At 64.2% G+C, this 448,844-nt stretch carries 434 protein-coding genes, 6 tRNA genes, 7 pseudogenes and 1 riboswitch (2 of these 448 cut by a window edge); of the genes and pseudogenes, 239 read left to right on the forward strand and 208 right to left on the reverse strand.

Annotated features, from left to right (window positions below; translation table 11 throughout):
* Positions 1 to 350 carry the 3' portion of a DsbA family oxidoreductase gene (locus JQ617_RS00290; RefSeq protein ID WP_018642782.1) on the forward strand. Its footprint begins 316 nt before the window's first position, so 350 of the gene's 666 nt are visible here — the last part of the coding sequence; the start codon falls outside the window, past its left edge; the stop codon is at positions 348 to 350.
* A 6-nt stretch (positions 351 to 356) separates the two neighbouring features.
* Here JQ617_RS00290 and JQ617_RS00295 read toward each other — a convergent pair whose 3' ends face one another.
* Positions 357 to 1,526 (reverse strand): GNAT family N-acetyltransferase, encoded by a 1,170-nt coding sequence (locus JQ617_RS00295; RefSeq protein ID WP_212023567.1) that lies wholly within the window; start codon positions 1,524 to 1,526, stop codon positions 357 to 359.
* Positions 1,527 to 1,697: 171 nt separating this feature from the next.
* Here JQ617_RS00295 and JQ617_RS00300 point away from each other — a divergent pair, with 171 nt between their 5' ends.
* The gene (locus JQ617_RS00300) at positions 1,698 to 2,126 is read left to right on the forward strand and encodes a YeeE/YedE family protein (protein ID WP_212023568.1); all 429 of its coding nucleotides are present in this window, start codon (positions 1,698 to 1,700) and stop codon (positions 2,124 to 2,126) included.
* Between the two features lie 5 nt (positions 2,127 to 2,131).
* On the forward strand, positions 2,132 to 2,599 hold the full coding sequence (locus JQ617_RS00305; RefSeq protein ID WP_212023569.1) for a DUF6691 family protein: 468 nt from the start codon (positions 2,132 to 2,134) through the stop codon (positions 2,597 to 2,599).
* Between the two features lie 59 nt (positions 2,600 to 2,658).
* Here the strand turns inward: JQ617_RS00305 and JQ617_RS00310 are convergent, their stop codons facing one another.
* Entirely contained in the window at positions 2,659 to 2,994 is a 336-nt protein-coding gene (locus JQ617_RS00310; protein ID WP_145661095.1) for a hypothetical protein, read from the reverse strand.
* A gap of 111 nt (positions 2,995 to 3,105) precedes the next feature.
* Positions 3,106 to 3,510, reverse strand: a complete 405-nt coding sequence (locus tag JQ617_RS00315) for a hypothetical protein (protein ID WP_212023570.1) — start codon at positions 3,508 to 3,510, stop codon at positions 3,106 to 3,108.
* 152 nt (positions 3,511 to 3,662) lie between these two features.
* On the opposite strand from JQ617_RS00315, the gene JQ617_RS00320 reads away from it, so the two are divergent.
* The gene (locus JQ617_RS00320) at positions 3,663 to 3,905 is read left to right on the forward strand and encodes a hypothetical protein (protein ID WP_063682401.1); all 243 of its coding nucleotides are present in this window, start codon (positions 3,663 to 3,665) and stop codon (positions 3,903 to 3,905) included.
* A 290-nt stretch (positions 3,906 to 4,195) separates the two neighbouring features.
* Here the strand turns inward: JQ617_RS00320 and JQ617_RS00325 are convergent, their stop codons facing one another.
* Positions 4,196 to 4,438 (reverse strand): PilZ domain-containing protein, encoded by a 243-nt coding sequence (locus JQ617_RS00325; protein ID WP_063684714.1) that lies wholly within the window; start codon positions 4,436 to 4,438, stop codon positions 4,196 to 4,198.
* Between the two features lie 180 nt (positions 4,439 to 4,618).
* On the opposite strand from JQ617_RS00325, the gene JQ617_RS00330 reads away from it, so the two are divergent.
* Positions 4,619 to 4,912 (forward strand): HdeA family protein, encoded by a 294-nt coding sequence (locus JQ617_RS00330; RefSeq protein ID WP_186467384.1) that lies wholly within the window; start codon positions 4,619 to 4,621, stop codon positions 4,910 to 4,912.
* Positions 4,913 to 5,038: 126 nt separating this feature from the next.
* On the opposite strand, the gene JQ617_RS00335 is transcribed toward JQ617_RS00330, so the two are convergent.
* Positions 5,039 to 5,503: a PaaI family thioesterase gene (locus JQ617_RS00335; RefSeq protein WP_212023571.1), complete on the reverse strand. Its 465-nt coding sequence runs from the start codon at positions 5,501 to 5,503 to the stop codon at positions 5,039 to 5,041.
* A gap of 357 nt (positions 5,504 to 5,860) precedes the next feature.
* On the opposite strand from JQ617_RS00335, the gene JQ617_RS00340 reads away from it, so the two are divergent.
* Both JQ617_RS00340 and JQ617_RS00345 read left to right on the forward strand, forming a co-directional pair.
* The gene (locus JQ617_RS00340; RefSeq protein ID WP_212023572.1) at positions 5,861 to 6,160 is read left to right on the forward strand and encodes a hypothetical protein; all 300 of its coding nucleotides are present in this window, start codon (positions 5,861 to 5,863) and stop codon (positions 6,158 to 6,160) included.
* A 98-nt stretch (positions 6,161 to 6,258) separates the two neighbouring features.
* Entirely contained in the window at positions 6,259 to 6,513 is a 255-nt protein-coding gene (locus JQ617_RS00345) for a hypothetical protein (protein ID WP_063682404.1), read from the forward strand.
* Between the two features lie 12 nt (positions 6,514 to 6,525).
* Here the strand turns inward: JQ617_RS00345 and JQ617_RS00350 are convergent, their stop codons facing one another.
* Together JQ617_RS00350 and JQ617_RS00355 are read right to left on the reverse strand one after the other, a co-directional pair.
* Positions 6,526 to 6,759, reverse strand: coding sequence for a DUF6894 family protein (locus JQ617_RS00350; RefSeq protein WP_063682405.1), 234 nt, complete (start codon positions 6,757 to 6,759; stop codon positions 6,526 to 6,528).
* Positions 6,760 to 6,936: 177 nt separating this feature from the next.
* Positions 6,937 to 7,125, reverse strand: a complete 189-nt coding sequence (locus JQ617_RS00355) for a hypothetical protein (protein ID WP_063684715.1) — start codon at positions 7,123 to 7,125, stop codon at positions 6,937 to 6,939.
* Between the two features lie 339 nt (positions 7,126 to 7,464).
* On the opposite strand from JQ617_RS00355, the gene JQ617_RS00360 reads away from it, so the two are divergent.
* A complete protein-coding gene (locus tag JQ617_RS00360; protein ID WP_145661074.1) occupies positions 7,465 to 7,704 on the forward strand; it encodes a DUF2798 domain-containing protein in 240 nt (79 codons plus the stop codon).
* Between the two features lie 775 nt (positions 7,705 to 8,479).
* Here the strand turns inward: JQ617_RS00360 and JQ617_RS00365 are convergent.
* Positions 8,480 to 8,647 (reverse strand): hypothetical protein, encoded by a 168-nt coding sequence (locus JQ617_RS00365; protein WP_063682407.1) that lies wholly within the window; start codon positions 8,645 to 8,647, stop codon positions 8,480 to 8,482.
* A gap of 207 nt (positions 8,648 to 8,854) precedes the next feature.
* Between JQ617_RS00365 and JQ617_RS00370 the strand changes: the two genes are divergently transcribed.
* The 3 genes from JQ617_RS00370 (at position 8,855) to JQ617_RS00380 (ending at position 9,707) form a co-directional block, all read left to right on the forward strand.
* Positions 8,855 to 9,229 carry a DUF7677 family protein gene (locus tag JQ617_RS00370; protein WP_502754869.1) on the forward strand — a complete coding sequence of 125 codons (375 nt, stop codon included), beginning with the start codon at positions 8,855 to 8,857 and terminating at the stop codon, positions 9,227 to 9,229.
* A gap of 26 nt (positions 9,230 to 9,255) precedes the next feature.
* Positions 9,256 to 9,462, forward strand: coding sequence for a hypothetical protein (locus tag JQ617_RS00375; RefSeq protein WP_212023574.1), 207 nt, complete (start codon positions 9,256 to 9,258; stop codon positions 9,460 to 9,462).
* A 71-nt stretch (positions 9,463 to 9,533) separates the two neighbouring features.
* The gene (locus JQ617_RS00380) at positions 9,534 to 9,707 is read left to right on the forward strand and encodes a hypothetical protein (RefSeq protein ID WP_212023575.1); all 174 of its coding nucleotides are present in this window, start codon (positions 9,534 to 9,536) and stop codon (positions 9,705 to 9,707) included.
* Between the two features lie 864 nt (positions 9,708 to 10,571).
* Here the strand turns inward: JQ617_RS00380 and JQ617_RS00385 are convergent.
* The gene (locus JQ617_RS00385) at positions 10,572 to 10,718 is read right to left on the reverse strand and encodes a hypothetical protein (protein WP_212023576.1); all 147 of its coding nucleotides are present in this window, start codon (positions 10,716 to 10,718) and stop codon (positions 10,572 to 10,574) included.
* 198 nt (positions 10,719 to 10,916) lie between these two features.
* On the opposite strand from JQ617_RS00385, the gene recA reads away from it, so the two are divergent.
* The 3 genes from recA (at position 10,917) to JQ617_RS00400 (ending at position 14,389) form a co-directional block, all read left to right on the forward strand.
* On the forward strand, positions 10,917 to 12,005 hold the full coding sequence (recA, locus tag JQ617_RS00390) for a recombinase RecA (RefSeq protein WP_212023577.1): 1,089 nt from the start codon (positions 10,917 to 10,919) through the stop codon (positions 12,003 to 12,005).
* A 105-nt stretch (positions 12,006 to 12,110) separates the two neighbouring features.
* Complete coding sequence (locus JQ617_RS00395) at positions 12,111 to 13,094, forward strand: hypothetical protein (RefSeq protein WP_212023578.1); 984 nt, start codon at positions 12,111 to 12,113, stop codon at positions 13,092 to 13,094.
* 320 nt (positions 13,095 to 13,414) lie between these two features.
* Positions 13,415 to 14,389, forward strand: a complete 975-nt coding sequence (locus tag JQ617_RS00400; RefSeq protein WP_349630585.1) for a hypothetical protein — start codon at positions 13,415 to 13,417, stop codon at positions 14,387 to 14,389.
* Positions 14,390 to 14,528: 139 nt separating this feature from the next.
* Here the strand turns inward: JQ617_RS00400 and gcvP are convergent, their stop codons facing one another.
* The 3 genes from gcvP to gcvT all read right to left on the reverse strand — a co-directional run bounded on the left by gcvP (position 14,529) and on the right by gcvT (position 19,100).
* Complete coding sequence (gcvP, locus tag JQ617_RS00405; RefSeq protein WP_212025926.1) at positions 14,529 to 17,393, reverse strand: aminomethyl-transferring glycine dehydrogenase; 2,865 nt, start codon at positions 17,391 to 17,393, stop codon at positions 14,529 to 14,531.
* Positions 17,394 to 17,573: 180 nt separating this feature from the next.
* Entirely contained in the window at positions 17,574 to 17,942 is a 369-nt protein-coding gene (gcvH, locus tag JQ617_RS00410; RefSeq protein ID WP_212023579.1) for a glycine cleavage system protein GcvH, read from the reverse strand.
* Between the two features lie 9 nt (positions 17,943 to 17,951).
* Positions 17,952 to 19,100, reverse strand: a complete 1,149-nt coding sequence (gcvT, locus tag JQ617_RS00415) for a glycine cleavage system aminomethyltransferase GcvT (protein WP_212025927.1) — start codon at positions 19,098 to 19,100, stop codon at positions 17,952 to 17,954.
* Between the two features lie 146 nt (positions 19,101 to 19,246).
* Positions 19,247 to 19,337, reverse strand: a riboswitch (glycine riboswitch).
* 233 nt (positions 19,338 to 19,570) lie between these two features.
* On the opposite strand from gcvT, the gene alaS reads away from it, so the two are divergent.
* The gene (gene alaS / locus JQ617_RS00420; RefSeq protein ID WP_212023580.1) at positions 19,571 to 22,252 is read left to right on the forward strand and encodes an alanine--tRNA ligase; all 2,682 of its coding nucleotides are present in this window, start codon (positions 19,571 to 19,573) and stop codon (positions 22,250 to 22,252) included.
* A gap of 6 nt (positions 22,253 to 22,258) precedes the next feature.
* A complete protein-coding gene (locus JQ617_RS00425) occupies positions 22,259 to 23,485 on the forward strand; it encodes a cyclic nucleotide-gated ion channel (RefSeq protein ID WP_212023581.1) in 1,227 nt (408 codons plus the stop codon).
* A 35-nt stretch (positions 23,486 to 23,520) separates the two neighbouring features.
* Here the strand turns inward: JQ617_RS00425 and JQ617_RS00430 are convergent, their stop codons facing one another.
* The 3 genes from JQ617_RS00430 to JQ617_RS00440 form a co-directional block, all read right to left on the reverse strand.
* Entirely contained in the window at positions 23,521 to 23,892 is a 372-nt protein-coding gene (locus tag JQ617_RS00430; RefSeq protein ID WP_212023582.1) for a hypothetical protein, read from the reverse strand.
* Between the two features lie 127 nt (positions 23,893 to 24,019).
* Positions 24,020 to 24,520, reverse strand: a complete 501-nt coding sequence (locus JQ617_RS00435) for a DUF3455 domain-containing protein (protein ID WP_212023583.1) — start codon at positions 24,518 to 24,520, stop codon at positions 24,020 to 24,022.
* Positions 24,521 to 24,625: 105 nt separating this feature from the next.
* Positions 24,626 to 25,840, reverse strand: coding sequence for an NADP-dependent isocitrate dehydrogenase (locus JQ617_RS00440; RefSeq protein ID WP_212023584.1), 1,215 nt, complete (start codon positions 25,838 to 25,840; stop codon positions 24,626 to 24,628).
* Positions 25,841 to 26,209: 369 nt separating this feature from the next.
* Here JQ617_RS00440 and JQ617_RS00445 point away from each other — a divergent pair, with 369 nt between their 5' ends.
* Positions 26,210 to 27,409 carry a TrmJ/YjtD family RNA methyltransferase gene (locus tag JQ617_RS00445; protein ID WP_212023585.1) on the forward strand — a complete coding sequence of 400 codons (1,200 nt, stop codon included), beginning with the start codon at positions 26,210 to 26,212 and terminating at the stop codon, positions 27,407 to 27,409.
* Positions 27,410 to 27,584: 175 nt separating this feature from the next.
* Here JQ617_RS00445 and JQ617_RS00450 read toward each other — a convergent pair whose 3' ends face one another.
* Positions 27,585 to 27,968: a nuclear transport factor 2 family protein gene (locus tag JQ617_RS00450; protein WP_212023586.1), complete on the reverse strand. Its 384-nt coding sequence runs from the start codon at positions 27,966 to 27,968 to the stop codon at positions 27,585 to 27,587.
* A 123-nt stretch (positions 27,969 to 28,091) separates the two neighbouring features.
* Positions 28,092 to 28,844, reverse strand: coding sequence for an SDR family NAD(P)-dependent oxidoreductase (locus tag JQ617_RS00455; RefSeq protein ID WP_212023587.1), 753 nt, complete (start codon positions 28,842 to 28,844; stop codon positions 28,092 to 28,094).
* A 115-nt stretch (positions 28,845 to 28,959) separates the two neighbouring features.
* Here JQ617_RS00455 and JQ617_RS00460 point away from each other — a divergent pair, with 115 nt between their 5' ends.
* The 3 genes from JQ617_RS00460 to JQ617_RS00470 all read left to right on the forward strand — a co-directional run bounded on the left by JQ617_RS00460 (position 28,960) and on the right by JQ617_RS00470 (position 33,341).
* Positions 28,960 to 29,853 (forward strand): LysR family transcriptional regulator, encoded by an 894-nt coding sequence (locus JQ617_RS00460; RefSeq protein ID WP_212025928.1) that lies wholly within the window; start codon positions 28,960 to 28,962, stop codon positions 29,851 to 29,853.
* A 94-nt stretch (positions 29,854 to 29,947) separates the two neighbouring features.
* Positions 29,948 to 31,615, forward strand: coding sequence for a tetratricopeptide repeat protein (locus JQ617_RS00465; protein WP_249156567.1), 1,668 nt, complete (start codon positions 29,948 to 29,950; stop codon positions 31,613 to 31,615).
* A 286-nt stretch (positions 31,616 to 31,901) separates the two neighbouring features.
* A complete protein-coding gene (locus tag JQ617_RS00470) occupies positions 31,902 to 33,341 on the forward strand; it encodes a DUF1254 domain-containing protein (RefSeq protein WP_212023588.1) in 1,440 nt (479 codons plus the stop codon).
* A 44-nt stretch (positions 33,342 to 33,385) separates the two neighbouring features.
* On the opposite strand, the gene JQ617_RS00475 is transcribed toward JQ617_RS00470, so the two are convergent.
* The 4 genes from JQ617_RS00475 to mddA form a co-directional block, all read right to left on the reverse strand.
* Complete coding sequence (locus JQ617_RS00475; RefSeq protein WP_212023589.1) at positions 33,386 to 34,594, reverse strand: GGDEF domain-containing protein; 1,209 nt, start codon at positions 34,592 to 34,594, stop codon at positions 33,386 to 33,388.
* A 306-nt stretch (positions 34,595 to 34,900) separates the two neighbouring features.
* Positions 34,901 to 35,653: a hotdog fold domain-containing protein gene (locus tag JQ617_RS00480; RefSeq protein ID WP_212023590.1), complete on the reverse strand. Its 753-nt coding sequence runs from the start codon at positions 35,651 to 35,653 to the stop codon at positions 34,901 to 34,903.
* A 36-nt stretch (positions 35,654 to 35,689) separates the two neighbouring features.
* Positions 35,690 to 36,664 carry an NADPH:quinone oxidoreductase family protein gene (locus tag JQ617_RS00485; RefSeq protein ID WP_212023591.1) on the reverse strand — a complete coding sequence of 325 codons (975 nt, stop codon included), beginning with the start codon at positions 36,662 to 36,664 and terminating at the stop codon, positions 35,690 to 35,692.
* Complete coding sequence (gene mddA, locus JQ617_RS00490; protein ID WP_212023592.1) at positions 36,661 to 37,452, reverse strand: methanethiol S-methyltransferase; 792 nt, start codon at positions 37,450 to 37,452, stop codon at positions 36,661 to 36,663. Before mddA ends, JQ617_RS00485 begins: the two co-directional genes overlap by 4 nt.
* A gap of 148 nt (positions 37,453 to 37,600) precedes the next feature.
* On the opposite strand from mddA, the gene JQ617_RS00495 reads away from it, so the two are divergent.
* A complete protein-coding gene (locus tag JQ617_RS00495) occupies positions 37,601 to 39,145 on the forward strand; it encodes a bifunctional AfsR/SARP family transcriptional regulator/alpha/beta hydrolase (protein WP_212023593.1) in 1,545 nt (514 codons plus the stop codon).
* 127 nt (positions 39,146 to 39,272) lie between these two features.
* On the opposite strand, the gene JQ617_RS00500 is transcribed toward JQ617_RS00495, so the two are convergent.
* Positions 39,273 to 39,911 (reverse strand): TetR/AcrR family transcriptional regulator, encoded by a 639-nt coding sequence (locus tag JQ617_RS00500; RefSeq protein ID WP_212023594.1) that lies wholly within the window; start codon positions 39,909 to 39,911, stop codon positions 39,273 to 39,275.
* A 247-nt stretch (positions 39,912 to 40,158) separates the two neighbouring features.
* Here JQ617_RS00500 and JQ617_RS00505 point away from each other — a divergent pair, with 247 nt between their 5' ends.
* The 3 genes from JQ617_RS00505 to JQ617_RS00515 all read left to right on the forward strand — a co-directional run bounded on the left by JQ617_RS00505 (position 40,159) and on the right by JQ617_RS00515 (position 42,800).
* Entirely contained in the window at positions 40,159 to 40,701 is a 543-nt protein-coding gene (locus JQ617_RS00505; RefSeq protein WP_063682428.1) for an OsmC family protein, read from the forward strand.
* Between the two features lie 35 nt (positions 40,702 to 40,736).
* Complete coding sequence (locus tag JQ617_RS00510) at positions 40,737 to 41,849, forward strand: acyl-CoA dehydrogenase family protein (RefSeq protein WP_212023595.1); 1,113 nt, start codon at positions 40,737 to 40,739, stop codon at positions 41,847 to 41,849.
* Between the two features lie 72 nt (positions 41,850 to 41,921).
* Positions 41,922 to 42,800 (forward strand): sulfurtransferase, encoded by an 879-nt coding sequence (locus JQ617_RS00515; protein WP_212023596.1) that lies wholly within the window; start codon positions 41,922 to 41,924, stop codon positions 42,798 to 42,800.
* 217 nt (positions 42,801 to 43,017) lie between these two features.
* Here the strand turns inward: JQ617_RS00515 and JQ617_RS00520 are convergent, their stop codons facing one another.
* Complete coding sequence (locus JQ617_RS00520; RefSeq protein WP_212023597.1) at positions 43,018 to 44,952, reverse strand: sigma 54-interacting transcriptional regulator; 1,935 nt, start codon at positions 44,950 to 44,952, stop codon at positions 43,018 to 43,020.
* Between the two features lie 163 nt (positions 44,953 to 45,115).
* Here JQ617_RS00520 and JQ617_RS00525 point away from each other — a divergent pair, with 163 nt between their 5' ends.
* From JQ617_RS00525 to cynS, 4 genes are all read left to right on the forward strand, one after another.
* On the forward strand, positions 45,116 to 46,495 hold the full coding sequence (locus JQ617_RS00525) for a CmpA/NrtA family ABC transporter substrate-binding protein (protein WP_212023598.1): 1,380 nt from the start codon (positions 45,116 to 45,118) through the stop codon (positions 46,493 to 46,495).
* A 151-nt stretch (positions 46,496 to 46,646) separates the two neighbouring features.
* The gene (gene ntrB, locus JQ617_RS00530; RefSeq protein WP_212023599.1) at positions 46,647 to 47,486 is read left to right on the forward strand and encodes a nitrate ABC transporter permease; all 840 of its coding nucleotides are present in this window, start codon (positions 46,647 to 46,649) and stop codon (positions 47,484 to 47,486) included.
* 5 nt (positions 47,487 to 47,491) lie between these two features.
* The gene (locus tag JQ617_RS00535) at positions 47,492 to 48,424 is read left to right on the forward strand and encodes an ABC transporter ATP-binding protein (protein ID WP_212023600.1); all 933 of its coding nucleotides are present in this window, start codon (positions 47,492 to 47,494) and stop codon (positions 48,422 to 48,424) included.
* Positions 48,425 to 48,490: 66 nt separating this feature from the next.
* Entirely contained in the window at positions 48,491 to 48,979 is a 489-nt protein-coding gene (cynS, locus tag JQ617_RS00540; RefSeq protein WP_212023601.1) for a cyanase, read from the forward strand.
* A gap of 106 nt (positions 48,980 to 49,085) precedes the next feature.
* Here the strand turns inward: cynS and purB are convergent, their stop codons facing one another.
* Positions 49,086 to 50,528, reverse strand: a complete 1,443-nt coding sequence (gene purB / locus JQ617_RS00545; RefSeq protein WP_249156568.1) for an adenylosuccinate lyase — start codon at positions 50,526 to 50,528, stop codon at positions 49,086 to 49,088.
* A 260-nt stretch (positions 50,529 to 50,788) separates the two neighbouring features.
* On the reverse strand, positions 50,789 to 51,601 hold the full coding sequence (locus JQ617_RS00550; protein ID WP_212023602.1) for an isocitrate lyase/PEP mutase family protein: 813 nt from the start codon (positions 51,599 to 51,601) through the stop codon (positions 50,789 to 50,791).
* A gap of 109 nt (positions 51,602 to 51,710) precedes the next feature.
* Here JQ617_RS00550 and JQ617_RS00555 point away from each other — a divergent pair, with 109 nt between their 5' ends.
* Positions 51,711 to 52,625, forward strand: coding sequence for a LysR family transcriptional regulator (locus JQ617_RS00555; RefSeq protein WP_212023603.1), 915 nt, complete (start codon positions 51,711 to 51,713; stop codon positions 52,623 to 52,625).
* A 46-nt stretch (positions 52,626 to 52,671) separates the two neighbouring features.
* Here the strand turns inward: JQ617_RS00555 and JQ617_RS00560 are convergent, their stop codons facing one another.
* Entirely contained in the window at positions 52,672 to 52,995 is a 324-nt protein-coding gene (locus JQ617_RS00560) for a DUF1476 domain-containing protein (protein ID WP_212023604.1), read from the reverse strand.
* Between the two features lie 330 nt (positions 52,996 to 53,325).
* Between JQ617_RS00560 and purC the strand changes: the two genes are divergently transcribed.
* Entirely contained in the window at positions 53,326 to 54,093 is a 768-nt protein-coding gene (purC, locus tag JQ617_RS00565; RefSeq protein ID WP_172782948.1) for a phosphoribosylaminoimidazolesuccinocarboxamide synthase, read from the forward strand.
* A 13-nt stretch (positions 54,094 to 54,106) separates the two neighbouring features.
* Positions 54,107 to 54,349: a phosphoribosylformylglycinamidine synthase subunit PurS gene (gene purS / locus JQ617_RS00570; protein ID WP_063682443.1), complete on the forward strand. Its 243-nt coding sequence runs from the start codon at positions 54,107 to 54,109 to the stop codon at positions 54,347 to 54,349.
* Between the two features lie 360 nt (positions 54,350 to 54,709).
* Here purS and JQ617_RS00575 read toward each other — a convergent pair whose 3' ends face one another.
* A complete protein-coding gene (locus JQ617_RS00575) occupies positions 54,710 to 55,726 on the reverse strand; it encodes a magnesium and cobalt transport protein CorA (RefSeq protein WP_145660978.1) in 1,017 nt (338 codons plus the stop codon).
* A gap of 165 nt (positions 55,727 to 55,891) precedes the next feature.
* On the opposite strand from JQ617_RS00575, the gene purQ reads away from it, so the two are divergent.
* The gene (purQ, locus tag JQ617_RS00580; protein WP_145660975.1) at positions 55,892 to 56,593 is read left to right on the forward strand and encodes a phosphoribosylformylglycinamidine synthase subunit PurQ; all 702 of its coding nucleotides are present in this window, start codon (positions 55,892 to 55,894) and stop codon (positions 56,591 to 56,593) included.
* Entirely contained in the window at positions 56,590 to 57,564 is a 975-nt protein-coding gene (locus tag JQ617_RS00585) for a tripartite tricarboxylate transporter substrate binding protein BugD (protein WP_212023605.1), read from the forward strand. The genes purQ and JQ617_RS00585 overlap by 4 nt, the downstream gene beginning before the upstream one ends.
* A gap of 28 nt (positions 57,565 to 57,592) precedes the next feature.
* Here JQ617_RS00585 and JQ617_RS00590 read toward each other — a convergent pair whose 3' ends face one another.
* Positions 57,593 to 57,991, reverse strand: coding sequence for a RidA family protein (locus tag JQ617_RS00590; protein WP_212023606.1), 399 nt, complete (start codon positions 57,989 to 57,991; stop codon positions 57,593 to 57,595).
* 137 nt (positions 57,992 to 58,128) lie between these two features.
* On the opposite strand from JQ617_RS00590, the gene JQ617_RS00595 reads away from it, so the two are divergent.
* Positions 58,129 to 58,734 (forward strand): TetR/AcrR family transcriptional regulator, encoded by a 606-nt coding sequence (locus JQ617_RS00595; RefSeq protein ID WP_212023607.1) that lies wholly within the window; start codon positions 58,129 to 58,131, stop codon positions 58,732 to 58,734.
* A 169-nt stretch (positions 58,735 to 58,903) separates the two neighbouring features.
* Positions 58,904 to 59,641, forward strand: coding sequence for a tetratricopeptide repeat protein (locus JQ617_RS00600; protein ID WP_212023608.1), 738 nt, complete (start codon positions 58,904 to 58,906; stop codon positions 59,639 to 59,641).
* A gap of 35 nt (positions 59,642 to 59,676) precedes the next feature.
* Here the strand turns inward: JQ617_RS00600 and JQ617_RS00605 are convergent, their stop codons facing one another.
* Together JQ617_RS00605 and JQ617_RS00610 are read right to left on the reverse strand one after the other, a co-directional pair.
* Positions 59,677 to 61,557, reverse strand: a complete 1,881-nt coding sequence (locus JQ617_RS00605; protein ID WP_212023609.1) for a TRAP transporter large permease — start codon at positions 61,555 to 61,557, stop codon at positions 59,677 to 59,679.
* The gene (locus JQ617_RS00610; protein WP_212023610.1) at positions 61,554 to 62,576 is read right to left on the reverse strand and encodes a TRAP transporter substrate-binding protein; all 1,023 of its coding nucleotides are present in this window, start codon (positions 62,574 to 62,576) and stop codon (positions 61,554 to 61,556) included. The genes JQ617_RS00605 and JQ617_RS00610 overlap by 4 nt, the downstream gene beginning before the upstream one ends.
* 280 nt (positions 62,577 to 62,856) lie before the next feature.
* On the opposite strand from JQ617_RS00610, the gene JQ617_RS00615 reads away from it, so the two are divergent.
* Both JQ617_RS00615 and JQ617_RS00620 read left to right on the forward strand, forming a co-directional pair.
* Positions 62,857 to 63,762 carry a LysR substrate-binding domain-containing protein gene (locus JQ617_RS00615; RefSeq protein ID WP_212023611.1) on the forward strand — a complete coding sequence of 302 codons (906 nt, stop codon included), beginning with the start codon at positions 62,857 to 62,859 and terminating at the stop codon, positions 63,760 to 63,762.
* A gap of 138 nt (positions 63,763 to 63,900) precedes the next feature.
* On the forward strand, positions 63,901 to 65,256 hold the full coding sequence (locus JQ617_RS00620) for an NAD(P)H-dependent oxidoreductase (RefSeq protein ID WP_212023612.1): 1,356 nt from the start codon (positions 63,901 to 63,903) through the stop codon (positions 65,254 to 65,256).
* 26 nt (positions 65,257 to 65,282) lie between these two features.
* Here JQ617_RS00620 and JQ617_RS00625 read toward each other — a convergent pair whose 3' ends face one another.
* Complete coding sequence (locus JQ617_RS00625) at positions 65,283 to 66,248, reverse strand: DMT family transporter (protein WP_212023613.1); 966 nt, start codon at positions 66,246 to 66,248, stop codon at positions 65,283 to 65,285.
* Between the two features lie 75 nt (positions 66,249 to 66,323).
* A complete protein-coding gene (locus JQ617_RS00630) occupies positions 66,324 to 66,803 on the reverse strand; it encodes a PaaI family thioesterase (protein ID WP_212023614.1) in 480 nt (159 codons plus the stop codon).
* A 184-nt stretch (positions 66,804 to 66,987) separates the two neighbouring features.
* On the opposite strand from JQ617_RS00630, the gene purL reads away from it, so the two are divergent.
* The gene (gene purL, locus JQ617_RS00635) at positions 66,988 to 69,198 is read left to right on the forward strand and encodes a phosphoribosylformylglycinamidine synthase subunit PurL (protein WP_212023615.1); all 2,211 of its coding nucleotides are present in this window, start codon (positions 66,988 to 66,990) and stop codon (positions 69,196 to 69,198) included.
* A gap of 112 nt (positions 69,199 to 69,310) precedes the next feature.
* Here the strand turns inward: purL and JQ617_RS00640 are convergent, their stop codons facing one another.
* Positions 69,311 to 70,495 carry an acyltransferase family protein gene (locus JQ617_RS00640; protein ID WP_212023616.1) on the reverse strand — a complete coding sequence of 395 codons (1,185 nt, stop codon included), beginning with the start codon at positions 70,493 to 70,495 and terminating at the stop codon, positions 69,311 to 69,313.
* A 180-nt stretch (positions 70,496 to 70,675) separates the two neighbouring features.
* On the opposite strand from JQ617_RS00640, the gene JQ617_RS00645 reads away from it, so the two are divergent.
* The gene (locus JQ617_RS00645) at positions 70,676 to 70,849 is read left to right on the forward strand and encodes a DUF1328 domain-containing protein (RefSeq protein WP_212023617.1); all 174 of its coding nucleotides are present in this window, start codon (positions 70,676 to 70,678) and stop codon (positions 70,847 to 70,849) included.
* Between the two features lie 135 nt (positions 70,850 to 70,984).
* Here JQ617_RS00645 and JQ617_RS00650 read toward each other — a convergent pair whose 3' ends face one another.
* Complete coding sequence (locus JQ617_RS00650) at positions 70,985 to 71,344, reverse strand: DUF427 domain-containing protein (RefSeq protein WP_212023618.1); 360 nt, start codon at positions 71,342 to 71,344, stop codon at positions 70,985 to 70,987.
* A 197-nt stretch (positions 71,345 to 71,541) separates the two neighbouring features.
* Here JQ617_RS00650 and JQ617_RS00655 point away from each other — a divergent pair, with 197 nt between their 5' ends.
* From JQ617_RS00655 to JQ617_RS00665, 3 genes are read left to right on the forward strand one after another with little or no spacing between them, the layout of a single operon-like run.
* Positions 71,542 to 71,778, forward strand: a complete 237-nt coding sequence (locus JQ617_RS00655) for a BolA family protein (RefSeq protein WP_015685068.1) — start codon at positions 71,542 to 71,544, stop codon at positions 71,776 to 71,778.
* 25 nt (positions 71,779 to 71,803) lie between these two features.
* A complete protein-coding gene (locus JQ617_RS00660; RefSeq protein WP_212025931.1) occupies positions 71,804 to 72,988 on the forward strand; it encodes a low temperature requirement protein A in 1,185 nt (394 codons plus the stop codon).
* A gap of 7 nt (positions 72,989 to 72,995) precedes the next feature.
* Complete coding sequence (locus JQ617_RS00665; RefSeq protein WP_212023619.1) at positions 72,996 to 73,370, forward strand: hypothetical protein; 375 nt, start codon at positions 72,996 to 72,998, stop codon at positions 73,368 to 73,370.
* 25 nt (positions 73,371 to 73,395) lie between these two features.
* Here the strand turns inward: JQ617_RS00665 and egtD are convergent, their stop codons facing one another.
* Entirely contained in the window at positions 73,396 to 74,367 is a 972-nt protein-coding gene (egtD, locus tag JQ617_RS00670) for an L-histidine N(alpha)-methyltransferase (protein WP_063682467.1), read from the reverse strand.
* A gap of 51 nt (positions 74,368 to 74,418) precedes the next feature.
* A complete protein-coding gene (gene egtB, locus JQ617_RS00675; protein WP_212025932.1) occupies positions 74,419 to 75,717 on the reverse strand; it encodes an ergothioneine biosynthesis protein EgtB in 1,299 nt (432 codons plus the stop codon).
* Positions 75,718 to 75,990: 273 nt separating this feature from the next.
* Here egtB and grxD point away from each other — a divergent pair, with 273 nt between their 5' ends.
* From grxD to JQ617_RS00695, 4 genes are read left to right on the forward strand one after another with little or no spacing between them, the layout of a single operon-like run.
* Positions 75,991 to 76,317, forward strand: coding sequence for a Grx4 family monothiol glutaredoxin (grxD, locus tag JQ617_RS00680; protein WP_212023620.1), 327 nt, complete (start codon positions 75,991 to 75,993; stop codon positions 76,315 to 76,317).
* 4 nt (positions 76,318 to 76,321) lie between these two features.
* Positions 76,322 to 76,873, forward strand: a complete 552-nt coding sequence (locus JQ617_RS00685; protein WP_212023621.1) for an O-acetyl-ADP-ribose deacetylase — start codon at positions 76,322 to 76,324, stop codon at positions 76,871 to 76,873.
* A gap of 46 nt (positions 76,874 to 76,919) precedes the next feature.
* On the forward strand, positions 76,920 to 78,206 hold the full coding sequence (locus tag JQ617_RS00690; RefSeq protein WP_212023622.1) for a serine hydrolase domain-containing protein: 1,287 nt from the start codon (positions 76,920 to 76,922) through the stop codon (positions 78,204 to 78,206).
* Position 78,207: 1 nt separating this feature from the next.
* Positions 78,208 to 79,470 carry a serine hydrolase domain-containing protein gene (locus JQ617_RS00695; RefSeq protein ID WP_212023623.1) on the forward strand — a complete coding sequence of 421 codons (1,263 nt, stop codon included), beginning with the start codon at positions 78,208 to 78,210 and terminating at the stop codon, positions 79,468 to 79,470.
* Between the two features lie 102 nt (positions 79,471 to 79,572).
* On the opposite strand, the gene JQ617_RS00700 is transcribed toward JQ617_RS00695, so the two are convergent.
* The 6 genes from JQ617_RS00700 to murI form a co-directional block, all read right to left on the reverse strand.
* Entirely contained in the window at positions 79,573 to 80,640 is a 1,068-nt protein-coding gene (locus tag JQ617_RS00700; protein ID WP_212023624.1) for a threonine aldolase family protein, read from the reverse strand.
* Positions 80,641 to 80,729: 89 nt separating this feature from the next.
* Positions 80,730 to 81,347 (reverse strand): 30S ribosomal protein S4, encoded by a 618-nt coding sequence (rpsD, locus tag JQ617_RS00705; RefSeq protein ID WP_063682476.1) that lies wholly within the window; start codon positions 81,345 to 81,347, stop codon positions 80,730 to 80,732.
* Positions 81,348 to 81,551: 204 nt separating this feature from the next.
* The gene (locus JQ617_RS00710) at positions 81,552 to 82,319 is read right to left on the reverse strand and encodes an acyltransferase (protein WP_212023625.1); all 768 of its coding nucleotides are present in this window, start codon (positions 82,317 to 82,319) and stop codon (positions 81,552 to 81,554) included.
* Between the two features lie 106 nt (positions 82,320 to 82,425).
* Positions 82,426 to 82,809: a cupin domain-containing protein gene (locus JQ617_RS00715; RefSeq protein WP_212023626.1), complete on the reverse strand. Its 384-nt coding sequence runs from the start codon at positions 82,807 to 82,809 to the stop codon at positions 82,426 to 82,428.
* Between the two features lie 68 nt (positions 82,810 to 82,877).
* A complete protein-coding gene (locus JQ617_RS00720) occupies positions 82,878 to 83,651 on the reverse strand; it encodes an HpcH/HpaI aldolase family protein (RefSeq protein ID WP_212023627.1) in 774 nt (257 codons plus the stop codon).
* Between the two features lie 61 nt (positions 83,652 to 83,712).
* The gene (murI, locus tag JQ617_RS00725; protein ID WP_212023629.1) at positions 83,713 to 84,504 is read right to left on the reverse strand and encodes a glutamate racemase; all 792 of its coding nucleotides are present in this window, start codon (positions 84,502 to 84,504) and stop codon (positions 83,713 to 83,715) included.
* A gap of 176 nt (positions 84,505 to 84,680) precedes the next feature.
* Here murI and JQ617_RS00730 point away from each other — a divergent pair, with 176 nt between their 5' ends.
* Complete coding sequence (locus tag JQ617_RS00730) at positions 84,681 to 85,232, forward strand: cytochrome b (protein ID WP_212023631.1); 552 nt, start codon at positions 84,681 to 84,683, stop codon at positions 85,230 to 85,232.
* A 295-nt stretch (positions 85,233 to 85,527) separates the two neighbouring features.
* The gene (locus JQ617_RS00735; RefSeq protein ID WP_212023633.1) at positions 85,528 to 86,169 is read left to right on the forward strand and encodes a glutathione S-transferase family protein; all 642 of its coding nucleotides are present in this window, start codon (positions 85,528 to 85,530) and stop codon (positions 86,167 to 86,169) included.
* A 7-nt stretch (positions 86,170 to 86,176) separates the two neighbouring features.
* Here JQ617_RS00735 and JQ617_RS00740 read toward each other — a convergent pair whose 3' ends face one another.
* Positions 86,177 to 86,983 (reverse strand): Crp/Fnr family transcriptional regulator, encoded by an 807-nt coding sequence (locus JQ617_RS00740; RefSeq protein ID WP_212023635.1) that lies wholly within the window; start codon positions 86,981 to 86,983, stop codon positions 86,177 to 86,179.
* Positions 86,984 to 87,238: 255 nt separating this feature from the next.
* Entirely contained in the window at positions 87,239 to 88,336 is a 1,098-nt protein-coding gene (locus JQ617_RS00745; RefSeq protein WP_212023637.1) for a SecDF P1 head subdomain-containing protein, read from the reverse strand.
* A gap of 248 nt (positions 88,337 to 88,584) precedes the next feature.
* Here JQ617_RS00745 and JQ617_RS00750 point away from each other — a divergent pair, with 248 nt between their 5' ends.
* The 3 genes from JQ617_RS00750 to JQ617_RS00760 all read left to right on the forward strand — a co-directional run bounded on the left by JQ617_RS00750 (position 88,585) and on the right by JQ617_RS00760 (position 93,872).
* Positions 88,585 to 90,492 (forward strand): acyl-CoA synthetase, encoded by a 1,908-nt coding sequence (locus tag JQ617_RS00750; RefSeq protein WP_212023639.1) that lies wholly within the window; start codon positions 88,585 to 88,587, stop codon positions 90,490 to 90,492.
* A gap of 189 nt (positions 90,493 to 90,681) precedes the next feature.
* A complete protein-coding gene (locus JQ617_RS00755) occupies positions 90,682 to 92,478 on the forward strand; it encodes a caspase family protein (protein WP_212023641.1) in 1,797 nt (598 codons plus the stop codon).
* A gap of 68 nt (positions 92,479 to 92,546) precedes the next feature.
* On the forward strand, positions 92,547 to 93,872 hold the full coding sequence (locus JQ617_RS00760) for an LVIVD repeat-containing protein (RefSeq protein WP_212023642.1): 1,326 nt from the start codon (positions 92,547 to 92,549) through the stop codon (positions 93,870 to 93,872).
* A 29-nt stretch (positions 93,873 to 93,901) separates the two neighbouring features.
* On the opposite strand, the gene JQ617_RS00765 is transcribed toward JQ617_RS00760, so the two are convergent.
* Positions 93,902 to 95,278: an ABC transporter substrate-binding protein gene (locus JQ617_RS00765; protein WP_212023643.1), complete on the reverse strand. Its 1,377-nt coding sequence runs from the start codon at positions 95,276 to 95,278 to the stop codon at positions 93,902 to 93,904.
* Positions 95,279 to 95,496: 218 nt separating this feature from the next.
* Here JQ617_RS00765 and JQ617_RS40410 point away from each other — a divergent pair.
* Both JQ617_RS40410 and JQ617_RS00770 read left to right on the forward strand, forming a co-directional pair.
* Positions 95,497 to 95,958 (forward strand): annotated as a pseudogene (locus JQ617_RS40410) (CHASE3 domain-containing protein); the annotation flags it as partial.
* Between the two features lie 96 nt (positions 95,959 to 96,054).
* Positions 96,055 to 97,347 (forward strand): annotated as a pseudogene (locus tag JQ617_RS00770) (sensor histidine kinase); the annotation flags it as partial.
* Between the two features lie 86 nt (positions 97,348 to 97,433).
* Here the strand turns inward: JQ617_RS00770 and JQ617_RS00775 are convergent.
* Positions 97,434 to 98,606, reverse strand: coding sequence for a M20 aminoacylase family protein (locus JQ617_RS00775; protein WP_212023647.1), 1,173 nt, complete (start codon positions 98,604 to 98,606; stop codon positions 97,434 to 97,436).
* 190 nt (positions 98,607 to 98,796) lie between these two features.
* On the opposite strand from JQ617_RS00775, the gene JQ617_RS00780 reads away from it, so the two are divergent.
* Positions 98,797 to 100,101, forward strand: a complete 1,305-nt coding sequence (locus JQ617_RS00780; RefSeq protein ID WP_212023649.1) for an aminotransferase class V-fold PLP-dependent enzyme — start codon at positions 98,797 to 98,799, stop codon at positions 100,099 to 100,101.
* Between the two features lie 433 nt (positions 100,102 to 100,534).
* Positions 100,535 to 101,122 carry a TetR/AcrR family transcriptional regulator gene (locus tag JQ617_RS00785; protein WP_212023652.1) on the forward strand — a complete coding sequence of 196 codons (588 nt, stop codon included), beginning with the start codon at positions 100,535 to 100,537 and terminating at the stop codon, positions 101,120 to 101,122.
* 15 nt (positions 101,123 to 101,137) lie between these two features.
* Here JQ617_RS00785 and JQ617_RS00790 read toward each other — a convergent pair whose 3' ends face one another.
* The 3 genes from JQ617_RS00790 to JQ617_RS00800 form a co-directional block, all read right to left on the reverse strand.
* Positions 101,138 to 101,449: a hypothetical protein gene (locus JQ617_RS00790; protein WP_212023654.1), complete on the reverse strand. Its 312-nt coding sequence runs from the start codon at positions 101,447 to 101,449 to the stop codon at positions 101,138 to 101,140.
* Between the two features lie 107 nt (positions 101,450 to 101,556).
* Positions 101,557 to 102,207, reverse strand: coding sequence for a response regulator (locus tag JQ617_RS00795; protein ID WP_063682492.1), 651 nt, complete (start codon positions 102,205 to 102,207; stop codon positions 101,557 to 101,559).
* A 7-nt stretch (positions 102,208 to 102,214) separates the two neighbouring features.
* Positions 102,215 to 103,585, reverse strand: a complete 1,371-nt coding sequence (locus JQ617_RS00800; protein ID WP_212023656.1) for a sensor histidine kinase — start codon at positions 103,583 to 103,585, stop codon at positions 102,215 to 102,217.
* Positions 103,586 to 103,783: 198 nt separating this feature from the next.
* Between JQ617_RS00800 and JQ617_RS00805 the strand changes: the two genes are divergently transcribed.
* From JQ617_RS00805 to JQ617_RS00825, 5 genes are all read left to right on the forward strand, one after another.
* Positions 103,784 to 104,584: a MotA/TolQ/ExbB proton channel family protein gene (locus JQ617_RS00805; RefSeq protein ID WP_212023658.1), complete on the forward strand. Its 801-nt coding sequence runs from the start codon at positions 103,784 to 103,786 to the stop codon at positions 104,582 to 104,584.
* Positions 104,581 to 105,267 (forward strand): DUF2135 domain-containing protein, encoded by a 687-nt coding sequence (locus JQ617_RS00810; RefSeq protein WP_212023660.1) that lies wholly within the window; start codon positions 104,581 to 104,583, stop codon positions 105,265 to 105,267. The genes JQ617_RS00805 and JQ617_RS00810 overlap by 4 nt, the downstream gene beginning before the upstream one ends.
* Positions 105,260 to 105,865, forward strand: a complete 606-nt coding sequence (locus JQ617_RS00815) for a hypothetical protein (RefSeq protein ID WP_212023662.1) — start codon at positions 105,260 to 105,262, stop codon at positions 105,863 to 105,865. Before JQ617_RS00810 ends, JQ617_RS00815 begins: the two co-directional genes overlap by 8 nt.
* A 118-nt stretch (positions 105,866 to 105,983) precedes the next feature.
* Positions 105,984 to 106,724 carry a metallophosphoesterase family protein gene (locus tag JQ617_RS00820; protein WP_212023664.1) on the forward strand — a complete coding sequence of 247 codons (741 nt, stop codon included), beginning with the start codon at positions 105,984 to 105,986 and terminating at the stop codon, positions 106,722 to 106,724.
* Positions 106,725 to 106,730: 6 nt separating this feature from the next.
* Positions 106,731 to 108,164: a serine/threonine protein kinase gene (locus JQ617_RS00825; RefSeq protein WP_212023666.1), complete on the forward strand. Its 1,434-nt coding sequence runs from the start codon at positions 106,731 to 106,733 to the stop codon at positions 108,162 to 108,164.
* Between the two features lie 6 nt (positions 108,165 to 108,170).
* Here JQ617_RS00825 and JQ617_RS00830 read toward each other — a convergent pair whose 3' ends face one another.
* The 5 genes from JQ617_RS00830 to rpe form a co-directional block, all read right to left on the reverse strand.
* On the reverse strand, positions 108,171 to 108,362 hold the full coding sequence (locus JQ617_RS00830) for a hypothetical protein (RefSeq protein ID WP_063195324.1): 192 nt from the start codon (positions 108,360 to 108,362) through the stop codon (positions 108,171 to 108,173).
* Between the two features lie 24 nt (positions 108,363 to 108,386).
* Positions 108,387 to 108,566 carry a hypothetical protein gene (locus tag JQ617_RS00835; protein ID WP_212023668.1) on the reverse strand — a complete coding sequence of 60 codons (180 nt, stop codon included), beginning with the start codon at positions 108,564 to 108,566 and terminating at the stop codon, positions 108,387 to 108,389.
* A gap of 5 nt (positions 108,567 to 108,571) precedes the next feature.
* Complete coding sequence (locus tag JQ617_RS00840; RefSeq protein WP_212023670.1) at positions 108,572 to 108,712, reverse strand: hypothetical protein; 141 nt, start codon at positions 108,710 to 108,712, stop codon at positions 108,572 to 108,574.
* 90 nt (positions 108,713 to 108,802) lie between these two features.
* Positions 108,803 to 109,402, reverse strand: a complete 600-nt coding sequence (locus JQ617_RS00845) for a hypothetical protein (RefSeq protein ID WP_212023672.1) — start codon at positions 109,400 to 109,402, stop codon at positions 108,803 to 108,805.
* Positions 109,403 to 109,451: 49 nt separating this feature from the next.
* Positions 109,452 to 110,153, reverse strand: coding sequence for a ribulose-phosphate 3-epimerase (gene rpe, locus JQ617_RS00850; protein WP_063682500.1), 702 nt, complete (start codon positions 110,151 to 110,153; stop codon positions 109,452 to 109,454).
* Between the two features lie 251 nt (positions 110,154 to 110,404).
* Here rpe and JQ617_RS00855 point away from each other — a divergent pair, with 251 nt between their 5' ends.
* Entirely contained in the window at positions 110,405 to 111,205 is an 801-nt protein-coding gene (locus JQ617_RS00855) for an EF-hand domain-containing protein (RefSeq protein ID WP_212023675.1), read from the forward strand.
* 161 nt (positions 111,206 to 111,366) lie between these two features.
* Here JQ617_RS00855 and JQ617_RS00860 read toward each other — a convergent pair whose 3' ends face one another.
* Positions 111,367 to 112,365, reverse strand: a complete 999-nt coding sequence (locus JQ617_RS00860; RefSeq protein ID WP_212023677.1) for a P1 family peptidase — start codon at positions 112,363 to 112,365, stop codon at positions 111,367 to 111,369.
* A gap of 56 nt (positions 112,366 to 112,421) precedes the next feature.
* Positions 112,422 to 115,247, reverse strand: coding sequence for a PAS domain S-box protein (locus tag JQ617_RS00865; RefSeq protein ID WP_212023679.1), 2,826 nt, complete (start codon positions 115,245 to 115,247; stop codon positions 112,422 to 112,424).
* A gap of 220 nt (positions 115,248 to 115,467) precedes the next feature.
* On the opposite strand from JQ617_RS00865, the gene JQ617_RS00870 reads away from it, so the two are divergent.
* Positions 115,468 to 115,854 carry a response regulator gene (locus JQ617_RS00870; protein WP_212023681.1) on the forward strand — a complete coding sequence of 129 codons (387 nt, stop codon included), beginning with the start codon at positions 115,468 to 115,470 and terminating at the stop codon, positions 115,852 to 115,854.
* A 79-nt stretch (positions 115,855 to 115,933) separates the two neighbouring features.
* Here the strand turns inward: JQ617_RS00870 and JQ617_RS00875 are convergent, their stop codons facing one another.
* The 5 genes from JQ617_RS00875 to JQ617_RS00895 form a co-directional block, all read right to left on the reverse strand.
* Positions 115,934 to 117,052, reverse strand: coding sequence for a branched-chain amino acid ABC transporter substrate-binding protein (locus tag JQ617_RS00875; RefSeq protein WP_212023683.1), 1,119 nt, complete (start codon positions 117,050 to 117,052; stop codon positions 115,934 to 115,936).
* Positions 117,053 to 117,202: 150 nt separating this feature from the next.
* On the reverse strand, positions 117,203 to 117,943 hold the full coding sequence (locus tag JQ617_RS00880; RefSeq protein WP_063682504.1) for an ABC transporter ATP-binding protein: 741 nt from the start codon (positions 117,941 to 117,943) through the stop codon (positions 117,203 to 117,205).
* Complete coding sequence (locus tag JQ617_RS00885; RefSeq protein WP_063682505.1) at positions 117,940 to 118,773, reverse strand: ABC transporter ATP-binding protein; 834 nt, start codon at positions 118,771 to 118,773, stop codon at positions 117,940 to 117,942. The genes JQ617_RS00880 and JQ617_RS00885 overlap by 4 nt, the downstream gene beginning before the upstream one ends.
* A complete protein-coding gene (gene livM, locus JQ617_RS00890) occupies positions 118,770 to 120,089 on the reverse strand; it encodes a high-affinity branched-chain amino acid ABC transporter permease LivM (RefSeq protein ID WP_212023685.1) in 1,320 nt (439 codons plus the stop codon). Before livM ends, JQ617_RS00885 begins: the two co-directional genes overlap by 4 nt.
* A gap of 11 nt (positions 120,090 to 120,100) precedes the next feature.
* Positions 120,101 to 121,018 (reverse strand): ABC transporter permease subunit, encoded by a 918-nt coding sequence (locus JQ617_RS00895; RefSeq protein ID WP_212023687.1) that lies wholly within the window; start codon positions 121,016 to 121,018, stop codon positions 120,101 to 120,103.
* A gap of 286 nt (positions 121,019 to 121,304) precedes the next feature.
* Here JQ617_RS00895 and JQ617_RS00900 point away from each other — a divergent pair, with 286 nt between their 5' ends.
* Complete coding sequence (locus JQ617_RS00900; RefSeq protein ID WP_167358187.1) at positions 121,305 to 121,475, forward strand: hypothetical protein; 171 nt, start codon at positions 121,305 to 121,307, stop codon at positions 121,473 to 121,475.
* 283 nt (positions 121,476 to 121,758) lie between these two features.
* The gene (locus tag JQ617_RS00905; protein WP_212023689.1) at positions 121,759 to 122,283 is read left to right on the forward strand and encodes a hypothetical protein; all 525 of its coding nucleotides are present in this window, start codon (positions 121,759 to 121,761) and stop codon (positions 122,281 to 122,283) included.
* On the opposite strand, the gene JQ617_RS00910 is transcribed toward JQ617_RS00905, so the two are convergent.
* The 3 genes from JQ617_RS00910 to JQ617_RS00920 form a co-directional block, all read right to left on the reverse strand.
* The gene (locus tag JQ617_RS00910; RefSeq protein ID WP_212023691.1) at positions 122,245 to 122,637 is read right to left on the reverse strand and encodes a carboxymuconolactone decarboxylase family protein; all 393 of its coding nucleotides are present in this window, start codon (positions 122,635 to 122,637) and stop codon (positions 122,245 to 122,247) included. The genes JQ617_RS00905 and JQ617_RS00910 overlap by 39 nt on opposite strands.
* Before the next feature lie 126 nt (positions 122,638 to 122,763).
* Entirely contained in the window at positions 122,764 to 123,546 is a 783-nt protein-coding gene (gene pcaD, locus JQ617_RS00915; RefSeq protein ID WP_212023693.1) for a 3-oxoadipate enol-lactonase, read from the reverse strand.
* A 20-nt stretch (positions 123,547 to 123,566) separates the two neighbouring features.
* Positions 123,567 to 124,922, reverse strand: coding sequence for a 3-carboxy-cis,cis-muconate cycloisomerase (locus tag JQ617_RS00920; RefSeq protein WP_212023695.1), 1,356 nt, complete (start codon positions 124,920 to 124,922; stop codon positions 123,567 to 123,569).
* 184 nt (positions 124,923 to 125,106) lie between these two features.
* Between JQ617_RS00920 and JQ617_RS00925 the strand changes: the two genes are divergently transcribed.
* The 11 genes from JQ617_RS00925 to adhP all read left to right on the forward strand — a co-directional run bounded on the left by JQ617_RS00925 (position 125,107) and on the right by adhP (position 134,196).
* Positions 125,107 to 125,553 carry an SRPBCC family protein gene (locus JQ617_RS00925; protein ID WP_024340831.1) on the forward strand — a complete coding sequence of 149 codons (447 nt, stop codon included), beginning with the start codon at positions 125,107 to 125,109 and terminating at the stop codon, positions 125,551 to 125,553.
* Between the two features lie 139 nt (positions 125,554 to 125,692).
* Positions 125,693 to 126,178 carry a (2Fe-2S)-binding protein gene (locus JQ617_RS00930; protein WP_014494194.1) on the forward strand — a complete coding sequence of 162 codons (486 nt, stop codon included), beginning with the start codon at positions 125,693 to 125,695 and terminating at the stop codon, positions 126,176 to 126,178.
* Between the two features lie 33 nt (positions 126,179 to 126,211).
* Positions 126,212 to 127,018 carry an FAD binding domain-containing protein gene (locus JQ617_RS00935; RefSeq protein WP_063682513.1) on the forward strand — a complete coding sequence of 269 codons (807 nt, stop codon included), beginning with the start codon at positions 126,212 to 126,214 and terminating at the stop codon, positions 127,016 to 127,018.
* Between the two features lie 60 nt (positions 127,019 to 127,078).
* The gene (locus JQ617_RS00940) at positions 127,079 to 127,984 is read left to right on the forward strand and encodes an AAA family ATPase (RefSeq protein WP_063682514.1); all 906 of its coding nucleotides are present in this window, start codon (positions 127,079 to 127,081) and stop codon (positions 127,982 to 127,984) included.
* A 107-nt stretch (positions 127,985 to 128,091) separates the two neighbouring features.
* Positions 128,092 to 129,294 (forward strand): vWA domain-containing protein, encoded by a 1,203-nt coding sequence (locus JQ617_RS00945; RefSeq protein WP_212023697.1) that lies wholly within the window; start codon positions 128,092 to 128,094, stop codon positions 129,292 to 129,294.
* An 11-nt stretch (positions 129,295 to 129,305) separates the two neighbouring features.
* Positions 129,306 to 129,629: an XdhC family protein gene (locus JQ617_RS00950; RefSeq protein WP_008564652.1), complete on the forward strand. Its 324-nt coding sequence runs from the start codon at positions 129,306 to 129,308 to the stop codon at positions 129,627 to 129,629.
* Positions 129,630 to 129,631: 2 nt separating this feature from the next.
* A complete protein-coding gene (locus tag JQ617_RS00955; RefSeq protein WP_212023699.1) occupies positions 129,632 to 130,333 on the forward strand; it encodes an XdhC family protein in 702 nt (233 codons plus the stop codon).
* The gene (locus JQ617_RS00960; protein WP_212023700.1) at positions 130,330 to 131,934 is read left to right on the forward strand and encodes an NTP transferase domain-containing protein; all 1,605 of its coding nucleotides are present in this window, start codon (positions 130,330 to 130,332) and stop codon (positions 131,932 to 131,934) included. Before JQ617_RS00955 ends, JQ617_RS00960 begins: the two co-directional genes overlap by 4 nt.
* Positions 131,935 to 132,146: 212 nt before the next feature.
* On the forward strand, positions 132,147 to 132,536 hold the full coding sequence (locus JQ617_RS00965) for a DUF4189 domain-containing protein (RefSeq protein WP_063682518.1): 390 nt from the start codon (positions 132,147 to 132,149) through the stop codon (positions 132,534 to 132,536).
* An 88-nt stretch (positions 132,537 to 132,624) separates the two neighbouring features.
* On the forward strand, positions 132,625 to 133,035 hold the full coding sequence (locus JQ617_RS00970) for a DUF2000 family protein (protein WP_063682519.1): 411 nt from the start codon (positions 132,625 to 132,627) through the stop codon (positions 133,033 to 133,035).
* 135 nt (positions 133,036 to 133,170) lie between these two features.
* On the forward strand, positions 133,171 to 134,196 hold the full coding sequence (adhP, locus tag JQ617_RS00975; protein WP_063682520.1) for an alcohol dehydrogenase AdhP: 1,026 nt from the start codon (positions 133,171 to 133,173) through the stop codon (positions 134,194 to 134,196).
* A gap of 37 nt (positions 134,197 to 134,233) precedes the next feature.
* Here adhP and JQ617_RS00980 read toward each other — a convergent pair whose 3' ends face one another.
* Genes JQ617_RS00980 through JQ617_RS00990 form a run of 3 tightly spaced genes read right to left on the reverse strand, consistent with a single transcriptional unit; the run spans position 134,234 to position 135,453 of the window.
* On the reverse strand, positions 134,234 to 134,647 hold the full coding sequence (locus tag JQ617_RS00980; RefSeq protein ID WP_212023702.1) for a GFA family protein: 414 nt from the start codon (positions 134,645 to 134,647) through the stop codon (positions 134,234 to 134,236).
* Positions 134,648 to 134,659: 12 nt separating this feature from the next.
* Positions 134,660 to 135,121: an SRPBCC family protein gene (locus tag JQ617_RS00985; protein ID WP_212023704.1), complete on the reverse strand. Its 462-nt coding sequence runs from the start codon at positions 135,119 to 135,121 to the stop codon at positions 134,660 to 134,662.
* On the reverse strand, positions 135,118 to 135,453 hold the full coding sequence (locus tag JQ617_RS00990) for an ArsR/SmtB family transcription factor (RefSeq protein ID WP_212023706.1): 336 nt from the start codon (positions 135,451 to 135,453) through the stop codon (positions 135,118 to 135,120). The genes JQ617_RS00985 and JQ617_RS00990 overlap by 4 nt, the downstream gene beginning before the upstream one ends.
* 112 nt (positions 135,454 to 135,565) lie before the next feature.
* On the opposite strand from JQ617_RS00990, the gene JQ617_RS00995 reads away from it, so the two are divergent.
* From JQ617_RS00995 to JQ617_RS01040, 10 genes and pseudogenes are all read left to right on the forward strand, one after another.
* Positions 135,566 to 136,261: a TetR/AcrR family transcriptional regulator gene (locus JQ617_RS00995; RefSeq protein ID WP_212023708.1), complete on the forward strand. Its 696-nt coding sequence runs from the start codon at positions 135,566 to 135,568 to the stop codon at positions 136,259 to 136,261.
* Positions 136,258 to 137,046 carry an HlyD family secretion protein gene (locus JQ617_RS01000; RefSeq protein ID WP_212023710.1) on the forward strand — a complete coding sequence of 263 codons (789 nt, stop codon included), beginning with the start codon at positions 136,258 to 136,260 and terminating at the stop codon, positions 137,044 to 137,046. The genes JQ617_RS00995 and JQ617_RS01000 overlap by 4 nt, the downstream gene beginning before the upstream one ends.
* The gene (locus JQ617_RS01005; protein ID WP_063682523.1) at positions 137,043 to 137,975 is read left to right on the forward strand and encodes an ABC transporter ATP-binding protein; all 933 of its coding nucleotides are present in this window, start codon (positions 137,043 to 137,045) and stop codon (positions 137,973 to 137,975) included. Before JQ617_RS01000 ends, JQ617_RS01005 begins: the two co-directional genes overlap by 4 nt.
* Positions 137,972 to 139,135: an ABC transporter permease gene (locus JQ617_RS01010; protein WP_212023712.1), complete on the forward strand. Its 1,164-nt coding sequence runs from the start codon at positions 137,972 to 137,974 to the stop codon at positions 139,133 to 139,135. Before JQ617_RS01005 ends, JQ617_RS01010 begins: the two co-directional genes overlap by 4 nt.
* A gap of 105 nt (positions 139,136 to 139,240) precedes the next feature.
* The gene (locus JQ617_RS01015) at positions 139,241 to 140,545 is read left to right on the forward strand and encodes an adenylate/guanylate cyclase domain-containing protein (protein WP_212025933.1); all 1,305 of its coding nucleotides are present in this window, start codon (positions 139,241 to 139,243) and stop codon (positions 140,543 to 140,545) included.
* 111 nt (positions 140,546 to 140,656) lie between these two features.
* Entirely contained in the window at positions 140,657 to 140,854 is a 198-nt protein-coding gene (locus JQ617_RS01020; protein ID WP_212023714.1) for a hypothetical protein, read from the forward strand.
* 126 nt (positions 140,855 to 140,980) lie between these two features.
* Entirely contained in the window at positions 140,981 to 141,709 is a 729-nt protein-coding gene (locus tag JQ617_RS01025) for a GntR family transcriptional regulator (RefSeq protein ID WP_212023715.1), read from the forward strand.
* A 50-nt stretch (positions 141,710 to 141,759) separates the two neighbouring features.
* A pseudogene (locus tag JQ617_RS40330) lies at positions 141,760 to 143,000 on the forward strand (MFS transporter).
* 22 nt (positions 143,001 to 143,022) lie between these two features.
* A complete protein-coding gene (locus JQ617_RS01035) occupies positions 143,023 to 143,916 on the forward strand; it encodes an amidohydrolase family protein (protein ID WP_212023717.1) in 894 nt (297 codons plus the stop codon).
* A gap of 121 nt (positions 143,917 to 144,037) precedes the next feature.
* Positions 144,038 to 144,961, forward strand: a complete 924-nt coding sequence (locus JQ617_RS01040; protein WP_212023719.1) for a PhzF family phenazine biosynthesis protein — start codon at positions 144,038 to 144,040, stop codon at positions 144,959 to 144,961.
* Between the two features lie 154 nt (positions 144,962 to 145,115).
* On the opposite strand, the gene JQ617_RS01045 is transcribed toward JQ617_RS01040, so the two are convergent.
* Both JQ617_RS01045 and JQ617_RS01050 read right to left on the reverse strand, forming a co-directional pair.
* Positions 145,116 to 145,577, reverse strand: a complete 462-nt coding sequence (locus tag JQ617_RS01045; protein ID WP_063682527.1) for a DUF488 domain-containing protein — start codon at positions 145,575 to 145,577, stop codon at positions 145,116 to 145,118.
* A 35-nt stretch (positions 145,578 to 145,612) separates the two neighbouring features.
* Positions 145,613 to 146,449, reverse strand: a complete 837-nt coding sequence (locus JQ617_RS01050; RefSeq protein ID WP_212023721.1) for a DUF72 domain-containing protein — start codon at positions 146,447 to 146,449, stop codon at positions 145,613 to 145,615.
* 103 nt (positions 146,450 to 146,552) lie between these two features.
* Between JQ617_RS01050 and JQ617_RS01055 the strand changes: the two genes are divergently transcribed.
* The 4 genes from JQ617_RS01055 to JQ617_RS01070 all read left to right on the forward strand — a co-directional run bounded on the left by JQ617_RS01055 (position 146,553) and on the right by JQ617_RS01070 (position 150,117).
* Positions 146,553 to 146,930: a hypothetical protein gene (locus JQ617_RS01055; protein WP_212023723.1), complete on the forward strand. Its 378-nt coding sequence runs from the start codon at positions 146,553 to 146,555 to the stop codon at positions 146,928 to 146,930.
* A 105-nt stretch (positions 146,931 to 147,035) separates the two neighbouring features.
* A complete protein-coding gene (locus JQ617_RS01060) occupies positions 147,036 to 147,236 on the forward strand; it encodes a hypothetical protein (protein WP_212023725.1) in 201 nt (66 codons plus the stop codon).
* 238 nt (positions 147,237 to 147,474) lie between these two features.
* Positions 147,475 to 148,608 (forward strand): glycosyltransferase family 2 protein, encoded by a 1,134-nt coding sequence (locus JQ617_RS01065; protein ID WP_063682531.1) that lies wholly within the window; start codon positions 147,475 to 147,477, stop codon positions 148,606 to 148,608.
* A gap of 6 nt (positions 148,609 to 148,614) precedes the next feature.
* Positions 148,615 to 150,117, forward strand: a complete 1,503-nt coding sequence (locus tag JQ617_RS01070) for a glycosyltransferase family 39 protein (RefSeq protein WP_212023727.1) — start codon at positions 148,615 to 148,617, stop codon at positions 150,115 to 150,117.
* Positions 150,118 to 150,315: 198 nt separating this feature from the next.
* Here the strand turns inward: JQ617_RS01070 and JQ617_RS01075 are convergent, their stop codons facing one another.
* Both JQ617_RS01075 and JQ617_RS01080 read right to left on the reverse strand, forming a co-directional pair.
* Positions 150,316 to 152,202: a CHASE2 domain-containing protein gene (locus JQ617_RS01075; protein ID WP_212023729.1), complete on the reverse strand. Its 1,887-nt coding sequence runs from the start codon at positions 152,200 to 152,202 to the stop codon at positions 150,316 to 150,318.
* 88 nt (positions 152,203 to 152,290) lie between these two features.
* Positions 152,291 to 152,812: a FecR domain-containing protein gene (locus JQ617_RS01080; RefSeq protein ID WP_063682534.1), complete on the reverse strand. Its 522-nt coding sequence runs from the start codon at positions 152,810 to 152,812 to the stop codon at positions 152,291 to 152,293.
* Between the two features lie 644 nt (positions 152,813 to 153,456).
* Here JQ617_RS01080 and JQ617_RS01085 point away from each other — a divergent pair.
* Complete coding sequence (locus tag JQ617_RS01085; protein ID WP_212023731.1) at positions 153,457 to 154,548, forward strand: DUF2778 domain-containing protein; 1,092 nt, start codon at positions 153,457 to 153,459, stop codon at positions 154,546 to 154,548.
* 71 nt (positions 154,549 to 154,619) lie between these two features.
* Here the strand turns inward: JQ617_RS01085 and JQ617_RS01090 are convergent, their stop codons facing one another.
* The 3 genes from JQ617_RS01090 to JQ617_RS01100 form a co-directional block, all read right to left on the reverse strand.
* On the reverse strand, positions 154,620 to 155,444 hold the full coding sequence (locus tag JQ617_RS01090; RefSeq protein WP_212023733.1) for an SDR family NAD(P)-dependent oxidoreductase: 825 nt from the start codon (positions 155,442 to 155,444) through the stop codon (positions 154,620 to 154,622).
* Between the two features lie 75 nt (positions 155,445 to 155,519).
* Positions 155,520 to 156,158: a glutathione binding-like protein gene (locus JQ617_RS01095; RefSeq protein ID WP_212023735.1), complete on the reverse strand. Its 639-nt coding sequence runs from the start codon at positions 156,156 to 156,158 to the stop codon at positions 155,520 to 155,522.
* A gap of 12 nt (positions 156,159 to 156,170) precedes the next feature.
* The gene (locus tag JQ617_RS01100; RefSeq protein ID WP_212023737.1) at positions 156,171 to 156,764 is read right to left on the reverse strand and encodes a cysteine hydrolase family protein; all 594 of its coding nucleotides are present in this window, start codon (positions 156,762 to 156,764) and stop codon (positions 156,171 to 156,173) included.
* Between the two features lie 129 nt (positions 156,765 to 156,893).
* Here JQ617_RS01100 and JQ617_RS01105 point away from each other — a divergent pair, with 129 nt between their 5' ends.
* From JQ617_RS01105 to lepB, 6 genes are all read left to right on the forward strand, one after another.
* On the forward strand, positions 156,894 to 157,727 hold the full coding sequence (locus JQ617_RS01105) for a LysR family transcriptional regulator (protein ID WP_212023739.1): 834 nt from the start codon (positions 156,894 to 156,896) through the stop codon (positions 157,725 to 157,727).
* A gap of 141 nt (positions 157,728 to 157,868) precedes the next feature.
* Entirely contained in the window at positions 157,869 to 158,156 is a 288-nt protein-coding gene (locus JQ617_RS01110; RefSeq protein ID WP_212023741.1) for a GIY-YIG nuclease family protein, read from the forward strand.
* 201 nt (positions 158,157 to 158,357) lie between these two features.
* Positions 158,358 to 158,430 (forward strand) — tRNA-Phe (locus tag JQ617_RS01115).
* A 4-nt stretch (positions 158,431 to 158,434) separates the two neighbouring features.
* Positions 158,435 to 158,499, forward strand: a tRNA-OTHER gene (locus JQ617_RS01120).
* 336 nt (positions 158,500 to 158,835) lie between these two features.
* Positions 158,836 to 159,987 (forward strand): slipin family protein, encoded by a 1,152-nt coding sequence (locus JQ617_RS01125; protein ID WP_212023743.1) that lies wholly within the window; start codon positions 158,836 to 158,838, stop codon positions 159,985 to 159,987.
* Between the two features lie 171 nt (positions 159,988 to 160,158).
* Positions 160,159 to 160,899: a signal peptidase I gene (gene lepB / locus JQ617_RS01130; protein WP_212023745.1), complete on the forward strand. Its 741-nt coding sequence runs from the start codon at positions 160,159 to 160,161 to the stop codon at positions 160,897 to 160,899.
* A 129-nt stretch (positions 160,900 to 161,028) separates the two neighbouring features.
* Here lepB and JQ617_RS01135 read toward each other — a convergent pair whose 3' ends face one another.
* The 3 genes from JQ617_RS01135 to JQ617_RS01145 all read right to left on the reverse strand — a co-directional run bounded on the left by JQ617_RS01135 (position 161,029) and on the right by JQ617_RS01145 (position 163,978).
* A complete protein-coding gene (locus tag JQ617_RS01135; RefSeq protein ID WP_212023747.1) occupies positions 161,029 to 161,646 on the reverse strand; it encodes an SEL1-like repeat protein in 618 nt (205 codons plus the stop codon).
* A 331-nt stretch (positions 161,647 to 161,977) separates the two neighbouring features.
* Positions 161,978 to 163,618 (reverse strand): chaperonin GroEL, encoded by a 1,641-nt coding sequence (gene groL / locus JQ617_RS01140; RefSeq protein ID WP_024340800.1) that lies wholly within the window; start codon positions 163,616 to 163,618, stop codon positions 161,978 to 161,980.
* Positions 163,619 to 163,663: 45 nt separating this feature from the next.
* The gene (locus tag JQ617_RS01145; protein WP_063682542.1) at positions 163,664 to 163,978 is read right to left on the reverse strand and encodes a co-chaperone GroES; all 315 of its coding nucleotides are present in this window, start codon (positions 163,976 to 163,978) and stop codon (positions 163,664 to 163,666) included.
* 399 nt (positions 163,979 to 164,377) lie between these two features.
* On the opposite strand from JQ617_RS01145, the gene JQ617_RS01150 reads away from it, so the two are divergent.
* Positions 164,378 to 164,665 (forward strand): usg protein, encoded by a 288-nt coding sequence (locus JQ617_RS01150; protein WP_063682543.1) that lies wholly within the window; start codon positions 164,378 to 164,380, stop codon positions 164,663 to 164,665.
* Positions 164,666 to 164,881: 216 nt separating this feature from the next.
* Here JQ617_RS01150 and JQ617_RS01155 read toward each other — a convergent pair whose 3' ends face one another.
* Positions 164,882 to 167,008 (reverse strand): O-linked N-acetylglucosamine transferase, SPINDLY family protein, encoded by a 2,127-nt coding sequence (locus tag JQ617_RS01155; RefSeq protein ID WP_212023749.1) that lies wholly within the window; start codon positions 167,006 to 167,008, stop codon positions 164,882 to 164,884.
* A 194-nt stretch (positions 167,009 to 167,202) separates the two neighbouring features.
* Between JQ617_RS01155 and JQ617_RS01160 the strand changes: the two genes are divergently transcribed.
* Complete coding sequence (locus tag JQ617_RS01160) at positions 167,203 to 167,730, forward strand: cupin domain-containing protein (RefSeq protein ID WP_212023751.1); 528 nt, start codon at positions 167,203 to 167,205, stop codon at positions 167,728 to 167,730.
* A 341-nt stretch (positions 167,731 to 168,071) separates the two neighbouring features.
* The gene (locus JQ617_RS01165) at positions 168,072 to 169,289 is read left to right on the forward strand and encodes a rhomboid family intramembrane serine protease (protein ID WP_212023753.1); all 1,218 of its coding nucleotides are present in this window, start codon (positions 168,072 to 168,074) and stop codon (positions 169,287 to 169,289) included.
* A 6-nt stretch (positions 169,290 to 169,295) separates the two neighbouring features.
* On the opposite strand, the gene JQ617_RS01170 is transcribed toward JQ617_RS01165, so the two are convergent.
* The gene (locus JQ617_RS01170; RefSeq protein WP_212023755.1) at positions 169,296 to 170,546 is read right to left on the reverse strand and encodes a NupC/NupG family nucleoside CNT transporter; all 1,251 of its coding nucleotides are present in this window, start codon (positions 170,544 to 170,546) and stop codon (positions 169,296 to 169,298) included.
* A 159-nt stretch (positions 170,547 to 170,705) separates the two neighbouring features.
* Here JQ617_RS01170 and JQ617_RS01175 point away from each other — a divergent pair, with 159 nt between their 5' ends.
* The gene (locus tag JQ617_RS01175; RefSeq protein WP_212023757.1) at positions 170,706 to 171,944 is read left to right on the forward strand and encodes an MFS transporter; all 1,239 of its coding nucleotides are present in this window, start codon (positions 170,706 to 170,708) and stop codon (positions 171,942 to 171,944) included.
* A 153-nt stretch (positions 171,945 to 172,097) separates the two neighbouring features.
* Here the strand turns inward: JQ617_RS01175 and JQ617_RS01180 are convergent, their stop codons facing one another.
* The 6 genes from JQ617_RS01180 to JQ617_RS01205 form a co-directional block, all read right to left on the reverse strand.
* On the reverse strand, positions 172,098 to 172,856 hold the full coding sequence (locus tag JQ617_RS01180; protein WP_063682548.1) for an SDR family oxidoreductase: 759 nt from the start codon (positions 172,854 to 172,856) through the stop codon (positions 172,098 to 172,100).
* Between the two features lie 24 nt (positions 172,857 to 172,880).
* Positions 172,881 to 173,639 carry a proteasome-type protease gene (locus JQ617_RS01185; protein WP_018647004.1) on the reverse strand — a complete coding sequence of 253 codons (759 nt, stop codon included), beginning with the start codon at positions 173,637 to 173,639 and terminating at the stop codon, positions 172,881 to 172,883.
* Positions 173,640 to 173,721: 82 nt separating this feature from the next.
* A complete protein-coding gene (locus JQ617_RS01190; protein ID WP_212023758.1) occupies positions 173,722 to 174,129 on the reverse strand; it encodes a carboxymuconolactone decarboxylase family protein in 408 nt (135 codons plus the stop codon).
* A gap of 89 nt (positions 174,130 to 174,218) precedes the next feature.
* Entirely contained in the window at positions 174,219 to 175,067 is an 849-nt protein-coding gene (locus JQ617_RS01195) for a transglutaminase family protein (protein WP_212023760.1), read from the reverse strand.
* Between the two features lie 103 nt (positions 175,068 to 175,170).
* Positions 175,171 to 176,115 carry an alpha-E domain-containing protein gene (locus JQ617_RS01200; RefSeq protein ID WP_212023762.1) on the reverse strand — a complete coding sequence of 315 codons (945 nt, stop codon included), beginning with the start codon at positions 176,113 to 176,115 and terminating at the stop codon, positions 175,171 to 175,173.
* Positions 176,116 to 176,119: 4 nt separating this feature from the next.
* Positions 176,120 to 177,538, reverse strand: a complete 1,419-nt coding sequence (locus JQ617_RS01205; protein ID WP_145660794.1) for a circularly permuted type 2 ATP-grasp protein — start codon at positions 177,536 to 177,538, stop codon at positions 176,120 to 176,122.
* A 278-nt stretch (positions 177,539 to 177,816) separates the two neighbouring features.
* Between JQ617_RS01205 and JQ617_RS01210 the strand changes: the two genes are divergently transcribed.
* The 3 genes from JQ617_RS01210 to JQ617_RS01220 all read left to right on the forward strand — a co-directional run bounded on the left by JQ617_RS01210 (position 177,817) and on the right by JQ617_RS01220 (position 179,875).
* On the forward strand, positions 177,817 to 178,554 hold the full coding sequence (locus JQ617_RS01210) for a competence/damage-inducible protein A (RefSeq protein WP_063682553.1): 738 nt from the start codon (positions 177,817 to 177,819) through the stop codon (positions 178,552 to 178,554).
* Positions 178,555 to 178,593: 39 nt separating this feature from the next.
* Positions 178,594 to 179,121, forward strand: a complete 528-nt coding sequence (gene gpt / locus JQ617_RS01215; protein WP_212023764.1) for a xanthine phosphoribosyltransferase — start codon at positions 178,594 to 178,596, stop codon at positions 179,119 to 179,121.
* 136 nt (positions 179,122 to 179,257) lie between these two features.
* Complete coding sequence (locus tag JQ617_RS01220; RefSeq protein ID WP_212023766.1) at positions 179,258 to 179,875, forward strand: hypothetical protein; 618 nt, start codon at positions 179,258 to 179,260, stop codon at positions 179,873 to 179,875.
* Here JQ617_RS01220 and JQ617_RS01225 read toward each other — a convergent pair.
* Entirely contained in the window at positions 179,872 to 180,105 is a 234-nt protein-coding gene (locus JQ617_RS01225; protein WP_249156572.1) for a hypothetical protein, read from the reverse strand. The two genes, JQ617_RS01220 and JQ617_RS01225, sit on opposite strands and share 4 nt — an antisense overlap.
* A complete protein-coding gene (locus tag JQ617_RS01230; protein ID WP_212023768.1) occupies positions 180,105 to 181,127 on the reverse strand; it encodes a methionine synthase in 1,023 nt (340 codons plus the stop codon). The genes JQ617_RS01225 and JQ617_RS01230 overlap by 1 nt, the downstream gene beginning before the upstream one ends.
* 158 nt (positions 181,128 to 181,285) lie before the next feature.
* Between JQ617_RS01230 and JQ617_RS01235 the strand changes: the two genes are divergently transcribed.
* From JQ617_RS01235 to JQ617_RS01245, 3 genes are all read left to right on the forward strand, one after another.
* Positions 181,286 to 181,987, forward strand: coding sequence for a glutathione S-transferase N-terminal domain-containing protein (locus tag JQ617_RS01235; RefSeq protein ID WP_212023770.1), 702 nt, complete (start codon positions 181,286 to 181,288; stop codon positions 181,985 to 181,987).
* A gap of 140 nt (positions 181,988 to 182,127) precedes the next feature.
* A complete protein-coding gene (locus tag JQ617_RS01240; protein WP_212023772.1) occupies positions 182,128 to 182,736 on the forward strand; it encodes a 2-hydroxychromene-2-carboxylate isomerase in 609 nt (202 codons plus the stop codon).
* Positions 182,736 to 183,713 (forward strand): NADPH:quinone oxidoreductase family protein, encoded by a 978-nt coding sequence (locus tag JQ617_RS01245; protein WP_212023774.1) that lies wholly within the window; start codon positions 182,736 to 182,738, stop codon positions 183,711 to 183,713. The genes JQ617_RS01240 and JQ617_RS01245 overlap by 1 nt, the downstream gene beginning before the upstream one ends.
* A 93-nt stretch (positions 183,714 to 183,806) precedes the next feature.
* Here JQ617_RS01245 and JQ617_RS01250 read toward each other — a convergent pair whose 3' ends face one another.
* The 8 genes from JQ617_RS01250 to JQ617_RS01285 form a co-directional block, all read right to left on the reverse strand.
* The gene (locus tag JQ617_RS01250) at positions 183,807 to 184,697 is read right to left on the reverse strand and encodes a crotonase/enoyl-CoA hydratase family protein (protein ID WP_145660782.1); all 891 of its coding nucleotides are present in this window, start codon (positions 184,695 to 184,697) and stop codon (positions 183,807 to 183,809) included.
* A gap of 161 nt (positions 184,698 to 184,858) precedes the next feature.
* Positions 184,859 to 186,280: an amidase gene (locus tag JQ617_RS01255; protein WP_212023776.1), complete on the reverse strand. Its 1,422-nt coding sequence runs from the start codon at positions 186,278 to 186,280 to the stop codon at positions 184,859 to 184,861.
* Positions 186,281 to 186,282: 2 nt separating this feature from the next.
* Complete coding sequence (locus JQ617_RS01260; RefSeq protein ID WP_212023778.1) at positions 186,283 to 187,446, reverse strand: M20 aminoacylase family protein; 1,164 nt, start codon at positions 187,444 to 187,446, stop codon at positions 186,283 to 186,285.
* Positions 187,447 to 187,460: 14 nt separating this feature from the next.
* On the reverse strand, positions 187,461 to 188,966 hold the full coding sequence (locus tag JQ617_RS01265) for a M81 family metallopeptidase (RefSeq protein ID WP_212023780.1): 1,506 nt from the start codon (positions 188,964 to 188,966) through the stop codon (positions 187,461 to 187,463).
* Between the two features lie 288 nt (positions 188,967 to 189,254).
* A complete protein-coding gene (locus JQ617_RS01270; RefSeq protein ID WP_063684732.1) occupies positions 189,255 to 190,904 on the reverse strand; it encodes an ABC transporter ATP-binding protein in 1,650 nt (549 codons plus the stop codon).
* Between the two features lie 14 nt (positions 190,905 to 190,918).
* On the reverse strand, positions 190,919 to 191,806 hold the full coding sequence (locus JQ617_RS01275) for an ABC transporter permease (protein WP_212023782.1): 888 nt from the start codon (positions 191,804 to 191,806) through the stop codon (positions 190,919 to 190,921).
* An 18-nt stretch (positions 191,807 to 191,824) separates the two neighbouring features.
* Entirely contained in the window at positions 191,825 to 192,766 is a 942-nt protein-coding gene (locus JQ617_RS01280; RefSeq protein ID WP_212023784.1) for an ABC transporter permease, read from the reverse strand.
* A gap of 221 nt (positions 192,767 to 192,987) precedes the next feature.
* Positions 192,988 to 194,118: a M20/M25/M40 family metallo-hydrolase gene (locus JQ617_RS01285; protein ID WP_212023786.1), complete on the reverse strand. Its 1,131-nt coding sequence runs from the start codon at positions 194,116 to 194,118 to the stop codon at positions 192,988 to 192,990.
* Positions 194,119 to 194,390: 272 nt separating this feature from the next.
* Between JQ617_RS01285 and JQ617_RS01290 the strand changes: the two genes are divergently transcribed.
* From JQ617_RS01290 to JQ617_RS01300, 3 genes are all read left to right on the forward strand, one after another.
* On the forward strand, positions 194,391 to 195,998 hold the full coding sequence (locus JQ617_RS01290) for an ABC transporter substrate-binding protein (protein ID WP_212023788.1): 1,608 nt from the start codon (positions 194,391 to 194,393) through the stop codon (positions 195,996 to 195,998).
* Between the two features lie 85 nt (positions 195,999 to 196,083).
* Positions 196,084 to 197,706, forward strand: a complete 1,623-nt coding sequence (locus JQ617_RS01295) for an ABC transporter substrate-binding protein (protein WP_212023790.1) — start codon at positions 196,084 to 196,086, stop codon at positions 197,704 to 197,706.
* Between the two features lie 220 nt (positions 197,707 to 197,926).
* Entirely contained in the window at positions 197,927 to 199,528 is a 1,602-nt protein-coding gene (locus tag JQ617_RS01300) for a glycosyltransferase family 39 protein (protein WP_349630586.1), read from the forward strand.
* A 9-nt stretch (positions 199,529 to 199,537) separates the two neighbouring features.
* Here the strand turns inward: JQ617_RS01300 and JQ617_RS01305 are convergent, their stop codons facing one another.
* The 3 genes from JQ617_RS01305 to JQ617_RS01315 form a co-directional block, all read right to left on the reverse strand.
* Positions 199,538 to 199,678 carry a hypothetical protein gene (locus tag JQ617_RS01305; protein WP_212023794.1) on the reverse strand — a complete coding sequence of 47 codons (141 nt, stop codon included), beginning with the start codon at positions 199,676 to 199,678 and terminating at the stop codon, positions 199,538 to 199,540.
* Between the two features lie 54 nt (positions 199,679 to 199,732).
* Positions 199,733 to 200,935 carry a multidrug effflux MFS transporter gene (locus JQ617_RS01310; RefSeq protein WP_249156573.1) on the reverse strand — a complete coding sequence of 401 codons (1,203 nt, stop codon included), beginning with the start codon at positions 200,933 to 200,935 and terminating at the stop codon, positions 199,733 to 199,735.
* Between the two features lie 188 nt (positions 200,936 to 201,123).
* Positions 201,124 to 201,711 (reverse strand): TetR/AcrR family transcriptional regulator, encoded by a 588-nt coding sequence (locus JQ617_RS01315; protein ID WP_212023798.1) that lies wholly within the window; start codon positions 201,709 to 201,711, stop codon positions 201,124 to 201,126.
* 88 nt (positions 201,712 to 201,799) lie between these two features.
* Between JQ617_RS01315 and JQ617_RS01320 the strand changes: the two genes are divergently transcribed.
* The 3 genes from JQ617_RS01320 to JQ617_RS01330 all read left to right on the forward strand — a co-directional run bounded on the left by JQ617_RS01320 (position 201,800) and on the right by JQ617_RS01330 (position 205,368).
* Entirely contained in the window at positions 201,800 to 202,579 is a 780-nt protein-coding gene (locus JQ617_RS01320) for a crotonase/enoyl-CoA hydratase family protein (protein WP_212023800.1), read from the forward strand.
* Positions 202,580 to 202,750: 171 nt separating this feature from the next.
* Complete coding sequence (locus JQ617_RS01325) at positions 202,751 to 204,079, forward strand: hypothetical protein (protein ID WP_212023802.1); 1,329 nt, start codon at positions 202,751 to 202,753, stop codon at positions 204,077 to 204,079.
* Complete coding sequence (locus JQ617_RS01330; protein ID WP_212023804.1) at positions 204,076 to 205,368, forward strand: hypothetical protein; 1,293 nt, start codon at positions 204,076 to 204,078, stop codon at positions 205,366 to 205,368. The genes JQ617_RS01325 and JQ617_RS01330 overlap by 4 nt, the downstream gene beginning before the upstream one ends.
* 2 nt (positions 205,369 to 205,370) lie before the next feature.
* Here the strand turns inward: JQ617_RS01330 and JQ617_RS01335 are convergent, their stop codons facing one another.
* Positions 205,371 to 206,879, reverse strand: coding sequence for a hypothetical protein (locus JQ617_RS01335; RefSeq protein ID WP_212023805.1), 1,509 nt, complete (start codon positions 206,877 to 206,879; stop codon positions 205,371 to 205,373).
* A 263-nt stretch (positions 206,880 to 207,142) separates the two neighbouring features.
* Positions 207,143 to 207,231, reverse strand: a tRNA-Leu gene (locus JQ617_RS01340).
* A 173-nt stretch (positions 207,232 to 207,404) separates the two neighbouring features.
* Between JQ617_RS01340 and JQ617_RS01345 the strand changes: the two genes are divergently transcribed.
* On the forward strand, positions 207,405 to 207,833 hold the full coding sequence (locus tag JQ617_RS01345) for a twin-arginine translocation pathway signal (RefSeq protein ID WP_212023808.1): 429 nt from the start codon (positions 207,405 to 207,407) through the stop codon (positions 207,831 to 207,833).
* 18 nt (positions 207,834 to 207,851) lie between these two features.
* Here JQ617_RS01345 and JQ617_RS01350 read toward each other — a convergent pair whose 3' ends face one another.
* Positions 207,852 to 209,054, reverse strand: coding sequence for an FAD-dependent monooxygenase (locus tag JQ617_RS01350; protein ID WP_212023809.1), 1,203 nt, complete (start codon positions 209,052 to 209,054; stop codon positions 207,852 to 207,854).
* A gap of 19 nt (positions 209,055 to 209,073) precedes the next feature.
* Complete coding sequence (locus JQ617_RS01355; protein WP_007602543.1) at positions 209,074 to 209,319, reverse strand: zinc-finger domain-containing protein; 246 nt, start codon at positions 209,317 to 209,319, stop codon at positions 209,074 to 209,076.
* 305 nt (positions 209,320 to 209,624) lie between these two features.
* On the opposite strand from JQ617_RS01355, the gene JQ617_RS01360 reads away from it, so the two are divergent.
* Complete coding sequence (locus tag JQ617_RS01360; RefSeq protein ID WP_212023811.1) at positions 209,625 to 210,761, forward strand: hypothetical protein; 1,137 nt, start codon at positions 209,625 to 209,627, stop codon at positions 210,759 to 210,761.
* Positions 210,762 to 210,875: 114 nt separating this feature from the next.
* Positions 210,876 to 211,631 carry an alpha/beta fold hydrolase gene (locus JQ617_RS01365; protein WP_212023813.1) on the forward strand — a complete coding sequence of 252 codons (756 nt, stop codon included), beginning with the start codon at positions 210,876 to 210,878 and terminating at the stop codon, positions 211,629 to 211,631.
* A gap of 165 nt (positions 211,632 to 211,796) precedes the next feature.
* Here JQ617_RS01365 and JQ617_RS01370 read toward each other — a convergent pair whose 3' ends face one another.
* Positions 211,797 to 212,720, reverse strand: coding sequence for a LysR family transcriptional regulator (locus JQ617_RS01370; RefSeq protein WP_349630587.1), 924 nt, complete (start codon positions 212,718 to 212,720; stop codon positions 211,797 to 211,799).
* Positions 212,721 to 212,810: 90 nt separating this feature from the next.
* Between JQ617_RS01370 and JQ617_RS01375 the strand changes: the two genes are divergently transcribed.
* The 6 genes from JQ617_RS01375 (at position 212,811) to JQ617_RS01400 (ending at position 216,775) form a co-directional block, all read left to right on the forward strand.
* Entirely contained in the window at positions 212,811 to 213,557 is a 747-nt protein-coding gene (locus JQ617_RS01375; RefSeq protein WP_212023815.1) for an SDR family oxidoreductase, read from the forward strand.
* 4 nt (positions 213,558 to 213,561) lie between these two features.
* Complete coding sequence (locus JQ617_RS01380; protein WP_212023817.1) at positions 213,562 to 214,767, forward strand: arabinose transporter; 1,206 nt, start codon at positions 213,562 to 213,564, stop codon at positions 214,765 to 214,767.
* Positions 214,764 to 215,543: a carboxymuconolactone decarboxylase family protein gene (locus JQ617_RS01385; RefSeq protein ID WP_212023819.1), complete on the forward strand. Its 780-nt coding sequence runs from the start codon at positions 214,764 to 214,766 to the stop codon at positions 215,541 to 215,543. The genes JQ617_RS01380 and JQ617_RS01385 overlap by 4 nt, the downstream gene beginning before the upstream one ends.
* An 11-nt stretch (positions 215,544 to 215,554) precedes the next feature.
* Positions 215,555 to 215,785: a tautomerase family protein gene (locus JQ617_RS01390; protein ID WP_212023821.1), complete on the forward strand. Its 231-nt coding sequence runs from the start codon at positions 215,555 to 215,557 to the stop codon at positions 215,783 to 215,785.
* Positions 215,786 to 215,906: 121 nt separating this feature from the next.
* Entirely contained in the window at positions 215,907 to 216,302 is a 396-nt protein-coding gene (locus tag JQ617_RS01395; protein WP_212025936.1) for a (R)-mandelonitrile lyase, read from the forward strand.
* Between the two features lie 227 nt (positions 216,303 to 216,529).
* Positions 216,530 to 216,775, forward strand: a complete 246-nt coding sequence (locus tag JQ617_RS01400; RefSeq protein WP_212023823.1) for a hypothetical protein — start codon at positions 216,530 to 216,532, stop codon at positions 216,773 to 216,775.
* A 107-nt stretch (positions 216,776 to 216,882) separates the two neighbouring features.
* Here the strand turns inward: JQ617_RS01400 and JQ617_RS01405 are convergent, their stop codons facing one another.
* On the reverse strand, positions 216,883 to 218,241 hold the full coding sequence (locus tag JQ617_RS01405) for a hypothetical protein (RefSeq protein WP_212023825.1): 1,359 nt from the start codon (positions 218,239 to 218,241) through the stop codon (positions 216,883 to 216,885).
* Between the two features lie 300 nt (positions 218,242 to 218,541).
* Between JQ617_RS01405 and cysE the strand changes: the two genes are divergently transcribed.
* Both cysE and JQ617_RS01415 read left to right on the forward strand, forming a co-directional pair.
* The gene (gene cysE, locus JQ617_RS01410; RefSeq protein ID WP_063682585.1) at positions 218,542 to 219,366 is read left to right on the forward strand and encodes a serine O-acetyltransferase; all 825 of its coding nucleotides are present in this window, start codon (positions 218,542 to 218,544) and stop codon (positions 219,364 to 219,366) included.
* A gap of 124 nt (positions 219,367 to 219,490) precedes the next feature.
* Positions 219,491 to 219,709 (forward strand): DUF3126 family protein, encoded by a 219-nt coding sequence (locus JQ617_RS01415; protein ID WP_007602550.1) that lies wholly within the window; start codon positions 219,491 to 219,493, stop codon positions 219,707 to 219,709.
* A gap of 301 nt (positions 219,710 to 220,010) precedes the next feature.
* Here the strand turns inward: JQ617_RS01415 and JQ617_RS01420 are convergent, their stop codons facing one another.
* Positions 220,011 to 220,406, reverse strand: coding sequence for a PaaI family thioesterase (locus JQ617_RS01420; RefSeq protein WP_349630588.1), 396 nt, complete (start codon positions 220,404 to 220,406; stop codon positions 220,011 to 220,013).
* 163 nt (positions 220,407 to 220,569) lie between these two features.
* Positions 220,570 to 221,271, reverse strand: coding sequence for a hypothetical protein (locus JQ617_RS01425; RefSeq protein ID WP_212023827.1), 702 nt, complete (start codon positions 221,269 to 221,271; stop codon positions 220,570 to 220,572).
* Between the two features lie 223 nt (positions 221,272 to 221,494).
* Here JQ617_RS01425 and JQ617_RS01430 point away from each other — a divergent pair, with 223 nt between their 5' ends.
* Positions 221,495 to 221,824 carry a DUF6949 family protein gene (locus JQ617_RS01430; protein ID WP_063682587.1) on the forward strand — a complete coding sequence of 110 codons (330 nt, stop codon included), beginning with the start codon at positions 221,495 to 221,497 and terminating at the stop codon, positions 221,822 to 221,824.
* A gap of 112 nt (positions 221,825 to 221,936) precedes the next feature.
* Positions 221,937 to 222,467: a gamma carbonic anhydrase family protein gene (locus tag JQ617_RS01435; protein ID WP_063682588.1), complete on the forward strand. Its 531-nt coding sequence runs from the start codon at positions 221,937 to 221,939 to the stop codon at positions 222,465 to 222,467.
* Here the strand turns inward: JQ617_RS01435 and JQ617_RS01440 are convergent.
* On the reverse strand, positions 222,464 to 222,628 hold the full coding sequence (locus JQ617_RS01440) for a hypothetical protein (protein WP_212023829.1): 165 nt from the start codon (positions 222,626 to 222,628) through the stop codon (positions 222,464 to 222,466). The two genes, JQ617_RS01435 and JQ617_RS01440, sit on opposite strands and share 4 nt — an antisense overlap.
* Before the next feature lie 96 nt (positions 222,629 to 222,724).
* Between JQ617_RS01440 and JQ617_RS01445 the strand changes: the two genes are divergently transcribed.
* Positions 222,725 to 223,039 (forward strand): hypothetical protein, encoded by a 315-nt coding sequence (locus tag JQ617_RS01445; RefSeq protein WP_212023831.1) that lies wholly within the window; start codon positions 222,725 to 222,727, stop codon positions 223,037 to 223,039.
* A gap of 104 nt (positions 223,040 to 223,143) precedes the next feature.
* The gene (locus JQ617_RS01450; RefSeq protein WP_145660714.1) at positions 223,144 to 223,509 is read left to right on the forward strand and encodes a hypothetical protein; all 366 of its coding nucleotides are present in this window, start codon (positions 223,144 to 223,146) and stop codon (positions 223,507 to 223,509) included.
* Between the two features lie 185 nt (positions 223,510 to 223,694).
* On the opposite strand, the gene JQ617_RS01455 is transcribed toward JQ617_RS01450, so the two are convergent.
* The 6 genes from JQ617_RS01455 to JQ617_RS01480 form a co-directional block, all read right to left on the reverse strand.
* Positions 223,695 to 224,189 (reverse strand): hypothetical protein, encoded by a 495-nt coding sequence (locus tag JQ617_RS01455; protein WP_212023833.1) that lies wholly within the window; start codon positions 224,187 to 224,189, stop codon positions 223,695 to 223,697.
* A gap of 170 nt (positions 224,190 to 224,359) precedes the next feature.
* Complete coding sequence (locus JQ617_RS01460; RefSeq protein ID WP_212023835.1) at positions 224,360 to 225,091, reverse strand: aspartate/glutamate racemase family protein; 732 nt, start codon at positions 225,089 to 225,091, stop codon at positions 224,360 to 224,362.
* A gap of 32 nt (positions 225,092 to 225,123) precedes the next feature.
* A complete protein-coding gene (locus JQ617_RS01465) occupies positions 225,124 to 226,002 on the reverse strand; it encodes an ABC transporter permease (protein ID WP_212023838.1) in 879 nt (292 codons plus the stop codon).
* A 2-nt stretch (positions 226,003 to 226,004) separates the two neighbouring features.
* Positions 226,005 to 226,958: an ABC transporter permease gene (locus tag JQ617_RS01470; protein WP_082884797.1), complete on the reverse strand. Its 954-nt coding sequence runs from the start codon at positions 226,956 to 226,958 to the stop codon at positions 226,005 to 226,007.
* Positions 226,959 to 226,963: 5 nt separating this feature from the next.
* Positions 226,964 to 228,253 carry an ABC transporter substrate-binding protein gene (locus tag JQ617_RS01475; protein WP_063682594.1) on the reverse strand — a complete coding sequence of 430 codons (1,290 nt, stop codon included), beginning with the start codon at positions 228,251 to 228,253 and terminating at the stop codon, positions 226,964 to 226,966.
* A 42-nt stretch (positions 228,254 to 228,295) separates the two neighbouring features.
* On the reverse strand, positions 228,296 to 229,282 hold the full coding sequence (locus JQ617_RS01480; protein WP_212023840.1) for an ABC transporter ATP-binding protein: 987 nt from the start codon (positions 229,280 to 229,282) through the stop codon (positions 228,296 to 228,298).
* Between the two features lie 256 nt (positions 229,283 to 229,538).
* On the opposite strand from JQ617_RS01480, the gene JQ617_RS01485 reads away from it, so the two are divergent.
* The 3 genes from JQ617_RS01485 (at position 229,539) to JQ617_RS01495 (ending at position 234,023) form a co-directional block, all read left to right on the forward strand.
* Positions 229,539 to 230,246, forward strand: a complete 708-nt coding sequence (locus JQ617_RS01485; RefSeq protein WP_063682596.1) for a GntR family transcriptional regulator — start codon at positions 229,539 to 229,541, stop codon at positions 230,244 to 230,246.
* A 218-nt stretch (positions 230,247 to 230,464) separates the two neighbouring features.
* Positions 230,465 to 231,820, forward strand: a complete 1,356-nt coding sequence (locus tag JQ617_RS01490; RefSeq protein WP_212023842.1) for a metal-dependent hydrolase family protein — start codon at positions 230,465 to 230,467, stop codon at positions 231,818 to 231,820.
* 439 nt (positions 231,821 to 232,259) lie between these two features.
* Positions 232,260 to 234,023: a CYTH and CHAD domain-containing protein gene (locus JQ617_RS01495; protein ID WP_212023844.1), complete on the forward strand. Its 1,764-nt coding sequence runs from the start codon at positions 232,260 to 232,262 to the stop codon at positions 234,021 to 234,023.
* A gap of 117 nt (positions 234,024 to 234,140) precedes the next feature.
* Here the strand turns inward: JQ617_RS01495 and JQ617_RS01500 are convergent, their stop codons facing one another.
* The 5 genes from JQ617_RS01500 to JQ617_RS01520 all read right to left on the reverse strand — a co-directional run bounded on the left by JQ617_RS01500 (position 234,141) and on the right by JQ617_RS01520 (position 238,937).
* Positions 234,141 to 234,764 carry a transglutaminase-like cysteine peptidase gene (locus JQ617_RS01500; protein WP_063682599.1) on the reverse strand — a complete coding sequence of 208 codons (624 nt, stop codon included), beginning with the start codon at positions 234,762 to 234,764 and terminating at the stop codon, positions 234,141 to 234,143.
* 330 nt (positions 234,765 to 235,094) lie between these two features.
* Complete coding sequence (locus JQ617_RS01505) at positions 235,095 to 235,706, reverse strand: PilZ domain-containing protein (RefSeq protein WP_080134316.1); 612 nt, start codon at positions 235,704 to 235,706, stop codon at positions 235,095 to 235,097.
* Positions 235,707 to 235,774: 68 nt separating this feature from the next.
* A complete protein-coding gene (locus tag JQ617_RS01510; RefSeq protein WP_212023846.1) occupies positions 235,775 to 236,938 on the reverse strand; it encodes an MFS transporter in 1,164 nt (387 codons plus the stop codon).
* 154 nt (positions 236,939 to 237,092) lie between these two features.
* On the reverse strand, positions 237,093 to 238,334 hold the full coding sequence (locus tag JQ617_RS01515) for an MFS transporter (RefSeq protein ID WP_283842027.1): 1,242 nt from the start codon (positions 238,332 to 238,334) through the stop codon (positions 237,093 to 237,095).
* A 123-nt stretch (positions 238,335 to 238,457) separates the two neighbouring features.
* Complete coding sequence (locus JQ617_RS01520; protein WP_212023848.1) at positions 238,458 to 238,937, reverse strand: GNAT family N-acetyltransferase; 480 nt, start codon at positions 238,935 to 238,937, stop codon at positions 238,458 to 238,460.
* A 197-nt stretch (positions 238,938 to 239,134) separates the two neighbouring features.
* Between JQ617_RS01520 and JQ617_RS01525 the strand changes: the two genes are divergently transcribed.
* The 3 genes from JQ617_RS01525 to JQ617_RS01535 all read left to right on the forward strand — a co-directional run bounded on the left by JQ617_RS01525 (position 239,135) and on the right by JQ617_RS01535 (position 241,638).
* Positions 239,135 to 240,286, forward strand: coding sequence for a zinc-binding dehydrogenase (locus tag JQ617_RS01525; protein ID WP_212023850.1), 1,152 nt, complete (start codon positions 239,135 to 239,137; stop codon positions 240,284 to 240,286).
* A gap of 109 nt (positions 240,287 to 240,395) precedes the next feature.
* Complete coding sequence (locus JQ617_RS01530) at positions 240,396 to 240,818, forward strand: VOC family protein (protein WP_212023852.1); 423 nt, start codon at positions 240,396 to 240,398, stop codon at positions 240,816 to 240,818.
* A 307-nt stretch (positions 240,819 to 241,125) separates the two neighbouring features.
* Positions 241,126 to 241,638 carry a hypothetical protein gene (locus JQ617_RS01535; protein ID WP_212023854.1) on the forward strand — a complete coding sequence of 171 codons (513 nt, stop codon included), beginning with the start codon at positions 241,126 to 241,128 and terminating at the stop codon, positions 241,636 to 241,638.
* 13 nt (positions 241,639 to 241,651) lie between these two features.
* On the opposite strand, the gene JQ617_RS01540 is transcribed toward JQ617_RS01535, so the two are convergent.
* A complete protein-coding gene (locus tag JQ617_RS01540) occupies positions 241,652 to 242,005 on the reverse strand; it encodes a cupin domain-containing protein (RefSeq protein WP_212023856.1) in 354 nt (117 codons plus the stop codon).
* Between the two features lie 124 nt (positions 242,006 to 242,129).
* A complete protein-coding gene (locus tag JQ617_RS01545) occupies positions 242,130 to 242,870 on the reverse strand; it encodes a metallophosphoesterase family protein (RefSeq protein ID WP_212023858.1) in 741 nt (246 codons plus the stop codon).
* 370 nt (positions 242,871 to 243,240) lie between these two features.
* Between JQ617_RS01545 and JQ617_RS01550 the strand changes: the two genes are divergently transcribed.
* Complete coding sequence (locus tag JQ617_RS01550) at positions 243,241 to 245,199, forward strand: DEAD/DEAH box helicase (protein ID WP_212023861.1); 1,959 nt, start codon at positions 243,241 to 243,243, stop codon at positions 245,197 to 245,199.
* A 10-nt stretch (positions 245,200 to 245,209) separates the two neighbouring features.
* Here JQ617_RS01550 and JQ617_RS01555 read toward each other — a convergent pair whose 3' ends face one another.
* A complete protein-coding gene (locus JQ617_RS01555) occupies positions 245,210 to 245,716 on the reverse strand; it encodes a GNAT family N-acetyltransferase (protein ID WP_212025939.1) in 507 nt (168 codons plus the stop codon).
* A gap of 146 nt (positions 245,717 to 245,862) precedes the next feature.
* Here JQ617_RS01555 and JQ617_RS01560 point away from each other — a divergent pair, with 146 nt between their 5' ends.
* Positions 245,863 to 246,249, forward strand: coding sequence for a COG4315 family predicted lipoprotein (locus JQ617_RS01560; RefSeq protein WP_212023863.1), 387 nt, complete (start codon positions 245,863 to 245,865; stop codon positions 246,247 to 246,249).
* 60 nt (positions 246,250 to 246,309) lie between these two features.
* Here JQ617_RS01560 and JQ617_RS01565 read toward each other — a convergent pair whose 3' ends face one another.
* Positions 246,310 to 246,738: a cupin domain-containing protein gene (locus tag JQ617_RS01565; protein WP_212023865.1), complete on the reverse strand. Its 429-nt coding sequence runs from the start codon at positions 246,736 to 246,738 to the stop codon at positions 246,310 to 246,312.
* Between the two features lie 458 nt (positions 246,739 to 247,196).
* On the opposite strand from JQ617_RS01565, the gene JQ617_RS01570 reads away from it, so the two are divergent.
* On the forward strand, positions 247,197 to 247,688 hold the full coding sequence (locus JQ617_RS01570; RefSeq protein WP_249156574.1) for a phasin: 492 nt from the start codon (positions 247,197 to 247,199) through the stop codon (positions 247,686 to 247,688).
* 277 nt (positions 247,689 to 247,965) lie between these two features.
* On the opposite strand, the gene JQ617_RS01575 is transcribed toward JQ617_RS01570, so the two are convergent.
* A complete protein-coding gene (locus tag JQ617_RS01575; protein ID WP_212023867.1) occupies positions 247,966 to 248,760 on the reverse strand; it encodes a Crp/Fnr family transcriptional regulator in 795 nt (264 codons plus the stop codon).
* Positions 248,761 to 248,972: 212 nt separating this feature from the next.
* Positions 248,973 to 249,527 carry a PAS domain-containing protein gene (locus JQ617_RS01580; RefSeq protein ID WP_145660675.1) on the reverse strand — a complete coding sequence of 185 codons (555 nt, stop codon included), beginning with the start codon at positions 249,525 to 249,527 and terminating at the stop codon, positions 248,973 to 248,975.
* A 453-nt stretch (positions 249,528 to 249,980) separates the two neighbouring features.
* Here JQ617_RS01580 and JQ617_RS01585 point away from each other — a divergent pair, with 453 nt between their 5' ends.
* Together JQ617_RS01585 and JQ617_RS01590 are read left to right on the forward strand one after the other, a co-directional pair.
* A complete protein-coding gene (locus tag JQ617_RS01585) occupies positions 249,981 to 250,787 on the forward strand; it encodes a rhomboid family intramembrane serine protease (protein ID WP_208608594.1) in 807 nt (268 codons plus the stop codon).
* 191 nt (positions 250,788 to 250,978) lie between these two features.
* Positions 250,979 to 251,407, forward strand: coding sequence for a CBS domain-containing protein (locus tag JQ617_RS01590; protein WP_212023869.1), 429 nt, complete (start codon positions 250,979 to 250,981; stop codon positions 251,405 to 251,407).
* 101 nt (positions 251,408 to 251,508) lie between these two features.
* Here the strand turns inward: JQ617_RS01590 and JQ617_RS01595 are convergent, their stop codons facing one another.
* The gene (locus JQ617_RS01595; protein ID WP_212023871.1) at positions 251,509 to 252,537 is read right to left on the reverse strand and encodes a patatin-like phospholipase family protein; all 1,029 of its coding nucleotides are present in this window, start codon (positions 252,535 to 252,537) and stop codon (positions 251,509 to 251,511) included.
* A gap of 250 nt (positions 252,538 to 252,787) precedes the next feature.
* On the opposite strand from JQ617_RS01595, the gene JQ617_RS01600 reads away from it, so the two are divergent.
* Complete coding sequence (locus tag JQ617_RS01600; RefSeq protein WP_212023873.1) at positions 252,788 to 253,861, forward strand: RgsD C-terminal domain-containing protein; 1,074 nt, start codon at positions 252,788 to 252,790, stop codon at positions 253,859 to 253,861.
* Positions 253,862 to 254,011: 150 nt separating this feature from the next.
* Here JQ617_RS01600 and JQ617_RS01605 read toward each other — a convergent pair whose 3' ends face one another.
* Positions 254,012 to 254,905, reverse strand: coding sequence for a LysR family transcriptional regulator (locus tag JQ617_RS01605; RefSeq protein WP_212023875.1), 894 nt, complete (start codon positions 254,903 to 254,905; stop codon positions 254,012 to 254,014).
* A 103-nt stretch (positions 254,906 to 255,008) separates the two neighbouring features.
* Here JQ617_RS01605 and JQ617_RS01610 point away from each other — a divergent pair, with 103 nt between their 5' ends.
* Complete coding sequence (locus JQ617_RS01610) at positions 255,009 to 255,992, forward strand: aldo/keto reductase (RefSeq protein WP_212023876.1); 984 nt, start codon at positions 255,009 to 255,011, stop codon at positions 255,990 to 255,992.
* A 302-nt stretch (positions 255,993 to 256,294) separates the two neighbouring features.
* The gene (locus JQ617_RS01615; RefSeq protein WP_063682615.1) at positions 256,295 to 256,489 is read left to right on the forward strand and encodes a hypothetical protein; all 195 of its coding nucleotides are present in this window, start codon (positions 256,295 to 256,297) and stop codon (positions 256,487 to 256,489) included.
* A 117-nt stretch (positions 256,490 to 256,606) separates the two neighbouring features.
* Here JQ617_RS01615 and JQ617_RS01620 read toward each other — a convergent pair whose 3' ends face one another.
* Positions 256,607 to 257,599: a zinc-dependent alcohol dehydrogenase family protein gene (locus tag JQ617_RS01620; RefSeq protein WP_349630589.1), complete on the reverse strand. Its 993-nt coding sequence runs from the start codon at positions 257,597 to 257,599 to the stop codon at positions 256,607 to 256,609.
* A gap of 107 nt (positions 257,600 to 257,706) precedes the next feature.
* Between JQ617_RS01620 and JQ617_RS01625 the strand changes: the two genes are divergently transcribed.
* Together JQ617_RS01625 and JQ617_RS01630 are read left to right on the forward strand one after the other, a co-directional pair.
* The gene (locus JQ617_RS01625) at positions 257,707 to 258,558 is read left to right on the forward strand and encodes a LysR family transcriptional regulator (RefSeq protein WP_212025942.1); all 852 of its coding nucleotides are present in this window, start codon (positions 257,707 to 257,709) and stop codon (positions 258,556 to 258,558) included.
* A gap of 1,079 nt (positions 258,559 to 259,637) precedes the next feature.
* Positions 259,638 to 262,100 (forward strand): putative bifunctional diguanylate cyclase/phosphodiesterase, encoded by a 2,463-nt coding sequence (locus tag JQ617_RS01630; RefSeq protein WP_212023878.1) that lies wholly within the window; start codon positions 259,638 to 259,640, stop codon positions 262,098 to 262,100.
* Here JQ617_RS01630 and JQ617_RS01635 read toward each other — a convergent pair.
* The 3 genes from JQ617_RS01635 to thrS all read right to left on the reverse strand — a co-directional run bounded on the left by JQ617_RS01635 (position 262,086) and on the right by thrS (position 266,108).
* Positions 262,086 to 263,345 carry a serine hydrolase domain-containing protein gene (locus tag JQ617_RS01635; protein WP_212023880.1) on the reverse strand — a complete coding sequence of 420 codons (1,260 nt, stop codon included), beginning with the start codon at positions 263,343 to 263,345 and terminating at the stop codon, positions 262,086 to 262,088. The two genes, JQ617_RS01630 and JQ617_RS01635, sit on opposite strands and share 15 nt — an antisense overlap.
* A gap of 63 nt (positions 263,346 to 263,408) precedes the next feature.
* Positions 263,409 to 263,972 (reverse strand): nitroreductase family protein, encoded by a 564-nt coding sequence (locus JQ617_RS01640; protein ID WP_063682619.1) that lies wholly within the window; start codon positions 263,970 to 263,972, stop codon positions 263,409 to 263,411.
* A 93-nt stretch (positions 263,973 to 264,065) separates the two neighbouring features.
* Positions 264,066 to 266,108: a threonine--tRNA ligase gene (gene thrS, locus JQ617_RS01645; protein WP_212023882.1), complete on the reverse strand. Its 2,043-nt coding sequence runs from the start codon at positions 266,106 to 266,108 to the stop codon at positions 264,066 to 264,068.
* A gap of 186 nt (positions 266,109 to 266,294) precedes the next feature.
* On the opposite strand from thrS, the pseudogene JQ617_RS01650 reads away from it, so the two are divergent.
* Together JQ617_RS01650 and JQ617_RS01655 are read left to right on the forward strand one after the other, a co-directional pair.
* A pseudogene (locus tag JQ617_RS01650) lies at positions 266,295 to 267,469 on the forward strand (MFS transporter).
* Positions 267,470 to 267,560: 91 nt separating this feature from the next.
* Entirely contained in the window at positions 267,561 to 267,938 is a 378-nt protein-coding gene (locus JQ617_RS01655; RefSeq protein WP_212023884.1) for a hypothetical protein, read from the forward strand.
* A gap of 19 nt (positions 267,939 to 267,957) precedes the next feature.
* On the opposite strand, the gene JQ617_RS01660 is transcribed toward JQ617_RS01655, so the two are convergent.
* Together JQ617_RS01660 and JQ617_RS01665 are read right to left on the reverse strand one after the other, a co-directional pair.
* Positions 267,958 to 268,284, reverse strand: a complete 327-nt coding sequence (locus JQ617_RS01660) for a GrlR family regulatory protein (protein ID WP_212023886.1) — start codon at positions 268,282 to 268,284, stop codon at positions 267,958 to 267,960.
* A gap of 170 nt (positions 268,285 to 268,454) precedes the next feature.
* Positions 268,455 to 269,780, reverse strand: coding sequence for an alpha/beta hydrolase (locus JQ617_RS01665; protein ID WP_212023888.1), 1,326 nt, complete (start codon positions 269,778 to 269,780; stop codon positions 268,455 to 268,457).
* A gap of 320 nt (positions 269,781 to 270,100) precedes the next feature.
* Here JQ617_RS01665 and JQ617_RS01670 point away from each other — a divergent pair, with 320 nt between their 5' ends.
* Both JQ617_RS01670 and JQ617_RS01675 read left to right on the forward strand, forming a co-directional pair.
* Positions 270,101 to 271,468 (forward strand): APC family permease, encoded by a 1,368-nt coding sequence (locus tag JQ617_RS01670; RefSeq protein WP_212023890.1) that lies wholly within the window; start codon positions 270,101 to 270,103, stop codon positions 271,466 to 271,468.
* Between the two features lie 2 nt (positions 271,469 to 271,470).
* Positions 271,471 to 272,682, forward strand: a complete 1,212-nt coding sequence (locus JQ617_RS01675; RefSeq protein WP_212023892.1) for a hypothetical protein — start codon at positions 271,471 to 271,473, stop codon at positions 272,680 to 272,682.
* Here the strand turns inward: JQ617_RS01675 and JQ617_RS01680 are convergent, their stop codons facing one another.
* Both JQ617_RS01680 and yidD read right to left on the reverse strand, forming a co-directional pair.
* Positions 272,683 to 272,889, reverse strand: a complete 207-nt coding sequence (locus JQ617_RS01680) for a hypothetical protein (protein ID WP_212023894.1) — start codon at positions 272,887 to 272,889, stop codon at positions 272,683 to 272,685.
* An 89-nt stretch (positions 272,890 to 272,978) separates the two neighbouring features.
* The gene (gene yidD / locus JQ617_RS01685) at positions 272,979 to 273,317 is read right to left on the reverse strand and encodes a membrane protein insertion efficiency factor YidD (protein WP_212023896.1); all 339 of its coding nucleotides are present in this window, start codon (positions 273,315 to 273,317) and stop codon (positions 272,979 to 272,981) included.
* Between the two features lie 229 nt (positions 273,318 to 273,546).
* On the opposite strand from yidD, the gene JQ617_RS01690 reads away from it, so the two are divergent.
* Positions 273,547 to 274,446, forward strand: a complete 900-nt coding sequence (locus tag JQ617_RS01690; protein ID WP_212023898.1) for a COG3904 family protein — start codon at positions 273,547 to 273,549, stop codon at positions 274,444 to 274,446.
* Positions 274,447 to 274,564: 118 nt separating this feature from the next.
* Here the strand turns inward: JQ617_RS01690 and JQ617_RS01695 are convergent, their stop codons facing one another.
* A complete protein-coding gene (locus tag JQ617_RS01695) occupies positions 274,565 to 275,020 on the reverse strand; it encodes an iron-sulfur cluster assembly scaffold protein (RefSeq protein ID WP_212023900.1) in 456 nt (151 codons plus the stop codon).
* Positions 275,021 to 275,263: 243 nt separating this feature from the next.
* Between JQ617_RS01695 and folE the strand changes: the two genes are divergently transcribed.
* The 4 genes from folE to JQ617_RS01715 all read left to right on the forward strand — a co-directional run bounded on the left by folE (position 275,264) and on the right by JQ617_RS01715 (position 279,101).
* Positions 275,264 to 275,944 carry a GTP cyclohydrolase I FolE gene (folE, locus tag JQ617_RS01700; protein ID WP_063682635.1) on the forward strand — a complete coding sequence of 227 codons (681 nt, stop codon included), beginning with the start codon at positions 275,264 to 275,266 and terminating at the stop codon, positions 275,942 to 275,944.
* 29 nt (positions 275,945 to 275,973) lie between these two features.
* Positions 275,974 to 276,396, forward strand: coding sequence for a phosphoribosyl-AMP cyclohydrolase (gene hisI, locus JQ617_RS01705; RefSeq protein ID WP_212023902.1), 423 nt, complete (start codon positions 275,974 to 275,976; stop codon positions 276,394 to 276,396).
* A gap of 210 nt (positions 276,397 to 276,606) precedes the next feature.
* Positions 276,607 to 277,626 carry a lytic transglycosylase domain-containing protein gene (locus JQ617_RS01710; RefSeq protein ID WP_246670147.1) on the forward strand — a complete coding sequence of 340 codons (1,020 nt, stop codon included), beginning with the start codon at positions 276,607 to 276,609 and terminating at the stop codon, positions 277,624 to 277,626.
* Between the two features lie 299 nt (positions 277,627 to 277,925).
* Positions 277,926 to 279,101, forward strand: a complete 1,176-nt coding sequence (locus JQ617_RS01715) for a DUF2336 domain-containing protein (protein ID WP_212023904.1) — start codon at positions 277,926 to 277,928, stop codon at positions 279,099 to 279,101.
* Between the two features lie 168 nt (positions 279,102 to 279,269).
* Here JQ617_RS01715 and JQ617_RS01720 read toward each other — a convergent pair whose 3' ends face one another.
* From JQ617_RS01720 to JQ617_RS01730, 3 genes are all read right to left on the reverse strand, one after another.
* Complete coding sequence (locus JQ617_RS01720) at positions 279,270 to 279,848, reverse strand: Hpt domain-containing protein (protein ID WP_063682639.1); 579 nt, start codon at positions 279,846 to 279,848, stop codon at positions 279,270 to 279,272.
* Positions 279,849 to 279,876: 28 nt separating this feature from the next.
* Entirely contained in the window at positions 279,877 to 280,422 is a 546-nt protein-coding gene (locus JQ617_RS01725) for a response regulator (protein ID WP_008549760.1), read from the reverse strand.
* Between the two features lie 87 nt (positions 280,423 to 280,509).
* Positions 280,510 to 281,289 carry an NAD kinase gene (locus JQ617_RS01730; RefSeq protein WP_063682640.1) on the reverse strand — a complete coding sequence of 260 codons (780 nt, stop codon included), beginning with the start codon at positions 281,287 to 281,289 and terminating at the stop codon, positions 280,510 to 280,512.
* Between the two features lie 249 nt (positions 281,290 to 281,538).
* Between JQ617_RS01730 and JQ617_RS01735 the strand changes: the two genes are divergently transcribed.
* The gene (locus JQ617_RS01735; protein ID WP_212023906.1) at positions 281,539 to 283,092 is read left to right on the forward strand and encodes a S10 family peptidase; all 1,554 of its coding nucleotides are present in this window, start codon (positions 281,539 to 281,541) and stop codon (positions 283,090 to 283,092) included.
* Here JQ617_RS01735 and JQ617_RS01740 read toward each other — a convergent pair.
* Both JQ617_RS01740 and JQ617_RS01745 read right to left on the reverse strand, forming a co-directional pair.
* A complete protein-coding gene (locus JQ617_RS01740) occupies positions 283,082 to 284,467 on the reverse strand; it encodes a serine hydrolase domain-containing protein (RefSeq protein ID WP_212023908.1) in 1,386 nt (461 codons plus the stop codon). The two genes, JQ617_RS01735 and JQ617_RS01740, sit on opposite strands and share 11 nt — an antisense overlap.
* A gap of 109 nt (positions 284,468 to 284,576) precedes the next feature.
* Positions 284,577 to 285,122 (reverse strand): tetratricopeptide repeat protein, encoded by a 546-nt coding sequence (locus JQ617_RS01745; RefSeq protein ID WP_063682643.1) that lies wholly within the window; start codon positions 285,120 to 285,122, stop codon positions 284,577 to 284,579.
* A gap of 250 nt (positions 285,123 to 285,372) precedes the next feature.
* Here JQ617_RS01745 and JQ617_RS01750 point away from each other — a divergent pair, with 250 nt between their 5' ends.
* The 4 genes from JQ617_RS01750 to JQ617_RS40335 all read left to right on the forward strand — a co-directional run bounded on the left by JQ617_RS01750 (position 285,373) and on the right by JQ617_RS40335 (position 287,886).
* On the forward strand, positions 285,373 to 285,741 hold the full coding sequence (locus JQ617_RS01750) for a His-rich protein BRANT (RefSeq protein WP_212023910.1): 369 nt from the start codon (positions 285,373 to 285,375) through the stop codon (positions 285,739 to 285,741).
* 251 nt (positions 285,742 to 285,992) lie between these two features.
* Positions 285,993 to 286,385 (forward strand): hypothetical protein, encoded by a 393-nt coding sequence (locus tag JQ617_RS01755; protein ID WP_212025943.1) that lies wholly within the window; start codon positions 285,993 to 285,995, stop codon positions 286,383 to 286,385.
* Between the two features lie 287 nt (positions 286,386 to 286,672).
* Positions 286,673 to 287,380: an outer membrane protein gene (locus JQ617_RS01760; RefSeq protein ID WP_212023912.1), complete on the forward strand. Its 708-nt coding sequence runs from the start codon at positions 286,673 to 286,675 to the stop codon at positions 287,378 to 287,380.
* Between the two features lie 263 nt (positions 287,381 to 287,643).
* A complete protein-coding gene (locus JQ617_RS40335) occupies positions 287,644 to 287,886 on the forward strand; it encodes a DUF6719 family protein (RefSeq protein ID WP_063682645.1) in 243 nt (80 codons plus the stop codon).
* A 24-nt stretch (positions 287,887 to 287,910) separates the two neighbouring features.
* Here the strand turns inward: JQ617_RS40335 and JQ617_RS01770 are convergent, their stop codons facing one another.
* Positions 287,911 to 288,165 carry a hypothetical protein gene (locus tag JQ617_RS01770; protein WP_063682646.1) on the reverse strand — a complete coding sequence of 85 codons (255 nt, stop codon included), beginning with the start codon at positions 288,163 to 288,165 and terminating at the stop codon, positions 287,911 to 287,913.
* A gap of 304 nt (positions 288,166 to 288,469) precedes the next feature.
* Positions 288,470 to 288,865 (reverse strand): hypothetical protein, encoded by a 396-nt coding sequence (locus JQ617_RS01775; RefSeq protein ID WP_212023914.1) that lies wholly within the window; start codon positions 288,863 to 288,865, stop codon positions 288,470 to 288,472.
* 108 nt (positions 288,866 to 288,973) lie between these two features.
* Here JQ617_RS01775 and JQ617_RS01780 point away from each other — a divergent pair, with 108 nt between their 5' ends.
* On the forward strand, positions 288,974 to 289,144 hold the full coding sequence (locus JQ617_RS01780; protein ID WP_212023916.1) for a hypothetical protein: 171 nt from the start codon (positions 288,974 to 288,976) through the stop codon (positions 289,142 to 289,144).
* A 3-nt stretch (positions 289,145 to 289,147) separates the two neighbouring features.
* On the opposite strand, the gene JQ617_RS01785 is transcribed toward JQ617_RS01780, so the two are convergent.
* A complete protein-coding gene (locus JQ617_RS01785; RefSeq protein ID WP_212023918.1) occupies positions 289,148 to 289,339 on the reverse strand; it encodes a hypothetical protein in 192 nt (63 codons plus the stop codon).
* A 242-nt stretch (positions 289,340 to 289,581) separates the two neighbouring features.
* Here JQ617_RS01785 and JQ617_RS01790 point away from each other — a divergent pair, with 242 nt between their 5' ends.
* The 5 genes from JQ617_RS01790 (at position 289,582) to JQ617_RS01810 (ending at position 296,442) form a co-directional block, all read left to right on the forward strand.
* Positions 289,582 to 291,279 (forward strand): methyl-accepting chemotaxis protein, encoded by a 1,698-nt coding sequence (locus JQ617_RS01790; protein WP_212023920.1) that lies wholly within the window; start codon positions 289,582 to 289,584, stop codon positions 291,277 to 291,279.
* 260 nt (positions 291,280 to 291,539) lie between these two features.
* Positions 291,540 to 292,241: a class I SAM-dependent methyltransferase gene (locus JQ617_RS01795; RefSeq protein WP_212023923.1), complete on the forward strand. Its 702-nt coding sequence runs from the start codon at positions 291,540 to 291,542 to the stop codon at positions 292,239 to 292,241.
* A gap of 53 nt (positions 292,242 to 292,294) precedes the next feature.
* Entirely contained in the window at positions 292,295 to 292,708 is a 414-nt protein-coding gene (locus JQ617_RS01800) for a GFA family protein (RefSeq protein ID WP_212023924.1), read from the forward strand.
* A 218-nt stretch (positions 292,709 to 292,926) separates the two neighbouring features.
* A complete protein-coding gene (locus JQ617_RS01805; protein ID WP_212023926.1) occupies positions 292,927 to 294,561 on the forward strand; it encodes a site-specific integrase in 1,635 nt (544 codons plus the stop codon).
* A gap of 282 nt (positions 294,562 to 294,843) precedes the next feature.
* Positions 294,844 to 296,442 (forward strand): trypsin-like peptidase domain-containing protein, encoded by a 1,599-nt coding sequence (locus JQ617_RS01810; RefSeq protein WP_212023928.1) that lies wholly within the window; start codon positions 294,844 to 294,846, stop codon positions 296,440 to 296,442.
* Positions 296,443 to 296,547: 105 nt separating this feature from the next.
* Here the strand turns inward: JQ617_RS01810 and JQ617_RS01815 are convergent, their stop codons facing one another.
* Both JQ617_RS01815 and JQ617_RS01820 read right to left on the reverse strand, forming a co-directional pair.
* The gene (locus JQ617_RS01815; RefSeq protein ID WP_212023930.1) at positions 296,548 to 297,969 is read right to left on the reverse strand and encodes an argonaute/piwi family protein; all 1,422 of its coding nucleotides are present in this window, start codon (positions 297,967 to 297,969) and stop codon (positions 296,548 to 296,550) included.
* The gene (locus JQ617_RS01820; protein ID WP_212023932.1) at positions 297,966 to 299,708 is read right to left on the reverse strand and encodes an SIR2 family protein; all 1,743 of its coding nucleotides are present in this window, start codon (positions 299,706 to 299,708) and stop codon (positions 297,966 to 297,968) included. The genes JQ617_RS01815 and JQ617_RS01820 overlap by 4 nt, the downstream gene beginning before the upstream one ends.
* 901 nt (positions 299,709 to 300,609) lie before the next feature.
* Here JQ617_RS01820 and JQ617_RS01825 point away from each other — a divergent pair.
* Complete coding sequence (locus JQ617_RS01825; RefSeq protein ID WP_212023934.1) at positions 300,610 to 302,049, forward strand: MobA/MobL family protein; 1,440 nt, start codon at positions 300,610 to 300,612, stop codon at positions 302,047 to 302,049.
* 273 nt (positions 302,050 to 302,322) lie between these two features.
* Complete coding sequence (locus tag JQ617_RS01830; RefSeq protein ID WP_212023936.1) at positions 302,323 to 302,679, forward strand: hypothetical protein; 357 nt, start codon at positions 302,323 to 302,325, stop codon at positions 302,677 to 302,679.
* A gap of 78 nt (positions 302,680 to 302,757) precedes the next feature.
* On the opposite strand, the gene JQ617_RS01835 is transcribed toward JQ617_RS01830, so the two are convergent.
* Positions 302,758 to 303,024 carry a hypothetical protein gene (locus JQ617_RS01835; protein ID WP_212023938.1) on the reverse strand — a complete coding sequence of 89 codons (267 nt, stop codon included), beginning with the start codon at positions 303,022 to 303,024 and terminating at the stop codon, positions 302,758 to 302,760.
* Between the two features lie 600 nt (positions 303,025 to 303,624).
* On the opposite strand from JQ617_RS01835, the gene JQ617_RS01840 reads away from it, so the two are divergent.
* Positions 303,625 to 304,329: a hypothetical protein gene (locus tag JQ617_RS01840; protein WP_249156578.1), complete on the forward strand. Its 705-nt coding sequence runs from the start codon at positions 303,625 to 303,627 to the stop codon at positions 304,327 to 304,329.
* 107 nt (positions 304,330 to 304,436) lie between these two features.
* Here JQ617_RS01840 and JQ617_RS01845 read toward each other — a convergent pair.
* Both JQ617_RS01845 and JQ617_RS01850 read right to left on the reverse strand, forming a co-directional pair.
* Positions 304,437 to 305,199 (reverse strand): IS5 family transposase gene (locus tag JQ617_RS01845; protein ID WP_212023942.1). Its coding sequence is split into 2 segments (ribosomal slippage): positions 304,437 to 304,887 and positions 304,886 to 305,199, totalling 765 coding nucleotides; the frame shifts between segments, so codons are not numbered across the junction.
* Between the two features lie 206 nt (positions 305,200 to 305,405).
* A complete protein-coding gene (locus JQ617_RS01850; protein ID WP_212023944.1) occupies positions 305,406 to 306,167 on the reverse strand; it encodes a molybdate ABC transporter substrate-binding protein in 762 nt (253 codons plus the stop codon).
* Between the two features lie 209 nt (positions 306,168 to 306,376).
* Here JQ617_RS01850 and JQ617_RS01855 point away from each other — a divergent pair, with 209 nt between their 5' ends.
* Both JQ617_RS01855 and JQ617_RS01860 read left to right on the forward strand, forming a co-directional pair.
* Positions 306,377 to 307,354, forward strand: a complete 978-nt coding sequence (locus tag JQ617_RS01855) for an ABC transporter substrate-binding protein (RefSeq protein WP_212023946.1) — start codon at positions 306,377 to 306,379, stop codon at positions 307,352 to 307,354.
* 270 nt (positions 307,355 to 307,624) lie between these two features.
* Positions 307,625 to 308,017, forward strand: a complete 393-nt coding sequence (locus JQ617_RS01860; RefSeq protein ID WP_212023948.1) for a response regulator — start codon at positions 307,625 to 307,627, stop codon at positions 308,015 to 308,017.
* A 572-nt stretch (positions 308,018 to 308,589) separates the two neighbouring features.
* Here the strand turns inward: JQ617_RS01860 and JQ617_RS01865 are convergent.
* Entirely contained in the window at positions 308,590 to 310,449 is a 1,860-nt protein-coding gene (locus tag JQ617_RS01865) for a PAS domain-containing HWE histidine kinase family protein (protein WP_249156579.1), read from the reverse strand.
* A gap of 403 nt (positions 310,450 to 310,852) precedes the next feature.
* Here JQ617_RS01865 and JQ617_RS01870 point away from each other — a divergent pair, with 403 nt between their 5' ends.
* The gene (locus tag JQ617_RS01870; protein WP_212023950.1) at positions 310,853 to 311,884 is read left to right on the forward strand and encodes an IS110 family RNA-guided transposase; all 1,032 of its coding nucleotides are present in this window, start codon (positions 310,853 to 310,855) and stop codon (positions 311,882 to 311,884) included.
* A 587-nt stretch (positions 311,885 to 312,471) separates the two neighbouring features.
* Here JQ617_RS01870 and JQ617_RS01875 read toward each other — a convergent pair.
* The 5 genes from JQ617_RS01875 to JQ617_RS01895 form a co-directional block, all read right to left on the reverse strand.
* Positions 312,472 to 313,485, reverse strand: coding sequence for a 3'-5' exonuclease (locus JQ617_RS01875; RefSeq protein ID WP_249156580.1), 1,014 nt, complete (start codon positions 313,483 to 313,485; stop codon positions 312,472 to 312,474).
* A complete protein-coding gene (locus JQ617_RS01880; protein ID WP_212023952.1) occupies positions 313,482 to 315,761 on the reverse strand; it encodes an AAA family ATPase in 2,280 nt (759 codons plus the stop codon). The genes JQ617_RS01875 and JQ617_RS01880 overlap by 4 nt, the downstream gene beginning before the upstream one ends.
* A gap of 139 nt (positions 315,762 to 315,900) precedes the next feature.
* Positions 315,901 to 316,356: a hypothetical protein gene (locus tag JQ617_RS01885; RefSeq protein WP_212023954.1), complete on the reverse strand. Its 456-nt coding sequence runs from the start codon at positions 316,354 to 316,356 to the stop codon at positions 315,901 to 315,903.
* A 115-nt stretch (positions 316,357 to 316,471) separates the two neighbouring features.
* Complete coding sequence (locus JQ617_RS01890; RefSeq protein WP_212023956.1) at positions 316,472 to 317,050, reverse strand: hypothetical protein; 579 nt, start codon at positions 317,048 to 317,050, stop codon at positions 316,472 to 316,474.
* Complete coding sequence (locus JQ617_RS01895; RefSeq protein ID WP_212023958.1) at positions 317,050 to 317,502, reverse strand: hypothetical protein; 453 nt, start codon at positions 317,500 to 317,502, stop codon at positions 317,050 to 317,052. The genes JQ617_RS01890 and JQ617_RS01895 overlap by 1 nt, the downstream gene beginning before the upstream one ends.
* 70 nt (positions 317,503 to 317,572) lie before the next feature.
* On the opposite strand from JQ617_RS01895, the gene JQ617_RS01900 reads away from it, so the two are divergent.
* Positions 317,573 to 317,860: a helix-turn-helix transcriptional regulator gene (locus JQ617_RS01900; RefSeq protein ID WP_212023960.1), complete on the forward strand. Its 288-nt coding sequence runs from the start codon at positions 317,573 to 317,575 to the stop codon at positions 317,858 to 317,860.
* 324 nt (positions 317,861 to 318,184) lie between these two features.
* Positions 318,185 to 318,376 carry a transposase gene (locus tag JQ617_RS40415; RefSeq protein ID WP_502754859.1) on the forward strand — a complete coding sequence of 64 codons (192 nt, stop codon included), beginning with the start codon at positions 318,185 to 318,187 and terminating at the stop codon, positions 318,374 to 318,376.
* Here JQ617_RS40415 and opgC read toward each other — a convergent pair.
* From opgC to groES, 10 genes and pseudogenes are all read right to left on the reverse strand, one after another.
* Positions 318,330 to 318,635: pseudogene (gene opgC / locus JQ617_RS40420) on the reverse strand (OpgC domain-containing protein); the annotation flags it as partial. The gene JQ617_RS40415 and the pseudogene opgC overlap by 47 nt on opposite strands.
* Before the next feature lie 957 nt (positions 318,636 to 319,592).
* Positions 319,593 to 320,744, reverse strand: coding sequence for a trypsin-like peptidase domain-containing protein (locus JQ617_RS01910; protein ID WP_212023964.1), 1,152 nt, complete (start codon positions 320,742 to 320,744; stop codon positions 319,593 to 319,595).
* 25 nt (positions 320,745 to 320,769) lie between these two features.
* Positions 320,770 to 320,901, reverse strand: coding sequence for a hypothetical protein (locus tag JQ617_RS40165; protein WP_283842029.1), 132 nt, complete (start codon positions 320,899 to 320,901; stop codon positions 320,770 to 320,772).
* Entirely contained in the window at positions 320,901 to 321,236 is a 336-nt protein-coding gene (locus tag JQ617_RS01915; RefSeq protein ID WP_212023966.1) for a hypothetical protein, read from the reverse strand. The genes JQ617_RS40165 and JQ617_RS01915 overlap by 1 nt, the downstream gene beginning before the upstream one ends.
* 83 nt (positions 321,237 to 321,319) lie before the next feature.
* Positions 321,320 to 321,811: an Hsp20/alpha crystallin family protein gene (locus JQ617_RS01920; protein ID WP_212023968.1), complete on the reverse strand. Its 492-nt coding sequence runs from the start codon at positions 321,809 to 321,811 to the stop codon at positions 321,320 to 321,322.
* Between the two features lie 82 nt (positions 321,812 to 321,893).
* A complete protein-coding gene (locus tag JQ617_RS01925; protein ID WP_212023970.1) occupies positions 321,894 to 322,352 on the reverse strand; it encodes an Hsp20 family protein in 459 nt (152 codons plus the stop codon).
* Positions 322,353 to 322,571: 219 nt separating this feature from the next.
* Positions 322,572 to 322,760, reverse strand: a complete 189-nt coding sequence (locus JQ617_RS01930) for a hypothetical protein (protein WP_212023972.1) — start codon at positions 322,758 to 322,760, stop codon at positions 322,572 to 322,574.
* A gap of 66 nt (positions 322,761 to 322,826) precedes the next feature.
* The gene (locus JQ617_RS01935; RefSeq protein WP_212023974.1) at positions 322,827 to 323,165 is read right to left on the reverse strand and encodes a hypothetical protein; all 339 of its coding nucleotides are present in this window, start codon (positions 323,163 to 323,165) and stop codon (positions 322,827 to 322,829) included.
* An 87-nt stretch (positions 323,166 to 323,252) separates the two neighbouring features.
* Positions 323,253 to 324,872, reverse strand: a complete 1,620-nt coding sequence (gene groL / locus JQ617_RS01940; RefSeq protein WP_212023976.1) for a chaperonin GroEL — start codon at positions 324,870 to 324,872, stop codon at positions 323,253 to 323,255.
* Between the two features lie 35 nt (positions 324,873 to 324,907).
* Positions 324,908 to 325,222, reverse strand: a complete 315-nt coding sequence (gene groES / locus JQ617_RS01945; protein WP_212023978.1) for a co-chaperone GroES — start codon at positions 325,220 to 325,222, stop codon at positions 324,908 to 324,910.
* Between the two features lie 433 nt (positions 325,223 to 325,655).
* On the opposite strand from groES, the gene JQ617_RS01950 reads away from it, so the two are divergent.
* The 3 genes from JQ617_RS01950 (at position 325,656) to rpoH (ending at position 327,942) form a co-directional block, all read left to right on the forward strand.
* Positions 325,656 to 326,114, forward strand: coding sequence for an Hsp20 family protein (locus tag JQ617_RS01950; protein WP_212023980.1), 459 nt, complete (start codon positions 325,656 to 325,658; stop codon positions 326,112 to 326,114).
* Between the two features lie 181 nt (positions 326,115 to 326,295).
* Positions 326,296 to 326,856 carry a hypothetical protein gene (locus tag JQ617_RS01955; protein ID WP_212023982.1) on the forward strand — a complete coding sequence of 187 codons (561 nt, stop codon included), beginning with the start codon at positions 326,296 to 326,298 and terminating at the stop codon, positions 326,854 to 326,856.
* A 147-nt stretch (positions 326,857 to 327,003) separates the two neighbouring features.
* A complete protein-coding gene (gene rpoH / locus JQ617_RS01960; RefSeq protein WP_212023984.1) occupies positions 327,004 to 327,942 on the forward strand; it encodes an RNA polymerase sigma factor RpoH in 939 nt (312 codons plus the stop codon).
* A gap of 89 nt (positions 327,943 to 328,031) precedes the next feature.
* Here rpoH and JQ617_RS01965 read toward each other — a convergent pair whose 3' ends face one another.
* Together JQ617_RS01965 and JQ617_RS01970 are read right to left on the reverse strand one after the other, a co-directional pair.
* Positions 328,032 to 328,424, reverse strand: coding sequence for a response regulator (locus JQ617_RS01965; RefSeq protein ID WP_212023986.1), 393 nt, complete (start codon positions 328,422 to 328,424; stop codon positions 328,032 to 328,034).
* A 504-nt stretch (positions 328,425 to 328,928) separates the two neighbouring features.
* On the reverse strand, positions 328,929 to 329,186 hold the full coding sequence (locus JQ617_RS01970; protein ID WP_212023988.1) for a hypothetical protein: 258 nt from the start codon (positions 329,184 to 329,186) through the stop codon (positions 328,929 to 328,931).
* Positions 329,187 to 329,464: 278 nt separating this feature from the next.
* On the opposite strand from JQ617_RS01970, the gene JQ617_RS40425 reads away from it, so the two are divergent.
* Entirely contained in the window at positions 329,465 to 329,704 is a 240-nt protein-coding gene (locus JQ617_RS40425) for an SMP-30/gluconolactonase/LRE family protein (protein WP_502754860.1), read from the forward strand.
* 279 nt (positions 329,705 to 329,983) lie between these two features.
* Here JQ617_RS40425 and JQ617_RS01980 read toward each other — a convergent pair whose 3' ends face one another.
* Positions 329,984 to 330,499, reverse strand: a complete 516-nt coding sequence (locus JQ617_RS01980; RefSeq protein ID WP_212023992.1) for a winged helix-turn-helix transcriptional regulator — start codon at positions 330,497 to 330,499, stop codon at positions 329,984 to 329,986.
* Positions 330,500 to 330,737: 238 nt separating this feature from the next.
* On the opposite strand from JQ617_RS01980, the gene JQ617_RS01985 reads away from it, so the two are divergent.
* Positions 330,738 to 331,370 carry a 2-hydroxychromene-2-carboxylate isomerase gene (locus tag JQ617_RS01985; protein ID WP_212023994.1) on the forward strand — a complete coding sequence of 211 codons (633 nt, stop codon included), beginning with the start codon at positions 330,738 to 330,740 and terminating at the stop codon, positions 331,368 to 331,370.
* A 163-nt stretch (positions 331,371 to 331,533) separates the two neighbouring features.
* Positions 331,534 to 332,520: pseudogene (locus JQ617_RS01990) on the forward strand (CaiB/BaiF CoA transferase family protein); the annotation flags it as partial.
* A gap of 172 nt (positions 332,521 to 332,692) precedes the next feature.
* Here the strand turns inward: JQ617_RS01990 and JQ617_RS01995 are convergent.
* Both JQ617_RS01995 and JQ617_RS02000 read right to left on the reverse strand, forming a co-directional pair.
* Entirely contained in the window at positions 332,693 to 333,370 is a 678-nt protein-coding gene (locus JQ617_RS01995) for a glutathione S-transferase family protein (protein WP_212023998.1), read from the reverse strand.
* A gap of 1 nt (position 333,371) precedes the next feature.
* Positions 333,372 to 334,115, reverse strand: coding sequence for an SDR family NAD(P)-dependent oxidoreductase (locus JQ617_RS02000; protein ID WP_212024000.1), 744 nt, complete (start codon positions 334,113 to 334,115; stop codon positions 333,372 to 333,374).
* A gap of 241 nt (positions 334,116 to 334,356) precedes the next feature.
* Between JQ617_RS02000 and JQ617_RS02005 the strand changes: the two genes are divergently transcribed.
* The 7 genes from JQ617_RS02005 to JQ617_RS02035 all read left to right on the forward strand — a co-directional run bounded on the left by JQ617_RS02005 (position 334,357) and on the right by JQ617_RS02035 (position 342,159).
* The gene (locus JQ617_RS02005; RefSeq protein ID WP_212024002.1) at positions 334,357 to 335,964 is read left to right on the forward strand and encodes a class I adenylate-forming enzyme family protein; all 1,608 of its coding nucleotides are present in this window, start codon (positions 334,357 to 334,359) and stop codon (positions 335,962 to 335,964) included.
* A gap of 19 nt (positions 335,965 to 335,983) precedes the next feature.
* Positions 335,984 to 336,721, forward strand: a complete 738-nt coding sequence (locus JQ617_RS02010) for an SDR family oxidoreductase (protein ID WP_212024004.1) — start codon at positions 335,984 to 335,986, stop codon at positions 336,719 to 336,721.
* A 12-nt stretch (positions 336,722 to 336,733) separates the two neighbouring features.
* Positions 336,734 to 337,915, forward strand: coding sequence for an acyl-CoA dehydrogenase family protein (locus JQ617_RS02015; RefSeq protein ID WP_212024006.1), 1,182 nt, complete (start codon positions 336,734 to 336,736; stop codon positions 337,913 to 337,915).
* A gap of 20 nt (positions 337,916 to 337,935) precedes the next feature.
* A complete protein-coding gene (locus JQ617_RS02020; RefSeq protein WP_212024008.1) occupies positions 337,936 to 339,066 on the forward strand; it encodes an acyl-CoA dehydrogenase family protein in 1,131 nt (376 codons plus the stop codon).
* Positions 339,067 to 339,116: 50 nt separating this feature from the next.
* Positions 339,117 to 340,304 carry an acetyl-CoA C-acyltransferase gene (locus JQ617_RS02025; protein ID WP_212024010.1) on the forward strand — a complete coding sequence of 396 codons (1,188 nt, stop codon included), beginning with the start codon at positions 339,117 to 339,119 and terminating at the stop codon, positions 340,302 to 340,304.
* Between the two features lie 45 nt (positions 340,305 to 340,349).
* Complete coding sequence (locus tag JQ617_RS02030; protein WP_212024012.1) at positions 340,350 to 341,363, forward strand: NAD(P)H-dependent flavin oxidoreductase; 1,014 nt, start codon at positions 340,350 to 340,352, stop codon at positions 341,361 to 341,363.
* 142 nt (positions 341,364 to 341,505) lie between these two features.
* Positions 341,506 to 342,159, forward strand: coding sequence for a flavin reductase family protein (locus tag JQ617_RS02035; protein WP_212024014.1), 654 nt, complete (start codon positions 341,506 to 341,508; stop codon positions 342,157 to 342,159).
* A gap of 123 nt (positions 342,160 to 342,282) precedes the next feature.
* Here JQ617_RS02035 and JQ617_RS02040 read toward each other — a convergent pair whose 3' ends face one another.
* Positions 342,283 to 343,494, reverse strand: a complete 1,212-nt coding sequence (locus JQ617_RS02040) for a multidrug effflux MFS transporter (RefSeq protein ID WP_212024016.1) — start codon at positions 343,492 to 343,494, stop codon at positions 342,283 to 342,285.
* A 95-nt stretch (positions 343,495 to 343,589) separates the two neighbouring features.
* Entirely contained in the window at positions 343,590 to 344,789 is a 1,200-nt protein-coding gene (locus JQ617_RS02045; protein WP_212024018.1) for an acetyl-CoA C-acyltransferase, read from the reverse strand.
* 169 nt (positions 344,790 to 344,958) lie between these two features.
* On the opposite strand from JQ617_RS02045, the gene JQ617_RS02050 reads away from it, so the two are divergent.
* The 4 genes from JQ617_RS02050 to JQ617_RS02065 all read left to right on the forward strand — a co-directional run bounded on the left by JQ617_RS02050 (position 344,959) and on the right by JQ617_RS02065 (position 349,551).
* Positions 344,959 to 345,576 (forward strand): TetR/AcrR family transcriptional regulator, encoded by a 618-nt coding sequence (locus JQ617_RS02050; protein ID WP_212024020.1) that lies wholly within the window; start codon positions 344,959 to 344,961, stop codon positions 345,574 to 345,576.
* 22 nt (positions 345,577 to 345,598) lie between these two features.
* Positions 345,599 to 347,920, forward strand: a complete 2,322-nt coding sequence (locus JQ617_RS02055; RefSeq protein ID WP_212024022.1) for a molybdopterin-dependent oxidoreductase — start codon at positions 345,599 to 345,601, stop codon at positions 347,918 to 347,920.
* A 17-nt stretch (positions 347,921 to 347,937) separates the two neighbouring features.
* Positions 347,938 to 348,642, forward strand: a complete 705-nt coding sequence (locus JQ617_RS02060; RefSeq protein ID WP_212024024.1) for an SDR family NAD(P)-dependent oxidoreductase — start codon at positions 347,938 to 347,940, stop codon at positions 348,640 to 348,642.
* A gap of 87 nt (positions 348,643 to 348,729) precedes the next feature.
* Complete coding sequence (locus JQ617_RS02065) at positions 348,730 to 349,551, forward strand: enoyl-CoA hydratase-related protein (protein ID WP_212024026.1); 822 nt, start codon at positions 348,730 to 348,732, stop codon at positions 349,549 to 349,551.
* 80 nt (positions 349,552 to 349,631) lie between these two features.
* Here JQ617_RS02065 and JQ617_RS02070 read toward each other — a convergent pair whose 3' ends face one another.
* Entirely contained in the window at positions 349,632 to 350,063 is a 432-nt protein-coding gene (locus JQ617_RS02070; RefSeq protein ID WP_212024028.1) for a winged helix-turn-helix transcriptional regulator, read from the reverse strand.
* 266 nt (positions 350,064 to 350,329) lie between these two features.
* Between JQ617_RS02070 and JQ617_RS02075 the strand changes: the two genes are divergently transcribed.
* From JQ617_RS02075 to JQ617_RS02100, 6 genes are all read left to right on the forward strand, one after another.
* On the forward strand, positions 350,330 to 351,193 hold the full coding sequence (locus tag JQ617_RS02075; protein ID WP_249156581.1) for an alpha/beta fold hydrolase: 864 nt from the start codon (positions 350,330 to 350,332) through the stop codon (positions 351,191 to 351,193).
* Positions 351,194 to 351,224: 31 nt separating this feature from the next.
* On the forward strand, positions 351,225 to 352,229 hold the full coding sequence (locus JQ617_RS02080; RefSeq protein ID WP_212024030.1) for an NADP-dependent oxidoreductase: 1,005 nt from the start codon (positions 351,225 to 351,227) through the stop codon (positions 352,227 to 352,229).
* A 66-nt stretch (positions 352,230 to 352,295) separates the two neighbouring features.
* The gene (locus JQ617_RS02085; protein ID WP_212024032.1) at positions 352,296 to 353,078 is read left to right on the forward strand and encodes an SDR family NAD(P)-dependent oxidoreductase; all 783 of its coding nucleotides are present in this window, start codon (positions 352,296 to 352,298) and stop codon (positions 353,076 to 353,078) included.
* 44 nt (positions 353,079 to 353,122) lie between these two features.
* On the forward strand, positions 353,123 to 354,214 hold the full coding sequence (locus JQ617_RS02090; protein WP_212024034.1) for an alkene reductase: 1,092 nt from the start codon (positions 353,123 to 353,125) through the stop codon (positions 354,212 to 354,214).
* Positions 354,215 to 354,305: 91 nt separating this feature from the next.
* The gene (locus JQ617_RS02095; RefSeq protein WP_212024036.1) at positions 354,306 to 355,085 is read left to right on the forward strand and encodes an SDR family oxidoreductase; all 780 of its coding nucleotides are present in this window, start codon (positions 354,306 to 354,308) and stop codon (positions 355,083 to 355,085) included.
* Between the two features lie 101 nt (positions 355,086 to 355,186).
* Positions 355,187 to 356,188, forward strand: coding sequence for an NADP-dependent oxidoreductase (locus tag JQ617_RS02100; RefSeq protein ID WP_212024038.1), 1,002 nt, complete (start codon positions 355,187 to 355,189; stop codon positions 356,186 to 356,188).
* Positions 356,189 to 356,320: 132 nt separating this feature from the next.
* Here the strand turns inward: JQ617_RS02100 and JQ617_RS02105 are convergent, their stop codons facing one another.
* Positions 356,321 to 357,235, reverse strand: a complete 915-nt coding sequence (locus JQ617_RS02105) for a LysR family transcriptional regulator (protein ID WP_212024040.1) — start codon at positions 357,233 to 357,235, stop codon at positions 356,321 to 356,323.
* A 187-nt stretch (positions 357,236 to 357,422) separates the two neighbouring features.
* Between JQ617_RS02105 and JQ617_RS02110 the strand changes: the two genes are divergently transcribed.
* The 8 genes from JQ617_RS02110 to JQ617_RS02145 all read left to right on the forward strand — a co-directional run bounded on the left by JQ617_RS02110 (position 357,423) and on the right by JQ617_RS02145 (position 367,641).
* Complete coding sequence (locus JQ617_RS02110) at positions 357,423 to 358,289, forward strand: branched-chain amino acid ABC transporter permease (RefSeq protein ID WP_212024042.1); 867 nt, start codon at positions 357,423 to 357,425, stop codon at positions 358,287 to 358,289.
* The gene (locus JQ617_RS02115) at positions 358,286 to 359,290 is read left to right on the forward strand and encodes a branched-chain amino acid ABC transporter permease (protein WP_212024044.1); all 1,005 of its coding nucleotides are present in this window, start codon (positions 358,286 to 358,288) and stop codon (positions 359,288 to 359,290) included. Before JQ617_RS02110 ends, JQ617_RS02115 begins: the two co-directional genes overlap by 4 nt.
* Positions 359,287 to 360,105: an ABC transporter ATP-binding protein gene (locus JQ617_RS02120; protein WP_212024046.1), complete on the forward strand. Its 819-nt coding sequence runs from the start codon at positions 359,287 to 359,289 to the stop codon at positions 360,103 to 360,105. Before JQ617_RS02115 ends, JQ617_RS02120 begins: the two co-directional genes overlap by 4 nt.
* 31 nt (positions 360,106 to 360,136) lie before the next feature.
* A complete protein-coding gene (locus JQ617_RS02125) occupies positions 360,137 to 361,240 on the forward strand; it encodes an ABC transporter substrate-binding protein (protein ID WP_212024048.1) in 1,104 nt (367 codons plus the stop codon).
* Positions 361,241 to 361,289: 49 nt separating this feature from the next.
* Positions 361,290 to 361,994 (forward strand): ABC transporter ATP-binding protein, encoded by a 705-nt coding sequence (locus JQ617_RS02130; protein ID WP_212024050.1) that lies wholly within the window; start codon positions 361,290 to 361,292, stop codon positions 361,992 to 361,994.
* Positions 361,995 to 362,187: 193 nt separating this feature from the next.
* Positions 362,188 to 364,317, forward strand: coding sequence for a hydantoinase/oxoprolinase family protein (locus JQ617_RS02135; protein ID WP_212024052.1), 2,130 nt, complete (start codon positions 362,188 to 362,190; stop codon positions 364,315 to 364,317).
* Entirely contained in the window at positions 364,310 to 366,049 is a 1,740-nt protein-coding gene (locus JQ617_RS02140; protein ID WP_212024054.1) for a hydantoinase B/oxoprolinase family protein, read from the forward strand. The genes JQ617_RS02135 and JQ617_RS02140 overlap by 8 nt, the downstream gene beginning before the upstream one ends.
* On the forward strand, positions 366,046 to 367,641 hold the full coding sequence (locus JQ617_RS02145) for a flavin-containing monooxygenase (protein ID WP_249156582.1): 1,596 nt from the start codon (positions 366,046 to 366,048) through the stop codon (positions 367,639 to 367,641). Before JQ617_RS02140 ends, JQ617_RS02145 begins: the two co-directional genes overlap by 4 nt.
* A gap of 356 nt (positions 367,642 to 367,997) precedes the next feature.
* Here the strand turns inward: JQ617_RS02145 and JQ617_RS02150 are convergent, their stop codons facing one another.
* Positions 367,998 to 368,369 carry a winged helix-turn-helix transcriptional regulator gene (locus JQ617_RS02150; protein ID WP_212024056.1) on the reverse strand — a complete coding sequence of 124 codons (372 nt, stop codon included), beginning with the start codon at positions 368,367 to 368,369 and terminating at the stop codon, positions 367,998 to 368,000.
* 292 nt (positions 368,370 to 368,661) lie between these two features.
* Between JQ617_RS02150 and JQ617_RS02155 the strand changes: the two genes are divergently transcribed.
* From JQ617_RS02155 to JQ617_RS02180, 6 genes are all read left to right on the forward strand, one after another.
* On the forward strand, positions 368,662 to 369,651 hold the full coding sequence (locus tag JQ617_RS02155; protein WP_212024058.1) for a quinone oxidoreductase family protein: 990 nt from the start codon (positions 368,662 to 368,664) through the stop codon (positions 369,649 to 369,651).
* Positions 369,652 to 370,205: 554 nt separating this feature from the next.
* Complete coding sequence (locus tag JQ617_RS02160) at positions 370,206 to 371,801, forward strand: class I adenylate-forming enzyme family protein (protein WP_212024060.1); 1,596 nt, start codon at positions 370,206 to 370,208, stop codon at positions 371,799 to 371,801.
* Positions 371,802 to 371,884: 83 nt separating this feature from the next.
* Entirely contained in the window at positions 371,885 to 373,084 is a 1,200-nt protein-coding gene (locus JQ617_RS02165) for an ABC transporter substrate-binding protein (RefSeq protein ID WP_212024062.1), read from the forward strand.
* A gap of 71 nt (positions 373,085 to 373,155) precedes the next feature.
* A complete protein-coding gene (locus tag JQ617_RS02170; protein ID WP_212024064.1) occupies positions 373,156 to 374,256 on the forward strand; it encodes an NADH:flavin oxidoreductase in 1,101 nt (366 codons plus the stop codon).
* 187 nt (positions 374,257 to 374,443) lie between these two features.
* A complete protein-coding gene (locus JQ617_RS02175) occupies positions 374,444 to 375,235 on the forward strand; it encodes a crotonase/enoyl-CoA hydratase family protein (protein WP_212024066.1) in 792 nt (263 codons plus the stop codon).
* Positions 375,236 to 375,301: 66 nt separating this feature from the next.
* A complete protein-coding gene (locus JQ617_RS02180; protein WP_212024068.1) occupies positions 375,302 to 376,093 on the forward strand; it encodes an SDR family oxidoreductase in 792 nt (263 codons plus the stop codon).
* A gap of 59 nt (positions 376,094 to 376,152) precedes the next feature.
* Here the strand turns inward: JQ617_RS02180 and JQ617_RS02185 are convergent, their stop codons facing one another.
* From JQ617_RS02185 to JQ617_RS02195, 3 genes are all read right to left on the reverse strand, one after another.
* Positions 376,153 to 376,611 (reverse strand): MaoC family dehydratase, encoded by a 459-nt coding sequence (locus JQ617_RS02185; RefSeq protein WP_212024070.1) that lies wholly within the window; start codon positions 376,609 to 376,611, stop codon positions 376,153 to 376,155.
* 120 nt (positions 376,612 to 376,731) lie between these two features.
* Positions 376,732 to 377,589, reverse strand: a complete 858-nt coding sequence (locus JQ617_RS02190; RefSeq protein ID WP_212024072.1) for an alpha/beta fold hydrolase — start codon at positions 377,587 to 377,589, stop codon at positions 376,732 to 376,734.
* Between the two features lie 46 nt (positions 377,590 to 377,635).
* Positions 377,636 to 378,469: an enoyl-CoA hydratase/isomerase family protein gene (locus JQ617_RS02195; protein WP_212024074.1), complete on the reverse strand. Its 834-nt coding sequence runs from the start codon at positions 378,467 to 378,469 to the stop codon at positions 377,636 to 377,638.
* An 84-nt stretch (positions 378,470 to 378,553) separates the two neighbouring features.
* Between JQ617_RS02195 and JQ617_RS02200 the strand changes: the two genes are divergently transcribed.
* The 8 genes and pseudogenes from JQ617_RS02200 (at position 378,554) to JQ617_RS02235 (ending at position 388,364) form a co-directional block, all read left to right on the forward strand.
* Positions 378,554 to 379,000, forward strand: coding sequence for a winged helix-turn-helix transcriptional regulator (locus tag JQ617_RS02200; RefSeq protein WP_212024076.1), 447 nt, complete (start codon positions 378,554 to 378,556; stop codon positions 378,998 to 379,000).
* 153 nt (positions 379,001 to 379,153) lie between these two features.
* Positions 379,154 to 379,483: pseudogene (locus JQ617_RS02205) on the forward strand (winged helix-turn-helix transcriptional regulator); the annotation flags it as partial.
* A 544-nt stretch (positions 379,484 to 380,027) separates the two neighbouring features.
* Complete coding sequence (locus tag JQ617_RS02210) at positions 380,028 to 380,942, forward strand: LysR family transcriptional regulator (protein WP_212024080.1); 915 nt, start codon at positions 380,028 to 380,030, stop codon at positions 380,940 to 380,942.
* A 113-nt stretch (positions 380,943 to 381,055) separates the two neighbouring features.
* Complete coding sequence (locus tag JQ617_RS02215) at positions 381,056 to 383,134, forward strand: hydantoinase/oxoprolinase family protein (protein WP_212024082.1); 2,079 nt, start codon at positions 381,056 to 381,058, stop codon at positions 383,132 to 383,134.
* Complete coding sequence (locus tag JQ617_RS02220) at positions 383,131 to 384,897, forward strand: hydantoinase B/oxoprolinase family protein (protein ID WP_212024084.1); 1,767 nt, start codon at positions 383,131 to 383,133, stop codon at positions 384,895 to 384,897. The genes JQ617_RS02215 and JQ617_RS02220 overlap by 4 nt, the downstream gene beginning before the upstream one ends.
* Before the next feature lie 34 nt (positions 384,898 to 384,931).
* Positions 384,932 to 385,924 (forward strand): Bug family tripartite tricarboxylate transporter substrate binding protein, encoded by a 993-nt coding sequence (locus tag JQ617_RS02225; RefSeq protein WP_212024086.1) that lies wholly within the window; start codon positions 384,932 to 384,934, stop codon positions 385,922 to 385,924.
* A gap of 81 nt (positions 385,925 to 386,005) precedes the next feature.
* Positions 386,006 to 386,977, forward strand: a complete 972-nt coding sequence (locus tag JQ617_RS02230; RefSeq protein ID WP_212024088.1) for a fumarylacetoacetate hydrolase family protein — start codon at positions 386,006 to 386,008, stop codon at positions 386,975 to 386,977.
* A gap of 43 nt (positions 386,978 to 387,020) precedes the next feature.
* Entirely contained in the window at positions 387,021 to 388,364 is a 1,344-nt protein-coding gene (locus JQ617_RS02235; RefSeq protein WP_212024090.1) for an MFS transporter, read from the forward strand.
* A gap of 564 nt (positions 388,365 to 388,928) precedes the next feature.
* Here the strand turns inward: JQ617_RS02235 and JQ617_RS02240 are convergent.
* Both JQ617_RS02240 and JQ617_RS02245 read right to left on the reverse strand, forming a co-directional pair.
* Positions 388,929 to 389,003: transfer RNA gene (locus JQ617_RS02240), tRNA-Thr, on the reverse strand.
* A gap of 161 nt (positions 389,004 to 389,164) precedes the next feature.
* Complete coding sequence (locus JQ617_RS02245; protein ID WP_212024091.1) at positions 389,165 to 389,617, reverse strand: hypothetical protein; 453 nt, start codon at positions 389,615 to 389,617, stop codon at positions 389,165 to 389,167.
* A gap of 300 nt (positions 389,618 to 389,917) precedes the next feature.
* Between JQ617_RS02245 and JQ617_RS02250 the strand changes: the two genes are divergently transcribed.
* Together JQ617_RS02250 and JQ617_RS02255 are read left to right on the forward strand one after the other, a co-directional pair.
* On the forward strand, positions 389,918 to 390,403 hold the full coding sequence (locus tag JQ617_RS02250) for a hypothetical protein (protein ID WP_212024093.1): 486 nt from the start codon (positions 389,918 to 389,920) through the stop codon (positions 390,401 to 390,403).
* A 44-nt stretch (positions 390,404 to 390,447) separates the two neighbouring features.
* Complete coding sequence (locus JQ617_RS02255; protein ID WP_212024095.1) at positions 390,448 to 390,945, forward strand: hypothetical protein; 498 nt, start codon at positions 390,448 to 390,450, stop codon at positions 390,943 to 390,945.
* Between the two features lie 79 nt (positions 390,946 to 391,024).
* On the opposite strand, the gene rlmB is transcribed toward JQ617_RS02255, so the two are convergent.
* A complete protein-coding gene (gene rlmB / locus JQ617_RS02260; RefSeq protein WP_212024097.1) occupies positions 391,025 to 391,855 on the reverse strand; it encodes a 23S rRNA (guanosine(2251)-2'-O)-methyltransferase RlmB in 831 nt (276 codons plus the stop codon).
* Between the two features lie 217 nt (positions 391,856 to 392,072).
* Here rlmB and JQ617_RS02265 point away from each other — a divergent pair.
* Positions 392,073 to 392,158 (forward strand) — tRNA-Tyr (locus tag JQ617_RS02265).
* A 144-nt stretch (positions 392,159 to 392,302) separates the two neighbouring features.
* On the opposite strand, the gene JQ617_RS02270 is transcribed toward JQ617_RS02265, so the two are convergent.
* Complete coding sequence (locus JQ617_RS02270) at positions 392,303 to 393,334, reverse strand: LLM class flavin-dependent oxidoreductase (RefSeq protein ID WP_212024099.1); 1,032 nt, start codon at positions 393,332 to 393,334, stop codon at positions 392,303 to 392,305.
* A gap of 136 nt (positions 393,335 to 393,470) precedes the next feature.
* A complete protein-coding gene (locus JQ617_RS02275) occupies positions 393,471 to 394,394 on the reverse strand; it encodes a LysR family transcriptional regulator (RefSeq protein WP_212024101.1) in 924 nt (307 codons plus the stop codon).
* 112 nt (positions 394,395 to 394,506) lie between these two features.
* Between JQ617_RS02275 and JQ617_RS02280 the strand changes: the two genes are divergently transcribed.
* From JQ617_RS02280 to JQ617_RS02290, 3 genes are read left to right on the forward strand one after another with little or no spacing between them, the layout of a single operon-like run.
* The gene (locus JQ617_RS02280; protein WP_212024103.1) at positions 394,507 to 395,865 is read left to right on the forward strand and encodes an MFS transporter; all 1,359 of its coding nucleotides are present in this window, start codon (positions 394,507 to 394,509) and stop codon (positions 395,863 to 395,865) included.
* A complete protein-coding gene (locus JQ617_RS02285; RefSeq protein ID WP_212024105.1) occupies positions 395,862 to 396,365 on the forward strand; it encodes a GAF domain-containing protein in 504 nt (167 codons plus the stop codon). Before JQ617_RS02280 ends, JQ617_RS02285 begins: the two co-directional genes overlap by 4 nt.
* Before the next feature lie 17 nt (positions 396,366 to 396,382).
* Complete coding sequence (locus JQ617_RS02290) at positions 396,383 to 397,630, forward strand: metal-dependent hydrolase family protein (protein ID WP_212024106.1); 1,248 nt, start codon at positions 396,383 to 396,385, stop codon at positions 397,628 to 397,630.
* A 43-nt stretch (positions 397,631 to 397,673) separates the two neighbouring features.
* On the opposite strand, the gene JQ617_RS02295 is transcribed toward JQ617_RS02290, so the two are convergent.
* The 5 genes from JQ617_RS02295 to JQ617_RS02315 form a co-directional block, all read right to left on the reverse strand.
* Complete coding sequence (locus tag JQ617_RS02295) at positions 397,674 to 398,648, reverse strand: NADPH:quinone oxidoreductase family protein (RefSeq protein ID WP_212024108.1); 975 nt, start codon at positions 398,646 to 398,648, stop codon at positions 397,674 to 397,676.
* Positions 398,649 to 398,704: 56 nt separating this feature from the next.
* Positions 398,705 to 400,762, reverse strand: a complete 2,058-nt coding sequence (locus JQ617_RS02300; RefSeq protein ID WP_212024110.1) for an ATP-dependent helicase — start codon at positions 400,760 to 400,762, stop codon at positions 398,705 to 398,707.
* A 124-nt stretch (positions 400,763 to 400,886) separates the two neighbouring features.
* A complete protein-coding gene (locus tag JQ617_RS02305) occupies positions 400,887 to 402,266 on the reverse strand; it encodes an alpha/beta hydrolase (protein WP_212024112.1) in 1,380 nt (459 codons plus the stop codon).
* Positions 402,263 to 403,156, reverse strand: a complete 894-nt coding sequence (locus tag JQ617_RS02310) for a hypothetical protein (RefSeq protein WP_212024114.1) — start codon at positions 403,154 to 403,156, stop codon at positions 402,263 to 402,265. The genes JQ617_RS02305 and JQ617_RS02310 overlap by 4 nt, the downstream gene beginning before the upstream one ends.
* Before the next feature lie 10 nt (positions 403,157 to 403,166).
* Positions 403,167 to 404,246 carry a CHAT domain-containing protein gene (locus JQ617_RS02315; protein ID WP_212024116.1) on the reverse strand — a complete coding sequence of 360 codons (1,080 nt, stop codon included), beginning with the start codon at positions 404,244 to 404,246 and terminating at the stop codon, positions 403,167 to 403,169.
* Positions 404,247 to 404,389: 143 nt separating this feature from the next.
* On the opposite strand from JQ617_RS02315, the gene JQ617_RS02320 reads away from it, so the two are divergent.
* Complete coding sequence (locus JQ617_RS02320) at positions 404,390 to 404,971, forward strand: TMEM175 family protein (RefSeq protein ID WP_212024118.1); 582 nt, start codon at positions 404,390 to 404,392, stop codon at positions 404,969 to 404,971.
* Between the two features lie 9 nt (positions 404,972 to 404,980).
* On the opposite strand, the gene JQ617_RS02325 is transcribed toward JQ617_RS02320, so the two are convergent.
* Positions 404,981 to 405,361, reverse strand: coding sequence for a YciI family protein (locus JQ617_RS02325; protein ID WP_212025948.1), 381 nt, complete (start codon positions 405,359 to 405,361; stop codon positions 404,981 to 404,983).
* 193 nt (positions 405,362 to 405,554) lie between these two features.
* Between JQ617_RS02325 and JQ617_RS02330 the strand changes: the two genes are divergently transcribed.
* Both JQ617_RS02330 and JQ617_RS02335 read left to right on the forward strand, forming a co-directional pair.
* Entirely contained in the window at positions 405,555 to 405,734 is a 180-nt protein-coding gene (locus JQ617_RS02330; protein ID WP_063682667.1) for a hypothetical protein, read from the forward strand.
* 20 nt (positions 405,735 to 405,754) lie between these two features.
* Complete coding sequence (locus JQ617_RS02335) at positions 405,755 to 405,958, forward strand: hypothetical protein (RefSeq protein ID WP_145660569.1); 204 nt, start codon at positions 405,755 to 405,757, stop codon at positions 405,956 to 405,958.
* A 10-nt stretch (positions 405,959 to 405,968) separates the two neighbouring features.
* Here JQ617_RS02335 and JQ617_RS02340 read toward each other — a convergent pair whose 3' ends face one another.
* Entirely contained in the window at positions 405,969 to 406,682 is a 714-nt protein-coding gene (locus JQ617_RS02340; protein WP_212024120.1) for a substrate-binding periplasmic protein, read from the reverse strand.
* A 317-nt stretch (positions 406,683 to 406,999) separates the two neighbouring features.
* On the opposite strand from JQ617_RS02340, the gene JQ617_RS02345 reads away from it, so the two are divergent.
* Both JQ617_RS02345 and JQ617_RS02350 read left to right on the forward strand, forming a co-directional pair.
* The gene (locus tag JQ617_RS02345; RefSeq protein WP_212025949.1) at positions 407,000 to 409,411 is read left to right on the forward strand and encodes an ATP-binding protein; all 2,412 of its coding nucleotides are present in this window, start codon (positions 407,000 to 407,002) and stop codon (positions 409,409 to 409,411) included.
* 440 nt (positions 409,412 to 409,851) lie between these two features.
* Positions 409,852 to 410,535: a hypothetical protein gene (locus tag JQ617_RS02350; protein ID WP_212024122.1), complete on the forward strand. Its 684-nt coding sequence runs from the start codon at positions 409,852 to 409,854 to the stop codon at positions 410,533 to 410,535.
* Between the two features lie 12 nt (positions 410,536 to 410,547).
* On the opposite strand, the gene JQ617_RS02355 is transcribed toward JQ617_RS02350, so the two are convergent.
* Together JQ617_RS02355 and JQ617_RS02360 are read right to left on the reverse strand one after the other, a co-directional pair.
* Complete coding sequence (locus tag JQ617_RS02355; protein WP_212024124.1) at positions 410,548 to 410,712, reverse strand: hypothetical protein; 165 nt, start codon at positions 410,710 to 410,712, stop codon at positions 410,548 to 410,550.
* Positions 410,681 to 411,940: a DNA-methyltransferase gene (locus JQ617_RS02360; RefSeq protein ID WP_212024126.1), complete on the reverse strand. Its 1,260-nt coding sequence runs from the start codon at positions 411,938 to 411,940 to the stop codon at positions 410,681 to 410,683. The genes JQ617_RS02355 and JQ617_RS02360 overlap by 32 nt, the downstream gene beginning before the upstream one ends.
* A gap of 319 nt (positions 411,941 to 412,259) precedes the next feature.
* Between JQ617_RS02360 and JQ617_RS02365 the strand changes: the two genes are divergently transcribed.
* Positions 412,260 to 412,333 (forward strand) — tRNA-Gly (locus tag JQ617_RS02365).
* 630 nt (positions 412,334 to 412,963) lie between these two features.
* Positions 412,964 to 413,404 (forward strand): cupin domain-containing protein, encoded by a 441-nt coding sequence (locus tag JQ617_RS02370; RefSeq protein WP_212025950.1) that lies wholly within the window; start codon positions 412,964 to 412,966, stop codon positions 413,402 to 413,404.
* A 51-nt stretch (positions 413,405 to 413,455) separates the two neighbouring features.
* Here JQ617_RS02370 and JQ617_RS02375 read toward each other — a convergent pair whose 3' ends face one another.
* The 5 genes from JQ617_RS02375 to JQ617_RS02395 all read right to left on the reverse strand — a co-directional run bounded on the left by JQ617_RS02375 (position 413,456) and on the right by JQ617_RS02395 (position 417,595).
* On the reverse strand, positions 413,456 to 413,743 hold the full coding sequence (locus JQ617_RS02375; protein WP_249156583.1) for a hypothetical protein: 288 nt from the start codon (positions 413,741 to 413,743) through the stop codon (positions 413,456 to 413,458).
* Positions 413,744 to 413,800: 57 nt separating this feature from the next.
* Complete coding sequence (locus tag JQ617_RS02380; RefSeq protein ID WP_502754861.1) at positions 413,801 to 414,412, reverse strand: DsrE family protein; 612 nt, start codon at positions 414,410 to 414,412, stop codon at positions 413,801 to 413,803.
* Between the two features lie 23 nt (positions 414,413 to 414,435).
* Entirely contained in the window at positions 414,436 to 415,044 is a 609-nt protein-coding gene (locus tag JQ617_RS02385; RefSeq protein WP_212024128.1) for a hypothetical protein, read from the reverse strand.
* The gene (locus tag JQ617_RS02390; protein ID WP_212024129.1) at positions 415,041 to 416,084 is read right to left on the reverse strand and encodes a TAXI family TRAP transporter solute-binding subunit; all 1,044 of its coding nucleotides are present in this window, start codon (positions 416,082 to 416,084) and stop codon (positions 415,041 to 415,043) included. Before JQ617_RS02390 ends, JQ617_RS02385 begins: the two co-directional genes overlap by 4 nt.
* Positions 416,085 to 416,179: 95 nt before the next feature.
* Positions 416,180 to 417,595, reverse strand: coding sequence for a coiled-coil domain-containing protein (locus tag JQ617_RS02395; RefSeq protein WP_249156584.1), 1,416 nt, complete (start codon positions 417,593 to 417,595; stop codon positions 416,180 to 416,182).
* Between the two features lie 454 nt (positions 417,596 to 418,049).
* On the opposite strand from JQ617_RS02395, the gene JQ617_RS02400 reads away from it, so the two are divergent.
* From JQ617_RS02400 to JQ617_RS02410, 3 genes are all read left to right on the forward strand, one after another.
* Positions 418,050 to 419,696: a polysaccharide biosynthesis/export family protein gene (locus tag JQ617_RS02400; RefSeq protein ID WP_212024131.1), complete on the forward strand. Its 1,647-nt coding sequence runs from the start codon at positions 418,050 to 418,052 to the stop codon at positions 419,694 to 419,696.
* 131 nt (positions 419,697 to 419,827) lie between these two features.
* The gene (locus tag JQ617_RS02405; protein WP_212024133.1) at positions 419,828 to 421,180 is read left to right on the forward strand and encodes a lipopolysaccharide biosynthesis protein; all 1,353 of its coding nucleotides are present in this window, start codon (positions 419,828 to 419,830) and stop codon (positions 421,178 to 421,180) included.
* Positions 421,181 to 421,195: 15 nt separating this feature from the next.
* Positions 421,196 to 422,269 (forward strand): glycosyltransferase family 4 protein, encoded by a 1,074-nt coding sequence (locus tag JQ617_RS02410; protein WP_212024135.1) that lies wholly within the window; start codon positions 421,196 to 421,198, stop codon positions 422,267 to 422,269.
* Positions 422,270 to 422,297: 28 nt separating this feature from the next.
* Here the strand turns inward: JQ617_RS02410 and JQ617_RS02415 are convergent, their stop codons facing one another.
* The 8 genes from JQ617_RS02415 to JQ617_RS02450 form a co-directional block, all read right to left on the reverse strand.
* Positions 422,298 to 423,575: a glycosyltransferase family 4 protein gene (locus tag JQ617_RS02415; protein ID WP_212024137.1), complete on the reverse strand. Its 1,278-nt coding sequence runs from the start codon at positions 423,573 to 423,575 to the stop codon at positions 422,298 to 422,300.
* A gap of 13 nt (positions 423,576 to 423,588) precedes the next feature.
* Positions 423,589 to 424,344 (reverse strand): hypothetical protein, encoded by a 756-nt coding sequence (locus JQ617_RS02420; RefSeq protein WP_212024139.1) that lies wholly within the window; start codon positions 424,342 to 424,344, stop codon positions 423,589 to 423,591.
* Positions 424,331 to 426,319, reverse strand: coding sequence for a hypothetical protein (locus JQ617_RS02425; RefSeq protein WP_212024141.1), 1,989 nt, complete (start codon positions 426,317 to 426,319; stop codon positions 424,331 to 424,333). The genes JQ617_RS02420 and JQ617_RS02425 overlap by 14 nt, the downstream gene beginning before the upstream one ends.
* Entirely contained in the window at positions 426,286 to 427,452 is a 1,167-nt protein-coding gene (locus JQ617_RS02430) for a glycosyltransferase family 4 protein (RefSeq protein ID WP_212024142.1), read from the reverse strand. The genes JQ617_RS02425 and JQ617_RS02430 overlap by 34 nt, the downstream gene beginning before the upstream one ends.
* A 42-nt stretch (positions 427,453 to 427,494) precedes the next feature.
* Positions 427,495 to 428,283 (reverse strand): glycosyltransferase family 2 protein, encoded by a 789-nt coding sequence (locus JQ617_RS02435; RefSeq protein ID WP_249156585.1) that lies wholly within the window; start codon positions 428,281 to 428,283, stop codon positions 427,495 to 427,497.
* Positions 428,280 to 429,536: an FAD-dependent oxidoreductase gene (locus JQ617_RS02440; RefSeq protein WP_283842030.1), complete on the reverse strand. Its 1,257-nt coding sequence runs from the start codon at positions 429,534 to 429,536 to the stop codon at positions 428,280 to 428,282. Before JQ617_RS02440 ends, JQ617_RS02435 begins: the two co-directional genes overlap by 4 nt.
* Positions 429,537 to 429,748: 212 nt before the next feature.
* Complete coding sequence (locus JQ617_RS02445; protein WP_212024146.1) at positions 429,749 to 431,299, reverse strand: glucosamine inositolphosphorylceramide transferase family protein; 1,551 nt, start codon at positions 431,297 to 431,299, stop codon at positions 429,749 to 429,751.
* A 1-nt stretch (position 431,300) separates the two neighbouring features.
* Positions 431,301 to 432,536 carry a carboxylate--amine ligase gene (locus JQ617_RS02450; RefSeq protein WP_212024148.1) on the reverse strand — a complete coding sequence of 412 codons (1,236 nt, stop codon included), beginning with the start codon at positions 432,534 to 432,536 and terminating at the stop codon, positions 431,301 to 431,303.
* A 183-nt stretch (positions 432,537 to 432,719) separates the two neighbouring features.
* Between JQ617_RS02450 and JQ617_RS02455 the strand changes: the two genes are divergently transcribed.
* From JQ617_RS02455 to JQ617_RS02480, 6 genes are all read left to right on the forward strand, one after another.
* The gene (locus JQ617_RS02455; protein ID WP_212024150.1) at positions 432,720 to 433,892 is read left to right on the forward strand and encodes a glycoside hydrolase 5 family protein; all 1,173 of its coding nucleotides are present in this window, start codon (positions 432,720 to 432,722) and stop codon (positions 433,890 to 433,892) included.
* Complete coding sequence (locus JQ617_RS02460; RefSeq protein ID WP_212024152.1) at positions 433,889 to 434,893, forward strand: glycosyltransferase family 2 protein; 1,005 nt, start codon at positions 433,889 to 433,891, stop codon at positions 434,891 to 434,893. Before JQ617_RS02455 ends, JQ617_RS02460 begins: the two co-directional genes overlap by 4 nt.
* Before the next feature lie 57 nt (positions 434,894 to 434,950).
* The gene (gene galE / locus JQ617_RS02465; RefSeq protein ID WP_212024154.1) at positions 434,951 to 436,048 is read left to right on the forward strand and encodes a UDP-glucose 4-epimerase GalE; all 1,098 of its coding nucleotides are present in this window, start codon (positions 434,951 to 434,953) and stop codon (positions 436,046 to 436,048) included.
* Positions 436,049 to 436,729: 681 nt separating this feature from the next.
* Entirely contained in the window at positions 436,730 to 439,126 is a 2,397-nt protein-coding gene (locus JQ617_RS02470) for a glycoside hydrolase family 16 protein (protein WP_212024156.1), read from the forward strand.
* 110 nt (positions 439,127 to 439,236) lie between these two features.
* The gene (locus JQ617_RS02475; protein WP_212024157.1) at positions 439,237 to 441,882 is read left to right on the forward strand and encodes a type I secretion system permease/ATPase; all 2,646 of its coding nucleotides are present in this window, start codon (positions 439,237 to 439,239) and stop codon (positions 441,880 to 441,882) included.
* Positions 441,869 to 443,293: an HlyD family type I secretion periplasmic adaptor subunit gene (locus JQ617_RS02480; protein ID WP_212024159.1), complete on the forward strand. Its 1,425-nt coding sequence runs from the start codon at positions 441,869 to 441,871 to the stop codon at positions 443,291 to 443,293. Before JQ617_RS02475 ends, JQ617_RS02480 begins: the two co-directional genes overlap by 14 nt.
* Positions 443,294 to 443,326: 33 nt before the next feature.
* Here the strand turns inward: JQ617_RS02480 and JQ617_RS02485 are convergent, their stop codons facing one another.
* On the reverse strand, positions 443,327 to 444,220 hold the full coding sequence (locus tag JQ617_RS02485; RefSeq protein ID WP_212024161.1) for a LuxR C-terminal-related transcriptional regulator: 894 nt from the start codon (positions 444,218 to 444,220) through the stop codon (positions 443,327 to 443,329).
* Between the two features lie 532 nt (positions 444,221 to 444,752).
* Between JQ617_RS02485 and JQ617_RS02490 the strand changes: the two genes are divergently transcribed.
* Complete coding sequence (locus JQ617_RS02490; protein WP_212024163.1) at positions 444,753 to 445,406, forward strand: response regulator transcription factor; 654 nt, start codon at positions 444,753 to 444,755, stop codon at positions 445,404 to 445,406.
* 340 nt (positions 445,407 to 445,746) lie between these two features.
* Here the strand turns inward: JQ617_RS02490 and JQ617_RS02495 are convergent, their stop codons facing one another.
* The 3 genes in view from JQ617_RS02495 to JQ617_RS02505 are tightly spaced (at most 36 nt apart) and all read right to left on the reverse strand, a layout consistent with a single transcriptional unit that may run on beyond the window.
* Positions 445,747 to 447,135 carry a class I adenylate-forming enzyme family protein gene (locus tag JQ617_RS02495; protein WP_212024165.1) on the reverse strand — a complete coding sequence of 463 codons (1,389 nt, stop codon included), beginning with the start codon at positions 447,133 to 447,135 and terminating at the stop codon, positions 445,747 to 445,749.
* Positions 447,122 to 447,367, reverse strand: coding sequence for an acyl carrier protein (locus JQ617_RS02500; RefSeq protein ID WP_063682689.1), 246 nt, complete (start codon positions 447,365 to 447,367; stop codon positions 447,122 to 447,124). The genes JQ617_RS02495 and JQ617_RS02500 overlap by 14 nt, the downstream gene beginning before the upstream one ends.
* Positions 447,368 to 447,403: 36 nt before the next feature.
* Positions 447,404 to 448,844 carry the 3' portion of a long-chain-acyl-CoA synthetase gene (locus tag JQ617_RS02505; protein WP_249156787.1) on the reverse strand. Its footprint extends 350 nt past the window's final position, so the window shows 1,441 of its 1,791 coding nt (coding positions 351–1,791); its start codon lies beyond the right edge, outside the window; the stop codon is at positions 447,404 to 447,406.

A 448,844-nucleotide genomic window follows, 5' to 3' on the forward strand; every position in this document is an offset into this window, starting at 1 on the left:
ATCGCCTGATCCTGTGGGCGGAGGCGATCGGCAAGGCGCCCGAGATGAAGCAGCGCCTGATGGAACTCTATTTCCGCGACGGCGGCGATCTCACTGACGTGAACGTGCTGGTGCAGGCGGCGGCCGATGTCGGCCTCGATGCCGACGACGTGCGCAAGCGCCTTGCCACCGACGAGGACGTCGCGCGCGTTTCGGCGGATGCGCAGGAAGCGGCGGAGAAGGGCATCTCCGGCGTGCCGACCTATGTCTTCGCGCAAAAGTACGCCGTGTCCGGCGCGCAGGATCCGAACCTGCTCGCCCGCGCCATCCGTCAGGTCTCTGAGGAGATCAACGCGCAGGCCGCGGAGTAGCTCTCGTTATTTGCGGAGGCGGCGGACCACGCGTCGCGCCGTCTCGTGCGCGGCGTTGAGGCCGACCAGGGCCGCGTGAATCAACGCAACGACCGGATCGTTCCGCCGCAGCGGAATCAGCACGTCGCCGATCGCAAACCGCCCGCGCCAGATCGGGTTGATCATGGGGTGATCGGCGCTTGCCGTTGAGTCCGCGCTGGCGATGGCAGGGTCGGCGCAGAGATGGCGGGTGAGATCGAGCGTGAGCTGCACGCCCGGCGAATGTCTCGCGAAGCGTTCGTCGACACCGAGCTTGAAGAAGAAGGCGCGGTCCTGATGACGCAGCACGATGCCGGCGGCGACCGGCGTCGCGCCGGCGCGAAGCGTGACGATCTCGCACTGCGCGGTCTCCGCCAGCGCCGGAACCGCGCGGCGGATGAAGGCGGCATCGCCGTCATGCTGGACCAGTGCCGTGCCGCGCTTGCCTTTCCAGCCGCTGGCTTCGATCTGCAGGAAGGTTTCGAGTGCGAGCTTGATCTCATCGGCGCTGCGCGCGACCTCGAACGCGACGGGGCCGTGCTCCTCGAGGCGGTGGCGTTGGCGGCGCAGTTCCTTGAGCTTCTTGGCGCCGAGCGCGTCGCGCAGCATCGCGTCGGCATCCTGCGTCGCATCGAGGCTGGCGCGGATGTAGGAGGAGAGGATGCGCGGCTTCAGGCTGTCGCGGCTCAGAACCTGATTGAGAGATTGCATTGCCGCGCCGTCGAGCGCGACGTCGTTCAGTACGAGCGCATGCGCACCGGCATCGCGCGCCTGCTGCAACAGTCGCGTAGCCGCCTCGAGCGGGGCGTCGCGGTCGATGAGCGGGCTGCACAGCGTGCCGTAGGGGTGCGCGCTCACCAGCGCGGGCAGGGGAATCTTTAGCGCGCGCCAGAGCGAGATCACCGGCATCAGCCCGATCAGCCGCGGCGAAGATCCATCCATCGCGGGCAGGGCCGAGGCATTGGTGCGGCCGCGCGCGCTGGCGCTGACGGCGAGCTCCCAGGCGGGCAGGTAATATCCGTTCGGTTCGACCGCGCGCTGCGCGAGCGCGCGCCACTGGCCGGGGTCGATCGCGGCGAGCGGGACGGGCGCGTGCGCCGGCGCGGCATCCCTTGCCGATGCCGTATTGATCGCCGCCTGGTGCGCGATGTCGACCACGTCCCGTCGTTCCCCGTTCAGGAGCCATGCTTAGCGCAAAGATTGGAAAATACCGTTGGGACGCGGCTTCAATTCGAGTGGTAGTGTTAATGTCTCATTGACCATGCCGCCGATCGGCAATCGCTTGTGCCGGCGGATGCGCAAGGAATGCGTTCGACCCGGAGGATCGCGATGATCACCACACCTTTCACGCCGATGGCCTCGCTGCTGGGCGGAGCGCTGATCGGATTGTCCGCCGTGCTCCTGATGTGGGCGACGGGACGGATTGCCGGTGTCAGCGGCATCGCAGCCCGGCTGTTTCCGCCGTACGAGGATCGCGAAACCGCCGGCCGCTTCGCCTTCGTCGCGGGCCTCGTCATTGCGCCCGTGCTGGTCCGGATCGTGACCGGCAGCTTTCCGGAGCAGACGATCCTGGCGACCACGCCGGTGCTGATCGTCGCCGGATTGCTGACGGGCTTTGGCGCGGTGTGGGGCAGCGGCTGCACGTCGGGCCATGGCGTCTGTGGCCTGTCGCGGCTGTCGGTGCGCTCGCTGGTGGCGACCATCACCTTCATGGCGACGGGCGTCGTCACCGTCTTCCTGATGCGGCACTGGAGCTGACTGCGATGACGATCCCAGTTCAATTCGCGATCGGCCTGATCTTCGGCCTCGGTCTCGTCGTCTCCGGCATGTCGAATCCTGCAAAGGTGCTGAACTTCCTCGACCTCGGAGGCATCCCCGGCGGAACGTGGGACGCGAGCCTTGCCTTCGTGATGGCCGGTGCGGTCGCGGTGACTTTCATCGGATTCGGCCGTGTCTTGAAGCTGCCCCGGCCGGTCTTCGCCGAACGCTTCTACGTTCCGACGCGGAAGGACATCGACCTGAGAATTGTCGCCGGTCCCGCCATCTTCGGCATCGGCTGGGGTCTCGCGGGCTTCTGCCCCGGCCCCGCGCTGACTGCGCTTGGATTCGGATCGGCGTCCGCCGTCATCTTCGTCGCCGCGATGAGTGCCGGCATGGTGCTGGCACGCTTCGTCGGGCAGCTTCCCTCATCGAGGCGCTTGGTCACGCCGGCCGATCCGCTCGAAACCTGACATGAAAGCGGGACCGGGCGAGTTGTCTCGCCCGGTCCCGCCGGTCATTGCTTCATCGCTTACCAGCGGTCGTCGCCGACGCCCACGCCGACGCTGACGCCGGGCGCGCGGATGCCGACGCCAGCGCGCGGGCCGTCATCCCAGTCGCGGTGATAGGTGCGGCGCTCGTAGTAGCGCTCGCGCGGCATGTAGTTATAGGAATCGCGCACGATGACACGGGCACCGCCCCGCGTGCGGTAGCAGCGGCCGGCGTCGTCGCAGACCAGCCGCACCTGCTGGACGAGATCCGGATTGGTGTATTCGCTGCTTGTGTAGATATCCGAAGCCTTCGCGCCCGAAGTGGCAGCCAAAGCTCCAACGCCCGCCAACAGCGCAATCGTCAACGTCCTCATCATGTCCTCCTCCGAAACTGCCCTCGGCGGTAACAAGAAGGGGAGGCGGTGATCGTTCCCGCATGCAATGCTGGTTTTTCCCGGAACCGGACCTTCGTCAGCAGTGGTTTGTTCCTAGATCGGCTCGTAGGTCTCGGTCCCGCAGGTGTCGATCGCTTCCGCGCGCCGGCGATCCACGACCTTCCCGCCGTTGATCGTCACGATATAGGTCTGCGGGCCGAGCGCCCCGCCGGTCGCGGAGGTGAGCTGCGCGCGGACGCAGGCGGTCCAGCCCGGTCCTCGCGGCTCGTGACGGGGCGGGGCCACGTGCACCTCGCGCGGGTTCGACGTGGTGAGGAACACCAGGTCCATCTGCTCGCGTACCACACGCTTGACGTCGGGCGGCGGCTCCGGCGGAGGCTGCTCGACTTCCTTGATGCGCATGAATTCGGGCACCGGCGCGCGGCTGTCGGCAAAGCCGCAGGCACCGAGCGCGAGCGCGCCGGCCAGCAGCGCCGCATGAGCAATGATCCGCAACATCCGTGAAGGTCCCCTGCGGGCCAACAAATAGGTACGAATGCGGTCCGACGAAGCCCCGGCCGATCAAGATTTGCTGAAAGGCCCGGAACCGGTGGCTTTGCTATTATGGGATTGCGGGCTAGTTTGTACCCCAGGCGAGGGGGATTGCACCAATGAAGATTTTGGTCATAGCGGCTGCGGTGCTGGCTCTGGCGTGCGGCTCGGCCGAGGCGCAGGGGCGGCGTTCTCCCAATGACACCGGCGCCAAGCCGGCGGACAACAAGCCCAAGGTCGACGAGAAGGCCTACAAGGCGGCGCTCGAGCGCATACCCGAGCCCAAGGAAAAGTACGATCCGTGGGGCGGGGCCCGCCCGGCCGAGCCTGCCAAGAACGAGCCTGCCAAGAAACCGAAATGATGTGACGGCTCGCGCGCACCCGCCACGCGGGTTGCGGCCACGCGCGTCACGCTCCTTCCGATCGCAATGTACGCCGTGCCTTCGCACAGCCGGAACGTCAACGCGCCGTTTCGGCGCGCCGTCGCGTCTGTGGTCGCGCATCGTCGATTGTCCGAACGCGCGCGCGTCAGCGTCGCGTCTCGCGGTCATCGCGCGCGCGATCGCAGTCTCGGCAAGACACGCCGTCGTCGTATCACGCAGACATAACCGTGGTGTGGATGCGATACGAACCGTCGTTCACATCCGGCGCGCTATTGCACGAAAGCGAGACCGACGCGTCTGTCATCGCGCCAAACGGGACGGCAATTCCGCACGAAATTGTCGCGCGCGATCGAGAGTGTGAATGATTGCGGCAGCGTGACAGCCGCATCGAGGTCGATCGCGGCGCCGCCTTCAGACATGTTTCGCACGGTGCACGCGATTCCACTGTTTTCATAGGTGATCGTCCCACCCTTGAAAACACGGTGACGCTGCGTTGTCCGCTTCTCGATCATCCGCATTAATCCATAATGACAATTGTGAAGTAATGCATAGAAATTGCGTTGATCTAAACTCAATACTGGCGCTACTTGTGCACCGCTTCAGACTTCGTTTACGACGTTTGAGCGGCGACTCCCTGCCGACTTTCCAAACAAGCCTTTCCTTTATGGCGTTACGCGCCGATGGAGATTCCGATGAAGACCACGCTTTCGCTTCTGTTCGCCGCGGCGTTCTCGCTGTCGTCGATGCCCGCTCACGCCGTCAAGTGGGACCTCTCGACCATGACCTGCAAGCAATTCCTCGAGAGCGGTGAAGACAACATTGCCGTCGTGCTGACCTGGATGGACGGCTGGTACAAGGGCGACGAAGACAACGCGATCATCGACACCGAAGTGTTCATCGAGAACGCCAAGAAGTTCGGCGCCTATTGCGGAAAGAATCCGACCGTCAGCGTCGTCACCGCCGCCGACGAGATTCTCGGCAAGTAACGCCCGCGAAGCGTGCCGGCCGAAGCGCGATCGCAATTGCGCTTCGGTCCCTCGCTTCGATGCGAACCTGATGGAGAGCCGCGGAGCGATTGCCGCTGACGCGGCTCTCTTCGTTCTTGGATGTGGTCAGCCCGGCAGCATCGCGAACGCGCTCGACACCATCGCGACCGGCTTGTTGTCGGCGGCCGAGAGCAGGGTGACGCGGCCAAAGCTCATGGTGCGTCCGAGCCGCACCACCCGGGCATCCGCAAGCACGTCCGACGAGGAGGCCGCGCGCATGAAATGCGTGGTCTGGTCGACCGTCGTCATCGGGCGATAGCCGCGATTGGCGGCGAGGATCGCGATCACCATCGCGGTGTCGGCGAGGGCCATCAGCGCCTGGCCGCAGACCACCCCGCCGCTGCGGCACAGCCGCTCCGAAAACGCCATGCGCAGCAACGCGCCCGGCTGCCAGTCCGGGTTATCCGGGGGCGGCGCATGCTCGATGTGCTCGACCGAGAGGTTGAGATCCTGGACCCAGGGCGCGAAGACCTCGCCGAGGATGCGTCGGGCATCGGTGATGCCGAACTCGGCTTCTGGCTGCGATGGCATTGCTGTCGTGTCCCCCATTGTTGCCGGATGTTTCGGCCATTCTGCGCGCATCGGCGCGGCAAAGTCACCCGGCAGGTCGCGGTCCTGTCGGCTTGAAAATGCCTGACTTGGCCCGATATGATGCCCTGGTTGGGTACGGGTGGGCGATGTTGCGTCGGTATGTCCTCGTCTTTTGTCTGGTGGCGCTCGGTCTTGCGCTGAACGGGTGCACCAAGTGCGGCCCGATCTGGGACGACTGGCTGCGCGCGCCGAAATCGTGCCGATCGTAACGGTTCCTGCGGCCCCCATCGGCGGCCGCGCCGGGATGACAAGGCACGGGCGATCCGCGCCCCCCATGAACGATCTGAGGAGTTAAAGATGAAGCTTTTCCGTATGGCGGCGGTGATGCTGGCCGTGTTGGCTGGACCGGCCTACGCGCAAATGCCCAATCTCAATTTGCTGCAGGAAGGCCCGGGCAAGACCCCGGAGGAGAAGGCCGCGGAAGCCGAGCGTGAAAAGGCCTACAAGGAAACGCTGAAGAAGATCCCGGACGCCAAGAGCTCCAACGATCCCTGGGGCGGCATGCGCTCCGATCCGCCGAAGCAGCAGCCGGTTGCGCCGAAGGCGGCCGCCACCGCAGCGCCGAAGAAGACCAAGGCCGGCACGGCCGCCAACTGAGCCTTGCGGCCGGCGGCAGGTGCCGTCCGGCCGGGACTCCTCCTTCGCCCCGTCACGCCCTACATGAAGGGCAGTTGTTGCGTAGAGGAGGGGAGGTCATGGCCGATCGTCCGCGGGATCTCGCCGAGCGGATGGCGCAGCGGCGCAAGTCCGGCGGCAAGCCGGCCGCGCGCGTCGGCGACGGCTATCTGCGCGAGACCTTCACGCTGCCGCGCCCGGCGGCGCGGGCAAGGGCCGAGGCGTTCTTCGCCCGCTACCCCAAGGCCGGCTATATGAGCGCGGTCGAGTCCTGGCGCGAGCTGCCCGGCGGCGAGATCGAGTTCACGATGCGGCGGCTGCCCAGCGCCGATTAGAAGGGTGCGCGCCTAGTCGAGCGTCTCGGCGACGATGCGGATGCGGAAGACCGGCTCCTTGGCCTCGTCCAGCAGTTCCATGTGCCACTCGGAATTTTCCTGGAGCTTGCGGGCGATGCCGGCGGCCATGTCGGCGCAGACGCTGGTCATCTCTTTCCAGGCGGAATCGCGATCGGCAAATTCCGACGCCTGGTCCGCACAGCCGGAATAGCGGCCGTTCCGGATTCGGAAGAAGTAGAGCGGCATGGCTGGCACCGATCGCGTGATGGCCCTGTCCCGAAGACCACGGCGCGCAGTGCAATCCCAAACCTCCCGCAGATCAATTCCGGTCGGATACGGAGGACGCCGGCCGCCGTTGCGGGCACGCCCTGGCGTGCTGCGGCGCATCAGGCGCCGTCGCCGCCGATGGCAGTCCCCGCCGGTTCAGGCCGTTTTGCGCCCGATGGCCTTCAGCTCCCGGTCGATGCGCAGTTGCACCCGCCGGATCGCCAGGAGGTCGATCTTGGTCTCGGTCTTGCCGGACTTGACCTGCTCGCCAATTCGGAACTGCCACTGCCAGACGCCGGGAATTGCCGTCTTGGCGACGGTGAACTCAATGCCCCTGTGATTCATGGTCACCTCCCACGATTCACCTTCCATCACATGCACAACATGTTGGCCGTCGCAATATTCCCGCAGCAAGCGAAATTTGCATCTAACTCGTGGAGAATTCACGGAAATTCTGAAAGCACTGAGAACGCGAAGCAAACGAAATCGCTTTCCGAAACAATCTGCTGCCGAAAGACCATGTGGCTCTGGCCGGCGGGTCCAGGAACTTTGTTCATGGCCGGAGAACCACGGGAAGTCAGTTCAGTCCTTGGGCTGCCGTGGATGGTTGATCCGGATCGGCCTCGGTGCGCGGGACGGCATGTGCCTTGCTTGGCGGCATGACGGCAACCACAAGGGCGCGTCATGCTCGGCATCCCCCGCCGCTACAGTCATTTCGTTTTCGGAATCATCCAGTCCGGACTGACCTCGCTGATCGCCGCGGGCATCGCCAGCTTCCCCGCCGATGGCGCGGTGCTGTTCGTCCGGCACTGGGTGGTGTCATGGCTGATCGCATGGCTTGCGATGCTGCCCATCGTGCTGCTGGCCGCGCCTGCGATCCGCGCCTTCTCGCTGCGGCTGACGCGAGAGGAGAGCGGCGCATGAAAAAACCCCGCTTGGGGAGAGCCAAGCGGGGAGAAGGTTATTGGAGGCTGAGGTGCTGGGCTGCAACACCATAAGCCAAATGACCCTAACCGCCCGAGCTTACGACAGCCTGACAAGCCGATGAATCGGTGCTGGCTTCGCCCCATGCCCAAAAACAGAAAACCCCGCTCGGGGAGAGCGGGGTCGTCGACTGGGTATGGAGGCCCGGTGTTGGTCCACCGGGCCCAGCGACATTAGGGGAGGAGGCTTACACGCGCCTGACGGCCGCACTGGCCTCGGCGCTGGCGCGAAGCCTCAGACTGGCCCCGCACCGGTCCCAATTTGGCCATCCGATCGCACAACTGGAGCCACAGCCGCAGGCGAGATTCCGCAAAGTCCGGTCGTTGCCATGGGGGAACGTGGCGCGCCGGCGACGGGGTGGCATCATGGATAACGTAGAGCGGTCATTTGCCGCCGCGACGGCGGCCGGCTTCGTGGTGTTGGTCATCGGCCTCGCACTGCTGGCGCTGCTGTAAGGCTGCGCAGGAAGGCCGGGAGGCGGCCTGTCCGGGCCGAGGCGGACGCGTGCACGCTGGGCGGTGCATGAAGGTCGCGGGTCGCGCAAAAGTGCGAAAACAACCCCATGCACAGTAGGCCCGCCAGGCGGTTCCGCTGGGGAATCAAAGGCTTGGATGAGCTGTTGAGATGCCCTGTATCAGGGGGCGCCGGCGCTCCCGAGTCGCGCCGGCAAGACTCGGTTTCAAGCGATCGACGAGGGCGTATAGCCCGGAGCGGCCTAGTGAATCTTGATCGCGTCCAGCGGCAGCTTGAGTTCGGCCGCGCGCTCCTCGCGGTCCTTCTTGCGGAACTCGTTTTCCCTGCGCTCGAACTTGATCATCTCCTCGAGCGCCGCCTCGAGCTGATGATTGCGCCTGGCTGCATCGTGGTGCGTGTCTTCCGTCATGTCCGAGATTCCCAATGATGTTGCGGTCCACCCCAGAGAAGGCCGCAGCGCATCGAAAAGTTCGATGCCACAGGATTGCGGAATTATGACGGCGCGCAGCGCTTTCGTCTTTGATGCGCATCAGCTTCGTCCGAAGAAGGACGTTGTTGCGCCAGGTCTGCGCAGGTGCAGTACGATGCGATCGCGACGTGAGCTGAGGAGGTGCGGATGGCAGGGCTCGGAAATTCGGTCAGCGGCGCGCTTCGTACGTTCGGCTTCTGGCTGGCGAACGGGACCGTGGGCCATCCCGTTCTGAGCGGGATCGACTATTCGTGCATCTTCCGGGAGCCGTCGGCGCTCGAAGCGGCGATGGCCATCTATGCCAACGTGCTTCGCATCGACGAGTCCGGCCGGGTGCTGAATCCCAGAGCCGCGGAGAGGCGTGCCGCGCAATCGATCCGCGCTTACGTGGATCGAACCTACGTCGTCGATCCGCCGTTCGAGGCATGGGAAGTTGCGCTTCACGATCCGCCGGGACTGTCTGACATCGATGCCGACGCGGCGACGAGACCAGGCTCGAATCCGGACAGCGCCCGATCATGATATTTCGCAGCATCCAGCGAGCGCGCATGCGGGCGCGGTTCGGCCGGTTCATGGATGAACGGGCGCTGGACGAAGCGATGTCAAAACTGTCCGAATGGGATTGCTTCATCCAGAGCCTGCCGCGATGGGCCGTGCCGATCTTCCGGCGCCGGCTCACGGATGAAGAACTGGCCGCCTCGCTTGCCGAATTCCGGGAAGAGCGCCGTGAGCACGCGGAGCGAACAGCCGAGTGATCGCATCTCGGCAATGGTGAATTTGCTGCTTGCGTCGGTGGGCCGGCGCGGCGGCCACAAGGGAGAGCAAAATGCCGGACTGGATCCTCGCGCCGATCTGTCTTGCGATCCTCGTCGGCCTTATCGGGTTTGCATTTCGGCAGGGATTGAAGGTGCGGCCGGACCGGGACAACACCGAGACCGGGCCGAGCCTCAACAGCGGCCAGTCGGATCCTGGCGGCTTCGATGGTCATTCCGGAAGCTAGGACGCAGCAGGCGTGATCAGGAAGCTCGCCGCCGGGGCGGCGCTGTCCGTTCCGTTTCAGCGGCGGGATGGACTCATGCCGCGCCTGACCTGGAAACCCTGAGGGGGCTGCGGAGAGCGCCGAAGTTCCGGTGCTCTTCAATGACGACCCCCGATTTAAGATTTCGAACCGGAACGTTCGGTCGATTGCCGAGTTTTCCCGATGCCCTTTCCCCAAAGGGTACTGCAAGCGGCCCCAGCTCATCGCCCCCCAAAATCCTGCGAGCTGGGGCTTTTTGCTGCCGGCAAAATCCATTCCTTGGCGCGCGCGCTCCGGGCGCCGGGAAGAGGCCTCATCTCGAGACAGTACGTGGATTCCGGTGCTGTCCTGAAGAGGACCACCCGCGGAAGCAGATTGAGACACCTCACAGCAACGCCGCCCGCTTGAAAAAGCGACGGGCGGCGTTGGTCCAGCCCCGGGAGGGTCATGCAAAATCCCGGCTCCCGTTAGTCAGCACATCCCGTGCCAAGGTTTCATGTCGTATTCCGCGAGGGGCAGATTTTAGGGCGCCCAATTAAAACCCGCCCTCTGGTGTTTCGTCTTTGCGGGACGCAGAGGGCGGGCGGCAGGAGCATTACTATGCGTTTGGGCGCCAGAAGGAACGCCCGGATGGAACCTAGCGCAACCGGGAAAAAGTGGCAATTCACTCCTGGGGCGGAAAGCGAAGATTGGTTCCTGTCGCCGGCGGATACGGCGATTGCGGCCGGACTATCTTACCCACTCGCTCATATGCGAGCCCGGCCCAGCCGTCAGATTCCGGTACTGCCCCAGCCAGGATACCCGCGAGGGGCGGATCAGGACACTCGCCCCACAATCGAGACGGCCTTACGGTGCGGCGAAATGAAGGATCACGGCGGCCACAATGCATAGGCCAATGGCGATGGCTGCTCCGTAACGCGGATTTGGCCATGCCCCGCCCGAAATCAGCAGCAGCCCGGCCAATGCAGCAAGCTTGAGGGCGTTCGCGATCATCCCTCGAATATGCGCCCTCCGCCGAATTCGGACACTCACAAACTCGAAATAGGACCCCGGGGTCAGACGGACAGCACCTAGATTCACAAAAGAACATATTGCGAACCTAGAACAAATGGGGTACATTGCTTTTATCGACGACCGCCGCCGCAACCGTTTGTCCCACACGCGAATCCTCGCCATAAGGAGCACGACCCAATGTCCGCAACTGCCCTGCGTATCGTCGAAGGATCTTCCATGGACAAGAGTAAAGCTCTGGCTGCCGCGCTCTCCCAGATCGAGCGCCAGTTCGGCAAGGGCTCGGTGATGAAGCTCGGCAAGAGCGACCGCTCCATGGACATCGAGGCGGTGTCGTCGGGCTCGCTCGGGCTGGATATCGCGCTCGGCATCGGCGGCCTGCCCAAGGGCCGCATCGTCGAGATCTACGGGCCGGAATCCTCGGGCAAGACCACGCTGGCGCTGCACACGGTGGCGGAAGCCCAGAAGAAGGGCGGCATCTGCGCCTTCATCGACGCCGAGCACGCGCTCGACCCGGTCTATGCCCGCAAGCTCGGCGTCAACATCGACGAGCTTCTGATCTCGCAGCCCGACACGGGCGAGCAGGCGCTGGAAATCTGCGACACGCTGGTGCGCTCGGGCGCGGTGGACGTGCTGGTGGTCGATTCGGTCGCGGCGCTGGTGCCGAAGGCCGAGCTCGAGGGCGAGATGGGCGATGCGCTGCCGGGCCTGCAGGCCCGTCTGATGAGCCAGGCGCTGCGCAAGCTGACGGCCTCCATCAACAAGTCCAACACCATGGTGATCTTCATCAACCAGATCCGCATGAAGATCGGTGTGATGTACGGCTCGCCCGAAACCACGACCGGCGGCAATGCGCTGAAGTTCTACGCCTCCGTCCGTCTCGACATCCGCCGCATCGGCGCGATCAAGGAGCGCGACGAAGTGGTCGGCAACACCACGCGCGTGAAGGTGGTGAAGAACAAGCTGGCGCCGCCCTTCAAGCAGGTCGAGTTCGACATCATGTACGGCGAGGGCGTCTCCAAGATGGGCGAGATCCTCGATCTCGGCGTCAAGGCCGGCATCGTTGAGAAGTCAGGCGCCTGGTTCTCCTATGACAGCCAGCGCCTCGGCCAGGGCCGCGAGAACTCGAAGGCGTTCCTGAAGGCCAACCCCGACATCACCGCCAAGATCGAGACCTCGATCCGCCAGAACTCCGGCCTGATCTCCGAGCAGATTTTGGCCGGCACGCCCGAGAGCGACGCCGACGGCGAGGAGCCGGGCGACGAATAAGACTGAACAGCGAAGGTTTTTCGCGAGGAGCGGGCGCTGAGGACGTTGAGTTGCCGACGTCGTCAGCGCCCGTTTCGGTTTGCGTTGTCGTGATCGGGTGGTGCGATGAAGCGTGTGATTCTGACGGGTTCATGCGGCGCCGATCTCATGCGCTCGGGTCTTGCCGAAGTCGTCATTCCATTCATGTTCCGTCTTGTTGATGGACCACTGCCCCTCGACGAACTTGCAGTTTATGTCGCCGCCCGTTCGGGGACAGTGAAGCCAGGCAGGCACTGGTCGGACTACATCGGACGACGGACTCAATCTGTCAAAGAACGTGAACACCTTTCTTTGGTTGCGTTCTGCCAGCCCTACGACGTCATCGAATTGTGGTTTGATCGCGATCCGAATGATCAGCTCCAGCTGATCTGGCTACTCGACTATCTGCGGTCTCACCCAGAGATTGCGGCCAAGACGGAGCTGCGCCTGATTGCCTTCGATCTCCTTACAAAGGATGCGAAGTCTATTGCCAAATCGCTGCCCCATATCCCCGCCATCGGCGTGACCGCGGCTGAACTCGGAACAGCAAGCATCGCTTGGCAGGCCTACACTGCGCCGACGCCCGAGGCTTGCATCGAACTCGTTCATAGCGATCTGAGCGCGCTACTGATGTTAAGGCCGGCTTTGATCGATCTGCTGGCGGAGATCCCCTCCGTCTCGACAGGGCTGGGTGAAACCGAGGTGCGTTTCCTGGAGCTCATCGGCCGTGGTTATCAGGGAACAAATGCACTCTTCCATCTCCGTTCGGTCCGCCGCACGCGCGTCTTTCGCGAATGGGAGCTGGGATGGTTGCTCCACGGGCTGGCGTTCGGTCCAAGGCCAGCGGTGGTCGGACTTGACGATGAGCTACGGACGATCCCCAAGGAGGATCTGGGGGCTCGCCATGCGGCCTATCTGCGGAGTCGATTGTCGCTGACCGAATTTGGCAAGGAGCTTCTGGCGGCAAGGGAGGATTTCAGCCGCCACAATCCGATCGACCGCTGGTGGGGCGGCACCCACCTGACGAACGAACGACTATGGCGTTACGGTGCTGGTTTGACGAAGCCGTGAGGTCGCGCGCATGAAGCGGCTTGTTCTGACGACGGACTCATCGGCCGCCGGAGCTCTCGAAAGGGCGAGGCTAGGCGATCTCGTGATTGCGATCGAGCGTCGGATTGTCTGGGGGCCGCTGCCGTCCGATGCTGGGCTTCACGCGTTCTTTGCACCGCGCATGGCGCAGCCACGCGACTTCACTGGCTGGACGACACGCCAACCTGGCGTCCGAAAAATCGAGCCTTAACAGGCGCGCCCTCATCGCGTTGTTGTCGGAATGTGATTCGGCCGACCCTATGGATCGGGCCGGAGCCAAATTCAGAGTTTGAAAGGCGACCGTGTCCCATTTGATCTTATCCACGAACCATCTGGACGAAAACGTGCTTCGCCAGTCGCAGGCCGCGAATGTCGTGCTCGGATTCTATCTCCGCTTCGTCTGGAGGAAACTGCCTCCCGAGGAACAGCTTTTGATGGGGCTGGAGCGCCGATCGGCGAAGCACGGCAATTCCGGCGATCATTGGCTCGATGACGCTTGTCGCGGCTCGCTGGAGGGGTTCGGAACGCGTGATATCGGTTTCTTCGAGCTGTGTGCGAAGTTCGACTCAATTGAAATATGGGTCGATCCTCGACCAAATGATCAGCTCGTGCTGGTCTGGCTGTTGGACCTGCTTCGCCCCTACAAGGAGATCACAACGAAGCTGAGTCTCGTGCACACGGACGATCATGTTGCGCACTATGCTCCAGAATCGGTCGCAAAATGGAAGCTGCCGGCCTTCAAGGTGACCGACAACCATTTGGTGATGGCGAGCCGCGTTTGGCAAGCCTATAGGGCTGAAACGCCAAAACCCTGTTTCGATCTGCTGATGACGGATCTGACGATCCTGCCGAGACTTCGACCGGCGCTCGTCGCGTTGCTTGAAGAGCTTCCGGACAGCGTGACGGGCCTAGGTGCCAGCGAAATGGACATTCTGGACTTTGTGAACGACGGGCACACCGACCCAAGGCGTGTCACCGAGGCCTGGTGGATGCGCGATGTGTTCGACGAAAACGACGCGCACGATGCATTGCTCGAACTGGGGGCACATTCGGCGCCGCCGGTCCTGTTGGGCGATCCGGCGTTCGACAATGAGGCTCGCTATTTCGGCAGAAGCGAGTGGAAGGTCACGCTGACTGAGTTCGGGCGCTCAATTTTTGCGCGCGAGGACGATATGTGGCGCCACAACCGGATCTATCGCTGGTGGGGCGGGACTGAGCTGACCAACGAGCGGCTTTGGCGATGGGATCGCGAAAGCCGGTCGTTGATCCCACCCTAGAGGCGGCATCGGCGCGGGGGTGCTGTAGGATGGGTAGAGCGTAGCGAAACCCATCGCCTTTTCATCCCCGGAAACAGCGTAGTGATGGGTTTCGCTTCGCTCTACCCATCCTACGCAGCTCCGAGACCTCCGCTGCGTCTTACTCTGCGGCTTCCGCGTAGTCGCTCACCGGCGGGCAGGAGCACACGAGGTTGCGGTCGCCGTAGACGTTGTCGACGCGCCCCACCGGGCACCAGTATTTGTCGGTGCGCGAGACCCCGTCGGGGAAGCAGCCTTCGGCACGGGTGTAGGCGCGATTCCAGGCGTCGTCCGCGATGTCGTGCACGGTGTGCGGGGCGTTGCGCAGCGGCGAGGCCTCGATCTTGAAGCGGCCGGCCTCGACCTCGGCGATCTCTTTCCGGATCGCGATCATCGCATCGCAGAACCGGTCCAGCTCCGCCTTGGATTCCGACTCGGTCGGCTCGATCATCAGCGTGCCCGGCACCGGGAAGCTCATGGTCGGCGCGTGGAAGCCGTAATCGATCAGCCGCTTTGCGATGTCGTCCACCGTAACGCCAGACGTCGCCTTCAGCGCACGGGGATCGACGATGCACTCATGCGCGACGCGGCCCTTCGCATTCTTGTAGAGCACCGGGAAGTGCGGATCGAGCCTGGCCGCGATGTAGTTGGCATTGAGGATCGCGATCTCGGTGGCGCGCTTCAAGCCTTCGCCGCCCATCATCAGGATGTAGATGTAGGAGATGGTCAGGATCGACGCCGAGCCGAACGGCGCGGCCGAGACCGGGCCGACCGGCGCTTCGGCCTGCGTCGCGGGATGACCGGGCAGGAACGGTGCAAGATGCGCCTTGACGCCGATCGGGCCCATGCCGGGGCCGCCGCCGCCATGCGGGATGCAGAAGGTCTTGTGCAGATTGAGATGGCTGACGTCGGCGCCGTAATCGCCGGGCCTGGACAAGCCGACCTGTGCGTTGAGGTTGGCGCCGTCGAGATACACCTGGCCGCCGTGGCCATGCACGATGTCGCAGATCTCGCTGATGTGCTCCTCGAACACGCCATGGGTCGAGGGATAGGTGATCATGACCGCGGCGAGATCGTTCGAATGCTTCTCCGCCTTGGCGCGGAGGTCATTGACGTCGACGTCGCCGTTCTTCTCGCAGGCGACCACCACCACGTCCATGCCGACCATCGCGGCCGACGCCGGATTGGTACCGTGCGCGGAGGAGGGGATCAGGCAGATCTTGCGGTGGCTTTGCCCACGCGCCGCATGATAGCCGCGGATCGCGAGCAAGCCGGCATATTCGCCTTGCGCGCCGGAATTCGGCTGCAGCGAGATCGCGTCATAGCCGGTGATGTCGCACAGCCATTTTTCCAGCCGCGCGAACAGCGCGTGATAACCGGCGGCCTGCTCGCGCGGCACGAACGGGTGCAGCGAGCCGAATTCCGGCCAGGTCAGCGGCATCATCTCGGTGGTCGCGTTCAGCTTCATGGTGCAGGATCCCAGCGGGATCATGGCGCGGTCGAGCGCGAGGTCGCGATCGCTGAGCTTGCGCATGTAGCGCAGCATCTCGGTCTCCGAGCGATGTGCGTGGAACACCGGGTGCGTCAGGAACGGCGTGCCGCGCTTCAGCGCCTCCGGCAGCGCCTCGCGCGTGGTGGCGTCGATCTCGGCGTAAGACAGCGTGCCGCCGAACGCGCGCCAGACGGCCTCGACCGTCGCAGGCGTGGTGGTCTCGTCGAGTGCGATGCGCAGATGGGTGTCACCGATACCGAGATTGATCTTCTCGGCGGCCGCGCGCGCGACGATCTCGCCGCGCTTGGCGCCGGCATCGACGCTGAGCGTGTCGAAGAAGGCTTCGCTGTCAGGCGCAAAGCCGAGCTTGCGCAGGCCCGCGGCGAGCACGGCAGCGCGGCGGTGCACGTTGCGCGCGATCTGCGTGAGGCCCTCGGGGCCGTGATAGACCGCATACATCGAGGCGATCACGGCGAGCAGCACCTGCGCGGTGCAGATGTTGGAGGTCGCCTTCTCGCGGCGGATGTGCTGCTCGCGGGTCTGCAGTGCGAGCCGATAGGCGGGCGCGCCGCGCGAATCCACGGAGAGGCCGACGAGGCGGCCGGGCAGCGAGCGCTTCAGCACATCGCGCACCGCCATATAGGCCGCGTGCGGTCCGCCATAGCCCATCGGCACGCCAAAGCGCTGGGCGGAGCCGATCGCGATGTCGGCGCCGAGCTCGCCAGGTGAAGCGAGGAGAGTCAGTGCCAGCAGGTCCGCGGCAACGATCGCGAGCGCGCCCTTGGCCTTCAGCGCCGCAATCGCGGGCCTGAGGTCGCGCACAGCGCCGGACGAGCCCGGATATTGCAGCAGCGCGCCGAGCACGTCGCTCTTGTCGAGATCGGTGAGGGGATCGCCGACGACCAGGGTCCAGCCGAGCGGTTCGGCGCGGGTGCGCATCACGGCCAGCGTCTGCGGATGCACGTCCTTGTCGACGAAGAAGGCTTGCGCCTTGACCTGCGAGTGGCGCTCGGCGAGCGCCATGGCTTCGGCGGCGGCGGTCGCTTCATCGAGCAGCGAGGCGTTGGCGACGTCGAGCCCGGTGAGGTCGCAGATCATGGTCTGGAAGTTGAGCAGCGCCTCCAGCCGGCCCTGGCTGATCTCGGGCTGGTAGGGCGTGTAGGCGGTGTACCAGGCCGGATTCTCCAAAATGTTGCGCTGGATCACCGCCGGCAGGATCGTGCCGGAATAGCCCTGGCCGATCAGCGAGGTGAAGACCTGGTTCTGCCGCGCCAGCTCGGTCATGTGCGCGATCGCCTCGGTCTCGCTCAGGGGTTTGCCGAGATCGAGCGGAGCGGCCTGCCGGATCGAAGCCGGCAGCGTCTCCGCCATCAGCGCGTCGACGCTCTTGGCGCTGACGGTCTCCAGCATCGCGGTGACATCGCGCGCGGACGGGCCGATGTGGCGGCGGACGAAGGCGGCGGTGTCGCCGTTGGATTTGCGGTGCGCGGTCATCATGGGTCCTCGCTTTAGGTATTGCTGTCGTTGTCATGCCCGCCTTGTGCGCAATTGCGCACTGGGGCGGGGCATCCAGTAAACGCAGGCGTCACGGCTAGGGCCGATGGGCCGCGGCGTACTGGATCGTCCGCCTTCGCGGACGATGACACCGAGTATGAGGTCAGAGTTCTCGTCATCTCACGCCGTGTGCGCCTTGTACGCAGCCTCATCCATGAGGCCGCCGAGCTCGTTCTTGTCGGCAATCTTGATCTTGAAGAACCAGGCCTTGCCCTGCGCGTCCGAGTTCACCAGCGCCGGCTCGCCGGCGAGCTCGGCATTGGTCTCGAGCACTTCGCCGGAGATGGGGGCGTAGACGTCCGAGGCGGCCTTGACCGATTCCACGACGGCGGCGGCTTCGGCCTTCTTCAGCGTGCGGCCGACCTTGGGCAGTTCGACGAACACGACGTCGCCGAGCTGGGACTGCGCGTAGTCGGTGATGCCGACGGTCGCGACATCGCCGTCGATCGCGAGCCATTCGTGGTCGGAGGTGTACAGCGTCGTGGTCATTTCAAATCCTCAGCGTTTGTAGGTGTTTTTCACGAAGGGCATGGCGGCGACGGTGAGCGGCAGAAATTGCCCGCGCACCTCGGCGAAGAGTTTTGTGCCGAGCGCGCTCGATGCGGTGGGCACGTAGCCCATTGCGACCGGCGCGCTCAGGCTTGGGCCGAAGCCGCCCGATGTGACCTGTCCGATGGGTTCACCGCCCGCTTCGCCGGCAAACAGCAGCGCGCCCTCGCGCACCGGCGCGCGGCCCTGGGCGAGCAGGCCGACACGGCGGCGGGACGCGCCATTGTCGAAATGACCGAGAATCTTTTCGGCACCGGGGAAGCCGCCGGCGCGAGCGCCACCAGTACGGCGGCTCTTCTGCACCGACCATTCCAGCGCGGCCTCGACCGGCGTCGTCGCGGTGTCGATGTCGTGGCCGTACAGACAGAGCCCGGCTTCCAGCCGCAGGCTGTCGCGGGCGCCAAGGCCGATCGGCATCACGTCGGGGTTTTCCAGCAGCCTTTTGGCGAGGCGCTCCGCATCGGCGGCGGGGACCGAAATCTCAAAGCCGTCCTCGCCGGTATAGCCGGAGCGCGAGACGAAGCACTTGATGCCGCCGACCTCATGCGGGCCGGCATCCATGAACTTCATGGCCGGCGCCGCTGCATATAATTTCGCCAGCGCGGCTTCCGCCTTCGGGCCCTGCAGCGCGATCAGCGCGCGGTCGGAGAGCGAATCGATGACGCAGACATCAGCAAGATTCGCGCGCAGATGCGCCTCGTCGGCGTCCTTGCAGGCGGCGTTGACCACCAGGAACAGGTGATCGCCGAAATTGGCGACCATCAAATCGTCGAGGATGCCGCCATCCGGATTGGTGAACTGGGCGTAGCGCTGCCGGCCGGGCGCGATCGCCACGATGTCCTGCGGTACCAGCCGTTCCAGCGCGCGGGCGGCGTCCTCGATCCTCCCCGATTTCGGCCGAAGCGCGATCTGGCCCATATGGGAGACGTCGAACAGGCCCGCGGAGGCCCGGGTATGAAGGTGCTCCTTCAGCACGCCCGCGGGGTATTGCACGGGCATGTCATAGCCCGCGAACGGCACCATCTTGCCGCCGAGCGACACATGAAGATCGTAAAGGGGGGTACGTTTCAGGGAGTTCTTGTCGTCCGACGCAAGCATCACAGGGGCCCTCGGCGGTTCCCCGGGGACGATTCCCCGGAAGCAACCCATCGAAGCCCCATCTGTCGCTGTGCCTGAGAGTATTATCCCGTCGGCGGACGCTATCCGGGTCCTAGACCCGCCAGCGCCTCTTTCCAGATGTCGTCAAAGCCACGCGGTCCTTTTGCCTGAGAGTTTCCGGGGCGGTTGCTCCTTCGGCGCCGGCTACCAGTTGCCGGTCTCTCCCGACGTGGCCGTACGATACAGATGGGTACAGACCACAGGCCGGCCAAGCCTGTCAACGCGGCCTTTGTGCCTTTCAACGGGATTGCAAGGGGATTGCGCGCCTGCGGCAACCCTCTGATCTCCTTGCACAGTTTCTGGACAGCGAAGCTGGCCTTGTCTAAAAGCGCTTTGGCCCGCAGATAACAGCCAAACTCAGCGGTTTGGACGGCAAATTGGCGGGCCCAAGCACACCCGATTGGATGAACATGAGCGGCGTCAACGAGATCAGGTCGACCTTTCTGAACTTCTTTGCCGAGAACGGCCACGAGATCGTGCCGTCCTCGCCATTGGTGCCGCGCAACGACCCGACGTTGATGTTCACCAATGCCGGCATGGTGCAGTTCAAGAACGTCTTCACCGGCGTCGAGAAGCGGCCCTACCAGCGGGCGACGACGTCGCAGAAATGCGTGCGCGCCGGCGGCAAGCACAACGACCTCGACAATGTCGGCTACACCGCGCGCCATCTCACCTTCTTCGAGATGCTCGGCAACTTCTCGTTCGGCGACTACTTCAAGGAGCGCGCGATCGAGCTGGCCTGGAAGCTCATCACCAAGGAATACGGGCTGAAGAAAGACAAGCTGCTCGTCACCGTCTATCACACCGACGACGAGGCGGCCGGCCTGTGGAAGAAGATCGCCGGCTTCTCCGACGACCGCATCATCCGCATCCCGACTTCGGACAATTTCTGGGCGATGGGCGACACCGGCCCGTGCGGCCCGTGCTCGGAGATCTTCATCGATCGCGGCGATCACATCTGGGGCGGACCTCCGGGCTCGCCGGAAGAGGACGGCGACCGCTTCCTCGAATTCTGGAATCTCGTGTTCATGCAATACGAGCAGGTGACGAAGGAGCAGCGCGTTGATCTGCCGCGGCCCTCGATCGACACCGGCATGGGCCTCGAGCGCATGGCCAGCGTCATGCAGGGCGTCGACAGCGTGTTCGAGACCGATTTGTTCCGCCACCTGATCGACGCGACCTCGTCGGCGCTCGGCAGCGGGCCGAACGAGCAGACCGTCGCCTCGTTCCGCGTCATCGCCGACCACTTACGTTCGTCCGCCTTCCTGGTCGCCGACGGCGTGCTGCCCTCGAACGAGGGCCGCGGCTACGTGCTGCGCCGGATCATGCGCCGCGCGATGCGCCATGCGCAGCTGCTCGGCGCCAAGGAACCGCTGATGCATCGCCTGGTCTGGGCGCTGGTCCGCGAGATGGGCCAGGCCTATCCCGATCTGATGCGCGCGGAGAATTTGATCGAGGAAACGCTGCGGCTGGAAGAGACCCGCTTCCGCAAGACGCTGTCGCGCGGCTTGGCCATCCTCGACGAGAAGAGCGCGGGCCTGAAAAAGGGCGACATGTTCGACGGCGACGTCGCCTTCACGCTGTACGACACCTACGGCTTCCCGCTGGATCTCACCCAGGACGCGCTGAAGTCGCGCGGCATCGGCGTCGATCAGGCTTCGTTCACCGACGCGATGGAGCGGCAGAAGGCCAAGGCGCGCGAATCCTGGAAGGGATCGGGTGAAGCTGCCTCCGAAGCGATCTGGTTCCCGCTGCGCGAGAAGCTCGGGGCGACCGAATTCCTGGGTTACGAGACCGAGAGCGCCGAGGGCGTGGTCTCGGCGCTGGTGAAGGACGGCGCGGAGGTCACGAGCCTCAAGGCCGGCGACACCGGTGCGATCGTGCTGAACCAGACGCCGTTCTACGCGGAATCCGGCGGCCAGGTCGGCGACACCGGCGTGCTCACGGGCGAGGGCGGCATCAAGGTCCGCATCACCGACGCGCAGAAGAAGCTCGGCGATTTCTTCGTTCATATCGGCACCGTCGAGAGCGGCGAAGTGAAGGTCGGCACCGCGCTGCAGCTCGAGGTCGATCATGGACGCCGTTCCTCGATCCGCGCGCATCACTCGGCGACGCATCTCATTCACGAGGCGCTGCGCCAGGTGCTCGGCGACCACATCGCCCAGCGCGGCTCGATGGTCGCCCCTGATCGCCTGCGCTTCGACTTCGTGCATCCGAAGCCGATCACGGCCGAAGAGCTCGCCCGCGTCGAAGACATCGCCAACGACGTGGTGCTGGAGAACGACGAGGTCACCACGCGCGTGATGGGTGTCGACGAGGCCCGCGAGGCCGGCGCACGCGCGCTGTTCGGCGAAAAGTACGGCGACGAGGTCCGCGTCGTCTCGATGGGCAGGACCGCGCGCGAGCGCGGCGCCAACGCGCTCGGCTGGTCGGTCGAGCTCTGCGGCGGCACGCATGTGAAGCGCACCGGTGACATCGGCCTGATCACGCTGACCAGCGAGAGCGCGGTCGCCTCGGGCGTGCGCCGCATCGAGGCCTTGACCGGCAACTACGCGCGCAAGCATGCCAACGACACCATGGCGCTGGCGAAGACCGCGGCGAACGAGCTGCGCACTTCGCTCGACGATGTCCCGGCGCGCATCGCTGCGCTGATGGAAGAGCGCAAGAAGCTCGAGCGTGAGCTGTCCGACGCCCGCAAGAAGCTGGCGATGGGCGGCGGTGCCTCCGCCGGCAGCAACGGCGCAGCCGCGGGCGTGCGCGAGGCCGGCGGCGTCAAGCTGATGGCGCGTGCGGTCGAAGGCATCGAGATGAAGGATCTCAAGAGCCTCGCCGACGACGGCAAGAAGCAGATCGGCTCCGGCGTCGTCGCCATCGTCGGCGTCACCGAGGACGGCAAGGCCGGTGTCGTGGTCGGCGTCACCGCGGACCTGACCGCGCGCTTCAACGCCGTGAACCTCGTGCGCGTCGCCTCCGAGGCGCTCGGCGGCAAGGGCGGCGGCGGCCGGCCCGACATGGCGCAGGCCGGCGGCCCCGATGGCGCCAAGGCCACCGAGGCGCTGGCGGCGATCGAAAAAGCGATGGGGGCTGCGTAAGCGCCCATGCGCCTCGTTCCGCGAGGACGTGGCTCATCCGATCCCGACCTTCGGGATCGCCTCTACGAATTGCTGGAGCACGATCCCTTGGCCTATTCGGCCGGATCGCGCTTCATCCAGCTGATCATCGGCGTCATCGTGCTCAACGTGACCGCGATGATCCTGGCCTCGGTGCCGGAGCTGGACGATCAGTATGGCGCGCTGTTCGCAGGCATCACCATCCTCTCCGTGCTGGTGTTCGCGCTGGAATATGCGGCGCGGCTGTGGACGGTGGCGGGCCACACGCCGCGCCAGCGCTCGGCGCTCGCCGACCGGCTCTCTTATGCCTTCTCCGCGCTCGGCATCATCGACCTCCTGTCGTTCCTGCCCGCCGCGATCGTCCTGGCGACGGGACGGCACGCGACGCTGGCCGCGCTCGGCGTGCTGCCGTTCTTCAAGCTGATACGGTATTCGCCGGCGATGCGCTCGCTGCTCGCTGCCGTCCATGCCGAGCGGCGGGCGCTGATCGGCTGCGTCGTCATCCTGTTCGGCGTGGTCCTGACCTTCGCCTCGCTGCTCTACGCCGTCGAGCGCGACGTGCAGCCCAGCAAGCTCGGCACCATCCCGGACGCGATGTGGTGGGCGATCGTGACGCTGGGCACGGTCGGCTATGGCGACGTCGTGCCGGTGACGCCGTTCGGCAAGTTCATCTCGGTGTTCGCGATCGTCTCGGGCTTCGCCATGATCGCGCTGCCGGTTGCGATCATCTCCTCGGCGTTCGCGGAAGAAGTGAAGCGGCGCGACTTCGTGGTGACATGGGGCATGCTGGCGCGGGTGCCGCTGTTCTCGCATCTCTCCGCCGCGGAGATCGCCGACATCATGCGGCTCTTGCGCGCGCGCACCATCGAGCAGGGCGAGATCCTGGTGCGGCGAGGGGACACCGCCTCGTCGATGTATTTCATCACCGCCGGCGAGGTCGAGATCGCGCTGCCGAGCCAGCAGGTGCGGCTCGGCGATGGCACCTTCTTCGGCGAGATCGCGCTGCTGCACAAAACGAAACGCAGCGGCACGGTGACGGCGACGCGCAAGACGCGCCTGCTGCTGCTCGACGCCCAGGATTTTCACGCCCTGATCGCGCGCATGCCGACGCTCGCCGCCCACGTCCACGAGACCGCCAAAGCGCGGCTGGAAGAGACCGGCGACCTCGCCGCGGCCGAGCTGGCGCAGGCCGAGCGCGAAGGCACCGACCGCTGAACCGGTGCTCGATTGCGCCGGCAGCCGGCTCGCTTTCAAGGCCAGGCAGGCCACCAGCTTGGAACGTAGAAACAGGCGGGGACGATCGCAAATCCGAGGACGCTGATGACGACCACGCGGCGCAGGGCAAGTCCGCGGGCGGCAAGCAGCAAGGTCAAACCGCGGATGGCGACGCCGGTCGCAAATCCGACGGTCACGATCGCCGGAAATGCCAGGCCGATCGCGCCACCGGCACCATCATGATGGTCCGGGCGAGACGACACGATCCAATGCTGCATCCACAGTGCCGCTAGCAGGCCGCCGAAGACGCACGTCACCCCCAACCACCATCGCCAATTCGGCATCAGCACGGGGATGGCATAGGGAACCAGGGCAAGCGCGATCAGGAAGAGGATGAAGTACGTCACGCAGTCGTTCCTCAAACTGAAGAGCAACTGTTAGTCGCGGGCCGTGACGGCGCGGTAAATCGGCAGACGCGGATGCGCGGCCTCGTCGCTAGAATCCGTTTACCAAGCAGCCGGCCGGCTGCGCTCATCACTTCTTCAGGAACACGTACTCCGCCGAGTAGGGCGCGCTTCTGAACTCGCCGGCCTTGTCGCAGGCGCCGTCGAGCTTGCCGCCATGGGTGTTGATGCGCTGGACGGTGGTGACCGGCGTGAGGGTGCCGCTGCCGCGGCGGGAGGCGACCTCCAGCTTGAGCCAGGGGATATCGGCAGGGCTCGCGCCCGGCGCATTGCCGATGGCCTTGCCGACGACGGCGCTGCCGTCCGCGAGCTCCCAGTTCGGCCCGGCATAGTGGCGGCCGACCGTCTTGCCCTCGGATAACAGCGTCGCGATCGGCTCGCGGAAGGCCCAGGCGAGCTTGCCGTCGGCGGCCGCCTTGCACTCATAGACCTGCGCGCCTTCGGCGTGGACGCTGAGCACGACGGTCTCGCCGGGTGCGGCGATCGCCTCGGGCAGCGGATCGGCGGCAATCGCCGGCCCGGCCATGGCGGCGAGCAGCATCAGGCAGGGGACGGCTGGCTTGATCGACATGGTCGCATCTCCGCGCGAGGGATCTCTAATAAAAGAAGCGGGCCGCGCTTTTGGCGCGGCCCGTGATGATGTCTGGCCCAGTCGGGCGAAATTGCGGATGGCAGCTTAGGCCGCCAGCGCCTTTGTCAGGTTTTCCGCGACCTTGTCGAGGAAGCCGGTGGTCGAGAGCCAGCGCTGGTCGGCGCCGACCAGGAGCGCGAGGTCCTTGGTCATGTAGCCGGCCTCGACGGTGTCGACGCAGACCTTCTCGAGCGTGGCGGCGAACTTGGCGAGCTCGGCATTGTTGTCGAGCTTGGCGCGGTGCGACAGGCCACGGGTCCAGGCGAAGATCGACGCGATCGAGTTGGTCGAGGTCTCCTTGCCCTTCTGGTGCTCGCGATAGTGGCGGGTCACCGTGCCGTGGGCGGCTTCCGCCTCGACGGTCTTGCCGTCGGGGGTGAGCAGCACCGAGGTCATGAGGCCGAGCGAGCCGTAGCCCTGCGCGACCGTGTCGGACTGCACGTCGCCGTCGTAGTTCTTACAGGCCCAGACGTAGCCGCCGGACCACTTCAGCGCCGAGGCCACCATGTCGTCGATCAGGCGGTGCTCGTAGGTCAGGCCCCTGGCCTCGAATTCCTTCTTGAACTCGCGGTCGTAGATCTCCTGGAAGATGTCCTTGAAGCGGCCGTCATAGACCTTCAGAATCGTGTTCTTGGTCGACAGGTACACCGGGTAATTGCGCAGCAGGCCGTAGTTCAGCGAGGCGCGGGCGAAGTCGATGATGGAGTCGTCGAGATTGTACATCTCCATGGCGACGCCGGCGCCCGGAGCCTTGAACACTTCCTTCTCGATCACGGTGCCGTCCTCGCCGACGAACTTCAGCGAGAGGGTGCCCTTGCCCGGGAACTTGATGTCGGTGGCGCGGTACTGGTCGCCATAGGCGTGGCGGCCGATGATGATCGGCTTGGTCCAGCCGGGAACGAGGCGCGGCACGTTCTTGCAGATGATCGGCTCGCGGAAGATCACGCCGCCGAGGATGTTGCGGATGGTGCCGTTGGGCGACTTCCACATCTGCTTGAGGTTGAACTCCTTCACCCGGGCCTCGTCCGGGGTGATGGTGGCGCACTTGACGCCGACGCCGACTTTCTTGATCGCCTCGGCGGCGTCGATCGTCACCTGATCGTTGGTCTCGTCGCGGTATTCCATGCCCAGGTCGAAATAGAGCAGCTCGACATCGAGGTAGGGGTTGATCAGCTTGTCCTTGATGTACTGCCAGATGATCCGGGTCATCTCGTCGCCATCGAGTTCGACGACGGGTTGGGACACCTTGATTTTTGCCATGATCGGGAAAGCCTTCTTGGGAACGGCGCTAGCGGCGCGCCAACGTGAATATCCGCCGCCTCTTAGCACCTGACCGCGGCGGACGAAAGCCAAGTGATTATGCACTTTTAGCTCATCCAGCTTCCCCAGATGGGGAGCGGGGGCCGGCCCCGCCGCGGGGGCCGGGATGAAGTTTCAGGCGGGATTCAAAAGTCGAATCCAACCCGTTATTTCCCTTGAGAATTTTGTCAGGACAGGCAAACGACAGGCGTAACGCCCCGGCCGGCCCAAGACGGCTTGAAGAGGCCCGGTTTGAATCAATTCCTAAGAGCGCCTTGTCCTAACAGCGATTTGCCAAGGCCTTGAGAGACAGTGTGAAAGCGAAGCGAGATGTCGGGGACTGACAGAAGCAAGGCGGGCCTTTCCCTCGACGGTCCCATCGTCATCCTGGTCGAGCCGCAACTGGGCGAGAACATCGGCATGTGCGCGCGCGCCATGGGCAATTTTGCGCTCGGCGCCCTGCGCATCGTCAACCCCCGGGACGGCTGGCCCAACATCGCGGCCCAGCGGGCGGCGGCCGGCGCCGACCACATTCTGGAAAAGGTCGAATTGTTCGACACGGTGGAGCAGGCGGTCGCGGACCTCGACCTCCTGTTCGCCACCACGGCGCGCCCCCACGACCAGGCCAAACCGGTGGTCGGGCCGGAGGCGGCCGCCAGCGAGATCGCCGGGCATGTCGCGACCGGCGGCAAATGCGGGATCCTGTTCGGCCGGGAGCGCTGGGGGCTGACCAACGAGGAGGTCGGGCTCTCCAACCGCATCATCACCTTCCCGGTCAACCCCGGTTTTGCCTCGCTCAACCTCGCCCAGGCCGTGCTGCTGGTCGGCTATGAATGGTTCAAGCGGGCCACATCCGGCGAGCTGCCGCATGCCATGCCGGAGCGGTCCGAGCGCGCCTCGCAGCACCAGATGCAGGCCTTCTTCGACAATCTCGTGCGCGAGCTCGACAAGGTCGAGTTCCTGCGGCCGGCCGAGAAGCGCGACACCATGCTGGTGAACCTGCGCAACATCTTCAGCCGGATGGAGCCGACCAAGCAGGACATGCATACCCTCCACGGCGTCGTCATGGCGATCGCCGAGGGACGCAAGGGACCGGCCAAGGGCGGCGTGCTCGACGGCGAGCAGGCGACGCGCCTGCGCGCGCTGCTGGCCGAGCACGGACAGGGCGGCGGCGTGCCCGACAGCGGCTCGACCGTGCGCGGTCTCGCGCGCCTGCTCCGCCGCAACCCGACCGACGCCGAGCGGTTGCTCTGGCAGGCCCTGACCCGCGACCGCCGTTTCGCAGGCGGGTTCAAGCGTCAGACCCCGGTTGGGCGCCACATCCCGGACTTCGTGTCCTTTCCGCACCGGATCGCGATCGAGCTGGTCAATCCCGGCGAGGGCGAAGCCATCGCCGCCGACCGCGCATCGCGCCGGGCCTGGCTCGAGGCGCGGGACTATCGCGTGCTCGACATTCGCGCGGCGGATGTGGAGCGCGATCTCGAGGCGGAGCTGGTGCGGCTGCAGGAGATGGTGGAGCAGGGCGGGTAGGTTTTGCCTCGCGAGAGGTCCCGTAGGGTGGGCAAAGCGAAGCGTGCCCACGTTCTGAGTGTGATCAATGAGAGATCGTGGGCACGGCGCTGCGCGCCTTTGCCCACCCTACGAGACCACGTTTGTGGTTTGTAGGGCGGGCTAAGCTAGCCTGCGCGTAGACGTCTGCGGTCGCTCACTTCCCCGGCTGGTCGAGGAAGACGTAGAGCGCAGCGATCCTGCCATCCTCCACGATGATCACGTCCCATCCTGCGTAGTCCGGCGCGTCGCCGCGGGGACCCGATCCCCAGGCCAGCCGTCCGGCATTGTGAAGCGCCTGCGGCTCGCCGGTCGGCGTGTAGACGAAGTGGGGATGCGTGGCCCGCACCTCGCCGGCGAACTTGTCGATCGCGTCGCGGCCGGCAATGATTCCTGGCGGGGCGTACAGCACGGGGTTCTCAGTCCAGAGTTCGTCGATGGCGGCGCGGCGACGCTTCGCGTCGCCCTCGCCGAAAACTTCCTGAAGATTGCGGTGAAGCAGTTCGTGGATGCGATCCGCTGATGTGTTGGGCTGGGTCATCGTTGTCTCCAAATTCCACTGGTCTCGCAGGGTGGGCAAAGCGAAGCGTGCCCACGTCTTCCTGGCCGATCGATTGAGTGGCGGGCACGGCGCTTTGCGTCTTTGCCCGCCCTGCGAATTGCGTCAGATCTGCGTCTGACCGCCGTCGACGAAGAGCTCAACGCCATTGACGAAGCTCGCTTCGTCCGACGCCAGGAACAGCACCGCCTTGGCGATCTCCTCGGGCTGGCCGACGCGGCCGGCCGGGATGAGGCTCGCGAGATAGGTCTTGGTGCCCTCCGCCTGCTCGCCGGCGCCGAACAGATGATTGAGGCCGGGCGTCTCGGTGACGCCGGGGCTGACCGCGTTGACGCGGATGTGCCGATCCTTCAAGTCGAGGATCCACGTCCGCGCGAAATTGCGTACCGCGGCCTTGGTCGCCGAATAGACGCTGAAGGCCGGCGTACCCGAGACGCTCGTGGTCGATGCGTTCAGGACGATGGAGGCGCCTTCGCGAAGCAGCGGCAGTGCCTTCTGGACGGTGAAGAGAACGCCCTTCACGTTGGTGTCGAACGTGCGCTGATAATGCTCCTCGGTGATTGCGCCGAGCGGTGCGAACTCGCCGCCGCCGGCATTGGCGAAGATCACGTCGATCTGCTGGTGCTTCTTCTGAACGGCGTCGTAGAGCCGGTCGATGTCGGCAAGGTTGGCCATGTCGCCTTGCACGCCGGTCACGCGGCCGCCGATCGCTTTCACCGCCCCGTCCAGCGCATCCTGGCGGCGGCCGGTGATGAACACCGAGGCGCCTTCAGTTGCAAAAGCCTTTGCGGCGGCAAGGCCAATACCGCTCGTGCCGCCGGTCACCACCACGACCTTGTTGTTGAACCTGTTCGTCATCGTCCGTCTCCTTTGGAAGCATCTGGCGGAACCGCCGCTGCCCTTCGTAGATGCCTACGGAACGATGATGCGCGTAGTAGCCGGATATGATACTCAGCGTTCTATGAGAGGAACGATGAAGACTGACCTGAACGACTTTGCCTATTTTGCCGAGGTGGTTGGGCATGGCGGGTTCGCTGCCGCCGGGCGGGCCTTGCGCGAGCCCAAGTCAAAGCTCAGCCGGCGGATTGCCGGGCTCGAGGAGCGCCTGGGTCTCCGCCTCATTGAGCGATCAAGCCGGCGGTTTCGGGTCACCGAAGTGGGACAGGCCTTCTACGAGCGCTGCCGGGCGATCCTGATGGAGGCCGAGCAGGCCGAGGCGCTCGTGACGCAAGCGCAGTCCGAGCCTCATGGCCGCATTCGCTTCAGTTGCCCGACCGGCATGGTCGCGGAGATGTCCGGGCTCGTGTCGAGTTTCCTGACCCGCTATCCCAAGGTGCGCCTGCAACTCGTTGCGATCGACCGTCCCGTGGACCTGATCGAAGAACGGATCGACGTGGCCCTGCGGGTTCGATCCGTCCTTGTGGGTGATGCTGCGCTCACCATGCGGTCGCTGGGCACGTCCACGCGCATCCTCGTCGCGAGCCCGCAGCTGGCAAACCGGCTGCGAACTCTCGACGATCTTGCCGCGCTTCCGACGCTCGCGACATCCGATGACGAGGCGCTGGTCGAATGGCATCTGGAGACGGACGACGGGCGAGCCCGCATCCACAGGCACGAGCCGCGCATGGGCTGCGGCGACTTCGGCGCGGTGCGCGATGCGGCGGTTGCGGGCCTCGGTATCGCGCTTCTGCCCGATCACCTCTGCCGGGACGCACTCGACCAAGGCAGGCTTGTCCATGTGCTGCCGGACTGGCGCGGTCATCGCGGCATGGTGCATCTCGTCTTCACGACACGACGAGGCCTGCCGCGGGCCGTTCGCGCGCTGATCGATCATCTCGCGGCCGGGTTCTCCAAGACGTTGGTCTAGGCCGTCTCGCAGGAACGGGCCAGTTCCGCAACCAGGGGCTGTGCAGACGCGTCGCCGGTTGCTATGAAGTCCCCGGAATGGAAATGGGGACTGCATGTTTGGAATGACAGGCCGCGCGCTCGTTGGTGCGGCAGCGGGCGTGAGTGCGTTGGTGCTGGCGGCCTTGATCGAAGTACCAGACGCCCGCGCGGAAATGCCGTTGGTTGCAAAGTGCAATGCGGTCGGCAACGTCACGGTCGATGAGCGCATCGCGGGCTGCACCGCGATCATTCAGGCGGCGCAGGCCATGCCGCAGGGCGTGATCATGGCGTACTTTCGCCGTGCCATGTTCTACCGCCAGAAAGGAGAGACCGACCTTGCGATCGCGGACTACAGCCTGATTATCGAACGCGATGCGGGCAATCTGAACGCTCGGCTCCAGAGAGCCTTTGCGCAACTCGAGAAGCGACGAACCGACGCTGCGCTCGCCGATTACGACAAGGTCATCGAGCTTGATCCCAAGGCTGTGTATGCCCGTCTGGGGCGTGCCAGGGTCTACCTGGCCAAAGGCGATGTCGACCGCGCCATCGCTGACTATGATCAAGCTCTCCTGGTCCACCCCGAAAATGTCATCGTGCATGTCGACCGCGGCCTCGCATTCCTCCGCAAGGGAGAACTGGCTCGTGCCATGGCTGATTGTGACCGAGCGGTTGAGATCGGCCCGCAAAGCGGCGGAGGTCAGTTGTGCCGTAGCCGTGTCTACATAGCCCAGGGCAACAGGGAGCGCGCACTGGCCGAAATCGATCAGACAATGCAGATCAAGCCGAGTCACGCGTATTTGTACTACTTCCGGGCCGAGTCATTTTCCCTGCTGAACGAACTCGACCGCGCTATCGCCGACTATGACCGGATCATCGAGCTGAACCCGCAAAGCCAATCTGCCTACGGCTGCCGCGGCGCCACCTATGCTCGAAAAGGCGACTATGATCGTGCCATCGCCGATTACAATCGGGTGATCCAGCTGGCACACCAGCGTCAGGGAAACCCTCAGACTCAAGGCCCAGACGCCGAGCCGATTTCCGCGTCGGTCGTGGGGGACTCAAATGTGCTCGCTTCCGGGGATGGTCCTGTGCTCCGCGCTCGGGGAGCGGCCTACCAGGGGAAAGGAGATATTGATCTCGCCATGGCGGACTATGACGAGGCGATCCGTCTCGATCCCAAGGACAAGGATGCCTTCGGGCTCCGCGCCAATGCGTACAAGGCCAAGGGGGATTTTGGCCGCTCGCTTGCGGACTACGACCAACTCGTGCAGCTCGATCCCAAGGATGCGCGCGCCTACTTCCATCGTGCGAGGCTCTATTGGCAGACCGCTTCCTTCGCCCAATCGTTGACCGATCTGGATCAGGCGATCGAGCTCAATCCGAAAGGTGCCTATTCGGTCTTGTGGCGCGAGATTGTTGCCAGGCGCAGTGAGCAGCCGAGCCGGCTGAGCGAGACGGCAAAGCAGCTCGACGCGACAAAATGGCCCGCGCCGGTCGTCAATCTCTTCCTTGGCACGATGACGCCGGAGCAGGTGCTCAGCGCTGCCGAGGATTCCGACCCCGTGAAGAGAAAGGGGCAGGTCTGCGAGGCGAATTTCTATATCGCTGAACGGGCGCTTCAGAGCGGCGCGAAGCAAGACGCGTTGAAACTGTTCGAGCAGGCCGCGGCCGATTGCCCGAAGACCTTTATCGAGAAGCCGGCCGCCGATTTTGAGCTCCGCACGCTGCGCGCGAGCCGGTGATCGAGCGGGCGCCGCCTCATAGCTCTCGTAGGGTGGGTTAGCGTCAGCGTAACCCACCACTTCTCTTGTCGGCTCAACGGTAGCAAAGAGGTGGATTGCGCCTTCGGCTAATCCACCCTACGAGAGGCCGTCGACGCAGCGCGCGTCGTTGGCCGGGAACGTACGGCTCGTTGATGTGACCGTATTGAGCTGCGCGCTGCGCTGCGCCCCGACGGGCCACATTGATGCAAATCAACGAACACGGAACCCCTCCACCTACGCTTCGGGGCAACAGGGAGGGTTCGATATGTCCATCAACCGTCGCCAGGCACTTGCCGCCTTCAGCGCCGCCATGTCGGCGCTTGCGATGTCCCGCACAGCACGCGCCGAGTTCGACGGCCCCGTCGTCAGGGCCCTGGAGGGCGGCGACGATTTCTGGCTCGCGCAGGACGCCTATGTCTACGGATATCCGCTGGTGACGATGGAGATGACCCGCCGGGTCATGACCAACGTTGCGGCGGCGGAAGGCACGCGCGGGCCGATGGGACAGTTCGTCAAGCTGCGCAAATATCCGGATGCCAGCTTCAGGGATGTCACGGCACCCAATGCCGACACCCTCTACACGACGGCCTGGATCGACGTGGGAGACGAGCCCTGGGTCCTGAGCATGCCCGACATGAAGGACCGCTACTTCCTGTTTCCGATGCTGGACGGCTGGACCAACGTCTTCCAGGTGCCCGGCAAGCGCACCACCGGCACCAAGGCGCAGACCTACGCGATCACCGGACCGGGCTGGAAGGGAACGCTTCCCGCCGGCGTCAAGGAATACAACTCACCGACGAGCATGGTGTGGATTTTGGGCCGCATCTATTGCGCCGGCACGCCGGAGGATTATGCGGCCGTGCATGCCGCACAGGACGAGTTCAAGCTCGTGCCGCTCAGCGCCTACGGCAAGTCCTATACGCCGCCGGCAGGCAAGGTCGATGCGTCGGTCGACATGAAGACGGCGGTCCGCGACCAGGTCAACCGCATGGACGCCGCGGCCTATTTCACCCTTCTCTCGCAATTGATGAAGCGCAATCCGCCGGCCGCCGCCGATGCGGCCGAGGTCGCCAAATTCGCGAAGATCGGTCTTGTGCCGGGCAAGGATTTTGACGCGAGCAAATTCGATGTTGCCTTCGCCAAGCGGGTCCCCCAGGTGGCATTCGACCGCATCATGCTCCAGTTCAAGGTCAACAAGGCGATCAAGAACGTCAACGGGTGGGCCTTCGATGCCGAAGCCGGCGTCTACGGCACCAATTACTTCAACCGTGCCCTCGTCACGGCAATCGGCCTCGGCGCCAACCGGATTCAGGATGCGTGCTATCCGACCTCCCAGAAGGATGCGGACGGCAAGGACTATGTCGGCAGCAACAAATACGTCATGCGTTTTCCCAAGGGGCAGCTTCCTCCGGTCGGAGGCTTCTGGTCGCTGACGATGTATGACGAGAACTACTTCTTCGTCGCCAATCCGATCAACCGGCAGTCCATCAGTGCCCGCCAGAACCTCAAGGCCAATGCGGACGGTTCGGTCGATCTCTACATCCAGAAGGACAATCCCGGCCCCGACAAGGAGAGCAACTGGCTTCCCGCACCCGCGGGCAAGTTCGTCCTGATGCTGCGCATGTACTGGCCGAACGAGAAGTCGCCCTCGATCATCAACGGGACCTGGAAGCCGCCGCCGGTGCGGCAGGCGACGAGCAGCTAGGGCGCACGGCGCGTCGCGCCTTTGCTCACCCTGCGAACTCCGCATCAGGCGGCGCTTGCCACCGGGCCTTTCGGGCTGCTCTGCTGGAGACGGCGCAACGCCGCGAGATTGGTCTCGACCGAGGCGAGGCAGCATCGCGATTTGCCGCCCGACTTCGCTTCGTACAGTGCGGCATCGGCGACCCCGAGCAATTCCTCGACCTCGGCGCCATGATCCGGCGACATCGCGATGCCGACGCTGGCGCCGACACTGGCGCGGATATCGCCGCCCAGCTCGTAGGAAATGGCGACCTCGCGGATGAGGCGGTGTCCCGTCTCCCGGGCCGTCTCGGTGGTGACGTCCTCGACGAGCGCGACGAACTCGTCGCCGCCCATCCGGGCGAGCACCGCGCCGTCCGGCAGCGCCCGGCGCACCCGGCCGGCTACGCCCTTCAACACCGCATCGCCCGCCGCGTGTCCGAATGTGTCGTTGATCGGCTTGAAATTGTCGAGGTCGAAGAACATCACCGCAAACGGTCGTTCGGCGCGCGCGGCAAGCCTCGTGCCGAGCGCCTCGACGAACCCGGCTCGATTGAGCAGTCCAGTGAGTGCGTCATGATGCGCGCGATGGCTGTTCTCACGCTCGGCGCGCATGGTGGTGACCAGCATCCGGTTGAGGCGGAAGGCCGCGGCGGTCATCGCGGCCAGATACATCGGTACCTGAAGGTATACGATGTAGAACAGCGGCTCGCCGGCGAGCGCGGCGCCGGGGATGATGGGACCGAGGCTGAAGAGGATCATGGTCCCCGCCAGGCGCGGCGCGCCGAAATTGCGGAAGCAGATGCCGCCGACCATCGCCGCCGCAGACAGCGATGCCAACATGGCAACGACCCAGTCGCCACTCGCAAGGCTGGCGATGGCGCCAAATCCGACGCTGGCGCTCCAGGCGACCGCAAGCAGGAGATGAAGGTCGGTCGGCGTGGGGCGGTGCTCACGCGCCCTGCGGTTCGCGCTGGCGAGTACGAGGAGACGGGCGAGGCAGATCGCGATCTCCATCACCAGCCAGACGATGAAGGGTGCGGTCTGCTTGCGGGCGGCGATGACGGCGGCAACCGCAATCGTGTTGACGGCGCCGGCGGCAAATACCGGCAGCGATCCATGGAGCTGGGCAATGAGCGCCGCGCGGATGTCGTCGGGTACCCCGGGCCCCGGTTCGGCAAGCCAGCGCGTCAGGCGCCAGCGTGGCGCACTGTAGAGTCCCTCGTCCGATCGCATTGCAAAGCGTCCCCGTCTTCCGGGCGCCAACAACGCTGGCCGGTCCTAACAGCCTTTTAAGAGCACGGCCGATTGCTGGTCGTGCTTGACGCAAGGTAAATCGACGCGTGAAGCGCACGCGAGCATGCAGGAAGATGCGAATTGGTGCAGGCGGGCGGTGATCGTAGGGTGGGTTAGCCCGCGGCTGCGCGCAGCGCGGTCCGCCGGCGTAACCCACCATGTGCCAGCGCATGCCGGACGAAGTTGGTGGATTACGCCAGCGCGTGCGCTTCGCGCAATCGCGGGCTAACCCACCCTACGAAACCGTCACCCCCGCCCGAGCAGCACCTCGCGCTCCACTGCGATCCATGTCGTCCTCGCCACCGCCAGCAACTTTCCGCTCTCATCATGCAGCGCGGCGGCCGCGGTCCGCTTGCGGCCGTCGCGGCCGGTGGGCCAGGCCGTGATGATGCAGGGGGCGCCGGGGCGCGGGCGGGCCTCGATCCGGGCCGCCATCCGTCCGAGGAGGAGCGGCGTCTTGTCGTAGCTGCCGCTCTGCGGATTGCAATTGCAGGCAAAGCCGGTGGGGCAGTCGAGCGCCGACCAGAGAAATTCGGGGGCAACAAGTCGGTCTTCGGCGGCGAGGTTCGGATCCGGCGTCCAGGTCGCCGCGAGAACGGCGTTCTCTCGCCGGCGGCCAAGCGGCCCGGTGAAGACACGCAGGCCGTCGCTTTGGGCACGCGCGGGACCGCAGACGAAACAGTTCGGCAGCGGATGCTCGTGCGGCTCGAACAGCGCCAGCAATCCGGCGGCGCGGGCTTCCTGCACGCTGGCTGTCTCGATCTGGCCGAGCTCGACATTCGCCGCACGCGCGGTCGCAAGGGCCTTGTCGCCATCACGAAGCTCCCACGTGCCGTCGGCGGCCGCGATCGCATCGAGCGGCGTGTCCAGCGGAGGCGGCGCGCGCAGCGTCACCTCGGCGCCGCCGGGAATGTGCCGGGCCAGCCGGCCGCAGACATAGCCGCCGTTGCCGGAGTTCGGAGGACCGCAAAAGCGCCTGGCGATGATGATCTCTGTCAACTCTTGCTGTCCTCGTTTTCCGTTCCCGCGTGCATTCTATCTGATCCTGAGCACAATTCTGCCCTGAACCGTGCGGCCTGCCACCGCACGCATGGCGTTGCCGGCCTCCTCCAATGGGAGGACGCGATCGATGTGCGGGCGGATTTTTCCGTCGGCCAGCCATTGCACCAGCATGTCGTTCATCCGCGCGGCGTCGTCAGGATATTTCTCGGCCCAGGCGCCGGCGAAGACGCCGATGATGGAATAGTTCTTCAGCAGCGGCAGGTTCATCGGGATGGACGGGATCTCGCCGCAGGTGAAGCCGATCGGCATCAGCCGGCCGCCCCATGCCATCAGCCGGGCCATCTGCTCGAAGATCGCGCCGCCGACATTGTCGAAGCCGATGTCGATGCCGCCTGACGTGATCGACTTGATCCGGTCGCGCAAATCTTCGGTGCGATAATTGATGACCTCGGCGGCGCCGAAGCTCCGCACCAGGGCTGCCTTGTCGTCCGAGCCGACGCCGGCGATGACGCGCAGGCCCAGATGGCGGCCGAGGTCGACGGCGGCAAGGCCAACTCCGCCGGCGGCGCCGGTGATGAGCACGGTCTCGCCGGCTTGCGCCCGTGCCCGCTCGACCAGTGCGTAACAGGCCGTCCCGTAATTGTGCAGGACGGTCGCCGCGCTCTCGAACGCGACGCCATCGGGCAGGCGCACGCTCTTGGATGCCTTCGCCGTCATCCGTTCGGCGTAGCCGCCGGTCCAACTGCTGCAGGCCACGCGGTCGCCGGGCGCGAATGCCGTGACCCCTTCGCCGACCACGACGACGACACCGGCGGCTTCCGTGCCCGGCACGAAGGGTGTCGGCGGCCGCATCTGGTAGAGGCCCGAGACCATCAGCTGGTCCATGAAGCTGACGGAGGCCGCATGGACGTCGATCAGGACCTCGTCGGCAGCGGGCGTCGGCTCGTCGATGTCACCGAGGCGCAAATCGCCGGGGCCGGTGAAGGCGCTGCAGAGAACGGCTTTCATTGCGGTGCTCCGACGGCGCGGGTTGACGGGCCATCGCCGGTCCGGCGGCGCGTGAAGAGACGCGGCACCAGCATGGGAACGCGGCGGCGATATTGCCGGTAGGTCTCCCCGAACTCCGCGATCAGGTCACGCTCCTCGAACTGCAGCGCGACCAGGATGTAGGCGGTGTTGGCGACCGCGAACAGCAGATGGCCGGCGGTCATCTCAGGCGCGGCCCAGAACGCGAGCAGGAAGCCGAGCATGATCGGATGCCGGACGATCTTGTAGAGCAGGGGAGTCTTGAAGGAGTGATTGGGTAGCTCGGCGGCCTTCAGCACGGAGAAACCCTGGCGCAGGCCGAACAGGTCGAAATGATCGATCATGTGGGTCGAGGCGAACGCGATCAGCCAGCCGAGCCAATGCACGCCGGTCAGCAACCACGCTGCAATTCCGCTTGTCTGCCAGACCGGTGCCGGGATCGGACGCCATTGCCAGAACAGCAGCAGCAGGACCAGGCTGGAGAGCAGCACATAGGTGCTGCGCTGGCACGCCGCGGGGAGGAATTTGGCCAGCCATCGCTTGACGGCAGGGCGCGCCATGACGCTGTGCTGGACCGCAAAGAGGGTCATCAGCAGCAGGTTGATGACGATGGCCGCGGTCACATTGGCGGGACTGCCGAGCTCGACCGGCTTGTCGATGGACTTGGGCACGACATAATTGCCGACGAAACCGAGCGCATAGAGAAATGAAACGGTGAATACGCCGTAGCTCATGACGGCGTAGAGAGGGATCAGGAGGCGTGCGAACATGGTTTTTCCTGTTGTGCCGATGGCAGCGCTGCCGCATGCAGGAGCCTGAACCGCTCGCCGGCGGTCGGGCGCGATCTGCCCCGACTGCTATCGCCGGACCGTCCCCTGCGCGTCCCCCGGGGACGGCGGGCGGGGAAAGAGGTTGTCCATGACGGCTTTCTCGCTGGGGACGTTCGGTTTCCCCGAGCTTCACACGGACGGCCGCCCGATCAAGCTCGCCTTGCGCAAGGGGCTTGCGCTGCTGGTCTATCTGGCCGAGGCCAGAGGTGCCGTCGCGCGGGACGTCATGGCGACGCTGCTGTGGCCGGAAACGCCCCGCGAAACCGGCCTGGCGCGGTTGCGGCGCCTGCTTCACCGCATCGAGCTCTCGCTCGGCCAATCGATCTTCGAGACCGACCGCACCAGCTTGCGGCTGTCCCCGGAGGTCGCGCTCGAGCTCGACTCGCAATCGTTCGAAAGCGCCTGCGACCGCGGTGACTTCGAGGCGGCCTGCCGGATCTATCGCGGTGATTTCCTGGCGGGCTTCTCTCCGGAGGGCTCGCCTGAATTCGACGATTGGGCGTTCTATCGGCGCGAGGCGCTGCGGGGCCGGCTCGTGCACGCACTAGAGCGTCTGGTGCAGGACAGGAATGCCGCCGGCGATCATTTTGCCGCAACTGCGTTTGCGGGACGTCTGGTCGAGCTCGATCCGCTCAGCGAGGTCTATGGCCGGCACCTGATCCGCAGCCTGCTGCTGGCCGGCGACCGCAGCGCGGCGGAGCGGCACCACGCCGCGTTGACGCAACGGCTGCGCGACGAGCTTGGCGTTGCGCCGGAAGCCGAGACCGAAGCGCTGATGACCCCCGCAGCGGCGCCGCAGGCCGTGCCGATGACGCGCTACGTGAAGGGCGCCGGCGTGCATCTGGCGTATCAGACCTATGGCAGCGGTCCGCTCGACATCCTGGTGATGCCCGGCTTCGTCTCGCATGTGGAGCGCGCCTGGGAGCATCCGGCGAGCCGCGCATTCCTGGCGTCGCTGATGAAGCTCGGGCGGCTGATCGTGTTCGATCGCCGCGGCATCGGGCTGTCCGACCGGGTCGGATCCGCCCCCGGTATCGACGTGACGGCCCAGGACATCGGCACCGTGTTGCGGGCCGCGCATGCGCGCCGCGTCGTGCTGTTCGGCGCCTCCGAATGCGGGCCGGCCTGCATCAGATTTGCGGTCGACGAACCGCGTCTCGTCGCCGGACTCATCCTGTTCGGCGCGCTCGCCAAGGGCTGCTGGTCGCAGGACTATCCGCACGCGCTGCGCGCGGGCCAGTATGATGCCTGGCGCAAGCACCTGGTCGCGCAATGGGGCGGTCCGGTCGGGATCGAGACCTTTGCGCCGAGCCTTGCCGGCGATGCCCAGGCGAGGGCCTGGTGGGCCGGATTGCTGCGCGCGGCTTCCAGCCCCGGCGGCATCTCCGCCGTGCTGGAAGCGTTTCGGGATGCCGACGTGCGGGAGTTGTTGCCGCGGGTCGCCGTGCCGACCTTGGTGCTGCACCGGCGCGGCGATCAGGCGGTGCGGATCGCGGCGGGGCGCGATATCGCGAGCCGGATCAGCGGCGCGAAATTCGTCGAGCTCGACGGCGGTGATCACTGGTTCTTTGCGGGGGATCAGCGGCCGGTGCTGGACGCGATCGGACGGTTTGTGGAGAGCTCGGTCTCGTAGGGTGGGTTAGCCGAAGGCGTAACCCACCTCTTTGCCGTCGACTTGGAAAGAGACGCGGTGGGTTACGCCGCGCAAATGCGCTTCGCGCATCTGCAGGGCTAACCCACCCTACGAGATCACGGCAGAGTCACACCGCTTCCAGCTCACGCTTCTTCTTCGCCCTGGATTGTCCGAGCAGGGGGCCTGCCGTGAGCGCGGCCGTGTCGGCGACGCCCGGGTCGCGCGAGATCATCGCCGCGACGATGGCGCCGTCGATGAGGAGGCCGAGCTGGTGCGCCAGCACAGCAGGCTCGCTCGAGCCGAGCTCGCCGGCGAGCTTCTCGATATGGCCGAGCACGATCTTCTTGTGCTTCAGCGCGATGTTGCGGAACTGCTTGGCCTCCTTGTCGTGCTCGCCGACGGCATTGATGAAGGGGCAGCCGTAGAAGCGCTCTTCCGCGAACCAGCTCTTCAGCGCCGGGAAGATGCGCGTCAGCTTCGCCTGCGCGTCGCCGCCGCCCGCCTCCATGGCGCCGATGAACCATTCGCGCCACTGCTTGCCTTCGCTCTCCAGCACCGCGTTGACGAGATTGGTCTTGGAGCCGAACAGCTTGTAGAGCGTCGTCTTCGCCGTGCCGGCTTCCTCGATGATCGCATCGATGCCGGTGGCGTTGATCCCGTTCTTGCAGAACAGATGGGTTGCGGCGCTGAGCAGGCGCCCGCGCGCGGATTCGTCTTCGCCTGCGGCGGCGTGAGGCGAGGTCTTCTTCGATGACGTCTTTGCCATGGTGACGAACTTACCCGCAGCCGCGTCGCATCAGCAAGCCGCATCTGTTCCGCGCTGAAAAGATTCGCAGAGGCGAAGCCATCTGCATCGGCTTTGAGCAAGCGGGCGCTGATCAATCCGCAGGCAGCGACGCCTAAGCGGCTCCAATGCTTTGCGTTTTGTATTTCGCGGGTTCTGGCACGCTCCATGCAAGGAAACAGACCGTTCGGTATCCTGCCGAATTCCACTTCTGCCAGGGAGAAGATTGATGACTGCCGTCGTTCAGAAGACCGTGCTGACGGGTTGCCTCGCACCCATCGACAAGAATGGCCTCGAGCAACTGATCGCCAACGGCAAGGCGAATCCGAAGGTCATCAAGACCTTGAAGTGCAAGACGGTCGCGGAAGGCAAGTTCCGCCACGCCAACTACATCCGCAACCTGCCGCCCTACATCGTCGACGAGCCGCCGGGGCTGCTCGGCGACGACACCGCGCCCAACCCGTCGGAAGCCTCGCTCGCCGCGCTCGGCTCCTGCCTCGCGGTCGGCCTGCACGCCAACGCCGTGCATCGCGGCTGGATCGTCAACAAGCTCGAGCTCGAGCTCGAAGGCGACCTCAACATCACCGCGGTCTGGGGCACGGGCGACATGTCCGACAAGCCGGTCGGCTTCACCGACGTCCGCGTGAAAGTCGACATGGAGTGCGAGGGCATCTCGCCGGACGAGATCAACGCGCTGGTCGCCCATGTGAAGAAATGGTCGCCGGTCGCCAACACCTTCACCCGCCCGGTCAATCTCGAGGTCGGCATCTAGCAACAGCAACACGGACAACGGTGCGGGAGACGACCATGGGTTCACTGGCTTTATCGCGGGCCGAGATTTTGGATCAGCCCGCACCGTCCATTGCAGGAGAGGTGGCGCGGATCGCGCGGGAGCAGCTCGCGCCACTTGCCGCCGGCATCGACGAGGGCACGGTCTATCCGGCCGAGGTGCTGCGCGCGTTCGGCGCCGTCGGCGCCTGGGGCAGTCACGTGCCGTACGAAGGCCCCGCGGATCTGCGCTGCGCGATCGAATCGATGGCCGCGATCGGCGAGATCTGCGGCGCCACCGCCTTCATGGCCTGGTGCCAGAACACGCTGGTCTGGTACGCCGCCAACTCGACCAACCTGAAACTGGCGCGGCGGTTTGGCGATGCGTTCTCGACCGGTCGCGTGCTCGGCGGCACCGGGCTTTCCAATCCGATGAAGAGCTTCTTCGGCATCGAGAAGCTGAAGCTGAAGGGCAAGAAGGTCGAGGGCGGCTATATCGTGCGCGGCGCGCTGCCCTGGGTCTCCAATCTCGGCCCGAACCATTATTTCGGCACCATCTTCGAGCGCGAGGACGAGCAGGGGACTGTGATGTTCCTGGCCGACTGCTCCGACCCCGCGATTACGCTGACGCCGTGCAAGCCGTTCCTCGCCATGGACGGCACCGGCACTTACGGCGTGCAGTTCCGCGATGTCTTCGTGCCGGACGAGCTGATCCTCGCCGATCCCGCCGCGCCCTTCGTCAAGAAGATCCGCGCCGGGTTCATCCTGCTGCAGGCGGGCATGGCGCTCGGCGTGATCAAAGACTGCATCAACATCATGGACGAGGTCGGTAGCCCGCTCGGCCACATCAACCGCTATCTGCCGCAGCAGCCGGTGCACTTCCGCGATCTCGCCGCCGAGCTCGAAGCCGAGACCATGACGCTGGCGCGCGATCCCTACAATGAGGAGGAGACCTACTGGCGCAAGGTGATCGCGCTGCGGCTTCGCGCCGGCGAAGCCAGCGTCGCGGCGGCGCATGCGGCGATGCTGCATTGTGGCGCACGCGGCTACCTCAAGAGCCACCGCGCGCAGCGGCGCCTGCGCGAGGCCTATTTCGTCGCGATCGTCACGCCGGCCACCAAGCAGCTGCGCAAGATGCTCGCCGATGCCTGAGCTTCACGAGTCCACCCAAGACGACCCGAAGAGACGACCCTGAAGACCCCCAACCTCAACGGAGAGGCTGCCATGACTGACGTCCTGATCACTGCCGTCGAACTCGCCGATCTCTTGAAGCTCGAACCGTGTGTCGTCATCGACACCCGCAATCCCGATGCCTACGCCGCCGGCCACCTACCGGGCGCCGTGAACGTGCACGAGATCTTCACGTTCCTTGCGACCTCGACGCCGGAAGGCATGGCCGAGCTGAAGACCAAGTTCGCCGACGCGTTCGGCGGCGCAGGTCTCTCCGGCAAGGAGACGGCGGTGATCTACGAGCAGTCGATGAACTCCGGCTTCGGCCAGTCCTGCCGCGGCTATTACCTGCTCACCATGCTCGGCTATCCCAAGGTGAAGGTGCTGCATGGCGGCTTCGACGCCTGGTCGGCCGCGGGCTTCCCGGTGACGAAGGATGTGCCCACGCCCGCAAAGGCCGGCTTCTCGATCGTGCCCGAAGCGGGCGAGATCCTGATCGACGCCAAGACCATGCTGGGCGCCGTCGGCAAGCCCGGCATCGCCATTCTCGACGTGCGCGACGTCGACGAGTGGATCGGCGACAGCTCGTCTCCCTATGGCAAGGATTTCTGCCCGCGCAAGGGCCGCATCCCCGGTGCCGTCTGGCTGGAATGGTATCGCATGATGAAGCCGACCGCCGAGGGCCCGCGCTTCAAGTCCAAGGACGAGATCTTGGCGGAATGCGCCACCGTCGGCATCTCGACGACGACGCCGGTCTATCTCTACTGCTTCAAGGGCGCGCGCGCCTCGAACACTTTCCTGGCGCTGAAGAACGCCGGGGTGAAAGACGTGCGGATGTATTTCGGCTCCTGGAACGAATGGTCGCGCGACCCGTCGCTGCCGATCGAGCAGGGATTGCCGATCGCAACGGAGGTGACGACCAAGGCGGCCTGAGCGCGAGGTTCGATCCTGCCTGACCAGATCGCGCCTAGTTGCCGCGAAGGGAGTGCGCTCCCTCTCCCGCTTGCGGGGGAGGGCTGGGGTGGGGGTGTCTCCGCAGCGAGTTCCCTGTGGGGAGAGAGCCCCCACCCGGCGCTTCGCGCCGACCTCCCCCGCAAGCGGGAGAGGTGAAGTGAGCCCGTGGCCAGCATCGAATGTGATCGCGTCATATCTAACCGTAGAGGCCAGCCCGCGGACGAGGCGTGATCCCCAGCGCCTTGATCCGCGAGGCCAGCGTGGTCGGCTTGATGTCGAGCATCTCGGCCGCGCCGCCGGGGCCGAAGACTTTTCCGGCGCAGGCCTCGAGCGCGGCCAGGATGTTGGCGCGCTCGTGGTCGCGCATTTCCGACGATGTCATCACGGCGGGGCGCGCGTCGGCTTTCTGGCGCGCCACACCGGCCGCGGGCTGCACGCCCGATGGATCCGGCAGGTCGATGCGCAGGCGGCCGTTCTGCGACAGGATCGCGGCGCGCTCGATCACGTTCTGCAATTCGCGGACATTGCCGGGCCAGTCGTAGCGGGTCAGCCGCCGCGCATCGCCTTCCGACAGGCGCAAATTGGATTTCAGCGCCTTGCTCTCGCGCGTCAGGAAATGCTGGGCGAGCAGGGGAATGTCCTCGCGCCGTTCGCGCAAGGGCACCGTCTCGATCGGAAACACGTTGAGGCGGAAATAGAGGTCCTCGCGAAAGCGGCCGCGCTGCACTTCCTGCTTGAGATCGCGGTTGGTCGCAGCGATGACGCGGACGTCGACGGCGCGGGTGCGTTCCTGGCCGACGCGCTCGAAATGGCCCTCCTGCAACACGCGCAGCAGCTTGCCTTGGAGTTCGAGCGGGATCTCGCCGACCTCGTCGAGGAACAGCGTGCCGCCGTCGGCGAGTTCGAAGCGGCCGATGCGGTCGCGCGTCGCGCCGGTGAAGGCGCCGCGGACATGGCCGAAGAACTCGCTCTCGAACAATTCGCGCGGGATCGCGGCGCAGTTGACGCGGATCAGCGGCCGGTCGCTGCGGGTGGAATCCTCGTGGATGGCGCGCGCGATCAGCTCCTTGCCGGTGCCGGACTCGCCGGTGATCATCACCGCCGCCGCGGTCGGCGCCACCAGCTTGACCTGGCGCAGCGTCTTCTGGATCGCCTCGCTGCCGCCGATGATGCCGCGCGGATTGGTCTCGATGCGGATTTCCTCCTGCAGATAGGCGTTCTCCAGCTCGAGCCGCTCGCGCAGGCGGTCGACTTCAGTGAGCGCGGCATGCAGCTTCTCATCCGCCTCGCGCCGCTGGCTGACGTCGCGAAACACCACGACCGCGCCGACCACGACGCCGCGGTCGCGGATGGGCGTGGAGGTGTATTCGACCCAGGCCGGCGAGCCGTCCTTGCGCCAGAACACCTCGCCGTCGACCTGGTGCACTGCGCCGTCGCGGAACGCCGCGTAGATAGGGCAGTCGTGGTTGTGATAGTGCCGGCCGTCGTGATGGGTGTGGTGGACGATCGGGTGGATCTCCTTGCCGACCAGCTCCTCCGCGGTCCAGCCCAGCATCCGCTCCGCCGCGGGATTGACGAAGGTGGTCTTGCCCTCGGCGTTGACGCCGTAGATGCCTTCGCCGGCGGCGCGCAGGATCAATTGGTTCTCGCGCTCGATGTCCTGGAACACGCGCTCGACCCGCTGCCAGGTCGAGATGCCGCCGCGCATGTGGTCCTCGGCGGCGGCGTCCACGTTGCGCCGGCGGCGCGCCTCGAGATCGGTCAGCGTGAGCAGCAGCAGCGAGCGCCCGTCATGCGGCAGCAGGCAGCCGGCGTATTCGAGCTGGAGCTCCTGCCCCGTCGCATGGCGAGGATTGAGCGCGGTGGTCCAGTAGGCGCCCTTGTGCAGCACGGCCTGGGTGAAGACGGTGAGGGCCGGAAGCTCGCCGGCATGGAGCGTGCTCGCCCTGGTCTGCCGCAGCAGGGCCCGGTCGTAGCCGAGCAGGGCGCAGGCGGCGGGATTGGCGTCGACGATCTGGTCGCCGAAGGGGTCGACCAGCAGCGTCGCCTCGACCGAGGATTCGAAGGCCGCGATGCGCGGGTCGACCACGGGAGCCACATCGTCGTGGACGGGCATTGGCGTCGTTGCCATTGCGAAATCTCGTAATTGAACTACGAAATCTCGTTTATCACGAGTTTTCGTAGCCGCCAAGCGCGGGCGAAAGTGCTGCGTCATCAAGGCACTGGCCGCGCCGGGGGCGGTGGCATGCTCCTTGCGTAATTACTCCTCGCAATGACGCGCAGGAGGGCCGCCGATGTCCACGTTCGACAATCCGTTTGATCCCGATCGCAACCTTCGAGCCGGCTGCGTCTGCGGCCGGCACCAATCCGCGGCCGAGCACGAGCAGGCGACAGCGCTGGCTTGCGAGCCCGTCGCGAGCGAGGAGCAGCGCTACGAGGGCGTCGTCGCCTCCGCCGTGATGCGTGCGATGTTTCCGCAGGACGTGGCGCGCCGCGCCTTCCTGAAATCGGTCGGCGCATCGACGGCGCTCGCGGCCCTCGCGCAATTCTTCCCGCTCAAGACGGCGACCGAAGTGTTCGCGCAAACCGGCACGCCCGAGAAGAAGGACCTCAAGGTCGGCTTCATCCCGATCACCTGCGCGACGCCCATCATCATGGCGGCGCCGATGGGCTTCTATGCCAAGCACGGCCTCAATGTCGAAGTGGTCAAGACCGCCGGCTGGGCCGTGATCCGCGACAAGACCATCAACAAGGAGTACGACGCCGCGCACATGCTGGCGCCGATGCCGATCGCGATCTCGCTCGGCCTCGGTGCCAACGCCATCCCCTTTGCCGTTCCCGCTATCGAGAACATCAACGGTCAGGGCATCGTGCTGGCGAGCAAGCACAAGGACAAGCGCGACCCGAAGGACTGGAAGGGCCTGAAGTTCGCGATCCCGTTCGACTATTCCATGCACAATTACCTGCTGCGCTATTATCTCGCCGAGCACGGGCTCGACCCCGACACCGACGTGCAATTGCGCTCGGTGCCGCCGCCGGAGATGGTCGCGAATTTGCGCGCCGACAACATCGACGGCTTCCTCGCACCCGACAACATCTGCCAGCGCGCGATCTATGACGGCGTCGGCTTCATGCATCTGCTCTCCAAGGAGATCTGGGACGGCCATCCCTGCTGCAGCTTCGCCGCCAGCCGCGAGTTCATCACGACGGCGCCGAACAGCTTTGCCGCGCTGACCCGCGCCATCGTCGATGCCACCGCCTATGCCTCGAAGGCCGAGAACCGCAAGCAGATCGCGGAGGCCATCGCGCCGGCCAATTACATCAACGCACCGGTGACGGTGCTGGAGCAGGTGCTGACCGGCACCTATGCCGACGGCCTCGGCGGGGTGAAGACCGATGCCAAGCGCGTCGATTTCGATCCGTTCCCCTGGCAGTCCTTCGCGGTGTGGATGCTCACGCAGATGAAGCGCTGGGGCCAGATCAAGGGCGACGTCGATTACAAGGCCGTCGCCGAGCAGGTGTATCTGGCGACCGACACCAAGAAGCTGATGACCGAGATGGGCCTGTCGCCGCCGGCGAGTGCCTACAAGTCGTTCGCGGTGATGGGGAAGACTTTCGATCCGGCCAAGCCGGAGGATTATGTGGCGAGCTTCAAGATCAGGAAGCAGTCGTGATGACGGGCCGCACTCTCGTGTCCCGGGCGCAGCGCAGCGCGAAGCGGTGCGACGCAGAACCGGGACCCATCCGGCCCGACTGGGTCCCGGCTCTGCGAAGCAGCACTCCGTGCTGCATCGCGTCCGGGACACGAGCGGTGGGGTGCGCCCGATGACATCCTCCCTCCGTCTCCGCGCCGGTCTCGTCTCCATCGTCTTGCTCGCCGCCTTCCTCGGCATCTGGCATCTCGCCACGCGCTCCACCGCGCCGGTGGCGACGATGAGTCCGGAATACGCCAAGCTGATGGGGCTCACCGCGACGCAGGGCAAATCGGCGATGCCCGGGCCGCTCGACGTCGGCGCCAAGCTGTGGGAGCACCTGAAGCGGCCGTTCTACGACAACGGGCCGAACGACAAGGGGCTCGGCATCCAGCTCGCGTATTCCATCGCACGCGTCGGCACCGGCTATCTGCTGGCCGTGCTCGTCGCCATTCCGCTCGGCTTCCTGATCGGCATGTCGCCGCTGCTGAGCAAGGCGCTGGATCCGTTCATCCAGGTGCTGAAGCCGATCTCGCCGCTCGCCTGGATGCCGCTCGCGCTCTACACCATCAAGGATTCGTCCGTCTCCGCGATCTTCGTCATCTTCATCTGCTCGATCTGGCCGATGCTGCTCAACACCGTGTTTGGCGTCGCGAGCGTGCGCAAGGAATGGATCAACGTGGCGCGGACGCTGGAGGTCGGCACCATCAGGCGCGCCTTCACGGTGATCCTCCCCGCGGCGGCACCGACGATCCTGACCGGCATGCGCATCTCGATCGGGATCGCCTGGCTCGTGATCGTCGCGGCCGAGATGCTCGTCGGCGGCACCGGCATCGGCTACTTCGTCTGGAACGAGTGGAATAACCTCTCGATCACCAACGTCATCATCGCGATCCTGCTGATCGGGATCGTCGGCATGCTGCTCGACCAGATCCTTGCGCGCTTCACGCGCATGGTCACCTTTCCGGAGTAGTGGCCGTGGCCGACAGATTCGTCTCCATCGAAGGCATCGCAAAGCGCTATCCGGGCGCGAGCGGCGCCACGACCACCGTGTTCGAGAACCTCTGGCTCTCGATGGCGCGCGGCGAGTTCTGCTGCGTGATCGGCCATTCCGGCTGCGGCAAGACCACGGTGCTCAACATCCTCGCCGGCCTCGATGCGCCGAGCGAGGGGGCCGTCATCGTCGACGGGCAGGCGATCGCGGGCACCAGCCTCGACCGCGCCGTGATCTTCCAGAGCCACGCGCTGCTGCCCTGGCGCACCGTGCTCGGCAACGTCGCCTATGCCGTGAGCTCGAAATGGCGGAACTGGGACCGCGCCAAGGTGAAGGCGCATGCGCAGACATTTATCGATCTCGTCGGCCTGTGCGGTTCGGAACACAAACGTCCGTCCGAACTCTCGGGCGGCATGAAGCAGCGCGTCGGCATCGCGCGCGCGCTCTCGATCACGCCAAAGATGATGCTGATGGACGAGCCGTTCTCGGCCCTGGACGCGCTGACGCGCGGCACGCTGCAGGACGAGGTGCGCCGCATTTGCCTCGAGACCGGACAGACCGCGTTCATGATCACCCATGACGTGGACGAGGCGATCTATCTTGCCGACAAGATCTTCCTGATGACCAACGGGCCCGGCGCGGTGCTGGCCGAGGTCGTCGAGAATCCGCTGCCCAGGGATCGCGGCCGCACCGATCTGCACCGCCATCCGCTCTATTATGCGCTGCGCAACCACATCATCGATTTCCTGGTGACGCGCAGCAAGACCTTTGCCGCGGAGACGCCGAACCATGATCCGCGCAATGTGCCCGTGGTGCAAATCGGCAAGCCCGGGCTGACGATCGCATCCGACGCCAAGCCGGAGCCGTCACGAGAGACGTCATGGCCGGGCTTGTCCCGGCCATCCACGTCTTCCTAGCGCGCGGCCAAGAACGTGGATGCCCGGGACAAGCCCGGGCATGACGACAACCAAGGAGACCCCAACATGAAACGCGAAGACCTCACCGAGAAGCTGCTCGACATCAAGCGCGAGAAGGGCTGGAGCTGGAAACACATCTGCGCGGAGATCGGCGGCTATTCCGAGGTGCTGATCGTCGGCGCGATCATGGGCCAGATGAAGCTGACGAAGCCGCAGGCCGCCAACGCCGGTGAGCTGTTCGGCCTGTCGAAGGCGGAAGTCGCAATGCTCAACGAGGTGCCGATGCGCGGCACCGGCACGCCGATGCCGCCGACCGATCCCCTGATCTACCGCTTCTACGAGATGGTGATGGTGAACGGCCCGGCGTGGAAGGCGCTGATCGAGGAGGAGTTCGGCGACGGCATCATGTCGGCGATCGACTTCGACATGGGGATCGAGCGCGTCGCCAATCCGAAGGGCGACCGCGTCAAGATCACGATGTCAGGCAAATTCCTGCCGTACAAATATTACGGTGCCAGCGGCAACGTGCCGGAATACGGCTTCAAGGAAGAGTAGGGACTTTCGTCATCGCGAGCGAAGCGAAGCAATCCATCAAGGCTGGATTGTTTCGTCGCTACGCTCCTCGCAATGACGGTGTGGCTTGCCGCCACCGGTCATTCGTTTAAAGGATCGCGCCCGGCGCGTATTTGGCCGCTTCCGGGTTCGCCTTGGCCAGAGCATCGACCTGTTCGGCGAAGTGGTCGACCTGAGCGCCGGCATCGCCTGAATTGGCGCGGCCATGATCGAGCACCTGGCCCAGCTCGGCCTCGCTCATGGCGAGACGCTGGTCGGCGGCGAGACGCTGCAAGAGGTCGTTCTGCACGATCTTGCCGGTGCGCAGGTCGCGAATGGCCGCCACCGCATGCTCCTTGATCGCCTCGTGCGCGCCTTCGCGGCCGGCGCCCTTCTTCACCGCTTCCATCATGACCGTGGTGGTCAGCAGGAAGGGCAGGTAGCGGTTGAGCTCGGTCGCGACGACGGCGTCGAAGATTTCCATCTGGTCGAGCACCGAGAGCAGGGTCTCGAGCAGGCCGTCCATGGCGAGGAAGGTGTCGGGCAGCATCACGCGGCGGACCACGGAGCAGGAGACGTCGCCCTCGTTCCACTGATCGCCGGACAGCCCTGCGGCCATCGCGAGATAGCCCTTCAGCACCACATGCAGGCCGTTGATGCGCTCGCAGGAGCGGCTGTTCATCTTGTGCGGCATCGCGGACGAGCCGACCTGGCCCTTGGCAAAGCCTTCGCTGGCGAGCTCGTGGCCGGCCATCAGGCGCAGCGTCTTGGCGAAGCTGCCGGGACCGCTGGCGAGATCGACCAGCACGCTGACTGCGCGGAAATCAAGGCTGCGAGGATAAACCTGGCCGACGGCATCGAAGCTCTTGGGCAGGCCGAGATGCCTGAGGATTTGCTGTTCGAGCGCGCGGGCCTTGCCGGCATCGCCGTTGAACAGGGTGATCTGGTCGAGCCGGGTGCCGACCGCGCCCTTCAGGCCGCGCGCGGGATAGGTGTTCAGCACGTTGACGAGGCTCTGATGCGCCAGCAGCATCTCCTCGCCGAACATGGCGATGCGCTTGCCGAGCGTCGTGACCTGCGCGGCCACGTTGTGCGTGCGTGCCGTGAACGGCATGTCGCGGAACTGCTTTGCGTGCTTCGCGAACCGGATCAGCGCGGCGATGCTCTTGGTCTCGATCAGCTGCAGCCCGCGGTAGACCTGGAGCTGCTCCACGTTCTCGGTGAGGTCGCGGCTGGTCATGCCCTTGTGCAGGTGCTCGTGACCGGCGAGGTCGCAGAACTCCTCGATCCGCGCCTTGACGTCGTGGCGGGTGATGCGCTCGCGGCGCATGATGGACTCGAGGTTCACCTGGTCCTTCACCCGCTCGTAGGCTTCGATCACGCCGTCCGGCACGGGAATGCCGAGATCGCGCTGGCCCTTGAGCACGGCGATCCAGTAGTCGCGTTCGAGGCGAACCTTGCCTTCGCCGCTCCAGATGGCGCGCATGGCGGGCGAGGCATAGCGTTCGGCGAGGACGTTCGAGATGTGATCTTGCTGGGTCATGGCGCTCATTTGGCACTGCTGGGGGCCGGCTGCAAGTCGCGAGCCGGCCCCTGGGCGCCATCCCGGCACATCCGTCCACATTCCTGCTTGGGCCGCTGGAGCGGGCTCGCTTTGCCTCTCCCGCTTGCGGGGGAGGCCGACGCGCTCGAAGAGCGTGGCGGGTGGGGGTCTCTCCACACTGGGAATCCCAACGTGGAAGCACCCCCACCCCAACCCTCCCCCGCAAGCGGGAGAGGGGGAGCACAAGCGCCCGTGGCCGTCAGGATCCGTCAGCCGAACGCCGCCCGCACCTCGCCGATCGGTGCCATCTCGCGGACATAGGTGAAGGCGCCCTGATCCTTCATTTCGCGGGCGCATTTGAGGAACGCGGCCAGCGCCACGCGGGCCATGGCGCCGCCGACGCTGATGCGCTTGACGCCGGCGGCGGCGATCTGCTCGACCGTCAGCGTCGGGTCGGCAAAGCCCATCACCAGGTTGAAGGGCTTTTTGACCGACGCGGCGACGGTGCGGATGGTGTCGATGTCGTGGACCCCCGGCGCATACAGTACGTCGGCGCCGGCGGCCTCGAAGGCCTGCAGCCGCCGGATGGTATCGTCGAGATCGTTCCTGCCCTTCAGCAGGTTCTCGGCGCGGGCGGTCAGCGTGAACGGGAAGGGGAGCGCGCGTGCGGCCTCGACTGCGGCCTGCACGCGCTCGACCGCGAGCTGGAAATCGTAGATCGGCTTGCTCGGATCGCCGGTAAAATCCTCGATCGAGCCGCCGACGCATCCGGCCTCCGCCGCCCGCGTGATCGCTCGTGCCGCGGTCTTGGGATCGTCGGCGCCGCAATTCTCGAGGTCGGCGTTGACGGGAAGATCGGTCGCGGCGGCGATGACCTTGCAGTTCTCGAGGATGGCATCGAGGCTCACGGTGGTGCTGCCGAGCGTGTTGGCAAGGCCAAGGCTCGTGGTTGCCAGCGCCTCGAAACCCATCGCGGCGAGCAGTTTCGCGGTGCCGGCATCCCAGGGGTTCGGGATGATGAAGGCGCCGGGGCGCTGATGCAGTTCGCGAAATCGTGCTGCCTTGTCGGCCTGGCTGCGCATGGGGGCTCCTGTGCGTCTTCCGTTGCGGCCCCAGCGATAGGGCGGTTTCATCCATCAGACAAATTTGTTATTTCTCTCGATATCATCAGCTTTTTGCATGAGGTCCGGCATGGACAGCGACGCGCTCAACACGTTCCTGGTGGTGCACCGGCGCGGCGGCATCTCCAACGCCGCGAAGGCGCTGCATCGCTCGCAACCGGCGATCTCGCGGCGCATCGCGCTGCTCGAGCAGGAGCTCGGGGTGCCCTTGTTCGAGCGCGTTGCTGGCAAGACGCGGCTCAGCGATGCCGGCCGCGTCATGGTGCCCTATGCCGAACGTGCGGTGGCGGCGGCGCAGGATGCCGAGAACGCGGTGCGCGCGCTGCTGCGCGACAGCGCCGGACCGGTCTCGCTGGCGGTGACCGGCACGCTCGCGGGCGGCAGGCTTTCGAAGGTGCTGAAACGCTTCGCCGCCAGGCACAAGGACGTCGCGCTGACGCTGCGCACGGCGACCAGCGCCGAGGTCTCCGATCTCATCCGGCGCGGGGAGGCGACCATCGGCCTGCGCTACGACCGCGACCGCTCGGCGGATCTGGACTGCGAATTGCTGTTTGCCGAGCCGCTGCAGGTGGTGTGCGCGCCGGATCATCCGCTGGCGCGCAAGCGCGTGGCGAGGCTCAGGGATCTCTACGCCGAGAAATGGATCGCGTTTCCGGAAGTGCCGGGCCGCCGCGAGATCACGGCCTCGCATGTCTTCGCGCTGTTTCAGACCGCGGGGCTGGGCGAGATCGAATGGACTGCGGTCGACAGCCTCACCGCGCAGAAGCGTCTGGTCGAAGCCGGGTTCGGGATCGCACTGCTGTCACAGAGCAACGCGGCGGAAGAATTGGCATCGGGTTCGATCGCGACGATCCGCGTCGGCGATCTCAGCGCAACTCACGACGTCGTCGCGGTTGTCAGGCGCGGCGGCTTCCTGAGCGCCGCCTCGCAGCGTCTGCTGGATATTCTCCGGCGGGAGTTTTCGGAGAGGCGGGCGGCGAGGTAGTAGGTGGAATCGGTTTCCTCGCCGCCGGCCATTGGGGCCGTCGGGTCTATTTCCCTGCCTTGACCTCGGCGGCCGCGACCGCGAGCAGCTCGCTCATCTTGGCGCGAATCGCCTGTTCGGTGACGGCGACGTTCTTGGCGGTGAAATCGGCAGCGACCTTGCGCAGGACGTCGGCATCGCCGGCTTCCTCGAAATCGGCCGCGACGACCTCCTTGGCGTAGGCTGTGGCGCCATCACCGGAGATTCCGAGCTTTTCGGCCGCCCACAGGCCGAGCAGACGGTTGCGGCGGGCCTCCGCCTTGAATTTCTGCTCCTCGTCGAGGGCGAACTTCTTCTCAAAGCCTTCCTCGCGCTTGTTGATTTCGCTCATGCGTCTTCCAATTCCCTATTGGCTGGAGCTCAGAACCCTCGTTGCGGGGGCCCGGGCGCATGCCTAGATAGGGGGCAGGAATCGGCAAAACAACGAGCCGTTAAGCCGCAGGCAAGGCGGTATAAGTCAGCACCGGATGGGCCGGATCGATTGTGCTGGGACAGCCAATCGGATAGGTTGCCTGAAGGCGTGGTTCCCCTTCTGTTTCCTTGGTGTTTCCGAGGGTTCCAGACGGGTTCCGGGCCGTTCACGGCAGCTCCGCTGTGGGTCGTAACCTGGTAACCGGAGCACACCAAATACATGGATTTCAACAAAACACGGTACATCCCCATGAGCCGTCGGCGTCGCATTTATGAAGGCAAGGCAAAGGTTCTGTATGAAGGTCCCGAGCCCGGTACTCTGATCCAGCACTTCAAGGACGACGCCACCGCGTTCAATGCCAAGAAGCATCAGGTGATCGAGGGCAAGGGTGTCCTCAACAACCGGATCTCGGAGTACCTGTTTCAGCACCTCAACGACATCGGGGTGCCGACCCATTTCATCCGCCGCCTCAACATGCGCGAGCAGTTGATTCGCGAGGTCGAGATCGTGCCGCTGGAAGTGGTGGTGCGGAACGTTGCCGCCGGCTCGCTGTCGCAGCGCCTCGGCATCGAGGAGGGCACGCAGCTGCCGCGCTCGATCATCGAGTTCTATTACAAGAACGACCAGCTCAACGACCCCATGGTGTCGGAAGAGCACATCACGGCCTTCGGCTGGGCGACGCCGCAGGAGATCGACGACATCATGGCGCTCGCCATCCGCGTCAACGACTTCCTCACCGGCCTCTTCCTCGGCATCGGCATCCGCCTCGTCGACTTCAAGATGGAGTGCGGGCGCCTGTTCGAGAACGAGATGATGCGCATCATCGTCGCCGACGAGATCTCGCCGGACTCGTGCCGTCTGTGGGACATCAAGTCGAACGAGAAGCTCGACAAGGATCGTTTCCGCCGCGACCTCGGCGGCCTGCTCGAGGCCTACACCGAAGTCGCAAAGCGGCTCGGCATCCTCATGGAGAACGAGCGTCCGCAGGGCACAGGCCCGGTGCTGGTGAAGAGCTGAAGAGGATTTTGACGTGAAGGCACGTGTTACCGTTACCCTGAAGACGGGCATCCTCGATCCGCAGGGCAAGGCCATCGAAGGCGCGCTGAAGTCGCTCGGCGTCGACGGCGTCGCCAGCGTCCGCCAGGGCAAGGTGTTCGACATCGAGCTCGCCGGCGCCGACAAGGCCAAGGCTGAAGCGGCGCTGAAGGAAGCCGCCGACAAGCTGCTGGCGAACACGGTGATCGAGAACTATCGGGTCGAGCTGATCGGCTAGGCCCGACTGCTATCGTAGCCCGGATGGAGCGAAGCGAAATCCGGGTTCTGTCCACGACGGAACTGTCCCGGATTGCGCTTCGCTCCATCCGGGCTACGACCGTTGGCGCTTCCGCAAACCCGAGGCGCGAGTGGCGCGCTGCTCTCTTCTCGTCATTGCGAACGCAGCGAAGCAATCCAGAGTCTTTCCGCGGAGGGATTCTGGATTGCTTAGCTGCGCTCGCAATGACGGTGTGGCGGCAGTCGCCGTAGACCGGATGAAGCTTGTAGCCCGGATGGAGCGAAGCGAAATCCGCGTTCTATCCGCGACGGAACTGTCCCGGATTGCGCTTCGCTCCATCCGCGCTACGAAGCAATTCGCTCACAGCCAGCCGACGCGGCGGAAGCGCCAGTAGAGCGCGCCGCAGGCGGCCAGCATCACGCCGAGCAGCATGTAGTAGCCGTACTCCCATTCCAGCTCCGGCATGTGCTTGAAGTTCATGCCGTAGATGCCGGCGAGCGCGGTCGGGATGGCGATGATCGCCAGCCACGAGGCGAGCTTCTTCGACACCGCGGTCTCCTGTGCCTGCCCGACCAGGAGGCTCGCCTCGAAGGCGAAGGCCAGCACCTCGCGCATGGAATCGATGCGCTCCTGGATGTTCCTGACGTGGTCGGTGACGTCGCGGAACAGCGGCTGCATGGCCTGCCGCACCATCGCCAGCTCGTCATGCTCCAGGCGGCGGCAGACCTCCACCAGCGGGCCGATCGCGGTCCTGAGCCGCAAGAGGTCGCGGCGCAGCATGTAGAGCCGCTCGATCTGCGCCTTGCTGATCGGCTTGGAGAGCACGTCGTCCTCGATGCCCTCGACCTCGTCATGGATGCTCTCGAGCACCGGTGAGTAATTGTCGACGATGAAATCGAGGATCGCATAGAGGATGTAGTCCTCGCCGCGCGCGAGCGCCCGCGGGCAGCTCTCGCAGCGTTCGCGCACCGGCGTATAGGAGGTCGAGGCGCCATGGCGCACCGAGACCAGATAGCCTTCGCCGACGAAGATGTGCGTCTCGCCGAAGGCGATGCGGCCCTCGATCAGCTGCGCCGTGCGCGCCACGATGAACAGGGCCTCGCCATATTGCTCGATCTTGGGCCGCTGATGGGCGTGGTCGGCATCCTCGATCGCGAGGTCGTGCAGGTCGAACTGCTTCTGCACCGCGCCGAGCAGCGCCATGTCCGGTTCGTGCAGCCCGATCCAGACCACGTGGCCGGGCTTGGCCCGCCAGCTCGACGCTTCGCTGATGGCGATGTTGGCGACGCGCCTGCCGTCGACATAGGCGCCGGCGGCGACGACGCCCTCGGTGGAGACCGGCTCGGATTGGGATGCAGGCAGCGACGGGACGTTCATGGCTTCAATCCCGGCAATTCGTCAGGCAAAAGCGCCGTGGCTATGGCCTGTGTACAAGGCCGCCCGGCAAGGCTAGCACTGGTAAAATCCCCGTCAAATGGCTATGTCTCTTCACGAATTGGCCCTTTGGCCAGCCCCGATTCCCATCACCGCCGGAACCTGAACATGAAAGCCGCCATCCTCGTCTTTCCCGGAATCAACCGTGAGCGCGACATGGCGCGCGCGTTGAGGCTGATCTCCGGCAGCGAGCCCGCGATGGTGTGGCACGCCGAGACGTCGCTACCGGCGGGCACCGACCTCGTGGTCGTGCCGGGCGGCTTCTCTTATGGCGATTACCTGCGCTGTGGCGCAATCGCGGCGCGTGCGCCGGTGATGGATGCGGTGCGCGATTACGCGGCCAAGGGCGGCCTCGTGCTCGGCGTCTGCAACGGCTTCCAGATCCTGTGCGAGTCCGGCCTGTTGCCGGGCGTGCTGATGCGCAATGCGCGGCTGAAGTTCATCTGCAAGGACGTGCATCTGCGCGTCGAGCGCTCCGACACGCCGTTCACGCGCGGCTATAATGCCGGCCAGGTGATCCGCGTGCCGGTCGCCCATGGCGAGGGCAATTACGAGGCGGACGAAGAGACCATCAAGCGGCTCGAGGGCGAGGGGCGGGTGCTCTATCGCTACTGCTCGGCCGACGGCGTGGTGGACGAGAGCCACAACATCAACGGCGCGGCGCATTCCATCGCCGGCCTCGTCAACGACAAGGGCAACGTGCTCGGCATGATGCCGCATCCGGAAAACCACGTCGAAGACATCATGGGCTGCACCGACGGCCGCGGCCTGTTCGCCGGCCTCGCCCAGCATCTGGAAAAGGCAGCGTGACTTCGTTCGCGGTGAAGCGCGCTCTCGTCGCGATTGCGGCGCTGGCGTTCGCGACAGGCGCATTCGCGCAGGATTATCCCAAACGTCCGATCACCATGATCGTGCCGTTCGCGGCCGGCGGCACTTCCGACGTGATCGCGCGCACGGTGGCCGAGCAGATGAGCGTTGCGCTCGGCCAGACCATCGTGATCGAGAACGTGGCGGGCGCAGGCGGCTCGACCGCGCTGGCGCGCGCCTCGCGCGCCGAGCCTGACGGCTACACGATTGCGATCGGCAACGCCGGCACCAATGCCGCGACCTACACCATCTATCCCAAGCTGCCGTTCACGCCCGAGTCCTTCGTGCCGATCGCGATGGTGGCGAAGACGTTCGGCATCATCGCGCTGCGCAAGGATTTTCCGGCGAAGGACCTCAAGGAGTTCATCGCCTACGCCAAGGCCAATCCGGGCAAGATCAATCTCGGCCATGCCGGCGTCGGCTCCTCGAATTACCTGATCTGCAAGAGCTTCGTCACCGCCGCCGGGATCGACGCGACGCTGGTCGGCTATCGCGGCGCCGCACCGGCGCTGACCGACGCCGTCGGCAGCCAGATCGACGGCGTCTGCGATGCCGCGGCCTCCGTCTCGCAGTCGATCAACGAGAAGCTGGTGCGTGGCCTCGTGGTCGGCTCGACCGTTCGGCTTACGACGCTGCCGGACCTGCCGACGTCGGCGGAAGCCGGCCTGCCGGAGTTCGAGGCGCAAGGCTGGAACGGCCTGTTCGCGCCCAAGGGCACGCCGCCAGCGGTGATCGCCAAGCTGAATGCCGCTGCGCGGACCGCGGTCGAGACCGACGCGGTCAAGAAGCGCTTTGTCGACCTTTCGACCGTCGCCCCCGATGACAACGAGCACACGCCGGAGCTGCTGCAGCAGCTCGTGACGCGCGACGTCGAGAAATACCGGAAAATGCTGGCAGACGATGCCAAGCAGTAAGCGGCTCCCGCATGGGCGGGAGACGGTCTTACGCGGCTTCGGGAATCCGGGCGATGACCTTGATCTCGAAGTCGAACCCGGCAAGCCAATTCACGCCAACGGCCGTCCAGTTCGGATAGGGCGCCTCACCAATCTCCGCGCTGCGGACAGCCATCACTGTTTCGACCTGCTTCTCGGGATCGGTGTGAAACGTGGTGACATCCACCACATCGTCCAGGGTGCATCCGGCAGCTGCGAGCACGCCGCGCAAATTGGCAAATGCACGCCGGACCTGATCCTCGAACACCGGCTCGGGTGAGCCGTCCTCACGACTGCCGACCTGCCCCGAGACGAACAGCAGGTCGCCGGACCGGATCGCTGCGGAATACCGATGCACTTCGTAAAGCGCATGGCGGTTTGCGGGGAAGATCGCCTCACGCTGGGGCATGTCTTGAGCCTTTCGAAAAAAGTGGGGTAGACGGCCGAATTGCCTTGTGGCGCCGGCCGTGCGATTGTTCGCATACGTTTCGTATGTGAGATACTTCTCACATACGTGGCGTATGTCAATCGGAAAATGGAGCGAGTATGGCCGAGGGAAAGCGCGCCGCAGCTATGGCGGAAAACCGGGCCAAGCTGATCCGCGCCGCGCGCAAGGCATTCGCCACGCAAGGTTATGCAGACGCGTCGATGGATGAGCTGACGGCCTCGGTCGGGCTGACGCGGGGCGCGCTCTATCACAATTTCGAAGACAAGAAGGGACTGCTCTGGGCGGTCGTCGAGCAGATCGATGGCGAAATGGCGGAGCGGCTGCGCGCGATCCGCGAGCAAGCGCCCACCTTGTGGCAAGGCTTGCTTGCAGAGGGCAGTGCCTACATCGAAATGGCGCTCGAACCTGAAATTCAGCGCATCATGCTGCTGGATGGGCCTGCCGTACTCGGTGATCCCTCGAAGTGGCCCGGCGAGAATGCCTGTCTTGATATTACCATGCGAACGATCCGGTCGCTGATCGACGAGAAGGTGGTGAAGCCTGTCGACGTCGAAGCGGCGGGGCGTTTGCTGAACGGCGCCGCGCTCAGTGCCGCATTATGGGTGGCCGCGGCCGATCATCCAAAGGCCGTGCTGAAGAAGGCCGTGGACGCGTTTCGACAATTGGCGAGCGGATTGCTGCGCGATTCGACTGGCCACGCATGAGATCGCTCGTGAACCTCCGTCGCGCTTGAGGCGACTGACTCCTCAATGCCCTCAAGGCGCGTGCGTCCGGGGTCGCTGATTTCCCGCGAAGGGGGCAACTCAAAGTTGTTCCGCCGCTGCGATTGCGATATCAGGGAGCGTGCGCTGTCGTTGTGCCCGTGGATGTCACATGCCCGTTGCCCTGATCGTTCTGCTGCTCGATCTCACGCTGATCTATCACGCCTCGCGAACCGGGCGGTTGCGGCCCTGGGCCTTCATCATCCTGCTGGTGCCGATGATGGGCGCGCTCGCCTATATCGCGGTCGAGCTCATTCCCGAATGGTTTTCCAGTCCCGGTGCCCGGCAGGCGCGCCAGCGCGTCGCCAACCGGCTCGACCCGGAGAAGCGCTATCGCGAGCTGTCGGACCGGCTGGCCGACGCCGACACCATCGCCAACCGCGCGGCACTGGCGGACGAGTGCGTCAATATCGGCCGGTTCGCCGAAGCCGAGCAGCATTATGACCACATCCTGAAGCTGCCGATGGGGCACGATCCCGCCTATGCGTTTCGCAAGGCGCAGGCCGAGTTTTCCGCCAAGCGTCCCGCCGACGCGCTCACGACGCTCGACGATCTCCAGAAGCAATGGCCGGACTTCGATTCCGCGGACGCCCATCTGCTCTACGCCCGCGCGCTCGCCGAGGTTGGCCGGACCGACGAGGCGCTGGAGGAATATCACGCTCTCACCGGCTATTTCCCCGGCGCCGAAGCGCGGGTGCGCTACGGCATGTTGTTGCAGACGGTCGGCCGTAGCGCCGAGGCGCGTATGGTCTTCAACGAGCTGCTGATCCAGATGCGCCGTGCGCCGAAATATCTGCGCAAGGCACAGGCCGAATGGCTGTCGATCGCAGAGAAGCAGCTTTCAACATAGGGGAAGCCGCACTGCTCGGCTTCAGCTTGACGATCTCACAGAAACACCAGCGAGATCCAGGGCACGAAGGTGATCAGCAGCAGGCCGAGGAACAGCCACGCCAGATAGATCCAGATCCGGCGCATGCCCGCGTCCGGCGACACGCCGCCGATGCTGCAGGCGGCGTAATAGCAGAGGCCGAATGGCGGGGCGAACAGGCCAAGGCCCATCGCCAGGATCACCACCATCGCATAATGCACCTCGTTGATGCCGAACGTTGCCGCGACCGGGAACAGCAACGGACCGAACAGCACGATGGCGGGAATCCCCTCCAGCACGCTGCCGAGCACGATGAAGGCGACCACCGAGATCAAGAGGAAGCCGTAAGCGCCGCCAGGCACGCCGGCCATGCGCGCGGCCAGATCATGCGAGAAGCCGGATTGCGCCAGCGCCCAGGCCATCGCGCTCGCGGCCCCCACGATGAACAGGATCGAGCCGGAGAGTGACGCGGTCTGCACCAGCATCGGCAGCACGTTCTTCCAGACCAGGCTGCCGCGATAGATGATGAGGCCGAGCACGAGGCAATAGGCGATGCCGATGGTCGAGACTTCGGTTGCGGTCGCAAATCCCTCGACCACCGCACTGCGGATCAGGAACGGCAGCGCCAGCGCCGGCAGCGCGGCCCAGAACGTCTTCGCCACCACCGACATCGGCGCGCGCTCCACCTTGACTGCGGCGTTCTCCTCCGTGCCTGCCCGATAGCGCGCGACGAAGGCGAGCACGATCGCGAGCACGATGCCCGGCAGGATGCCGGCGGTGAACAGGGCCGCGATCGAGACACCGGTGACGGAGGCGATCGCGATCAGCACGATCGACGGCGGAATGGTCTCGCTCATCGCGCCCGACGCCGCCAGCAGCGAGACCAGCTCGCCATCCTTCATGCCGCGCTTGCGCATCTCGGGAAACAGCACCGGCGCGATGGCGGCCATGTCGGCAGTTTTCGAGCCGGAGATGCCCGAGACGAGCAGCATGGCGCCCAGCATCACGTAGGACAGTCCGCCCCTGATATGGCCGAGCATCGAGGCGAGGAACGCGACCATGACGCGCGCCATGCCGGTCTGCTCGACGAGTTGTCCCAGCAGCACGAACAGCGGCACCGCGAGCAGGATCAGCGAGCTCATGCCCTCGTCGATCCGCCCGACCACGACCAGCAGCGGCGTCCGCGTCGTGGTGAGCAGGAAGGCGACGGTCGCCAGACAGAAGGAAAACGCGATCGGCACGCCCGCCATCACGGCGCATCCGAGCAGGCCGACGAAGAAGATCAGCAGGTTCCAGTTGCCGAGCGACTTCAGCGATGGACCTGCGAGATAGAGCACGCCGGCAATCGCCGCAAACAGGACGGCGACGGCAAGCAGGTCCTTTGCCGATCGCTTGACGAGCGTGAGGCAGATGCTGGCGAGCGCGATGATGCAGCCGACCGGGATCGCGGCCGCGCGGACCATGCCGGACCAGCCGAGCGCCGGCGTCTCGACGAAGGCCTGGTCTTCCACATAATCCAGTGCCGGATGCAGGATGATGGCGAGGAACAGCGCGACGCCGCCGGCTGCGAGGGTCGAGGCCCAGGCCTCCGCGCGTGGCGACAGATATGACGTGAAGAAGGTCAGGCGCATATGCGCCGAACGCTGCACGGCAATCGCGCTGCCGAGCATCGCCAGCCAGAGGAACAGGATCGACGCCAGCTCATCCGACCAGATGATCGGCCGGTGGAATATTCCACGTGCGACGATGCCGGTGAACAGGATGACCACCTCGGCGACCACCGCGATCGCGGCCGGGATCTCCACCAGCCAGCGCAACGACTGCTCCAGCCAGCGTCCCCGCAACGCCTGCGCCTCGCCGAGCGTTGCGGTTTCGTGCATGCCGATCACTGCGCTCATGCCAGTGCTCCGGCCGCGGCCTCCAGGATCTTCCAATTGTCCTCGCCGAACTTGCCCCGCCATTCCTTGTAGAAGCCGGCGGCCGACAATTCCTTGCGGAACGCCTCCTTGTCGGAGACCTCGAAAGTGATGCCCTTGGCGACCAGCTGGTCCTTCAACGTCAGGTTGAGCTTTGCGGTATCCGCCCGCTGCTCCATCGCGGCCTGGTCGAACTCTTTACGGACCAACGCCTGCAGATCGTCAGGCAGCGCCTTCACCGAGCGGCGGTTGCCGAGGATGAAGAAGGGATCCCAGATGTGGTTGGTCTCGGAGATGTATTTCTGCACCTCGTAGATCTTGCCGGCCTCGATGGTGACGAGGCCGTTCTCCTGGCCGTCGACCAGATGGGTCTGCAGCGCCGTGTACAATTCGTTGAAGTTGATCGAGGTCGGATTGGCGCCGAGCGACTTGAACAGCGAGGTGAAGATCGGCGACACCGGAACGCGGATGCGGTAGCCGGCGAGGTCGGCCGGCGTCTTGATCGGTTTTGCGAACGACGAGATCTGCCGGAACGTATTGTCGGCGGGCTTGGCCATCACCAGTGCGCCGGTCTTCTCGATCTGGCTTGCGATCAGCTTGCCGAGGTCGCCGTCCATCGCATGCCAGACCTGGCCGTAGTCGGAGAAGGCAAAGCCGACATTGGCGATGCCGGCGACCGGCGCCACCGTCGACAGCACCGAGCCCGCGATGTTGAGGAAATCGACGCCGCCGCTGCGGATCTGGGTCAACAGATCGGTGTCCGAGCCGAGCTGCGAGGCCGGAAAGAACTTGATCTCCAGCCTGCCACCGCTCGCGTCCTTGATCCGCTTCACGGCCTGATCGAGGCGGATGTTGATCGGCTGGCTCAGCGACTGGCCGGTGGCCAGCTTGTATTCGAACTCGGCCGCCTGCGCCGGCCTGGTGCGAATGGCAACCAATGGAACGGCGGCAGCCGCCACCATGAAGTTGCGGCGCGAAATCCTGTAGCCCTTGCCCGACATCGTTAGTCCTCCCTGATGGTTGGTGCGGCGCCTTTGTCGGCGCACGTGCTCGTTGCCGCGCGCAGGCCTTGCTGCGCCGGTCGTCAAGATCGCTTGTCTGCTGAAAGGGCCTGGTCTTGCGTTCCTTCCCCCTGGAAGGACCGGCGCTCTGCGCGGTCCTGTTTCCTCTATTGGTACCCGTCTGTCGCGGGCTGCCTCGAGCCTGAAGCCTAGATCGCTGGCCATGGGCGACAATTGAATTATATTCGCCGTCACTTTAGCTGGCCTAAAAGGTTTCCTGATGCAGATCCCCTTCCGCGCCATCATCGTCTTCCACGCGGTGGCGCGCGCGGGCAGCATTTCCCGCGCGGCGGATGAATTGCGGGTGACACCTTCGGCGGTCAGCCAGCAGATCCAGGCGCTGGAGCTGCATCTCGGCACCGCGCTGACCTCGCGGGTCGGGCGCAACATCACGCTGACCGAGGCCGGCGAGCGGTATTTCGAGATGATCAGCCGCGAGATCGAGCACGTCGCCGACGTGACGCAGCATGTCCGCGGCATCCGCTCGGCGACCACGTTGACGGTGCGTGCGGCGCCGAGCGTGTCGAGCAAATGGCTGCTGCCGCGGCTCTCCGGCTTCGTCAACGCCAATCCGGACATCGAATTGCGGCTTGACGGCACCAATGAGCCGACCGATTTCCGCAAGGAGAACGTCGACCTCGAGATTCGCCATGGCGAGGGCAGCTGGCCCGGTCTGTTCGTCGAAAGCCTTGGCAAGGAGCGCTTTTTTCCGCTGTGCGCACCATCATCCTTTGCCGCGGGCAGTCTTTCCGCCGCAGACCTGCTCAAGCACCGGCTGATCCATTCGGTGAAGTCGCAGATGCAGTGGCCGCGCTGGTTCGCGGAGGCCGGCCTCGAGCCCGTGGAACGCTGGAAGCGCGTGCTGTTCGACCGCAGCCACATGGCGATCGACGCGGCCGTCGACGGCCTCGGCATCGGGCTGGACAGCGAGCTGTTGGCCTGGCGCGAATTGCGCGACGGCCGCCTGGTTTGCCCCGTGAAGAACCCGCCGGAGGTCACGCTGACGACGCAATGGATCGTCTGTCCGCACGGCCATCTGCGCCACCGCAAGACCCGCACCTTCCTCGACTGGCTGCGGGGGGAGCGCGACGCCTGGAGCGCGCAGCACACCGTGCAGATTGTTTAGCGCGCCTACATCGTCGCGACAGATAATCTGAATTGCCCTCGGATTCGCCGCTGCCTAACGTTTCCGAACAAGGCGCGCGCGGCCGCTTGTCGCGGCCGCAACAGCGCCGTCACCCGAGGAACGTTTAAGGAAATCCAGATGAATCTCCATCGCATGCTGCTGGAGCGCAAGGCGGCCGGCAAGCCTGTTACCATTGGCCTGATCGGAGCCGGAAAATTCGGCCTGATGTTCCTGTCGCAGGTGCGCCAGACCGACGGCATGCATCTCGTCGGCGTCGCCGACCTGAACACGGCCCGTGCCCGCGCGCAGCTCAAGCTCGGCTGCTGGCCGGAAGAGCAATATGCGGCGACCACGATCGACGAGGCGCTCAGGCATGGCCGCACCGTCGTCACCGACAATGCCGACGCGCTGATCACCCATCCCGCCATCGAGGTCATCATCGAGGCGACCGGCGATCCCGGCGCCGGCATCCGTTTCGCGATGAAGGCGATCGAGAACGGCAAGCACATCGTGATGGTCAATGTCGAGGCGGATGCGGTCGCAGGTCCGATCCTGGCGCGCAAGGCGAAGCAGGCCGGCGTCGTCTATTCGCTCGCCTGGGGCGACCAGCCGGCGCTGATCGCCGATCACGTCGACTGGGCCCGCGCCGCCGGTTTCAAGGTCGTCGCCGCCGGCAAGGGCACGCGTTATCACCCGACCTATCACCAGTCGACGCCGGATACGGTCTGGGACATCCTCGACAAATACATGAAGATCAGGGATCGCAACTCGATCAACCCGAAGATGTTCAATTCCTTCGTCGACGGCACCAAGTCGGGTATCGAGATGACCGCGGTTTGCAACGCGACCGGGCTGCATGCGCAGAGCGAGGGCCTGTCGTTCCCGCCCGCCACCCGCTTCGAGCACGCCGAGATATGCAAGCCGAAATCCGATGGCGGCATGCTGGAGAAATCAGGCGTCACCGAGGTCACTTCGTCGGTCTATCGCGACGGCAGCGACGTGCCGCAGAGCCTCGTGATGGGCACCTATGTCGTGTTCGAGACCGACAGTGCCTATTCGGAGGAATGCTTCCGCGAATACAGCATGCTGCCGGACAAGACCGGCAAATACGCCTCGCTCTATCGTCCGATCCACATGATCGGCCTCGAACTCGGCATCTCCGTTGCGTCGGCGGCGCTGCGCAAGGAGCCGACCGGTGCGCCGATCGTGTTCAATTCGGACGTGGTCGCGACCGCCAAGCGCAAGCTCAAGGCCGGTGAGATGCTCGACGGCGAAGGAGGGTTCTGCGTCTGGGGCAAGCAGACCCCGGCCGATGCTTCGCTGAAGCAGGGCTATCTGCCGCTCGGACTCGCTCACCAGGTCAAGCTCAAGACCGACATCGCGGAAGGCCAGCGCTTGAGATGGGAGGACGTGGAGTACGACCCCGACAGCCTCGCCGTGCGAGTGCGGCGCGAGATGGAAGCGGCTTTCCGGCAGCCGAACGTTGCTGCCTGATTGACGCGCGCAAGAAGCGGTTGAAGCTAGCGTAGCTTCAACCGCTCCGCCGGCACCGTCATGGCCGCAACGCCGGCCATGACCAGCAGCAGGCCGAGGGCGAGGTTCGACGGCACGCTCTCGCCGAGCAGCAGCACGGACAGGCCGACACCGATGGGAATGCGCAGATAGCCCTGCGCGTTGGTGGTGAGGGTGCCGAGGCGGCCGAGGCAGACGTAGAACAGCATCAATCCGAGCGCGCTCGAGACGATGCCCATGACGATGGTGGCGACGATCGCCGTCGGGGTGGGGTGCAGCGTCCAGGGCTGGTCGATGATCAGCGAGGGCGGCAGCAGCACGAGGCCGCCGAACAGCAGCGAGCCGGTTGCCACCACCATCGGGTCGTATTCGGAGAGCCGCAGGCCGAAGATCGTCGCGCAGGCGAAGGAGATGGTGGCGAGCAGGATTGCGAGCTCCGCCACGATCTCGCTGCCGAAGCCGCGCAGCGCATCGAGGCCGACGATGGCGACGGTACCGGCAAGGCCGAGGATCGCGCCTGCGAGCTTCAGCAGCGTCGCCGGCTCATGCCGCGTGATCAGCGAGGTGATCAGGAAGGCGAAGATCGGCGTCGTCGAGGCCAGCACCACCGTGTTCGAGGCGGGGACATAGAGCTGCGCCCAGGTGATGATCAGGAACGGGAAGGTCGAGTTGATCAGCTGCTGGACCGCGAACAGCTTCCAGGCCTTCACGTCGATCGGCAGCTTGACCCCGCGCATCCACAGGATCGCGAACAGGAATGCGGCGGCGATCAGCGAGCGCGCCGAGATGAAGGTCACGGGCGGGATCGTGTCCAGCGCGAGCTTCGCCAGCGGATAGGTCGAGCTCCAGCAGCAGGCCAGCGCAAACAGCAGCGCATAGTCGCGCCAGTTGCGCGCGCCGGCGGCGGGCATGGACGGCAGCGACGACGATACGGAGGCCGCTGCGCGACCCCTCGGCGATGTGCTCTGCGGCACCTTGTTCCTGCTCCCCGGCGCGACAGCGCTTGCCGCAACTGTGGGCGAGGGGCTGCGAAAAGGGAAGGCGTCGAGCTATGCGTTTGGCTGGGGCTGCGGCTTCCGCTTCATCCGCTTGATCGTGCCGGAAAAGGTGAGCAGCAGCCGCTCGCCGGACATCATCTTGCCGCGCAGGAAGATCAGCGAGCCGCCGGCCCGGCTCACGTCTCCGGTGCATTCGATCAGCTCGCCCTCGCGTGCCGCGTCGAGGAATTCGCAGGAGAAATTGGTCGTCACCGCCCGGCTGTCCAGGACATGGGTGGCGATCGCAAACAGGGAATAGTCGGCGAAGGCCATGTAGCAGCCGCCATGGACGTTGCCGGAGCCGTTGAGGTGCTTCTTCTCGACCCGGAAGGCGCTGCGGACGCCGCCGTCGGCCTCGATCCGGTGCCAGAAGGGGCCGACATGGGACTCAAAACTGTCGCGAATCCAGGTCCGCCAGCCCTCAAATTCGCCCTCGGTGGCGACATGGAGGTCGGGGCGGCGCGGCGGGGGCGATTTGGTCAATTCGTGCAAGGAAATGGGCCTTCAATTACGGGTCTTTAGCCCTTAAATCCGATCCGTCAGCGCCTTGCAATTCCCGTTCCTGCCGCCCCGCCTTGCAAAACGTGGGACAGCGGGAAAATGCATCACAAAGGGCTTTTCGTCGGCCCTCGATGTTCCTAAGAACGGCCAAACCGCCGCCGAAAGCCCCGAATCCATGAAGAACGAACCCAAGATCACCCCCGAGCTGGTTGCCGCCCACGGGCTCAAGCCCGACGAATATGAGCGCATCCTCAAGCTGATCGGGCGGGAACCGACCTTCACCGAGCTCGGCATCTTCTCGGCGATGTGGAACGAGCATTGCTCGTACAAGTCCTCGCGCATCCATCTGCGCGGCCTGCCGACCAAGGCCCCCTGGGTGATCCAGGGCCCCGGCGAGAATGCCGGCGTGATCGACATCGGCGACGGCCAGGCCGTGGTCTTCAAGATGGAGAGCCACAACCACCCGAGCTACATCGAGCCCTACCAGGGCGCGACCACCGGCGTCGGCGGCATTTTGCGCGACGTCTTCACCATGGGCGCGCGCCCGATCGCCTGCCTCAACGCGCTGAGCTTCGGCGCGCCCGAGCATGCCAAGACCCGGCATCTCGTCTCCGGCGTCGTCGCCGGCGTCGGCGGCTACGGCAATTCCTTCGGCGTGCCGACGGTCGGCGGCCAGGTCCGTTTCCACACCCGCTATGACGGCAACATCCTCGTCAACGCGATGGCAGTGGGCCTTGCCGATGCCGACAAGATCTTCTACGCGGCCGCCTCCGGCGTGAACATGCCGATCGTCTATCTCGGCTCCAAGACCGGCCGCGACGGCATCCACGGCGCCTCGATGGCGTCGGCCGAGTTCGACGACAAGTCCGAGGAGAAGCGTCCGACCGTGCAGGTCGGCGACCCCTTCGCCGAAAAGCTGCTGCTGGAAGCCTGCCTCGAGATCATGGAGAAGGGCTGCGTCATCGCGATCCAGGACATGGGCGCGGCGGGGCTGACCTGCTCGGCGGTCGAGATGGGCGCCAAGGGCGATCTCGGCGTCGATCTCGATCTCGATGCGGTGCCGACGCGCGAGACCGGCATGAGCGCCTACGAGATGATGCTCTCGGAGAGCCAGGAGCGCATGCTCATGGTGCTCAAGCCCGAGAAGGAAAAGGAAGCCGAGGCGATCTTCAAGAAGTGGGGCCTCGACTTCGCCGTGGTCGGCTACACCACGCCGAGCAAGCGCTTCGTGGTCAAGCATGGCGGCGACGTCATGGCCGATTTGCCGATCAAGGAGCTCGGCGACGAGGCGCCTCTCTATGACCGCCCGCATGTTCCGTCCGCCGCGCTGCCGGTCGTGCATGCGCGCGACGTGCCGGCGCCGATGGGCCTGGGTGCCGCGCTGGAGAAGCTGATCGGCACGCCCGACATGTGCAGCAAGCGCTGGGTGTGGGAGCAGTACGACCACGTCATCCTCGGCAACACCATGCAGCGCCCCGGCGGCGATGCCGCGGTCGTGCGCGTGCAGGACGGGCCGAAGGGCCTGGCGCTCACCGTCGACGTCACGCCGCGCTATTGCGAGGCCGATCCGTTCGAGGGCGGCAAGCAGGCGGTGGCGGAAGCCTGGCGCAACATCACCGCGGTCGGCGGCAAGCCGCTCGCGATCACCGACAATCTCAACTTCGGCAACCCCGAGCGGCCCGAGATCATGGGCCAGTTCGTCGGCTGCCTGAAGGGCATCTCGGAAGCCTGCCGCACGCTCGACTTCCCGGTCGTCTCCGGCAACGTCTCGCTCTACAACGAGACCAACGGCCGCGCGATCCTGCCCACGCCCTCGATCGGCGGTGTCGGCCTGCTCGACGATTTCACCAAGTCCGCATCGCTCGCCTTCAAGGCCGAGGGCGAGGCGATCCTGCTGATCGGCGAGACCCATGGCTGGCTCGGTCAATCCGTGTACCTGCGCGACATCTGCGGTCGCGAGGAGGGCGCGCCGCCGCCGGTCGATCTCGCGGCCGAGAAGCGCAACGGCGATTGCGTGCGCGGCATGATCCATGCCGGCACCGCGACGGCGGTGCACGACCTCTCCGACGGCGGCCTTCTGATCGCGCTCGCCGAGATGGCGATGGCGAGCGGTATCGGTGCCAAGCTGCTGGCGGCGCCGACCTCGCTGGTCTCGCATGCCTATTGGTTCGGCGAGGACCAGGCGCGCTATCTCGTCACCGTGCCGGAAACGGAAGCCGGCCGCGTCCTCGCCAAGATGCGCGGCTGCGAGGTGCCCTGCGTGCGGATCGGCACCACCGGCGGCGATACCATCGCGATCGCAGGCGAGGCGCCTGTGTCGATCGATGCCCTGCGCAAGTCGTTCGAGCGCTGGCTGCCGGAGTATATGGGCGGCAAGGCGGCGTAAGGGCCGCCTCACTCTCGGTCTGGTAGCCCGGATGAGCGCAGCGACATCCGGGACCTTGCTGGCACCGTGTCCCGGATGTCGCTGCGCTCATCCGGGCTACGGGTGCGGCGGCTCACAACACGTGCGACGCGCCCGGTATCTTCCGTAGCGCCGCCGTCAGGCCCCAGCTCAGGATCACCGTGAGCACGAAGCCGATCGCGGCCTTTGCGATCGCGGGCCACGCATAATCGTACAGTGCGTACTGGATCCATAGCGCGATCGGATAGTGCACCAGGAAGATGCCATAGGCGTCCGCCTGCATGCGGTCGAGCAGGTTCGGTCCCGGCGATTTCGAATGCAGGAAGAAGGCGAGGATCGCGAGCAGGATCGAGGCCGAGAACAGCACGAAGAACGTGCCGTAGAACACATGATACCATGACGGCAGGTGATCGGGATTACCGAGGATCTCGCGCTTGATATAGATCATGCACCACATCAGGCAGTAGGGGATCAGCGTGATGATCACCCACAGCCAGCGGCTCTTCGGCAATTGGCCCTCGGCGCTGAGGATGCCGCGATCGAAGTTCGCGGCACCGACGCTGGCGCCAATGAAGAAATAGGCGAAATAGAGCAGGATCCGGCTCGCCTGCACCGAGAACGGCCCGAACTCGAACCATTTGTTGGTGCCGAAATGGACCAGCGGCGGCAGATAGACGATGACGCTCACGGCGACGAGCATCAGCCAGAACACCGTGGGCTGCTCGAATCCGCGCAGCGAGATGCGGTTACCGGGATCGACCAGATGTGCCGAGACCCGGTAGAGCAGGCTCGCGGTCAGGTCGAACGCCAGCAGCACCCAGACGAACCAGATCGGGCCGCTCGGCCAAGGGCCGACGGTGACGGTCTTCCACCAGAACGACGCGAAGCTCAGCCCGGGATCGTGCCGCAGCGCGATCGCGTAATAGGCGATGGGAATGACGGTGAGCGCCGCGATCGCGAACGGCAGGCCGAGCCGCAAGAGACGGTCGCGCAGAAAGACCGACGGCGCCTTGCGCGCAATGCCCGGCCAGGTGAATAGCCCCGACAGGAAGAAGAACATCGCCATGAAGAAGCTGTCGGTGGCGAGCACGATCACGTCGAAGCCCGCCCAGGAGGCCGGATCGGTGTGACCGAAATGGGTGTAGGGAATGACGGCGTGATGCAGCAGCACCACCAGCGTGAGGAAGGTGCGGGCGCGATCGAGCGACAGATTGCGCGCCTTGGCCTTCGGTGCAGCGTGCGGCTCTGCGCCGATCGCCGCTGTATGTGATATCGTCATCGTAACGCCCCGCGCTCCTGCCCCCGCTGGACTGTGCCGCCGGGAACCGGATTCAGCAAGGGTCGTTTCAATCATCCAACAGTTGTAACTCCCAGTTGGAACCAGTTCCGCGCATCGCAGTTAGCGTTCGCGAAATGGGCGTGAGGGCCGCGAGACGCGGTATCCAGTGCGGAGTTGGCGATGACGATCCTGAAATGGGCGCTGATCTTTTTATTGATCTCGATCGTGGCCGGCGTGCTCGGCTTCACCGGTCTCTCGGCCACCTCCGCCGACATTGCCCGCTTCCTCTTCTACGTCTTCGTCGCGATCTTCCTGGTGCTGCTGATATTGGGGCTCACGATATTCAGGGCGTAGCCGCGCTGCGTCAGCTATCGCCTCCGTCATGGCCGGGCTTGTCCCGGCCATCCACGGACTTCTCAATTCGCGATTGCCCAAGAGCGTGGATGGCCGGGACAAGCCCGGCCATGACGGCGCGGCGTACAGCGCAGGCTACCCCACTTCCTCGATCTTCACCTTGTCCGGATAGAAGGCGAGGTGGCCGGTAATCTCGGTCATGGCGGGGAAGGGCGCCTCGTAGGTCCAGATCGCATTGTCGAGCGTCTTGCCGTCGGCCTTGACGCTGTAATAGCTCGCGTCCCCCTTGTAGGGGCAATGGGTGACGCGGTTGGTGCGCTCCAGGAGCGCCATGTTGGCGTCTTCCCGCGGCACATATTGCACCGCCGGATATCTGGCCTCCTTGAGGGTCAGTGCCTTGCTGGTCTCGGCGATCACGATGTCGCCAGCCGTGACGCGGACGCGCCGGGGGTTTTGGGTGATGGTGATGGGGTGGTCCGGCCCTGGAAGCTTCATGATTCACGCCTTTTCTATCATTCTGCCGCGCGCGGCACTTTGTCGTGCCTTTATCCCGATGCGACCAGGGATATAGTGCCGGAAAGCGTGACGTAGAAGGCCGTTCACGCTAAGTTTGGCCGAGCCGGTCCCGGGGACCCCGGCGAGCGATTCGACGACGAGGCTGCATTGCAGCCGACATAAGGAGCTAGACCCGAATGCCCATGGACGCCCACGATATCGAGGCGATGATCAAGGCAGCGATCCCCGATGCCGAGGTGACCATCCGTGACCTCGCCGGCGATGGCGACCATTATGCCGCGACCGTGATCTCGGAATCCTTCCGCGGCAAGTCCCGCGTCCAGCAGCACCAGATCGTCTATCGGTCCCTGCAAGGCCAGATGGGCGGCGTGCTGCACGCATTGGCGCTGCAAACCGGCGTACCCGGCACCTGACCTGACCAGCGCGACGGGGGCGATGATGGCTGCGGATAATGCGCGCGGCGCGATGTTTCGCGTCATCCTTCCGAACCAGCCCAGCCGCGTCACCAATGCCGAGTTGTTCTTCGACCTGGTCTTCGTCTTCGCCGTCACGCAGGTGTCGCACACGCTGCTGCACCATTTCACGCCGCTCGGCGCGGTCGAGGTCACCCTGCTGTTTCTGGCGGTGTGGTGGGTGTGGGTCTACACCGCCTGGGTCACCAACTGGCTCAATCCCGAACTGACGCCGGTCCGCATCCTCATCTTCCTGATGATGCTGGGCGGCCTCGTGCTGTCCACGACGATCCCGACCGCCTTCGACGGCCGCGGCCTCTGGTTTGCGATCGCCTACGCGACCATGCAGGTCGGACGCACCGCGTTCTGGCTGTTCGCGACCCCGCGCCACAGGACGGCGGTGCGGCACAATGCGATCCGAATCCTGATCTGGCTTTGCGGCTCGGCAGTCTTCTGGATCCTCGGTGGCCTCGCGCACGGCGAGGAGCGGCTGTGGTTCTGGATCGTGGCGCTTGCGATCGAATATGTCTCGCCCGCGGTGCGCTTCTGGGTCCCGAAGCTCGGCTTCTCGTCGGTCGAGGCTTGGGCCGTCGAAGGCGGCCACATGGCCGAGCGCTGCGCCGGCTTCATCATCATCGCGCTCGGCGAAGCTGTCGTCGTCAACGGCGCGACCTTTGCCGAACTGCAATGGACCGCCGATAATATCCTGGCCTTCGTCTCGGCACTGGTCGGCAGTATCGCGATGTGGTGGGTCTATTTCCACAAGGGCGCCGAGGCCGGCTCGGAGCGGCTCTCGAAGTCTGCCGAATCCGGCCGGCTGGCTCGGCTCGCCTACACCTATCTGCATCTGCCGATCGTCGCCGGCATCATCCTGACCGCGGTCTCGGACGAGCTGGTGCTGAAGCATCCGACCGGCCATTCCGACATCCGCACCATCATCAGCACGATCGGCGGGCCGCTGGTGTTTCTGGTCGGCACCATCCTGTTCAAGCACTCGATCCGCGGCTTCCTCCAGCTCTCGCACGGCATAGGCATCATCCTGCTCCTGGCGCTGTGGTGGTTCGCAGCCGATCTGTCGCCGCTCTGGCTGTCGGTGGCGACGAGCGTGATCATGATTGTCGTCGCGGTGTGGGAGTCGATGTCGCTGCGGTCGAAGCCGGAGGAGGCGTGAGCGCGGCATGCGGCGCCTCATCATCCTCGGTGCTGTCCTTGCGGTGGCTGGACTCGTTGTCGAGGAAACCACGCAGGGGCGGGTGCTCGGTCAAGGCCCGTCGGCCTGCGAAGCCATCGGAGGCAAGCCTGCAATAGGGCGCTGCGTCACGCCGGCCTGTTACTGGCAGGGCGATTGCGGGCATTGGGCAAACCCGGCGAAATGGGTCGACCGGCTCAAGCCGGGCGACCCGGTCTCAAAGGTGGTTTTCTGGCTCGGGGAGCCGCTCCAGCGCGATGGTGACGATCTCTCCTGGTCGTGCGGCAAGCCAAGCGCCCACAGCTTCCGCGCCGTCATCCGCGACCAGCGGCTGGTGTCGGTCGAACAGTGCGAGCCTGACTGAAGCCGCCGAGCGATGGCCGCGGGTCTTACTCCGCGACCTCCAGTGCATGCACCGAGAACATCTTCGCCGCATCCGTCCAGCTCTCGCGCACGCGCCAGCCCGCGCCCTGCGCCAGCGCGGCAAAGCGTTCGATGCTGTATTTGTAGCTGTTCTCGGTATGAATGCTCTCGCCGGGACGGAACGAGAAGCTGGTGCCGAGCAGCCGCACAGTCTGGCTCTTCTTGCTGATCAGGTGCATCTCGATGCGGTGCCGCTCGCGATTGTAGATCGCGCGATGGGTGAAGGCGGACAGGTCGAAATTGCCGCCGAGCTCGCGATTGATCCGCACCAAAACATTGAGGTTGAAGCGCGCGGTGACGCCGGCCGCGTCGTTGTAGGCATCAAAGAGCACGCGCTCGTCCTTCTCGAGGTCGGCGCCGATGATCATCTGCGCGCCCCTGCCGAGGATCCGGCGCGCGCTCTTCAGGAACGCCTGCGCTTCATGCGGCTCGAAATTGCCGATGGTCGAGCCGGGGAAGAAGCCGACCTTCGGCATGGACGCGACCGCCTTGGGCAGCTCGAACGGCGTGGTGAAGTCGGCGGCGACGGGATAGATGCCGAGCGCGGGGAAGTCGCGCTTGAGCCCGTTCGCCTGCGCCTGGAGGAAGTCGCCAGAGATGTCGACGGGGACATAGGCGGCGAACTTGCACTGATTGAGCAGCAGGCGGACCTTCGTGGTCGCGCCGGCGCCGAACTCGACGAGGGCCGCATGCTCCGGAATGATCTTTGCGATCTCGCTGCCGCGTTCCTTCAGGATCGATAGCTCGGTGCGGGTCGGGTAGTATTCCGGCAGCTTCGTGATCGCCTCGAACAATTCCGAGCCGGTCGCGTCATAGAAATATTTCGGCGACAGCTTTTTCGGCTGCTGCGAGAGGTCCTCGATGGCCTCGCGGGCGAAAGCGGTGGTCTGCTCGTCGGGGAGATGGGCTTCGGCCAAAGCGCTGGCGTGCACATTCATGATACTCTCCTGAACGCGCTGTCCGGCGCGCATCTGTCGTCGGATTAAAGACTAGACGTAGTCAGCAAGCCGCAGGCCGGTGAACTGCCAGCGGTGGTGCGGATAGAAAAAGTTACGATAGGTAATACGGCTGTGGCCTTCAGGGGTTGCAAGCGAAGAGCCGCGCAGCACCAATTGGTTGACCATGAACTTGCCGTTGTACTCGCCGAGCGCGCCTTCGATCGCGCGATAGCCGGGGTAGGGCGAGTATGACGAGCGCGTCCATTGCCAGACGATGCCGAAGGCGTCGTTGAGCTGACGGGTGCGGGCCGCGACCTCCCATTCCGTCTCGGTCGGCAGATGCTTTCCGGCCCAGCGCGCGAACGCATCGGCCTCGTAATAGCTGATGTGGCAGACCGGCGCGTCGGGATCGACCGGCCTGAGACCGGCCAGCGTCATCACCTGCCATCCGCCGTCGACTTCGCGCCAATGGCCCGGGGCCTGCCAGTCTTCCTTGCTGGCGGCGGCAAAGCCGTCCATCAGCCACAGCGTTGCCGTCCGGTAGCCGCCGTCGCGCATGAAGGCGAGCCATTCGGCATTGGTGACGAGATTGCGTGCGATGCTGACCGGGCCGACGAGGGCGCGGTGGGCCGGCTTCTCGTTGTCGAAATGGAAGCTGTCATCGACATGGCCGACGGTATGGATGCCTTCGTTGAGCGTCATCCAATCGTCACCGGCGCGCGTCGCGGATGGAAAGCGCCAGTCCGCATCGTAGGCCGGATAGACCGGGTTCTGTGCGAAGGCGTGCAGAATGTCGGTGAACATCAGCTCCTGATGCTGCTGCTCGTGGTTGAGCCCGACCTCGACCAGCGGCGCCAGGGCCCGGAGCTTTTCCGCATCTGCCTCGCGGAAGAATTTCACGACCGCCGCATCGACATGGCGGCGATAGGCGCCGACCTCGTCTGCGCTGGGACGGGTGATGTCGCCGCGATGATTGCGGGCATGACGCGGCCCGGCGCTGACGTAATAGGAATTGAATAGGAAGGCGAAATCGGGATGGAAGGGTCGGTAGCCGGGGGCGTGCTCGCCGAGCAAGAACTGCTCCCAGAACCAGGTGGTATGGGCCCGATGCCATTTCGCCGGGCTCGCATCCGGCATGGACTGGATCTGCTGGTCCTCGGGCGACAGCGGCGCGGCCCGGCGCTCGGTCTCGTTGCGGACGGTGAGAAAGGCATCCTCCAGCCGCCGGGCGAGGCTGCCCGGGTCGGAGGACGGTGACGAAAGCGCGGGGGCGGCCGTGGCGGAGGCTGGTTTCGTCACGTTTTTCTCCAGACAGGACAAGAGAACGTTGTTGGCGTTGCCCGGTTCCAAAACCAAGGTTCGTCCTAGATAGGGGCTCCGTTACGGTATGAAAGTCCTCCCCGGCGATGATATTCGTGCCGTCATGCAATGAGCCGGCACCGTCCGGATCGGCCGCCCGGGGTGGGACAAGGCCCGGGACAAGGGGCCGGGGCAGACCCGTTCGCCGCCATTTTACTTTGGATGCACAACGGTTTGGGCTACATATATAGGCAGGTATCGGGTTAGATCGGCTGAGCCGGCCCGAAGCAATTGGTGAGGGCTCTGCCCCAGAAGGACACGGATATGAGCATCGCGGAATTCATCGACAACGAAGTGAAGTCGAACGACGTGGTTCTGTTTATGAAGGGTACGCCGCAATTTCCGCAGTGCGGTTTCTCCGGCCAGGTCGTGCAGATCCTCGACCACATCGGCGTTGGCTATAAGGGCCTCAACGTTCTCGAATCCGCCGAACTGCGCAACGGCATCAAGGAATTCTCGAACTGGCCGACCATCCCGCAGCTCTACGTGAAGGGCGAGTTCGTCGGCGGCTGCGACATCGTCCGCGAGATGTTCCAGGCCGGCGAATTGCAGCAGCTCTTCTCCGAGAAGGGCGTCGTCGTCGCGGCCTGAGGCTGTGAGCCTGCTGTCGCGCAGGATTGGCGGCGCGGAGCTCGAGATCATCGTTGCCGACATCACGACACTCGGCGTTGACGCCATCGTCAACGCCGCCAATTCGTCGCTCCTTGGCGGGGGCGGCGTGGATGGCGCGATCCATCGCGCCGCCGGGCCTGATCTGGTCGCCGAATGCCGCATGCTGCACGGCTGCAAGACCGGCGATGCCAAGATCACCAAAGGCTACCGGCTCAAGGCCGCGCATGTGATCCACACCGTCGGACCGGTCTGGAACGGCGGCACCCTCAACGAGGACGATCTGCTCGCCTCCTGCTATCGCCGGTCAATGGAGCTGTGCGGCAAGCACGAGCTGACCTCGGTGGCGTTTCCCGCGATTTCGACCGGGATTTTCCGCTTTCCTGCTGATCGGGCCGCCAAGATCGCGATCCATACGACCATCGACGCCCTGCCGGCCGCGCCCTCGGTCGGCCACGTCGTCTTCTGTTGTTTTTCGGAGGCAAGCGCGGCGCTCCATACGGACGTTTTGGCGCGCTACAGCGGCCCTTGTGCCTGATGGCCCGGTCGGTACACTCCGCCGGACCATGTTCCGGGGAGGGGATATGATTTTACGATCTGGACTGCGTGCGTTCGCTTGCGGCGCGTTGTTGTCGCTTGGCGCGATGTCGTTCGCGAAGGCGGAGGGCACCTACGAGATTCCTGCCGGCGCGCATTTCAACCAGGAGAAGCTCGGCAAGATCAGCGAGTTCTTCAAGAACGAGGTCGCGACCGGCAAGATCGCCGGCGCCACCGTGCTGATCAGGCAGCACGGCAAGCCGGTCTACCACGAAGCCTTCGGCGTGCAGGACGTAGCCAGCAAGGCGCCGATTACCGACAAGACGATCTTCCGCCTGTTCTCGATGAGCAAGGCGATCACCTCCGTCGTTGCCGTGCAGATGATCGAGGACGGCAAGATCAAGCTCGATGATCCCCTCTCGAAATACATTCCCTCCTTCGCCAACGTGAAGGTCGGCGTCGAAAAGAAAGCCGACGACGGCACCAAGTCGCTGGAGCTGGTGCCACCGAACCGGCCGATCACCGTGCTCGACCTGATGCGCCACACCTCGGGCATCACCTATGGCTTCTATGGCGACAGCCTGGTCCGCAAGGCCTATCGCGATGCCAATATCTACGCCGGCGATTTCGATCTCGCCGAGTTCGCCGAGCGCATCGCCAAGCTGCCGCTGCACAACCAGCCGGGTGCGCTGTGGCAATACGGCCATTCCACCGACGTTCTGGCGCGCGTGATGGAGATCGCGGCCGGCAAGCCGCTGATCGACATCATGCGGGAGAAGCTGCTGGACCCGCTCGGCATGGTCGATACCGGCTTCTTCGTGACGGCTCCCGAGAAGCAGAAGCTTCTGGCGCAGCCGGTGCCGAACGACAGCGATTTCCGGGTTGGCCGGATCAACGATCCGACGGTCGTCAAGAAGATCCAGTTCGCCAGCGGCGGCATGGTGACGACCATGGCCGACTATGAGCGCTTCGCGCAGATGCTGCTCAACGGCGGGACGCTCGACGGCAAGACGATCCTCAAGCCCGAGGCGTTCAAGTTGATGACGACCGACAAGATCGGGCCGGGCTCCGGCGTCGATCGCGACTATTTCTATTTCCCCGGCGACGGCTTCGGCTTTGGTCTCGGGCTTGCGGTCCGCACCGATCCCGGCAACGCAAAACCGCCGCCGCCCGGCGATCTCGGGGAATTGAAGTGGGACGGCGCCTCCGGCTGCTACTTCGTGATCGATCCCAAGCAGGACATGTTCTTCGTCCTGCTGGAGCAGACCCCGACCGAGCGCCAGCGCGTGCAGCGGACATTGAAGCAGTTGGTTTATGAATCCATGGAGAATTGACATGTTCGGGCGCCGCGCGCTGTTCGCGGCGCTCGTTCTGCTGTCGAGTGCGGCCGGTGCGCAGGCGGGCCCGGACGGGCGCGCGCGCAGCTTCTCGCCCGAAGGCCTCGCCAAGGTCTCCGACTACATCCGCAAGGAGATCGCCGCCGGAACGTTCCCGGGCGCGATCCTGCTGCTCCAGCAGCACGGCAAGCCGGTCTATTACGAGAATTTCGGCGTTCGCGACGTCGCCACCGAGATTTCGATGAGCGCGGACACGATCTTCCGCCTCTATTCGATGTCGAAGCCGGTCACGACGGTCATGGCGATGATGCTGGTCGAGGAGGGCAAGCTTTCGCTCGACGATCCCGTCGCAAAATACATTCCGGCCTTCGGCAGGATGAAAGTCGGCGTCGAGAAGAAGGCCGAGGACGGCAAGGTTTCGCTCGATCTCGAGCCGCTCAATCGTCCGGTGACGGTCAAGGATCTGATGCGCCACACCTCCGGGCTGCCATACGGCTATTATGGCGGAGGCCCGGTGAACAAGCTCTATGCCGACGCCGGTCTGTTCGACAACAAGGCTCTGACCAATGCCGAGCTCGTCGCGAAGATCGCCACGCTGCCGCTCGCCGAACAGCCCGGCACGATCTGGGACTACGGCCTCTCCACCGACGTGCTCGGCCGCATCGTCGAGGTGATCTCGGGCAAATCGCTGCTCCAGTTCGAGAAGGAGCGGCTGCTCGATCCGCTCGGGATGACGGAGACCGCTTACTACGTCGCCGATCCCGCCAAGTGGCCGCGCATCGCCGAGCCGATGCCTGCGGACCGCGCGATCAGCCCGATGACGCAGGTGCGCGATCCCCGGCAACCGCTGAAATGGGAGTCCGGCGGCGGCGGCCTCGTCGGAACGGTCGGCGACTACGCGCGCTTCTCGCAGATGCTGCTGAACGGCGGCACGTTCGAAGGCCGGCGCTATCTCAAGGCCGAGACCATCGCACTGATGGCCAAGGACCACATAGGACCGGAGACGAAGGTCTCGCGCGATCAGAACTATTATCCGGGCGCAACGAGCGGCTTCGGTCTCGGCTTCGCGGTGCGCACGTCGGTGCCGGAGGGGACGTCATGGCCGCTCGGCGAGTATCGCTGGGACGGCGTCGGCGGCACGTTCTTCTTCATCGATCCCGAGGACGATCTGTTCGGGATATTCATGGTGCAGACCCCCTCGCAGCGCGGCCGGGTCCAGCTTGCGCTGAAGACGCTGATCTATCAGGCGATGGGGCGGTAGACTCTCGCCGTTTTCGTAGCCCGGATGGAGCGCAGCGCAATCCGGGACTACCCACGCGCGGATAAATCCCGGATTTCGCTGCGCTCACCCGGGCTACGGGACCTACGCCCCGCGCACGATCTCGCGCACGTATCCGATCGTTTCCTCGACCTGGGCCGCATTGACGTCGAGATGGGTGCAGGCGCGGATGCGACCGTCCATCATCGCGAGCGTCACGCCGCGCTGGCGCAGCGCCGCCACCATCTTGTCGCCGGGAATGCCGGCGCCGTCGGGCTTGAAGAACACGAGGTTGGTCTCGGGCTCCTGCACCTCGATGCCTGCGATCTGCGACAGCCCGCGGGCGAGCGCGCGCGCATTGGCGTGGTCGTCGGCAAGGCGCTCGACGTGATGATCGAGCGCGTAGATGCAGGCGGCCGCGCAGATGCCGGCCTGCCGCATCGAGCCGCCGAGGCGCTGCTTCCACTGCCAGACCGCATCGATGAAGGTGCGCGTGCCGGCAAGCACGCCGCCGATCGGCGCGCCCAGGCCCTTGGAGAAATCGATCCAGGCCGAGTCCCAGCCCGCGGTCATGTCGCGCGGGGAGATGCCGCTCGCCACCGTGGCGTTGAGCAGGCGCGCGCCGTCCATGTGGGTGACGAGGCCGTGCTGCTTGGCGATCGCGACGATCTCGTCGAGCGCGGCCTTCTTCCAGATCGTGCCGCCGCCGATATTGGCGGTCTGCTCGACGCTGACGACGGTCTGCGGCGGCTGGTAGCGCGTGCGCGGGTGCAGCGCCTTGCGAAAGGTCTCCGGCGTGAACTGGCCGTCGGGGCCCTTGAGCTGCGTCACCTGGAAGCCGCCGATCGCGGCATGCGCGCCGCCTTCGCGGGCGATGATGTGCGCGGTCTCATGCGCCAGGATCTCGTCGCCGGGACGGCAATGCACCAGCGTCGCGGTGACGTTGCACATCGTGCCCGAGGGCATGTAGACCGCCGCTTCCTTGCCCATCAGTGCGGCAACGCGCTCGCACAGCGCATTCACGGTCGGATCGTCGCCGACCTGCTCGTCGCCGACCTCCGCCCGCGCCATCGCCTCGCGCATTCCAGCCGTCGGCTTGGTCTGCGTGTCCGAGAGCAGATTGATGCGCACCGGCGGCGCCTTAGGATCGACAGGGGGAGGGGTGTAGAGCATGCGACGGCTCCTCAAAGCATTGCGGCCACTGAAGTGTGGCTCTTAAGCAAAAAGGCCCCGGCGAACCGGGGCCTTTCGATAGTCAGATCTTAGCGCGAATAGAATTCGACGACCAGATGCGGCTCCATCTGCACCGGGAACGGCACGTCGGAGAGGCCGGGGATGCGCGTGTACTTCGCGGTCATCTTGCCGTGGTCGACTTCGAGATAGTCGGGGGTCTCGCGCTCGGGAAGCTGGCTGGCTTCGAGCACGTGGGCGAGCTGCTTGGAGGCTTCCTTGACCTCGATCACGTCGCCGACCTTGAGCTGGTAGCTCGAGATGTTGACCTTGCGGCCGTTCACCTTGATGTGGCCGTGGTTGATGAACTGGCGGGCGGCGAAGATCGTCGAGACGAACTTGGCGCGGTACACGACCGCGTCGAGACGACGCTCCAGCAGGCCGATCAGGTTCTCGCCGGTGTCACCCTTGAGGCGGCTGGCCTCGACATAGATGCCGTGGAACTGGCGCTCGGAAATGTTGGCGTAGTAGCCCTTCAGCTTCTGCTTGGCGCGCAGCTGCACGCCGAAGTCGGAGAGCTTGCCCTTGCGGCGCTGGCCGTGCTGGCCGGGGCCGTATTCGCGGCGGTTCACGGGGCTCTTCGGGCGGCCCCAGATGTTCTGGCCCATACGGCGATCGATCTTGTACTTCGCCTCACTGCGCTTAGTCATCGCGTCCTCTTGATAGAGTTAGGTTGGTTTGAGGAAACGCGCCCTCCTGTGTGACGGGATGGATCCCGGCACCGACAGGTCCGATCCCCAAAGCTTAAGGGACTGGACCACGGGTCGCGAAACGCTTCGCGGGCCGAAAACGGCCCGCGAGCAGGCGGCTTTTAGGAGAGTTTGGGGCTCGCTGTCAATGCGAATGGCCCGGAATCACGTCCTGACCGCCCGGATTGGCTTTGAGCCCGCCGCCCGCAATTCGGCAGCTATTTCAGTGTTCAGGACCTGTTCCAGCCGGGTCAGGACCCGGGCGATGGGGGCGGCGTCGGTCACCCGGTGATCCCAGCGGATCACGACATGGATGGTCTGGTCGCCCTCGACCACCCCATAGCTGACGATATAGGGGCCTGGCGTGACGGGATGGAGCTCTCCGCCGCCATAGGCGGCCACCGAGCTCACCGCAAAGCTGCCGAACCAGTTGCCGCGCTGGCGGCCGAAATTCAGCCCGATGGCCCAGGACAGGCGCCGCAGGGGCAGCGGCAGGCGGGTCGCCCGCATGATCTTGCGGAACATCGGGACGTCCTCGATCGGCGCTGTCTTGGCGCGGCGGATCTCGGCGTCCACGTCCGCCAGCGGCAGGGCCTCCGGGGCCGCGATTCGCTGCGGCATCACGCATTCCTCGCCATCCTCGACCCGGGCAATGGCCACCAGCGCCACGCTCCTGGGCAGCTCGTATAGCGTCGGCCAGGGCCATTTGGCGTAGACGGTACGCAGGACCGGCTCATCCCTGGCGACGATGGCAAATGCCTTGACGAACATGGCGGCCCAGCCTGCAGGTGCCATCGCACCTGCGCGGGCCTCCAGCAGGGGGCGGATGTTGAGTGAACGGGACAGCGAGACGAACGGCACGTCCATCGACGCGCGCATGAGGTCGCAAATCAGGCGCCGGGGCAGCGAAATGGTCTTGGGCGTCCCGCGCATTGGTCCTTCGGTTCCCGCAGATGAAAATATGTGCAGCGAGCAGGTTCCTGCCCGCCGCACGCTGTAGCACGAACCTAACCCGCTTGGGGCCGGTCGGTTCGCCGCATCAGGGCGCCGGCGAGGCCAGCGGCTTGGTCTTGTCGACGATGTAAACTCCAAGCACTTTCATGGCCTTATCGCCATGAGCCTTGGCGTCATGCACGACGCCGGCCGGGATCTGGTAGGAATCACCAGCTTTCAGGGTCTTTTCCGGCTGGCCGTCGATCAGGAGATTGAGCTCGCCTTCCAGTACATAGCCCGTTTCGACCCCGGGATGGGTATGGCGGCCGGCCGCGCCGCCTGCCGGGACTTCCGCGATGGCGGTGATGGTGGCGTAACCGTCGGGGAATTCGACCTTCTGGAGCGGGGTACGTTTGATTCCGGGCTGCTGGGCGAAGGCCGCAAAGGCAATGGCGGCGAAGGACAGAGCGAACAAAGTCTTTTTGAGCATGGTTTTTCCTCCCTGGGAGGCGGACCCTAGCAGCGCAGCAGTGCCCGGCAAGGTGGCAATCGGCTTGTTCAGCGCCTGATGCCGTCGAACGCCGCCATGATGCCGCGCTGGAACAGCGACCAGTCGAAGCCGAGTGCGATGGCGCGGTAGCCGCGGTCGACCAGGGCGTTGGCCTGGTCGGCAGTGCGGGCCACGCCGCCGATCGGCACGCCGCTTCGGAGGATGCCCGCCTCCGCGCGGGCGACCAGCGCGAGCAATTCCGGATCGTCGATCTGGCCGCGCTTGTTGATGGACGTCGCGAGATCGCCGGGGCCGATCACCGCGACGTCGATCCCTGGCGTTGCCATGATCTCGTCGATGCGGTTGACGGCCTCGACATGCTCGATGGTGACCATGCAGATCATCTCGTCGTCGGCGCCGGCCATGTAGTCGGGCATCGACTGGCCCCAGCGGAACGGCGCGTGGAACGGACCCCAGAGCCGGTCGCCGCGCGGCGGATAGCGCACGCTGCGCACGGCCTTCTCGGCGTCCGCGCGATTGCTGATCATCGGAAAGTTGATGCCGAACGCGCCGATGTCCATCGGCGCCTTCGCAAGCCACGGCTCGTTCGCCGCGATCCGCACCAGGGGCGTGCATGGCGTGCCGGTGGTGGCTGCGATCATCGCATGCGCTTCGGTGAGCCCGATCGGTCCGTGCTCGAGATCGACGATGATCCAGTCCAGCGAACGCGCCATGATCTGCACCATCTGCACGCTCGGGATGGTCGCGATCGCGCCGAAGGCGGGGCGGCCCTCGCTCCACAATTGGCGGAGGCGATTGAGCGGCTTTGCGGGGACCGGCATGGGATGACCTGCGGAAAGACGACGACGGCGGAGCCTAGCAGCGCGCCATGTCTCCGAAAAGTCAGGCGACTGCACGCCCGCCGAAGAACGGCGTCAGCGTGGCACTGAGGCCATGCACGCGGTTCGACGTGAAGATCATCTCCGCGCCGGATTGCACGATGCCGGTGCTGCGCGCGCCGAGCAGGTCGGACACGCGGCGGGCGATCGCGGGCGCCGGGTCGATCCAGTCGACCGGCCAGGGCGCGAGCTTCTTCAGGCGGTCGAGCAGCAGGGGATAATGCGTGCAGGCGAGCACCACCGTGTCGGTGCGCGCGCCCGCCGCCTCGCCGACGAAGCAGGGAGCAAGCTCGGCGCGGATGGCGTCGTCGCTGACGGACGTGCCACTCAGCTCGGCTTCGGCGAGCGAGGCAAGCTCGGGCGAGCCGACCAGCGTCACCTCGCAGCCTTGCGCGAAATCGCGGATCAGCGCCTTGGTGTATTCGCGCTTCACCGTGCCCTTGGTGCCGAGCACCGAGACACGGCGCGTCTTCGACTGGGCGCAGGCCGGCTTGATCGCCGGCACCGTGCCGACGAAGGGCAGGGAATAAGCGGCACGCAGGTGCGATAGGACAAGGGTGGACGCCGTGTTGCAGGCGATGACGACGAGGTCCGGATCATGCGCGCCGATCAGCTCACCCATCAGCGGCACGACGCGGGCGATGATCTCGTCCTCGCTGTGGTGGCCGTAGGGGAAGAAGGCGTCGTCGGCGACGTAGACGTAATGCGCGTCCGGGCGCGCGGCCACGACCTCGCGCAGCACCGTGAGCCCGCCAAGGCCGGAATCGAACACCAGGATCGTCGAGGAATTGGTCACGTCGTTACCCTAGCCCGTCATGGTTACCATTCGGTTTTTGGGGCGGTTTTGCGGCGAGGGCGGGTCCCAGCCTATTTGGAACGATTCAATTTCGCGATTACCGCATTGTCCCGCTATCAGACAGCGATATCCGCGCCGCGGACGGCGAAATATCCGCAAAATTCCGGGGATCCGACATGATCAGAAATACGAGCGCCGGCTGGGGCAGCGTCTCCCGGTGGCTGCATTGGGGCCTGGCGCTGGCCATCATCGGCATGATCGCTTTCGGCTGGTGGATGAACCATATGCCGGCACGTCCCGACCGCTTCTTCTATCGCTCGATCCACGCCGATATCGGCTATCTGATCCTGCTGCTCACCGTGCTGCGGCTGGTCTGGCGCCTCGTCAACCCGATACCGGCGCAGCCGGCCGAGGCCTCGCGCTGGCAGAAGATCGCGGCCCGCGTCAGCCATGGCGCGCTCTATCTCGCCGTGATCGTCGTCATCATGCTCGGCTGGGCGCATTCCGGCGCGCACACGCCCGACTATTCGGATTTCTTCGGCCTGTTTCACGTGCCGCAATTCACCTCTCCCGACCGCGCGGCGGCGAATGCCTATGAGGACCGCCACATCCTTTTTGCCTATGTGCTGCTCGCCTTGATCGCGGTTCACGTCGTCGCCGCCCTCTGGCACCACTTCATCCGCCGCGATCGCGTCGTGGCTCGGATGGTGACGGACGAGGTGGGGTAGGCTCACTCTCGTGTCCCGGACGCGCAGCAGCGTGCAACGCTGCTGCGCAGAGCCGGGACCCACACCACAGGGTATGGTCTCGGCGGCATGGGCCCCGGCTCTGCAGCGCATCGCTGAAGAAGCGCTGCGTTGCGTCCGGGGCACGAGGGGAGGGTGTGGAACGCTCTCTCCGCGCCGTCATTGCGAGCGCAGCGAAGCAATCCAGAATCTTTCCGCGGGTACCGGTCTGGATTGCTTCGCTGCGCTCGCAATGACGGGTTAGGATAGCGCGTCAATTGATCCGCAGGGAGGCGTCATGCTCACGGTCCATCATCTCGGCAAGTCGCAGTCCGAGCGCATCGTCTGGCTCTGCGAGGAGCTCGAAATTCCGTACGAGCTGAAGCGTTACGCGCGCGATGTCACGACCATGCTGGCGCCGCCCGACTACAAGGCGCTGCATCCGATCGGGGCGGCGCCTGTCATCACGGACGGTGATCTCGTGCTGGCCGAGTCCGGCGCCATCGTCGACTACATCATGGCGAAATACGGCAATGGCCGTCTCGCGCTCCGCCCCGACGATGCCGACTTCGCACAGTTCCTGTACTGGTTTCACTTCGCAAACGGCACGCTGCAGGCCGGCATGGGCCGGCTGATGATCCTGAACCGGCTCAAGCTTGCCGAGGACAATCCGATGCTGGTCGCGACCAGAGGGCGCGTCGACCGCGCCTTCGAACTGGTGGACGCGCGCGTTCGTGACGCCGAATATCTCGCGGGCAAGACCTTCACCACCGCCGACATCATGATCGGCTTCTCGCTCACCACGATGCGCTACTTCCAGCCCTATGATGTCCAGCGCTGTCCGAACGTGGTCAGATATCTCGCCCGCATCGCTGCGCGCCCCGCCTACCGGCGGGCGATGGAGAAGGGCGATCCCGGCATGGCGCTGCTGCTGAGCTGAGCGGGCGTTACGCGATCCTGTTGGTGGTCGGCGCCCGCGCGGTCGCCAGCTGCTTCTGCAGGCGATCGATGTTCTGCAGCAGGCGCTGGCTGGTCAGCACCAGGAAGTAATAGCCGAACTGCGGGTCCTGGAAGTAGATCTCGAGCAGGCGGTCATAGGTGATCGTCAGCACCTGGCCGTCCTCGATGCATTCGATCGTTCCGGTGCGCCGGTTGTCGGGCGTCAGGAAGCCCAGCTCGCCCATCAGCGCTCCGGGCCCGATCTCGACGTTGATCTCCTTGACCAGGAACTTGCCGGTGACCGTGAGCAGCATCTCCTTGGCGGGATCGCCCAGCTTGAACAGCGTGTCGCCGTGGCGATATTTCCGCTCGGTCATGAACGGCTTGAGCCACTCGATCGACATGTCGCCTTCGGCCGCATGGCGCGCCTTCTTGACCAGCTTGAGCATCTGCCGCAGCCGAAGCGCGTTGATCGGAAGCAGCAGCAGATAGAGCAGGAACGTCGAGACGTTGGCGGTGAGCGCGCCGAACACGGCGAAGAAGGCGCAGCCGACCATGTTGGCGACGCGCAGGGGCACCATGGTCCGCATCAGCAGGGTGGCGACGAAGAAACCGGCGCCGACCGCGGCGAACAGATTGGCGAGGGTGATGTTGTGGATGAAGATCTCCAGCATCCGGTTGAAGATCCCGTCCCAGGTCACGTTGTTGGGATCGAGGCCCATCTGGACCAGGATCTTCGCAATCCTGAGATTGTCCGTCGCCGCATCGAGGATGCGGTCGAGGATGGACGACGTGTCTGCGCTGCCGGACAGCATGGTACTAACCCCGCGTAAGGCCTTCAGTCCTTGGGTACTCGTATAGCGGAAATCGAATGACGACCGCTTGAAATGAAGCCTTTGGCCGTCATGCCGCAAGAGGCAAATTTTAGCCTGATCGGGCGTTTCGGCAATTGCCCGTTGGTTGTGCGTATGGCCGCCGCGCCCGGGTGATTCGCCCCCGGGGCGCCCGTGTTGCCTGCAGCCGCGGAAGGCCCCGCGGACCCGAAGGGGGCGTTCGGTGGAGGGGCGGCCTCAGGGCTTGGCGGCGGGCTGCACGACCTGCTGGTCGACCAGGCCAAGGTGGCCCGGCAGCGCACCGGCGCGCACCATCATGGCGACGCTGTTCGCCTCTTCCAGGGTAAAATTCCCGGAGATCTGGCCGGAGCCGCCGGTGATGGGCTCGCGGATCACGGGAGCCGAGATCACCTTGCCGTCGAGCACGATGGCGAAGGGCTTGCCGATGTTTTCTTCGGTAATGTGGGCGAAGCGGCGCGTACCGCGACCGTTGAAGCGGAACGAGACAATCGGTTCATTCGTGCTGCTCGACATCGCCGGCCCGGCATAGCTGATGTCGTCGCCGTCAAGCGCGCTGTCCCTGGCGACCAGATAGGGGCGCTTGTCCTTGAAGCCGAGCAGGACCTCGCTGCCCGCAGGCGGCGTGCCCGATTGGGTCTGCTCCGCCGGCATCGAGAGATCGACCAGGCGGAAGCTGACCTTCACCTTCGTGGCGAAGATCGCGGTGACGCGCTCGGGCTCCATCATGCCCGGCAGGAAGATGCGGATGCGATCGGTCCCGTCGGGCTGGACGCTGGCGAGATTGATGCCGGCGTCCTTGAGGCGCTGCTCGATCATGGCGATGGAATCATCGACGAGATCGTGCAGTCCCGCGGCCAATGCCGCATCGGTCGGCTTGAGCTTGAGGAGACCGTCGCCGCCGTCGGTCACGGCGAGGGCATGCGATGGCAGGCCTTCAGCGGCGGACGCGAGCTTGCGCTTCAGCTCTTCGCGGCCCTTGGCGTCCGCGATCTTCACCTCGACGCCGCCGTCGCGGATCGCAAGACCGGAGAAAGCGATCTTGCCCTCGCGCAGGGTCTTGTAGACCTCGTCGCGCAAATCCGTGACGGCGCTCTCGCGCAGGCCGTCGGCGTCCACCTTGTAGACGATGCGCGAGCCGCCCAGCTTCTCCATCTTGTCGCCGATGACGGCCGTGATCTTGGCGCGCATCTTGTCGAGCTGGCTGTCCGCAGCGAGCGCAGCCTGGGGCAGGGTGACTGCCGGCGCCGCAATCGCCGAAGCCATGGCGAGCGCGAGGATCAGCTTCGTGATGCGGTTTCGCGAGCGCGTGGTCATGGTCACCCCAAGTCTTGCGGCAGGACGCTGGCCAGAGAATCTGATGGCAGTTCTTGGTCCCCGGATCGGGCGCGGAGGTTCAAAGGCCGCGTGAAGCGAACCTGATCGCGGGCGCGGCGAGACAATGGACGAACGCCAAATCATCCATCATTGTGGCCCGGCTCGGCCGGCCATCGGCCGAGGCCTCGTCCGAACCAAATGTCAAAAGACAGGGGGCGGGGCAATGAACAGAGGGAGGACGGAATTCCATGGCGGGCATCCACGCGCTCGATCGGCTGATCGGCGACGACTATCCGGAGCTTTCGACGGACGCGGAGGTTCGTGCCTTCGAGCAGGTCCCTTACGCGGACCGCGTTGCGGCCGAGAGCACGTATGACGCCATCAAGCTCGGTGCTGCACGCAACCCCGACGGTGCCGCGATCCAGTTCCTGCAAAACGCAGATCCTGCCGACACGCCGCTCGTGGTCACCTATCGCGACCTGCTCGCGCGCGTGACGCAGGCCGCCAACATGTTTCACGCGCTCGGCGTGGAGAAGGGCGACGTCGTCAGCTTCATGTTACCGCTGGTGCCAGATGCCTTCGTGACGCTGTTGGGCGCGGAGGCCGCCGGCATCGCCAATCCCGTCAACCCGCTGCTGGAGCCGCATCAGATCGCGGAAATTCTGGAAGCTGCGAACACGAAAGTGCTGGTGGCGCTCGGGCCGATGCCGGGCACGGACATCTGGCAGAAGGTCGAGCAGATCCGGCCGCAGCTGAAGCACCTCAAGGCGATCGTGCAGGTGTTCGGCGGCGGCGATCCGGACAAGGGCATCTTTGCGTTCAACGACCTGATCAAGCAGCAGCCGGCGGACCGGCTTATCAGCGGGCGCAAGATTTCGGGCAGCGACGTCGCCGCCTATTTTCACACAGGCGGCACCACCGGCACGCCAAAGCTGGTGCGGCACACCCATGCCAACCAGGTCTATCAGGCCTGGGCGCTCAATCTGCTGCTGAAGTCGAAGCCGGGCTCCAATTTGCTGTTCGGCATGCCGCTGTTTCACGTCGGCGGATCACTGACGCAGGTGCTGCTGACGCTGTCGAGCGGCGGCTCGCTGGTCGTGTTGTCGCCGAGCGGCTGGCGCAATCCGAACTCGGTGAAGAACATCTGGGGATTGGTGGAGCGCTTCAAACCGGAGGCGCTGTCGAGCGTGCCGACGGTGCTGGCCGCGACGCTCGCGGTGCCGCCGGGCAACGCTGACATCTCCAGTCTCAAATACGCAGCCGGTGGCGGTTCGGCGATCCCCGTCGCGGTGGGCTCTGCGATCCAGGAGAAGCTGAAGCTGCCGGTGGTCGAGGTCTACGGCATGACCGAGACCTCGAGCGTGCACACGCTCGCTTATCCCTCGCGGCCGATCCGGCTCGGCTCGGTCGGCCTTCCCATGCCCTATGCGCGCGTGCGCATCGTGCAGCTCGATGCCGACGGCCGCCTGATCTGCGACTGCGCGCCTGATGAGATCGGTGTCGTCATCATGGCCGGGCCCGGCGTGTTCAGCGGCTATCTCAACGACGAGCACAACAGGGGCGCCTTCGTCGACGATGTCTGGGTCAATTCCGGCGATCTCGGCCGGCTCGATGCCGACGGGTATCTCTGGATCACCGGCCGCGCCAAGGATCTCGTGATCCGCGGCGGCCACAACATCGATCCGGCGCCGATCGAGGAGATCATGTTCCGCCATCCAGCGGTCGGCTTCGCCGCCGTGGTCGGCCAGCCCGACGCCTATGCCGGCGAGTTGCCGGTCGGCTATGTGCAGTTGAAGCCCGGCGCGACCGTGGAGCCTGGCGAGCTCGAATCCTGGGTTCGCGAGCGCACGCCGGAGCGCGCCGCCGTGCCGGTGCAGGTCATCCCGATCGATCCGATGCCGGTGACCGGAGTCGGCAAGGTGTTCAAGCCGCAGCTGCGCTGGGACGCGGCGCAGCGCGTGTTCAGCAAGGTGCTGGCGCCGCTGACCGAGCGCGGTATCGACTGCAGGGTCAAGGTCGGAGCCCACGGCAGCCACGGCTCGATCGCCACCGTGACGCTGGCGGGCGTGCCGGCGGCGCAGCGCGACGTCGTTGCGGGCGAGGTGCATGCGCTGCTCGCACCGTTCGTGATGCGGCACGAGGTGGTGCATGCGTAGCTGAGGGCGGGCGGCGAAGCTCGCTCCCGTCCGGGGTGACGCTTCGCCGCATCATCCATCAAACCTTGTGTGACTATCGTCACATAGGGAAGAGTTGGCATCAGGCAATGCTCCGAATAGTCTCATGGAATTGCATCCGGGGGGACGCAGGTGATTCCGCTTCGGCTATTTGTTTTTTTGATATTTGCGATGGGTTTGGCTTGCGGTCCGGCACATGCTGACCGGCGGGTCGCGCTGATCATCGGCAATTCCGCCTATAAGAGCGCGCCCAAGCTCGGCAATCCCGTGAACGACGCCACGCTGGTCGGCGGAATGTTCAAGAAGGCCGGCTTCGATTCAGTCGACGTCCGGCTCGATCTCAGCGCCAGCGAGATGCGGCGCATGTTGCGCGAGTTCGCCGGCAGGACGCGCGATGCGGATATGGCGGTGATCTACTACGCCGGCCACGGCATCGAGCTCGACGGCAACAATTATCTCATTCCGACCGACGCCACGCTGGAGACGGACGGCGACGTTCTCGACGAGACCATCCCGGTCGAGCGGGCCCTGTTCGCGGTCGAACCGGCCAAGCAGCTGCGCCTGATCATCCTGGATGCCTGCCGCGACAATCCGTTCGCCAAGACGATGAAACGCACGCTGGCTTCGCGCGCGATCGGCCGGGGTCTTGCCAAGGTCGAGCCGACCAGCCCGAACACCATGATCGCCTTCGCGGCGAAGGCAGGATCGACCGCGTCCGATGGCGATGCCAGAAACAGTCCGTTCGCGACCGCGCTGGTCGAGCATCTGCCGAAGCCCGGCCTCGATCTGCGCAAGGCCTTCGGCTTCGTGCGCGACGACGTTCTCAAGACGACCGGATACAAGCAGGAGCCCTACGTCTACGGCTCGCTCGGCGGCGACGACGTGCCCCTCGTCGCGAAGCAAGCCCCCACCGGTCCGCAGGCGAACCCGCAGGAAGCCGTGCGCAGGGATTATGAGCTCGCGCTGCAGCTGGCGACGCGTGACGCCTGGGAAGCATTTCTGGCGGCCTATCCGGATGGCTTCTACGCCAATCTGGCCAAGGGGCAGTTGAACAAGATCGCTGCCGAAGAGACCCGCGCATCCGCCGAGCAAAAGGCCAAGACGGCCGAGCAGGAAAAGACGAGGCTCATCGCCGAGCGCGCCCAGAAGGCCGAGCAGGAAAAGGCCGCTGCGGCGGCCAAGGCCGCCGAGGAGGCCCGGATCGCCGCCGAGAAGCAGAAGCAGATCGAGCAGGCGAGGGCGGAGGCTGCGGAGCAGCAGCGCAAGGTGGCCGAGGCGGCAGCCGCGAAGGCGCTGGCCGAGAAGCAGGCGGCGGAGAAGGCCAAGGCCGAGCTTGCCGCCAGGCAGGCCGCCGAGAAGGCGGAGCAGACCGCAAAGCCCGCGGCCGATCGCCAGATGCCTGAAGTCGAGAAAAAGGTTGCAGCCCTCTCGCCCGCGCCGGCATCCACGTTGTCCGCGGCCGAGCTGACAAAGTCGGTGCAGAGCGAGTTGCGCCGCGTCGGCTGTCTGTCCGCGTCCGCCGATGGCGACTGGAACGTCACTTCGCAACGCTCGCTGGCGCTGTTCAACAAATATGCGGGCACCCAGTTCGACGCGAAGCTTGCCAGCACCGACGCGCTCGATGCGCTGAAGGCGAAGCCGGGGCGGGTCTGTCCGCTGGTCTGCAATTTCGGCTTCAAGGCCGACGGCGATCAATGCGTCAAGATCACGTGCCGCGCTGGCTACCGCGTCGGCGACGACAACGAATGCGAGAAGGTCCAGGAGAAGAAACCGGTCGCGCGCGAGGATTCGCGGCGGCGCGATCAGGATCGGAAGCAGAGCGAGGCCGCACCCACTGCGCCCCAGGCAAGCGGGCAGATGATCTGTAACGCCGCCGGATGCAGACCGATTGCCAAGGGATGCCGGCTCGGAACGGCCAATCATCCTTCCAATCCCGCCGCCAAAATCCCGGCCGAAATCTGCAATTGAGAGCTGCGCGAAGGCTTGCACGCCGCCGCGTGAGCGCGCATCATTCCCTCAAAAAATGGGGGAAACCGATGCCTCAAGTCTCGCGCCGCCGCCACCTTCAGCAATTGTCGGGCGTGCTGGGGGCCGCCGCATTGTCCGGCTGGTCCGGGCCCGCAGTGTCCGCCGAGGCCGAGATTCCGCCCGAGGGCATCGGCAAGGGCATCAAGCACATTTCCTACAGCGACATCGGCGGCCGGCCCGACAGCGTGCAGGTGATGTTCAACCGGCAGCACGTCTATGTCGGGCACATGTTCAGCGACGGCGTGACGATCCTGGACGCGTCCGATCCGCGCGCGCTGAAGCCGGTCAATTTCTTCACCGCGGGGCAATACACCCGCACCCACCATCTCCAGGTGGCGGACGACCTGCTGCTGCTGGCTAACGGCGCCAACATCGTCGCGATGCAGTCCTACGACAACATGCGCGGCTATTTCGAGAACACGCTGGTCGACAGCATCACTAAGGCCAAGAAATTCCGCTCGGGCCTGTCGATCCACGACATCTCGAAGCCGGGCGAGATGCGCGAGATCGCCTTCCTCGAAATGCCCGGCTTCGGCATCAACCGGCTGTGGTGGCCCGGCGGCCGCTACGCCTATGTGTCGGCGCATTTCGACGGCTTCACCGACCACATCCTCTGCGTGGTCGATCTCAAGACCGTCACCAAGCCGGAGATCGTCGCGAAATGGTGGCTGCCCGGCATGAACCGCGCGGCCGGCGAGGCGGCGACGCCAAAGGGCAAGCGCTTTGCGCTCCATCACATGATCACGGCGGGCGATCGCGGCTATGCCGCCTGGCGCGACGGCGGCTTCACCATCCACGACATCAGCGATCCCGCCAATCCCAAACTGCTGTCGCACATCAACTGGTCGCCGCCCTTCGCCGGCGGCACGCACACGCCGTTGCCGCTGCCGAAGCGTCAGCTCGCGATCGTCGCGGACGAAGCCAATGCGGAAAAATGCGCCAAGGGCCTGTTCCACACCTTCGTGCTCGACGTGCGCGCGCCCGAAAATCCGGTGCCGATCGCAACGCTGCCGACGCCGCGCGATCGCGACTTCTGCACGAGCGGCACCTTCGGCCCGCATAATCTGCACGAGAACCGCCCGGGATCGTTCCAGAGCGAGGAGACGATCTTCGCGACCTACAACAACGCGGGCGTCAGGGTGTTCGACATCAACGACGCCTTCGCACCGAAGGAGATCGCATACTGGGTGCCGCCGGTGCCGAAGAAGCTCGTCGATCCGCGTCCGAATATCGGGCTCGCGGCCAAGACCTGCGACGCCTATGTCAGGCCCGACGGGCTGATGTTCGTCTCCGACTGGAACGCCGGCATGCACGTGCTGCAATATCAGGGATGAGCAGCGCGTAGCCCGGCGGCGCCTCGCCGCTACCCGCGGATCGCCGCATTGGCCCTTTCGGCTGCGGCCGTCATCGCAGCCTTCGCCGATTTCGCACCGTTGACCACTTCATTGACGCCGATCATGAAGGCGTCGAGGATCGGTCTCGATTGCGGATGGAAAAGGATCGCCTTGGCGCGATCGACATCGGCATTCTGCAAGTTAGTCAGTGCCGCCTCGGCGGCTTGCGAGCCGAACGCCTTCTTGAAGCCCTCGCTCGACCAGGCCGACACGCGTGTCGTCGCCAGCCCCGCCGCAGCAGTCCGCAGCGAGGTCGCCTTGCTCGTCGCCCAGAGCAGGAACAGGAAGGACGCCCGCTTGTTTCGAGATTTGGAATTGATGCATGCCTGCCAGTGCGACATGAAGGGGACGGGGCTGCGACCGGCGAGATGTGGGAAGGTTGCAAACCCGGCCTGCTTGGCGACACGGCTTTTCGCTGGATTGGAGATGTCGGTCGCGAAGTTACTGCTGTCGATTGCCATGGCCGTCCGCCCCTGCAGGAAGTCGTCCAGCACGTTGTACCATTCATAGCTGCCGACGCCGGCAGGCCCGGCCTCACTGAGCAGTTGTCCGTACATCTCGACGGCCGCGATCGCCTCAGGGCTCGCGAAAACGACCTTGTTGTGCTCGACCATGGCCCCACCGTACGAGAACACGAAGCCCATGGCCGGTGGCGAGGAATTGCCGCCAGCCTGGGCCCGCATCGCGATCCCGGACATCGCGTTGGTCTTGACCGCCCTGGCGGTAACAAGCAGGTCTTCGAAAGTCTGGGGAATCGGGTGGTCCTTGGCTGCCAGCGCATCCCCGTTGATGAACAGGGTCATTGCCTCGGAGGTAATCGGGACGGCGTACCGTTCGCCGTCCGACCACAGGGGGAAGGCTCGGGCCGTCTTGAGCAGGTCGCTCTCGTCATACCAGGCCGGGTCGGTCAGCGACCTGTTGGAATAATAGCCGTTCAACGGCTCCAGCCATCCGTTCGAGATGCCCTGGCCATAGGTCGTGAACATGAAGACGTCGGGCGTGCTGCTGCCGCGGGCGAGCCGGATCGGCAGCGCGCCGAGGTAGGTGGTTTCCAGCTGGAAATCGATGGCGACGTTGATGCCGGTGAGGATGGTGAACTCCGGCAACAACGGCGCGATCGCATTCGACCACGGATGGATCGCGCCCGAAAGCGCGATCGTCTGTCCGGAAAATTGCTTCCAGTCGATCGCGGCGTTGGCGTGGATCGCGGCGGCATCTTGGGCAAACCCCAGCCGCGGCAGCACGCCAAGGGCCGGTAGCAACGCCCCCGCCGCGCTCAATCCCTGGACGAAACTGCGCCGGCTGGCCGGCGTTTGTCGGTTGAGAGAGCTTTCACCCTGCGCCATGCCAATGCTCCTTCACCAAGGCAGTCATTCACGACACGTGAGCGGGGCCGCACGCTGCGACATTGTGGCCCTCGCCGGACGAGTTACGGGAGCCGAAGCCGATGTAACCTAGTCGGGTTTCCGGCTCACCATGCGGGCCTATCCATGCTATCATCCTAGCAATGCTCTGGCCCTGGCACCAGAAGACGCACCGGTCACGCGAGCATGACGCTAGGCAAATGTCAGCCCCTGCTCCGGCCCTGTCCTTGCGGTGGTTTGCGCGTCCGCTGATCCTTGCGGTCGCAGTGCTCGTAGGCCTGTTTGTCGCGACTAGCTTCCTCGGCTTGCAATATTGGCAGGAGAGGCAGGCAACTCATCACTTCGTCGCGCATAGCCGCGAGGTCGTCGAAACGCTCGATCGGCTGCGGGCGATCGTCGCGGAACTGGAGACTGAAAGGCGGGGGTATCTCATGACCCTCGACCCTGCCTATCTCAAGGCCTACGGCGTCTCTGACGAAAGCGTAAGGCGGGAAGCCCAGGCGCTGCAGATGCTGGTCGCGGACGATCCGTTGCAGGGCCTTCGGGCCGGACATCTGGCACTGACCGTCGTAGCGACGCTGCGCGAGATCGACGAGTTGCTGAAGACGGCCGGCAAATCGGGGCTGGCCGCGCTGGCGATGATCCGCAGCATGGATGAGATCCGCTCGCAAATCGACCAGATGGTGGATCACGAGCGCTTTCGGCTGGCTGGCCGGGAGGCGCGGGCCGAAGCATTCGAGCAACGCTGGACCCGGCTGATCGCCGGCGCCGTTGCCCTCGTCGTTGCGCTGGCCGGAGCGGCGCTGGCGCTCGCGCGGATCGAAACGAAACGGCGGAGACAGGCAACGGAAGAGAACATCCAGCTCCAGAGTGATCTTGCAGCGCGAGACATCAAGATCCGCCGTCTGTTCGATGCCAACATCATCGGTATCATCATCTGGGAAGTCGAGGGACGCATTCTCGAGGCCAATGACGCATTCCTCCGCATCGTTGGGTACGACCGGGACGATCTCCTCTCAGGGCGCCTGCATCGGACCGACCTCACGCCGCCAGAATGGCGCGACCGCGATGTACAAACCGTGGCGGAATTGAAACGGCTCGGGACGGCCCACCCATTCGAGAAGGAATATGTGCGGAAGGACGGAAGCCGTGTGCCCGTCCTGATCGGTGGGACGATGTTTGGGGCGGGCGGGGATCAAGGGGTCGGCTTTGTCCTCGATCTGACGCCTCTCAAGCGCGCCGAAGCCGAAGGCCGCGAACACGAGCGGCGCTACCGTGAAGCCTTGATGGAGCTCGCGCATGCCAATCGCGTCACCACGATGGGGCAACTCACCGCTTCGATTGCCCATGAGGTCAACCAGCCGATCGCCGCGATCGTGGCGAACGCCGAGGCCGGGCTCAACTGGCTGGAGGCTCAACCGCCCAATCTGGCGCGGGTTCGACAGACGTTCGGATGGATCACCGGTGACGGCATGCGAGCCGGCGATATTATCGGCCGGATCCGGGCGCTGATCAGGAAGGCGCCTCCGCAAAAGGAGGACATGCAGGTCAACCAGGCGGTGCTTGAGGTCATCGCGCTGACCCGGAGCGAAGCGCTCAAGAACGGCGTCTCGGTGCAAACGCAACTTGCCGAAGGCTTGCCGTCCATTCAGGCAGATCGGGTTCAACTTCAGCAAGTGCTGCTCAACCTGATTGTCAACGCGGTCGAGGCGATGGCCGCTGTCGGCGAGGGGGAGCGCGAGTTGCTGATCAGCACCGGCAGGGATACATCGAGCGGCGTGCACGTCACCGTGCGGGATTCCGGTCCGGGACTGGATCCGAAGAATGTCGAGTGCCTGTTCGACGCCTTCTACACCACCAAGCCGACAGGCATGGGGATGGGCCTTGCCATCTGCCGCTCGATCATCGAGGTGCACGGCGGCCGGATGTGGGCCGGCGCAAACGAGCCTCGGGGCGCCGTCTTTCAGTTCACCTTGCCCCTCGCGCAAGACGAGACCGCGTCTCGCCCATTGAAGGCGGTGGAGCCCACGGGTCGTCGCTCCGGGGCTTGATGGCGGGTTTTCGCGTAAGCAACCCCTCTGCAGGAATGTAGTCCCGGGTGTTGTTCACCCGGGCTACGGCAGTAGCGAATGCAGTTCTAACCCGCCGGCATCCGCGTCTCGATCATGCGCACCCAGAACGAGGCGCCGTGGCCGAGGATGTTGTCGTTGAAGACATAGGCCGGGTGGTGGCACTCGTTGCCGTCGCCCATGCCGACCAGCACCATCGCGCCCGGACGCGCTTCCAGCATGAACGAGAAGTCCTCGGCGCCCATCATCGGGATGAACTTGTCGTTGACGCGCTCGGTGCCGACGATGTCGCGGGCGACGTCGGCGGCAAGGCCGGCCTCGCGCGCATGGTTCATCGTCACCGGATACATCCGGGTGTACTTGGTCTCGGCCGAGCCGCCATAGGCGCGGGCGACGCTCTCGGCCACCTCGCCGATGCGGCGCTCGACCAGGTCGCGCACCTCGGGGTCGAGCGTGCGCACGGTGCCGGCGAGCTCGGCTCGTTCAGGGATGATGTTGAAGGCGGTGCCGGAGTGGAATTGCGTGATCGAGATGACGGCGGATTTCAGCGGGTCGACGTTGCGCGCGACGATCGATTGCAGCGCATTGACGATCTGCGAGCCGATCAGGACGCTGTCGACCGATTTGTGCGGACCGGCGCCGGCGTGGCCGCCCTTGCCGTGAACGATGATCTGGATGTTGTCGGAGGAGGCGAGCATCGCGCCGGGCGTGGTGGCGAAATGGCCTTCGGGCAGGCCGGGCATGTTGTGCATGCCGTAGACCTCCTGGATGTTCCAGCGCGTCATCAGGCCATCGTCGACCATGGCCTTGCCGCCGCCGCCGCCTTCTTCGGCGGGCTGGAAGATCACGACCGCGGTGCCGTCGAAATTGCGCGTCTCGGCGAGATATTTGGCGGCGCCCAGCAGCATCGCGGTGTGGCCGTCATGGCCGCAGGCGTGCATCTTGCCGGGGACCTTCGAGGCGTAGGGCACGCCCGAGGTTTCCATGATCGGAAGGGCGTCCATGTCGGCACGCAGGCCGATGGTCTTGCCGGAGGCCGACTTGCGGCCGCGGATCACCCCGACCACGCCGGTGCGGCCGATGCCCGTCACCACCTCGTCGCAGCCGAACTCCTTGAGCTTGTCAGCAACGATGCCGGCGGTGCGGTGGACTTCGTAGAGCAGCTCCGGGTTCTCGTGGAAGTCATGGCGCCAGGCGGCCATTTCGTCGGAGAGGGCGGCGATGCGGTTGACGATGGGCATGGGTGGGTCCGTTTTTGATTGTTGTCGTGGGATGAGCGAAGCGGCATCCGGGCCCTTTTGCAAGAGATTTCCCGGACCGGGCTGTACCTGTCCGGTGGCAGGGCTGATCCACGTTGCGGATAAGCCGGCGGCCGTCATGACGCTGTCGTTCCAGCTTGCGACGAAGCGGGCCTGAAAACGGGGGCCTGTGATGGATCGGACTTTACATATTTCCCGGCGCGGCATGCTGGGCGCGGCCGCAACGCTGGCGATGGCCGGCACTGCCGGCGCACAAACCGACGCAGCAGCCGTCCCGCCGTTCGTGCGAACAGGGGCTGACGCCGCGCAGGATCGCGCGTTCTGGGACCAGATCGCCGCTCTCTATGACGTCGACCGGACCATGGCCAATCTCGAGAACGGCTATTGGGGCGTCATGGCGAAGCCGGTGCTCGCCGAATACATCCGCCAGACCGAAAGGATCAACAGGCAGAACACCGCCTATGCCCGCACCAAATTCGGTGCGGACAGCGACGCGGTCGTCGCCGCGCTGGCGCGCACCGCGGGCGTCGACAAGAGCGAGATTGCCCTGACCCGCGGCGCGACCGAGGCGATGCAGGACCTCATCGTCAACTACAATCGCCTGCAGGCGGGCGACGCCGTTCTCTACGCCGATCTCGACTACGATTCGATGCAGTTCGCGATGGAGTGGCTGAAGGATCGGCGCGGCGTCGGCGTCTTCAAGATCGCCGTGCCGGAACCTGCCAGCAAGCAGGCCATTCTCGACGCCTACGCGAAAGCCATCGCCGAGACGCCCCGGCTCAAGCTGATCCTGCTGACACATGTGAGCCACCGCACCGGCTTGATCATGCCGGTGAAGGATATCGCCGCGATGGCGCGGGCGAAGAACATCGACGTCATCCTCGATGCCGCCCATTCATGGGGACAGCTCGAATTCGACATCGCCGATCTCGGCGTGGATTTCATCGGCTTCAATCTGCACAAATGGATCGGGGCGCCGGTCGGCCTCGGGTTCCTCTACATCCGCAGGGGCCGGCTGGATGCGATCGACCGCCACTACGGCGATGGCAGCTTCGATCCGAACGACATCCGCACCCGCGTTCATACCGGGACCGCGAACTTTGCCGCCATCCTGACGCTGCCGCTGGCGCTCAGGGTTCACGAGGCCATTGGCACGCCCGCCAAGGCCGCGCGCCTGCGCTATCTGCGCGACCGCTGGGTCGCAAAGGCGCGCGCGTTGCCGAATGTGGAGGTGCTGACGCCGGACGAGCCGGGGCTTGCCGCCGGCATCACCTCGTTCCGGATCAGGAACAAGGGCTCGCGCGAGGACAACAATGCCCTGGTCGGGGCCCTGCGCGACAAGCACGGGGTCCTGACCGTGCGCCGCGACGGCATCGCCCGGGGGCAGTGCATTCGGGTCAGCCCCGCGCTCTACACCACCGAGGAGGAGGTCGACCGGTTCGTCGCTGCGCTCGCTGCCGAGACCGCCACGGGATAGCCGGGGGTAGGGGCAAATTCCGGTAGGTCCGTTTGGCCCACGATCGGCAAATTAACTGTCAATCACGGATCATTGACTGACAGATATTGAAATCTGTCAGCGAGACGTGTATATCCGTCTCCGGACGCTCCGATTGGGCGTCCCGCGGCAATCCCGTCCGGAGAGCCCTCGGTCCGAAAAATAACAGCGGATTCAAGGGCATAATTGGAGATGGGGGCCGTGGACGAATGGAGACTTAAGACAATGACGACCGAAATCCTCAATTTCACCGGCACGATTGGGCATTGGCTCAATTTGCTGGTGGCGCGCCAGATCGCGGCGCAGGCTGCAAAACTGCCTCATTAAGGCATAGGCTTTCCGAAACGACCGGTGAGGGCGCTTCGGAAGCAGCCCTATCGCCGGACGAACCCTGAAACGGGAACAAGGTGCTGGCATGAATGAAGCCGTTGTCTTGACGCCGGAGCGGATCCTCGAAGTCACCGAGGACGTCTTGCGGCGCTACGGACTTGCCAAGGCCACCGTGGTCGACGTTGCCCGTGCGCTCGATGTGAGCCATGGCAGCGTCTATCGCCATTTCCCGAGCAAGGCCTCGCTGCGCGAGGCCGTTGCCAAACGCTGGCTCGACCGCATCGACGCTCCGCTCCTGGCGATTGCCAGGGAGCAGGGGCCGGCGCCCGACAGGCTCGACCGCTGGCTGCGCACGCTGTTCGCGGCCAAGCGTTCGCGCGTGCTCGACGACCCCGAGATGTTCGAGACCTATTTGACGCTGGCGCGCGAGGCTTGCGCAGCCGTGAAGTGCCACAAGGACACAATGATCGACCAGATCGCGGCGATCCTGGCCGACGGCGTGACGCAGGGCGTGTTCGCCGTGGACGACGTCAAGACGACTGCCCGCGCGATCTTCGATACGACCTGCCGCTTCCATCATCCGGCGCATGCCGACGAGTGGAAGGACGCCGATCTGCCGGCGCGTGTTGACGCGACGCTCGCGCTGGTGCTGCGCGGCCTGAAGGCGTGCTAGGCCGCGACGCCTATCCTACCCTCTTGCCTTGTGAAGAAGCGCGCTCTCCCGAACGGGAGGCGCGGTGCTTGCGTGCCTGCGCGGGTGAAGCGCACCGCCGTTGGTCGTCGCCGGTACGACCGGCGGGCTCTCCGGATAGGCATTGACCGCGATTTCGACGGCATCCTTTGACCGCTTGCGAAGGCGGTAGAACGTCAGCTCCTGCTCGAGCATGGGGCAGCGGAAGTGGACGACGGCCGTATCGGGCAGGCGGCACAGTTCGTCGATGAGCTCGCCTACGGTGATGATCGGGGGATGGTCGAGTGCCTTGTGATGAGCCTTACTCATGGCGATTCCTCCACTCTACTCCTAACCGGGGCTGGATGGCCTCCGTTCCATCGCATCAGGCAAATTCAAGATCTTCACGTGACCTGGAGAAAGCGGCAGCCCCGCTGCTAGATTTTCGTCAGCCCGCAGGTGGCGGCGAGCCGCACCAGCTGCGCATCCGTGCGCGCGCCGGTCTTGGTCTTGATCAGGTAGTGATAGTTCTGGACCGTCTTCACACTGAGATTGAGATGCGTGGCGATCTCCTCGGTCGTCGCGCCGCCTGCGAACTGGCGCAGGATCTCGATCTCGCGCTCGCCGAGCTGATCCAGCACCGATCCCGATGACAGGCTGTCCTCGGCGAGGATATGCGCGATGTCGTCGCTCATGGCGCGCTCGCCGCGCGCGACGGCCCGGATCGCGTTCACGACCGCCGACGGCTCGCTGCTCTTGGTGACGAAGCCGCTTGCGCCGGCGCCGAAGGCCGATTTCACCAGCACGGCCTCGTTGTGCATGGTGAAGACGAGAATCCGCGCCCGCGGGCTGCGCGCGCGGATGTTGCGGATCGCTTCCAGCCCGCTCGCGCCGGGCATCGAGATATCAAGCACCACGACATCAGGGTCGTGCGCCTTGAAGGCGCCGTAGGCATCCGCCGCATTGTCGGCTTCCGCCACGACATGCAGGTCGCCCTGGCTTTCCAGTACGCGCCGGTAGCCTTGCCGCACGATCGGATGGTCGTCGACCAGCAGCACGGAGATGCCTGTTGCCGCGACCTCACTCATCCCGGCCTCATGCGGCAAGCGGGATGGTGGCGGCGACGCTCAGCCCGCGATTGGCCGGCAGGATCGACAACGATCCTCCGGCCGCAGTGACGCGTTCGCGGATGCCGGTGAGGCCGAAGCCGGCCGACTGCGCAACCCGCTCCGCATCGCCGCCGCCGTCGTCCTCGACGCGGATCAGCAGTGCATCGTCCTCGCCCGCGCGCCGCTCGACGCGCAAGCTGATCTCGCGCGCTGCACTGTGACGTAGCGCGTTGGTCAGGCATTCCTGGGCGACGCGATAGGCGGTGGTGGCGGCAGGGCCGCTGATGTCGGCAAGATCGCCCCTGAGATCGAGTTGGATCGTCGGCCGCGCCGCGCTGTGCGAACGCCAGCTGTCGACGAGATTGACGAGGCTGGCCTCCAGCCCTAGCTCCTCGGGCAGGGGATTGCGCAGCCGCTTCAGCGCGTCGCGCAGCGAGGCCATCAAATGATGGGTGGCCTGCGAGATCATGCGCGCGTCCTGCGCGATGCCGTCATCCTTGTCTTGCTTTGCGCCGGCCGTCTCGATGGTGTTGGCGAAGGCGAGAATGGCCGAGAGATTCTGCCCGAACTCGTCGTGCAGCTCGCGGGCGAGCGCGCGGCGCTCGTCGTCGCGGATCTCGATCAAGCGTCTTGTCAGCGCGGCGCGCTGTTCGGTCGCTTCCTCCAGCCGGCCGCCGAGCTCGCCGACGGCACTGCCGATCATCGCCAGCTCCATGGAGCGGAAGCGCGGCAGCTTGGTGCGATACTGGCCACGCGCCATGCGCTGCAGGGCGGTGACGATCGCGCGCGCCGGCGCGAGCGCATGCGCAATGGCGAGCGAGGCGAGCAGGGCGATTGCGGCCGCCATCAGCAGCGCGACGTCGATGACGTTGAGGATGTACTCCCAGGCCAGCGAGATCGCGGCCGCGGCATCCGGCGTTGCCACCACCGTTCCGGCGGAGGCGGCGCGGGGGCTGACCGGCCGCACCACCTCGGCGTGGCTGCCGAGGAAGATCGGCACGATCGACGCGAACCAGCGCGGCGGGGTCTTGCCCAGCCCCTCGCTCTGGCCGCAGAGCGGCTTTTCGAACGCGATGGCCGGCTGGAACTCGACGCAGACGCCGGGCGAGATCAGCTTCATGGTTTCCAGCGTGCGCCATTCCGGAACCGGCAGGAGCTGCTCGCGCGTTCTGCTGCTGCGCAACAAGAATTCATGCCAGTACAGCGCCTGGAGCGCCTGCGCGACCCGCTGCGCGGAGGCCGCGGTCGCCCGATCGACGCTGCGATAGGCGTCGAATGTGGCCCACACGGTCGCAGCTCCCAGGCACAGCGCCACGATGAGCAGCAGGCGGGCAACAAGCTGAAGCACGAGGCGCATGCGATCACCCCCGACGTTTGATAAGGTCAGCCTAACAACGCCGCCGCGCCTTGCCAATTGCGGGGTGTGGCAGGATTGCAGCTCGGGCAAATTTCCCAAGCCGGATTGGGCATGGGTCTTTGGACCTGAAACGGCGGCTTTGATCTAATCGGGATGGAATCTTGGCAGCCCAACGGTGCGGGCGAGGAGCGGTACAGCATGAGTTCGATGACGATGGGGCCGGTCGCGGGCCAGGCTGCCGATCCATCCGAGCGCAGCGCGCTGCTGTTCTGGATGATCTTCACCGGCCTTTCGATTTTTGCCGTCGTGCTGCTGTGGCGCTTCGGCCTGATCCGTCTGATGCTGACCTCGGACCGCACCTATATCTCGAGCGTCATTGCATTGCTCTACGTCGTCACCTGCGGCCATTGCTTCCTGCGCACGCGGGCGATCGCGCGGGAGGGGGCGGCGGCGCGGCGATGCCGGGCGGCACTCGCGGCGCCGGGCGGCAGCAAGGCGCTCGACGCCCGTGCGACCTCGCTGCCGCGCGGGCTGGTGCGCGATCACATCGAGAGTCTGGTGACGAAGGCGGCGGCGCAGGACTATCGCCCGGTGGACCAGACGCTGCTGCTGCGAACGCTCGCCGACCGGCTGCGCGGCTCCAACGGCTTCGGCGCCTTCGTCTCGGACACGCTGATGAAGCTCGGGCTGCTCGGCACCATTATCGGCTTCATCATCATGCTGGCGCCGATCGCGGGGCTGGATGCGGCCGACAAGGTCGCGATGCGGTCCTCGATGGGGCTGATGAGCGACGGCATGGCGGTCGCGATGTACACGACGCTGGCGGGCCTCGTCGGCTCGATCCTGGTCCGCATCCAGTATTACATGCTCGATGCGGCGACCCAGCGGGTGTTTTCTGACGCGGTGGTGCTGACCGAGACCTATGTGACGCCGGTGCTGGAGCGCCAAGGCGCGGAAATGCAAGGCGCTGGAATCAACGGCGCCGGAACGCCGTCATGATGGATGATTTCGGTCTCTATCCGCGCGAGGAGCCGTTCGATCCGCTCGGCGTGATGCTGTTCAAGGCGCTCCAGGTGATCGCCTTCCTGTTTTTCCTCGCGCTGCTCGCGGTCTCGCCCGATGCCAAGGACGGCAAGATCGACTCCAAGGCGGAGTTCATGATCACGCTGGACTGGCCCGACAACCACCCCGACGATCTCGACCTGTTCGTGCAGGATCCCGCCGGCAATATCGCCTGGTATCGCCACCGCGAGGCCGGCTTCCTCACGCTCGACCGCGACGACCGCGGTGGGGCCAACGACTTCATCATGGTGGCCGGCAAGAAGATCGCCTCGCCCATCCGCGAGGAGATCGTCACGATCCGCGGCATCGTGGCCGGCGAATACACGGTGAACGTCTCGCATTTCGTGGCCACGACCGGCGAGCCGGTGACGGCCAATGTGAAGGTGCAGAAGCTCAATCCGACCGCGCAGGTGGTCTTCGACAACAAGTTCACGCTCGACCATACCGGCGACGAGAAGACCGCGGTGCGGTTCCGCATCGACGCCGAAGGCAAGGTCGTCAATGTCGACCAACGGCCGAAGTCGCTGCTCGAGACGTTCCGCAGCAGCTGGCGCAACGGCGCCGATCTCGACCCGAGAACCGGTGTGAGCGGTAACGCCAAGAGGGTGCGCCGTGACTAGCCTGCAGACGGTCATCCTCACATTGTCGGTCGCTTATGCGGTCATCGGCGCGCTGCTGCTGGTCGTGCTGGTTTATGCGCGCCTGCACTGGTCGCTCAAGGCGGTCGCGGTGGTCGTGACCAGCGCGTTCTACGTTGTCAGCTTCACCGAAATGCGCGGTCTGCTCGGCTGGGCCAGCACGGATAGGCTGCCGGCGTCGTTCAAGCTGCTGAAGGCCCGCATCGTCGAGCCGCATTCGCTGGAAGGCGATCCCGGCTCGATCTATTTCTGGGTCGAGGCGCTGGACGAGGACAATCGCCCGAGCGGCATCCCGCGCGCGTTTCGCGTGCCCTACGATGACCGGCTGGCCGATAAGACCCATGCCGCCGAGAACGAGATCGCGCTCGGACATCCGCAAGGCGGCCGCGCGGCCGATTTCGGCGGCGGCGACGGCAGCCTGATCGACATGGTCCGGGAATATGTGACGCCGAAAACCATCCTGGAGACCACCGGCGGCGATTCCTCCACCGGCGAGTTCAATGCCCCGCCAGCCGGTGCCCAGGGCGCCGTGTTCACGCCGATCCCGCCGCCCCGGATGCCGCCGAAAGACGAGCAATAGGCCCTTCACCATCGCGGGCAGGGACACGCTGGAAAACGGCAGCGCGCCGGCGCATCCTGTTGACCTCCCTCAATTTGGCCTTATCGGCTTCCAATAAGGATTTGAGGGTGGAGGGTGCGTGCTTCTCGCTGTCTTCTCGGATATTCACGGTAACAGGCAGGCGTTCGAGGCCTGCCTGAAGGTTGCCCGCGCCAGGGGCGCCGAGCGCTTCATCCTGCTCGGCGACTTCGTCGGCTATGGCGCCGATCCGGAATGGGTCGTGGATACCGCGATGGAGCTGGTCGCGCAGGGGGCCGTTGCCGTGCGCGGCAATCACGACCAGGCGGTCAATTCCTCGTCCGAGACGATGAATGCCGAGGCGCAGATCGCGATCGAATGGACCCGCGGCCGGCTCGACGCCGCGCAGCGGCGATTCTTGGCCGACCTGCCGATGCTGGTGGAGGACAGCGACCATCTGTTCGTGCATTCGGAAGCCTCCAGCCCGCAGCGCTGGCACTATGTCCGATCGACCGTGGACGCCGCCAAGAGCCTGATTGCGACGCCCGCCCACGTCACCTTTTGCGGCCACATCCATCGTCCGGCGCTCTATTCGATGTCGGTGACGGCGAAGATGACGAGCCTCGTGCCCAAGACCGATGTCGCGGTGCCGCTGCTGCGCGGACGGCAATGGCTGGCGGTGCTCGGCGCGGTCGGCCAGCCCCGCGACGGCGATCCGTCCGCGGCCTTCGTGCTGTTCGACACGGTGTCGTGCCAGATCACCTATTGCCGCGTGCCCTACGATATCGAGACGGCCGCGAGCCGGATTCGCGAGAACGGCCTGCCGCCCTGGCTCGCCGACCGCCTGTCACAGGGGCGCTAGAAAGCGATGCCGAAACCCCTGGTCAGCTCAGGCGCGGTGATCGACGGCTACACCATCGGCGAATGCGTCCATGCCGGCGGTATGGCGACGCTGTGGACCGTCACCCATCCCGGCATCGACGTGCCGCTGCTGATGAAGATCCCGCGGGTGTCGGAGGGCGAGGATCCCGCCGCGATCGTCTCGTTCGAGATGGAGATGATGATCCTGCCGCGGCTTGCGGGGCCGCACGTGCCGACATGCTTCGGCACCGGCGATTTCGCGCACCAGGCCTATGTCGTGATCGAGCGCATCGCCGGGACCACGCTCTACAAGCGGCTGCCCGACCTGCCGCTGCCATATGACGAGGCGCGGCAGCTCGTCGCCAAGGTCGCAACCGCGCTTGCCGATCTGCACCGGCAGAACGTGATCCATCACGACATCAAGCCGAGCAGCATCATGTTCCGCGAGAGCGGCGAGGCGGTGCTGATCGACTACGGCCTGTCGCACCACGATCATCTGCCCGATCTGCTGCAGGAGGAGTTCCGCCTGCCTTACGGCACCGCGCCCTACATGGCGCCGGAGCGGCTCCTGGGCGTGCGCGACGATCCGCGCAGCGACCTGTTTTCGCTCGGCGTGCTGCTCTATTTCTTCACCACGGGCGAGCGTCCCTTCGGCGAGGGCGAGACGCTGCGTGCGATGCGGCGCAGGCTCTGGCGCGATCCGCATCCGCCGCGCGCGCTTCGCCCCGACTATCCGCCCTGGCTCCAGGAAGTGGTGCTGCGGTGCCTGGAGATCGAGCCGGTGTGGCGCTATCCGACCGCGTCCCAGCTCGCCTTCGATCTTGCCCATCCGGACAAGGTCAAGCTCACGACCCGCTCGGAGCGGCTGAAGCGCGATCCGCTCAGCGTCGCCTGGCGGCGGCGCTTCAACCAGGGCGTCATGGCGCCGCGCGCGAAATCGGATGTCGCGGCCCAGATCGCATCGAGCCCGATCCTTGCAGTCGCGCTCGACACGGCGGAGGGCGCCCCGGAGCTGAACGAGGCGCTCCGCATCACCACCGAGCGCATTCTCGCCACGCTGCCCTCGGCGCGGCTCGCCTGCGTCAACGTCCTCAAGCTCAACCGCATCGCGATCGACCGGACACTGGACGAGCAGGGCTCCAACAAGCATATCGACCGCATGGTCGCGCTGCGCCATTGGGCGACACCGCTCAAGCTCGATGAGAGCCGGCTGTCGGTTCACGTGCTGGAAGCGGTCGACCCTGCGGCGGCGCTGCTGGAATTCGCCGAGATGAACTCGGTCGACCATGTCATCATCGGGGCGCGACAGAACTCGTTCAGGCGGACCTGGCTCGGCAGCGTCTCGGCCAAGGTGGCCGCAGAGGCGAGCTGCACTGTCACCGTGGTGCGGCCGCCGCGGATGGCTGCAGCGAAACCGGACACCGGCGTGGTGTGGGGCTAGGAAGGATCAGGCCGCGTGGGCGGTGTGGGCGACGCGCTTGCGTCGGATCGGCCAGGAGAACTGAGGACCGGGCTCGCCGTGATCCGCGCTGCCGCCAAAGTACTGGATGATCTCGCGGCAGGGCTCGCAATTGAAAAGGTTACGCGACGCGGATGCCTTGGTCATTTCCTTCAGGCAGTTCGGGCAGTGCGGTTTCATGGCTCAAGTCCGGAAAGAGAATTGTCAGTGCCGGCGCGGTGACTGGAATGGATGGTCCAGCTCCGCCGTCTCGGGCCCGCTGTCGTCGCCCCGCTCGCCTTCGGGGCGTTCGAGCCGGCCGAAGAAATCGTCGAGGTTCGGATGCGGACGCCGCGGAATACGGCACCTGCGTTTCGGCTGACGCTTCACGAGGGCGATCCGCATGGGCGTCAGGCCCGATTGCGGTCGCGGCGGAAGCTGCGGGCCGAACGCGCCGGGGCTTCGACCGGTCCGGCCGACGGGCCGAACACAACGAACGCACAAAAACCAAGCCACAACGCCACGCCAGTCCAAACCAGGGTCGTCGTCATGATGTGCTCCCGCGAAAACAGGCAGGAATCACTTGCAGTGATTTGCACGAATCAGTGAAGCCCGGATGAGTACGGGTCGCGGTTGCAATTTTAGGCATTGCGCGCTGCAGCGCCCGTAGGACCCGCAGCTTTTTCCGGATGCGACCGCCGTGTCCCGCCGGCGCGCGCAGCTTCGAGGATGTCGCGCAGGCGCAAGGCGTCGCGAACGCAGCGAAACCCGTAGCGACCGGTGTAGTCGGTATCGGGCGAGCGGGTCGATCGCCCGGAGGCGAAGTTGAGGTGGCCGGCGCCGCGGCCGATGTCGAGGATTTCGAAAACTGCGTCCATGGCCTCGAACGGCGTCTGGCTGACGGTCCGCCGGCCCCAGGCCGTTCGCAGGATGAGCGCGCGGCGATCGGTGATCAGATAGAGCGTCTGCAGATCCTGCAGCAGCATCACCGGCGGGGCCGCAACGAAGGCAACACCGAGCATCAGGAGAGGGCGGGCCGCCTGGTCGATCCAACCGGCCTCGACGGCGACGATCGTCAGCAACAGCCAGGGACATCCGATCCACCAGAGCCATCGCCACATCGTCATGCGGGCGAGGCCATCGGGCTGGCCCTGCCAGATCACCCGCTCGCCGTCCTGCAGGGCCCCATCGCGCAGGCGCCGCAGGCCCGCGGAGAACAGCGTGTCGCGGATGTCGTCCATTGCTGTTGGTCGCGGCGGCCGCAAGGCCGGTTCGGACCGCGAAGCGCCGTCAGATGGCTTCGCCGCGCGCCCCGAGCGCCGCGTTGCGGATGGCGGCAATGTTGGTCTTGTAGGCGTCCTGCGTGCCGCCCTTGAACACCGAGGTGCCCGCGACGAAGGCGTTGGCGCCGGCAGCGGCCAGCGGGCCCGCGACATCCGGGCCGACACCGCCATCGACCTCGATGTCGATCGGACGGCCCGCCGTCATCGCGCGAATGTCGCGGATCTTGGAGATCGCCGAGGGAATGAAGGCCTGGCCGCCGAAGCCGGGATTGACCGACATCACCAGCACGAGGTCGACGAGGTCGAGCACGTATTCGAGCGCGCTGATCGGCGTGCCCGGATTGAGCGAGACGCCGGCCTTCTTGCCGAGTGCGCGGATCGCCTGGAGCGAGCGGTGCAGGTGGGGACCGGCCTCCGCATGCACCGTGATGTGGTCGCAGCCGGCCTTCGCGAAGGCCTCGAGATAGGGATCGCAGGGCGAGATCATCAGATGCGCGTCGAAGATCTTCTTGGTGTGCGGGCGCATCGCCTTGATGACGTCGGGGCCGTAGGAGATGTTCGGAACGAAGTGCCCGTCCATCACGTCGAGATGGATCCAGTCGGCCCCGGCGGCATCCACCGCGCGCACCTCCTCGCCGAGCCTGGAGAAATCCGAGGCCAGGATCGAGGGCGCGATGGCCAGGGGGCGGTGGGCGAAGGCTTGGGTCATGGCGCTGTTCCCGTGGCGGCCGTGAAAGATGGATGTCGCCTAACATGGGCCTCTGCGGCGGGCAATGCAGGGGCGGCGTGCTTCCTGTGGGCGGAAATTTCTGCCGTCGGCGGCATGAATTGCCGATGTTCCCGCGGGCTCCGCAGCGCGGCGGCTGCGGATTTCATTGAGCTTTTTGCGCTGGCACGACGCTTGCTGACTTTACCTGCAGGACATTGGCTGCGGCGCGCCGCATCGGTTGGAGTTGTGCAATGTTGTTCGCCCTTGGCGCCGTCTCTAGTGCGCTCGACGCGATCCAGTCGCTGACGAACTCGAAGTCGTCCTCGTCGACGCAGAAGTCCGGCTCCTCGCAGGGTGCGGCGGCCAATCCCTTCGCGATCGACAGCAGCAACAGCTTGAGCAGCGGGGCGACCTCGTCGGTCAATGCGGGCAAATGTCCGCAGATCGCGCCGGAGACGATGAACGCGTTGTTCGCCGCGCAGAGCCAGTCCTCGGACGGAAGCAGCAGCGCGACGAGCTCGGCCTCGTCCAGCTCGACGTCCTCGACCTCGTCGGGCCGCGATGCCGCGCTGAAGCACCTGTTCTCGCAGATCGATGCCGACGGCGACGGCAGCATCACCAAGTCGGAGTTCGAGGGCGCACTGGGCGCCGGCGGCACCAACCTGGCGCAGGCCGATGACGTGTTCTCGAAGCTGGATGCAAATGGTGACAACAGCGTCAGCCTGGACGAGATGTCGAAGGCGCTGAAGAGCGGTCATGGCGGCCACCACGCCCATGGCGCGAGCGGCGCGGGCGATGCCTCCGGCAGCGGCTCGGATTCTTCTTCGTCGTCGGGCGGCGGATCGACCTCGACCACCACGACGAACGCCGACGGCTCGACCACCACCACCGTCAGCTATGCCGACGGCTTCAAGATGTCGACCACGGTGCCCGGCGCCAACTCCGCCCGTAGTTCGGCCTATGACCTGTTCGCGCAGTTGATGCAGCAGCAGGGCGGACAGGGGCAGGGCGCCTCGGCCGCCGCCGGCTCGTCGATGTCGATGAGCGTGTGAGCGCAAAGCTCTTTCCGCAATTGAAGCTGTCATGCCCCGCGCAGGCGGGGCATCCTGTACGCTGCGTCCTCTCGGCTTAATCAGTCCTGTCTCTGGAATACTGGATCGCCCGGTCGTCGCCGGGCGATGACGCGCGGCGTGCGGTTGAAGGGCACGCGTCCCTAAGCGCCGAACCGATCCTTCCACGCCGGCTGCGCGCCGGGGAACGGCAGCGCGCTCGCGCTGTAGACGCCGCGCGCGATCGCGCGCGCGACGACGTTGGCGGCGACCGTGCCGAGCTCGGTGAGGCCGACCAGCGGCTCGATCGGCTTCTCGCCGGTCGCAGCCGCGAACAGCACGTCGCCGTCGGTCGGCGCGTGCACCGGATAGATCGCGCGGGCAAAGCCGGTGTGGGCGATCATGGCCAGCCGCTTGGCCTGAGGTTTGGTCAGCGCCGCGTCGGTGACGACGGCGCCGATGGTGGTGTTTTCGCGCGAGGCTGCGGCGGGGCCGCCCTTGATGCGCATCGCCAGCATGTCGGGCGTGAATTTGGGCGGCAGGCCATGCCCGCCGAACTCGCCGTTCTCCTCGAACGGCGCGGCCCAGAACCACGGTCCCTCGCCGACGGTCACACTGCCGACCGCGTTGACGATCATGATTGCGGCGACCTTGATGCCGTTGTCGAGAACCGCCGACGCCGAGCCCAGCCCGCCCTTGAAGGTCGCGGTGGTTGCGCCGAGGCCCGCGCCGACGCTGCCTTCCGCGTAGTCGTGGCCTGCGGCCACCGCCGCCTCATAGCCGAGATCGCGATAGGGGGCGAAGCGGCCCCAGTTCTTGTCGCCGCCGTTGAGCAGGTCGAACATGATCGCACCCGGCACCAGCGGGATCACCGCGCCCCGGATATTGAGACCGCGGCCCTGCTCGGCGAGCCAGGCCTGCACGCCGCCGCCGGCCTCGATCCCGAAGGCGGAGCCGCCGGACAGCGCGATCGCGTCGACGCGCTCCTGCGTGCTGGCGAGATCGAGCAGCGAGCCCTCGCGTGTGCCGGGGCCGCCGCCGCGCACGTCGATCGCCGCGATCGCGGGCGAGTCGAAGATGATCGCGGTCGTCCCGGAGCCGACCTTCGCATTCTCGGCGTGGCCGACGCGAACGCCGGCGATGTCGGTGAGCAGATTTTTCAAGGCCGGCACTCCATGCGCTTGCAGGTTGTCTGCGATAGCGCAGAGATGCCGCCGGCTCAACTGGCGAGCGCTGTCCTGAGCATCCTGGCAAGCTCGGATTTGCGGTAGGGTTTGGCGAGCAGCAGCACGCCGGAATCGAGCCGGCCGTGATGGACGATGGCGTTCTCGGTGTAGCCGGAGGTGAACAGCGTCTTCAGGTCGGGGCGGCGGCGGGCGGCCTCGTCGGCGAGCTGGCGGCCATTCATCGCGCCCGGCATGATCACGTCGGTGAAGAGCAGGTCGATCTCCTTGTCGGCATCGATGATGGTGAGCGCTTCGGCGGCGTTGGCCGCTTCCAGCGCGGCATAGCCGAGGCTCTTGACCTGGGTCACCACATATTGCCGCACCAGGGCGTCGTCCTCGACGATGAGGATCTTCTCGTCGCCACCGGCGATGGGGACGTTCTGGGCCGCCTCATACGCGGTCTCCTGCACGCCGGTCGAGCGCGGCAGGTAGATCTTCACGCTCGTGCCGTGGCCTTCCTCGCTGTAGATCTTGATGTGCCCGCCGGACTGCTTGACGAAGCCGAACACCATGCTGAGGCCGAGACCGGTGCCCTTGCCGACCTCCTTGGTCGTGAAGAACGGATCGAACACCCGCTCGATCAGATCGGACGGAATGCCGCTGCCGGTGTCGCTGACCGCGATCATCACGTAATTGCCGGCGGCGACGTCGGGGTTCATGGCGGCATAGCCGTCGTCGAGGAAGACGTTGCGGGTCTCCAGCACCAGGGTGCCGCCGTCGGGCATGGCGTCGCGCGCGTTCAGCGCCAGATTGAGGATCGCGGTGGAGAGCTGGCCAGGATCGACCAGGGTCGGCCAGGCATCCTCGGTCAGTTGAGGCAGGATGGTGATCTGCTCGCCCAGGGTCGGATGCAGCAGCTTGGCGGCCTCGAGCGCCAGCGCATTGACGTCGATCTCGCGCGGCTGGAGCGGCTGCTTGCGGGCGAAGGCGAGCAGATGCTTGGTCAGCTGCGCGCCGCGCTCGGCGGCGTCGTCGATCAGCTTGGTGATGGCGGCAAGCTCGGGCCGGTCGGCGACGGCATCGGCCAGGATGCCGATCGTGCCGGTGATGACGGTCAGCACGTTGTTGAAATCGTGCGCGACGCCGCCGGTCAGTTGGCCGATGGAGTCCATCTTCTGGACCTGCCTGAGCTGCGCTTCGGCGGCCTGCTTCTCGGTGAGGTCGCGGCCGATGAAGAAATGGCGCTTCACGGGCTCCGACCAGGTGCCCATCCAGTTCAGTGTGACCTCGTGACCGTCGTGATGGTAGTAGCGCGCCTCGAAGCTGCGCTTGACCGCGCCGCGCCGGGCCGTCCGCATCTCGCCGCGCGTCTTCTCGAGGTCGTCGGGGTGGATGAACTCGATCGCGCTGTGCCCGACCATGTCCTCCGGGCTGAAGCCGAGGATGGCCTTCACGCTGGGGCTGACCTGGATGAAATTGCCGAAACCGTCGGTGACCAGGATCAGGTCCTGCGAGGTCTCGAAGATGCGCTGGCGTTCCTCGATCTCCCGATTGAGAGCCATCTCGGCGCGCTTGCGCTCGGTCACGTCGCGGGCCACCTTGGATGCGCCGATGATCTTGCCGTCGGTCGATCGCAGCGGGACCTGGCTCAGCACCACGTCGATCGATTGACCGCTCTTGTGCAGCCGCACCGCCTCCTGCTGGTCGATCACCTCGCCGTTGCGGGTGCGCGCCAGATTCTCGGCACCCTCGTCGCGCTGGTCGTCCGGCATGATGATGTCGATGGAGCGGCCGACCGCCTCGCTGGCGGAGTAGCCGAACACGCGCTCGGCCGCGTTGTTCCAGGTCGTGATGGTGCCGTCGAGCGACTTGGTGATGATGGCGTCGTTGGAGGATTCGACGACGGCCGTGAACAGGCGCTCGCGCTCGGCGTGGTAGTCGCGCTCGGCGTCCGACCGGCGCTTCAATGCGCCGACCATGCCGGCGGTCTGGGCCTGGAGGCGGACATTCTCGATCAGGAGCACCGCGAGCACGAACGCCGCCGCGCAGAGGCCGTAGAGCCGGCCGGCGTAAAAGCCGAGATCGAAGCGCGCGACATTCACGATGGCCGAGAGCGCGATGTCGAACAGCCAGGCGCACATCACGACCATGAGCCAGATGTCGATCACCGAATGCGGCCTGCGGAACCAGAGCGAGACCAGCGCGGCAAAGCTCAGCGACCAGACGAACGACACGACGCCGATCATGGTCGGCGTGTAATGGCCGTCTTTCAGCAGGACCGGGAGCATGTCGTGCTGGGCCGTGACGATCCAGGCGAACACGGCCATGGCGGCGATCACACCGAACACGATCGTGCAGATCGCGCTGGTCGTCGTGCCGCGGATCCTGGGGCCGCCATCGGCCTCCTTCAACCAGGCATAGCCCAGCACGCACAGGGGGAAGCCGGCGTGCCAGATCATGTAGAGCCAGACCGTGGTCTGCGGGCCCGCGCCGAACAGCCCGGTCGGCGTGAACAGGCCGGGGAAGGTGAGGCCATGCACCACCGCCGCGGCTGCGGTGAACAGATAGCCGCCCGCGAGCCACTGCAGCGCGCGGGTCCGCAACACCGAAAACTGCGACAGCAGCAGCACCGCGGTGATGATGTCGCTGACGGCGAGGGCCGACTGGTAGCTCGCGACAAAGGCGGGGACCGGCAGGAGCGGGGTACCTGCGAAGGGGACGGCCAGCGCGAACAGGACCGAGGACACGCCGACAATGGCCAATGCGGCGGTGCGGTCGGTCGGGGTGGCCGGCAAGGTCGAAAGGAATGTGCTTCGGTCGATCGGTGTGGGCACGTCCACCTCTTGCAGGCCGGTCTTCGCCATCGTCATCGACGTCATTTTGATCGCCGTCCAGCTCAATGGTAGCCGGTTATAGGCTCGTCTTCTGAACGCTGCGGCTACGACTCAACCGAAGGTTACAGCTTACTTAATTTTGGTGGGAACGCGCAGTAGGGTTCCGGTAAGATGCGCTTTACTGGACGGTGCCATAATGCCCTCCCGCCGTATTGGGTTCCAGGTTTGAATCATTCGATTTGATCTGTTCCGGGAGTTGTTCCCTATGCCCCGCGTTCTCATCATCGACGACCAGAAGGACGTCCGCGCGATGGTCGCGATCGTGCTCCGGGTCAACCGTTTCGAGGTCGTGGAGGCCGACAGCGGTGCTGCCGCGCTGAAAGCCTTCGGGGAAGGCGCGTTCGACGCGGCGATCGTCGATATCTTCCTGGGCGACACCAGCGGCGTCGATATCATCGCGAGCCTGCGCGAGCGCATGCCGGAGCTTCCCATCATTGCGGTGTCCGGGATGACGACCCTGGATTTCCTGGATCAAGCGCCGCACCTTGCCAATGTGGTCTGCCTGCAGAAGCCGTTCCGGCCGAATGATCTGCTGCAGGCGCTGCGCAAGGCCCAGGCCGCGGCGGGCGGCGAACTGCCCGCAGCCGTCTGATCCCGCCGCAAGGAGAAACGCCCCGGGCAAGCCGGGGCGTTGTGATGGTTGGATGGCAGCTTGAGGCTCCGCGAGCGCGTCAGGTGCCGTTGCCCTTGATCTCGGCGTAGCCGCCCTTGGCGTCCCACTTGTAGACGACGTAGTCGATCTGCTTGATGTCGCCCTTGGCGTCATACTCGATCGGGCCGATCACGGTGTCCCACTTGCCGGCCTTCATCGCCTCCATGACCTTCTTGGCGTCGGTGGTGCCGGCCTTCTTGGCCGCCTGCGACCAGACCTGCATCGCCGCGTAGGTGTAGAGAGTATAGCCTTCCGGGTCGATGTTCTTGGCCTTGAAGGCGTCGACGATCTTCTTGGCGGTCGGCTTGTTGCGCGGGTCGGGGCCGAAGGTGAACAGGGTGCCTTCGCCGGCGGGGCCGGTGATGGAGGCGTACTCCTTGTCGGCGAGCGCGTCGCCGGCCATCAGCACGGTCTTGAGGCCCTGGTCGCGCATCTGGCGCAGGATCAGGCCGCTCTCCTGATGATAGCCGCCGACATAGACGAGGTCGATGTTGTCGCGCTTCAGGCGCGAGACGATCGCGTTGAAGTCCTTGTCGCCCTTGTTATAGGACTCGTACATCTTCTCGGTGATGCCAGCCTTGTTGAGCGCCTTCTTGGTCTCGTCCGCAAGACCCTTGCCGTAGGTGGTCTTGTCGTTGAGGATCGCGATGTTCTTGCCCTTGTAGTTCTTGGCAATGTACTGCGCCGCGATCAGGCCCTGCTGATCGTCGCGGCCGCAGACGCGCGCAACGTTCCAGAGCTTGCGCTCGGTGAACAGCGGGTTGGTCGAGGCCGGGGTGATCTGGAGCACGTTGCCGTCGGCATAGGCTTCAGAGGCGGGGATCGACGACGACGAGCAATAGTGCCCGGCGACGAAGGGCATCTTGGCGCTGGCGATCTTCTCGGCGATCGAGCGGGCCTGCTTCGGATCGCAGGCATCGTCCTCGACAGAGAGCGCGAGCTTCTTGCCGTTGACGCCGCCGGCTGCGTTGATATCGGCAACGGCCATCTCGGCGCCGTTCTTCATCTGGCGGCCGAAGGCGGACTCGCCGCCGGTCATCGGGCCTGCGACTGCGATGGTGACATCCTGCGCGAATGCCGCGCTCGACAGCGCGATCGACGCGCCGAATGCCAGACCGATGAGCTTCAGTGATTTCATGAGATACCTCGCGGGTGGTCGCCTGTGGAAGTCGCCGGGCATGCCCGGTCCAAACCGGCGCCATTCTTGAATGAATTTGGCGAGAAGTCACCGGCAAAATACGGGCATTGACGGAGATATCTCGCCGCATTCGGCCGCACGCGGCCCGCCTCAGCCGTGGCGGCCGCCTTCCAGATAGGCGGCGCGAATCTCGGGGCGCTGCAGCAACTCGGCGCCGGTCCCGGCCAGGGTGATCAGGCCGTTGACCATGACATAGCCGCGATGGGCGAGCTTGAGCGCGTGGTTGGCGTTCTGCTCGACGATCAGGACCGTCAGGCCGTCCTGCCGGTTCAGGGTGCGGATCGCGTCGAAAATCTGGCGGGCGATCAGCGGCGCGAGCCCGAGCGAGGGCTCGTCCAGCAGGAGCAGGCGCGGACGGCTCATCAGGGCGCGGCCGATTGCCAGCATCTGCTGCTCGCCGCCGGACAGGGTTCCGCCGCGCTGGGCGTAGCGCTCCTTCAGCCGCGGAAACAGCGTGAAGACGCGCTGCAGCGTCGCATCGCGCTCCGCATCGGTGCATTCGGTGGCATCCGCCCCCATCTGCAGGTTCTCCGCCACGCTCATGCGCGGGAAGATGCGGCGTCCCTCGGGCGATTGCGCAATGCGCAAATGCGCAATCTCGTGGGTCGGCACGTCGGTGATGTCGCGGCCTTCGTACAGGATCTGCCCCGAGCGGGCGCGCGGCTTGCCGAAGATCGTCATCATCAGCGTCGATTTGCCGGCACCGTTGGCGCCGATCAGCGCCACGATCTCGCCGGCATTGATCTCGACGTCGACGCCCTTCAGCGCCTCGATCTTGCCGTAGGCGGCACGAAGGCTGCGGATCGCGAGCAGGGGGGTGGGCGCCGTCACGACCCGCCCTCCATCACGGCCGCGGCTTCGTCCTCGTCGGTGCCGAGATAGGCGGCGATCACCTTGGGATCGTCGCGGACCTCGCGCGGGGAGCCTTGCGCGATCTTGACCCCGTGGTCCATCACCACGATGTGGTCGGAGATCTCCATCACCACCGACATGTCGTGCTCGATCAGCAGGATCGAGGTGCCGAGCTCGTTGCGGATCGAGAGCAGCAGTTCGCTCAAGGCCGCGCTCTCGCGCGCGTTGAGGCCGGCGGCGGGCTCGTCGAGGCACAAGAGCGCGGGCTCGGTGCACATCGCGCGCGCGATCTCGAGCCGGCGCTGGTCGCCATAGGCAAGGTTGCCGGCGGCGTCGTCGGCGCGGTCGAGCAGATTGACGCGCCTCAGCCAGTCGGTGGCGAGATCTATCGCGCGCTTCTCGGCGTCACGGTACACGGGGGCGCCGACGAGGCCGAGAAGGGTGAAGCCGGAGGCGCGCATCAGGGCGTTGTGCTGCGCCACCATCAGGTTCTCCAGCGCGGTCATGCCGGGAAACAAGCGGATGTTCTGGAAGGTGCGCGCCACCTTGGCCTGCTTGGCGATGCGGAAATCGTTCAGCCGTTCCAGCGCGATCACCCGCCCGTCGTCATGGCTGAGGCGGATGGTGCCGCCGCTCGGCTTGTAGAAGCCGGTGATGCAGTTGAACACCGTGGTCTTGCCGGCGCCGTTAGGCCCGATCAGCGCGGTGATCTTCTTCCGCTCGGCGGCGAAGGAGAGGTCCTGCACGGCGACGATGCCGCCGAAGCGCATGGTGAGCCGGTCGACGCCGAGAATTTGGTCGCCGCTCATCCGTGCCCTTCCTTGACGAGGTCGGAGGAGATCGCCTTGGCCTTGGTCAGATACACGGTCGGCGCGCGATGACCGATCAGGCCGCGCGGCCGCCAGATCATGATCAGCACCATGGCCATGCCGAACACCAGCATGCGGTAGCCCTCGAGGCTCCGGAACAATTCGAAGCCGCCGATCATGGCGAGCGCGGCGAGCGCGACGCCGAGCTGCGAGCCCATGCCGCCGAGCACGACGATGGCGAGCACCAGCGCCGATTCCTGGAAGGTGAAGGACTCAGGGCTGATGAAGCCCTGGCGTGTCGCAAAGAACGCGCCGGCGAAGCCGCCGAACATGGCGCCGGTCGCGAACGCGGTGAGCTTGGTCGTCGTGGTGTTGATACCGAGGGCGCGGCAGGCGACCTCGTCCTCGCGCAAGGCCTCCCAGGCGCGGCCGATCGGCAGGCGGCGCAGGCGGATCGTCACCCAGTTGGTGAGCAGCGCCAGCGCCAGGATCAGATAGAACAGGAAGACGATGCGGTGGGTCGCCGAATATTCGATGCCGAGCTTTGCAGCGAGGCCATCGTCGCTGTTGTCGAGCGGGATGCCGAAGAAGGAGGGGCGCGGAATGCCGGAGACGCCGTTGGGGCCGCCGGTCAGCTCCTGCCAGTTGATGATGACGAGGCGGATGATCTCGCCGAAAGCCAGCGTCACGATGGCGAGGTAGTCGCCGCGCAGCCGCAGCACCGGAAAGCCGAGCAGTACGCCCCAGAACGCGGCGAGGATGCCGGCGAGCGGCAGGCAGATCCAGAACGACCAGCCGAAATTGGTGGCGAGCAGGCCGTAGGAATAGGCACCGACCGCGTAGAAGGCGACGTAGCCGAGATCGAGCAGGCCGGCGAGGCCGACCACGACGTTCAATCCCCAGCCCAGCATGACATAGGTCAGCACGAGGATCGCGAGGTCGAGGATGTAGCGCTGGTTATAGAACATCACCGGCACCAGCAGCGTGAAGATCAGCAGCGCGGGCGCGAGATAGCGGCCGAGGAACGACAGGCCGCTCTGCACCGCTGGCGGCACCAGCTTCTCGGTACCGCTGGGGCCGATCCATTGCCGCAACAACTCGATCACGATCGAGCCGCCGAACACGATGGCGACGAGGGATGCGAGCTCGCCGAAGCGCGTCCAGTAGGTGAGCTGGCCGTCGGAGCCGGCCTCGGTGCGGATGCCGACCATCAGCGAGAACAGCACCAGCGCGACGAGGGCGTTGATGAAGGCGGTCTTGAGGAGGGCAACGATGCCCGTTGCAGGTTTGGCCGTATGGGTCGAGGGAGCTGTCACGCGCGCGCCCGTCAGACTTTTTCGACTTCGGGGCGGCCGAGCAGGCCGGTCGGCATGAAGATCAGCACGACGATCAGGATCGAGAACGCCGCGACGTCCTTGTATCCGACCGAGAAATAGGCCGACCAGAACGTCTCGATCAGGCCGATCGCGAGGCCGCCGAGCATCGCGCCCGGCAGCGAGCCGATGCCGCCGAGCACGGCGGCGGTGAAGGCCTTGATGCCGGCGACGAAGCCCATGAAGAAATCGACCGTCCCGTAATAAAGCAGGTACATCAGGCCGGCGACCGCGGCCAGCGCCGCGCCGATCACGAACGTCATGGAGATGGTGCGATCGACGTCGACGCCGAGCAGTGCGGCCATGGTCTGGTCCTGCTCGCAGGCGCGCATGTCGCGCCCGAGCCGGGTACGCGACACCAGCCAGGTGAAGAGTGCGAGCAGCACGACTGTGGTGACGACCACCATGATCTGGATGTTGGAGAGCTGGATGACGAAGCCGTCGTTGCTCTCATGCAGGGTGTAGCCGCCGGTGATGAAGGGCGGGATCGGCTTGACGCGCGCGCCCTGCGCGACTTGCGAATAATTGGTCAGCACGAAGGACATGCCGATCGCCGACAGCATCGGGGCGAGGCGGAAGGAATGTCGCAGCGGCCGGTAGGCGATGCGCTCGATGGTCCAGCCATAGAGCGCGGTGATCGCCATCGAGACCAGCAGCACCACCAGCAGGATCACGGGGATCGCGGTGAGGCCGAACGAGATCAGGATCAGGAAGGTGATCAGGGCGATGAAGCCGCCGATCATGAAGACGTCGCCATGGGCGAAATTGATCATGCCGACGATGCCGTAGACCATCGTGTAGCCGATCGCGATCAGGCCGTAGATGGAGCCGAGCACGAGGCCGTTGATGAGCTGCTGGGCGAAATAATCCATGCGCTGCCGTTACCAAACCTGAAGCGGGCTCGAAGGGAGCTCTTGAGGGAGTGAGTTGAGTTTCTTTCGGGCCCCGGCAGCCCCTAGCATTCTTCCCGTTTTGTAACAGGACGGAACTGGCGGCTGCAACTGGCCAGGGCTCGGCATAAAGGCTTGTACAGAATTCATTTGGCACCGGATGTCGCGGTCCGGTTCCGCACCTGCGAGGAACCGGGTTCCGCAGGGCAACCAAAATGGTTGCCGGCCGTTATCCCGGCTCTGACGTCCAACAAGGGAGTTTCCCCGAATGACGAAGCAGCAGAACCAGAATCCGGGCCAGCAGAGTCAGAATCCCGGCCAGCGCAACCCGCAGCAGCAGGGCGGCGGCCAGAAACCCGGACAGCAGCAGCAGGACCCGATGCGCCAGGGCGATCGTCCCGGCCAGCAGCAGGGCGGCCAGCGCAATCAGGACGAATAGTTTGGGAAGCCCAAGCCAAGGGAGTGAGGAGGGCCCCGCCGAAAGGCGGGGTCTTTTTCGTGAGCGCGCGCTCCGTCATTACGGGGCGGCTCGAAGAGCCGAACCCGGAATCTCGAGATTCCGGGTCTGGTGCCAACGCACCATCCCGGAATGACGGGAGATCGCAGCCGCCCGGCGAGTTAAGGTAAACAAAGGGTTTAAATTGCCGCCACAGTCTGATGCGAGTTAGCTCCCCGCAAAGCCTTCCCAATGAAGGCGCGTGGCAGGCGAAGCGGGAAGCGGCATGTTCAGGAATTGGCGGATCGACACGGTCAATGGCGCGCTGCTGGCGGCCTATTTCATCCCGGCCTGGGCGCTGGTGGCCTTCAACATTTTTGTTTCACCGGTGCATGGCCTCTACGAGCGGCCCAGTGTCGCTGTGGCGCTGTATCTCAGCGACCATCTCCAGATGGCGGGGATGGACACGGTGCGCGCGGCCTGGCTGCTGGCGCTCGGACGCCTGACCGTCGTTGCGTTCTTCGCGATCTATCTCGTGCTGCTCTGCATTCCCCGCGTCCGCCGCAACGGCGGCGCTGACGAGGCGCTCGCCATTGCGCTGGCGCTCGGCAGCCTGATCTCGTTCGCGAGCATGGTGATGGCCTCGAAGGTTGGCGAGATGGCCGCCCTGCGCCTGCATGCCACCGAGCTTCTGCTGCTGCTGGGCGCCGCGATCGTGATGCTGATCGAGCGGCCCACGGCGGCGCCAAAGACCGTTCAGACCGCCGGGCCGCTAGGTCTTGAGCAGGCCGAGCTCCTGCACAATGGCTGAGGCTTCCTTCACGGCGTGATTCGCCGCGGGCACGCCGCAATAGATCGCCTGCTGCAGCAGGATCTCCTTGATGTCTTCGGGCGTGAAGCCGCCCTCGGCGAGCGCCGCGCGCACATGCAGGCGGAATTCGTCCCACTGGCCGAGCGCGACCATGGTGCCGATCACGAGCACCCGCCGCGTACGCTCGTCGAAATGCGGCCGCGTCCAGATCTCGCCCCAGGCGTAGCGCGTGATCATGTCCTGGAAGTCGGTGTTGAACGCATTGCGGTTCGCGATCGACTTGTCGACCCAGGCATTGCCCAGCACCTTTCGGCGCACATTCATGCCGGCATCGCGGCGCTTCTGGTCGTCCATTCTAGCCTCCAGTGAGTCATTCCGGGGCGATGCGAAGCATCGAACCCGGAATCTCGATCCGCATTGCACCACTTCGAGATTCCGGGTTCGCCTCTTCGAGGCGCCCCGGAATGACGGCGGTGGTGTTCAGCGCTGCGTCAAAAATCCCACCACCGCATCCGTGAATGCGTGCGGCTGCTCGACATTGGAAATGTGGGCGGCATCGATGATGGTCATGCTGGCGCCGGGAATGCCGGAGCGGATCAGCTCGCCGGCCGAGATCGGCGTCGCCATGTCGTGACGGCCGGCGATCACCAAAGTCGGGCTCTTGATCTTCGGCAGCAGCGCGCGCTGGTCGAGCGTGGACAGCGCCTCGCAGCAGGCGAGGTAGCCCTCGACCGGGGAGGCCAGCAGCATCGATTTCATCCGCGCGGTGATCTCGGGCTCGCGCTCGCGGAAATCCTGGGTGAGCCAGCCGCCGAGCACGGCATCTGCAACCGCCGCGATCCCGCCCTTCTTCACGGCGTCGATGCGCTCCAGCCATTTGGTCGGCTCGGCATAATAGCAGGAGGTGTTGGCGAGGATCAGCTTGCCGAACCGCTCCGGCGCATTGGCGCCGAGCCATTGCCCGACCATGCCGCCCATCGACAGGCCGCACCAATGCACCTTCTCGATGTTGAGGTCGTCGAGGATCGCGAGCACGTCGCGGCCGAAGCGCTCCATCGTGTAGGGGCCGGGGGCTACGGCTGACTTGCCGTGGCCTCGGCGGTCGTAGCGGATGACGCGGAACACCTGCGTCAGCGCCTTCATCTGCGGCTCCCACATCTGCAGGGTGCAGCCGAGCGAGTTGGAAAGCATCAGTGTCGGCCCGCCGTCGCGGCCCTCGACGGAGACGTTGAGCAGGCAACCGTCGGCATCGATCATGGGCATGCGGCGTCTCCGTCGTGTCTTTATTCGCGGTCGAGGCTGTCGAGCAGCCGGTCGATCAGGGCTTGGGAAGCCCCTTGATAGGCCATCGGCTCGAACAATGCCGCAATTTTTTCCGGCGTCAGATGCGCGGTGACCTGCGAATCGGCCGACAGCACCTCACGTAGATGCTTCTTCTCGGCGACCGCGCGCTTGCTCGCGGCCTCGATCAAATGATGCGCGTCGCTCTTGCCGATCTTGTCGGCCAACGCAAACGTGACCGCTTCCGCCATGATCAGGCCATGCGTCGCATCGAGGTTGCTGCGCATGCGCGCGGCATCGACGTCGAGGCCCTCGGCGATGTCGACGATGGCGGCAAGCGCGCCGGACGCGACCAGCATCAGTTGCGGCAGGGTCGGCCATTCGGCGTGCCAGGGCCCGGCGCTGCGCTCATGGTCCTGCACCTGCGCGGCGAAGATCGTGGCGGCGAGCTGCGGCGCCATGGTGGCCGCGCCCAGCGCGCTCGCGGCCGCGACCGGGTTGCGCTTGTGCGGCATGGTCGAGGAGCCGCCGCGGCCTTCGCCCGCGGGCTCGAAGGCTTCGCCGACGTCGGTCTGCATCAGCAGCGAGACGTCGCGCGCGATCTTGCCGCAGCTTCCGGCCAGAATCGCGAGCGCCGATGCGGCTTCGGCGATGCGGTCGCGATGGGTGTGCCAGGGCGCTTCCGGCAGTGGCAGGTCGAGCTCCCGAGCCAGTCGTTCCGCAACGACGAGGCCCTTGTCGCCGAGCGCGGCGAGGGTGCCGGCCGCGCCGCCGAATTGCAGCGCGAGGCCGTCGCGGCGCAGCCGCCGCAGGCGGCAGCGGGCGCGGGCGAGGCTCGATGCGTATTCGGCCGCCTTCAGCCCGAACGGCATCGGCAGCGCATGCTGGAGCCAGGTCCGGGCCACAATCGCAGTGTTGCGATGGGTACGGGCGAGCGCGGCAAAACCCTTGATGGCGCGGCTGAGGTCGGCGTCGAGCGCATCGATGCCGGCGCGGAGCGTCAGCATCGTCGCGGTGTCGATGACGTCCTGGCTGGTCGCGCCCCAATGCACGTAGCGCGCGGCTTCGGCGTCGGCCTTGGCAACGCTGGCGGTCAGCGCCTTGACCAGGGGAATTGCGAGGTTGCCGGATCGTGTCGCGGCCTCGGCGAGGGCCGCGATGTCGAAGGAAGCGGCCTTGCAAGCGGCTTCGATCGGGCCCACTGCCGCCTGCGGAATTACGCCCGTGGCGGCCTCGGCCCGGGCCAGGGCTGCCTCGAAATCGAGCATGTTCTGGAGGGTGGACCGGTCGTCGCAGACCGCGCGCATGGCCGCGCTCGAAAGCATCGGCGCAAGCAGGGGAGAGAGGGCTGTGCTCATGTTGCGCGCGACCTAATCACCATGCCCCGGCTCTGCCAATCCCAAACCGTCGGCGCAAGCTTTTTGCACTTGCGAATATGCATTGCACGTGACCGGGGGCGCCCTTTCCTTTGCGGCCTCCGTGCGTTACTTGAGCAATATTATTCTGAAACGATCCAAGTCTGATATCCCCGGGAGGCACCCCATGGCCATGACGATGAACGGCGAAGTCCAGCTCGCGGCGCCGCGCGAGGCCGTGTGGGCCAAGCTCAACGATCCCGAAGTGCTGAAGGCCTGCATTCCCGGCTGCGAGGAGCTCGAGAAGACCGACGACGGCGGCTTCCGTGCAACGGCAAAAATGAAGGTCGGACCGGTGTCGGCGCGCTTCAAAGGCAAGGTCACGCTCAGCGATCTCGACCCGCCGAACGGCTACAAGATCTCGGGTGAAGGCGAGGGCGGCGTGGCCGGCTTCGCCAAGGGCGGCGCCGTGGTCAAGCTCGCGGAGAAGGATGGAGGCACGCTGCTCTCCTACGACGTCGAGGCGCAGATCGGCGGCAAGTTGGCGCAGCTCGGACAGCGCCTGATCAACGGCACCGCCAAGAAGCTGGCGGATGAGTTTTTCGCGAACTTCGCCAAGGCGGTACAGGGCTGAAACCTATCGCCTTTCGGCATGGCGGCTTGCGTCCGGGGTGATGTTGCCCCCGGACATATTGGCCCATATGATGGGTTGGAATAATTATAAGAAAGAACCGCTTCGACGGGACCCGTCGGGGCGCTGACAGAGAGTGCTTATGGCAAAAATCTCCCTCATCGTGAACGGCAATCCTGTGACGGCCAACGTCGATCCCCGCACGCTCCTGGTGCAGTTCCTGCGCGAGAACCTGCGGCTGACCGGCACCCATGTCGGTTGCGACACCTCCCAATGCGGCGCCTGCGTCGTGCATCTCGACGGCAAGGCCGTGAAGTCCTGCACCACGCTTGCCGTGATGGCGGACGGGCACGAGGTCAAGACGATCGAGGGGCTGGCCGCCGACGGCGCGCCGCTGCATCCGATGCAGGAGGCCTTCCGCGAGCATCATGGCCTGCAGTGCGGCTTCTGCACGCCGGGCATGATCATGACCGCGATCGACATCGTGCACCGCAAGGGCCACGAGCTCGACGACCATACGATCCGCGAGGAGCTGGAAGGCAATCTCTGCCGCTGCACCGGCTACCAGAACATCGTCGCCTCGATCTCCGCCGGCGCCAAGGCGATGGCGAAATCCGACCTGGCGTAATCCGCGCACGCATCCCGCGATCAGGACATTCAGATGTACGAATTCAAATATCATCGCCCCGGCACCGTGCGGCAGGCCGCCAACCTCCTGGTGAAGAACGAGGACGCCAAGGTGATCGCCGGCGGCCACACGCTGATTCCCGTCATGAAGCAGCGTCTCGCCAGCCCCCCGCATCTGGTCGACCTCTCCCATATCGAGGGGCTCAACACGATCGAGATGAAGGGCCGCTCGCTGGTGATCGGCGCCACCGCCAAGCACGCCGAGGTCGCGAGCTCCGCCATCGTCGGCGAGGCGATTCCGGCGCTGGCCAATCTCGCCAGCCAGATCGGCGATCCCGCCGTGCGCCACAAGGGCACGATCGGCGGCTCGCTCGCCAACAACGACCCGACCGCAGACTATCCGGCCGCCGTGCTTGCGCTCGGCGCCACCATCGTCACCAACAAGCGTCGCCTCAAGGCCGAGGAGTATTTCCAGGGCCTGTTCACGACGGCGCTCGAAGCTGACGAGATTATCACCAAGGTGATGTTCCCGCTGCCGAAGAAGGCCGCTTACGTCAAATTCCGCAACCAGGCCTCGCGCTATGCACTGGTCGGTGTGTTCGTGGCGCGCCGTCCGTCGGACGTGCGCGTGGCCGTCACCGGCGCCGGCTCCGAGGGCGTGTTCCGCGTGGAAGCGTTCGAGGAAGCGCTGAAGAAGCGCTTCGCGTCGAAGGCGATCGAAGGCATCGAGGTGCCGGCCGAAGGACTCAACAGTGACATCCACGGCAGCGCCGAATACCGCGCGCATCTCATCGGCGTGCTGACGCGGCGCGCCCTCGATGCCGCCAACGCCAAGGGGTGAGGTGATCTCACCCCCAGCACAAGACTTGCCCCGCGAGGGCGCAAACGAGACTGGCCTTTCATGACTTCAGCGGCGCTGCCGGCATCGGTCGATGCGATGCTCGAACTTTTGACCTCGCGCGGCTATCTGGCCGAGCGGTCGCTGGCGACGGTGACCTATTTGTCGCTGCGCATGGGCAGGCCGCTGTTCCTGGAAGGCGAGGCCGGCGTCGGCAAGACCGAGATCGCGAAGGTGCTGTCGGCGGCGCTGGGGCGGAAGCTGATCCGCCTGCAGTGCTATGAAGGTCTCGACGTCTCCTCCGCGGTCTACGAGTGGAACAGCGCGGCACAGATGATCGCGATCCGGATGGCGGAAGCCGCCGGCGATACCGATCGCGAGCAGCTCTCGAGCGACATCTTCGCCGACCGCTACATGATCAAGCGGCCGCTGCTGCAGGCACTCGAGCCCGACGTCGCCGGGCCGCCGGTGCTGCTGATCGACGAGCTCGACCGCGCCGACGAGGCGTTCGAGGCCTATTTGCTCGAAATCCTCAGTGACTTCCAGGTGACCATTCCGGAATTCGGCACCGTCAAGGCGCCGCATCCGCCGATCGTCATCATCACCTCCAACCGCACCCGCGAGATCCACGACGCCCTGAAGCGTCGCTGTCTCTATCACTGGGTCGACTATCCCGCCGCCGAGCGCGAGCTTGCCATCGTCAAGACGCGCGTGCCCGGCATCTCCGCGAAGCTCTCGCAGCAGGTGGTGCGCTTCGTGCAGGCGCTGCGCAACCAGGACTTCTACAAGTCGCCTGGCGTCGCCGAGACCATCGACTGGGCCACCGCGCTGTCGGAGCTCGATGCCCGCTCGCTCACCCCGCAAGTGGTCGGCGACACGCTGGGCGCGCTGCTCAAATACCAGGACGACATCACCCGCATGCAGGGTGACACCTTGCAGAAGGTGCTGAAGGAAGCGACGAGCGACTAGCCGTCATTCCGGGGCGCGCGTCAGCGCGAACTCCGGTGCGCAATTGCGCACCTGAGAATCTCGCGCCACAAGCCCTGGATTCCGGAATGACGGAGCGAGGATAGACCATGGCCATCAACCACCTTGCCCCGGAGCAAACCGAGCAGTTCGCCGACAATATCGTCGGCTTCGCCCGGGCGCTGCGCGCCGCCGGCATGCCGGTGGGGCCGGGCGCGGTCATCGACGCCATGAGCGCGCTGCAGGTGATCGACATCGGCAACCGTGGCGACGTCTTCACCACGCTGGAGGCGATCTTCGTCAAGCGCCACGAGCATGCGCTGATCTTCAAGCAGGCCTTCAACCTGTTCTTCCGCGCCTCGGAGGAATGGAAGCACATGCTGGATTCGGTGCCGCTGCCCGAGCAGGCCAAGAAGAAGCCGCAGGCCGGCTCCCGTCGCGTGCAGGAGGCGATGTCGCAGCCGCGCATGACCGAGACGCCGCAGCACCAGGAGCAGGATTTGCGGCTGTCGGTCTCCGACAAGGAGATCCTTCAGAAGAAGGATTTCGCGCAGATGAGCGCGGCCGAGATCAGCGAGGCGCTGCGCGCGATCGAGCGCATGCACCTGCCGCAGGCCGAGCTGCTGACGCGCCGGCATCGGCCCGATCCGCGGGGCCTGCGCCTCGATCTGCGCCGCACGCTGCGCGCCTCGCTCCGCACCGGCGGCGAGATTATCGACATCCACCGCCGCGGGCGGATCGAGAAGCCGGCGCCGATCGTCGCGCTGCTCGATATCTCGGGCTCGATGAGCGAATACACCCGCCTGTTCCTGCACTTCCTCCACGGCATCACCGACGCCCGAAAGCGCGTCTCGGTGTTCCTGTTCGGTACGCGCCTCACCAACGTCACCCGGGCGCTGCGCCAGCGCGATCCCGACGAGGCGCTGGCGAGCTGCTCGGCCTCGGTCGAGGATTGGGCCGGCGGCACGCGGATCTCGGCCTCGCTGCACAACTTCAACAAATTGTGGGCGCGGCGGGTGCTGAGCCAGGGCGCGATCGTGCTGCTGATCTCCGACGGGCTGGAGCGGGAGGCCGATTCCAAGCTCGCCTTCGAGATGGACCGGCTGCACCGGTCCTGCCGGCGGCTGATCTGGCTCAACCCGCTGCTGCGGTTCTCTGGCTTCGAGGCCAAGGCCCAGGGTATCAAAATGATGCTCCCGCACGTTGACGAATTCCGCCCGGTACATAATTTGAGTTCAATCCAGGAGCTGATCACCACGCTCTCCCGGCCGCTGCCGCCGCATCACCGCAGCCTGATCCGCTCCGCAGCTTGAGAGGCTTGACCATGCTCGATCGCGACGAGGACATCCTGAAGGCGGCGGAGGACTGGCAGAAGGCCGGCCGTGGCGTCGCGCTGGCGACCGTTGTCGAGACCTGGGGCTCGGCCCCGCGTCCGGCGGGCTCCAGCCTCGTCATCAACGACGAGGGCACGTTCCTGGGGTCGGTCTCCGGCGGCTGCGTCGAGGGCGCCGTGGTCACCGAGGCCATGGACGTGATCGAGAGCGGCAAGCCCAAGATGCTGGAGTTCGGCGTCGCCGACGAGACCGCCTGGAATGTCGGGCTGTCCTGCGGCGGCACCATCCGCGTCTTCGTCGAGAAGGTCGGCTAGCCGTGAAGCTCGCGATTTTGCACGAACTCAATGCCGAGCGCGCCGCGCGCCGGCCGGCGATCCTGGTGACCGACACCGAGAGCGGCGAGCAGCGCCTGGTGAAATCGGCGGACTTCGCCAAGGATCCGCTGCGCACTGAACTTGAAAAGCAGCTTCGCATGGGCAAGAGCGCCAATGTCGAAGCCGGCGGCAAGAAGCTGTTCCTGAACGTTTACGCGCCGACCGCAAAGCTCGTCATCATCGGCGCGGTCCATATCAGCCAGGCCCTGGCACCGCTGGCGCGCTCGCTCGGCTATGACGTCACCGTGGTCGATCCGCGCACCGCCTTTGCCAGCCCCGAGCGCTTCCCCGATGTTCCGCTTGTCGCCGAGTGGCCCGACACCGCGTTGCCGCCGCTCAATGTCGACGCCTATACGGCGTTCGTCGCGGTGACGCACGATCCCAAGATCGACGATCCCGCGCTGCTGCACGCCTTCGAGCGCAACTGCTTCTATATCGGTGCGCTCGGTTCGCGGAAGACGCATGCCAAGCGCGGCGACCGGTTGCGGGCGCAGGGCGCCAAGGACAGCGACATCGCGCGCATCCACGCGCCGATTGGCCTTGCGATCGGCGCTGTCTCGCCGTCCGAGATCGCGGTGTCGATCATGGCCGAGATCACGGCGGTGCTCCGCCTGCCTCCCAAAGAAAAAGAAGAAGCGGCATGAAGTTCGGTCCGGCGAGCCCCAGGGATGCAATCGGCGGGGTGACCGTCCACACGTTGCGCCAGGGGCCGCTGGTGCTGAAGAAAGGCACCACGATCGGGCCTGCCGAGGTCGAGGCGCTCACGCGCGCCGGCATCAAGGACATCGTCGTGGTGCGCATGGAGGCGGGCGACGTCTCCGAGGACGTTGCGGCTGCCAGCATTGCGCTTGCCGTCGGCGGCGAGGGCATCCATGTCGAGCGCGCCTTCACCGGCCGCGCCAATCTGTTTGCCGCGCAGCCGGGCGTGCTGGTGATCGACCGCGCCGCGGTCGATCGCATCAACAACATCGACGAAGCCATCACCTTTGCCACGCTCACCGCCTACAAGCCGGTGGTCGAGGGCGAGATGGTCGGTACCGTCAAGATCATCCCGTTCGGCGTCGAGGGCAACTTGCGCGATGCCGCGGTGAGCGCCGCCGGCAAGGACGTGCTCAGGATCGCGCCTTACGTGATCAAGCGCGTCGGCGTCGTCTCGACCCTGCTGCCGGGCCTCTCCTCCAAGGTGGTGGACAAGACCCTGCGCGTCACCGCCGAGCGGCTCGCGCCGGCCGGCGCCAGCATCATCGCCGAGCGGCGGGTCCAGCACGACGAGCGCGCGCTGTCGGCCGCGATCAAGGAATTGCTCGCGCTCGGCGCCGAGCTCGTCATCGTGTTCGGGGCGTCCGCAATCGCCGACCGCCGCGACGTGATCCCCGCGGCCGTCACCGGCATCGGCGGCGAGATCGAGCATTTCGGCATGCCGGTCGATCCCGGCAACCTCCTGCTGATCGCGCGCGCCGGCGAGGTGCCGGTGCTCGGCGCACCGGGCTGCGCGCGCTCGCCGGTCGAGAACGGTTTTGACTGGGTGCTGATGCGTCTGCTTGCCGGCATCAAGGTGACGCGCTCCGAGCTGATGGGCATGGGCGTCGGCGGCCTCCTGATGGAAATCGTGACGCGGCCGCAGCCGCGCGCCCAGCCCGAGACCGAGGGCAACAGCCAGGTCGCCGCCATTGTGCTCGCGGCGGGCCGCTCGACGCGCATGGGCGGGCCGAACAAGCTGCTCGCCGAGCTCGACGGCAAGAAGCTGGTGCGGATCGCGACCGAGCAGGCGCTCGCTTCCAAGGCATCCGAGGTGATCGTCGTCACCGGCCATCAGACCGAGCTGGTCGAGCAGGCGCTGCAAGGCCTGAAGGTGAAATTCGTCAAGAACCCGGATTTCGCCGGCGGCATCGCGAGCTCGGTCAAATCGGGCATCGCGGCCGTGCCCGACAGCTGCGACGGCGCGATTGTCTGTCTCGGCGACATGCCGCTGATCGATGCCGGCCTGATCGACCGCCTGATCGACGGTTTCGCGCCGGACCGCGGCAATCTCATCGTCGTGCCCGTCAGCGAAGGCCGCCGCGGCAATCCCGTGCTGTGGTCGCGCCGCTTCTTTAGGGAATTGATGACGCTCGACGGCGACGTCGGCGCGCGGCACCTGATCGCCAAGCACACCGAGGCGGTCGCCGAAGTGCCCGTCGATGGCGAGAGCGCCTTCCTCGACATCGACACGCCGCAGGCGCTGGAAGCGGCAAGACGGGGATGACGGCGCCGTAGGGTGGATTAGCCGAAGGCGTAATCCACCATTACGTCTCGGCGGAAACAAAAGAGGTGGATTACGCCGAGCAGATGCGCTTCGCGCACCTGCAGGGCTGATCCACCCTACGGCACCTGCCGATTTCAACCACCCGTTCACCATCTGGAAACGACCGCCGCTTAGAGTTGCGGCCACTTGCCTTGGGGGTGAGGGGTTTTTTCATGGCTTCGAACGTCGTCGCGCGCCGTTGCGCGATGTTTTTCTTTGCGCTGTCGGTCTGTGTTGCCGGTGCTCGCCACATTACGGATGCGCATGCCGCCGGTGCCTTTGCGGTCGGCAAGTGCGGCGCCTATGGCCAGGCTTTTGACTATGGCGCCGAGCACGAGGCCCGCGCCGCGGCGCAGAAGCAGTGCAAGGGCGACTGCACGACCGTGACGATGAAGCGCGCATGCGCGGCGATGTCGGTCGACATGGCCAACCCCTGCGGGGCCTATGGCTATGCCGTCAAGCCGAAGATCTCGGCCTCGCTCAATGCCGCGACGCGCGAATGCTACAAATACGGCGGCAAGGAATGCGTGATCCGCGCCTGGGCCTGCGACGCCAAGGGCTGAATTTTCTTGCTGCCATTCCGGGGCGATGCAACGGTACCGCGCGGTGCGCAGACCTGAGCAGCGCAAGGAATGACAATCGGGGAAACACATGCAGTTCGACACCAAGATCGCCGTCGTGATCCGCACCGATCTTCAGGCCTGGCAGAAGCTCAACGTCGCGTCCTTTCTCACCAGCGGCATCGCGGCTGCATTTCCCGATTGCATCGGTGAGCCTTATGAGGACGCCTCGGACACGAAATACCACGCGCTGATCGGCCAGCCGATCCTGATCTACGGCGCCGACGGCCCGGCGCTGTCGCGCGCGCTCGACCGTGCGCTGACGCGGGGTGTGAAGCCGGCGGTCTACACCGAGGACATGTTCAAGACCACGCATGATGCCGCCAATCGCGAGGCGGTGAGGGCGGTCGCGCGCCCCGATCTCAATCTCGTCGGCCTCGCCATGCGCGCCGACCGCAAGGTGATCGACAAGATCGTGGACGGCTTGAAGTTCCATAGCTGACGCAGCGTCCAGCTATCCGTCACGACGCCGTCATCCCGTTTTCGCCGGCGCATAAAGTTGCGCCGTTTGACTCCAATCAAGGGCGCGCCGCGCGGCATCGCTAGTCTGTCTCTCGTATTGCAATGGAGCAGACCCATGCCGACCATGAAAGCCGCCGTCGTCAAACAATTCGGCAAGCCGCTGGTGATCGAGGACGTACCGGTGCCGCAGCCCGGTCCCGGCGAGGTTCTGGTCAAGGTGAAAGCGTGCGGTGTCTGCCACACCGATCTGCACGCCGCCTCCGGCGACTGGCCGGTGAAGCCGGTTCCGCCCTTCATCCCCGGTCATGAAGCCGCCGGCATCGTCGCAGCCCTCGGGCCCGGCGTGAAGAATCTGAAGGTCGGCGATGCCGTCGGCGTCGCCTGGCTGCATGATGCGTGCATGTCGTGCGAATATTGCGAGACCGGCTGGGAGACGCTGTGCGAGCACCAGCACAACACCGGCTACAGCGTGAACGGCGGCTTCGCCGAATATGTCATCGCCTCGGCCGCCTTCGCCGCAAAGCTGCCGGCGACGATCGATTTTGCCGGTATCGCGCCGATCCTGTGCGCCGGCGTCACCACCTACAAGGGATTGAAGGAGACCGAGGCAAAGCCCGGCGAGTGGGTGGTGATCTCGGGCGTCGGCGGGCTAGGGCATGTCGCGGTCCAGTACGCCAAGGCGATGGGCCTCAAGGTCGCCGCGGTCGACATCGCCGAGGACAAGCTCGCGCTCGCTCGCGAGACCGGCGCCGATCTCGCGGTCAACGCGCTCGCGGCCGATGCCGTGGACAAGGTGCTGGCGGCAACGGGAGGAGGGGCCCACGGCGTGCTGGTCACGGCGGTCTCGACCGCAGCGTTTGCGCAGGCGCTGAAGATGGTGCGGCGGAAGGGCACCGTCAGCCTCGTCGGCCTGCCGCCGGGCGAATTCCCGACGCCGATCTTCGACGTCGTGCTCAAGCGCATCACGGTGCGCGGCTCCATCGTCGGCACCCGCCGCGACCTCCAGGAGGCCATCGCCTTCGCCGCCGACGGCAAGGTCAAGGCCGAGGTGACGAAGGTGCCGCTCGCCGAGATCAACGGCGTCTTCGACCGCATGAAGGCCGGCAAGATCGACGGCCGCATGGTGCTGGATTTTGGCTGAAGCATTTTCGAGCGAAACGGATACCGGTTCGCGTGCCTCACCCCGGAGGCATGCCCGCGAAGGTCGGCAGGCCGGGGTCGAGCCGATCCCAGCCATGCCCGCGCGCGGCGTAGGTCACGGCTTGCGGCGTGTAGCGGGCGGGCTCGTCGAGGCTCGCGGCGCGGATGGTGAAGATCTCGGGCATCGCGGCGAAGGTCAGGTAAACAGGCAGTCCGCATTGCGGACAGAAGCCGCGCGTCTTCACGTTGCCGCTGTCGCCGACCATGTCCCAGTGCTTCGCTTCGCCCGTCAGCGTCACGCCGGCGCGCGCGAATGTCGCGTAGGAGCCGTGGCCGCTGCCGCTTTCCCGCTGGCAGTCCCGGCACTGGCAGTGATTGCTGAACAGCGGCTCACCGACAATCGAATAGCGGATCGCGCCGCAGGCGCAGCCGCCGGTATATGGTTTGTCCATCGCGATATCTCCTCACTCTTCGCCGCTGATCTGGTCGAGCTCGCGGACGACCTTCTTCCAGCCGCCGCTCATGACCGTGTAGGCCGACTCGTTCCTCGGCAGGACGAAGCCGGCATGAACCAGGCGGATCCGAGTGCCGGCTTCGACCGGCGTGAGCGACCAGGTCACGACCGTGTCGAGCGGCGCGCCGTAGCCGGTGTTGCGCTCATCGCCGCCCTTCCAGGCGTAGACGAGGCGCCTGAAAGCCACGACCTCGAGAACCCGGCAATGGATGACGCCATCCCAGTTGCCGCCCGGAGTGGTCTGGAACGTGAAGGCGTTGCCTTCGACGGCTTCGAATCCGGTCGGCTGCATCAGCCAGCGCGCGATCAGCTTTGCGCTGGTCAACGCCTTCCAGATCGTCTCGGCCGTGTGAGGGAAGACCTCGTCGATGACGATGTCCTGTGTTTCGGCTTTCAACGCGGCTGCACTCACGGATCGATCTCCTTCAAGAGGTCACGCAGGTTCTGGAAACGCTCGCGCCAGAACACGCCATAATGATCCATCCAGGTCACCAGCGGTTCGAGTCCTTGCGGCGCGGCGCGGTAGTAGACGTTGCGGCCCTCGGCGCGCTCGGCGACGAGGCCGGCCTGCTTGAGGGATTTCAGATGCTGCGAGATCGCGCCCTGGGTCACGCCGCTGCCGCGGGTCAGCTCGGCGACGCTGATCTCCTTGCTCTCGAACACACGTTCGAACACGGCGCGACGAGTCGGATCGGCGAGGGCGCGCATCACTGTCGTGATGGGGTTTGGGGCGGCTTCAATCATGCAATTCAATTAGCATTCGCTAATTCATTAGTCAAGGCTAATCAATTTGAGGTCCTGAATAGGACTGCTGCGCTGTCTTGACTATGACTGACCAGTCAGTCATAAATAGCAAATGACGAGGAAGCCGACCAGAACCGCCTTGCCGTCCGCCACCCGCGCCAGCTTGCACGACCCTGCGCAGGCGAGCCGCGAGGAGGCGCCCGCCTCGAACCGCGCGACACGCGCGGCGGAGCGGCGCGCGGCGATCGTGGAAGCCGCGATGGAGGAATTCATCGCGCGCGGCTTTGCCGCGACCAGGCTCGATGACATCGCCAAGCGCGCGGGCGTCGCCAAGGGCACGATCTACCTTCACTTCAAGGACAAGGAATCGATGTTCGAGGAGCTGGTGCGCACCGTGATCGTGCCAGTCGTGGCGAAGCTGAATGCGCTGCCGCCGCCGACCGGTTCGGTGCGGGATCTGATCGAGGCCTTCGCCGGCAACTTCCTGAAAGAGGTCATCGGCACCAGGCGCGGCGATCTCGTCCGCCTGATCGTGGCGGAGGGGCCGCGGTTTCCTTCCGTCGCCGATTTCTATTACCGCGAGGTGGTCTCGCGCGGGATCGCCGGGATGCGCGCATTGATCGAGCTCGGCATTGCCCGCGGTGAGATCCGCGAGAAGGACCTCGCGCGCTATCCGCAGATCCTGGTCGCGCCTGCGATGATCGCGGTGATCTGGCAGAGCCTTTTTGCGCGGCATGCGCCGCTCGACGCGCAGGACATGCTGCGCGTCCATCTTGATTTGATTTTTGGCGAACGGAGGACGACATGACGTCGTCGCGGGTACTTCCTGCATTTGCATTGGCGCTCGTCCTTGCAACCGGCCTTGCCGGCTGCAAGGAGAAGCGCGAGCCCGGTTTCCAGGGCTGGGTCGAGGCCGACATGATCTATGTCAGCCCGGACGAGGCCGGTCGCGTGACCAAGCTGAACATTCGCGAGGGCGACGAGGTCAAGGTCGGCGATCAGCTCTATTCCGTCGACGACGACCTCCAGCTCGCCGATCTCAACCAGAACAAGGCGACGCTGGCGAACGCGCAGCAGACCTATGACCGGGCGGCGTCGCTGAACAAGACCGGTTCGGGCACGCAGGCCAATCTGGACTCCGCCGTGTCGTCGCTGCGCGTCGCGGAAGCACGGGTCGCAACGTCGGAGACGCGGATGGCGCGGCGCAAGGGCTTTGCGCCCGTCGCCGGCACCATCCAGCAGATTTATTTCCGCGAGGGCGAGATGGTGGCGGCGCAGCGGCCGGTTCTCTCGATCATGCCGCCGGGGAACATGAAGCTGCGCTTCTTCGTGCCAGAGACCGAGCTGCCGAAGCTTTCGATCGGCGACACCGTGCGGATCGCCTGCGACAATTGCGCGGCCGATCTCACCGCGAAGATCTACTTCATCGCGACCTCGGCCGAATACACCCCGCCCGTCATCTACAGCCTCGAGGAGCGCAACAAGCTGGTCTATCTGGTGCAGGCGCGGCCATCGCGTCCCGACGCGTTGCGCGTGGGGCAGCCGATCGACGTTTATCTCAATCCCAAGACCCCAGTGGCAGACAAGCGATGAACGGTGGCAACGGCATCGCGATCGACGTCAAGGGCCTGACCAAATCGTTCGGCGGCCGCGAGGTCGTGCACGATCTGTCGATGCAGGTGAAGCGCGGCTCGATCTACGGCTTCCTCGGGCCGAACGGCTCGGGCAAGACCACGACCATCCGCATCCTCTGCGGCCTGCTGACGCCCGACAGCGGCGAGGGCACCTGCCTCGGCTACGACATCCGGCGCGATGCCGACAAGATCAAGCGCCAGGTCGGCTACATGACGCAGCGCTTCAGCCTGTACCAGGACCTGTCGGTGCGTGAGAATCTCGAATTCGTCGCGCGGCTCTACGGCCTTGCGGATGCGCGCGGCGCCGCACGCGACATGATCAAGCGGCTCGGGCTCTCCGGCCGCGAGGAGCAGCTTGCGGGCGAGCTCTCCGGCGGTTGGAAGCAGCGGCTGGCGCTGGGCGCGTGCACGCTGCCGAGCCCGAAACTGCTGCTGCTGGACGAGCCGACCGCGGGCGTCGATCCCAAGGCGCGGCGCGATTTCTGGAACGAGATCCATGCACTCGCGGCCGAGGGCCTCACGGTGCTGGTCTCGACCCACTACATGGACGAGGCCGAGCGCTGTCACGAGATCGCCTACATCGCCTACGGCCATCTTTTGACGCATGGTACCGTGGAGGAGGTGATCGCGGGATCCGCGCTGACGACCTACACGGTGACTGGCGATGAGCTGAACGAGCTGACCGCGGCACTTGCCGGCAAGCCCGGCGTGGACATGGTCGCGCCGTTCGGCACCTCCTTGCACGTGTCAGGGCGCGATGTCGCCGCGCTTGAATCCAGCATTGCGCCGTGGCGCGACAAAAGCGGCCTGCACTGGCACAAATCGTCGCCCTCGCTCGAAGACGTCTTCATCGAGCTGATGAACCGCTCCAGGGACAATTTCCAATGAGCGCGATTGATCATCCCACGCCGGCGCACGAGATCCGCGAACGCTTCGGCTTCTGGAAGCGCTCCTATGCGATGCTGATCAAGGAGTTCATCCAGCTGAGGCGCGACCGCGTCTCGTTCGCGATGATCGTGATGCTGCCGGTGATGCAGCTCCTGCTGTTTGGCTATGCCATCAACACCACGCCGCACAACCTGCCGAGTGCGGTTCTGCTCCAGGAGGACAGCGATCTCGCCCGCTCGGTGCTGAAGGCGCTGGAGAACACCAAATATTTCCGCTTCCTCTACGAGGTCCATGACGTCGACGATTTCGACAATCTGCTGAAGTCGGGCAAGGTGCTGTTCGGCGTCGAGATCCCGCGCGGCTTCGAGCGGGCGGTGCGGCGCGGCGACAAGCCGGCACTGCTGGTCGCGGCCGACGCCACCGATCCCGTCGCGGCAAGTGCCGCGCTCGGCTCGCTCGGCATGATCGTCCAGACCGCCCTCAAGCATGATCTCTATATCGGCGATCCCCCGGAGATGCCGTTCGAGATCCGCGCGCACGCCCGCTATAATCCGGCGGCGAACTCCAGCCTCAACATCGTGCCGGGCCTCGTCGGCACCATCCTCACCATGACCATGCTGATCTTCACCGCGCTTTCCGTCACGCGCGAGGTCGAGCGCGGCACCATGGAAGCCCTGCTGTCGATGCCGATCAAGCCGGTCGAGGTGATGTTCGGCAAGATCATCCCTTACGTGCTGGTCGGCTTCGTCCAGGCCTTCCTGATTATCGGCATCGGCGTCCTGCTCTTCGGCGTGCCCGTGCTCGGCAATCTGTTCCTTCTGGCGCTGCTCTCGACGCTGTTCATCACCACCAATCTGTCGATTGGCTACACCATTTCGACAGTGGTGCAGAACCAGCTCCAGGCGATGCAGATGTCGATGATGTTCTTCCTGCCGAGCATCCTGCTCTCCGGCTTCATGTTTCCGTTCGCGGGTATGCCGGCCTGGGCGCAATATCTCGGCGAGGCCCTGCCGCTGACGCATTATTTGCGCATCGTCCGCGCCATCATGCTGAAGGGCGCGACCGTGCAGAACGTGCGCTTCGACGCCCTGGCGCTGGCGGCCCTGATGCTGGTCGCCATGACCATCGCCGTGACGCGCTTCCGCCGCACGCTGGATTGAGGCACAATGCCCGAAGTCATTCCGGGGCGCGCGAAGCGCGAACCCGGAATCTCGAGATTCCGGGTGCGATGCTGTCGCATCGCCCCGGAATGACCAGGGGGGATGATGGTCAGCTTTGCGAGCAGGAAGACACGGCAGCACGCCGTCTTGTCCGAGGATTTCGAGCGCGAGCTGACGCGGGAGGTGCTGCGCACCGAGCTGTTGCGGGTGAGGGCGCTGATCGTGACCGGCTGCGTCATGACGGTCTTCCTCACCGCGATCTATCTGGTCGATCCCGTCGTCGTGAATCGGGTCTGGCGCGGCACCGAGGGGCTCGCCGAGGTCTACGGCCTGCTCGTCGGCTTCATCCTGTTCGAGGTCTGGGTCCATACCCAGATCAGGAAGAACCTCAAGCTCGATCGCGATCTGCCGGTTGTCAGGCGCTATATCGGTGCGCTGATCGAGACGTCGCTGCCCACCGTAATCCTCATCCTGCAGATCCGCACCATGGGCGCAAGCCAGGCGCTCGGCTTCGCGGTGCCGCTGATCTATTTCATCTTCGTCATCCTCTCGACCCTGCGGCTCGATTTCTGGCTGTCCACCTTCACCGGCTTCGTCGCCGCCGCCCAGCTGTTCGCCGTTGCTTCGATTTATGATTCCTCGAGCTTCGGCGAGCCGCAGACCTATTTCCATGGGGTGCGCAGCACCATCATCCTGATCTGCGGCGTGCTCGCGGGCTCCGTCGGCGCTCAGCTCCGCCGGCAGTTTGCCGCGAGCATCGCAGCCGCCACTGCGCGCGACCGCGTGACCAATCTGTTCGGCCAGCACGTTTCTCCGCAGGTGGTGGAACGGCTGATGGCGGCGGGAACGGGCGCGGGCGGCGACGTCCGCCGCGTCGCGGTGATGTTCGTCGACTTCCGCGGTTTCACCGCCGGCGCGCAGTCTCGCACCCCGCAGGAGGTGGTGGACCGCCTCGACGGCGCCTTCGCGGTGCTGGTGGATATTCTCGACCGCGAGGGCGGCATCGTGAACAAGTTCCTGGGCGACGGCTTTCTCGCGCTGTTCGGCGCGCCGCTGGAGGCATCCGACGCTGCCCATCGCGCTGTCGCCGCAGGCCGCGAGATGCTGACGGCCATGGGCCGCATCAACGCGGAGACCAGCTGGCCGCTGCGGATCGGCATCGGCATCCATTTCGGCGAGGTCGTCGCCGGCAATATCGGCTCGCCCCGACGCAAGGAATACACTGTCATCGGCGACACCGTGAATTTCGCTTCGCGCCTGGAAGCGCTGAACAAGGAGTTCGGCTCGCAACTGCTGATCTCCGCGTCCGTCCGCGAGGCGCTCGGCAAGGACGGTGACGATGCCGTCGCGCTCGGCGAGGTCGAGGTGCGCGGCTACGAGCAGAAGGTGGCGGTGTTTCAGCTCGGGTAGACTGCTCGCGTTTCATTGAAGGCGCGTGATGAAATATCGCGCGGTGTTTTCCGCTCCTGCACTCTGGAAGGCCGAACCATCGATCTTCCGTTTGTCATGCGGAGAAAACTGATGACCAGATTGCCCGTTGTTGTGGCCGCCCTGATCGCCGCCGCCGTCTATCAAACCGAAGCCGCTTCCGCCCGCGACGCTGCTTCGCGGCGCGCCCAGTCTCAGGCGATGGCGGATTGTGTGAGGGCTCCGGCGGTCGGCGCATATGCCTCAGCGCCCTATACGCGGCCGCCCTGCCTGCCGAAGGCCGCAAACTGAGATGCGGCAAGGCCGGGCCGGCGGCCTCCGCCGGTCCGGCCTCGCAATCGGAGCCTCTCAGCCTCTCCGGTTGCGGTGTCATGGTAGTCCTTGACTCCCATCTCATATAGTCATCTATATGACTATATGAATTCAGCGCTCGACGACCGCCTGCCACGTTACCAGCGCCTGCGCGACGACCTTGCCGCGCGGATCAACCGCAATGAGTGGCGGCCGGGCGAGCCCATCCCGTCCGAGGCCGAGCTTGGCGCCCATTACGGCGTCGCCATCGGCACCGTGCGCAAGGCGATCGATCAGCTCGTCAGCGACAATGTGCTGGAGCGGCAGCAGGGCCGCGGCACCTTCGTGCGCCGCGCGCGCTTCAATTCCTCGCTGTTCCGCTTCTTCCGCTTCCAGTCGGAGAGCGGCGAGCGACGCGTGCCGAAGAGCCGCATCATCCGGCGCAAGAGCATCGCTGCGACGTCGGCCGTTGCCTCCGCCTTGCGCATCCCCGTCGGCGAGCCCGTGATCAGCCTGTCGCGCCTGCGCCTGATCGACGATGTGCCGCTGCTCGCGGAAGAGATCTGGCTCCAGCAATCACGTTTCGCGCCGATCCTCGACATCGACACCGCCGAGTTCGGCGACCTCTTGTATCCGCTCTATGAGGAGCGCTGCGGCGAGGTCGTGGTGTCCGCCGAGGAAATCCTGACGGTCGAGAGCGCCAACGAGATGCAGGCGCGTCTGCTCAGGCTCGATGCCCATGCCCCGCTGATCGTGATCGAGCGCCTCGCGCTCGACCTCGAGCGGCGGCCGATCGAATGGCGCCGTTCGCGCGGGCCGGCCGACCGCTTCCGCTATCACGCCGAAATCCGGTGAGGCGGTCTTTCAACGACATCAACCAATAAACGAGTACAGGGGTAGGAAACATGTCGAATTGGTACAGCGAGAGCTCGCCGCTGGAGAGGCGCACGTTCTGGGCAAGCTTTGGCGGCTGGGCGCTGGACGCGCTCGACGTACAGATGTTCGGCCTTGCCATCCCCGCGCTGATTGCGGCCTTCGGCATCAGCAAGGCTGATGCGGGCCTGCTCGGCTCGATCACGCTGTTCTTCGGTGCATTCGGCGGCTGGTTCGGCGGCGCGCTCGGCGATCGCTTTGGCCGCGTCAAGGCGCTCCAGATCACGGTCGCCACCTTCGCGCTCGCGACGTTCGCCTGCGCTTTTGCGATGACCTACACCCAGCTCCTCGTTCTGAAGGCGATCCAGGGCCTCGGCTTCGGCGCCGAATGGGCCTGCGGCGCGGTGCTGATGGCCGAGATCATCCGGCCCGAGCATCGCGGCAAGGCGCTTGGCTCGGTGCAGAGCGCCTGGGCGGTGGGCTGGGGCGCGGCCGTGCTGCTTTCTGCGCTGGTCTTCACCTATGCGCCGGCCGACATCGGCTGGCGGCTCCTGTTCGCGCTCGGGCTGCTGCCGGCACTCCTCATCATTTTCATCCGGCGCGGTTTGAAAGAGCCGCCGCGTGCGGTCGCCGCCGAGAAGACGCCGTTCCTCGCCACGCTCTCCGGCATCTTCCATCGCGACGTGCTGCGCGCGACGCTGATCGGCGGCCTGTTCGGCATCGGTGCCCATGGCGGCTATGCCGCGCTCACCACTTCCTGCCGACATATCTGCGCGAGGTGCGGCATCTGTCGGTGCTCGGCTCCAGCGGTTATCTCGCCGTCATCATCGTCGCCTTCTTCTGCGGCTGCGTCACCAGCGGTATCATCAGCGACCGCATCGGGCGCCGGGCCAATGTCGCGTTCTTTGCCACTGCCTGCATCGTCACCGTGCTGATCTACATCTTCGCGCCGCTCACCAATGGACAGATGCTGGTGCTCGGCTTTCCGCTCGGCTTCTTCTCCGCCGGCATTCCCGCCAGCATGGCGGCGCTGTTCAGCGAGCTCTATCCCGCCGGCGTGCGCGGCACCGGTGTCGGCTTCTGCTACAATTTCGGCCGCATCGTCTCGGCTGCGTTCCCGTTCCTGGTCGGCTATCTCAGCGACCATATCGGCCTCGGGCCGGCGATCGGCATCGATGCGGCCTTCGCCTATTCGCTGGTTCTGATCGCGGTGCTGATGCTGCCGGAGACGCGCGGCAAGGTGTTCGAACAGACCGCGGCGACGCGCGCCTGAGGCGGGATGGGGAGAATTTGCCATGACATTTTCCCGGCGCGATCTCACGCGCCGCCGGTTCGGCGTGGGTCTCGCCTCGCTTGCCGCGGCGGTCGCGATCACGGCCAGAAGTGAGGCGGCCTTGAGGACGATCGACACCCACGCTCATGTGTTTCACCGCGGGCTCAAGCTCGCACCGGGCCGGCGCTATGCGCCCGACTATGACGCGCCGCTCGCGCTCTATCTGAAGCAGCTCGATCAGAGCGGCATGACCAACGGCGTGCTGGTGCAGCCGAGCTTTCTCGGCACGGACAATTCCTACCTGGTCGAGTGCCTGACACAGGCGAAAGGGCGGCTGCGCGGCATCGCCGTGGTCGATCCTTCGGTGTCCGCGGACGAGCTGCGCACGTTCGACCGCGCCGGCGTTGCCGGCATCCGCCTCAACCTGGTCGGCCAGCCCTTGCCCGATCTCGCGGCTGCCGAATGGAGGGCGCTGCTCGGGCACGTGAAAGCGCTGGGCTGGCAGGTCGAGATCCAGCGCAACGCGTCCGATCTCGCCGTGCTCGCGCCCCGGCTGCTCGATCATGGCGTTTCCGTCGTGCTCGATCACTACGCGCTGCCCGATCAAAAGCTCGGCGTCGCCGATCCCGGCTTCCAGTCGCTGCTGAAGCTCGGTGCGACGGGAAACGTCTGGGTCAAGATCTCGGCGCCGTATCGCAACGGGATGGCCGGCGAGGATTTTGCGAGGCAGGCCTATCCGCTGCTGCGCAACGCCTACGGTCCCGATCGCCTGCTGTGGGGCAGCGACTGGCCGCACACGCAGTTCGAGGCAACGCAGACCTACGCGAAGAACCGGGAATTCCTCGATAGGCTGATCGCCGACAAGGACGAGCGCGCGCAAGTTCTCGCATCGCCACGGCCGCTGTTTCGCTTCTGAGGCGTCTTCCGCCATTGCTCCGATTGCTCCGAATTTTGGGGCATGACGAGCGACGTTTTCGGCTTGTAGACTGCCGCGCGATGCGGCCGGTCGCGGCCGCGACTTGCATGGGGAAGTGCAGATGCAGCGCCGCTACGTCACCGTCGACGTGTTCACCGACCGCGCCTTCGGCGGCAACCAGCTCGCCGTGGTGCTCGACGCCGGTGGTCTCTCGACCGCGCAGATGCAGGCGATCGCGACCGAGTTCAACTATTCCGAGACGACCTTCGTGCTGCCGCCGCGCGACAACGCCAATGATGCCGAGGTCCGCATCTTCACGCCGGTGCGGGAGCTTCCGTTTGCGGGCCATCCCAATGTCGGCACCGCCTTCGTGCTGGCGAGTCTTGCCAGGGAGCCGCGGCCGCGCCTGCTGTTCGAGGAGAAGGCGGGCCTCGTGCCGGTCGAGATCGTGCGCGAGCAGGGCCGGGTGGTCAGTACCGAGCTCACCGCGCCGCAACCGCTGTCGCGGCTTGCGGAGGTCTCCGCCGCTGACGTTGCGGCCTGTATCTCGTTGGCGGCTGATGACATCAAGGTCGATCGCCATGCGCCGCAAGTCGTCGGTGTGGGAACGCCATTCCTGGTCGCGGAGGTGCGTTCACGCGAAGCGCTGCAGCGGGCGAGGCCCGACGCTGCGGCTTTCGGCAGGGTGTTGCCGCGCGATGGGGCTTTCTCGGTGTGGTTCTACACGCGCGATGTGCCCGCGTCGGAGTCGTTCAGCGACCGGCAGGCGCGGATGTTCATGCGCGGCACCAGCGGCTTTGCCGAAGATCCCGCTACTGGCAGCGCGACGGTTGCCGCGGTCTCGCTGTTTGCCGAGCTCGATCCGACGCGCGACGGTGAATTGAAGCTCACCATCGGCCAGGGCTTTGACATGGGCCGGCCCAGCATCCTGCGCACCCGCGTGCGCAAGCAGGACGGCAAGATCGTCTCCGCGCATGTCGGCGGCAGTTGCGTGCAGATGATGGAAGGGACGTTTAGGCTGGCCGGGGCAGACCCGTCATCCTGAGGCGGGAGCTCTTGCGAGCCTCGAAGGATGACCGGCCGAGATGTAACGTCGGTGGCACGCCGTCGTCCTTCGAGGGCCGCTGAAGAAGCGGCCACCTCAGGATGACGGCAACGGCTAACGTCATCGCCCGGTCCTGCCTTGGACCGGCAGACCACTACACCTGCCGCCCCGCCAGATTCTTCACCGTCACGCCATCGCGCTCCTCGATGATCTCCGCGATCATCTGGCGGTGGCAGTGGGTGTGGTCGCGCTCGTAGCAGAGCAGGCACACCGGGCCGGCCTTCTTCACCAGCGCCGAAAGCTCGTCCATCTGTTCGCGGGCCTCCGGCGTCTTCAAGTGCTTTGAGAAGATCTTCTCCAGCACGTCGTATTGCCCGCTGCGGGCGGCGAGGCGGCCCTCCTTGGGCGTGCCGAGCGCGGCGAGATGGACATAGGCGATGCCGCGCTCGTCGAGGCCCGCGGCCAGCTGGTTCTTGGAAAAGCCCGGGCGCCGCGACGACGTCACCGCGCGCACGTCGACCACGAGCTTGACGCCGGCTCCTTCCAGCTCGTCCAGCACCGCCTTGGGCGGCGTCTGCTCATAGCCGATGGTGAACAGCTTCTTCGCCTTGGCCATGGGGCACCTCGGGTCATGACATGAGAGGTCGTCTTTCAACTCACCCGCGCGATCAGTTCCATGGCGCCATGGGGTGCGCGCACCTTGCCTTCGTGGATGACATAGGCAAACACGTCGCGCGGCTCCTTCTTCGGTTTCGTCTTGTCAACCTTCGGCAGGTCGTCCGGTTCACTGCCCGAGGCCCAGGCCTGAAAGCGCTCGGCCCAGGCATCGAGCTGCTTCGGCGGATAGCAGGTCTTGATCTCGTCATTGCCCTTCTGCAGGCGCGCATAGACGAAGTCGCCGGCAACGTCGGCAATGGCGGGATATTTGCCGTGCTCGGCGAACACCACGGGCGTCTCGAACTCGCGGATCAGCGCGACGAAATCCGGCGTGCAGAAGCTGTCGTGGCGGACCTCGACCACGTGGCGCAGCGCGCGCCCGTCGAGCTTGCGTGGCAGCAGCTCGAGGAATTTGCCGAAATCGGCGCCGTCGAATTTCTTGGTCGGCGCGAACTGCCACAGCACCGGGCCGAGATGATCGCCGAGTTCCAGCACGCCGGAATCATAGAACCGCTTGACGGAGTCGCCGGCCTCCGCCAGCACGCGACGATTGGTGGCGAAGCGCGGTCCCTTCACCGAGAACACGAAACCCTCGGGCACCTCGCTCGCCCATTTGCGAAAGCTCTCCGGCTTCTGCGAGCCGTAATAGGTGCCGTTGATCTCGATCGAGGTCAGCTTCGAGGCGGCATAGGACAGCTCCTTCGCCTGGGTCAGCTTCTCCGGATAGAACACGCCGCGCCAGGGCTCGAAGGTCCAGCCGCCGATGCCGATGAAGATGTTGCCGGATTTTTTGGACGCGGTTTTTGCTTTGGCCACGGGAGGTTCTCGCATCGACGAGGGAGGGACCTCATCCTAGTCAAACCAGTTGTGATTGGCCAGTTGCGGCGTCCCGTTTAAGCTCGCGAAAAGATCGTCTGCGCAGAAGGAGAACAAGATGCGGATGCTGATGGTGGGAGCGGCGCTCATGGTGGTGACATCTGCTGCCATGACGTCAGGTGTTCTGGCTGACGATGACGATAAGAACGCGCAGAAGCTCGCCATGCAGGGCCGCGACGATTACTGGCATTGCCTGGCGCGGGAATATTCGCGCGACAGCAATCAGGGCCTGTCGGAGCAGGATTTCGGCCGCTCGGTCGCGAGCGCCTGTCCGTCCGAGCGGCAATACTACCGCGTCGCCTTGCTGGGCTATCTCACCGCGCAATATCCCGACATCGATGCCGACGCCCATCTCGCGACCGCGAACAGGGCGGTGGCGTCGGCGCAGAAGGACATCGTAACGGCCTTCGCGAAGCACAGGCCGCCGACGAAGTAGGGCGTCGCTGCTCGCGATTCGCCGCGCGCCATTTGCCCGGGGCTCTTCCGGCCTCGCGCTCATCCGTGGTATCACTCGCCGCATCTGGAACGGGGATGGGTTTCCATGGCGTCTGAGTCGGTGGGTGGCATTCTGGGCGCGATCGTCGCGGCGATCGTGCTCGCGGTCGCCGTCGTCTTCGGGCCAATCGGCCAGTACGGCAAGCCGCCCAGGCCGGCGAAGGTCGAGCCTGCGCCCGCCGCGGCGCCCGCAGCCCCCGCCGCGCCTGCGCCGCGCGGGCCGATAATCAAGGAAGTTCCGAACTAGTCCTGAAAAGGGGGCCTTTGCCCCCTTGAAAAGCGGTTTTCCGTCCCCATTTAGGTTCTAACGGCGACGTCGAGAGAAACACTCCGGCGCTGGAACGACCTTGGAATAGCTTGGGCCTGCGCCGGATGTACGCGCGGTCCGCCGTTCCGGGGTCGTTGGCATTTTGGGGCCCTTTTGGCCCGCTCCCCTGGAAACCCCGGCTTGGCAGTTCAGGACGCGGCGGATATACGCTGCCGTCATGAATGAAGCGATCAGACCGGGCTCCGACCATCCGCAGCAGGCCCAAGAGGGGCCGGAACTGTCGGTCATCGTCCCGACCTTCAACGAGCGCGACAACGTCACGGTGCTGTACCGGCGCCTGGAGGCGACCCTTGCCAACGTCGCCTGGGAGGTCGTGTTCGTCGACGACAATTCGCCTGACGGCACCTGGGACGTCGTGCGCGGCCTGGCGCAGCAGGACAGCCGCGTGCGCTGTATCCGCCGCATCGGCCGCCGCGGACTGTCGGGTGCCTGCATCGAAGGCATCCTGGCCTCCAGCGCGCCCTTTGTGGCCGTGATCGACGCCGACCTCCAGCACGACGAGACGCAGCTGCCGAAGATGCTGCTGCTGCTCGCCAGCGACGAGGCCGATCTCGTGGTCGGCAGCCGCTATATCGAGGGCTACAAGAGTGAAGGCTTCAACAAGCAGCGCGCCGGCGCCAGCGCGCTCGCGACCGAGGTCGCCAGGAAGATGCTGCGGGTCGAGATCGCCGATCCCATGAGCGGCTTCTTCATGATCCGCCGCGATCGTTTCGAAGAGCTCGCGCCGAAGCTGTCCGTGCACGGCTTCAAGATCCTGCTCGACGTCGTCGCGACCGCGCATGGTGGTCTGCGCGCCGTCGAGATTCCCTACACGTTCGGTGCCCGCCAGCACGGCGAGAGCAAGCTCGATTCCATGGTCGCGCTCGACTTCCTCGGCCTCGTGCTGGCCAAGCTCAGCAACGACATCGTCTCGCTGCGCTTCATCCTGTTCGCCATGGTCGGCGGCATCGGCCTCGTGGTGCATCTCACGACGCTGTTCCTCGGACTTCAGCTGTTCAAGGCGCCGTTCGCCGAGGCGCAGGCCGCCGGCGCGATCGTCGCCATGACCAGCAATTTCATCCTCAACAACTTCCTCACCTATCGCGACCAGCGGCTGAAGGGCTTTGCGCTGCTGCGCGGGCTGATCGCCTTCTACATCGTGTGCAGCGTCGGTCTGCTCGCCAATGTCGGCGTCGCCTTCTCTGTCTACGACCAGGAGCCGATCTGGTGGCTGGCCGGCATGGCCGGCGCGCTGATGGGCGTGGTGTGGAACTACGCGATGTCCGGACTGTTCGTCTGGCGCAAGAAATAGCCTGGGATGGGCGGGGCTGACGCGCGGATCGTCCGCAACACCGCGCTGGTGATTCTCGCGCTGGTGGCCTTGCGGCTCGTCACGGCCGCGTTCACGCCGATCACCTTCGACGAAGCCTACTACTGGATGTGGTCGCAGAACCTCGCCGGTGGCTACTACGACCACCCGCCGATGGTCGCCTACGTCATCCGCGCCGGCACCATGATCGCCGGCGACACCGAGCTCGGCGTCCGTCTCGTCTCGATCCTGCTCGCGCTGCCGATGAGCTATGCGGTCTATCGCTCCGCGGCGATCCTGTTCGGCGGGGCGCGCGTTGCCGCCACCAGCGCCATCCTGCTCAACGTGACCATGATGGCCTCGGTCGGCACGCTGATCGTGACGCCCGATGCGCCGCTGCTGGTCGCCTCCAGCTTCGTGCTGTTCTTCCTCGCCAAGGTGCTGGAGACCGGCCGCGGCGTCTGGTGGCTCGCGGTCGGCGCCGCCGTGGGTGCTGCGCTGCTGTCGAAATACACCGCGATGTTCTTTGGCGCCGCCATCCTGATCTGGCTCGTTTGCGTGCCGAAGCTCAGGCGGTGGTTTCTCTCGCCCTGGCCCTATCTCGGCGGTCTCGTAGCGCTGGCGCTGTTCTCGCCGGTGATCCTCTGGAACGCCGATCACCAATGGGTCTCGTTCGCAAAGCAGCTCGGCCGCGCCAGGATCGAGGACTTCCGTCCCGTCTACATCGCCGAGCTGATCCCGACCCAGATCGCGTTCGCAACCCCGCTGGTCTTCATCCTCGGCGCGATGGGGCTGCACGCGCTGACCTGGCACCGCGCCGGCGCGCTGGCCTCGCGCGTGCTGATCGAGACGATGTTCTGGACCATCGTCGCCTATTTCGTCTGGCATTCGCTGCATGCCCGCGTCGAGGCCAACTGGTTCGCGCCGGTCTATCCGCCGTTCGTGGTCGCGGCCGCGGCCGCCGCCAACCTCGTGCAGTGGAAGCCGCGCGCGCGGCGCCTTGCGGATTTCTGCCTGCGTTGGGCCGCGCCCACGGGCATCGTGATGTTCGCCGCGCTGATCCTGCAGGCCAACACCGGCTGGCTCTCGGGCTATCGCCGCGATGCCACCGTGCGCAGCGTCGGTGTCGGCTGGCGCGAGCTCGCCGCGGGAATCGAAGCCGAGCGCGTACGCAATGGTGCGACCTGCGTGCTCGCGCCGGATTACGGCACCACGGGCTGGCTCGCCTTCTACCTGCCGCGCGGCACCTGCGTCGTGCAGCAGAACCAGCGCATCCGCTGGGTCAACATGCTCGAGCCGGATGCGAAGCTGCTTGCTGGCAAGCTGCTTTATGTCGACGAGCTGCGTGCAGGCGGCAATCCCGCCCTCAACGAGCTCTTTGCCAAGGTGACGCAGGTCGCGCAATTGCAGCGCAAGCGCGGGCCGCTCGTGGTCGAGACCTACGGCATCGATCTGCTCGAAGGCGCCAAGGGCGACGTGCTCGACCGCTCCCCGCCGCCGGAAGCGCGGTAGGTCTCTATGTCGTCCCGGCCTAGTGCGCAATTGCGCACGGAGGCCGGGACCCAAACCGCGTGATCTATCGATCGGCGCAGGTGACGGTACCGCGCGAAGACGTTTCACTGCAGTCTTCGTCAAACTTCTGCTTGTGGTTATGGTCCCGGCCCCCGTGTGCAATTGCGCACTAGGCCGGGACGACGGCGGAGTGTTCGCTCACTCCATCATCTCGGCCCCGGCCGCGGCCTGGCCGGGCTTGCTCTCGTCGCGCCAGAACCAGACTGCGACCGTGCCGGAGCGGCCGCGGACCTGCGTGCGCAGCGGGCCTTTCAACGAGCTGTCGGGATCGCCGAGGAAATCGGCTGCGTCCAGCAGCGTGTCGCTCAGCGCGAGCCGCGCGCCGTTCTGGGCCGCGACCTCCATCAGCCGGTTCGCGACGTTGACGGTGTCGCCCGTCGCCGTGATGTGCTGATGGCTGCCGCCAAGGCGCGAGGCGACGATCGGCCCGCAATGCGCGCCGATCTTGAAGCCGAGCTGATCCCCGATTGCAGGCGGCAGCGACGCGATCCAGGACGCGACGCTGCGATGCAGCTCGATGGCGCATTTGAGCGCGCGCGCCGCATCGTCGGGCCTCGCGCCGGGCAGGCCGAACAGGATCATGGCGCCGTCGCCGAGGAAGCTCGTGACGATCCCGCTGCACGCGGTCGCCGCCATGTCGATCCGCGCGTGAAACGCGTTCAGCATGTCCCGTAGCGCGTCGGGATCGATCCGCTCGCTCAGCGCGGTGAAGCCGGAGAGATCGATGAAGACCACGGCTGCTTCCTGCCGGACCGGCTTCGCCAGGAAATCGGGATCCCGCGCCAGCCATTCCTGCACCGCCGGCGCCTGGAACTGCGCCAGCGACTGGCTCTTGGCGGTGAGATATTGCGCCTTGCGGCCGCCGACCCAGAGCTGAACACCCGCGAAGACCGCGACCGGCGGCACCGTCGCGGCCAGCGTTGTCGCGGCATTCAGCCAGAGGCCGTGCGTGAAGGCGAACAGATTGAGCCCGGCCCAGGCGATCATCACGACGGCCGCCGCCAGGATGCCGAGCGCGCTGCGGCGCCAGGCGAGCAGGCCCACCAGCAGCACCGGCAGCAGGATCGCGGTGAGTGCATCGACGACGTGAACCTTGTGGTCGCGCACGATGCCGTCGCCGGCGACGAGATGCGTGATCGCGGTGGAGATCACCTCGACGCCCGGCATCAGGGAATCGAACGGCGTCGGATAGAAGTCGCCGCCGCCGGCGACCGAGGCGCCGATCACGACGATGCGATTCTCGATCGCCGCGCGATTGAGCGTGCCGTCGAAGATGCTCTGCGCGCTGACGGTGCGGATGGTGCGGCGCGGGCCGTAATAGGTGATCGGCAGCGCGAAGTCGCTGTCGGTCGGCACCGCGCGATCGCCCAGCATGAGACGATCCGGCGCGATCGTCAGCGGCTTGTCGAGCGCGCGCGTGGCGACGCGCAAGGGGAATGAGAGCTCGACCTTGTCATGCGTCCGGAACAGCATCGGCACCGAGAGCGGCGAGCCCGACTGTCCGGTGGCGACGTTGACGACGCCGACCTCGGCGTGATCGGCAAACGCCGGCAACGGCAGCAGGAAGCGCTCGGCCTGCGGCAGGACGGCGAGGGGGCCGTGGCTGCTGGGGGCGACCGCCTCGCTTGCGCTCGGGAAGATCGCCGCGGCGGCAAGCACCATCGGGCCGGTGGCGAGCGTACTGGCCAGCGTGGCATCGCCGATCGCAGCGCTGCGGTCGACCAGCAGGAGGTCGATGGCGATCACCTTCGGCTTGAACTGCACGATGGTATCGACCACGCGGGCGAGGTCGGCGCGCGGCAGCGGATAGCTGCCGCCGCGTTTGACGACGGTGTCGTCGATCGCGACGATGGTGACGAGATCAGGCGGCGCCTGCACGCCGCGAACCTGCGTCCGCCAGTCCGTCACCGTCGCCTCGAGGCGGTCGAGAAAGCGCAGATGACCGTTGGCGTGCGCGGCATAAACGCCGGCGCCCCACAGCGCGGTGAGGACGAGAGCCACCAGGATCTGAACGCGTCTAGTCATTAGTACTGCAATCTTCTTTGTCGCCCGAGCCTTGCTGCGCGAGCCTCAATCGTCTTGGTCTCAAACACCCGGGCTTATTGACCCAGTCCTATTGGCCCAGCCTTGCCATCAGCGCGTCGACGCGCGGCTGGCCCCATGTCTTGACGGTCAGCGGGCCGGCGGCCTCGACATCGACGCCTTCGCCCGGCCCGAGCACGACGCCGCGTCCGCCGCTCCTGCGGGAGACGCCGACACGGCCGTCGGCGACGAACACCGCGGTTTTGGCCTCCGTGACATCGACGGCCCATTTCGTGCCGCGGACCGCGGCGATCGCCCGTGGCGTCAGCACCTTGAAGGGATTGCCGCCGGGCTTTTTGGGCACTTCGACCAGCAGCGCCTGGCTGCTCAACTCAACGGAGTCAATATGTCCGTCGCGGTTGGCGTCCTTTAGTTCAAATCTGGCGCCATTCTCCGCGACAATGGTGATGCCGTTGTCGCAGCGCCAGGTCTGCGTTCCGGCCGCGGATGGTGATGGCGTGCACCCGGCACGGGCCTGCTGCGCGGCCGCGTAGTCCACCAACAACAACGACCACGCCAGGGCGAAAAGCCCGGCCCGCGCGATCCCTCTCATGCCAGCCTCCCGGTTACGTGCTCGGCACAGTTCAAGGCGATGCTGATACGGTACCGTATCACACGCAGAGGCTGCTGAAAAGTGCCGCTCTACCAGCTATTTTCGCAGTGCGGCAATTTCCAGCTCGGCGCAATCAACTCTCAGTCACGGTGCCGTGCTGCGTGAGCGCCGGCCCTCTCTCGCAAGCCGGGCGAGGCGAGGATGGAGATGGCGCGCACCAGCTTCGGGCAATGCTTCCCCGTTATCGTTCGGGCATTGAAGACCACGAAAATGACTTGGTTCGATGTGCCTTAAGAGGCGGCCGGAGAGGTCCGCTGAGCATGCCGATCCAGCCGAGAATTATAGTTAACAAACGCGCCTAAGCCCGTAGTTCTGCGGACTTTTTTCTCGAAATGGGACAGCGTTAACCCGGTGCCCCACATCCGCCCGAACTTAATCTGCATTTAACTAAAAGTCGCCTTAATGACGCTCCGACCCTCTGCGAAATGCTGGTTCCGGATCGTGACCAGCGGCACTTCGAAGGGGGACTGAGTGACACCGTCCTGGACGCAAGGCGAATGAGTACGAGTATCGCTGCGCAGAGTAACGCGGCACGGAAGTCCAAAAATCCTGGCAAGAATTCTCTTCGGAAGCCTTCCCGGAAAATGACCACGACCAATTGGCTCGGCGCCGCAGCAATCGGCTGCGCCGTGATGGGCGCCGGCTGGACCATCTACAGCAACGTCTTCGGCGCGAGCGTCTATCCGACCGTCGGTAGCCTCGGCTACGACGAGCCGGTGATCAAGCGCGCGCCCAAGGTTGCGCTGCGTGAGGCCGGTGAGGCCATCCGGGAGACCTTCGCGCTGCTGCCCGACCGGCTCCAGGTCGCAGCTCCGATCTCGCGTGAGGCGTTCAATGACCGCTTCGCCGCGGCTGCGACGCAGGGCGTGGCCTCGAATGCGGCAAGCGCCGCGCCCGCGACCCAGGTTGCCGTGGCCAAAGACGCCCCGAAGCCGAGCGTGATCGCGAAGGTCGCGGACGCGCTGAAGCCGGCTGCGGCCAAGGTGGCGTTGACCGAGAAGGTCGCCGATGCCGCCAAGGCCAAGCGCGCGCCGGAAGGCCAGATGCAGCTGGCCTCGGCCGACCCGGCCGAGATCGTGCCGGCGCCCGAAGCAAAACCGAAATCCTTCGCCGACCGCGCCAAGGCCGCGGTGATGTCGATCACCGGTCCGCGCCAGTCGATGGTGGAGAAGCTCTGGGGCAAGCGTGAGCCGTCCGGCGGGCTGCTCGCTTATGCCTCGGCCGATGCCAGCATCACCTCTGCCATCGCGCCGAAGGAGCAGAACCCGATGTTCGGCGGCGCGCCGCCCTATGAGCGCGACACCGCGGTCTACGACATCACTGCCAAGACCGTGTATCTGCCCGACGGCACCAAGCTCGAGGCGCATTCCGGCCTCGGCTCCAATCTCGACGATCCGCGCTCGCAGCGCACCCGCATGCGCGGCGTGACGCCGCCGCACATCTACACACTCAAGCCGCGCGAGGCGCTGTTCCACGGCGTGCCGGCTCTGCGTCTGACCCCGATCGGCGGCGAGAGCGCGATCTACGGCCGCGACGGCCTGCTCGCGCACACCTTCATGCTCGGGCCGAACGGCGACTCCAACGGCTGCGTGTCGTTCAAGGACTACTACGCCTTCCTCGACGCCTACCGCAACAAGGGCATCCGCAAGCTCGCGGTGCTGGCGCGGGTCGAGTAAGCCCGATCAATTCGAGATCATGCAAAAGGGCCGCATCCAGCGGCCCTTTTGTTTTCGCCCCGCCGGTGCGCTCAGCCCGGCCAGCACTGTCCGCCGCCGTCGATCCGGAGCACCTGGCCGGAGACGAAAGCGCCCATCGGACCGGCGAAGAACTCGACGACGCGCGCGACCTCATCGACGGTCGCGATGCGGTCGAGCGTACCGGTCTCGACCATCCTGTCGGGATCCACCGCGCGCGTGCCGAGGAAGCGGCCGGTGCGGGTATCGCCGGGCGCGATGCAGTTGACGGCGATGTCGTAGGGGCGGAGCTGGTCGGCGAGGCATCGCGTGTAGTGGGTCACGCCGGCCTTCGATACCGCGTAGATCGAGCCCTGGGTGCGCCCCTTGAACGCGGCGACCGAGCCGAGCGTGACGATGCGGCCACGTCGCCGCTGCATCATGCCCTTTGCGACCGCCTGGCAGGTCAGGATGGTCGAGAGCAGGTTGCGCTCCAGCACCGCGCGCACGTCGGCCTCCTTGATGTGGACGGCGTCGTTCGGATCCGGCTTGCCGCCGGCGGCCGCGATGTCGCCGCCGGCATTGTGCACGAGGATGTCGATCGGCCCGAGCGCGGCTTCCGTCTCGGCGATCACGCGCGCGATGTCCTCACCCCTGGTGAGATCGCCGAGCACGCGCTGGCTGCGGACCCCGAACTGCCCGCCGATCTCGGCGGCCACCGCGGTGAGGGTGGTGCCCTCGCCATATTCGGCCGGTCCGTTCTCGCGCATGCCGTGGATGGCGACGTCGGCGCCGAGCCCGGCGAGCTTTTCCGCGAAGGCGCGGCCGAGCCCGCGTCCCGCGCCCGTCACCAAAGCGACCTTGCCTGCAAGAATCTTCGTTCCGTCATGCGATGTCATGATCTTGTTCCCGTTGTAAGACGTCAGCCGGTCGCAAGATCTAGCCCAATCGCGGTCACCTGTTCCAGTGACCTGTCACGCCGGGCTTGTCGCCATGGTTTTGCGCAGCGCCGCCTCCGTCGCGATTGCATCCCGCACGGCGGGCCGCGCCTGCATGCGCTGGAGATAGGCCGACAATGACGGCCATTGCGCGATATCGACGCCGGCGGGGCGGAGCAGCAGCAAGGCCCAGGTGAGATGCGCGTCCGCGACGGTGAAGCGGTTGCCGACGAGGAATTCGCGGTCCGCAAGGTGCGTGGCGGGCACCGACAAGGTCTGCAGAATCCGCGCGCGCGGCTTGGCGAGCGAGCCGTCGTCCTGGTACCAGAAGAACGGAAACAGGAACGCCTTGTGGATCTCGGCGCCGATGAAGCTCAACCATTCCTGCACACGATAGCGATCGGGATCGCCGAAGCGGGGCGCGAGGCCTGCTTCGGGCTTCGCATCGGCGATGTATTGCAGCACCGCCGCGCTTTCCGTCAGCCGCTCGCCGTTCTCCAGCACCAGCACCGGTACTGCGCCCTTCGGCGAGACGCCGTGAAAATCGCTATCGTCGTCGATGACCTGCTTGGTCCGCAGATGCACCAGATGATAGCGCGCATCCAGCCCTGCTTCCATCAGTGCGATGCGGCTCGCAAGCGAGCAGGCCATCGGCGAGAAATAGAGTTGCAGCATCGCCTTGCTCCATCATGTCAGCGCATCGCCGCGCGCGATGATCGCGAAGCGGTCGGATAGCTCGGCCAGCGCAACCTCGTGGATGGTCCGGGCGTCCAGCGTGCCGCCGCGGCCGTCGGGCAGGTCGCGCGTGGCGCAGGCATCGGCGTCGATCGTGGTGCGGAAGCCGAGGTCGAGCGCGGCTCGCGCGGTGGAGCTGACGCACATATGCGTCATGAAGCCGGCCAGCACGATGTTCTTCCTGTCGGTCGCATCAAGGCGCGCTTTGAGATCGGTGCCGGCAAACGCGTTGGGCAGTTCCTTCTCGATCACGAGCTCACCGGGACGGGGGCTGAGCTCGGTGACGATGGCGCCGCGTTCTGCGCCGCGATCGAACAGGCTGCCCGTCTTGCCGCGATGGGCGATATGGATGATCGCGGCACCAGCCTTGCGCGCGTTTGCCAGCAGGGCGGCTGCCCGCAGGATCGCGGGCTTGGCATCGGGCAGGGTGAGGGGGCCGGCGAGATATTCGTTCTGGATGTCGATCAGCACCAGTGCGGCATCGCCAAGACGTGGCGGGTTGAGGTCGGCGCCGGCGAGCTGGAGCAGGGTCTTTGCGGTCGTCATGGTCTTGGCAATCTCCGGGGGCGAAAGGCCACGCTAGCATAGCGCCGGGGCCGCCTGCCGATATGCAGGGAAATTGCAGCGGGTGGCTGCGATATTGCAGGCTCCCCGCAGCCGATGTAGCTTCACCCCATGAACTGGGACGATCTTCGCATCATCGCTGCCGTCAGGGACGAGGGCACCTATGCCGGCGCCAGCGCGCGGTTGCGCATCGACGAGACCACGGTCGGACGCAGGCTGTCGCGCATCGAGCGCGCGCTGGGCGTGCGTCTGTTCGAGGCCGCCGACGGCGTCCGCAAGCCGACGCGGCAATGCGAGGCGGTGCTGGCGCATGTCGAGGCGATGGCGGCGCACGCCGCCGAGATCGGTCGCGTCGGTGAGAGCCTCGCAGGTCCCGTGGGGCGCCTGCGCATCGCCTCCACCAACACGGTCGCAGAAGAAGTGCTGTCGCCGCGTGCGAGCGATTTCCTGCGCGCCAATCCCGGCCTGACGCTGCAATTCCTGACCTCGAGCGAGAACGTCAGATTCTCGCGCTGGGAGGCCGATCTCGCCATCCGGCTACGCAAGCCCGACAAGGGCGACTTCGCGATCTCCAGGCTTGGTGACATCCGGATCTATTATTTCGAGCCCGTTGCGACCGAGGGCGAGCCGATGCTGTGCGCCTATCCGGACGAGCTCGGTGCCATTCCCGAGATGCAATTCCTGCGCACCAAGAAAGCCCGCGCGCGCTGCGTCACCGACAATGTTCGCGTCATCCGCAACCTGATCCGCACGCATCGGGCGGCCGGTGTGTTGCCGGAGCATGTTTGCGCGGACCTGCTTGCCGATCGCCGTCTGCGCGCCACGCTGCTGCCCAAGCGGCGCGATGCCTGGCTCCTCGTGCAAAACCACCTCAAGCGCGACGCCGCAACCCGCGTGACGATCGACTGGGTGAGGGCGTGTTTTCAGGAGATGTCGCGAGAGTGACGCGACGGATTGCTGTGACGATTCTAGTATTGCGACTACAGCTTTCGGTTGATGTGTTCTCGGCTTGATCCTAACATCCGGTTGTCATTCCGGGGCGGCGCGAAGCGCCGAGCCCGGAATCCATAACCACAGGCCGATGGGATGACGTACTACGTCTACATCCTGGCAAGTCGGAAATACGGGACGCTGTACATTGGCGTAACGAGAGACCTCGTTCGGCGCGTCTACGAGCACAAGACCAAGGTCGCCCCAGGATTCACCAAGCGATACGGAGTCGACAAGCTGGTGCTGTTCGAGATGTTCGATGACCCCACCAGCGCGATTGCTCGCGAAAAAGAACTGAAGAAATGGCGGCGAGACTGGAAGACGCGGTTGATCGATGAACAGAATCCAAATTGGGATGATCTCTACAGCGGGATCTCCAATTAGGGCCTGTGGTTATGGATTCCGGGCTCGCGGCTTCGCCGCGCCCCGGAATGACAAATGAAAAATCTTGCGATCCCCCCTTGCAACCCGAACGTGCTTCGTTTATTGACGCGCTCCTTCGCTAGGCCACGGGTTCGGGCTCGTTGAGATCCCGGCTGGCGCGGATCGCTCTGCGATGTCGTGTTCCGCCGAACGAAGGCAAAAGCAGGATGTAGCTCATGGAGAGCGTCGGGCTGAACACCCGAAGGCATCGGTTCGATTCCGGTCTCTTGTCCCACAAAGGATAGCTCAGTTGGGTAGAGCAGGTGACGTTAATCATCGGGTCGCGGGTTCGAATCCCGCTCCATCGCTCCGGGTCAGCCTGAAAAACTGACACCTCTGACGAGGACCGGACGCGCGCTTCAGTCGCAGTCCGGCCGTTCTGCCGCAAGGCTTTCCGTCCGAACTTAAGACACTGTGAGACCGGCTTTGCGCCGCGGGTCGATACCGCTTGCGCCGATGCCGGGTGGCTCCGCATGACCGAGCGACACGCGTCGCGCGATCGCGCGCGTGCGCCCGTCGTCATGCAAGCTCAAGCCCCGGTCCGCCGTTTTCATGGGAAGCGTCGTCCGCGTCCTCACATCCTTTGCAAACGAAACCTGTCGTCCGGCCTCTGGCCGGGCACAAACGAAGGAGACGTGCCATGACTTGGCATTTGCTGACGCTGAACGTGACGGTGAAGGATGGCGAGCGTGCGTTGCTGACGCGCAACGGGCAGCTCGTGCGCGTGCTCGCGCCCGGCAAGCACCGGCTGTTCGATCCCCTGCACGAGCTGAAGGCCGAGGTGCTCGACGCGGTCCGCAGCGAATTCTCTGCGGAGCGCTACGCCGTGCTGAAGGCCGCGCGGCCCGACCTTGCCGCCGAGCTGTTCGAGGCGGTCGAGACCGGGGCGGACGAGATTGCCATCGTCAGCCTCGACGGCCGGCCCGTGCATCTGCTGACGCCCTGGCAGGTGCGCGTCTACTGGAAGGTCGCAACGCGCATCGATGTCGAGCGCATCGACGTGTCCGGCGATCCCAAGGTCGGCGCGCGGCATCTGGCCATGATCGAGCGCAACCGCTCGGCCGTGACGTCGGAAACGGTGGTCGAGAACCACGAGGCGGGTCTGCTCTATGTCGAGGGCCGGCTCGTCGAGCGGCTCGCGCCCGGCCGGCACGCCTTCTGGACCGTCGGCCGCAAGATCGAGGTGAAGCGCCTCGACCTGCGGCCCCAGGCGGTCGAGATCACCGCGCAGGAGATGCTGACCAAGGATCGCATCGCGCTGCGGGTGACGCTGACGGCGTTCCGCCGGGTGATCGATCCCGAGCGGACGGTTGCGACCGTGCCCGACGTGGATGCGTGGCTGTACCGCCTGGTGCAGTTCGCGATCCGCGAAGCGGTCGCGGGCCGGACGCTGGACGAGGTGCTGTCTGCGAAGGCGGCGCTGGATGCGGAGCTGCGCGACTATGTGCGCGCACGCGTCGCGGAGTCCGGTGTCGAGGTGACCGAGCTCGGCGTCAAGGACGTGATCCTGCCCGGCGAGATCCGGGAGCTGGTGAACAAGGTGGTGGAGGCGGAGCGGGTCGCGAAGGCGAACCTGATCCGCCGGCAGGAGGAGACCGCGGCGACGCGTTCGCTCCTGAACACCGCCCGCCTGATGGAGGAGAACCCCCTGCTGCTGCGGCTCAAGGAGCTGGAGTCGCTGGAGCGGCTGGTCGAGAAGGTCGGCCGCATCGACCTCCATGCCTCTAGCGGCGAGGGCCTCGACGCCCTCCTGACCCGCCTCGTGCGCCTGAAGGCGCCCGAGGGCGCGTGAGGACATGCGTGTCACAAACGAGAGGGGCCGCCCACGGGCGGCCCCTCATGCTCCGGTGTTCGTTCGCGATGAACGCGCAAGCGCTTCCATGCGACCAAACTCCTGAGCGGGGATTGCGCGCGCGCGAAGGTTACGTATTCTCGCGGGCGAAATTCGAGACCGGGCAGGCGTATGACCACTCTTCAGGAAACCATCCGCCCCGCGGCGCGATCCAGCGACTGGAAGGCGATCGTCGTCCTGATCCTGCTGATCCCGGTGCTGTGGTCGCCGCCGTTCCTCTTTCGCTTCTTCCTGTATCAGCCGTTCAACATCCCCTCGGGTTCGATGGCGCCGACGCTGATGGTCGGCGACTACGTCTTCGCCGCGAAATATGCCTACGGCTACGGCCGCTATTCCTTCCCCTTCGCACCGTCCTGGATCTCGGGCCGTATCTTTGCCGCCGAGCCCGAGCATGGCGACATCGTCGTGTTCCGCACGCCGAAGGACACGTCGGTCGACTACGTCAAGCGCGTGGTCGGGCTGCCCGGCGACCGCATCCAGATGCGGGCAGGGCAACTTATCCTCAACGACCGTCCGGTGACGCGCGCCGCTCTGAGCGAGACGCTCGCCGGCACCGCCTGCGGAGGCGACCTCAAGGTCAAGCGCTGGCGCGAGACGCTGCCGAGCGGCGCGTCCTACGAAACCTACGATTGCGTCGACAACGGCTTTCTGGACAACACCGCCGTCTTCACCGTGCCATCAGGTCATTTCTTTGTACTCGGCGACAATCGCGACAACTCCACCGACAGCCGCATGATGTCGGCGATGGGATTCATCCCGATGGACAATCTCGTCGGCCGCGTGACGCGGATCTTCTGGTCGCTCGATGAAGACGGCGAGCCGCACATCGAGCGGCTGGGCAAGGTGCAGTGAGGTTGCGTCATTCCTGGTGCGCGCTGCCCGGCGCATCGTAGCCCGGATGAAGCGAAGCGAAATCCGGGAAGGCAGCCGCGACGGGCGCTCTGTCCCGGTTTGCGCTCGCTCCATCCGGGCTACGAGGCTTCAGTCGCCAATTTCCTTCAGAAAGGCTTTCGCGTTTGAGCAGGCCTCGTCCAGGTCGCCGAAGCGGCAGGACTTCGCCAGGACACGCCGCGCCCGGTCGTTGTTCTTTTCGACGCCGATCCCCTTGATCAGGTGGAATCCCATCATCGTGCATGCCCAGGGATCGTCTCGGTCGCACGCCAGTTCATAGGTTCGATTGGGGCAGGTGTAGTCGCCGCTGTCTTCCATGCTGGCGGCAACGTTCGTGCAGCCTGAAGCAGCGCCGAGCTTGCAGGCCCTCAGAAAGAGCGCATCTGAGAGCGGGCCGGTCTTGATCGTCCGCTGGACGACGAGTGCGGCCGAGTAGCAGTCGCCCGCATTGCCCGCGCGACAGCGGCCAAGGCATTGCTCCACGGCGGCCGTGCATCCCTCGATCGAAAAAGCCGGCGCGCCTGCGTTCGACGGCATAATGTCGGCGGGACATTGCTCAGCCCGCGGCAGCCAATCCGGCCACGTGCCGGCCATCTTCCCGATCACCTCATTGCTGTCCGACGCGCCTGCAGGCATTGGCGCGAAGAGGATCACCGCCGTGACAATGACAACGGCTGCTCGCAGCAGAAGGATCTTGCAGCGCGACATCGCAATTCTCGGCAGGGCTCGGTGGGATGTTGCAGCGGAGACGGTAGCAAAGAGCACACGTTGGAATTGTAGGCGCGCTTGAGCATGGTCACAAGACGCCGCCGCCAGGCCCGCAGTCCGTAGCCCGGATGAAGCGAAGCGAAATCCGGGGCCGCTGCGTGCCGCGGCGCAGACTTTCCCGGATTGCGCTGCACTCCATCCGGGCTACGGGCCAATACCTTCCCAAACAAAAACCCCGGCATCGCTGCCGGGGTTTCGAATTTGTGGAGCGAGATCCCGGATCTGCGGTGCACCGCTTCGCGCTGCACCGCGTCCGGGACGACTTCGTCGCTTAGAAGTCCATGCCGCCCATGCCGCCGCCCGGGGGCATCGCGGGACCTGCGCCGCCCTTCTTGGGCAGCTCGGCGACCATGGCTTCCGTGGTGATCAGCAGCGCGGCAACCGAGGCAGCGTTCTGGATCGCGGTACGGACCACCTTGGTCGGGTCGATGATGCCCTTCTTGACGAGGTCGGCATATTCGCCGGTCTGGGAGTCGAAGCCGTAATTGTAGGTCTTGTTCTCCAGGATCTTGCCGACGATCACCGAGCCGTCTTCACCGGCGTTGATCGCGATCTGGCGAGCGGGAGCCGACAGCGCCTTGCGCACGATCTCGACGCCGGTCTTCTGGTCGTCGTTCTTGGTGCGCAGGCCCTTGAGCTGCTCGGACGCACGGAGCAGGGCGACGCCGCCGCCCGGAACGATGCCTTCCTCGACAGCAGCGCGGGTCGCATGCATCGCGTCATCAACGCGATCCTTGCGCTCCTTCACCTCGACCTCGGTCGCGCCGCCGACGCGGATCACCGCGACGCCGCCGGCGAGCTTGGCCAGACGCTCCTGGAGCTTCTCGCGGTCGTAGTCCGAGGTGGTCTCCTCGATCTGCGCCTTGATCTGGGCCACGCGCGCCTCGATGTCGGCCTTCTTGCCGGCGCCGTTGACGATCGTGGTGTTCTCCTTGTCGATCATCACCTTCTTGGCGCGACCGAGCATGTTGAGCGTGACGTTCTCGAGCTTGATGCCGAGATCTTCCGAGATGGCCTGGCCGCCGGTCAGGATCGCTATGTCCTGCAGCATGGCCTTGCGGCGATCGCCGAAGCCCGGAGCCTTGACGGCAGCAACCTTGAGGCCGCCGCGCAGGCGGTTCACGACCAGGGTCGCGAGCGCTTCACCTTCGACGTCCTCGGCGACGATGACCAGCGGCTTGCCGGTCTGCACCACGGCCTCGAGCAGCGGCAGCAGCTCGTTCAGCGAGGAGAGCTTCTTCTCGTTGATGAGGATGTAGGCGTCGTCCATCTCAACGCGCATCTTGTCGGCGTTGGTGACGAAGTAGGGCGAGATGTAGCCGCGGTCGAACTGCATGCCCTCGACGACGTCGAGCTCGGTCTCGAGCGACTTGGCTTCCTCGACGGTGATGACACCCTCGTTGCCGACCTTCTTCATGGCGTCGGAGAGGAACTTGCCGATCTCCTGGTCGCCGTTGGCCGAGATGGTGCCGACCTGGGCGATCTCCTCGTTCGAGGTGACCTTCTTGGAGTTCTTCTGGAGGTCCGCAACGACGGCTTCGACCGCGAGGTCGATACCGCGCTTGAGGTCCATCGGGTTCATGCCGGCGGCAACCGACTTGGCGCCTTCCTTCACGATCGCCTGGGCGAGCACGGTGGCGGTGGTGGTGCCGTCGCCGGCCGCGTCAGCGGACTTGGAGGCGACTTCGCGCACCATCTGGGCGCCCATGTTCTCGAACTTGTCCTCGAGCTCGATCTCCTTGGCGACGGTGACGCCGTCCTTGGTGATGCGGGGAGCGCCGAACGACTTGTCGAGCACGACGTTGCGGCCCTTCGGACCGAGCGTGACCTTCACCGCGTTGGCGAGAACGTCGACGCCGCGCAGCATCTTGTCGCGCGCTTCAACCGAGAATTTGACTTCTTTGGCTGCCATCTGGAATTTTCCTTGAGATGTTTGACTGGAGGGAGAGAGGGGCTCTTAGGCCGCCTTCTTCTTGGAAGCGGGGACGTCGAGGACGCCCATGATGTCGCTTTCCTTCATGATCAAGAGATCGACGCCGTCGATCTTGACTTCAGTGCCGGACCACTTGCCGAACAGCACGCGGTCGCCGACCTTCAGGTCGATCGGGATCAGCTTGCCGGCCTCGTCGCGGCCACCCGGGCCAACGGCGACGACTTCGCCCTGGGAGGGCTTTTCCTTGGCAGAGTCGGGAATGATGATGCCGCCTGCGGTCTTCTCTTCTGCGTCGATGCGCTTGACCACGACGCGGTCGTGAAGCGGACGGAATTTCATGCAGTCCTCCTAAGCATTTGCACGAGATGGAGTTTTTCAAGTGTTAGCAATCGGCGCCCGCGAGTGCTAGCGCCGGCCGAGCTGAAATAGGACAGGAATTTTGCGGGGGCAAGGGCTTCTAGCAGAAAAATCAGCACCCGGAAGCGCCGACTGCCAGAATCTCTTTCCCATCGTTAACCAGCCCAAGGGGGCCTCGCAGGGCGCCCTTGGGGACCGTATTAGCACGGTGGCATGTCTGCTGCTAACGCATTGAATTTCAACAGCTTGTTAAACTTTTGGGCTTGAGATGGGTTGTCAGTTTGCGTCACATTTCTCTCATGTGAGCGCATCTCCACCGGGTGGCTCGTCGCAGCGTACCGGAAAGCCGCCCCTGAATGCGCTCCTGCAAAGGAGGTTGGCATGGGACTGCGGGTTGGGGGCGTTTCCGAGGACTTCCGGAAACAGATGCTGGGCTACGGGCTGACGACGGCGCAAATTCTTTATCGAATGCCGGATCATCCCTCGCTGCTCCAGACCTATGTCTGGCAGAACTACGACATGTTTCCGAAATTCCCCGCGCTAACCGACTTCCTGGCTTTCTGGCAGGAGAAGCTCGAGGGTCCGCTGTTCTCGGTCACCGTCGCCCATTCCAAGCTGATCAAGCCGGCCGAGCTGCGCGCCGTGGACGGCGTGTTCCGGCTGCATTGAGGGCGAGACAGGTCTCGCAGCGAGCACCGGTCTCGTAGGGTGGGCAAAGGCGCGCTAGCGCCGTGCCCACCATCTCTCTGTGATCGCATCTAACAGTGCTGGGCACGCTTCCGCCTTCGCTCTTCGAGCTACGGCGGACAAGTCGCTTTGCCCACCCTACGACAGCTGCATTGGAGCTGCGTCCGGCGCGCGGCCACGCGAAGCCTACACACACAATCAGGCGGCGCTGTCGCAGTATCGCTTCCACATCGCGCGATAGGCCTCGTCCACGGCTTGCGCGTAGGACACCGGGTTGCACGCGGCGGCAGCCCGGACCTGTGCCGGCAATTCGCCGCGCAGCCTGTCGAGGTCGCCGAGCTCGGCGGCGCGGCTCACCGCGATGTCGACATAGCCTTCTTCGCTGTCCGTCACCCAGTCCGGCAGTCCGATCGCGGTGAGGATCGAACCGGCGGCGCGGCTCGGCAGGCTGTTGCCGAGCTTCGCCACGACCGGCACGCCCATCTGCAACGCTTCCAGCGTGCTGACGCCGCCGTTCTGCGGGAACGGGTCGAGGGCGATGTCGACGCGGTTATATGCCGCCAGGTGATCGATACGCAGCGTTTTGCCGAGCAGTTCGACGCGTTCGGCCGGCACGCCGCAGCTTGCAAGCCGCGCCATCAGATTGTCGCGGACCAGCTGATCGTCCAGCGCGACATCCTTGATCAGCAGCCGTGAGCCCGGCACCCGCTCCAGGATCCTGGACCAGGCCGTTGCGGCCTGGTCCGAAATCTTGCTGACGCGGTTGAAGACGCCGAATGTGACGAAGCCGTTCGAGATCGCCGGCGTCGACACCTGTGCAAGCTCGATCGGCAGCGGCTCCAGCGTCACGAAGCAGGGCACGTCGACGACGGTTTCCGCGAACAGGTGCCGGACCTCCGCAGGAATCGCGACCGGGTCCGAGAACAGATAGTCGATCGTCGGCAGCCCGGTGCCGGTGCCGTGTCCCCAGCCATGGGCCTGGATCGGCGCCGGCTTGCGCGCGAACACGCCGAGGCGGTTTCCCTTGGTATGGCCGGACAGATCGATCAGGATATCGATCCCGTCGGCACGGATCTCCTCGGCGAGGCGATCGTCGCTCCATTGCGAGGCGTCGCGCCAGCGATCGGCGATCTTCTGGAATTCCTCGGTCGCCGGATCCAGCTTGGACGAGCACGAGTAGCACACGACCTCGAACTGATCCCGGTCATGATATTGCAGCACCGGCTTGAAGATGAACGCGGCCGAATGCGCGTTGAAGTCGGACGAGACGTAGCCGAGCACCAGGGGGCGGTCCGGATCGCGGTTGTTGTCGTGCGGTCGCGCGGCCTCTGCCGCGATATTCGCGCCGATCTGCTCCCACCAGACGCGGCGGGCCTGCTGGTGCAGCTCGACGCTGGCATCCGCCAAGAAGTCGAGCGTGAAGATCTTGTTGGAGATCGCGCTCGGCAGGTCCGGCTGAATCTCGAGGGCGCGGTCGAAGCTGGCGATGGCCTCCTGGACCCGGCCAAGTTCGGCAAGGCAAACGCCCCGCAACAGGTGAGCGCGGGCGGCCTCGGGATCGATCTCGAGAGCCTTCTCGCAATCGTGCAGCGCGTCGGCCATTTGCTGGATCTGAAGCGAGACGCCGGCGCGCCCAAGCCACCCGCTCATGTCGTCGGGCGCCAGCGCGATGGCTCGATTGCAATCCGCCATGGCTTCGTCGAAGCGCAGGAGCTCGCGCAATGCGCCGGCGCGATTTGCCAGCGCCGGAGCATAGTTCGGCCTGATCGACAGCGCGCGGTTCAGGCTTGCTAGCGCCTCGTCAAAATTGTTCAGACGATAGAGCACCCAGCCCCGGCCGTTGTGGGCTTCGGCAAGGTTGCCGTCGATCGCGAGCGCCTTGTCGTAGCAGGCGAGCGCTTCCTTGAGATCGAGGGTCACGCTCGCATTGCCGAGATTGGACAGGGCCTCGGCGTAGTTGGGGCGCAAGGCGAGGACCCGTCGATAGCTCTCGCGGGCCTCGTCGTGACGCCGCAGCTTGTTCAGCGCGATGCCGCGGCCCATGTGGGCATCGGCGGATTGCGGATCCACGACGACCGCGCGGCTCAGCAGGATTTCGGCCTGCTCGTAGTTCTTGGCGTCGGTCTCCAGGCTGCCGAGCATATGCAGCGCGATGAACTGGTTGGGCGCGAGCTGCAGGACCAGGCGGTAGGCAGTCCGGGCCTCGGCGATGAGCCCTTGCTTGTGCAACTGGAGGGCCTGCCCGAGCAACGGCAGCACGTCGGCCTTCTGCCGCTTTTGAAGCCGGGCATTGTGAAATGCACGCTGACCTACGCTGTTGCTCATGAATCAATCCCCCAGAATCTCCCGGCGAGATTAAGTCGGTGAGGGAGCGAATACGAGACGGGGGCCCTTCGGCACGACAGCCTGGGGCAAGCTACGCCGGGTCGGGCCATCACGTTTGCCGCCCCGTTCAGGAGTGGATAGTCTGCGGCCGGGTTGCACCCGTCCGGGCGCAGCCCGGATCAGGGAGGCAGACAATGGCCAGGCAAAAGGCATCAAGACCCGCAACCAAGACCGCGGTGAAGAAGCGGAGCAGCGCCAAGGCGGCGACGCGATCCTCGGCACGCAAGGCGGTGAAGGCGAAGGCCCGCACGGCAGCACCGAAGAAGGCCGCACGTCCCAGGCAGCGCATCGCGATCAGCCATCACCGCGAGGAAGATTTTCGCGCCGACGGCCTGCGCACCTACGCCAAATACCGCGACCTCGGTATCGCCGCTGCGACCCACGGCCTCGCGCAGGCGCATGTGATCCGCTTGCAAGGCCCCTGCGATCCCGCGGAGGTCTCGAAGCTGCACTTCCACGACGTCGAATTCCAGATGGTCTACGTGCTCAAGGGCTGGGTGAAGACCTACATGGACGGCCAGGGCGAGACCTTGATGAAGGAGGGCAGCGCCTGGACGCAGCCGCCGAAGATCAAGCACATGATCCTGGACTATTCCGATGACGTCGAATTGCTGGAGGTGATCCTGCCGGCGGAGTTCAGGACGGTCGAGCTGAAGGCGTAGGCGCTCTCACCATCGTCATTGCGAGCGAAGCGACGCAATCCAGAAATGCGCCCGGGCGGACAGTCTGGATTGCTTCGCTTCACTCGCAATGACGGGGAGAGAGTTTCGTAGCCCGGATGGAGCGCAGCGAAATCCGGGAAAGTGTCGCTGCGGAGAAGCTGGTCCCGGATTGCGCTGCGCTCCATCCGGGCTACGTCAAACCGGTCGCTAAAATGCGTCCGATCCGGGAAACCGGCCAGTCATCAATCCCAGGGTTCCGTTGCGTCCCGCGCGGCGCCGCTAACCAGTCGAAAACACTCCGCGCGTCAGGTTGAGGCCGTGAAAATGCGGGAAATGTTTTCATGGCGACCAATACGTTTGGCCGACGCGGCGTCGTGGCGCCAACCCCGAGGGCGTCGTTTCGACCCGCCGCCGCGCCGATCGCTCCGGCGGTCATGCGTGACAGCGTCGAACCCTCGTCCGGCGAGGACACGCTTTTCGGCGACAACAAGCTGCTGGCCGATATTCCCTTCCTCACCATTGGCCTGATTTTCGGTCTGCTGCTGATCTTCGCCCTGCAACGCGCCCTCGCTATCGACATTGGGCGTGACGGCTCGCTCGATGTCCGCTCTCTGATCGCCGATGGCGCGACCAGCTACGACCTGGTTGTCGGAAGGGGCGAGTGGTGGCGGCTTGGCCTCGCGCCGCTTCTGCACGGCAGCCATTGGCACCTCCTCGGCAACTGCGTTGCGCTGTTCATCGTCGGCGTCAGGCTGGAGCCGCTGATCGGGCGCGGCTGGTTTGCGCTGATCTTCGTTGCCGGCGCTCTGGTCGGTGAGGCCGGCTCGCTGCTGGGCAATGCGCCGGGCATGCCGGGCGTCGGCGCGTCCGGCGCCATCACCGGCCTCATCGCCGCGCTGTTCGTCGCGAGCTTCGATCCTGAGGCGGATGCCGATCAAACGATATCGCGACTGAAGACGTCGCTGTTCTTCGGCGTCCCGGCATTGCTGCCGCTTGCCTTCGGCGCGTCCGGCAATGTCGACTATTTTGCCCATGCGGGCGGTGCGCTGGCCGGCGGCGCGCTTGCCCTCGCGCCATGGCTCGTCTTCTGTTCCTTCGACGGCCTGCCGCGGATCGCCGGCATGACGCTGCTGGCGGGTTTCGCGGGATCGCTGATCTGCGCCGGCTTCGCCGCCGCGCATTATTCGTCCTACATGACCGATGCCTTGCAGTATGTCCGCGCCTCGGAGCTGCCGGCGACCCCTCGCGAAATGGCCAGCCGGTCCTTCGATCTCGTCACCCGCTACCCCAGGGATCCGCGCGCTCATCTGTTCCGCGCGGTCTACTTCATGGAGCAGAACAGCGCCGGTCCTGCCGAGGCGGAAGTGCGAACCGCCATGTCGCTTGCCGCATCAGATGTGGCAGGCGGGCCGGTGCGCTCGATGGCGCAGGCCGTCCTGGCGGAATTGCTGCGCGTGCAGGGACGGAACAGCGAGGCGAAAGCCATGGCGGTCGAGTCATGCAGCGCCAAGTCGGGCGAATTGCGCCGTATCTCGAAGAAGTCGAAGCTGTGCGACTGACGGGACCTACGTCAGCACCCCCACCACCGCGCCCATCAGACACGTCGTCAGCGTGCCCGATACGATCGACTTCAGCCCGAGCGCGTTGATCTCCTCGCGCCGGTCCGGCGCCATCACGCCTAACCCGCCGATCATGATGCCGAGGCTGGCGAAGTTGGCGAAGCCGCACATCGCATAGAGCATGATCAGGCGTGAGCGCGGATCGAGCGTATCGGGTGGCAGCTTCGCGAAGTCGACATAGGCGATCAACTCGTTGAGCACGGTCTTGGTGCCCATCAGGCTGCCGGCCGTCACCGCCTGGTCCCACGGCAATCCCATCAGCCAGCACACCGGCGCCATCACGAGGCCGAGCAGGCGCTGCAGCGAGATCGCGGCGCCGCCGATGTTGGGCATGAGGCCGAGGACGGCGTTGACGAGATAGACCAGCGCCACCAGCACCAGCAGCATCGCGACGATGTTGATCAGCAGCTCGATCCCCGCGCTCGTGCCTTTCACGATCGCGTCCATCGTGCTGGCGACGTCCATCTCCGGATCCTCCAGCGCGCCGCCGGTGCGCTTGTCCGAAGTCTCGGGCACCATGATCAGGCTGACGAGGATCGCCGCCGGCGCGCCCAACACCGAGGCGATGACGAAATGCGCGGCGGCATCAGGAATCAGAGGAGCAAGCAACGTCGCATAGAGCACCAGCACGGTGCCGGCGATGCCGGCCATGCCGCCGGTCATCACCAGAAACAATTCGCTGCGGGACATCTGCGAAAGATACGGCCGCACGAACAGCGGCGCCTCGACCATGCCGAGGAAGATGTTGGCGGCGGTCGACAGCCCGACCGCGCCGCCGACCCCGAGCGTGCGTTCGAGCAGCCAGGCCATGCCGCGCACGATCGGCGGCAGCACGCGCCAATAGAACAGCAGAGTCGTCAGCACGCTCATGACCAGCACGATCGGCAGCGCCTGGAACGCCAGGATGAAATCGGCGCCCGGCACCTTGACGTCGAAGGGCAGGGTGCCGCCGCCCACATAGCCGAACACGAAGGCGGAGCCCGCGCGCGAAGCCGCCGAGATGGCGCCGACCGCGTCGTTGATGGCGCCGAAGGCATGGGCGACGACGGGCAGCTTCAGCAGCACGATCGCGGTGACGAAGGTCGCGACGAGGCCGATCGCCGCCTGGCGCAGCGACACCGCGCGGCGATTCTCCGCGAGCGCGAAGGCGATCAGCAGCAATGCGAAAATGCCGAGTGCCGATTGCAGGCGAAGCATGATGTCCCCAAACCCTCAATGATTATGGCCGCGTGTGCGTTGCAAAGGCAATGCCGGGTCGTGCCGGAAGCCTCCGCCTGTTGACAAGCAGGTCGGCCTCAGTCACGCGGAAGGCCCGGCGAAATCAAGCCCGGGCAGTCCGAGGTGACCGAAGAGGCGATGCCAGAGCAGCCGAGATCCGAAAATCCGCCGGTCAGCGCCGGCGCACTGCTCCGTCATCGCGCCTTCCTGTACTTCCTGCTCTCGCGCAGCCTGTCGCGCTTTTCCAGCCAGATCGCGGCGGTCGCGATCGGCTGGCAGATCTACGATCTCACCGGCTCGGCCTTCGACCTCGGCATGGTCGGTCTCGTGCAGTTCCTGCCCACCGCGCTGCTGGTGTTCGTCGCCGGCCACGCCGCCGACCGTTTCGAGCGCAAGCGCGTGGTCCAGCTGTGTCAGCTCGTGGAAGCCGCGACCGCGCTCTACCTCGCCATCATCACCTATCTCGGCGCGGTCAGCGAGGTGCAGATCTTCATCGCGACCTTCGTGCTCGGGATTGCCGGCGCCTTCGAGAGCCCGACGACCGCTGCGCTGCTGCCGCTGATCGCGCCACAGGGATCGCTCCAGCGCGCCACCGCCGTCGCGAGCGGTGCGGGGCAAGTCGCGACCATCACCGGTCCCGCGCTCGGCGGCTTCGCCTACGCGATCGCACCGCATCTTGCCTATGCCGTGATGCTGGTGTTCTGGATTCTCGGGATGATCCTGACCGGCTTCATCCGACCGCGGCCGCAGGCCGTCGCCAAGGACATGGACGAGGCGGACAATATCTTCGCCGGCGTTCGCTTCATCCGCAGCAACCCCGCCATCCTCGGCACCATCTCGCTCGACCTGTTTGCCGTGCTGTTCGGCGGCATCACGGCGCTGTTGCCGATCTATGCCCGCGACATCCTGCAGACCGGCCCGATGGGACTCGGCGTGCTCCGCGCCGCGCCCGCGGTCGGTGCGCTGCTGATGACCATGGTGCTGGCGCGTCACGCCATCGCGCGGCACGTCGGCCTGCGCATGTTCCAGGCCGTGATCGTGTTCGGCATCGCCACCATCGTGTTCGCGCTGTCGCCGTGGATGTGGCTGTCGGTGCTGTCGCTGGCCATCTTGGGTGCGGCCGACACGATCAGCGTCGTGATCCGCTTCTCGCTGGTGCAGCTGTCCACGCCCGACGAGATGCGCGGGCGGGTCGGCGCGGTGAACTTCCTCTTCATCAACGCCTCCAACCAGCTCGGCCAGTTTGAGAGCGGGGTCACGGCCGCCCTGTTCGGCACCATGCCGGCGGCCGTGCTCGGCGGCGTCTGCACCGTGGCGGTCGCGCTGTTGTGGATGAAGCTATTTCCCAGCCTGCGACAGGTGGACAGTCTGGAGTAGGGGAAGGTCTCGTGTGCCGGACGCGGTGCGGCACGAAGTGACGCGCCGCAGGGCCGGCACCCAGAAGGCCAGGAATGAAATCGCGGAGGCATGAGCCCCGGCTCAGCAGCGCGTGATTGCATGCCGCGCTGCGTCCGGGGCACAAGATATCGATCAGCCCCGCCCGACGAACGGCATCTTCGTCGCCATCACCGTCATGGTCAGCACGTTGGCGTCGAGCGGCAGGCCGGCCATGTAGGCAACGGCATCGCCGACCGCCTTCGCGTCCATGCGCGGCTCGTGCTTGGTGGTGCCGTCGGGCTGCAGCACGCCGGGGCCGTTGACCATGCGATCGGTCATCGGGGTCGCGGCATTGCCGATGTCGACCTGGCCGACCGCGATGTCATACATGCGGCCGTCGAGGTTGGAAGCCTTGGTCAGGCCCGTGATGGCGTGCTTGGTCGAGGTATAGGCCGCCGAGAACGGCCGCGGCGCATGCGCTGAGATCGAGCCGTTGTTGATGATACGGCCGCCGCGCGGGCTCTGGTCCTTCATGATGCGGAAGGCGTGCTGGGTGCACAGGAACGGGCCGGTGAGGTTGGTGTTCACCACCGCCTGCCACTGATCGAGGCTGAGGTCCTCGAAGTTCACGGCAGGTGCGCCCATGCCGGCATTGTTGAACAGCACGTCGAGGCGGCCATAGGTCGCCTTCACCTTGTCGAACAGCGCGGCAATGGAGTCCGGCTTGGTCATGTCGGCGGTGACGCACAGGCTCTTGCCCGCGGGGCCGAGCTTTGCGGTTTCCTCGAGCATCTCCATCCGGCGCCCGACCAGCACCACGGTGAAGCCGGTGTTCATCAGCGCCAGCGACGCCGCGCGCCCGACACCGGTGCCCGCACCTGTCACCACTGCGATCTTCTTTGCTTCACTCATCGTTTCCTGCCTTTTCTTCGGTTGTCAGGTTTTGGGTTCTTTTTCGTTCTTGTAGGGCGGCCGCGGAATGTTCTGGTGCGCGGCGCGCAAGGCCGCTGACCAGCGCGAACGCAGATCGTGGAAATAGGGCTCGCCCGCCTCGATGCGATGGTTGAGATCGGCCTCGCAGGCGTCCGTGCGCACCACCAGCACGTCGATCGGCAGGCCGACACCGAGATTGGAGCGCATGGTGGAGTCCATCGAGATCAGGCCGGTCTTCAGCGCCTCGTAGAGTTCGACGTCGTAATGCATGGCGCGGTCGAGCACCGGCTTGCCGTATTTGTGCTCGCCGATCTGCAAGTAGGGCGTATCGGTGGTGCACTCGATGAAATTGCCGGCGGTGTAGACCATGAACAGGCGCATGCGCGCGCCCTTGATCTGGCCGCCGAACAGGAAGGAGACGTCGAAGGAGACGTCCTCGGACTTCAGCGCTGGTCCCTCGGTCGCATGCACGGCGCGGATCGCCCGGCCGATGCGCTGGGCGGCCTGGAACATGGTCGGCGCGTTCATCAGCGTCTCGACCTCGCCCGTGTTGGGGTCTTCCAGACCTTCGGTCAGCGTGGAGAGCACGGACTGGCTGATGGCGAGGTTGCCGGCGCTGGCGATCGCCATGATGCGGTCGCCGGGCTTGGAGAAGATGTGCAGCTTGCGGAAGGTCGAGACGTTGTCGAGACCGGCATTGGTGCGGGTGTCGGCGATCATCACCAGACCGTCCCGAACCAGGATTCCGCAGCAATAGGTCATTTCCAGTCCCCGAACGCGTTTGCGCGGAATTACTAGCCAATTTCAGGGGCTACTCCAACCCCCGATTCCCGCGGGCGGGGCCTCAGTCGGCGGCATCGGCCAGAAACGCCTGATCGACGGGAACGCCGAGCGCCGTAACCAGCCGGTTGGTTTCCGCGGCCATGCCGACGATCGCGAGCAGCTCGCTATATTCGGCCGCGGTCATGCCCTTGGCCCGGGCACTCGCGGTGTGCGAATGGATGCAGTAGCTGCAACCATGCGCGACCGACACCGCGACATAGAGCATCTCCTTGACCTTGGGATCGAGCGTCCCCGGGCCCATCACCTCCTTGAGGCTCTCCCAGGTCCGCCGCAGCGTCCTCGGATCATGCGCCAGCGCGCGCCAGAAATTGTTGATGAAATCCGACTGCCTGACCTTGCGGATGTCGTCGAAGACGGCGCGCGCCTCGCTGGAGAGCTCGTCGTCCGAAAGCAGTTTTACGGTGGCCATGGGGTCCTCGCAGGGGGCTGGTCTGACCCTGCGATCATAGCACCCGGATGCGGTTCGCCGGCATGCGCCTTGCGACGAGCGCGCCTGCGCTAGCCCTGCCGCTGTGATTGCGACTGCGATTGTCCGCCGCGGCCGGCCTGCTCGACCTTGACGGCCACCGTCAGCGTCTCCGCGCCGCCGCCATAGCGGGTGCCGCGCACGGGGGCCGCGCCGAGATAGTCGAGGCCGATGGCGACGCGGACATGGGCGTCCGTGGTGCAGATGCAGTTGGCGGGATCGAAGCCGACCCAGCCGAGATCGGCGACATAGGCCTCCGCCCAGGCATGGCCGGCGTCCTGATGCACCGTGCCGTCGGAGCGCAGGAAATGGCCGGAGACGAAACGCGCCGGCACGCCGCCGCTGCGGGCGCAGGCGATGAAGATGTGCGCGTAGTCCTGGCAGACGCCGCGCTTGAGCGCGAACGCCTCGGCCGCCGACGTCCCGCTGTTGGTCGGGTCCTCGTCGAAGGTCATGTGGTCGCTGATCTGGCTCATCAGCGTGTGCAGGAAGCCGAGCGTGTCGCTCTCGGCCTCGCTGCGCAACTGCCGCGCGACCGCCGCCATCGCCGGATTGACGGTGGTGAGGTCGGTTGCGCGCAGGAACATGCCGGCCGGAAAGCGCTCGTCGGCGCCGCGCAGTACGCCGCCTGTATCGTGGGTCTCGATCAGCCCTTCCGCGGTGATCTTGATGTCGCTGACGGGCCCGCAGGACAGCACATGGGTGACGTTGCCGAAGGCATCTTCGTGCGTGTCGAGCCTGGTGTCGGTGGAGACGTCGATCTGCCACTCCGCCACGTATTGTCCGTCATGGCTGCACGGCGTCATGCGCAGGATCTGGATCACGCTGGTGGCCGGCGGCTCGTAGCGATAGGTCGTGGTGTGCTGGATTCGCAGGCGCATGGTGACTTATTTGCTCCGTCATTCCGGGATGGTCCGAAGGACCAGACCCGGAATCTCGAGATTCCGGGTTCGCCCTGCGGGCGCCCCGGAATGACAGCGTGGATCAGATCAAATACTGCTTCGTGATGATTTCGCCCAGCCTGGAATTGTCCGCGATGAATTCCTGAATGAATTCATGCACGCCATGCTGGAAAATGTCGTTCATATTGCTGTGTTCGAGCCGGTTGCGGATGCCGCGGGCGTGGCGCTGGGCCGGGCCCTGGCGGCCATAGGCGACGCCGATCTGGTCGAGGTTGCGCGTGAGATTCTCGTAGCAGCTCGCCAGCGAGCGCGGCAGCGTGCCGTTGAGGATGAGCAGATCCGCGACCAGCCATGGTTTCAGCGTCTCGCGATAGACCCAGTGATAGGCCGTCAGCGCCGACACCGAGCGCAGGATCGAGCTCCATTGATAGAAGTCGAGCGGGCCGCCGACATGCTCTTCCTCGGGCAGCAGCACGTGATACTTCACATCGAGGATGCGCGCGGTGTTGTCGGCGCGCTCCAGGTGCAGGCCGAGCCGCGAGAACCAGTAGGCGTCGTTGCGCAGCATGGTCCGGTAGGCCGAGCCGTCGAAGCGCAGCGAGGTCTCCTGCACGAAGCGCAGGAATTTTGCCAGATCCTCGCGCGTCGAGGTGCCCTTGCTCCAGACTTCCTGCAACTCGATCCAGGCCGAGTTGATGGTGTCCCACATCTCGCTGGTGAGCGCGGTGCGCACCGAGCGCGAGTTCAGCCGCGCCGCCTCGATGCAGTTCCGGATCGAGGAGGGATTATCCGCAGAGAAGGAGAGGTAGTCGACGACGTTGCGCTCGTTGGCTTCCTCGTAGGTCTGATAGAAGCTTGTGGCGACGCCGGCGGTGAGCAGCGCCGAGTCCCATTCATTGGTCTTGCCGATATAGGCGGCCGGCAAGGCCGTGACGCGCAGCGTCGCATCGATGGTGCGCGCGAGATATTCGGCCCGTTCGACGTAGCGGGCGAGCCAGTAGAGGTTTTCGGCGGTACGCGACAGCATCTCTCTACTCGTCCAGAATCCAGGTGTCTTTGGTGCCGCCGCCCTGGCTCGAATTCACCACCAGGGAGCCTTCCTTCAACGCGACACGGGTCAGTCCGCCCGGCACGATGGTGGTGTGCTTGCTGCCGGTGAGCACGAAGGGCCGCAGGTCGACGTGGCGCGGCGCAAGGCCCGACGCCGTGCAGGTCGGGCAGGTCGAGAGCGCCAGCGTCGGCTGGGCGATAAAGCCTTCCGGCTCGCGCTTGAGCTTCTCGCGGAAGGCTTCGATCGTCGCCTTGGTCGCGGCGGGGCCGATCAGCATGCCGTAGCCGCCGGAGCCGTGCACTTCCTTGACGACGAGATCGCCGAGATTGTCCAGCACGTAAGCGAGATCCTTCGGCTCGCGGCAGCGCCAGGTCTGCACGTTCTTCAGGACCGGCTCCTCGCCGAGGTAGAATTTCACGATCTCCGGCATGTAGGAGTAGATCGCCTTGTCGTCGGCGATGCCGGTGCCGACGGCGTTGGCGAGCGTGATGTTGCCGGCCGCATAGGCCGACATCAGCCCGGGCACGCCGAGCGCGGAGTCGGGCCGGAAGGTGAGGGGATCGAGGAAGTCGTCGTCGACGCGGCGATAGATCACGTCGACCCGTTTCACCCCTTCCGTCGTGCGCATGAACACTTCGTTGTTCTTGACGACGAGGTCGCGGCCTTCGACCAGCTCGATGCCGAGCTTGTCGGCGAGGAACGAGTGCTCGTAATAGGCGGAGTTGTAGACGCCCGGCGTGAGCAGGGCGACGGTCGGCTCGCTCGAGGCGCTGTGCGGCGCGACCGAACGGAGTGCCGACAGCAGCTCGTCCGGATAGCGCTCGACCGGCGCCACCTTGTGGCGGGCGAACAGGTCCGGAAACAGCCGCATCATGATCTCGCGGTTTTCCAGCATGTAGGACACGCCGGAGGGTGTGCGGGCGTTGTCCTCGAGCACGATGAAGTCGTTGGCATCGACCCTGATGATGTCGATGCCGGCGATGTGCACGTAGACGTCGTGCGGCACCTGCTGGCCGTTCATCTCGGGGCGGAACACCGGGTTCTGGAAGATCAGGTCGTCGGGCACGATCTCGGCGCGCAGGATCTCGCGGCCGTGGTAGATGTCGCGCAGGAACATGTTCAGCGCCTTCACGCGCTGCTTCAGGCCCTTCTCCAGCAGCGCCCATTCCTTGCCGGACATGATCCTGGGGATCACGTCGAAGGGGATCAGGCGTTCGGTGGACTCGGAGTCGCCGTAGACGGCGAAGGTGATGCCGATGCGGCGAAACAGGAGCTCGGCTTCCTGGCGGCGATATTCGAGCGCCTCGGGAGGCGTCTCCTTGAGCCAGCGTGCCAGCTCCTGATAGGCGGGGCGAAGGTCCCCGCCTGGAATGTTCATTTCATCAAACGCGACTGCCATAGATCCCGACTTGTCTCCGCAAGGCGTTGCGCCATTGGACAGGCCGCCGGCCCCTGGTGAAGACCGCAACGTCCTGTGGCCATGCATCAACAGTGCATGACTTTCATGTGGTAGCAAGGGCCGGGCCAGCGCGATAAGCATGGACTGGCAGGATTTAGCGGGGACGGATGGCGACGTGCCTGAAAAAATGGCTGAGGACTGCTTATTTCGGCAGCAAAACCGCGTGACTTCAACGCGTTACCTCGGCAAAGTCTAGGCATAGGTGAGGGACTTAAGGCATGAGCGAGATCGTCACGGCGGGCATTCTGGTCATTGGGGACGAAATCCTGTCCGGCCGGACCAAGGACAAGAATATCGGCTTCATCGCCGAGTACCTGACCAATATCGGCATCGACCTGAAGGAAGTCCGGGTCGTCTCCGACGACGAGCCCGACATCATCGCCGCCTTGGATGCACTGCGGCATCGCTACACCTACGTCTTCACCACCGGCGGCATCGGGCCGACCCATGACGACATCACCGCCGACAGCGTCGCCAAGGCGTTCGGCGTCGGCATCGATCACCATCCGGAGGTGGTTGCCCGTTTCCGCGAGCGCTGGAGCGAGCAGGACCTCAACGAGGCCCGCCTGCGCATGGCCCGGATTCCCGACGGCGCCGAGCTGATCCAGAGCGCGACCATCCTCGCCCCGGGCTTCAAGATCGGCAATGTCATCGTGATGGCCGGCGTGCCCTCGATCATGCAGGCGATGATGGACATCGTCTCGCCCAAGCTGAAGTCGGGCGTGCGCATGCTCTCCGAATCGGTTCGCGCCAATGCGCGGGAAGGCGACATCGGCAGCCCGCTGCGGGCGATCGCGGCGGCCCACCCGGACACCATCATCGGCAGCTATCCCTTCATGGACGAAGAGCAGAAGCCCAACACCAATCTGGTGGTGCGCTCGCGCGATCCGGACAAGCTCTCGGCCGCGATGGCGGCGGTGAAGGAAATGCTGGCGGGATTGAACATCACCCGCTAGCAGAGACAACTGCCCGCAGATCAATGGCAGGAGACGACAATGGCTGGTGACGCACCGGAACTGAGCGCGCAGGAACGGGCCGGCAAGGCCTTTCCGGTCTCGTGGGACCAGTTCCACCGGGATTGCCGGGCGCTGACCTGGCGCCTCAACGAGGTCGGCCCGTTCCATGCGGTGATCGCGATCACCCGCGGCGGCCTGGTGCCCGCCGCGATCGTGGCGCGCGAGTTAGGGGTGCGCGTGATCGATACGGTCTGTATCGCCAGCTACGACCACAACAAGCAGGGCGAGCTGCAGGTGCTCAAGGGCATCTCTGAACAGGCAATGAAGCTCGGCGGCGGTACCGGCAAGGGGCTTTTGATCGTCGACGACCTCGTCGACACCGGCAAGACCGGCAGGATGGTGCGCGAGATGCTGCCCGATGCGCATTTCGCCACGGTCTACGCAAAGCCGATGGGACGCCCGCTGGTCGACACCTTCATCACGGAGGTCTCGCAGGACACCTGGATCTTCTTCCCCTGGGACACCGCGCTGTCCTATCACCCGCCGCTGCGCGACGGAGCGGCGTGAGTCTTCCCGTCATTGCGAGGAGCCCGTGACAAAATTGCGAAGCAATTTTGCACTGGCGACGAAGCAATCCAGACTGCTTCCGCGGATGCATTTCTGGATTGCTTCGCTTCGCTCGCAATGACGGGTGGAGACGGCCATGCCCCTGCAGAACCGCGTCACTCCCACCGGCGAGATCGTCGCCACCACGCACCGCGGCCTGTTCACCGGCAACCGCGGCATCATCCACGATCCCGCGACGAAGACGCTGTTGAACAAGCGCTGGTCGACGCCGGCCTGGATCACCTGCCTGTGCGAATTCCGGGGATGGCGGCGGCCGGTGATGGCGCGGCGGAGCTGGACCGAGCTGTTCTTCCTCGACGAGGCCACCGCCTTCGCGGCGGGACACCGGCCCTGCTTCTTCTGCCGCCGCGAGGATGCGAAGCGCTTTCGCGCAGCGTGGGAGCAGGGCAATGGCGTGGGCAATGTGAGTGCGAAGGCGATGGATGCCGTGCTGCATCGGGAGCGGCTCGATCGTGGCAAGAAACGGCTGCACGCGCTGCCCGTGCCGCTCTCGGAATTGCCCGACGGCGCGATGGTGCAGCAGGGCGAAGAGAGCTTTCTCGTGACGCAGGGCAGGCCGTTGCTGTGGTCTCTGGCCGGTTACGTCCGCGTTGAGCGCGAACTGGCGAACCCGATGCTGCTTACGCCGCCATCCACGCTGCGCGCGTTCGTCGCCGGATACAGACCGCTGCTGCATCCGACGGCCCTGGACTAGCGCAGCGGCTTACCCTCTTCGTCCACGGTCGTCCGCGCATCGCGCAAGGCCCATTCGCGGATGATCTGGCGGCAGCGAGCAAGCTCAGCGTCGCTTGCCGTGCCCGCGGTCTTCTCCGCACGCTGCACCATCGCCTTGCAGTTGGCGAGCACGGAGCGATCCTCCGCGCGCGCAGGCAAGGCGATCGCCGCGAGCGCTGCGGCGACGAGTACGGCCCGGGCCACCATCATCAGCCCAGCTTCTCGCGCGCCAGCGCGGCGCCGGCGCCGAGCGCCATCAGCTTGGCTTCGGCGATGTCGCGCCGCATCGGCGCCATGCCGCAATTGGTGGTGGCGATGATGTTGCTCTTTGGCACGAATTTCGACACCGCGTCGATCACCTTCACGACGTCCTCGGCGCTCTCGACCGTGTCGCTAGCGACGTCGATCACGCCGGCCTGCACGATCTTGTTCTTCAGAAGCGCGAGCAGGTCTAGCGGCACCTTCGAATTGCGGCACTCGATCGCGACCTGCTGGATCGGGCTGGCGTCGATCGCCGGGAAGATCTGCTCGTACTGCCGCCACTGCCCGCCGAGCGTTTCCTTCCAGTCGGTGTTGGCCTTGATGCCGTAGCCGTAGCAGATGTGCACGGCGGTGGTGCAGGTCAGCCCCTGCGCGGCGCGCTCCAGCGCCTTGATGCCCCAGTCGTTGACCTCGTCCATGTAGACGTTGAAGGCGGGCTCGTCGAACTGCACGAGATCGACGCCATCGGCCTGCAACGCCTTGGCTTCCTCGTTGAGCAGCTCGGCGAAGGCGAACGCCATCTTGACCCGGTCGCCGTAGTAGCGGTCGGCAATGGTGTCGATGATGGTCATCGGGCCGGGCAGGGTGAATTTCAGCTTCTTCTTCGTGTGCGCGCGGGCCGCTTGCGCCTCGAAGGCATGGACGCGGCCCTTGAGCCGGAGCGGGGCGACCACCTGCGGCACCATCGCCTTGTAGCGGTCCTTGCGAATGCCCATCTCGACCTTGTGGGCGAAATCGATGCCCTCGATCTTCTCCAGGAAACCATGCACGAAATGCTGCCGGGCCTGCTCGCCCTCGGTGAGGATGTCGATGCCGGCGTCCTCCTGGATCTTCAGCCAGATCAGCGTCGCGTCGCGCTTGGCGCGGAGCAGCTCGTCGCCTTCGGACTTCCAGGGCGCCCAGAGCATGTTGGGCTCAGCGAGCCATTCGGGCTTCGGCAAGGAGCCGGCGATCGTGGTTGGAAACAGCATGGCGGCCCTCCCGGCAGGTTCAGTTGCGCCCCTTCCTGCCATGTCCTAACGTCGAGGTACAGAACAACGAAAGTCGCTCTCTATTCCGGCGGCGGCGACGGGGAAGGCCGACGAAAAGGCCAAAATAAGCGACCAAAGGGAAGACCAAGGGACAGGTCATGATCGACCTCTATTACGCGCCGACGCCGAACGGCTGGAAAATCTCGATCATGCTGGAGGAACTCGGGCTTCCCTATCGGGTGATCCCGGTGAATATCCGCGCCGGCGAGCAGTTCGCGCCTGAGTTTCTGGCGATCTCCCCCAACAACCGCATTCCCGCGATCGTCGATCACGATCCCGCCGATGGCGGCGCGCCGTTCTCGGCGTTCGAGACCGGCGCGATCCTGATTTATCTGGCGGAGAAGACCGGCCGCTTGCTGCCGGCGGATCTGCGCGGCCGCTCCACCACCATCCAATGGGTGATGTGGCAGATGGCGGGCCTCGGGCCGATGCTCGGCCAGCACGGCCATTTCGCGCTCTATGCGGCCGAGAAGATTCCTTACGCGATCGAGCGCTATCGCGACGAGGCGGCGCGGCTCTACGGCGTTCTCGACCGGCAGTTGGCCAAGACCGGCGCCTATGTCGCCGGCGACTATTCCATCGCCGATATCGCCTGCTTCCCCTGGACCATGACCCACAAGGCGCAGGGCTTCACGCTCGACGACTACCCGAACGTCAAGCGCTGGTACGCCGAAGTGCGCGCCAGGCCGCAGGTGCAGGCGGGGCTCGCGATCGGAAAGTTCGTGAAAGAGCCGTTCGACGAGGAATCACGCAAGATCATGTTCGGCCAGCGTGCGAAGGAAGTGCTGGGAAGGAAGTAGGCCTCCGCTCCCTCCTCGTCATTGCGAGGAGCCCTTGCGACGAAGCAATCCAGAATCTTTCCGCGGGAGCAGACTGGATTGCTTCGCTTCGCTCGCAATGACGAGAATGGAGCGAGACAAAACATGACAAAGGAAACGCCATGATCGAATTCTTCTTCGACTGCTCTAGCCCCTGGACCTATCTCGCCTTCCACAACATCCAGCCGCTGGCGAAAGAGCTCGGGGCCGAGATCGTCTGGCGGCCGATCCTGGTCGGCGGCATCTTCAACACGGTCAATCCCAGCGTCTATGCCCAGCGCGAGACGCCGGTGCCGCTGAAGGCCCGCTATATGAAGAAGGATCTTGCCGACTGGGCACGTTCCGCGGGCCTGTCGATCAAGATGCCGCCGACGGTGTTTCCGGTGAACAGCGTCAAGGCGATGCGCGGCTGCATCTGGCTCGGCAAGGACATGGTCCCGTTCGCCACATCCGTGTTCGAGGCCTATTGGGGCGGCGACAAGGACATCTCGCAGGATGCAGTGCTGGCCGAGATCTGCACCAAGGTCGGCATCGACGCGCCGAAGTTCTTTGCCGGCATTGCCGAGCAGGGCATCAAGGATCAGCTCAAGGCCAATACGGAGGAGGTCGTGGCGCGTGGCGGCTTTGGCTCGCCGACGATCTTCGTGAACAAGACGGATATGTATTTCGGCAATGATCGCCTGCCGCTGATCCGCGAGGCGCTCACGCGTGCCAAGGCGAGCGCGGCCTGATGGTGCGCGCAGTCGTCTGCCGCGCGCTCGGCGCACCCGAGACCTTGCGGCTGGAAGAGTTTCCATCGCGCGTCCTGAAGCCGGGCGAGGTCCGCGTCGCGATCCGTGCCGCCGGGTTGAACTTTCCTGACGTGCTGATGGCGGCCGGCGAATATCAGCTCAAGCCCGAGCTGCCGTTCACGCCCGGCATGGAAGCCGCCGGCGACGTCACCGAGGTGGGGCCGGAGGCGAGGGGCGTTGTCGTCGGCGACAAGGTCATCGTGAAGATGCGCCACGGCGCGTTCACCGATGAAGCGGTGGTGACACCGTCGCAGCTCACGCCGATGCCGTCGACCTTCGACTATGCGGAGGCCGCGACCTATCTCGCCGGGCACGGCACCGCCTATCACGCGCTGATCGATCGCGGCCGGGTCGAGCCGGGCGAAGTGCTGCTGGTGCACGGCGCCGGCGGCGGCGTCGGATTGGCCGCCGTCGAGATCGGCAAGATGCTGGGCGCGACCGTGATCGCAACCGCTTCCAGCGACGAGAAGCTCGCGATCGCGAAATCGCGCGGCGCCGATCATCTCGTTCGCTACGACCGCGAGCCGTTTCGCGATGCCGTCAAGCGCATCACCGACGGCCGCGGCGCCGACGTCGTGTTCGACCCCGTCGGCGGCGAAGTCTTCGAGAACTCGATGCGCTGCATCGCCTGGGGCGCAAGGCTGCTGGTGATCGGCTTTACCGGCGGCATCGGCTCGGCCAAGACCAACCTGCTGCTGATCAAGGGCGCGAGCGTGCTCGGGGTGCGCGCCGGCGAGGCCGTGCGTAAAAATCCGGCGCTTGGCGAAGTGCGCCTGAAGGCGCTCTTGCGCTGGGCCGAGGAGGGCAAGCTGCGCCCCAACATCTCGCACCGCCTGCCGCTCGAGGACTACGCCAAGGCGATGCGGCTGTTGCTCGATCGTAAGGCGATCGGGCGTGTGGCGCTGGTGATGGATTGACCTCCATCGCCGTCATTCCGGGGCGCCCGAAGGGCGAACCCGGAATCTCGAGATTCCGGGTTCTCGCTTCGCGAGCCCCGGAATGACGGTGAACTACTTGTACTCCCGCTCCGTCCACCACGGGAAATAGTCCGGCATATCGCTGGACACCTTGTTCTTGAACTGCGCCGGCCGCTTCTCCAGGAACGACACCACGCCTTCCTTCACATCGTCGGAGCGGCCGCGGGCGTAGATGCCCCGGCTGTCGACCTTGTGGGCTTCCATGGGATCGTCAGCGCCCATCATGCGCCACATCATCTGGCGGATCAGCGCCACCGACACCGGCGCCGTCTTGGCCGCGAACTCCTTGGCGAGGGCGCGGGCGGTCGGCAGCAAATCATCGGGGGCGACGACCTTGCTGACGAGACGGCCGGCGAGGGCCTCCTGCGCCGGGAAGACGCGGCCCGAATAGCACCACTCCAGCGCCTGCGAGATGCCGACGATGCGCGGCAGGAACCAGCTCGAGGCGGCCTCGGGCACGATGCCGCGCTGGGAGAACACGAAGCCGAAGCGCGCAGCCTCCGAGGCAATGCGGATGTCCATCGCCAGCTGCATGGTGACGCCGATCCCGACCGCGGGGCCGTTGATCGCGGCGATCACGGGCTTCAGGCACTTGAAGATGCGCAAGGTGACCTGGCCGCCGCCGTCGCGTACCTGCGGATCGCTGTAGTCGACCTTGCCGTCGGCAAAGCGCTTGACGGGGCCGCGCCGCGCGTCGCGATCGAACGTGTCGGCGCCCGAGGAAAGATCGGCGCCCGCGCAGAAGCCGCGGCCGGCGCCGGTGACGATGATGGCGCGGACATTGTCGTCCTTGTCGGCGGCGTCGAACGCGTCGATCAGCTCGGCCTGCATCTGCGCGTTGAAGGCGTTGAGCTTGTCGGGCCGGTTCAGCGTGATGGTGAGGATCTGCTCGGCGACCTCGTATTTGATCGTCTCATACGCCATGGGTGGTTTCCTTCCTTTGCTGAACGCGGTCTTGCGTAGACGTCAGGCATGTGCGCCCCTGTCCGTCTTGCGCGGACTGGGCATGCCATTCTCCTGAGTATCCAGACGACAATGGCCGGAGCAAGCCCCGGCCATGTCGCAGTCTGAGTGTATTGAAGCGGTCAGTGCGCCGGCGGCTTGGGCCAGGGCTTCTGCGCGCCCCGCAGGCCCTCGAACGCCTTGGCCATGCCGAGCACGCCGATGTCATCGAAGCGGCGGCCGACGATCTGCACGCCGATCGGAAAACCCGTGGCATCGAACCCGCCATTGATGGAGACGGCGGGGTTCTCCGACATATTCCACGGCACGGTATAGCAGATGTGCTCGAACGGTCTCATCGGATCGTTGGTGGGCGAAGCCCACTCCGCCGGATAATTCACGTTCGGTGCGGTCGGCGAGATCACATAGTCGAGCTCGCAGAACAGTTTTGACGCGGCGGCGCGGATCGCCATGGTCTGGTTGAAGCCGCGGATGACTTCGACACCCGACAGCTTCGCGCCGGACGCGCCCCATTTGAAGATATAGGGCAGCACCTTTGCCTGTTCGGCCGGCGTGAGCTTGGACAGATCGTCCCACATCCGCGCGCGCCAGAAATTGTCGAGACCATCGAGCATCTCGCGCGTGAGGATGCCGTCCACTTCGGTAACGACCGCACCTGCGGATTCGAATGCCTTCGCGGCCTTCACCGCGACCTCGCGGACCGGCTTTTCCGCCGGCAGGCCGACGCCGGCATCGAGCATCAGGCCGATCCGCAATTTGCGCGGAGACTTCTCCAGCCCCTTCCAGTTGAGCGGCTCGGCCGGGAGGCTCATGCCGTCGCGCCGGTCGGGCTTTGCGATTACGCTCATCATCAGCGCGCAATCGTCGACGGTGCGGGTCATGGGGCCGGCGACGCGGCCAACATATGCGGGATCGATCGGCACGCGGCCAAAGCTCGGCTTCAACCCGACGAGGCCGCACCAGCCAGCGGGCAGGCGGACCGAGCCGCCGATATCGGTGCCGAGATGCAAGGGGCCGTAGCCGGCCGCCGCAGCAGAGCCTGCGCCCGCGCTGGAGCCGCCGGGATTCTTGCTGAGATCCCAGGGATTGCGTGCCAGCGCATGGAAAGAGGAGAGCCCCGATGACAGCATGCCGTAATCGGGCATGGTGGTCTTGGCGAAGATGACCGCGCCGGCTTCGCGCAGGCGTGCGGCGGGCGGGGCGTCCTTCTCGGCCGGCACCAGCTTGACGCTGGCGGCACCCAGCGGCACCGGTACGCCCTTGGTCGCGATGTTGTCCTTCACGGTGACGGGCACGCCGTCGAGCGCGCCCGACGGCTCGCCGCCGCTCCAGCGCGCGGTCGAGGCCTTGGCGGCCTCGCGCGCGCTGTCGGGATCGAATGCATAGAGCGCCTTCAGATGCGGCTCCCACGCAGCGACATGCGCGAGCAAATCCTCCAGCACCTCGCTCGGCGAGAACTGTTTGGCGCGATAGCCCGCGATCAAATCGACCGCGGACAGATCATGCAAGGAGGTGACCGTCTCTTCAGGGCTCTTCTTGTGCATTGCTAGCCTACCGGCATACGCGTTTCGATGATGCGCGCGAACATGCTGGCGCCGATCGGCAGGATCTTGTCGTCCAGCACGAAGCCGGGATTGTGCACCGGCACCGAACCGTCATGGCCGACCCAGAAATAGGCGCCGGGAATGGTCTGCAGCATGTCGGCGAAATCCTCGCTGCCCATCTTGGGCTGGGTGCGGGTGATCACGTTGGCGGGATCGACGATCGTGCGCGCGACCTCCTCGACCACCTTGGACTGCTCGACCTGGTTGACCAGCACGCCGAACGTGTCGCGGATGTCGGCTTCGATCGTGCACTGATACGCGGCCGCGATGCCGGCACAGATCGTGCGGATGCGGTCGGCGATCAGGGAGCGGACCTCGTTCGAGAAGGTGCGGATGGTGCCGCACAGATGCGCATCACCGGGAATGACGTTATAGGCCGAGCCGGCATGGATCTGGGTGATCGAGATGACGGCGGCCTGCAGCGGCTCGACGTTGCGGCTGACGATGGTCTGGATCGCCTGCGCCAGCGTGGTCGCGATGATCACCGCGTCCTTGGAACGCTCGGGCATCGCGCCATGCGCGCCATAGCCGGTGATGCGGAGGTCGAAGAAGTCGGCGCTGGCCATGGCGGGGCCGGGCAGGATCGCGATCTCGCCGTGGTTGAGGTCGGGCGCGTTGTGCAGGCCATAGAGCTCGTCGCAGGGGAACTTCTCGAACAGGCCGTCCTTGATCATGGCGCGGGCGCCGCCGAGGCCTTCCTCGGCCGGCTGGAAGATCAGGTGCACGGTGCCGTCGAAGTTCCTGGTCTCGGCGAGATAGCGCGCGGTGCCGAGCAGCATGGTGGTGTGGCCGTCATGACCGCAGCCGTGGAAGCGGCCGGGGATCTTCGAGCTCCATTTCAGGTTGGTGTTCTCTTCCATCGGCAGCGCGTCCATGTCGGCGCGCAGGCCAATGCGCTTGGCGCCCGAACCCTTGCCCTTGATGACGCCGATCACGCCGGTGCCGCCGATGCCGCGATGCACCTCGATGCCCCAGCTCTTCAGCTTGTCGGCGACGATGCCGGAGGTGCGCACTTCCTCGAAGCCGATTTCGGGATGGGCGTGGATATCGCGGCGGATGGCGGTGAGTTCGTCGGCATAGCCGTCGATGCGGTCGATCGTGGGCATGTGGTCCTGTCCGGTTAGCGTGAAGGGGGAGTGAAAACGGGGCCGTTCGGCTTGATGCGGATGCCCGGACGCAGGCGCGTCCAGGGCAGCGAGGCGGTATCGGCCGGCATCGCGCCGGGCGCGGCGCAGATCATCAGCTTCTCGGCGATCGGCTCGAAATCGGCGCGGAAGTGCACCGAGCTCTTGTTGACCAGGATCTTCTCCTGCGTCGGCTCGATGCCGACATAGCGATACATCGCCTGGTCGGCGAGCTGCGCCTTGTGCGAGGAGACGACGACGCGGACGTCGCCGATGCGCAAGGCTGCGGAGGGACCCATCTCCATCTCGCGGCCGCCATAGTAGGGACCGGGCGCGATGAAGCGGCCGTCGGAAAGCTTTTCGACCACGAAGGTCTCGCGATAGGGCTCGTCGCCGGGAATGCCTGATTTGCCGCCGAGCGACAGCGTCACGGTGGCGCCGACGCCGGCCGCATGGGCGGCCTTCGCCGATTCCGGATCGTAGATCACGCCGGTCGCGGCGCTGGCCTTGTTGCGCACCAGCGCGCGCAGCATGCCGGTGGTGTCGGAATCGCCGCCGGCGCCCGGATTGTCCTGGGTATCGGCGATGATGATCGGCTTGCTCGCGCTCTTCGAAAGTTCCATGGCGTGGCGCACGCCGTCGTCGGGCGACCAGATCTTGCCGTCGAAATCGTCCTCGTGGCTTTCGATCAGCCTGACGATCGCATCGGCCGCACGGTCGGCGTCGTCCTGCGTCCTGCCATAGGCGAACACGCTCGGCCCGCAATCGCGGAAGTCGGCGGCGGGGAAGCCGGGCGCAAAGGACAGCGTCGGAACCTCATCGCTTTCGAGCGCGGCGAGCTTCTCGTAGATGCCCTTGGTGGGGAAGTCGTTGGTGCATTGCCAGCTGATCGCGATCAGGAACGGCAATTGGCGGAACGACTTTGCGAAGCGCTGCTTCGTCTTCAGAAGCAGGGCGAGGTGACGCGCAGCGGCGCGGCCGGTCTCGGCCATGTCGACATGCGGATAGGTGCGGTAGGCGATCAGCGCGTCCGAATGTTCCATCATCGCGGGCGTGACATTGGCGTGCAGGTCGAGGCTTGCGACCAGCGGAACATCCTTGCTGATGACGCGGCGCACGCGCGCCAAAATCTCGCCTTCGCCGTCGTCGAGATGCTCGGTCACCATCGCGCCGTGCAGGTCGAGATAGACGGCGTCGAGCGGGCCGGCGGCCTTGATGCCGTCGACCATCACCTTCACGATGCGCTCGAAGGCATCCTCCGTGACATGCGCCGAGGGGCTCGCGCCACACGCAATGGTCGGAACGAGTTCCCAGCCATTGGCCTCGGCGCTGTCGGCGAAACCGGCGAGGCCCACATTGATGCGGCGCATCACCTTCAAGACATCAGGCCCTTGCGTCATCGCCGGCCAGCCGCCGCCATGCTGGAAGTCCGCGAAGGTCGCCTTGGTCGGCGCGAATGTGTTGGTCTCGTGCAGGAAGCCGCCGACGGCGATACGTGTCATCAATTCTAGCCCAGTCGATCAAAAGTTGCGCGACGTTAGCCCCGCCTTTGCGCGGAGAGCAAGGCGGGAAGCAATCGCGCCGTGCATAGGGTCAAGCTGTTTTGGGAATGCTGCGGATGCGGTGGGTATTGTGAGTGAAGACGGGCGCCGTACCTTCGGTGTCGTCCTGGCGAAAGCCAGGACCCATACCGCGAGGTCCATCGATTGTGTCGGGTGGTAATCCCGAATGACCAGTCTTCGCCAAACGTCTCCCTGGGGTAATGGGTCCTGGCTTTCGCCAGGACGACATTAAGCCGTCGCCCCCACACCCTCCGCCACGGGCCGGAAGTTGGCAAAATCCCAGTCGCGCCCGGGGGCGGCATCCAGCAGCGCCTTGGTGTAGGCCTCCTTGGGATGCGTCAGCACTTCGGCGGCGGGGCCCTGTTCGACGACCCGGCCGTGCTGCATCACCACGACCTCGTCGCAAATTTGCGCTGCGACGCGCAGATCGTGGGTGATGAACAGGATGGCGATGCCGAGCCGCTTCTGGATCTCGTCCAGCAGTTCCAGCACCTGCGCCTGCACCGAGACGTCGAGCGCCGAGACGGCCTCGTCCGCGACCAGCACGTCCGGATCGAGCGCCAGAGCGCGGGCAATGGCAATGCGCTGGCGCTGGCCGCCCGAGAACTGGTGCGGATAGCGCGACACCGCGTCGGCGGGCAGGCCGACCAACTCGAGCAGTTCGCGCGCCCGCTTCATCGCATCGGCATGCGAGGTGCCGTAATTGATCGGCCCTTCCGCAATGCTCTCGCCGACCGTGACGCGCGGATTGAGCGAGCGGTAGGGATCCTGGAACACGATCTGGATTTTCTGCCGGTGCGGCTGCAGCAGGCGGCGCGAGATGTCGGCGATCTCGCGGCCGGCGAGGCGCACGCCGCCCGAGGTCGGGTCGATCAGGCGGACGATGCAGCGCGCCACCGTCGACTTGCCCGAGCCGCTTTCGCCGACGATGCCGAGCGTGCGGCCCTTGCGCAGCGTGAGCGTGACCTTGTCGGCGGCGACGACCTCGCGGCCTTTGCCGAAGAACGCACGCTCCTTGTAGATCTTGCTGAGGTCGTTGGCCTCGAGCACCACGGGCTCGCGGCTCTCCTCACGCGGCGGCCGCGGCACCAGGCTCGGCACCGACGCCAGCAGATTGCGGGTGTATTCCATGGTCGGATTGCGCAGCACGGCCTCGAGCGGACCGGTCTCGACGAGGCGGCCCTGCCGCATCACGGCGACGCGGTCGGCGATCTCGGCCACCACGCCCATGTCGTGGGTGATGAACAGCACGGCGGTGCCGTGGTCGCGCTGGAGCTCGCGGATCAGCGACAGGATCTGCTTCTGCGTGGTGACGTCGAGCGCGGTGGTCGGCTCGTCCGCGATCAAGAGCTTCGGCTCCAGCACGAGCGCCATCGCGATCATGATGCGCTGGCGCTGGCCGCCGGAGAGGCGGTGCGGGTAAGAGGCGAAGATGCGCTCGACCTGGGGCAGGTGGACCTGCTCCATCATGTCGAGGATGCGCTTCCTGCGCGCCCTGGCGTCCAGCTTGGTATGGGCGCGCAGCACCTCGTCGATCTGGCGGCCGACCGGGACCACCGGATTGAGTGCGGTCATCGGCTCCTGGAAGATCATCGCCATCTGCGTCGCGCGGAGCTGGCGCAGGCGGCGGTCGGTGGCGGTGAGCAGCTCCTCGCCGACCAGCTTGACGCTGCCGCTGGTCGGAACCAGCGTGCCCTTCGGCAACAGGCCCATCGTGGTGAGCGAGGTCACCGACTTGCCCGAGCCGCTTTCGCCGACGAGGCACAGCGTCTCGCGCTCGCGCACCTGGATCGAGATGCCGTCGATGATCTTGTTTCCTCCGGGCTTCTTGCCGACGGAGACGACGAGGTTGCTGATGTCGAGAACGGGGTTGGTCATCGCTTGATTGGTCATTACTTGCCTTCCCGCTGCTTCATGCGGGGATCGAGGGCGTCACGGGCCGCGTCGCCGATCAGATTGATGCTGAGGATGGCGATCGAGAGCAGAAGGCCCGGCCAGAAGATCAGCGAGGGCTTGATCTGGAAGTACTGGCGGCCCTCGGCCATGATGTTGCCCCAGGTCGGCGTTTCCGGCGAGATGCCGGCGCCGAGGAAGGACAGGATCGCTTCGGTGAGGATCGCGGAGGCGCAGACATAGGTGCCCTGGACGATCAGCGGCGCGATCGTGTTCGGCATCAGGTGCCGCCACATGATCTTCGGCAGGGACGAGCCGACCGAGATCGCGGCCTCGACGTAAGGCTCCTCGCGCGCCGACAGCACGACCGAGCGGACCAGCCGCGCCACGCGCGGAATCTCGGGGATCGTGATCGCGATCAGCACGGTCCAGAGGCTGGCGCCGGAGAGCGAGACCACCGCGATGGCGAGCAGGATGCTCGGCATCGCCATCAGGCCGTCCATGATGCGCATCATCACGGCATCGACCAGCTTGAAGAAGCCGGAGACGAGGCCGATCGCAAGCCCGATGACGATCGACAGGATCGCCGAGCCGATGCCGATCAGGAGCGAGATGCGGCCGCCATAGACCACGCGCGACATGAGGTCGCGTCCGTAGGCGTCGGTGCCGAGCAGGAACTGCGCCGAGGCCGGCTTCAGCCGCTGCGACGGCGCGAGCTGGATCGGATCATGCGGCGCGATCAGCGGCGCGAGGATCGAGATCAGCACGATCAGAGCGAGGAGGCAGGTCGCCGTCGCGATGATCGGCGTCGAGGTGAGGAATCCGAAGCGCGGCCGCAGCGGCGACGTGATCGGAATGGAGGACTGGGGAAGGGTATCGACCGACATTTTGCTCTTGTCCTTGCCTCAGTACCGGATCCGGGGATCGAGCAGGGTGTAGGCGACATCGATGAGGAGATTGACGACGACGTAGATCAGCGAGGTCAGCAGGATCATCGCCTGGATCACCGGATAGTCGCGCGCCAGCACCGCATCGACGGTGAGGCGCCCGATGCCGGGGATGTTGAACACGCTCTCGGTGACGACGACGCCGGAGATCAGCAGCGCAAAGCCGGTGCCGATCACGGTGATCACGGGCACTGCGGCGTTGCGCAGCGCATGCCGCATCATCACGGCAACCTCGTTGATGCCTTTCGCACGCGCCGTTCGCACGTAGTCTTCGCCGAGCACGTCGAGCATCGCAGCGCGCGTCATGCGCGCGATCAGCGCGATGTAGATGAAGGAGAGGGCGCAGGTCGGCAGGATCATGCGCTCGAAGAACGGCCCGAAGCCGTTGAAGATGCTGCGGAAGCCCTGCACCGGCACCAGGCGCAGATCGATCGCGAAGACCTCGATCAGGACATAGCCGACCACGAACACCGGCACCGAGAAACCCAGCACCGACAGGCCCATCACGAAACGGTCGATCCAGGTGCCGTGCTTCCACGCCGCGATCACGCCCAGCGGCACGGCGACGATGACGGCGAGGATGATGGTGCACAGCGCGATCGAGATCGACGGCTCGACGCGCTGGCCGATCATCTTGATGACCGGCAGGTTGGAGATCAGCGACGTCCCGAGATCGCCGTGCAGCAGCTTGTTCACCCAGGTGATGAACTGCACGATCAGGGGCTCGTTGAGGCCGAGCGATTCGCGGATGCGCTCCAGACGTTCGGGCGTCGCGTTGTCGCCGGCGAGGATCGCGGCAGGGTCGCCCGGCGTCAGCCGCAGCAGCAGGAACACGAACAGCGCGACGACGCCCATCACGGGCACCGCGGCGAAGATTCGGCGAATGAGATATCCGAGCAAGTTGGATCCGTTGGATTAGAGTCAAATCGGCCGCAAGGCCTTCAGCAGGTTGCCATCAGCCTAACATTTCAGCAATTCCCGTGCCATCCGGGCCACAGGTTTTGCGGGGCACCTAGTCTCGTAGGGTGGGCAAAGCGGAACGTGCCCACCGTTTCTCCATTCGGCAGATCGTCGGGCACGGCGCTTCGCGCCATTGCCCGCCCCGCGGAATAGTGTCGCCGCTACTCCAGCGTCGCCAGCAGCCCCGCCATCAGGCGGCCGCGTTCGACCAGGCTCTCGACCTCGATATACTCCTCCAGCGTGTGGCCGTTGGCGCCACGCACGCCCAGGCCGTCGAGGGTGGGGATGCCCATGGCGCCGGTGAAGTTGCCGTCGGAACCGCCGCCGGAACTGGCATGCGGCAGCTCGGCGCCGAGCGATTTGGCGATGCCGCGGGCCTTTTCATAGAGCGCCATGGTGCCGGCATCCGGCTCCCACACCGGCCGCGTCACGCCGCGCGTCACCTTGAAGGCGACGTCGTTGTTGGTGCCCGACAGAGCCAGCATCCGCTCGACGCCGCGGTCGAGATCGGCCTGGCGCTTGGCCATCGACAGCGCCTCGCCGGTCGCGGTCGTGGCAACGCAGTTGACCCACTGGCCGCCATGCACGACGCCGACCGAGAAGGTGCAATCCTCGCTCGTCATGGCGTCGATCGCGAGAATCTGCCGGGCCATTTCGCGGATCGCCGAACGTCCCGCCGACAGCGTCGCGCCGGCATGGCTCGGCCGTCCCGTCGCCTCCAGATTGAAACGCGCGATGGCGTAACGTCCGGTGGTGACGCCGTTGTCGGCGCGGCCGGGCTCGGGCACCAGCACGTATTTATTGCGTGCGGCTTCCGCCTCGATGATGTCGCGGGTCGACGGCGTGCCGACTTCCTCGTCGGGCGTGAACAGCACGGTGATCGGCAGTGGCGTGGTGAAGGACGCGCGTGCGAGCTGCCGGATCGCTTCCAGCGAGAGATAATTGCCGCCCTTCATGTCGTAGATGCCGGGGCCGTAACATCTGTTGCCCTCGCGCCGCCATTTCAGCTTCTCGATCGTGCCGACCGGATGGACGGTATCCATATGGCCGGCGATCAGGATGCCCGGCTCACCCTGCCTGGGATGCGGAAAGCGTGCGCGGACGACGCCGCCAAAACCCTGGCGGCCGGCGATGCGTTCGATCGTCGCACCCATGATCGCCATATCCCGCGCTGCGATATCGAGCATGCGGTTCACCGCGTTCGCGTCCCAGGTCGGGCTTTCGCATTCCACCCAGGTGCGCAGGCCCTCGAGCATGGCCTCGGAATCGAAGGGAAGGTTGGCTGGATTCATCTTGATCTCTCTCAGGCTGCGAAAGATGGAACGCGCATTGCATCGGCGCGGGGCAGGACAAGCAGGAGAGCGTTGTAGAGCTAAACCGATCTTTGTGGAGCCCGTGCGCGCGCCGCGAGGGCTTGCGACGAAACCGGATTGACGCGCTCAACACTGTCTGCAAGTCTCGAAAAGATAAAGGCATTGCATGAGGTTAGTTCGCCCAAGGAACGAACCGAATGCTCAATCAATAACCCGCCTTTGACCAGTTTCACGTCAGGAGAAACTTTTCCATGTCCAACTACCTGCGCCGGGGGTCTCGCGCGTTCGCTTCCAAACTTGCGCTGTCGGTCGTCGCGCTTTCGACGGCACTGGCCTCGCCCGTGCTTGCAGCCGGCAAGACCATCACCGCGGTGATGCATTCCGACCTCCGCATCATCGACCCGATCTTCACCACGGCCTACATCACGCGCGACCATGGCTACATGGTCTACGACACGCTGGTGGCCCCGGATTCGAGCTTCAAGATCCAGCCGCAGATGGCGGACTGGAAGATCTCCGACGACAAGCTCACCTACACCTTCACGCTGCGCGACGGCCTGAAATGGCATGACGGCGCGCCGGTGACGGCGGAAGACTGCGTCGCATCGCTCAAGCGCTGGGCCGCGGTCGACGGCATGGGCCAGAAGCTCATGGACTTCACGGCGAGCATCGAGGCGACCGACGCCAAGACCATCACGCTGAAGCTGAAGGAGCCCTACGGCCTCGTCCTCGACTCCATCGGCAAGCCGTCCTCGCGCGTTGCCTTCATGATGCCGAAGCGTCTCGCCGAGGTGCCGCCGGACAAACAGATCCCCGAGCAGATCGGCTCCGGTCCCTTCAAGTTCGTGCAGGGTGAATTCCAGCCCGGCGTGAAGGCGGTCTACGTCAAGAACACCGACTACGTGCCGCGCAAGGAGCCGGCGAGCTGGACCTCCGGCGGCAAGGTGGCGAAGGTCGACCGCGTCGAATGGATCACGATGCCGGACTCGCAGACCGCGGTGAACGCGCTGCAGTCGGGCGACATCGACTTCATGGAGAACCTTCCCTACGACATGCTGCCGGTGCTGGAAGCGAACAAGGAGATCACGATCGAGGTCTCCAACAAGTTCGGCTTCCAGACTCTCGGTCGCATGAACTTCCTCTATCCGCCGTTCGACAACGTGAAGGTGCGCCGTGCGGCCTTCCTGGCGATGAACCAGAAGGACGTTCTCGACGCGCTCGTCGGCAACGCCAAGTACCAGAAGGTCTGCGGCGCGTTCTTCGTCTGCGATACGCCGTTCGCGACCGATGTCGGCGCCGAGACCCTGGTGAAGGGCAACGGCATGGCGGAAGCCAAGAAGGCGCTCGCCGAGTCCGGCTATGACGGCACCCCGGTCGTGGTGATGGCGCCCGGCGACGTCACGACCCTCAAGGCGCAGCCGATCGTCGCAGCCCAGCTGCTGCGCGAGGCCGGCTTCAAGGTCGACCTGCAGGCGACCGACTGGCAGACGGTGGTGAGCCGCCGCGCCAGCCAGAAGCCGCCGAAGGAGGGTGGCTGGAACATGTTCTTCACCAACTGGGTCGCGGCCGACGTCGCCAACCCGATCGCCAATCTCTCGATCGGCGGCCAGGGCAAGAAGGGCTGGTTCGGCTGGGCGGAAAACGCCAAGATCGAGCAGCTCAAGGACGCCTTCGTCCGCGCGTCCTCGGTCGACGACCAGAAGAAGATCGCGGCCGACATCCAGAAGGAAGCCTATGAGCAGGTGATCTACATCCCGCTCGGGCAGTACCTGCTGCCGAGCGGCTGGCGCAAATCGCTCACCGGCGTGCTCGACGGCCCGGCAACCCCGCTGTTCTGGAACGTCGACAAGTCGGAGTGATGTTGAAGGCGCTTCCCGCGTCTTGCTGACGGACCATCCCGCGGCGCCGCCGTCATCGGCGGCGCCGCTTCCCAGGAGAATGACGATGTTCCAACTCGTGCGGTGGGGGCGTCTTGCGTTCGCCCCAAGACTTACGCTTTCGGTCCTGGCGTTTTCGGTCTTGGCATTGTCGGCACCGGCTTCGCCGGCTCTTGCCGCAGGCAAGACCATCACCGCCGTGATGCATTCGGATCTGCGTATCCTCGATCCGATCTTCACCAGCGCCTACATCTCGCGCGACCATGGCTACATGGTCTACGACACGCTCATCGCCACGGATTCGAGCTTCAAGATCCAGCCGCAGATGGCGGACTGGAAGATCTCCGACGACAAGCTGACCTACACCTTCACGCTCCGCGATGGGCTGAAGTGGCATGACGGTGCACCGGTCACCGCGGAGGATTGCGTCGCCTCGCTGAAGCGCTGGGCTCAAGTCGACGGGATGGGACAGCAGATGATGCTGTTCACCGCGAGCATCGAGGCGACGGACGCCAAGACCATCACGCTGAAGCTGAAGGAGCCGTACGCGCTCGTGCTGGAGTCGATCGGCAAGCCGTCCTCGCGGGTCGCTTTCATGATGCCGAAGCGTCTGGCCGAGACGCCGGTGGAAAAGCAGATCCCCGAACAGATCGGCTCCGGCCCCTTCAAGTTCGTGCAGGGTGAATTCCAGCCGGGCGTGAAGTCGGTCTACGTCAAGAACACCGACTACGTGCCGCGCAAGGAGCCGGCGAGCTGGACCGCCGGCGGCAAGGTGGTGAAGGTCGACCGCGTCGAATGGATCACGATGCCGGACTCGCAGACGGCGCTGAACGCGCTGCAGTCGGGCGACATCGATTTCATGGAATACCCCGCCATCGACATGTTGCCCGCCATCGAAGCCGACAAGGATCTCAAGATCGAGATCCTGAACAAGTTCGGCTTCCAGACGGGCGCGCGGATGAACTTCCTTCATCCGCCCTTCGACAACGTCAAGGTCCGCCGCGCGGCATTCCTGGCGATCAAGCAGAAGGACGTGCTCGATGCGCTGATCGGCAATTCCAAGTACTACAAGACCTGCGCCGCGGCCTTCATCTGCGACACGCCGTTCGCGACCGAGGTTGGCGGGGAGACCCTGGCGAAGGGCGGCGACGTCGCTGCGGCCAGGAAGGCGCTGGCCGAGTCCGGTTACGACGGGACACCCGTGGTGCTGATGGCGCCGGGCGACGTGCTGTTGCTGAAGGCCCAGCCGATCGTGGTGGCCCAGCAGTTGCGCGAGGTCGGCTTCAATATCGACCTGCAGGCCACCGACTGGCAGACGGTGGTGAGCCGGCGCGCCAGCCAGAAGCCGCCGAAGGAGGGCGGCTGGAATATGTTCATCACCAACTGGGTCAGCGCCGACGTCGACAACCCGATCTCCAACGTCGCCGTCGGTGGGCAGGGCAAGAAGGGCGGCTGGTTCGGCTGGGCGGAGGACGCCAAGATCGAGCAGCTCAAGGACGGCTTCGTTCGTGCCGCCTCGCTGGACGAGCGCAAGAGGATCGCGGCCGAGATCCAGAAGGAAGCCTACGACCAGGTGCTCTACATGCCGCTCGGCCAGTATCAGGCGCCCAGCGCCTGGCGCAAGTCGCTGACCGGTGTGATCGACGGCCCGGCCACGCCGGTGTTCTGGAATATCGACAAGACCGAGTAAGGCGAGGGCGCATCCCGCGCCTTGCATCTCGACCCCATCGCGCGGCGCCGCTGTCATCAGCGGCGCCGTTTTGCGTTGGTTGAGAAGGCGCGCCGCTTTTAACCTTTCCAGTTTCTAATCATTGCTATTTGTTTCCATCCTGAAATAAATGTGCCGTCTTCGCGCATCACTTTCCTTTCCTCATTTGCTTCCCGTGCCGCTCGATTTTGCATTCCAGGCGATGGCCGCACGGTCTGATCGCACGCCCGCGCGCTGGCGCCGGCCCTTCCTGCGGTGGCTCGACGGTGTCGAGGCGGGCTGGGCGGTGCCGCTTCTCATCGCGTGCTTCGTTGCGGTCTGGACGGTCTATCTCGCCGTCGCCTATGCCGGCGGCGGGCTGCATCCCGATACGCTCGAGGCCTGGACGCTGGGGCGGAATTTCGCCTTCGGCTATCACAAGCATCCACCGTTGATGGGATGGGTTGCGGCGGCGTGGACCGCGGTGTTTCCGCTCAGCGACTGGTCGCTGCAATTGATGGCGATGGCCAATGCCGGGCTCGCGCTGTTCTTCGTCGATCTGATCTCGCGGCAGTTCGTGACCGGGCACAAGCGTGTCCTGGTGCTGCTGCTGTTGATGCTGACGCCGGCCTATCAATTCCACGCCCAGCGCTTCAACGCCAACGCGGTGCTGCTTGCGGCCTGGCCGCTGGCGACCTGGTGTTTCCTGCGCGCGTTCGAGACCCGCACGGTGATGTGGGCCGTCGCGGTCGGATTCACCACGGCGCTGGCGATGGTCGGCAAATATTACTCGATCTTCCTCGTCGCGAGCTTCGCCTTTGCCGCGCTGGCGCATCCGGGACGGCGCGCCTATTTCCTCTCGGCCTCGCCCTGGATCTCGGCCGTCGTCGGGCTCGCGGTGCTGTCGCCGCATGTCTGGTGGCTCTTGACGACGGGCGCGTCGACCTTCACCTATGCGCTAGCTCACGCCCACGGCAATCTCGTCAGCTCGCTCGGCGAGGTCAGGAACTTCCTGCTGGGGCTGGCAGCGGCGATGAGCGTGTCGGCCGTGTTCTGGGCCTTGATCGCCGGCACGCGGCTGAAGCAGTTTCCGGCCGACTTTGCCGCGATGAGCCCGGGCCTGCGGCTTCTCTTCTACGTCGCGATCGGAACCATCGCGCTGCCGGTGCTGACGTCGCTCGCGATGGGTACGGATTTGCCGTCGCTGTGGGCGTTGCAGGGGCTGTTCCTGTTCGCCGTTCTCGTGGTCTGCGGCACGCGCTATCCGATCGAGCGCTTCTACACCGTCAACGTCGCGGTGATCGCGGCCGGCATCGCGCTCGCCGCGGTTCTGGTTGCAGCTCCGATCCATGCCGTCTATCGCAACGACCACGGCTATGAAGAAGGACGCAATGTCTACGCGCCGGCGGCGAACGAGCTGACGCGCGCATGGCGCGAACTGACCGGCACGCCGCTGAGCGCCGTCAGCGGCGACGATGCGCTGGCGTTCGCGACGGCGTTCTACAGCCCCGACCATCCGCGTTATGCGCGGCCGTTCGCATATCAGTACAATTGGGGCTTGCCGCGCAGGACGACGCTGAGCCGCGGCTGGGCCGCGTTGTGTTTCCGCGACCAGGACGATTGCATCCGCTGGATGGAGTCGGTGTCGTCGCGCGCCGACCATTTCGTCAAGCGCGAGCTCACCGCGCAGGCGAGGCTATGGGGCAAGCCGGGCCTGACGCGGGAGGTGGTGGTGCTGATGGTGCCGCCGCAGCCGCAGGTAAGAAGCTTGGCACCGGAGAGCGCGGCTGAGGATTTCAGCGCGAGCAAGCGGATTACGGAATAGCGCGCGCGCTCAGCAATGGCTGTCGCGCAGGCGTTCAAGGCCTTCGCTGGCGAACGGTGCGGTGAAGGCGGCCTGCTCCGCATTCGGCTCGGAGCGTTTTGATTCCGCCGGCTCCGAGGCGTGGTTGTCTTCGCGGAGTTCCAGTTCCATGGCAGCGCCTTTTCGAATTGCTGCAGGACAACATCGAGCGCGCCGCGAAGTTCCTCACGCGATGGGGCGGTGATGCGGCCTAAACAGCCGTCCCTTCTCCACCACCAGTACGATCGCGAGCGCTGCCAGCGTCGACAGGAAGAAGCCGATCGAGAACGGCAGCAGCGTGCCGTCGAAACTCTGGCCGATCGCCATGCCGACCACGATGCCGATCAGCGTCGTGATCGAGCCGTAGAGCGAGGAGGCGGTGCCGGCGATGTGGCCCTGCGGCTCCATGGCGAGCGCCGTGAAGTTCGCGACCATCATGCCGAACGAGAACATCATCAGCGCGGAGAGTACCATGAACAGGGCGAGCGGCAGCACGCCGAGGATCTCCGTCAGCAGCATCACGCCCGCCACGACGGTATAGAGCGTCAGCGCGCCGTGCGAGATGACGCGCATGCCGAGCCGTCCGACCAGCTGGGAGTTGAGGAAGCCTGCCACGGCCGTGCCGGCTGCGATCGCGGCGAAGGCGACCGGAAAATAGTGGCCGAGATGATAGACGCCGGTGAAGACCTGCTGGGCGCAGAACACGTAGGCAAACAGCGCGCCGATGACGCTGCCCGCGGCGGTCGCATAGCCGATGGTCTGGCGATTAGTCACGGTCTGGCGGAAGGCCGAGAGCACGTCGGCGGGCGCCAGCGACCGGCGTTCCGACTGAGGGAGCGTCTCCGGCAGCCGCAGCACGCACCATGCAAGCGCGAGCAGGCCGTAGAGCATCAGCACGACGAAGATGCCGCGCCACGCCGTCACCAGCAGCACGGCCTGTCCGAACGAGGGGGCGATCACGGGGACGGCGATGAAAACCATCATCGCGAGCGACATCACGCTCGCCATGCGGCGGCCGACATAGCAGTCGCGCACGATCGAGGTCGCGATCACGCGCGTCGCCGAGGTGCCGAGCCCTTGCAGCGCGCGCGCCAGCAGCAGCGTCTCGAACGAGGGCGCGGCGACCGCCAGCACGCTCGCCACCGCATAGACCGCCATGCCGCCGAGCAGCACAGGGCGGCGGCCGAAACGGTCCGACAGCGGGCCCATCACGAACTGTCCGGCGCCGAAGCCGATCAGGAAGGTCGACAGCACGAGCTGCAGATGATTGGCGACGGGAATCTGGAACGCCGCGCCGATGTTGGGCAGCGCCGGCAGCATCATGTCCATCGCAAGCGGATTGAGCGCCATGATGGACGCGATAACGATGACAAATTCGGGAAAACCCATGGGCCGGTGTCCCGAGGACACCCAACCGTCGGCATTGACGTCGGACAAGAAGCACCTCTGAAATTCAGGGCGCCTTATCCCCCGTCCATGCTGCGTTGCACAACCCTTGTTTCGGGATGGCTGTCAGGCGGGGCGGCGGCGGACACGAGTTGGTGAGGTAGCCCGTCACTCCGGGCGTTAAAGGCGGCTTAATCGCGGCCCGTCTTCTGCGCGGCCTCGACCAAGCCGCGCGCCAATTGGCCCGCGGTCTCGACATAGGCGAGATCGCGGTGGATCAGCATCACGGTGGTGGCGCCGTCGAGCAGGATCAGGATCTGGCGCGCCAGCGCCGCCGCGTCGCGCACCCCATGCGCGTGCAATTCGGTCGCAAGCCACGCCTCGAAGCGCTTCTTGTGGGCCGCGCCGGCCTTGACCGCCGGATGCGCCGGCGTGTTCGCAAGCTCGGCGATCGTGCGGAGGAATCCGCAGCCGCGCCAGCGCGGCGTGTTCACGGAATGGCCGAGCCTGGAGAAGAGACCGCGGACCTTGTCGGCAGCGCTGCCGTCGGTCTCGGCGAACCAGCGCATGTAGAGTTCCAGCGTCGGCTGATCCCTCGCCGCGATGGTCTCGGCGACGAGCTCGTCCTTGCCAGTGAAATGATAATAGAGCGTCTTCTTGGTGACGCCGGCCTTCTCGGCGACGGCGTCCATGCTCACCGCCCTGATGCCTTCGCCATAGAACAGCCGCGTCGCCGCAACGACGATCTGCTCGCGCGTGCTGTCACCCTGTCTCGGCATCGATCCAATGTATACTGCCTAGTGAGTATACACGACAAGCCCGCTGTGGCTGACTTCCTGGCCTGTTCGACCAAGAAGGAGCCTTCACTTGTCCGATCTCGTCCTCTCGGAAACGCGCGGCACTGTTGCGCTATTGACGTTCAATCGCCCGGCCAAGCTCAATGCGCTGAACTATGCGCTCATCGACCGCCTGATGGCGCTCCTCGACCGGATCGAGGACGATGCCGGCATCCGCACCGTCGTGCTGACCGGTGCCGGCGAGCGGGCCTTCTCGGCCGGCGCCGATATCGCCGAGTTCTCGGAGAGTGTGAGGAGCGGGCCCGATGCCGCGGTAAAGGCCTTCGTGCGGCGCGGCCAGGCCATGACGGCGCGCCTCGAGGCCTTTCCCAAGCCCGTCATCGCTGCCGTCAACGGCATCGCCTTCGGCGGCGGCTGCGAGATCACGGAGGCCGTGCATCTTGCCGTCGCGAGCGAGCGCGCAAGCTTCGCCAAGCCCGAGATCGCCATCGGCATCACGCCGACCTTCGGCGGCACCCAGCGCCTGCCGCGGCTCGCGGGACGCAAGCGGGCGCTGGAGCACCTCCTGACCGGCGATTCCTTTTCACCACAGCGAGCCCTGGAGATGGGATTGGTCAACCGCGTCGTGCCGCATGATCAGCTCCTGGATGCCGCCTTCGCGCTGGCGGGTCGCATCAACAGGCATTCGCAGCTCGCGGTCGCCCGGGTCATCACCGCCGCCACGCGCGGCCTCAACGTCTCCATCGCCGAAGGCCTCGCCATCGAGGGCGAGCAGTTCGCGCGCATGGCGGCGACACAGGACACGCGCGAGGCGCTCGACGCCTGGCTGGCGGCCCGCGCGTCGCGGTAACGGGAGCCGGTTCCGCCGCGGCCGTGGCGCGGGCCGGCAACCAATCATTCACCATAAGGCCTTGGCCGCCGCACCAGGGAGATGAATCCGCAACCCATCCTGCCCATTGTGGGTCTGACGGGGCGCCGCGCAAGGCGCCTCGTGGAACCCGTAAAGACAGGTATTTCGCACGTGTCCGACGCGACCGGCATAGCACGATGGCTCGGCCCTTCGGTCGACACGACCGCGCGTCGGAACACCTGGCTTGCCTGCCTGATCGCGCTGACCGCGCTGCTGGTGCTCGGCAATCTCGTCAGCGATGCGACGCTTCCGCTGAATTACGGTTGGGACGTTCGCGTCAATTGCGCCGCGGTTGATGCCCATGATGCCGGGCTCGATCCGTACTTCGTCAAAAATCTGAAGGGCACCAGGTTCTCCTATCCCTATCTGCCCGTCACGCTCGACGCGTTTCGCCCGTTATGCGCGGGCAATTTTCTCGTCGGTCATTACAGGGGCGTCTATCTCGTCCTCGTCGTGCTCTGCGCGCTGATCCTGCCCGGTCTCGGCCGCGCGCGCACCAGCCCGCGCGATGTCGCGCTGAGGATGCTGTGCGCGCTCGGCGCGTTCGTCGGCTTCGAATGGGTGCTGGCGTCGGGGAATTTCGCGATGCTGGCCGGCGTGCTGACCGCGGTTGCGTTGAGGCTCCTGCTGCGCCCGTCGGCATCCGGTGCCTGGGACCGCGGCTTCCCGCTTCGCCTCGGTGGCGCCGCGCTGCTTGGCCTCGTGACCTCGTTCAAGCTGGTGTTCTGTCCCGTGCTGGCCGCGCTCTATTTCGTGCCGCTGCCGCGCGGCCGCAAGCTGGCGCTGATCGCGGTGGCCGCGCTCGGCTTCGCATTGCCGATCCTGATATCGCGGGTGTTCTACGCCGATCTGTTCGCAAGTTGGCTCCTTGCGATTGCAGGTCAGATCCCGGATCAGCATGCCGTCGATCTCGTGGAAACCAATCCGTCGCTGCTGCTGCTCGCGCACAGCCTGCTGGAGCAGGCCGGGCTTGGCGACAGCAAGCCGCTGATGCTCGCGGTCTATGCGCTCGCGGCCCTCGCGCTCGTGCTCGTGCCCTTCGCGCTGTCCGTCCTGCGCGCGGCCCTCAGCGGACCGGTCGGGGCAGGGGGATCGCTCCTGGCACGGCTGGATCGCTGGCTGATCGACCATCCCCATGCGGCCTCGCGCATCACCGTGCTCGCGATGTTTGCGCTCTACGTCACCTCGCCGCGCCTCAAGGAATATGCCTTCTTCGAGCTCGCGGTCTATGCCGCGGTCCTCGTCGCCGATCTTCCGGCCCTGGCACTCGCCGCCATGCTCGGCGCCGGTGTGCTCGCGCCCGGCCTGATCTCGATGACGGGACACACGGTCGAAGGCAGCTTTACTCTCCTCATCGTCGCACTCACATGCTTCTGGATCCTGCTGCTCGATTTCCGCGCCGAGCCGATGCGGCGCGAGCCGGAGGAGTTGCGTCCATGACGAGCCTCGCCTCGTCCGCAGACGCCGGATCCCCGGCTGCAAGCGCCCCGGGTAGCCGCTGGCAGACCTGGCTGATCCTGGTCGCAGCGATGCTCGTCGTGATGTCCGTCTCCGTCGACTTCGCCGCGGAAGACAGCTTTGGCTGGGACGTGCGGGTCAATTGCCTGGCCGTGGACGCGCACGCGGCGGGGGTCGATCCTTACTTCGTAAAGAACCTGAAGGACACCAAGCTTTCCTATCCCTATCTTCCCGTCACGCTCGATGCCTTCCGGCCGCTCTGCGCCGGCGGTTATCTCGTCGCTCATTACAAGGCGATCTATCTGGTTCTCGCGGTGATCTGCGCGCTGCTGCTGCCGGGTCTCGGCATGGCGCGCCGCGGCTGGCGCGACACCGTGTTGCGGACCGTGATTGTGCTGGGCGGCTTCCTCGGCTTCGACTGGGTCGTTGCGACCGGCAATTTCGAGATCCTGGGCGGGCTGCTGACGGCCGCCGCGCTCGCACTGTTGCTGCGTCCCGCGCAGTCCGCGGAGCGGGGCGATGCGAGCCTGGCACCTCAGCTCACCGGCGCCGCCGTGCTCGGCCTCGTCACCGCGTTCAAGCTGGTGTTCCTGCCGATTCTCGCCGCGCTCTATTTCCTGCCGCATCCGAGACGCCGCAAGCTTCTCCTGATCGCGGTCGCGGCGGGCATGTTCGTCCTGCCGATCCTGGTCTCGCTGGCGTTCTACCCGGATCTGTTCCGGAGCTGGATCAGCGCGATCACCGGCCAGATTCCCGGACAGCATTCGCCCGCGAGCGAGGTCAATCAGTCGCTGCTCCTGCTTGCGTCGTCGCTTGCCGGCTCCATTGGCCTGGCCGGCAGCAAGCCGTTCGTCATCGGCCTCTACGCGCTCATCGCGGTGACGCTGGTGCTTGCGCCGTTCGCGGTGTCCGTGTGGCGCACGTTCAGGCGGCAGGCCGGGCCAGGCAAGACCGCGTTGCTGTCAGCATTCGACGACTGGCTGGTGAATCATCCCGCTGCCGCGATGCGCATCACCGTGCTCGCGATGTACGCGCTCTATCTCTGTACGCCGAGACCGAAGGAATACACCTTCTTCCAGGTGGCGCTCTATGCCGCCGTTCTCATTGCGGACCTGCCTGCGGCGATGATGGTTGCCGCGCTCGCGATTGCGGTCTTCATCCCGATCCTGGCGTCAGCCTCGGTCACCGCCTTCATGGGCGGTTACGGTCAGCTCACGCTCGCGCTGATCTGTTTCTGGATCCTGCTTCCGCGCGCGCCGCAGCGCGCTTGATCTCATCGCGGCGCTGCAGCCTGCGGCGCGGTGTAGAGGCTCATATAGGCGCCGGTATAATCTTCTTTCCAGCCCCTGCGGCCGACGAGAAACTGCCGGAGCTGTTCATGGCCGCGGACCCAGAGCACCGCATCGATTTTGTATTTGCTGATCACCGTGTCCCAGGCGGCCTCGTCGATGTCCCAGCGCACCAGCTTGAGATAGTCGCGCAGCAGCTCGTCCGGATAGGCGGTCGCGGCCCGGCCGTCCACGAACATCGGCACCTTGCCGTGGGTGCGGAAGATCAGGAGCCCGCCGGAATTCCAGTGGTTCAGCACGCGCGAATGCGTGGAATGCGCGAGGAGATAGGCGGCGTCCTCGTCCGAGAGCATCTCCGGCAGCGCCAGCGCCGGCCTCACCTGCAGGAAGCTCAGCGGCAGCACGACCAGGCCGGCGATCCCGGCCGCGAGCATCGCGCGGCTTATGTCGAGCCTCGATAGACGCTCGGGCAGCAGGCGGTCGACGTGCAGCGCCATCGGGACCGCCGAGAAGATGAAGAAGAACGCGATGTACCGGAACTGGTAGAGGCCGAGCGCCAGGAACAGCCATGCCAGCAGGCGCGGCTCCACGGGAATGGGCTTCGAGTTGCGGTAGCGTAGCTCGAGCGCGATGAAGGTCAGCGCATAGGCGATGCCGGGAATGCTTCCGGGCAGCTCCATGTTGTGGAAGTAGGGGCGCCATTCGCCGATGTTGGCCTGGATGAAATGGCCGAGCGTCGCCATCACGCCGTCGTAGATGTGCCATCCCAGCGGATTGACGAAGATCGCGGCGAAGCAGCCGACGCCGGCGAAGCAGTAATTCCTGAAGCTGATCCAGTCCCGCCGTAGCAGCGCCACGCCGGCGAAGACGCCGATGATCGGAAAGGCCAGCATGAAGCCGCCGTGCAGGTTGACCCACAGCACCATCATCGGCGGCAGCAGGAACCATCTGCGCCGCTGCAGGCATTCGCCGTAGAAGATCACCGCGAACAGCATGGTCGCGATGTTCGGCGATGCCGCAAGATACGTGTTGGGCGCCGCCTCGTAGCAGGGATAGAGCAGGCACGCGGCGAACACGGTGATGCAGACCGAAGCGGCCGATGCGCCGCTGCGCAAGCAGCAATGCGTGATGTATCCGACGATGATCGCGCCGCAGGCGACGACGAGGAGGACGATCCCGGCAAGCCCTGTGTGCTGATACAGCACGCTGGCGATCACGTCCCACAGCCACGACAGATTGTACCATCGCTTGTCCGCGAGCGTGAACGCCCATGGATCCTGAAACGGAATCTCGCCGCGCTCCCTGATCAGGTCTCCCGCGGCGATGTGCCAGCCGAGGTCGTAATGGCTGAGCTGGACCGGCCCGTTCGAAATGTAGAACACCGACAGGAACGCGATCAGGACGAGATAGATCTCGTGCCCGTGCAGATGGCCGCCGAACGCCGTGGGCGCCCCGCCAATCCGGCCCTGCGACCAATTCTCGCGCGCGTCCATGAGAGCTCTCACCATCGAAGCCGGCGCTGCAGGCTTTCGCGTTTCCCCTGACGTCCGCGGCGACCGGCGGCAGACACCGTCCGGTTTAGAGGAGGACGATTGAAGGCCGGGTAAAGGGCGGTTGTACTATGCAGGTTCCGCGAGGCGACGCCGCCGTTGGTAAACGAGTGGTTGCGCGCTGTTGCCGTCTCAGCCACGCCCGGAAATGACGTCGGCGCACCGCACGATTGCAGACGGCGCCATCCCGTCCCCGTCAGCTCAGTTGGTGCGGGCAGCCGGGGTCGAACCGGCACAGCGCTTGCGCACCGAGGGATTTTAAGTCCCTTGCGTCTACCAATTCCGCCATGCCCGCTTGATCCAACGAGATCAAACACTTAAGTCCCTTGCCGGCCGTCTGGAATTGGCGCCTTGCCGGTCCGGTGGGTGGTTCTTCCTTAAGCGAGCCGGGCGCACAAGGCAAAGCCTCAATCCGGACACCTGTTGCTGCTTTAGGCATTCTCAATCCACGGGGACTATCTCTCGGGCATGGCTGCTTCGTTTTCCTCTTCGCTGCATTCCTGCGGCGCGCTTCTCGTGCTGCTCGCGGGCAGCGCTGCCCTGGGCGGCTGCGCCGGCATCAGCGAGACCGTCGCTCCGGCCTTTGCCGATCCCGCCCGGTACGAATTGTACGATTGCAAGCAGCTCGAGGCCGAGCGCAAGGCGCTGGCCAACCGCACCGGCGATCTGCAGAGACTGATGGACAAGGCGCAGACCGGGGCCGGCGGCGCCGTGGTGTCCGAGCTCGCCTATCGCAACGACTACGTCGCGGTGCGCGGGCAGGCGCAGCTCGCCGACGACGCCTGGCGCCGCAACAGGTGCCGGGAGACGCCGCCCGACGCAAAGCCCGAGCCCTCGACGCCGCAGCGGCCGGTGATCCAGCCCGCCCCGGCGCGACCCGGCAGCACCGCGCGCTGAGCCGGCACGACCGCAGCCTCAGGGCCGCCAGCCGTAGATCCAGTCCTGACGCGCCAGCATGCGGTCGCGACCGAGCGCGCGGATGGCAAGATCGCGCGCCATCGCGAGCGGCCCGCCGAGATGATAGATGCGGCCCTGCTGCCGCGCGGTCCGTTGCACCCGCCGCACGCGGCCCTCGCGCATCCCGCCATATTGCTTCAGCGCCGCCGTGATGCCCGCGGTGCTCTCGGCCGCCTCGCGGCTCAGGCATTGCGCGAGCACGGCGGCATCCTCGATCGCCATGCCCGCGCCTTGCGCCGCGAACGGCAGCATCGCATGCACGGCATCGCCGAGCAGGGCGACCGGGCCCTTGCTCCACGGACAGCCGTCGGGCACGCCGAACAGCGCCCATTTCCGCCAGCTGTCGACCGCGGTGAGCATCATCCGCGCCGACGACGGCCAGCGCGGCGCCGCGAAGGCGTCCATCACCTCGAGCGGATCGCCGGGCGTGCTCCAGCCGGGCCTGTTCCAGGTGCCCGGCAGCACCGCGACCACGTTGATCTGGCGCCCGCCCGCGATCGGGTAGGCCACGAGATGCGCGTTCGGGCCCATCCAGAGCTGCACCCGCCGCGCGGTGTAGTCCTTCGGCAGCTGCGTGGCATCGAGCGTGCCGCGCCAGGCGATCAGCCCGGAGAAGCGCGGCTGCACCTCGGGAAACAGATGCTGGCGTACCGTCGACCAGATGCCGTCGGCGCCGATCAGGGCGCTGGCGAGATCGCTGCGGCGGATCGTGCCGCTGCGATGGACCACCGTCAGTCCCTTGGCGTGCGGCGCGACGTCTTCGAAGGTCGCGCCCAGCTTCAAATCGATGTCGGGGTTTTCCGAGACCGCGCCGGCGAGGGCGGATTGCAGGTCGGCACGGTGAACCACCCAATAGGGGGCGCCGGCGCGCTGCGAGGCGGCTTCACCGAGCGGCATGCGCAGCAGCTCGCCGCCGGCCCGCGCGCTCATGATCGAGACCGCCTCGGGCACCACGGCGCGCGGCTTGAGGCGCTCGGCAAGGCCGAGCTCGACCAGCACGCGGCTGGCATTGGGAGAGAGCTGCAGGCCCGCGCCGACCTCTTCGAGCCGCTCGGCCTTTTCCAGCACGACGATGCGGAAGCCGCGCGCGGCGAGCGCAAGCGCGGCCGTCAGTCCACCGATGCCGGCTCCGGCGATGACAATCGTTCGGGAGAGCGCCACCCCTGACCGATGGACGCGGTCAGGCCACCTTGTCCTTCAGGACGCATTCCGGCGGACGGGCTTCGCCCGCCTTCAGGTCGGCGGCGAAGCGGTACAGCGTCGAGCAATAGGGGCAGATGATCTCGTTGTCGTTGCCGAGGTCCAGGAAGACGTGCGGATGATCGAACGGAGGGTTGGCGCCGACGCACATGAACTCTTGCGAGCCGATCTCGATGACGGGGACACCGGCATCGTTATGGAAGTGCGGGACGACATGGTCGGACATCGTAGTTCATCCTGGAGTGGCAATGGCGGCAGACACAATCACGAACTGACGCGGCATCTTTGAGGCGCCGCGGACCATAAAGGCGGGTTCGGATGATTGCTAGTCCAGCGGAACCGAAAGGTTCGCAATTGCCCCATGCTCATTTGCTCATGCAAATTCGACACAATCTTGCGGCCAGAGAGAAGCCCTTCTTTCGTCGGGGACGTTGTGTCGCAATTTTGGCATACTATGTCTCTGGGTGCGCGCAATTGCGGCGAAAGACGAATCATCAGGCGCCAACCATCAGGACTGTCCGGGCTTTCCGCATGAAATGGCTGCGAATCGGCACAGCTTTGACCGGGATTGCCGCATGCAGCCTCCTGCTCGCACAGGTAGTGCCGCAGGCCCGTGAGGCCGGCGCGATCCTCGCAGCTCAGGACGATCCGGCCGCGCTCTCCGAGCTCCGGCTCGATGCGCTGCTGCGACAGAATAACCGTCTGGTCCAGGACAATATCGAGGCCGCGCTCGCGGCCGGCGACGCCGATCTCGCCGACAGCTTCGTGGCGCTGGCGCGCGAGCGCAACATCGCGCTTCCGGACGACCTCCTCAATCGCGTCAGCGATGCGGTCAGGTCCGAGAACTCCACCTCGCATTTCGCCAAGCGCTTCGCCACCGGGCTCGTCACGGGCAATGCCGACGATGTCGCGAGCCTGTCCGGGACTGTCGCCGGCGACCTCTTCGTGATCGGCGACATCAGGGACGTCGTGCGCGAGGGCAAGAATCTCGCGATGGGCGAGGAGACCGACCGTCTGGTGCTCGGCCTTGCGACCGCGGGCCTCGCGGTCACGGCGGCAACCTACATCTCCGTCGGTGGTGCCGCGCCGGTGCGGGCCGGCCTGACGCTGGTGAAGGATGCGCGCAAGGTCGGACGGCTCGGCGAAGGGCTCGCGGCATGGGCCGGCCGGTCCGCGCGCGAAGTGGTCGACACGCCGATGCTGCAGAACGCGGTCGCCAAGGGTTCCGTGTTCCGCCCCGGTGAAACCGTGAGCGCGATCAAGGCCGCGTTCCGCGCCGAGAAGGCGGGGGCGCTGGTGCGGCTCGGCAAGGACGTCACGCGCGTCGCCGAGAAGACCGGCACGCGCGGTGCCATGGACACGCTGCGCATTGCCGAAGGCCCGAAGGACGTTGCCCGCGCCGCGCGCCTCGCGGAGGCGCAGGGCAGCAAGACGCGTGCGATCATGAAGCTGCTCGGCCGCGGCGCGCTGCTGCTGATCGGCGGCGCGTTCGATCTGACGATGTGGCTGTTCGGCGCGGCGCTGACGCTGTTCGGCCTGTTGTCTTCGATCAAGGCGACCACCGAGCGCCTGACCCAGGCCTGGTGTGATCGCAGGCGTGCGCGGCGGCTCCGCCGTGCCGAGGTCGCAGCCGAGGCCGCCCTGGCCAATGCGGCCGCGACGGCCTGAATCGCGTGGCATTTTCGGTTATTCTTTGAGCATGATGTTGCCGGAAAACGGCTGCACAGTCTTCCGGATCGTGCTCTAAGACCCATCACTCCCCACAACACCACGGAACTGCTGATGCCGAGCTTTCACAACGGCGCCGTTGAAATTGCCTATCTCGACGAAGGCGAGGGCGATCCGATCATCCTGGTGCACGGCTTTGCCTCGAGCAAGAACGTGAACTGGGTCTATCCGACCTGGGTCTCCGAGCTGCGCAAGAACGGCCGCCGCGTCATCGCGCTGGACAATCGCGGCCATGGCGAAAGCGCCAAGCTCTACGAGCCCGCGCAGTATTCGATTCCCATCATGGCCGGCGACGTGCTGGCGCTGATGGACCATCTCGCGATCCCGCAGGCCGACATCATGGGCTATTCGATGGGCGGACGCATGACGGCCTGGCTCGGGCTGAACGAGCCGCACCGGCTGCGCTCGGCGATCCTCGGCGGCATCGGCATCGGCGGCCTCATCGAGGGCACCGGCCCCGGCGAGACCGTGGCGAAGGCGCTGGAGGTGCCCTCGCTCGACGACGTCACCGATCCCGTCGGGCGCACTTTCCGTGCGTTTGCGGACCAGACCCGCTCCGACCGGCGGGCGCTCGCCGCGTGCCTGCGCGGGACGCGCGATCTCATGACGAGGCAGGAGGCCGCGCGGATCGAGGTGCCCGTGCTGATCGCGGTCGGCTCGACCGACGACGTCGCGGGAAGTGCCAGCGCGCTCGGCGCCATCATCCCCGGCTCGGAAGTGCTGGACATCCCGAACCGCGACCACATGCGCGCGGTCGGCGACAAGGTCTACAAGACCGGCGTGCTGGATTTCCTGTCACGCCGCGGCTGAGGCGATGTCGTCCGAGGCGCGGCTGTGTCCGATCACACGGGGCCGGCCACTCTCGGGCAACCGTTCACTCCTGCACAGAGATTTGGAGTCCGCGGCGGCCGATCGCAAGACGTCATTGCGAAGCGGGAAGGTACGTCGGCTATGGGCCAATAGCCGACATCCCACCTACTTGCTGCGATATCGGAGCGCGTCGACAAGCAGGGAGAATGCTGGCGAAGGTTGCCGCCGGCTGGGATAGTAGAGGTGGTACCCCGAGAATGGCGGACACCAATCCGCCAGCACCCGGACGAGCCGACCCTCGGAAAGGTAGGGCTGCACGTGTCCCTCGGTCAGATACGCGAGACCCAGACCCTTCAGTGCTCCGTCGAGTAGAAGGCCGGCGCTGTTAAAGACGAGCTGTCCATCGACTCGAACATTGAGCTCCCGTCCGTTCTTCTCGAACTCCCACGCGTAGAGACTGCCGCCGTGCGTGGGCAAGCGAAGGTTGAGACAATTGTGGTGGGTCAGATCCTGCGGCGTCTTGGGGCGCTTGCGATCGGCGAAGTAGGACGGCGAGCCGACGACCGCCATTCGGAGATCGGGGCTAACGCGCACCGCGATCATCTCCTTGGCGACGAGCTCGCCGGGGCGGATACCGGCGTCGACCTGCTGCGCCACGATGTTGGTAAGACCGTAATCGATGATCACCTCGACCTTGATGTCCGGATAGTTGGGCAGAAGCCGGCCCAGCGCAGGAAACAGAATTGCGCTGGCCGCATGCTCTCCCGCCGTAATCCTAATGGTTCCCGCAGGTTTTTCACGAAGTTCGCCAAGCGCGGCGAGCTCGGCATCCATTTCCGTGAACTTGGGTCCCACGCTTAGAAACAGGCGCTCTCCGGCCTGTGTTGGGGTGACGCTGCGCGTCGTCCGGTTCAACAATCGAACCCCGAGCCGTTCCTCCAGACCCCGGACGATCTGGCTGAGCGCGGACTGAGTCATGCCGAGCTTCGCCGCGGCGCGCGTGAAGTTGCGTTCCCGCGCGACCGCGAGGAAGGCGATGAGATCGCTGGCGTCGTCCCATCCATAAGCCTGTCTAATGACTGCATTCACAATTTATCACCTAATCGCACGGGCGAGGAAGGCCTAGGTTCTGACCAGCCATCGAGCCGCAGCATCGGCTCCAGAAGAAGGCAAGGGCCCATGACACAAGGAATCAAGGACAAGATCATCGTGGTGACGGGAGCGAGCAGCGGGCTGGGCGAGGCCACCGCGCGGCTCCTGTCGGCGGAGGGCGCGACCGTCGTCCTCGGTGCACGCCGGGCGGACCGCCTGCAGGCGCTCGCGAAGGACATCGAGGGTCATGGCGGCAAAGCACTCGCTCTGGAGACCGACGTGACGCGCCGGGATCAGGTGAAGGCGCTGGTCGACGCGGCGGTGCAGAACTACGGCCGGATCGACGTCATGATCAACAACGCCGGCCTCATGCCCCAAGCTCCCCTGGAGCAGCTGAAGGTCGACGAGTGGGACCGCATGATCGACGTCAACATCAAGGGCGTGACGTACGGCATCGCCGCCGCGCTCCCGCACATGCAGCGGCAGAAGTCGGGGCACTTCGTCAACGTTTCGTCCGTCGCCGGCCACAGGGTCGGGCCCGGCTTCGCCGTGTACGCGGCGACCAAGTTCGCTGTACGCGCGTTGTCTGAAGGCCTGCGGCAGGAGGTGAAGCCCTACAACATCCGGACGACGGTGATCTCGCCGGGCGCCGTGGCGACCGAGCTCTTGGACACCATCTCCGACCCGGCGGCAGCGGCCGGAATCCGCTCGTTCTATCAGCAGGTCGCGGTGCCCGCCGACTCGTTCGCGAGGGCCGTCGCGTTCGCGCTGAGCCAGCCTCCGGAAGTCGACATCAACGAAATCCTTTACCGACCGACGAAGCAGGAACTTTGAGGCGATGTCGATCACGGCCGTGCAGGAACCCGTCTCATCTGGCATCACGACCACGCTGCTGCCCATCATGGGGGTGGTGTTCGTCGCATTCCTCGTCATCGGCGTGGCGATGCCCGTACTTCCACTCCACGTGCATGACGGGCTGGGTTTCGGCACGTTCGTGGTGGGTCTCGTCGCCGGCAGCCAATTCGCGGCATCGTTGGTCTCGCGACCATGGGCCGGTCACTTCTCCGACGCGCGCGGAGCGAAGCGCGGGGTCGTCGCCGGGCTGCTGGCGGCGGCCGCTGCGGGACTGCTCTATCTCATGTCGCTCGGCTTCAGCGGATCTCCGCTGATGTCGGTCGCGATCCTCCTCGCGGGGCGCGCGCTGCTTGGCGGAGCGGAGAGCTTCATCATCACGGCGGCGGTGAGCTGGGGACTGGCGCTCGCCCATTCCCGGAACACAGGCAGGGTCATCGCCTGGGTCGGGTCGGCCATGTTCGCGGCCTTCGCGATCGGCGCGCCGGCCGGCTCCGCCCTGTATGCGGCCTACGGCTTCGCGGCGATCTCGCTGGCGACCGCGTTGGCTCCGCTCGTCGCGCTGCCGCTCCTCGCTCTCCTGCCGGCGGTCGCGCCGGCGAAGCATGCGCGCGCCTCGTTCGTCGAAATAATCGGCGCCGTCTGGGTGCCTGGGTTGGGCTCCGCGCTGGGCAGCGTGGGCTTCGGCGCCGTGACCACGTTCGTAGCCTTGCTATTCGCGACGAGGGGCTGGGCAAACGGATGGTCCGCCTACACCGCCTACGCTGTCGCCTTCATCCTGGCGAGGGTGTTCTTTAGCCATCTGGCCGACAAGATCGGCGGAGCGAAGGTTGCGCTGGTCTGCGCCGCCATCGAAGCCGTCGGCCAGGCGCTAATCTGGTTGGCTGTCCGTCCGGAAGTGGCGCTCGCCGGCGCAGCGCTCACCGGCTTGGGTTTCTCGCTCGTCTATCCCGGGTTCGGCGTCGAAGCGGTCCGCCGCGTCGCGCCGCAGAGCCGCGGTCTCGCTATGGGCGCCTACACCGCGTTCCTCGATCTCGCCCAGGGCCTCGCCAGTCCCGCGCTCGGGCTGATCGCAGCCGGTGCGCGACTGAACGCTCTGTTTCTCGTCAGTTCGGCCACCGTGCTGTGCGCTTCGCTCGTCGCCTGGTGGCTGGTCGCGAACCCCTCGACCCTGGAAGGATCCCCTCAATGAGAACGTTTGCAGCCACTTTGATCTCACTCTGCCTGGTCGCCGGCGCGGCAGCCGGTCAGGCGCCCAACGAAGGAGCAAACACCATGCTGAAACCGGAAGACATCCGTGCCGTCGCTCCTGCTCTCGAAGGCTACGCGCAGAAGTTCGTCGTCGGCGACCTCTGGAAGCGACCGGGCCTTTCCGGGCGTGACCGCAGCATCGTCACCATCGCCGCGCTGATCGCGCGCGACCAGACCGTCGAACTGCCGCGCTACCTGGCGCTCGGGCTCGACAACGGCGTGAAGCCGTCGGAGATATCGGAGATCATCACACACCTGGCGTTCTACACCGGCTGGGCGAATGCGATGGATGCGATCCCCGCAGCGAGGGACGTGTTCAAGAGCCGCAACATCGGCGCCGATCAGCTCCCGCCGGCCACGGGACCGCAACTGCCGCTCGACGAGACGGCGGAGAAGCAGCGGGCGACGCGCGTCGGAGAGCAGTTCGGGCAGATCACCCCGAGCCTCGTCCAGTACACGACCGACGTGCTGTTCCGGGATCTCTGGCTCAGGTCGGCTCTGGCGCCCCGCGATCGCAGTCTCGTCACCGTGAGCGCACTCGTCGCGACCGGTCAGGTCGCCCAGATCACCTATCACCTGAACCGTGCGATGGACAACGGACTGACCCGCGACGAGGCCGGCGAGGTGCTTGGCCATCTCGCCTTCTATGCCGGTTGGCCCAACGCATTCTCGGCGGCTCCCGTCGTCAAGGACGTCATCGAAAAGCGCCCGCACTGACGGAGAGCGTCATGCCGCACGTCATCGTGAAGCTATATTCCGGGAAGTCGAAGCAACAGAAGGCCGTTCTGGCCGAGGCCGTAACGAAGGCAGTGATGGATTCGCTGGGTTACGGCCAGGAGTCCGTGTCCGTCGGCATCGAAGACGTCGAACCGAAAGACTGGGCGAGCCGCGTATACGGGCCTGACATCGTCGACAAGCCGGACACCATCTTCAAGAAGCCCGGCTACGACCCCCGATGAACGGAGGAAGGTGATGATCACCCGGAGAGGCGTGCTCATCGGCGGCTGCGCCGCCGCTTTGATTGATGTTGGCTGGTCTTCGGCGCAGACGACCGACCGTCCGAAGGAGTTTGTCATGGACATGGATATCAAGAGAAACGGCTCTCAGCCCTCGCAGAAGGGGCCCCAAGACTGGTTCACCGGCACCGTCCGCATCGACCCGCTGTTCCAGCCGAAGGATCCGGCCCGCGTCGGCGCCGGCCAGGTCACGTTCGAGCCCGGCGCCCGGACCGCGTGGCACACGCATCCGCTCGGACAGACGCTGATCGTCACGGCGGGGCTCGGCTGGGTGCAGCGCGAGGGTGGCCCGGTCGAGGAGGTTCGTCCCGGCGATGTCGTGTGGTTTCCTCCGGGACTCAAGCACTGGCACGGTGCTTCGCCGACAACGGCAATGACCCACATTGCCATTCAGGAATCTGTCAGCGGCAAGAACGTGGATTGGCTGGAGAAGGTGCGCGATGACCAGTATCGAAGATGATCGCGCAGATCCAGTTGGAGTCCGCTTTGGGTCACAAGCGGTGGTCGAACTGAGTGCGGCCCCGCGGCCGTTCTCCCGTGTTAGCCGACATTAGCCAGGTTCAGGGTGTTTCGGCCGAGGTCCAGTGGCGGGAAGCGACTTGCTGCCTCAGCCTCACCGGAGCTCGATGCCATCGAACCAAACCAGAGGGAGCCGCCACTAACGACCACAGCTTGGAGGTATTCGAAGTGAAGTGGCTCAAGTGTTACGCGGTCGGCTTCATTGTCACGGCCTTCGCGGTCACGGGAATGCAAAGCTATAATCGGCCGGGCAAGGATCAACCTATCGCCGGCACCATCGTCATGGCAGCGGTCTGGCCGCTAGCGGTCGCTATCGTGCTCGGGGGCTCGATCGGGGAAGTCGCGAGCGACGGTTGGGACGCAGAAATAACCGCCGCGCGGCTCGAAAAACGAAATGCGGCTTCCCGCCAATAGCGCGCGGGAGCGGGAGCCCCGCCCAACATGACGGTGCCCGGGCGGACTGAGAACGCGTCGGCGAGCAGGTCATGCTTCGACGAGAACCGACGACGCTTCGTCTCGTCTCACTGCGCCTTGACGTCATCCCCAACCCGGCGCGACAGCGCCATCAGCACCACGAAGGTCGCGACCCATGCCATCCGCGCGCCGTAGCGGTCGTGCGGGCCGGAGATGACCGCGCAGATGAAGGCGTTGCCGAGCAGCGCCAGCGTCACGGTCGCCGCCAGCAGCGTCAAATCGTCGAGCCGGCGGTTCGCGAGGGCATGGCCGAGCAGCGCGACCAGCGCCAGCATCGAGGCCAGCGCCACCGGCACGTGCAGCCAGTTGATCGCGGTGAAGTCGAGCTGCCAGTTCTGCTGGCGCGCGGCGCGCATCGCTGCCGCCTGCGCGGGGACGTAGCGCTCGATGATGCCACGGGTGTGCGGGATCCAGCCATTGGTGCCTTCGCCGGTCGCGACATGCAGCAATTGCTGGCCCATCGCCCGCAGCGCCGCGCCGGCCTGCCAGGCTGGATAGTCCCTCAGCGATCGCACGACGATGGTGCCCATCTCGTCGTTCATGCCTTCGAAGCGGCCGAGCGTGTTGAACATGCTTTTGCCCCACAGGAACTCGTCGGCGGTCGCAGGCAATTGGTTGCGATAGGGACAGAGCTTGAAGTGCTCGCGCGGGCAATGATCGCCAAGAAACTGCGTGACGATGCCGTCCTGCATCATGCGGCCGAAGGCAACGCCGTAGCCGCCGGGCGTCCAGGCCCATTTCCCCGACAGCGCGTGGTTCGCCGCGACCAGCATCAGCGCGCCTGCGACGATGGTTATGCTCGCCTGCGCCAATCCTGCGAGCGGCAGCCGGTTGCCCACGAACGGCCGCACCATCCAGCCGGCGGCGCAGAGGCCGAGCAGCACGCCGAGCGTGGCGCTGTGGGTCGCGGCGGCAAAGGCGGTGAACACGAACAGCGAGATCTTCTCGAGCATCGAGGTGCGCTCCCCGCCGACGACCAGCAGGAACAGCGACAGGATCGACAGCCCGGCAAAGATGTCGGTGAGCAGCATGCTGGCGAGCCAGGGCAGGGCGGTCGACACGATCAGGAGCAGGCTGATCACGACGAAGCGGGAGGTCTGCATCAGGCCGAGCACGCGCAAGGTGAGCTGCAGCAGCCAGAGCGCCGCCAGCGACTGGACCGCGAGGTTGATCCAGAAGCCGAAGCCTTCGCCATAGTGCAGATAGAGGCCGAACACGGTGGACCGGCTGGGAACGAGATAGCCTTCGTACCAGCGCGCCAGATAGCCGCCGGTATCCCATTGCAATAGCGGGTAGCCGTTCCAGAACGCCGGCGCGATCATCAGGAGAGGCAGGGCCACCGCCGCCAGCCGCAGCCAGAGCGAGCCTGCGGCGCGCGTGCGCAATTGTTCGGTGGTGATGCTCAAAACCGCTCCGTCCTCGTCCGGACCATGCCCGCATTAGCGGCTGGGTGAGAATTCACCAATAGTTTGACGCCGCCCGGCTTGAATTCGGCGAAACTCTGACCACTTTGAAGCAACCTTGCCGCCTGGGGGCGTCAGAAGAAATCTTTCTGGGGGCGTCAGAAGAAATCTTTGTGTTTCAAGGCGTTGGCATGCTTTCGCGGGGCAAGGCACTGTTCACTCTCAGGCAAGCCGGTCAGGACTTTGTCGCCTAGACTGTGCTATAGAGCCCGCCAAACGAGCCAATTCGAAAGAGCAGATCCCATGGCAGTGCATCAGGTCAATCCGGGAGGAAAGCTCGCATCCCTCGATCCGATCTGGGACCGGGTCCGGAGCGAGGCGGAGGACATCGTCCACCGCGAGCCCGAGCTTGCAACCTTCATCTACTCGACGGTGCTGCATCACAGCCGCCTCGAGGATTCGGTGATCCATCGTCTCGCCGACCGGCTCGATCATTCCGCGCTGTCGGGCGATCTGGTGCGCCAGACCTATGACGAGGCGCTGCGCGACGATCCCGATCTCGGCAACGCCTTCCGCGCCGATCTCGTCGCCGTCTACGATCGCGATCCCGCCACCTCGCGCTTCATCGATCCCTTGCTCTACTTCAAGGGCTTCCACGCGATCCAGACCCACCGCCTGGCGCACTGGCTCTGGCTCAAGGGCCGCAAGGATTTTGCGTATTATCTGCAGAGCCGCGCCTCCGCGGTGTTCCAGACCGACATCAATCCCGCCGCGCGCATCGGCCGCGGCATCTTCCTCGACCACGCCACCGGCTTCGTCTGCGGCGAGACGGCGGTGATCGAGGACGACGTCTCGATCCTGCATGGCGTCACGCTCGGCGGCACCGGCAAGGAGAACGAGGACCGTCATCCCAAGATCCGCCACGGCGTGCTGATCGGCGCGGGCGCGAAGATCCTCGGCAACATCGAGATCGGCCATTGCGCGCGCATTGCGGCGGGCTCGGTCGTGGTCAAGCCCGTGCCGCACAACGTCACGGTCGCGGGCGTGCCGGCCAAGATCGTCGGCGAGGCCGGCTGCGCCGAGCCGTCGCGCACCATGGATCAGATGATCAACGCGATGGGGCTTTGAGCTCGCGTGCAAGGGCCGGATTCTCCGGCCCTTTTTCGTCCCCAAATTGTTTGGCAATTCATGCTGGCGGTTCGTCGCGTCTCGTCCTAAAACGCCGCCAACCCATTTCGATCGGAGACTTGCCGTGGACGTCAAAGAAGTCAGAAAGCTCGATGCGTATCTGAAGCGCGTATTCGGCAATCCCAAGATTCGCGTCGTGCCGCGGCCGAAGAAGGACGACTCCGCCGAGGTCTATATCGGCGAGGAATTCATCGGCGTGCTCTTCGTCGACGACGAGGACGATGATCGCTCGTTCCAGTTCCAGATGGCGATCCTCGAGGACGATCTCGTCGATCAGGAATAGTTTTCGGCGCCTCCCGTGTCCCGGACGCACTGCAGCGCTATTGGCGTTGCTGTGCAGAGCCGGGACCCATGCCGCTCGGCTGGGCGGTGATATCGGCTCCGGCCCTGCAGCGCACCGTCGAAGAGACGCTCCGCCGCGCGCCCGGGGCATGCACCGAAAAATCGAGGCGCGCTCTTTCCACATCGTCATTGCGAGCGAAGCGAAGCAATCCAGGAATCTTTCCGCTGAGGGAATCTGGATTGCTTCGCTTCGCTCGCAATGACGGATACGTTTCCCGCGCTCCGCGCTGCAGTCCGCAACTCTACTTCTTCGCAAGAACACGCAGCTGCGCGGTGGCATCCGCGACAATGACGCCATCCGCATCGGCAAGCTCGGCCTGCACGACCATGTCGCGCTCCGTTCGCTCGACGACGCGCGCCCGCGCAATGATGGCCCCGACCGCCGCGGGTTTCAGGAAGCGCGTGTCGAGGCTCCTGGTGACCACCGTCTGATCGGGACCTAGCGCCGCGAGCGCGCAAATGCCGGTCGCGGAGTCCAGCATCGCCGCCAGAAATCCGCCCTGGATCGTCCCGTGCCTGTTGGTGAACGCTGCCTGGGCCTGGAAGCGGATCAGCGCACGCCCGCTCTCGTCGAAGCCGAGCCATTCGCGCCCGAGCAGCTGCGCACCGGGCGGCAGATGTGTTGCCGGATCATTCACGCCGATCGCCCCATCGTGACATCATACCCCTGTTTTGCCCGACGGGTCAAACCGACTTCGAAAAAGTCGAAGTCGTGGCGGCCCCTCGCTACTGTGCATGGGGTTGTTTTCGAGGTTTTTTTGGAGGGCCCGGGCCGATCCCGCGACAGGGCGCAGATAGGGCTCAGCCCTTCGGCCCGCGCAATTGCGCCGTCAGCTTCTCCATCGCCTCCGCCACCTCGCGCCATTGCGACAGCCAGCTGCGGGGGAAGCGGAAGGTGAGGTCGGCGCCGCCGACGCGGCGCTCGGAGAGGCACATGCCGGGGGTTGCCGCATCGCGCGTGCAGCGCGCGGTCAGCGCCGGGCTTGCGGCGGAATAGAGATCCTCGCTGCCGTAGGGCGTGTCGGCGCGGAACATCCGCATCGTCAGGCCGTCCTCGGGCCGGGTTGCGGCCTGGTCGAGATAGCGCGGATAGATCGTGGCCGTTCGCTGCTCGGGCGCGAGCGCATCGTGATGGGCCGCGATCGACAGGAAGATGCGGTCGATCGACTGCACCGCCGTCTCCACCGTGTCGGCGGTGACGTGCCTGGGCGCGCCGGGCGGCTCGAGCGAGGGATAGAGCACGTCGAGATCGATGCGCTCCTGCGGCCCCGAGTGGCGCTGGATCTTCATCCGGATCGCCGTGGTCGGCACGTTGAACAGGGTGCCGCCGACGCTCACCGGCAGCCGGTCCGGGGCGCTGGCGCCGCCGGCGCCCCAGGTCGGCCACAGCAGATAGGCGACCAGCGCGACCGCGCCGAGCGCAGCAGCGCCGCCGAGCACGATCGGCACGACATGCGCCCGCGTGCGCGAGGGTCTGAGGGAAGCTGCCGAAAACACCGTCATGATGAGCGCGCGTGGAACCCGGGGTCGGCCGATGGCCGACGAATCAGCGGCGAATATGCCATGCGGCGGCGAATTCGCTTAGGCCTTGCCGGCCGCGGGACGGGGAGAGGGCCCTGCGCGGACCGGCGGGCCTCGTTAACCTTCTCTTAAGGATAATGTAGCGTTAACCAGCACGATTTGTCACAGGAAGGCTCCGGCGTTGCGTAAGTGCGGACTGTTTCCGATGACACCTGAAGCTCTCAATTCCTTCTTCTCGATCTGCATCGGTTTCGCACTCGCCGGCGCCCTCGTGAACGGATACCAGGCGTTCGCGCAGCGCCCCGCAGGCTTCGGCCTGTTGCAGGACGGCGTGGCGCCGAAGACCTTCGCGGCGGTGCCGTTCCTGGTGTTCGCCGCTCCCTTCATCATCATGCGCAACACGTTGCGCGGCCTGCAGGTGGAAAGCCGCCGCGTGGAATTCGTGATGATGGCGACCCTCATCGCCGGCTTCTGGAGCATGATGAGCGGCACCTTCTTCCTGATGACGCTGCGCGCCGCCGGCGTCCTGACCTAACCCCAAGACGCCGAGCGTTCCCCCGGGACGCGCTTGCGTTCCCTCGGCGGCCGGACCTTTGCGTCGGGGCTGCCGTTTCGCTATGCCTTGGTCAACCCGACAGGAGACCTTGATGGCGATCTACGAGCTCGACGGGCAGGCGCCCGAACTTCCCGCCGACGGCAATTATTTCATCGCGGAGACCGCGACCGTGATCGGCCGCGTGCGCCTGAAGCCGGGCGCGAGCGTGTGGTTCGGCGCGGTGCTGCGCGGCGACAATGAGTGGATCGAGATCGGCGAGGGCGCCAACGTGCAGGACGGCTCGACCTGCCACACCGATCTCGGCTTTCCCATGGTCATCGGCACCAACTGCACCGTCGGCCACAACGTCATCCTGCACGGCTGTACCATCGGAGACGGTGCGCTGATCGGCATGGGCTCGATCGTGATGAACGGCGCGAAGATCGGCCGCAACAGCATCGTCGGCGCCGGCTCCGTCATCACCGAGGGCAAGGAGTTTGCCGAACGCTCGCTGATCATCGGCTCGCCCGCGCGCGTGATCCGCACGCTCGACGACGCCCAGGTGCAGCGCATGGGAAGCGCGGCGAAGTTCTACGTCGCCAATGGCCCGCGCTTCAAGAAGGGCCTGAAGCGGATCGGCTAACGTCCTTCGGACTCGCGCGCTTCCCTGGCGCTCGCGATCTTCTCGTGGCCCGCCGACCACAGCGCGTGCTCGTCGCTGCCGTCCGTATAAGGATTGGCTCCGGCGGGAATGTTTTGGCGCGCGGCGCGTTCGCCTTCTGCAAAGGGGTCGCGATCGGTCATCGTGATGTCGCCTCCTGGTTTTCAAGCTGATGCCGCGGCATTTGTTCCGGAACCTGCATTCGCGGCAGCGGTTGACGGGCAAAGGGAGATTTTCCGATGGCGTCATCCGCAAATGCTTTGATCAGGACCATGCTCGTGATCTTCGCCCTCGCGGCGATGCCGGCCGTCTCGTTCGCGCAAGCGACCGGCGGCTCCGCGGGATCGAGCGGTGCCTCGTCGGGGTCGGGCGGAGGTGTCGCCAATTCACCGGCACCGCCGCCGGGCACCAACAGCCTGGGGACGGCTCAATCGTCGGGACCAGGCTCAGGCGTCACGACCGGCTCCGGGACCGGTGGCGGCACCGATGCCGCGGTCAACGCCGAGAACCGGCTGCTCGACAAGAAGCTGAAGAGCATCTGTCGCGGCTGCTGATGCTCGCGCGGAAGTGAGACAGTGTGGCTGTCCGGATTGCCCAATGGACGTTAGCTTGATCCCGCTTTGAAGCGTGGAGCGTGTCCACGCGGAGGAATCGAGTGATGTTACGCAAGACAATGATGGCGGCGCTGGCCGTCGCGGCAGTCGGACTGTCGATGCCGCAGATGGCCCAGGCGCGGGGCTTTGGACATGGCGGCGGCTGGGGCCACGGTGGTGGCGGCTGGGGTCATGGCGGCCACGGCCATTGGCATGGCGGCGGCTTCTGGCCTGGCGTCGCCATCGGCGCGGGCCTTGCCGGCGCCGGCTACTACGGCGCCTATTACGGCTACGGCGCCCCGTATTACGGCGATCCCTACTATTATGGGTCCGGCTATGACGATGGCGGCTACGGCGGTTGCTACGTCGTCCGCAAGCGCGTGATGACGCCGGCGGGATGGCGATACCGTCGCGTCGACGTCTGCGAGTGAGGCGGGGCGACCTGACCTACGAAAAAACAAGGCCGTTGACGCAGTATACCGTCAACGACCTTGCCAGCCCCGGATATTAAAATCGGCTCACGCCATCCGGTAAGGGCCAGCATCGCGCGGAATCATACGGGGGAATGTGATCCAGTTCACAAGTCGAGAAATTAAAGCCGCCGGCTGAGGCCCGCTCAGCCGCGCGAGCGCTTGCGCGCGCTGGCACTGACGCGGTGACGCGCCGGTTTCCTGCGGGTAACCGTGGGTGTTTCGGCCTCGGTGGCCCGGGCACTGGCGAAGGACTGGCGCAGGCCGTCGATGGATTCGTTCAGCGTCGCCACCTGCTCGGAGAGGCGCTTGGTGTCGGCCTGCTGGGACGCAAGCAGCCGCTTCACGGTCTGGAGCTGGTCCTGCACGACCTGGAGCTGGTCGATCGACTCCTGCTGGGTCGCCTCAAGTCCCTTGGTCTTCTCGACCAGCTGCTCGGAAGCCTGCGCGGTGCGAGCCTGGAGCTGCCGCGAGGCCACAACCCGGTCGGTCTCCGGCGCAGAGCCCGTATAGGCGCGCCAGATCGCGATCGAGGTCACGCCGGCGATCAGCAAAAACAGGGCGGCGGCGGTCAGCGCGATGGGCTGGGCGCCAAGGCGAAGCAGGGGGTTGGACCGTGTGTCCTCTGCGAGATCGATCATCGCTGACAAAACCCAAATGGAAACTTGGTGAGTGGCGAAGGACCGGCAGCCCGAACGGGCGACCGGGATGTCCCGAAAGTGTTACTGTTTAGCAACAATTGGGACCAAAAAGAGGCTAGCGGCCAAAAAAGCGGCCCTTACCCCCTTGCATTCGCCGCGGACGGCCAAAGTCAGGGCTGGAACGGCGAAAACGGCCCGGAATAGGTCTTCGGCCGCGGCGCCGCGTAGGGGCCGAGCCGCGACGTCTTCAGCCCCAGCCGCACCAGCGATTCCGCCAGCGTCACGGCGGCGGCGACGCCGTCGACGACAGGCAGGCCGTGGGTGGCGGCTAGCTCGGCGGCGAGATCGGCCATGCCGGCGCAGCCGAGCACGATGGCCTCGGTGCGATCGTCGCGGATGGCGGCGGTGATCTCCGCCGAAATCTTGCCGAGCGCTTCGGCATTGCGCTCTTCCAGCGCGAGCACCGGGACCTCGGCGGCGCGCACGCGGGCACAGCGGTCGGCAAGGCCGTACTTCGTCAGATTATGCTCGATCGGCACGATCGAGACACCGAGCGTCGTCACCACGGCAAAGCGCGCCGCGACCAGGCTCGCCATATGGAAGCCGGCCTCGCCGATGCCGATCACGGGCGCCTTGGCGGCGGCACGCGCGGCATCGAGGCCGGTGTCGTCGAAGCAGGCGATGATGTGCGCATCCGCGCCGTCGCGATCGGCCTCGCGGATGCAGCCGAGCATGCCGGGCACCGCAAAAGCCTCGTCGTAGAAACCTTCGATGGAGACCGGGCCCATCGCGGGCTGGCGCGCGTCGATCACGGTGTCGGCAAGCGCAACGCTGCGCGCCGCGGCGGCGATCTTCGCCGTCATGGACGCCGTGGTGTTGGGATTGACGACGTGAAGCCGCATCGGATCAGACGAGCCCTTTATGAGACAAGCTATTAAACGAGCCCTTGGCCGGCGTCCGAGCCCTTGGCCGCCTGCCGCTTGTTGAGCACGTGGATGGTGCCGAGCGCAAGCGCGATCACCGTGAACGAAACGGCCGAGATCACGGTGCCGAGCGCGTAGATGTCGGGATTCGTCACCGTCGTGGTGAGGCCCTGCAGATCCAGCGGCAACGTGTTCACCGCGCCGATCGCCTGGCTGGAGCGGGCGAGCTCGTCCCAGGACAGTGTGAAGCCGAACAGGCCGATACCGATCACCGAGGGCAGGATGATTGGCAGCACGACATGGCGGAAGGTCTGCCACGGCGTCGCGCCGAGATCGCGTGCGGCTTCCTCGAGGCGCGGATCGAAGCGGTTGAAGATCGCGAACATGATCAGGAGCCCGAACGGCAGCGTCCAGGTCAGATGTGCGCCGAGGCCTGACGTCAGCAGGCCCATCGAGGTCTCGAAGTTCTCGTTCCAGTGCGCCTTGATGAGGTCGTCGATGATGCGGAATTCGAGCGAGATGCCGAGCGACGTAATGATCGAAGGAACAATAAGGCTCGCGATCGCCGAATAGAACAGGATGCTTTGCGCCTTGAACTTCCTGCGGAAGGCCATGCCGGCGGCGACCGACAGCACGACGGTGACGATCATCACGATCACGCCGAGCAGCAGCGAGCGGCGGAAGGCCGCGCCGAGATCGACGATGCCGGTGCCCTGGAACAGCTTTGCGATCCAGAACGTCGACACGCCGTTCATCGGGAAGGTGAGGCCGCCCTGCGGTCCCTGGAACGACAGCACGTAGATCGCGATCATCGGACCGTAGAGAAACAGCACGTAGGCCGCGAAGAAGACCGCGAGCACATAGAAAGAGCGCGGGCGTCCTTCCTTCATGCTCAGAGCTCCTTCTTGATGTCGACGATGCGCGACATCATGGTGATGATCAGGAAGGTGATGATGAGCAGGATCACGGCGTTGGCCGCGGCTGCGGGGAATTGCAGCGCATTGACCCGCGTCTCGATGATCTTGCCGGCAGCCGCGATCTGCTGGCCGCCCATCACGCCGATGGTGATGAAGTCGCCCATCACGATGGTGATGACGAAGATCGAGCCGATCACGATGCCGGGCTTGGCCAGGGGAATGACGACGTTGACGAGGGTCTGGAAGCCGCTGGCGCCGGCATCATAGGCCGCCTCGATCAGCGACTTGTCGATGCGGATCATCGAATTGAAGATCGGCACCACCATGAAGAAGGTGAAGAGGTGGACCAGCGCCAGCACCACGGAGAATTCGGAGAACAGCAGCCATTCCAGGGGATGGTTGATCACCCCTGTCTTGACGAGGCCCGAGTTGACGAGGCCGTTGCGGCCGAGCAGCGGGATCCATGCGATCATGCGGATCACGTTGGAGGTCCAGAACGGGATCGTGCAGAGCAGCGACAGGCCCATCTGCCAGGTCTTGGACTTGACGTGGAAGGCGAGGAAGTAGGCGACCCAGAAGCCGATGAAAAGCGTGATCGCCCAGACCATGAAGCAGAGCTTCAGCGTCTTGAGATAAGTCTTGCCGATCGTGCAGAGATCGGGGAGCTGCGCGATGCAGCCTTCGAACGTGTCGGTGTAGCCGCGGCCGGAGAAAGCCGGCAGCAGCTGGTATTCATTGTAGTCCCAGAAGGACACGATGACGACGAAGACGAGTGGAATGAGGAAGAAGGCGAGAAACACCAGCATCATCGGCCCGGCCTGAAGCCAGGAGACGAAGGACGGCGACAGGCGCGTCGGCTTTGCGGCGCGCGCTGTTCCCGACCCCGGGATCAAGCCCGGGGATGCCTGTTGCAGGACTTCTTCCGACATGTCCGTCACGCCGCGATGAACTCATTCCACTTGCGGACCATGTAGTCGTTCTCGTCCATCACGGCGTTCCAGCACGCGACGCCGCCCATGCGGTCCTCGTAGGAGCCGCCGTCGCGCACTGCGCCGGCCTTCTCGAGCAGCGAGCCGTCGGGCGCCTTGATGTCCTTCTCGGCCGCCTTGCCTTCCATCCAGTACGCCCACTCGTAGGGCTCCATGTGCGCCTTGGCGGTGGAGAGCACGGCCGAGTAGTAGCCCTGGCGGTTGAGATAGGCGCCGGCATAGCCGGACAGGAACCAGTTCACGAACTCATAGGCCCATTCGAGCTTGGGGCCCGAGACGCCCTTGGAGACGCAGAAGCCCGAAGCCCAGGAGCGGTAGCCCTCTTTCAGCGGCTGGAAGGTGCAGGGGATGCCCATCGAGCGGACCTTCGTCACCGCCGGCGACCACATCGACTGAATGACGGTCTCGCCCGACGCCATCAGGTTGACGCTCTCGTTGAAGTCTTTCCAGAAGGCGCGGAATTGGCCGGCCTTCTTGGCCTCGGTCATCACCTTCATGGTGAGATCGATCTCTTCCTTCGTCATGTTGCCCTTGTCGGCATATTTGTACTTGCCGGAGGCTTCCACAACCATCGCGGCATCCATGATGCCGATCGAGGGGATGTTGAGGATCGAGGCCTTGCCCTTGAACTCGGGGTTGAGCAGCTCGGCCCAGGTGCTGATCGGGCGCTTGATCAGGTCGGGGCGGATGCCGAGCGTGTCGGCGTTGTAGACGGTCGGGATCAGCGTGACGAATTCGGTCGCCGACGTCGCGAACTTCTTGGAGTCCTTGCCTTCGAGATAGAGCACCTTCCAGGGCGCGGTGCCCTGGCCGCCGATCTTCTTGCCGCCGGGCGTCTCGCCTTTGGTGAAGACGGGCGTGATGTTGTCGAATTCCTTTATCTTCTTGGCGTCGAGGGCAAGGATGTTGCCCGACGGCACCAGCTTCTTCAGCGAGAAATATTCGGTGTCCAGCACGTCGAACGAATTCGGCTGGGTCATCACGCGCTTGGTGACGTCGTCGGTGGTCGCGGTGATGTATTCGATCTTGATGCCGGTGTCCTTCAGGCACTGCTTGGAGATGTCGTCGCCCTCGTTCACGGCGGTGCCGAGATAGCGCAGCACCTTCGCATCGGCCGACTTCACATAGGGAAAGCCGGTGATGGCGCCGGAGCCGGCGGCGAGGCCGGCGAGACCCGCGGTGCCCTTGAGCAGCGTGCGGCGGCTGACGCCTTTCGTCCTGGTGGTCTCGGTCATATCAGTCACTCCTCTGTTGCGCATTCCACTGATCGATCGGCGCTATTGCAGGCGCTGCGCCTTGGCGGGATCCCAGGTCGCCAGCACGCGGTCACCCGGACGGAACGGGTGGACGTCGAAGGTGGCTTCCGGAACATGGGAGAACAGGGCGGTGCCGTCGTCGAGCGTGAGCGAGACGGCGATGTAGGAGCCCTGGTACTCGGTCTGGGTCAGCAGCGCCGGTGCGCCGAACGCGCCGTCAGTGATCGGCTTGATGCCGAGCTGATCGGCGCGCACGGCGATGAGCTTGCCGGCGTCGCTGAGCACGTTGTGGCCACCGATGAAGCGGGCCACGAATTCGGTGCGGGGATGGTGGAAGATGTCGCGGGCGGTGCCCTGCTGCTCGATCTTGCCGTGGTTCATCACCACGATGTGGTCGGCGAGCGCCATCGCCTCTTCCTGGCCGTGGGTGACCTGGATGAAGCTGATGCCGAGCTCGCGCTGCAGCCGCTTCAATTCGCCCCGCATCTTCACCCGCAGGAACGGATCGAGCGCCGACAGCGGCTCGTCGAGCAGCAGGATCTGCGGCTCGGTGATCAGTGCGCGGGCGAGCGCGACGCGCTGCTGCTGGCCGCCGGAGAGCTGGGCCGGCAGCCGGCCCGCATATTGGCTCATCGCCACCAGCTCGAGCAGTTCGCCGGCGCGCTTGTGGCGGGTCGGCTTGTCGATGCCGCGCATCTTCAGGGCAAAAGCGACGTTGTCGATCACGCTGAGATGCGGAAACAGCGCGTAGGACTGGAACATCATCGCGGTGCCGCGCTCGGCCGGCGGAAGATCGGTGACGTTCTGCGCGCCGAGGATGATGTCGCCCGCGCTGACGGCCTCGTGGCCCGCGATCATGCGCAAGGTCGAGGTCTTGCCGCAGCCGGAGGGGCCGAGCAGGCAGCAATAGGTGCCGGCCGGGATCTTCAGGTTGACGGTGTCGACCGCGAGCGTCGTGTCGTAGCGCTTGGTGACGGCGACCAGTTCGAGAGCGGCAGGAATGGCCATGGCGAGTCCGGCAGGAGGGCGGTGTCCGGCCTCTCTCCGCAAGGTCCGTGCCAACAGGCTCCAGCCGGGCAGATTCCAAAAACTGTGCAGCGGAGTCAGATCGTTAGATCGAATCCGGCGGGTTCGGGCTGCCTGCCGCGCGCGCAGCCGCCTGCACACAAAACGGGCGAAGATTGTATAAAGTTTCGCCTGTGATTGGATACAGCTCGTCGTCTAACATTCGAGGCTGAACGTTGCCGATCGAGCTCTCACAGCCATGGTTGCCAAGACCCGCCCCAAATCCGACGCGCCAGACGCCAGCGATCGCGTCAGTCGCATCAGGGAGGGCGTGACCGCAGCGATCCTGGAGCATCGCCTGTTGCCGGGCACGAAGCTCGGCGAGGACGAGATCGGCGAGATTTACGGCGCCAGCCGCACGCTGGTCCGCACCGCGTTGCAGCAGCTCGCGCACGAGGGCATCGTCAACATCGAGAAGAACCGCGGCGCCTTTGTCGCGCGCCCCACGCCCGCCGATGCCCGCGAAGTGTTCGAGGCGCGGCGCCTGATCGAGCCCACCATCGTCGACCACGCCGTCGATGCGGTGTCGCCGGCCTGGCTCGATCGTCTCCAGCAACATCTCGCCGAGGAACGCGAGGCCGAGCTGCGCGGCGACGCGCGCGCCTCGGTCCGCCTCTCCGGCGATTTTCACCGCCTCGTCGCCGAGATGAGCGGCCACAGCATCTATCTCGGTTTCCTCAAGGAGCTGATCGCGCGCTCCTCGCTGATCATCCTGCTGTATCGCCGTCACGACACGCCGGCCTGCGGCACCGATCATCACGCCGGCATCGTCGCCGCGATCCGCAAGCGCGACAAGCAGGCGGCGCGTGCGCAGATGTTGTCGCATCTGCGAGAGATCGAGGACGAGCTGTTCCTGAAGGATCCCGCCGCCGACGAGCTGCGGCTCGCGGACGTGCTGGGCGCCTGAGCGCCAGTGGCCTGACGTCACAGGCGAGCGCTTTGATTCATTTGCTTTAATTCAATTGCCGCCTGACGCCGATCCCTCGTCAAAGCGGATGGCAGCGCTGCATATTGCCGCCATGGTTGTAAGTTGACGTAAGCTAAACGTCGGCGTCAACTGCGGGCAGACTTGCGCGTGCCTGCCATCACCCCCTCGCGTAGCCTGAACCTATAGGGAAGGCTGATATGTCGGGATTGAGGATATCGGCGAAAGTTCTCGCCGCCGCTGCATCGCTTGTCGGCATTGCCATGGTGCCCGGCAGTCTGTCTTCCGCGCAGGCCCAGGAGGCTGCGGTCCTGTTCCGCAACGTCCGCATCTTCGACGGCAAGGGCAGCGCGCTCTCGGCCCCATCCAGCGTCCTCGTGAGAAAGGGAGTCATCGAGAAGATCTCGACGGCGGATGTCGCCAGCCCCGGGCAGGTCATCGACGGCGGCGGGCGCGTGCTGATGCCGGGACTGATCGATGCGCATTGGCACGCGATGCTGGTGCGGCCGACGCCGATGGCCTCGCTCGCCGGCGATGTCGGCTACAACAATCTGCTCGCCGCCAGCGAAGCAACGGCGACCTTGATGCGCGGCTTCACCACCGTGCGCGACATGGGCGGGCCGACCTTCGGCCTCAAGCAGGCCATCGACGAGGATCTGGTCGCGGGTCCGCGCATCTATCCCTCCGGCGCCGTCATCACCATCACCGGCGGCCACGGCGACTTCCGCCAATTGTCCGATCTGCCGCGCACGATCGGCGGCATGCTGAGCCGGATGGAACGGATCGGCGGCAGCATGGTCGCCGACAGTCCCGACGAAGTTCGCGTGCGCGCGCGTGAGCAGCTCATGCAGGGCGCTTCGCAAGTCAAGCTTACCGCCGGCGGCGGCGTCGCATCGCCGTTCAGCCCGCTCGACGTCTCCACCTTCACTGAGCCCGAGTTGCGCGCGGCCGTCGAAGCCGCCGACAATTGGGGCACCTATGTCGCGACCCACGCCTACACACCGGTGGCGATCCAGCGCTCGATCGCCGCCGGGGTGAAATGCATTGAGCACGGTCACCTCATGGACGAGGCGAGCGCGAAGCTGATCGCCGAGAAGGGCATCTGGCTCAGCACGCAGCCGTTCCTCGATCTCGGCGGTGCCGCCGCGCTCGGACCTGCGGAACGGGACAAGATGCGGCAAGTGGTTGCCGGCACGGATCGCGTCTACGCGCTGGCGAAGAAGTACAAGATCAAGACCGCGTTCGGCACCGACGTCCTGTTTTCGCAGGCATTGGCGGAGAAGCAGGGCTCGATGCTGGCCGCGCTCACGCGCTGGTACACGCCGGCCGAAGCCTTGGCGATGGCAACGTCCGCGAACGCGGAGCTGCTGAGCCTGTCGGGCCTGCGCAATCCCTATCCCGGCAAGCTCGGCGTGGTGGAGGAGGGCGCGCTGGCCGATCTGCTGCTCGTCGACGGCAATCCGCTCGACAACATCGCCCTCGTCGAAGATCCCGCGAAGAACTTCGTCGTGATCATGAAGGGCGGCAAGATCTACCGGAACAGTCTCGCACGCTGACGCGCATCGCCCGGTGCGATCCGGCGATCTGGAACGCTACTGGCGCTCGTCAGTGCGCGGCTGTTCGCGCCGCGCACTGTTCGCGCTCTCGGGATTCACGGGCGGGCGCACAGGGCTTGTCACAATTTCGGGCCTGTCATCCCCGGCGTGACTTCTAAGCGTCTCAAGAACCAGAAAGAATTTCTCGGCCAGCATGAGTCAATCTCGTTGACGCGTTCATCTCGCTTTCGAGAACCGCGAGATTCGCTATCGAATTCGATCACTTGTTGCATTTGCGGGCAATTTAATTCGGCGCGACCACCCGATTATGACAACGCCTGCCGGTTTTTTTGCCTAGCGTGTGTGGACGATCATGCATTGCAGCGCAACGTTACTATTCATCGCGGAGCGCACCGGCTATATGCTGTCGCTCTGTCATCGAACTGTCATGTTACCGCAAATGCTGAAATCAGACGCAACGCCGGCCCGCAAGACACCGGGCGCGCCGGATGGGAATCCTGACCCGAAGGATCGCAAGAAGACGCAAGTCGTCGCCGGGTTCCTAAGGCAAATTGATCCGGCCGAGCCCGGCGTGGAAGCTGCGACCGTCGAGGGCGCTGTGATCGATCCGACGCCACCGCAGATAACGCCGCCGGCATTGGAACCGTTGGAGCCGAACGTTGCCGCGCGCCCCGCCGGTGAAATCGAGCTCAAGCTCCTCGTCGACGCCGATCGCATGGCGCACTTCGCTGCTGCGCCTGTCATCGCGGCGAACGCCCGCAACAAGGGCACGCGCAAGCATCTTAAATCCGTCTACTACGATACGCCGGAGCGAGCGCTGCGTCGCGCCGGACTCAGCCTGCGCGTCCGGCAGAGCGGCGCGCGCTTCGTGCAGACCGTGAAGGCCGACGCCGCCGACGACCCGCTGCGCCGCGGTGAATGGGAGGCGAGCGTGCCGTCGCTTGCGCCCGATCTCGCGCTGGCGATGCCCTTCATTCCGGAGAAGCTTCGCGCGCAGCTCGAAGCGCAGCCGCTCGAGGCGGTCTTCACCGCCGACGTCCATCGTCACGCGCGGATGATCGATCTGCCGTCCGGCACCGTCGAGATCGCCTTCGACCAGGGCGCGCTGACATCAGGTGATCGGTCGGTGGCAGTGAGCGAGATCGAGCTTGAGCTCAAGAGCGGCAGCGCGAGCACGATCTACGAGATCGCGCTGCGCCTTGCGGAGCACAGCGCGGTGAAGCCGTCCATCCGCAGCAAGTCCGCGCGCGGCTTCGACCTTGCCGCGGACAAGCCGCCCTCGGCGCGGCGGCCGCGCAAGCTGCAACTCGATCCCGCCGTCACGCTCGACGAGGCCTTCGCGACGATCCTGCGGTCGTGCTTCCTCCATCTGCTGCAGTCGCTGCCGGCGGCCGAGGACGGCCGCAATCCCGAAGGCGTGCATCAGCTGCGTGTCTCGCTGCGCCGGCTGCGATCGGCGCTCGACCTGATGCGATCGGCCGGTGCGCTCAGCAATCTCGACGCATTGCGGTCGGAAGCCCGATGGCTGGCGCAGGACCTGTCCGCCGCGCGCGACTGGGACGTGTTCCAGCTCGAGACCTTGCCGGCGATCGCAAGCGCCTGTCCGTCGGTCGCCGGATTCGATGCGCTGGGGCGCGTCGCGGCCCGGCGCCAGTCGGACGCCTATCGCAAGGCGCACCAGGCGCTCGACGATCGCCGCTGCGCCGTGTTCCTGATCAATCTCGGCGGCTGGATCGAGACGCGGGGGTGGCGCAACGACGTCGCGCCCGAGGATCTCGGACGGCTCGCCGAACCGGCGGTCAATTTCGCCGAGTGCGTCTTGTCGGAGCAGCACGCCAAGGTGCTCAAGCGCGGCCGCCGCTTCAAATCGCTTGATGTCGACGGGGTGCACCGGGTGCGGCTCGCGACCAAGCGTCTGCGCTATCTCGGCGAGTTCCTGCTGCCGCTGTTCGACGATCGCAAATCGTCGCGGAAATTCGCCCGCAGGCTCGCCGGCCTGCAGGAGGAACTCGGCGCCTTCAACGACATGGCGGTGACGGCCTCATTGCTCGACGGGCTCGGCTCCGAAGATCGCGACAGCGCCATTGCGGCGGCCGCGATCACCGGCTGGCAGGCGCGCGCGTCGATCGGCGCACACCGGTCCCTGCTGGGCAGCTGGCGAGACTTCACCGCGGCGCGCGTGCCGTGGTCGGCGCAGGGCTGATCGCATATCCCGAAAAAGTTGCGGCCAGCCATTGGGGGATGGCTGGCCGCGCGCGAACCGGTCTGGGACGGGGAGGGGTGGGGATGTGACCGGGTCGCGTAACCTGTTGTCTCGTTTCTAATCTCTCGCGCTGGCGGTGGAGACCGCCGGCCTGGTATCGCCGAGCGAGACCCAGACATTGGGATCGCCCTGCGACTGGCGCTTGACGAAGCGGTAGCCGGTCTCCGTCCAGGCAACGACGTTCTCGTTCTGATTGTCGAGAACGAACTCGCCCTTGTCGGTCTTCACCGTCAGCACCGCGTGCCCTTCGCCCTTCTTGTCGCGCACGACGGTGATGAGCAGGGCCTCGCGGGGCCAGCCGGCATCCATCAGCATCTTGCGCTTCAACAGCACGTAGTCTTCACAATCGCCGTAGCCGTCCGACGGCAGCGACCACTTCTCGATCACGCCCCAGTGCTCCTGGTCGGTCAAAGGCTTGACGGTCTCGTTGACCCAGCGATTGACCTTGACGAGGTCGCGCCATGCCGTCTGCGACATCACGATGTCGCGCGGCTGCGTCGGACCGCCCTGGCACTGCGCGGCGTTGTCCGCACAGAACTCGACCCAGCCGATCGGCGCACGCGTGGTGTCGCCGAGGCTCGCGTAGAGCAGACGGCTTTCGCCGGCCTGCGCTGCCGCGCTGATCCCGAAGAGCATGGCGGCAATCGCCAAGCCTTTCCCATGTCCCTTGAAGTTGAACATTGTCGCCCCCGTTTCTTGTTGGGACCACAATGCGCATCGAGCTTTTGAATTGCCGCTAAGTCGATCAAGTCAAGTCGAGACGAATACAAGTAAAAGGCGCGGCGAATTCGATCTATACTTGAATAGAATTTGCGTAAAATGCAGTATTACTGCAATTGATTCAAATTTTATCGATTAACGCGGAAACGCTGGTGGAACCGCCGTTTCGGCGCGCAAACGGCCCCCGCGTTAACTCGCGCCGGATCGCCAAAACGCATGAAAAAGGCGGCGTCCGCATCGCGGAGGCCGCCTTCAGGGCTGGAAAATCGCTGGTTTTGGCGCGATTGCGCTTTACCGGGCGGTAACGCTCTCTTCGAGTGTCTCCGCCGGCTGCTCGTGCATGAACTCCAGCGCGAAGCCGTCTTCGAGGTTTCGGACCACGCGGCCCTGGACGCGGCCGAGCAGAACGATCGATTTCAGCGGCGGGCGGTTCTCGGCGGCAATGGCCGCACCGGACAGCGAAAGGTCGATGATGCGGCAGGTCATCTTGGTGCCGTCCTCGAGCGTCAGCACCGCGATCGGGTTGCGCGGCACGATACGGTCGTGGCGGCGGTCCTCCGGCAGGTTGAGGATGTCGCGGTTGGCGAGCCAGGTGAGCTGCGCGGCGAGCTTGTCGCGCTTCCTCGGCGTCGCCCCGATCGTCATGGCGAAGCCATTGTCGATGATGCGGGTGATCTTGCCCTCGACGCGGCCGATATGGTCGAGATAGGCGACCACGCGGTCGCCGACATTGCCGATGCCCGGGGCGAGCAAAGCGAGCCCGCCCGGCGACATGTTGATCACCTGGCAGGGGAATTCACGGCGGTCCGGCAGCATGTAGCGGCCGAGCAGGTGGACTTTCACCCGCTGGAAACGCCGACGTTCCTCGGCGGCCGGAAGAAATTTTTTGTTCGCCAACGCCATTTTCACAACCCGACCCCCCGCCTGGCGGAGTCCGGCACGACCCTAAGGTGCACAGGGTTAATGCCGCGTTAGGATTGGGCGCGCCGATCACGCACAGACACAATGCGCTCGAAAAGCCACATCAGGGCCGGGCAGGCCAGCACCGCGAGCGCGCCGAGGTCGAGCGCGGCCGCGGCCGTTCCGGCCGATTTGGCCAGCCGGCCGGCGATCGCCGGCCCCAGCATCATCGCGGCATAGAAGAGTGTGTAGAACACGCCCATCCCGATCGCCCTGGTTTCGGGGGCGAGCACGCGGGCGGCAAGGCTCATGATCGGGCCGGCCGGGAAGCCCCCGACCAGGCCGATCAGCACCAGAATGGTGAGCACGGCGTCGGACCGGGTCAGCCAGGCCAGCAGGGCTGCCACGGCGAGGCTGGCCGCGATCGTCAGGACAAAGGGCCCGCCGCGATCGGCCAGATACCCGCCCGACGGCACCGAGATCACCGACAGCCACATCACGACGCTGATCGCCGAGCCGGCGGCGGCAATGCTCCAGCCGCGCTCGGCGAGCAGAGACGGGCCGAACGAGAAGATCATGGCGAAGCCGACATTATATAGGCCCCAGATCATGCCGGCGACGATCACCGCCAGCAGCGCGAGGGGATCGAGCCGGCCCGAGCTGCTCGCGCCGACCTTTGCGCCGGGCGGCGGCTGGTAGAGCGTGATGAGTGCAATCCCGATCACGGTCAATGTGCCGGTTGCTGCGAACACGGCGCCCGCGCCATGGGCCGTGCCGATCGCCGGCAGCACCAGCAGCGAGATCGCAACGCCGGCGGGCCAGGAGTTGACGAAGATCGCCATCGCGGTGGCGATCTCCTTTCCCGCAAACCAGTCGGTGCCCATCTTGGTGAGCTGCACCGTCAGCAGCACGCCGCCGGCGCCGGAGGTGAGGCGGCCCGCCATCTGCCAGCCCCAGACATCGGTGGTGGCCATGACGAGGCTGCCCGCCGTCATCAGCAATAGCGCGGCAATGGTGGTCGGCTTGTCGCCGAAGCGCCGGCCGATCGCGCCGCCCGGCAGCGCCAGCACCACGCCCGGCGTGAAATAGAGCCCGATCAGGATGCCGATGTCGGCAAGCCCGACGCCGAAGGTCTGTTGCAGCAGCGGCGCGACCGCCGCAACGCTCTGGAACTGGAACGCGATGGTGAGGCGAACGACGAACAGGATCGCAAGAATGCCCCAGCGATTGCGCAATGCGTCATCCCCCAAAAGTCTTGAGGGTGCGGTGAGCAGATGCCGGAGTCAACCGGTTGGAGGCCGTGCTCCCGTAGCCCGGATGGAGCGCAGCGCAATCCGGGAACGCTGGCCCCGCATTCCGCTTCGCTCCATGCGGGCTACGCTGCGCCCTTCACGCCATCTTCGTCGCGCGCTGATACAGCAGGCACAGCAGCGCCAGCAGCACTGCGGCGGAGAGCCCGAGCGACCAGTGAATGCCGATCGCAGCGCCGAACACGCCGACGGTGATGCCGCTGAAGGCCCGCATGCCGAGCCCGGCCATGTTGTAGAGGCCGACGACGCGGCCGCGGATGTCGTGGGGCGCGTTCAGCTGCACCAGCGCCTGTGCCATGGTGTTGAACGACAGCTCGAAGAAGCCGGCGAAGAACAGCAGCACGATCGCGACCGGATAGATCCGCACCGCGGCGAAGCCGAGCAGCGCAACGCTCCAGAGCATGGCCAGCATGATCGCGGTGCGCGGCGTGCCCTTCAGGCGTCCCCAGGATTCCAGCGCGATGCCGGCGAGCAGTGCGCCCCCGGCATCCGCCGCCAGCAGCACGCTGTAGGACACGCCGGGATCGCCGTGGCCGAGATCGCCGGCAAAGCCCGGCATCTGGGCGTGATAGGCATTGCCGATCATGAAGGAGGTGAGGCCGGCGAGCCACGTCATCGCCGTCAGCACCGGCTGCGTGCCGATCGCGCGGATGGTCAGGATGATGTCCGCAAACCCGCGGACGGCGAAGCGCCGGACAGCCGCGCTCTTGTCGCGGACGGGTGCCCAGAACAGCCACAGCAGCATCGGCAGATAGAACAGCGTGTTGAAGATGATGCCGTGCGAGGTGCCGAGCGTCAGCATGATGATGCCGCCGACCGCAGGCCCGACCAGAATGCCGAGATAGCGCGCCATCGCGTTGAGCCGCACCGCGCTCGGAAGGTCAGCGGGGCCGACGAGGTCGTAGAGCAGCAGCTGGTTCGGCGTCTGCCACAGCACGCCGGCGCAGCCGTGGATCACCAGCAGCAGCATGGCGTGCCACATCTGGATCGTGTCGGTCAGGAAGAAGAAGCCCCATCCGGCCGAGGCCACGATGAACAGCAGCATGCCGCACTGGATGATGCGGCGCGGATCGAACCGGTCGGCCAGCCCGCCGACCGCGACCGAGAACAGCAGGAACGGCAGCCAGTGCGACAGCACGGCGAAGCCGCCCAGCGTCGGCGAGTGGAATTTCTGGAACACCACCCAATAGCTGATCACATGCTCGATATTGTCGGCCATCATCGCCAGCACGTAGGCGATGAATTGCAGCCGGTACGGCACGGATTTCATCGCCGCGAACGAGCCGGACGCGACCACGGGATTTTGGGGCTGGGGGTTCAAGCGGGCACCTGGAAAGGACTCTTGCGGCCTTACACGTTCGCCCGCCCGTGCTCAAGATATTTGGGTGTGTCCCGTAGCCCGGATGGAGCGCAGCGTAATCCGGGGTCGCCCGTTCCGCCGCCTCTACGCCAGCGACTTCACATACACCGCATATGGCACGCCCAGAATGTCCGGCGCCTCGCCGCTTCTGACAAATCCCATGCGCAGATACATCGGCAGCGCGACCGTCATGATCGTCGTCGTGTGCAGGGCGATGGCGCGCGCCTGGTCGCGCTCGGCGCGGCGCAGGCATTCTTCCGTCAATTGCCGCCCGATGCCCTTGCCGCGCGCGCCGGGATCGACCACCAGCATGCGGATCACCGGCCAGGCCGGATCGAAGAACGCCGGCTTCGGCGCGCGCGGGCCGATATAGGCCACGGCGCCTTCGATCCCGCCGCCGTCTTCGGCGACGATGATCTCGCCGGTCCTTGCAAGCCGCGGCATCTTCGCGACGTTGGCCGTGAACAGCGGCCAGTCGGAAAAGTGCGGCTCGAACTCGGCGAAAGCCGCCTGCGCGACGCGGACGATCGCGTCGGCATCCTCGTCCCGATAGTCACGCAGCATCGGCGCGGCCTCCTTGATCCCAAGCCCGGATGGAGCGCAGCGAAATCCGGGACCGCTCGCGGTGGATGGACTTTTCCCGGATTACGCTACGCTCCATCCGGGCTACGAGACCACACCTTGGCACGCCGGCGCATCTCACATACGCTTCGCCCCAGCCCGCACCATCAATCATAACAGACGGGCAGCGAGGACACACCATGGAGCAAATCCGCGTCTGCACCCACGCAGGGCCGGGCAGCGAACCCCTCATCAAGACCGTGCCGTGGCCGAAGGTCGGCAAGAAGGCCGCGCTGATCAAGGTCGGCGCCTGCGGGGTCTGCGGCACCGATCTGCATATCCTGAAGGGTCACTGGCCGAAGCCGCTGCCGTGGCCGTTCACGCTGGGTCACGAGATCGGCGGCGTCATCGTGGAATGCGGCGACGAATTCACCGAGGACTTCATGAGCAAGCCGCTCAAGGTCGGGTCGAAAGTGATGATCCCGCCCCTGATGCCCTGCGGCCAGTGCTATTACTGCATCCACTATCCGCAAACCGCGAACAAATGCCTGACACCGGTCTATTACGGCCGCTATCTCGGCTTCGACAAGGCGCCGCACATGTGGGGCGGCTGGGCCGAATATGTCTATGTCGATCTCGAGATGCTGCCGGGCACCAAGATCTACAAGCTGCCCGATGACATGTCGCTGCGCCTCGGCGCGCTGTCGGAGCCGCTGACCTCCTGCATCCGGGCCTTCAACCGCGCCACCCGCGCCGGCGGATTCAGCTGGGGTGACACGGTGGCGATCCAGGGCTCGGGTCCGATCGGAATTCTCGCGGTCGCGGCCGCAAAGGAGATGGGGGCAGGGCGCGTCATCTGCGTCGGAGCGCCTGAGGAGCCGCGCCTAAAACTCGCGCGCGAGTTCGGCGCGGAAGCGACCGTGAACATCGAGGAGATCAAGTCGCCGCAAGAGCGGATCGATCGCGTGCGGAAAATCGTCGGCGGCTTCGGCGCCGATCTGGTGATGGACTGCTCGGGCCATCCGACCGCCGGCCCTGAGGGCATCGAGATGCTGCGCGACGGCGGCACCTATGTCGAGATGGGCCAGTTCACCGACGCCGGCTCCATCGACACCTCCTGGCACCGCATCTGCACCAAGGACCTCAACGTGCTGGGCTCCTGGGGCTTCACCGGAAACGATCTGCCGCTCGGCGTGGACATGCTGTACCGCACGGCCGGCAAATATCCCTGGCTGAAGATGCAGACGATCTATCCGTTCACGGAAGCGGGCGTCGCGCAGGCGGTGAAGGACGCCATGGCGATGAAGACGGTGAAGTCGACCATCGTGCCGTGGCCGGAGCTGGTGGAGTGAGAACGTGTAGCCCGGATGGAGCGTAGCGTAATCCGGGAAATCTCGCCCGTGGCTCCCGTATTCCGCTACGCTCCATACGGGCTACGGGCAGACGTTGGAATGACGATGCATGACAGACCGCGAAGCAATTGAACCCAACCGGCGCTCCCCCTTCAGTGCCGTCCGCGCAATCGACTACACCGTGATCTTTGTCCGCGACATGGCGGCGATGCGCCGCTTCTATGAGGACGTCCTGGCGTTTCCGCTGCTGCGCGAACTCTCGCCGAACTGGATCGAGTATGGGATCGGCAGCAACACGCTGGCGCTGGCAAGGCCGAGCCGGACTGCGGCCGATGCGCCGACGCCGCCGGGCAGCGCCTCGCTGCAACTGGCCTTCAAGGTCGCAGCCGCCGAAGTCGATGCCTGTGCCGATGAGCTTCTGCGGCAGGGCGTGGCGCTGCTGTCGCCCCCGACGAACCAGTCCTTCGGACACCGCACGCTGTTCTTCCGCGACCCCGACGGCAATCTGCTGGAGGTCTACGCGGAGATTTGAGAGCGGAGGAGGAGCAGTAACTTTCGTCAGGCGCGCTGCCTCTTCCCCTCTCTCCTTGCGGAGAGGGTGGCTCGCCGCCAAGCGGCGAGGCGGGTGAGGGGCTTTTATCCGCGAGTCCAATTCGCGTATGAGTACAACGAGAGATACCCCTCATCCGGCGCTTCGCGCCACCTTCTCCCGCAAGGGGAGAAGGAAGAGCGGACGCATCGGCCGCCGCCCAAAAAGTTCCGCGGCAAATCCGCGAGTTATTCACGCTGCGGTGAAACTTCGGCCCAGGTTCCGGCTTTCACTTCGCAGGAGAGGTGCCGTGAAACGAATCCTGAAACCGGTCACTTACATCCTGGCCGCGATCTATTTCCTGGTGGATGCGGTCTTCATGGCCGTGGCGAGGCCGATTGGGCGCTGGATCGGGCGGCATTTCGAATTCAGGCGGCTGCGCGCCTGGATCAAGTCGCTGCCGCCTTATACGTCTCTCGCCCTGTTCTCCGTGCCGGTCATCATTCTGGAGCCGATCAAGCCGGTCGCGGCCTATCTCGCCGCGACGGGGCAGTTCGTGAGCGGCGCCGTGACGTTCATCGTCGGCGAGTTGCTCAAGCTGGTGCTGGTCGAGCGCCTGTTCCACCTCACGCGCGACAAGCTGATGCGAATTCCGGCTTTTGCCTGGTGCTACGGAAAATACGCCGCGGCGAAAGCGTGGCTGCAGGCGACCGAAGCCTGGCGTGCCATCCGCGCCCTGGCCCGCGCGGCGAGGGACGCTGTTGCCCGCGCAAAAGCCAGGCTGGCCGGCAGCTTCAGCAAGCTGGCGGCCTCCCGGGATTAGGCTGCGCTGCCCGCTATGCGAGCTTGCGCGCCGCGGCGGTTGCCTTGTCGCCGGTGTTCGGCGTCCCGGTCGGCTCGATCAGCATCAGGTGAACCTCCTCGCGCGCCACCGGGCGATGCTCGACGCCCTTGGGCACGACATAGAGCTCGCCCGGGCCGAGTGTGACAGTGCGATCGCGCAGTTCGATATCGAGGCGACCCTTCAGCACGAGGAAGAAATCGTCGGTGTCGTCATGCTTGTGCCAGGTGAACTCGCCCTTCACCTTCACCACCATCACGTCGCAATCGTTGAAGGTCGTGACCGTGCGCGGCGACCAATGATCTTCAAAGGTCGCGAGCTTGTCGGCAAGCGATATTGCGTCGGCCATGTTTTCCCCGTTGCTGTCTGTTGGGGCAGGATTTGGGAACGAGGAGCGGGCGCGGCAAGGCCGTGCTCGTTCATCCCTCGATCCCCCCGCGGAAGGTGGTCGGAGATATCGCGACAGCCAGCTTCTACTTGACGTATCCGGTCAGCATGGCCTGTGCCCATTCAGGGCGGTTGTTGGCGAGCGCACGGGCCGAGGCGGCCTCCCAATCATAGTCGAGGGCCAGAAGCTCGACCTGCCAGCCCCTTGCTCGCTTGGTGATGACCGCATACCGGGCGTGCGGCGAGCGATATTCCAGGTTTGCGGCAAAAGGAATGTCCGCAAACACCGGGCAGCCCACGCTTCCCGGATTGAGAACCAGACATTCGCCGGGGGACTGAATGACCGCCTGGCGGTGGCTATGACCACACAGCACCACGCGGGCCGCCGGCTCACCCGCGAGGCGCGCTGCCAGCACGTCGCGACGGGCCGGCACAAAGCGTCCGTCGTCGAGCGATTCTTCGAGCAGGCATGTCGTATCGCTGTCCGGCGTGCCATGGCAGGCCAGGATTCCGTCGTCCAGCCGTATTTGGGACGGCAAGCCGTGGAGCGTGCGGCGCTGCTCAGCAGTCAATGCGTTGCGCGCGAACAGTCCCGCCGGCGAGAGCTTGTCGTCCGGAAACTCCTCGATCCAGCGATCATGGTTTCCGCGCACGGTCGGCAACGACAGCGATTGGAGCGCTTCGAAAGTCTCCTTTGGCCACAACGGGCTGGTCACGCAATCGCCGAGGTTGATTGTGCGATCGACGCCCCGCGTCTTGATGTCGGCCAGCACCGCCTCGAGCGCGGCAAGGTTGCCGTGGATGTCGGAAATGACTGCCAATCGCATCGTTGTGCTCCCATTCAACGTCGTCATTGCGAGCGCAGCGAAGCAATCCAGATTGTTTCGCTGCGCTCGCAATGACGGAGTACATGGCGTGGGACTCCACCTCTCTCCTGTCCCGGGCAGGCTGCAAGCTGCCCGGCGGCAAACCCGTTGCATCCCAGGTTAATGGAGTTGGCCCGGAAAATCCGCTGCAACCTTCGGGCGCGGCTCTTTCCGCCAAGCCATGCATCAAAGGCATGGTGATTTGGGAGCACTTGGCGTAAAGAGCGCCCAGATCAAATCAAGCGTGCGGCCGGGCCGATTGCCGCGCACGCCCCCTCGGGTCCGCCGGTCCCCCGTTTGCGCGCCTGAATTAACCAAGGTTTCCCATCTCGTGTCTCTTCCGGCCCTGACCCCGCCGCTCGCCCGCGCTTTGGCCGAGCGGAATTATGATTCACTGACCCCCGTCCAGCTCGCCGTGCTCGCCCACGAAGCGACCAGCCGCGACCTCCTGGTCTCGGCCCAGACCGGCTCCGGCAAGACCGTCGCCTATGGTCTGGCCATCGCCAAGAACCTGCTCGACGATGCCGAGCGGTTCGAGCAGGCCGGTGCGCCGCTCGCCCTGATCGTGGCGCCGACCCGCGAACTGGCCTTGCAGGTTCAGCGCGAGCTCGCCTGGCTCTACGGTCATGCGGGCGGACGGGTCGTCTCCTGTGTCGGCGGCATGGACCCGCGGCGCGAGCAGCGCGAGCTTGCCGCCGGTGCGCATATCGTCGTCGGCACGCCCGGCCGCCTGTGCGACCATTTGCGGCGCGGCCGGCTCGACATCTCCGAGCTGACCGCGGTCGTGCTCGACGAGGCCGACGAGATGCTCAATCTCGGCTTTCGCGAGGACATGGAATTCATCCTCGAAACCACGCCGGAGACGCGCCGTACGCTGATGTTCTCGGCGACGTTCCCGCGCGGCATCGTCGCGCTGGCGCGGCAGTATCAGCGCGACGCGTTCCGGATCGAGGTCGCCGGCGACGAAGGCGGTCATGCCGATATCGAATATCGCGCCATCCGGATCGCACCGGCCGACGTCGAGCATGCCGTCGTCAACGTGCTGCGGTTCTACGAGGCGCCGAGCGCGCTGGTCTTCTGCAGCACGCGCGACAACGTCCGGCATCTGCAGGCGGCGCTCCTGGAGCGCGGCTTCGCCGTGGTCGCGCTGTCGGGCGAATTGACGCAGAACGAGCGGACCATGGCGCTGCAGTCGCTGCGTGATGGCCGCGCCCGTGTTTGCGTTGCGACCGACGTCGCCGCGCGCGGCATCGACCTGCCGAGCCTCGATCTCGTCATCCATGCCGACCTGCCCAACGATGCCGAAGTCATGCAGCATCGCTCGGGCCGCACGGGACGCGCCGGACGCAAGGGGACGAGCGTCCTCCTGGTGCCGCCCGCGCGCCGGCGGCGTGCCGAACTGCTGCTCAATCTGGCAGGCGTCGACACGGAGTGGGGCACGGCGCCCCAGGCCGACGAGATCCGCAAGCTCGATCACGACCGCATGAAGGACGTGCTGTTCACCGAGGAGACAACGCCGGATGATCTGGCGCTGGCGCAGGCCTTGCTCGCCGAGCGGTCGGCCGAGGACATCGCCGCGGCGCTGGCGCGGCTCTATCGTGCGCGCCTGCCGTCGCCGGAGGACATCATCGATCCCGGCGAACGTCCCGCCCGGTCGCGCGACGATCGCGGCCGCGACAAATTCCACGACAGGGGCGAGGGCGGTGACGATCGTCCCGGCAAGCCTCGCGCGAAGTCGGGGAAGGCGTCGTCGAAGCACGCCATGGCGGAGGGCAGCGTCTGGTTCCGCGCCGCGATCGGACGGCGCAAGAACGCCGAGGCGCGCTGGCTGCTGCCGATGATCTGCCGCCGCGGCGGCATCGACAAGCGCGACATCGGTGCCATCAAGATCATGGACACCACCACCGAGTTCGAGATCTCCCAGCGGGTCGCGGAGTCCTTCGCCGCGAAGGTCAAGCGTCCGGACAAGGAAGACAGCATCCGCATCGAGCAGATGGCGGATGCGCCGCAGGGCCGCGAGCCCCAGGAGGAGCGGTCGCACGAGCCTCGGCGCGAGAGCGGCGAGGCCGATCATCGTGAGCGGCGCGAGCATCGCCCGCGCGAGAAGGGCTTCAAGCCGGGCGGCAAGAGTTTCGGCGAGCGCGGCCCGAAGTTCGAGGATGCTCCGTCATTCGGAAAGAAAAAGAAGCACAAGAACAAGCCCGGCCATGCCGAGCCGTCGGTGACGCCGTGGCCCGCAAAAGGCGGCGCGCCGGGCAAGAAGCCGAAGAAGAAAAAGCACCGCGGCTGAGCCGGCTGCGTTACGTGGCGGCGAGGCGGCGGAGCATGTAGGTCGCAGCCTCGCCATAGCAGGCGAGCTTCGTGCGCAAGTCCGCATCCGCGGTGATGGGCTCAAAGCCAAGCCGCTCCCATAGCGCCCGTGTGGCATAGACCGAGACCAGTGCGAGGGCGGCGATGCGCGATGCGCGCGCCAGCTCCTCCACCCTCGCGACATAGGCGCGCGCTGAGCCGCCGCGATGATCCGGCAGCACCGCGACGTCGTGCACATAGAGGCAGTCCGCATCGTCGGGGAGGCGGCCGAGGAAGCCGTCGAGCGGCGGAATCCTGTGCTGCTTCCACGGGTGCGCGAGCCCATATCCGGCGATCGCATCGTCGGCGACGAGCACGCGGCAGCCGTCAGGATAGAGCCGCATCTTCTCCGCGAACACCTCCTCCCGTTCCGGAAGGTCGGGATGAATGCGCGCCGCGATCGCGCTGATCGCGGGCAGGTCTGAGGCGCGGGCGTCGCGCCAATGCGGCTTGCTCATCTCGGTCCGTTGTTCCGTCTCACCCATCCCAGTTTATTCCGCCGAGCCGGTCCGTGCAGCGAAAAATATCTTCGCGGCTTCCGCAGGAATACGATGCCGTCTGCGGCGTCCTACCCATGCAAGCCAATTGCATGACAGGAGACACCATGACGTCCTCGATCCGCCTCGCGCTCACGCTCGCCGTCTCGCTCGCATTCGTTCCCGCTGCCTTCGCCGCGCCGCCGACCAAGACCGGCAAGACCGACAAGGGCACCGTGCTCACCGACGCCAAGGGCATGAGCCTCTACACGTTCGACAAGGATGCGGACGGAAAATCGGCCTGCAACGGCCCGTGCGCGACGAACTGGCCGGTGCTGAAGGCCGAGGCCAGCGATGCCGCCGGCGACGGCTACACCATCATCACCCGCGACGATGGTTCGAAGCAGTGGGCCTACAAGGGCAAGCCGCTCTACACCTTCGCCAAGGACACCAAGCCCGGCGACGTCACCGGCGACGGCTTCCTGAACGGTGCCTGGCATCTGGCGATGCCGTAGTCCGTCTCCGGGATGCGCGGGGCGGGTTGCGTGACGCAGCCTGTCCTCGCGTCGCGCGCTTTACGCGGGCGGTGCCGGCACCAGACCATGGCGCAGCATCGTCTCTTTCATCTTCGCGGGATCTGGCGGTGTGCCGGCCGACAGGAGCGCGGCCATCTCCGTGAAATATTGCGGTCCGAGCACGCCGGGGCTCAGGATGCACAGGCATGTCGCAGGCCCGGCCGAGCGGTTGGTGAAGCCGTGCACCACGCCGCGCTTGATGAAGACGGATTCGCCGGGACCAAGATCGGTCTGCGCGCCGTCGATCGTCCAGGTCGAGACGCCGGACAGCCCGTAGATCGTTTCGTCCCAGCGGTCGTGATAGTGCGGGATCGGCATCCGCGCATTCGGCTGCAGCGTCATTTCGAAGATGTCGACGCTGCCGTCGGTGTCGTCCTTGCTCTGCAGGAAGCGGAGCTGAAGCGTGCCGAAATCAATGATGTTGGACATGGCTGTTTCGCCCGGATGAAAGGCTGCATCGAGACCGCGGCGCCCGGTCAGTTCGCAACGAAAGCGACCGCAGCCCGTCATACGCCATAAGCCCGCGTGCCTGCAATTTGCGGATCGCGTGCGGCGGACGCGTCTCCGCGTCGCATTCGTCGTCAAAGGGCCTGCTGGGCCGGGCTGATCTGAAGTTGGCGGATGCAATCGCAGCAACTTTAGAGAGGCGGGATGCTGTCCGCGGCGCTTCGTCGCTTGAAGCGAAATTATTCAAGTCGAGAGTCCGAAAGCGAACCGAAGTCACGATCCCGGTTGGTCATAGTCGGCTCAGGCAGGGGGCGAAAGCGGCTTTTTCAGCAGCATCGCTCCAATTCGAGAATAGGGGCACTGGTTTCCCGGTGCGGCCCGCACCTGGGAGAGTTTCTGGAAGTCTTCAATCCATTGTCTGGTTTCGCGTGAAGGGATGAATGACGATGAATGATGCCAATGTGAAAGCCGGGACGAATGCCACTCCGCTGGGCGGGCCGGCGAACGGTGGTGCAAAGTTCAAGTTCGACATGCCATTTTTCAACATCCAGGCGATCTTCGGCGATCTCGCCGAGCGGGGCGCCGCGCGGGCCAAGGCAGATATCGAGCAGATGAAGGCGGCTTCCGAGGAGATCACCGGGGCGCTCCGCGAAGCCTGTTCCAGCAACGCCACGCGTGCAGCCGATTACGGCGCCAAGGTCATCGAAATTTCAAACATCAATACCAGCTCCACGCTGGAATTCCTGTCCCAGCTTGCGGATGCGAGGTCGTTTGCGGACGTCGTGAACCTTTCCACCGCCCACAGCCGTAAGACCTTCGAAGCGGCTTCCAGCCAAAACCGGGAGCTTTGGGACCTTGCCCAGAAGGTCGCCACCGAGACGGCCGAGCCGATCAAGAAAAGCTTCAACCGGGTTCTGCATAGGGCTGCTTGAATCGAGGCTGCCGGCCGCGTGAATCGGCTGGACGAGCGTCTTCGCCAGAAGAGACGCCGTCCAGCCGATGCGGCGACAGCGTGCCGTAAGGTGATGCCAGGCTGGAGGAGATCAGGATGGGTATGGTGATGATCAAATGCCCGGAAACGGGCCGCGCCATTTCGACGGGCATCGAGATGGATCGCGAGCGGTTTCGGTGCAGTACGGTGTTCTTTTCGCGCACATATTGCGGAATGTGCGCGGCGACGCACGAATGGTTCGCCCGAGAGGCCTGGGTCTACGAGTCGGTCTTGGCGAACGGGAAATCCGGGGGCGGGCAGCCGTTCCGCGCCGGCGCGGCGTGAAGCAGCCTGACGGCATCCTGCGAGACGATCCGATCGATCCGGCGGCTCATCACCTTGTAGCACTCGCATGCGACGGCCTCGAGCCGCTGCCTGTCGATCTCGAGGTGGCCGCGCCGGTTGGATTTCAGCGCCCGTGACGCGCGAAGTGCGCTCACGACGTGCGTGACGGTGGTCCGCCGGACGCCGAGCAACTCCGACAACGTCTCCTGCGTCAAGGGCAGGACGTCGCCGCAGCCCTCCATCCGATCGTGAATGTGAAGCAGCCAGCGGGCGAGGCGCGCTTCGACGGAGTGCAGCGCATTGCAGGCCGCGACGTGCTGGATCTGTGTCATCAGCGCCCTGGCGAGAAGCTGAACCAGACCTCTGAGGGCGGCACTGCGTTCGAGCGCAGCATGAAATCGCGCGGGCGAAATCTGCAGAGCGGTCCCGGCCACTCGGACGACTGCGGTCATGGGGGATCGGGTCGGACCGAGCGCCGTCAGAAGTCCGACGGCGCCGTCGTTGCCGATCACGGCAGTTGCCGCCGTCTGTCCGTTCGGCAACTCCATGATGAGGGCGATCGCGCCGCTGCAGGGAAAGGAGAGGTGCTCGATCTTGTCGCCCGATCGCACCAGGACCGCGTCGTGCCGGAGCTCTACTTTTCGCAAATGGGGGGCAAGCAATGCGAAATCGGCCGGCGGCAAGGCAGCTAACAACCGATTACCAACTCTGGTCGCTTGCTCCATCACGGGAATCGTCCCTGGACGGAGGCCCGGCAGACGCGTTTTCACCAATCGGGTCGCGCTGCCGCTTGCCATGGCAGTCGAACTAAACGCGACTTAAAAGTTAATGTTCCCTGGAAGGATTGGCAAGCCGGTGCGCGAATGTGTCCGATTGCGATCAGGCCGTCGAAGATCGCAGCCGGCCGTTCGCAACTGCGCGTCTGACGCGAGGGTGGTTCCTACCTCAGCCCCTCATAGACCATCAGCCCGCGGGCAACCTGCAATTTGCGGATCGCGCGCGGCAGCAGCTTCTCCGGCTGGTGCAGATAGCGCCAGGAGGTGAGGGTGAACGCCGACAGCGTGCCGCATTCGTCGTCGAACGGCGCCAGCACGCCGGTGACGCTCACCGGTGTATGCGGGCGGGCATTGAAGGGCAGCAGCAGGAGCTCGAGATAAGCCTTGCTGCCGTCCTCGCGCGTGGCGGTGAGGCCGGCGATTGCGCCCAGCGTCTCGTCGGCGACGATGGTCGTGATCTCCTCGATCTCGCGCCGGCTCGTCTCGGTGAACAACGCCGCAAAGCTCGCATCCTTGAGGTCGCGTCCGGTGAGCGCGCAGACGCGCGTGCCGGCGACGCGGAACGGGAAGCCGAGATTGGGCTCGCAGGAGAGCACGAAGATGTCGCCGAGCAGCTCGCGGACCGCGGCTGGATCGATGTCCGCCCGGTCGGGCGCCCGCGCGGTGCCACGCTTCTTGTCCCAATACGCGAAGAACGCGCGGCTCGACGAGTGTTTCATGGCTGAACGCTAACCCCGGGGTACGACTTCCGGGACATATCTGTCCCGCTTCAGTGCACCCGCGATCCCTTCTGTTGTTGTGCAGGAGGGGATTTGCAGCGTCCATGCCGGGACGACGTTTTCGCGCCCGTTAAGGCTGTCTTTGCGTTGTTAACGTTAAATTAACTATGCGCTTTGTGCCTCGCGCGGCCCTGCTATGGTGACCGCGGTCGCAAGCCTCGCCGCTTTTCTCCAGGTTCTCGGCGAGGTCTGTACACAGGGCGTCAAACAGTTTGGCCACGGGCCGGGGAGGGGTGGGGATACACCTTCATTCCCTTGGGCTTGGAAAGGCCGACACGGACAGGCAGGGCTTTCCCAGGGCCCTGCCTTTTCCTTTTGTGCACTTGCGCCGGGACCGTAAAGGCGACTATCTCCAAGACTGTCGCTCCGATCGGGCCTGAAAGCGAAGCTGCCTTGGATTCCCCGCAAGATTCGTCGCCGGACGTGCCGGCCGTCGTCGAAGAGGCTCCGCGCGAGCCGATCCTGACGCTGCCCGTGGCGCTGACCGCCTATATCGCGCTGCTGGCGGTGATCCATCTGCGGGTGCTGCTGCCGCCGGAACTGGAAAACTGGACCATCGACGTCTTCGGCTTCATCCCGAAGCGCTACGATTCCTCGCTGCTCAATCTGCAGATTCCCGGCGGCGCCGGTGCCAAGGTCTGGAGCTTCGTCACCTATTCGCTGCTGCACGCCAATCTGACCCATCTCGGCTTCAACGTGCTCTGGCTGCTGCCGTTCGGCAGCGCGCTGGCGCGGCGCTTCGGCGCAGTCAGGTTCTTCATCTTCATGGCGGTCACGGCGGCGGCCGGTGCGCTCGCCCATCTCGTCACCCATGAGCATGCGGTGGCGCCGATGATCGGCGCCTCGGCCTCGGTGTCGGGCGCGATGGCGGCCGCGATCCGCTTCGCCTTCGCCCGCGGCAGCTTCCTGTCCTTCTCCCGTTCGGATGCCGATACCGCCGCGAAGGTTCCCGCGCTGCCGCTGTCGCGTGCGCTGCGCGACGGGCGGGTGGTCGCGTTCCTCGCCGTGTGGTTCGGCGTCAACATCATCTTCGGCGTCGGTGCGATCGGCGTCGATGCCGAAACCACCAGCGTCGCCTGGCAGGCGCATATCGGCGGCTTCTTCGCCGGCCTGTTGCTGTTCGCGCTGTTCGATCCCGTGCCGCGCGTGCGAAGCGATGCTGCGGATGCGTCATCACGGGACGTTTCAGACCGCATCTGAAGCGGCGCTTGCGGGGCGGCCCGAATTCATCCATCATTCGCGTGAAGAATGTGCCGAAGCGACAAGCCCATAGAGGCAACGCTTCGACAAGCGCGCGAGCGTGAAACCCGCGCCGAAACTGTTAGTTGAAGACTCGCGAACAAGTCCGGGACCGCCGCCAAGGCGGACGGCTCCGATTCAGGGAGGCGACAATGACGGTACGTTCCATTCTCAACACCAAGGGCCACCAGATCATGAGCGTCGAACCCGACGCCAAGCTGGCTACCGCGGTCAAGCTGCTCGGCGAGAAGAAGATCGGCGCGGTGCTGGTGATGAACCAGAGCCGGCTGGAAGGCATCCTGTCCGAGCGCGACATCGTGCGCGTGCTCGGCGAGCGCGGCGCCGCCGTGCTGGAAGCGCCGGTGTCGGAGGTCATGACCCGCAAGGTCGTGACCTGCAAGGAGACCGACACGGTAGCCGAACTGATGGAGACGATGACGACGGGCAAGTTCCGCCATCTGCCCGTCCTCGACAACGGCAAGGTGGTCGGCCTGATCTCGATCGGCGACATCGTCAAATGGCGTGTCCGCGAATACGAGACCGAGCAGGAAGCCCTGCGCGACTACATCAAGACGGCCTGACCGGGGCCCGATCCGGACGAGCGCGCAGCGCGGCGTTCCGGAAAAAAGATCGTGCGCGAACAATCACGTGACGCGCGACGAGGCTTCGCTCTCGCCGCGCCTTACTCCTCCACCTTGGGCGCGTGGCCCGCGGGCGCCGGCGCGAGCACCTCGATCGCCTCCTGGATCGATTCCAGCGCGCGCTCGGCGGCGCGCGTGCCGTGCGCGATCAGGTCCTCGGAGCGGTGGAAGTCGAACCAGCCGAACTGGCCGACCCGCGGCGTGATCAGCATGTCCGGCGGGTCGCCGGCCAGGCGCGCGCGGGTGATGCGGTCCTGCATGATGTTGAAGGCATCGACCATCACCGAGGAGATGCCGGGCCGTCCGGCGCCGCCGAAGAACTCGCGCTTCATGGTCTTCTCGGGCGAGAACAGGCGCGGGAAGCGCCGCTTGGCGGTCGCTTCCTCCGGTGCGGGCGTGACCGCTTCCGGCGCGGCGCCATGCGAATGGATCGTCGTGGAATGGGTGAAGATGTCGCTGGAAAGATTTGCGGCGATGACGATTTCGGCGCCGAGCGCGCGGGCGGCCGAGACCGGCACCGGATTGACTAGCGCGCCGTCCACCAGCCAGCGGTCGCCGATCAGCATCGGCGAGAAGATGCCGGGCAGGGCGTAGGAGGCACGCATCGCGTCGACCAGGCGGCCGCGCGTCAGCCAGATCTCGTGGCCGGTGCGGACCTCGGTCGCGACGCTCGCGAACTTGATCGGGAGGTCCTCGATCTGGATCTGGCCGACCGCCGCCTCGAGCCGGGTTGCCAGCTTCTCGCCGCCGAGCAGGCCGGAGCCGTTGAGGCGGATGTCGAGATAGCCGAGGATGTTGCGCATCCCCTGCAGGCTGCGTCCCCATTCTTCGAACGTCTCGAGCCGGCCGGCCGCATGCAGGCCGCCGACCACGGCGCCGATCGACGTACCGACCACGACGTCGGGCACGATGCCGTTGGCGATCAGCGTTCTCAGAATACCGATATGGGCGAAGCCGCGCGCCGCGCCGCCACCGAGGGCGAGGCCGATGATCGGCCGGCGGGTCGCGCCGAGGCCAACCTTGTCACCGTTCGAGCCGTTCGCACCGCGGCCCTTCAAGATCTCGAGCACCAGTACACTCTCCTACGCAGGGGGCCAGCCCACCGCCAGACTAGGCACCCCCATTGCGCTCCGCCATCTCTGGGGCGAAGCATGGTTTATGCCGCTTTGGGGAGGGCGCTGGGCAGGAGTATGGCGAGAGGCGTTTGCCTCATGTCTAATCACGCAGGCGTCAGCCAGGTTCCACAAGTCCGGCCGGGACCGTATTTCCTGGGGTATCAGAGGCTTGAATTTGCCGCGTTTTCGGTGAAAAGCAGGGAACATGACACGCGGGGGTGACGGCATCATCGGATGGCGGCGCAGCGGCAGGCTGCTGCCGGCGCTGGGCCTTGCCGTGTGCCTCGTGATATCGGGCCAAAGCACTGCGCAGGCGCAGCTTTTCTCGGATCGGCCGCCGCCGGTGCCCCCGGCCTCGGTGCCCGATCCCGGCGGGGCCGTCAGCCTGGCGCCACCCTCCGGCCCGGGTGCCGGACCTCCGAGCCTGCCGCCGACCCTGACCCAGCCGAATACGCCCAGCATGCCGCCGCCCGCGGTCACGACCGTGCCGTCGGCGGCGCCGCTCAATGCGGCCGTGCCCGGCCAGGGCGTGCTGTCGCTGACCGCGCGATACGGCAAGGACTCCGCGCCGATCACCAGCGGCCTGGTCTGGCGGGTGTTCGCCGACCGTCCCGACGAGAACGGCACCTTCAAGCTGATCCGCGAGGACCGCAGCGCCACGCCGAACATCGTGCTGCCGCCCGGCAATTACGTCGTCCACGTCGCCTTCGGCCTCGTCAGCGCGGTGCGCACCGTCAGCCTGAAGGCCGAGACCGACCGCGAGTCGTTCGTGCTGCCCGCCGGGGGCTTGCGCATCGAGGGCCGCGTCGGCACCAGCCGCATTCCGCAGAACCAGATTTCGTTCGCGATCTACAAGGGCAGCCAGTTCGAGTCCGGCGAGCGTGCCTCGCTGGTGCCGAACGTCGCCGCCGGCGACGTCGTGCTGCTGCCGGAGGGCACCTACTACATCATCTCCAACTATGGCGATGCCAACTCGGTGGTGCGCTCCGACATCCGCGTCCAGGCCGGCAAGCTCACCGACGTCACCATCACCCACCGCGCCGCCGTCATCACGCTCAAGCTCGTCAGCGACAGGGGCGGCGAGGCGCTCGCCAACACCGCCTGGTCGGTGCTGACGCCCGGCGGCGACGTCATCAAGGAATCGATCGGCGCCTTCCCGCGCGTCGTGCTGTCCGAAGGCGAATACCGCGCCATCGCCAAGAACGAGGGCAAGGTCTACGAGCGCGGCTTCAACGTCGTCAACGGCGTCGACGGCGAAGTGGAAGTGGTCGCGCGCTAGTTTCGTGTCCCGGACGCGGCGCGCAGTGCCGCAGAGCCGGGACCCGGAAAGCCGCAAGCGAACATTTCGATGGATGGGGCCCGGCTCTGCAGCGCACCGCTGAAGCAGCGCTGCGCCGCGTCCGGGGCACGAGAGGGAGCGCAGCGCCCCTCACTTCCGATACCTCAGCGCCTCCACCAGCACCGCGAAGGCCGGCGTCGGCTGCCGCCGGCTCGGGTAATAGAGGTGATAGCCGGCGAACGGCGCGCACCAGTCGGCGAGTACGCGGATCAATCGTCCGTCGGCGATCTCGCGCTTGACGATGTCCTCCGGGACATAGGCAAGACCAAGCCCGGCGAGCACGGCGTTCATCCTGAGCAGCCCCGTGTTGAACACGAGCTGGCCGTCGACGCGCACCTTCATGGCGCGGCCGCGTTTCTCGAATTCCCAAGCGTAGATTCCGCCATAGGTCGGCAGCCGCAAATTGATGCAATTGTGCTCAGTCAGCTCCTGCGGCTGCTTCGGCTTGCCGCGCGTCGCGAAATAGGCGGGTGCGCCGACCACCGCCATGCGCATCTCCGGCCCGATCCGCACCGCGATCATGTCCTTGGCGACCTGCTCGCCGAGCCGCACGCCGGCATCGTAGCGCTCGGCGACGATGTCGGTCAGGCCGTAGTCGACGACGAGCTCGACCTTGATGTCGGGGTAGCGCGGCAGCAGTTTTGCGAGCGCCGGCCACAGCACGGTCTGCGCGGCGTGCTCGCCCGTGGTGATGCGCACATTGCCGGCCGGCGTCTCGCGCAGCGCCGTCAGCGCCGAGAGTTCGGCTTCGATCTCGGCAAAGCGCGGCCCGACGTTGCGCAGCAGGCGTTCGCCGGCCTCCGTCGGCGCGACGCTGCGGGTGGTGCGGGTGAGGAGCCTCAAGCCGAGCCGCTCCTCGAGGCCGCGCACGATGTGGCTGAGCGCCGATTGCGACAACCCGAGCTGGGCTGCGGCGCGGGTAAAACTGCGCTCGCGCGCGACCGCGAGGAAGGCGAGGAGGTCGTTGACGTTGGTACGGGCCATTCATGAATCCGGATCATGAGTACATGCCGCTTTTATCACCTAATCGCAGGCCCGCATGCGACCTAAATTCGCAGCCGACATCATCTTCAAAGGAGAGCTTCAGATGCAGAAGCGCAAACTGGGCAAGAGCGGCCTGGAGGTCTCGGCCCTCGGCCTCGGTTGCATGGGATTGAGCTACGGCTACGGTCCCGCGACCGAGACGTCACAGGCGATCACACTGATCAGGACTGCGTTCGAGCGCGGCGTCACCTTCTTCGACACTGCCGAGGCCTACGGCCCGTTCGTCAATGAAGAGCTGCTGGGCGAGGCGTTGGCGCCGTTCCGCGACAAGGTCGTGATCGCCACCAAGTTCGGCTTCAGCGGCGGCAAGGTCGAGGCCGGGCTCGACAGCCGGCCCGCCAACGTCAAGGCGGTGGCGGAGGACGCCTTGAAGCGACTCAGGACCGATCGCATCGATTTGTTCTATCAGCACCGCGTCGATCCCGAGGTGCCCGTCGAGGACACCGCCGGCGCGGTGAAGGAATTGATCCAGGCCGGCAAGGTGCTGCATTTCGGCATGTCGGAGGCGGGTGCGCAGACCATCCGCCGCGCCCACGCGGTGCAGCCCGTGACCGCACTGCAAAGTGAATATTCGCTGTGGTGGCGCGAGCCGGAGCAGGAGATCCTACCGACGCTGGAAGAGCTCGGCATCGGGTTCGTGCCGTTCAGCCCGCTCGGCAAGGGTTTTCTGACCGGCGCGATCACGGAAAGCACGACCTTCGACGCAAGCGACTTCCGCAATATTGTGCCGCGCTTCTCATCCAGTGCACGAAAAGCCAATCAGACGCTGGTCGCGCTGCTCGGCGAGATTGCGGCCGCGAAGCAGGCGACGCCGGCGCAGATCGCATTGGCCTGGCTGCTGGCGCAGAAGCCGTGGATCGTACCGATTCCCGGCACCACCAAGCTGCACCGGCTCGAGGAGAACCTTGGCGCAGCCGTGGTAACGTTGTCCGAGGCCGATCTCGCCGCGATTGCAGCGGTGCTGGCCAAGGTCGCTGTTCAAGGTGATCGCTATCCCGCCCATCTCCAGGCGCGGGTCGGCCGCTAACATATATTGCATGCGAGCCCGGTGAGCGTTCGCTTACCGGGCTCTGCGTCTTGTGTTCCGGTTTGAATTACGCATTGCGAGCGCTACCAAGCTGCATCGGAGCGCCGGTTAACACCGTCAGCGTCGGCTTATTCCGCGATGTCGCGACATCGTCATCGCCGGTGGAAGACACGCAATTCCGATAATCAATTTTATTCTCTTTCCATCCTGCTGCGTTATATGTCGGGCATCCGTCCAATGGGGGACGCCGGAGCAGGCTGGTTGCCTGCGAGACCGGAAGAGCAGGGACTAAGCCCGTCGGCATGTTCGAAGTGATCCTTACCAGGCGCAAACGGTTCGGTTGGCGGTGGCAGGTGTGCGACCAGTCCGGCAAGATATTTGCCGACGGTTTCGAGCGCACGCGGCCGGCCGCCAAATATCATGGCGAGCGCGCGTTGTTCTTCCTGCTGTCCCAAGCCTACTTGCGCAAGCGCTCCGCGGCGTCCAGCGAGGACTAGCTGCGCGCAGTCATCCGTCGCCCGGATGAAGCGCAGCGCAATCCGGAGCCGCTGTATCTGGTCGGACAGAATTCCGGATTACGCTGCGCTCCATCCGGGCTACAGGACCTTCGCAACTCAGACATCCACGATCAGCTTGCCCTTGGCGGCGCGATCGCGGATCAACGCATAGGCATCGCCGACAGTCTCCAGTGTGAAGCGCCTTGTATCGACGAGCGGCACGAGCTTGCCGGCTTCGATCAGGCGCGTTGCCTCGCGCATGATCTCTCCGTGATGCGCGCGGCCTTCGCCTGTCAGCAGCGGCAGCAGCGTGAACACGCCGGAATAGGTGGCGGCACGGAACGACAGCGGCGCCAGCGCATGCATGCCCCAGCCGAGCGCGCTGACGACATGGCCGAAGCGGCGCACCGCGGCGAAGGACGCATCGAGCACCTTGCCGCCGACGGTGTCGTAGACGATGTCGAAGCCGCGGCCGCCGGTGTGCTCTGCCACGTAGGTCTCGACCGCGGTGTCGCGGTCGGTGAAGACGGCGCCGAAGCCTTCGATCGTCGCGCGCTGCGACGCCGATCCCGTCGCGAACACGTCTGCACCGAGCGCATGCGCGATCTGGATCGCGACATGGCCGACGCCGCCGGCGCCCCCCTGGATCAGCACCTTCTGTCCGGCCTTCAAGGCCGCGCGGTCGATCAGGCCTTCCCAGGCCGTGATGAAGATCAGCGGCAGCGCGGCGGCCTCGCGCATGCTGAGATTGGCGGGCTTCAGCGCCAGCAGGTCGGCGTCGACGGCCGCGAACTCCGCGAGCGATCCCTGCACGCCGCCGACGCCGCCGGTCATGCCGTAGACCTCGTCGCCCGGCTTGAACCGCGTGACGCCGCGTCCGGTCTGTTCGACCACGCCGGCGAGATCGATCCCGGGAATGGCGGGCAACGGATGGCGCGCATGCGCTGCGGCGCCTGCGTGGATCTTGGTGTCGAGCGGATTGACCCCGCTCGCGCGCACCCGGACCAGAACCTCGCCGGCGCCAGGCTCCGGCATCGAGATCTGCGAGATGCGCAGCGGCGCATTGCGGGCCTCCAGCACGCCTGCGCGCATCGTCGATGGTCTGGTCACGATGATCGTCCTTGCCCCGTTGTCGGCCCCCAATATGCCCATGAATTTTTGCATGAGAAGAAACAAGGATGTACGATTATCGTGCATTTTTGTATGGGGCTATTGCGATGGACTGGAGCGACCTGCGCATCTTCCTGGCGATCGCGCGCGAGGGCACCCTCGGGGCTGCCGCGCGAAAGATCGGACAGACCCAGCCGACCATGGGGCGGCGGCTTCGCGCGCTCGAGGCGGCGCTGGGGCAGACCCTGTTCCAGCGCACCGCCGACGGCTTCGTCCTCACCGACGAGGGCACGGCCGTGCTGCGGCATGCCGAGCGGATCGAGGAGGAGGCGCTCGCGCTGGAGCGGCGCGTGAGCGGCGTGGAGACCGAGCTCGACGGCTTGTTGCGCCTGTCGTCGTCGGACTGGTTCGGAACGGTGATGCTGTCGCCGGTGATCGCCGCTTTCGGCAAGCGCTACCCGAAGGTGACTGTCGAGCTCCTGACCGATGCGCGCCTCTACAGCCTGCCGCGTCGCGAGGCCGATCTCGTCTTCCGCATCAAGCCGTTCGGCGAGCCCGAGGTGATCTCGCGCAAGCTGCTCCACATTCCCTACGCGCTCTATGGCCGGAAGGGCAGCAGGGCGCCGCGCGTCGGCGACGGAAGCGGCGTGCGCGTGGTGACCATGAACACCGAATTCGCCGACATGCCCGACGCGGTCTGGCTGAAACGCACGCTGCCGAACGCGGAGGTCGCCTCGCGCAGCAACAACAGGCAGGCGCAGGCCGAGCTCTGCGCCGGGGGCGGCGGATTGGCCGTGCTGCCGCGTCCGATCGGCGATCGCGATCGGCGCCTCGTCGCGCTCGACATCGGCGCGCCGCCGCCCGGCCGCGACACCTATGTCGGCTATCACCGCGATCTCAAGCGCCTGGCCCGTCTGCGAGCGCTGCTGGACGTGGTGATCGAGAAGCTGGCGGGGTAGAGCCGTAGCCCGGATGGAGCGCCGCGTAATCCGGGATCGCATCCGCGGACATGGCGGCCCCGGATTGCGCTGCGCTCCATCCGGGCTACAAGACCTTGTGTTGCCCGTCGGGCAAGACACCCCGGCGATCGGTCAACCAGCGTGGCCAAAAATATTCCACTTTACCGAAATTCGGAAACAGCGTATCCATCGCCGCAACCCGGCCCTTGGGAAGAGGGGCGTATCGCGATCGTCACGAACGCGGGCCGGGCGGCGGTGGACGCGGATGGCGTCGGCGCGAAGAGCTTTGCAGGGCGGGAGACCGTGAGCAAGGACCCCGCGCATACGACCGGTGCCATCAGCGTACGGCAAAATCGTGTGGTCCTGACGCCCGGGGTCTGTGCGTCAAGTCCCAGCGGTGATGCGGCGGCCCGACCGGGCACGTGCATCAGCCATCTCGCGGGGACGACGGGGGCAATAGTGCATCGCTCCCCGGGGAGAGCACGACATAAGCCGTAAGACCACTGCGCAGGGAAGGCCGGATGCTTGGCTTCACCTGTATGCCGCTGTGCAAATTCTTGTTGCCACCTTCCGCACAGTGGACCGTGGGTGCCCGGCCGGCACCTGGTCTTCCCTGCGCCCTCTTTCATTGGGGCGTGAGGCGACGGAAGCAAAGCTCGGGCGAGATCAGCCGCGAGGATGCGAAGGCGTGCGTGCGAGGAGCGTAGGATGGGTAGAGCGCAGCGAAACCCATCATGCTTCCGCGAGCGGGAAACGTCGATGGGTTTCGCTGCGCTCTACCCATCCTACGAGCTATTGCCTTACACTCCGTCATTGCGAGGAGCCCTTGCGACGAAGCAATCCAGTCTGCCTCCGCGGAAAAGATTCCGGATTGCTTCGCTGCGCTCGCAATGACGACGCTCTCGCGCGTCCACACACCGGGCGCATTTTGCCCAACTGTCATAGTCTCTAACGCCCACTAACCAACACCGGACTTAAAACTGTCACAATCGAGAAATGGAACCTGCGTTCGCGCGCTCTTTACACGCCATTAAGTGCACCTGCATTGGATGCGCGGGGAAAGTGCGTTGGGGACTGCGATGACTGCCGCGAAGAAGATGCCGGGAAAACCGGCCGCCGAAATGTTCGATGACATCCCGGTGCTTCAGCGCAAATGGCGTGCGGCGTTGAAGCCGGGTGAGCGGCTGCCGCGCTACGAGGACGTGATGCTCGGTAGCCTCGGCCGGCTGGCCGATCACATCGCGCTCCTGAAGAACGACGGCGCGCTCGAGCTGTCGCGCAGCGGCCGCTACGTGCAGAAATGGCTCGGCGAGGAGCGCTGGGACATTCCGGTCGCCGAGCTCTCGCCGGACTGCGCCACGGCGTTGTCGGAAGCTGTGGCCAGCGCGCTGGCGAACGGGCGGCCGCATCAGGCGAGCGCGCATTGCGTGCGCGACGGCATGGTCAGGACCTATGATGTGCTGGCACTGCCGACCGCCTCGCGCTGGGGCGCCACGCTGGTGGGCGCCTATGTCAACGAGCGCGGCGCGCAATATAATCTGCTGGATGCGATCTTCTCGGCGACCGATGATGCGGTGATCTCGCTGGCGACGCTACGCGATGCCGCGGGCAAGCCGTTCGATCTTCAGATCGTGCATCACAACAAGAGCGCCGCCGCGCTGCTGCAAGCCGCTGGCGCGGCCCTGCTGTGGCGCCGGATCGGCGAGAGCGGCACGCTGCTCGCAGCGCCGGAGATCATCAAATTCCTGGTCAAGACCGTCTCCGGCGGCCGCGGCGAGCAGCTCGAGATCGAGTACGGCGGCCGTTACCTCCGTCTGAGCGCCACGGCCTTTGCCGATGTGGTCTCGCTGACGATCTCCGATGTCACCGCCCTGAAACGGCGCGACGCCTCCTTCCGCCTGCTGTTCGACAATAACCCGATGCCGATGTGGGTGTTCGATGCACAGACCAAGGAGTTCCTCAGCGTCAACGACGCTGCGGTCCAGCATTACGGCTACAGCCGCACCACGTTCCTGCGCATGAAGCTGCACGAGATCTGGCCGGAGGACGAATGGGACAGCCACGCCGAGGCGCTCGAGCGCCTCGGCGACACCTATCACTCCTCGCGCAACTGGCGCCATTTGCGCGCCGACGGCAGCGAGATCGAGGTGCTCACCTTCGGCCGCCGCGTCGCCTTCGACGATCGCGACGGCTATCTCGTTGCGGTGGTCGACATCACCGAGCGGCGCAAGGCCGAGGCGCGGATCGCCCACATGGCGCATCATGACGGGCTCACCGACCTGCCGAACCGCGAATATTTCCAGGAACGCCTCAAGCAGGCGCTGGACCAGGCCGGAGGCAAGCGGGTCGGCGTGCTCTACATCGATCTCGACCTGTTCAAGAACATCAACGATTCCTTCGGGCATCCCTCGGGCGACCGCCTGTTGAAGGAGGTCGCCGAACGCCTGACCACCGCGGTCCGCGGCGCCAATCTCGCGGCGCGGCTCGGCGGCGACGAGTTCGCCGTGATCCTTGCCGCCGACGTCTCCCCGAACGAGGCGAGCGCTTGCGCGGCCTTGCTGATCGACATGCTGAAGGCGCCCTATGAGATCGACGGGCAGGAGATGGTGATCGGCGCCAGCATCGGCATTGCGCTGTCGCCGGGCGACGGCACGACGTCGGAGGAGCTGATGCGCAACGCCGACATGGCGCTGTACCGGGCGAAGTCGGACGGCGGCGGCGTGCACCATTTCTTCGAGCGCGAGATGGACCTGCAGGCGCAAAAGCGCCGCGACATGGAGCTCGATTTGCGCCGTGCCTTTGCCAACGGCGAGTTCGAGCTGCACTATCAGCCGCTGGTCTCGATCGCCTCCGACCGCATCTCCGGCTTCGAGTCGCTGCTGCGCTGGCGTCACCCCGACAAGGGCATGATCTCGCCGGCGGAATTCATTCCGGTCGCCGAAGACATCGGCCTCATCACGCAGCTCGGCGAATGGGTGCTGCGCGAAGCCTGCGCCGAAGCGGTGAAATGGCCTGCCGACGTCAAGGTCGCGGTCAACCTGTCACCGGCGCAGTTCCGCAGCCGCAATCTGGTCCAGGTGGTGATCTCGGCCCTGGCGCAGTCCGGCCTGTCGCCGAAGCGGCTCGAGCTGGAGATCACCGAGTCGATCTTCCTGGCCGAGACCGATGCCAATCTGGCGACGCTGCATCAGCTGCGCGAGCTCGGCGTCAGCATCTCCATGGACGATTTCGGCACCGGCTATTCCAGCCTCAGCTATTTGCGCAGCTTCCCGTTCGACAAGATCAAGATCGACCGCTCCTTCGTCAAGGACCTGGCGCGGCGCCCCGATTGCAGTGCGATCGTGCGCGCGATCTCCGGGCTCGGCCGCAGCCTCAACATCACCACGACCGCGGAAGGCGTCGAGACCGAAGACCAGCTCGACTGGCTGCGCGCCGAAGGCTGCAACGAGGTGCAGGGATTTTTGTTCAGCGCGGCGCGGCCCGCTGCCGAGATCGCGAAGCTGCTGGCCGATTTCGGCCAGCGCGCCTCACGGGCGGCGTAGCCCCTCGGGGAAGCAGTCGTAGACCAGCGCCTTGAAGGCGGGGGTGATGCGGCTGCGCTCGTTCTGGGTCTGCTGCATCATGAGGTAGACCATGTCGAGCTTGGGATCGACGCCGAAATAGGTGCCGCTGCCGGAGTCCCACTTCAACTCGCCGATCGAGCCGGGCGGCGGCGGCTTCGCGTTGCCGGGATCGGTGCGCACACCGATGCCGTAGCCATAACCAAAACCGTCGCCGGGGAAGTAGAAGTAGTCGCGTCCGACACCGGAACCGGGGCCGACGTGATCGGTCGTCATCGCCTTGAAGGCCGCCGGGCTCAAATAGCGCTTGCCCTCGAACTCGCCGCCGTTGAGCAGCATCTGCGAGAAGCGCTGGTAGTCGGTGATGGTCGAGAGCAGGCCGCCGCCGCCGGATTCCCATTCGGGATGGGCGAGGCGGTCGCGCTCGCCGGCGAGCAGGATCGGATCGTTCGGCAGCGGCCGCGCCATCCGCGCGCGCTCCTCCGGGGTGGTCAGCACGAATTTGGTGCTGGTCATGCCGAGCGGATCGAGAATGCGTGCCTTCAGGAACTGGTACAGCGTCTGGCCCGAGATGATCTCGATGACGGCGCCGAGCACGTCGGTGGAATGGCCGTAGCGCCACAGCGTCCCGGGCTGGCGCGTCAGCGGCAGCTTGGCGATGCGGTCGGCGAATTGCCTGTTGTTGAAGGGTCCCTCGAAGATATTGGCGGCCTGATAGACCTGCAGGACCCAGGGGGCGCCGATATATTCGTAGCTGATGCCGGAGGTGTGCCGCAGCAGATCCTCGATGTTGACGGGACGGACCGGCGGCTCGAGCTCGAGCTTCGTGTTGCCATCCGGCTCGATGCCGACCTTGGTGTCGGCAAACAGCGGAACGTATTTCGACACGGGGTCGGTGAGGGCGAGCTTACCCTCGTCGATCAGCATCATCGCGCCGAGGCACGTGATCGGCTTGGTCATCGAGTGGATCGAGAAGATCGTGTCGGGCGTCATCGCCAGGCCCGTCCTGGTGTCGCGTACGCCGATGCTCTTCAAATAGACCGGCTTGCCGTGCTGCTGCACCATGAGCACCGCGCCCGCCAGCCGGCCGGTCGTCACCTCGGTGTTGAAATAGTCGGTGATGCGATCGAGGCCGCCGGGGGAGGGGGCGGGGATGTCGGCGGCGCGGCTTCGCGCCATCGAGCCGGCCAGCAGCGCGGCCCCGACCAGAAATTCACGACGTTTCATTCCGGCTTCCTCCCTCGCCGGGAACAAAGCCGCAAGACGTCGGAAGCGTCAACAAGACTTCGATTAAAAACGCGTCACGATTTCCGAAAGGAACGGTCGCGGACGATCCTCGCTCGGCTTGGTCGGCGTGCCCACGTGGATGAAGCCGGCGAGCTTCTCGTCCGGCTTGAGGCCAAGCCCGTCCAGCACGTCGCGGTCGAACGAGAACCAGCCGGTCAGCCAGCAGGCGCCGTAGCCGAGCGCGGTCGCGGCCGTGACGATGTTCATGGCGCTGGCGCCCGCCGACAATTCCTGCTCGAACGCCGGCACCTTGGGATGCGGCTTGGTGAAGCTGACGATGCCGATCACCAGCGGCGCGTCCATCAGGCGCTTGCGCTCGGTCTCGATGTCGGCGGCGGGCGCACCGGGATTCTTGCGGGCGAAGACCTTGGCGATCACCTCGCCGGCGCGCTGGCGAGCATCGCCCTCGAAGATGATGAAGCGCCAGGGCGCGAGCTTGCCGTGGTCAGGCACGCGCGCGCCGATGGTGAGGATGGTTTCGAGCTCGGCCGGCGAGGGGCCGGGCCCGGTCATCTCGCGCGGCTTGACCGAGCGGCGGGTCTTCAGGAGTTCGATGGCGTCGGGCACTGCGATATCCTCTTCGGCTGGTCGTCGGGCGTGCCATGCCCAGATAAGCATGCACGCCCGCAACCGGAAGCGAATTTAGATCGATTTCAGGGATCAGACCGCGCCGCGAGCCCGCCGGACGTCCGGCGGGGTCGCCTCGTCGACCAGGGCGGCGATCGCCTCCTCGGTCGTCATCACCTTCTGGCCGTCGCTGCCGAGCCGGCGGACCGAGACCGAATGCGTCTCGGCCTCCTTTTTGCCGACCACGAGCAGCGCCGGAATCTTGGCCAGCGAGTGCTCGCGGACCTTGTAGTTGATCTTCTCGTTGCGCAGGTCGATCTCGACCCGAAGCCCGGCGCGCCGCGCCTGCTCCAGCACCACCTTGGCGTACTCGTCGCCTTCGGAGGTGATGGTCGTGACCACCGCCTGCACCGGCGAGAGCCAGAGCGGGAAGTTGCCGGCATAGTGCTCGATCAGGATGCCGATGTAGCGCTCCATCGAGCCGCAGATCGCGCGGTGCACCATCACGGGCGGCTTTTTGCCGCCGTCATGGTCGATGTAGAACGCACCGAACCGCTCCGGCAGGTTGAAGTCGACCTGGGTGGTGCCGCACTGCCAGTCGCGGCCGATGGCGTCGCGCAGCACGTATTCGAACTTCGGCCCGTAGAACGCGCCTTCGCCCGGGTTGATCTCGGTCTTGATGTGATTGTTCTGCGACTGGATCTCGCGCAGCACCGTCGCCATCACCCGCTCGGCGTGATCCCACATCGCGTCGGTGCCGACGCGCTTGTCGGGGCGGGTCGACAGCTTCACCGTGAGGTCGCCGGTGAAGCCGAAATCCGCGTAGGTCGACAGGATCAGATCGTTGATCTTCAGGCACTCCTCGGCGAGCTGGTCCTCGGTGCAGAAGATGTGCGCGTCGTCCTGGGTGAAGCCGCGCACGCGCATCAGGCCGTGCATGGCGCCCGAGGGCTCGTAGCGATGCACCACGCCGAACTCGGCGAGGCGCAGCGGCAGGTCGCGGTAGCTCTTCAGGCCATGCTTGAAGATCTGCACGTGACCCGGGCAGTTCATCGGCTTCAGCGCAAACCAGCGCTTGTCCTCGGCCTCGTCGCCGGCCGACTGCGCCGCGAACATGTTCTCGCGGTACCAGCCCCAATGGCCCGAGGTCTCCCACAGCACCTTGTCGAGGATCTGCGGCGCGTTGACCTCGCTGTAGTCGCCGGTCAGGCGGCGGCGCATATAGGCGATCAGCTGCTGGAAGATCGTCCAGCCCTTCGGATGCCAGAACACGACGCCCGGACCTTCCTCCTGGAAGTGGAAGAGGTCGAGCTCGCGCCCGAGCTTGCGATGGTCGCGCTTCTCCGCTTCCTCGATCTGCTTGAGGTAAGCGTCGAGGTCCTCCTGCTTGGCGAAGGCGGTGCCGTAGATGCGCGTCAGCATCGGGTTGTTGCTGTCGCCGCGCCAATAGGCGCCGGCCACCTTCATCAGCTTGAAGGCGTTGCCGACCTTGCCGGTCGAGGTCATGTGCGGACCGCGGCACAGGTCGAACCAGTCGCCCTGGTAGTAGATCTTGATCGGCTCGGTGCCGGGAATGGCATCGACCAGCTCGACCTTGAAGGCCTCGCCCTTGTCGCGGAACACCTGCTTGGTCTTCTCGCGATCCCAGACCTCCTTGGTGAAGGGCTTGTCGCGCGCGATGATCTCGCGCATCTTTTTCTCGATCGCGGCGAAGTCTTCCGGCGTGAACGGCTCGTTGCGGAAGAAGTCGTAGTAGAAGCCGTTCTCGATCACCGGGCCGATGGTGACCTGCGTGCCCGGCCACAGCGTCTGCACGGCTTCGGCCAGCACGTGCGCGCAGTCATGGCGGATCAATTCGAGCGCGCGCGGATCGTCGCGGTTGACGAGCTCGATCTTGGCGTCGGCCTCGATGGGATCGTTGAGGTCGGCGAGCACGCCGTCGAGCGCCATCGCAACCGTGCGCTTGGCCAGCGAGGGCGAGATGCCCTTGGCGATGTCGAGGCCGGTGATGCTCTTGTCATACTGGCGCTGGGCGCCATCGGGGAAGGTGAGGGTAACTTTTGCGGCGGGGGTCACGGGCTTGAGGTTCGACAGGCTGTACTGGAAACCGGACTCGGATTTGGGCTGGTCGGTCATTGCTTTTCTCCTGAGGCTCACTCCTGCGAACGAGCGCAGGTAAGCGGGAACGAGCGATATATCAGGCGATTCGGCCTGCGCAATCCGGCATTTCCAAGAAAGTGGCGCGTAAAACCCGCGGCGCAGCCCCAACTATTTGGCGCTCCGCCCTTTAACTCGTCATAGGCCGCCGCTACATGCGTTTGCATGGAAAATGCCCCTGCCGCCGGCCGTTTCGCGCCGACCGCCCTGATGCTTGGCAATCTCGTCACGGGCTGCTCGGTGCTGGCGCCGGCCGGCATGCTGCCGGAATTGTCGTCGGGGCTCGGGATCAGCATCCATGCGGCCGGCCTCCTGATCACCTTCGGCGCGGTGACGCTGTGCATCGGCTCGCCGCTGACGGCGTGGCTGACCAGCCGGATCGAGCGGCGGATCCTGCTCACCGTCACGCTGGCGGTGCTCGCGCTCGGCAATTTCGCCTCAGCGTTCGCGCCCGACTATACGAGCCTGCTCGTCATCCGCCTGGTCATGCTCGCGGTCGGCGCGCTCTACACGCCGCAGGCCGCCGGCACCGCGGCGCTGATCGTGCCGGTGGAGCGGCGCGGCACACGATCGCCTATATCTTTCTCGGCTGGTCGCTCGCTGCGGCCGTCGGCCTGCCGCTGATCACCTTCATCGCCAGCCGCTACGGCTGGCGCGCGGCCTATGGCGGGATCGGTGCGCTCGGCTGCATCAGCTTCCTGTTGTTGCTGCTGCGCTTGCCGGCGGGGCTGAAGGGCACGCCGGTGGATTTGAAGACCTGGAGCGCGGTCGGCCGCAACCGGGCCATCCTGCTGCTGCTGGCGATCACGATGCTGCAAATGTCCGGGCAGTTCGTGGTGTTCACCTTCATGGGCCCGCTGCTGAAGAAGCTGACCGGGGCAGGACCGGACGCCGTCGGCCTGGTGTTCGCCATTTACGGCGTCTGCGGCTTCCTCGGCGTCGTGGTCGCCACGCGCATCGTCGACGGGTGGGGACCTTACCGTACCTCGCTGCTGTTCACCTGCCTGCTGCTTGCGGGCATCACGGGCTGGGCGCTCGGCGCCGGCACGCTGGTGCTGATGGCGATCGCGGTCGCGATCTGGGGGCTCGGCTTTGCCTCGACCAATTCGATGCAGCAGGTGCGCCTGGTCACGGCCGCACCGAAGCTGGCACCGGCGACCGTCGCGCTCAACACCTCCGTCCTCTACATCGGTCAGGCCGTCGGCTCAGCCATCGGCGGATTGTTGTTTGCTCGCGAGCTGCTGCATCCGCTCGGCTTCGTCGCGGCCGGTTTCGTCGTGCTGGCGCTGGTCCTGGTGGTCCTGAGCCGGCCCCGGCGGGCTGCTGCCGTCACGGCCTGAATCCCCCGTTTTCCTGTGCGCAAGGTGCTTGGCAAACAGCGCGCGGGAGGGCTAGAAGGCGAGGCATGGGGACCAAAGAGAGATGACTGAAATGAGGATGATTCTGGCGGTTGCCGCGGTGCTCTATTCAGCCTCCGCGTTCGCGCAAGCCGACAAGCCACCGATGGTGGGGGACAAGCCGCTGGTGCAGGTCAAGCCGAAGGGGACCAAGGCAGCAGCCGCGGCTGCAACGCCGGCGCCGAAGGGCAAGCCGCAATCGGTCGCTGCGCGGCTCCAGGCCTGTCTCGAACTCGATGACGGCACCAAGGACCGGCTCAACTGCTACGACGCGATCATTCCGCCGACGCCGAAGCCGAAGCCGGCAAAAGCCAAGGGCTACGCCGATTGCCGTTTCCTCAAGGAAGAGGACGAGCGGCTGGCCTGCTTCAACGGCTTCGCCGAGAGCATTCCGAAGCTGCCCAAGACCTGAGAAGGTTGGAGCCGGACGGCTAGTCGCTGATCCGGCTCAGCACCGCCCTGAAGGCAACGCCGGGCACTTGCAGCGCAGTGCCTTCGAATTCCGCGGTGTCGCCGTCTTCCCGGCCGGCAAGCGTCAGGGTGATGCGGTCGATGCCGAACAGCGCCTTGAAGGACGGATCGTCATTGTAGCGCTGGGTCGAGATCTTGACCTTGATGCTGGCGCCTTCGCCCGTATAGGTGCCGATGAAGGCGAAGGCGGAATTGCCGCCGCGCATCTTGCCGTCCACCACATAGACGACGCCGCACCCGGTCCCGTGAACCGTGTGGAAGTCGACCTTGTACAATCCCTGACGCAACGACCCGACCCCGCAGAATTCGATGTGCAAACTGGCCGGCAAATTATGGCGCTCGCCAGCGGAAACAATCCGGTCACACCCGGGGGCCGTCGGCCATCAACATCACATTTTGATCAGCGCCTGAGACAATTGCAGGCAGCGCGGCCAAATCCCGGCCCGCGCAATTTCGATCAGCGGCTCGATGCGGCCGGATTGGTGGAGGCGACGCGCGTGAGCGCGAGCGAGGGGGTCGCCGACATCTTCACCAGCACGTCCTTCAGCGGATCCCGCGTCCAGGCGCGCGTCACATAGTCACGATGGGTGATGCCGTCGCCGGTCTCCACGAACACCACGCTGCCGGGACGCAAGGGGCCGTCCATGTCCTCGGAGACGCTGATGCCCTTCTGCCTGAGCATGCTCATCAGCTCGCGGTCGCGCCGTGCGGTGTAGCGGGTGTAGGAGCTGACGAAGAAGCCGGAGCGGTGGCTCTCGATCCAGGAGGCGAACTTGTCCATCTCGCCGTAGACGGCGTCGAGCAACACCACGCCGCGGACGCGGTCGCTGATGCCGCCGACCTCGAGGCTCCAGGCGGTGGGCAGGAAGCCGCCGCTATAGCCGACGATGACGATCGGCATGTTGGCGAAGGCCCGCGCGCTGTTGGGATCGCCGGTGAGGCGGGCGAGATGGTTCGCCGATTCCTCCATGAAGCGCTTGAAGCCGCCGGCCTGCCAGAACTTTCCGGCGCTGGAATCGGCGGCATCGACCGCCATCTGCGGCGCGAGCAGGATCGCGTTGGCGCCGGAATCGGTGATCTGTCTCGGCACCAGCTGCCGGTCGCGCACGTCGCGCTCGAGCGTCGCGCCGTTGCCGTGGAAGAACACCACGATCACGCCCGGCTTGCGCACGTCGAAATGCTCGGGCACGTGCACCAGCACGCGGCTGTCGCTGTAGGTCTCGTCCTGCCAGTAGACGCGCCCCGAATAGCTGCGGTGGCCGCGGCGGTCGCCCTTGGCGATGTTGAGGAAAGGCGCGTCGGAGGCGGGGTTGTTGCCGAAATACGGGAAGGCCGACGATTTCATGCTGACGAGCGTCGTCAGGTCTTCGCGCTCCGGACGCTGGTAGGGGACCTGCGGCGCGAGCGAGGCCACCTTGTAGGGCGATTGCTCCGGCTGCGGCGCCTGCACGGCGCGCTTCGGCGAGAAGTCCGACATCTGCCGTTGCAGGAAGCTCTCGCTTGCGGAGGGGAAACGCTCCGTGAATTGCGGGGCGGGGAAGCGGTCCTCGAACGTGTCTGCGCTCGCAACCTGCTGGGGATTGGTCTTGGCGACGACCTGGACATTGGCCTGCGAGTTCGCCGCGAGCGCCGCCGGATTGGGCGCCCTGCCGCATTGAACCAGCGTCAGCGACAGCGGCACCAAGGCTGAGATCAGGCCGGCCCGGAGCGCACGAGCGCGCCGACCGGACGGCGTCCGATCGGCACGAATGTCAGCTCTCATGTTCGGAACGGCCCCGACCATCCACCCATGACCCCAAAGTCACGTCCATCGGCAATCTCTAGACAATTGAGCCGACTGGCGTTTAGGCGACGTTAAGTGTCCGGAGAAACTTCCCCACATCCGGAACGCTCAAAGGGACCATGCAATCGTGTCGTGATTGTGGGGGCGGGGAGCGGGATTCTCCGGTGTCCGGGCTGGTTTATTGCCCAGCACCAACCATAAAGGGTGCTCCAATACCGATTTCAGCTGCCTCATTTAACCCTTGTTAACCCTGCTTGAATTGACTGGACCAAACTGCACGATGCTCCCCACGAGGCGTGACGCCTGAGGTTAGGACCGCGATGACGGCATCAGATGCGGGTAGCGCGCCCTGGACTGGCCGGCTGACCGGAAGCGGGCCCGGCGTCTCCGCTCTGGTCGCAACCGCCATCGTCGTTGCCGACATGATCGGGGTCGGCGTCTTCACCAGCCTCGGATTCCAGGTCAAGGACATCCCCTCCGGCTTCTCGATCCTCCTGCTGTGGACCGTCGGCGGCATCGTCGCGCTGTGCGGCGTGTTCTCCTACAGCGAGCTCGGGGCGATGTTTCCGCGCTCGAGCGGCGAGTACAATTTCCTCGGCCGCGCCTATCATCCCGCCTTCGGCTTTCTCGCCGGCTGGGTCTCGGCGACGGTGGGCTTTGCAGCGCCCGTCGCGCTCGCCGCGATGGCCTTCGGCGAATATGCCAAGTCGGTCGTGCCCGATCTGCCGCCGATCCCGCTCGCCATCGGCGTGGTGTGGCTGGTCTCGCTCGTGCAGTTGACCGGCGTCAGGCACTCCGCGACCTTCCAGCTGATCTCCACCATCCTGAAGGTCGTGCTGATCGTGGCCTTCCTGGTCGCCGGCTTCATCATCGGCGTGCCGCAGCCGATCGCCTTCACGCCGCAGCCGGGCGATCTCGCGCACATCGTCAGCGCGCCCTTCGCGATCGGGCTCGTCTTCGTGATGTATTCGTTCTCGGGCTGGAATGCCGCGACCTACATCATCGGCGAGATGAAGACGCCGCAGCAGAGCCTGCCGCGCGCGCTGCTCGCGGGCACGCTGATCGTGCTCGTGCTGTACGTCGCGCTGAACGCGGTGTTTCTCTATTCCACGCCGGTCAGTGCGCTCGCCGGACAGCTCGACGTCGCCAGCGTCGCCGGCACCGCGATCTTCGGCAGTCTCGGGGGGCGGATCGTCGGCGCGATGATCTGCGTCGGCCTGGTCTCCTCGATCTCCGCGATGATGTGGATCGGCCCGCGCGTGATGATGACGATGGGGGAGGACATCCCGGCGCTGCGTGTCTTCTCGAAGCGATCGGTGAGCGGTGCACCGGCCTATGCCATCCTGTTCCAGCTCGCGGTCGCGACCCTGTTGCTGTTCACGCGCAGCTTCGAGGCGGTGCTCGACTTCATCCAGTTCGCGCTGCTGTTCTGCTCGTTCTTCACGGTTGCCGGCGTCATCAAGCTGCGTATCACCGATCCGGACCTGCCGAGGCCCTATCGCGCCTGGGGATACCCGTTCACGCCGCTCGTTTTCCTGCTCGTGACCGCGTTCATGATGTACTACCTGTTGACCGAGCGGCCGGTGCAGTCGCTGTCGGGGATGCTTGTCATGCTCGCGGGCCTGTTGATTTATGCTGTTTTCCGCGGGCGGCCGGTCGCCGCTGGCAATTCATCACATCGCGAATAGACATGGTCCGACCCTTGAGAATTGCGGCCGTCGCCCTTGCCCTGCTGGCTGCGGCCGTCTCGCCCGCGCGTGCCGCCGACGTCACCTTCGACGACACCGCGCGCTTCCTCGCGGGCATGCAGCCCTCGGCAGACTCGCCGCTGGTGCCGCTGACCAGAGATCCCAACTGGCAGCATCACGCCAAATTCTTCGACAACGCCTTCGCCCAGCTCGAGCAGCGGCAGATCGCGAAAATTCGGAGCTGGGCCGACGTCAACCTGGCGGCGCCGCGGCCAACCATGTTCTACATGTTCAGCGGTCCGGACTTCCTCTACGCCAACGCCTTTTATTCCAAGGCGAGCACCTACGTGCTCGGCGCGCTGGAGCCGGTCGGTGCCGTGCCCGACCTGACAAAGCTGCCGCGCGGTTCGGTCGGCGCGGCGCTGTACAATGTCGAACGCTCGCTCGGCTCGATCCTGAGCTTCTCCTTCTTCATCACCAAGCAGATGAAGGTCGACCTGCACACCAACCAGGTCAACGGCACCTTGCCGATCCTCTATGTCTTCCTCGCCCGTTCCGGCAAGACCATCCGCAATGTCGAGATGGTCGCGCTCGACAACAAGGGCGGGATCCATGTGGGGAATGACAATCCGGGGCCGAATGCGACGCGCGGTGTCCGCATCACCTTCGCCGGCAGCGACGGCGAGGTGCGCACGCTGTATTATTTCTCGACCGACCTTTCCAATCAGGGGGCACGTGCGACCGGCTTCCTGAAGTTCTGCGAGACGCTCGGTCCCGGCAACAGCCTGCTCAAGAGCGCGTCCTACCTGCTGCACTCCGGTAACTTCACGGTCGTCCGCGACTGGCTGCTCGCCAACAGCGCGACCATCATCCAGGACGATTCAGGAATTCCGCTCGCGAACTACAGCGCGAAGCAATGGCGGTTCTTCCCGTTCGGCCGCTATCTCGGACCGATCAGCGAATTCCCCGGACGCTACCAGGAGCGCTACGCCGAACTGTTCACGCGTGCCCAGCCGATCGATTTCGGCGTCGGCTACCGCTGGCGCATGCACGAGTCGAACCTGCTGCTGTCGGTGAGGGTGCCGGGCAGCGAGACCGCACCCGCTCCGGAGACGGTTTCGTCCACCGAACCGGCGCCGAAGCCGCGCCCGAAGCGGCCGCGTCCGCCCGAGTCTGTCCCGCCGTCGTCCGGACGTTTCTTCTGGTTTCGCTGACTACCAGTGCACGCTCTGGCTTGGCACGACGAAGGCCGTCGTGCTGGGCGGCGTTGCAAAGCTCGTTGCAAGATACCAGCCGGAACCGACCGCGAGTGCGAGCAGGGCGATGATGGCGAGCAGGTCCAGGGTTCTGGGGTCGTGCGGTCTGTGACCGGGGTGGGGGCCGGTCCTGAGGTGAAAGAGGGGGCTGATTTTCCAGCGCATTGTTGTTCCTCCCGCGGGAGCATCACAACAACGCGAGGGAACGCTTTGGGTTCCACCGGGAATAGCGATCCCAAAGCACCGCAGCGAGGCTACGACGGATTGACGCCGCGCCAGCGCGCGTAACGCCAAGGCAGGTACCAGCGCGCGTTTTGCGGCGCGGCGAGTGGGACATTGTCGATGCCCGACGTGCCGAACGGATTGCAGCGAAGCAGGCGCGCGAGCGTCATCCAGCCGCCGGCCCAGAGTCCGAAGCGCTCGATTGCCTCGTCGCCATAGACGGAGCAGGTCGGCAGGTGCCGGCAATTGTAGCCGACCAGAGGCGAGAGCGTATGGCGGTAGAGCCAGATCAGCGCCCGGCCGACTCTTCGCGGAAGGCGAAGGACGCCCTCGATCGGAGCGGTGCAGTGCTCGCAGGTTGATTGCTTCATGTGCGCGTTGCTGCGAGGTTGAGCGAGGACTTGCGCGGTTCCAATGCAGGGAACTGCAAGCTGTTGTTTTGACGCCATAATTACCGTGCTTTTTGGGAGCAGTGCAGCAAGTATCTATGGACGGGCTGTATTCCCACGGATACCATTTTTGTGACGTTCACGTGTAGACTCATTGAACGCCGAACGGGGCTTGCCTGAATCGCCTTGGGGGCTTGGGGAAGGGACCAGTTTGAAACTACTGAAGTCGCTCAATCGTCGCGGCTGGTTGCTTGTGGGAACCGCCGTATGTGGGATCGTGATGGCGGGGGCCATCGCGACGTTCGGATCGTCGGCCCGGGCGGGGGCCGCCCTCGAAGAGCGCAAGCTGCCGATGAAATTCGGCTGGGTTGCCTGCGAGCCCAACTGCCGCGGCTGGATCAGCGCGGTCGGCATCATCACCGCTGACACCCCCAGGGATTTCGAGGAGTTTGCGCGCGGACGCCAGCTCGGCGGCGCCACTGTGGTGCTGGATTCCAGCGGCGGATCGGTCAACGACGCGATCTCGCTCGGCCGGCGCTTCCGCAATCTCGGGCTTTTGACCACGGTTGGGATCAGCCTGCCGAACCGCGGCGGGCAGTCGGCCCGTCCGGCGGTCGTGCCCGAAGCCTATTGCGAATCCATGTGCGTGTTCCTGCTGCTGGCCGGCAAGAAGCGCTACGTGCCGGATGCGGCCCATGTCCGCGTGCACCAGATCTGGATGGGCGACCGCGCCGACGATGCCAAGGCGGCGAGCTACAGCGCGCAGGACCTGATGATCGTGGAACGCGACATCGGCCGTCTCGCCAAATACACCTTCGACATGGGCGGCGCCGGGGACTTGCTGTCGCTCGCGCTCAGCGTTCCGCCCTGGGAAGATCTGCATGAGCTCGATTCCGGCGAGCTGAAGCTCACCAATCTGGTGACGACCGACCTGGTCGCCGACGTGCTGCCGCATGTGGATGTCACGGCGCCGGCGGTGGCGGAGCTCGCACCGAAGACGCAGGCGCGGTTCGGTGCGGGACCGGAGCAGCCGGCCAAGTCGACCCAGACGGCGGAAGCCCTGGTGCCGACCGGTGGTGTGGTGGCGCCGGCTGCGGCGGTGCAGAAGTAAGCTCTTAGATCCAGGCAGTCATTCCGGGGGCGCGCGTAGCGCGAACCCGGTATCTCGGCCGGCAATCCCCGGCTTTCGGGTTCGATGCTACGCATCGCCCCGGCGTGACATTGAGGGATCAGCCCTGCGCCGCGGCCGGCTGCTTGGCCTTGGCCTCGATCTGGCCGATCGCATCGACCACCGCATCAAAAGTCAGCAGCGTCGAGGCGTGGCGCGCCTTGTATTCGCGGACCGGCTCGAGGAACTTCATCTCCTCCCACTTCCCTTGAGGAGGGGCGCCGTTCTCCTTGAGCATCTTGCGAACGGTTTCGCGTAACTCACGGAGTTCGCTCGCAGTCGAGCCGACCACGTGACTTGCCATGATGGATGAAGAGGCTTGTCCGAGCGCGCAGGCCTTCACGTCGTGCGCGAAGTCGGTGACCGTATCGCCATCCATCTTGAGGTCGACCTTCACGGTCGAGCCGCACAGTTTGGAATGGGCCGTCGCGGTGGCATCGGGGGCGGGCAACCGTCCGAGGCGCGGAATATTCCCGGCCAGCTCGATGATCCGCTTGTTATAAATGTCGTTCAGCATGTGATGGAGTCCAGGACTTCCCGGCCGGATCGGCCTTGGCGGGCGCCGTTCACGGTCTTATATAGGGTCGGAACTGGCGGAAAAACAGTCCAGCGGCGCGGCGGCAGCGGTTCAGATCTGCGCTGCCGACGTGATGACCCAAGGGCCTTTTTCGTCAAAACTGTTTCTCTTCAGGCGTCCGGCGGCTTGCCGCCCCGTCTGCCGGTGACACTCCGGCCTTTCAGGCCGTCGAACGGAGTAGACATGGACGCGACCATCAAGCCGATCCGCCCGACCAAGCAGCCCGAGGCCCGCCCGGCCGAGCTCGATCCCGCCGAATTCCTCGCGGCCGCCGTCCGCGCCGACCAGCCGCGCCCGGCACGTGCCGAAGCGGAAGCGGCGGTGAAGACGCTGCTCGCCTATATCGGCGAGAACACCAACCGCGAGGGCCTGCTCGACACGCCGCGCCGCGTGGTCGAGGCCTTCGACGAGCTCTATCAGGGCTACCACCAGTGCCCGGCCGAAGTGCTCGACCGCACCTTCGGCGAAACCGCCGGCTATGACGACTTCGTGCTGGTGCGCGACATCGAGTTCACCTCGCAGTGCGAGCATCACATGATGCCGTTCTACGGCAAGGCGCACATCGCCTACACGCCGGTGGAACGCGTCGTCGGCCTGTCGAAGCTGGCCCGCCTGACCGACATCTTCGCCCGGAGGCTCCAGACCCAGGAGCATTTGACGGCGCAGATCGCCGCGGCGATCGACGAGATCCTCAAACCCCGCGGCGTTGCCGTGCTGATCGAGGCCGAGCATACCTGCATGTCGGTGCGCGGCGTCGCCAAGCATGGCGCCTCCACCTTCACCAGCCGCTACACCGGCATGTTCCGCGACAATCCGGCGGAGCAGGCCCGTTTCCTGTCCATGGTGCGAGGCCTGCAGCGCTGACCTCGCGACTGTATTAAGCGAGGGCGCCCGTGTCCGCTCACTCCCACGAGATCGAGGAAGGCCTTGCCTTCCTCCCCAGGTTCGACGCGAGCGGCCTCGTGACGGTCGTTGCGACCGACGTTGCGACCGGCGACGTCCTCATGGTCGCGCACATGAACGACGAGGCGCTGCGCAAGACCATCGCGACCGGCGAGGCCTGGTACTTCAGCCGCTCGCGCAATGCCTTGTGGCGAAAAGGTGAGACCTCAGGTCAGACCCAGCGCGTGGTCGAGATGCGCACCGATTGCGACCAGGATGCGGTCTGGCTTCGGGTCGAGCAGATCGGTGCGGCCTGCCACACCGGCCGCCGCTCGTGTTTCTATCGCAAGGTCGAGGCCGAGGGCGGCGGAGCCACGCTCGTCTTCGTCGATGCCGAGCGGCTGTTCGATCCGGACGCGGTCTACAAGAAATGACGTGAGTCATTCCGGACAGCTCGAAGAGCCGACCCGGAATCTCGAGATTCTCAGTGTGCGCAACTGCGCACCGTAGCTCGCGCTACGCGCGCCCCGGAACGACCGGGAAGCCCGAATTAACTCCGCATTAACCATACCTGTCCCACGGTGAGACGACAGGGCGCCGAATTGCCGGTGCCGCTCAACGCCGCACGGGGCGGGCACTCCATCATGTCGGTCGACAATTCCAGTGCCTCGCAGACGGCGGTTCTCGATCCGACGCGGGCGCGCGTCGCCGGTGCGATCAAGCAGGCCTCGAACATCTCCGGCGTCAGCTTCCAGTACATGCTGACCACCGCCAAGATGGAATCGGACTTCGATCCGACCGCGGGCGCCACCACATCGTCCGCGCACGGGCTCTATCAGTTCATCGACCAGACCTGGCTCGGCACCGTGAAAGAGGCGGGGAGCCAACTCGGCTACGGCAACTATGCCGACGCCATCACCAGGACCTCGTCCGGCACCTACACCGTCGACGACCCCTTCATGAAGCGGTCGATCATGAAGCTGCGCGACGATCCCGAGGCCGCATCCGGCATGGCGGCGGCGCTGACGCAGTCGAACAGCTTCAAGCTCACCGGCCTGCTGGGCCGCCGGCCGTCTGACAGCGAGCTCTACATGGCGCATTTCATGGGCGTCGGCGGAGCCGCAAAACTGATCGCCAATGCCGAGGACAATCCGCAAGCCGTCGGCGCGCGGCTGTTTCCCAATGCGGCATCCGCCAACCGCTCGATCTTCTATGCCAGGGACGGTCGCGCCCGCAGCGTCTCCGAAGTCTATTCGGTGCTCGATGCGCGCTATGCCAGCGCGGCGAATTCGAAAGTGACCCGCAGCGCGATGGCGATGTATGGCGGCACGCCCTCGACCACGGAGGTCGCCAGCGCAAACGGCGTGCAGCCTACCGCGCCAATGATCAACAACGCCGCTTATCTCCAGACCTTTCCCAATACGAATGCAGTGACGCCGGTGAGTGCGACATCGTCAACGACAGTTGCAGACAATACGCCGATCGCGCCCGCATTCCGTTCGATCTATCAGCCCGGCGACACCACCCAGCCGGTCTCGACCACGGTGCAGAAATTGTGGGGCAACAACGCCTCGCTCACTTCGGTCGCATCCGCGACGCCGGACGTGCGGCCGCCGCAACCGCTCGATCTCTTCAGCGATCGCAGCGGCACGTTCAGCAGCTAATTCTCGGCCAAACATTCTCGCTCGTGTCCCGGACGCGCTGCAGCGTGTAACGCTGCTGCGCAGAGCCGGGACCCACGCAACAGGCGCCGCTTGCTAAACTATGGGCCCCGGCTCAGCAGCGCATCACTTGCGTGCTGCGCTGCGGCCGGGGCACGAGAGCCGGCCCTCTTTGTTCCCTTAACAAAACGTCAATAAAACCAGCCAGTTATGGTGAACGCTTTGTTAAGCGTCGTGGTTTATTTTGTGTTGCAGGTGACGAGCCGTCACCATTTTCGTTTGTTGTGTAAGCCGGAAGCAGCATGATTGTTCGGCAGTTCATCAATTGGATCAGGACGGCGCCCGCCGGCGAGCGGGCCGAGGCGACGCGGGCGTTGGCCCGGGCCTGGCTGATCTCTGATCTTTCCACCGACGACCGCATCGCCGCCGAGGGCGCGCTTCTGATGCTGCTCGACGATCCCTCGCCGCTGGTGCGGCAGGCGATGGCCGAAGCGTTTGCGCGCAGCCTCGATGCACCCGCCTCGATCGTGCGGGCGCTGTCGGCGGACCAGCCGACCGTCGCGCTGCCCGTGCTCGAACATTCACCGCTGCTGATCGACGCCGATCTCGTTGACATCGTCGCGACCGGCAATGACGAGGTGCAGTGCGCAGTCGCCCGCCGCATCGCGCTTCCGGTCTCGGTCTGCGCCGCGATCGCCGAAGTCGGCTGCGCGGCGTCGGCGCTCGAGCTGATCGAAAATCCGCACGCCGAGCTCGCGCCATTCTCGTGGAATCGCATCGTCGAACGCCACGGCCATCTCGCCGCGATCCGCGAGGCCATGCTGGTGCTGGACGATCTGCCGGCGGCAACGCGCGCGGCGCTGGTGGCGAAGCTCTCGGAGACCCTCGCGCAATTCGTCGTGGCGCGGAACTGGCTGAGCGCCGACCGCGCCGAGCGCGTGACCATTGAGGCGCGCGACCGTTCCACCATCAACATCGCGGCGCGCTCGCGCGGCGACGACATGCAGGGCCTGGTGCATCATCTGCGCGTCACCGGCCAGCTCACCGCCGGTCTCATCCTGCGCGCGCTGCTGTCGAGCAATCTCGACCTGTTCGATGCGGCGCTGGCCGAGCTTGCCGACATGCCGCTGGCGCGCGTCACCGCGCTGCTGCACGATCGCGGCGGCAACAGCCTGCATGCGCTGCTGCGCCGCGCGGGCCTGCCCGAGGCGACGTTCGCGGCGTTCCAGGTGGCGCTCGATGCCTGCCACGAGCAGGGCTTCGTCGACAGCGACGACGGCGCGGCGCGGCTGCGCCGCCGCATGGTCGAGCGCGTGCTGACCCATTGCGAGACCGACCGCGGCGCCACCGAGCCGCTGATGGTCCTGCTGCGCCGCTTCGCGACCGAATCCGCGCGGGAAGAGGCGAGGTTGTTCTGCGACGAGATCGTCGCCGATGATGCGATCGATCCCGTGTACGACGATCTGATCGCGGCGTAACGAGATGCCGTAGGGTGGGTTAGGCGAAGCCGTAACCCACCACTGTCTATTTCCACAGATCGCAAAAGAGACGGGTTACGCCGAGCGGTTTGCGCTTGGCGCAATCCGCAGGGCTAACCCACCCTACGGCACCTATGCTCGCAAGGACGAGAGGAGAGAGGCGGAGCGTTACTCCGCCGGCACGATGCTCGGCGCGAGGATCGCCTCGAGATGCTCGGGGCGGTCGCGGTTGACCTGGGCGAGATAATCGTCGGCGACCTTGCGCAGGCGGCGGCTCAGCTCGGCGGAGACGCTGATGCTGTCGAGCCGGGTGTTCTCGTGCACGATGGCGAGGATGGCGTTGATGTGGTGCGTGAACAGCTCGGCCGGCACCTTCTCCAGGTCAGGCGCGTGCTCGATGACGCGGCACAGGCTCTCGGCGACGCCCGCCGCCGCCGGAAAACCGAACGTTGCGGCATCACCCTTGATGTCGTGTGCGGCGCGGAACAGCTCGTCGCGCCGCTCCTTGGTGAAGCCGTCATTGCGGATGGCGACGTAGGCGGCCGACAGGCGGCCGACCTCGGTCGCCATCCAGTCCCCGAACTCGCCGGAGAGGCTAGCCAGCGCCTGCTCGGCGCGGGCGACCGGATCGTCCATGTCCTTGTCTTCGACACGGCGCAAAACTTTGCGCAGCGGGTTCGGCTGCGTGATGACCTGATGCGTGGCGAAGGCCGTGACTTCGATGTCCTTTGCGCTGTTCTTCGCCATGATGCCTGCCTCGTCTGAAGACGTTGCGCTAGATGGAGGAGCGGGCCTTGTCGAGCAGCGAGGGCTGCTGCAGCACCTCGTGCTTTTCGCCGACGCGGCGCTCCGGGCCCATATAGGCGGAGTTGGTGTTGCGGCGCCGGTCCGGACCGAAATAGGTCTTGGTCTTGATGAAGGGACGGGGATTGGCGACGACGTTGAGGATGCGCTGGTACAGGCCCTTGGCCGAGATCGGCTTGGCCAGGAATTCGGTGACGCCGGCATCGCGCGCGACCGTGACGCGGCGCTTCTCGGAGTGTCCGGTCAGCATGATGATCGGCGCGTAGGGATTGCCCTTGGACTCCGGCTGCCGGATCATCTGCGCGAGCTCGAGCCCGTCGAAGATCGGCATCGCCCAGTCGGTGATGACGATGTCGGGCACGTAATGGCTGTACATTTCCAGCGCCGTGGCGCCGTCCTCGGCCTCGTAGACCTCGCGCGCGCCGAACGAATGCAGCAGCGTCCGCAGGATGCGGCGCATGTGCGGATTGTCGTCGCAGACGAGGAAGCGCAGCTTGTTGAAATCGATGCGGAACATGTCGCCCGGGCCGAAGCGGTCAATCTTCGTTAACCATATCGCGCCGGGGGTTAATGAAGGGTTGCCGGCGGGCGCCGGGCGGGCGGCTCAGGTGCCGAACTGCTCGCGCAGAATGCGCTCTTCCAGGCTGTGGCCGGGGTCGAACAGCATCCGCATCGAGATGCTCTTGTCCGAGAGCACCTCGACGCGCCGGACCCGGCGCACCTCCTCGTGGTCGGCGACCGCCGCGACGGGGCGCTTGTCGTCTTCCAGCACCTCGATCACGACATAGGCGGTGTTGGGCAGCAGGGCGCCGCGCCAGCGGCGGGGCCGGAAGGCGCTGATCGGCGTCAGCGCCAGGAGCGCCGCGTTGATCGGCAGGATCGGGCCCTGCGCCGACAGATTGTAGGCGGTGGAGCCTGCCGGCGTCGCCACGATGATGCCGTCGGCGATCAGCTCGGGCATGCGCTCGCGCTCGTCGATCAGGATCCGCAGGCGCGCCGCCTGGGAGGTCTGGCGGAACAAATAGACCTCGTTGATGGCGTGGTGCAGGTGCACGCGGTCGTTGACGTCGGTCGCGCGCATCAGGAGCGGATTGATCTCGGATTCATGCGCGGTTTCGAGCCGCGCGCGCAGATCGTGCGCCGAATACTCGTTCATCAGGAAGCCGACCGTGCCGCGGTGCATGCCGTAGATCGGCTTTCCCGTGCGCATGTGGTGGTGCAGCGTCTGGAGCATCAGCCCGTCGCCGCCGAGCGCGACCACGACGTCGGCCTCGTCGGGATTGCAATTGCCATATTGCGCGGTGAGCTGGTTGAAGGCGGTCTGGGCCTCGCTGCTCGGGCTGGCAACGAAGGCGATCCGGTCGTATCGCGATGGCTTGGTCATGGCTGGTCGGGCAGGCCCGCTGGCTCGAGAAAGTTCCGCCGGGCTCGTCTATACGAGGTCGCCCTCCATTGTCGAGGATGACCGCCCGTCAAGGCAAACGACCGGCCGCCCGATCCGGGGTAAACCGGGGCGTTTCCAGCCCGATCGGCCTCGTTCGGCGCCGCCGGGCCCGTGATCCCCCAAACCGTCGCAATTTCGCGCTAGCCTTTCGGCCTCACCGGCTGTGACGGCCGGGCAGGGAGGACGAACATGGTCACGAGCTTGCCGGCACTGCGACGAACGGGGATGGTGCTGGCTGTGTCCGCGATCGCGTTTGCCGGCTTTGCGCGTGCGGACGATCCGCCGCAGCCGCGCTCCGAGACGGCGGCGCCGGCCGGGCAGAAGGGCGGGCGCGGCAGCGGCGGGCAGAATTCGTCGGCGTCCGAGCCGCATCGCCTGCCGCCGGATTCCACCACCAGGCAGACGCTCGATCTGCCCGGCCGCTCCCTCAACTTCGCCGCGACCGCAGGCTCGATCCGCGTGTTCGACGGCAAGGGCGAGCCGCTGGCCGATATCGCCTACACGTCCTACGAGCTCGACGGTGCCGACCGCGCGACGCGCCCGGTGACCTTCCTGTTCAACGGCGGACCCGGTGCGTCCTCGGCCTGGCTGCAGTTCGGCGCCGTGGGCCCGTGGCGGCTGCCGCTCGATGGCGAAGCGCTCTCGCCCTCGGCATCGCCCGAGGTGAAGCCGAACGCCGAGACCTGGCTCGACTTCACCGATCTCGTCTTCATCGATCCCGTCAGCACCGGCTACAGCCGCTTCGTTGCGAGTGGCGAGGACGCGCGCAAGTCCTTCTACTCGGTCGACGGCGACGTCAACTCGATCGCGCTGGTGATCCGCCGCTGGCTCGAGAAGCACGATCGCCTGGTCTCGCCGAAATATGTGGCGGGCGAGAGCTATGGCGGCATTCGCGGGCCGAAGGTGGTGCGCCAGCTGCAGCTCCAGCACGGCGTCGGCGTCAGGGGATTGATCCTGGTGTCGCCGCTGCTCGACTTCCGCGAGTTCACGGGCACCAGCCTCCTGCAATATGTCGCGACGCTGCCGAGCTACGTGGCGGTGGCACGCGAAGCCAGGGGGCCGGTCAAGCGCGCCGATCTCGCCGACGTCGAGGCTTATGCGCGCGGCGAATTCCTGGCCGATCTCGTCAAGGGCGAGGCCGACAAGGAGGCGACTACCCGATTGGCCGACAAAGTCGCCGAGCTCACCGGCATCGACCAGGCGGTGAGCCGCAGGCTCGCCGGCCGCTTCGACGTCGGCGAATTCCGCCGCGCCTTCGACCGCAAGAACGGCAAGGTGACGGGACGCTATGACGGCTCGGTGCGCGGCTTCGATCCCTATCCGGATTCAGGCAACTCCCGTTTCGGCGATCCCTCGGGCGATGCGCTGCAGGCGCCGCTGACGAGCGCCGCGGTCGATGTCCTCACGCGCAAGCTGAACTGGCGGCCGGATGGCTCCTATGAGGTCCTGAACGGGAACGTCGAAGGCAACTGGGATTTCGGCCGCGGCATCAACCCGCCGCAATCGGTGTCGGACTTGCGCCAGATCCTCGCCACCGACGCCAGGCTGAACGTGCTGGTCACGCACGGCCTGTTCGATCTCGCCACGCCCTATTTCGGAACGAAGCGGGTGCTCGACCAGCTGCCGGCGTTTGCGAACCAGCGCGTGAAATTCGTCGTCTATCCCGGCGGCCACATGTTCTATTCGCGCGACGGCTCGCGGCAGGCCCTTCGCGGCGAGGTCGAGGCGCTGATCAGGGAGTAGGCCGCCGCTTTCGCGGCGGATAGCGGCGCGCGATCTCGCGGGCCACGACCTTTTCCGGCTTGACGTTGGCGCCGGCAATCCAGATGTCGCTGACCTTGCCGCGCTTGTCGCGCACGCGGCGGACCGGCTCGCCGTAGCTGGAATGGCCGGCGGCCCAGGCAAGCTTGCCGCTGTCGCGGCCGGTGACCTCGATCTCGCCGGCATCCATGAACGGATTGTTGAACTGCGGGTTGGCGACGAGCACGCGGTTACCCATCGGCACCAGATCGGTTGCACCCCACATCGTCCACCAACGGCCGGTCCAGTCGCGCACGCGGCGACCGGGCGCGCCGCGGGTCCTGAAGACGCGCAGGATCTGCATCGCGCCGTCCATCCAGAACGGCGCCGCGCCATCGATGGAGTTGCTGATGATGCTGATCGCGAGCTCGCAGTCGGGGATGGCGCATGTCCGCGAGATATAGCCCTGGAAGTGGCCGCCATGACCGAACCATTCCCAGCCGTCGAGCTTGCCGGCACCGATACCCAAGCCGTAATAGCCTTCGAAACTCTGCGGTATGCGCCAATGATGCCGCGTCATCTCGCGGCGACTTGCGGCCGACAGCAGGCTTCTTTTCGCATTGGGCGCGAGCTGCGCGAAGAAGCGGGCGGTGTCGGCGGCGGTGGCGGCGAAGCCCGTGGCGGACGCCATCGCGTTTGTAGGATTGTCGCCGGGGATAACGCAACGCTCGCCGAACGGCACTCTTCTCGTATGGCCGCGCGCGAACGCGGCGCCCTTGGGGAGCGGCGCGTCCGGCTCAGTCTCGCGCAGACCTGCGGCCTCGATGATCTCGCGTTTCATCCAGGCGGAGTAGGGCTCCTTGGTCACGGCTTCGACGACAAGGCCGAGCACGCCAAAGCCGTGGTTGGAATATTTGAAGCGCGTGCCGGGCTCGATCGCCGTCGGCAGCTTCAGCTCCGCGAGCAGCTCTTTGGCGTTGAGATACGGACGGCGATCGATGAACTGGCCGGAATCGGCGCCGTCGCGGGTCAGCCCGGCGCTATGCGAGAGCAGCTGCGCGATGGTCGTCTCGGCGACGCGCGGGTGCAGGCCGCCGACATATTGGCCGACCGTGTCATCGAGCCGAAGCTTGCGCTGCTCGCGCAGCTTCATAATGCCGGCCGAGGTAAAGCTCTTCGAGTGTGAGGCGATGCGGCAGCGATGGCGTGGGGTGAGCTTCTCGCCGGTGTCGAGATTGGCGAGCCCGAACGCATGCTCGGCGACGATCTCGCCGCGATGGGCGAAGGCGACGATGACGCCGGGCTGCTGGATTGTCGTCTGCTGGAATTCGATCCAGGAGCCGATGTAGTCGATCGCGGATCGCAGCCACGTTTCCATTGCGCACCGATCGTGAGGGGAGGATTCGTGCGCGAAGGCTAGCCGAGAAAGCAGAACCGGCACAACCCCTGGGGTTGTGCCGGTTCGCTTCGTTCTGACAGGAGATGACTTAGTAGACGAGCGTCGCGCCGGTCGGCTTGTCGAGCGCTGCGGCAAGCGAGCGATACTCCGAGCTGTCGGTGCCGGCGAGCGAGGCGATCTTGTTCAGATGATACTGCGCCTGTTCGCGGTTGCCCTGCTCGAGCTGCCAGAGGCCGTAATACTGCCAGGTGCGGACGTGGTTCGGATCGTCCTTCAGCGCCAGCTCGTAATAGACCTTCGACGACTGATAGTCGCCGAGCTTGCGATAGGAATAGCCGATCAGGTTCGCGACGTCGGCAACGTCATCGCGCTTGAGCGACTTCAGCTGGCCGATCGCGCCGGTGTAGTCGTGGTTGTCGTAGATCGTGGTGTACGCGGTGCGATAGGCCGCAAGGAATTTCGGATCGCTGACGGAAGAGCTCTTCTTCTTGCCCTTCTTGGACGAGGAGGAGTCCGATTTCGGCGGCGAGGACGGCTCGTCACTGCCAGCTGCGTAGGCGCTGGACAGCACCGGAGCAGCCGCCAGCGACACGGCGACAAGGCCCGGCAGCAGAAGCATTGAGAGTTTGCGCATCTAAGTTCTCCCGTATGGAACGTGGCGATCCTACACGATTGCCCGAAGACCGGAACACCCGGGGGACGAAAACATTCCCGCTTCGCACGATCTATTCCCCGAAAGCCGGATGACAAACTTGTCATCCAGATGAACGGAGGCCTGCAACCGGCTTCAGACTGGGTTCAGCGCGCGGCGCCTAGGCTCCCACCTACGATCGAAGGGTTGGCGAGAGGGCGCCGCCTCAAGATCCTTCCAAGAGGAGACCACCATGCTGAAGACCATTTCCGCAGCCTTGCTCGCAGCCTCCGTGATCGCAGCCCCGGCCTTCGCGGCCGAGGCCGGCAAGACCACAACGACCGCGCCGGTGATCAAGGCGGACCAGAGCCAGACCAAGGCGGCGACCACTGCCGCGAAGCCGGACGCCGGCGTCAAGGCCGACACCAAGGCAGCCGACGTCAAGGCGGATGCCAAGGTCGACACCAAGTCGAAGGCGATGAATGCCAATGCGGCGGTGACGCCCGACGAGCACAAGACCGTGCGCAAGCATCGCCATCACCACAAGCAGGTGTCATCGAAGAAGTCGCTGAAGGCGCAGCCCGACGTCACCAAGCCGGTGACGACCGAGAAGCGCAGCTAAGTCTGATCCCGCGCGGCGGCATCCCTGGCATTGCCCTGCTGCCGCGTGCGGAGTTCAGGCCCGTCCCGCCGTTCGGCGTCTTGCGCGAAAGCGCGAGGTGCCGGCGGCGGGCCGGTGCGTTGTGCAAGAGAATTCCCTTCGCGCCGCCTTGGAGCCAGGCGGTGTTGGAGCTAGAACGTCTCCTGATTGTGGGCGAGCGGAGACCGTGACCGGTGGGGCGATTGGCGAAACGTGCGGCGAAGCCGGCACTGATCCTGGCATTGCCGCTGGCGCTCGCAGCATGCTTCGGCAGCGGCGGTGATCGTCCCGGCATGGACGGGACCCAGGCCGGAGGCCCGCAGCCGTTTCCCGACAATTTCCGCAGCGACACGCTGGCCTTGATGCGCGCCTATCTCAACAACCCCGTCGGCGTGCGCGACGCCACCATGTCCGAGCCGGTGCTGCGCGAGATCGGCGGACGGCAGTTCTATGTCGCCTGCCTGCACTTCACGCCGCGCGAGAGCGACGGCAGCTACAAGGCCATGCGCGAGCGGGCCGCCGTCTTCGTCAACGGACGGGCCGACCGCGTCGTCGACCGCGCCGGCGAGCTCTGCGCGGGCGCGGTTTACGGTCCCTTTCCGGAACTGGAAAAGATGGCGCGGTAGCGCAAAGCCCGCCTTCATCGCCGCCTGCTAGAACGATGGCAGCCGGAGCCGCCGGATCACATTTTGGCGAGCTTTGAACGGGGCGGAATTGCCTTGCGACTAAACGTTACGGCAGGCCTTGCGCAAACGACAAAATCGGTCGGTGCAAGGCGGCGTGACGGAACAAAATCGCGATGTTGCCACCCCGTCACAGTTGCGAACGATCAACGTTCCGGCATCGCCGCGAAGCAACCAAATTCACGCCACGTTGTTTGCTGAGGGTCGATTTTGAAAGAACGGGGATGGACATGAAGACGATTTTGCTGGGCGCAGTCGCCTTGCTTGCGCTGGCAGCGCCGGCCGCAGCGGCGGACATGCAGGCGCGCCCCTACACCAAGGCACCGGCCTATACGCCGCCGCAGGTGATCTACAACTGGACCGGTTTCTACATCGGCGGCCATGTCGGCGGCGCGTTTGCCGGCGACAGCAGCTTCCAGTCGAGCGACGCCCGCTTCCTGGGCGGCGTGCAGGGCGGCTTCGACTACCAGTTCGCGCCCAACTGGGTCGTGGGTATCGAAGCCCAGTACTCCTGGCTGCCGACCAACAATAACGGCGTGACGTTCCCGGCTGGCACCCAGGTGACCTCCAACACCGACCAGCTCGGCTCGGTGACCGGCCGCATCGGCTACACCTGGGGTCCGACGCTGCTCTACGCCAAGGGCGGTTACGCCTGGCGCAATGGCGGCCTCGGCGTCAACGTCGCGGGCGTGCCCACGGGCTTCACCGCGACCGGCAACAACAAGGACGGCTATACCGTCGGCGCCGGCCTCGAATACATGTTCGCGCCGAACTGGTCGGCCAAGGCCGAGTACCAGTACTACAACTTTGGCAGCACGACCTTCACCGCCGGTCCGGCCGACATCGTCGGCGTCCGCGGCCGGGACGACGAGCATACCGTCAAGGTCGGTGTGAACTACCGCTTCGGCTGGGGTGGCCAGCCGGCCTCGCGCTACTGATCCGCCAGCGGGTCCGAAGGGATCGAAGATCTGAAAAAAGGCCGGCTCCCAGCCGGCCTTTCGTTTGGCGGCTCCGTGCGTCCCGGTCCGCCGTTTGCTTTGCGTGAACCATCTGGCGCGTCATTTGCAAGCAAACATTCCGGCACGCGGTTTCTCACGCGTGTCATGGGGCGGGCGTAAAGCAAAAATAATTTTTGCCGCTTACGGAACTCGCGCTCCGGAACGCGTTATATGACAATTACCGGGCTGGTGGGACGACGGTCATGCGTATCTTGGTGTCGGCGACAGTGCTCTCGTGCTTCCTCACCCTGCCGTGCGCTGCCCAAACAATCCTCAAATCCGAGCCTCTGATGCTGGCACCCTATGAGGTGGCCTTCGTCAAGGACGCCTCGTGTCCGTCGGGCAAGGTGCTGAAGGTGACCGGCGCGATCCGCGGGCTGCACCGCCGCAAGGCCTGCGTGGTGCTGGCTGGCGAGCAGGCTTCGCTGGCGACCGCGACGCCCTGATCTTTCGGGGGTCCGGGCGAGCCTTCAGGAATTCAACTCAAGCTCCATCCGGGACTGGTGCTCGGCCTCGGCCTTGTTCTTCGCGGGGTCCTCGCCCTGGGCGGCCCGGCATGGCTTGATCTCGTAATCGTTGTCCAGCACCCGGCGCGGCCCATGGCGCTCCTCGTCGGTGCTGACATCCACGACCAGGCCACTCCGCTGCGCGAGTTTCCAGACGTCGGCCTCGTCGGGGTAGGCCTTGCTGATTTGGGCATCGTTGCAGAACAGGGCGTAGGGCATTCTTTCCGCTCCGGGAAAGCCCGTTAACGACTCCGGCGGGCCAGGGGTTCCGGCCTGATGGGCGATCACGGGGCCGTGAACGGGCTGCCCGGGGCTTGAGTCGTAAACGAGTCCTGAATCCGCAAAAAAAGAATCCTTGGGACTCTCCGGCTGGAATCAGCGGATGTTTTGGCCCATGACGAGCGACCTCAAAACCTCCTGCGGGCACATGCTCCTGCCGCTGACGCTGGCGCTGTTCAGCGCCTGCGCAGCCAATCTCTGGATGGTTTGGTCCTGGTTGTAGGTGCCCGCGGACGGGCCGGCCTTACTTTTCGGCCGGCGGAGGCGGGGCGACGTCGCGGATGGCCGCACGGAGCTTTGACAGGGTCGCCGCGCAATATTCCTCGCGCTCGCGTTCGAACCGCTCCTGGTGCTTGCGGAAATTCGCGATCCGGGCCTGCATCTCGGTGCGGAAATCGCTGGCCATGCGAGGCGGCGGGACCGGGAGGGGCCGAGGAGGCTCCGGCGGAGGAGGTGTCGGCGCGGGTGGCTCAGCCTCGACCGCAACCGTCACTGCCTGGATGGTCACGATCTCCGTGGTTACCTCGAAAGCAGCAGGCGAGGGCTCCGGCGGATGGAATTCATCCTTCTTGCCGGTGACGGATTGAACGAAGGCCATTGTCTGCGCAATCAGTGCGTCGCGCTCGATGATCCACTTCATGGGCTAATCCACCCTTGCTGCGACCATTCCACCAAAGGTCGAGGACCGAATCAAGAAGGTATCCCGCAAGGGATTGCATATTTTTCCCGGTCGCCCGACAGTGGGCGAATGGAAGCCGGGAAAGAAACAGACGAGTCGGACGACGTGGAAGGCTTGAGACTGGTTCGTGCCTTTCTCTTGTTATCGCCCGACAGACGAGCTGAGGTGATCGCGTTCGCCGAGGAACTGGCCCGTGCTCACGCCGACGCCAAGGAAGGCGAGGGCACGCCGGCGCGGTGAGGGCTATCGCTGGCGCGGATTGACGTTGGGCACGAAGGGCGCCCCGATCACCCGCACGGCTTCCGGGGCCGCGATCTCGATCGGCCCTCTGTCGGCGACCTGGCGCTCCGGCGGCGGTCCGACGACCGGCTCGAACAGCGCAAGCGTGCCGGCCACGATGGCGCAGCACAGCGTCACTGTCCCCAGCAGAACCATGTTTCGATTTTCTTCCCGGATCCTCATGGGCCGAAAACGACCGGCGCGCGCGCTTTGTTCCGGCGGGCCGGCGACCCCGGACGCCGCGAAAATGCGCCCAAGCTGACGTGAAGCTTACGGGAGGGCGGCATAAGGTTATTTTTCCGTATGACTACCCGCCTCAATTGGCATCAAATCTTAACGATGACCGGTTCCAATGCACGTTGCTGGGATTACGCCCTGAAAATCATTGGACGGCTGAGATGAGCTTTTTGAACAATCTGAAGATCGTGTGGAAGGTTGCGCTGATCGTGGCCGTGATGGGCTGCGCCATGATCGCTGTCGCGGGCTTCGGCGCGCGCGAGCTCTCCGCGACCGTCGACGGATTTGGCGAACTCGCCGCCGCGCAGTCCTCGGCCCTCAACCTGACGCGGGCCCAGCGCCGCGCCGAGACCTATCACGCGGCGCTCTATGCGGTCTTCACCGAGGCGACGGAGGCGGGCAACGCCGGCCGCCTCAAGACCGCGAACCAGAACCGCGCCGAGATCGCCCAGTATCTCGATGCCGCGGAGAAGGACGATCCGTCCCGCTCGAGCCAGATCAAGAGCATCGCAGACCAGCTCAAGGCCGCCTTCACCAGCTGCGATCCGGTGCTCCAGGCAGGCGCGCAGGCCAGCAGCATGGACGAGAACGCCAAGGCTGCCGAACGCGCACACAAGGAATGCGATCCGGTGCTGGATGCATCGCTCGCACGCATCGTCCAGTTCGTGACCGAGACGGCGCAGGCGACGGCCAAACGCAAGGAAGCCATCATCCGCGATGCCAGGTCCGCGACCTGGACCGTGATGGGCGTCAGCGCCGGCGGCCTCGTGATGGGCATCGCGATCGCGCTGTTCATCGGCTTCAACGCGATGTCGCGGCCGATCGCCCGGCTCAAGCTCGCCATGGAGGGCCTTGCCCGCAACGATCTCAAGATCGACGTGCCCGAGAAGGAGCGCCGCGACGAGATCGGCGACATGGCCAAGACCGTCGAGATCTTCAAGACCAACGGGCTCGAGGTCGAGCGGCTCAAGGCGGCGCAGGCGGAAGCCGAGAAGCAGGCGGCCGAGCAGCGCCGCCGCGACATGGTCAACCTTGCCGACGGCTTCGAGCGGGCGGTCGGCGAGATTATCGAGACGGTCGGCTCGGCGTCCACCGAGCTCGAGGCATCGTCCTCGACGCTGGCCACCACCGCGCATCGCGCACAGGAGCTGACCTCGGTCGTGGTCGCCGCTTCGGGCGAGGCCACCGGCAACGTGCAGTCGGTCGCGACCGCGACGGAAGAGCTGTCCTCGTCCGTGAACGAGATCAGCCGCCAGGTGCAGGAATCGGCGCGGATGGCGGGCGAGGCCGTCACCCAAGCGCGCACCACGACGGAGCGCGTGAGCGAGCTCTCGGTCGCGGCCACGCGCATCGGCGACGTCGTCGAGCTGATCAACACCATCGCCGGCCAGACCAATCTTCTCGCGCTCAACGCCACGATCGAGGCGGCGCGCGCAGGCGAGGCCGGCCGCGGCTTCGCGGTCGTTGCTTCCGAAGTGAAGACGCTGGCCGAACAGACCGCGAAAGCGACCGGCGAGATCAGCCTGCAGATTTCCGGCATCCAGACCGCGACGCAGGAATCGGTGAACGCGATCCGCGACATCTCCGCGACGATCGAACGGCTCTCGGAAGTGTCGTCGACCATCGCGGCGGCCGTCGAGGAGCAGGGCGCTGCGACCCAGGAGATCTCGCGCAACGTGCAGCAGGCCGCGCACGGCACCCAGCAGGTCTCCTCGAACATCACCGACGTGCAGCGCGGCGCGGCCGAGACCGGCACGGCCTCCTCGCAGGTGCTGTCGACCGCCAAGATGCTGGCCACCGACAGCAACCGGCTGAAGGACGAGGTCGGCAAATTCCTGCGCACGGTGCGCGCGGCCTAAAGGCGCGCGGCGGCATCCGTTCGCCGCGCCGACCCATCTATCGCGCCAGCAGAAATGCCATGGCGACGATGAACAGGACGGCCGTCGCGACGACGGCCGCAGCCGCGCCGGCGGCGATCTTGGCCTTCTCTCTGGGCGTGGTGGAGCGCATCGGGAGCGGACGGGCCGGATGACGCGAGCAGCTTCGCGCGCGATGATGTCGGACGTTGTTCTGCCAATATAGTCTGGTTGCGTCCCAATTCCGAGTCGCGAGCGGTCCGATGATCCCAAATCGTCCACCGGTGCTAGCCCACGAGCGCTTCCTCGCCGACCGCGAGAATTTCGCAGGTCTCGATCTCGCCGCGCGCTTCGAGCGGATCGAACGGACCAATTTGTGGGGCGCGGCGAGCTCGGTCTCCGGCCTCGGCTCGGAGGATGTCGCCACGAGCGCAATCCGGGAAGCGCTTCCGCCGCTGTTACAACGGCTCGGCGTGCGCTCGCTGCTGGATGCGCCCTGCGGCGATGCCGGCTGGATCGGCCGCATCAAGCTCGATCTCGACTACACCGGCGTCGACATCGTGCCGTCGCTGATCGCCGACAACAGCGAGCGCGCGGCGCGCGGTGAGCTTCACGGCCGCTTCCGCCTCGCCGACATCACGCGCGATGCGCTGCCGCCTGTCGATTTGATCCTGTGCCGCGACTGCCTCGTGCATTTGAGTTTCGCCAACATCGCGCGCGCCATCGGGAATTTTCGTGCGAGCGGCGCGCGCTTCCTGCTGGTCACGACCTTTCCGGAATGGGACGGCAATGCCGATTGCGAGGACGGCGACTGGCGCGCCCTGAACATGGAGCGGGCGCCGTTCAACTGGCCGTCGCCGCGCGAGCTGATCAACGAGCGCTGCGCTGAGGGCGAAGGCGGCTGGCGCGACAAGAGCCTTGGGCTGTGGCGGTTGGATCAATCGCCTGACGTGGAAGCCACATAGCCGATCGGAACAGGGCGGCAGGCATCCCTGGGCTGACGAAGGGGAGTGTTCAGATGACGGATGCCAGATGCAGCTGCGGCGCGCTCGTGCTCTCGCTTCCGGGGCCGCCCGCTTTGGTCGCGGCCTGTCACTGCATCGACTGCCAGCGACGAACCGGCGCGCCGTTCGGCGTCGGCGCGTTCTATCCAACCGATTCCGTCACGATCTCGGGGCGGCCGAAGGAGTTCGTCCGCGACGGCGGCAGCGGCGCGAAGGTCCGCAACTATTTTTGCCCCGACTGCGGTTCAACGGTTTATTGGCGAGCGGACCGGCTGCCGGCCATGATCGGCGTTGCCGTCGGCGCGATCGCCGACCCGAAATTTCGTCCGCCCGCGATGTCGGTGTTCGAACAATCCAAACATGTTTGGGTCGAGATCACCGACGCCGAACATTTCGAGCAGGGCAGTGCGACAAAAGCTTCGCGCTGAATGGCATCGCAGAACTGGTGCCGGCTGAGGGGATTGAACCCCCGACCTTCGGTTTACAAAACCGCTTGTCTGTAAACAGGATATCGCTTGGAGAGACTTGAAGCGCAAAATTTGTTGACAGTATAATAGGTTATTAAGGTACCCAAAATTGGGCGCTTGTGGGACGGGCCTTCGGCCTACATACTTGTGTATCCCCATGTATCCCAAAAAGGCCGGAAATGGCAAACAAGCGATACGCGCTGACAAAGGATTTGGTCGGTGAGGCAGGCGCGAAGCGCGACGCGGACGCTGAATGCCAGTTTGCTATCGATAATCCCAGAGGCCTGAGCATCCGCGTCAGGGGCGGGGAGGCCGCCTACTATGTGCAGGCCCGCACGCGCGTCCGAGGCCAGAAGTCCACGGTTGTAAAACGGCGGCTTGGCGCGGTGGGAGACTTCACTTTCGCGCAAGTGAAGAAGATTGCCACCGAAGCAATATTCGCGATTAAGAACGGGCGCGATCCGGACGCCGTCATCGAAACTAGGCTGATGGGTGGCGACGAAAAGTCCGTCGCTGTAGCAGTTGACCGCGCCGAGGCTTTAAAGGGAGAATTGTGGACTTTCGAGACGCTGATTGATCAATACGCGCGACGAACGAAAAGCCCGAAAAATGGTGGTCGAAATGAAGAGGCCAAATTGCGCCTTGCGCCTTCGTCCATTACCGAGCTGGAGACCCGATTGCGAGATCGGCCGGAAAACGCCGAACTCAAGAAACGCTTCGTAAAGGAGCTCCGCCTCGAAGATCTTGAAGAAGTTCGGGACCGCATTGATGCCAGCGGTTCAGGTCCCTCCGCTGGAGCAAAATACGTCGATCTCGCAAAGCGTGTCTTACGCTGGGGACTCAAGCAAAAGCGGCGCTTCACCGGCCTCGAGCCGACCGCGACCTGGTGGGAGGCATTGTCCCACGAATATGAGATGGAGGACCGCTCCGGGCGTTATCTGACCCCTGCGCAGATTGGGATGCTCATTGCACTTCTGGAGGCCGTCAGGCCTTTGGGAGGCAATAACAACGATGCGGTCTTGGGTGCCCTGCAGGTTTCATGGATGATCCCCCAGCGGAGCTCCGCGCTGGTGAACATGCTCGCCTTGGGTTCCGATCGCTGGATCCCTGATCCCGCACCGGAGCGTGCCGGCTGGCGCGTCTATACGTGGAAACCGGATGAGGTGAAAAATAAGCGCGAGATCAAGCTGAGCATTCCGCCTATTGCGATCGAGATCCTCGAAAGAGTGGCGCGGTACTCGAAGCAGCAATTGGGTGCGGTCTCGAGGTGGGCGTTTCCGCAGGATCGCAACAAGTATCTTGTGCGCGCTCTCGCTGCTAAGCAACGTAACGATGATCGCGTACCGGCCCATCTGGACAAAGCGATTACCCCTTCCTCCCTCAATCACGCGCTCGATGCCTTGGCCGGACGCAAGCCGGGATGGCCGGATCTGCTCACTGTCGTCGGGCTGCCCAACCGGATTGGCCCTCACGACGAGCGTCGGTCCGTCACGAGCTTCTTCGAGAATTTTGGCGAAGGCGCATATGCTTCGGCGCTCCTGGATCATCGCGTGAGCGGCGCAGACAAGATGTCGCGTGAGGTCGCTGCTATCACCCAGAGTGTTTACAGCGCCGCGGACCGCGTGGTGTTCAAGGCTGAAGGCATGCTGATCTGGATGGAAGCGGTCTTGCCGGCCTACGAAGCGGCAAAGAAGGATCCGCGATTGGCGAAGGCCGTTGAAACGCGAAAGGCCGCGTTGACGAATGGGTTGCCGGAGGAGAAGACGAGAGGGCGAGCCAAGGCGCGTTCCGCGCGGGCGCTTGCCTCGGCTTAGCAGCGGGGGGCGAGTCCTCCCTCGCTACCAGATCTTGCGCACCCCTTGGTTTCCCAGACTTGGCCGATCAAACTGCAACTATCTCCGACCTTAGATCAAAAAGCAGTTAATTTCCCGACAAGTCGGGTGGCATCCGAGCCGTGCGCTGCTATGGATGGGCTCACGAGGTCTCCCCTCGCATACGCGCTGTCGTAACTGCGGCGTAAGAGCGAAAGTCTAATCAAGGATCGTGCGCGCCACGTTTGCTCGCTGAATGCCTGGCGTGATTGGAAGGGAGACCTCGTGCCCAGCCTTGCATCGTTCTTCGCCGCTCCTATCCGGGTCGCCGTTCCAAGCGAGCTCACGAGCGAGGCCGAACTGCTGAAGTATCTTTCTCTATCGACAGCCGAACTCAAGAGGATCTGGTGGTTTCGCGGCCGGATGTATCAGAAGTTCGAGATTTCGAAAGGCGAAGGAAAGAAGCGCGTCATAAGCGCGCCGGATCATCGACTGAAGATGCTGCAGACAAAAATCGCGTCCTCGCTCGCGTCGATATACAGGCCGAGGAATCCCGTTCATGGCTTCGTAGGCGGCCGTTCGGTCAAAACGAACGCTACGGCTCATCTCCGGAGCAAGTTCGTGTTGAACCTGGATATAGAAGGCTTCTTTTCGGCCATTACGGAAGGACGCGTCTCCGGCCTTATGAGTGCGCTCGGCATCGACGATCGAGTCGCCGAGATCCTGGCGCGGATATGCTGCAACGAGGGTGTCCTGCCGCAAGGCGCGCCTAGCAGTCCAGTGATTTCTAACATGATCTGCTTCCGGATGGATAAGGAATTGCAGATTATCGCGAAGGAAAGCCGCTGCATCTACACTAGGTATGCCGATGACATCACTTTCTCCAGCTACCAGCCATTGACGTTGCTGTTCGAAGGACCGCCCCCGCCGGCCGGAAATTTCTCGCCCGATCTGCTCAAGGGTCAGCTTCGCGGAGCCTTCCGGTCCAACGGCTTCGCGATCAATCCGCAGAAGGTCCACTACGCCGACAAGCATTCGCGCCGAACGGTGACCGGCCTGAAGATCAACGAGCTTGTCAACGTCGATCGAAAATTCGTACGAAACATCCGCGCGGCGTTGTTCGTGACGGAAACACAGGGGGCTGCGGTCGCTCAGAAGATCCTCAAGGACAAGTATGGTCGTGAAGCAAACCTCGGGTCGCATCTTCGCGGACGGATATCTTGGGCGGGGCACATCAAAGGACCGTCGGACCCGATTTTCCGCAGTCTAGCCTCGCGCTACAACAAGCTCTTCCCCTCCGAGAAACTGGAAATTCTGCCCACGATTTTTGAGATCAGGGAGCGTGCGGTGTGGGTGGTCGAGCATTGGGGAGATGACGCAGCGGAAGGCAGCGCGCAGGGCACGGCTTTCTTCTTGAAAGCGGTGGGTCTCGTTACGGCCTGGCATTGCGTGGAGGGGGCGACCGAGATCGCGGTCTATCACCCCAGCAAGCCTTCGAATAAATTCAAGGTGACCGTCGACAAGAAGGACGCCCACCGCGACTTGGCCGTTCTCGCTCACGAAATACAAGCCACCGAGTACTACGAGTTCGACATGTCGAAACGTACGCTCAAGGCCGGCGACAACACGACGGCGATTGGATTTCCGAGCTTCGGCCCAGGCGATAAGATCAACGTCCGGGCCGGATCTATAACGTCGTTGCCCACGAAGAGCGCCGTTCCGATGATCGAGGTGACGCAAAAACTCTCGCAAGGCATGTCCGGTGGTCCGTTGCTCGATGAGGACGGCGCCGTCGCCGGTATCAATCATAAGGGCGGACCAGGGGAGGCCAGAGATTTCGCCGTGCACGTCAGCGCGCTGACCAACTGGCTGAGCAAGTCGTAGGTCTTCCGATGCGGCGAGATCTCGGGACGGTGCCTTCAACAGGCGCACGCTCCTTGAGCTCGCTCAGACATCCGGCGATCCCAAACGACTGACATTGGCGATTCGCTACATGAAGAAGCGAAACTGATAGGGTGTCGAACCTAGGCCATCCATGCGCTTCACGACGCGCGCGAGAACTTTAGCATAAGCCATCGTTACCGGCAGCATGTCGTACAGCGCGTCGTTGTTCCAATTCATCTTAGCGAGAGCGAGAGCCGAACGGGCAGTCTCGTCCCAACTACCATGACCCGCGTGACGGATCAGACGGATTGGCCGCGGCGTGCTACGACCTCCTTGGTAGTATGAGCGTTCGGCAACGCCCTTCACGTCCCCGTGCATCCAAAGCAGGCACTCTCGATCCCCGAGCGGGATCAACGTGCCGCGTTCAACCGGATAGCCGAAAGGCTTTCCTTTGGCGCCGCCCTGCCGATCGCGTTCGATCTTGACGCCGCGCCAGCCGACGTCCTCCACGACCTGCACGAGGTCGACTGCTTCGCACAGATGCAGCGCTTCCATGCAGCCCTCGATTTCGTCCCTCTTGAACTCCGTCGTCTTGTGCACCGTGACGCGCCGAGGAGTGCGGCCCGAGTGTCTTCGCCTATAGAGGTCCAACGATCGGCTCATCACACGAAACATCTCGGTTCGGGACATGAACGGATTTTCCCGCTGAACGTCGATTTCGTGGGCATCGTATGCGACGAACTCTAGGCCGGCGCCTTCTGCATCGAAGACCTGACTGCAGCACGTGACGAAGCGCGGCCGGTCGGATTCGGTCGGACGCACAGCGTAGGAGAGACCGATATAGGCGGCCTCAGGATCCGTGTCAGCGAGCTTCCAGGGGACGCCTCCCGCCTTCGCGTAAATCGCGAGTCCGATGCGCCACATGACGCTTGCGCGATCAGGATAGGCGAGCGCGCGGTCTTCGCGCACCAATTGGATTGGAATGCGCCGCGCGGCGGTGGCCGCCTTGAGGTGGTCGTGGAGATCGAAATCGTCGCCGGCGGCCCCCACGAAGCCCGCGGCCCAGCTTTGCGGCATGTAGATGAAGACAATGTCGAACGCGTCGCGACGCGCCTCGAGAGATTGGACGGCGCGAAGCAGCCGATCTGCCAGTACGACGTGCGGCGTGGCCGAGTCCTTCATCTCGAACTCCAGCCGATCGTCCAACTCGACGTGGCAATCCTTAACGGCGCCTCGCATATCGAGATTGAACGCCTTGCGGAAGCCGGGCCAGGTCGGTAGGTAGTCCTTGCGTTCGGTCGCCTTGAACTCGGCCGCGAGTTCCCTCATGAAGCCGTAGAGTCGCGCCCCCTGCCGGGCCGGCGCGATTGTCGCGATCCGAATGGGATCGGGGACAAGGCCTGACGAATAGGGACCAAACCGCAACAGCCCGCGCAGGGGATGCAGGTCGACGTCGGATGTTCGTTCGGGATGGAATGCGAGCTCGGCTTCCGGGATGAAAAGGTGAGGCGATATCTCGCTCGTCATGGGCGGGCTCTTCCTGAATAAGCCGTCGTATCGCCGAGCCTGAAGGCCGCATCCACGCCCGCGCTGATGCCGAGGGCCAGGATATCGCGATCCGGGCACGCGAACAGGGTTGACCAGAACGAGAGAAGGGCATTGAGCACCGGATTGTAGCGCCTCACTGTGCGCTCGCGGGCAAAATCGGTCGCCGCGGTTCTGTTCCCCTGCGTGATGCCTTCGAACACGGTGCGCGGCTCGAGCAAAAGCCAGAGCCGCTCGTCCGCCCAATCCAGCCGGATCCCCACGCCCTCCCGCCAACTCAATTCGGGATGCTTCGGCACGGTTCCGCCTAGGCTTCCCGTCAGCGTCTTCAGCGACGCCCACTTCGCGTCGTCGATTGATGAGGGTGTCAGAAGATCGCTGCTCCGGCGACGATCGGCGATCATCTCGTGTGTTCGGGTCAGCGCGTTGGTCAGAGCTTCGCGCAGAAGGCCGCGCTCTTGGCTTTCGTAGCGCAGTCGGCGGACTTCGATCGCGTGCAGGTCAAAACTTTCAATGTCGTAAGCCGAAAGCACGGCTCGCACGTCGGCGTCGGAGCCGAAAGCGAGTACTCCGGCTCGCGACCGGGTCGCGAGCACCGGCAGGTCTGTGGCTTCGATCGCCGACCTGACCTCCGCCACGCCGCCGATGCGGCATACGACGCGGCGACAAACGGTCGGCGTTTCGACCATTTCGAGTGCATTGAGCCGGACCACTGGAAAACCGCGCTTGCCGGTTGGACGCGGAGCCGGCGACCATATTCGTCGCTCCGAGGCGAGTTCGTCCAAGGCCTTGGTGTCCAGATCCTCCGCTAGGCGAACGAGGTCGCGCAAGACTTCGTCGAAATTCTCGATCGGCACCAGCCCGCCGTCGACGCCTTTGCGGGCAGCGGCCGCCAAGAGCCGTTGGACGCGCAGCAACGGCGGATCCTCGCCGCGATGGAGCCAGAAAAGTCCGGCCGGAAAAGGGGTGTCCCGGTCGAGAGCCGCCTCGAGCGTGTCCATGATGGAGTCGTCTCGGCCGCTGTAGCCGGCGACGATCAGGCCCCACCGGCAGCAACTTTCGATCAACAACGCCCTGAGCTTCGCATCCTGTTCGCGCAGTTCGTCTCCGGTGTTCTTCAGCCTGCGCGATCGAAAGTCGCCGTGCAGTTTGACTTCGACGGGCCAACGCCCCTCGTCGATCACTTGACGTCCAATACTTCCGGTCTCGATCGCCACCGTCGTCAACTGACCTGTTCCGCCGTAGACCTTCGCGCAGCCGTCGGCGATCAATGGGTCGAAATTAGTCGTCCACGTGAGGCGAGCGCGTCCGCCCCTCATCATTGTCGCAAGAGCGATGTGCCCGTAGGACGGCTTCGCGCCGCTGACCTTCGACGCAATGTAGGTTCGACGATCCGCCTCGCTCGGATAGACGGCTTCGAAGAGAGCCGCATACTCGTCGGGAGCGCCGGGCGGCGGCAGATTCCCGACGCCATCGATGAATGACTGCAGTTCGCGCCGGACGGCCGGGTTGGCGAGGTCGGCGACCATTTTCGGGGAGACGCGCCGCTGACTTATGTAGAGCTGCTGCTTGAACTCCCAGATCATGTCCCACGCCGTCGGAATGCCGGCGGCCGCCGATGCCCCTGCTCCGAGCAACCACATCAGATTTCCGCCCCGTTGCGAGAAGCGGCGCGCAAAATCATCCGCAGCGACGGCTGGATAGGTCGAATCGGCTGACATGCGAGTATCTTAGTTGTGGGACTCACGTTCTGCGGCTTGCGATTAATCCTCTATCGTTCTGCCCACCGGAATCTTTCAGCCGCTCTCGTCGCCGCCAACGCGAGAGATCCGGGTCCCGCTTCGGGCGCTTTGCGGGAAATAAAATTTCGTCGCCTGTTTGTTCGCATTGGGTCGGTGATTGAGCCCGGCAGGTGTGTAACCCCATGGGCCGAAACCCCCGTCAGGAGTGAGCAACAGCTCGTGGTAGCCTTTTGTCGCAACTAACGGCGGGACGACGACACGAAGATCTGCGATCGCCATTGACTTGTCGAAGCCGTGCGAACCAAGGCGGCAATTACCCAGGAGATCACCTCCCATACCGACGAAGCTGCCAAAGGCGCTTTGGTGCGATCCAGATCAAAAGTGCTTGGTCGGGTCGCTGACCCGAGCAAGAATTCTCGATCGCGAAAGATCAATTTGAAATCCGAATATTCCTGACGACCGTCCCGACAGCCTGAAACCAAATGCTGGGAATTAAGAAAACCCAGCAGGGTCAATGTCTAAATGGTGAATCCTGATGACTAATTTCGAACATAGGTTTTCCCGGGCAATTTGCTGGCTCGACATCAGTGGCGCCTAAGTGGGTATCTTCAGGATTGACCGGGCCCGAGGGCGAAACCATTCCGTCTAGCGAGCCGATCCAAGAATTGTGCGGTTGTCGAGCTGCCGCCTGTTACTGGCGATTCGGTATCTAAACACCGTTAGCGAGCTTTCCGCGGCAAAAGGCTGAACATTCTTACAAAGCAGCTGGTGTCTTGCCGAGAGCCCGCGTTGAATCGTGCCGCGGGAGAGGTCCCTTATATGTCGGGCGCGGAGGCCTACATCTTTGAATAGTGGATCATGTCATATTAGATTTGGGGTTGTGCAAAAACGCAAAGGCTATACCGCCCTTGCGCGCTTCGCCTATCAAACAAACGGCTATGTCAATGACGGGGGTCGGCGCGCCGATTACGGGAAATATCGCGGCGATCACGACGGAGGATTGATACTTTTACCCCACGGCGCCTCCGAGGAATTCGCCGACTTGGGCAACTTCATCATGGCGGCGTCGGCGAGAGACGTTCGGTCCGACGCACAGTGCGGCAGGACGATAGATTTCGCGCTGCCCAGAGAATTACTCCGGGAGCTTTTGCGGCCCGTCGCAGCATTTGTTTTGGCCCAATTTGCCGCCGAGGGAATGGCCGCTCGATTGGACATCGAGTACCCGGTCGCCTCGGACGGGGACTACAATCCCCACTGCCACGCCTGGGTCTCCCAGCGAGGCCTCGAGGCCGATGGTTTCGGCAACAAGCGTCCGGAGTGGGACCGACAGTTCCTGCGGGATAAGTCGCGATATGCGCGGGCACTTATAGCAGGGCGCCTGACGCTGGCCTGCGCATTGCTCGGTGTCGCGGCGTACGTTGATCCTCGAAGAAACGAGGAGAGGGGGCGGCCTCAGCCTGAGGAGCGGGTTCCAACCCAATTCTGGCGCATGCGCGACCGCGGGGTCTATGTCCCGGGGCTCGAGAAATTGATCGATACCCGCCGGGAAAATAAGCCGGTTAAGGCCGGCCGGCGCTCGGAATTGGAGTTCAGCGACAAACTCCAATCGGTCACGGTCAGGAATGCCGTTAGCCAACGCCATCCGCCGAGCGATGAAGTGCGGCAGTCCCGAATTAATTTCGTCGTGCCGTTTGCCGTGGAGGAGGGAGCCGAAGTACGCGTGACCAAAGAGGACAAACCCGAGATCGTGCTGACGACACGCGACGGCTCAGTCGTTTTCGACGGCGCGATATTGAGCTTCGAGGGAGTAGCGGGGACGGCGCGAGCACGGCTGATTGTCAAACTGGCGCGAGCTTTGGATTGGCCGGCAGTTATCGTGGAAGGGAACGCCCAATCCACCGACCAAATTATTACGGCGGGCGTGATTTTAGGCGTGACCGCTATCAATACCTGCGCGAGCGAAGATGCTTTGAAGCTAATCAACAATCAGTTTGGCCACTTGCTTGCTGACACAGTACGTCCGTTGGATCCGTTGGCGGTCGTCGACCAGCTCCTCGCGGCGTACGTTCCGCCTGCGAAAGTCGAGCCTGTGGACCCATCTTCGGTAGGGCCGCAGAGTTCCGAGCCGGCGTCCGACCCTGAAATGCGTGAAACACTTGAGCCTTCCTTCGACGAGGAGAGTAGGTGGCAGGACAACGTACCCTGGCAAGACGATCCTGACGAACTTGATCATGCTGAGTTTGACGACGAGGCGGAGCCAGAGACTGATCCCAATTTCGACTATGACGAGGAGCCCGAGCCGGACCCCGGTGATGCCTAGAAAAGAAGAGCGGTTGCCGGGCTCGGTTCGGGGAAATTGGGCTGTGCAGCGGCCGCCATTTCGAATCTTGTCGCAACCGCGACTAGGACCCCCTTTCACAAGCGTCCGCTTTAGGTTGCTACGCCGCCGACGGGGCGCGCGCGGGGCGCCGACCGGAGCTCGTGAACGGTAGACGGTTTTATGCGCCGCTACGCGGCGGTTCGGTGTGATTGGGATGGCGCCGGTTTGCGGCTGAAAAGCTGGAAGAACAGACGCGTCGCAAAGTAGCGGCAGGTGGTCGCGCTCATCGACATTCGCAGCTTTGGCTTCTCTGCCAGCGCGAGCAGTTTCTCGTCTAGGCGCTGGGCGCCGTGCGCCTTGGCCAGCGTCGTCGCCCATGGTGAACTTGACCGTTTAACCGGCCACGATCGCCTCTCGGCTGAGAACAGTCGATGCGTCTTACCGACAACTGGCTCGCCATTGATCAAAACGACGGCGGTCCGCCGCCCTCACTCGGCAAATCCAACGAGGACGCAATTCCGTGATCTGAATGAGGAGATCGCTGCACTTCTGTTGGCGGCGGCTGCAACTTCGAAGTTCTCTTTTATCCGGAACATGGCTAAAGGGCAGATGTCCTATATCATGAAATAAGAGCCAAGCGACAGCGCGCCGGAGCGTCGTCATTCACAGCGGACCCGCCGTCCTCTTGGCGTCGCTCGACCGCAACCGTTACTGCGGGTTGCGCTTCGGGCGTCCGACGCGGGGCTGCTGCTGCCTGGCCTGATCCGCCGCGGCATGCAATCGATCAACGAAAGCGCGATCCTCGAACATAGTGGTGATAGTGCTGACCAGTGCGATGACGTCGTGCTCATCGCGCAAGAAGGGAGTCCAGCCTGCGTTGCTAATGGCCTTGGCAAAATCCCGCGCCAGCGCGCCGCGGGCCGCTTCGAGCTGCTGTTCGGCTTCCTGCAGCGATCGCTGATAGCTGTGAGACATCCTTTCATTCCCCTCCATTTCGATTTGCGGGCCAATCCCGCAATCCAGATATTTTAAGTGGAGGAGCGGCTGTCAAGCCGCGCAATTGAGATTCCATTGGCGCGGCGTTGGCGTTGCTTCAAGGATCGATATCCTCGGTAGCCACTATGGGAAGGAGGCGCCTATATCTCTCAGCCCGGTTTAGCGTCGCATTCCATTCGCTACGTATCTCACTAGAATTTCTGAAACGAAGCTCGGAAGACCTTACTGCGTCGTTCGGCAAGAGGCAGCAGTTAACGCGATTTAACGATGTTCTGTCGTAAGGCTTGTGTCTCAATGGGCACGGCCTATTTTGACGTGTCCGCCGCTCCTGAGGGCGGTTGTGCAGCCCGTGGAGAGGCTGCCGGACCTCCGTACCCGAGGCCACTTTGTGGTGAAGGCGTGAAGGCTTCTCCATCGACGACTTAGCCTTCTCTCGGGATTGCTTCGCGCACCCCATGAAAATCCTTTGAAAACGACGCCCCTGAGGCGTCAATCGACGCGCAGCGTTGTGCTTGCGCGATGCGATTGGCGTCGCGGTGGCCTAGCATAGGGAGACTAGTCTTCGGACTAGTCCTGCGAATGACAGTGCATGCCGACGCCGAGGAAGCATCTGAGTGTGATCCCGACACCTTTGACCAAGGTTCGGGGCCGGACACCTTTGACGAATCTCAATTCGACGAAAAAGCCGCGGAATTGGGCCTTGAACCGATGAAGGCCTACGTCCGCGTCGCCCGTGGGAAGAAGAAAATTTCCGACGCAGCTGAAGCCAAACAGAAGTACCGAGCCAGACGGAAGGCAGAAGGGTTCGAACAATACGTTGTCGAGGTGCCGAAGGAGGCTAAGGACGCCGTCTACGACGTCGCACAGGCGTTCGTCGCCGACAAGGATAACAGCAAGAATGTTCGCTCGACTATTCTGTCGGTCGTTTCAAGCGAAGCCCTGCTCGAGCTGATCCAACTCCTCGTCGAATCCGGCGTGGACGCGTCGTCGATCATCGAACTGATCAAGCGCGGGGATTTGGTCAAGATGGCCGCGATCCGTGCGGCCCGTCCTGGGCTGCTTGACGAAGTCGCCCGCCTAGCGAACATCCATGACGACTTCCTCTCCGTTCTGGACTGCCTCGTCCGCCATGCGGGGGATATCTCGGACGCTTCTGCCAAGGGCTTGTTGGAGGCGGCCATCGCGGCGTCCGGCTGTCCCGAGGCTCTGCGTTTCATCGAGGTTCGCCAGCGTGGCGGCCTCCGTGCTCGATTGCTGGGCTGGGCCCTTGGAGGTGTGCGCTAAGAGAAGAAGTGTGGCTGCCCCTGGTCTATCGACGGCGTTGCTTTACCGGCCCCAGTTTAGGACTAGTCGTGAGACTAGTCCTATCTCCACTCAGACTAGTAGTAGGACTAGGGCGCGGACTCATAACGCGCGGCCAGCCATAGCCGGATAGATGCGAGTTGGACGAAGGCAAGGTAGTTTCCCGCAAGCCTGTCGTAGCGCGTCGCCACCCGACGGCATTGCTTGATCCTGTTGAAGAACCGTTCGACCTGGTTGCGAGCGCGATAGAGGTAGGGGCTAAAGCAGATCGGATCGCTTCGGTTTCTTTTCGGCGGGATGTTGGCCCACGCGCCTTTCTTCATGGCAAGCTCTCTGATCCAATCGGCGTCGTAGCCACGGTCGGCAAGCAGCATTGATCCGGATTTGAGACGAGACAGCAGTTTTCCGGCAAGTCGAACATCGTGCGCCTCGCCGGGGCTCAACGCAAGCCGTATCGGTAGACCATTGCTATCGACCACCGCATGGATCTTGCTCGTCAGACCGCCGCGTGACCTTCCCATCGATTGACGCCGGTTTCTTGATGCAGGACCCATGTTGATGTACGCGAACAACGGAAGTGTCGATCATCTGCACGGTAGCATCATGAGCGCCGGCGAGTGCGCTCATGAGCTTGGCCCACACGCCCGCCCGTCGCCAGCGAACGAACCGATTGTAGCAAGTCGTGTATGGACCGAAGTTTTCGGGCAGGTCGCGCCATGGCGCTTCGGATCGCAAGACCCAGAAGATGCCATTGAGGATACGACGGTCATTCACTCGTGGCACGCCGCGCGACTTATTCGGCAGCATCGGCTCAATGGCAGACCACTCATAGTCCGTGAGTTCGTAGCGCATGATTCGGCCCCTTCCGTTGAATGGCTTGAATCATGGCTCGGCTGTCGGGCTCAACTGGTCGCTATGCACCCGAAAGCGGACCTATTATGCTCACCTTGAGTTTTGTCGTTCATGACCCACACCGGACCTTCTCGGGCCGGCTGCCATGGTTCCTCACCATTTCCGCTTTGCGTGTGCCAACCTCAATCTCGGAGGGTTCAATGCTTTCAGCCCGGCGTCATTCCCTTCGCTTTAATGATGGCGCTTGCTTCTGGCGACTTGAGATACCCGAGCAGCGCTTTTGCGGCATCTCCTTGCTTTGTGTCCGCGGCAGCAGCACCCGTAAAGACAACTTCCTGCTGCAGGTCCGCAGGGAATGGGCCGACGACGTCTAGTCCAGGGGCGGTGAGCACATTTAACAAGAACACGCCTAGCTCCGCTTCGCCCTTTGCAACCGCCGCAACGATCTCGGCTGGTGCCGCTTTTGCCTGAACCTTGCCCTTGATTGCCTCGGCGACACCAAGTCGCTCGAATGCTTTCGTCACTTGCGCACCTGCAGCGCTTGCCGGCAGCGTTGCGATCGACTGTGCTTTGAGCAGCGCAGCCTTAAGTCCGTCACGTGTGCCGATGTCGGGCCTCGGAGCCCCAGCTCGCACCGCAACACCGAGGCCGACCCGCGCAACATCGGATGTCGTGCCGGAGGCGAACTTTGCACGTGCTGCTGCGTCCTGCATCACCTCGACCGGCACAACGCCGACGTCAAACGATTTCCCCGAAGTTGCCTCCTTGATCAAATTTGGCGTGGTGCCGAAGAAGATGTCGAGCTTGTGTCCAGAGACCTGCTCAAACTTTGGTTTCACCTCGGCCCAGACCGCGGTCATCGCGCCGCCCGCCAGAACGCGCAGCTCGGCTGCCTGACCCTTCTCGCCCAGAAATGTAACAAAGACTGACGCGAGGAATGCCGCGCGCGCAAAACCCAACACAGTCATGATGTGCTCCGCAAACGAGTTCACGCAGCTTAGCAGTTCCCACTGATCAGCGCCAATTGCCTGCGTGCATGCAGCGAGTCGCCCGGAGGTCCGGAAATGACTCGTTGCGGACCAAGAGGCCTCTGGTCTGCTTGCGGAATTCCGCAATCTGATCGAAAATTGGTTTCGCTTGCTTTGCGTCATTGGAATAGTCGATTGGAGCCCATACGATGCTGCGGCGCAATTTTATCAAGGCTGCCACCTATGCAACCGCTGCGTGGCCCTGCATCGCAACGGGTCAGCAATCAGCCAACAAGACATGGCGCATCGCACATGTGTATCCGGGAAAATACGATAACGCGTCCGATCGGACCATGTACGACGTCTTTCGCACAAGACTGAAGGAGCTGGGCTATGTTGAAGGAAAAAACCTCATAATCGACCAGAGAGCCGCCGAGGGAAAGCTTGAGCGACTACCTTCAATCCTTAACGAATTGATCTCGCTCCACCCAGACGTCATTGTCGCCATCCTGAACTCAGCTATTGCTGCCGCTCAGAAAGTGACGTCGACGATTCCCATCATCATGGCGCCGAGCATCAATCCAGTAGGCTACGGCTTCGTCAAAAGCTTGGCCCGGCCCGGTGCAAACATCACTGGCGTTTCCAGCATGACCGATGATGTCATGGGCAAGACCGTCGAAGTTCTCCACACGCTCCTGCCATCCGCAAAGCGCGTTGCTGTACTCCTATCCAACAACCCGAACCATCCGTGGCAATACGAATTGGCCGCATCCGCCTTGAGGAACGTGGGGCTCGCTGCCGTTCGCGTGGTGGCTCCGACCGCTAATGATCTTGAGCATGCGTTCGAAGCCATGAAGAAAGAGGCTTCCGATGCGTTGCTTATGCCCGGCGACTTAACGAGACTGGAAGTGATACCACTGGCCGCCCGATCAGGAATGCCGACGATCTATACATCGAGCGCATACGTCCCGATGGGAGGTTTGATCAGCTATAGTCCGACGTTGGCGGAATTTTACCGGATGACGGCACAGTTCTGCGGCCGAATCTTCAGAGGAGCTAATCCGGCAGATGTGCCTGTGGAGCAGCCAGTGATTTTCGACCTGGCTGTAAACCTAAAGACTGCGGCCGCCCTCGGTCTAACCGTCCCACCCAGTATCTTGGCGAGCGCCGATACGGTGATTGAGTGAGAGCGGATGACTTCCGTTGTTGGCCCTTCGCTTCTGTTAGGCCGTTGCGGCGAGATGTCCGGGGTCGGGGGTAAAGCGAAAGCTCCCCACCGCGGCTCAAATCGGCGCTTTTGACCCTCAGCGGACTCCGCGGCTCTCAATGCCCTTGGCTCAGGGTTGGCAAGCATTGGTTTAGTGAAATTCCCGCGCGCCCAGTTTCCTTGGGCTGGAACTTATGTGCACTTTGGTGCTTAAGCACTCGCCGCACTGGAGCGGTGGGAGGTGGGGATAGTGCACAGCGCAGTACTGTTAATCCTGGTAGTAGAAGACGATTTTCTGATCCAAAACCTTGTCGAAGTCGCGCTTGCTGAGGGCGGATTTGAAAACGAGATCGTTGCATCTGGCGAAAAAGCAATCGCACTGCTCCAAGACGAGCCCACGAAGTACCGCGCGCTTTTGACCGACATTAACTTGAATGGCCAACTGACGGGCTGGGACGTTGCCAAACGGGCCAGAGAGCTTAATCCGGAGATGCCGGTAATTTACATGACCGGCGCTGCGGCGGACGAGTGGCCCTCGCATGGCGTACCCAATAGCATTCTTCTCAACAAGCCATTTGCGCCTGCCCAAGTCGTGACGGCTGTCTCTCAATTGATCAACCAGACGCCGCCGCCGAAAGAGTAAGCCGCCTCAGTTCGCCTCATTGGACGTACACTTTTGGACATTGAGACCACGCCGCAATAGCTCCCTGAAGGCTGCCGCTCTGCTAAGCAAGCGCTGCGCAAACCGGAAGTCGTCGATGGCTTTCAGTTCGTCCTTGGATAGATCGACTTGAAGGCGGACGGTGAGGCGGCGTTGTCTCATGTGCATGCAATGCAGAATACGGCTGCTAAGTTCCGGCAGAGTAGGGTCGCCTCAGTTGGCGGCCTCTTTCATATCAGCCCACGTCGACTTCCGCTGTTGGCCCTTCTTCCGCCAGGGCGTTTCGGCGGGATGTCCTGCGTCCGGGGTAAAAGCGGAAGCTCCCACCGCTGCTCAAAACGGAGCTATTGACCCGTTGCTGACCTCCGCCCACAGAGCTGCGATTTCCGCTTCCAAAAAATGACCGTATCGAGGACATCCGGCTGTCGTGGACGGCCCTTGACCCTTTCAGACATCAGACAAAGTGGGCTCTATGGACGCGACTGGAGTACATCGAACTTCGAGCTAAATCGCGTACCGTTGTGATCAATGCTGCGTTGAGCGAAGTGCTCCGATCAGTCGCGCAGCCGTGCCTGGCTTAATTCCAGGCGGAGTTGTACGCCAGAAGGCTTCCAAACAATATCGACTTTTCCGCCGAGCTGCCCTTCGACTGCCGACTTAATGAGCCTGCTGCCGAAACCGGTCGATGTCGGCTTGGCAATTGCAGCAGAGGAATTGCGCTCGCTCCACGTCAGCACCAGACCCTCTCCAGCAAATGCCCAGCCGATCATCACCTTCCCGTCTGCATGACCCAGTGCGCCATACTTGATAGCGTTCGTGGCAAGCTCATGCAGGATGAGCGCCATAGCGGAGGCTGATTTCTCGCCCAGCAGGATTTCCGGTCCGGTCAAGCTCACTTTGCCATGTTGCGCGTCACTCAAATGCGGTGCCAATATCTGTTCAGCAAGATGGATGAGCAACACCGAATGCGCCGGCATCGAATCCGCTGCGCCGATCCGGACGAGGTCATGTGCCCGCGATAGCGCCTGCAAACGTTCTTTAAGCGCGGCGCTCATTTCAGCCGTCGTATTGGTCGATCGGCCCGTCATGTACACCATGGCCTCGAAGAGCTGGAACAGGTTCTTCACCCGATGATTCAGCTCTTGCATCAGCAGCTGGCGAGCCTCCTCGGCCATTTTCAAATCATGCAGGTCGGTGCACGTGCCGTACCAGCGGATGATCTCGCCCGCCTCGTTGCGGACGCACTGTGCACGTCCGATCACCCAGCGATATTCGCCCGAGCGGTGCCGCAGCCGATACTCGATGTGATAGGGGGCGCCCGTAGCCAAGCTGTGGCGCCACAATTTCCAGGCTCGCTCCTGGTCGTCGGGGTGAAACATTCCGTTCCAGGCCTCACCATCGGTTGAACCTTTGGGCATCCCCGTATATTCGTACCAGCGGTCGTTGTAATAATCGTGATAGCCGTCGGGCAGCGTCGACCAGATCATCTGGTCGATGGAGTTAACGATGGCCTGGTAACGTTCCTCGCTTTCGCGAAGAGCAGCCACTGCCCGGATCGTGTCCGTCACATCGGTCGCTTGCACGAAAATACCGTACCGATCGCCCGCGCCGTCGCTTATCGGCTGATAGACGAAGTCGAGATGTCGCTGCTCGCGAATTCCACTTCGATCCAGGACGACCGGAATGGCGCGCCCGGCGTAAGGCTCTCCGCTCTTATAGACGGTGTCGAGTAGCTCGATGAAACCTTGCGATGCCACCTCGGGCAGGGCCTGGTCGACGGACTTGCCGAGGATGTCGTTACGGCCCACCAACTGCAAGTAAGCGGGGTTTGCGATTTCAAAGACATGGCGGGGCCCCCGCAGAATGGCCGTCGCGCCTGGCGCCTGTTCGAACATGAGGGACAGACGCGCAATCTCCTGCTGGGCGCTACGCCGCGCCAGGACAATTTGAGTTGTCTCGTTGCCTTGATTGAAGATGCCCGCGACCTCGCCGTCTTCGCCGCGGATCGGGCTGATGCTGTAGTTCCAGTAGGTCTCCTGCTGGACGCCGCCACGCACCATTGGCAGCATTTCGTCATAGGTAGAAAAGCCCTCACCCGTGGCCATCACGTTCTCGAACTGCGGGCCGACGACGTGCCAGATGTCGGACCAGACTTCCTTGGCGGGGCGGCCGAGAGCCCAGGGATGGCGCTCGCCCGGGATGACAGACCACGCGTCATTATAAAGGAGCCTGAAGTCCGGCCCCCAGTAGATCGCCGTTGGAAAGCTCGAATACAGGCAAATGGACAGTGCCGAACGAAGCGATTGCGGCCACGAATCCGGAGGCCCGAGTGGATTTGACCTCCAGTCGAACAGGCGGATGCGCTCGCCCATCCGTCCTCCGCCGTTCAGGAATGCCAGCATCTCGTCACGCATCGACTGCCCGTCTCAGCCCTCCGGGAGCAAACTTATCCAGCGTTTCGGCGGACGGATACCCCCTGGCATGTCCTTACAGAGCGAACTGATGGGTCGGCTCTGTCCCGTCCAAAATATTTGCTGATCTCTCTCGATCTAGACCGCCCCCGGGAAGCTCTGCAACTGGGCAAGAAGTTGGCAGAGCGAAGCCGAGAGACTGTGACGGTTCGGGACCATACCGGTGTGATCGTAGGCGTCTTCACCCGGACGCGCATTGACTAAAGACGCCCCCGGGTTGGCGGCCCTCTTCATTTCAACCCAAGTTGGATTTCCGCTGTTGATGCTGTGGACGGCTCCTCCACCGGCACGAGAGTGCCAAGGAGTGGGCGCCGTTTGAGGCTCCCACGATTCGGAGGAGCAGCCTATGCAGTCAATTTCGACGATCGGTCTGGATATCGCGAAGTCGGTCTTCCAAGTGCACGGCGTTGATGCAGCTGGTCAGGTGGTGATCCGCCGCCAGCTCAAACGCCGTTTCGTGCTGCCCTTCTTTGAGAAGCTGCCGCCCTGCCTGGTGGGGATCGAGGCTTGCGCATCATCGCACCATTGGTCGCGCGAGCTGCAGGCGTTGGGGCATGCGGTGCGATTGATGCCTCCGGCCTATGTGAAGCCCTACGTCAAGCGGCAGAAGAACGACAGCACCGACGCGGAGGCAATTTGCGAGGCGGTCACGAGACCCAATATGCGGTTCGTGCCGACCAAGACGGTCGAGCAACAGAGCTGTCTGATGCTTCACCGGGCGCGCCATCTCTTCATCCGCCAGCAGACTGCCGTGATCAACTCGATCCGCGCCTATCTCGCCGAGTTCGGGATTGTCGCCCCTGTCGGGCGCAGGGGTGTCGAGCAACTGCTGGAAGTCGTCGCCGATAGAGCCGACTGCCGGCTCCCCGAGGTGGCCCGTGCGTGTCTTGCCGCTCTCGGCGGTCAATTGCGCGCACTGAAGGCCCCAATCCTGGAGTTCGACCGACGCATCATCGCCTGGCATCGATCAAGCGCGACGAGCAAACGGCTGGACGCGATCCCCGGCGTCGGGCCGGCGCTGGCAACAGCTCTGGTCGCCAGCATTGCAGATCCCAAGGCTTTTCGATCGGGACGAGACTTCTCGGCCTGGGTTGGGCTTGTGCCGAAGCAGAACTCGAGCGGGGGCAAGGACAAGCTTGGCAGTATCAGCAAGCAAGGCGATCGCTATTTGCGCAGCCTGTTCACGGCTGGCGCGCTCGCCGTAATCCGCTATGCCAAGATCCATGGCACCGGTCACAGGCCCTGGCTCACGCGATTGTTGGCCCGGCGCCCCACCAAGGTCGCCGCCATCGCACTCGCCAACAAACTCGCCAGGATGGCCTGGGCGATGATGGCGAGGAACGAACGTTACCATGAACCCGCCGCTCTCGCGGCATGACGAGACGAAATCACACCGGCCATCCGGTGTGACGTAACGGTTGGGAGGGCGAACAGCGCAAAGTGAAGATTCTCCTTGCCAACCCGGAGCCGTCCACACATGGCCCATCTCGGAAGTCCGACAACGTCCGCTATCGCGCCGCTGTTGGAGGACAAGCGGACATCCGGTACGCCTACTCTCAGCGGCAGATTTTATGAGTACGCACCCTAGTCCTGCGGCTCCTGAGACTAGTGTGAGAGACTACCTGTTATGGTACTTCGCGATTCAATCTATGATCACGACGTCCTTGACGCCAACATGGGTCGGCGCATTAGCTACTCAATCGCCAGGTCCGGCATGAAAATCGATCGAGCAACGTGATCGCTCGAACCGCGATCTGGACCTCTTCCCTCTGAAAAGATCTCCTTTCGGAGATAGAGAGCTCGGCTCCGGTGACGTCGGCGTCCGCATGGACGTATCGCTGGGGTTGCATTGCGCAATGGAGACGTTTGTCTCGGGCCACGCGCGCGTGTTTGAGGCCGCCTTTCCTTCAGCGGTTCTGCTCCAGCTCACCGCCGGCCGTGGTGTGCTCACGGCAATTGTTTTCCCTAAATAAGGTCGCTGGCCTGAAATCCGGTTCCATGATGCGCCTTTCCAGATCTCGCGGAGATGCTTCCCACCCGATCACCGACTTTCTGAACGTCGCTCAGCATCCGATCCGAGTAGCGTTCGTAGGCTGTCAATTTGACCAACGAGATATCGGGATTCGGTTTTCTGTAGACGCGCTCCCGAAGGAAGGCGATCTCCGCCACGACGTCTTCTTCGCCAAGCTCGACGAACCAGCATTTCGGTCTATCGGGCGAGCCGGGATGCCATCTGTACCCTCGTTGCTTAAGAACTTCCCGGGCGGCGAACGGGGTGTCGCCGGCCGATATGCGTGCGGTCGTCCGTCGCGCCGACGCGAGCAGCGTCGCGAACGCTGTCGAGCCGCTCCGCGGTAGCTTGCGTCGGAGGACCTCGACGCCGGCGTAGCAGTCGTCCGCGGCCCTGTGCGAATCGAAGTAGAACCCGAAGCTGGCGGCGATCTGTCCTAGTTTCGCTCCTTCGAACCCCTCGGCGGACCAGTCGATCTCCTTGAGCGAGCAGGCCCAGGGCTTATCTCTGAAGACGGGCCAAAGTCGCTCGCAAAAGGTTCGGTCGAAAGCGCAGTTGTGTGCGACGACAACGGCGCACGCGCGTGCGGCGGCCTCGACGGTGGCGGCGTCGATCGACATGCCCTTCACAGCGGCGTCGGTAATGCCCGTAAGGCGCGACACGGCCTCGGGGATGGGAAACCCGGGATCGCGCAAGCCCGAGTAGACTTGGCCGACCCAGACGATCTCGCCGTCGGCGCGGTAGCCGAACGGCACCATCGCGAGCTCGATGACGGTATCCTTGCCTGCGTCGAGGCCGGTTGTCTCCACGTCGACGAACAGCCCCCGTCGAAAGAGGTCGGCCGGCACCGGAGCGGGGGCGGGCTCTGCCAGCCGCCTCAGAACCCGAAACCGGCCCGAGGATTCAAGCAAGGCTGCGATCTCCTCCAGGTCGCAGTCGCCCATGTCGATCGGAAAATGCTGGCTCATGACCGAATCCTCGACCTTGCGAGGAGATCGGCGACGGCGAGCCCGTCGATGCGGCGCGAGTGCAGCAGGATCTTCACGACCTCTTCGAGAGCGGGACGATGCGCGGTCAGCTTGGCGAGACAGCTCTCGGCCGCCTTCTGAAGTTCTTCGTGCGCCGCCCGTCTGACTTCGGGATAGCTCATGAGCTCCTCGGTGTCGTCGAGCGATCCGAAGAACAGCAGCGGTACAGGACCGGCCAGCCCAAGCGAGCCGACCATGGCGGCGGCGGTGGTGGTCAGGAGGTGGATATCCGATCCCCTGCGACCGCCGGAGCCGTGCGAATGTTCGGAAAGTAGCAAGCTCTCCGCGGTGCGTCCTGCGATCAGAGTTTCCAGCCGAAGACGGTAGTCCGAGTAGGTACCTGCGAACGGCGGAGACTTGGTGCGCACCGTGGCGCCGCCGCGCTGGCCGACGGCCGCGATATTCGCGAATACCTTCTCCGGCGCGCCGAAATTGAGCACGTCCATGAGGATGTGTCCGGCTTCGTGGATCGCGACCCGCCGTTGCGTGTCGAAGTCGCGGTCCTCCTCGGGCGAGACTACGGTGCGCAGGTCCGACAACATCAGATCTCGCGAGGCATGGCGCGCGATGCGCAGCGCATCCTTGACGATGCGTTCGACGTCGGCGCCGGTGCTGCCGAGCGACAGCATGCAGATCTCCTGCAGGTCGTCGTGGACGAGCTGCCCGCCGAGCCTGAAGCGATACATCTTTTCCAGATCGTTCAGGTCGGGCAAACCGATCCTGATGATGCGGTTTAGCCGACCCGAACGGAGGATCGCGGGATCGCATCTGCTGAGATCGTTTGACGCGCCAAGCAGTATCAGGCCCTCGCGACTCGACGTAGCGGCTTCGCGGCCGCTGGAAATGCCGTCTAATTCGGAAATCAATCCGTTTACGCAAGCAGTAACGTAGTCCGCGTGAGAATGTCGCAATTTGGATCTATCGGCGAAAGAATCACATTCGTCGATAAAGACCAGAATCGGCCGGGGTTTTGCCCTGGCGGAAGCGAAGAAATTGGTCATCTCACGTAAAAAGTGGCCAAGGTGACCTTCGCCTGCGCCCTGAAATTGGCTGTGCGAACAAGACGCCAGCTCGAGCTTGATGCCCTGCTCGGCGGCCGAGCGTTGCATGGCCATCGGGAGCGTCGTCTTGCCGACGCCGGGCGGTCCCTCCAGGCACGCGCCGGCGTCGATCGCCGACCAGGGCATACCGGCTTTCCACATTTTCAGATCCGTGATCACGGATTTTGCCCAGCGCACCGCCTCGCTCATGCCGTGCAGGTCGTCGAGCGAAATGTCCCGAACGGACGCCGGCACGCGCTTCAGGCCGACGAGGCGTTTGAGTTGGGCGAGGCATTCCTCTGGCGACCGGTCGAACCGGATGCCGATCGATAGATCGGTGGCGGTGAGCAAGCGTGCGGCATCGTCCTCCAGCAGTTCGCGACAAGGTTTGCCGGTGACCACCCGGATCGCCAGCGCTATGACTCGCGCATCGATGGACGGCAACACGAGTCTGATCGGGTCCGACTTCAACACCACGGTCGGCAGGTGTGATTCCGCATCGGGCGAGATGGCGATGAACGGAAGCCCCAGGCACAGAGCGGAAAGTGCCTCCTTCTCGAATTCGCTCGTGTCCTTGGTCTTGCGGGGCTGTGTCATGGCCAGGCTGACCATGTCGAAATCTTCCCGCCGGCCCAAGTTGCCGGTATCCATCACCCGTACGCCCTCCGGAAAGAGGACGTCCTGCCAGTTGCCGATCACGGCCTGCAGCAGGTCGCGCTCGGCGACGTCGATGGTGACCACCGGCGCCGCAAGCTTCAGTCGGTCGAGCACGTCTTTGCGGCCGTCGAACAGACGGGCGAGCAGGAGACGCGCAGCGACCTTGGCGGCGATCACCGGGTACGCAGGGCCGGGCTTGGGCCTCTCCGGCAACGTCTCCACCTCGTCGTCGTCCAGCATCTCGACGAACCTGCGGCGGCCGAGTTGCGAGAACGTGTCGGACGGCGCGTCGGACGCCTTCTTCCGGGCCTTGCCGGTCTTCTTCGGAGCCGTCCCGCGCCGTTTCATCGCCTTCACGAAAGCGGCGCGCAGCCTGAATTGCGCAGCGTCCCGCCAGTCGTCCCGATAGACCTCGAGCTCCAGCGGACCCATGCCCGCGACGTCCTTGCACGGCGTCGTGTCGTCGGAGACGGCTACGCTGTCCGGCGTCACGGCGATCTTTGGCAGGGTGGGAGGCATCGTCAGGTCCTCACCTTGAGGTTCGGCTGAGGTTGAAGTCGGGCGTTGTTCGCCGGCGTGGCCGACGACTTGCGGCCGGCGCCGTCCAAGACACCGACGACACCAACAGTGAGGTGCTGGTCGCAAGCCTTGTTGTTGCTCAGGTGCCATGCCCTCCGCAGGTCGGCGCGGACCGCTTGAGGCACGAGAGCATGTTCGCTACCAGCCACGAGGTGGCGAGCTGCTTGCGAAGCCGGGCAGGGAGCGGCATCTGCCGGAGCTTGACGGAGAGCACGAGCGCCGCGGCGGGGTCGTCGAAGGCGCAGGCCAGCAACACCGTCATGGCGAAGTCGACCTTGATGCCGATGGTGTCGGGCGCCTTGCAGTCGATCACCATGGCGATGGCGGCCACGGTGTCGCCCGCGATCGCACGGCGCCACTCCGGGATCGTGGTGGTCGTACCGCGCACGAAGGCCGTCACCTCCGACTTGAAGGCGTCGTCGAACTCCTCGGCGGGGATGCTTCGCCAGTAACTCAGCACGCGGGGCCGGCCGGAGCCGTGGCGCCGTGCGGGATCGCTTTGTTCGTCGTCGTAGTTCTTCAGGTCAGCCTCCATCGATCGCGCAGCCGACTGCGCGTTCGTTGCGATTGATGAGTTGCGCGGATCTTTCTCCTGAAGATCCACGGCGGGCCATGCCATGCCTCGCCGGGCCACGCCCCGGCACGGGGAGCTATTTGACCGTTTCCTCGACCTGGAAGCGGCCGAACTCGGGGGTGTAGTCGCCGAGGCCGTACAGGCCGGCCACGCGGTAGAACCCGACGATGTCTTCGCGGTCGAGCAGCGAGGTCAGGAACGTGCCGCGGATGACGGCGCTCCAGCCGTCGAACATGGGCCGGGTCCTGACGGTGAGCGCACCGGTCCTGCGGATCCGGACGGTCGTGCGATACCGGAAGCGCTCATCCTTCCACAACTCCGGCGCGGTCTTGGGACCGTCGTAGTCCAGGAGGGCCGGGCCGTCCGCGCGGAAGCCGGCCTTGGTGGTGTTGCCCATCTTCGTCGGCTTGGCGCCGTCCACGCAGACGCTTTTGACCATGTTCGCCGGGAGACACGGCGCGCCGTTGTGCAGATACAGCGAACCGTGGAATTCCAGCTCCGCCACGCGCAGATGGTCGGCCTCAGTCCTCTCGCTCTTGCCGGTCACGGCGTCGATCTGCTTGGCGATGGGATCGAGAGGATCGCCCAGGCGCGAATTGCGCATCAACATGGGGCCGATGCCGACGAGGCGGAGGGAAATGTGCTCGATGCTCATTAGGCGATCTCCAGGGGCGAGCGGTAGTCGAAGAGGGGGGGAGGCGGCGGCGCCGCCGGCGTGGGCGGCGGCGGCTTGAAGGGCGACCGCGCGTACTTGCGGAAGCGCTCCATGCCGGTGACGCCGAGGTGACAGGGATGGCAGAGGGTCGTCAGGTCCTCGGCGAGTTCGCAGCGGAAGTTCCGGTAGGTGCGGTGGTGGACCTCCAGCCTCGCCTCCCGGCGCGAGGCGAAGCACAGCCGGCACCGGTGTCCGGAAGCCTCGAGCTCGGCCAGGCGGGCCGGGCTGGTTTGCCAAGCCGAGCTACTGATGTAGCGTCCGTACACCGATCCGCGATCGGCGGATTCGGCAGGAGCCTCGGAGCAGATGGTGGAGATGGGCGTGTCGTCGGCGGAAATGGCCTGCGCAGGGGTGATCGCCTGCGGCTGGCCGTCGGCGTCGGGGAAGGTCATCAGAGTCCTCGTTCGGTTGCGTTGACAGGACTCTAACACCAGTGGCGCACAGGTGCACCAGAAATGCACAATGATGGTTAACGGAAGGCAAATTGCGTCTGCGCGCGTCTGGCTGGAGATCTCTCAGGCTGAACTTGCGCTCGCATCCAAGGTGGCGAAGCGAACGATCGCGCATATCGAGAATGGCGGTCGCATTCCCCACGACCGTACTCTCAAGGCGCTCGTCGATTGTCTGCAGGAGATGGGCGTCGAGTTTCTGATGGACGAGCACAACGCCGAGCGGGGCGTCGGCATCCGCGTGAGGGAAGCCAAGCTGCACCCTTTAATCCAAGAAAGCCGCGACGAGGCGCCTTCGTGACCTTTGCGGGTTGAGGCGTAAGCACGCTGCCCAAGCCGGGCGAGCCCGGCATCGTCATCGTCACAAGCGCGCCGCATCAACGATGGGTCGCAATCGCGTTAGTAAACCCAGGGACGCGGCAATGCTCGTGGTTTTGCGTTGAAAAAGCTCGTCAATGATCCTCGTTAGGTCGTGCGGGAGATCCTCGAAGGCTTCGCCGCGACCGGGTCGGGCGTTCGGGCTCCATAGGCTCGTTCGCCAACTGAGCCGTTCGGCTTGGCACACGCCTGTCGGCGTCCAGGAGGTAATCGCGTTCCCTAGAGCCCAAGGGGCACCTGTTTTGGGGTGAGCTCCGGATATGTCTTTGAGATCCGCTCTGAACGAGTGCCCTGCCGTGCAGTGCAGTTGAACCTCGCCAATCGATGGTTCTGCAAGCTAGGTGTTGAGGATCCCCTACGTGATCATTCGGCGGAGCGTGCATCGACGTTGACTAGAACAGCGATGGACGCCGCCGGTCGAGCTTCGCTTCCCATGTAAGAGGGTTACCAATCGTAACCATAAAGGCGATGCCAAATGCGCTGACTGCGGCCTGCATTGGCAGCCCCTCGGAGACCCGGTTCAATATGACGAACGCAATAAACGAAGCCACCACGCTGAAGCAAAAGACGGATAGCGAGTTTTCGCCACAACGGATCAGCGCCTTCGTCCAGGGCCCGGGTGGAGGGTGCCCGTCTGGCGGCACAAAACGCGTTAATAAAACGACGAGGGCCAAAAAGTGGATGAGCCGAACCGGATCTAAATGACTCTTCTACGACTTGAACGCAGAAAGGCGATGCGTCGTCTGTTGAGGCGCCTCCTGAGTCGCATCGAACCGGCCGAGTGGGGGCCGCGAGCGCCAAGTCAACACAATGCAAAAAAGCTGGTGGTGCAGCAAATGCGGCCGGCGAGGGCACCAGCCAAAGGAATTAAGTTTACGGACTGTGCCATTGCTCGCTGCAGTCGGTATGTTTCGGCCAGAAGCGGCGCTCCCGTGGCGGTGAAAGGAAGTCGATGTTAGGCGTCATCCGGCAACTTCGATCGCAATTCAGCTGTTGAAAGCATGATCCGTTCAAATGTCTCGGTTGCGCGTTTCCTGTCCCTTCCCCGCGAAGACAAGAAGACTAGGGGCCACAGAAGGACACTAAAAAAACTCTCATGATCGCTCGCGAAGGCCTCGTGGAGCAAGCGGGGTGATCATAAGTTTGCCGAAGTCTCTACCCACGGGGCCAGCCCGCGCTGGTTGTTGAGAGCAGCAGTAGGAATAACGCGCTATGCGCATCATATCTCGCAGCTGCACGTGTGCTTCGCGAACCCTGCATAACGATTATCCCGTTCGTTGAACATACGCGCCAGCGCCATCGCCGGCCCTTGGGTTGCAGGATGATCTCGAAAATGGGGAATTGAGGCGACACAGGATTATGCAACACGGTTCGAGCCTCGGAGATTGCAATCGTTTGGGTGAGCCGGAGTAGCACTAAAACAGCGGGAGACGAGCTGATCTACTGCGCGCAGGTCCACAGACAAATGTCGCTTTGGTTCGGAGCAAGTGAAGATAACGTTCAATGTTGTCGTGGTGCACTCGAACCAGAACAGCCGATTTCGCTCGGGTCGCCTTCGTCACAGAAGCACCCAACGCCTGACGCTCGCGAACATCCGCTTCTCGTTCGGTCCTGTTCTTGAGATTCTTAATCATTGGGGTCCTTATCCTAAGATGCTAGGTCGATTTCCCGGAGGGGTGATTGGGCCCTGCAAGCCCGGCCGACGGTCGTCGGCTCGTCAATCCGAAGTCACCTGGGGTAACTGCCGCGCCCCGTTCCATTCGCGGCGCCACTCTGACAACGACACTGCTTTTGCCCTCCCTTCGCTGAAGCGTCAATTTCAACTCCTGTCCAACTCGCGCTAATCCGACCTTGTTGCGCAATTGCGCAGCCGATCGAATGGGACCGTCATCGGCCATTGTCACAACGTCCCCTTTTCGCAGACCGGCGATTTCTGCCGGTGAATTTGGCAGAACCTCAGCTATCAAAGCGCCTTCGGCCCGAGCACCCGACAGCCGCGGGTCCTGCAGAGAAACGCCGATATGGCCGCGTTCGACATGGCCGGTGGCAACGATTTGCTCCATCACTCTCCGCGCCATATTGGCGGGGATCGCAAAACCGATCCCGACGTTTCCTCCAGCAGGCGAGATGATCGCCGAATTGATTCCGACCAGCTCGCCGCGCAGGCTGACCAGCGCGCCACCAGAATTGCCGGGATTAATCGCCGCGTCAGTCTGAATGAAATCTTCGTAGCCCTGCCTGCCAAGGCCAGTGCGGCCGAGTGCGCTGACCAGACCCGAGGTTACGGTTTGACCCAGACCAAAGGGATTGCCGATCGCGAGCACAAAATCACCAACCTCGAGGGCGTCACTGTCGCCAAAAGCAAGCGCCCTGAGCCCGACCGGATTCTGGATCTGGAGCACGGCGACATCGGTCGGCGGATCGCGGCCGATCACCTTCGCCGAGAGCTGCCGTCCGTCCCTGGTCGTGACCTGGACCGTGGCGGTGCCTTCGACGACGTGATTGTTGGTGAGAACATAGCCGCGCACGGCATCGACGATGACGCCTGATCCGGTCGCATTGACCTCCTTCTCGATCTGCTTCGGCGCGTCGAAGAACTCCCGGAAGATCGGATCGCGGTAGAGCGGATTGTCCTCACGGACGCGCCCGTGCACGGAAATGTTCACGACCGCCGGCGTTACCTGTCGCACCAGCGGTGCCAGTGTCGGGATAGAGCCGGTCTTCAGGTCCGGGATCTGCGCGGCCGCGGGAAACCACGCTGCGCACGCAAAAATGAATGCCGATAAGAGCAGCCGCACCACGCACATTCTGACACCTTCCTTTGAAACGGAACTAGGAAGCCAGACCGGATCCATCACGGTCGAGGGACAGCAGCAGGGACCGCTGCAGGGCGATGACGGGAACGGCGCACGCCGCAACCATGTTGCCGAAGAGGACGAGCCCCATGACGGTTTGCGTGATCATCACAGCGTACGCCGCTGTGCGGCGGCCCAAGGCCGCCGCAGCCGCATCGGCACGCCGCCACCACGCGGCGGATCATCGTTGTCGTTGTCGCCATCGAGCTTGCGCAGCGCTGCGAGAATATCCATCAGCCGGATCGTGTGGCTCATGCCGGGAATCTCGCGCAGCGCCGGACAGGATTCCACCGCATACATGTCCGAGGCCCAGGACGACAGGATGATGCGCTTCTCCGGCGTTGAGAGCTCATTGTCGTTCAGGACGCTCGTCGGGGAATCGTAGTGAGCGGCAGGGTAAAAGATCGGATGAAGGTTCCGGGCATTTGCATTGGTGTTCGTCATCGTCGTGTCTCCCTTATTCTCTCCTTTCCAAGGGATTGCTGGGGAGAGACGGCGGCATTGGCGCCGCCATCTCCTGTTTGGGGTTAATGCGTGTTGATCGCGACGCGCTTTACGCCGGCACGCGGCGTGTCGGACTTCGGCAGCGAGACGGTTAGGACGCCGTTCTTGAACGCTGCCTCGACCTTGTCCTCTTGCACATCATCGAGCGGGATCTGGCGCTCGAAGGCGCCGTAATAGCGCTCGCTGAAGTATCTGCCTTCGCCCTTGTGCTCGGCCTTCTTCTCGCCGCGGATGGTCAGGACGCCATTGGCGATTTCCACCTGCACGTCCTTTTCGGTCATCCCGGGCAGTTCGGCCGACACGGTCAAGGCCTTGTCTGTCTCGCTAAGCTCGACCTTCGGCCAGCCGAGGCGGCCTTCCATCGACGGCGACAGGCCCGGGCTGCCAAAGCCGCGGAACACATCGTCGAACAGGCGGTTCATTTCACGGTGCAGGGTCAGGAACGGATCGAAGCTGTCGCGCGCGGGCGCAAGCTCCTGGGATCTCGACCACGGAATGAGATCACGAATAGCCATTGTTTCACCTCACTGGTTCATAGGGAGAGGGAGTGCGGACGCTTCACGCGCCGCACGCCCCGCCTCGATGCCAAATTCGCGCCTACGCGGCTTTCTTCTGCGCGATCTGGGGTGAGGAGGAAGCCGCCGTCCCGATCTCGATTCGGCGCGGCTTCATCGCTTCCGGCACCTCGCGCACTAGATCAATGATCAGCAGACCATCCTGGAAAGAGGCCTGCTTGACCTGAACGTAGTCGGCGAGGTTGAACACGCGCCGGAACGGACGGGCCGCGATACCTTGGTACAGGTATTCGCGCGCGGTACCGTCGGGCTTCTTGCCCTCGACGGTCAGCACGTTCTGCTCCGCCGTCACGGCGATGTCCTGAACGCCGAAGCCGGCCACTGCCAGTGTGACCCGGTAGTGGTCTTCGCCGAAGCGTTCGATGTTGTAGGGGGGATAGTTGTCTTCAGTCGCCTGACGCAGCGTCGAATCGACGAGGTCTGCCAGGTGATCGAAGCCGATGGTGGAGCGCCACAGCGGCGCGAAGTCGAGTGTCCTCATAGCCAAGTCCTCCAAAGAGCAAGATGGATACGAAGGAACGCAAGACCGTGGTATACGGAAATATCCGAAGCCCGATCCGGCGCCCGTGCCGGACCCGAAGCTGGCGCCCGGCACACCGCTCCCGCGGCGAAAAATGACTTAAAAAAACGGCAGATGATTTCAAGAGGTGGGCTCGAAAAAATTCTCGCGTTCCGGTCGTGCCACAATTTTCAGTCCGGATCAGGCGGCCTCGGCGTAGGTCAGGCGGGCCAGCTCGGCTTCGGCATTGTTGCGCAGGGACACCAGGCGAGCGCGATCCTCAGGAGTTAGGTCGCTCGCAGGCAAGAGCCTCTCGCAATGCGAAATAACGCGTCTCTGGCTTTCGATCAGAAAGGCAAACGCGCCGCCAACAGCGGGTTCATACGGCATGGAAAGTCCTCACACAGTTCAGACGGAGGTTTCGAGCGACCGGATCGGCCGGCCGCTCCACACGGACTAGCTGGTTGCAGGTAGCGTCCCGTCGCGCTGGCTCGGCAACAGGTCGAACCTCAGCCGGGGTGCATCCAGGACCGGCGAAAGCAGCGTATCCACCTTCATCGTGGAAGGCGCCTGCGGCCAGGTCAGCCAGGGCATCGTGTCCAGGTACGGAATCGGCGGCAAGGCAATTTGTTCGAAGCCGCTTTTTGCTGCCCGCAGCGGCGACGTCGCTTCCGACCCTCGCGCCGCAAACGGCGCCAGCGCAACGACACCACCGAGCGTTACTGCGAGGAAATTGATTAGGGTTTTGTGGGTGCCCTCCGCCCGAGCGGAGAATGTGAATTGATCCTTGATCATCTCATGCTCCTATCGTCGAAAACAGATCCAGATGTCCTTTCTGTATGTGATAGGTGGGCCCGGCCGGTCGGCCGGGCCCGATACGCGTTAGAAGTCCATGGCGGGAGCCGGCGCGGCTTCCGTTTTCTTCGGCTTGTCCGCCACCAGTGCTTCCGTGGTGATGAGCAGCGACGCGACCGAGGCCGCATCCTGCAGGGCGGTGCGCACGACCTTCGCGGGATCGATGACGCCGGCCTTCACCATGTCCTGGTATTCGCCGGTCGCGGCGTTGAAGCCCCAGTTGTAGCTCTCGTGCTCCAGAAGCTTGCCCACCACCACCGACCCGTCCTCACCGGCATTTTGCACGATCTGGCGTGCAGGCACCTGGAGCGCGCGGCGCACGATATCGACGCCGGCCTTCTGGTCGGAATTCGCGATCTTGATGCCCTCGAGGGCCTTCAGCGAGCGCAATAGCGCAACGCCGCCGCCCGGCAGGATGCCTTCCTCGACCGCCGCCCGCGTCGCGTGCAACGCGTCGTCGACGCGATCCTTGCGCTCCTTGACCTCGACCTCGGTGGCGCCGCCGACGCGGATCACCGCGACGCCGCCGGCAAGCTTCGCCAGCCGTTCCTGCAGCTTCTCGCGGTCGTAGTCGGAGGTGGTCTCTTCGATCTGCGCCCTGATCTGCTGGCTGCGCGCCTCGATGTCCTTCTTGGCACCCGCGCCGTCGACGATCGTGGTGTTCTCCTTGTCGATCACCACCTTCTTGGCGCGCCCGAGCATCTTCACCATGACGTTTTCGAGCTTGATGCCGAGGTCTTCGGAGATCACGGTGCCGCCAGTGAGGATCGCAATGTCCTCCAGCATGGCCTTGCGCCGGTCGCCAAAGCCGGGCGCCTTGACGGCGGCGACCTTCAGGCCGCCCCGCAGACGGTTGACGACGAGGGTGGCGAGCGCCTCGCCTTCGACTTCCTCTGCGATGATCAGAAGCGGCTTGCCGGACTGCACGACCTGCTCGAGCAGCGGCAGCATGCTTTGCAGGCCCGAAAGCTTCTTCTCGTGGATGAGCACGTAGGGATCCTCGAGCTCGACACGCATCTTTTCCGCGTTGGTGACGAAGTAGGGCGAGACGTAGCCGCGGTCAAATTGCATGCCTTCGACCACTTCGAGCTCGGTGTTCAAGCTCTTGGCTTCTTCGACCGTAATGACCCCCTCGTTTCCGACCTTCTGCATGGCCTCGGCGAGGAAGCGGCCGATCTCGGCGTCCCCATTAGCCGAGATGGTGCCGACCTGGGCGATCTCGTCGTTGGAGGTGACCTTCTTGGCGTGGGTCTTGAGGTCAGTGACGATCGCGTCCACCGCGAGATCGATCCCGCGTTTCAGGTCCATCGGGTTCATGCGAGCCGCAACGGCCTTGGCACCTTCCTTGACGATCGCCTGCGCCAGCACGGTCGCGGTGGTGGTGCCGTCGCCCGCCAGATCGTTGGTCTTGGAGGCGACCTCACGCACCATCTGGGCGCCCATGTTCTCGAACTTGTCCTCGAGCTCGATCTCCTTGGCGACGGTGACGCCGTCCTTGGTGATGCGGGGCGCGCCGAACGACTTCTCGATCACGACGTTACGCCCCTTCGGACCGAGTGTGACCTTCACCGCGTTCGCCAGCGTGTCCACACCGCGGAGCATGCGGTCGCGGGCTTCGGTCGAAAATTTCACGTCCTTGGCAGCCATGTTAAAAATCTCCCTTCTCTACGATGACTGTCAGCTCACGCGGCTTTCTTAAGCGTTTCGGTCTTTTCGACCACACCCAGAAGGTCGCTCTCCTTCATGATCAGCAGCTCTTCGCCGTCGATCTTGACCTCCGTGCCCGACCACTTCGCAAACAGCACGCGGTCGCCAGGCTTCACGTCGAGCGGCACGAGTTGGCCCTGCTCGTTGCGGCCGCCTGGGCCGATGGCAATGACCTCGCCCTGCTGCGGCTTCTCCTTGGCAGTGTCGGGAATGATGATGCCGCCAGACGTTTTCTCTTCGGCATCAATGCGGCGCACGAGCACGCGATCGTGCAGTGGACGGAAATGCATGCACATCCTCCTCAATCAGGTTCAGCGATGTTCCAAATCCGGGTCCGGAACCGGCCCCCGGGCGAAAAGCGAACTGGGAGCCGAACCGGCTCCCTTCAAGACCGCTCGAGTGAAATTTTTCAGCCCGTGACGGCGCCCATGCATTCGGACGGAAGCTTCTGGGTTGGACCGAGGGCTTGCCGTCAACGTTTGGTAAACCGTGCGCGAAGTGGCGCTAATTTCTTGCCGTGCCGCTGATTTCGATAATCCGTATTTCTCGCGTCCGGTGGCGAAAATTTTTCGGTCCCCTCTTGAAACCGAAAACGGTTTTGCTAATTTTCCGACGCCACAGAAGTGTGGGGTTCGGACGCCTTATGGGTCCGGATCAATGAGACGGGCACCGGTCGTGTCCGGTGCCGCTCGTAACCATCTTGCTCTTTTGGAGGATTTGGCTATGCGCAATTACGACTTCTCACCTCTTTGGCGTTCGAGCATCGGATTCGACCGCCTCTTTGACCTCGCAGAAATGGCGCAGCACGCCGGCGAGAATAACTACCCACCGTACAATATCGAACGCCTTTCCGAGGACCGCTATCAGATTTCGCTGGCGGTTGCGGGCTTCGCGCCAAGCGATATCGCAATCACGGCTGAACAGAACGTGGTCGTGATCGAGGGCAGCAAGCCGGATCATGCCGAGCGGGATTTCATCCATCGCGGCATCTCTACGCGCAGCTTCAGGCGCAAGTTCGACCTGGCAGACTACGTTCAGGTCAAGAGTGCTTCCTTCGAAAACGGACTACTCAAAATCGAGCTTTTCCGCGAGATCCCGGAAGCCATGAAGCCCCGTCGGATCGCGATCAACGGCGCGCCAGCTGACAATGTCCAAAAACTAGGGACCAAGGCAGCGGCGTAATCAGGCTGCCTGATCGGCGCCGCGCGCATTCGCGCGGCTGCCGCCATTTGTCAACGAGCAGGAGGATACAATGCGGCTGACGACCGCGGACGACAACACACGTCTCCCGACAAGCGACGGCCAGCGTTACTTTCGTTGGTCCAAGCGCGGCAACGCTACATGACGCGGGAGAGAAGCAGCCATGAATGGCCACCACATCGAACGGCTTCGCGCGCACCGAAACAATATTCGCCGCTATCGCAGGCTCCTCGAAACGTCTCTAACAGATCTTGAACGAGGCTATATCGAGCGACGATTGCTTGACGAACGAGCTTCCGTGAAAGCTCTCCTGCGCGAGGCCTACCCGGATTGCCTGTCACTCCGGACGGCGAAACCCGGGGCAGATCAGCGCACAACGCCATTGGAGTTGACGGAGTTCCTGCATCCGGCCGGCGCTTTTGAGCATCCCCTGCATGTACTCGATGATCCCGATCTCACCGCGTACGAGAAGCGGACCATCTTGTCCTCCTGGCTCGCGGATCACTGCCTCGGCGAAGGTCGCTCCCACCTGATCCCGCGCCACGACGATACGAGCACCCAGCTCGAAGATATCGTCGATGCGCTGTGCGATCTCTCCTCGCAAACGGAGACCGAGAGGCTCGATCATGAATGCGGGCCGGATCAAAAGGAGCGGCGGACAGGACCCCAGTTCCCTTCAGGGCGTCGGCGTCATGACGACCTCGGGAGGACGAATCGATGCTGATCGATCCCGCCAATGTTGCCACACTGGTCGGATCAGTCGGATTCCTTTTGAGCATGGCGGTCATTGCAAAAGTGCTCTCGAGAGCAACGCTTCGCTGATCGCAGATCCATACCGGCCTTACGTTATGAGAGCCACTGCGAGGGGCACATGTACAACACGTATTCTCGGCCACTGCCTTCAATTGCAACCGGACTGACCCACTATCTCGCTCAGATCAAGAAATTTCCGATCCTGACCCAGGAAGAGGAGACCCAATTCGCGAGACGCTGGCGCCAACTGGGCGATCGCGAAGCGGCCTATCGCCTCGTCACAAGCCACCTGCGCCTCGTTGCAAAGGTTGCGATGCGATACCGCGGTTACGGATTGCCCATCGCCGATATTGTTTCCGAAGGCAATATCGGATTGATGCAGGCCGTGCGACGCTTCGACCCAGAACGAGGGGTTCGTCTTTCAACCTACGCATTATGGTGGATCAAGGCGACGATTCAGGAATACGTGCTTCGATCATGGTCGATGGTGAAGGTTTCAACAAACAACGCACAAAAGAAACTCTTCTTCAAACTGCGGCAAGCTAAGCGTGCGATCTCAGCTGTCGAGGACGGAGATCTGCGTCCTGAGCAGGTGCGGGCAATTGCTGCACGCCTCGAGGTGCCGGAACGAGAGGTCGTAGATATGGACCGGCGCCTGCGCGGCGACGTATCCCTGAATTCCCGCACTCACGACGATCCGGAAGCCGACGAAGCGATAGAACGGCTTGTAGACCCTTCGCCTGCGCAAGACGAGAAATTGGCTGATGAACACGAATTAGCTCAGCGCAGACAAGCGTTGCGAGCCGCAATCCAGACGCTGAGTCCGCGCGAGCGACACATCTTCACTGCGCGTCAGTTGACCGAAACGCCTCCGACACTGGAGGAACTCGCGGCACAATATGGAGTATCCCGCGAGCGGGTCCGCCAAATAGAGCAGCGAGCATTTGAGAAGATAAGGTTGGCAATGCAACCGGCCGGCAATTCTTTGAAAACCGCGACAACTGTCGCAAGGAATGCCGTGTCGATCCAATCGACACAAGAAAATCGAGATAGATAGCGCAATTCTGCAGCGCAGCGGAATCAGGCGAAGGGCCAGAGGGGGAAATTAGCGTTGGTTGAATGAAAGGTTTCATAAACTGAGGCGGCCTAGTCTTTCGGCGGCGGCGTCTGGTTGAGCAATTGAGAGACAGCTGTCACGACTTGGGCAGGCGCAAATGGCTTGTTAAGAAGAATGCTATTGGGCACGCCATGCGAGGGCCACTCGTCCGCCGCAGCGCCGGTCATGTAAATTGCTGGCATCTCCGGATTAAGCTCCCTGGCCCGTTTGGCAACGTCCCAGCCCGTCAGTTGGCCTTTCAAGTTAATATCGGTCAAGAGCGCTCGATATTTCGTAGGCGCGCTTTGAAGCAGTGCAACTGCCTTTTCACCAGATGCAACGATCTCATTTTCAAATCCGCCCTCGGCAAGCGCGGCGTCGACAAGGTCTTGGATCAGCGGATCGTCTTCTACCACCAGGATTAACAGTACTGCGCTGTACACAATCCCACCTCCGCCGCGCCAATGCGGCAATTGCTAAGTGCTAAAGTGCACATAAGTTCCAAATGCGAAACCGGGCCAGAGGGAAGGTCAACTAAACCAATGGCACGTGGGGGGCCGCTCCGCGACCGGAAGGGTCTGAGGGCCGAGCTAACCGTTCAATAGCTCGGAAGGTCTTCACCTTCTCGCCATCGAATTGCCGATGACCGGTTCGCCGGCACTGGCGCACCTGCGTCCAATCTCGAGGGCCGCAATAGTCCTCTGGAGACTAGCGGCGGTTGATAAGATCGCCGCCGTCCTCGGCGTCCTCCCTTGACTGGAGCTCCTGGCCAATGCGGTCGCGGAGCTCTTTTTCTTGGTTGCCGGGCTGCTGGCCCTTTCAGGCGCGGGCGATGACTGATCGACGCGGTCTCGGTCCTGACGAGGCCGTTCCATCCGCAATCAGAAAAATGCATTGTCTTAAGCGGCGTCTATCCCGCTGCTCCGCCCGGATTCTCAGGACTTCAGCTATTTTTGTTGCTTGCGCATCCAAAGTTGCGTCGGCACGAAGGCGCTGAACCAGTCGGAGCGCCGCTTCAGGGTGAGATCAACCAGAACGTTTTCCAGCAGCGACAGATCCGGGCACATCGCCAGATTCAAGGACAAAAGTACTTCGCCCGTCCCAGCGGCCGCGCTGAGGATTAGACCACCGGGCGCGTCGAGCAGGTCGATCTCGATACTGGGGCGAACGTCATCGTCTTCGACGATAAGGGGGCTTCTGGTCACTGACCTCGGCAAGACCCATGCCCGCTTGATGGACCGCGGCGCGGTCTATTATCACGCATCGATGGCTCGATGATCAGGGAAGCGATCTTCCCGATCACGACCCCAAACGACGTCGGGCTGTCACCGGACGGACGCATGCTCTATGTGTCGGAAACCGAGACGATCCGGGTCTGGAGCTATCCGATTGTCGGAAGGCGAGGTTGCGAAGGAGCCCTGGCCGTCGCCAAACGGCGGAGCTGCACGGACCCGCCGGGTACAAGCGCTTCGATTCGCTCGCGGTGGAAGCGAGTGGCAACATCTGTGTCGCCACGCTGGTGCGCGGTGGGATCAGCGTGTTCTCGCCCGACGGAAATCTCGTGGAATTTCGTGAGGCTGACGAGGTCTATTGCACCAACCTCTGCTTCGGCGGCGCGGAGATGCGTACCGCCTTCATAACGCTCTCCGGCTCCGGGCGGCCTATCGCGGTGGACCGGCCGAGGCCAAGTCTCGCCTTGAACGACCCCTGCACCGCGCGATAACTTCAGGAAAGTCTCCGGATTCCCAGCTAAAGTGCAACAGGCTCTCCAACATGGCCCATCCGCGAATGAGGCGCGATTCGGCGGGCCCGCAGGTGAGCCTCAACGTGCGTTGTGATAGGCAATTGAGCGACTTCAAATCAGCATCTCGCCGCGCGAAAACGCGAGGCGTGGGGCTTGATCGTTCCGAAGGTTAAAGTCCCACACCCCGCTTTAGATTTCTCCAAAGTTCTTGCGTTCGCAACAATGCGCATCCTGATCTTTGGTCTGGCGGTCGCCGACTTACGCCGCCTTCCTGCGCGTCTTCGCTTTCGTCTTTTTGTCGAGAGAAGACTTCTCCGATGCCGAGGGGGCGCCTGGACCCGGATGGACATGAACCTCCTTGGCCGAAAGTGGTTCGCCGCACTGGGAGCACACCATGACTGGATCGAAGGTCTTGCCGCATTTGCGGTGCTCATGCAGCAATGGCCGCCCGCGCACGTCGACCATGTGGATATCACCCCAATGCACAATTGCCATCATGATCGGATACAGATCGAGGCCCTTTTGGGTGAGGATGTATTCGTGCCGTTTGGGCGACTCCTGATAGGGAATGCGGCGCAGCACGCCCTGCCGAACAAGCTTTTTCAGCCGCTCCGCGAGCAAGTGGCGCGTGATCCCGAGTGCCGACTGGAAACCCTCGAACCGGCGTGTGCGCAGAAAGCACTCGCGGAGGATCAGAAGCGTCCAACGATCGCCGATCACGCCGATCGTTCGAGCCATCGAACATGGCTCTTCCTCAAGTTCGTCCCATTTCATACCCGCTCTCCGGTCCTCCGACGCGTGTTCCGCCCGAATCTTCTACCGGAACCGCTGCATTTCTCTATCATTCTAGATAGGTACTAGATTTCAAACAATACCCCAGGGACTGCCGTAATTAAGCGGATTTGAGCGTGAATTTGACAGTTCGATTTTAGAACTGTATGAAAGCTCGTAACGGAGTTGGGCCGAAGAACCAGCAACTCCTATCATTCACTTCGCTACGGGAGGAGCTGACATGCCCCTGAAAGTTGAATTCCTGTTCGATTTTGGGAGCCCGAACGCTTATCTGGCGGAACTGGCGCTTCCGGGAGTCGAACGGCGGACCGACGTGAAATTCGAGTATGTCCCGGTACTGCTCGGCGGCATATTCAAGGCAACGGGCAATCTGTCTCCATTCGAGTCGCTTCGCGGAATCAAGAACAAGCCGGAATACCAGGCACTGGAGACCCAGCGCTTCATCCAGCGCCACAACGCGACGAAATTTCGGCAAAATCCCTTCTTTCCGGTCAATACGCTGATGCTGATGCGTGGCGCTGTCGCCGCCCAATTCGAGGGCGTGTTCGAGCCTTACTTCCGTGCGGCCTATCATCATATGTGGGAAGAGCCGAAGAAGATGGATGACCTCGAAATCTTCCGGAGCGCTTTCATCTCCTCAGGCATCGATATCGACCGATTGATTGCACGCGCCCAGCAGGACGACGTCAAGAAGGGGTTGATCGATCGGACGACCGATGCGGTCAATCGCGGAGCATTTGGCTCGCCGACTTTCTTCGTCGGAAAGGAAATGTTTTTCGGCAAGGATCAACTCCGGGACGTCGAGGAGTCGATCGTCGAACAGACCGGTCGGGCGGTTGCGAAAACGGCTTGAGGTTTGCAGTTGAGCCTGCGCAGCCAGGTGGATGTCCCGGTGCCCGACGAAAAACCAGTCGGCCTCACGACAATGTAATTCAGGGAGAATGCCCATGCCTGGCCCGCTCAGCGGAGTTCGTGTCCTCGATTTGACGGGTGTGGTGTCAGGTCCTTTCGCGACCATGTTCCTGGCAGACCAGGGCGCTGACGTTCTGAAGATCGAACCCATCGGCGGCGATATCACCCGGCGTAGCCGTGCCACCATCGACAAGGATGGCGAGTTCTCCGCGCTCTTTATCTCTTCAAACCGCGGCAAGCGTTCGCTCTCGATTGACGTCAAGAGCGGGGCCGGCCGTGAAGTTCTCGCCAAGCTGGTGGCGCAGGCGGACGTCTTGGTGCAGAATTTCCGGCCCGGCACCATGGAGCGTCTCGGTCTTGGCGTTGACGAGTTGCGCCGGCGCCACCCGCGCTTGATCTATGTCTCGATCAGCGGGGTTGGCGACACCGGACCCTACGTGAAGAAGCGCGTCTACGATCCGATCATTCAGGGTCTGTCCGGCTTTGCCGATATCCAGTCGCAGCCGGTCACGAACCGTCCGCAGATGATACGTACCATCGTGTGTGACAAGACCACGGCGGTATTTACCGCGCAGGCGGTGGCGGCGGCGCTCTATGCGCGCGAGAAGACCGGGCAGGGCGATCATATCCAGGTCGCGATGCTGGATGCCATGATTTCATACCTTTGGCCGGAAGGCATGATGCAATACACGGTGGTGGGGGCCGAGCAAACGGCCGCAGATCCCAACGATCGGCCGGATCTCGTGTTCAAGACCAGCGACGGCTACATCACCGCCGGTACGATCTCGGACTCCGAATGGCAGGGATTTTGCCAGGCTTCCGGAGATCCCGAGCTCGCCAAGGATCCCCGGTTTGCGACGCCGTCGGCGCGCTCGGTCAACGCCACGGCCCGCATCAACAAGATGGCTGAATACTTCGGTCTGCACACCACCGCCGAATGGTTGGAACGCCTGGACGCCGCGGACGTCCCTTGTGCGCCGATCCTGCGGCGAGGCGAAATCATCCACAACGAACAGGTGATCGCGCGCGAAATCATCGCAGAGTTCGATCAACCGAAAGTCGGTCGGGTGCGGCAGCCGAAGCCGGCAGCCCGGTTTGCGATCAATGAGGCCGCGATCGGCGGGCCGGCACCCCGGGTCGGCGAGCACTCGCGCGAGGTCTTGCGGGAGCTCGGCTACGACGATAGCGCGATCGAGACGATGATCGCGGAACGCAGCGTGCGCGTGGCGGTCTGACGCCACGCGGTCCTTGCGCGAGTGGCCTTTAGGCTGCCGCCGGCGCCGGTGTGATCGGCACTAACGGGACGTTGGCCTTGACGGCTCGCTGAAAGGCCTCCCGTTTCCGGATGCGTTCGAGATAGGGGCGCGCGTTGTCGCAAATGTCGACCCCGTAGGCGATGGCCCACTCGAGGCAGGTCGTGAGCAGGATGTCCGCGCTGGTAAACTGGTCGCCCATCAGGAATTGCCGGCTGTCTGCGAGCGCGACTTCGACATGGCGCAACTGCTGGCGAAAATACTCGCCGGCCTGGGCGACGACCTCAGGCGCAATGCCGTAGATTGGACCGAGCGCGTCAGCCCGATGGCGCCGCATCACGTAGAGGCTGGTGGAATCCAGCTCCGCGACGATGAAGAAGCACCACTCTAGCCACGCGGCATAGTCGCGCGTGGTTTCCGGAATCAGGGAGCGTTTTGTCGTGGAGTACATTCGCGACAGGTAGGCGACAATGGCGGCGCTCTCGCCGATGCGGAAGTCGCCGTCTTGCAGCAGGGGGATTTTTTGGCGAGGATTGAGCTTGGTGTATTCAGCGGTCTTGGTCTCGCCCGTTCGCGGCCCGATCGGCTTTGTCTCGTAAACCAGGCCCAGTTCGTGCATGGCCCAGTGCGGGCGAATGGTGCGGCTTGTCCCCACGCCCCACAGGGTCAGGTTTGGTGTCGCGTTCATTTTACCACTTCTCCACGGACGGACGGAGATCGAGCTCGTGGGTCCAGCCATCCCTGCTTTGATGGTGGGTGAACCAATAGGCGTCAGCAATGGAAGAGGTCTTGGTTAGGCTGTCTGCGGGTATTTCACTCGCCTCGATTCCCTTCGCCGCCTTCATGCGCTGATGAATAGCTTCGCTATCCACGCCTGCATCGATCAAGAGATGCACGACATGGATGTTCTTGGGCCCCAGCTCGCGGGCCATCGCTTGGGCCACTGCTCGAAGCCCGAACTTCGCAGACGAGAATGCGGCAAAGCCCTTGCCGCCGCGCACACTGGCCGTCGCACCGGTAAAGAAGATCGTGCCACGTCCGCGTGGAAGCATGACGCGCGCAGCCTCTCGGCCGACGAGGAATCCGCCGTAGCATGCCAGTTCCCAGGCCTTGAAAAACAGCTTCTCCGTCGTGTCCAGCAGAGGCTTGTTGACGTTCGAACCGGCGTTGTACAGGCAGACCTCGATCGGTCCGTGCTCTTTTTCGACCCGTGCGAATATGCCTTGGACCTCTGCTTCCTGGCGGGCATCGACGCTGAATGCATGAACCTCATGTCCCGCAGCCCTCAGCTCCCCCACAAGCCCCTGCGACTTCGATGCGTCACGCCTGCAAATGCAAACCGTATAGCCGCCCTCGGCGAAGCGCCGCGCGACCGCCGCGCCAATCGCATCGCCAGCCCCCACAAGTATCGCTACGCCGCGCCTCCCCGTCATTTCGATTCTCCCATATAGTTCTATTTTAGTACTTCATCGTACCGGTAGGCCGGCGCGTTGTAAATGACGGGTTCGCTGAAATTCGGAAGGAAGATAGATATGGAAGCTAATGTGCCCCATTTGGGCCTTGGGAGACGGGCAAGAACGATTATGGATTGACGGGTTCTAAAAAAGAACGTTATGTAAAACGACGAATGTGCCCCGCTGCGAAAGGAGGCATGGTTTTGTCGGGAGGTCGGTCGTGGCAGAGCTTTCAGATGTGATCGGTCTCGACGAGATTGGCGTCGGTTTGCCAGGCCGCATTCATGACGTCACGGCAAGACAGGTTGCCTCTGCCCCCGACCGGATCGCGCTGGTTGAAGACGGTGCCTCCTGGACCTACCGCGATCTGGATCGGCGTGTCAGTGAGATCGCCACAGTCCTTTCGTCGCTGGGGATCAGGCCGGGGGACCGGATGATCATTGTCAGCGAAAACTGCATTGCGCTCGCCGCCTTGCTGTTGGCGGCGAGCCGGATCGACGCCTGGGCGATCGTCGCCAATCCGCGATTGTCAGCGCGCGAGCTCGATCAGATCCGCGATCATAGCAGCGCCCGTCGGATGTTCTTTACGCCAGGTATTTCCAAGGAGGCCGCAGCTCACGCCTCGCGCTACGGTGCAGACAGCCGGCAAATCGGGCCTTTGCTGGTAACCAGCGTTGGTCCGCTCAACGAGAGCGCGGCCGTCGAACCGGTGGAGGCCGATGGGGCAAAGCAAGTCGCGGTGCTGATCTACACCTCCGGAACGACGGGGACCCCCAAGGGCGTGATGCTCTCGCATGACAACCTCCTGATCAGCGCAAGGACGACCGCATATTTCCGCAAGATGAACGAACACGATAAGATCTATCTGGTTTTACCGATCTCCCATATCGTCGGCATCTCTCTTCTGATCATGACATTGATGGTCGGCGGCACGATCCGGATGGTCAGCAAATACGATCCTGCTGCGACTGCCAAGGCGATCGCGGAGGAGGGCGTTACCATCCTCAATGGCGTGCCCGCCACCTATCAGCGCCTGTTGGAATACAAGAGCGTAGCGGGTGTGAAGCAGCTCGCGCGAGGTTCGTTGCGCTTGATCGCGGTTGCCGGAGCTCCCCTGGATCTGAGCCTGAAGGCGCGCGTGGAAGAGGAGTTCGGCCTGCCGCTGCTTAACGGCTACGGCATTACGGAATGCTCGCCGGGGATATCGGGCGTGCGCTATGATGCGCCGCGGTCGGATCAGGCGGTCGGCACGTTGCTGCCCGGTGTAGAGGCGCGGGTCAGAACCATCGACGGCTTTCCGACGGCGAGAGGCCAGGTCGGCGAGCTGCATGTCCGTGGGCGCAACGTGATGCTCGGCTATTACCACGCTCCGGAGCTGACCGCGAAGGCGATCGACAGCATGGGTTGGTTCAATACCGGCGACCTGGCGCGCTTCGACGGGGATTGCCTGTATATCGTCGGCCGCACGAAGGAAATGATCATCCGTTCGGGCTTCAACGTCTATCCCGCCGAAGTCGAGGCCGTCGTCAATTCCCACAAGGACGTCGTGCAATCCGCCGTGGTCGGTCGTGCCGCTGACGGCAACGAGGAGATCGTCGCCTTTGTGCAATTGCTGCCGGGGTCTCGCACCACGCCCGACGATCTGATGAGATTCATCCGATCTCAACTCACCTCGTACAAGCGGCCGTCCGAAATAGTCATTCTCGATGCCTTGCCGGCGACCTCGACCGGCAAGATACTCAAGCACAAGCTCGTGGAGTCCTTGCGCGGGGAGGGTCGTGAAGCTCCTCCGAAGGGGGCGCCCGAATTCCGCAAGCAGCAAGTCTAACCTCACCGGGAGAACACCCTTGCAAAAGAGAAACGCGACCGTGGCCGTGATCGGGGCTGGAGATTATATCGGTGGCGAAATCGCCAAGAAGTTCGCCTCTGAAGGCTTCACGGTATTTGCCGGTCGCCGCAATGGGGCCAAGCTCGAGCCTCTGGTCAAGGAAATCGAAGAGGCCGGCGGCGAAATTCACGCGCGCTCGCTCGATGCACGCAAGGAAGAGGAGATCATCTCGTTCCTTGGCGACGCGGACAAGCATGCCCCGCTGGAAGTCTGCATCTTCAACATCGGCGCCAACGTCAACTTTCCGATCTTGGATACGACCGAGCGCGTATTCCGCAAAGTCTGGGAAATGGCCTGCTATTCCGGCTTTCTCGCCGGCCGTGAAGCGGCCCGCCTGATGCTGCCCCGAGGGAAGGGCAATATCTTCTTTACCGGCGCGACGGCGAGCTTGCGCGGTGGATCGGGATATGCGGCCTTCGCCAGCGCCAAATTCGGCCTGCGCGCCGTCGCACAGGCGACTGCGCGCGAGTTGGGTCCAAAGAACATTCACGTGGCACATCTCATCATCGATTCCGGTGTCGACACGGAATGGGTCCGTCAGCGGCGGATCGAGGCGCTCGGTCCGAACGCCCTCGATGATCCCGATCTGTTGATGCCGCCGTCGTCGGTCGCGGAATCCTATTGGCTGCTGTATCAGCAGCCGCGCAGCGCCTGGACCTTTGAGCTCGAGATCCGCCCCTTCGGTGAGAAGTGGTAGGAGGTCCGCGCGATGGAGCTCAGCCTTTCCAGTGAGGACGCCGCGTTTCGTGACGAGGTGCGCACTTTCATTGCGGAGAACTATCCGCAGGAGATGCGCGTTCCCAATCCGGAGACCGACCTGACGAAGGAGCAGTCGCTGCTCTGGCACCGCATCCTCTACAAGAAGGGCTGGATTGCTCCGCTCTGGCCCAAGGAGTACGGCGGCCCCGGCTGGTCGGTCACCCAGCGCTTCATCTTCGAGCAGGAGACGTCTCGGGCAGGGACGCTTCCGCCGCTCGCCTTCAGCGTCACCATGGTCGGCCCGGTCATCTACACGTTCGGCAACGAGGCGCAGAAGAAGAAGTTTCTGCCGCGAATCCTGTCCGGCGAGGACTGGTGGTGCCAGGGCTATTCGGAGCCGGGGTCCGGCTCCGATCTCGCGTCGGTCCGAACCAAGGCGGTGCGCGAAGGCGGCCACTATATCGTCAACGGCCACAAGACCTGGACGACGCTGGCCCAGCACGCCGACTGGATTTTCTGTCTCGTCCGGACCGATCCGTCAGCCAAGGCCCAGGCCGGCATCTCCTTCTTGTTGATCGACATGAAATCGCCCGGCGTCACCGTGCGGCCGATCATCACGATCGACGGATCGCATGAGGTCAACGACGTCTTCCTTGAGAACGTGCGGGTGCCGGCCGAGAATTTGATCGGCGAAGAAAACAAGGGTTGGACCTACGCAAAATTCCTGCTGGGCAACGAGCGCACCAGCATGGCCGGGATCGGGCGGTCGACGCGCTATTTGCAACGATTGAAGCAGGTCGTGCGGACGGAGATCGGCGAGGACGATCCGTCCTTCGGAGAATTCATCAAGGACATCGCGCGGGTCGAGCTTGATGTGCTCGCGCTGGAAGCGACCGAGCTGCGCATCGTTGCCCAGATGTCGCGCGGTATCGATCCGGGACCGGCGGCGTCGCTGTTCAAAATCAGGGGCACCGAGATCTTCCAGCGCATCACGGACCTGACGCACCAGGCGATCGGCAATTACGGTCTGGCGATTCGCGAGCATCCGGTGACCGCCAATCGCTTCATGCCGGGGCCGGACTATGGCCACACCGCGACCGAGAAGTATCTGAACTCCCGGAAGCTCAGCATCTACGGTGGGTCGAACGAGATCCAGCGCAACATCATCGCGAAAGCGGTCTTGGGTCTCTGACATATCGCACGAGGCATCCGATGGACATTCAATTTACCGAAGAGCAGGAATTGCTCCGATCCAGCATTCAACGGTTTCTGCGCGAGCAGTACGACTTCGACGAGCGCCGTAAGATCGTTTCGACCGACGAGGGCTGGAGCCGCAGGCATTGGAAATCGTTCGCCGAACTCGGGCTCTGCGCGGCGCCGTTCCAGGAAAGCTCGGGCGGCCTGGGCGGGGGCCCGCTCGCGACCATGATCGTGATGCAGGAGTTCGGCCGCAACCTCGTCGTTGAACCCTATTTCGAGACGGTGGTGCTCGCAGGCGGCCTGATCGAGGATGTCGCCTCGCCCGAACAGCGCGAGGCGTTCCTGCCTGACATCATGGAGGGCGAGGCGATATGGGCGCTGGCCTGGGCGGAGGGGCGATCCCGCTACGATTTCAACAACGTCACCACGACAGCCCGGCGCCAGGGCGACAATTTCGTGCTGAGCGGGACAAAGGCCGCGGTGGTGGGGGCACCGTGGGCGAACAAACTCATCATATCGGCGCGAACGTCTGGTGGCCCCCGTGATCGCGACGGCGTAAGCCTCTTCATCGTCGATCGTCATTCGGCCAATCTCCATTTGCAGAGCTTCAAGACCGTCGACGGACGGCGCGCTGCCGAGCTCGCGCTGATGAACGTCGAGGTGCCGGCCAGCCAGTTGCTTGGTCGCGAGGGCGAGGGCGTTGCGGCGCTCGAGGCTTGCCGTGAACGCGCCATCGCCGCGCTCTGCGCCGAGGCGGTCGGTGCGATGTCGGTGCTGAATTCGGCAACGCTGGAATACAGCAAGACGCGCAAGCAATTCGGGGTCGCACTGGGGACCTTTCAGGTGCTGCAGCATCGCATGGTCGACATGTTCATCGCGCTCGAAGAGGCCGTCTCGCTCACCCAGCATCTGAACCTCAGCCTGGCCGCCCGGGAGCCCAATGGGTCGAAGCTCGCGTCAGGCGCCAAGTCGAAGGTTGGCTACGCCGCGCGGTTCGTCGCCGAGCAGGCCGTGCAGATCCACGGTGGCATGGGCATGAGCGACGAATTGAACGTCGGTCATTACTTCAAGCGGATCAGCTCCATCAACGTCCAGTTCGGCGACCCGACCTATCACCTGATGCGGTATGCGCAGCAGAGCTGAACCGTCCGCCTGTTCAATCATCCGATTGGCGCTTCCACCAGAGGTAAGCAATGACTGAAGCTGTGATCGTCTCGACGGCCCGCACCCCGATCGGCAAGGCGTATAAGGGGGCGCTCAACCATACCGAGGGTGCGACCCTGCTGGGGCATGCCATCTCCGCAGCGCTGTCGCGCGTGAAAATTGAAGGGGCAGAGGTCGAAGATGTCGTGATGGGTTGCGCCATGCAGCAGGGTACCACGGGAACCAACATCGCCCGCAAAGCGCTGCTGCGTGCCGGACTTCCGGTGAGCGTGGCGGGGACGACCATCGACCGTCAGTGCGCGTCCGGCCTCCAGGCGATCGCGCTTGCCGCCCGCTCGGTCGTTTTTGACGGCGTGCCCGTAGCGATCGGCGGCGGTGGCGAATCCATCAGCCTGGTCCAGAATAACCAGTTCAACGGTTTTCATGCCGTGGATCCGGAGTTGCTCGCGATGAAGGGAGATGCCTACATGGCGATGCTCGACACGGCCGAGGTCGTCGCGAAACGCTACAACATCTCGCGTGAACGCCAGGATGAATACAGTCTCGAGAGCCAGCGCCGCACCGCGGCCGCGCAGCAGGGCGGTCGGTTCAACGACGAGCTCGCGCCGATCACGACCACCATGGCGGTCACGGACAAGGCGAGCGGTGCCGTATCCTATCAGAAGGTAACGCTGTCGGCGGACGAGGGGCCGCGCCCGGATACCACGGCCGAGGGGCTCGCGGGCGTCAAACCGGCCAAGGGGTCGGGCTTCACCGTGACCGGCGGCAATGCCAGTCAGCTTTCGGATGGCGCGAGTGCGGCCGTCATTATGAGCGACAAGCTCGCGGCGCAAAAGGGACTGAAGCCGCTCGGCATTTTCCGAGGCTTCGTTTCGGCTGGCTGCGAACCGGACGAGATGGGTATCGGCCCGATCTATGCCGTTCCCCGCCTGCTCAAACGGCACGGGCTCAAGACCGACGATATCGACCTCTGGGAATTGAACGAGGCGTTCGCCGTGCAGGTGATCTATTGCCGCGACAAGCTCGGGATCGATCCGGACAAGCTCAATGTCAACGGCGGCTCAATCGCGGTCGGCCATCCCTACGGCATGACGGGCGCGCGGCTGACCGGCCACGCCTTGATCGAGGGCCGTCGGCGCAAGGCCAAGTATGCCGTTGTCACGATGTGCGTCGGCGGTGGCATGGGCGCTGCAGGACTTCTCGAAATCATCAACTAACGAGCAACAAGTCGCCAATCTGTACAACACGTCGGAGGTACGCGCGTGAAGACGGCAATTACTGAGCTGTTCGGTATCGAACACCCGATCATCCAGGGCGGAATGCATTATGTCGGTTTTGCCGAAATGGCGGCGGCGGTGTCCGGCGCAGGCGGCCTCGGCTTAATCACAGGCCTCACGCAGCGGACGCCGGAACTGTTGGCCAAGGAGATTGCGCGCTGCCGCGACATGACGGACAAGCCGTTCGGCGTGAACCTGACCTTTCTGCCGACGTTCAGCGCGCCGCCCTATCCGGAATATATTGCCGCCATCAGAGAGGGCGGCGTCAAGATCGTCGAAACGGCCGGGCGCAGCCCCGAGCAGTACATGCCGGCCTTGAAGGCTGGCGGCATCAAGGTGATCCACAAGTGCACGTCCGTTCGGCATTCGCTGAAGGCCGAACAGATCGGCTGTGATGCCGTCAGCGTCGATGGTTTTGAGTGCGGCGGCCATCCCGGTGAGGATGACATGCCCAACATGATCCTGCTGCCGCGTGCGGCCGAGGAACTGAAGATACCGTTCGTTGCCTCGGGCGGCATGGCGGACGCGCGCAGCCTGGTTGCGGCTCTGGCCATGGGCGCCGCCGGCATGAACATGGGCACGCGATTTATCGCCACCAAGGAGGCGCCCGTGCATCAAAACGTCAAGGATGCCCTGGTCAAGGCAACCGAGCTCGATACGCGCCTGGTCATGCGGGCGCTGCGAAATACCGAGCGGGTCCTGAACAACAGGGGCGTCGAGCAACTGCTCGAGATTGAACGGGAGAAGGGCAAAGCCCTGAAGATCGACGATATCCACGAGCAGGTGGCGGGCGTCTATCCCAAGGTGATGATCGACGGCGACATGGACGCGGGCGCCTGGAGCTGCGGCATGGTCGTTGGCCTCATTCACGACATCCCAACGGTCAAGGAGCTGATCGATCGCATCATGGCGGACGCCGAACGGATCATCCGGCAGCGCCTGATAGGCTTTCTCGATGCCGCCGAGCAACGGCCGGCGGTGGCTCGAGCGATTGCGTGAGCATGTTTCGGATGGGGCCCTACTGCGGGATGTTCTGACAAGGGCAGTGCCCCGCCCGGTCATGCGTGGGTCAATTGTTGTTGAAGGAGCTGGACTGGACAGCGATGGATGGGCCCTGGCGGCCCCCGGGGAGAGAAAGGTCATGGATCTGGCAGACTTTCACTACTACGAGCCGTCGAACGGCCACGGACTCCGACATAATCCATTCAATGCGATAATTGCTCCGCGCCCGATCGGCTGGATTTCGTCGCGGAACGCGGCCGGTCAGCTGAATCTCGCTCCCTACAGCTTCTTCAACGCGTTCCTTTACGACCCTCCGATAATCGGCTTCTCTTCAATTTCGTGGAAGGACACCGTCAAGAACGTCAGCGAGACCCGTGAATTCGTCTGGAATCTGGTCACGGTAGATCTGGGCGAGCGCATGAATGTGACGGCGGCACCTCTCGATCACGGCGTGAGCGAGTTTGAGGCAGCAGGGCTGACGCCGATACCCGGGCGTCGCGTGGCCGTGCCGCGCGTCGGCGAGAGCAGGGCCGCGATGGAGTGCAAGGTCATCGAGGTCTCTCAGCTGGCGAATGCGCGAGGCGAGAAAGTCGAAGGCTGGTTCGTCCTCGGCGAAGTTGTCGCAGTCTACATCGACAAGTCCCTGATCCAGGATGGCGTCTACAACACCGCGCTCGGAGGTCCTATCCTGCGCGCCGGCCGGGGCGGAGACTACCTTGAGGTCAAGACGGAAAACATGTTCGAGATGAAACGACCACCAGGTAGCAGCAAGCCAGAATTTCACGGCACTTGAATGGCGATGATCCTGAATACACAATCCAACGTGGCTGTGGTCATGATGACGATGACGTCAGCTCGTGCCGAGAAGAACAGCGAACTCATCAATGCCATCTGTGGCGCTTGCGGGATTAGCCAATCATGGCCTCGGAATTCGCGTATATAGGCCAAAGGCAAGCAGCGAAAACGCGCTCAACACCACGCCCAGCGCAAGCATTGCTTCATGCGATACGGTGGCAGCAAGCCATACACCGATTGCAGCGTTCATCATCTGCCAGAAGCCTAGCAGCGCCGAGGCTGCGCCGGCTTTTTCTCCGAATGGAGAGAGCGCCCGCGCGGTGGTTAGGGGACTGACAACGCCCATGCCGAGGAGAAACACGCACATCGCGCCCAGAAACGGCAGGAATGTTGGGCTTGTCATCGAGATCAGCAGAAGCGCAAGACTGCTGGCGGTTGTCGCCCACAGTCCTGTCCGGATCGGGCCATCGAGCCCGTAGCGTGGTGCCAGTCTCGTCGCCAGCATACCTGCGGCGAATACGATAAAGACGGTGCCGGCGAAGAAGAAGCCGAGTTGGATTGGTGTGAAGTGCAGCGCCTCGATGAACAGGCGCGGCGCAGCCGAAAACATCGAGAACAGGCCGCCTATGATCAGGCTCCCGGTTGCGGCCGGGATAGCGAAACGAGGATCGGAAATCAGGTTAACGTAGGTTTTCGCGATAGCGACCAGGTTGAGCGGGGTGCGGGTTGAACGGTGGGTTTCGCCGAGGATGATCCCATAAGCAATAGCGCCAACAACAGCAAAGGCAGCGACCAGTGCGAATTCAGAGCGCCAGCCGAAGCTGTGGTCGAGTGCACCCCCAAGCAGCGGTGAGAATCCGGGGGCTGCGGACATTGTGATCATAATCAGCGCCATCGCGCGGGCCAGCGCCGGCCCTCGGAACAGATCGCGGGCGATGGCGCGAGACAGCACGGACGTCGCGCAAGCCCCCGCGGCCTGTACGACGCGGCCGACCAGTAGGTTCGGCAGGTCGTTCGCCAAACTGCACCAGACGCTACCGGCGATGAAAACGGCAAATCCGATCAGGACTGGCCAGCGTCTTCCGTAGCGATCCGAAAGCGGTCCGACTACCAGCTGTCCAAACCCGAACACCGCGAGAAAGACGGTGATGGCGGATGTGGCCGCCGCGCTCGTGACATTCAGTGAGATCGCAATTTGCGGCAGCGACGGCAGCAAGATGTTGGTCGCGAGCGTTCCCATGGCGGCCAGGACGGAAAGGATCGCAATCGGCAGGGCACTAGGGATGGGAACGTCTGGCGGCGCCGTCTCGATCGTTTCGCACTGGTCAGTCATGGGAACTTTCGTGCCGATAGGAATGGGCAGGTAACAAGTCAGCGAGCGTCGCAGTTCGCGCCGCTCGCCGAACCAATTTTGCAGGGCCTCTCGTGCTATCCGCGGATAACGCGCTCGATCGCAATGGCGGTGGCTTCACCGCCACCGATGCAGAGAGCCGCCACGCCGCGTTTGAGGTTCTGCGCTTCGAGGGCGTGCAAAAGCGTCACGATCAACCGCGCCCCTGTGGCGCCAATGGGGTGGCCAAGCGCGCAGGCGCCGCCATTGACGTTCAGTTTCTCCCTGGGGATGCCGAGATCTTTTTGCGCCGCCATCGCCACCACGGCAAAGGCCTCATTGATCTCGAACAGATCGACATCGCCGACGCTCCAGCCGACCTTATCCAGCAGCTTGCGGATGGCCGGGATCGGCGCCGTGGTGAACCATTTCGGCTCCTGGCTATGAGTGGCGTGGCCCTTGATCTCGGCGAGCACAGGCAGGCCGTCCCGGTCGGCGAGCGAGCGCTTTGCCAGGATGAGGGCCGCGGCGCCGTCCGCGTTGGCCGAGGAGGCGGCTGGCGTAATGGTGCCATTGGCGCGGAACGCAGCTTTCAAGGCAGGTATCTTGGCGGGATCGACCTTGAGCGGGTGCTCGTCGTTGGCGACGATCCGCGGCCCGGTCTTCTCCGCCAAGGTGATCGGCGCGATCTCAGCTTTGAACGCACCGCCCTCGACTGCTTTGCGTGCCCGGGTCAGGGTCTCGATCGCGTAGGCATCCTGGTCGTTCCGGGTGAACTGATAGGCTTCCGCCGTGGCTTCGCCGAAATCGCCCATCGAGCGACCGGTCTCGTAGGCATCTTCGAGGCCGTCCATCAGCATGTGATCGATGATCCTGTCGTGTCCGGCGCGGTAACCGCCGCGCGCCTTCGCCAGCAGATAGGGCGCGTTGCTCATGCTCTCCATGCCGCCGGACAGCACGATTTCGGCGGAACCTGCATTGATGATGTCGTGTGCCAGCATCGTCGCCTTCATGCCGGACCCGCAGACCTTGTTGATGGTGGTGGCGCCGGTGGCGTCGGGCAACTTGGCACCGCGTACCGCTTGCCGGGCTGGAGCCTGGCCTTGTCCCGCCGGCAGCACGTTGCCCATGAATACCTCGTCGATCCTTTCGGGGGCCAGTTTGGCGCGCTCGATAGCGGCGCCGATGACGTGGGCTCCCAGCTTGTGAGCGCTCAACGGCGACAGTTCACCCATGAACCGGCCAAGCGGTGTACGAGCGGCGGAAAGAATGACGACGGGATCTGAGGCGGCGGCCATGGCGAATTCTCCTGGTGATCTATGTTGTTATATGACGATAATCATATAAGGTGACTGGCATTGCAATGGAATGTTGCCGTGATCTTCAAGGAAGTGCGGTTCCAGAATTGCTCGAAGGAGAGGGGGCGGTTTGTGCAGCCGATCGCCCTGGGCCTTGCAGGGAGTGGCGATGCGATACGTAGAAGACCACAGACGTCAAACCCACAGTCGGATCGTTGAAAATGCATCTTACGGCTTGCGGCAGAAGGGCGCCGAAGGGCTCAGCGTTGTCGACTTGATGAAGTTGGCGGGTCTGACGCATGGCGGCTTCTACAACTATTTCGATTCGCGTGCCGCTCTTGTCGGCGAGGCGATCGCTTTTGCAATGGACCAAATGACCGAGCGGTGGAAGCGGGTGGCGAATGGGAAGGCCAACGGGGAGCGCTTCGAGGCAGTGATCGCCGACTATCTCAGTCCCCGGCATCGCGACGATTCCAGACACGGTTGCCCACTCCCAGCCTTGGCCGCCGATGTTGCTCGATCGAGCCCGAGCGAGCGGCGGGCCTTAGCTTCCAAACTCGAGAAGATGATCGACGTCTTTGTCGATCTGCTTCCCGATGGGGAGCCAGAGCAGGCACGTCAAATTGCGACGGGCGCTATCGCAACCATGGTTGGATCAATCGTGCTGTCGCGTGCCGTCGGCGCCGGGAATCTTTCCGACGGCATTCTCGACGCAGGACGCGTGACCGCTGGCGGCCGGATTCGGAAAGCCTCAGCGAAGCACAACAAAGGCAGCGCGCAACGATAAATCCTAACGTAGGGAGATTACCATGACGGCCGGCAAGTGGCTCAAGACAGCCTGTAATCTGTGCTACATAAATTGCGGGATCGAAGTCTGGGTGAATGACGGTCGCTTGGAGAAAGTGCGAGGCGACCGTTCGAGCCCGAAATCACAGGGCTATCTGTGCAACAAGGCGACCCGCATTCCATATTATGCAAATGACAGGGATCGGCTCACGACCCCGCTGCGTCGTCGCGCCGACGGCGGCTTCGACGAGATCGAGTGGGACGTGGCGATCGCAGAGATCGCGGAGCGGCTGCGAGGCATCGTCGACAGGCATGGGGGCAAGAGCATCGCCCTTTATGGCGGCGGTGGGCAGGGCAACCACGCCGGCGGCGCCTACGCCAGTGGATTGTTGCGCGCGCTGGGCTCGCGCAGCGTCTTCAATGCGCTTTCACAGGAGAAAACTGGCGATTTCTGGGTCAATGGCCACATGTTCGGCAGCCAGACGTGCCACACCGCCGAGGACGTACATCATTGCGATCTCTTGTTTGTCATCGGTGCAAATCCCTGGATCGCGCACGGCTTCCCCAATGCGCGGGACCATCTCAATCAGATCCGCAAGGATCCCGCACGCAAGTTGATCGTCATCGATCCGCGCCGGACCGAAACCGCCGAAATGGCGGACCTGCATCTCGCAGTTCGTCCCGGCGCCGACGCATTCCTGCTCGGCGCGTTGCTGGCTACGCTCGTCCGTTCCGAGCGGATCGACCACGCGTTCATTGAGGAGCGCACGATCGGCTTCGCCGAAGTGAGGCGGGCACTGCTGAACATTCCAGTCGAGGAATGGGCTGCTGCGGCCGATATCACGATGACGGACCTGGAGCGTTGCGCCGCGATGATCGCAGCCGCGAAGGCCATGGTGGTGCGGGTCGAGCTTGGCATCCAGCAAGGCATCAACTCGACGCTCAACTCCTATCTCGAAAAGCTCTTGATCATGCTGTCCGGCAGTTTCGGCCGTAAAGGCACCAACCAACTGCATAGCTGGCTTCAGCCACTATGGGGCAATTCACCGAACCAGACCTTCCCTCCGACCGGCGACGCGATCATCGGGGGCCTGTTGCCTCCGAATATTTTCCCCGAGGCGGTGCTCAACGACCATCCCGACCGATTGCGCTGCGCCTGGATCGACAGTTCCAATCCTGCCAACACGGCAGCCAACACCGATGCAGTAGAGCGAGCGCTACGTTCGCTTGAGCTATGCGTGGTGGTCGACGTTGCGATGACCGAAACCGCGCAGCTCGCGGATTATGTTCTCCCTGCCTCCTCGCAATTCGAAAAAACGGAGTTCACTCTGTTCAACTTCGAGTTTCCGACGAACTATTTTCACGTGCGCGCCGGTGTATTGCCGCCACTCGCCGGCACCTTGCCGGAGCCCGAGATCTATACGCGGCTTGCCATAGCCCTTGGGCTCCTGCCGGGTGATAATGTGCTCGCACCCTTGCGCGAGACAGCACGCCGCTCCCGCCCGGAGTTCGCCGCGGCCTTTCGCGCCTTTATTGCCGAAAACCCGCAGGCCGTGCCCGCCCTCGTGCTCTACCATACGCTTGGGCAGACGCTTCCGGATGGCACTGCGGCGGCTGCACCGTTGTGGAGCGCGGCACTGGCTTGCGCGAAGCGATCGTCGCAAGCCGTGCGGCGCGCGATCAACGCATCGGACGAGGTCACGGATCATCAGCTCGGCGATCTCCTGTTCGACACCATCGTGGCCACCCGGCAGGGCACGGCGGTTACCCAGCACGACTACGACGACGTCTGGTCGTTGATCAGTCATTCGGATCGCAAGGTACGGCTGGTCATCCCGCAGATGCTGGAATGGCTGGCGCGCCTCGACCCGAAAGCCGCGGTTGCTCCAAAGGAGTTTCCGTTCATGCTGGCGGCCGGTGGCCGGCGCATGTTCAATGCCAATCAGATCTTTCGCGATCCCGCGTGGCGTCGCGACGATCCGGACGGCGCCATGTTGATCAATTCGAACGATCTGAGCGAGTTGGGCGCGAAGGACGGTGACTGGATTGCCGTCGAGTCGGTGGTGGGGCGGCTCGTCGTCCGCTGCAAGGTCGATGACGCCATGCGGAACGGCCAGTTGGCGCTGCCGCACGGCTATGGTCAGGCATACCCCACGTCGGATGGTGAGCGCCTCGTCAACGGGCCGCGCATCAATCTCCTGACGGACAGTGGCAACCGCGACCCCATTGCGGGCACGCCCTACCACAAGAACGTTGCGGTTCGCCTGGCCCTGGTGCCCGGGCACGAGGCTGCGGCCCATCAGTCGCAGTCCGACCGAATTCATAGGACAGTGGCCGGACGATAGCCAGAAGGGAGCGTCAAATGGCCGAGAAGCCGATCGCGATCGTGACGGGCGTAGGGCCGGGCACCGGGGCCGCCATCGTCAAGCGTTTCTCCGCCGGTGGCTTCCGTGTCGTCGCGCTTGCTCGCTCTGTGGAGCTCATCAATCGACTTGCACAAGAGTTTTCCGACGTGCACGCGGTGACCTGCGACGTCTCGGACGAGAGCCAGGTGCGGACCGTGATCACTGAGGTAAAGCGGCGCTTTGGCGCAGCCGAAGTCCTCATCCACAACGCGGTTGGAGGAGGCTGGGGGAACTTTCGCGAGATTGATCCGAAGATGCTGAAGAGCAATTTCGAGGTCAACGTGATGGGCTTGTTGTACCTGTCGCGCGAGGTGGCCCCTGACATGATCGATCGGGGTAAAGGTGCAATCCTGGTGACTGGCAACACGTCGTCGATCCGAGGCAAAGCCAATTTCGCCGGCTTCGCACCGACGAAAGCCGCGCAACGTATCCTGGCCGAGTCGATCGCGCGGGACATGGGACCTCTCGGCGTGCATGTCTCCTATGTCCTCATCGACGCCGTGATCGATACGCCCCGGATGCGCGCGCGGATGAGCGACAAACTGGATGAGTTCTTCATCAAGCCTGCCGCGATTGCCGATGAACTGTACCATCTTTGCGGTCAGGACCGGTCCGCCTGGTCATTCCTTACGGAGCTGCGGCCATTCAACGAAAAGTGGTGATGCTCGCCCTACGAGAAACGCGGTCACAACCGGTAACGCGCACTTGGTCATTTAGAGAGCTCTGCGCAGGACTTGAAAGGTCAAACCATGACTGATGGATCAATCTCGGTCGATACGGGGACGGACGAACTGCTGTGCACGATCCGGGATCGCGTTGCCGTGATCACCTTGAACCGACCGGAAGCCCGAAATTCGCTGTCTGACCATCTCACGCCGGCGTTGCGCCGGATGATCAAACACAATGGAGATGATCCTGAAGTCGGAGCCCTTCTTCTCACCGGGGCGGGCACCGCCTTTTGCTCGGGCGGCGACATCAAGGGAATGGGTGGGAACTCTGCCGCACCGGCCATGTCAATCCGCGACAAGGTCGAGCGATTGCGGGCTCGTCAGCGAACCCTCACCGGCGCACTTGTCTCGGTGCGCAAGCCCACCATCGCGGCCTTGCCGGGACCGGCGGCCGGCGCTGGACTTGCGATCGCGCTCGCTTGCGACATTCGTATCGCAGCCGAATCCGCCATTATGACGACGGGCTACGCCAGGATTGCGCTGACCGGCGATTACGGCATTTCATGGCTATTGACCCGGCTGGCCGGAACATCGCGTGCGCGCGAACTAATGTTTTTGTCCGAACGGATCGATGCACGCCGCAGCGAAGCGCTGGGGCTGGTCAATCGCGTGGTGTCCGATTCTGAACTGCAGCACGAAGCGTTTGCAGTGGCGAGGACGTTGGCGAACGGTCCGGCGAGCGCTTTTGCCTCTATCAAGGATAATCTCGATCTTGCGCTGTCGGTGGACTTCTTGACGTCCTTGGATCAGGAGGCCGAAAGGATGGTCATTGCAGCGGGTACTGCGCAGCACGCCGAAGCCGTTCGAGCTTTTAATGAGAAACGTCCTCCCACTTACAGGTAAAAACTGTTTCAGTTAATTACTTTGAAGGCCTGGTGGGCCGCACGCGCGACCGCACAAGCTGGAGATGTCAAGCGAGTAGCTCATTCGGGTTCGGCGATACGAATGGAACGTGTCCCGATCGGAGCGCCGGTCGCGCGGTCGATGGTAAGGGGATCGATCTCCGTTCCCTTCTCGGCGTCGAAGAACCGGATCATCTTGCCTCCGCCACGATGCTTGCGTCCCCACGCGCCAATCGCGAAGAGCACCGGCAAAAAGTCGCGGCCGGCTTCCGTCAGCACATATTCGTCCCGTGGCGGCCGGTCTGAATAACGACGTTTCTCCAGCAACCCCTCGTCCACCAGGGCAGAAAGCCGCCCCGTCAGCATCGTCGGTGCGATACCGAGACTCTTACGAAAATCGTCGAACCGGGTCAGCCCCCCATGGGCATCGCGCATGATCAGCATGCTCCATGCGTCCCCGACAATCGCCAGGCTCCGGGCAATCATGCAGGGCTGGATCGAAAGTTTCTTCATGTTAGTCTCATTTTAGTAGTGACATGGTACTAAATTGATAGTAACAGGTTGTTCGTCGATGTTCCACGACAAATTGAGAAAACTGGACCGAGGAGCAGGACAGAGGGCGGACTTGCGCTGATCTCAGGTACTTGCGCCAGCATTGGGCCGACGTTGCCGCGCGATCAACCCGTGCATCTTTGGGTGCGCGAAGAAGAAGGTGCGTTCTCCGACCGGGTCCTTCCGATCTTGCGGATTCCGGTTTCAACCGAACTATGGAGTAAGTGATGCCCAGTTATGTGAGCCACGCCGGATCGGTTGTGCGCTATATCGATGCGCCGAATCTTTCGGTCAGTGCTGCAGGAACCACCTTTGCCTATCGCGACATCGGTCCGCGCAGTGGCGTCCCACTGATCCTTCTCAACCATTGGGGCGCGGTTCTCGACAATTTCGATCCACGGATCGTCGATGGCCTGGCCACCAGGCACCGTGTGATCGCGATCGACTACCAAGGTATCGGCGCTTCGAGCGGGAAAGCGCCTGTTACCGTTGGCGAAATGGCGCGAGATACGATTGCTCTGGTCGCAGCGCTGGGCTTTGAAAAGATCGATTTGCTCGGCTTCTCCCTCGGCGGTTTCGTGGCGCAGGATATCGCGCTGAAGGCGCCGGGCCTCGTGCGAAAGCTCATTCTGACCGGCACGGGCCCGGCAGGCGGCAAAGGTATCGAGAAGGTCGGGCCTGTGTCCTGGCCGCTAATGATCAAGGGCTTGCTGACTTTGCGAGACCCCAAATTCTACTTGTTCTTCACGTCCACGGCCAATGGCCGCCGAGCCGCAAGGGCCTTTTTGGAAAGGCTGAAGGAGCGCAAGGCCGATCGGGACAAAGGAGCCACACCAGAGGCCTTGTTGCGGCAACTCAAGGCGATCAAGAGTTGGGGCCAGCAGACGCCTCAAGATCTCGGCAGCATCCGCATCCCTGTGCTCATCGCGAATGGCGACAACGATATCATGGTGCCCACCGCGAACAGCGCCGACATGGCGCGCCGTATCCCGGGTGCGCAATTGATTATCTACGAAGATGCCGGGCATGGCGGAATTTTTCAGCACTACGCCGACTTTGTTCCGAATGCGCTGTCCTTCCTTGAAGCCTGACACCACGGCAATACTTCGAATGGAGAACACCATGAGGGCATTCGTTGTCGACAAATACAAAAAGAAGGGCGCTCTGCGCTTGGCTAATTTGCCGGAGCCGGAGATGCAGGACAATGATGTCCTGGTTCAAGTTCGTGCAACCGGCGTGAACCTTCTGGACTCCAAGGTCAGAGACGGAGAATTCAAGCTCATCCTGCCGTATCGTCCACCTTTCATTCTGGGTCACGATGTTGCAGGGATAGTCCTCAGGGTCGGCCGCAATGTCAGGCGGTTCAAGGTCGGCGACGAGGTCTATGCACGGCCGCGCGATCATCGGGTCGGAACATTCGCCGAATTCATTGCCATGAATGAAGCGGACGTGGCGCCGAAGCCCAAGAACATCAGCATGGAAGAGGCCGCCTCTATCCCGCTGGTGGGGCTGACCGCCTGGCAGGCGCTAGTCGAGGTGGGCAAGCTGAAGCCTGGCCAGAAGGTCTTCATCCAGGCTGGCTCCGGCGGGGTTGGGACTTTCGCTATCCAACTCGCCAAGCATCTCGGTGCGATCGTCGCGACGACGACGAGCGCGAAGAATGTCAAATTGGTCAAGAATCTCGGCGCGGACCTGGTCATTGATTACAAGACGCAGGATTTCGAGAAGGTCTTGTCGGGCTACGATCTGGTCCTGCACAGCCAGGACGCCGAGGCGCTTGAAAAATCCCTGCGCGTGCTCAAGCCGGGCGGTCTGCTCGTGTCAATCTCCGGGCCGCCTGACCCCGAATTCGCCAGGGAAAAGGGCATGAACCTGTTCCTGAAGCTGGTGATGCGCATGCTGAGCCGCGGTGTGCGGAAAAAAGCCAGAAGCGTTGGTGTGCGCTTCTCATTCCTGTTCATGCGCGCGCAGGGCCAGCAATTGAGCGAAATCACCTCCCTGATCGAATCTGGCGTGATCCGTCCGGTCGTGGACAAAGTTTTCCCGTTCAAAAAAACCGGTGATGCGCTCGCCTATGTCGAGGGCGGGCGCGCAAAGGGCAAGGTCGTCATCACGGTGGCAGACTAGCAACCACGGCGGGCCCATCGGAATAACGATCCTGCCTAATAGAGTACTTCGAGAAAGAACGAGATCATGGCTAAAAATCCCACTGTCCTCATCACCGGAGCCTCCTCTGGCATCGGAGCAACTTATGCAGACCGTTTCGCCCGCCGCGGACATGATCTCGTCCTGGTTGCCCGCGACAAGGAGCGAATGGGGGCCCTTGCTGTGCGGCTTCGGGACGAGACGGGTGTTGCCATCGACATCCTACGGGCCGATCTGACCAACCCGGGCGACCTTGCAGCCGTCGAAATGCGGCTGCGTGACGATCGCCGCATTGGTGTCCTCGTCAACAATGCAGGGGCGGCCTTGGGCGGATCCTTCATCGCGCAAGCAGCCGAGGATGTCGGCCGTCTTGTCGCTCTGAACACGACCGCCGTCGTTCGTCTCGCCAGTGCCGTAGCGCCGCGGTTTGCAGAGGCGGGCGAAGGCGCGATCGTCAATATTTCATCGGTCGTCGGGCTCGCGCCGGAGTTCGGAATGTCGGTGTACGGCGCGACCAAGGCTTTCGTGACCTTCCTGTCCCAGGGGCTCAGTCTCGAGCTCGGCCCCAAGGGCGTTTATGTCCAGGCCGTGCTTCCGGCCGCGACGCGCACCGAGATTTGGGAGCGTGCCAGCATCGACGTCAACACGCTGCCCGTGGTGATGGACGTGGGAGAGCTAGTTGATGCTGCGCTGGTCGGCTTCGATCGACGTGAGCCGATCACCATCCCGCCGCTCCACGACGCTGGGCAGTGGGACACCTATCAGGCTGCCCGGCAAGCGATACTTCCCGGCCTTCGGCAGGAACGCGCGGCTGCCCGCTATCAGTCGTAACTATAATTACCCTCGATGCGACAAACTCTTGGTGAAAGCGACAAATGACCAACAAGTCACTCTTTGAACCCTACATGCTCGGTGCTCTCACGCTGTCCAACCGGATCGTCATGGCTCCGTTGACGCGCAACAGAGCGGGCGGCGGGTTTGTACCAGGCGATCTGACAGCGGAATACTACGCCCAACGCGCCTCGGCAGGCCTGATCATCTCGGAGGCGACCCAGATCTCGCAGCAGGGGCAGGGCTATCAGGATACGCCTGGCATCTACAGCCAAGCGCAGATCGACGGTTGGCGAAAGGTGACGGATGCCGTTCATGCCAAGGGCGGTCATATCTTCCTGCAGCTCTGGCACGTGGGCAGGGTGTCGCATGTCGATCTTCAGCCGAACCGGCAGGCCCCGGTAGCCCCTTCGGCTATCAGGGCCGAAGCTAAGACATTCGTGAACAATTCTTTCGTCGACGTGTCGCAACCGCGGGCGCTCGAGCTGGGCGAGATCGCAGCGATAGTCGATGATTTCCGTCACGGCGCCGCCAATGCGATTGCCGCTGGCTTCGATGGTGTAGAGGTCCACGGCGCAAACGGCTATTTGCTCGATCAGTTCTCCAAGGACGGAGCCAACACCCGCACCGATGCCTACGGCGGTTCGATCGAGAACCGCGCCCGGCTGACGCTGGAGGTGACCGCTGCGGTCGCCCGGGAAGTTGGAGCCAACCGAACTGGTGTTCGGATTTCTCCGGTCTCGCCGGCAAACGGAGTGTCTGCAACCAACCCGCAGGCACAGTTCAATTACATCGTCGAGAAGCTCGACGAACTCGGTATCGCCTATCTCCACGTCGTCGAAGGCGCGACGGGCGGTCCGCGCGATATCGCATCGTTCGACTTCGCGACTCTTCGGCAGAAGTTCAAGAATACCTACCTCGCCAACAATGGCTATGATCTGAACCTCGCGACGGCTAGACTTCGCGAAGGGCTGGCGGATGTGTTCGCCTTTGGAAGGCCGTTCATCGCCAACCCGGATCTCGTCGAGCGCCTGAAGACGAGTGCGCCGTTGGCCAGCTTCAATCCGGCGACGCTCTACGGGGGTGGACCGGCGGGCTATACCGACTACCCCTCCATCGCAACGTCGGCCCGCTGACCACGATGGGAACGGGTATACCTGCGGCCACATTGCTCGCGCCGATTGGAAGACATACCACGCTCGCCATCAAGCGCATCGAGGAGGCAACATGACTCAGCCCATCCACGACACCCAAACTTCCGCACAGGAGGTTGCGGTCATTGTCGGCGGCGGCCCCGGCATCAGTTCGAGTTGCGCCAGGTTGTTCGCGGAAAACGGCATGCGTGTCGGCATCGCAGCCAGGAAACCCGACAAAGCCGTCCTTGAGGCTCTCGAAAAGATGCATGGGGTGCGTCGATACGCCTGCGATGCAAGCGAGCCGGCAGCAGTCGCGCAGCTGTTCAAGAATGTCGTTCAAGAGATCGGAACGCCGAGGCTCGTCGTTCATAACATCGACGGCCGGGTTCCCGGCATATTCCGCAAGAGCGTTGTCGAAGCCGATCCAATCATGGCGATCGAGACACTTCGAAACGCGGCGTTCAGCGCGTTTCTGGTTGGTCAACAAGCAGCTCGGCTCATGCTCGGAAACGAGCCGGACTCCAATGGCGCGAGAGGAACGATCATCTTTACGAACGCAAGTGCTGCGCTGAAAGGCTTCCCATCGGGTGGTCCGTTCGCAATGGCATGTCATGCCAAATCGGGGCTCGCGCAAAGCATGGCCCGAGAGCTGATGCCGCAGGGAATCCACGTGGTGAACGTGCCGATCGACGCTGCGATCGGATGGACTCAGGAGGACGGGACCCGTGCGCATCGTCTGGCGGGAACAACCGTTGACGACAACATGGCCGACCCTGTCCATATCGCGAAGACCTATCTGCAGCTTCACCGGCAGCATCGGTCGACCTGGGCATTCGAAGTCGTGCTTCGCCCCTGGACCGAGAAATGGTGACGGCATTCGCCGTGGCGCAGGTTCGTTCGTTCGCGCTTGGAATTTGGCCTTACTCCCCATCATCGACATCAACCCAAACACCTTCGGGCACAGAGAAGCACATGAGAGCACTTGTCTTTAAGCGTTACGGCAAATCGGATCAGGTTTCGTTTGCCGACATTCCACGGACGACCCCCAAGCCGAACGAAATTCTCGTTCAGGTTCACGCTGCTGGATTGAACCCCATCGACAACATGATTCCGAAAGGCACTTTCAAGCCCATCCTCCGGTTTGACTTGCCGGCCACGCTTGGCAGTGATTTGGCGGGCGTCGTGGTCGAAGTCGGAAGCCGTGTAACTCGCTTCAAACCGGGCGACGCTGTCTTCGCCAGCATCTTCGACACCGGAAAAGGCGCACTTGCGGAATTTGCTCTCGTGCCGGAGGACGCGGCTGCGCTCAAACCGCAAAATCTGGACTTCGTGCAGGCGGCTTCGATCCCGATGGTTGGGCTGACGTCGTGGCAGGCGCTCAAGCAACGTGCACGCCTCAAGCCGGGCCAAAGATTGTTCATCCCCGCAGGTTCTGGCGGCATAGGTACGTTCGCAATCCAACTCGCGAAATGCCTAGGAGCTACTGTGGGGACGACAACCAGCACGGCAAACGTGGATCTGGTGCGGAACCTGGGAGCTGACGAAGTCGTGGACTATAAGCAGCAGGAATTCGAGCAAGTGCTGCGGGACTACGACGCCGTGCTCGGCACCGTGAGGGGCGATGCCATCGAAAAATCCCTTCGGATACTGAAGCCCGGAAGCACGGTCGTGTCTCTGATCGGTCCACTGGACGCAGCGTTCGCTCGCGCCCGCGGGCTGAACGCCTTCATGGTGTTCGTGTTCGGGTTGATGGGCCGCAAGATCATTCGGCTCGCCCGCAAACGCGGCGCAACGTATTCATTTCTCTTTGTCCAGCCTGACGGTGGGCAGCTCGCTGAGATCGGCGAACTTCTTAAGACGGAACGTATCCGGCCTGTGATCGACAAGGTATATCCGTTCGAGGAAGCGAAAGAGGCGCTTGCGTATCTCGAAAAGGGAAGGTCCAAAGGCAAGGTCGTTGTCCAGATCAGATAGCTGCAATGCTGCGGTCCCTTGGTCGAGCAGGCGGCAATGCGGCGGAAGTGCGCGCTAATGTCGGTGCTTCCAGCCCGTGTCCAGATTGCTCGCTTCAACTCCGAGATCAGAGGTGCCGAGCCTCGGTGTCACTCATGGAGCTGCGACAAGCCAAGGTCGTTTCGAGAACCTTCGGTGAAGGAACTCCGTGAACGCCCGGACGCGTTGGGATCCACCCGGTTGCGGCTGGTAGAGCGCGAAGATCGGCTCATCCAACTTGCTGGTGAATTCCGAAAGCAGCGGGATCAGCGTGCCCGCTCTGACGTCGTTCGCTACGACGAAGTCGGCGACTCTGATAATCCCGACGCCGCGAAGCGCCAGCTCCCGCAGCATCGGTGCATGGTTCGATGACGCATTTCCCTCGATCCCGAGGCCTTCGGGCATAGACTTGAACGACCACGGGACAGCCATCGTTTGAAGGGAAAAGCTGAGGCAATTATGCAGCACGAGGTCGGCCGGCGACTCCGGAATGCCGCGGCGCTCCAGGTAGATCGGCGATGCGCAGACAACCCAGCTGCTGTCCGCGACTTTGCGCGACACGAGCCTGCTGTTTTCTGGGCGTCCATACCGCAAGACAATATCGATGTCGGAGTTGATGCTGTCTATGTTTTCCGTTCCAAGCTGAATGTCGACTCGGATTCCAGGATTGGCATCCAGAAATTCCGGAAGGACAGGTGCGAGTTGGGAGAGCGCAAAGGAGGGCAGGGCATAGATGCGAAGTTGCCCAGTAGGAGCCAACGAGAACTTCTCAATGAGGCTCTCCGCATCAGTCATGGCTTCAATGACGCGGGACGCTCGCTGAAACAGCGCCTTGCCCTCTTCCGAGAGCCGGACCGAATGGGTCGTCCGATTGAAAAGCCGGGCGCCGAACTTGCGCTCGAGTCTGGTCACGACCTTGCTGACGGTCGACGGCGTTAGGTCCAATGCACGGCCGGCGGCAGAGAAGCTCCCGCTCTTTGCGATCTGTACGAATACCAAAACCTCTTGAAACCGGTCGTTGCGCGTCACGCCCTTGGTCTCCCCCGCCGTTACGCATGGATCAGACCCTCCGATCTAGCGTGATGTGAATTGAATTCATAGCCGTTTTTCGCCACGTGCCGTGGCGGGGCTCTGTCCCAGGCTCTAAAGCAACTCCGCCAGTTCGATTCTGCGATGCAACGCGGAACGACATAAATCAGGGAGGGAGGGGGGCGGAGTGATCGATCTTGTTGGACAACTCGCCATCCTCGGGGTCGCCAACGGTGTCGGCTATGTAGTCGCGTCGCTGGGGCTCACCATTATTTTCGGCGTCATGCGAGTCGTGAACTTCGCCCATGGCGAGTTTTACATGCTCGGTGCGTTCACCGCGTCAACTCTGATCGCGGGACTTGGATTGCACTATCTCGTGGCCTTGCCGCTCGCTGCGATCATCGTGGGATTTATCGGGCTCGTCTGCGAAAGGTTGGCCCTCGCGCCGCTTCACGACAGGTCTCCTCTCACCTCGCTGCTCGCCACGCTCGGTCTCAGCATTATTCTACTCAACGGAGCCGAACTCATTTGGGGTGCGTCGCCGCGCCCGGTTCAAAGTCCGTTTGAACAGGAAGTCGTCGTCCTCGGCCCCGTCTATCTGACCGGGCAGCGCATTCTCATCATGCTGGTTGGCGCGGTCGTCGTCTCGCTGCTCGGCATGTTTCTCAGATACGCCACGTCAGGCAAGCTCATTCGCGCTACGGCTCAGGACCCGGAGGGCGCTGCCTTGGTCGGCATCAACGTAGGCGCGGTGCGGGGCATCACTTTCGGCATCGGATGCGGCTTGGCCGGCCTGTCGGGCGGCCTGCTCGGGGCGACTGCGATGGCTTACCCGTTCATGGGGCAGGCCATCGCCCTCAAGGCGTTCGCCGTCATCATCCTCGGTGGTTTGGGAAGTGTTCCCGGCGCGATTCTCGGCGGACTGGCTCTCGGCCTCGTGGAGGCGATCGCAGGAGGATTGCTGTCCACCGAATACAAGGACCTCTTCAGCTACGCGGTCATCATCTCCGTTCTGCTGTTGCGGCCGAGCGGCCTGGTCGGTGCACGACGATGAGAGAGATTGTGGCAGTCGATGTGAGACGCTTTGCCCTCTACGGCGTCGTTTTCCTGATCGCCTGCACGGCGCCGCTCGTGGTGCCGAGCGGTTATTTCCTCCATCTTCTGGTCCTCTTCCTGATCTTCGGGACACTCGCACTGAGCCTGAGCATCGTCGTCGGATTTCTCGGCGAGTTGACGCTGGGGCAGGCGGGGTTCTTCGCAGTCGGCGCCTATGCGTCCGCTCTACTGAGCGTCGATCAGAACTGGCCCTTCTGGTTTTCGCTTCCGGCGGCCGGACTGATTTCCGGCCTGACCGGCGTCCTCGTCGGGCTCCCCTCCTTCCGCCTGCAAGGACCGTACTTTGCCATCGTGACGCTCGGGTTTTCCCAGATCATCGGCCTGGTCATCACGAATTCCATCTCCATTACACGGGGCCCGATGGGCATCTCGCGGATTCCGGCGCCGACGCTTGACCTCCCGATGCTTCCGACGATCCGATTCAATACTGAACTGTCCTTCTACTACCTCGCCCTCGCGCTGCTGATCTTGGTCATATACGTAGTCCGCCGGCTGCTCGTCTCCCGGACCGGCCGCGCGATCGTGGCGATCCGCGAGAACGCAAGTCTCGCCGAGTCGGTAGGTATCGATCTGTATCGGTACAAGATCACCGCGTTCTTCATTTCCACCTTCATCGCAGGAATCGCGGGCGCGATGTATGCCCACTACGTCAGGGTGATCACGCCTCACCTCGCCGACGTTTACTACACGTCCAGCGCGCTCATCATGGTCGTCGTCGGCGGAGCTGCCACCATATCAGGCGCGCTCATCGGAGCCTTCGTTTTCACGATCTTGCCCGAAATTCTGCGCTTTGTTGAGGATGCGAGGCTTCTCGTCTTCGGCGTGATCCTCATTCTGTCGATCCACTACATGCCGAAGGGGGTCGGACCGGCTCTCGCGCAGCTGGCGGGTCGGCTGTCACGCCGCGGCGGGATTTCGAGCGGTGGGAATTCCAAATGAGTTCGGAAAACTACCTCCAAGTCACGGATTTGACGGTCAAATACGGAGGGTTGTTGGCCGTAAACAAGTTCTGCATGACCGTCAAGCAAGGCGAGATCGTCAGCCTCATAGGTCCGAACGGTGCCGGCAAGACCACGGTCCTCAACCTTCTCACCGGCTTTGCGAGGCCGTCAGGCGGGCGAATAGATTTCCGAGGTCGCGACGTCACCGGATTGCCCCCGGCGTGGATCGCCGCAAACGGGATCCGTAGGACCTTCCAGCAAAACAGCCTGATGTTTGATCTCACGGTCGGAGAGAACATTCGCGCCGGCCTCCACACGCGCGTCAGTACGGGTTTGTTTGCATCGCTGTTCAATAGCGCCGCGTTCCGGGAGGAAGATCGGACGATGCGCATCGCCGTCGACCGCGTGCTGGACGCGGTCGGCATGCAGGCGCAGCGAGACGTCGCCGCCCGCAACCTGCCCTTCGGCGACCAGCGCAAGCTCGGCATCGGGATTGCGATCGCGGCGCAGCCAAGTCTGCTCTTGCTGGACGAGCCGGCCGCCGGGCTCAATCCGGACGAAAGCGCTCAACTCACGGCGCTGATCTGCCGGTTGAGGCAGGATGGAATCACGATCGTGCTGGTCGAGCACGACATGCGGGTCGTCATGGGGGTGAGCGACCGCATCGTCGTACTCAGCCGCGGCGAGAAGCTCGCCGAGGGCACCGGACCGGAAATCTCCACGAACGCGGAAGTGCTGCGCGCCTATCTCGGCGACGGCTCCTGGGCGATGCCGGCAACCGTCGATTCAGAACATAACCAACAGGAGGGTTGAAATGAGACAAAGAACGAGAGCAGTTCGCAAGTTGACCGGGCTCATAGCGCTTGCCGTCGGCGCGATGCTGGCCGGCGGAGCGTGGGCGCAGTCCGAGACGCCGGCCAAAATCGGGGTAACGCTTCCGCTATCGGGGCCGCTGTCCGTCAATGGCCGCAATTACCAAAACGCTATGGTGCTTGCCGAGAAGAAGATCAAGGCCGAGCTACGCAGGCCCTTTGAGGTGATCGTGTACGACGACAAGGGGGTCACTGAAGAGGCCGTGAGCGCGGCAAAGAAGCTCTTCTCGCGGGACGGGGTCGATGCGCTCGTGAGCGGCGCGATCAGCGGTCCGGCGCTGGCCCAGAAGGAAGTCTCGCGCGAGGCGGGCAAAGTCCATGTCATCATCACGGCCCAGCACAAGGATATTACCCTGCAAGGGCACTCGCATCTGTTCCGGTTCAACACCACCGTGGAGATGGGAAGTCGCGCCCTACTGAAGTACGTGGTCGAAAAGGTCAAACCGCGTTCGGTCTGGTACCTCGGGGTCAACGACGAGTACGGACGCTCCGTCGCTGCGGTTTACAAGGAAACGCTGGAGAAAAGCGGGATACAGCTTCTCGGCACGGAGTTCTACAACAGCAACGACACCGATTTCCTGATCTACCTCGCCCGGGGCAAGTCCGCAAAGCCTGATCTAGTGATGCTGGCCGCTCCCTCCGACGCGGTGGCCGCGACGATCCTGAAGCAGAAGAAGCAGATCGGGTTCGATGCTCCGACAGCGCAGGCGGCCGGGGTCTTGACCAAAACGCTCGTGGATCTGGCGGGCGGCGCGGCAGAAGGCATCGTCAGTGTCGATAGCTGGGTAAAGACGTTGGAAACGCCGGCGAACAAATGGTTCGTGGAGAACTATGAGAAGGACTTCGGCAAGCCAGCCGGCAAGCAGGAGGCGACCGCATTCGAATCGCTGCTGTTTCTCGCGCAAGCCATCGAAAAGGCCGGGTCCGCGACGGACGCCGACAAGATTTCTGAAGCGTTCCGGACCACCACTTTCGTGGGACCCCGCGGCAACATCACGTTCGACAACATCGGTCAGGCGCTCGTGACGGATAATCCGATCGTCGTGCGCAAGGGCGAAATCGTGCTGGCGGAGTGATGCCAATGGATCTGTCGGCAGGCAAAGCGGCGAGACGCGGGTCTAGACGATGCTTCAGGTAGAGAATCTTCACGTCCGTTACGGTGAAGTCACAGCCCTCAGTGGCGTCGATATCGTCGCCAAGGAGGGAGAGTTCGTGACCCTCATCGGCGCGAACGGAGCCGGGAAAAGCACGCTTCTGCGCACGATTTCGGGCCTTTCGAGGCCTTCCGAAGGAGCGATATCATATCGCGACTCGCGGATCGACCGTCTTCCAGCCCATGCCATCGTGGGGTTGGGCCTTGTCCACGTTCCGGAACGCCGTTCGCTTTTCCCCGCCATGACCGTGATGGAGAATCTTGAGCTCGGGGCCTATCGCCTCAAGGAAAAGTCCGAATTCGGGGGCCGGTTGCGTTCCGTGTTCGACGATTTCCCGGTGCTCGAGGAAAAGCAGGATCGGCTCGCGGGCAACATGTCCGGAGGTGAACAGCAGATGTGCGCGATAGCGCGAGGACTGATGCTGGGCCCCAAACTCCTTCTGCTGGATGAGCCGTCCCTGGGGCTGTCGCCTCTCCTGGTCGGCATGCTGGGCACCATCATGAAGCGCCTTCACGAAGGCGGGCTCTCCATCATCCTCGTGGAGCAGAATGCATTTCTGGCGCTCCGCCTTGCCGACCGCGCTTACGTCCTGGAGCGAGGTCGCATCGCGCTTGAGGGAACAGGTCGGGAATTGCTCAACAGCGACCGCGTGCGGAAGGCCTATCTCGGTCTCTGACGAAAAACCCGTCGCGCGCGAGCGGCCGGCGCCAGCTGATGAATTGGCGTCACATCGGTTTGTCGCCCGAGCCTCTGGCCGGCGGAAACGGTTCGAGTATGAACCGACGATAGATCCCACTCGTCTCGTTTCGCACGGGCCGGGTGGAAGCCAAGTAACAATATCTGACGGCCAAACGGGAGCGGGATGCACGATGGACCAGGTTGCACCGGATGTTGCGGCGGACAGTCACGGCCGCCGCTACCTGATAGCAGCGGATACAGGCGGTACCTTCACGGACCTTGCTGTGTTCGACACGCAAACCGGAGAGACTCGCTTCGGAAAGACGTTGACGACCTATGGCGATCTGGTCGAGGGCGTCATTGCCGGCCTTGAGGACACCAAGGTTGGGCTGGATCAGGCGGCAATATTCAAGCACGGCACCACGCACGTCATCAATGCTTTCATCCAGAGGCAGGGTGCACGGACCGCTCTGGTAACGACAAAGGGTTTCCGCGACGTGCTTGAAATCGCGCGCGGCAACCGGCCGGAGACCTTTGACCTTCGGTACCGTCGGCAAGAATGTCTTGTGCCGCGACGGCTTCGATTCGAAGTGGAGGAGCGGATCGAAGGAAAGGGCGAGGTGGTTCAGCCTCTGGATCACGAGGATGTAAAGCGGCTCATTCCCGTTCTGCGCGACGCCGGCGTCGAAGCGATCGCCGTGTCGTTGTTGAACTCGTACGTCAATCCGGTCCATGAGGAGGAGGTCGCACGGATACTATCCGAAGCGTTGCCCGGCGTTTACGTCACTTCGGGAACGCGGCTGTCACGGGAGTGGATGGAATACGAGAGAACATCGACGGCCGTGGCCAACGCTTTCGTCGGCGCGCGAATGTCGGAATACATCACGGGCTTCTTTTCCGAGTTGAACGAACGCGACTTCCGCGGACGGTTCTATCTTTCAAGCTCGAGCGGCGGAGTGATCACGGCCGAGGACGCGGTGGCTCAGCCGATCGCCCTCGTCGAGTCCGGTCCGGTCGGAGGCTGCATCGGGGCCGCCGCCTACGCGACCGCCTTGAAGCTGCCCCGGGTCGTAGCGTTCGACATGGGGGGTACGACGGCCAAGTGCGCGCTCGTCGAAGATGGGCGGTTCGATGTCATAAGCACCTATTGGGTAGGTGGGTACGAGCGCGGGTTTCCGATACGCACGCCAGTTCTCGATATTGTCGAAGTCGGCGCGGGTGGTGGCTCCGTCGCCTGGGTCGACGAGAACAAGCGTATGCGCCTTGGTCCCAAGAGCGCCGGGTCGACGCCGGGTCCGATCGCATTCGGCCGCGGAGGTAGTCAGCCCACCGTGACCGACGCGAACGTCGTGCTCGGCCGCATCGGATCGGACAGCTTCATGGGCGGCCGATTGACGCTCGATGTAAAGTCGGCTGAGAAGTTCATTTCGGAGCAGCTCGCGCTACCGCTGGGGTACTCAGGGCCGGACGCGATCGACCAGGTCTCGCAGGGCATCCTGGATCTCGCCAACGTCACCATGGCGGGCGCGATCAAGGAGATCACTGTCGAGCGGGGCCGCGATATTCGCGACTATCTGCTGTTCGTATTCGGAGGCGGCGGTCCGCTCTTCGCGGCCGAACTCGCAAGAGATCTCGGGATCAAAGAGGTCGTGGTTCCGCCGCATCCCGGAGCATTCTCGTCGCTGGGAATGCTGATGACGGAGGCGCGCCGCGATGCGGCCCGGACGTTCCTGAGCGGCCTCTCTCCAGCTTCGGTCGAAGACGCCGAGTCATTGTTCGAAACCATGGAGCGCGAGCTACGGGAGTCGATGAGCGCCGAGTTCGACGTACGGCGCATCTCGTATGTCCGCGAAGCCGATATGAACTACGTAGGCCAATCCCACACCGTACGGGTCAGCCTGCCACCCCAGCTCTCGGTTGAGACAGTCAGATCGGCGTTCGAAAAGGAATATCTCGCCCGTTACGGTCATTCGAACGAGGGAATGGACGTGGCGTTCGTGGCGCTACGCACCGGCGGCGTCGTTCCGACCGCCAGGCCGAGCCTCGAGGCGGTCAAATGGGTCGGCGAAATCGATGCCGAGCCCGAGCCCCACTCTCACAGGTCGGTCTATTTCGCCCAAGCCAAGGCACGATTGACAACCCCCGTCTACCGCCGCTCGGACCTGGCGATCGGCGCCGCCATCGAAGGTCCCGCCGTCGTCGAGGAATACAGTTCGACGACGGTGATCGGGGCTGGAGACCGTCTCGTCGTGGGCAAGCTGGGAGAGCTCCACATCACATGCGCGATCAATCGAAAGGCGGAGAGACCGACCCATGAATAAGATGCTTCCTTCCCGCGCGGCCGTTTCTGCCGTCGACCCGATCGAACTTCAGATCATTCGACAGCGCCTAATCGCCATCCCGAATCTGATCGAGAAGAATATCGAGAGAACGGCGTTCAGTCTCCTGGTTCAGGAATACAAGGACTACGCCGTCGGCTTCGTCGACGCCTGCGGGCAATTGGTGACGCAGTCACGCTACAGTCTTCCGGCTTTCGTCGCGAATGCTCTCGGTCTCGGTGTACGATCCGGTCTGGCGACCTTCGGCGAAGAGGGCATGCGCGACGGGGATGTTTTCTTCGTCAGCGATGCGGAAGTTCTCGGTGGACACCTCAATGATATCTGCATGTTCACGCCGATACGGATCGATGGCGCCCTGATCGGCTTCTTCGCCGTGATCGTTCACTGGATAGATATCGGGGGAGCCACGGCAGGCTCCTGCCTTGCGCCCACAGCGACCGAATTGGCGCAGGAAGGCATTCAATATCCAGTAATGAGGCTTGTGCAGGAAGGGCGCAGGCTCGACGACATCTTTCGCCTGATCGCGAAGAATACGCGATTTCCGCAACTCCTGATGGGCGACGTCGAGGCGCAGCTCGGTGGATGCGTGATGGGTCGCGAATTGGTCGGCGAGGTCGTCGAGCAACACGGTCAGGCCGGCATCCTTGCCGCCATCGAAGCCATGCGAGTTGACTCCAGACAGAACATGGCCCGTGCCATTCGTGCGGTGCCACCCGGCACCTACACGGCGTCGTCGTTCTTCGACGACGACGGAATAGCTTTGGACCAGCCGATCAATGTGAATGTGAAGGTGATCGCCGATGGCGAGACCCTCACGGTCGATTTCTACGACGTCAGCGACCAAGTTCCGGGACCGTTCAATTCGGGTCGCGACGGAGGAGCCGTGGCTACTGCCCGGATGGCGCTCAAGTTCCTGCTGTCCTCTTCTACCCCGGTCAACGAAGGGGAATTCGACAACATCCGTGTTGAAATTCCGGAGGGAAAGTTTCTGAGCGCAAATGCCGAAGCACCGCACGGATCGGGTCCAAATACCCACGCCTCGGTGGTCGACACGATCCTTCGAGCATTTCACGAGGCCCTCCCCGATATGGTCCCCGCAGGGCATCACGGGATATTCGGCACGCACACGATAACGGGCGTCGATGAAAGGACCGGTCAACGGTTTCTGTGCATGGACGCGATGTCGGGAGGCTGGGGAGCCTTTTCGAATTCCGACGGGCCTGGCCCTTTCCGGTCCACTGCTCACGGCGACGTGCGGGACGTGCCCGTCGAAATTCAGGAGGCCTTGTACCCTTACCGTATCGAAACCAAGCGTTTGCGGGAGGATTCGGGCGGAGCCGGGCGTTTCCGCGGTGGTCTCGGCATCGAGAAGGTCTACCGCTTCCTGCAGCCGCTTACGCTGATGAACAAGCTAGATAGAACAAAATGCCCGCCTTGGGGATTGGCCGGCGGCGCGCCGGGCGAGCCGGCCGGGGGAGAGGTGATCCGGGCTTCCGGCGAACGTCACCCTCTCCGCAAGGGAGTTCTGGCGGTAGGTAGGGACGATCGTCTCGTCATTTCAAGCGGCGGCGGCGGCGGTCACGGGCCTGCGAGCGAACGCGAAGCAGACCGGCTCAACGCGGACGTTCTGGAGGGTTATGTCACCGTCGCCGGAGCGCTCCGCGACTACGGCGTCGCGTTGAAGACCGGAGCAGATCAGGGACAGGAATCATGAACCCGACAAAAGCAATGGAGCCGCTCGCTTCGCAAAATGTGCCCTACGAGCAGTTCGACGTCGTGATCGTCGGGGCAGGCATCTCCGGAGTCGGAGCGGGACATCATCTTGTTCATGAATGCCCCGGGACGACATTCGTCATGCTCGAGATGCAAGATAGCTTCGGCGGAACCTGGCTCACCCATCGTTATCCGGGCGTGCGATCAGACAGCGATCTCTTCACGTTCGGCTATCGCTTCAAGCCGTGGACCGGCGCGCCCCTGGCCTCTCGAGAGGAAATCCTGAGATACATGGGCGAGGTCATCGAAGATGACCGTCTCGATGCGCACATCCGGTACCGGCACAATATCCTGTCCGCGAATTGGTCTAGCGAGAATAACAGATGGACCCTCCAGGTCCTGCGTCCGGACGGCAGCGAACTTACCGTTTCCGCCAAGTTCCTCTGGATGTGCCAGGGCTATTATCGTCATTCCGAAGGCTATCTCCCCGCTTGGGAGGGTTTGGAAACGTATGAGGGACGCCTCGTTCACCCTCAGACGTGGTCGGACGACATTGAACTCAAGGACAAGAACGTAGTCGTCATCGGTTCAGGCGCGACGGCCGCTACTCTCATTCCGGCGATTGCCGACGAGTGTCGACACGTTACAATGCTGCAGCGATCGCCGGGTTATTACCGCACCGGCCGCAACGTCAACGAACTCGCCGATATGCTGCGAGCGCTGCAGGTCGACGAAAAATGGATCCACGAGATCGTGCGTCGAAAAGTTCTGCATGACCAACATCTAATGGCCAAGCGGTCGTTCAGCGAACCGGAGCAACTACGGAGCGAGCTCCTCGCCGGCGTGAGCGCGCATTTGGGCGCGGACCACGAATTGGAGCCTCATTTCGCGCCGACCTACAGGCCTTGGAGTCAGCGGATCCTGTTCGTTCCGGACGGCGATTTATTCCGCACGATCAGATCGGGAAAGGCATCGGTGGAGACCGATGAGATCGTCCGCTTTACGCCTTCCGGTCCGTTGCTGCGTTCCGGCAAACAGATTTCCGCGGATATCGCCATCGCAGCGACCGGCTTCAACCTGAGCGTAATGGGGGACATCGCTTTCACGTTGGATGGCAAGCCGCTCGACTTCGCAGACACCGTGACCTATCGCGGAATGATGTTTACCGGCGTCCCCAACCTGGTTTGGGTATTCGGCTATTTTCGCGCAAGCTGGACGATGAGGGCCGATCTCGTCTCCGATTTCGTCTGCCGTCTTCTGCGCCATATGAAGGAAACCGGAGCGGCGCGGGTCACGCCCTCTTTACGTATCGAGGATCACGGGATGCAATTGTCTCCTTGGATCAACCCGGACAACTTCAATCCTGGGTACTTGAATCGTTCGATGCACCTTCTGCCTAAATGCGGCGACAGAGCACCTTGGCAGAACAACCAGGATTACTGGACCGAGAAGGACGAGTTCGCTTCGATTGATTTCACCGAGAGAGCGCTAGTCTATGGCGGACCCAATGTGGTTCAATCCGACACGACGCCCGTTTCGTTGCGGGAGAAGAAGACGAACTATGCCGTGCCGATTACGGCTTCCCAGGATTGAGGTACGCACCCGTCATCGCTTTCGGTGCACCGGGGGATTCCGACCATAGGGAAGCTAAGTACTCCGGAACGAACTCAACTGAGTGGCTCCACAACACGATTGAGCTGATGGCTCGCATACCTCTGCACGAGCATGGTGGCAGCCTCAGACGCAGCTGCCGAGTACCCCTTGTCTCCATGCACAAGGATCATCGAGATCGCGCCTTCCGAGAGCAGTCGAGCAACCTGCATGACGCCCCATCGGCCGAGGAGATGGATCGCATTCGCCAAGTGTTGGTTCAGCGGCAAACATAAGGCGGCCGCTGTTGGGGAAAGTGGCCTCGTCGCGACATAGGGCTTTCGTGCCGACGAACTGAGCTACGAAACGCCCAAGCTCCTCTCGTTGAATGCACGACGCGCCTTGTCGACGGCCTCTCGATGCTCGACCGTCCAGTTGTAGAGAGCCTGGAACGGCTTCTTCAGCGTGCGTCCGAGCGGCGTGATGCTGTATTCGACAGCGACGGGCGAAACGGGGATAACGCGACGAGCAACGATGCCGTTGCGTTCGAGGCGCCTTAACGCCTCCGTGAGGGCCTTTTGGGTGACACCGTCCAATTCTCGCTTCAACGCGTTGAACCGCAACGGACCTGGCAGCAACGCAGCGAGAATCAAGATCGACCATTTGTCGGCGATCTGATCGAGGATTAGACGGCTGGGACAGACATCATTCCGGTGCGCATCTCTTTTCATTGCGGTTTCCTCGAAGATACCTGGGTGATTCAAAGTACCTAATTGACGATAGGTATATTCGGTATACCTCAATGGGCAAAGCCAAAAACTGCGACACCTGCTTCAGCATGCGCCGCCTCATCACTCCCGAGCCCATTCATTCCTGCGCCAGAGTTCGGCGACGATGAGATCCCGGCACCCAACTTGCGCGCTGAATTCGCACCGGGCGCGGTCGGCTTTTGCTGCGCATTGCAGCGACTCCAAGAGGGCGGGGCAGACCGCTCCGCCGAATTCTCTAACCTAGGAAGAAAACATGAAAGCAGTACGGTTTCACGGGACTGGCGGGCCTGAGGTCCTTGTCTACGAGGATGTGCCCGACCCGACGCCCAAGGACGGGGAAGTCTTGATCCGGGTTGAGGCCGTCGGGCTCAACTTCGCCGACGTGATGCGCCGGCGCGGCGACGACTATCCCGAGCCGTCGCCGCCGCCCTTCATTTTAGGGGCTGAAGTTGCCGGCACGATCGCTGCCGTTGGAAAAGGTGTCACCTCGCTTGCAGTCGGGACGCCGGTTCTTGCGACTCCAGGAGCCGGAGGATACGCACAGTACATTTGCGTTCCGGCTAAAATCGTCGTTCCGCTTCCACCTGGCGTTGGCACCGTACAGGCCGCTGCTGTGGTTGCGCACGGGCTGACCGCGGCCCTCGTGCTCCGCAAAGCCGCGCGGCTCGCGCCGGGCGAAAGCGTGCTGATTGAAGCAGCCGCCGGAGGCGTGGGCTCTTTCGCTGTCCAACTGGCCAAGCTTTATGGCGCGGGCAAGGTCATCGCCGCGGCCAGCACGCCCGAGAAGCGCGCAATCGCCGAACGCCTTGGTGCGGACGCATCGGTCGATTACACGGCGCCGGGCTGGGCTGCGAAGGTACGAGAGCTGACGAACGGTCGCGGCGTTGATATCGTGCTGGAGACTGCGGGCGGTGAAACCGTCGCCCAGGCACTCGACGCGATGGCGCCCTTTGGCCGAATGATTTTCATCGGCCAGTCGAGCGGTCAAACGGCTCGGGTCGAGCCATGGCAGCTCACGGTTCCGAACCTCACGGTGACGGGCTTCTATGTTGGCGCATATCTCGCTTTCGCGGACCTCGTCCAGGCCACGCTGGGTGAGATTTTCGGTTTCATCATGAGCGGAAAGCTGTCGCTTGAGGTAGGTACGGTTCTGCCGCTTTCGAAGGCGGCAGAAGCGCATCGGCTTCTCGAAGGCCGAAAGACCACGGGGAAGGTTGTACTGCAGCCCTGGGTCGACGCCTGATTTGAGCAAATGATCTACTATACGGCGCCAAAGACTTGGCGCCGTATGGTGAACCCTGGTGGCTGCCGGCTGTATCCAGCCTCGACGTGATGACCGATACAGCACTCGTAGGCGGGCCACGCGATTAATGCGAGCGGCGAACGAACGTTGCCGCCGTTAATGGTCTGGGCAACTCGCGAATTCCTCGGCCGCCCGAATGATGCCGGGTTTCGACGAGTTTTTGAACCTCCGTACACGAAGCCGTCACGCAGGATCAGCGGACATGATCGAGCGCCGATTGCCCCACGACTACCCTTGCCCCGAGCAGGGTATTTTCTCGATGGGGTCCTGCCCGTTTTCTTAGCGGTTTTGCGTCAAGATCTTTTAATTCCAAATAGGAATGGGATGTGATTATGGATTCGTGGCCAAATCATAGCGTTTGTGCGCATCGGTATGACTTGACAGTTCTATTTTAGAACGTTTTACTTGCTCGTCTAGTAGGACGAATGGTGCGGACCTGCCCGATTGAAGGAGGCCGCGCAACGCTGCCGAAAAAAGGCACGAGGGAGGACGGTATGAGGAGCGTGGACGAGCTCACCGCAGCCGAATTGTTGGACGGCCTGCCGTTCAGAGTGCACGAGGTCTACGCGCCGTTCGTGCGGGATATTCCGAATCATTCGGCCTTTGTGGAAGGCGGGCGTTCCTGGAGCTACCGGCAGTTCTCAGGCGCTGTCGACGCCGCGGCAAAGGATCTCGCCGGTTTGGGCATCAGGCCCGGTGATCGCGTGATGATCGCGAGCGAGAACAGCGTGGCCCTGGGGGCGATGCTCTTCGCCGCGAGTAAGCTTGATGCATGGGGTATTCCGGTCAATCCCCGCCTTTCGCCAAGAGAGATTGACCTGATCGGGACGCACAGCGGCGCCAGACGCGTATTGTTCAATTCGGCGCTATCGAAGGAAGCGGCCGATCATGCCAGCCGCGTCGGCGCGAAAATCGGCGCTGTGGGGCCATTCGGTGGAATCGGTGTCGGTCCTCTCAATGCGGACACGCAAGCGGAGCCGGTCGAAAAGGATGGTGCGCGCCAGGTCGCCGGCCTTTTGTACACCTCTGGCACGACCGGTGCGCCGAAAGGCGTCATGTTGAGCCATCGCAATCTCCTTTTCACCGCAAGGACGTCGGGAATTCTTCGCCAAAGCAATCCAGGCGACCGCATCTACGGCGTGCTGCCGATGTCGCACATCGTCGGATATTCGATCCTGCTGATCGCAACGCTGATGCACGGCGGCACATTGTATGTTGTGGCCAAGGCCGATCCCGCTGCGCTGGCCCATGCCATAGCCGAGGAGGGGATCACGAGCCTGTTCGGCGTGCCGGCTACATATCAGCGTCTGCTCGAACACAAGGCGGTCAAGGGCATCCAACAGCTCGAGCGAGGCAAGCTTCGGACCATGGCCGTTGCCGGCGCTCCACTCGACCTCGATCTCAAGAAGCGGATCGAGGACGAGTTTGGCATCCCGCTGTTGAACAACTACGGCATAACCGAATGTTCGCCCGGGCTATCGGGAGTCCGTTCGGAACAGCCCGTTTCGGATGAGTCGGTCGGGCCCTTTCTTCCCGGCATCGAGCACCGGATCGTGGACGGGCAGGGAAAAAGAGTGGCGGCCGGCGAGGTGGGCGAATTACACGTTCGAGGTCCGAACATCATGCTCGGTTACTATCGCGCCCCCGACCTGACGGCGGCGGCGATTGATGACCAGGGATGGTTCAACACGGGGGACCTCGCCCGGGTGAACGGCAAGGGGCATCTCTACATCGCCGGTCGCACTAAGGAACTGATCATCCGCTCCGGCTTCAACGTTTACCCCGCCGAGGTGGAGGCGGTCTTGAACGCACACGACCAGGTCGTTCAATCGGCCGTAGTCGGACGAAAGGTCGACGGCAATGAGGAGGTCGTCGCGTTCGTTCAGCTTCTCCCCGGTGCCAGCATTAGCGCCGAAGACCTCAAGGCGTACACGTCCCAATTGCTCACGTCGTACAAGCGTCCGACCGAATTGATCGTGCTCGACGCTCTGCCCGCTGCTTCAACCGGCAAGATACTCAAGCACAAGCTGCGGGAGATGGCGAACGCGCGAGCGAGCGCAGGGACGTCCAGCGCGGCGGCCGCGGGCTGACGGACGGGAAACCCCGAAATCGAGTTACGCCCGATCAAGGAAGAATGGTGAGCGGCGGAATTGTCGCCGAAGGGAGATGGCAAATGTTCAAAATGACCATGATTGTCGCTGCACTCGCGTTTTCGATAGCCGGCGCACCGGCCCGCGCGGAGACGCCGGGAGTCAGCGAATCTGAGGTTAAGATAGGAGCGACTTTTCCGTTTAGCGGCCCCGCTTCGCCGCTCAGCAATACGGGCAAGGGCATGATCGCCTACGTTAATTCGATCAACGAGCGTGGCGGCATCAACGGACGGAAGATCAATCTCGTCACCTACGACGATGGTTACAGCCCTCCCAAGACGGTAGAGCAGACTAGGAAGCTCATCGAGAGCGATGAGGTGGCATTCCTGTTCGGCCCGCTGGGTACGCCTGGCATCAGCGCCACCATCAAGTACGTCAACGCGAAAAAAGTGCCCCATCTGTTTGTCGTGAGCGGAGTCACAAAATTCACGAACTTCGCTGAATTCCCGATGACCACGACTGGATTGCCGAGCTACGACACCGAGGGACGGATCTACGCAAAATACATCACCCAGACCCGTCCGGACGCGAAGATTGCCATCCTGTATCAGAACGACGATCTGGGTAAGGACTTCGTCAACGCATTCAAGGGCTACCTGAAGGATGATTTCGACAAGAAGGTCGTGGTATCCTCCTATGAAGTGACTGAGCCGACCATTGATTCTCACGTCGTGTCGCTGAAGGCGTCTGGCGCAGAGGCCTTTTTGGTGGCGGGGACGCCAAAATTCGCGGCGCAGGCCATCAAGAAGGTCGACGAGATCGGCTGGAAGCCTCTGTTCCTGATCAACTTTGTGTCAAGCTCCGTGTCGTCGACCATCGTTCCGGCTGGACCGGAAAAGGCGGTGGGCATCGTCGCCGCGACGATCGCCAAGGATCCGAACGACAGGAAGTGGGCCGATGATGCGGGCATCAAGTGGTACCGCGATTTTTTTGCCAAATACCTGCCGGGCGCCGATATCGGCGATAGCAATTATTTGTTCGGTACTCAGCAAGGTCAGATCCTCGAGCAGGTGCTTAAGCAGTGCGGCAACGATCTTTCGCGCGAGAATATCGTCAAGCAATCTCGGAGCATACGCGGGCTGTCGCTTCCCACTCTCATACCGGGCGTTCTGATCAATACGGGCCCGGAAAGCAGCATGGCGTACACGCAGCTGCAACTGCAGCGCTGGAATGGGACAACGTGGGAGCAATTCGGTAACGTGCTCAGCGCCGAGGGCAAGTGAATTGCACCTTCTGAATGTCCAGCGCGGGTGATTTGAGCCCGTAACACGACCAACTTACTGATGGAGCATGGATGTCTAGCGACGTTCTTTTCCGGCCTTTCAAGCTGAAAGGGCTGAATCTGCCGAACCGCGTCGTGATGGCGCCGATGACGCGCTCATTCTCTCCGGGCGGAATTCCGACCGAAGACGTCGCGCTGTACTACCGCCGCCGTGCCGAAGGAGCTGTTGGGTTTATCATTTCGGAGGGGACGGGCGTAGATCGTCCAGCATCGCTGAATGATCCGAACGTTCCCCGCTTCCACGGAGTGAAGGAGCTGGCTGGGTGGCGGCGTGTGGTTGACGCGGTGCATGACGCGGGCGGCCTGATGGCACCGCAGCTATGGCATGTCGGGGCCGTTCGCACCCGCACCCCGGATTGGTCTCCTCCGGGTCCCTACGACAGTCCGTCGGGTCTGTCGCGACCGGAGAAGAAGTTCGGCGAGCCGATGAGCGGAGAGGACATCGCAGACGCCATTCGCGCTTTCGCCGATGCAGCGCTTGCGGCGAAGCGCCTGGGATTCGACGCGGTCGAATTGCATGGCGCGCACGGCTATCTGATCGATCAATTCTTCTGGGAGGGTACCAATCGCCGGGAGGACGCCTATGGAGGCAAGGACCTGCCGGGCCGGGCCCGGTTTGCCGCTGATATCGTTCACGCGGTGCGCAAGTCGGTCGGACCGGACTTTCCGATATTGCTCCGCATCAGCCAGTGGAAGCAGCAGGACTATGAAGTGAAACTGGCGGATACGCCTCGCGCGTTGGAAGCCTGGCTCAAACCTCTCGTCGACGCGGGGGTCGACATTCTGCATTGTTCGCAGCGCCGCTTCTGGGAGCCAGAGTTCGACGGCTCCGATCTGAACTTCGCAGGATGGGCCAAGAAGGTGACAGGCGTGCCGACGATTTCGGTCGGGTCGGTCGGTTTGACCGGCGAGTTCATCGCGGCTTACGGCGGGGAGAGCTCTCGCCCTGCATCCCTCGACGAGCTGATCCGCCGCCTGGACCGCGAGGAGTTCGATCTTGTCGCGGTGGGACGGGCGCTGCTTCAGGACCCGCAATGGGTCCTGAAGATACGCGACGGTCGGACGGAAGAACTGATGGCCTTCGAACGGACCGCGTTTGCTGCCCTGAGCTAAGGCTGCGCGATTGATGGTTTGGAGACGTGATTGTTTGCCGCTGGATAATGGTTGTCCAACCGCTTGGTGGCCGCGTTTCGGAGAAGGGTCCAGCTGACTGGCAAAGAAAAACCGGCTGCGCGCCAGCCGGCACGAGGAGCCTGCGCGCCGTTGCGCAGTCGCTTGGAAGCAAATTTGGAGACGAGCAATGAGCGACGCCAGGACCCAAGTCGGTCAGATTCGTACCGAGGTGCACGGGCATGTGTTCAAGATCATCATCGACAACGTGGCGAAGAAGAACTCTTTCAGTCCGCTGATGATGGCGCAGATGTCGGATGCTATGACGCTTCTCGATTGCACTGACGACTTTTGGGTCGGTGTTCTTTGTGCCGAGGGACCGGATTTCACAGCCGGGCTGGATATGCCGAAGTTCTTCGGACCCAAGGCCGAAAACACCGAGCTCAGGCCCGGTAACATCGATGCGTTCGCGCTGAAGAGCCGGTGTCGCAAGCCGATTGTGACGGCGGTACAGGGAATTTGCTTCACGATCGGCATCGAAATGATGCTGGCTGGCGATATCGTCGTGGCGGCCGACGATGCCCGGTTCTGCCAGATGGAATCCAAGCGCGGGATCGCGCCACTGGGCGGCGCGCACTTTCGCTATCTGACCCGTGCCGGTTGGGGAGACGCGATGTATCATTTGTTCCTGTGCGACGAGTTCAATGCGGCGCGGGCGCACAAGATCGGGTTTGTCCAAGAAGTCGTCCCTCCTGGCCAGCAGATCGCCCGCGCGATGGAAATTGCCGATTTGATCGCCAAGAACGCTCCAATCGGTATTCAGGTAACCAAGGAAGCCGCTCTGAAATACATCGAGGCCGCCGAAAAAGCTGCAATCGACTACATCCCGAAGATCAAGGATCGCGTCTTCAACAGCGAAGACATGAAGGAAGGCATCCAGTCTTTCGTGGAACGTCGTGCGGCCGTGTTTCGCGGGAAATAGAGACCCCGTTGAACCGAACGTAACCGCGCAGGCAAAACTGCGGCCGCCAAACTTGAGGATTTGACCATGGGAAGCGTCAAGAAGGCATTCGATCTCGCCGGCAAGAATGCCCTGATTACAGGGGGCTCCCGTGGCCTGGGGCTGCAGATTGCCGAAGCGCTGGGTGAGCAGGGGGCGAGACTCGTAATCTCCTCCCGCAAAGCACCAGATCTGGAAAAGTCTCAAGCCCATCTTGCTGGTCTCGGCATCAAGGCGGAGTGGATCGCGGCAGACAACTCCAAGGACGAGGAGGTCAAGCGGCTTGCAGACGAAGCGATTAAGAAGCTCGGGCGGGTGGATATTCTGGTGAACAATGCGGGCGCAACTTGGGGCGCGCCTACAGAAGATCATCCGATCGAGGCCTGGGACAAGGTGATGAACTTGAACGTGCGTTCGCTGTTCCTGCTGAGCCAGCAGGTGGCGAAGTACTCGATGATCCCGAACAAGTATGGCCGTATCATCAATCTTGCCTCGATCGCCGGCTTGTTTGGCAGCAGCGGGGATATGCAGACGGTGGCCTACAACACGAGCAAGGGTGCGGTGGTGAATTTAACGCGGGCGCTGGCGGGGAGTTGGGGCCGCTATGGAATTACTGTCAACGCCTTGGCGCCCGGTTTCTTCCCGTCGAGAATGACGAAGGGCACGATCGAGGCCGTCGGGGTCGAAAAGCTTGCCGCGGGTGCTCCGCTGCGACGCATTGGCGACGAGGACGATTTGAAAGGCGCCGCGGTTCTCTTCGCGAGCGATGCCGGCAAGCACATTACCGGACAGATTCTTGCCGTCGATGGTGGCCTGACTTCGGTATTGTCGTCGTCCTGACCTTTTTCGGCCTCGGCGCCTGCGGCTTCGGGAGGCGCAGTCGGCAACGGTGCAGCAGGCTAGGGGACCACGAGGGTCAAGGTCTCGGCGACCAAGGCCGGCTTTTCGCTGTTCTCGATCTCAATTACGGCGTTGCCCTTGATCAGCAAGCGCCCGTTGTCTTTCGGTTCGACGCCGGTCAAAGAAAGCTGAAGGCGAACACGACTGCCCGATTTTACCGGCGTCAGGAACCTGACCTTGTCGAGGCCATAGTTGAAGACGGCGGATGCATCAACAGGTACGAGCCCGAGGTTCATGCTCAAGGGTGCAATCAACGACAGGCTCAGGAAGCCGTGGGCGATGGTGCCGCCGGCGGCACTTTCCTTGCTCGCACGATCCGCGTCAACGTGGATCCATTGTCTATCGCCAGTGCACGCGGCGAACTGGTCGATCATGGACTGGTCGACGGTGACCCAACCGGATCGGCCGAGATCCCGACCTATGAAATCCCTGATCGCTGCGAGTGTGACCTTTGCCATCGTCGTGTCCGGGTCTTTAACTATTGCGTATCGGAATACTACCGTCCTGCTGCGAAGAGGGCCATAGGGCGGCCACACGACCACAGGATTTCGGTGTCGCCAGCCCCGGGCTCGTTCAATTCAGCTACGCAGGAAGGTCTTCACCTCCGCGGTAAAGTCTTCAAGGTGCTGGAACAGGAAGGCGTGTCCCGCATCACTGTACAGGACCAGCTTGGCGTTCGGCAGTTCCTGAACCGCCGCGTAGGAGGCGAGCGCATCGATCATGACGTCGTGAGCGCCATTGGCGTACAGCACCGGCAGAGTGATTTTCTTCAGGTTGGCTGTGACCTGCTCCCATGGTGCCGCCAGCGTCGCCGTGATGGCTGCGAGCTGGCCCATCGCGGCTTCCTCAGTGACGACGGGCGCATTCTTCGGCATCGCTGCGGCGATCTTGCTGAAGTGCTCGACGCCCTTGGCGCGGGCAGCATCAGTCTCCGGGTAAAAGAGGTATAGCGCATCCTCGGGGTCGGTTCTCGGCTTGAGCATGATGTTCGCGACCCGCTCGCCCATCGCAGGCATGCCCGGAGCAGAGCCGGAGCCGCTGCCGGCAACGATCAGTCTGCGAACGAGGTCGTGCCGCTTGAGCACGATGCCTTGGGCCACTACGCCACCGAAGGACCAGCCGAGGAGATCGACTTGGGTCAGGTCGAGGGCCTCGATGAAGGCGATGGCTCCGGATGCGTAGGCCTCCACAGTATTCATGGGTGCGCCCTCCGTGTAGCCAACGCCGACGTTATCGAACATGATCACATCGCGCTCGGCGGCCAGCGCTTCGACGAACTCCGGATCCCACCAGTCGATGGTGGCCCGAAAGCGATGCACCAGCACAAGAGGCACCCCCTTCCCGGGCCCGACCCTGCGGTACGCGTAGCGGGTTGATCCGACCTCGACGTACTGCGTTTTTGTGGTGGACGGGGAGTAGCTTGAAGTGGATGTCACGATGCGCTCCTTCGGGCTGTGTTGATCAGGGTCCGTCGCTCCGATGTCAGGAGGACAGTTTATGGTTGGCGATGCCGATGTATTCGCCCATGCGGAGCTCGAACTCGAGACCGAGCTGAGCGCTCATCTTTTGGGTGCCTGCTGCGCGGGCGATGAAGCCCGGCAGGGTGAGGGACTTGGCAAATTCGCTGAAGGCTGCGATCAGGTCGGCTTCCGGCGGGAGAGTCGCTCTGTTGATCAGCGCCTTGGCTGAGGCCAGCGACGCCTTGTCGAAGCTGGCAAGGCGGGCGGCCATCGCGTCCACGAAGCTGTCCAGTTCGGCATCGGGCAGGGTCCGCGTGACCCAGCCCCAGCGCTCGGCGAGTGCGGCGTCGTAGTCGCTACTGCTCAGGATCGCCTCAAGGGCCCGGTCGCGGCCGATCGCCCGGGGGAGGCGCTCGGTCCCTCCGCCCCCTGGCAGCAGTCCGGCTCCTACCTCCGGCTGGCCGAACATTGCCTTTTCCAGGCTCGCGTACCGCAGGTCGCAGGCCAGAGCCAACTCGTTGCCCGCGCCGCGGGTACGTCCGCGGATGGACGCGATCGAGATGAAGGGGGCTTTGGTGAGGCGAACGACGAGGTCGGTCCAGATCGGCAGCGCGCCCTTCTCCGGCGGAGGGAGGTCTCCGGCTGCGGCCAGGTCGAAGTGGTTCAGGAAAAAGTCCGCTACCGCGCTCTTGAACACGACGACCTGAAGCTCGGCATCCCGCTCGAACTCGCCGACAATGTCCGCCAATCGGGCAACCGTCTCAACTATCGCCACGTTCGCTGGTGGGTTCGAGAAGGTGATCGTGGCGAGACGGGGGCTGTTGCGCTCAAGGATCACAGTGCTCGGATTGCCCATTGGATTTCTCATTTCGATGTTGATCAGAGAATACAGCCCTGTTACTATCAATTTGATATCGAGTCAATATCAAAAAGATACGGTATGGAAGATCGTTCACCTCTCCAGTGCCCCGTCGCTCGCGGCCTTGATTCCATAGGAGACGCGTGGAGCATTCTCGTCCTGCGCGATGCCCATGCGGGCCTCACCCGATTTGACCAGTTCAGGAAGAGTCTTGGGATTGTCCCGACTATGCTGACGAAACGCCTCAAGGCGCTGACGGAAGATGGCTTGCTGGAAAAGCGCCTCTACTCCGAGCGGCCTCCCCGCGAAGAATATGTCCTTACCGAAGCGGGGCGCGATTTCCTCCCCGTGCTCATGATGATTGGCGCGTGGGCGCACCGTTACTGCGGCGGCGAACTCGCACGGTATGTCGACGTCGAGTCAGGTGCGGAGATTCGGCCGATCGGAATAGATGCTGTTACGGGTGCAAAGCTCGGAACTCGGCCAATGCGGCTTAGCTTGGACCAGGAAGAGAAGTCTCGCGAGTGAAAGTATACTGAAACCCTACAACCTGCTCTTTGGAGTATCGAGGTCATGCGCTGACGCTGAAGCTAGGTGTCGAAAGTTTGCCCGGCGCGGTTAGCTAAGCTCAGTGGTTCTACAACGCGACCCGATCACGATGTATCTTTGCGAGGTTTAGCTATGGTACGACGCACAAGCTTTCGGACGGCCGAGTGCCCAGTTGCAAGATCTCTAGAAGTCGTAGGCGACTGTTGGTCGCTGCTCATCGTTCGAGATGCCGGTAGCGGCCTTCGGCGCTTTAGCGAATTTGAAAAGAGCCTTGGGGTCGCAAAGAACATTCTTGCTGCGCGACTCCGGCACTTAGTCGCGCACCAAATCATGAAAACCGCACCCGCATCGGACGGCAGTACCTACCTCGAGTATGTTCTTACATCCAAGGGAGACGCACTATCTCCGCTGTTAGGTGCGCTCCGGCAGTGGGGTGAGGATTTCTATCCAATACCAAGTGAATATGATGCCCCCATTCGGGCGAACATGTCTTTGGCCCGAAAGCTCGAAGCTTGTTCGGGACCGAGATCACGGCCAACTGGCCGTAACAAGTAGATGCTGAAATTCCATGACCGTGGCGGCTACTTCGGCGAAAATGCATGGGTCCGAAGACGCTTCAAGAACCCGTAGCCGGGCAAGGCTGGCGCGATCTTGAGATAGTTCATAAAAAACGATCAGGGCTATGGTGACGACGAGATAGCTCAGGATCCAAGCTCCGCACCCCGCCCACGGAACGACAGGCTGCAAGGAAGCGAGGACATGAAAGAAGGCATCCGGTCCTTCGTCGAACGTCGCTCGGCAGCGTTCTGCGGGAAATAGATCCCGCCGCCCCGATGCTCTTTCACGGATTAGGAATTGTTCTGCGGAAAGCATCAGGAAGGCAGTGGCAAGAACGGCCTTGTTATGTGAGGCTCCCGAGATCGCGAGGCACTAGGTGAGCAAGGCGCCCGGGCCGTGATCTCATCTCGCAAGACGAATCCGGTCATAGCTGCGGGGAAATTCAAGGATGGACATCGATTTGATCCGCCTGTTTGTCGCGGTGGTTGACGAGGGCGGCATCGCGCCGGCGGCTCGAACGCTTGAGCTTTCTCCGTCCTTGGTGAGCCGCCGGATTGCAGCCCTCGAAAGCGAATTCGGCGCACAGCTTCTCGTCCGTACCACCAGGTCCATGGCAACAACTCCGGCGGGAGCCGCTCTTTTGCATTGGGCACGAGGATCGATCACCGATTGGGGTAGAATTCGAGATGAAATTGGCGCGATGCAGGGACAGGCCACGGGCTTGGTAAGAGTGGCGACAAACGACTATGCGGCGGTGGAATACCTTCCGCCCATACTCGCCGAGTTTGTGGAGTTACAGCCAGCCATTCAGATCGCAGTGTCAATCGCGCAGGAACCGGCCCGGTTGCTCGATGGGCAATGCGATCTGGCGATCCATGCAGGGCGTCGGCCTGACGCGGAGCTGGTGGGGCGGCGAATATGGGAATACACGCGTCGTCTGGTTGCTTCTCCGGCCTATCTCGCGCGAAAAGGGACACCGCGAACCCTGTCAGAATTGACGAGCCATTCCTGCCTTACACATACGGTTAGCGAGCCGTCGGAGTGGTATTTTGAGGATTCCGAGCGAAAGCTCGTGCCGCTCAGAGTTCGATCGCAACTGTCGGCGGACAGCTGGACGATGCTGCTACAGTTGGCACTTTCGGGAGCCGGCATAGCCAGACTTTCTGACGCTCTCGTCCATAACGCCATAACTGACGGCCGACTGGTGGAACTGTTCCAGGAATTCCGCTCCGTGTACCCCGACGGCGACCCGCCAGCTATGTGGGTCTTGGCCGCTCATAAGGATCCTCCTTTGCGTATCCGTCTGCTTGCGGATCACATCGCCCAAAAACTGCTGGTGTACAGGCAAGCCAGATCGCGTTGATCCATTCGTGCAGAATCTGCACGAAGCTCGATCATTCCGGATGGCTACACAATGCCGTCACGCTTCATCATTCTCCTCGACAACGAAAATAGGAAATCTTCGGGGAGGGGTATTTGTCCCACTTCATCGCGGCCGATACCGGCGGAACGTTCACCGACGTCGCAGTCTATGACGCGGCCCGGCAAAAGATTTCGTTCGCCAAATCCCTCACGACCTACGGCGATCTCGTGGACGGGGTCGTTGCGGGCATCGACGAGGCCAAGGGCGACTTCGGATCCGCGGTCGCGCTGAAACACGGCACCACCCACGTCATCAACGCATTTCTGCAGCGCAAGGGCGCCCGAGCCGCTCTCGTGTGCACGCGCGGATTTCGGGATGTGATCGAACTTGCCCGCGGAAACCGTCCGGCGCCGTTCGACATCGCTGAACGACGAGAAGCGCCGTTGATCGCGCGAGCGCTGCGCTTCGAGCTAACCGAACGGATATCTCCCACCGGTGCGGTGATCCAAGCCCTCGACGAGGACGAGGTCGTGGCGTTGGCCTCCACATTGCGGGATGCACGCGTGAGCGCGGTCGCGGTCTCTTTCCTCAATTCCTACGCCAATCCCGCTCACGAACAAAGAACGATAGAGATGCTCGGCAAGCTGTTGCCGGGTGTCTATTTCACGTCGGGATCCGCATTGTCGCGCGAATGGTTCGAGTACGAACGGTCGACGACGGCTGCGGCCAACGCCTACGTGGGGCCCGCGATCGCCACGTATGCCGCAGGATTCACCAAGTGCCTCCGCGACAAAGGTTTCGGCGGCGACCTGGCGATGATGGGATCCAACGGCGGCATCATGTCATTCGAGGCGGCCGTGGAGCGGCCGGTTGCCCTAGTCGAATCGGGTCCGATCGGTGGCGTGATCGCGGCGGCCGAATATGCGCGCGCCCTGGGACTGAACAAAGTGGTGGCCTTCGATATGGGGGGCACGACGGCAAAGTGTGCGCTGGTCGAGGACGGCTCGTTCGCGGTCCAGCCGACCTACTGGGTCGGCGGGTATGTTCGGGGCTTCCCAATCAGGAGCCCCGTGCTGGATATCGTCGAGGTAGGCGCGGGCGGCGGGTCGATCGGCTGGACCGATGCCCAGCGTCGTCTGCGGGTCGGACCACGCAGTGCCGGCTCCGAGCCTGGGCCGGCTTGCTTTGGTAGGGGTGGTACCGAGCCGACCGTGACGGACGCCAATTTGCGATTGGGTCGCATCGGCGGTGGCAGTTTTCTCGGCGGTCGTCTGTCGCTCGATGGAAAGGCCGCCGAAACCGCGATCCGCGATCGCGTTGCCGTCCCGCTCGGATATGGAAGCGGAGAAGAGGCCATCACGCGCGTGGCGCACGGGATTCTCGATCTTGCCACGACCCTGATGGCCGGCGCGGTCAAGGAGATCACGGTAGCTCGCGGATACGACGTCCGCGAGTTCGCTCTTCTGGTCTTCGGAGGCGGAGGGCCGATCTTCGGCGCCGAGCTCGCCAGAAATCTCGGCATCCGACGCGTCGTCGTCCCCCCGGAGCCGGGCAACTTCTCCGCGTTGGGAATGTTGATGGCCAACGCGCGGGTCGATCTGGCGCAGAGCATCATTGCGGATCTTTCAGAATCCGGAATTGCGACGCTAGTTTCGGTCCGCGATAAGCTGCGCCAAGATATCCAACTCGAAGCAGAACGTGAACTGACCGGCAAGGCGATTACGTATCATTGGCAAGCCGATATGCGTTACCGCGGCCAGAGACACAGCATTCCTGTTGATTTCAACGGCGACCCATCCGCCAACGGTCTCAAGGAATCCTTCGAGGCGGCCTACAGAAAACGCTTCGGACGCATGCTCGGCCACGACTTCAAGCCGGAAGTGGTCGGTTTGCGCGTATCTGCCGAAAGTGCCGGCGATCGTCCCTCACTGAAAGTTCTGTCGCCTGGCCTGCGCGGTGCCGCCGTAGCTCCGGCGCCCGCGTCGCACCGGCCAATGCATCTGCGGCCTGGAGGGTGGGTCGATGTGCCTGTGTGGAAGCGTGACCACCTGCCGGTCGGATGGACGACGACCGGGCCGGCGGTGATCGAAGAGTACGGCTCCACGACCCTCGTTGGTCCCGGCGATGTCGCGACCGTCGGAGCGCTCGGCGAATTGACCATAGCAGTCGCTGGACACGGAGCGGAACGATGAACATCGCTATGTCGCGCGGCGTGGTGGACGATCCGATCGATATCGAAATCCTCCGACACGAAATTCTCTCGATCCCCAATCAGATAGAAAAGAACATCGAGCGAAGCGCATTCAGTCCGCTCGTGCAGGAATACAAGGATTACTCCGTAGGTCTGGTCGATCCCGAGGGATCGTTGATCGCGCAGTCGCGAGGCAGCCTGCCGATCTTCGTCGCCAACGCGCTCGGTACCGGCATTCGAGAGGCGATCTCAGTGCATGGCGCGGACAATCTGGTGCACGGAGACGCAATCCTAACCAACTCGGCTGCGACCCTCGGGCAGCACCTGAACAACGTCGTCTTGCTCACCCCGATACGCGAAGGGGGCGACGCCAACGGTCCACTGATCGGCTTTTTTGCCGTCCTGGTCCACTGGATTGACCTTGGCGGCTCGGCACCCGGCTCGAGCACCGGCACGGATACCACCGACGTTTGGCAAGAAGGAATTCAGTTTCCGTGCATGCGCCTCCTGGACGCCGGCCGACGCGTCGAGGATGTTTTCCGGCTATGCGCTGTCAACAGCCGCTTCCCGAAATTGCTCCTCGGTGATTTGGAAGCTCAGCTGGCCGGATGCTTGCTCGGCCGAGACATGCTGCTCGACATTGCGCGAAGACGGGGCGTCGATCTGCTTAAGGTGACTTTCGACAGCATGCGGCGGCAAGCGCGTGAGGCTGCGGCAAGCGTGATCGCAGCTATTCCACCGGGCGAATACGTCGCGGAAAGCTTTCTCGATGGCGAGGGCAACGGCCCCGTCCCGATCCGCGTCAAAGTGCGTCAAGTCGACGGACGCCTGGTCGTCGACCTTTCTGGACTGGGCCCGCAAATGGCGGGCCCGTCGAATGCCGGACGCAACGGGGGTGCGATCGCGGCCGCGCGTATCGCGGCGAAGTATCTTCTCACGCCCCAGGAACCGGTCAACCAGGGCGACTTCGATCTGCTCGACGTCGAGGCCCCCGACGGTACCTTCCTTACGGCCCGGACGGGAGCGCCAATCGGCGGCTCGGGGAATACCATTCCGACCGTAGTGGACACGATTCTGAAAGCCATGGGTGAAGCGGTGCCAGCCAACGCGATGGCCGCGCATCACGGGACCTACGGAGTTCATGTAATCTTCGGGCGTCTACCCGACACGGACGAGTTGTTCACCAATCTCGATACGGTGACCGGCGGTTGGGGCGCCACCGCTTCGGAAGACGGTGCATTTCCGCTTCGCTCGAACGCTCATGGCGATGTCCCCGACATTCCGGTCGAAATGCAGGAAGCGCTTTATCCCTTCATGTTGACGAGAAAGGCGCTCCGACCAGACAGCGGCGGGGCCGGCAGACGAAGAGGGGGTCTCGGGGTCGAGAAAGAGTACCGAGTGACACACCCGTGCACGATGAACCTCAAGTTCGAACGAGGCAAGTGCCCGCCGTGGGGCGTGGCAGGCGGCAAAGCCGGACAGACCTGCTTCGTCGAAGTGCTGCGAGAAGACGGCACGCAGGTTCGAACGTGGAAGGGAAGTTACCCTCTCGGTCCGGGTGATCGTATTCGCGTCGTGTCCGGCGGCGGAGGCGGCTACGGAGCGCCCCACGAGCGAGAAACGGCGCGCGTGGCGGCCGACGTCGAAGCGGGATACGTCAGCCGCGAAAGCGCCTTCGAAGATTATGGCGTCGTCTTCGGACCGAACGGTGGAGTCGACGAAGAAAGCACCCGGAGGCGACGAGAAGCCCTGAGGCGTGCGTGAACACGCGCGGAAAGCTGAAAAAGGGAGGGCCATCGTGAAGATTGCAACAGGTATTGATCGGCGAGCATTGCTCGCCGCCGGCGTAGGTCTTGTTTTGCCGCGTCGCGGCAGCACGAGCGAGGCTTGGCCCACGCGCAACGTGCAGATCTTAGTCGGCTTCGGTGCAGGCGGCGTAACCGATGTCTCCACCCGCCTCTTGGCCGAGGGACTAAGGTCTCGGCTCCCGAAGCCCATCGTCATCGAAAACCGGGTAGGAGCAAGCGGCATGATCGCGGCTCTTACCGTCGCGCGCGCCACCCCGGACGGCCACACTCTCCTAGGCATGCCGGGCACGATAACGATCGCGCCCTCCGTCCTGAGGGACGTTCCGATAGACGTGCGGCGCGACCTCCAGCCGATCACGATCTTCGCTACCTCGCCCAACGTGATGGTCTCATCCACGAATTTCACCGCCAAAACTCTGCAGGAGTTTGTGAGCCTGCTCCGCAGCAAGCCTCGTGACGAGTTCGCCTACGCGTCGTCCGGCGTCGGCACCACGGTTCATCTGATGGCAGGAATGTTTGAGCGCGCCGCCGACATTAAGATGCGTCACGTGCCTTTCCGGAGTTCCACCGATTCGATCCAGTCGGTTATCGCCGGCGAATTGCCCGTCGTCTTCTCGTCCTTGAACTCGGCACTCCCGTTCATCCAATCGGGCGTCGTCCGCGCGCTCGGCGTTGCGACGGAGCAGCGCTCGCCTCTTTTGAAGGATGTGCCGACCTTCCAGGAGATCGGCCTCGCGGACGTGAAGTCCGACACGTGGTTCGGACTGTCCGGGCCGGCCGGCATGCCTCGCCCTATCGTCGATGAGATCGCATCCCTATGCGCTGCCGTGATCGACGGCGTCGCGGCCAGCGGCAAACTCGCCGCTCTGGGTGCGGAGCCTCTGAACCTCGGCCCCGACGCATCGCGCGAACGTATGGATCGCGAGCTTACCGCGTTCGCGCAGCTGACAGCGGCGATGGGCATCCGTCCCGATCAACAGTGACGATGCGTCGCACGATTCCAATGTGCTTTTCTTCAACGTGATGTCGGGCGATGAACCAGGCATCCAAATTCGGGAAGCCCCATGAAACTCGCAACTTTCAGTGTCGGTCATGAACAGGCGTGCGTTGGTCTTGTCGATCCGGAAGCGGGTCGCATTCGCGATCTGCTTGCACTCGCTAAGTCGACGGCAGGTGTCGATGAGACATCGTTCAGATCCATGATCGCCTTGATCGAAAGCGGCGACGCCGGACTCGACCAACTAGGCCGGCTCGCCAAGATCGTTGAAGGCGGCAATGTGGACGGATTGGCCCTCTCACAGGTGAAATTGCATGCGCCTCTGCCCGTTCCTCCGCAAATCCGCGACTGTTCGGTATTCGAGCAGCACATTCGCGACGCTCCCGTTGGGATGTCGCGCGTGAGGGCATCTCTCGGGATAGGCACCGAGATCGCGAGCTCCGAGGTTCCGGCAATCTATCGATCCCAGCCGCTCTATTACATATCGAACCGCTTCGGCGTGACCGGGCCGGACATGCCTATCGAATGGCCGCGATACAGCGAAGTGATGGACTTCGAGCTTGAAGTTGCTGTCGTAATCGGGCGCCGCTGCAAGAACGTATCGGTGGAGAGAGCGCCGGAGCAGATATTCGGTTTCACCATCCTCAACGATTTTTCCGCCCGTGATCAGCAAGCCAAGGAAATGGCCGGCGGCCTGGGGCCGACCAAAGGCAAGAGTTTCGACTGCGGAAATGCGATGGGACCGTGGATCGTGACCCGCGACGAAATCAGCTTGCCGCTCGATCTCGGGGCAGAGGTGCGCGTCAATGGACAGACTTGGGCAAAGACACGGACCAAGGGAATGCTCCATGGGATATCCGAAATAATCTCGTTCATCTCCACCGATGAAACCCTCCACCCCGGTGAAGTGATCGGCTCCGGGACTGTGGGGGGATGCTGCGGCCTGGAGATGGGGCGATTTCTCCAGGACGGAGATGTCGTCGAGCTCGACGTGGAGCGCATTGGCATTTTGAGGAATGCCATCAAGCGCCAAGTCTAGGCAGTTGCACCGACAAAAATAATGAAAATCGGCGGGAGGGACGATGGCCGAGGATATTGAAAGAGCGACGCTCAATCGCGTCATGTGGCGATTGATTCCGTTCATGGGCACCTGCTTCATGATCAATTGGCTGGACCGCAACAACGTGGCGTTCGCAGCCCTGACCATGAACAAAGACATCGGCCTTACGGCGACGACCTTCGGCGCGGGCGCCGGCATCTTCTTCTGGGGGTTCGTGCTGTTCGAGGTCCCGAGCAATCTAGCTCTCGCCAAATTCGGCGGAAGGATATGGATCGCCAGGATCATGATCACCTGGGGACTTTTCGCCGCCGGCATGGCGTTGGTCCAGGGCGAATATTCCTTCTACGCTTTGCGCTTCCTGCTTGGTGCTGCTGAAGGAGGATTCTATCCCGGCTCTCTCTATTTCCTCAGCCAGTGGGTACCAAGAAACTATCGCGGTCGCGTCTACGGATGGTTCGGAGCCTGCGCTACCGGCGCAGCGGTAGTGTCGGGGCCTTTGGCTGGGTACATCCTCCAGATGGACGGCGTGCTCGGCCTGGCTGGATGGCAGTGGCTCTTCATCTTCGAGGGGCTGCCCGCCACCATCCTCGGCGTCGTCTGCATCTTCTATCTTCAGGATCGACCGCAGCAGGCCAAATGGCTGACGGAACAGCAAAGGGCATGGCTGGTCGATGCTCTCAAAGCCGATCGGGCCGAGGATGCAGGTCGGCCCCGCGTTTCCATCCTCAGCGCGATGTTGGACCGTCGCGTCTTGACGCTTGCGGCGTGCTACTTCTTCTTCGGTTTCGGTCTTTATGGCGTGGGACTTTGGATGCCGTTGGTCATCAAGGAATTTGGATTCACGAACGTACAGATTGGATATCTCAGCGCGTTGCCGGCGATTTGCGCCATCTGCTGGATGAGCTTCTGGAGTTGGCATTCGGACCAGAAGAACGAACGGCGATGGCATCTGGTGATAACCGGCATGATCGGAGCGAGCGGCCTGATGCTCGTCGCTTGGCAATCGTCGAATATCTATCTCGTGATGCTCGGCTTCTGCATGACTGCGCTCGGCGTCTCCGTGACGTTCCCGATCATGATGACCTGGCCGACAGCCGCGCTTACCGGACCGGCGGCCGCAGCGGCCACTGCCGTCATCACCTCGATTGGAACATCTAACGGCTATTTCGGAGCGCAGATGATCGGAATATTTCGAGACATGACGGGCGACTTCCGGCTGGCGATGCTATTAACCGCTTGTGGAGTCGCGATTGCGCCTCTTGTGGTCGCGATCTTCGGTGGCTTTCTAAATTCGGCAAGATATACGATCAGCAAAACTGAAACGCCACGATCAGTTATAGCCAATCCGGAGGTGGCTAGTTCTTGACTTGAGTACCGCGACCGACGCCGGTGGAGGGCGTTCTGTTTGGCGGGAAGCTGAGCCCAAAATGCACATGCATGCGCGAACTGGTCCCCTTAGATTTGAGGCATGATAGAAGCTCCGATAAATCAGAGTCTCGCCTACGAGCGCGGCGAACGCTTGCAAAGCTCGATCTCCGGCGGCTCGGCCCGGCCGGTGCGGCCAGGGATTAGCGAAGAAAATCATTACACGTATCGCCCGGCAGGCCGGCGAACGGAGATGGCGCCTTTGGTCGCATATGTGTGGTCGCTGACAGCAGATGCGTCGTCGATTTCGACGCTTTGATCGGCGACAGGGTGAGTAGTAGGGACTTTCCACGATCACCCGGTCGGCGGTGAAAATATTTGGTCTGTGCACGAATCTTGGGCGCAATTTTTCGCTTGAACCGCCGGGAAATCGATCGCTTGAAAGGGCGGCGGATCCGAACGAATCTGATTGCCTCTGATGTAGCCCCTTGTATCCCCAAGGTCTAGTTGTCGCGCCTGCGGGAAAACTTCGGGCTACATTTCTGTGCTAAGTTATTGTAAACACTGGTGCCGGCTGAGGGGATTGAACCCCCGACCTTCGGTTTACAAAACCGCTGCTCTACCGCTGAGCTAAGCCGGCGACGCCAACAAACGGGCAGGGCCCGGCATGTTCCGGGGTTGTCCGCCCGTGCGCGCCGAATACCAGACTTGATCGGAAAGTGCCAGAACCGCGGTCGCCGCCGCGAGCATGAATCAGGCGGCCCGAGGGCCGCCTGAGCTGTTGCGTTCGACCTGAGCTGCTTACTGGCAGATGTGCCGCCGGCCGTCTTCGCCCTTGGTCCAGGTACCGGGTCTGCACACGATGCCGTTGCGGGCCGCATAGGCGTCCCAGTTGCCGTACCAGGCGGGGCCGCCGCGGTCGTAGCTCGCATAGGAATTGCCCCAGCCCTGGAACGGCGCGGCGGCGACCGCTGCTGCGGTTCCGACGGCTGCGCCGGCCACGGCGCCCGCCGTGTCGAGCGGCCAGAAGCCCGACTGCCGCTCATCGTTGGGATACACTTGGTTGCGGGCCATGTGACGCCGGCGATAGGCGCGATCGGTGGTGGCATTGCCGGCACCGAGATTCTGGCAATTGGGATCCTGGAAGAGGCCCGTGCAGCGGCCCGAATTGTCGACGGTCGTTTGCGCGAAAACCGGTGTTGCCAGCGTGGACGCGAGGATCGCGGCCAAGCCAAGAAGCCTTGGGCTCGTCATGGCATTTTCTCCATGTTGTTGAGACCTGTGCTAAGTGCGGCATCCCGCAGTCGTTCCGCGGATTCTCGCATGCGGGGTCACATCGACGTGAACCCGCCGAGGATGTGCAGTTTGTGCCGCGCAACCTCGCTTGAGCGCGCGGTGCGATCGCGCCGCGTTAACGTTTCGCTAGTGCGCGTTTCGGCATTTGAGCGGCCATCGATGCTTACGCGTTAGGCTTACCGGAAATTGGTGAGGGAGCCTTAACCCTCTCTGCGCAGCGATCGGATAGGTTGCGCTCCGGATAACCGGGGCCTTCTCATGCGCGCCATGGCGCTCGCTGCCATTCTGATCGGACTGCCCGCGACGGCGTTTGCCGACGGCGGCTTCGATATCGTGGTGCCCGGCCGTCCCGGCGTGCCCATCATCATCAACAACATCGATGCGTCCTATGCCGTCGTCGAAGGCGTGTGGGGCCTCGGCAAGAACGTCCAGGTGCAGCCGACGATCTATGGCGGACGCTATATCGCCGAACGTCAACCCTCCGACGTCGGCCATTACTATCCGACGCTGGGCTTGCGGCCCGGTTACGGCCGGCTCGAGGTCGAGCCGCCCGCGAACCGCAAATTGCCCAAGCCCGCCGAAGGCTATCACCAGAGCTGGGGCGCGTCGTCCGCGCCGCTGCCGGTGCAGATGGATCCGCCGGTCGATCCTCCGCCGGTGATCTACGCGCCAGAGATCAACGATCGTCCGCGACCGCCCCGGCCGCGGCCGCGTGCACAGGTGCCCGGCAGGCCGCCGGGTTAAGAAACGACAAGATCCAACAAAACGGAAATCAACAGGAGAGAGTAATGCGTCAAATGATTTCGGGACTGGTCGCGGCAGCTGCCGTGATGTTTGTCGGGGCCGCGCCTGCCGCGGCTTGCGGCTTCAGCACGTGCGCACCCGTTGCGCCGGTCTTTAGCGGCTGCAACACCGGCTGCGGCGGTTACGGCTACGGCTACGGTGCCGGCTATGGCTACGGCGCCTATGAGCGTCTCGCCGAGCCGACCACGCAGTACTATTACGTCAACCAGGGCCCGACCTATACCGGCCCGGGCGCCTTCGCGCCGTATCCGACCTATCGTGAGGACGCGGTCGTTGCGCCCGCCAATTACGGCTATGGCTATGGCTATCGCGCCGCCGCCTATCACCGCCCGTATTACCGTCCGTATCGCTACGGCTACGGCCCGCGCTACGGCTATCTGCCGCGCACGCACTACGGTTACGGCCCGCGCTACGGCTACGCCCACCGCCACGCGCCGATGCCGTATTACGGCGGTCACCGCGTGCTGCGCCGCTACTACTGATCTCTGATCGGTTGAGTTAAGCAAACGCCCGTCCGCGAGATGCGGACGGGCGTTTTGTTTTTCTCCGATGCGGCCGGGCCTACCGCTTCATCAGCCCGAGCCGGCTGGCGCCGACATAGAGCGCGAGCGCGGCGGCGTTGGAGACGTTGAGGCTCTTGATCTCGCCGGGCATGTCGAGCCGCGCCACCACGCTGCAGGTCTCGCGCGTCAGTTGCCGCAGGCCCTTGCCTTCGGCCCCCAGCACCAGCGCGAGCGGCTCGCGCAGCGTGACGTCCGCAATGTCCTCGCTGCCTTCGCTGTCGAGGCCGACGGTCTGGAAGCCGCGCTCGTTCAGCGCGGTGAGCGCGCGGGCGAGGTTTTGCACGGTGATCACAGGCACCAGTTCCAGCGCGCCGGAGGCGGCTTTCGCCAGTACGCCGGTCGCTTCCGGGCTGTGGCGCGCCGTCGTGACGATCGCCTTCACCGCGAACGCCGCCGCCGAGCGCAGGATCGCGCCGACATTGTGCGGATCGGTGATCTGGTCGAGCACCAGCACCATGCCTTCCTGCGTCAAGGTCTCGATGTCGGGCGAGGGCAGGGCATCGGCCTCGGCGAGCAGGCCCTGATGCACGGCGTCGGGCGACAGCAGCCGGTCGATCTCCTGGGGACGGACGATCTCGGGGGTGACGCGGGTCGCGATGTTCTCGTCCGCGAGGCGCTTTGCCGCGTTCTCGGTCAACGTCAGCTTGCGAATCCGCCGCTGGGGGTTGGCCAGCGCCATGGAAACGGAGTGCCAGCCATAGAGGATGACCGGCCCGTCGGCTGCCGAATCGCGGTCGCGGCGGGCCGGGCGGCCGGCCGATTTCTCGGTCTTCTTGAAGGGCTTACCGTCCCGGCGGCGGCCCTTGGGTGCGAATTTTCGATCGTTCATGGCTGCGCTTGTGTCACGGGTTCCGGAATATGGCAATTTGGCCATCTCCTGAGGCCATTATGGGCCATTTTCCCCGAACGCGTCGGTTGACTTTGCCCCACCGCTTCGCCCATAAACGCGCCCGGTCGCGCCCCCATCCGGGCTGTCGCGGCCTTCACGTTCCATGGCCGTCTTCGGTCCGCCGGCAAGGTCCGGCCCGATTGTGCTGCCGTCGAGCGGGGGAGTGTCCCGAGTGGCAAAGGGAGCTGACTGTAAATCAGCCGCCTCATGGCTTCGCAGGTTCGAGTCCTGCCTCCCCCACCAGCCTTCGCTCGCTTCGCGAGCTACGGCTAGGCAAGCCAGTTTAAGTGCTTGTGGCGCGAAGCGAGCGAAGGCTGTCGCGCCGTAGCCCGAAGGGCGCAGGCGGACTGGTCCCAAATGTGACGCACAGGCGGGCTGTGTCGAAGCTTACCCCATCATCTCCCGCACCAGCGGCACCACCTTCCGTCCATAGAGCTCGATGCTTGTCATCAGCTTCTCGTGCGCCAAAGGCCCGGCCGAATATTTCAGCTGGAAGCGCGAGATCCCGAGCGCCTTTGCGGTCTTCGCGATCTTGCGCGCCACCGTCTCCGGCGAGCCGACATAGAGCGAGCCGTGCTCGGCCTCGTTCACGAACTCGTCGCGGCCCATCGGCGGCCAGCCGCGCTCCTTGCCGATGCGGTCGCGCATCGCCTTGTAGTCGGGCCACAGCTCCTCGCGTGCCTGCGCATCGGTCTCGGCGACATAGCCGGGCGAGTGCACGCCGATCGGCTGCGCCGGGCGCCCGAATTCCTTGAAGGCGCGGTGATAGAGATCGACGAAGGGCGCAAAGCGCGCGGGATCGCCGCCGATGATGGCAAGCATCAGCGGCAGGTCGTAATGCGCGGCGCGGACCACGGATTGAGGGCTGCCGCCGACGCCGATCCAGGTCTTGAGCCGGCCGTTCTCGACCGGCGGATAGACCAGCTGATTGCGCAGCGGCGGACGCAGCTTGCCTTCCCAGCTCACCGGCTGCTGCGACAGCAGCGCCGCGAACAGATCGAGCTTCTCTTCGAACAGCTCCTCGTATTTGCGCAGGTCGAAGCCGAACAGCGGAAAGGATTCGGTGAACGAGCCGCGACCGAGGATCACCTCGGCGCGGCCGTTGGAGAGCGCGTCCAGCGTCGCAAAGCGCTGGAAGACGCGGATCGGATCGTCCGAGCTCAGCACCGTCACGGCCGAGCCGAGATGGATACGCTTGGTGCGCGCCGCGGCCGCCGCCAGCACGGTCTCGGGCGAGGAGATCGCAAAATCAGATCGGTGATGCTCGCCGAGCCCGATGAAGTCGAGGCCGAGCTCGTCGGCCAGCACGGCTTCATCGACGACGTTGCGGATCACCTGCGCATGCGCAAGCATGCTGCCCGCGCCGTCCTTGGTCACGTCGCCGAAGGTATCCAGTCCGAATTGAAGCGGTGCGGTCATCGCTGAGGCCTCTGGGCGCGCTTGCGCCTGTCGCATATGGGGGGAGATCGTTTTGCGGAGGAGCTAGGCCGCTGCCGCCGGTGCAACAATGCTGTTCCGGGAAACGCAGCGTTTCCTCTTTTTCATCATCCCGCGCTCAATCCGAGCTGGCGAACATCTCGACCAGGGTCTCGCGCAGCCAGCGCTGCGCCGGCACGGTGTCGTTGCGCTGGTGCCAGAACAGGCTGACGATCCGCGGCGGCGCCTTGAGCGGAAGCGGCATCGCATGCAGGAACGGCGCATGCCGGGACTGCGAACGCAGATCGCTCGGCAGCACGGCGATCAGGTCGGACTGGCGCACGACCTCGTAGGCGGCGCTGTAATGATTGACGGTCGCGACCAGATTGCGCGATTGGCCGCGCGAGGCGAGGAAGAGATCGTAGGACGGCATGGTCTTGCCGGCGAGGCTCACGTCGACATGGCCCGCGTTGAGGAAGGTCCGCGTGCTCAGCCGCTTCTGCGCGGCCAGCGGATGGCCGCGCCGCATGAAGCAGGCGTAGTCGACGGTCCACAGCGAGCGCGAGCGAATGGAGGCCGGTTGCTGCGCCTCGTTGACATAGACGCTGAGCACGCAGTCCACCCTGTTGTCCTCGAGCTGGTCGGCGATCTCGACGACGGTGTTGGGCACGGTGTGGACGCGCGTCTTGGGCGCGACCTTGCCGAGATGGCCGAGCAGGTTCGGCATCACCAGCGAGGAGACGTAGTCCGACATCGACAGGCTGAATTCGGTCTGCGCGCGGGCGGGATCGAACACCTGCTCGTCGAGCGCGCCGCGCACGCTCTCCAGCGCCTCGCCGATCGGCTCCCACAGCACCACGGCGCGCTGGGTCGGGCGGATGCCGGTGCCGGACCTGACGAACAGGGGATCGCCGAGCGCGTCGCGCAGCCGCGCCAGCGCGTTGCTGACCGCGGGCTGGGTCATCGTCAGCGCGCTCGCCGCGCGCGTGACGCTGCCTTCGGTCATCAGCGCCTCGAAGACTTTCAGCAGGTTGAGATCGAGCGCGCGGAACGACACGAACATTCACTACAGTGATATATTAGATCATAATTATAAATTATGACGATAATGTCACTTTGTCTATGGTTTCCTCCCGAGCGGCGCGCCGGGCCCGTGACATCCGAGGGGGACTTTCATGTCGATGATATCGGCGCGCATCGAGCGCCTTCCGTTCGCACGCTTCCACATGCACCTGCTGCTGATGGGCGGGCTCGGCTACATGTTCGACGCGATGGACGCGGCGGTGCTGGCCTTCATCCTGCCGGTGCTGCGCACGGCGTGGAACCTGACCAGCGTGCAGATCGGCGTGCTCGGCAGCAGCACCTATATCGGTTTCCTGTTCGGCGCGTTGTTCGCGGGCACGCTGGGCGACCTGATCGGTCGCCGTGCCGTGATGATGTCGGCGCTGGCGCTGTATTGCGTGGCATCGATCGTCAGCGCGATGGTGGACAGCTGGCCGTCCTTCTTCGCCGCCCGCGTCGTCGCCGGCATGGGCACCGGTGCGGAGAGCGCGATCATCGCACCTTATCTCGCCGAGTTCGTCGCGCGGCGTTACCGCGGCAGCTTCACCGGCGCGCTCGCCGGTTTCTTCTCCTTCGGCTTCGTTGCCGCGGCACTGCTCGGCTACTTCATCGTCCCCGCCTATGACAATGGCTGGCGCATCGTGCTGGTCATCACCGCTGTGCCCGTGGTCATGCTGCTGTGGTGGCGCCGGGCGCTGCCGGAATCGCCGCGCTGGCTCGAAAGCCGGGGACGGGAGAAGGAAGCCGAAGCCGTGCTCGACAGGATCGAGGCGAGCTTCGCGCGCGAAGGCCGTGTCTTGCCGCCGCCGGTCGTCGAAGCCGCAGCGCCCACGGGGACGGGCGGAACGCTGCTGGCGAATTTCGCGGCGCTTCTTGCGGCCCGCCAGGCCCGCATCACCATCATGACGTGGATCATGTGGCTGGCGATCACCTTCAGCTATTATTCCTTCTTCGTCTGGATCCCCGGCCTCCTGGTCCAGAACGGCATGAGCATCACCAAGAGCTTCGCCTATTCGATCGCGATCTATTGCGCGCAGATTCCCGGCTATTTCAGTGCCGCGTATTTCAACGAGCGGATCGGCAGGCAGGCGACGATTGCGACCTACATGGTGCTCGGCGGCGTCAGCGCGCTCGGGCTCGCCTTCGCGCAGAGCGACCAGCAGATCATGGCTGCGGGAATCTTCCTGTCGCTGTTCATGAACGGCACCTACGCGGGCGTCTATGCTTATACCGCCGAGGTATTCCCGACGCCGGTCAGGACCACGGGCGCGGGGCTCGCTTCCGCAATCGGCCGCATCGGCGCGATCGTCTCGCCGATCCTGGTCGGTTATCTCTATCCGAATTTCGGCTTCGCCGGCGTGTTCGGTATCACCACCAGCGTGCTGCTGATCGGTGCGCTCACCGTCGTGGTGATGGGCGTGCCGACCCGCGGCCGTTCGCTGGAAGAGATTGCGGCGGGCGAAGTCGCATGACGCGGACGAAAGTTACGGCTGATCCATTGCTGTGCGCCGTCGCGGCGTCGCAGGGCAGGGTAGATCAGCCGGCTGCACTGTTCGCGGCGCTGGATGACGCCATGAAGTCGGCGATCGGGCACAAGCTGTTCACGATCCTGACCTATGACGACGACACCGGGGAAGCGGCGAGGGTCTATTCCAATCTGCCCGGTCCCTATCCGACCGGTGGACGCAAGCGCCTCGCACCAGGCCCGTGGACCGAGGCCGTGCTCGATCGCGGCGAGGCCTATATCGGCTACAACAGGGATGATCTGCGCACCGTCTTCGCCGATCATGAGCTGATCGCCTCGCTCGGCTGCGAGAGCGTGCTCAACATGCCCGTACGCTGGCGCGGCCGCACGCTCGGATCGCTCAACCTGCTTCACGAGGCGGGCTGGTACGGCTACGACGATGCCGCCGCATGCCTTCCCTTCGCCCAGCTCGCGCTGCCCGCGCTGCTGACGGCGACTTCATCCTGACCGGACAGGACACAACCATGCCCAGCATTCTCTTCAAGAACGCCGCTCTGCTCGATCCGCTCCAGCCGGACTTGCTGGAGGGACAACACGTGCTGGTCGAAGACAATCTGATCAAGGAGGTCTCCGACCGGCCGATCCAGGCCACCGCCGATCGCACCATCGATCTGAAGGGCAAGACGCTGATGCCCGGTCTGATCGACCTGCACGTGCACGCCATCGCCGTCGAGCTCAATCTGGCGCAGCAGGTGCACATGCCGAACGTGCTGGTGACGCTGCGCTCGACGCTGCTGCTGCGCGGCATGCTCCGGCGCGGTTTCACCACTGTCCGCGATGCCGGCGGTGCCGGCCACGCGCTGAAGCAGGCGATCGAGACCGGCCTCACCGACGGGCCGCGGCTGTTCGTCTCCGGCCGCGCGCTTAGCCAGACCGGCGGCCACGGCGACATGCGGGCACGCTCGGATTTCCTCGCGAGCGACGCGCCGTGTCCGTGCTGCGTACGGGTGGGCGCATTGGCGCGCGTTGCCGACGGCGTCGACGGCGTGCGCAAGGCCGCGCGCGAAGAGCTCCAGATGGGCGCCGACCAGATCAAGATCATGGCCTCCGGCGGCGTCGCGTCGCCGACCGATCCGGTCGGGGCCTTCGGCTACTCCGAGGACGAGATCCGCGCCATCGTCGAGGAGGCGCGCGGCCGCCAGACCTATGTGCTCGCGCACGCCTACACCGCTGCCGCGATCGAACGCGCGGTTCGCTGCGGGGTACGCACCATCGAGCACGGCAATCTGGTCGATGCGCCGACCGCGCGGCTGATGGCCGAGAAGGGCGCCTATGTGGTGCCGACGCTCGTCACCTACGAGGCGCTGGCGAACGAGGGCGCCCAATACGGCCTGCCGGCCGAGAGCGTCGCCAAGATCGCCGATGTGCGCGACGCCGGCCTGCGCTCGCTCACGATCTATCGCGATGCCGGCGTGAAGATGGGCTTCGGCAGCGATCTGCTCGGACCTTCCCAGCGCCTGCAAAGCGACGAGTTCCGCATCCGCGCCGAGATTCTCGGGCCCCGTGCCGTGATCGCCAGCGCGACGGCGATCGGTGCCGAGGTGCTCGGCATGGAGGGCAAGCTCGGCCGCATCGCGCCGGAGGCCATCGCGGATCTGCTGGTGGTCGACGGCAACCCGCTGCGCGATGTCGCCTGCCTGCTCGGCCAAGGCGAGCACATTCCGCTGGTGATGAAAGCGGGCAAGGTCCAGTTCGACCGGCTGAACGCGTAATCGCCGCCGCATCGCGCGCATGTGCGCGCGCCGATGCGGCGTCCTATTTCGCGATGCGCACGACCATCTTGCCGAGCGCCCCGCGCGTCTGCATAGTCCTGAACGCCTCGCGAAATTCTTCCAGCGCGAAGACGCGGCCGACCACGGGCTTCAGCTCGCCGTTGGCGAGCCAGTTCATCAGCTCCGACATCAGGCGCTTCTGCAATTCGGGCTCGCGCGTTGGAAGCTGCGCGAGGTCGACGCCGAGCAGGGCACCGCCCTTCAGCAGCGGCAGATTGAACGGCAGCGCGGGGATGGCACCCGCGGCGAAGCCGACCACCAGATGGCGTCCGCGCCAGGCGATCGATCGAAAAGCCTGCACCGAGATTTCGCCGCCGACGGGGTCGAAGATCACGTCGGCGCCGTGCCCGTTGGTCAACTCCTTCAGCGTGTCGCGCCAGCCGGTCTGCGTGTAGTCGATGTCGGCGTCGGCGCCGTGCGTCCGCGCGAATTCGCGCTTGTCCGGCGTCGATGCCGCTGCGATCAGGCGGGCGCCGAGCAGCTTGCCGATCTGCACCGCCGCGGTTCCCGTGCCGCCGGCTGCGCCCAGCACGAGCAGCTGCTCGCCCGCGCACAGCGCGGCGCGTCCGCTCAGCGCATAGAGCGCCGTCAGGTAGTTGGCCCGAAACGAGGCGGCGACCTCGGCCGCAACGCCGTCCGGCAAAGGATGGAGTGCTGAGGGGCCAACGACAATCTCCTCGGCAAGCGCGCCTGACCGCGTCATGCCCATCACGCGCATGCCGGGTTCGAAACCACCGGCCGCGCCTTCGGTCACGACGCCTGCGAACTCCGTGCCGGGAATGAAGGGCAGGGGATCCTTGGTCTGATAGCGTCCCTCGATCTTCAAACCGTCGACAAAGCCAATCCCCGCCGCCTCCACCCGGACGCGCAGTTGTCCGGGCTCGATGCGCGGGGACGGAACGTCCTTCAGCTCGATCTGATCGATGGACGCGTATTGCTCGACGACGACGGCTTTCATGTCGGACCTCTGTGGTTCCAGTTATCCTGACAGGTCCGGATGGCGGTCTCTTGTGTCTACCGCCACATCCCGCGCATCTTCGCGCCGATGTCGATCTTCGGTCCCTGGGCCGCTGTACGTGCTGCACCCGCTGCGGCCTTCGGCCAGGCGGTGCGCTCGAACAGATAGACCAGGGATTCCGGGATGAAGCGGGTGCGCGAGGCGTAGACGTGGCGGTCGCCCTTGGCGGCCTGGCCGTGGACGAAGAAGCGTTGGGGAACGACGAGGTGCAGATCGTCCTTGGCGCGCGTCATCGCGACATAGAGCAGACGGCGCTCCTCCTCGATCTCGGCGCTGGTGCCGGCGCCGAGATCGGACGGCATGCAGCCGTCGACGACGTTGAGCACGAACACCGATTTCCACTCCTGGCCCTTGGCGGAGTGGATGGTGGACAGGATCAGGTAGTCCTCGTCGCGGAGCGGTGGTCCGGATTTGTCGCTGGTCGCATCCGGCGGATCGAGCGTGAGCTCGGTCAAAAACTTCTCGCGCGAGGCATAGCCGATCGCGATCTGCTCGAGCTGCAGCAGGTCGGCACGGCGCGTCTCGGAATCCTCGTGGATGCGATCGAGATGCGGCTCGTACCAGAGCCGGACGCGTTCGAGATCGGCGGGCCATTCCGAGTAACGCAAATTCTCGACCGTGCGGACGAAGGCAGTCCAGTCGTCGCCGGTACGCGCCGGCACGGGAAACCGGCCGAGCGCGGCAAGCGGGTCCATGCTCTCCGCCATCTGGTCGAGCACGCGCTGCGCGGTGGCGGGGCCGATGCCGGGCAACAGGTGCAGGATGCGGAAGCCGGCGACGCGGTCGCGCGGGTTCTCGGCAAAGCGCAGCAAGGCCAGCACGTCCTTGACATGCGCGGCGTCGAGGAATTTCAGCCCGCCGAATTTGACGAACGGGATGTTGCGGCGGGTCAGCTCGATCTCGAGCGGACCGGAATGCGAGGACGTCCGGAACAGCACCGCCTGGTGCTTGAGCAGCGCGCCTTGCTCGCGGTTGGCCAGCACCTCCTCGACGATGTAGCGGGCCTGGTCGGCCTCGTCGTGCACGGTGACGAGCTGCGGCTTCGGTCCGGAGGTGCGGTCGGTCCAGAGGTTTTTGGTGAAGCGCTCGCGCGCAAGGTCGATGACGCCGTTGGCCGCCGCCAGCACCGCCTGCGTCGAGCGGTAGTTGCGGTCGAGCGTGATCATCTCCGCGCGCGGCGAGAAGCTCTGCGGAAACTCAAGGATGTTGCGCACGGTGGCGGCGCGGAACGAGTAGATCGACTGCGCGTCGTCGCCGACCACGGTGAGGCCGCGGCCGTCGGGCTTGAGCGCGAGCAGGATCGAGGATTGCAGGCGGTTGGTGTCCTGGTATTCGTCGACCAGGACGTGGTCGAAGCGGCCGCCGATCTCTTCGGCGATCAGCGCGTCGCTCATCATCTGCGACCAGTAGAGCAGGAGGTCGTCGTAATCGAGCACGTGCTGGGCCTGCTTGGCCTCGACATAGGCCGCGAACAGGCCCTTCAGCTCGGCCGCCCAGCCCGCGCACCAGGGATAGTGCTGGCCAAGCACCTTCTCGATCTCCATCTCGGCATTGACGCAGCGCGAGTAGATCGACAGGCACGTGCCCTTGGCCGGAAAGCGGCTCTCGGTCTTCGACAATCCGCGCTCGTGCCGGACCAGGTTCATCAGGTCGGCGGAGTCCTCGCGGTCGTGGATGGTGAAGGCGGGATCGACGCCGATCCGCTCGGCATATTCGCGCAGGAGCCGCGCTCCGATGCCGTGAAACGTGCCGGCCCAGGCGAGGGCGTCGCGCATGATCGCGGCATTGTTCTCCCCCAACACCTTGCGGGCGATGCGCTCGACCCGGCCGGCCATCTCGGCCGCGGCGCGGCGGGAGAAGGTCATCAGCAGGATGCGGCGCGGATCGGCGCCGGCAACGATCAGGTGCGCAACGCGATGGGCCAGCGTGTTGGTCTTGCCGGAACCCGCGCCGGCGATGACGAGCAGGGGGCTTCCCACGGTCGCGCCGTCGGCCACGCCATGCTCGACGGCGCGGCGCTGCTCCGCGTTGAGCGTATCCAGATATGTCGCCACGAATCGCCCCGGTGAAAGGGGCAGACTCGGCAATCCGGCGGCGCTCCGCAAGGCATACGTGGAGGGCGGGGACCGCCGGCGAGGGGGCGGGACCGGCGTCGGCCGCTGCACCACCGGCCGCAATTCAGCTCGGCCGTACCATGAATGGCATGCTTTTGGCGTCGGGCTGGCCGGCGACCTTGAGGACGAGGCGGTAGATTCCCGTCAAGGTCGGGGCCGTCAGGCGCAGGACCGTCACCCCCATCGGCGGTCCGGAGTAGCGGATCGGCTTGGCAGGCGGGGGCGCGAACGGCTTGAAGTCGCTCTCGTCGAGTTCCGCCTTGCCCGGTGACTGGACCGCGCGTTCCCAGGAGAGTTCGCCCTGCAGCGATGTCGCGGGGGAACTCGACTGGATGAGGACCTCGAACGGCGCCTGGACCGGGACGATGATATCCTGGACGGTAATGTCGAACCGCTCGTCTTCCGCCGCCAGCAGGCCGTCGGCGCCGAACAGTTCCTGAAAGGCAAACCTCGCCTCTTCGGCGGCGATCAGGCTCACATGCGACTTGTCGGTGAACTGGATCTGCTGTCCCGGCAGGAAGGCGCCCTGCAACGACACCGTGCCATCGCCGGCTGACTCGGTCTCGATCTTGTCGACAATTCCACCGTTCCAAACGAAATGCGTGATCGTGCTGAAACGCGTTCCGACCATCAGAAAGGTGCGGACATGCGCCGGAATTGGCTTCGTCGCGATGTCGATGGCGTCGCGAAAGGCCTTGGCAAGATCGAGGGTCGCCGCGCTGAGTTTGAGCTCGTTGACCGCAAAGGCCCGGTCGCTGAGCGAAATCGGCGCGAGGCCGCCTTCCACCTCCCGCTTCCAGATGATCGGTTCATGCTGAAGCGGAAATGTCTGATAGAGGGCGGTGTAACGCGGATCGTTGGCCAACCGTTGTGATTGGTCGGCGTTGAGAAAATCCGCCGCATGCAGACCCAATGCGCCGGCGAGCGCGACAGGCGCGCCGTTGTGCGGCGTGCCGAACGTGGTGAGCGAGCGAATGGCGGCAAAGCCCGGCTCGTTCGTAAACTTGCCGCTTTGCAGATAATACCTGGTGACGAGCCCGCCCATGCTGTGGGCGACGATGTGAATCTCCGCCTTGCCGTTCCAGTCCGTGTGGATCTGCCTGATCTTGGGAGCCAGCCGCTCCTCGGCGGATTTCGTCAGATCGATGCGCCAGTCATAGGGCGCGGTATAGAGGGTTTTGTCCCGCGCCGAGAACATCGCCTGGCGGTTCTTCCTGTCGCGCAGCCGCGAGAACGCCTTGAGCCATTGCGCATAGATGTCGACGACGTATCCGACCTTTCCGATGACTTCGCCGACGACGAGGTTCGGCTGAAGCAGGCGCTGAAACCGCTCTTCGTCGAAGCCCACGATTCCGTTGAGCAGCGAGCCCGGCCAGACCATTCCCTCGCCATCCGACAGCTCCGAGCCCAGCAGTCCCGGAACGAACAGCAGCACCTTGGTCATGGCGTGTACTCCCGGATCGCCTGGATCATCTTCACGACGCTCGCGCGCGCGTAGTCCGGTAGTTCCTCGAGGCTATGCGGGCAGATTTCCATCTTCTTCAGCAACACCACGATGTCCTTGCGGTCGTCGCAATAGTCCATGATGCAACCGCGCGTATCGTCGTGCTCCTCGAGATCGAAATATTCGGCGAGGACCTGCGCGACGATCAGGAGTGCGAGACAGGCCTCGAACGAGCGTCCCGCCTTCGCGGCGTAGCCGCGCAACTCGTAGGCGGACACCAGGATGATGCGCTTGCTCGAGACCGAGAAGAAGTCGATCTCAACGCCATCGCGGTCGAATGGCGGGTTGGTCACGCGGTCCGCAATCAACGGCGCCAGCAGGCAGACCAAGAGATCGGTTCCGGTCGATTTGAGGATCGGCCGGGCAACGGGATAGATGTCCTCGGCCCAGACGCTGTTTTCGAGCTGCGGGTCTTCGGCGGTCTTGGGATCGAGCTTCTGGATGATCTCGCGGGTGCGGCGGCCCGACATGGTCAGTCCCATCGGCACCGTTGCCTCGATCCGGACGAACCTGAACAGCTTCTGCTTCCGGTTGATGGCGTCCAGCACGCGATTGACGAAGCCGGAATGGACGTCGATGTCCCAGACCGCGACATCGTGCGTCCGCGCCTCGCGGGCGCTGGCCGCGCGAGGCTTCGCGACGGACTTGGCCGCGGACTTGGCTGGAGACTTGGCTAGAGACTTGGCTGCAGATTTGGCCGCGAACTTGGCGGCGGGCTTCATGGCCGCGGCTTTCTTCGCAGCCGTCGTCTTCGCGGTGGTCGGCGTCTTGCTGACCGGAGCACGCGAGCCGGACCGGACGAAACGTGTGGCTTTTTGCTTCTTGAACATCAGGACCCCTTCAGGGGGTGAACAACTGGCTGCAGCCCGGCCGCCGGTACAGGACAGGAATTCCCCACTCGATGGCGGCGAATTTGAGCGCCTCCATTTCCTTGACCAGGGCGATCCGCCCCTTGTTGACGGCGACGTCGATGTTGCCGTCGGTGAGGAGCGAGCGATAGAGCGCGCCGGTGAAATCCGCGATCGAGCTGACGGAAATCGGCAACTGGTTGGCGACGACGGCCGGCACCCCTGAACGCACCAGGTTCTCGGCGATCGTGCCGAGCGGCTGCACGTCCTCGATCAGGGCGGTGTCGCAGGCACTCAGGATCACCAGAGCCGGTTCGGCATCCGAGATCATTTTCGAGAAGGGCTCCGTTCCGAGGACGATGCCGCCCTGTTGTCCTGCGCCGCGCAGCAGGATGCCGTCCGGCCGGCCATGACCGATGAAGTGAACGATGTCGTAGGGCCTCTCCTCAAGCGCGTCGCGAACCATCTTCCTTGTTGCGCCCTCGACGAGGTTCATGGTGATCCGGGCGGCTCCCGGCCCCTGGATCCTCTCGCCGATGATGCGCTCGAGGTTTTCCTTGGTCTCCGTCCAGGGAATCCGTTCCCGGCCGAGGACGTCGGCACCGATGACGAGCACGGCAATCTGGGAGTTGCCGATAGGCTTCGGCTTGCGCTCGGCGCCGTTGGCGACCGGAACGCTTCGCGCAAACGTACGCTTGGCGTGAGGCCCTTCGTTGACATCAGGCCATACGATGAATTCCCACGGGACCCGCTTGAGGCGGTTGTCGGAGGTGCAGAGCGTGATCTGGATGTTGCGCTGGCTCGCCGCATAGTAGAGATCGTTCACCGAGCCGGAAAACAGCGTGCGGCTCAGCTCGAGGCCAAAGTCCTTGAGTTGCGCGAGGGTCGGGCGATCGTCATCGTCCGTCAAGCTCTTCTCGAGCCTGTCTCGTGTGTCGATCAGTCCCTTGAGGACCTGATCCACGATGTCCGGCCCGTAAGCGAGCGAATAGTCGTCTGCGGCAACGGGGAGTGCCCCGCCTTGCTTCTCGGGCAAAAGAAAAAGATTTATCCTTGCGGCATCCAGCGCCACTGGAAACGTCCTGTCGCAATTGGCGTCACGGGTCGAAAAAGGGAATGCAATATGAAGTCGCAGGAATGGTACATTACCATCCAAAAGATGCAAGGTGCCGCCCGCGCCACCGTTGACGTCGGCGCCGCGACAAATGATCCGGCATGACCGAGCTCAGGCCCGACCAGTTCGAGATGCGGCGGCTGGAATCGCTCAGCAACACCATTTTCGGTGTCGCCATGACGCTTCTGGCCTATGACCTGCCCAAGGCGGCCGTATTCACCACTGCGCCCGACTGGAGCGATCTCGCCCGGGTCTATTCCGGCAAGCTCGCCGGCTTCGCGCTCAGCTTCATCATCGCCGGCGTGTTCTGGATCAGCCATCACCGCCGGCTGGCGCGCCAGCCCGTCGGCGGCCGCGGCTGCGTGATCCTGAACCTGTTCTTCCTGCTCTCGATCGTGCTGCTGCCCGTCACCAACGGGCTCTACACCAACTACGCCATGAGCAGCGCGGTCGCCGTGCTCTATGGTTTGCACCTGACCGCGATCGCCGGCCTCAATACCTGGCTGTGGTGGACGATCCTGGGCAGCTGGAGCCGCGAGATCATGGCTTCGATGTTTCCGCTGGCCGTGTTTATCCCGGGCACGATCGTGGCGGCATTCGCGCCGCAGGTCGCGCCCTTCGTGTGGTTCATCGCTTTCGGCGGGCTGCTGATCCAGCGCTTCTATGTCGCACCGGGCCCGTAAGCCGCCGCCTCAGCCGCGTGTCGTGCCGAACCCATCGGCCGGCACGTAAAGCTTGACCGGGCGGATTTCGTAAACGGCGGACGGATTGACCGCGCGCAGCTTCCGTGCCGCCGCGACCGCCTCGTCGTCCGTGGCGCAGTCGACGAGGTGGAAGCCCAGAAGCTGCTCCTTGGTCTCGGAAAACGGGCCGTCCAGCACCATCCCGGCGCCGGGGCCGCGCAAGGTGCGGGCCTTTCGGGTCTCGTCCAGGCGGGCGGCCGGTCCGAGCAGTCCGCTGGCCCGCATGGGCACCTGAACCTCGATGACCTTGGCGACGACCGCGGCATCCTGCTCGGGCGACCAGGACAGGATTTCGTCTTCCACGTGATAGGCCAGGATGGCGTAGAGCATCGTCACCTCGTTATTTTTGCTGCGCGCGTCCACAGGACGTATCACGGCATCTTGGGCCGACAATGGCGGCACGGAAAATATTGCGTCCGTCCCCTGCGACGAAACCGTCCGGAAACCCGATTGCGGCCCTGGGGTGTGAACGTCGCCCGAAACCGGCGCGACTGATGGCCACAAGAACACTTCGGAGGCGGCCATGTCGACCATCAAGATCATCTGCGACGCGCGTCGGGCGGGAAGATCCGAACCTGCGGATCTGCACGACCAGAGCGGCCACCACCGCTATTACGGCAGCTCGGCCGAAAACGGCGGCGAGCGCATCGTCGAAAGCCGCCGCGGCAAGCAGCCGCGCGCCGTCAATGTCTGCGGTTTCTGAAGCCCCCACGACGCGCGACCATGAGCGTCCTGCAGATATCGATCGCCGCGATGCCGTTCCTGCTCTCACTCGTGAGCCGGAACAGCAAGGCGATCGCTCCGTGCCTGCTCACGAGTATCTTCACCGTGCTGCTCGCCGACGAGCCGCCCCGGGCAGCCATGGCCTGGTGCATCGACGTGCTGATCGCCGCCGTCGCCCTCCGCGAACGGCTTCGCGCGACCTGAGCGGGCACCGTTACGGTGCGCTCAGGATCTGCTTGACGAGCGCCTCGCGCAGCGTTGCCAGTTCGCCGCTCGCCTCCATCTGCGCGATCACCTTGCCGACCTCGGGCACCAGAGCGCGATGGCGTTCGTGCAAATAGTGATAGATGTGGATACGATCGAGCGGCGGCGAGAGCGGGTAGATCCTGGCCTGCAGGTTGAGCTTCCTCACAGCGACAAGACCGCTGAAAAGATCGGTGATCATCACGTCGAACCGATCGGCGTCGAGCATCTTGACCATGCTCTCCAGGCTGGTCGTCGCCGTGACGCGGGCCATGCCGCGCGTGCCGGCCTCCGATGAGCCGACGCCGCGGACGATGCCGATGCTGTAGTCCCGGATTGAATCCCAACCCGCGACATCGAAATGGAGCCTTGTCGTGAACACCGCGGGCTCGATGTAGTTGATCGCCGGCGTGACCTGGACCAGGGTCGGGTAGTCGCGTGAGAGCGTCCCGATCCGCTGGATCTCGCCGTCCACCTCGCCGGCACTCGACAGTGCGAGCGCCCGCTTGCCGGGAACGTCCTCGAATTCGAGCTTGATGTTCAGCTTGGCGTAGACGGCCCGCAGCATCTCGCCGCCGACATACTGATCGGGGATATCGGCGATGCGCGCCAGCCGGATCAGGTCCTGCGCCTGCGATGGAGCGGCTGCGAGCAAAGACAGCCAGACGACGGCAATCCGCCACATCACGCTTCTCCCTGGTCGAACCCTTGCTACCGCTGGATTCGGAGGCCGGCGCGATCTACCGGGGGTCGCGCCTGCGCACCGATCAACGCTCGCCTGGGTGATGCGGCTCCAGACTTTCACCGATGTCATTCTAGCACGCGAGGTGGTAGCTTGCGCGGGAATCCTGCTCGCTGGGCGCAAGACATGACCCTGCCGACCTCAAGCAGCCCATGGGCCGACAGGATCGCCACGCGCCGCGCGTGAAGAGAATCTCAACTGTCGAACTGCTCGTGGCCGCGACCGGCCGGAGCAGTGCCGCCGTTCCCGGGACATGGTACATGGGCAACTCAGGCGATGAGGATTCCAAGCGCGGCCGCGCCGTTGCCCCGGCCGCCGCGGAGCAGGATTTGGGCGGGATCGGCGCTGCACTTGCGCCGCCGATGACCGGAGCGTGGCTGTCGCGGATCTTGAACTGGTCACGTCGCGGCGTCGGGCCGCGCCTGCTGGCCGCCGTGCTGCTGTTCAGCTCCGTCGTCACGCTGGTGCTGACCGCACTCCAGCTCTATCTCGACTACAGCCGTGAGGTCGGTGTCATCGAGACGCGGCTCGACGAGATCGGCCGCAGTACCACCGGCAGCCTCGGCGAGAGCCTGTGGAATCTCGACCAGAACCAGCTCCGGCTGCTGCTCGACGGTATCCTGCGGCTGCCCGACATCCGCGCCGCCGAGGTGCGCGAGATCGCCGATCGTACCAATCCGATCCGTGTCGCGGTCGGCGAGCCGAACACCCGTTCGATCGTGACGCGCGACTATCCTTTGACCACCACGGTGCAGGGGGCGGTGCGCACGATCGGCGCGCTTCACGTCGAGGCGACGCTGAGCGAGGTCTACCGGCAATTGATGAACCGCGCCCTGGTCATTCTCGCGAGCCAGGCGGCGAAGACGTTTCTCGTCTCGCTGTTCATCATCTACATGTTCCATCTGCTGGTGACGCGGCATCTGGTCGCCATCGCCGACTTCGTCAGCAGATACAGCCTCGCGCAGCCGCCGCCGCCTTTGCATCTGGAGCGCCGGCCGTCCTCCGATCCCGACGAACTGGACAAGGTGATCGTCGCCTTCAATGCCATGTGCGCCAATCTCGAGCGCGCTTATGGCGAGCTGCGCGAGGCCAACGCCAATCTCGAGCGTGACCTCAAGATCCGTCGCAGCGCCGAAGAAGGCGCGCGCGCGAGCGAGCAGCGCTTTCGCGACTATGCCGAGACCGCGTCCGACTGGTTCTGGGAAACCGGACCGGATCATCGGTTCACCTACATATCGGAGCGGGCCGGCGCCTTCGGCATGGACCAAAAGGCGCTGATCGGCAAGCGCCGTACCGATGCCGCTTTCGACCACGACGCCGAGCCGGAGAAATGGCGCGTGCACGTGGCGACGCTGGACCGTCACGAGCCGTTCCGGAAATTCGAGTATCGCGGTCGCGATGCGAACGGACGCATGCATCATTTCAGTGTCAACGGCCAGCCGGTGTTCGCGTCGGACGGACGCTTCATGGGCTATCGCGGCTCCGCCACCGACCTCACCGAGCAGCACGAGACCGAGGAGCGGCTGCGCCAATCCCACAAGATGGACGCGATCGGCCAGCTCACCGGCGGCGTCGCGCATGACTTCAACAACGTGCTCACCGTCATCACCGGCACGATCGAGATCATTCAGGAGGGGGTTGCGGACAAGCCCCAGCTGGTTGCCATCGCGCAGCTGATCGACGATGCCGCCGCGCGCGGCGCCGAGATCACCTCGCAGCTTCTGACCTTCGCGCGTCGCCAGCCGATGGAGCCGCGCGAGATCGACGTCAATGCCCTCGTGCTGGAGACGGCGAAGCTGCTGAAGCCGATCCTGGGCGAGCATGTCGAGATCGTGACCCGGCTCGCGGACGACGCCTGGTCGGCGATGGCAGATCCGTCGCAGCTCTCGTCCGCGATCGTCAATCTCGCCGTCAACGCGCGTGACGCGATGCCGGGCGGGGGCAGGCTCACGCTCGAGACCGCGAACCGGGAGCTCGACGGCACGGAAGGTGCCGGCGAGGGCGAACCCATGCGCGGCGCCTTCGTGATGGTCGCGGTCAGCGACACCGGGCATGGCATTCCGGCCGATATCCGTGAGCGCGTGTTCGAGCCGTTCTTCACCACCAAGGGCGTCGGTCGCGGCACCGGGCTCGGGCTCAGCATGGTCTATGGCTTCGCCCGCCAGACCGGCGGCACCGTCGCCATCGAGAGCGAGGAGGGGCACGGCACGGTGATGCGGCTGTTCCTGCCGCGATCGAAGGGCGAGGCGCCTGCCAGGACGGCGCCGGTTCAGGCGCCGGCCACGGCGCGGGGGCGTGAGACGATCCTCGTGGTGGAGGACGATCCGCTGGTGCAGGGCTATGTCATCGCCCAGCTCGGCAGCCTTGGCTATCGCACGCTCGCCGCCGGCGACGGCGCATCCGCGCTGGCGCTGGTCGACCAGGGCGCCAAATTCGATCTTCTGTTCACGGACATCATCATGCCTGGTGGCATGAACGGACGAGAACTAGCCGACGCCGTCCGGGCTCGCCGACCGGGGGCGAAGGTGCTCTATACGTCCGGCTATACCGACGACACCATCGTCCACGAAGGGCATCTCGACCCAGGTGTGGCCCTGCTCCAGAAGCCATACCGCAAGTCGGAGCTGTCGCAGAAGATTCGCGAGGTCCTTGCGGGCGAGCCCCCCGCCTGAGCCGCGCCGGCAGACGAAAAAGGCGCGGCGGGGAGGCCCCGTCGCGCCCGATTCTTGCTCGCTGGTCCAGGGCTGAGAGCGCCCCGATGCCAGGCCCTTTGCAGAGCTTAGCGGGCGATCCCAGCGAGGTGACAGCGCTTGAGATAAGACACTGGACGACTTGCTCAAGAGCAAAAAACCGTTGTGCACCAGTAACTTGCGGCTTTCGCGGGTGCGGTAGGGCGCAGGGTGGGCGCGGACGTTAAGTAATTGGAATCGTTGTTGTTTTTGAAAGGATGAGAGAGCAATTCTTTTCGGAAGCGTGTGATGTCAATGCGTTGCTGCGCTGCTTTGATTTCTTGGGCGCTCATAGGGCGCGTGGACAAGTCACGGAAGCTCTGGGTTGTTCACGGAACTTACTCCAGTATCCAGCCACGCCATCGATTCTAGGAATTGCGCCTATGACATTTGAAGACTGGATGAAGGTCGGCGAGTTGGTGAAGTGGCCCCTCGTGGCTCTGATCGTGGCTGTGATTGCTCTGCTGATTTTGAAGAAGCCGATCAGCGCGCTGTTGGCGCGCATGAAGCGCGCCGCTATCGGTGACAAGGCCGTCGATTTTAGCGACAGCGCTGCAATCGCTAGCGAGCAGCAGCAGAAAAATCAAATCGAAAAGCCTACGGCCCCAGAAACGCCATCTGGTGAGCTTCCGCCGCCTCCCGCGCCGCCAGCTTTGGCGGCAATGGAGAAAAACATAGTTGATACATTGGCCGCTTCCAATGCGTCCGATGAAGTGAAGCGCTTATGGCTCATCCGGGGCATGGCCGTTGCCAAGATGGAGCGCGCGCATGAGATCACGTATCGATTGATTATGGGATCTCAGATCGGTCTGCTGCTACAGGCGAACACTGGAGTGCCGACAAGCATGGAGTCCGCCCGAGCAATCTACGATGATGCTAAGAACAACTTCCCAGCTATCTACAACAATTTTGATTTCGATGGCTGGCTGACATGGCCGTCCAACACCGGCCTTATCAATATTGAGCAGCATGGCGTTGCTGGATCAATCATCACCATCACCGACATCGGCAAAGAGTTTTTGCACTACTTGGTGTCGGCTGGCCTTACATCGACAAAGATCGGTTAGGGATCAGTGGAGTTATTTGGGCACTTCCGTTAGCTTGGCCAACTGCCGCTCTGCCGCCTTACGATCCTCGTCAGTCTTCGCCTCTTTGACGCGCTCCGTCAGGATCAGGCGCAACTTCTCCTTGAGCGGCAGCTTCTCAGTCTCGTCAGGCGAACGGGATTTGATGATCATCAGCATGTGGGGAGTGTGCTTTCACGACGCTAGTGGTGTCGATCTGAGCTGCAGCCAGGATGCGGCCCTCGGCGATCTTCAGGTAATCCTGTGACAGCTCGCATCCAATGAACTTGAGACCTTCCAAGATGGCGGCCTTACCAGTGCTGCCGCTACCCATGAACGGGTCGAGCACGGTGCCGCCGGGCGGCGTGACCAGCCGGCACAGGTAGCGCATCAGGTCGGTCGGCTTCACGGTCGGGTGGATATTGTCTTCGCCTCGGTCCTTCTTGCTGGCCTTCGCGCAGTAGAAGAAGCGGGCCGCGCTGCCGACGTCACCGCGCGGCTCCGGTCGCTTCGTGACGTGCTTCAAAGCACCGAACGTATTGTTGCCCTGGTTGGCTCCATCGGTGCGGGCACGCCCCTGCTGATCAGGCGCAGTCGGAAACGACGCCAGCACCTCGTCGCTGCCGTCGTGGATCAGATTCGCAGGCCAACGGCCGTCCGCGTCACCAATCCGGCATTCATCGACATTCAGCGCGCCAGTGCGGTACTGGCGCCAGTTCGCCTCCACGGTCCCCACCAGCGGCTTTCTCGCCATCACAATCGGCTCGTGCGCAGGTTTCAGAGCCGTCCCGCCCCAATCTCCGTTATGCGACTTCGGGAAGCCAGACCCGTAGACCCACATGATCTGATCGCGCACCTCGAAGCCGGCGTCCTCGACGGCGCATGCCATGCGGTGATAGGTACGCGAGCCTCCGAACGCCAGCAGGTAGCCTCCGGGCTTCAGCACGCGCAGGCACTCGGCGAAAATTTCGGTGGCCCAAGCCTGAAAAGCGCGCATGTGCTCAGACCCGGCGCCGTATGAGGCGCCCGAGCCGTAACGGATCTTGCTGCGACCGAACGGGTTTGCTCGCACGTCGGTCAGCGTGCCGTCGAACACCTGACGCCGATCAGTCTTCCATGGCGCGTCCCAGTCCTTGCCCATGAACTCCAGCCCATACGGCGGGTCTGTGACAATGGCATCTACGCTGTTATCGGGAAGCTCTCGAAGCCGATCCTCGCACTTGCCAAGCAGGAGTGTCGCGCCGCCAATTTCAGTTGTGTCCATAACCGTGCCGCTAGTGATGTGCGGCTCAAAAATGATGTCACGAATTATGGGCTGGGGCGGCTTCGCGTGATGTTGCGTGAAGGCGACATTGCGCAAATTTGACCAAAGCAAAACGGCGCGCGAATCGCTCCGCGCGCCGTCCATTTGCCGGGGCTCTATGGACCGATTTCTGGGGCGCTCATTGGGCGCACCGAGAATCGCTCACAAGGCCCAGTCACCGTGGTCCACGGTAAATTAGCGAGTCTCTCCAAGGAGAAACCAGTGAGATGCCGTGAACTTGCGTGACAAAAGATGCACTGGATCACCTCCTTTCGTTGGTTTCGGGACCTCCAATATAGGTTGAAATCGCCTGGCCGTTAAGGGGGAGGGCGGCCGGCCTGGAACAAAGGGCGTTTTGAGCGCGGGAAAGACCGCCCGGAGGCAGTTGAGACCGCCGCCCGGCCGTGTTAGGGGATCGCCCAACGCGGGTGTAGCTCAATGGTAGAGCAGCAGCCTTCCAAGCTGAATACGAGGGTTCGATTCCCTTCACCCGCTCCAATCCTTCCAGGTCCCTCTCGGACGATTAAGCCGCCATCCGGACACATGTCCGTCTTTTTGTTCGAGACGCGCGCCGCCCTTTCGCGCCGTTGACAACTTGCCGAGGGCCCACTTGGCATAGCTCGACCCGTGACGTTCGTGGAGCGGCCTGCGCCTTCATCTCGCGGTCGGCCAGTTCCGCGTCGTCGTCGAACCTCAAAGGCCATGCGAGGCACAGGGCCAAGGCGCACGCCGAGCCCTGACGCTCAGCATGATCACCTTGCTCGGTCGCCGGCACTCATCCGCAAGCAGACTCCGGATGATGGTTTCGAGATCTGTGGTCTCAAGGTCGGCCTCGCGTGTGGCGCGCCGAAATCGTCCGTCACAAGATCGACCGTCGATTCAAGGACGAGGGTCAAGCGCGATCGTCCCGAGGCGTTGGCGGCAGCAAGCCGTCGCAGGCGAGGGGCGTTTCGAGTGCAGTCAATGCCGCCGACGAGGTAGCTCCTAATAGTGCTCGTCTTCGGGGGATTGCGGCAACCGGTCTCATTCACCCACACTGCTCGTAGCCTCAGGATGGACATCGCCGGCGAGAGAGGCTCTAGCGCCGGAAGCTCTCGGAAGAAATGCTATCCAGCCATCGAGGCGTTGATGCGTGGTTCTATTGAAGTAGGACATCGCCAGACGGACGATCTCAAGCCTGCGCCGATCGAGCCGTCGTGGATCGTTGAAGGCAATCCAGAGGCTCGCTCACGCCTTCTGTCGACGAGCGCCTGTGGGACTGCCTGGACCATGCTCTGGTCCTGCACCCAGGGCAAATTCAACTGGAACTACGATTTCGACGAAACTGTCGTGATCCTCGAAGGATCTACCGTCATAGAAATGGATGGTAGACCGGCGAGGCGCTATGCGGCTGGTGACGTGATCTTGTTCCGCACCGGGACGCGTGCCAAGTGGCATGTCGAAGATCATGTCAGAAAGGTCGCCTTTTGCCGGCTGGACAATCCGGTCCCGCTCGGTTTCGCCATCCGTGCTGTCAACAAGCTCAGGTCGCTGGTCAGGGGGCAGCCTCAATCATCCCAATTGAGTTGAGCAGCTGCAGAGTCGTTATCCGCGATATCGGGTGAATGAACTCGCTTGCCATCAATCCGATTCCGTGGAGCCGATATCCATGTCAATCGGCGCCAGATAGTCGGCATGCAGCGTGATTCGAACCTTTGATCCGTCCAGGACCAGCCGCACGCTTCTCGGATAGTAGCCGCCGCCGATCACCGTGCCGGTCTTTCCAGCCAAACGGGAGCCTGCGGCAGGCGTGACACGAACGCGCGAGCCCGGTGGATACCCGAGGCTAGTTTGGGCCGGTTCCGGCCTGGGTTTCTCGCCGTGAATGAGGGCTCGGCGCGGCGAATGCACTTTCACGGGTTTTCGCATCGCAGCTCTCACCGGAGGTCATGATCCCTTCAGCCCCACCGCGGCGCCGGCGACGGCCTAAGGCTTGACGTAGGTCCAACCCATCTCCTGCAACTCCATCACGCGCACGACGCCCGATTTCACGATCTCCGCCTGGCGAACGATCGGTATGTCCTTGTTCTCGGCCTTCTTCATTTTCTCCTGGGTGTTGCCGCAGGCCTTGAATGAAACCTCGGGCATGCTCAGGGCCATTTCCTCGATGCGTGCCTTCACCGGCGATGTGTCTTCGCGCAGCATGTGCAGGCCAGGTCCAAAGGTGACGACCTCGATCTTCACCTTCTCGCCGGCGTCCTTGAAGTATTGCGCCACATTGGTTGCGTTGTTCAGCGCGAGATTCATTGCCGGGGGATCGTTGGAGTTCACCTGCAGGATCAAATGATGTTCTTTCGTCTTCGGTGCTGCCGGCGCATCCATGCGGGCAACCGCAGACCGTTGCCGTGTCGCCGTCGCCGGCTTCGCGACATGATGCCTCTCATGCATCGTCCTTTGCAGGACGGGTTGCGTGTCTGCCGGCGTCCAGTATCTTCCGCCCTGCTCAGCGCTCGCAAACGATATAGAAACCAGAACAGCAATGGTTGCCGTCGCAAACGCTGCGGTAGTATTTTGGAACCTGACCATATCCGTCTCCATCAAAAAAAATCCTATGCACGTCATCAGCGATTGGGCGTTGCGATCGCGCGCGGCCATTTGCACGCGGCGGCCATCTTCGTGCGCGCCGCGTCGAGCCCGGCGAGAGAGAATGTTCCATCAGAGGCAGCGTTGCCCCTTGATGAGAGCTGGATGATAAGGTCCCCGCGGTCGGGAAGGGATTGCAGCAAGCGAACAATGTCCCCCGTGAACGCAATGCCGGGCCCGGACATCGGGCTGCCTGCCGCGACTTGCACCGCCGCGTTGTTGTTGATGCGATAGGAGATGGCACCGGCGCTGCCTTCGCGCGAGATGCCGGGGCCTGTCAGCACCAATTCGGTCCGGCCGCCGCGGCAGCGGATCGACATCTGCATCGCGGACTCGGCGGTCCCGCCGCGTGACGATGTCGTAGCGGTCGCGATCGGAGAATAGTCAATTGGCGAGGTCGTCTGGCTGACGATCCATTCGTCGTCTGAGGGCTGGCGTTGATGGGGTGCGACTGTGCGCGTCAGTTTGTCCAGACATGCGAGGCGCTCGGTGTGCGGCTTCTGCAGGCAGGAGCCGAGCTCCGTCGTTGAATCCTGGGCCGACGCCGTGCCGACCGCAAAGAGAAGCAGGATTGCGATGCGGTTCATTGCGATGCTTGTGTTGCGCGGTGCTGACGATCCAGCCAGGTCTGCGCTGCAGGGACGCGCGCGAGGCCGGGAACTGTCGCAGCGAGATTGATGGATTTCCACTTCGGGTCGAAGCCGGGCGCCTGCAGTTTGTCGATCCGGGAGAACAAGTGGTCGATGAAACGCGAGACGCGCTCGGAGCGATTCGATTTGGCCGGCCAATTGAACGCGACCAGAGCGGTCGACACGGCGATGGTCGAAACGCGTTCGCCCGGCTTTATCAGGTTGGGATAGTCGGCTTCGCCGAGCGCGGCCGGAAGATAATAGTCTTCGAACCTGCCGTCATAGGGGAGGGACAAGAACTTGAAACCGGGCTCCCAGCGGCCCCGCACGAAGGCATCCACCGGCTTCGATGTAATGAAGACGACGGCAGCCATATCGCCCTTGCGCATCTGCTCGAGCGCGACCTGATGTGGAATGAACGTCTTCTCCACATCGAGATTGAGTCGGCTGAAGATCAGCGGCCCCGAATAGGCCGCAGCGGTGCCCTGCGTATTGAAGTTGACCTTCTTGCCGGCGAGATCGTTCAAGCTCTGGATCTCCGGCCGAACGAAGATGTGGAGCTCGGACGGAAACAGATTCAGGACATACGCAATTCTTCGCTGGATATCCGGCACCTGGCTTTTGTATTCCTCCAGCGCGTCGGAATTGATGATCGCTGCATCGATCCCGCGCAGATAGAGCAGGGAATTCAGGTTTTCCGTGGCTCCGCGAGTGACGACCGGCAGGACGTGCAAATTATCCCCGTCGTCGACCACGCGCGCGATCTCCGCTGCCAGGCGGATCGGTGCGCCCTCGAGCAGGCCTCCAGCCAGGCCGATGGTCCAGGCATTCATCAGGACCGCCTCAGGCCTTGGCTGCGGCGCCTCGGGCGGTGCCTGGCGAACCTTGTGAGGCCGATTATTCTGTGGCCGGGCATCCGCCCAGGAATGGAGCGCCAGGAGGAATGGTGCGAACGCGGCGAGCAAGAGCAGCCGATGCAATCCCGTGAGCTTTTTCATCGACCATCATCCTCTCTACATGCCTCATGCGTATTGGACGCGTTCGAATGTCGATAGCGCGTGGCCGTTCTGTAGAATGGCCGCGCCGGACAGCACTATCGGCCCAGCGCTTCGATCCGCGCCGTCGCCTCCTTGACTCCTCCGGCTTCGGCCCGCGTATAGAGATCCCGGGCCTTTGTCGCGTCGCCGTGGGTCCCATACGTTCCGAAGCTGGGGAGGACCCGCGGATCATAGGTTTCCGCGAGCACGAAGATTGCCTGCGCATTGCCCATTCGGGCGACGTGCTCCAGAACGACCCGCGCCGCTCCGATGTCTCCCTGCTCGAGCAGCAAGCTCGCGCGTGCGATCAGCCTCGCGACTTGCGCCGCTTCGTCGGGATTGGCCCGGACCTCCGCTGCGCCGCGCGGCACCGTGCTTGGATCCTGAAATGTCTCATCCCGCACCGGCGCTTCCTGCACGGGCTCGTTCTTGGGCTGTTGCGTCCGCGCGCCGATTGGCTCCTCGCGCATAGCCGTTCCGACCGTTGCCGGCTGAGGCGCGGGAGGAGGAAATCTCGCCACGAACGCGCCGTTGTCGAGACGCGCCAATGCAATCTCGGTTTCCAGCCCCTGGGCCCGTTCGCGCTCACGCTGCAACATGCCGCGCAACTCGGCTGCGTCCCGCTCCCCGGCCTGCTTGAGCCGCAGGACCTCCTCGCTCGCCTTGGACGCTCGCTCGGTCTGTACCTCGAGATCGCGGGTTGCTTTCGCCAGATCCCGTGCAAGCCGCTCGGCCCGATCGCGCTCCGCTTGCTGCGATTGGCCCAAGGAAGCTGTTTCGCTCTCCTGCGCCTGTTTGAGCTGCGCCGCGCTCTCGGCGGCTTTGGCGGCTTGAGCTTCGTATGCGTAGACCTTGCTGCGTGCGATCGAGAGATCCTGTGCCAGCGCTTCGGCTCTGTCATGCTCCTTCTGGATCGACCGTGTTCGCTCCGCGGCGCCGGCTTTTGCCGCCTGCGTCAGCCTGGCGACCTCGTCGCTCGCTTTGGTCGCCAGCGCGGTTTGCGCATCGAGATCGCGCTGTGCCGCCGCCAGGGTCCGCTCCAGCTGGCCGGTCCGATCCCGCTCCTGTTGCAGGGAGTTCCGCAAGTCGACCTGGCCGCCATCCGCGGCCTTCTTGAGTTGGGCGGCCTCATCGCGTGCCTTGTCCGCCAGGGCGGTCCGATCTTCGACATCGTGCCGCGTTGCTGCCAGGGCCCGTTCCAGCTGGTCGGCTCGATCGTGCTCCTGCGCGAGACGTTGCAATAGCTCGATATCGTGCTTTGCACTGCCGAGCTCGCACGACAGCGCCTCGGGCTTGCGCGGTTCCGGCTGCGGAGACTGCTGAGACTCGCCGCTGCCAGGGACGGCCGCTTGCGCTAGTCGAATTGCGCCGTCTCTGCCGTGTCGGTGAGGCGGCTGCACGACGAATGTGTTGCAGCCCTCGAGCCGGTGGGGCGTGGGGAAGCCGGACACATTCTGCTGAGGTGCAGCCATGGGGCATCGCGCCGGATCGGCGAATGCCGCGCCGGACGCAGATGTGATCACGAGGACGGCCGCCGCCAGCTGCGGGATAGCCGAGCATCTCCGCACGGGCAGGGGCCTTTCCGTCCTCGCAGCGCAGCGCGGCACGCCTGCGACGTCGCCATGGGCCAGAGAAAGAATAATCGTGCGACTCATTTGCATGGTCCGTCGCATGATCGGGGCGTTTGGGTATGGACGCATCATTATGCGCGCCGCCCATTCGCCTTCCAATAACCCGCATGGAGGAGCCTCGCTTACCCCTTTTTGCTGCCCGGAAGGGGTACCTCCAGGGATGCCCACAAAGGGTCGTTGTGTCCGTGCTCACCGGAGATCACGATGGCGCGCGGTGTCGTTCTGATTGCTCACGTTTGCAGCCGGTGGCGCGGTCGGACGGAAATCGCAGCCGTTGAAATCGAGACCATCCGCCATGGACGCCAAGGGCAGCTCAAAGCCTGCTATTCGCCAGCCCGACATGCCGCCTCGCAAGACAAGAAAGCGCTTGCTGCTGCTGCTCGGGGCGGTCTCCGGGATCGCCCTTGGGGTGGGTACGGTCAAGAATTGGAAAGCGATCGAGGTTGCTTCCGCGGGTGTCGCGCGGTCGCTATCCGCTGCAGGCGGTGCGCCGCGAGACCGGTCCGTTGACGCGGCGACCGAGGCCGGCGCAGCGTTCGGATCCCAGGCGCTACACGCAACGACGTTCGACAGCAATTTCACTCTCGCCGCATCTACCATCACCGAGCCCCCGAAGGTGGGCGGGACGCAGGCGGACCCATCGCCGGCAGGTTCGCTCGTAGTCGGCGACAAGCTCAAGCTCGCGTTCTACGAGCGCGTGGAGGTCGAAGAGGACAAGTGGGGACGCTCATCATCAGCATCGGCTCTGCGCGGCATCCTCCAGCGTCCGGAACTGAGCGGGGAATATTTGGTCCAGGAGGATGGTACGATTACCGTGCCGTTGCTCGGCTCCATTTCAGTCGTCAACCGGTCGGCGCAACAGGTGCAAGACGCCCTCATCGACAGCCTGGATCAACTGCTGGGTCGCAAGGGAATGGTGACCATCCTGTCGATAGAGCGTTCCCCCATTTACGTGGTGGGGCCGGTCAAGAACCCGGGCTCGTTCAAATACGCGGCCGGCATGACGGTTTTGCATGCCATCGCTCTCGCCGGCGGACTCGATCGGGGCACCAACGAGCCATGGCAGAAGATCGAAGCCGTGCGCGAAATCCAGAAGCGCAGCGGGGCGGTCGATGCCCTGCTGAAGTTGCTGGCGCGTGCGGCGGTGCTGAAGGCAGAGCGCGAGGGGGCCGAGCCCAAGGTTCCAGCCCGGCTGCTGGAACTGGTCGGCTCGACCGAAGCCGCCAATCTCGTCAACGAGCAGAGCGACCGGCGCAAGGCGGTCGCCACGGCGCGCAAGAACCGCGAGCACGCCGTCCTGACCGCATTGGAATCGGCCAAGCAGGATGTTGCGGTCTACGGGCGTACGGAGGCGCTCGACGAACTCGTTAAGCTGCGCCAGGATCGCGTGAACAGCATGCGGTCGCTCGTCGATCGTAACGTTCTCAGCATGACGGTGTTGAATCAGGTCCAGACCGAGCTGACCGATGCCGAGCAGCGCCGACGGGACGCTCTCAATCAGTATGCGATGGCCAAGCAGCGCCTTGCGACCATGGAAGCTGAGGCGATGAAGATCCAGGCTGATGTCAAGAACGATCTCGAGGTCGAGATCGAGCTGGTCGAGCGCCAGATAGCGGACAATGAGCGCGATTTCAACATCAGCGAAGGCGTCCTTAGCACGTTGCCAGCGACCCGCGCCCAGTTCGCCAAGGAGGCGAGCCGGGTGACGTACGAGGTCGTGCGGCAGACTGCAGCCGGACCGGTCGCCATTGGCTCTACCGGGATGACCACCTTGCTACCAGGCGATCTCGTCAACATCATCACGAGCGAAAGCGAGAAGGTGCAGGCCGGCGCGTCGGGCGCAACGTCGCCGGCGGGCGAGAGACCGGCCGGGCGTGCCGCCGATCATACCGAGACGACTGGTCGCGCCGTCGCGGACAAGAGCCCTGGTCCGAAGCAATGATGGCAGGTGAATTGCTGCGCGGACTTCATTTGCCTGAATAATCCGGGAGGAGCGGTCCCTCTGAAAGTGTATCGCGACTCGCGGACGCAGGAGAAGCCACTAGCTCGTTGTCAGGAACAGAAAACGTCTGGATGAATGCTGATCAAAGTGCCCGCATTTCTTCAACGCACGAACGTGAGTTGACGACCGGGCAGGGAACGTTCGGCCTTTCGGCGACCGCCAACCTGCTGCGGATTGCGGTGCGTGCAAATGCCGTATACGCGCGAAACGCCGGTGCCATCGTCATTGGAAACTGTGCCAACGGCGCGTTGGGATTCGTATTCTGGTGGTTGGCCGCACGTTGGCTTTCGCCCGAGGCGAATGGCTCGGCGTCGGCTCTCATCTCAATGACGGTGCTGTTGGCTCAGTTGGGGGATTTCGGACTTGGCACCCTGCTGCTCGGCGAAACGCAGCGGCATCCAGGTCGCGCGCATGGGCTAATTGTGGCCGCGTTGCTGACGGTGTTTGTCTTTTCAGCCCTCTTTGGTACAATTTATTGCGTCCTGGCGGGGTCGCTCTCCCTGCTTGGTCGGTTCACCGAGAACTCGTTCGAAGCGCCGCTATTCGTCGTCGGCTGTGCGCTCACCGGCTTTGCCGTCGCGCTCGATACAGCGTTGATCGGTCTCCTCAAAAGCACGCTGTGCATGTATCGAAACTCGGTGTTCGGTGTCGCCAAACTCCTGCTGCTCGGCGGCATAGTCATGATGCTGCCTTCGATGGACGGAGTATCGTCCGTCCTCTTCAGCTGGGGGGCCGGCGCTGGAGTGTCGCTCCTCCTCCTCCTTCCCTTTGCGTGGAGATATCGCGTGAGCGTCGTGCACGCTCCGGACTTCAGCCTGCTGGCGACCCTGGTTTCGAAGGTCGTCGATCACCACCTTCTCAACATCGCGTCGCAGGCACCAAGTCTCATCCTGCCTTATCTCGTCGCCGTCCTTTTGTCACCGGAGGTCAACGCAGCTTTCTACCCCACTTGGATGCTTTGCACCGTAGCCTTGATAATCCCCTCGGCACTCACCACGACGTTGTTCTCGGCGGCGGCGGCTGAACCGGGCAAGCTACGCCGCCATTTGCGATTTTCGCTGCTGGTCTCCGGCGCTTGCGCCCTGGCAGCAGGTGTCTTCCTCTTGTTGTTCTCGTCGTTCGTTCTCCATATCTTCAATCCCGCCTATCCGGAGATCGCCGGCTCGAGCCTCCGATTCCTGGGTTTCAGCTTGCTCGGCGTCGTTATCAAATTTCACTACATCGCTCTGATGAGATTGAGGAACCGCATGCGCGTGGCCTCGTTGTGGCTCGGCCTTGCGGGCATTTTCGAGTTGGGAATGGCGGCTGCCGGAGGCAGAATTGGCGGATTGGAGGGGCTTGTGCTGGGCTGGATGCTGGCCCTGTTCATCCAGGCCGTCCTGATGTCGAAGCCAATATTGGAGGTCGGGTGGAGCGCTGAGTAGCGAGGAATACGGCCCATGGAAAAGACCATCCTGTATATAACTTGTTCGAGAAGCACCAAATACGGCGCAGGAGAACGTTTCTTCGTTGAGACGGCCCGCCAATGCCGCCAGTTGGGTTACAGGAGTATTGTACAGCATCAGGATCGTCCTCAAAGTGACGCCTATTTGCAGGATCTAAGAGACCTGGATGTCGACCTCGTAACGGTACCGCTGAAACTAAATCCTCTGAAAATCTGGAAACTCATTTCCGATGCAAAGCCCGACATCGTTCATGCGAATTTTGCAAATTCATTGCTTCTGTTCGAGATTGCGATCATTGCCAAATTGCTCAAAGTGAGGAAGCTGGTTGATACCGAGCATTGCATATCGTCTCCGCTGGTAAGGAAGCACGTGCTCGGTCTGTACAATGACGTCATCTGCGTTTCGAATGGCGTAAGAAATTTGCTGAGATCCAAAGGCAGCAATTTGTCGACATTGTATCTGGGTGCATTTGTTGATTGCGCAGGGCTGGCGCAATTGAGAGAACAATTTCGAACAGAGTTCCGGTTTTCCGCGCGCGACAACGTTCTTGCCTGCATCGCCTTCGATGCCCCGGTGAAAGGCTTGGATGTCCTGCTGAAATCTTTCCATGAGATTTGCGAAGATCGCCCGGACGTACGGCTGCTCATAATCGGCGTAGACGCGGAGAAATCCCAATTGCCGTCCTTGGCGAGGGATCTTGGAATAGCTGACCGTGTTCATTGGGCGGGGATTCGGGACGAAGGATGGAAGGTTCTGGCCGCCGCTGATGTCTACGTTCAGTCCTCCCGATCGGAAGGAGGGCCGATAGCCGTGATGGAGGCGATGGGATTGAAGTTGCCGGTGGTGGCGACGCGACTGGGGGCCGGCGGTGAACTTTTGGCCGATGGAGAAGCTGGCCTCTTGTGCACGCCCGATGACGTAGAGAGCCTGACCGAAGGAATTCGGCTGATGCTCGATCAACGAGAATCGTGGAAGAGAATGGGAGAGGCTGGCTACAGGCGTTATGCCGAAATGTTGAGAGGTGAAAAGGTGGTGCAGACGCTAATTCATAGCCATTACTTGGCGTGATGTCGTTGCCTTTCCCGCGTCGCGGGCCTTAAAGGCGCGATGGCTCTCCCGGGCTCCGATGCGCGTCTATGGCAGTTCTGCTGGCGGCCGCGCGCAGGACATCGTGGTAGACCTGCTCGATCTGGTTTACGACCCTCGTGGCCTTGAGGTTCTCCACTTTGACGAGGGCTGTTGCCTCCAGACGGGCCAGCAAGGCGCGTTCGCTCAGCAGCGTTTGCATCGCGCGGGTCAAGGCTTGCGCGTCGCCTGGCGACACGAGAAGCCCCGTCGTATCGTGCTCGATGAGGTCCGGCATCCCGCCGACGTTGGTCGCGATCACGACTTTTCCGGACGCCATTGCTTCCATGACGACGGTCGCGCAGGCTTCAGGCCCAACCGACGGCAATACGCCGAACAGTGATCTGTGCCATGCATGCATGACGGCGGAATGCGGCCAGTTGCTGAAGACCCGAACGTTCGGTGGAAACTCGGTCGGCGTGTCGGCGACCCGGCGCCCGATCAGGACCAGCGCCGGCGCATGCTCCAGCCGCGCGTAGGCCTTCAGGAGCACGTCAACGCCTTTCAGCCGCATCATGTCACCGACGAAGAGAATGAAACCGTCCTCGGGCAACTCCCTCACGCAGGAATCTTCCGGACCAAGAACTCCGACATCGTCGGGAACGAAATTCGGAATCACCTCGTAGGGAGCGCGCCCTCGCGTGAGACCGTTATGTCGCGCCACCGCATGGCTCACCGCGATGAAGCGGTCGACCACGCGCCGCGCTGCGAAGCTCGAGGCCCAGTTGCCCAACGTAGTCGCGGTGGCCTTCGCGGCGCCGTAGTGAGCGGTGGCGCAGGGCAGGCATTTCGCGAGCCGCCGGCCATCACACAGATGCGTGCCGAGATGCATGAAGTTCTTCTTGGCGCAAACGAGGCCGTAATCATGGAGTGTAACCACGAGGCGTGCATTGCCGAACGCCTTGAGCGGCAGGAAGGAGGCGTAGATCCAGTTATGGGCGTGGACAATGTCCGGCCTCTCCTCGGAGACCAGCCGCCTTAGCGCTCGCACCAGTTCGGGATCCGGAAACGGCGGCGCGTGGCGGCGCTCGGAATCGCTGTGAAGGGCGGACCAACGCTGAAGCGTACCCCGTAGGCGGTGCACGCGGACTGCGCCGTCGAGTTCGGTGTCGGGCGATCCGGGATGGGCCGAGGTCCCGACGCTCACGGCGTGGCCGCGCTGCGTTAGGGCTCTGCCGAGGTTGCGGACGTGCCGCTCCTCGCCCCCGATCACCGGAGGATAGAACTGCGACAGCAGCAGGATGCGCATGGTCGGCCTCGTTTCAGATACGCGGCACCAGCGTCGAAACGCTGCGATAGAGTCGATTGTCGTCCGGCCTGTAGAGCCGGGCTTGGGCCTTCTGCGAGTCGGCCGAGATGAGAACCGGGATCTGTCGTGTCCAGGTCTCGCCCGGCGCCAGGATAAGCGAACGGAAGACGGCGAACGGTCGCCCGTCGATTGTGATGTCCACGTCGAAACGCTGAGTTTGGGTCTCCGCGCTGCGAACGCCCACCGTGAGCCGACCCGGGTTGTCGATGGATGGCAACATCCAGAACTCCGTGTACCTGAATTGTCGGTGAGTCGCTTCGTCGCGGATGGCCAGCGCATAGCCGCCGGTCGCCAACAGCACCGCGAGCGCGATCGCGGTGTACTGCCGGAGATTGCCCCTGATTGGAGCCGGCCAGGTTGGCAGATCGGGAGTGTCGGTCCGACGATCAGCGACGAGAGCGGCACCGATGGCAATGGTAAAGAGCCAGATCGCCCAACCGAGCGGAGTCAGGAAATCTATGGCGTTCAGCGCAAAGCCACCAACGATGGCCACGGCGAGGCTCGCGCCAACTGCATAGGTGAGATGTTCAGACACGGAATTTGTCTTGATGCCGAGCGCCCGCAGCACGGCGTGGCCCGAAACGAGAAGCACCATTGGCGCGCCCACAATGGTACGCAAGAACACGCTGTCGCTGACGACAACGGTTACCAACGTGGCGACCGCCCAAAGGCAGGCGGCTCGAAGGTCCCGGTGACTAGGAATTGCCATGCAATCCTCTCACGTCGTAGATGACGATCCAGCCGTTGTCGAAGATGCGCGTGACGCCCTTGACGTCATCGAATTTGAGCAACTCGGCACCCGACAATTTCTTTCCATGGCGCGCTTCCCACTGTTCGAAGTAGAAACCCAGCACCGGCGGGGCCGTGGACAGGCGGAGGTCCACCAGCAGGAAGTCGATATCGCTTCTGACCAGGGCCCAGAATTCGTCCGGCCCCAATGTCTCGTTCTCGAACACCCGCGCGGGAGCGACGCCTTCGACAACTTTGAGCCTCACGTCTTGCCGTCCGTAGCTCGCGAGCAGGAGGCGATTGACGCGGTCGGATGTGAAGCGGTTGCCTGGCCCAAGCCATGCTTTGGTCCACTGCGCCGCCTCGATGCCCATGGGCTCGACAGATTGCCCATCGGCGGCCACCCTATAGCCTCCGTGAATCGGATAGAGCGACGAGGCCGTGACGCCCCCGGACACGATGATGACCAGAGCAAGCGCCGGTGCGATACGCTGCCGTGCATGGCCCTCCCAGAAATGTACGACGCTCACTGCTACGAGCAGACCGACGGCAATGAACGCGAACGTTCCCATGCGGTTCCCAATCTCCCATCCGCCGATGGTCAGCCGGAAGGCGACTGAGACTGGAAATCCGAAGGCAAACATTGTGAGAACCACGATGCGGCTATCGCGCCAGCGCCTCCTGAGAATATCCTGGATCAGACGCCAACCTGTCCGTCCGGCGCTCGGCGCTGTCATGGCCAGAGTTCTGAAGAATCCCGTCGCCAGCCCGATTGCCAACAGCAGGATTGCCATCAAGGTTGTGAGTCGCACCGCGAGGGGCTGCGCTGGCACGCTGAGGTGCTCCGACTTCGGGCTGGGCGCGCCCATGATCTTTCCGAGCAATGTCTCGAAGCCAGCTTCGACTACGGGGCCGAGATAGCCCGTGAGAGGGTTGCCGTGGGCTTCGATCCAGACGAACGGCAAGGCAATCGCGAGTATCGCCGTGAAGCCCATGGCCAATCTCGCCTCTATCCGCAGGGGGCCGCGTCGCAAAGCCTCAAATCCGGCTAGCGTTCCGAAGTAGACGGCGGCGAATGCAGCCGAGAGATGGTGCGTGACTGCGAGGCTCGCCAGCAACAAGGCGATCAGCCCGAGCGCCTGGAGTCTCGGTCGACCGTCCAGATCCCGGGACGCTGCTTCGACCGCGAAGGTTACCACGCACAAGGCGATTCCCAGGCTCTCGTAAGAGAACGTCGACTCGAACAGGACAAAGGTCGAGCAGCCCATGTTGACCAGCGCGGCGATAGCAGCGATGCGCGGCCGCCCGCAGAGCTTTTCATAGAATAGGAATAGGCCACAGACGACCATGCCCTTCAGAACCGCTAACAGCAGCGTCGCTGCCGCAAACAAGGTCAGTCCGGTAAGATTGACGATCGCGGTCGCCAGAATTTCCAGGGCGGGATATGCCGGACCGATCGGCAGGAGCGGGTTGGACAGGAACAGCCGGCGCGTCGCCAATAGATTGTCAGTAGCGACCCAGTGCAAAAACTCGTCGTGACCGACGAAGCTGGTCGGGGAATAGACTGATTTGTAATAGAACAGCGCTTCGGTGAGCAGGAGCAGAAGGAAGAGACGTTCACCTCGGGCGACCCCGGACCAGCCGATGCGAAGGCTGAGCGGGACGACGAGCAGGACCACGCCAGACCAGAAAAGCAGCGGCGCCATGTCGTAGGCTCGCCGCCCCGCCGCGTGGCCCGCCACGACCAGTAGCAAGGCCACGGCCGCCGTGAGGCACAAGGCCGCGATCCATTCGCAGCTCGCCGGCCGCGTAGGGCCGTCGGAGCTGCCGCCGTGAAGATCGGGACCGATGACTGTCGAGACGATTTGGATTCCGCTTTGGAGCAGACCTGGCTCCGTTGATGCGGTCAAACGAGCCGGCGTCATCGGCGGCGCGCCTTCGTCGCAGGAAGCCATGACGGGATGCTGCCGAGCGAAAGGCGACGCCCGGACCGGCTGATCAGAATCTCGTTGTGAACATCGTCATAAACTTCGCTCAGCGCTTGTGCGCAGGCACCCCAGTCCGGCAGCGCCCAATCCGGGACTTCCCGTCGGGCCTCCAGTTCCTCGGCCATTGCGGCAGCCAGCGTGCTCGGGCTTGCGTCGCGCGCAACCGCCCGGCAGAGCCCTTTGGACGCCAGCTCTCCAAGCCCGGACGTGTCCGTCACCAGGACCGGCCGCCGCAGTGACAAGGCTTCCATGACGGCGACCGGATGAGCTTCGTAGTCGCTGAACAAGACGAACAGCCCGGCGCTCGCAAGGATGTCGGCCATTTTCTGGCGTTCGGATCCGGGGATGGACGCGATCGTAACCCGCTCTTCAAGGCCAAGCTTTGTGATCAAACGCCGCAAGTCTGCTTCATGAGGACCCGATCCGACGATGTGAAGCCGCGCGTCCGGTCGCCGTTGGATCAGCTCGGGCATGGCTGCAATCGCCCGGTGATGACCCTTGTAGCGCTCGAGCCTGCCGCCTGACACGATCAGGTGAGGATCGACCTTGACGTCGGGACTCGCAGCCGGCATTGCCGCGCCGTTTGGAATGACGACGAAGCGCTCGCGCGGTACGCCCATCCTGGTGCTGAAGAAGCTTGCCTCGAATTCGGAGACGCCGATCAGCCGTGCGGCTCGGGTCACGAGCGGGCGGAGCATTGCCTGCTGGACCCCGCGTATGGCATTGCGCAGCCGCGAGGAATGTCCGCCGCTGTGGAAGGTCAGGACGAAAGGCAGGCCGCCGCGAATGGCCGCAAGCATCCCGACCGGTGCCACGAAGGTGTTGTAGCCTTGGAAATGGATAAGATCCCAGACGCCGCGCCGGATCGCGGCGTAGATGCCCGGCGCGACATACAGGTCCCGTTCCCTGGGCCAGGCCCGCACGCGCTGCACGCGCATGCCGCGCATGTACTCCTCGACCGGCAGCTCTCCCGACGGATCCGTGGTGAGGACATCGACCACGTGGCCGCGCGCCACGAGGCGTGGTCCGACTTCGTGGATGTGGGTCTCGATACCTCCCATGAAGGGGTAGCAACGGGCGGCGACCATCAGGATTCGCATGGGCTATCCCTTCACCGGACGATCCCTCGATTGTCCCCGCCTTCAGGGGTATCCATAGGAGACCAGCGAGACCGGCGAAAGCACCCGCTCGCGAAGGATCGTCTTGAGCACCCGCCAGCCGTCCGGGATCGCGCGCAGATTGCTCCTGCCGCTGATGCGCGGAGCCTCGAAACTCGCCACCTCGACGATGTTGAGATGGTTCTTCAGCGCGCGCACATTGATGAGGGTCTCGATTTCGAATCCGTCGCAATCGCAGTCGAGCGTGACGACGTGCTTGGTCCAGAACGCCATGTATCCGTAGCAAAGATCGGAGAATACACCGCCATAAAGCAGCCGGACGGTCTGGGTGAGGCCCCAATTGCCGAGCATACGGAACAGCGACATATCGTCGGTACCCGCCCCCTGGATGAAGCGCGAGCCCTTGACGAGATCGGCGCCGGCGATCAGCGCGCTCACGAATGTCAGGGACTCTTCCGGGATCATGGAGCCATCGGCGTCGATCATGACGATGATGTCGCCGGCTGCAGCGCGGAATCCCGCACGCAGGGCCGCGCCCTTGCCTCGTCGGGGCTCCATGACGACCTTCACGTCACGCATCCGGCGCGCGACCGCAACGGTGTCGTCTGTCGAGCGACCGTCGACGATGATGATCTCATAGGCCCAGTTCGGGATGCGGGGCAGCAGCCAGGGGAGGTTCTTGGCCTCGTTGAGCGTCGGGATGACGAAGCTCACGCGCGGGAGAGTCAGCGATCGTCCCGGCGCGATATCCATCGGGTAGGGGAGCGGCGCGACGCCGAGATGGGCGAGAATGCTCGGTACTGGCGCGTTCATGGCAACACCGTTCGGTCAAGGGGCCTGAGCTGGAGCGCGGGCCGGTAGCGAGCCAACACCGCCGACAGGTGGCGGGCCAGATGCCGGGCTGAATGATCCGTGCCGCAGACGAAGCGACATACCGGGCCAAAGCTGTTCGCCGCAGCCGGACCGATGAAGTGCAGACCCGGTACCGTCGTCTCGTAATGCGCCGACAGTTGCGGAGCGCCGTCGACGAGCTGCAAGTGCTGCAACAGCGCCGGGTTCAGGAAGCCCAATCGGCTGATGTCGATCTTGTAGCCGGTTGCGAAGATGACGTGGTCGGCTTTCATCAGACGCTCCGCACCGCAGGAGTCGACGAGGTTGAGCATGACCTTGCCGTAGTGTGTCCCGACGTGACGAATCTCTTGCCCGAGCAAGGCTGGAATTTTTCCGACGACGCGATCCCTCACGAATGCGCCGCCCAGCGGACCCAGCGCCCGGTGGTTGGCGAGCCGGATCCGCAGGTCCTTTGATAAATGCTGGATCAGTTGCGGATATTTGGCGCAGGTCGCCAATGTCCAGCCATGACCGATGCCGCTCATCGGAGCAATGGCGCGCGACAACCAAGAGCGGTGCCGCGGGCCATCGGCGAATTGCAGCTTTGGCCGGCGTGCAACGAGTGAAACCGAAATGCCTCGTTCGTGGATCAACGCCGCCAGATCGGACGCAGATGATCCGGATCCCACCACGAGGACCTCTCTTCCGTCCAGGCCGTCCAGCGAGCCGTATTCGCTGCTATGCGAGCAGAGTTCGGCGGGCAGAAGTGCAGCCTCCGGCGGCAGGCGCTTGAAGGGAGACAGGCCGACAGACACCACGACGCGGCGCGCCTCGACCGTTTCGCCGTCGTCGAAGGTGGCACGCAGGCAGCCGGTGCCGGGCTCCAGCCCGATGAGGGACTTGCGCTCGACGGCAGGCACATAACGTGATTGGAAGGCCTCGCCGTAGTCAACGAAGCGGCTCAGCGGCAGCGGCATCAACTCGTCATGATAGGGCAGGGCACGTTCAGCGCAGAAGCGCTTCAGGTCGAATTCCGAGTCCGGGTCGGAGAGGCTCGTTGCCCAGGGGTAGGATTTGAGCAGCATGCCTGGAGGCATGTTGGTTTTCCAGGAGCCCATGGGCTCCCCGAAAATCCGGTGCTCCACCGCGCGCCGGCGCAGGTGCGCGGCCAGCGACAATCCGTAGGGGCCTGCTCCAATGACCGCCACATCTACGAACGTACTTGACCTCGCCATCTGCGGCCTCAGGTACTGTGTACAACGCGAACGAGATCAAAGGAGATCGAGGTGAAATGTCTTGGGCGCTTCTCCCGACCTGAACGAACGGAGCATCCCCGATGGCAGGCTGCAATGAAAGCGCGATAGTTGGTTAGCTCTTTGTGGTTATGCCTTCACGGCGTATCGAGTCTGCAACGTCTCGCATTCCTGACGCTTCATTGGCATCTGCCCTACGGCGTTGCCGAATCCGACTCGACCGCGGCAGGAGCCGGCCCATGGGCGCCGGTTGGACGGGATGCGAGCGGGCCATAGGAGGCCGTCACCTCTCGCAAGCCGTTGACGCGGCCGAAGAGGTCCAGGACCTCCAGGCCGGACTGGCGGTTATATGTGTGGCATCCGAACGCGCCGGTCCGGATGCGGCCGACCGGCGTCTGCTTGAATTGCGACCGGTCGAGTGCATCGATCCGGCAAAACGTTACCGCCCCGCCATACTGGCGCGAGCAATCCTGGACAGGGCGCAGCGTGCGCCCGCCGTGCCGAACGAACGCGCCTGCGGGACGGCTGAGAGCCGCATCGATCAACAAGGGATTGTGTGCATGCGGCGTCCAATGACCTGACAGGCTTTCGGCGCGGTAAATGCTGAGGATGTCCCAGGAGGTCGACGCCCATACTCGCGAGCTGCCGAAGAACCAGAAGCCGCCGGCATGCTGCAGCGGCGTGGCGTCGTAAAGTTCGATGCCTTTGGTAAGGCATGCCTCGCGCGTCCATCGGTGTGGGAATTCCACGGCTCTATAGAGGTTGACGCTCCGGGCCGCGCCCGATTCCGGAATCATCCAGATCTGCCCGTCATGCTCGAACACGAACGGATAGGAGAGATGATAGGGCTCCTCGATGACGATTTGCGGCGGGGTGATGCCCTTCCGGTCCACTGTCGCGACCGCAATGCATCCCCGGCGCTTGGTGTTGAGATACTGTTCGACAAAAATGAATTGCCGCCCTCGGTGTTCAAACGGGAACGGGTCGGCGAGAAAACCATTGGCTTGCGAAGCAAGAACACGAAAATTTGCTTCGCCCTTCTCGAGCAGGCTTGTCCCTTCGTCGAAACGCCAGGCGATTGCCCAGGTCCTGCCGCCCCGCGCGAGGAGGTCTGCGAGGTTGAGTGCCTTTGATGCAGCTGTGCTGGTTGCAAATGCCAGGGCCGAAAACGCGCCAAGGCGCCGCGTTGTCTTTGCCCAGGTCGTCCTGCAGACGTCGGGCGCGGTCTCACCGTGCAACGCTTTCAAGATTAACGCCACGGCGCAGGAGAGCGCACTGTCGAGGCCTGCCGAGAACACGTTGCGGTCCAGCCGGGCCGGACGGGCCGTCCACGCGCCCGAAGGAGAGGCCGAGTCGTGCAGCTCGACGACAAGGTCTTCGCCATTGGCGAGCGCGGCCAAAACACCGACCTCGCCGGGGATGCCGTTGAAGAGTGGCGTCAGCACGCGTCCTGCTGCCGCGAGCTGCGCCTCGCCGCCGAGATTGATGATCGTGTCGGCATCGCCGATCGGAAGAGGCGGTAGGGATCGCAGCTCCGTTTCGACGGGGTCCGTGGCGCCATTCGCGCCAAAGCCATAGACCAGCCGTTCGAGATCGACCAGCAGACGGCATACCGACGGCAGAGGGCGCTGCGCAACCGCGAAGGCGCAGGAGACTTCGTTCTCGCGCGTTCCGGCAAGCGCCTCCGCCAGCCAGTGATGCCAGCGCAGAAGTCGTGATGGATCGAGATACAGGCAGATGCGCATGTTACTCTCGCCCCACGGAGAGACGCCGGCTTACGGCCGCCCCGAATTTCTGCTGCAGCACCGTGACCCATGGTTGCAGATGCAATTTTACGCCGCATGCCGCGTCGTGCGGATAGTGCACGCATGCCGGCAGCGGATCTTTTCTGCGCCAATAGCCATCCACCACAATGGACCGGGGCGGAATCGATCTTGCAGTCCGGCTGACCCGCTCGATCCAGGAGCTCTGCCAGACCATTCGGCTGTCGACCGGCTTGTCGGGAAGGGGCCGCAGGTCAAGTTCGTGCCGATAAGCGATCAGGGGGATATTGATCCCGGCGAGGGTGGCCACCTCTTCCTGCCAATCGGTGCGCCCGACCGTCGGCTCGATGATCAGGAAGCGTCCGCTCCCGGCATCGCGCTTGTATTCGATGCCGCCAAAGCCAGAGTAGTTCACCTGGTCGAGAATGCCGATGGTCGCGCGCTCCAGCTCCCTGTTGGCCGCGGCCGTGCAGAAGGCCGTACTGCCGGTACCTCGCGGCGTGCTGGCGAGCTTTCGCCCGGTGAACATGCCGAGCGTCTCATGGTCGCGGCCCCGGTAGAACAGGCAGAAGAAGATGTTGTCATCCGCTCCCTCGACAGTCTCCTGCACCAGGACCTCGCCGACCTGAGGCAGGAGCTGCTCGGCGGCCGCGATTGCGTCGGCGTAGCTCGCCGCCGTGACCAGGCGAGGAGCGCGTCCGGCGTGGAAGTGGCGTTTGTCTGCGGGTTTGACGATCATGGGCGGACGCAGCGCCGCGATCCCCGGGATATCCGAGAGAGTCCGGACGATCGCGCCGTTCGGCACGGGCCAGCCGTGCAAGCAGGCGCTCTCGTGAAACCTGGCCTTGTCGTGCAGCATGAGAACCGTCTCGTGAGCCGGCAGGCGGAAGCGATAGAGCTTCTCGAGCTCCTTGCGATGCTCCGAGATCGTAAGCAGCGCCAGCTCGTCCGTGACCGCCAGGAACGGCGGCTCTCCTATCCGGCGTTGCAGATCGCGCAGGAAGGCAACGAAGGCGGGGCCATGCAGGGAGTTCGTGAGGACCCGATGGGCATAACGCGACCACAGCGCAGGCTTCGAGCGCTTGCAGTCGACGACCCAGATGGGCATCCCACCGATGGCAAGGCTGCGGCACACCCCAAGTCCGTTCAGCTCGCCGCCGATCACGACGGCGGGAACGCGCCGTTCCGACGAGCGGAAGAATTGGTTGGTTGCGGACAACACAGGGCCCTACCGCGACGACCGGACCGCCATGGCACCACTATGCCTGATTGGCGCCGGATCGGGCGGCGCCAGGAGAGGTAATCCTTCGGAGCGGTTGCGTTCGCCCTCGGGCAAAGGTCACGTGGAGGTATGAATGCCGATTGGAAACGGGCGGGAAACAGGCTGCGCGAGAGCGTGCGAATGCTGGTATTCGCGCTGCTGTGCGTCTCGGCCGCTGCGAATGCCGCCGACAATCCGTCGGCGACCTCCTTCGTCAGGATTTCCGGCACGAACTTCACGGTCGATGATCGGCAGTTCTTCGTCGTCGGCGTGAACAACCATTATCTGACGTACAGCTCGCGGAACGAGGTCACGCGGGTTCTCGATGATGCCGTGACCATGGGAGCCAATGTCGTCCGTATCTTTCTCCAACCAGTGATCGGGTCGTTGGATGGAAGTACGGCAACGGTCTGGAATTGGAAGAGCGTGGGCGACGCCAGCGATCTCGCGGTCAAAGGTTCATATCTGCTCTACTGGGACCCTCGCACTGGCGGGATGGCGATCAATGATGGCCCGAATGGCATGCAGAAAGTGGACTTCGTCATTGCCGAGGCGGGCAGGCGTCATCTGAGGCTGGTCATCGGATTCCTGGATTTTTGGTCTTACACCGGCGGCGTCCAGCAGATGCGGGCCTGGTATGGGAGCCAGGACAAGTCCGGATTTTTCTTCAGGGATCCGCGCACGAAGCGCGACTACAGGAGCTGGGTCAGTCATGTCGTGCAGCGGGTCAACCCGCTGACGGGACTCGCATACCGCGATGATCCGACCATTATGGCCTGGGAGCTGATGAACGAAGGCAACGCGGAGCCCGAGACGCTGCGATTGACCTGGACTGCCGAAATGTCGGCCTATGTGAAGTCCCTCGATCCCAACCATCTCGTCAGCTCGGGCCACGCGAACGTCGAAGCGAAGCTGTCCGATCTGACGATTCCGACTCTCGATTTCGGGACATGGCACGGCTACCCGCTGTTCTACAAGCTCACCGTCAGCCAGTTCAACGACAAGATCACCGAGTTCTGCCAGTTGGCGGCGCGCGCGAACAAGCCGGTCCTTCTGGAGGAATTCGGCTATGCGCGCTCCAATCCCGACTCGGCGCAGGCTTACGCGCTGTGGCTCGACACCCTTGCGCGCGATTCGAACTGTGCCGGCTGGATGGTCTGGCGACTGGTGTCGCGGCAGGACAGCGGACGCTATCCGATCGATGAGTATGACCAGTTCGATGTCCGCAACGATGGCGGCGCGATCTGGAACGTCTTCAAGGCCGCGGCATCGCGGGCAGCACAGGTCCGGAAAACTGCTGCGAGAACCCCATGACCGAGGCCTCCGTCGTGATCTGCGCGCATACGCTCGACCGCTGGAGCGAGTTGACGCGCGCGGTCAATTCCGTCCGCAATCAAACGCGCGCCGCGCGCGAAATTGTCGTGGTGGTGGACAATAACGATGCCTTGCGGGAGCGCGCCGCACGGGAGCTCTCCGGCGTGACCGTGCTCGCCAATGCGAAGGAAGCCGGCTTGTCGGGCGGACGCATGACGGGAGCAGAATGCGTCACGGCGCCTGTGATCGCCTTTCTCGATGACGATGCCGTCGCCGACCCGCACTGGCTGGAGGAGTTGCTGGAGGCTTACAAGGATCCTGCCGTGCTCGGAGCAGGCGGCCCGGTCGAACCGTTATGGCAGGCGCCGCCGCCCTCCTGGTTTCCCGGTGAGTTTCGCTGGGTCGTCGGCTGCACCTATACCGGCATGCACGTGCGCGATGGCCGCATCCGCAATCCGATCGGCGCCAACATGTCGGTGCGTGCCGAGGTGCTCCGTCGCACCGGCGGGTTCACGTCGCAGCTCGGACGCCGAAAGCTCGGATTTTCCGTCAGCGGTCGCGGCAGGATCGGTGGCAAGGCCGAGAGCTGCGAAGAGACGGAGTTCTGCATACGTGCCGCCCGCCAGCATGCCGGCGGCTATTGGGCGTATCGTTCCGGCGCGCGTGTGCATCACGCCGTGCCTGCCCACCGTTTGACATGGAAGTACTTCGTGCACCGTTGCTTGGTCGAGGGCAGCGCCAAGGCGGTATTGACGGATCTTGCAGGCTCCAGAGATGGCCTGCGCGCTGAAGGGCGTTACGTCCGCGAGGTCCTGCCGCGCGCGGTCGCGACGAACCTGCGGGCTGCCATGCACGGCAAGTTCAGTGAAGGGCAGAGGGCTGGAGCGATCATCGCGGGCTTCACCATCACGGCGTTTGCGTACGCGGCGGCCCGCCTTGGTGGGACCACCGAAGCGCTCTCGCGGCACCTGGGATCGCGGGCCCGGGTGTGGAGGGCGTAGCTGACACGACTCCGGGGGAGGTGCGGAGAACGGCGGGGGAAGGCGGAAGGTGTCAAAATGATCCTGGTCACCGGAGGCGCCGGCTTTATAGGGACCCACGTCTGCATCGCGCTGCTCGACGCCGGGCTCGACGTCGTGGTCCTCGACAATCTCTCGAACAGCAACAGGGCCTCGCTCGAGCGGGTGGAGGCCATCTGCGGGCGATCGGTCATCTTTCGCCACGCAGATATCCGGGACGAAGAGGCGATTTGCGGCACGCTGCGTGCTTGCGGCGTGACGGCCGTCATTCATCTGGCGGGGCTCAAGGCGGTGGGCCAGTCCAATGCACAGCCTGTGACGTACTACGAAAACAACGTTCTGGGCACGATGCGGCTCGTGTCGGCCATGATGAGGGCGAATGTAAAGACGCTGGTATTCAGCTCGTCCGCGACCGTTTATGGCGTGCCGAAATACCTGCCGCTCGACGAGAGGCATCCCCTCGATCCGACCAATCCGTACGGTCGCACAAAGCGCGTCATCGAAGAGATACTGACGGATCTGTGCAGGTCCGACGACAGCTGGCGTATCGGCAATCTGCGCTACTTCAATCCCGTCGGCGCGCACGATAGCGGGCTCGTCGGCGAAGACCCGCTGGGTGTGCCGAGCAATCTCGTGCCGTTCGTGGCGCAGGTGGCGATTGGGAGACGCGAGAAGCTGCTGATATGGGGGAACGACTATGACACGCCCGATGGCACCGGGATCCGCGACTACATTCATGTGGTCGATCTGGCGGCCGGTCATCTGAGCGTCTTGCGTCACCTCGGACAGCCGGGTCTGATCACGATCAATCTCGGCACCGGCAAGGGCAGCAGCGTTCTGGATGTCGTCCATACGTTCGAAAAGGTAAGCGGGCGATCCATCCCTTATGACGTCATGGAGCGTCGAGCCGGTGATGTGGCGGTCTGCCTCGCCGACCCCGCCTTTGCGAAGCAGGTGCTGGGTTGGACATCGACGCGGTCGCTGGAGCAAATGTGTGCGGACCATTGGCGCTGGCAATTGCGCAACCCCAATGGCTATCGTTGCGACGATCTCGCGAAAGCCGTTGGGCGATCGAAGCGTGTTCGTCACGTCCGACCGTCCGTGGCCGAGCGTCGGGAAAAGCGCCAAAGGGCCTGATCGCATGAGGCGCGGCAGCCGTATACCGCCCATCGGAGGTAGCTCGTAATGACGCAAAATCTCCACGTCGCCGCACAAGCCTGCAGGTAATATGCAGTCCGCATGGGGACTTGCGATGCCACACTATCGTGCATTCCTTCTCGACAAGCACGGCCAACTGGGGAGCGTGGTCAATCTTCATTGCCCTGACGACGCGTCCGCAACCGAGCGGGCCGGGCGCCTGGCGGACGGCCACGAGGTTCAGCTTTGGCGCTTGGTCGCCGAGCTCAAATTCGACAATCCGCAGCAACGGCACAAGCGGCGGAGCTTCCGCGCACCGATGCACTGACTGAACGCGTGCAGGCGTTAGCTCGCGACCGCGACCGTTTTCGTGCGCATGACGGCGACGTCAGCAAGCTCAGAAGCAACGCTTGCGTGCAATGGCCGCTGCATGATCACGCAGCTCGAAAGCAGCACCACATACCTATGTATGTGCGAATTCTTCTGTAAATTTCACATTTAGAAACATTTTTCGCCACGTTTCATCAATACCCCGTCCGCACCAGCAGTCGGGGGGGCACTTCAAAACCCACTGCTTTGAAATGGTGCTCGTCAAGCGAGAGCTTCGAGCATGCGGTATGTCGCGCGCCTTCGCGCTGCGGCAGTGGAATTCCCTGTCATCAACGTCAAGAGGATACCGGAATGACCCTTTCCGCACCAGCGGGCTATACGTCGAGCGATCTCGTCTTCCAGGATGACTTCTCCGGAACGACGCTCAGCAACTCCTGGAATCCCTACATCACGAGCAACGCCGCCAACGGCTGGCCGTGGAATGGAAGTCCATCAACCGGAAGCTTGGTTGGGACGGAATATTACGCCGACTTCGACACGCCGAGCCAGGTGTCCGTCTCCAACGGAACCTTGAACCTGACGGCTGTCAAACAGCCGATCACGACCAGCATCAACGGGACGACAAAGACATTCCCGGAGACGTCCGGCACGGTCAGCAGCTATGGCAACTTCGAATTCAATGGCGGCTACCTTCAGATCAGCATGAAGGCGCCGAGTGGCGACGGCGCGTGGCCGGCCCTCTGGTTGTTGCCGGGCGACGGCGCGGGTAGCAGCGGCGATAATTTCGAGATCGATATCCAGGAAGGGGGCATGCTTTACAACGGGCCCACGAACCAGGGTTTCGCCTGGCACATTCATGCGGGCTCGTCCGGAACTCTCGGCGGCGTCATCGATAGCGGCGTCGATCTCACGGCCGGCTACCATACGTACGGCATCAACTGGATCCCCGGTCAGTCGATCACCTGGTATCTCGACGGGAAACAGATGGCGCAGGTGACGAGTGCGCAGGTGAACATCCCGAACGAGCCGATGGAATTGATCATGAACAACGGGGTCGCGAATAGCGCCTCGTCCGGATGGCATACGGCTCTCGACAGCTCGACTCCCTCATCGATGCAGATGCAGATCGACTCCGTCCAGCTTTATCAAAAGGCTGGTACTGGGGAGACCGTCACCGGTGCGAACGTCACTCCGGGATCGACCCCGACGACGCCCGCGATCCAGCCGGCGGTGACGCAGGCCACGGCTACGCCGGGGACGGGAATCGAGCATGCCGGTGATGTCATCACCCTGTCGCTCGCCTTCAACGAGGCCGTGACGGTGACGGGCACGCCGACGCTGTCGCTCAACGACGGCAATGTCGCCACCTATGCGGGCGGTTCGGGCACGAGCACGCTCACCTTCAAGACCACGGTTGCTGCGACCGACACCAATACCTCGGCGCTCGCCATCACCGGCGTCAATCTTCCGACCGGTACGGCCATCAAGGACGCGTCCGGTGTTGCCGCGAACCTTTCGGGTGCAGTGAAGACGTTCACCGGTCTTCAGATCGATCCGGTGTTGCCGACGGTGACGCAGGCGACGGCTGCTCCGGGAACGGGCACCGAGCATGTCGGCGACACGATCACCCTGGCACTCGGCTTCAACGAGGCCGTGACGGTGACGGGTACGCCCACGCTGTCGCTCAATGACGGCGGAACGGCCACCTATGCCGGCGGTTCCGGCACGAGCACGCTCACCTTCAAGACCACGGTTGCCTCGACCAACACCGCCACCTCGGCGCTCGCCATTACCGGGGTGAATCTCTCGAGCGGCGCGGCGATCAAGGACGCTTCCGGTGTCGCTGCCAATCTTGCCGGGGCCGTCAAGACGTTCGCCGGTCTGCAGATCGACCCGACGTCAACGACTCCGACGACGCCAACCACCCCAACCACTCCGACCACCCCGACCACTCCAACCACTCCGACGCCCGCCGTGGCGAAGCCTGTCCTCACCATTGCGGACGACTCGCTCTGGGTGGCAGGGAGAGGTGGTACCGTCGACCTCGGGACCAAGGTGACGACGACCGATTCCAATGACGTCGTGACCGTGAACATCACCGGGCTGCCGAAATATGAAATGATCACGGACAAGCTCGACGGCCAGACGTTCCGCGGCAAGGACATCACGTTGACGGCTGCGCAGGTCGACAGCGGATTGACGCTGACTTCGACCTACAGGGGCGGCGGTCATCCGGTCGCGACGCTGACGATGACGGCAAGCGCGAAGGATCCGTCAACCGGTGCGGTCGCGACGGCTGCGCCTCAAACGATCACCGTGACGGATCCTCGTCCCGAGACGACTAAGACCACCTCGTCGGACCACCACCACTCTGCGACGGATCATCAGGCTGTTGCCACCACGACGGCCGCGTCCCCGACGACCTCGCAGACGATCGAGCCTGCGGATCATCAACCGACGACCGCTGCAATCGCGGGGTTGGCCAGCCGGGGCTTTGCGATGCTCCAGCAGCATTTCGACCCGGCCGCTGGCAGCCTGGCAGCGACCGCTACCCATCCGGTCATGGCGGCAGATCATCCGTCTGCCACCGGGAGCACGATGGCCTCGCTCGCAAGCCAGAGCTTTGCGTTGCTGAACCAGTATCTTGCCGCGCACACCGGTCAGGTGGATCCCGGTCAGATCGTAGCGGCCCTGTCGCACGCGACCGGGTGGGGGCAAGACGCCTTGCTGGCCCGGCCACAGCACTAAGGACTGAGCCGCACCCAGGCACAGTGCTTGGGTGCGGTACCGTCAATATTTGGGAATGCATGAGAAGGAACATCATACGCGGCCGGTAGCCGCGAAGGGTTGAGTTATAAATGGCGATCCAGAATGGAAATGCCCATGCCGCAGATCTCGGGCTTAGATCCCTGGTTCTGTTCCTGCGCCTTCATGGCGTGAACGCCGAGCCCGATCAGCTCCGCGACCGCTGCGGAGACAGCGCAATCGGCATCCGTGCGATGATCAGCTGCGCCCGCGATTTCGGGCTGAAGGTCGCTTCGCGCACGACACATTGGAAAAAGCTCGCAGGCATTGGCCTCCCCGGAATCGCAGCGCTGCGTGATGGCGGGTTTCTGCTGCTCGGGAAGGTCGAGGAAGACGCCGCGCTTGTGCTGCATCCGACCTCGACGCATCCGAAGTTGATGCCGCGTGCGGAATTTGAAGAGATCTGGGACGGTCGCTTGATCCTGAGCGGATCTGAAGGTCTCGCCGGCCGGGCGCATGATGCATTCACCGGCCTGGTCGCGTACGGACGCGATCTGGCCGGGAGCGCCGGTTCCGCCCTGGCGCGCATGAATCCCTTCAATCGTCGCGATGTGCCGGTCCAGGAGCCGGGCGAGCCCTCGGACGGCGATGAATCGGGCTTGATTGCAATGGCGATCTTGCTGCGGTGCCATGGCGTCGCGGCCGACCCGGAGCAAATTCGCCATCGCATGGGCACGTCGCGCATTGGCGTGACCGAGATCCTGCGCTGCACCAGGGAGTTCGGCCTCAAGGCCCGGGCACAACGCTCGAGCTGGAACAGGCTTGCCGTTACGCCGCTGCCGGCCATAGCCGCGCTGCGCGATGGCAGCTTCATGATCCTGGGCAAGGTCATCGAGGACAGGATTCTCGTTCAGCGTCCATTGGCGCCCCGACCGGAATCGATGACGCAGGCCGAACTCGAGGCCGTCTGGGATGGCGACATCATCCTGATGACCCGGCGCGCGGCCCTGACAGACCTCTCCAGGCGGTTCGATATCGGCTGGTTTCTCGGAGCGATGCATAAATATCGCCGCCTGCTCGGCGAAGTGCTGATCGCCTCGTTCTTCCTTCAGGTCTTCGCCCTCGTAGCTCCGCTGTTCTTCCAGGTCGTGATCGACAAGGTGCTGGTGCATCGAAGCATCAGCACGCTCGACGTGCTGGTCGCGGGCCTCGTGGCGCTAACCGTGTTCGAGACGGTCCTCGGCACGTTGCGCGTCCATTTGTTCGCGCACACGACCAACCGTATCGACGTCGAGCTCGGTGCACGGCTGTTTCGTCACCTGATGGCACTGCCGATCGCGTATTTTCAGACGCGCCGCGTCGGCGACTCGGTCGCACGCGTTCGCGAGCTCGAGAACATCCGTCAGTTCCTGACGAGCTCGGCGCTCACGCTCGTGGTCGATCTCCTGTTCACCGTCGTCTTCCTTGCGGTGATGTTCTACTATTCGACGCTGTTGACGCTGATCGTTCTGGCCTCATTCCCGTTCTACATCGGAATCTCGGCCGGTGCTGCCCCGCTGTTTCGCCGGCGCCTCGACGAGAAGTTCAATCGCGGTTCGGAGAACCAGGCCTTCCTGGTCGAGAGCGTCACGGGCGTCGAGACCCTGAAGGCGATGGCGGTCGAGCCGCAGATGCAACGCCGCTGGGAGGAACAGCTCGCCGGCTATGTGGGAGCGAGCTTCCGCGTACTCAGCCTGAACAACACGGCGAGCCAGGCTGTCCAGATGATCAACAAGCTGGTCACGGCCGCAACGCTCTATTTTGGCGCCAGGCTCGTGATCGGCGGCGACCTGACCGTCGGCGAGCTGATCGCGTTCAACATGCTGGCGGGGCGGGTGAGCATGCCGGTGCTCCGGCTCGCGCAGATGTGGCAGGATTTCCACCAGGCCCGTCTGTCCGTCGATCGTCTCGGGGACATTCTCAACACCATTCCGGAGCCGAGCTTCAGTTCGGCGCGCGCGGCGCTGCCGCCGATCCGCGGCAAGGTCGTGTTCGATCACGCGACGTTCCGCTACCGTACCGACGGCCCCGAGGTGCTGCACGACGTGTCCTTTGCGGTCGAGCCTGGGCAGGTCGTCGGTATCGTCGGTTCTTCGGGCTCCGGCAAGAGCACGATCGGCAAGCTGATCCAGCGGCTCTACGTGCCGGAGAGCGGACGCGTGCTGGTCGACGGCGTTGACCTTGCAACGGTCGACCTGACCTGGCTTCGGCGCCAGATCGGCGTCGTCTTGCAGGAGAACGTGCTCTTCAATCGCTCCATTCGCGAGAACATCGCGCTCGCCGACCCCTCCATGCCCATGGAGCGGGTCATCGAGGCGGCCTCACTGGCTGGCGCGCACGACTTCATCCTGGAGCTGCCGGAGGGCTACGACACCATCGTGGGCGAGCGCGGAAGCAGTCTGTCCGGCGGGCAGCGCCAGCGTGTCGCGATCGCTCGCGCACTCATTACCAATCCGCGCATCCTCATTCTCGACGAGGCGACCAGTGCGCTCGACTATGAAAGCGAGCGTGCCATCCAGCAGAACATGAGGCGGATAGCCGCGGGCCGGACGGTGTTCGTGATCGCCCACCGTCTCTCGACGGTCCGAAATGCGAACCGGATCATCACGCTCGAGCACGGCCGGATCGTCGAGGACGGCAGCCATGATGAGCTGATCCGCTCGAACGGGCGGTACGCCAATCTCCACTATTTGCAGGCCGGTATTCATGACGTCCGCTAGCCGAAACATCGTTCCGTTTCCGAGGGCCGAGGTTCGACGGCGCCAGCACGAGATTGCGTTTCTTCCTGCGGCGCTCGAGATCACCGAATCGCCGCCGTCTCCGATCGGACGCGCGATCGGGGCGAGCATCATCGCGGTGTTTTGCGTCGCGTTGTTGTGGGCATCCCTGGGCAGCGTCGATATCGTCGCCACTGCGACGGGCAAGATCGTGCCCGGCGGGCGCACCAAGGTGATCCAGCCGTTCGAGACGGGCGTCGTCCGTGCGATCCATGTCCGCGACGGCCAGAGCGTCAAGGCCGGCGACGTCCTGATCGAGCTCGATCCGACAATGACGGAAGCCGATCAGGAGCGTCAGAAGAGCGATCTCGTCGCGGCCGAGCTCGACGTCGCGCGGCTGCGTGCTGCGCTCACCGACGATCCGCTTGCCGCATTCCGGTCACCGCAGGGCGCAAGTGCCGCGGAAGTCGAGATGCATCGGCAATTCCTGATCAGTCAGCGGGCCGAGCAGAGCGCCAAGCTCGCGGAGATCGAGCGTCAGCAGGGCCAGAAGGAAGCGGAGCGGGCGACCACCTCGGCCAGCGTGGCGAAGCTCCAGGCGACGATACCGGTGCTGCAGGAGCGGGTCGACATCCGCAAGAATCTGGTCGACAAGGCCCTGGCTTCGAAGGTCGTCTATCTCTCCGAGTATCAGGAACTGGTCGGCCTCCAGCAGGATATGGTCCTGCAGCAGAGCCGGCTGCGCGAAGCCGACGCCGCGATCGCCTTGCTGAAGGAAACGAAGGAGAGGACCGCCGCGGAGTACCGACGCACGACCTATGACGCGCTCGCGAAAGCCGAACAGAAGGCGGCGAGCGCCGCGCAGGAGGTGGTCAAGGCGGAACGGCGTACGAAGCTCCAGCATCTGACCGCGCCGGTCGACGGCGTCGTGCAGCAGCTCGCCGTTCACACGGTGGGAGGCGTGGTGACGCCGGCGCAGGCACTCGCGGTCGTGGTTCCGAGCGAGAGCCAGCTCGAGATCGAGGCCATGCTCTCCAACCGCGATATCGGGTTCGTTCATCCCGGACAGAAGGCGGAGATCAAGATCGATACGTTCAATTTCACGCGCTATGGCCTGTTGCATGGGGATGTGCTCAGCGTTTCGACGGATGCCATCACGCGCGACAGGCAGGGCGGGCCGAACGATCGGAGCTCGGGAACGGCGCAAGGGAGCAGCGAGCCGAAAGGCCAGGAGCTGGAATACGCGGCGCGCGTTTCGCTCGACCGGACGCACATGCAGGTGGAGGACAAGCTTGTCAAACTCGGCCCCGGCATGGCGGTGACGGTGGAGATCAAGACCGGCGCGCGCAGGATCATCAGCTACCTGCTCTCGCCGCTGGCGAGATACAAGCAGGAGTCGCTGCGGGAGCGTTAAGACAGGGAGCCGCTCCCGTCTCCCGCCGCCCGGCTATTTATACAGCCGTACCGCTGCGCCCGTCCGTTGGGCCGTTCCCTTGCGGAGGAGACCGTCGACAGGGGGTACCGCCACGTGACTGGACTGGCGGACCAGATGAGCGGTCTCGTCGAGATGCTCCGGTTCGGGGATCGCCCCGTGGCGCCTCACGATCGGAGCGCCGGCCTCACCGGCCGCCGGCGCGTGGTCATTTGCGGCGCGCGCCTGCGATCCATGGTTCATTCCCCAGATCGCCGCCTGCGTCCGGTTCTGAACCCGTATCTTTCGCAGAATCGCCTTGACGTGGACTTTCACGGTCGCCTCGGCGATGTCGATCTTTCGGGCAATGCACTTGTTGGAATCGCCTTCGATGAGGCAGGCGAGGATCGCGTTTTCGCGCGGGGACAGTTGAGGCGAGGTCACGTTCTCTTGAGGGACGAGGGGCGCATGTTCATGGTGGGTGCGCTCCATCGTCTCGTGTTCGCGATTGCCGTCGAGAGCGAACGACAGGAATGCAGGCGGGAAGACCGTCTCGCCCATCGTCACCAGTTCGACAGATTTGATGAAGGCATCGCACGAATTGACGTTGACGAAGTAGCCGCTGGCACCCGCACGAAATGCGGAGGCGAGCTCGACGGGTCGGTAGTTGTCCGACACGATCGCAACGGGCGCGTTGGGATATCGATCCTTCACATATCCGATTTCGGATACCGCAAGAGCGAAATCATCGCCGGTGTGAACGATGAGAAACATCAGTTGCTGAGCTTGAAGCGAGCTTGGCAAGTCCTCCGGGGACGACACCGATATCGGCATTCGAAAATTTGCTTCGTGCAGTATTCTGGCAATGCCTTCTCTAATCAAAACGCTCTTTCCGATAAGAGCTACTTCGTAAGATTGATACCTCCTCATTGGGGCCTCCAGCCGACGCAATGACACACAACAGAAACGCAACAAAATAACCAAATAAACTCTCATGAGAGACGACCAGCCATCGGTGGTTGGTCGTTTGCGTTCGGACCTAGACGTCCGGGTATATGTGGCTACTCCGAGCGGGCGCCTTCCCGAAACGTCGCCGGCAAATCCGTGGTTCCTATATTGTTTAAGCTTTTTAGAGTGTTAATCTCGAATTTAAGATCGACTATATGTCGTTCGTTATAGACGCGGAGCGTGTCGGAGACACGCAGACCTTTCGCTGCCGGCGTGGCGCTATCTGAGATCGTGTGTTCGTTCGTCGTTTGCGGGAGCTCGCTGATTGCAGATTGGTCGCGAACTCTCGCAGGCATTCGGTGCAAGTTGCGGGCGGAAGGCGGGCGCGCCACCTGCTGATTGTATTGCATTGCAGCGGCGACGTCCGTGTCGGAAGAAATTTCCGACCTATTGTTTGAAAATAGGAGTATGTTCAGCGCGTTGATTGGGGGGACCCTCGGCGGAGGAGCGCCCAATGGCACGTACCAATGTCGTCATTGCACACCGACATCCGATTGTCCTGGAGGGGCTGAGCATGGTGCTCGGCGCCCTGGCCGATTTCAAAATCGTCGCATCTTGTGAGAGTACTCCAAGCTGCATCGATGCGATAAATAACCTCGCTCCCGATATCGCGATCGTCGACCCCGCGATGCCCGAGTGTGCCGAGCTGTTGGCCTTTTCGTCGCACGCATCACAAAATCGTTTGCCGGAAAGTCATTCGACACATTTAATCTTTTTTGGCTCGAGTGAAGATTGCGCCCTGGTGCTGGAATCCGGCCCGCCAACCTGCAGCATCATCCTGACAGACGCGGAGCCCGAGGCGCTGGTCGGGTTCTTGCGGCGCATCGCCGATGGCGACAGTCTGGCGCCATTGGCGTCACCCGATCCTGTCGTGTCGCAAGAGGAGAGGGCGAACACGGACGACATGCTGGCAACGCTCACCGACCGCGAGCGCCAGATCATGCATCTGGTCTCCAAGGGACTGTCGAACAAGGAAATCGGGCGGCGGCTGAACATTGCCGACGGCACGATCAAGCAGCATCTTCACAACATCTTTCAAAAGCTTGAGGTCAGCAATCGGACGGTGCTCGCGGCCCTCGCCATCGCGCAATATGGTCGGGCGACGTGAATGACGGCGAGATGCCTTGAAGCTTTGTGGGTAGTCCGTTGGACCAGGCCGCTGATCCGGAATCGCAGCCCTCGTATCGGTTGGAACGTGCTTTAGTCGACGCCTGCGGGTCTGGGTTTGTTCGCGTTGCCCGCTGTCAGTAACTCGTCGCGGTTCATAGCGAATGGCTCCAGTTGCGCCCCGCAGGGGTGTGCCACTGGGTTTCGGCATATTCAGAGCAGCGGCCCTGATCCTTTCCTGCCCTGCCCCCCAGCGATCAGGGCCGTTCTCTCTCCCCACCTGCCAGCAGGATCGCAGGCGCGCAAGCGCGATCTCACGGCTGCCGCCGATGAGGAGGACGTTACGCATCGGTGCGCGCCAGTTTCCCTGCCGCCGTGACGTCGAGCCGCTCGACGAAGCGGATCATCGCGGGCACCTTCCACACCGCCAGGCGATCCCTGCATTGGCCAAGAATCTCCGCACGGATCGCCGCGTGGCGAGTCTCATCGGTGCCGTTCGCGAGGATGACGTCGGCGACCACGATGGCGCCCGTAATCGGGCTCCTGCGCGATCGCGCGCGCGACATCTGGACGGAGGCGTGCCGGTTGATCACCGCCTCGACCTCTTCCGGATGCACCTTCAACCCGCCGATGTTGATGATGCCGCCCCGCCGGCCGACGAAGTGATATCGTTCGCCGCGCAGCTCGACCATGTCGCCGGTATCGACGAACCCCTCGGCGTCCACGAGCGGCGGTGCATCCGCCCCGACATAGGCGCGCGCGGTTCGCTGCGAACGGATCCGCAGCGAGCCCTCGATCACTTTCATCTCCACGCCGCCTTGATTCCGGCCGATCAGGTCGGCGGGAAATCCCTCGCGCCCGTCGTCGACGCTGAAACCAACTCCGGCCTCGGTCGAGGCATAGGCATGACCGATCGAGGCGTGCGGAAATGCCTGAGCCAGGCCATCGAGCACGGCCTGGTCGGCGATTTCGCCGGACAGGCGGACATAGCGCGGCGAGAAATCGGCGGCCGCGCCGCTCATCAGGAGCTTGCGCCAGTGTGAAGGCGTTCCCGAAATGTGGGTGACGCCGCCTGTGCGCAGGCGTGCCACATGGGCCACGATGGCTTCCCCGGGTTCTGAAAGCACCATCGACCCGCCGCCGATCAAGGCGCGCAGGAAGATCTGCAGGCCGCCATAGCGGCGGATGTCGTAGAACGTCGCCCAGGTCGCGCCGCGGCGTTGCGCAGGCCCGTCGGCGATGATGGCGCCGGCCAGTCCATCGAGCGTATGCCGGACGATCTTCGGCAGCCCCGACGTCCCCGAGGTCAGCATCAACCATTCGGTCGCATGGTCGGCCTCCGGTTTGATGGCTCTGCGTGCGGGCAGGTCGATGCCGATGACCGCGCATCTTCCGGAGAGGTATTCGGATGGCGGGCGGTCAGTGACAATGGTATCGATGCCGGCCTGCGCGACCAGGAACTGCAGGCGCTCCCAATCGACGTCGGGCGGGCAGAGGAGCATGCGGCGGGCTATCCCGTCGAGCTCGATCATGGCAAGCGCGGACAGCAGCTGTCTCGATGTTGCAAGCAGAACCGAGCGGCCTGAGAGCTCGCAGGACGACCCGCCGATCAGGCAGCTGTGCTCGACAAGGTCGGTCAGACATACACTTTGCCGGGCATCGGAAATCGTGCGGTCCGTCGGACCCTCGTCGAGATACCGGCGCAGCGCGATGACGTCAGGCGGGGACATTCTCGTAGGCCCTGACAAACTCACCGAGGGTCGAGGGGAAGGTTGCGTCTTCCGCGACAGTGAAGGGGTCGATACCGAGCTCGTCCTCCAGCCGCGCAACCAGGATGGCGAAGGCCAGTGAATCGAACCCGGTTTCGTTCAGGCTGAGGTCATCCTCAAGCCGGGGAAGCGTCAATTTCTGCTCGTCGGCAATCTGCTTCATCGCGGAGAAAATCTTCGTTCTGACCAGCATGGTACTCACCTCACATTTGCGGCTTCCGAGCAGACGTCACAGCCTGATCGCGCCCTCGACGATGCGCGCGAAAACGGACGGGTCGATCGAATGATAGTCACCGGTCGCCGTATCACGGAAGAACAGCGGATCGGCCACCACAGAGGGATCGAATGCCTCGCGGATCAGCCGCTGCTTCTTCTTCCTGAAGGTGTCGGTCATCTCGAGCGACGGGCACAGCCTGACGAAGGCCGGAATTGCATAAGGCGGCAGCCTGCGCGAAAGGTGTTCGCGGAAGACACCGAAGTCGAAATCCGGCTTCACCACCAGGGCCACCATGCCGGCGCGGCCATCGGTCCCGGACACCTCAACTCCATAGGTCGAGGCATCGAGTATGCCGGGGCAATCCGTGATCGTGTCGTTCACCTCGCTGGTCGCGACGTTCTCGCCCTTCCAGCGGAAGGTATCGCCCATACGGTCGATGAAGTGCAGATAACCGTGTTCGTCGCGCATCATCAGGTCGCCCGTGCGGAGCCAGGCATCACCTGCAGCGAAGACATCGCGCAGGATCTTTCTCGCGGTCTCCGCGGGATCCGTATAGCCCTCGAAACCCCAGCCGTCGCGACCGGCGCCGCCGATGCGGCCTACGGCTTCTCCGGTCTCGCCGGGCGAGCAGGCGATGCAGAGCCCGTCGGTGTTCCGGACCGGGCTGCCGCCATCGGCATCGACCTTGATGATCGCGGCCGGAAAGCGATGGGCCAGAACGGGCGGGATGCGGCCGACCGCGCCCGGCTTTCCATCAACGTTGAAGAGTGAAAAATTGCCCTCGGTCGCGGCATAGAATTCGATGATCTGCGGAATCGCGAACCGGCCGGCGAACATCTCCCAGATGTCGCCGCGCAATCCGTTGCCGACAGCCAGACGCAGGCGGTGTCGCGCCTCTTGCCTGGACGCCGGCGCCTTCAGGAGGTAGCGGCAGAGTTCGCCGATATACTGGAATACGGTGCAGTCGAAGCGCGCGACGTCGTCCCAGAATCTGCCGGCGGAGAACTTCTCGGCGATCACGACCGAGCCGCCCGCGAACAGCATGCTGCAAGGGGCTGCGACACCGCCCACGGAGTGATGGAGCGGCAGGCAATCGTAGAGACGATCGTCGATCGACGCATCGGTCAGTCCGGCAAACCAGCCGCCCCAGGCGAGAACCCGGCGGTGACTGACGTTCGCCGCTTTCGGAAGGCCCGTGGTGCCCGAGGTGTAGATGAGGAGCGCGCGCCGGTCGATCGTGACGTCGCCGCGCTCGGCGGGCGACAGCGGTCGCGGCTCGAAGGCGGCGAGTGCGGCGTCCAGATCGTGACCCGAACCGCCGGCGCCAAATGTCCAGCATTTCGGCACGCCATGCAGATGCGGACGCGCGCTATCGAATGCGTCCGCGCACTCCGGCGCCAGGATGAGGTGATCGGCATGAGCGACGTCGATACAATGGGCGAGCGATGGACCG

The sequence above is a fragment of the Bradyrhizobium sp. KB893862 SZCCT0404 genome (genome assembly GCF_018130885.1).
In the GTDB taxonomy this organism is placed as follows: Bacteria; Pseudomonadota; Alphaproteobacteria; order Rhizobiales; family Xanthobacteraceae; genus Bradyrhizobium; species Bradyrhizobium stylosanthis.

Coding starts and splice junctions, on each gene's coding strand:
- JQ617_RS01270 (WP_063684732.1), bottom strand. CDS start 190,904: ATGACCAACCCCGTTCTCGACATCAGCAACCTCGTCGTCTCCGTCGGC.
- JQ617_RS01720 (WP_063682639.1), bottom strand. CDS start 279,848: ATGGCGAAGAACAGCGCAAAGGACATCGAAGTCACGGCCTTCGCCACG.
- JQ617_RS00660 (WP_212025931.1), top strand. CDS start 71,804: ATGGCTGCGGATAATGCGCGCGGCGCGATGTTTCGCGTCATCCTTCCG.
- JQ617_RS01820 (WP_212023932.1), bottom strand. CDS start 299,708: ATGTCAGCCGATTCGACCTATCCAGCCGTCGCTGCGGATGATTTTGCG.
- JQ617_RS02400 (WP_212024131.1), top strand. CDS start 418,050: ATGGACGCCAAGGGCAGCTCAAAGCCTGCTATTCGCCAGCCCGACATG.
- JQ617_RS00870 (WP_212023681.1), top strand. CDS start 115,468: ATGCCCCGCGTTCTCATCATCGACGACCAGAAGGACGTCCGCGCGATG.
- JQ617_RS02375 (WP_249156583.1), bottom strand. CDS start 413,743: ATGCGAAAACCCGTGAAAGTGCATTCGCCGCGCCGAGCCCTCATTCAC.
- gcvH (WP_212023579.1), bottom strand. CDS start 17,942: ATGACCACGACGCTGTACACCTCCGACCACGAATGGCTCGCGATCGAC.
- JQ617_RS02000 (WP_212024000.1), bottom strand. CDS start 334,115: ATGACGGGGAGGCGCGGCGTAGCGATACTTGTGGGGGCTGGCGATGCG.
- JQ617_RS01665 (WP_212023888.1), bottom strand. CDS start 269,780: ATGGTCGGGGCCGTTCCGAACATGAGAGCTGACATTCGTGCCGATCGG.
- JQ617_RS02460 (WP_212024152.1), top strand. CDS start 433,889: ATGACCGAGGCCTCCGTCGTGATCTGCGCGCATACGCTCGACCGCTGG.
- recA (WP_212023577.1), top strand. CDS start 10,917: ATGTCCGCAACTGCCCTGCGTATCGTCGAAGGATCTTCCATGGACAAG.
- JQ617_RS01610 (WP_212023876.1), top strand. CDS start 255,009: ATGCAGAAGCGCAAACTGGGCAAGAGCGGCCTGGAGGTCTCGGCCCTC.
- folE (WP_063682635.1), top strand. CDS start 275,264: ATGGACGCGACCATCAAGCCGATCCGCCCGACCAAGCAGCCCGAGGCC.
- JQ617_RS00560 (WP_212023604.1), bottom strand. CDS start 52,995: ATGAGCGAAATCAACAAGCGCGAGGAAGGCTTTGAGAAGAAGTTCGCC.
- JQ617_RS01935 (WP_212023974.1), bottom strand. CDS start 323,165: ATGATCAAGGATCAATTCACATTCTCCGCTCGGGCGGAGGGCACCCAC.
- JQ617_RS01805 (WP_212023926.1), top strand. CDS start 292,927: ATGGCAAACAAGCGATACGCGCTGACAAAGGATTTGGTCGGTGAGGCA.
- JQ617_RS02115 (WP_212024044.1), top strand. CDS start 358,286: ATGAGAGAGATTGTGGCAGTCGATGTGAGACGCTTTGCCCTCTACGGC.
- JQ617_RS00475 (WP_212023589.1), bottom strand. CDS start 34,594: ATGCGATCGGACGAGGGACTCTACAGTGCGCCACGCTGGCGCCTGACG.
- JQ617_RS40165 (WP_283842029.1), bottom strand. CDS start 320,901: ATGATCACGCAAACCGTCATGGGGCTCGTCCTCTTCGGCAACATGGTT.
- JQ617_RS00350 (WP_063682405.1), bottom strand. CDS start 6,759: ATGCCGCTCTACTTCTTCCGAATCCGGAACGGCCGCTATTCCGGCTGT.
- JQ617_RS01095 (WP_212023735.1), bottom strand. CDS start 156,158: ATGCTGCAACTCTATTTCTCGCCGATGGCCTGCTCGCTTGCGAGCCGC.
- JQ617_RS00395 (WP_212023578.1), top strand. CDS start 12,111: ATGAAGCGTGTGATTCTGACGGGTTCATGCGGCGCCGATCTCATGCGC.
- JQ617_RS01800 (WP_212023924.1), top strand. CDS start 292,295: ATGACGGATGCCAGATGCAGCTGCGGCGCGCTCGTGCTCTCGCTTCCG.
- JQ617_RS01870 (WP_212023950.1), top strand. CDS start 310,853: ATGCAGTCAATTTCGACGATCGGTCTGGATATCGCGAAGTCGGTCTTC.
- JQ617_RS00780 (WP_212023649.1), top strand. CDS start 98,797: ATGGATCGGACTTTACATATTTCCCGGCGCGGCATGCTGGGCGCGGCC.
- JQ617_RS01635 (WP_212023880.1), bottom strand. CDS start 263,345: ATGAAACGTCGTGAATTTCTGGTCGGGGCCGCGCTGCTGGCCGGCTCG.
- JQ617_RS02040 (WP_212024016.1), bottom strand. CDS start 343,494: ATGACTGACCAGTGCGAAACGATCGAGACGGCGCCGCCAGACGTTCCC.
- JQ617_RS02025 (WP_212024010.1), top strand. CDS start 339,117: ATGACTGAAGCTGTGATCGTCTCGACGGCCCGCACCCCGATCGGCAAG.
- purB (WP_249156568.1), bottom strand. CDS start 50,528: ATGAGCGCCATGACCCAGCAAGATCACATCTCGAACGTCCTCGCCGAA.
- JQ617_RS01505 (WP_080134316.1), bottom strand. CDS start 235,706: ATGGCGTTGGCGAACAAAAAATTTCTTCCGGCCGCCGAGGAACGTCGG.
- lepB (WP_212023745.1), top strand. CDS start 160,159: ATGACCACTCTTCAGGAAACCATCCGCCCCGCGGCGCGATCCAGCGAC.
- JQ617_RS00695 (WP_212023623.1), top strand. CDS start 78,208: ATGTTCGGGCGCCGCGCGCTGTTCGCGGCGCTCGTTCTGCTGTCGAGT.
- JQ617_RS00370 (WP_502754869.1), top strand. CDS start 8,855: ATGGCAGGGCTCGGAAATTCGGTCAGCGGCGCGCTTCGTACGTTCGGC.
- JQ617_RS01020 (WP_212023714.1), top strand. CDS start 140,657: ATGACCAGATTGCCCGTTGTTGTGGCCGCCCTGATCGCCGCCGCCGTC.
- JQ617_RS01950 (WP_212023980.1), top strand. CDS start 325,656: ATGCGCAATTACGACTTCTCACCTCTTTGGCGTTCGAGCATCGGATTC.
- JQ617_RS02195 (WP_212024074.1), bottom strand. CDS start 378,469: ATGGGCAATCCGAGCACTGTGATCCTTGAGCGCAACAGCCCCCGTCTC.
- rpe (WP_063682500.1), bottom strand. CDS start 110,153: ATGACCCAAGCCTTCGCCCACCGCCCCCTGGCCATCGCGCCCTCGATC.
- JQ617_RS01630 (WP_212023878.1), top strand. CDS start 259,638: ATGACTGCCGCGAAGAAGATGCCGGGAAAACCGGCCGCCGAAATGTTC.
- JQ617_RS00640 (WP_212023616.1), bottom strand. CDS start 70,495: ATGACGATATCACATACAGCGGCGATCGGCGCAGAGCCGCACGCTGCA.
- JQ617_RS01500 (WP_063682599.1), bottom strand. CDS start 234,764: ATGTTCAACTTCAAGGGACATGGGAAAGGCTTGGCGATTGCCGCCATG.
- JQ617_RS02270 (WP_212024099.1), bottom strand. CDS start 393,334: ATGACCGCACCGCTTCAATTCGGACTGGATACCTTCGGCGACGTGACC.
- JQ617_RS01090 (WP_212023733.1), bottom strand. CDS start 155,444: ATGACATCGCATGACGGAACGAAGATTCTTGCAGGCAAGGTCGCTTTG.
- JQ617_RS02275 (WP_212024101.1), bottom strand. CDS start 394,394: ATGTTCGTGTCGTTCCGCGCGCTCGATCTCAACCTGCTGAAAGTCTTC.
- JQ617_RS01735 (WP_212023906.1), top strand. CDS start 281,539: ATGGTCACGAGCTTGCCGGCACTGCGACGAACGGGGATGGTGCTGGCT.
- JQ617_RS01355 (WP_007602543.1), bottom strand. CDS start 209,319: ATGTCCGACCATGTCGTCCCGCACTTCCATAACGATGCCGGTGTCCCC.
- JQ617_RS01070 (WP_212023727.1), top strand. CDS start 148,615: ATGGGCGGGGCTGACGCGCGGATCGTCCGCAACACCGCGCTGGTGATT.
- JQ617_RS01040 (WP_212023719.1), top strand. CDS start 144,038: ATGCAGCGCCGCTACGTCACCGTCGACGTGTTCACCGACCGCGCCTTC.
- rpsD (WP_063682476.1), bottom strand. CDS start 81,347: ATGACTAAGCGCAGTGAGGCGAAGTACAAGATCGATCGCCGTATGGGC.
- JQ617_RS00720 (WP_212023627.1), bottom strand. CDS start 83,651: ATGCCGGTCCCCGCAAAGCCGCTCAATCGCCTCCGCCAATTGTGGAGC.
- JQ617_RS01345 (WP_212023808.1), top strand. CDS start 207,405: ATGGCTGCTTCGTTTTCCTCTTCGCTGCATTCCTGCGGCGCGCTTCTC.
- JQ617_RS01285 (WP_212023786.1), bottom strand. CDS start 194,118: ATGAATCCAGCCAACCTTCCCTTCGATTCCGAGGCCATGCTCGAGGGC.
- JQ617_RS00930 (WP_014494194.1), top strand. CDS start 125,693: ATGGCAAAAATCTCCCTCATCGTGAACGGCAATCCTGTGACGGCCAAC.
- JQ617_RS02255 (WP_212024095.1), top strand. CDS start 390,448: ATGCGTCAAATGATTTCGGGACTGGTCGCGGCAGCTGCCGTGATGTTT.
- JQ617_RS00315 (WP_212023570.1), bottom strand. CDS start 3,510: ATGTTGCGGATCATTGCTCATGCGGCGCTGCTGGCCGGCGCGCTCGCG.
- JQ617_RS02445 (WP_212024146.1), bottom strand. CDS start 431,299: ATGCGCATCTGCCTGTATCTCGATCCATCACGACTTCTGCGCTGGCAT.
- JQ617_RS02185 (WP_212024070.1), bottom strand. CDS start 376,611: ATGGCAAAGGTCACACTCGCAGCGATCAGGGATTTCATAGGTCGGGAT.
- JQ617_RS01170 (WP_212023755.1), bottom strand. CDS start 170,546: ATGCTTCGCCTGCAATCGGCACTCGGCATTTTCGCATTGCTGCTGATC.
- JQ617_RS02170 (WP_212024064.1), top strand. CDS start 373,156: ATGTCTAGCGACGTTCTTTTCCGGCCTTTCAAGCTGAAAGGGCTGAAT.
- JQ617_RS01015 (WP_212025933.1), top strand. CDS start 139,241: ATGGTCAGCTTTGCGAGCAGGAAGACACGGCAGCACGCCGTCTTGTCC.
- JQ617_RS01925 (WP_212023970.1), bottom strand. CDS start 322,352: ATGAGGACACTCGACTTCGCGCCGCTGTGGCGCTCCACCATCGGCTTC.
- JQ617_RS01305 (WP_212023794.1), bottom strand. CDS start 199,678: ATGGAACTGGAACTCCGCGAAGACAACCACGCCTCGGAGCCGGCGGAA.
- JQ617_RS00750 (WP_212023639.1), top strand. CDS start 88,585: ATGGCGGGCATCCACGCGCTCGATCGGCTGATCGGCGACGACTATCCG.
- ntrB (WP_212023599.1), top strand. CDS start 46,647: ATGACATCCTCCCTCCGTCTCCGCGCCGGTCTCGTCTCCATCGTCTTG.
- JQ617_RS01865 (WP_249156579.1), bottom strand. CDS start 310,449: ATGCGTGACGAGATGCTGGCATTCCTGAACGGCGGAGGACGGATGGGC.
- galE (WP_212024154.1), top strand. CDS start 434,951: ATGATCCTGGTCACCGGAGGCGCCGGCTTTATAGGGACCCACGTCTGC.
- JQ617_RS01775 (WP_212023914.1), bottom strand. CDS start 288,865: ATGAAGTGGATCATCGAGCGCGACGCACTGATTGCGCAGACAATGGCC.
- groL (WP_024340800.1), bottom strand. CDS start 163,618: ATGGCAGCCAAAGAAGTCAAATTCTCGGTTGAAGCGCGCGACAAGATG.
- JQ617_RS01265 (WP_212023780.1), bottom strand. CDS start 188,966: ATGACACGTATCGCCGTCGGCGGCTTCCTGCACGAGACCAACACATTC.
- JQ617_RS00715 (WP_212023626.1), bottom strand. CDS start 82,809: ATGCTCAAAAAGACTTTGTTCGCTCTGTCCTTCGCCGCCATTGCCTTT.
- JQ617_RS01480 (WP_212023840.1), bottom strand. CDS start 229,282: ATGGCCATTCCTGCCGCTCTCGAACTGGTCGCCGTCACCAAGCGCTAC.
- JQ617_RS01260 (WP_212023778.1), bottom strand. CDS start 187,446: ATGCCCACGATCGACCGCATCGACGGCTATGCCGACGAACTCACCGCC.
- JQ617_RS01785 (WP_212023918.1), bottom strand. CDS start 289,339: ATGGTTCTGCTGGGGACAGTGACGCTGTGCTGCGCCATCGTGGCCGGC.
- JQ617_RS00600 (WP_212023608.1), top strand. CDS start 58,904: ATGCCCGTTGCCCTGATCGTTCTGCTGCTCGATCTCACGCTGATCTAT.
- JQ617_RS01190 (WP_212023758.1), bottom strand. CDS start 174,129: ATGGCCACCGTAAAACTGCTTTCGGACGACGAGCTCTCCAGCGAGGCG.
- JQ617_RS00495 (WP_212023593.1), top strand. CDS start 37,601: ATGACGGCTTTCTCGCTGGGGACGTTCGGTTTCCCCGAGCTTCACACG.
- JQ617_RS00995 (WP_212023708.1), top strand. CDS start 135,566: ATGACGAGGAAGCCGACCAGAACCGCCTTGCCGTCCGCCACCCGCGCC.
- JQ617_RS01790 (WP_212023920.1), top strand. CDS start 289,582: ATGAGCTTTTTGAACAATCTGAAGATCGTGTGGAAGGTTGCGCTGATC.
- thrS (WP_212023882.1), bottom strand. CDS start 266,108: ATGACCGACCAGCCCAAATCCGAGTCCGGTTTCCAGTACAGCCTGTCG.
- JQ617_RS01470 (WP_082884797.1), bottom strand. CDS start 226,958: ATGTCGGAAGAAGTCCTGCAACAGGCATCCCCGGGCTTGATCCCGGGG.
- JQ617_RS00800 (WP_212023656.1), bottom strand. CDS start 103,585: ATGCGCCTCGTGCTTCAGCTTGTTGCCCGCCTGCTGCTCATCGTGGCG.
- purL (WP_212023615.1), top strand. CDS start 66,988: ATGAAGAACGAACCCAAGATCACCCCCGAGCTGGTTGCCGCCCACGGG.
- JQ617_RS01180 (WP_063682548.1), bottom strand. CDS start 172,856: ATGAGTGAAGCAAAGAAGATCGCAGTGGTGACAGGTGCGGGCACCGGT.
- gpt (WP_212023764.1), top strand. CDS start 178,594: ATGGCTGGTGACGCACCGGAACTGAGCGCGCAGGAACGGGCCGGCAAG.
- JQ617_RS02055 (WP_212024022.1), top strand. CDS start 345,599: ATGACGGCCGGCAAGTGGCTCAAGACAGCCTGTAATCTGTGCTACATA.
- JQ617_RS00445 (WP_212023585.1), top strand. CDS start 26,210: ATGTCGGGGACTGACAGAAGCAAGGCGGGCCTTTCCCTCGACGGTCCC.
- JQ617_RS01395 (WP_212025936.1), top strand. CDS start 215,907: ATGGATATCAAGAGAAACGGCTCTCAGCCCTCGCAGAAGGGGCCCCAA.
- JQ617_RS00330 (WP_186467384.1), top strand. CDS start 4,619: ATGAAGACCACGCTTTCGCTTCTGTTCGCCGCGGCGTTCTCGCTGTCG.
- JQ617_RS00865 (WP_212023679.1), bottom strand. CDS start 115,247: ATGACGTCGATGACGATGGCGAAGACCGGCCTGCAAGAGGTGGACGTG.
- JQ617_RS02135 (WP_212024052.1), top strand. CDS start 362,188: ATGGACCAGGTTGCACCGGATGTTGCGGCGGACAGTCACGGCCGCCGC.
- rpoH (WP_212023984.1), top strand. CDS start 327,004: ATGTACAACACGTATTCTCGGCCACTGCCTTCAATTGCAACCGGACTG.
- JQ617_RS01875 (WP_249156580.1), bottom strand. CDS start 313,485: ATGAGCCAGCATTTTCCGATCGACATGGGCGACTGCGACCTGGAGGAG.
- JQ617_RS01915 (WP_212023966.1), bottom strand. CDS start 321,236: ATGACGAACACCAATGCAAATGCCCGGAACCTTCATCCGATCTTTTAC.
- JQ617_RS01795 (WP_212023923.1), top strand. CDS start 291,540: ATGATCCCAAATCGTCCACCGGTGCTAGCCCACGAGCGCTTCCTCGCC.
- JQ617_RS00830 (WP_063195324.1), bottom strand. CDS start 108,362: ATGAAACCGCACTGCCCGAACTGCCTGAAGGAAATGACCAAGGCATCC.
- JQ617_RS01745 (WP_063682643.1), bottom strand. CDS start 285,122: ATGCGCAAACTCTCAATGCTTCTGCTGCCGGGCCTTGTCGCCGTGTCG.
- JQ617_RS02485 (WP_212024161.1), bottom strand. CDS start 444,220: ATGAGGAGGTATCAATCTTACGAAGTAGCTCTTATCGGAAAGAGCGTT.
- JQ617_RS00835 (WP_212023668.1), bottom strand. CDS start 108,566: ATGCGGATCGCCCTCGTGAAGCGTCAGCCGAAACGCAGGTGCCGTATT.
- JQ617_RS01230 (WP_212023768.1), bottom strand. CDS start 181,127: ATGCTGTTTCCAACCACGATCGCCGGCTCCTTGCCGAAGCCCGAATGG.
- JQ617_RS00590 (WP_212023606.1), bottom strand. CDS start 57,991: ATGCCCCAGCGTGAGGCGATCTTCCCCGCAAACCGCCATGCGCTTTAC.
- JQ617_RS01290 (WP_212023788.1), top strand. CDS start 194,391: ATGTCCAACTACCTGCGCCGGGGGTCTCGCGCGTTCGCTTCCAAACTT.
- JQ617_RS01210 (WP_063682553.1), top strand. CDS start 177,817: ATGAGCGAGATCGTCACGGCGGGCATTCTGGTCATTGGGGACGAAATC.
- JQ617_RS02130 (WP_212024050.1), top strand. CDS start 361,290: ATGCTTCAGGTAGAGAATCTTCACGTCCGTTACGGTGAAGTCACAGCC.
- JQ617_RS01475 (WP_063682594.1), bottom strand. CDS start 228,253: ATGACCGAGACCACCAGGACGAAAGGCGTCAGCCGCCGCACGCTGCTC.
- JQ617_RS01615 (WP_063682615.1), top strand. CDS start 256,295: ATGTTCGAAGTGATCCTTACCAGGCGCAAACGGTTCGGTTGGCGGTGG.
- JQ617_RS00765 (WP_212023643.1), bottom strand. CDS start 95,278: ATGGCGCAGGGTGAAAGCTCTCTCAACCGACAAACGCCGGCCAGCCGG.
- JQ617_RS01835 (WP_212023938.1), bottom strand. CDS start 303,024: ATGTCTCACAGCTATCAGCGATCGCTGCAGGAAGCCGAACAGCAGCTC.
- JQ617_RS01045 (WP_063682527.1), bottom strand. CDS start 145,577: ATGGCCAAGGCGAAGAAGCTGTTCACCATCGGCTATGAGCAGACGCCG.
- JQ617_RS00525 (WP_212023598.1), top strand. CDS start 45,116: ATGTCCACGTTCGACAATCCGTTTGATCCCGATCGCAACCTTCGAGCC.
- JQ617_RS00460 (WP_212025928.1), top strand. CDS start 28,960: ATGAAGACTGACCTGAACGACTTTGCCTATTTTGCCGAGGTGGTTGGG.
- JQ617_RS01980 (WP_212023992.1), bottom strand. CDS start 330,499: ATGAAATGGGACGAACTTGAGGAAGAGCCATGTTCGATGGCTCGAACG.
- JQ617_RS01125 (WP_212023743.1), top strand. CDS start 158,836: ATGACTTGGCATTTGCTGACGCTGAACGTGACGGTGAAGGATGGCGAG.
- JQ617_RS01920 (WP_212023968.1), bottom strand. CDS start 321,811: ATGGCTATTCGTGATCTCATTCCGTGGTCGAGATCCCAGGAGCTTGCG.
- JQ617_RS00575 (WP_145660978.1), bottom strand. CDS start 55,726: ATGAACGTCCCGTCGCTGCCTGCATCCCAATCCGAGCCGGTCTCCACC.
- JQ617_RS00300 (WP_212023568.1), top strand. CDS start 1,698: ATGATCACCACACCTTTCACGCCGATGGCCTCGCTGCTGGGCGGAGCG.
- JQ617_RS00840 (WP_212023670.1), bottom strand. CDS start 108,712: ATGACGACGACCCTGGTTTGGACTGGCGTGGCGTTGTGGCTTGGTTTT.
- JQ617_RS00355 (WP_063684715.1), bottom strand. CDS start 7,125: ATGAATCACAGGGGCATTGAGTTCACCGTCGCCAAGACGGCAATTCCC.
- JQ617_RS01175 (WP_212023757.1), top strand. CDS start 170,706: ATGCCAGAGCAGCCGAGATCCGAAAATCCGCCGGTCAGCGCCGGCGCA.
- JQ617_RS00550 (WP_212023602.1), bottom strand. CDS start 51,601: ATGCGCAGCCAGGCCGACAAGGCAGCACGATTTCGCGAACTGCATCAG.
- JQ617_RS01445 (WP_212023831.1), top strand. CDS start 222,725: ATGGCGTCATCCGCAAATGCTTTGATCAGGACCATGCTCGTGATCTTC.
- JQ617_RS01460 (WP_212023835.1), bottom strand. CDS start 225,091: ATGCGGCTTCACGTCGTCAATCCCAACACCACGGCGTCCATGACGGCG.
- JQ617_RS01165 (WP_212023753.1), top strand. CDS start 168,072: ATGGCGACCAATACGTTTGGCCGACGCGGCGTCGTGGCGCCAACCCCG.
- JQ617_RS02380 (WP_502754861.1), bottom strand. CDS start 414,412: ATGGAGACGGATATGGTCAGGTTCCAAAATACTACCGCAGCGTTTGCG.
- JQ617_RS00595 (WP_212023607.1), top strand. CDS start 58,129: ATGGCCGAGGGAAAGCGCGCCGCAGCTATGGCGGAAAACCGGGCCAAG.
- JQ617_RS01955 (WP_212023982.1), top strand. CDS start 326,296: ATGAATGGCCACCACATCGAACGGCTTCGCGCGCACCGAAACAATATT.
- JQ617_RS01330 (WP_212023804.1), top strand. CDS start 204,076: ATGACGAGCCTCGCCTCGTCCGCAGACGCCGGATCCCCGGCTGCAAGC.
- JQ617_RS02490 (WP_212024163.1), top strand. CDS start 444,753: ATGGCACGTACCAATGTCGTCATTGCACACCGACATCCGATTGTCCTG.
- JQ617_RS00365 (WP_063682407.1), bottom strand. CDS start 8,647: ATGACGGAAGACACGCACCACGATGCAGCCAGGCGCAATCATCAGCTC.
- JQ617_RS00910 (WP_212023691.1), bottom strand. CDS start 122,637: ATGGACGACCAGAAGCGCCGCGATGCCGGCATGAATGTGCGCCGAAAG.
- JQ617_RS02330 (WP_063682667.1), top strand. CDS start 405,555: ATGTCGACCATCAAGATCATCTGCGACGCGCGTCGGGCGGGAAGATCC.
- JQ617_RS01490 (WP_212023842.1), top strand. CDS start 230,465: ATGTCGGGATTGAGGATATCGGCGAAAGTTCTCGCCGCCGCTGCATCG.
- groL (WP_212023976.1), bottom strand. CDS start 324,872: ATGGCTGCCAAGGACGTGAAATTTTCGACCGAAGCCCGCGACCGCATG.
- JQ617_RS01880 (WP_212023952.1), bottom strand. CDS start 315,761: ATGCCTCCCACCCTGCCAAAGATCGCCGTGACGCCGGACAGCGTAGCC.
- JQ617_RS01710 (WP_246670147.1), top strand. CDS start 276,607: ATGTCGGTCGACAATTCCAGTGCCTCGCAGACGGCGGTTCTCGATCCG.
- JQ617_RS01565 (WP_212023865.1), bottom strand. CDS start 246,738: ATGTCCAACATCATTGATTTCGGCACGCTTCAGCTCCGCTTCCTGCAG.
- JQ617_RS01155 (WP_212023749.1), bottom strand. CDS start 167,008: ATGAGCAACAGCGTAGGTCAGCGTGCATTTCACAATGCCCGGCTTCAA.
- JQ617_RS00335 (WP_212023571.1), bottom strand. CDS start 5,503: ATGCCATCGCAGCCAGAAGCCGAGTTCGGCATCACCGATGCCCGACGC.
- JQ617_RS01625 (WP_212025942.1), top strand. CDS start 257,707: ATGGACTGGAGCGACCTGCGCATCTTCCTGGCGATCGCGCGCGAGGGC.
- JQ617_RS01080 (WP_063682534.1), bottom strand. CDS start 152,812: ATGAGAGGGATCGCGCGGGCCGGGCTTTTCGCCCTGGCGTGGTCGTTG.
- JQ617_RS00885 (WP_063682505.1), bottom strand. CDS start 118,773: ATGAGCGGCGACCAAATTCTCGGCGTCGACCGGCTCACCATGCGCTTC.
- JQ617_RS00795 (WP_063682492.1), bottom strand. CDS start 102,207: ATGAGTGAGGTCGCGGCAACAGGCATCTCCGTGCTGCTGGTCGACGAC.
- JQ617_RS01995 (WP_212023998.1), bottom strand. CDS start 333,370: ATGAACGCGACACCAAACCTGACCCTGTGGGGCGTGGGGACAAGCCGC.
- JQ617_RS02285 (WP_212024105.1), top strand. CDS start 395,862: ATGACGCGGACGAAAGTTACGGCTGATCCATTGCTGTGCGCCGTCGCG.
- JQ617_RS00760 (WP_212023642.1), top strand. CDS start 92,547: ATGCCTCAAGTCTCGCGCCGCCGCCACCTTCAGCAATTGTCGGGCGTG.
- JQ617_RS01895 (WP_212023958.1), bottom strand. CDS start 317,502: ATGACCTTCCCCGACGCCGACGGCCAGCCGCAGGCGATCACCCCTGCG.
- JQ617_RS00455 (WP_212023587.1), bottom strand. CDS start 28,844: ATGACGAACAGGTTCAACAACAAGGTCGTGGTGGTGACCGGCGGCACG.
- JQ617_RS01885 (WP_212023954.1), bottom strand. CDS start 316,356: ATGGAGGCTGACCTGAAGAACTACGACGACGAACAAAGCGATCCCGCA.
- JQ617_RS00450 (WP_212023586.1), bottom strand. CDS start 27,968: ATGACCCAGCCCAACACATCAGCGGATCGCATCCACGAACTGCTTCAC.
- JQ617_RS02440 (WP_283842030.1), bottom strand. CDS start 429,536: ATGGCGAGGTCAAGTACGTTCGTAGATGTGGCGGTCATTGGAGCAGGC.
- JQ617_RS00340 (WP_212023572.1), top strand. CDS start 5,861: ATGAAGCTTTTCCGTATGGCGGCGGTGATGCTGGCCGTGTTGGCTGGA.
- JQ617_RS01085 (WP_212023731.1), top strand. CDS start 153,457: ATGACCACGACCAATTGGCTCGGCGCCGCAGCAATCGGCTGCGCCGTG.
- JQ617_RS02470 (WP_212024156.1), top strand. CDS start 436,730: ATGACCCTTTCCGCACCAGCGGGCTATACGTCGAGCGATCTCGTCTTC.
- JQ617_RS01455 (WP_212023833.1), bottom strand. CDS start 224,189: ATGATCGATCTCGCAGAGGACACACGGTCCAACCCCCTGCTTCGCCTT.
- JQ617_RS02220 (WP_212024084.1), top strand. CDS start 383,131: ATGAACATCGCTATGTCGCGCGGCGTGGTGGACGATCCGATCGATATC.
- JQ617_RS01005 (WP_063682523.1), top strand. CDS start 137,043: ATGAACGGTGGCAACGGCATCGCGATCGACGTCAAGGGCCTGACCAAA.
- JQ617_RS00735 (WP_212023633.1), top strand. CDS start 85,528: ATGCTCACGGTCCATCATCTCGGCAAGTCGCAGTCCGAGCGCATCGTC.
- JQ617_RS01695 (WP_212023900.1), bottom strand. CDS start 275,020: ATGCTGAACGACATTTATAACAAGCGGATCATCGAGCTGGCCGGGAAT.
- JQ617_RS01440 (WP_212023829.1), bottom strand. CDS start 222,628: ATGACCGATCGCGACCCCTTTGCAGAAGGCGAACGCGCCGCGCGCCAA.
- JQ617_RS01425 (WP_212023827.1), bottom strand. CDS start 221,271: ATGACGGTGTTTTCGGCAGCTTCCCTCAGACCCTCGCGCACGCGGGCG.
- JQ617_RS00425 (WP_212023581.1), top strand. CDS start 22,259: ATGCGCCTCGTTCCGCGAGGACGTGGCTCATCCGATCCCGACCTTCGG.
- JQ617_RS01715 (WP_212023904.1), top strand. CDS start 277,926: ATGATTGTTCGGCAGTTCATCAATTGGATCAGGACGGCGCCCGCCGGC.
- groES (WP_212023978.1), bottom strand. CDS start 325,222: ATGCATTTCCGTCCACTGCACGATCGCGTGCTCGTGCGCCGCATTGAT.
- JQ617_RS01570 (WP_249156574.1), top strand. CDS start 247,197: ATGACGATGAATGATGCCAATGTGAAAGCCGGGACGAATGCCACTCCG.
- JQ617_RS02090 (WP_212024034.1), top strand. CDS start 353,123: ATGACCAACAAGTCACTCTTTGAACCCTACATGCTCGGTGCTCTCACG.
- JQ617_RS01485 (WP_063682596.1), top strand. CDS start 229,539: ATGGTTGCCAAGACCCGCCCCAAATCCGACGCGCCAGACGCCAGCGAT.
- adhP (WP_063682520.1), top strand. CDS start 133,171: ATGCCGACCATGAAAGCCGCCGTCGTCAAACAATTCGGCAAGCCGCTG.
- JQ617_RS01655 (WP_212023884.1), top strand. CDS start 267,561: ATGAGGATGATTCTGGCGGTTGCCGCGGTGCTCTATTCAGCCTCCGCG.
- JQ617_RS02480 (WP_212024159.1), top strand. CDS start 441,869: ATGACGTCCGCTAGCCGAAACATCGTTCCGTTTCCGAGGGCCGAGGTT.
- JQ617_RS01855 (WP_212023946.1), top strand. CDS start 306,377: ATGCTGCGGCGCAATTTTATCAAGGCTGCCACCTATGCAACCGCTGCG.
- JQ617_RS01900 (WP_212023960.1), top strand. CDS start 317,573: ATGATGGTTAACGGAAGGCAAATTGCGTCTGCGCGCGTCTGGCTGGAG.
- JQ617_RS02080 (WP_212024030.1), top strand. CDS start 351,225: ATGAGGGCATTCGTTGTCGACAAATACAAAAAGAAGGGCGCTCTGCGC.
- JQ617_RS00875 (WP_212023683.1), bottom strand. CDS start 117,052: ATGAAATCACTGAAGCTCATCGGTCTGGCATTCGGCGCGTCGATCGCG.
- JQ617_RS02310 (WP_212024114.1), bottom strand. CDS start 403,156: ATGTTCAAGAAGCAAAAAGCCACACGTTTCGTCCGGTCCGGCTCGCGT.
- JQ617_RS01600 (WP_212023873.1), top strand. CDS start 252,788: ATGACACGCGGGGGTGACGGCATCATCGGATGGCGGCGCAGCGGCAGG.
- JQ617_RS00515 (WP_212023596.1), top strand. CDS start 41,922: ATGACTGACGTCCTGATCACTGCCGTCGAACTCGCCGATCTCTTGAAG.
- JQ617_RS00785 (WP_212023652.1), top strand. CDS start 100,535: ATGAATGAAGCCGTTGTCTTGACGCCGGAGCGGATCCTCGAAGTCACC.
- JQ617_RS00935 (WP_063682513.1), top strand. CDS start 126,212: ATGTACGAATTCAAATATCATCGCCCCGGCACCGTGCGGCAGGCCGCC.
- JQ617_RS00305 (WP_212023569.1), top strand. CDS start 2,132: ATGACGATCCCAGTTCAATTCGCGATCGGCCTGATCTTCGGCCTCGGT.
- JQ617_RS01365 (WP_212023813.1), top strand. CDS start 210,876: ATGCCGAGCTTTCACAACGGCGCCGTTGAAATTGCCTATCTCGACGAA.
- JQ617_RS01530 (WP_212023852.1), top strand. CDS start 240,396: ATGACAGACCGCGAAGCAATTGAACCCAACCGGCGCTCCCCCTTCAGT.
- JQ617_RS00665 (WP_212023619.1), top strand. CDS start 72,996: ATGCGGCGCCTCATCATCCTCGGTGCTGTCCTTGCGGTGGCTGGACTC.
- JQ617_RS00700 (WP_212023624.1), bottom strand. CDS start 80,640: ATGCTCTACACCCCTCCCCCTGTCGATCCTAAGGCGCCGCCGGTGCGC.
- JQ617_RS01540 (WP_212023856.1), bottom strand. CDS start 242,005: ATGGCCGACGCAATATCGCTTGCCGACAAGCTCGCGACCTTTGAAGAT.
- JQ617_RS00905 (WP_212023689.1), top strand. CDS start 121,759: ATGTTCAGGAATTGGCGGATCGACACGGTCAATGGCGCGCTGCTGGCG.
- JQ617_RS01035 (WP_212023717.1), top strand. CDS start 143,023: ATGACATTTTCCCGGCGCGATCTCACGCGCCGCCGGTTCGGCGTGGGT.
- JQ617_RS02210 (WP_212024080.1), top strand. CDS start 380,028: ATGGACATCGATTTGATCCGCCTGTTTGTCGCGGTGGTTGACGAGGGC.
- JQ617_RS00825 (WP_212023666.1), top strand. CDS start 106,731: ATGCCGAAACCCCTGGTCAGCTCAGGCGCGGTGATCGACGGCTACACC.
- JQ617_RS00360 (WP_145661074.1), top strand. CDS start 7,465: ATGCTCGGCATCCCCCGCCGCTACAGTCATTTCGTTTTCGGAATCATC.
- JQ617_RS00960 (WP_212023700.1), top strand. CDS start 130,330: ATGAAGTTCGGTCCGGCGAGCCCCAGGGATGCAATCGGCGGGGTGACC.
- JQ617_RS01335 (WP_212023805.1), bottom strand. CDS start 206,879: ATGGACGCGCGCGAGAATTGGTCGCAGGGCCGGATTGGCGGGGCGCCC.
- JQ617_RS02140 (WP_212024054.1), top strand. CDS start 364,310: ATGAATAAGATGCTTCCTTCCCGCGCGGCCGTTTCTGCCGTCGACCCG.
- JQ617_RS02280 (WP_212024103.1), top strand. CDS start 394,507: ATGTCGATGATATCGGCGCGCATCGAGCGCCTTCCGTTCGCACGCTTC.
- JQ617_RS00710 (WP_212023625.1), bottom strand. CDS start 82,319: ATGCGCGGGACGCCCAAGACCATTTCGCTGCCCCGGCGCCTGATTTGC.
- JQ617_RS01435 (WP_063682588.1), top strand. CDS start 221,937: ATGGCGATCTACGAGCTCGACGGGCAGGCGCCCGAACTTCCCGCCGAC.
- gcvP (WP_212025926.1), bottom strand. CDS start 17,393: ATGACCGCGCACCGCAAATCCAACGGCGACACCGCCGCCTTCGTCCGC.
- JQ617_RS02335 (WP_145660569.1), top strand. CDS start 405,755: ATGAGCGTCCTGCAGATATCGATCGCCGCGATGCCGTTCCTGCTCTCA.
- JQ617_RS00605 (WP_212023609.1), bottom strand. CDS start 61,557: ATGAGCGCAGTGATCGGCATGCACGAAACCGCAACGCTCGGCGAGGCG.
- JQ617_RS02405 (WP_212024133.1), top strand. CDS start 419,828: ATGAATGCTGATCAAAGTGCCCGCATTTCTTCAACGCACGAACGTGAG.
- JQ617_RS02475 (WP_212024157.1), top strand. CDS start 439,237: ATGGCGATCCAGAATGGAAATGCCCATGCCGCAGATCTCGGGCTTAGA.
- JQ617_RS01930 (WP_212023972.1), bottom strand. CDS start 322,760: ATGCCGTATGAACCCGCTGTTGGCGGCGCGTTTGCCTTTCTGATCGAA.
- JQ617_RS01520 (WP_212023848.1), bottom strand. CDS start 238,937: ATGCTGCGTGACTATCGGGACGAGGATGCCGACGCGATCGTCCGCGTC.
- JQ617_RS00505 (WP_063682428.1), top strand. CDS start 40,159: ATGACTGCCGTCGTTCAGAAGACCGTGCTGACGGGTTGCCTCGCACCC.
- JQ617_RS02395 (WP_249156584.1), bottom strand. CDS start 417,595: ATGGCTGCACCTCAGCAGAATGTGTCCGGCTTCCCCACGCCCCACCGG.
- JQ617_RS00920 (WP_212023695.1), bottom strand. CDS start 124,922: ATGAGCACAGCCCTCTCTCCCCTGCTTGCGCCGATGCTTTCGAGCGCG.
- JQ617_RS01590 (WP_212023869.1), top strand. CDS start 250,979: ATGACGGTACGTTCCATTCTCAACACCAAGGGCCACCAGATCATGAGC.
- JQ617_RS01185 (WP_018647004.1), bottom strand. CDS start 173,639: ATGACCTATTGCTGCGGAATCCTGGTTCGGGACGGTCTGGTGATGATC.
- JQ617_RS00655 (WP_015685068.1), top strand. CDS start 71,542: ATGCCCATGGACGCCCACGATATCGAGGCGATGATCAAGGCAGCGATC.
- JQ617_RS02430 (WP_212024142.1), bottom strand. CDS start 427,452: ATGCGAATCCTGATGGTCGCCGCCCGTTGCTACCCCTTCATGGGAGGT.
- JQ617_RS01200 (WP_212023762.1), bottom strand. CDS start 176,115: ATGCTGTCGCGTACCGCCGAAAACCTCTACTGGCTCGCCCGCTACGTC.
- cysE (WP_063682585.1), top strand. CDS start 218,542: ATGGCAGTGCATCAGGTCAATCCGGGAGGAAAGCTCGCATCCCTCGAT.
- JQ617_RS01725 (WP_008549760.1), bottom strand. CDS start 280,422: ATGTTCCGCATCGATTTCAACAAGCTGCGCTTCCTCGTCTGCGACGAC.
- JQ617_RS02035 (WP_212024014.1), top strand. CDS start 341,506: ATGGATCTGGCAGACTTTCACTACTACGAGCCGTCGAACGGCCACGGA.
- JQ617_RS01245 (WP_212023774.1), top strand. CDS start 182,736: ATGGTGCGCGCAGTCGTCTGCCGCGCGCTCGGCGCACCCGAGACCTTG.
- JQ617_RS01375 (WP_212023815.1), top strand. CDS start 212,811: ATGACACAAGGAATCAAGGACAAGATCATCGTGGTGACGGGAGCGAGC.
- JQ617_RS00470 (WP_212023588.1), top strand. CDS start 31,902: ATGTCCATCAACCGTCGCCAGGCACTTGCCGCCTTCAGCGCCGCCATG.
- JQ617_RS00845 (WP_212023672.1), bottom strand. CDS start 109,402: ATGGACGACATCCGCGACACGCTGTTCTCCGCGGGCCTGCGGCGCCTG.
- JQ617_RS02295 (WP_212024108.1), bottom strand. CDS start 398,648: ATGAAAGCCGTCGTCGTCGAGCAATACGCGTCCATCGATCAGATCGAG.
- JQ617_RS01100 (WP_212023737.1), bottom strand. CDS start 156,764: ATGACGACCGCAAAGACCCTGCTCCAGCTCGCCGGCGCCGACCTCAAC.
- JQ617_RS02360 (WP_212024126.1), bottom strand. CDS start 411,940: ATGGACGGCGCGCGGAGCGATTCGCGCGCCGTTTTGCTTTGGTCAAAT.
- JQ617_RS02370 (WP_212025950.1), top strand. CDS start 412,964: ATGCGTGGTTCTATTGAAGTAGGACATCGCCAGACGGACGATCTCAAG.
- JQ617_RS02420 (WP_212024139.1), bottom strand. CDS start 424,344: ATGGCAATTCCTAGTCACCGGGACCTTCGAGCCGCCTGCCTTTGGGCG.
- JQ617_RS00755 (WP_212023641.1), top strand. CDS start 90,682: ATGGGTTTGGCTTGCGGTCCGGCACATGCTGACCGGCGGGTCGCGCTG.
- JQ617_RS00790 (WP_212023654.1), bottom strand. CDS start 101,449: ATGAGTAAGGCTCATCACAAGGCACTCGACCATCCCCCGATCATCACC.
- JQ617_RS01275 (WP_212023782.1), bottom strand. CDS start 191,806: ATGTCGGTCGATACCCTTCCCCAGTCCTCCATTCCGATCACGTCGCCG.
- JQ617_RS01545 (WP_212023858.1), bottom strand. CDS start 242,870: ATGCGATTGGCAGTCATTTCCGACATCCACGGCAACCTTGCCGCGCTC.
- JQ617_RS00940 (WP_063682514.1), top strand. CDS start 127,079: ATGACTTCAGCGGCGCTGCCGGCATCGGTCGATGCGATGCTCGAACTT.
- JQ617_RS01360 (WP_212023811.1), top strand. CDS start 209,625: ATGAAATGGCTGCGAATCGGCACAGCTTTGACCGGGATTGCCGCATGC.
- JQ617_RS01910 (WP_212023964.1), bottom strand. CDS start 320,744: ATGTGCGTGGTGCGGCTGCTCTTATCGGCATTCATTTTTGCGTGCGCA.
- JQ617_RS01605 (WP_212023875.1), bottom strand. CDS start 254,905: ATGGCCCGTACCAACGTCAACGACCTCCTCGCCTTCCTCGCGGTCGCG.
- JQ617_RS01495 (WP_212023844.1), top strand. CDS start 232,260: ATGCTGAAATCAGACGCAACGCCGGCCCGCAAGACACCGGGCGCGCCG.
- JQ617_RS01135 (WP_212023747.1), bottom strand. CDS start 161,646: ATGTCGCGCTGCAAGATCCTTCTGCTGCGAGCAGCCGTTGTCATTGTC.
- JQ617_RS02070 (WP_212024028.1), bottom strand. CDS start 350,063: ATGAAGAAACTTTCGATCCAGCCCTGCATGATTGCCCGGAGCCTGGCG.
- JQ617_RS01525 (WP_212023850.1), top strand. CDS start 239,135: ATGGAGCAAATCCGCGTCTGCACCCACGCAGGGCCGGGCAGCGAACCC.
- JQ617_RS00325 (WP_063684714.1), bottom strand. CDS start 4,438: ATGATCGAGAAGCGGACAACGCAGCGTCACCGTGTTTTCAAGGGTGGG.
- JQ617_RS01220 (WP_212023766.1), top strand. CDS start 179,258: ATGCCCCTGCAGAACCGCGTCACTCCCACCGGCGAGATCGTCGCCACC.
- JQ617_RS01195 (WP_212023760.1), bottom strand. CDS start 175,067: ATGCGCCTGCGAATCCAGCACACCACGACCTATCGCTACGAGCCGCCG.
- JQ617_RS01780 (WP_212023916.1), top strand. CDS start 288,974: ATGGAAGCCGGGAAAGAAACAGACGAGTCGGACGACGTGGAAGGCTTG.
- JQ617_RS01380 (WP_212023817.1), top strand. CDS start 213,562: ATGTCGATCACGGCCGTGCAGGAACCCGTCTCATCTGGCATCACGACC.
- JQ617_RS00775 (WP_212023647.1), bottom strand. CDS start 98,606: ATGCCCATCGTCAACCGCATCGCCGCCCTCTCCGACGAAATGGCCGCC.
- cynS (WP_212023601.1), top strand. CDS start 48,491: ATGAAACGCGAAGACCTCACCGAGAAGCTGCTCGACATCAAGCGCGAG.
- JQ617_RS01050 (WP_212023721.1), bottom strand. CDS start 146,449: ATGCGAGAACCTCCCGTGGCCAAAGCAAAAACCGCGTCCAAAAAATCC.
- JQ617_RS01890 (WP_212023956.1), bottom strand. CDS start 317,050: ATGAGCATCGAGCACATTTCCCTCCGCCTCGTCGGCATCGGCCCCATG.
- JQ617_RS01160 (WP_212023751.1), top strand. CDS start 167,203: ATGGCCAGGCAAAAGGCATCAAGACCCGCAACCAAGACCGCGGTGAAG.
- JQ617_RS02500 (WP_063682689.1), bottom strand. CDS start 447,367: ATGCTGGTCAGAACGAAGATTTTCTCCGCGATGAAGCAGATTGCCGAC.
- purQ (WP_145660975.1), top strand. CDS start 55,892: ATGAAAGCCGCCATCCTCGTCTTTCCCGGAATCAACCGTGAGCGCGAC.
- JQ617_RS02200 (WP_212024076.1), top strand. CDS start 378,554: ATGGAAGATCGTTCACCTCTCCAGTGCCCCGTCGCTCGCGGCCTTGAT.
- JQ617_RS02250 (WP_212024093.1), top strand. CDS start 389,918: ATGCGCGCCATGGCGCTCGCTGCCATTCTGATCGGACTGCCCGCGACG.
- JQ617_RS01390 (WP_212023821.1), top strand. CDS start 215,555: ATGCCGCACGTCATCGTGAAGCTATATTCCGGGAAGTCGAAGCAACAG.
- JQ617_RS01840 (WP_249156578.1), top strand. CDS start 303,625: ATGACAGTGCATGCCGACGCCGAGGAAGCATCTGAGTGTGATCCCGAC.
- JQ617_RS00950 (WP_008564652.1), top strand. CDS start 129,306: ATGCTCGATCGCGACGAGGACATCCTGAAGGCGGCGGAGGACTGGCAG.
- JQ617_RS00745 (WP_212023637.1), bottom strand. CDS start 88,336: ATGACCACGCGCTCGCGAAACCGCATCACGAAGCTGATCCTCGCGCTC.
- JQ617_RS01145 (WP_063682542.1), bottom strand. CDS start 163,978: ATGAAATTCCGTCCGCTTCACGACCGCGTCGTGGTCAAGCGCATCGAC.
- JQ617_RS01450 (WP_145660714.1), top strand. CDS start 223,144: ATGTTACGCAAGACAATGATGGCGGCGCTGGCCGTCGCGGCAGTCGGA.
- JQ617_RS00380 (WP_212023575.1), top strand. CDS start 9,534: ATGCCGGACTGGATCCTCGCGCCGATCTGTCTTGCGATCCTCGTCGGC.
- JQ617_RS00730 (WP_212023631.1), top strand. CDS start 84,681: ATGATCAGAAATACGAGCGCCGGCTGGGGCAGCGTCTCCCGGTGGCTG.
- JQ617_RS02065 (WP_212024026.1), top strand. CDS start 348,730: ATGACTGATGGATCAATCTCGGTCGATACGGGGACGGACGAACTGCTG.
- JQ617_RS00320 (WP_063682401.1), top strand. CDS start 3,663: ATGAAGATTTTGGTCATAGCGGCTGCGGTGCTGGCTCTGGCGTGCGGC.
- mddA (WP_212023592.1), bottom strand. CDS start 37,452: ATGTTCGCACGCCTCCTGATCCCTCTCTACGCCGTCATGAGCTACGGC.
- JQ617_RS02175 (WP_212024066.1), top strand. CDS start 374,444: ATGAGCGACGCCAGGACCCAAGTCGGTCAGATTCGTACCGAGGTGCAC.
- JQ617_RS01205 (WP_145660794.1), bottom strand. CDS start 177,538: ATGGCAGTCGCGTTTGATGAAATGAACATTCCAGGCGGGGACCTTCGC.
- JQ617_RS01985 (WP_212023994.1), top strand. CDS start 330,738: ATGCCCCTGAAAGTTGAATTCCTGTTCGATTTTGGGAGCCCGAACGCT.
- JQ617_RS00810 (WP_212023660.1), top strand. CDS start 104,581: ATGATGGATGATTTCGGTCTCTATCCGCGCGAGGAGCCGTTCGATCCG.
- JQ617_RS01680 (WP_212023894.1), bottom strand. CDS start 272,889: ATGCGCTGGAAAATCAGCCCCCTCTTTCACCTCAGGACCGGCCCCCAC.
- JQ617_RS01465 (WP_212023838.1), bottom strand. CDS start 226,002: ATGAAGGAAGGACGCCCGCGCTCTTTCTATGTGCTCGCGGTCTTCTTC.
- JQ617_RS02455 (WP_212024150.1), top strand. CDS start 432,720: ATGCTGGTATTCGCGCTGCTGTGCGTCTCGGCCGCTGCGAATGCCGCC.
- JQ617_RS02050 (WP_212024020.1), top strand. CDS start 344,959: ATGCGATACGTAGAAGACCACAGACGTCAAACCCACAGTCGGATCGTT.
- JQ617_RS00440 (WP_212023584.1), bottom strand. CDS start 25,840: ATGGCAAAAATCAAGGTGTCCCAACCCGTCGTCGAACTCGATGGCGAC.
- JQ617_RS00990 (WP_212023706.1), bottom strand. CDS start 135,453: ATGATTGAAGCCGCCCCAAACCCCATCACGACAGTGATGCGCGCCCTC.
- JQ617_RS02340 (WP_212024120.1), bottom strand. CDS start 406,682: ATGTGGCGGATTGCCGTCGTCTGGCTGTCTTTGCTCGCAGCCGCTCCA.
- JQ617_RS00980 (WP_212023702.1), bottom strand. CDS start 134,647: ATGGACAAACCATATACCGGCGGCTGCGCCTGCGGCGCGATCCGCTAT.
- JQ617_RS02325 (WP_212025948.1), bottom strand. CDS start 405,361: ATGCTCTACGCCATCCTGGCCTATCACGTGGAAGACGAAATCCTGTCC.
- JQ617_RS02435 (WP_249156585.1), bottom strand. CDS start 428,283: ATGAACGCGCCAGTACCGAGCATTCTCGCCCATCTCGGCGTCGCGCCG.
- JQ617_RS01150 (WP_063682543.1), top strand. CDS start 164,378: ATGGGACTGCGGGTTGGGGGCGTTTCCGAGGACTTCCGGAAACAGATG.
- JQ617_RS00855 (WP_212023675.1), top strand. CDS start 110,405: ATGTTGTTCGCCCTTGGCGCCGTCTCTAGTGCGCTCGACGCGATCCAG.
- yidD (WP_212023896.1), bottom strand. CDS start 273,317: ATGAAGCAATCAACCTGCGAGCACTGCACCGCTCCGATCGAGGGCGTC.
- JQ617_RS01430 (WP_063682587.1), top strand. CDS start 221,495: ATGACACCTGAAGCTCTCAATTCCTTCTTCTCGATCTGCATCGGTTTC.
- JQ617_RS00485 (WP_212023591.1), bottom strand. CDS start 36,664: ATGAAAGCCGTTCTCTGCAGCGCCTTCACCGGCCCCGGCGATTTGCGC.
- JQ617_RS01760 (WP_212023912.1), top strand. CDS start 286,673: ATGAAGACGATTTTGCTGGGCGCAGTCGCCTTGCTTGCGCTGGCAGCG.
- purC (WP_172782948.1), top strand. CDS start 53,326: ATGAGCCGTCGGCGTCGCATTTATGAAGGCAAGGCAAAGGTTCTGTAT.
- alaS (WP_212023580.1), top strand. CDS start 19,571: ATGAGCGGCGTCAACGAGATCAGGTCGACCTTTCTGAACTTCTTTGCC.
- JQ617_RS00895 (WP_212023687.1), bottom strand. CDS start 121,018: ATGGATTATTTCGCCCAGCAGCTCATCAACGGCCTCGTGCTCGGCTCC.
- JQ617_RS02305 (WP_212024112.1), bottom strand. CDS start 402,266: ATGACCAAGGTGCTGCTGTTCGTTCCGGGACTGCTGGGCTCGGAGCTG.
- JQ617_RS02020 (WP_212024008.1), top strand. CDS start 337,936: ATGGACATTCAATTTACCGAAGAGCAGGAATTGCTCCGATCCAGCATT.
- JQ617_RS02155 (WP_212024058.1), top strand. CDS start 368,662: ATGAAAGCAGTACGGTTTCACGGGACTGGCGGGCCTGAGGTCCTTGTC.
- gcvT (WP_212025927.1), bottom strand. CDS start 19,100: ATGCTTGCGTCGGACGACAAGAACTCCCTGAAACGTACCCCCCTTTAC.
- JQ617_RS02495 (WP_212024165.1), bottom strand. CDS start 447,135: ATGTCCCCGCCTGACGTCATCGCGCTGCGCCGGTATCTCGACGAGGGT.
- egtD (WP_063682467.1), bottom strand. CDS start 74,367: ATGAATGTGCACGCCAGCGCTTTGGCCGAAGCCCATCTCCCCGACGAG.
- JQ617_RS00945 (WP_212023697.1), top strand. CDS start 128,092: ATGGCCATCAACCACCTTGCCCCGGAGCAAACCGAGCAGTTCGCCGAC.
- JQ617_RS01770 (WP_063682646.1), bottom strand. CDS start 288,165: ATGCCCTACGCCCTGTTCTGCAACGATGCCCAAATCAGCAAGGCCTAC.
- JQ617_RS00510 (WP_212023595.1), top strand. CDS start 40,737: ATGGGTTCACTGGCTTTATCGCGGGCCGAGATTTTGGATCAGCCCGCA.
- JQ617_RS00925 (WP_024340831.1), top strand. CDS start 125,107: ATGGCCATGACGATGAACGGCGAAGTCCAGCTCGCGGCGCCGCGCGAG.
- JQ617_RS00690 (WP_212023622.1), top strand. CDS start 76,920: ATGATTTTACGATCTGGACTGCGTGCGTTCGCTTGCGGCGCGTTGTTG.
- JQ617_RS00435 (WP_212023583.1), bottom strand. CDS start 24,520: ATGTCGATCAAGCCAGCCGTCCCCTGCCTGATGCTGCTCGCCGCCATG.
- JQ617_RS02180 (WP_212024068.1), top strand. CDS start 375,302: ATGGGAAGCGTCAAGAAGGCATTCGATCTCGCCGGCAAGAATGCCCTG.
- JQ617_RS01055 (WP_212023723.1), top strand. CDS start 146,553: ATGCGGATGCTGATGGTGGGAGCGGCGCTCATGGTGGTGACATCTGCT.
- JQ617_RS00345 (WP_063682404.1), top strand. CDS start 6,259: ATGGCCGATCGTCCGCGGGATCTCGCCGAGCGGATGGCGCAGCGGCGC.
- JQ617_RS02415 (WP_212024137.1), bottom strand. CDS start 423,575: ATGCGCATCCTGCTGCTGTCGCAGTTCTATCCTCCGGTGATCGGGGGC.
- JQ617_RS01850 (WP_212023944.1), bottom strand. CDS start 306,167: ATGACTGTGTTGGGTTTTGCGCGCGCGGCATTCCTCGCGTCAGTCTTT.
- JQ617_RS02425 (WP_212024141.1), bottom strand. CDS start 426,319: ATGGCTTCCTGCGACGAAGGCGCGCCGCCGATGACGCCGGCTCGTTTG.
- JQ617_RS02350 (WP_212024122.1), top strand. CDS start 409,852: ATGACATTTGAAGACTGGATGAAGGTCGGCGAGTTGGTGAAGTGGCCC.
- JQ617_RS02100 (WP_212024038.1), top strand. CDS start 355,187: ATGAGAGCACTTGTCTTTAAGCGTTACGGCAAATCGGATCAGGTTTCG.
- JQ617_RS02145 (WP_249156582.1), top strand. CDS start 366,046: ATGAACCCGACAAAAGCAATGGAGCCGCTCGCTTCGCAAAATGTGCCC.
- JQ617_RS02015 (WP_212024006.1), top strand. CDS start 336,734: ATGGAGCTCAGCCTTTCCAGTGAGGACGCCGCGTTTCGTGACGAGGTG.
- JQ617_RS01310 (WP_249156573.1), bottom strand. CDS start 200,935: ATGGGTTTTCCCGAATTTGTCATCGTTATCGCGTCCATCATGGCGCTC.
- JQ617_RS01295 (WP_212023790.1), top strand. CDS start 196,084: ATGTTCCAACTCGTGCGGTGGGGGCGTCTTGCGTTCGCCCCAAGACTT.
- JQ617_RS00375 (WP_212023574.1), top strand. CDS start 9,256: ATGCGGGCGCGGTTCGGCCGGTTCATGGATGAACGGGCGCTGGACGAA.
- JQ617_RS40335 (WP_063682645.1), top strand. CDS start 287,644: ATGCGTATCTTGGTGTCGGCGACAGTGCTCTCGTGCTTCCTCACCCTG.
- JQ617_RS02165 (WP_212024062.1), top strand. CDS start 371,885: ATGTTCAAAATGACCATGATTGTCGCTGCACTCGCGTTTTCGATAGCC.
- JQ617_RS02385 (WP_212024128.1), bottom strand. CDS start 415,044: ATGAACCGCATCGCAATCCTGCTTCTCTTTGCGGTCGGCACGGCGTCG.
- JQ617_RS01235 (WP_212023770.1), top strand. CDS start 181,286: ATGATCGACCTCTATTACGCGCCGACGCCGAACGGCTGGAAAATCTCG.
- JQ617_RS00310 (WP_145661095.1), bottom strand. CDS start 2,994: ATGATGAGGACGTTGACGATTGCGCTGTTGGCGGGCGTTGGAGCTTTG.
- JQ617_RS01000 (WP_212023710.1), top strand. CDS start 136,258: ATGACGTCGTCGCGGGTACTTCCTGCATTTGCATTGGCGCTCGTCCTT.
- JQ617_RS01670 (WP_212023890.1), top strand. CDS start 270,101: ATGACGGCATCAGATGCGGGTAGCGCGCCCTGGACTGGCCGGCTGACC.
- JQ617_RS00900 (WP_167358187.1), top strand. CDS start 121,305: ATGACGAAGCAGCAGAACCAGAATCCGGGCCAGCAGAGTCAGAATCCC.
- JQ617_RS01750 (WP_212023910.1), top strand. CDS start 285,373: ATGCTGAAGACCATTTCCGCAGCCTTGCTCGCAGCCTCCGTGATCGCA.
- JQ617_RS02120 (WP_212024046.1), top strand. CDS start 359,287: ATGAGTTCGGAAAACTACCTCCAAGTCACGGATTTGACGGTCAAATAC.
- JQ617_RS02085 (WP_212024032.1), top strand. CDS start 352,296: ATGGCTAAAAATCCCACTGTCCTCATCACCGGAGCCTCCTCTGGCATC.
- rlmB (WP_212024097.1), bottom strand. CDS start 391,855: ATGAACGATCGAAAATTCGCACCCAAGGGCCGCCGCCGGGACGGTAAG.
- JQ617_RS00965 (WP_063682518.1), top strand. CDS start 132,147: ATGGCTTCGAACGTCGTCGCGCGCCGTTGCGCGATGTTTTTCTTTGCG.
- JQ617_RS01110 (WP_212023741.1), top strand. CDS start 157,869: ATGACGTACTACGTCTACATCCTGGCAAGTCGGAAATACGGGACGCTG.
- JQ617_RS01075 (WP_212023729.1), bottom strand. CDS start 152,202: ATGACTAGACGCGTTCAGATCCTGGTGGCTCTCGTCCTCACCGCGCTG.
- JQ617_RS01240 (WP_212023772.1), top strand. CDS start 182,128: ATGATCGAATTCTTCTTCGACTGCTCTAGCCCCTGGACCTATCTCGCC.
- JQ617_RS02045 (WP_212024018.1), bottom strand. CDS start 344,789: ATGGCCGCCGCCTCAGATCCCGTCGTCATTCTTTCCGCCGCTCGTACA.
- JQ617_RS01250 (WP_145660782.1), bottom strand. CDS start 184,697: ATGGCGTATGAGACGATCAAATACGAGGTCGCCGAGCAGATCCTCACC.
- JQ617_RS01300 (WP_349630586.1), top strand. CDS start 197,927: ATGGCCGCACGGTCTGATCGCACGCCCGCGCGCTGGCGCCGGCCCTTC.
- JQ617_RS00805 (WP_212023658.1), top strand. CDS start 103,784: ATGAGTTCGATGACGATGGGGCCGGTCGCGGGCCAGGCTGCCGATCCA.
- JQ617_RS02230 (WP_212024088.1), top strand. CDS start 386,006: ATGAAACTCGCAACTTTCAGTGTCGGTCATGAACAGGCGTGCGTTGGT.
- JQ617_RS02355 (WP_212024124.1), bottom strand. CDS start 410,712: ATGCTGATGATCATCAAATCCCGTTCGCCTGACGAGACTGAGAAGCTG.
- JQ617_RS01560 (WP_212023863.1), top strand. CDS start 245,863: ATGACGTCCTCGATCCGCCTCGCGCTCACGCTCGCCGTCTCGCTCGCA.
- JQ617_RS00610 (WP_212023610.1), bottom strand. CDS start 62,576: ATGTCGGGCAAGGGCTACAGGATTTCGCGCCGCAACTTCATGGTGGCG.
- JQ617_RS01740 (WP_212023908.1), bottom strand. CDS start 284,467: ATGGAAACGTGGCTGCGATCCGCGATCGACTACATCGGCTCCTGGATC.
- pcaD (WP_212023693.1), bottom strand. CDS start 123,546: ATGCCCATGATCGATGCCGACGGTTGCCTGCTCAACGTCTCCGTCGAG.
- JQ617_RS00620 (WP_212023612.1), top strand. CDS start 63,901: ATGAATCTCCATCGCATGCTGCTGGAGCGCAAGGCGGCCGGCAAGCCT.
- JQ617_RS00645 (WP_212023617.1), top strand. CDS start 70,676: ATGACGATCCTGAAATGGGCGCTGATCTTTTTATTGATCTCGATCGTG.
- JQ617_RS00615 (WP_212023611.1), top strand. CDS start 62,857: ATGCAGATCCCCTTCCGCGCCATCATCGTCTTCCACGCGGTGGCGCGC.
- JQ617_RS02345 (WP_212025949.1), top strand. CDS start 407,000: ATGGGCAACTCAGGCGATGAGGATTCCAAGCGCGGCCGCGCCGTTGCC.
- JQ617_RS01060 (WP_212023725.1), top strand. CDS start 147,036: ATGGCGTCTGAGTCGGTGGGTGGCATTCTGGGCGCGATCGTCGCGGCG.
- JQ617_RS02075 (WP_249156581.1), top strand. CDS start 350,330: ATGCCCAGTTATGTGAGCCACGCCGGATCGGTTGTGCGCTATATCGAT.
- JQ617_RS01555 (WP_212025939.1), bottom strand. CDS start 245,716: ATGAGCAAGCCGCATTGGCGCGACGCCCGCGCCTCAGACCTGCCCGCG.
- JQ617_RS02150 (WP_212024056.1), bottom strand. CDS start 368,369: ATGAAAAGAGATGCGCACCGGAATGATGTCTGTCCCAGCCGTCTAATC.
- JQ617_RS02160 (WP_212024060.1), top strand. CDS start 370,206: ATGAGGAGCGTGGACGAGCTCACCGCAGCCGAATTGTTGGACGGCCTG.
- JQ617_RS01580 (WP_145660675.1), bottom strand. CDS start 249,527: ATGAAACACTCGTCGAGCCGCGCGTTCTTCGCGTATTGGGACAAGAAG.
- JQ617_RS02290 (WP_212024106.1), top strand. CDS start 396,383: ATGCCCAGCATTCTCTTCAAGAACGCCGCTCTGCTCGATCCGCTCCAG.
- JQ617_RS00555 (WP_212023603.1), top strand. CDS start 51,711: ATGGACAGCGACGCGCTCAACACGTTCCTGGTGGTGCACCGGCGCGGC.
- JQ617_RS01010 (WP_212023712.1), top strand. CDS start 137,972: ATGAGCGCGATTGATCATCCCACGCCGGCGCACGAGATCCGCGAACGC.
- JQ617_RS00520 (WP_212023597.1), bottom strand. CDS start 44,952: ATGGCAACGACGCCAATGCCCGTCCACGACGATGTGGCTCCCGTGGTC.
- JQ617_RS01225 (WP_249156572.1), bottom strand. CDS start 180,105: ATGATGGTGGCCCGGGCCGTACTCGTCGCCGCAGCGCTCGCGGCGATC.
- JQ617_RS00465 (WP_249156567.1), top strand. CDS start 29,948: ATGTTTGGAATGACAGGCCGCGCGCTCGTTGGTGCGGCAGCGGGCGTG.
- JQ617_RS01385 (WP_212023819.1), top strand. CDS start 214,764: ATGAGAACGTTTGCAGCCACTTTGATCTCACTCTGCCTGGTCGCCGGC.
- JQ617_RS01815 (WP_212023930.1), bottom strand. CDS start 297,969: ATGACGAGCGAGATATCGCCTCACCTTTTCATCCCGGAAGCCGAGCTC.
- JQ617_RS01255 (WP_212023776.1), bottom strand. CDS start 186,280: ATGCACAAGAAGAGCCCTGAAGAGACGGTCACCTCCTTGCATGATCTG.
- grxD (WP_212023620.1), top strand. CDS start 75,991: ATGAGCATCGCGGAATTCATCGACAACGAAGTGAAGTCGAACGACGTG.
- JQ617_RS00500 (WP_212023594.1), bottom strand. CDS start 39,911: ATGGCAAAGACGTCATCGAAGAAGACCTCGCCTCACGCCGCCGCAGGC.
- JQ617_RS01730 (WP_063682640.1), bottom strand. CDS start 281,289: ATGACCAAGCCATCGCGATACGACCGGATCGCCTTCGTTGCCAGCCCG.
- JQ617_RS00970 (WP_063682519.1), top strand. CDS start 132,625: ATGCAGTTCGACACCAAGATCGCCGTCGTGATCCGCACCGATCTTCAG.
- JQ617_RS01315 (WP_212023798.1), bottom strand. CDS start 201,711: ATGCCGAGACAGGGTGACAGCACGCGCGAGCAGATCGTCGTTGCGGCG.
- JQ617_RS00650 (WP_212023618.1), bottom strand. CDS start 71,344: ATGAAGCTTCCAGGGCCGGACCACCCCATCACCATCACCCAAAACCCC.
- JQ617_RS02235 (WP_212024090.1), top strand. CDS start 387,021: ATGGCCGAGGATATTGAAAGAGCGACGCTCAATCGCGTCATGTGGCGA.
- JQ617_RS02245 (WP_212024091.1), bottom strand. CDS start 389,617: ATGACGAGCCCAAGGCTTCTTGGCTTGGCCGCGATCCTCGCGTCCACG.
- JQ617_RS01675 (WP_212023892.1), top strand. CDS start 271,471: ATGGTCCGACCCTTGAGAATTGCGGCCGTCGCCCTTGCCCTGCTGGCT.
- JQ617_RS00385 (WP_212023576.1), bottom strand. CDS start 10,718: ATGATCGCGAACGCCCTCAAGCTTGCTGCATTGGCCGGGCTGCTGCTG.
- JQ617_RS02410 (WP_212024135.1), top strand. CDS start 421,196: ATGGAAAAGACCATCCTGTATATAACTTGTTCGAGAAGCACCAAATAC.
- JQ617_RS02390 (WP_212024129.1), bottom strand. CDS start 416,084: ATGAAAAAGCTCACGGGATTGCATCGGCTGCTCTTGCTCGCCGCGTTC.
- JQ617_RS02320 (WP_212024118.1), top strand. CDS start 404,390: ATGACCGAGCTCAGGCCCGACCAGTTCGAGATGCGGCGGCTGGAATCG.
- JQ617_RS00740 (WP_212023635.1), bottom strand. CDS start 86,983: ATGCTGTCCGGCAGCGCAGACACGTCGTCCATCCTCGACCGCATCCTC.
- JQ617_RS01105 (WP_212023739.1), top strand. CDS start 156,894: ATGAACTGGGACGATCTTCGCATCATCGCTGCCGTCAGGGACGAGGGC.
- JQ617_RS02060 (WP_212024024.1), top strand. CDS start 347,938: ATGGCCGAGAAGCCGATCGCGATCGTGACGGGCGTAGGGCCGGGCACC.
- JQ617_RS01065 (WP_063682531.1), top strand. CDS start 147,475: ATGAATGAAGCGATCAGACCGGGCTCCGACCATCCGCAGCAGGCCCAA.
- JQ617_RS02095 (WP_212024036.1), top strand. CDS start 354,306: ATGACTCAGCCCATCCACGACACCCAAACTTCCGCACAGGAGGTTGCG.
- JQ617_RS01025 (WP_212023715.1), top strand. CDS start 140,981: ATGAATTCAGCGCTCGACGACCGCCTGCCACGTTACCAGCGCCTGCGC.